At 68.6% G+C, this 461373-nt stretch carries 413 protein-coding genes, 10 pseudogenes and 2 riboswitches (1 of these 425 only partly in view); of the genes and pseudogenes, 246 read left to right on the top strand and 177 right to left on the bottom strand.

Annotated elements, in window-relative coordinates; translation table 11 throughout:
- The 8 genes from BS329_RS09195 to BS329_RS09165 form a co-directional block, all read left to right on the top strand.
- On the top strand, positions 1–860 hold the 3' portion of the coding sequence (locus BS329_RS09195; RefSeq protein WP_208619181.1) for a geranylgeranyl reductase family protein. Its footprint begins 310 nt before the window's first position; 860 of the gene's 1170 nt are visible here — the last part of the coding sequence; its start codon lies off the left edge, out of view; it ends in the stop codon at positions 858–860.
- A 50-nt stretch (positions 861–910) separates the two neighbouring features.
- The gene (locus BS329_RS44435; RefSeq protein WP_158075761.1) at positions 911–5005 is read left to right on the top strand and encodes a type I polyketide synthase; all 4095 of its coding nucleotides are present in this window, start codon (positions 911–913) and stop codon (positions 5003–5005) included.
- Positions 4938–7079 carry an SDR family NAD(P)-dependent oxidoreductase gene (locus tag BS329_RS41790; protein WP_244197083.1) on the top strand — a complete coding sequence of 714 codons (2142 nt, stop codon included), beginning with the start codon at positions 4938–4940 and terminating at the stop codon, positions 7077–7079. The genes BS329_RS44435 and BS329_RS41790 overlap by 68 nt, the downstream gene beginning before the upstream one ends.
- A gap of 461 nt (positions 7080–7540) precedes the next feature.
- Positions 7541–8047 carry a hypothetical protein gene (locus tag BS329_RS09185; RefSeq protein ID WP_076157959.1) on the top strand — a complete coding sequence of 169 codons (507 nt, stop codon included), beginning with the start codon at positions 7541–7543 and terminating at the stop codon, positions 8045–8047.
- A 33-nt stretch (positions 8048–8080) separates the two neighbouring features.
- Positions 8081–8362, top strand: coding sequence for a hypothetical protein (locus BS329_RS09180; RefSeq protein ID WP_076157956.1), 282 nt, complete (start codon positions 8081–8083; stop codon positions 8360–8362).
- A gap of 248 nt (positions 8363–8610) precedes the next feature.
- Positions 8611–8952 carry an STAS domain-containing protein gene (locus BS329_RS09175; protein WP_076157953.1) on the top strand — a complete coding sequence of 114 codons (342 nt, stop codon included), beginning with the start codon at positions 8611–8613 and terminating at the stop codon, positions 8950–8952.
- Positions 8953–9110: 158 nt separating this feature from the next.
- Positions 9111–9692 (top strand): DivIVA domain-containing protein, encoded by a 582-nt coding sequence (locus BS329_RS09170; protein ID WP_076157950.1) that lies wholly within the window; start codon positions 9111–9113, stop codon positions 9690–9692.
- 333 nt (positions 9693–10025) lie between these two features.
- Positions 10026–10373, top strand: a complete 348-nt coding sequence (locus tag BS329_RS09165) for a hypothetical protein (protein WP_076157947.1) — start codon at positions 10026–10028, stop codon at positions 10371–10373.
- Between the two features lie 93 nt (positions 10374–10466).
- Here BS329_RS09165 and BS329_RS09160 read toward each other — a convergent pair whose 3' ends face one another.
- The gene (locus BS329_RS09160) at positions 10467–10943 is read right to left on the bottom strand and encodes a hypothetical protein (RefSeq protein ID WP_076157946.1); all 477 of its coding nucleotides are present in this window, start codon (positions 10941–10943) and stop codon (positions 10467–10469) included.
- Positions 10944–11009: 66 nt separating this feature from the next.
- A complete protein-coding gene (locus BS329_RS43295; protein WP_158075760.1) occupies positions 11010–11183 on the bottom strand; it encodes a hypothetical protein in 174 nt (57 codons plus the stop codon).
- Positions 11184–12233: 1050 nt separating this feature from the next.
- Between BS329_RS43295 and BS329_RS09150 the strand changes: the two genes are divergently transcribed.
- Together BS329_RS09150 and BS329_RS09145 are read left to right on the top strand one after the other, a co-directional pair.
- Entirely contained in the window at positions 12234–12950 is a 717-nt protein-coding gene (locus BS329_RS09150) for an ANTAR domain-containing protein (RefSeq protein WP_244197076.1), read from the top strand.
- Between the two features lie 20 nt (positions 12951–12970).
- On the top strand, positions 12971–13729 hold the full coding sequence (locus tag BS329_RS09145; protein WP_076157940.1) for a GAF domain-containing protein: 759 nt from the start codon (positions 12971–12973) through the stop codon (positions 13727–13729).
- On the opposite strand, the gene BS329_RS09140 is transcribed toward BS329_RS09145, so the two are convergent.
- Positions 13726–13977: a hypothetical protein gene (locus tag BS329_RS09140; protein ID WP_076157937.1), complete on the bottom strand. Its 252-nt coding sequence runs from the start codon at positions 13975–13977 to the stop codon at positions 13726–13728. The two genes, BS329_RS09145 and BS329_RS09140, sit on opposite strands and share 4 nt — an antisense overlap.
- Before the next feature lie 71 nt (positions 13978–14048).
- Here BS329_RS09140 and BS329_RS45120 point away from each other — a divergent pair, with 71 nt between their 5' ends.
- The 3 genes from BS329_RS45120 to BS329_RS09130 all read left to right on the top strand — a co-directional run bounded on the left by BS329_RS45120 (position 14049) and on the right by BS329_RS09130 (position 15257).
- Positions 14049–14177: a hypothetical protein gene (locus tag BS329_RS45120; RefSeq protein WP_279628133.1), complete on the top strand. Its 129-nt coding sequence runs from the start codon at positions 14049–14051 to the stop codon at positions 14175–14177.
- The gene (locus tag BS329_RS09135; protein ID WP_076157934.1) at positions 14174–14611 is read left to right on the top strand and encodes an SRPBCC family protein; all 438 of its coding nucleotides are present in this window, start codon (positions 14174–14176) and stop codon (positions 14609–14611) included. Before BS329_RS45120 ends, BS329_RS09135 begins: the two co-directional genes overlap by 4 nt.
- Positions 14612–15047: 436 nt before the next feature.
- On the top strand, positions 15048–15257 hold the full coding sequence (locus BS329_RS09130; protein WP_076157932.1) for a hypervirulence associated TUDOR domain-containing protein: 210 nt from the start codon (positions 15048–15050) through the stop codon (positions 15255–15257).
- Between the two features lie 540 nt (positions 15258–15797).
- Here BS329_RS09130 and BS329_RS09125 read toward each other — a convergent pair.
- From BS329_RS09125 to BS329_RS09110, 4 genes are read right to left on the bottom strand one after another with little or no spacing between them, the layout of a single operon-like run.
- Positions 15798–16226 (bottom strand): DUF4383 domain-containing protein, encoded by a 429-nt coding sequence (locus BS329_RS09125; RefSeq protein WP_076157930.1) that lies wholly within the window; start codon positions 16224–16226, stop codon positions 15798–15800.
- A gap of 42 nt (positions 16227–16268) precedes the next feature.
- Positions 16269–16907: an endonuclease gene (locus BS329_RS09120; protein WP_076157927.1), complete on the bottom strand. Its 639-nt coding sequence runs from the start codon at positions 16905–16907 to the stop codon at positions 16269–16271.
- A gap of 29 nt (positions 16908–16936) precedes the next feature.
- On the bottom strand, positions 16937–18022 hold the full coding sequence (locus tag BS329_RS09115; protein ID WP_341866323.1) for an acetate/propionate family kinase: 1086 nt from the start codon (positions 18020–18022) through the stop codon (positions 16937–16939).
- Entirely contained in the window at positions 18019–20316 is a 2298-nt protein-coding gene (locus BS329_RS09110; protein ID WP_244197075.1) for a phosphoketolase family protein, read from the bottom strand. Before BS329_RS09110 ends, BS329_RS09115 begins: the two co-directional genes overlap by 4 nt.
- Before the next feature lie 102 nt (positions 20317–20418).
- Here BS329_RS09110 and BS329_RS09105 point away from each other — a divergent pair, with 102 nt between their 5' ends.
- From BS329_RS09105 to BS329_RS09080, 5 genes are all read left to right on the top strand, one after another.
- A complete protein-coding gene (locus BS329_RS09105; RefSeq protein ID WP_076157921.1) occupies positions 20419–21342 on the top strand; it encodes a PfkB family carbohydrate kinase in 924 nt (307 codons plus the stop codon).
- Positions 21327–22082, top strand: a complete 756-nt coding sequence (gene surE, locus BS329_RS09100) for a 5'/3'-nucleotidase SurE (protein WP_244197074.1) — start codon at positions 21327–21329, stop codon at positions 22080–22082. Before BS329_RS09105 ends, surE begins: the two co-directional genes overlap by 16 nt.
- A 518-nt stretch (positions 22083–22600) precedes the next feature.
- Positions 22601–23026 (top strand): Fur family transcriptional regulator, encoded by a 426-nt coding sequence (locus tag BS329_RS09090; protein WP_076158217.1) that lies wholly within the window; start codon positions 22601–22603, stop codon positions 23024–23026.
- 23 nt (positions 23027–23049) lie between these two features.
- Complete coding sequence (gene katG, locus BS329_RS09085; RefSeq protein ID WP_076157918.1) at positions 23050–25326, top strand: catalase/peroxidase HPI; 2277 nt, start codon at positions 23050–23052, stop codon at positions 25324–25326.
- A gap of 68 nt (positions 25327–25394) precedes the next feature.
- Positions 25395–25661: a hypothetical protein gene (locus tag BS329_RS09080; RefSeq protein ID WP_076157915.1), complete on the top strand. Its 267-nt coding sequence runs from the start codon at positions 25395–25397 to the stop codon at positions 25659–25661.
- Positions 25662–25898: 237 nt separating this feature from the next.
- Here the strand turns inward: BS329_RS09080 and BS329_RS09075 are convergent, their stop codons facing one another.
- Positions 25899–26366, bottom strand: coding sequence for an SRPBCC family protein (locus BS329_RS09075; protein ID WP_076157913.1), 468 nt, complete (start codon positions 26364–26366; stop codon positions 25899–25901).
- A gap of 155 nt (positions 26367–26521) precedes the next feature.
- On the opposite strand from BS329_RS09075, the gene BS329_RS09070 reads away from it, so the two are divergent.
- From BS329_RS09070 to BS329_RS09055, 4 genes are all read left to right on the top strand, one after another.
- A complete protein-coding gene (locus BS329_RS09070) occupies positions 26522–27712 on the top strand; it encodes a zinc-dependent alcohol dehydrogenase (protein WP_076157910.1) in 1191 nt (396 codons plus the stop codon).
- A gap of 303 nt (positions 27713–28015) precedes the next feature.
- Positions 28016–28501: an NUDIX hydrolase gene (locus BS329_RS09065; RefSeq protein ID WP_076158214.1), complete on the top strand. Its 486-nt coding sequence runs from the start codon at positions 28016–28018 to the stop codon at positions 28499–28501.
- Between the two features lie 258 nt (positions 28502–28759).
- A complete protein-coding gene (locus BS329_RS09060; protein WP_076157907.1) occupies positions 28760–31177 on the top strand; it encodes an ABC transporter permease subunit in 2418 nt (805 codons plus the stop codon).
- A gap of 27 nt (positions 31178–31204) precedes the next feature.
- The gene (locus tag BS329_RS09055; RefSeq protein ID WP_076157904.1) at positions 31205–32179 is read left to right on the top strand and encodes a glycine betaine ABC transporter substrate-binding protein; all 975 of its coding nucleotides are present in this window, start codon (positions 31205–31207) and stop codon (positions 32177–32179) included.
- Positions 32180–33108: 929 nt separating this feature from the next.
- Here the strand turns inward: BS329_RS09055 and BS329_RS09045 are convergent.
- From BS329_RS09045 to BS329_RS09030, 4 genes are all read right to left on the bottom strand, one after another.
- Positions 33109–34272, bottom strand: coding sequence for a serine hydrolase domain-containing protein (locus tag BS329_RS09045; RefSeq protein WP_076157901.1), 1164 nt, complete (start codon positions 34270–34272; stop codon positions 33109–33111).
- 62 nt (positions 34273–34334) lie between these two features.
- Positions 34335–37460 (bottom strand): AfsR/SARP family transcriptional regulator, encoded by a 3126-nt coding sequence (locus BS329_RS09040; RefSeq protein WP_244197073.1) that lies wholly within the window; start codon positions 37458–37460, stop codon positions 34335–34337.
- A 10-nt stretch (positions 37461–37470) separates the two neighbouring features.
- Positions 37471–37713 carry a hypothetical protein gene (locus BS329_RS09035; protein WP_076157898.1) on the bottom strand — a complete coding sequence of 81 codons (243 nt, stop codon included), beginning with the start codon at positions 37711–37713 and terminating at the stop codon, positions 37471–37473.
- A 53-nt stretch (positions 37714–37766) separates the two neighbouring features.
- Positions 37767–39125 (bottom strand): cytochrome P450, encoded by a 1359-nt coding sequence (locus tag BS329_RS09030; RefSeq protein WP_076157895.1) that lies wholly within the window; start codon positions 39123–39125, stop codon positions 37767–37769.
- Positions 39126–39203: 78 nt separating this feature from the next.
- Between BS329_RS09030 and BS329_RS09025 the strand changes: the two genes are divergently transcribed.
- The 4 genes from BS329_RS09025 to BS329_RS09010 all read left to right on the top strand — a co-directional run bounded on the left by BS329_RS09025 (position 39204) and on the right by BS329_RS09010 (position 41945).
- Positions 39204–39587 (top strand): VOC family protein, encoded by a 384-nt coding sequence (locus BS329_RS09025; RefSeq protein WP_076157892.1) that lies wholly within the window; start codon positions 39204–39206, stop codon positions 39585–39587.
- A gap of 104 nt (positions 39588–39691) precedes the next feature.
- Entirely contained in the window at positions 39692–40501 is an 810-nt protein-coding gene (locus tag BS329_RS09020) for a nucleotidyltransferase family protein (RefSeq protein WP_076157889.1), read from the top strand.
- On the top strand, positions 40498–41235 hold the full coding sequence (locus BS329_RS09015; protein WP_208619180.1) for a metallophosphoesterase family protein: 738 nt from the start codon (positions 40498–40500) through the stop codon (positions 41233–41235). The genes BS329_RS09020 and BS329_RS09015 overlap by 4 nt, the downstream gene beginning before the upstream one ends.
- Positions 41232–41945 (top strand): phosphate signaling complex PhoU family protein, encoded by a 714-nt coding sequence (locus BS329_RS09010; RefSeq protein ID WP_076157887.1) that lies wholly within the window; start codon positions 41232–41234, stop codon positions 41943–41945. The genes BS329_RS09015 and BS329_RS09010 overlap by 4 nt, the downstream gene beginning before the upstream one ends.
- 145 nt (positions 41946–42090) lie before the next feature.
- Here the strand turns inward: BS329_RS09010 and BS329_RS09005 are convergent, their stop codons facing one another.
- Together BS329_RS09005 and BS329_RS09000 are read right to left on the bottom strand one after the other, a co-directional pair.
- The gene (locus tag BS329_RS09005; RefSeq protein ID WP_076157884.1) at positions 42091–43386 is read right to left on the bottom strand and encodes a flavin monoamine oxidase family protein; all 1296 of its coding nucleotides are present in this window, start codon (positions 43384–43386) and stop codon (positions 42091–42093) included.
- 86 nt (positions 43387–43472) lie between these two features.
- The gene (locus BS329_RS09000) at positions 43473–44999 is read right to left on the bottom strand and encodes a PucR family transcriptional regulator (RefSeq protein WP_076157881.1); all 1527 of its coding nucleotides are present in this window, start codon (positions 44997–44999) and stop codon (positions 43473–43475) included.
- Between the two features lie 305 nt (positions 45000–45304).
- Between BS329_RS09000 and BS329_RS08995 the strand changes: the two genes are divergently transcribed.
- Together BS329_RS08995 and BS329_RS08990 are read left to right on the top strand one after the other, a co-directional pair.
- Positions 45305–46729 carry a purine-cytosine permease family protein gene (locus tag BS329_RS08995; protein ID WP_076157878.1) on the top strand — a complete coding sequence of 475 codons (1425 nt, stop codon included), beginning with the start codon at positions 45305–45307 and terminating at the stop codon, positions 46727–46729.
- Entirely contained in the window at positions 46726–48351 is a 1626-nt protein-coding gene (locus tag BS329_RS08990) for an amidohydrolase (RefSeq protein WP_076157875.1), read from the top strand. The genes BS329_RS08995 and BS329_RS08990 overlap by 4 nt, the downstream gene beginning before the upstream one ends.
- Here BS329_RS08990 and BS329_RS08985 read toward each other — a convergent pair.
- Both BS329_RS08985 and BS329_RS08980 read right to left on the bottom strand, forming a co-directional pair.
- The gene (locus tag BS329_RS08985; RefSeq protein WP_076157872.1) at positions 48333–49166 is read right to left on the bottom strand and encodes an ABC transporter permease; all 834 of its coding nucleotides are present in this window, start codon (positions 49164–49166) and stop codon (positions 48333–48335) included. The two genes, BS329_RS08990 and BS329_RS08985, sit on opposite strands and share 19 nt — an antisense overlap.
- Positions 49163–50143: an ATP-binding cassette domain-containing protein gene (locus BS329_RS08980; protein WP_076157869.1), complete on the bottom strand. Its 981-nt coding sequence runs from the start codon at positions 50141–50143 to the stop codon at positions 49163–49165. Before BS329_RS08980 ends, BS329_RS08985 begins: the two co-directional genes overlap by 4 nt.
- A 270-nt stretch (positions 50144–50413) precedes the next feature.
- Between BS329_RS08980 and BS329_RS08975 the strand changes: the two genes are divergently transcribed.
- The 4 genes from BS329_RS08975 to BS329_RS08960 all read left to right on the top strand — a co-directional run bounded on the left by BS329_RS08975 (position 50414) and on the right by BS329_RS08960 (position 54207).
- Positions 50414–51544: an FAD-dependent monooxygenase gene (locus BS329_RS08975; RefSeq protein WP_084749494.1), complete on the top strand. Its 1131-nt coding sequence runs from the start codon at positions 50414–50416 to the stop codon at positions 51542–51544.
- 121 nt (positions 51545–51665) lie between these two features.
- The gene (locus BS329_RS08970) at positions 51666–52499 is read left to right on the top strand and encodes an SRPBCC family protein (RefSeq protein ID WP_076157866.1); all 834 of its coding nucleotides are present in this window, start codon (positions 51666–51668) and stop codon (positions 52497–52499) included.
- Positions 52500–52555: 56 nt separating this feature from the next.
- A complete protein-coding gene (locus tag BS329_RS08965) occupies positions 52556–53422 on the top strand; it encodes a helix-turn-helix transcriptional regulator (RefSeq protein ID WP_076157863.1) in 867 nt (288 codons plus the stop codon).
- Positions 53423–53496: 74 nt separating this feature from the next.
- Positions 53497–54207: a winged helix-turn-helix transcriptional regulator gene (locus BS329_RS08960; protein ID WP_244197072.1), complete on the top strand. Its 711-nt coding sequence runs from the start codon at positions 53497–53499 to the stop codon at positions 54205–54207.
- A 231-nt stretch (positions 54208–54438) separates the two neighbouring features.
- On the opposite strand, the gene BS329_RS08955 is transcribed toward BS329_RS08960, so the two are convergent.
- Positions 54439–55614: a KR domain-containing protein gene (locus tag BS329_RS08955; RefSeq protein ID WP_076157857.1), complete on the bottom strand. Its 1176-nt coding sequence runs from the start codon at positions 55612–55614 to the stop codon at positions 54439–54441.
- Complete coding sequence (locus BS329_RS08950; RefSeq protein WP_143252928.1) at positions 55614–56870, bottom strand: ABC1 kinase family protein; 1257 nt, start codon at positions 56868–56870, stop codon at positions 55614–55616. The genes BS329_RS08955 and BS329_RS08950 overlap by 1 nt, the downstream gene beginning before the upstream one ends.
- Before the next feature lie 265 nt (positions 56871–57135).
- Here BS329_RS08950 and BS329_RS08945 point away from each other — a divergent pair, with 265 nt between their 5' ends.
- From BS329_RS08945 to BS329_RS08920, 5 genes are all read left to right on the top strand, one after another.
- Positions 57136–58455: a HEAT repeat domain-containing protein gene (locus BS329_RS08945; protein WP_076157854.1), complete on the top strand. Its 1320-nt coding sequence runs from the start codon at positions 57136–57138 to the stop codon at positions 58453–58455.
- Positions 58456–58492: 37 nt separating this feature from the next.
- Complete coding sequence (locus BS329_RS08940) at positions 58493–59143, top strand: DUF6073 family protein (protein WP_076158202.1); 651 nt, start codon at positions 58493–58495, stop codon at positions 59141–59143.
- Positions 59144–59238: 95 nt separating this feature from the next.
- Positions 59239–60540, top strand: coding sequence for a cytochrome P450 (locus BS329_RS08935; RefSeq protein WP_076157851.1), 1302 nt, complete (start codon positions 59239–59241; stop codon positions 60538–60540).
- A gap of 80 nt (positions 60541–60620) precedes the next feature.
- Positions 60621–62738 carry an SRPBCC domain-containing protein gene (locus tag BS329_RS41780; RefSeq protein ID WP_084749490.1) on the top strand — a complete coding sequence of 706 codons (2118 nt, stop codon included), beginning with the start codon at positions 60621–60623 and terminating at the stop codon, positions 62736–62738.
- 9 nt (positions 62739–62747) lie between these two features.
- Complete coding sequence (locus tag BS329_RS08920; protein ID WP_076157848.1) at positions 62748–64007, top strand: ABC1 kinase family protein; 1260 nt, start codon at positions 62748–62750, stop codon at positions 64005–64007.
- Positions 64008–64395: 388 nt separating this feature from the next.
- On the opposite strand, the gene BS329_RS08915 is transcribed toward BS329_RS08920, so the two are convergent.
- A complete protein-coding gene (locus BS329_RS08915; RefSeq protein WP_076157845.1) occupies positions 64396–64824 on the bottom strand; it encodes an ester cyclase in 429 nt (142 codons plus the stop codon).
- 213 nt (positions 64825–65037) lie between these two features.
- On the opposite strand from BS329_RS08915, the gene BS329_RS08910 reads away from it, so the two are divergent.
- From BS329_RS08910 to BS329_RS08840, 15 genes are all read left to right on the top strand, one after another.
- A complete protein-coding gene (locus BS329_RS08910; protein WP_076157842.1) occupies positions 65038–65730 on the top strand; it encodes a nuclear transport factor 2 family protein in 693 nt (230 codons plus the stop codon).
- 85 nt (positions 65731–65815) lie between these two features.
- Complete coding sequence (locus tag BS329_RS08905; RefSeq protein ID WP_076157840.1) at positions 65816–66442, top strand: nuclear transport factor 2 family protein; 627 nt, start codon at positions 65816–65818, stop codon at positions 66440–66442.
- 29 nt (positions 66443–66471) lie between these two features.
- A complete protein-coding gene (locus BS329_RS08900) occupies positions 66472–67515 on the top strand; it encodes an aldo/keto reductase (protein ID WP_076157837.1) in 1044 nt (347 codons plus the stop codon).
- A 15-nt stretch (positions 67516–67530) separates the two neighbouring features.
- Positions 67531–68757, top strand: coding sequence for a serine hydrolase domain-containing protein (locus BS329_RS08895; RefSeq protein WP_076157835.1), 1227 nt, complete (start codon positions 67531–67533; stop codon positions 68755–68757).
- Positions 68754–71591, top strand: a complete 2838-nt coding sequence (locus BS329_RS08890; protein WP_076157832.1) for an amino acid adenylation domain-containing protein — start codon at positions 68754–68756, stop codon at positions 71589–71591. Before BS329_RS08895 ends, BS329_RS08890 begins: the two co-directional genes overlap by 4 nt.
- Positions 71588–74497 carry a type I polyketide synthase gene (locus tag BS329_RS08885; RefSeq protein WP_076157829.1) on the top strand — a complete coding sequence of 970 codons (2910 nt, stop codon included), beginning with the start codon at positions 71588–71590 and terminating at the stop codon, positions 74495–74497. The genes BS329_RS08890 and BS329_RS08885 overlap by 4 nt, the downstream gene beginning before the upstream one ends.
- A gap of 2 nt (positions 74498–74499) precedes the next feature.
- Positions 74500–75783, top strand: coding sequence for a serine hydrolase domain-containing protein (locus BS329_RS08880; RefSeq protein WP_076157827.1), 1284 nt, complete (start codon positions 74500–74502; stop codon positions 75781–75783).
- Positions 75780–79346 carry an FkbM family methyltransferase gene (locus tag BS329_RS08875; RefSeq protein WP_076157824.1) on the top strand — a complete coding sequence of 1189 codons (3567 nt, stop codon included), beginning with the start codon at positions 75780–75782 and terminating at the stop codon, positions 79344–79346. The genes BS329_RS08880 and BS329_RS08875 overlap by 4 nt, the downstream gene beginning before the upstream one ends.
- Positions 79339–82272, top strand: a complete 2934-nt coding sequence (locus BS329_RS08870; RefSeq protein WP_076157822.1) for a type I polyketide synthase — start codon at positions 79339–79341, stop codon at positions 82270–82272. The genes BS329_RS08875 and BS329_RS08870 overlap by 8 nt, the downstream gene beginning before the upstream one ends.
- A gap of 37 nt (positions 82273–82309) precedes the next feature.
- Complete coding sequence (locus tag BS329_RS44105; RefSeq protein WP_076157819.1) at positions 82310–83068, top strand: VOC family protein; 759 nt, start codon at positions 82310–82312, stop codon at positions 83066–83068.
- 167 nt (positions 83069–83235) lie between these two features.
- Positions 83236–84624 carry a cytochrome P450 gene (locus tag BS329_RS08860; protein WP_076157816.1) on the top strand — a complete coding sequence of 463 codons (1389 nt, stop codon included), beginning with the start codon at positions 83236–83238 and terminating at the stop codon, positions 84622–84624.
- A gap of 207 nt (positions 84625–84831) precedes the next feature.
- Positions 84832–85821 carry an ester cyclase gene (locus tag BS329_RS08855; RefSeq protein WP_076157814.1) on the top strand — a complete coding sequence of 330 codons (990 nt, stop codon included), beginning with the start codon at positions 84832–84834 and terminating at the stop codon, positions 85819–85821.
- 51 nt (positions 85822–85872) lie between these two features.
- Entirely contained in the window at positions 85873–86568 is a 696-nt protein-coding gene (locus tag BS329_RS08850; protein ID WP_143252927.1) for an ester cyclase, read from the top strand.
- A gap of 90 nt (positions 86569–86658) precedes the next feature.
- Positions 86659–87027: a VOC family protein gene (locus tag BS329_RS08845; RefSeq protein WP_076157809.1), complete on the top strand. Its 369-nt coding sequence runs from the start codon at positions 86659–86661 to the stop codon at positions 87025–87027.
- A 10-nt stretch (positions 87028–87037) separates the two neighbouring features.
- Positions 87038–87415: a helix-turn-helix domain-containing protein gene (locus BS329_RS08840; RefSeq protein ID WP_076157806.1), complete on the top strand. Its 378-nt coding sequence runs from the start codon at positions 87038–87040 to the stop codon at positions 87413–87415.
- 175 nt (positions 87416–87590) lie between these two features.
- Here BS329_RS08840 and BS329_RS08835 read toward each other — a convergent pair whose 3' ends face one another.
- Positions 87591–88796 (bottom strand): DNA glycosylase AlkZ-like family protein, encoded by a 1206-nt coding sequence (locus BS329_RS08835; RefSeq protein WP_076157803.1) that lies wholly within the window; start codon positions 88794–88796, stop codon positions 87591–87593.
- 72 nt (positions 88797–88868) lie between these two features.
- Between BS329_RS08835 and BS329_RS08830 the strand changes: the two genes are divergently transcribed.
- From BS329_RS08830 to BS329_RS08795, 8 genes are all read left to right on the top strand, one after another.
- Positions 88869–89237: a VOC family protein gene (locus tag BS329_RS08830; protein WP_076157801.1), complete on the top strand. Its 369-nt coding sequence runs from the start codon at positions 88869–88871 to the stop codon at positions 89235–89237.
- Positions 89238–89241: 4 nt separating this feature from the next.
- A complete protein-coding gene (locus tag BS329_RS08825; RefSeq protein ID WP_076157798.1) occupies positions 89242–89595 on the top strand; it encodes a PadR family transcriptional regulator in 354 nt (117 codons plus the stop codon).
- Positions 89592–90104, top strand: a complete 513-nt coding sequence (locus BS329_RS08820) for a VOC family protein (protein WP_076157795.1) — start codon at positions 89592–89594, stop codon at positions 90102–90104. The genes BS329_RS08825 and BS329_RS08820 overlap by 4 nt, the downstream gene beginning before the upstream one ends.
- Before the next feature lie 571 nt (positions 90105–90675).
- Positions 90676–91626, top strand: coding sequence for a DUF1702 family protein (locus BS329_RS08815; RefSeq protein WP_341866324.1), 951 nt, complete (start codon positions 90676–90678; stop codon positions 91624–91626).
- Positions 91627–91657: 31 nt separating this feature from the next.
- The gene (locus BS329_RS08810) at positions 91658–93556 is read left to right on the top strand and encodes an FG-GAP repeat domain-containing protein (protein WP_076157790.1); all 1899 of its coding nucleotides are present in this window, start codon (positions 91658–91660) and stop codon (positions 93554–93556) included.
- The gene (locus tag BS329_RS08805) at positions 93553–94539 is read left to right on the top strand and encodes an RnfABCDGE type electron transport complex subunit D (protein WP_208619179.1); all 987 of its coding nucleotides are present in this window, start codon (positions 93553–93555) and stop codon (positions 94537–94539) included. Before BS329_RS08810 ends, BS329_RS08805 begins: the two co-directional genes overlap by 4 nt.
- Complete coding sequence (locus tag BS329_RS08800) at positions 94536–100007, top strand: type I polyketide synthase (protein WP_076157787.1); 5472 nt, start codon at positions 94536–94538, stop codon at positions 100005–100007. The genes BS329_RS08805 and BS329_RS08800 overlap by 4 nt, the downstream gene beginning before the upstream one ends.
- Positions 100007–100420, top strand: coding sequence for an acyl-CoA thioesterase (locus BS329_RS08795; RefSeq protein ID WP_076157785.1), 414 nt, complete (start codon positions 100007–100009; stop codon positions 100418–100420). The genes BS329_RS08800 and BS329_RS08795 overlap by 1 nt, the downstream gene beginning before the upstream one ends.
- Before the next feature lie 11 nt (positions 100421–100431).
- On the opposite strand, the gene BS329_RS08790 is transcribed toward BS329_RS08795, so the two are convergent.
- Complete coding sequence (locus BS329_RS08790; protein WP_076157782.1) at positions 100432–101808, bottom strand: MFS transporter; 1377 nt, start codon at positions 101806–101808, stop codon at positions 100432–100434.
- Positions 101809–102453: 645 nt separating this feature from the next.
- On the opposite strand from BS329_RS08790, the gene BS329_RS08785 reads away from it, so the two are divergent.
- The 17 genes from BS329_RS08785 to BS329_RS08705 all read left to right on the top strand — a co-directional run bounded on the left by BS329_RS08785 (position 102454) and on the right by BS329_RS08705 (position 119322).
- Positions 102454–103233, top strand: coding sequence for an SDR family NAD(P)-dependent oxidoreductase (locus BS329_RS08785; RefSeq protein WP_076157779.1), 780 nt, complete (start codon positions 102454–102456; stop codon positions 103231–103233).
- Between the two features lie 561 nt (positions 103234–103794).
- Positions 103795–104424, top strand: coding sequence for an LmbU family transcriptional regulator (locus BS329_RS08780; RefSeq protein ID WP_208619178.1), 630 nt, complete (start codon positions 103795–103797; stop codon positions 104422–104424).
- 514 nt (positions 104425–104938) lie between these two features.
- Positions 104939–105355 carry a cupin domain-containing protein gene (locus BS329_RS08775; RefSeq protein WP_076157776.1) on the top strand — a complete coding sequence of 139 codons (417 nt, stop codon included), beginning with the start codon at positions 104939–104941 and terminating at the stop codon, positions 105353–105355.
- A complete protein-coding gene (locus BS329_RS08770) occupies positions 105352–105678 on the top strand; it encodes a hypothetical protein (protein WP_076157773.1) in 327 nt (108 codons plus the stop codon). The genes BS329_RS08775 and BS329_RS08770 overlap by 4 nt, the downstream gene beginning before the upstream one ends.
- 71 nt (positions 105679–105749) lie before the next feature.
- Positions 105750–106076, top strand: a complete 327-nt coding sequence (locus BS329_RS08765; RefSeq protein ID WP_244197071.1) for a cupin domain-containing protein — start codon at positions 105750–105752, stop codon at positions 106074–106076.
- Positions 106069–106788 (top strand): cupin domain-containing protein, encoded by a 720-nt coding sequence (locus BS329_RS08760; RefSeq protein ID WP_076157768.1) that lies wholly within the window; start codon positions 106069–106071, stop codon positions 106786–106788. The genes BS329_RS08765 and BS329_RS08760 overlap by 8 nt, the downstream gene beginning before the upstream one ends.
- Positions 106785–107171, top strand: a complete 387-nt coding sequence (locus BS329_RS08755; RefSeq protein WP_076157765.1) for a cupin domain-containing protein — start codon at positions 106785–106787, stop codon at positions 107169–107171. Before BS329_RS08760 ends, BS329_RS08755 begins: the two co-directional genes overlap by 4 nt.
- Before the next feature lie 19 nt (positions 107172–107190).
- Positions 107191–108708: a GMC oxidoreductase gene (locus BS329_RS08750; protein WP_076157763.1), complete on the top strand. Its 1518-nt coding sequence runs from the start codon at positions 107191–107193 to the stop codon at positions 108706–108708.
- Entirely contained in the window at positions 108677–109912 is a 1236-nt protein-coding gene (locus tag BS329_RS08745; RefSeq protein WP_076157760.1) for a DegT/DnrJ/EryC1/StrS family aminotransferase, read from the top strand. The genes BS329_RS08750 and BS329_RS08745 overlap by 32 nt, the downstream gene beginning before the upstream one ends.
- Entirely contained in the window at positions 109909–111432 is a 1524-nt protein-coding gene (locus BS329_RS08740) for an iron-containing alcohol dehydrogenase (RefSeq protein WP_076157757.1), read from the top strand. The genes BS329_RS08745 and BS329_RS08740 overlap by 4 nt, the downstream gene beginning before the upstream one ends.
- On the top strand, positions 111429–111989 hold the full coding sequence (locus tag BS329_RS08735) for a VOC family protein (protein ID WP_076157755.1): 561 nt from the start codon (positions 111429–111431) through the stop codon (positions 111987–111989). The genes BS329_RS08740 and BS329_RS08735 overlap by 4 nt, the downstream gene beginning before the upstream one ends.
- A complete protein-coding gene (locus BS329_RS08730) occupies positions 111986–112480 on the top strand; it encodes a quercetin 2,3-dioxygenase (RefSeq protein ID WP_076157752.1) in 495 nt (164 codons plus the stop codon). Before BS329_RS08735 ends, BS329_RS08730 begins: the two co-directional genes overlap by 4 nt.
- A 47-nt stretch (positions 112481–112527) precedes the next feature.
- Positions 112528–114192, top strand: a complete 1665-nt coding sequence (locus BS329_RS08725; protein WP_084749478.1) for an FAD-binding oxidoreductase — start codon at positions 112528–112530, stop codon at positions 114190–114192.
- Positions 114189–115892 (top strand): CocE/NonD family hydrolase, encoded by a 1704-nt coding sequence (locus BS329_RS08720; RefSeq protein WP_076157749.1) that lies wholly within the window; start codon positions 114189–114191, stop codon positions 115890–115892. The genes BS329_RS08725 and BS329_RS08720 overlap by 4 nt, the downstream gene beginning before the upstream one ends.
- Positions 115889–116770 (top strand): arylamine N-acetyltransferase family protein, encoded by an 882-nt coding sequence (locus tag BS329_RS08715; protein ID WP_084749476.1) that lies wholly within the window; start codon positions 115889–115891, stop codon positions 116768–116770. The genes BS329_RS08720 and BS329_RS08715 overlap by 4 nt, the downstream gene beginning before the upstream one ends.
- Positions 116771–117814: 1044 nt before the next feature.
- Positions 117815–118258, top strand: a complete 444-nt coding sequence (locus tag BS329_RS08710) for a hypothetical protein (RefSeq protein WP_076157744.1) — start codon at positions 117815–117817, stop codon at positions 118256–118258.
- A gap of 188 nt (positions 118259–118446) precedes the next feature.
- Positions 118447–119322: a S41 family peptidase gene (locus BS329_RS08705; protein ID WP_076157741.1), complete on the top strand. Its 876-nt coding sequence runs from the start codon at positions 118447–118449 to the stop codon at positions 119320–119322.
- Positions 119323–119990: 668 nt separating this feature from the next.
- On the opposite strand, the gene BS329_RS08700 is transcribed toward BS329_RS08705, so the two are convergent.
- Both BS329_RS08700 and BS329_RS08695 read right to left on the bottom strand, forming a co-directional pair.
- The gene (locus BS329_RS08700) at positions 119991–120347 is read right to left on the bottom strand and encodes a histone-like nucleoid-structuring protein Lsr2 (RefSeq protein WP_076157739.1); all 357 of its coding nucleotides are present in this window, start codon (positions 120345–120347) and stop codon (positions 119991–119993) included.
- A 149-nt stretch (positions 120348–120496) separates the two neighbouring features.
- Positions 120497–121732, bottom strand: coding sequence for a cytochrome P450 family protein (locus tag BS329_RS08695; RefSeq protein WP_076157736.1), 1236 nt, complete (start codon positions 121730–121732; stop codon positions 120497–120499).
- 279 nt (positions 121733–122011) lie between these two features.
- Here BS329_RS08695 and BS329_RS41770 point away from each other — a divergent pair, with 279 nt between their 5' ends.
- Entirely contained in the window at positions 122012–122266 is a 255-nt protein-coding gene (locus BS329_RS41770; RefSeq protein WP_208619176.1) for a helix-turn-helix domain-containing protein, read from the top strand.
- A 69-nt stretch (positions 122267–122335) separates the two neighbouring features.
- Here the strand turns inward: BS329_RS41770 and BS329_RS08685 are convergent, their stop codons facing one another.
- Positions 122336–123187, bottom strand: coding sequence for an alpha/beta fold hydrolase (locus BS329_RS08685; RefSeq protein WP_076157733.1), 852 nt, complete (start codon positions 123185–123187; stop codon positions 122336–122338).
- Positions 123188–123295: 108 nt separating this feature from the next.
- On the opposite strand from BS329_RS08685, the gene BS329_RS08680 reads away from it, so the two are divergent.
- On the top strand, positions 123296–124213 hold the full coding sequence (locus BS329_RS08680) for an AurF N-oxygenase family protein (RefSeq protein WP_076157730.1): 918 nt from the start codon (positions 123296–123298) through the stop codon (positions 124211–124213).
- A gap of 1 nt (position 124214) precedes the next feature.
- A complete protein-coding gene (locus BS329_RS08675) occupies positions 124215–125720 on the top strand; it encodes an FAD-dependent oxidoreductase (protein WP_076157727.1) in 1506 nt (501 codons plus the stop codon).
- 198 nt (positions 125721–125918) lie between these two features.
- Here the strand turns inward: BS329_RS08675 and BS329_RS08670 are convergent, their stop codons facing one another.
- From BS329_RS08670 to BS329_RS08660, 3 genes are read right to left on the bottom strand one after another with little or no spacing between them, the layout of a single operon-like run.
- On the bottom strand, positions 125919–127160 hold the full coding sequence (locus BS329_RS08670; protein ID WP_076157724.1) for an aminotransferase class I/II-fold pyridoxal phosphate-dependent enzyme: 1242 nt from the start codon (positions 127158–127160) through the stop codon (positions 125919–125921).
- A gap of 54 nt (positions 127161–127214) precedes the next feature.
- Positions 127215–128312: a GNAT family N-acetyltransferase gene (locus BS329_RS08665; protein WP_143252926.1), complete on the bottom strand. Its 1098-nt coding sequence runs from the start codon at positions 128310–128312 to the stop codon at positions 127215–127217.
- 18 nt (positions 128313–128330) lie between these two features.
- Complete coding sequence (locus tag BS329_RS08660) at positions 128331–128855, bottom strand: pyridoxamine 5'-phosphate oxidase family protein (RefSeq protein WP_076157719.1); 525 nt, start codon at positions 128853–128855, stop codon at positions 128331–128333.
- 71 nt (positions 128856–128926) lie between these two features.
- Between BS329_RS08660 and BS329_RS08655 the strand changes: the two genes are divergently transcribed.
- On the top strand, positions 128927–129772 hold the full coding sequence (locus BS329_RS08655) for a class I SAM-dependent methyltransferase (protein WP_076157716.1): 846 nt from the start codon (positions 128927–128929) through the stop codon (positions 129770–129772).
- Between the two features lie 68 nt (positions 129773–129840).
- On the opposite strand, the gene fabF is transcribed toward BS329_RS08655, so the two are convergent.
- Genes fabF through BS329_RS08640 form a run of 3 tightly spaced genes read right to left on the bottom strand, consistent with a single transcriptional unit; the run spans position 129841 to position 135492 of the window.
- Positions 129841–131103, bottom strand: a complete 1263-nt coding sequence (fabF, locus tag BS329_RS08650) for a beta-ketoacyl-ACP synthase II (protein WP_076157713.1) — start codon at positions 131101–131103, stop codon at positions 129841–129843.
- Complete coding sequence (locus BS329_RS08645) at positions 131090–132838, bottom strand: thiamine pyrophosphate-binding protein (protein ID WP_076157710.1); 1749 nt, start codon at positions 132836–132838, stop codon at positions 131090–131092. Before BS329_RS08645 ends, fabF begins: the two co-directional genes overlap by 14 nt.
- Positions 132835–135492: an aldehyde dehydrogenase family protein gene (locus BS329_RS08640; RefSeq protein WP_158075759.1), complete on the bottom strand. Its 2658-nt coding sequence runs from the start codon at positions 135490–135492 to the stop codon at positions 132835–132837. Before BS329_RS08640 ends, BS329_RS08645 begins: the two co-directional genes overlap by 4 nt.
- Before the next feature lie 596 nt (positions 135493–136088).
- Between BS329_RS08640 and BS329_RS08635 the strand changes: the two genes are divergently transcribed.
- Positions 136089–136502 carry a TIGR03618 family F420-dependent PPOX class oxidoreductase gene (locus BS329_RS08635; protein ID WP_076157708.1) on the top strand — a complete coding sequence of 138 codons (414 nt, stop codon included), beginning with the start codon at positions 136089–136091 and terminating at the stop codon, positions 136500–136502.
- A gap of 286 nt (positions 136503–136788) precedes the next feature.
- Here BS329_RS08635 and BS329_RS08630 read toward each other — a convergent pair whose 3' ends face one another.
- On the bottom strand, positions 136789–138141 hold the full coding sequence (locus BS329_RS08630; protein ID WP_076157705.1) for an MFS transporter: 1353 nt from the start codon (positions 138139–138141) through the stop codon (positions 136789–136791).
- Between the two features lie 46 nt (positions 138142–138187).
- Between BS329_RS08630 and BS329_RS08625 the strand changes: the two genes are divergently transcribed.
- The 3 genes from BS329_RS08625 to BS329_RS41765 all read left to right on the top strand — a co-directional run bounded on the left by BS329_RS08625 (position 138188) and on the right by BS329_RS41765 (position 140214).
- Entirely contained in the window at positions 138188–138538 is a 351-nt protein-coding gene (locus tag BS329_RS08625) for an ArsR/SmtB family transcription factor (protein ID WP_076157702.1), read from the top strand.
- A 763-nt stretch (positions 138539–139301) separates the two neighbouring features.
- The gene (locus tag BS329_RS08620) at positions 139302–139490 is read left to right on the top strand and encodes a hypothetical protein (protein WP_076157699.1); all 189 of its coding nucleotides are present in this window, start codon (positions 139302–139304) and stop codon (positions 139488–139490) included.
- A gap of 142 nt (positions 139491–139632) precedes the next feature.
- Positions 139633–140214, top strand: coding sequence for a serine/threonine-protein kinase (locus BS329_RS41765; RefSeq protein ID WP_244197070.1), 582 nt, complete (start codon positions 139633–139635; stop codon positions 140212–140214).
- A 213-nt stretch (positions 140215–140427) separates the two neighbouring features.
- Here the strand turns inward: BS329_RS41765 and BS329_RS42405 are convergent, their stop codons facing one another.
- The gene (locus BS329_RS42405; protein ID WP_143252924.1) at positions 140428–140694 is read right to left on the bottom strand and encodes an alpha/beta hydrolase family protein; all 267 of its coding nucleotides are present in this window, start codon (positions 140692–140694) and stop codon (positions 140428–140430) included.
- Positions 140695–140846: 152 nt separating this feature from the next.
- Between BS329_RS42405 and BS329_RS08605 the strand changes: the two genes are divergently transcribed.
- Entirely contained in the window at positions 140847–141161 is a 315-nt protein-coding gene (locus BS329_RS08605; protein WP_076157690.1) for a hypothetical protein, read from the top strand.
- A gap of 34 nt (positions 141162–141195) precedes the next feature.
- Positions 141196–142404 (top strand): peptidoglycan-binding protein, encoded by a 1209-nt coding sequence (locus BS329_RS08600; protein ID WP_076157687.1) that lies wholly within the window; start codon positions 141196–141198, stop codon positions 142402–142404.
- 14 nt (positions 142405–142418) lie between these two features.
- On the opposite strand, the gene BS329_RS08595 is transcribed toward BS329_RS08600, so the two are convergent.
- The gene (locus BS329_RS08595) at positions 142419–142829 is read right to left on the bottom strand and encodes a hypothetical protein (RefSeq protein ID WP_076157684.1); all 411 of its coding nucleotides are present in this window, start codon (positions 142827–142829) and stop codon (positions 142419–142421) included.
- 140 nt (positions 142830–142969) lie between these two features.
- On the opposite strand from BS329_RS08595, the gene BS329_RS08590 reads away from it, so the two are divergent.
- From BS329_RS08590 to BS329_RS08575, 4 genes are all read left to right on the top strand, one after another.
- Entirely contained in the window at positions 142970–143776 is an 807-nt protein-coding gene (locus BS329_RS08590) for an alpha/beta fold hydrolase (protein ID WP_076157681.1), read from the top strand.
- Entirely contained in the window at positions 143773–144219 is a 447-nt protein-coding gene (locus BS329_RS08585) for a GbsR/MarR family transcriptional regulator (protein ID WP_076157679.1), read from the top strand. Before BS329_RS08590 ends, BS329_RS08585 begins: the two co-directional genes overlap by 4 nt.
- A gap of 203 nt (positions 144220–144422) precedes the next feature.
- Complete coding sequence (locus BS329_RS08580) at positions 144423–144893, top strand: carboxymuconolactone decarboxylase family protein (RefSeq protein ID WP_076157677.1); 471 nt, start codon at positions 144423–144425, stop codon at positions 144891–144893.
- Between the two features lie 17 nt (positions 144894–144910).
- Positions 144911–145345, top strand: a complete 435-nt coding sequence (locus tag BS329_RS08575) for an ester cyclase (protein WP_076157675.1) — start codon at positions 144911–144913, stop codon at positions 145343–145345.
- A 3-nt stretch (positions 145346–145348) separates the two neighbouring features.
- Here the strand turns inward: BS329_RS08575 and sigJ are convergent, their stop codons facing one another.
- Entirely contained in the window at positions 145349–146257 is a 909-nt protein-coding gene (gene sigJ / locus BS329_RS08570; protein ID WP_076157672.1) for an RNA polymerase sigma factor SigJ, read from the bottom strand.
- A 141-nt stretch (positions 146258–146398) separates the two neighbouring features.
- Between sigJ and BS329_RS08565 the strand changes: the two genes are divergently transcribed.
- Entirely contained in the window at positions 146399–146941 is a 543-nt protein-coding gene (locus BS329_RS08565; protein ID WP_076157669.1) for a YceI family protein, read from the top strand.
- Here BS329_RS08565 and BS329_RS08560 read toward each other — a convergent pair.
- The gene (locus BS329_RS08560) at positions 146931–148637 is read right to left on the bottom strand and encodes a cation:proton antiporter (protein WP_076157666.1); all 1707 of its coding nucleotides are present in this window, start codon (positions 148635–148637) and stop codon (positions 146931–146933) included. The two genes, BS329_RS08565 and BS329_RS08560, sit on opposite strands and share 11 nt — an antisense overlap.
- Positions 148638–148812: 175 nt before the next feature.
- Between BS329_RS08560 and BS329_RS08555 the strand changes: the two genes are divergently transcribed.
- Positions 148813–149709 (top strand): 3-hydroxyacyl-CoA dehydrogenase family protein, encoded by an 897-nt coding sequence (locus BS329_RS08555; RefSeq protein WP_244197069.1) that lies wholly within the window; start codon positions 148813–148815, stop codon positions 149707–149709.
- Positions 149710–149715: 6 nt separating this feature from the next.
- On the opposite strand, the gene BS329_RS08550 is transcribed toward BS329_RS08555, so the two are convergent.
- Positions 149716–150351 (bottom strand): DUF1345 domain-containing protein, encoded by a 636-nt coding sequence (locus BS329_RS08550; protein ID WP_076157661.1) that lies wholly within the window; start codon positions 150349–150351, stop codon positions 149716–149718.
- A 162-nt stretch (positions 150352–150513) separates the two neighbouring features.
- Between BS329_RS08550 and BS329_RS08545 the strand changes: the two genes are divergently transcribed.
- The gene (locus BS329_RS08545; RefSeq protein ID WP_076157658.1) at positions 150514–151548 is read left to right on the top strand and encodes a hypothetical protein; all 1035 of its coding nucleotides are present in this window, start codon (positions 150514–150516) and stop codon (positions 151546–151548) included.
- 358 nt (positions 151549–151906) lie between these two features.
- Here the strand turns inward: BS329_RS08545 and ddaH are convergent, their stop codons facing one another.
- The 6 genes from ddaH to BS329_RS08515 all read right to left on the bottom strand — a co-directional run bounded on the left by ddaH (position 151907) and on the right by BS329_RS08515 (position 156353).
- On the bottom strand, positions 151907–152707 hold the full coding sequence (ddaH, locus tag BS329_RS08540; protein ID WP_076157655.1) for a dimethylargininase: 801 nt from the start codon (positions 152705–152707) through the stop codon (positions 151907–151909).
- A gap of 19 nt (positions 152708–152726) precedes the next feature.
- On the bottom strand, positions 152727–153389 hold the full coding sequence (locus BS329_RS08535; protein ID WP_076157652.1) for a DUF6875 domain-containing protein: 663 nt from the start codon (positions 153387–153389) through the stop codon (positions 152727–152729).
- Entirely contained in the window at positions 153386–154765 is a 1380-nt protein-coding gene (locus BS329_RS08530) for an FAD-binding oxidoreductase (RefSeq protein WP_076157650.1), read from the bottom strand. Before BS329_RS08530 ends, BS329_RS08535 begins: the two co-directional genes overlap by 4 nt.
- Positions 154765–155088 (bottom strand): avidin-fold protein, encoded by a 324-nt coding sequence (locus tag BS329_RS08525; protein ID WP_076157647.1) that lies wholly within the window; start codon positions 155086–155088, stop codon positions 154765–154767. The genes BS329_RS08530 and BS329_RS08525 overlap by 1 nt, the downstream gene beginning before the upstream one ends.
- On the bottom strand, positions 155081–155482 hold the full coding sequence (locus tag BS329_RS08520; protein ID WP_208619174.1) for a cupin domain-containing protein: 402 nt from the start codon (positions 155480–155482) through the stop codon (positions 155081–155083). Before BS329_RS08520 ends, BS329_RS08525 begins: the two co-directional genes overlap by 8 nt.
- A 106-nt stretch (positions 155483–155588) precedes the next feature.
- A complete protein-coding gene (locus BS329_RS08515) occupies positions 155589–156353 on the bottom strand; it encodes a response regulator (protein ID WP_084749470.1) in 765 nt (254 codons plus the stop codon).
- A gap of 333 nt (positions 156354–156686) precedes the next feature.
- Between BS329_RS08515 and BS329_RS08510 the strand changes: the two genes are divergently transcribed.
- Genes BS329_RS08510 through BS329_RS08495 form a run of 4 tightly spaced genes read left to right on the top strand, consistent with a single transcriptional unit; the run spans position 156687 to position 161851 of the window.
- Positions 156687–157967, top strand: coding sequence for a SidA/IucD/PvdA family monooxygenase (locus BS329_RS08510; protein ID WP_076157645.1), 1281 nt, complete (start codon positions 156687–156689; stop codon positions 157965–157967).
- Positions 157967–159493: a class I tRNA ligase family protein gene (locus BS329_RS08505; protein WP_076157642.1), complete on the top strand. Its 1527-nt coding sequence runs from the start codon at positions 157967–157969 to the stop codon at positions 159491–159493. The genes BS329_RS08510 and BS329_RS08505 overlap by 1 nt, the downstream gene beginning before the upstream one ends.
- On the top strand, positions 159493–160527 hold the full coding sequence (locus tag BS329_RS08500; RefSeq protein WP_076157639.1) for an NAD(P)/FAD-dependent oxidoreductase: 1035 nt from the start codon (positions 159493–159495) through the stop codon (positions 160525–160527). The genes BS329_RS08505 and BS329_RS08500 overlap by 1 nt, the downstream gene beginning before the upstream one ends.
- 19 nt (positions 160528–160546) lie before the next feature.
- Positions 160547–161851: an FAD-dependent oxidoreductase gene (locus BS329_RS08495; RefSeq protein ID WP_076157637.1), complete on the top strand. Its 1305-nt coding sequence runs from the start codon at positions 160547–160549 to the stop codon at positions 161849–161851.
- A gap of 100 nt (positions 161852–161951) precedes the next feature.
- Here the strand turns inward: BS329_RS08495 and BS329_RS08490 are convergent, their stop codons facing one another.
- The 6 genes from BS329_RS08490 to BS329_RS08470 form a co-directional block, all read right to left on the bottom strand.
- Complete coding sequence (locus BS329_RS08490; protein ID WP_076157634.1) at positions 161952–163202, bottom strand: ATP-grasp domain-containing protein; 1251 nt, start codon at positions 163200–163202, stop codon at positions 161952–161954.
- Positions 163195–164454, bottom strand: a complete 1260-nt coding sequence (locus tag BS329_RS08485; protein ID WP_076157632.1) for an acyl-CoA dehydrogenase family protein — start codon at positions 164452–164454, stop codon at positions 163195–163197. Before BS329_RS08485 ends, BS329_RS08490 begins: the two co-directional genes overlap by 8 nt.
- Positions 164451–165767, bottom strand: coding sequence for an ATP-grasp domain-containing protein (locus tag BS329_RS08480; RefSeq protein ID WP_076157629.1), 1317 nt, complete (start codon positions 165765–165767; stop codon positions 164451–164453). Before BS329_RS08480 ends, BS329_RS08485 begins: the two co-directional genes overlap by 4 nt.
- Positions 165764–167029, bottom strand: coding sequence for an MFS transporter (locus BS329_RS08475; protein WP_076157626.1), 1266 nt, complete (start codon positions 167027–167029; stop codon positions 165764–165766). Before BS329_RS08475 ends, BS329_RS08480 begins: the two co-directional genes overlap by 4 nt.
- Positions 167026–167172, bottom strand: a complete 147-nt coding sequence (locus BS329_RS43290) for a hypothetical protein (RefSeq protein WP_158075757.1) — start codon at positions 167170–167172, stop codon at positions 167026–167028. Before BS329_RS43290 ends, BS329_RS08475 begins: the two co-directional genes overlap by 4 nt.
- A gap of 513 nt (positions 167173–167685) precedes the next feature.
- Positions 167686–167892 carry a hypothetical protein gene (locus BS329_RS08470; protein ID WP_076157623.1) on the bottom strand — a complete coding sequence of 69 codons (207 nt, stop codon included), beginning with the start codon at positions 167890–167892 and terminating at the stop codon, positions 167686–167688.
- A gap of 370 nt (positions 167893–168262) precedes the next feature.
- On the opposite strand from BS329_RS08470, the gene BS329_RS08465 reads away from it, so the two are divergent.
- The 6 genes from BS329_RS08465 to BS329_RS08440 all read left to right on the top strand — a co-directional run bounded on the left by BS329_RS08465 (position 168263) and on the right by BS329_RS08440 (position 174695).
- A complete protein-coding gene (locus BS329_RS08465) occupies positions 168263–168895 on the top strand; it encodes a DUF6801 domain-containing protein (RefSeq protein ID WP_076157621.1) in 633 nt (210 codons plus the stop codon).
- A gap of 126 nt (positions 168896–169021) precedes the next feature.
- Positions 169022–170671, top strand: coding sequence for a fatty acyl-AMP ligase (locus tag BS329_RS08460; RefSeq protein ID WP_076157618.1), 1650 nt, complete (start codon positions 169022–169024; stop codon positions 170669–170671).
- Positions 170664–170927 (top strand): acyl carrier protein, encoded by a 264-nt coding sequence (locus BS329_RS08455; RefSeq protein WP_076157616.1) that lies wholly within the window; start codon positions 170664–170666, stop codon positions 170925–170927. Before BS329_RS08460 ends, BS329_RS08455 begins: the two co-directional genes overlap by 8 nt.
- Positions 170928–170932: 5 nt before the next feature.
- Positions 170933–171244 (top strand): hypothetical protein, encoded by a 312-nt coding sequence (locus BS329_RS08450; RefSeq protein ID WP_076157613.1) that lies wholly within the window; start codon positions 170933–170935, stop codon positions 171242–171244.
- Positions 171244–174270 carry a WXG100 family type VII secretion target gene (locus tag BS329_RS08445; RefSeq protein ID WP_076157610.1) on the top strand — a complete coding sequence of 1009 codons (3027 nt, stop codon included), beginning with the start codon at positions 171244–171246 and terminating at the stop codon, positions 174268–174270. The genes BS329_RS08450 and BS329_RS08445 overlap by 1 nt, the downstream gene beginning before the upstream one ends.
- 20 nt (positions 174271–174290) lie before the next feature.
- The gene (locus BS329_RS08440; RefSeq protein WP_076157607.1) at positions 174291–174695 is read left to right on the top strand and encodes a hypothetical protein; all 405 of its coding nucleotides are present in this window, start codon (positions 174291–174293) and stop codon (positions 174693–174695) included.
- Positions 174696–174950: 255 nt separating this feature from the next.
- Here the strand turns inward: BS329_RS08440 and BS329_RS08435 are convergent, their stop codons facing one another.
- Positions 174951–176003 carry a hypothetical protein gene (locus BS329_RS08435; protein ID WP_076157605.1) on the bottom strand — a complete coding sequence of 351 codons (1053 nt, stop codon included), beginning with the start codon at positions 176001–176003 and terminating at the stop codon, positions 174951–174953.
- Between the two features lie 106 nt (positions 176004–176109).
- Positions 176110–177066, bottom strand: a complete 957-nt coding sequence (locus BS329_RS08430; RefSeq protein WP_076157602.1) for a zinc-binding dehydrogenase — start codon at positions 177064–177066, stop codon at positions 176110–176112.
- A gap of 78 nt (positions 177067–177144) precedes the next feature.
- On the opposite strand from BS329_RS08430, the gene BS329_RS08425 reads away from it, so the two are divergent.
- On the top strand, positions 177145–177780 hold the full coding sequence (locus BS329_RS08425; protein ID WP_076158181.1) for a TetR/AcrR family transcriptional regulator: 636 nt from the start codon (positions 177145–177147) through the stop codon (positions 177778–177780).
- Positions 177781–178249: 469 nt separating this feature from the next.
- Here the strand turns inward: BS329_RS08425 and BS329_RS08420 are convergent, their stop codons facing one another.
- Positions 178250–178729 (bottom strand): universal stress protein, encoded by a 480-nt coding sequence (locus BS329_RS08420; protein WP_076157600.1) that lies wholly within the window; start codon positions 178727–178729, stop codon positions 178250–178252.
- A 7-nt stretch (positions 178730–178736) separates the two neighbouring features.
- Positions 178737–180314, bottom strand: a complete 1578-nt coding sequence (locus tag BS329_RS08415; RefSeq protein WP_076157597.1) for an MDR family MFS transporter — start codon at positions 180312–180314, stop codon at positions 178737–178739.
- 87 nt (positions 180315–180401) lie between these two features.
- Between BS329_RS08415 and BS329_RS08410 the strand changes: the two genes are divergently transcribed.
- Positions 180402–180983 (top strand): TetR/AcrR family transcriptional regulator, encoded by a 582-nt coding sequence (locus BS329_RS08410; RefSeq protein ID WP_076157594.1) that lies wholly within the window; start codon positions 180402–180404, stop codon positions 180981–180983.
- A gap of 51 nt (positions 180984–181034) precedes the next feature.
- Here BS329_RS08410 and BS329_RS08405 read toward each other — a convergent pair whose 3' ends face one another.
- The 3 genes from BS329_RS08405 to BS329_RS08390 form a co-directional block, all read right to left on the bottom strand.
- Positions 181035–181700 carry a helix-turn-helix transcriptional regulator gene (locus BS329_RS08405; protein ID WP_076157592.1) on the bottom strand — a complete coding sequence of 222 codons (666 nt, stop codon included), beginning with the start codon at positions 181698–181700 and terminating at the stop codon, positions 181035–181037.
- A 236-nt stretch (positions 181701–181936) separates the two neighbouring features.
- Positions 181937–182584 (bottom strand): TetR/AcrR family transcriptional regulator, encoded by a 648-nt coding sequence (locus BS329_RS08400; protein ID WP_076157590.1) that lies wholly within the window; start codon positions 182582–182584, stop codon positions 181937–181939.
- A gap of 280 nt (positions 182585–182864) precedes the next feature.
- Positions 182865–185096: an ATP-binding protein gene (locus tag BS329_RS08390; RefSeq protein ID WP_244197068.1), complete on the bottom strand. Its 2232-nt coding sequence runs from the start codon at positions 185094–185096 to the stop codon at positions 182865–182867.
- 102 nt (positions 185097–185198) lie between these two features.
- Between BS329_RS08390 and BS329_RS08385 the strand changes: the two genes are divergently transcribed.
- Complete coding sequence (locus BS329_RS08385; protein ID WP_076157585.1) at positions 185199–185843, top strand: helix-turn-helix transcriptional regulator; 645 nt, start codon at positions 185199–185201, stop codon at positions 185841–185843.
- A gap of 9 nt (positions 185844–185852) precedes the next feature.
- On the opposite strand, the gene BS329_RS08380 is transcribed toward BS329_RS08385, so the two are convergent.
- Positions 185853–186422, bottom strand: coding sequence for a helix-turn-helix transcriptional regulator (locus BS329_RS08380; RefSeq protein WP_076158178.1), 570 nt, complete (start codon positions 186420–186422; stop codon positions 185853–185855).
- Between the two features lie 588 nt (positions 186423–187010).
- Between BS329_RS08380 and BS329_RS08375 the strand changes: the two genes are divergently transcribed.
- The 5 genes from BS329_RS08375 (at position 187011) to BS329_RS08355 (ending at position 192097) form a co-directional block, all read left to right on the top strand.
- Positions 187011–187529: a toxin-antitoxin system HicB family antitoxin gene (locus BS329_RS08375; RefSeq protein WP_244197067.1), complete on the top strand. Its 519-nt coding sequence runs from the start codon at positions 187011–187013 to the stop codon at positions 187527–187529.
- A 52-nt stretch (positions 187530–187581) separates the two neighbouring features.
- Positions 187582–188427, top strand: coding sequence for a DUF4097 family beta strand repeat-containing protein (locus BS329_RS08370; RefSeq protein WP_076157580.1), 846 nt, complete (start codon positions 187582–187584; stop codon positions 188425–188427).
- A 31-nt stretch (positions 188428–188458) separates the two neighbouring features.
- Complete coding sequence (locus tag BS329_RS08365; protein WP_076157579.1) at positions 188459–189409, top strand: ATP-binding cassette domain-containing protein; 951 nt, start codon at positions 188459–188461, stop codon at positions 189407–189409.
- Positions 189406–190194, top strand: coding sequence for an ABC transporter permease (locus BS329_RS08360; RefSeq protein WP_076157578.1), 789 nt, complete (start codon positions 189406–189408; stop codon positions 190192–190194). The genes BS329_RS08365 and BS329_RS08360 overlap by 4 nt, the downstream gene beginning before the upstream one ends.
- A gap of 439 nt (positions 190195–190633) precedes the next feature.
- Positions 190634–192097 carry an alpha/beta hydrolase gene (locus tag BS329_RS08355; protein WP_244197066.1) on the top strand — a complete coding sequence of 488 codons (1464 nt, stop codon included), beginning with the start codon at positions 190634–190636 and terminating at the stop codon, positions 192095–192097.
- A gap of 2 nt (positions 192098–192099) precedes the next feature.
- Here the strand turns inward: BS329_RS08355 and BS329_RS08350 are convergent, their stop codons facing one another.
- The 3 genes from BS329_RS08350 to BS329_RS08340 are packed head-to-tail and all read right to left on the bottom strand — an operon-like array spanning position 192100 to position 195243.
- A complete protein-coding gene (locus BS329_RS08350) occupies positions 192100–193563 on the bottom strand; it encodes an alpha/beta hydrolase (RefSeq protein WP_076157573.1) in 1464 nt (487 codons plus the stop codon).
- A gap of 45 nt (positions 193564–193608) precedes the next feature.
- On the bottom strand, positions 193609–194328 hold the full coding sequence (locus BS329_RS08345) for an ABC transporter permease (protein ID WP_076157570.1): 720 nt from the start codon (positions 194326–194328) through the stop codon (positions 193609–193611).
- 30 nt (positions 194329–194358) lie between these two features.
- Entirely contained in the window at positions 194359–195243 is an 885-nt protein-coding gene (locus BS329_RS08340) for an ABC transporter ATP-binding protein (protein ID WP_076157567.1), read from the bottom strand.
- 143 nt (positions 195244–195386) lie between these two features.
- On the opposite strand from BS329_RS08340, the gene BS329_RS08335 reads away from it, so the two are divergent.
- Positions 195387–196490: a sensor histidine kinase gene (locus BS329_RS08335; RefSeq protein WP_076157565.1), complete on the top strand. Its 1104-nt coding sequence runs from the start codon at positions 195387–195389 to the stop codon at positions 196488–196490.
- Entirely contained in the window at positions 196487–197089 is a 603-nt protein-coding gene (locus BS329_RS08330; protein ID WP_076157562.1) for a response regulator transcription factor, read from the top strand. The genes BS329_RS08335 and BS329_RS08330 overlap by 4 nt, the downstream gene beginning before the upstream one ends.
- Here BS329_RS08330 and BS329_RS08325 read toward each other — a convergent pair.
- Positions 197086–197655 carry a helix-turn-helix domain-containing protein gene (locus BS329_RS08325; protein WP_076157559.1) on the bottom strand — a complete coding sequence of 190 codons (570 nt, stop codon included), beginning with the start codon at positions 197653–197655 and terminating at the stop codon, positions 197086–197088. The two genes, BS329_RS08330 and BS329_RS08325, sit on opposite strands and share 4 nt — an antisense overlap.
- An 89-nt stretch (positions 197656–197744) precedes the next feature.
- On the opposite strand from BS329_RS08325, the gene BS329_RS08320 reads away from it, so the two are divergent.
- From BS329_RS08320 to BS329_RS08305, 4 genes are read left to right on the top strand one after another with little or no spacing between them, the layout of a single operon-like run.
- Positions 197745–198359, top strand: a complete 615-nt coding sequence (locus BS329_RS08320; protein ID WP_076158176.1) for a class I SAM-dependent methyltransferase — start codon at positions 197745–197747, stop codon at positions 198357–198359.
- Positions 198356–198820 (top strand): DinB family protein, encoded by a 465-nt coding sequence (locus BS329_RS08315; RefSeq protein ID WP_076157556.1) that lies wholly within the window; start codon positions 198356–198358, stop codon positions 198818–198820. Before BS329_RS08320 ends, BS329_RS08315 begins: the two co-directional genes overlap by 4 nt.
- A 13-nt stretch (positions 198821–198833) precedes the next feature.
- Positions 198834–199805, top strand: coding sequence for an alpha/beta fold hydrolase (locus BS329_RS08310; RefSeq protein WP_076157553.1), 972 nt, complete (start codon positions 198834–198836; stop codon positions 199803–199805).
- Positions 199806–199854: 49 nt separating this feature from the next.
- Positions 199855–200703, top strand: coding sequence for an SAM-dependent methyltransferase (locus BS329_RS08305; RefSeq protein ID WP_076157550.1), 849 nt, complete (start codon positions 199855–199857; stop codon positions 200701–200703).
- A gap of 102 nt (positions 200704–200805) precedes the next feature.
- Here the strand turns inward: BS329_RS08305 and BS329_RS08300 are convergent, their stop codons facing one another.
- Together BS329_RS08300 and BS329_RS08295 are read right to left on the bottom strand one after the other, a co-directional pair.
- Entirely contained in the window at positions 200806–201966 is a 1161-nt protein-coding gene (locus tag BS329_RS08300) for a S1 family peptidase (protein ID WP_076157547.1), read from the bottom strand.
- A gap of 217 nt (positions 201967–202183) precedes the next feature.
- Complete coding sequence (locus BS329_RS08295) at positions 202184–202897, bottom strand: TioE family transcriptional regulator (RefSeq protein ID WP_076157544.1); 714 nt, start codon at positions 202895–202897, stop codon at positions 202184–202186.
- A 58-nt stretch (positions 202898–202955) separates the two neighbouring features.
- On the opposite strand from BS329_RS08295, the gene BS329_RS08290 reads away from it, so the two are divergent.
- A complete protein-coding gene (locus BS329_RS08290; RefSeq protein ID WP_076157541.1) occupies positions 202956–203495 on the top strand; it encodes a putative immunity protein in 540 nt (179 codons plus the stop codon).
- A gap of 63 nt (positions 203496–203558) precedes the next feature.
- Here BS329_RS08290 and BS329_RS08285 read toward each other — a convergent pair whose 3' ends face one another.
- Positions 203559–204038 (bottom strand): DUF6194 family protein, encoded by a 480-nt coding sequence (locus BS329_RS08285; RefSeq protein ID WP_076158173.1) that lies wholly within the window; start codon positions 204036–204038, stop codon positions 203559–203561.
- A 62-nt stretch (positions 204039–204100) separates the two neighbouring features.
- Between BS329_RS08285 and BS329_RS08280 the strand changes: the two genes are divergently transcribed.
- Entirely contained in the window at positions 204101–204802 is a 702-nt protein-coding gene (locus BS329_RS08280) for a MerR family transcriptional regulator (RefSeq protein WP_167479994.1), read from the top strand.
- A 107-nt stretch (positions 204803–204909) separates the two neighbouring features.
- Here BS329_RS08280 and BS329_RS08275 read toward each other — a convergent pair whose 3' ends face one another.
- Together BS329_RS08275 and BS329_RS08270 are read right to left on the bottom strand one after the other, a co-directional pair.
- On the bottom strand, positions 204910–205374 hold the full coding sequence (locus tag BS329_RS08275) for a peroxiredoxin (protein ID WP_076157535.1): 465 nt from the start codon (positions 205372–205374) through the stop codon (positions 204910–204912).
- A gap of 44 nt (positions 205375–205418) precedes the next feature.
- On the bottom strand, positions 205419–205664 hold the full coding sequence (locus BS329_RS08270) for a hypothetical protein (protein ID WP_076157532.1): 246 nt from the start codon (positions 205662–205664) through the stop codon (positions 205419–205421).
- A 131-nt stretch (positions 205665–205795) separates the two neighbouring features.
- Here BS329_RS08270 and BS329_RS08265 point away from each other — a divergent pair, with 131 nt between their 5' ends.
- From BS329_RS08265 to BS329_RS08250, 4 genes are all read left to right on the top strand, one after another.
- Positions 205796–206017 (top strand): hypothetical protein, encoded by a 222-nt coding sequence (locus BS329_RS08265; RefSeq protein ID WP_244197065.1) that lies wholly within the window; start codon positions 205796–205798, stop codon positions 206015–206017.
- A 164-nt stretch (positions 206018–206181) separates the two neighbouring features.
- The gene (locus tag BS329_RS08260) at positions 206182–207744 is read left to right on the top strand and encodes an adenylate/guanylate cyclase domain-containing protein (protein WP_076158170.1); all 1563 of its coding nucleotides are present in this window, start codon (positions 206182–206184) and stop codon (positions 207742–207744) included.
- A gap of 187 nt (positions 207745–207931) precedes the next feature.
- Positions 207932–208603 (top strand): papain-like cysteine protease family protein, encoded by a 672-nt coding sequence (locus BS329_RS08255; protein ID WP_076157530.1) that lies wholly within the window; start codon positions 207932–207934, stop codon positions 208601–208603.
- A 9-nt stretch (positions 208604–208612) separates the two neighbouring features.
- Positions 208613–209386 (top strand): hypothetical protein, encoded by a 774-nt coding sequence (locus BS329_RS08250; RefSeq protein WP_076157527.1) that lies wholly within the window; start codon positions 208613–208615, stop codon positions 209384–209386.
- Here BS329_RS08250 and BS329_RS08245 read toward each other — a convergent pair.
- Together BS329_RS08245 and BS329_RS08240 are read right to left on the bottom strand one after the other, a co-directional pair.
- Positions 209373–210335, bottom strand: a complete 963-nt coding sequence (locus BS329_RS08245) for a helix-turn-helix domain-containing protein (protein WP_208619173.1) — start codon at positions 210333–210335, stop codon at positions 209373–209375. The two genes, BS329_RS08250 and BS329_RS08245, sit on opposite strands and share 14 nt — an antisense overlap.
- 95 nt (positions 210336–210430) lie before the next feature.
- On the bottom strand, positions 210431–211618 hold the full coding sequence (locus BS329_RS08240; protein WP_076157524.1) for a cytochrome P450: 1188 nt from the start codon (positions 211616–211618) through the stop codon (positions 210431–210433).
- Between the two features lie 29 nt (positions 211619–211647).
- Between BS329_RS08240 and BS329_RS08235 the strand changes: the two genes are divergently transcribed.
- The 6 genes from BS329_RS08235 to BS329_RS08205 all read left to right on the top strand — a co-directional run bounded on the left by BS329_RS08235 (position 211648) and on the right by BS329_RS08205 (position 217972).
- Complete coding sequence (locus BS329_RS08235; RefSeq protein ID WP_076157521.1) at positions 211648–212736, top strand: M20 family metallopeptidase; 1089 nt, start codon at positions 211648–211650, stop codon at positions 212734–212736.
- A gap of 93 nt (positions 212737–212829) precedes the next feature.
- Positions 212830–213090: a hypothetical protein gene (locus tag BS329_RS08230; RefSeq protein ID WP_076157518.1), complete on the top strand. Its 261-nt coding sequence runs from the start codon at positions 212830–212832 to the stop codon at positions 213088–213090.
- Between the two features lie 58 nt (positions 213091–213148).
- A complete protein-coding gene (glmS, locus tag BS329_RS08225) occupies positions 213149–214969 on the top strand; it encodes a glutamine--fructose-6-phosphate transaminase (isomerizing) (protein WP_076157515.1) in 1821 nt (606 codons plus the stop codon).
- 521 nt (positions 214970–215490) lie between these two features.
- Positions 215491–216252, top strand: a complete 762-nt coding sequence (locus tag BS329_RS08215) for a DeoR/GlpR family DNA-binding transcription regulator (protein ID WP_076157510.1) — start codon at positions 215491–215493, stop codon at positions 216250–216252.
- On the top strand, positions 216249–217142 hold the full coding sequence (locus tag BS329_RS08210; RefSeq protein WP_084749468.1) for a carbohydrate ABC transporter permease: 894 nt from the start codon (positions 216249–216251) through the stop codon (positions 217140–217142). The genes BS329_RS08215 and BS329_RS08210 overlap by 4 nt, the downstream gene beginning before the upstream one ends.
- 2 nt (positions 217143–217144) lie before the next feature.
- Positions 217145–217972 (top strand): carbohydrate ABC transporter permease, encoded by an 828-nt coding sequence (locus BS329_RS08205; RefSeq protein ID WP_076158165.1) that lies wholly within the window; start codon positions 217145–217147, stop codon positions 217970–217972.
- 93 nt (positions 217973–218065) lie between these two features.
- Here the strand turns inward: BS329_RS08205 and BS329_RS08200 are convergent, their stop codons facing one another.
- From BS329_RS08200 to BS329_RS08185, 4 genes are all read right to left on the bottom strand, one after another.
- Positions 218066–219460 (bottom strand): GH1 family beta-glucosidase, encoded by a 1395-nt coding sequence (locus BS329_RS08200; protein WP_076158162.1) that lies wholly within the window; start codon positions 219458–219460, stop codon positions 218066–218068.
- A gap of 11 nt (positions 219461–219471) precedes the next feature.
- Positions 219472–220731 (bottom strand): ABC transporter substrate-binding protein, encoded by a 1260-nt coding sequence (locus BS329_RS08195; protein ID WP_076157504.1) that lies wholly within the window; start codon positions 220729–220731, stop codon positions 219472–219474.
- A gap of 20 nt (positions 220732–220751) precedes the next feature.
- On the bottom strand, positions 220752–224405 hold the full coding sequence (locus tag BS329_RS08190) for an ATP-binding protein (protein WP_076157501.1): 3654 nt from the start codon (positions 224403–224405) through the stop codon (positions 220752–220754).
- 97 nt (positions 224406–224502) lie between these two features.
- Positions 224503–226590, bottom strand: coding sequence for an ATP-binding protein (locus BS329_RS08185; RefSeq protein WP_076157498.1), 2088 nt, complete (start codon positions 226588–226590; stop codon positions 224503–224505).
- Positions 226591–226897: 307 nt separating this feature from the next.
- On the opposite strand from BS329_RS08185, the gene BS329_RS08180 reads away from it, so the two are divergent.
- Together BS329_RS08180 and BS329_RS08175 are read left to right on the top strand one after the other, a co-directional pair.
- Positions 226898–227149 carry a hypothetical protein gene (locus BS329_RS08180; RefSeq protein ID WP_076157496.1) on the top strand — a complete coding sequence of 84 codons (252 nt, stop codon included), beginning with the start codon at positions 226898–226900 and terminating at the stop codon, positions 227147–227149.
- 84 nt (positions 227150–227233) lie between these two features.
- Entirely contained in the window at positions 227234–227869 is a 636-nt protein-coding gene (locus tag BS329_RS08175; protein ID WP_076157493.1) for a helix-turn-helix transcriptional regulator, read from the top strand.
- A gap of 199 nt (positions 227870–228068) precedes the next feature.
- Here BS329_RS08175 and BS329_RS08170 read toward each other — a convergent pair whose 3' ends face one another.
- Together BS329_RS08170 and BS329_RS08165 are read right to left on the bottom strand one after the other, a co-directional pair.
- Positions 228069–228596: an EF-hand domain-containing protein gene (locus BS329_RS08170; RefSeq protein ID WP_208619172.1), complete on the bottom strand. Its 528-nt coding sequence runs from the start codon at positions 228594–228596 to the stop codon at positions 228069–228071.
- Positions 228597–228836: 240 nt separating this feature from the next.
- The gene (locus BS329_RS08165) at positions 228837–229232 is read right to left on the bottom strand and encodes a helix-turn-helix transcriptional regulator (protein ID WP_076157490.1); all 396 of its coding nucleotides are present in this window, start codon (positions 229230–229232) and stop codon (positions 228837–228839) included.
- 88 nt (positions 229233–229320) lie between these two features.
- Between BS329_RS08165 and BS329_RS08160 the strand changes: the two genes are divergently transcribed.
- The 8 genes and pseudogenes from BS329_RS08160 (at position 229321) to BS329_RS08125 (ending at position 234318) form a co-directional block, all read left to right on the top strand.
- Complete coding sequence (locus tag BS329_RS08160; RefSeq protein WP_076157487.1) at positions 229321–230598, top strand: MFS transporter; 1278 nt, start codon at positions 229321–229323, stop codon at positions 230596–230598.
- Positions 230599–230659: 61 nt separating this feature from the next.
- Positions 230660–230866: a hypothetical protein gene (locus BS329_RS08155; RefSeq protein ID WP_076157484.1), complete on the top strand. Its 207-nt coding sequence runs from the start codon at positions 230660–230662 to the stop codon at positions 230864–230866.
- A gap of 120 nt (positions 230867–230986) precedes the next feature.
- Positions 230987–231163, top strand: a complete 177-nt coding sequence (locus tag BS329_RS08150) for a CsbD family protein (RefSeq protein WP_076157481.1) — start codon at positions 230987–230989, stop codon at positions 231161–231163.
- A gap of 130 nt (positions 231164–231293) precedes the next feature.
- On the top strand, positions 231294–232229 hold the full coding sequence (locus tag BS329_RS08145) for a GNAT family N-acetyltransferase (RefSeq protein ID WP_076157478.1): 936 nt from the start codon (positions 231294–231296) through the stop codon (positions 232227–232229).
- Positions 232230–232402: 173 nt separating this feature from the next.
- The gene (locus BS329_RS08140; protein ID WP_076157475.1) at positions 232403–233062 is read left to right on the top strand and encodes a pentapeptide repeat-containing protein; all 660 of its coding nucleotides are present in this window, start codon (positions 232403–232405) and stop codon (positions 233060–233062) included.
- A gap of 17 nt (positions 233063–233079) precedes the next feature.
- A complete protein-coding gene (locus BS329_RS08135) occupies positions 233080–233652 on the top strand; it encodes a dienelactone hydrolase family protein (RefSeq protein WP_076157472.1) in 573 nt (190 codons plus the stop codon).
- A 49-nt stretch (positions 233653–233701) separates the two neighbouring features.
- Positions 233702–233876: pseudogene (locus BS329_RS44410) on the top strand (AraC family transcriptional regulator); the annotation flags it as partial.
- A 103-nt stretch (positions 233877–233979) separates the two neighbouring features.
- On the top strand, positions 233980–234318 hold the full coding sequence (locus BS329_RS08125; RefSeq protein WP_076157469.1) for a helix-turn-helix domain-containing protein: 339 nt from the start codon (positions 233980–233982) through the stop codon (positions 234316–234318).
- 41 nt (positions 234319–234359) lie between these two features.
- On the opposite strand, the gene BS329_RS08120 is transcribed toward BS329_RS08125, so the two are convergent.
- The 7 genes from BS329_RS08120 to BS329_RS08090 form a co-directional block, all read right to left on the bottom strand.
- Positions 234360–234842 carry a SitI3 family protein gene (locus tag BS329_RS08120; protein ID WP_076157466.1) on the bottom strand — a complete coding sequence of 161 codons (483 nt, stop codon included), beginning with the start codon at positions 234840–234842 and terminating at the stop codon, positions 234360–234362.
- 26 nt (positions 234843–234868) lie between these two features.
- Positions 234869–236113, bottom strand: coding sequence for a CdiA C-terminal domain-containing protein (locus BS329_RS44100; protein ID WP_076157463.1), 1245 nt, complete (start codon positions 236111–236113; stop codon positions 234869–234871).
- Entirely contained in the window at positions 236110–236421 is a 312-nt protein-coding gene (locus BS329_RS08110) for a type VII secretion target (protein ID WP_076157460.1), read from the bottom strand. Before BS329_RS08110 ends, BS329_RS44100 begins: the two co-directional genes overlap by 4 nt.
- 18 nt (positions 236422–236439) lie before the next feature.
- Positions 236440–236934 carry a YbaB/EbfC family nucleoid-associated protein gene (locus BS329_RS08105; RefSeq protein WP_076157457.1) on the bottom strand — a complete coding sequence of 165 codons (495 nt, stop codon included), beginning with the start codon at positions 236932–236934 and terminating at the stop codon, positions 236440–236442.
- 79 nt (positions 236935–237013) lie between these two features.
- Positions 237014–237604, bottom strand: coding sequence for a ClpP family protease (locus tag BS329_RS08100; protein ID WP_076157454.1), 591 nt, complete (start codon positions 237602–237604; stop codon positions 237014–237016).
- Positions 237601–238227 (bottom strand): ClpP family protease, encoded by a 627-nt coding sequence (locus BS329_RS08095; protein WP_076157452.1) that lies wholly within the window; start codon positions 238225–238227, stop codon positions 237601–237603. Before BS329_RS08095 ends, BS329_RS08100 begins: the two co-directional genes overlap by 4 nt.
- Positions 238228–238283: 56 nt before the next feature.
- Positions 238284–239486, bottom strand: a complete 1203-nt coding sequence (locus BS329_RS08090; protein WP_076157449.1) for a serine/threonine-protein kinase — start codon at positions 239484–239486, stop codon at positions 238284–238286.
- 117 nt (positions 239487–239603) lie between these two features.
- Between BS329_RS08090 and BS329_RS08085 the strand changes: the two genes are divergently transcribed.
- Positions 239604–241166: a PucR family transcriptional regulator gene (locus BS329_RS08085; RefSeq protein ID WP_076157446.1), complete on the top strand. Its 1563-nt coding sequence runs from the start codon at positions 239604–239606 to the stop codon at positions 241164–241166.
- On the opposite strand, the gene BS329_RS08080 is transcribed toward BS329_RS08085, so the two are convergent.
- From BS329_RS08080 to BS329_RS08070, 3 genes are read right to left on the bottom strand one after another with little or no spacing between them, the layout of a single operon-like run.
- Entirely contained in the window at positions 241154–242023 is an 870-nt protein-coding gene (locus BS329_RS08080) for a polysaccharide deacetylase family protein (protein WP_076157444.1), read from the bottom strand. The genes BS329_RS08085 and BS329_RS08080 overlap by 13 nt on opposite strands.
- Positions 242020–243147 carry an oxidoreductase gene (locus BS329_RS08075; protein WP_076157441.1) on the bottom strand — a complete coding sequence of 376 codons (1128 nt, stop codon included), beginning with the start codon at positions 243145–243147 and terminating at the stop codon, positions 242020–242022. Before BS329_RS08075 ends, BS329_RS08080 begins: the two co-directional genes overlap by 4 nt.
- Entirely contained in the window at positions 243144–243758 is a 615-nt protein-coding gene (locus tag BS329_RS08070; RefSeq protein WP_076157438.1) for a DUF1989 domain-containing protein, read from the bottom strand. Before BS329_RS08070 ends, BS329_RS08075 begins: the two co-directional genes overlap by 4 nt.
- Before the next feature lie 139 nt (positions 243759–243897).
- Between BS329_RS08070 and BS329_RS08065 the strand changes: the two genes are divergently transcribed.
- The 3 genes from BS329_RS08065 to fahA all read left to right on the top strand — a co-directional run bounded on the left by BS329_RS08065 (position 243898) and on the right by fahA (position 246603).
- The gene (locus BS329_RS08065; protein ID WP_076157435.1) at positions 243898–244431 is read left to right on the top strand and encodes a MarR family winged helix-turn-helix transcriptional regulator; all 534 of its coding nucleotides are present in this window, start codon (positions 243898–243900) and stop codon (positions 244429–244431) included.
- A 154-nt stretch (positions 244432–244585) separates the two neighbouring features.
- Entirely contained in the window at positions 244586–245431 is an 846-nt protein-coding gene (locus tag BS329_RS08060) for a hypothetical protein (RefSeq protein ID WP_076157433.1), read from the top strand.
- Positions 245428–246603 carry a fumarylacetoacetase gene (fahA, locus tag BS329_RS08055; RefSeq protein WP_076157431.1) on the top strand — a complete coding sequence of 392 codons (1176 nt, stop codon included), beginning with the start codon at positions 245428–245430 and terminating at the stop codon, positions 246601–246603. The genes BS329_RS08060 and fahA overlap by 4 nt, the downstream gene beginning before the upstream one ends.
- A gap of 9 nt (positions 246604–246612) precedes the next feature.
- On the opposite strand, the gene BS329_RS08050 is transcribed toward fahA, so the two are convergent.
- The 3 genes from BS329_RS08050 to BS329_RS08040 all read right to left on the bottom strand — a co-directional run bounded on the left by BS329_RS08050 (position 246613) and on the right by BS329_RS08040 (position 248974).
- On the bottom strand, positions 246613–247329 hold the full coding sequence (locus BS329_RS08050) for an ANTAR domain-containing protein (RefSeq protein ID WP_076157429.1): 717 nt from the start codon (positions 247327–247329) through the stop codon (positions 246613–246615).
- Between the two features lie 77 nt (positions 247330–247406).
- Entirely contained in the window at positions 247407–247784 is a 378-nt protein-coding gene (locus BS329_RS08045; protein WP_244197064.1) for a DUF6292 family protein, read from the bottom strand.
- 335 nt (positions 247785–248119) lie between these two features.
- Positions 248120–248974 carry an 8-oxoguanine DNA glycosylase OGG fold protein gene (locus tag BS329_RS08040; RefSeq protein WP_167479992.1) on the bottom strand — a complete coding sequence of 285 codons (855 nt, stop codon included), beginning with the start codon at positions 248972–248974 and terminating at the stop codon, positions 248120–248122.
- Between the two features lie 202 nt (positions 248975–249176).
- On the opposite strand from BS329_RS08040, the gene BS329_RS44405 reads away from it, so the two are divergent.
- Together BS329_RS44405 and BS329_RS08030 are read left to right on the top strand one after the other, a co-directional pair.
- Positions 249177–249539, top strand: coding sequence for a QsdR family transcriptional regulator (locus BS329_RS44405; RefSeq protein WP_244197082.1), 363 nt, complete (start codon positions 249177–249179; stop codon positions 249537–249539).
- A pseudogene (locus BS329_RS08030) lies at positions 249439–250220 on the top strand (LLM class F420-dependent oxidoreductase). The gene BS329_RS44405 and the pseudogene BS329_RS08030 overlap by 101 nt, the downstream one beginning before the upstream one ends.
- Positions 250221–250267: 47 nt before the next feature.
- Here the strand turns inward: BS329_RS08030 and BS329_RS08025 are convergent.
- Entirely contained in the window at positions 250268–251275 is a 1008-nt protein-coding gene (locus tag BS329_RS08025; protein WP_076157421.1) for a prenyltransferase/squalene oxidase repeat-containing protein, read from the bottom strand.
- 32 nt (positions 251276–251307) lie between these two features.
- A riboswitch (cobalamin riboswitch) is annotated at positions 251308–251432 on the bottom strand.
- 81 nt (positions 251433–251513) lie between these two features.
- Positions 251514–251656: riboswitch (cobalamin riboswitch) on the top strand.
- A gap of 83 nt (positions 251657–251739) precedes the next feature.
- Between BS329_RS08025 and BS329_RS08020 the strand changes: the two genes are divergently transcribed.
- From BS329_RS08020 to BS329_RS07995, 6 genes are read left to right on the top strand one after another with little or no spacing between them, the layout of a single operon-like run.
- The gene (locus BS329_RS08020) at positions 251740–254424 is read left to right on the top strand and encodes an RAD23 family protein (protein ID WP_076157418.1); all 2685 of its coding nucleotides are present in this window, start codon (positions 251740–251742) and stop codon (positions 254422–254424) included.
- Positions 254421–255002: a flagellar hook-length control protein FliK gene (locus BS329_RS08015; protein ID WP_076157415.1), complete on the top strand. Its 582-nt coding sequence runs from the start codon at positions 254421–254423 to the stop codon at positions 255000–255002. The genes BS329_RS08020 and BS329_RS08015 overlap by 4 nt, the downstream gene beginning before the upstream one ends.
- Positions 254999–255940 carry an ABC transporter substrate-binding protein gene (locus BS329_RS08010; protein WP_076157413.1) on the top strand — a complete coding sequence of 314 codons (942 nt, stop codon included), beginning with the start codon at positions 254999–255001 and terminating at the stop codon, positions 255938–255940. Before BS329_RS08015 ends, BS329_RS08010 begins: the two co-directional genes overlap by 4 nt.
- Positions 255940–257052, top strand: coding sequence for an energy-coupling factor transporter transmembrane component T (locus BS329_RS08005; RefSeq protein WP_076157410.1), 1113 nt, complete (start codon positions 255940–255942; stop codon positions 257050–257052). Before BS329_RS08010 ends, BS329_RS08005 begins: the two co-directional genes overlap by 1 nt.
- On the top strand, positions 257049–258644 hold the full coding sequence (locus tag BS329_RS08000) for an ABC transporter ATP-binding protein (RefSeq protein WP_076157408.1): 1596 nt from the start codon (positions 257049–257051) through the stop codon (positions 258642–258644). Before BS329_RS08005 ends, BS329_RS08000 begins: the two co-directional genes overlap by 4 nt.
- Positions 258641–259474: an ECF transporter S component family protein gene (locus BS329_RS07995; RefSeq protein WP_076157405.1), complete on the top strand. Its 834-nt coding sequence runs from the start codon at positions 258641–258643 to the stop codon at positions 259472–259474. The genes BS329_RS08000 and BS329_RS07995 overlap by 4 nt, the downstream gene beginning before the upstream one ends.
- A gap of 30 nt (positions 259475–259504) precedes the next feature.
- Here the strand turns inward: BS329_RS07995 and BS329_RS07990 are convergent, their stop codons facing one another.
- Complete coding sequence (locus BS329_RS07990; protein WP_076157403.1) at positions 259505–259858, bottom strand: hypothetical protein; 354 nt, start codon at positions 259856–259858, stop codon at positions 259505–259507.
- Positions 259859–259886: 28 nt separating this feature from the next.
- Entirely contained in the window at positions 259887–260528 is a 642-nt protein-coding gene (locus BS329_RS07985) for an SRPBCC family protein (protein WP_076157400.1), read from the bottom strand.
- Positions 260529–260656: 128 nt separating this feature from the next.
- On the opposite strand from BS329_RS07985, the gene BS329_RS07980 reads away from it, so the two are divergent.
- From BS329_RS07980 to BS329_RS07970, 3 genes are all read left to right on the top strand, one after another.
- Positions 260657–261298 carry a TetR/AcrR family transcriptional regulator gene (locus BS329_RS07980; RefSeq protein ID WP_076157397.1) on the top strand — a complete coding sequence of 214 codons (642 nt, stop codon included), beginning with the start codon at positions 260657–260659 and terminating at the stop codon, positions 261296–261298.
- Between the two features lie 548 nt (positions 261299–261846).
- Positions 261847–262446: a hypothetical protein gene (locus tag BS329_RS07975; protein ID WP_076157395.1), complete on the top strand. Its 600-nt coding sequence runs from the start codon at positions 261847–261849 to the stop codon at positions 262444–262446.
- A gap of 135 nt (positions 262447–262581) precedes the next feature.
- Complete coding sequence (locus BS329_RS07970; RefSeq protein ID WP_076157392.1) at positions 262582–262878, top strand: hypothetical protein; 297 nt, start codon at positions 262582–262584, stop codon at positions 262876–262878.
- Positions 262879–263321: 443 nt separating this feature from the next.
- On the opposite strand, the gene BS329_RS07965 is transcribed toward BS329_RS07970, so the two are convergent.
- Positions 263322–264323, bottom strand: coding sequence for a ferritin-like domain-containing protein (locus BS329_RS07965; RefSeq protein WP_076157389.1), 1002 nt, complete (start codon positions 264321–264323; stop codon positions 263322–263324).
- A gap of 214 nt (positions 264324–264537) precedes the next feature.
- Between BS329_RS07965 and BS329_RS07960 the strand changes: the two genes are divergently transcribed.
- Entirely contained in the window at positions 264538–264759 is a 222-nt protein-coding gene (locus BS329_RS07960; RefSeq protein WP_076157386.1) for a hypothetical protein, read from the top strand.
- A 30-nt stretch (positions 264760–264789) separates the two neighbouring features.
- Here the strand turns inward: BS329_RS07960 and BS329_RS07955 are convergent, their stop codons facing one another.
- The 4 genes from BS329_RS07955 to BS329_RS07940 all read right to left on the bottom strand — a co-directional run bounded on the left by BS329_RS07955 (position 264790) and on the right by BS329_RS07940 (position 270224).
- Positions 264790–265011: a hypothetical protein gene (locus BS329_RS07955; protein ID WP_076157384.1), complete on the bottom strand. Its 222-nt coding sequence runs from the start codon at positions 265009–265011 to the stop codon at positions 264790–264792.
- Positions 265012–265069: 58 nt separating this feature from the next.
- Complete coding sequence (locus tag BS329_RS07950) at positions 265070–266536, bottom strand: SulP family inorganic anion transporter (RefSeq protein WP_076157381.1); 1467 nt, start codon at positions 266534–266536, stop codon at positions 265070–265072.
- A gap of 126 nt (positions 266537–266662) precedes the next feature.
- Positions 266663–268105: a nitrilase-related carbon-nitrogen hydrolase gene (locus BS329_RS07945; protein WP_076157378.1), complete on the bottom strand. Its 1443-nt coding sequence runs from the start codon at positions 268103–268105 to the stop codon at positions 266663–266665.
- Between the two features lie 466 nt (positions 268106–268571).
- Positions 268572–270224: a glutamate--tRNA ligase gene (locus BS329_RS07940; protein ID WP_076157376.1), complete on the bottom strand. Its 1653-nt coding sequence runs from the start codon at positions 270222–270224 to the stop codon at positions 268572–268574.
- Between the two features lie 182 nt (positions 270225–270406).
- Here BS329_RS07940 and BS329_RS07935 point away from each other — a divergent pair, with 182 nt between their 5' ends.
- The 4 genes from BS329_RS07935 to BS329_RS43805 all read left to right on the top strand — a co-directional run bounded on the left by BS329_RS07935 (position 270407) and on the right by BS329_RS43805 (position 274236).
- On the top strand, positions 270407–271642 hold the full coding sequence (locus BS329_RS07935) for a hypothetical protein (RefSeq protein ID WP_076157373.1): 1236 nt from the start codon (positions 270407–270409) through the stop codon (positions 271640–271642).
- Positions 271639–273171, top strand: a complete 1533-nt coding sequence (locus BS329_RS07930; RefSeq protein WP_076157371.1) for a vWA domain-containing protein — start codon at positions 271639–271641, stop codon at positions 273169–273171. The genes BS329_RS07935 and BS329_RS07930 overlap by 4 nt, the downstream gene beginning before the upstream one ends.
- A complete protein-coding gene (locus BS329_RS07925; RefSeq protein ID WP_076157368.1) occupies positions 273158–273931 on the top strand; it encodes a hypothetical protein in 774 nt (257 codons plus the stop codon). The genes BS329_RS07930 and BS329_RS07925 overlap by 14 nt, the downstream gene beginning before the upstream one ends.
- Before the next feature lie 128 nt (positions 273932–274059).
- A complete protein-coding gene (locus BS329_RS43805) occupies positions 274060–274236 on the top strand; it encodes a hypothetical protein (RefSeq protein WP_167479993.1) in 177 nt (58 codons plus the stop codon).
- Here the strand turns inward: BS329_RS43805 and BS329_RS07920 are convergent.
- Entirely contained in the window at positions 274183–275124 is a 942-nt protein-coding gene (locus BS329_RS07920; RefSeq protein WP_076157365.1) for an MBL fold metallo-hydrolase, read from the bottom strand. The genes BS329_RS43805 and BS329_RS07920 overlap by 54 nt on opposite strands.
- Before the next feature lie 82 nt (positions 275125–275206).
- On the opposite strand from BS329_RS07920, the gene BS329_RS07915 reads away from it, so the two are divergent.
- Both BS329_RS07915 and BS329_RS07910 read left to right on the top strand, forming a co-directional pair.
- Positions 275207–276067, top strand: a complete 861-nt coding sequence (locus BS329_RS07915; protein WP_076157363.1) for a LysR family transcriptional regulator — start codon at positions 275207–275209, stop codon at positions 276065–276067.
- A 40-nt stretch (positions 276068–276107) separates the two neighbouring features.
- The gene (locus BS329_RS07910) at positions 276108–276524 is read left to right on the top strand and encodes a hypothetical protein (RefSeq protein WP_076157360.1); all 417 of its coding nucleotides are present in this window, start codon (positions 276108–276110) and stop codon (positions 276522–276524) included.
- A 15-nt stretch (positions 276525–276539) separates the two neighbouring features.
- Here the strand turns inward: BS329_RS07910 and BS329_RS07905 are convergent, their stop codons facing one another.
- Entirely contained in the window at positions 276540–277028 is a 489-nt protein-coding gene (locus tag BS329_RS07905; protein WP_076157357.1) for an MSMEG_6728 family protein, read from the bottom strand.
- 42 nt (positions 277029–277070) lie between these two features.
- Positions 277071–277976 carry a glutaminase gene (locus tag BS329_RS07900; protein WP_076157355.1) on the bottom strand — a complete coding sequence of 302 codons (906 nt, stop codon included), beginning with the start codon at positions 277974–277976 and terminating at the stop codon, positions 277071–277073.
- A 170-nt stretch (positions 277977–278146) separates the two neighbouring features.
- On the opposite strand from BS329_RS07900, the gene BS329_RS07895 reads away from it, so the two are divergent.
- Entirely contained in the window at positions 278147–279532 is a 1386-nt protein-coding gene (locus tag BS329_RS07895; protein ID WP_076157352.1) for an amino acid permease, read from the top strand.
- Between the two features lie 76 nt (positions 279533–279608).
- On the opposite strand, the pseudogene BS329_RS07890 reads toward BS329_RS07895, so the two are convergent.
- Positions 279609–279925, bottom strand: a pseudogene (locus tag BS329_RS07890) (aldehyde dehydrogenase family protein); the annotation flags it as partial.
- Between the two features lie 31 nt (positions 279926–279956).
- Positions 279957–280826 carry a Cgl0159 family (beta/alpha)8-fold protein gene (locus BS329_RS07885; RefSeq protein WP_076157346.1) on the bottom strand — a complete coding sequence of 290 codons (870 nt, stop codon included), beginning with the start codon at positions 280824–280826 and terminating at the stop codon, positions 279957–279959.
- A gap of 102 nt (positions 280827–280928) precedes the next feature.
- Here BS329_RS07885 and BS329_RS07880 point away from each other — a divergent pair, with 102 nt between their 5' ends.
- Complete coding sequence (locus BS329_RS07880; RefSeq protein WP_076157344.1) at positions 280929–281678, top strand: GntR family transcriptional regulator; 750 nt, start codon at positions 280929–280931, stop codon at positions 281676–281678.
- On the opposite strand, the gene BS329_RS07875 is transcribed toward BS329_RS07880, so the two are convergent.
- From BS329_RS07875 to BS329_RS07865, 3 genes are all read right to left on the bottom strand, one after another.
- Entirely contained in the window at positions 281658–283097 is a 1440-nt protein-coding gene (locus tag BS329_RS07875; protein WP_076157341.1) for an APC family permease, read from the bottom strand. The genes BS329_RS07880 and BS329_RS07875 overlap by 21 nt on opposite strands.
- Before the next feature lie 251 nt (positions 283098–283348).
- Positions 283349–283801 (bottom strand): MoaF C-terminal domain-containing protein, encoded by a 453-nt coding sequence (locus tag BS329_RS07870; RefSeq protein ID WP_076157338.1) that lies wholly within the window; start codon positions 283799–283801, stop codon positions 283349–283351.
- Between the two features lie 99 nt (positions 283802–283900).
- Positions 283901–284374 carry a carboxymuconolactone decarboxylase family protein gene (locus tag BS329_RS07865; protein WP_076157335.1) on the bottom strand — a complete coding sequence of 158 codons (474 nt, stop codon included), beginning with the start codon at positions 284372–284374 and terminating at the stop codon, positions 283901–283903.
- Between the two features lie 218 nt (positions 284375–284592).
- Between BS329_RS07865 and BS329_RS07860 the strand changes: the two genes are divergently transcribed.
- From BS329_RS07860 to BS329_RS07815, 10 genes and pseudogenes are all read left to right on the top strand, one after another.
- Complete coding sequence (locus BS329_RS07860; protein WP_076157333.1) at positions 284593–285474, top strand: SIS domain-containing protein; 882 nt, start codon at positions 284593–284595, stop codon at positions 285472–285474.
- A gap of 15 nt (positions 285475–285489) precedes the next feature.
- Positions 285490–286377, top strand: a pseudogene (locus tag BS329_RS07855) (1-phosphofructokinase family hexose kinase); the annotation flags it as partial.
- A 175-nt stretch (positions 286378–286552) separates the two neighbouring features.
- Positions 286553–287434 carry a class II fructose-bisphosphate aldolase gene (locus tag BS329_RS07850; protein ID WP_076157330.1) on the top strand — a complete coding sequence of 294 codons (882 nt, stop codon included), beginning with the start codon at positions 286553–286555 and terminating at the stop codon, positions 287432–287434.
- 81 nt (positions 287435–287515) lie between these two features.
- Positions 287516–288916, top strand: a complete 1401-nt coding sequence (locus tag BS329_RS07845; RefSeq protein WP_076157327.1) for an ABC transporter substrate-binding protein — start codon at positions 287516–287518, stop codon at positions 288914–288916.
- Positions 288916–289866: a carbohydrate ABC transporter permease gene (locus BS329_RS07840; RefSeq protein WP_076157325.1), complete on the top strand. Its 951-nt coding sequence runs from the start codon at positions 288916–288918 to the stop codon at positions 289864–289866. Before BS329_RS07845 ends, BS329_RS07840 begins: the two co-directional genes overlap by 1 nt.
- Positions 289867–289876: 10 nt before the next feature.
- Positions 289877–290806, top strand: coding sequence for a carbohydrate ABC transporter permease (locus BS329_RS07835; protein ID WP_076157322.1), 930 nt, complete (start codon positions 289877–289879; stop codon positions 290804–290806).
- 6 nt (positions 290807–290812) lie between these two features.
- Positions 290813–291880, top strand: a complete 1068-nt coding sequence (locus BS329_RS07830; RefSeq protein ID WP_076157319.1) for an ABC transporter ATP-binding protein — start codon at positions 290813–290815, stop codon at positions 291878–291880.
- Entirely contained in the window at positions 291877–293733 is a 1857-nt protein-coding gene (locus tag BS329_RS07825; RefSeq protein ID WP_076157316.1) for a DUF5107 domain-containing protein, read from the top strand. The genes BS329_RS07830 and BS329_RS07825 overlap by 4 nt, the downstream gene beginning before the upstream one ends.
- A gap of 125 nt (positions 293734–293858) precedes the next feature.
- A complete protein-coding gene (locus BS329_RS07820; protein ID WP_076157314.1) occupies positions 293859–294644 on the top strand; it encodes a DeoR/GlpR family DNA-binding transcription regulator in 786 nt (261 codons plus the stop codon).
- Positions 294645–294864: 220 nt separating this feature from the next.
- Positions 294865–297999, top strand: coding sequence for a TIM-barrel domain-containing protein (locus tag BS329_RS07815; RefSeq protein ID WP_244197062.1), 3135 nt, complete (start codon positions 294865–294867; stop codon positions 297997–297999).
- Positions 298000–298282: 283 nt separating this feature from the next.
- On the opposite strand, the gene BS329_RS07810 is transcribed toward BS329_RS07815, so the two are convergent.
- Positions 298283–298822, bottom strand: a complete 540-nt coding sequence (locus tag BS329_RS07810; RefSeq protein ID WP_076157309.1) for a hypothetical protein — start codon at positions 298820–298822, stop codon at positions 298283–298285.
- A gap of 80 nt (positions 298823–298902) precedes the next feature.
- Here BS329_RS07810 and BS329_RS07805 point away from each other — a divergent pair, with 80 nt between their 5' ends.
- Positions 298903–299439 carry a hypothetical protein gene (locus tag BS329_RS07805; protein WP_076157307.1) on the top strand — a complete coding sequence of 179 codons (537 nt, stop codon included), beginning with the start codon at positions 298903–298905 and terminating at the stop codon, positions 299437–299439.
- A gap of 41 nt (positions 299440–299480) precedes the next feature.
- On the opposite strand, the gene BS329_RS07800 is transcribed toward BS329_RS07805, so the two are convergent.
- The 5 genes from BS329_RS07800 to BS329_RS07780 all read right to left on the bottom strand — a co-directional run bounded on the left by BS329_RS07800 (position 299481) and on the right by BS329_RS07780 (position 304323).
- A complete protein-coding gene (locus BS329_RS07800) occupies positions 299481–300194 on the bottom strand; it encodes an ABC transporter ATP-binding protein (protein WP_076157304.1) in 714 nt (237 codons plus the stop codon).
- On the bottom strand, positions 300184–300957 hold the full coding sequence (locus BS329_RS07795; RefSeq protein WP_076157301.1) for an ABC transporter ATP-binding protein: 774 nt from the start codon (positions 300955–300957) through the stop codon (positions 300184–300186). Before BS329_RS07795 ends, BS329_RS07800 begins: the two co-directional genes overlap by 11 nt.
- The gene (locus tag BS329_RS07790; protein ID WP_076157298.1) at positions 300954–302084 is read right to left on the bottom strand and encodes a branched-chain amino acid ABC transporter permease; all 1131 of its coding nucleotides are present in this window, start codon (positions 302082–302084) and stop codon (positions 300954–300956) included. The genes BS329_RS07795 and BS329_RS07790 overlap by 4 nt, the downstream gene beginning before the upstream one ends.
- Positions 302081–303052 carry a branched-chain amino acid ABC transporter permease gene (locus tag BS329_RS07785; protein WP_076157295.1) on the bottom strand — a complete coding sequence of 324 codons (972 nt, stop codon included), beginning with the start codon at positions 303050–303052 and terminating at the stop codon, positions 302081–302083. Before BS329_RS07785 ends, BS329_RS07790 begins: the two co-directional genes overlap by 4 nt.
- Positions 303053–303168: 116 nt before the next feature.
- Positions 303169–304323 carry a branched-chain amino acid ABC transporter substrate-binding protein gene (locus tag BS329_RS07780; RefSeq protein ID WP_076157292.1) on the bottom strand — a complete coding sequence of 385 codons (1155 nt, stop codon included), beginning with the start codon at positions 304321–304323 and terminating at the stop codon, positions 303169–303171.
- A gap of 474 nt (positions 304324–304797) precedes the next feature.
- Between BS329_RS07780 and BS329_RS07775 the strand changes: the two genes are divergently transcribed.
- Complete coding sequence (locus BS329_RS07775; protein WP_076157289.1) at positions 304798–305613, top strand: serine aminopeptidase domain-containing protein; 816 nt, start codon at positions 304798–304800, stop codon at positions 305611–305613.
- Here BS329_RS07775 and BS329_RS07770 read toward each other — a convergent pair.
- Together BS329_RS07770 and BS329_RS07765 are read right to left on the bottom strand one after the other, a co-directional pair.
- Complete coding sequence (locus BS329_RS07770; RefSeq protein ID WP_076157286.1) at positions 305579–306547, bottom strand: LysR family transcriptional regulator; 969 nt, start codon at positions 306545–306547, stop codon at positions 305579–305581. The genes BS329_RS07775 and BS329_RS07770 overlap by 35 nt on opposite strands.
- Positions 306548–306779: 232 nt before the next feature.
- Complete coding sequence (locus tag BS329_RS07765) at positions 306780–307208, bottom strand: PaaI family thioesterase (protein ID WP_084749464.1); 429 nt, start codon at positions 307206–307208, stop codon at positions 306780–306782.
- A 172-nt stretch (positions 307209–307380) separates the two neighbouring features.
- On the opposite strand from BS329_RS07765, the gene polA reads away from it, so the two are divergent.
- The 7 genes from polA (at position 307381) to BS329_RS07730 (ending at position 318186) form a co-directional block, all read left to right on the top strand.
- Positions 307381–310125, top strand: a complete 2745-nt coding sequence (polA, locus tag BS329_RS07760) for a DNA polymerase I (protein ID WP_076157280.1) — start codon at positions 307381–307383, stop codon at positions 310123–310125.
- A 64-nt stretch (positions 310126–310189) separates the two neighbouring features.
- On the top strand, positions 310190–311794 hold the full coding sequence (locus BS329_RS07755; RefSeq protein WP_076157277.1) for a S1 family peptidase: 1605 nt from the start codon (positions 310190–310192) through the stop codon (positions 311792–311794).
- Entirely contained in the window at positions 311791–314034 is a 2244-nt protein-coding gene (locus BS329_RS07750) for a serine/threonine-protein kinase (protein ID WP_076157274.1), read from the top strand. Before BS329_RS07755 ends, BS329_RS07750 begins: the two co-directional genes overlap by 4 nt.
- A 10-nt stretch (positions 314035–314044) precedes the next feature.
- Positions 314045–315469: a VWA domain-containing protein gene (locus BS329_RS07745; protein WP_076157271.1), complete on the top strand. Its 1425-nt coding sequence runs from the start codon at positions 314045–314047 to the stop codon at positions 315467–315469.
- On the top strand, positions 315466–316554 hold the full coding sequence (locus BS329_RS07740; RefSeq protein WP_076157269.1) for a hypothetical protein: 1089 nt from the start codon (positions 315466–315468) through the stop codon (positions 316552–316554). Before BS329_RS07745 ends, BS329_RS07740 begins: the two co-directional genes overlap by 4 nt.
- Positions 316551–317840: an ABC transporter substrate-binding protein gene (locus BS329_RS07735; protein WP_076157266.1), complete on the top strand. Its 1290-nt coding sequence runs from the start codon at positions 316551–316553 to the stop codon at positions 317838–317840. Before BS329_RS07740 ends, BS329_RS07735 begins: the two co-directional genes overlap by 4 nt.
- 10 nt (positions 317841–317850) lie before the next feature.
- On the top strand, positions 317851–318186 hold the full coding sequence (locus BS329_RS07730) for a CU044_2847 family protein (protein WP_076158157.1): 336 nt from the start codon (positions 317851–317853) through the stop codon (positions 318184–318186).
- A gap of 84 nt (positions 318187–318270) precedes the next feature.
- Here BS329_RS07730 and BS329_RS07725 read toward each other — a convergent pair whose 3' ends face one another.
- From BS329_RS07725 to BS329_RS07700, 6 genes are all read right to left on the bottom strand, one after another.
- Entirely contained in the window at positions 318271–318849 is a 579-nt protein-coding gene (locus tag BS329_RS07725; RefSeq protein WP_076157263.1) for a TetR/AcrR family transcriptional regulator, read from the bottom strand.
- Complete coding sequence (locus BS329_RS07720; protein WP_076157260.1) at positions 318846–320741, bottom strand: YhgE/Pip domain-containing protein; 1896 nt, start codon at positions 320739–320741, stop codon at positions 318846–318848. Before BS329_RS07720 ends, BS329_RS07725 begins: the two co-directional genes overlap by 4 nt.
- Positions 320738–321445, bottom strand: a complete 708-nt coding sequence (locus BS329_RS07715) for an ATP-binding cassette domain-containing protein (RefSeq protein WP_076157257.1) — start codon at positions 321443–321445, stop codon at positions 320738–320740. Before BS329_RS07715 ends, BS329_RS07720 begins: the two co-directional genes overlap by 4 nt.
- Positions 321446–321585: 140 nt before the next feature.
- Positions 321586–322515 (bottom strand): GNAT family N-acetyltransferase, encoded by a 930-nt coding sequence (locus tag BS329_RS07710; protein ID WP_076158154.1) that lies wholly within the window; start codon positions 322513–322515, stop codon positions 321586–321588.
- 32 nt (positions 322516–322547) lie between these two features.
- Positions 322548–323450, bottom strand: a complete 903-nt coding sequence (locus BS329_RS07705) for a GNAT family N-acetyltransferase (protein ID WP_076157255.1) — start codon at positions 323448–323450, stop codon at positions 322548–322550.
- Entirely contained in the window at positions 323447–324310 is an 864-nt protein-coding gene (locus BS329_RS07700) for a class I SAM-dependent methyltransferase (RefSeq protein ID WP_076157253.1), read from the bottom strand. Before BS329_RS07700 ends, BS329_RS07705 begins: the two co-directional genes overlap by 4 nt.
- Before the next feature lie 304 nt (positions 324311–324614).
- On the opposite strand from BS329_RS07700, the gene rpsA reads away from it, so the two are divergent.
- Positions 324615–326117 carry a 30S ribosomal protein S1 gene (gene rpsA, locus BS329_RS07695; protein WP_076157250.1) on the top strand — a complete coding sequence of 501 codons (1503 nt, stop codon included), beginning with the start codon at positions 324615–324617 and terminating at the stop codon, positions 326115–326117.
- A gap of 309 nt (positions 326118–326426) precedes the next feature.
- Here the strand turns inward: rpsA and BS329_RS07690 are convergent, their stop codons facing one another.
- Positions 326427–326651 (bottom strand): hypothetical protein, encoded by a 225-nt coding sequence (locus tag BS329_RS07690; RefSeq protein ID WP_076157247.1) that lies wholly within the window; start codon positions 326649–326651, stop codon positions 326427–326429.
- Between the two features lie 196 nt (positions 326652–326847).
- Between BS329_RS07690 and coaE the strand changes: the two genes are divergently transcribed.
- On the top strand, positions 326848–328032 hold the full coding sequence (coaE, locus tag BS329_RS07685; protein WP_076157246.1) for a dephospho-CoA kinase: 1185 nt from the start codon (positions 326848–326850) through the stop codon (positions 328030–328032).
- Positions 328033–328035: 3 nt separating this feature from the next.
- On the opposite strand, the pseudogene BS329_RS07680 reads toward coaE, so the two are convergent.
- From BS329_RS07680 to BS329_RS07660, 5 genes and pseudogenes are all read right to left on the bottom strand, one after another.
- Positions 328036–328663: pseudogene (locus tag BS329_RS07680) on the bottom strand (response regulator).
- Complete coding sequence (locus BS329_RS07675) at positions 328660–329928, bottom strand: sensor histidine kinase (RefSeq protein WP_076157243.1); 1269 nt, start codon at positions 329926–329928, stop codon at positions 328660–328662. Before BS329_RS07675 ends, BS329_RS07680 begins: the two are co-directional and overlap by 4 nt.
- Before the next feature lie 82 nt (positions 329929–330010).
- Positions 330011–330697: a hypothetical protein gene (locus BS329_RS07670; RefSeq protein WP_244197059.1), complete on the bottom strand. Its 687-nt coding sequence runs from the start codon at positions 330695–330697 to the stop codon at positions 330011–330013.
- Between the two features lie 89 nt (positions 330698–330786).
- Entirely contained in the window at positions 330787–332319 is a 1533-nt protein-coding gene (locus BS329_RS07665; protein WP_076157241.1) for an ArnT family glycosyltransferase, read from the bottom strand.
- Between the two features lie 140 nt (positions 332320–332459).
- Entirely contained in the window at positions 332460–332975 is a 516-nt protein-coding gene (locus tag BS329_RS07660) for a ribonuclease FAU-1 family protein (RefSeq protein ID WP_076158152.1), read from the bottom strand.
- 142 nt (positions 332976–333117) lie between these two features.
- On the opposite strand from BS329_RS07660, the gene BS329_RS07655 reads away from it, so the two are divergent.
- The 5 genes from BS329_RS07655 (at position 333118) to BS329_RS07635 (ending at position 339942) form a co-directional block, all read left to right on the top strand.
- The gene (locus BS329_RS07655) at positions 333118–334371 is read left to right on the top strand and encodes a DUF5685 family protein (protein WP_076157238.1); all 1254 of its coding nucleotides are present in this window, start codon (positions 333118–333120) and stop codon (positions 334369–334371) included.
- A gap of 51 nt (positions 334372–334422) precedes the next feature.
- Positions 334423–336582 (top strand): excinuclease ABC subunit UvrB, encoded by a 2160-nt coding sequence (gene uvrB, locus BS329_RS07650; protein WP_076158149.1) that lies wholly within the window; start codon positions 334423–334425, stop codon positions 336580–336582.
- A 295-nt stretch (positions 336583–336877) separates the two neighbouring features.
- Positions 336878–337450 carry an NUDIX domain-containing protein gene (locus BS329_RS07645; protein WP_076157235.1) on the top strand — a complete coding sequence of 191 codons (573 nt, stop codon included), beginning with the start codon at positions 336878–336880 and terminating at the stop codon, positions 337448–337450.
- A 248-nt stretch (positions 337451–337698) separates the two neighbouring features.
- Positions 337699–338646 carry a toll/interleukin-1 receptor domain-containing protein gene (locus tag BS329_RS07640; RefSeq protein WP_076157232.1) on the top strand — a complete coding sequence of 316 codons (948 nt, stop codon included), beginning with the start codon at positions 337699–337701 and terminating at the stop codon, positions 338644–338646.
- A 3-nt stretch (positions 338647–338649) separates the two neighbouring features.
- Complete coding sequence (locus tag BS329_RS07635) at positions 338650–339942, top strand: helix-turn-helix domain-containing protein (protein WP_076157229.1); 1293 nt, start codon at positions 338650–338652, stop codon at positions 339940–339942.
- Between the two features lie 31 nt (positions 339943–339973).
- Here BS329_RS07635 and BS329_RS07630 read toward each other — a convergent pair whose 3' ends face one another.
- Entirely contained in the window at positions 339974–340603 is a 630-nt protein-coding gene (locus BS329_RS07630; RefSeq protein WP_158075756.1) for a helix-turn-helix transcriptional regulator, read from the bottom strand.
- Positions 340604–340954: 351 nt separating this feature from the next.
- On the opposite strand from BS329_RS07630, the gene grpE reads away from it, so the two are divergent.
- The 10 genes and pseudogenes from grpE (at position 340955) to BS329_RS07585 (ending at position 353510) form a co-directional block, all read left to right on the top strand.
- Positions 340955–341602 (top strand): nucleotide exchange factor GrpE, encoded by a 648-nt coding sequence (gene grpE, locus BS329_RS07625; RefSeq protein WP_076158146.1) that lies wholly within the window; start codon positions 340955–340957, stop codon positions 341600–341602.
- A pseudogene (locus BS329_RS45490) lies at positions 341595–342641 on the top strand (Hsp70 family protein); the annotation flags it as partial. The gene grpE and the pseudogene BS329_RS45490, both read left to right, overlap by 8 nt.
- 264 nt (positions 342642–342905) lie before the next feature.
- The gene (locus BS329_RS45485) at positions 342906–343268 is read left to right on the top strand and encodes an Hsp70 family protein (RefSeq protein WP_425266355.1); all 363 of its coding nucleotides are present in this window, start codon (positions 342906–342908) and stop codon (positions 343266–343268) included.
- A gap of 1 nt (position 343269) precedes the next feature.
- Positions 343270–345897: a SaeA-related protein gene (locus BS329_RS07615; protein ID WP_076157220.1), complete on the top strand. Its 2628-nt coding sequence runs from the start codon at positions 343270–343272 to the stop codon at positions 345895–345897.
- The gene (locus tag BS329_RS07610; protein WP_076157217.1) at positions 345897–347093 is read left to right on the top strand and encodes a TRAFAC clade GTPase domain-containing protein; all 1197 of its coding nucleotides are present in this window, start codon (positions 345897–345899) and stop codon (positions 347091–347093) included. The genes BS329_RS07615 and BS329_RS07610 overlap by 1 nt, the downstream gene beginning before the upstream one ends.
- Positions 347090–349546, top strand: coding sequence for a GTPase-associated protein 1-related protein (locus BS329_RS07605; RefSeq protein ID WP_076157214.1), 2457 nt, complete (start codon positions 347090–347092; stop codon positions 349544–349546). Before BS329_RS07610 ends, BS329_RS07605 begins: the two co-directional genes overlap by 4 nt.
- A gap of 3 nt (positions 349547–349549) precedes the next feature.
- Entirely contained in the window at positions 349550–351166 is a 1617-nt protein-coding gene (locus BS329_RS07600) for a TRAFAC clade GTPase domain-containing protein (protein WP_076157212.1), read from the top strand.
- Positions 351163–351354 (top strand): hypothetical protein, encoded by a 192-nt coding sequence (locus tag BS329_RS07595; protein ID WP_076157209.1) that lies wholly within the window; start codon positions 351163–351165, stop codon positions 351352–351354. Before BS329_RS07600 ends, BS329_RS07595 begins: the two co-directional genes overlap by 4 nt.
- Positions 351351–352868, top strand: a complete 1518-nt coding sequence (locus BS329_RS07590) for an Hsp70 family protein (protein ID WP_076157207.1) — start codon at positions 351351–351353, stop codon at positions 352866–352868. The genes BS329_RS07595 and BS329_RS07590 overlap by 4 nt, the downstream gene beginning before the upstream one ends.
- A 3-nt stretch (positions 352869–352871) precedes the next feature.
- Entirely contained in the window at positions 352872–353510 is a 639-nt protein-coding gene (locus BS329_RS07585) for a vWA domain-containing protein (RefSeq protein WP_076157205.1), read from the top strand.
- 243 nt (positions 353511–353753) lie between these two features.
- Here the strand turns inward: BS329_RS07585 and BS329_RS07580 are convergent, their stop codons facing one another.
- The 9 genes from BS329_RS07580 to BS329_RS07540 form a co-directional block, all read right to left on the bottom strand.
- Positions 353754–354416 carry an RES family NAD+ phosphorylase gene (locus tag BS329_RS07580; RefSeq protein WP_076157203.1) on the bottom strand — a complete coding sequence of 221 codons (663 nt, stop codon included), beginning with the start codon at positions 354414–354416 and terminating at the stop codon, positions 353754–353756.
- A gap of 3 nt (positions 354417–354419) precedes the next feature.
- Positions 354420–355091 carry a hypothetical protein gene (locus BS329_RS07575; RefSeq protein WP_076157200.1) on the bottom strand — a complete coding sequence of 224 codons (672 nt, stop codon included), beginning with the start codon at positions 355089–355091 and terminating at the stop codon, positions 354420–354422.
- A 9-nt stretch (positions 355092–355100) separates the two neighbouring features.
- A complete protein-coding gene (locus BS329_RS07570) occupies positions 355101–356711 on the bottom strand; it encodes an Hsp70 family protein (RefSeq protein WP_076157197.1) in 1611 nt (536 codons plus the stop codon).
- A 27-nt stretch (positions 356712–356738) separates the two neighbouring features.
- A complete protein-coding gene (locus BS329_RS07565) occupies positions 356739–360527 on the bottom strand; it encodes a CHAT domain-containing protein (RefSeq protein ID WP_076157194.1) in 3789 nt (1262 codons plus the stop codon).
- A gap of 83 nt (positions 360528–360610) precedes the next feature.
- Complete coding sequence (locus tag BS329_RS07560) at positions 360611–362020, bottom strand: S28 family serine protease (protein WP_076157191.1); 1410 nt, start codon at positions 362018–362020, stop codon at positions 360611–360613.
- Between the two features lie 89 nt (positions 362021–362109).
- Positions 362110–362880 carry an enoyl-CoA hydratase/isomerase family protein gene (locus tag BS329_RS07555; protein WP_076157188.1) on the bottom strand — a complete coding sequence of 257 codons (771 nt, stop codon included), beginning with the start codon at positions 362878–362880 and terminating at the stop codon, positions 362110–362112.
- 43 nt (positions 362881–362923) lie between these two features.
- Positions 362924–363346, bottom strand: a complete 423-nt coding sequence (locus BS329_RS07550) for a hypothetical protein (RefSeq protein WP_076157186.1) — start codon at positions 363344–363346, stop codon at positions 362924–362926.
- A 257-nt stretch (positions 363347–363603) separates the two neighbouring features.
- Positions 363604–364563 carry an ABC transporter permease gene (locus tag BS329_RS07545; protein WP_076157183.1) on the bottom strand — a complete coding sequence of 320 codons (960 nt, stop codon included), beginning with the start codon at positions 364561–364563 and terminating at the stop codon, positions 363604–363606.
- Positions 364556–367447 (bottom strand): alpha/beta fold hydrolase, encoded by a 2892-nt coding sequence (locus tag BS329_RS07540; RefSeq protein WP_076157180.1) that lies wholly within the window; start codon positions 367445–367447, stop codon positions 364556–364558. The genes BS329_RS07545 and BS329_RS07540 overlap by 8 nt, the downstream gene beginning before the upstream one ends.
- Before the next feature lie 289 nt (positions 367448–367736).
- Here BS329_RS07540 and BS329_RS07535 point away from each other — a divergent pair, with 289 nt between their 5' ends.
- Both BS329_RS07535 and BS329_RS07530 read left to right on the top strand, forming a co-directional pair.
- Positions 367737–368711: a TerC family protein gene (locus BS329_RS07535; protein ID WP_076157177.1), complete on the top strand. Its 975-nt coding sequence runs from the start codon at positions 367737–367739 to the stop codon at positions 368709–368711.
- A gap of 30 nt (positions 368712–368741) precedes the next feature.
- Positions 368742–370703 (top strand): S9 family peptidase, encoded by a 1962-nt coding sequence (locus tag BS329_RS07530; protein ID WP_076157174.1) that lies wholly within the window; start codon positions 368742–368744, stop codon positions 370701–370703.
- 216 nt (positions 370704–370919) lie between these two features.
- Here BS329_RS07530 and BS329_RS07525 read toward each other — a convergent pair whose 3' ends face one another.
- The 3 genes from BS329_RS07525 to BS329_RS07515 all read right to left on the bottom strand — a co-directional run bounded on the left by BS329_RS07525 (position 370920) and on the right by BS329_RS07515 (position 373655).
- A complete protein-coding gene (locus BS329_RS07525) occupies positions 370920–371576 on the bottom strand; it encodes an RES family NAD+ phosphorylase (RefSeq protein WP_076157172.1) in 657 nt (218 codons plus the stop codon).
- 171 nt (positions 371577–371747) lie between these two features.
- On the bottom strand, positions 371748–372329 hold the full coding sequence (locus BS329_RS07520; protein ID WP_076157169.1) for a DNA-binding protein: 582 nt from the start codon (positions 372327–372329) through the stop codon (positions 371748–371750).
- Positions 372330–372674: 345 nt separating this feature from the next.
- On the bottom strand, positions 372675–373655 hold the full coding sequence (locus BS329_RS07515) for a LacI family DNA-binding transcriptional regulator (protein WP_076158144.1): 981 nt from the start codon (positions 373653–373655) through the stop codon (positions 372675–372677).
- A 112-nt stretch (positions 373656–373767) separates the two neighbouring features.
- Between BS329_RS07515 and BS329_RS07510 the strand changes: the two genes are divergently transcribed.
- On the top strand, positions 373768–375255 hold the full coding sequence (locus tag BS329_RS07510; RefSeq protein WP_076158139.1) for an FGGY-family carbohydrate kinase: 1488 nt from the start codon (positions 373768–373770) through the stop codon (positions 375253–375255).
- Here the strand turns inward: BS329_RS07510 and BS329_RS07505 are convergent.
- A complete protein-coding gene (locus BS329_RS07505; RefSeq protein ID WP_143252919.1) occupies positions 375186–375914 on the bottom strand; it encodes a helix-turn-helix domain-containing protein in 729 nt (242 codons plus the stop codon). The two genes, BS329_RS07510 and BS329_RS07505, sit on opposite strands and share 70 nt — an antisense overlap.
- 30 nt (positions 375915–375944) lie before the next feature.
- Here BS329_RS07505 and BS329_RS07500 point away from each other — a divergent pair, with 30 nt between their 5' ends.
- From BS329_RS07500 to BS329_RS07490, 3 genes are all read left to right on the top strand, one after another.
- Entirely contained in the window at positions 375945–376118 is a 174-nt protein-coding gene (locus BS329_RS07500; protein WP_425266354.1) for an NUDIX hydrolase, read from the top strand.
- Positions 376119–376322: 204 nt separating this feature from the next.
- Positions 376323–376808: an MmpS family transport accessory protein gene (locus BS329_RS07495; RefSeq protein WP_076157167.1), complete on the top strand. Its 486-nt coding sequence runs from the start codon at positions 376323–376325 to the stop codon at positions 376806–376808.
- A 28-nt stretch (positions 376809–376836) separates the two neighbouring features.
- Complete coding sequence (locus BS329_RS07490) at positions 376837–377604, top strand: ABC transporter permease (RefSeq protein ID WP_076157164.1); 768 nt, start codon at positions 376837–376839, stop codon at positions 377602–377604.
- Here the strand turns inward: BS329_RS07490 and BS329_RS07485 are convergent.
- The 10 genes and pseudogenes from BS329_RS07485 to BS329_RS44400 all read right to left on the bottom strand — a co-directional run.
- Complete coding sequence (locus BS329_RS07485; protein WP_076157161.1) at positions 377567–378253, bottom strand: histidine phosphatase family protein; 687 nt, start codon at positions 378251–378253, stop codon at positions 377567–377569. The genes BS329_RS07490 and BS329_RS07485 overlap by 38 nt on opposite strands.
- Positions 378254–378272: 19 nt before the next feature.
- Entirely contained in the window at positions 378273–380141 is a 1869-nt protein-coding gene (locus tag BS329_RS07480; RefSeq protein WP_084749517.1) for a Na+/H+ antiporter, read from the bottom strand.
- A gap of 40 nt (positions 380142–380181) precedes the next feature.
- On the bottom strand, positions 380182–380577 hold the full coding sequence (locus BS329_RS07475) for a VOC family protein (RefSeq protein ID WP_076157159.1): 396 nt from the start codon (positions 380575–380577) through the stop codon (positions 380182–380184).
- Between the two features lie 4 nt (positions 380578–380581).
- On the bottom strand, positions 380582–381049 hold the full coding sequence (locus BS329_RS07470; RefSeq protein WP_076157156.1) for a helix-turn-helix transcriptional regulator: 468 nt from the start codon (positions 381047–381049) through the stop codon (positions 380582–380584).
- 60 nt (positions 381050–381109) lie between these two features.
- A complete protein-coding gene (locus BS329_RS07465) occupies positions 381110–384208 on the bottom strand; it encodes a glycosyl hydrolase 2 galactose-binding domain-containing protein (RefSeq protein ID WP_076157154.1) in 3099 nt (1032 codons plus the stop codon).
- Positions 384209–384333: 125 nt separating this feature from the next.
- Positions 384334–385578, bottom strand: coding sequence for a hypothetical protein (locus BS329_RS07460; protein ID WP_076157151.1), 1245 nt, complete (start codon positions 385576–385578; stop codon positions 384334–384336).
- Positions 385579–385636: 58 nt separating this feature from the next.
- Complete coding sequence (locus tag BS329_RS07455; RefSeq protein WP_076157149.1) at positions 385637–386023, bottom strand: YchJ family protein; 387 nt, start codon at positions 386021–386023, stop codon at positions 385637–385639.
- Positions 386024–386042: 19 nt separating this feature from the next.
- A complete protein-coding gene (locus tag BS329_RS07450) occupies positions 386043–386420 on the bottom strand; it encodes a DUF1801 domain-containing protein (protein WP_076157146.1) in 378 nt (125 codons plus the stop codon).
- Between the two features lie 149 nt (positions 386421–386569).
- Positions 386570–387196, bottom strand: coding sequence for a hypothetical protein (locus BS329_RS07445; RefSeq protein ID WP_076157143.1), 627 nt, complete (start codon positions 387194–387196; stop codon positions 386570–386572).
- Between the two features lie 187 nt (positions 387197–387383).
- Positions 387384–387550 (bottom strand): annotated as a pseudogene (locus BS329_RS44400) (HNH endonuclease); the annotation flags it as partial.
- 245 nt (positions 387551–387795) lie between these two features.
- On the opposite strand from BS329_RS44400, the gene BS329_RS07440 reads away from it, so the two are divergent.
- Positions 387796–388176, top strand: a complete 381-nt coding sequence (locus BS329_RS07440) for a hypothetical protein (protein ID WP_244197058.1) — start codon at positions 387796–387798, stop codon at positions 388174–388176.
- Entirely contained in the window at positions 388173–388970 is a 798-nt protein-coding gene (locus BS329_RS07435; RefSeq protein ID WP_208619171.1) for a DUF1684 domain-containing protein, read from the top strand. Before BS329_RS07440 ends, BS329_RS07435 begins: the two co-directional genes overlap by 4 nt.
- On the opposite strand, the gene BS329_RS07430 is transcribed toward BS329_RS07435, so the two are convergent.
- From BS329_RS07430 to BS329_RS44395, 9 genes and pseudogenes are all read right to left on the bottom strand, one after another.
- Positions 388952–389947: a BtrH N-terminal domain-containing protein gene (locus BS329_RS07430; RefSeq protein WP_076157141.1), complete on the bottom strand. Its 996-nt coding sequence runs from the start codon at positions 389945–389947 to the stop codon at positions 388952–388954. The genes BS329_RS07435 and BS329_RS07430 overlap by 19 nt on opposite strands.
- Positions 389944–390747: a MerR family transcriptional regulator gene (locus tag BS329_RS07425; RefSeq protein WP_076157138.1), complete on the bottom strand. Its 804-nt coding sequence runs from the start codon at positions 390745–390747 to the stop codon at positions 389944–389946. The genes BS329_RS07430 and BS329_RS07425 overlap by 4 nt, the downstream gene beginning before the upstream one ends.
- Before the next feature lie 46 nt (positions 390748–390793).
- Positions 390794–393700 (bottom strand): alpha-L-fucosidase, encoded by a 2907-nt coding sequence (locus BS329_RS07420; protein ID WP_076157135.1) that lies wholly within the window; start codon positions 393698–393700, stop codon positions 390794–390796.
- 157 nt (positions 393701–393857) lie between these two features.
- The gene (locus BS329_RS07415) at positions 393858–394898 is read right to left on the bottom strand and encodes an SMP-30/gluconolactonase/LRE family protein (protein WP_143252918.1); all 1041 of its coding nucleotides are present in this window, start codon (positions 394896–394898) and stop codon (positions 393858–393860) included.
- A 172-nt stretch (positions 394899–395070) separates the two neighbouring features.
- Positions 395071–395757, bottom strand: coding sequence for a hypothetical protein (locus BS329_RS07410; protein ID WP_076157131.1), 687 nt, complete (start codon positions 395755–395757; stop codon positions 395071–395073).
- A 38-nt stretch (positions 395758–395795) separates the two neighbouring features.
- Positions 395796–396521, bottom strand: a complete 726-nt coding sequence (locus tag BS329_RS07405; protein ID WP_076158131.1) for a HEAT repeat domain-containing protein — start codon at positions 396519–396521, stop codon at positions 395796–395798.
- Between the two features lie 153 nt (positions 396522–396674).
- Positions 396675–397134: pseudogene (locus BS329_RS07400) on the bottom strand (AMIN-like domain-containing (lipo)protein).
- 152 nt (positions 397135–397286) lie between these two features.
- Positions 397287–398447 carry an HAF repeat-containing protein gene (locus BS329_RS07395; protein WP_425266353.1) on the bottom strand — a complete coding sequence of 387 codons (1161 nt, stop codon included), beginning with the start codon at positions 398445–398447 and terminating at the stop codon, positions 397287–397289.
- A 313-nt stretch (positions 398448–398760) separates the two neighbouring features.
- Positions 398761–398895, bottom strand: a pseudogene (locus tag BS329_RS44395) (MBL fold metallo-hydrolase); the annotation flags it as partial.
- Between the two features lie 67 nt (positions 398896–398962).
- Here BS329_RS44395 and BS329_RS07390 point away from each other — a divergent pair.
- The gene (locus BS329_RS07390) at positions 398963–399247 is read left to right on the top strand and encodes a type II toxin-antitoxin system Phd/YefM family antitoxin (protein ID WP_244197057.1); all 285 of its coding nucleotides are present in this window, start codon (positions 398963–398965) and stop codon (positions 399245–399247) included.
- Between the two features lie 443 nt (positions 399248–399690).
- Here BS329_RS07390 and BS329_RS07380 read toward each other — a convergent pair.
- Positions 399691–399882: pseudogene (locus BS329_RS07380) on the bottom strand (MBL fold metallo-hydrolase); the annotation flags it as partial.
- Between the two features lie 64 nt (positions 399883–399946).
- Here BS329_RS07380 and BS329_RS07375 point away from each other — a divergent pair.
- The 3 genes from BS329_RS07375 (at position 399947) to BS329_RS07365 (ending at position 401761) form a co-directional block, all read left to right on the top strand.
- Positions 399947–400225: a type II toxin-antitoxin system Phd/YefM family antitoxin gene (locus BS329_RS07375; RefSeq protein WP_076157129.1), complete on the top strand. Its 279-nt coding sequence runs from the start codon at positions 399947–399949 to the stop codon at positions 400223–400225.
- The gene (locus BS329_RS07370; RefSeq protein WP_076157127.1) at positions 400218–400622 is read left to right on the top strand and encodes a type II toxin-antitoxin system VapC family toxin; all 405 of its coding nucleotides are present in this window, start codon (positions 400218–400220) and stop codon (positions 400620–400622) included. Before BS329_RS07375 ends, BS329_RS07370 begins: the two co-directional genes overlap by 8 nt.
- Before the next feature lie 245 nt (positions 400623–400867).
- A complete protein-coding gene (locus BS329_RS07365; protein WP_076157125.1) occupies positions 400868–401761 on the top strand; it encodes a DUF4365 domain-containing protein in 894 nt (297 codons plus the stop codon).
- Between the two features lie 42 nt (positions 401762–401803).
- Here BS329_RS07365 and BS329_RS07360 read toward each other — a convergent pair whose 3' ends face one another.
- Entirely contained in the window at positions 401804–402481 is a 678-nt protein-coding gene (locus BS329_RS07360) for an MBL fold metallo-hydrolase (RefSeq protein WP_076157123.1), read from the bottom strand.
- A 107-nt stretch (positions 402482–402588) separates the two neighbouring features.
- On the opposite strand from BS329_RS07360, the gene BS329_RS07355 reads away from it, so the two are divergent.
- Together BS329_RS07355 and uvrA are read left to right on the top strand one after the other, a co-directional pair.
- Positions 402589–403812, top strand: a complete 1224-nt coding sequence (locus BS329_RS07355) for an acyltransferase family protein (RefSeq protein ID WP_076157120.1) — start codon at positions 402589–402591, stop codon at positions 403810–403812.
- A 77-nt stretch (positions 403813–403889) separates the two neighbouring features.
- The gene (gene uvrA, locus BS329_RS07350; RefSeq protein WP_076157117.1) at positions 403890–406745 is read left to right on the top strand and encodes an excinuclease ABC subunit UvrA; all 2856 of its coding nucleotides are present in this window, start codon (positions 403890–403892) and stop codon (positions 406743–406745) included.
- Between the two features lie 81 nt (positions 406746–406826).
- On the opposite strand, the gene BS329_RS07345 is transcribed toward uvrA, so the two are convergent.
- Positions 406827–407459, bottom strand: a complete 633-nt coding sequence (locus BS329_RS07345) for a fibronectin type III domain-containing protein (RefSeq protein WP_076157115.1) — start codon at positions 407457–407459, stop codon at positions 406827–406829.
- Between the two features lie 256 nt (positions 407460–407715).
- Here BS329_RS07345 and BS329_RS07340 point away from each other — a divergent pair, with 256 nt between their 5' ends.
- The 4 genes from BS329_RS07340 to BS329_RS07325 are packed head-to-tail and all read left to right on the top strand — an operon-like array spanning position 407716 to position 410161.
- Complete coding sequence (locus BS329_RS07340) at positions 407716–408267, top strand: sigma-70 family RNA polymerase sigma factor (protein WP_208619184.1); 552 nt, start codon at positions 407716–407718, stop codon at positions 408265–408267.
- Complete coding sequence (locus BS329_RS07335; RefSeq protein ID WP_076157112.1) at positions 408264–408977, top strand: anti-sigma factor family protein; 714 nt, start codon at positions 408264–408266, stop codon at positions 408975–408977. The genes BS329_RS07340 and BS329_RS07335 overlap by 4 nt, the downstream gene beginning before the upstream one ends.
- A complete protein-coding gene (locus BS329_RS07330; RefSeq protein ID WP_076157109.1) occupies positions 408974–409447 on the top strand; it encodes an SRPBCC family protein in 474 nt (157 codons plus the stop codon). The genes BS329_RS07335 and BS329_RS07330 overlap by 4 nt, the downstream gene beginning before the upstream one ends.
- A 9-nt stretch (positions 409448–409456) precedes the next feature.
- Positions 409457–410161: a carbon-nitrogen hydrolase family protein gene (locus BS329_RS07325; protein ID WP_244197056.1), complete on the top strand. Its 705-nt coding sequence runs from the start codon at positions 409457–409459 to the stop codon at positions 410159–410161.
- Here BS329_RS07325 and BS329_RS07320 read toward each other — a convergent pair.
- Complete coding sequence (locus tag BS329_RS07320; RefSeq protein WP_076157107.1) at positions 410140–411549, bottom strand: MFS transporter; 1410 nt, start codon at positions 411547–411549, stop codon at positions 410140–410142. The genes BS329_RS07325 and BS329_RS07320 overlap by 22 nt on opposite strands.
- A 101-nt stretch (positions 411550–411650) precedes the next feature.
- Here BS329_RS07320 and BS329_RS07315 point away from each other — a divergent pair, with 101 nt between their 5' ends.
- The gene (locus BS329_RS07315) at positions 411651–412052 is read left to right on the top strand and encodes a winged helix-turn-helix transcriptional regulator (protein ID WP_076157104.1); all 402 of its coding nucleotides are present in this window, start codon (positions 411651–411653) and stop codon (positions 412050–412052) included.
- Here BS329_RS07315 and BS329_RS07310 read toward each other — a convergent pair.
- Entirely contained in the window at positions 412042–412623 is a 582-nt protein-coding gene (locus tag BS329_RS07310; RefSeq protein ID WP_076158121.1) for a DUF6000 family protein, read from the bottom strand. The two genes, BS329_RS07315 and BS329_RS07310, sit on opposite strands and share 11 nt — an antisense overlap.
- Positions 412624–412703: 80 nt before the next feature.
- The gene (locus tag BS329_RS07305; protein ID WP_076157101.1) at positions 412704–414026 is read right to left on the bottom strand and encodes a cation:dicarboxylate symporter family transporter; all 1323 of its coding nucleotides are present in this window, start codon (positions 414024–414026) and stop codon (positions 412704–412706) included.
- Positions 414027–414229: 203 nt separating this feature from the next.
- On the opposite strand from BS329_RS07305, the gene BS329_RS07300 reads away from it, so the two are divergent.
- The 3 genes from BS329_RS07300 (at position 414230) to BS329_RS07290 (ending at position 417235) form a co-directional block, all read left to right on the top strand.
- Positions 414230–415846: an ATP-binding protein gene (locus BS329_RS07300; protein WP_076157099.1), complete on the top strand. Its 1617-nt coding sequence runs from the start codon at positions 414230–414232 to the stop codon at positions 415844–415846.
- Positions 415843–416511, top strand: a complete 669-nt coding sequence (locus BS329_RS07295; RefSeq protein ID WP_076157096.1) for a response regulator — start codon at positions 415843–415845, stop codon at positions 416509–416511. Before BS329_RS07300 ends, BS329_RS07295 begins: the two co-directional genes overlap by 4 nt.
- Positions 416512–416686: 175 nt before the next feature.
- Positions 416687–417235 (top strand): snapalysin family zinc-dependent metalloprotease, encoded by a 549-nt coding sequence (locus tag BS329_RS07290; RefSeq protein WP_076157093.1) that lies wholly within the window; start codon positions 416687–416689, stop codon positions 417233–417235.
- 288 nt (positions 417236–417523) lie between these two features.
- On the opposite strand, the gene BS329_RS07285 is transcribed toward BS329_RS07290, so the two are convergent.
- The 10 genes from BS329_RS07285 to BS329_RS07235 all read right to left on the bottom strand — a co-directional run bounded on the left by BS329_RS07285 (position 417524) and on the right by BS329_RS07235 (position 429664).
- Positions 417524–418777, bottom strand: coding sequence for a choice-of-anchor Q domain-containing protein (locus BS329_RS07285; protein WP_076157090.1), 1254 nt, complete (start codon positions 418775–418777; stop codon positions 417524–417526).
- A gap of 241 nt (positions 418778–419018) precedes the next feature.
- The gene (locus tag BS329_RS07275; protein ID WP_076157084.1) at positions 419019–419591 is read right to left on the bottom strand and encodes a hypothetical protein; all 573 of its coding nucleotides are present in this window, start codon (positions 419589–419591) and stop codon (positions 419019–419021) included.
- A 57-nt stretch (positions 419592–419648) separates the two neighbouring features.
- A complete protein-coding gene (locus BS329_RS07270; RefSeq protein ID WP_143252917.1) occupies positions 419649–421055 on the bottom strand; it encodes a beta-N-acetylhexosaminidase in 1407 nt (468 codons plus the stop codon).
- Position 421056: 1 nt separating this feature from the next.
- On the bottom strand, positions 421057–421932 hold the full coding sequence (locus BS329_RS07265; protein WP_076157078.1) for a carbohydrate ABC transporter permease: 876 nt from the start codon (positions 421930–421932) through the stop codon (positions 421057–421059).
- On the bottom strand, positions 421923–422882 hold the full coding sequence (locus BS329_RS07260) for a carbohydrate ABC transporter permease (RefSeq protein WP_076157075.1): 960 nt from the start codon (positions 422880–422882) through the stop codon (positions 421923–421925). Before BS329_RS07260 ends, BS329_RS07265 begins: the two co-directional genes overlap by 10 nt.
- Positions 422883–422887: 5 nt before the next feature.
- On the bottom strand, positions 422888–424174 hold the full coding sequence (locus BS329_RS07255) for an extracellular solute-binding protein (protein ID WP_076157072.1): 1287 nt from the start codon (positions 424172–424174) through the stop codon (positions 422888–422890).
- A gap of 12 nt (positions 424175–424186) precedes the next feature.
- On the bottom strand, positions 424187–425317 hold the full coding sequence (locus BS329_RS07250; RefSeq protein WP_076157069.1) for a lactonase family protein: 1131 nt from the start codon (positions 425315–425317) through the stop codon (positions 424187–424189).
- 27 nt (positions 425318–425344) lie between these two features.
- Positions 425345–426733: a GntP family permease gene (locus BS329_RS07245; protein ID WP_076157066.1), complete on the bottom strand. Its 1389-nt coding sequence runs from the start codon at positions 426731–426733 to the stop codon at positions 425345–425347.
- A complete protein-coding gene (locus tag BS329_RS07240; protein ID WP_076157064.1) occupies positions 426730–428325 on the bottom strand; it encodes an N-acyl-D-amino-acid deacylase family protein in 1596 nt (531 codons plus the stop codon). The genes BS329_RS07245 and BS329_RS07240 overlap by 4 nt, the downstream gene beginning before the upstream one ends.
- A gap of 34 nt (positions 428326–428359) precedes the next feature.
- On the bottom strand, positions 428360–429664 hold the full coding sequence (locus BS329_RS07235; RefSeq protein ID WP_076157062.1) for an amino acid deaminase: 1305 nt from the start codon (positions 429662–429664) through the stop codon (positions 428360–428362).
- A gap of 269 nt (positions 429665–429933) precedes the next feature.
- Between BS329_RS07235 and BS329_RS07230 the strand changes: the two genes are divergently transcribed.
- From BS329_RS07230 to BS329_RS07220, 3 genes are read left to right on the top strand one after another with little or no spacing between them, the layout of a single operon-like run.
- Positions 429934–430911, top strand: coding sequence for a sugar kinase (locus tag BS329_RS07230; RefSeq protein WP_084749515.1), 978 nt, complete (start codon positions 429934–429936; stop codon positions 430909–430911).
- Positions 430908–431672 (top strand): IclR family transcriptional regulator, encoded by a 765-nt coding sequence (locus BS329_RS07225; RefSeq protein ID WP_076157059.1) that lies wholly within the window; start codon positions 430908–430910, stop codon positions 431670–431672. The genes BS329_RS07230 and BS329_RS07225 overlap by 4 nt, the downstream gene beginning before the upstream one ends.
- Entirely contained in the window at positions 431669–432052 is a 384-nt protein-coding gene (locus BS329_RS07220; protein ID WP_076157057.1) for a RidA family protein, read from the top strand. Before BS329_RS07225 ends, BS329_RS07220 begins: the two co-directional genes overlap by 4 nt.
- 75 nt (positions 432053–432127) lie before the next feature.
- Here the strand turns inward: BS329_RS07220 and BS329_RS07215 are convergent, their stop codons facing one another.
- The 3 genes from BS329_RS07215 to BS329_RS07205 all read right to left on the bottom strand — a co-directional run bounded on the left by BS329_RS07215 (position 432128) and on the right by BS329_RS07205 (position 434287).
- Positions 432128–433123 (bottom strand): 1-aminocyclopropane-1-carboxylate deaminase, encoded by a 996-nt coding sequence (locus BS329_RS07215; RefSeq protein ID WP_076157055.1) that lies wholly within the window; start codon positions 433121–433123, stop codon positions 432128–432130.
- Entirely contained in the window at positions 433120–433767 is a 648-nt protein-coding gene (locus BS329_RS07210; protein WP_143252916.1) for a GntR family transcriptional regulator, read from the bottom strand. The genes BS329_RS07215 and BS329_RS07210 overlap by 4 nt, the downstream gene beginning before the upstream one ends.
- Before the next feature lie 160 nt (positions 433768–433927).
- The gene (locus tag BS329_RS07205; protein ID WP_076157053.1) at positions 433928–434287 is read right to left on the bottom strand and encodes a DUF1844 domain-containing protein; all 360 of its coding nucleotides are present in this window, start codon (positions 434285–434287) and stop codon (positions 433928–433930) included.
- Between the two features lie 268 nt (positions 434288–434555).
- On the opposite strand from BS329_RS07205, the gene infC reads away from it, so the two are divergent.
- From infC to BS329_RS07165, 8 genes are all read left to right on the top strand, one after another.
- Entirely contained in the window at positions 434556–435131 is a 576-nt protein-coding gene (gene infC / locus BS329_RS07200) for a translation initiation factor IF-3 (RefSeq protein WP_143252937.1), read from the top strand.
- A 70-nt stretch (positions 435132–435201) separates the two neighbouring features.
- Positions 435202–435396, top strand: coding sequence for a 50S ribosomal protein L35 (gene rpmI / locus BS329_RS07195; RefSeq protein WP_005163285.1), 195 nt, complete (start codon positions 435202–435204; stop codon positions 435394–435396).
- A gap of 62 nt (positions 435397–435458) precedes the next feature.
- Complete coding sequence (gene rplT / locus BS329_RS07190) at positions 435459–435836, top strand: 50S ribosomal protein L20 (protein WP_005163284.1); 378 nt, start codon at positions 435459–435461, stop codon at positions 435834–435836.
- Positions 435833–436675 carry a TrmH family RNA methyltransferase gene (locus BS329_RS07185; RefSeq protein WP_076158113.1) on the top strand — a complete coding sequence of 281 codons (843 nt, stop codon included), beginning with the start codon at positions 435833–435835 and terminating at the stop codon, positions 436673–436675. The genes rplT and BS329_RS07185 overlap by 4 nt, the downstream gene beginning before the upstream one ends.
- An 82-nt stretch (positions 436676–436757) precedes the next feature.
- Complete coding sequence (locus BS329_RS07180) at positions 436758–437540, top strand: DUF6159 family protein (RefSeq protein WP_244197055.1); 783 nt, start codon at positions 436758–436760, stop codon at positions 437538–437540.
- 274 nt (positions 437541–437814) lie between these two features.
- Positions 437815–438879, top strand: a complete 1065-nt coding sequence (gene pheS, locus BS329_RS07175; RefSeq protein WP_076157045.1) for a phenylalanine--tRNA ligase subunit alpha — start codon at positions 437815–437817, stop codon at positions 438877–438879.
- Entirely contained in the window at positions 438880–441441 is a 2562-nt protein-coding gene (pheT, locus tag BS329_RS07170) for a phenylalanine--tRNA ligase subunit beta (RefSeq protein WP_076157043.1), read from the top strand.
- Positions 441442–441528: 87 nt separating this feature from the next.
- Positions 441529–444915: a tetratricopeptide repeat protein gene (locus BS329_RS07165; protein ID WP_076157040.1), complete on the top strand. Its 3387-nt coding sequence runs from the start codon at positions 441529–441531 to the stop codon at positions 444913–444915.
- Here BS329_RS07165 and BS329_RS07160 read toward each other — a convergent pair.
- Positions 444896–445588 carry a DNA alkylation repair protein gene (locus tag BS329_RS07160; protein WP_076157037.1) on the bottom strand — a complete coding sequence of 231 codons (693 nt, stop codon included), beginning with the start codon at positions 445586–445588 and terminating at the stop codon, positions 444896–444898. The genes BS329_RS07165 and BS329_RS07160 overlap by 20 nt on opposite strands.
- Before the next feature lie 185 nt (positions 445589–445773).
- Between BS329_RS07160 and BS329_RS07155 the strand changes: the two genes are divergently transcribed.
- The gene (locus BS329_RS07155; protein WP_076157034.1) at positions 445774–447360 is read left to right on the top strand and encodes an alpha/beta hydrolase; all 1587 of its coding nucleotides are present in this window, start codon (positions 445774–445776) and stop codon (positions 447358–447360) included.
- A gap of 538 nt (positions 447361–447898) precedes the next feature.
- Positions 447899–448393, top strand: a complete 495-nt coding sequence (locus BS329_RS07150) for a helix-turn-helix domain containing protein (protein ID WP_076157032.1) — start codon at positions 447899–447901, stop codon at positions 448391–448393.
- 42 nt (positions 448394–448435) lie between these two features.
- Here the strand turns inward: BS329_RS07150 and BS329_RS07145 are convergent, their stop codons facing one another.
- Positions 448436–449401, bottom strand: a complete 966-nt coding sequence (locus BS329_RS07145; protein ID WP_076157029.1) for a helix-turn-helix transcriptional regulator — start codon at positions 449399–449401, stop codon at positions 448436–448438.
- 100 nt (positions 449402–449501) lie between these two features.
- Here BS329_RS07145 and argC point away from each other — a divergent pair, with 100 nt between their 5' ends.
- Genes argC through argH form a run of 8 tightly spaced genes read left to right on the top strand, consistent with a single transcriptional unit; the run spans position 449502 to position 457041 of the window.
- Positions 449502–450530 carry an N-acetyl-gamma-glutamyl-phosphate reductase gene (argC, locus tag BS329_RS07140; RefSeq protein WP_076157026.1) on the top strand — a complete coding sequence of 343 codons (1029 nt, stop codon included), beginning with the start codon at positions 449502–449504 and terminating at the stop codon, positions 450528–450530.
- Complete coding sequence (gene argJ, locus BS329_RS07135; RefSeq protein ID WP_076157024.1) at positions 450527–451687, top strand: bifunctional glutamate N-acetyltransferase/amino-acid acetyltransferase ArgJ; 1161 nt, start codon at positions 450527–450529, stop codon at positions 451685–451687. Before argC ends, argJ begins: the two co-directional genes overlap by 4 nt.
- A complete protein-coding gene (gene argB, locus BS329_RS07130; RefSeq protein ID WP_076157021.1) occupies positions 451684–452604 on the top strand; it encodes an acetylglutamate kinase in 921 nt (306 codons plus the stop codon). Before argJ ends, argB begins: the two co-directional genes overlap by 4 nt.
- The gene (locus BS329_RS07125) at positions 452601–453794 is read left to right on the top strand and encodes an acetylornithine transaminase (protein WP_076157018.1); all 1194 of its coding nucleotides are present in this window, start codon (positions 452601–452603) and stop codon (positions 453792–453794) included. The genes argB and BS329_RS07125 overlap by 4 nt, the downstream gene beginning before the upstream one ends.
- A 17-nt stretch (positions 453795–453811) precedes the next feature.
- The gene (argF, locus tag BS329_RS07120) at positions 453812–454738 is read left to right on the top strand and encodes an ornithine carbamoyltransferase (protein WP_076157015.1); all 927 of its coding nucleotides are present in this window, start codon (positions 453812–453814) and stop codon (positions 454736–454738) included.
- Positions 454735–455256 carry an arginine repressor gene (locus BS329_RS07115; RefSeq protein ID WP_076157012.1) on the top strand — a complete coding sequence of 174 codons (522 nt, stop codon included), beginning with the start codon at positions 454735–454737 and terminating at the stop codon, positions 455254–455256. The genes argF and BS329_RS07115 overlap by 4 nt, the downstream gene beginning before the upstream one ends.
- Positions 455246–455599, top strand: coding sequence for an adenine nucleotide alpha hydrolase family protein (locus tag BS329_RS07110; protein ID WP_076157009.1), 354 nt, complete (start codon positions 455246–455248; stop codon positions 455597–455599). Before BS329_RS07115 ends, BS329_RS07110 begins: the two co-directional genes overlap by 11 nt.
- Positions 455600–455625: 26 nt before the next feature.
- Entirely contained in the window at positions 455626–457041 is a 1416-nt protein-coding gene (gene argH, locus BS329_RS07105) for an argininosuccinate lyase (RefSeq protein WP_076157006.1), read from the top strand.
- Between the two features lie 53 nt (positions 457042–457094).
- Here the strand turns inward: argH and BS329_RS07100 are convergent, their stop codons facing one another.
- Positions 457095–457799 carry a TetR/AcrR family transcriptional regulator gene (locus BS329_RS07100; protein ID WP_076157003.1) on the bottom strand — a complete coding sequence of 235 codons (705 nt, stop codon included), beginning with the start codon at positions 457797–457799 and terminating at the stop codon, positions 457095–457097.
- 33 nt (positions 457800–457832) lie between these two features.
- Here BS329_RS07100 and BS329_RS07095 point away from each other — a divergent pair, with 33 nt between their 5' ends.
- Genes BS329_RS07095 through tyrS form a run of 3 tightly spaced genes read left to right on the top strand, consistent with a single transcriptional unit; the run spans position 457833 to position 461209 of the window.
- Complete coding sequence (locus BS329_RS07095; RefSeq protein WP_076157000.1) at positions 457833–459248, top strand: serine hydrolase domain-containing protein; 1416 nt, start codon at positions 457833–457835, stop codon at positions 459246–459248.
- A gap of 18 nt (positions 459249–459266) precedes the next feature.
- Positions 459267–459902, top strand: a complete 636-nt coding sequence (locus BS329_RS07090) for a DNA-3-methyladenine glycosylase (protein WP_143252936.1) — start codon at positions 459267–459269, stop codon at positions 459900–459902.
- A 32-nt stretch (positions 459903–459934) separates the two neighbouring features.
- Positions 459935–461209, top strand: coding sequence for a tyrosine--tRNA ligase (gene tyrS, locus BS329_RS07085; RefSeq protein ID WP_076156997.1), 1275 nt, complete (start codon positions 459935–459937; stop codon positions 461207–461209).
- The last annotated feature ends 164 nt before the right edge of the window (positions 461210–461373 follow it).

The following is a 461373-nucleotide window of genomic DNA, read 5'->3' as shown; positions in this document are numbered from 1 at the left end:
CTTTGACGCGGCTGGCCGCCGAAGCCGGTGCCACCGTGCGCGATCGGACCGCGGTGGCACGGATAGAGGACGGCGACGGCGTCGTCGACCTCCGCACCGCGACCGGCGACCTCGTCCGCACCCGGGCGCTCGTCGGAGCGGACGGGAGCGCGAGCCGGGTCGGCAGGCATATCGGAGTCAGCTGCGAGCAGGTGGATCTCGCGCTCGAAGTCGAGGTGCCGGTCGACCGGCGCGTGGCGTCGCGATGGCGCGGCCGCATGCTCATGGAATGGGGTCCGCTGCCGGGCTCCTTCGGCTGGGTGTTCCCGAAGGGGGACATCTGCACCGCGGGAGTGGTGGCCGCCAAGGGCCAGGGCGAAGCGACGAAGGCCTATCTCCGTGAGTTCCTCGGACGCCACGAACTCGGCCATTTGACGCCGCTGCACGACACCGGCCACCTCACGCGGTGCCGACGGCCGGACTCGCCCTTGGCGCGGAACCGGGTGCTGGTGGCGGGTGACGCCGCCGGGCTGGGTGATCCCTGGTCTCGGGAGGGGATTTCCTTCGCGCTGCGGTCCGGGACGTGGGCGGGGGCGGCGGCGGTTCGCCTCGCGCGGGCCGAGGACGAGCCCGGACGCGAGCGCGCGCGGGAGGGTTACGTCACCGCGGTGTCCTCCACGCTCGGAGCGGAAATGCGGGCGTCCCGGCGGATCATGGACATCTTCACCCGGCGTCCCGGCCTGTTCCACACGGCGTTGACCGGTGTTCCGCCGGTGTGGCGCCGGGTCGACTCCTACCTCGGTGGCCGCACCACGATCCCCGACCTGGTCGGCACGCCCGTGGCCCGCGCGGCACTGAAGACCATCGACTTCCTGCTGTGAAACCCGGCGCCGCCCGCGGTGGGTGGCACTCCGACCCGAAATGGATGGAAATGTCAGCTGTGGCAAGGGAAACCCAGACCCCGGTGGCGATCATCGGCACGGCGGCCAGGGCGCCGGGCGGGGTGCGGTCGGCGGAAGACCTGTGGCAGGTGCTCATGGATCGCCGCGACGTCGTGTCGGGTTCGAGCCCCGGAACGCGGTGGCCCGATGACGAACGCGTGGTGCCCGCCGACCTCACCGACGCGCGTGCCCTGCGCAACGGTTCCTTCATCGACGACATCGACCAGTTCGACCCGGGGTTCTTCGGAGTGCCTGTCGCCGAAGCACCCAGCGTCGACCCGCAGCACAGGCTGCTGATGGAGGCGACCTGGGAGGCGCTGGAGGACGCGGGTGTGCCACCACGCTCCCTTGCCGGTTCGCTGACCGGCCTGTTCATCGGTATTTCCGGGGCCGACTACGCCAAACGTTTCACCATCGCCAACTTCAACGTCTATCACGGGATTTCCGCGATCCCGTCGGGCGCGCCCGGGCGGATCTCCTACATTCTCGACGTCAACGGGCCTTCGCTGGCGGTGGACGGTGCCTGCGCGTCCTCGCTGATCGCGGTGCATCTGGCATGCCGCTCGCTGCACCAGCGGGAGACCGACCTCGCGCTGGCGGGCGGCGTGACCGTGCAGCTGGAGTGGGGCGGACTCGTCGGATTCGCGCGCGCCGGAGCGCTTTCCTCGCTCGGACGCTGCGCCGCCTTCGACGCGAGCGCGGACGGATTCGTCCGTGGCGAGGGATGCGGCATGGTCGCGCTGAAGCGGCTCGACGACGCCCAGCGTGACGGAGACCGTGTCCTGGCCGTCATCCGCGGGACCGCGATCAACCACGCCGGTCGCGTGCGGGGGATCACCCAGCCCTCGCGGCCGGCGCAGCGCGCGGTGGTGGCCGAGGCGATGCGCGTCGCGGGCGTCACCGCGGACGACATCGGCTACGTCGAAGCGCACGGCACCGGCACGCCCGTCGGCGATCCGATCGAATTCGGGGCGCTGTCGGACGCGTACGGCTCCTCGAACGCGCCGTGCGCGCTCGGCTCCCTCAAGACCAACATCGGGCATCCGGAGAGCGCGGCGGGTGTACTCGGCCTCATCAAGGCGGCACTGGCGGTCCAGCGCGGCGTGATCCCGGCGAATCTGCACTTCACCCGATGGAATCCCGAAATCGACGCTGACGGGACCCGGTTCTTCGTCCCCACCTCCACCACACCTTGGGACAGCGAAGGCGCGCCGAGGCGCGCCGCCGTCTCCGCCTTCGGCGTGACCGGATCGAACGCGCACGCCATCCTGGAACAGGCACCTTCCACCGTCCAGCGGGCTTCGTCGCCCGAGACCGGCGATCCGCTCGTGCACGCCGTCTCGGCGGCTTCTCCCGGTGGGCTGGCGGCGACCGCCGCCCGGCTCGCCGATCACATCGCCGCCACCCGCCCGCCGACGGCCGATGTCGCCCACACGCTCGCCGTCCACCGGAGTCACCTGTCCACGCGTGCCTGCGTCGTCGTGGCGGACCGCGACGAGCTCGTCGCCGGACTGCGCGCGCTGGCCGAAGAACGCGAGCATCCCGACGTCGTGTGCGGACCCACCGGAGATCCCGGCGCGCCGGTGTGGGTCTTCTCCGGGCACGGGTCGCAGTGGGCGGGCATGGCGCGTGACCTGCTCGACCGGGATACCGCGTTCACGAGCACGATCGACCGTTTGGACCGCGTCGCCGCCGACGCCAGCGTGCCGGTGCGGCGATTCCTGGAGTCGGGTGCGCACTCCGAGAAGATGGACGTTGTCCAGCCCGTGGTCTTCGCGGTGCAGACGGCTCTCGCGCGGGTGTGGCGTGAACGAGGCGTGCGCCCGGCCGCCGTCGTCGGGCATTCGATGGGTGAGGCCGCCGCCGCGGTGGCGGCGGGCATCCTTTCGCCCGAGGACGGCATGCGCATCACCCTCGTCCGTTCGTCGCTGCTGCAACGGGTGGCGGGCGGCTGCATGGCGGTCGTGACACTCCCGGTGGAAGAGGTCGAAGCCGAGATCTCCGGCCTCGACGGGGTGTCCGTGGCCGTGGTCACCGCGCCCGCGTCGACCGTGGTCGCCGGTGACCAGGACGCGGTGGAACGGCTGCTGGCGGGCTGGCGGGATCGCGGCGTGTTCTGCAAACGCATCGCCGTGGTCGTCGCCGCGCATTCGCCGCAGGTCGAGCCGATCCTCACCGACATCACCGAGCGGACGGCCTGGCTGGCGGGCGCGCCGCCGGAGGTGCCGTTCTACTCGACGGCCACCGACCCGCGTGAACGAATCGTCTTCGACGGCGAGTACTGGGCGCGGAATCTGCGCTCGCCGGTGCGTTTCGATCGCGCGTGCCGGGCGATGATCGAAGACGGCTATCGCGCCTTTCTGGAGATTTCCCCGCATCCGCTCCTCACGCAGGCGGTCGAGGAGACGGCGGCGGCACTGCACGCACCGGTCACGGCGGTGCCGTCGCTGATCCGCGACCGGAACAGCCATGAGGCGCTGTGCCGGGCGGCCGGGGCGCTCCACGTGGCCGGTGTGCCGGTGGACCTCGACGCGGTCAACGGCGGCGGGAGTCGTACGACGTTGCCGCCCACCGCTTTCGACCGTGCGCCGTACTGGCAGGAAAAGGCGCGCGGATCCACCGGGACCGCCGCGCACATGTGGCTCGGCGAGCGTTCGGCCGTACCCGATCCCGACGCCGAAGACCGCACCCGTCACGTGTGGCAGGCCGACCTCGGCACCGACCGGATCGACTGGCTCCAGCAGCACACCTTGCGCGGCACCCCGCTCGTCCCCGGGGCGGCTCACGTGGAACTGCTGCTGGCCGCGGTCACCGATCTGGTGGACCGCGCCCCGGACGAGGTCCGCCTCACCGGTGTGCGTTTCGAACGGCTGGCCCCCTTGGCCACCACGCTGCCGGTGCAGGTCACCGCGACCCGGACGGGTTCGCGAGTGGATTTGGAGGTCGTCCAGCAGGGCGGAGGCGGATGGGAACGGCTGGCTTCGGCGAAGGCGATCCGCCGGGATGCCCCTGCCGAAGAACGCGAAGCCTTACAGGTGCCCGAAAAGACCCGGCCCGCCGATGACCTCTACGAGCAGTTCCGCAGGGTCGGGCTCGATACCGGCTCGGCGTTCCACTCCATCACCGAGGTGGCGGACGGCGGTGTCACGCGGGTGCGCGTGCCCGAGAGCGCGCCGATCCGCACCGGCGCACCCCGCGTGCACCCCGTGCTGTTCGACGGGTGCCTGTTGTCGGTGGCGGCTCCACTGGTGCTCGGCGACGACGACTCGGACGCCCCGTGGTTGCCTGTCGGGATAGCCGGCGTCGACTTGCCGGACGAGCCCGGCCGGATCGCCTGGGTCCGGTCCGAGGTGCGGCACACCGAACACGACGCCGCCACCGGCCGCGCCGACCTCTACGACGAAACCGGGACGTGGCTCGGCGCGCTCGAGGGAATCGAGCTGGTCCGCCACGCCGACGCCTCCACCGGGCGGGCTCTGCTGAATTCCCGGCTGTTCGAGATCTCGTGGAGTCCCGAGCCGCTGCCCGAATCGGCTGCCGAACCCGGCCGGTGGACGGTGATCGAGGAGCCAGACGACCGAGACGGCATCGCGGACCACGTCGCCACCGCTCTGGAAAGCCGCGGCGAAGCGGTCTCCCGGACAGACGCCGAAGCCATGTCCCGTCCCGGCGTCACGGGTGTCGTGTGGTGCGCGACGGGACGGCTTCAGGACCTCGAGCGGGTCAAGCGGGTGACGGCGTTGCTCCGTGAGTACGCGCAGGACGCTGCGCCACCCAGGTTGTGGCTGGTGAGCGCGAACGCCCGGCCGGTGCTCGACGACGATCCGGTGCGGCCCGGAGTGTGCGCCTTGGGCGGGCTGCTGCGCGTGGCCGCCATCGAACAACCATCAGTCCTCGGTCACCTGGATCGACGGCGAAAGCAGCGAGGACGGTGCGGCCGACGTCGTGGCCGAACTGCTCGCGGGCACGCCGGAAACGGAGGTCGCCTGGCGGGCGGGGGAGCGGTACGCGGCGAGGATGACGCGGGCCCCGCTGGCGATCCGGCCGCCACGCACGGCCGGGGCGGTCGACGTCGTCGCCGGTGAAGAACGGTACGTTCTGGAACCCGACTCCGGCGGGAGCCTGGACCGGCTCGACCTGGTCGCCACCGGAGAACCCCGGCCCGAGCCGGGCCCCGGGCAGGTGCTGGTGCGGCCGGAGGCGGCCACTGTGCATTTCCGCGACGTCCTCATCGCGCTGGGCATCTACCCCACCGATGACGGAACGCTGCCCGCTCTGGGATCCGACGCCGCGGGTGTGGTCCTGGCGGTCGGTGCCGACGTCCACGAGTTCAGCCCGGGAGACCGCGTCGTCAGCGTCGTGCCGCACGGAACGGGAACGCTGGCATCGGACTGCGTCGTCGCGGCGGACCTCACCGTGCCCGTGCCGGACGGCGTGGAATCGGCCGACATCGTCCCGTCCGTGCTCACCTACCTCACGGCCTGGCACTCGCTGCACGACCTCGCGCACCTGCGCCGAGGAGAGACCGTGCTGGTGCATTCGGCCGCCGGCGGCACGGGCCTCGCCGCGATCGAGGTCGCCAGGTCGCTCGGCGCGACCGTGATCGCCACGGCGGGTACCGAGGCCAAACGTCACCACCTGCGCGAGCGGGGCGTCGAACACGTGCTGGACTCCCGAACGCTCGACTTCGCGGAGCAGGTGCCGGAACTGACGGCGGGGCGCGGCGTCGACGTGGTGCTCAACTCCCTGACGGGCGCCGCGATGCGGGCGTCCCTGGAGCTGCTGGCCCCCACCGGCCGATTCGTCGAGATCGGCAAACGCGACCTGTACGACGGCGCGCGCGTCGATCTGCGCACGTTCCGCCACGGCATCACCTACACGGCCCTCGATCTCGTGCTCACCGCGACCGAGCAACCGGCGGTGTTCCGCGCCGCCCTGCGGCAGGTGATGGCCAGGATCCGGGACGGGCGCCTGCCTTTGCTGCCTCGGACGGTCGTGCCGCTGACCGAAGCGGCGGAAGGCTTCAAACAGCTCGCTTCTGGCGACCACATCGGACGCGTCGTGCTGGACTTTCCTGCGACAGGGCAGCACTTGCGCGTTCAAGCCGCGGCCAGGGACACCGTGGTGCGCCCCGGTGGCGCCTACATCGTCACCGGCGGGACGAAGGGCCTGGGGCTGGAGGCCGCCCGCTGGCTGGCCCGCGCCGGTGCCGGACGCGTCGTTCTCGGTGGACGCGGCGAACCGCCGTCCGAAGCCGCCGACGTGCTGCGCGAGATCGCGGACACCGGATGTGCGGTGGAAATCGTGCGTGGCGACATCGCCGCTCCGGACACCGCCCCGCGCCTGGTCGCCGCGGCCGGTGCCGAGTTGCGGGGCATTCTGCACACCGCCGTGGTGCTCGACGACACCCCGATCGCCGGCGTCACCGCCGACAAGCTCGAACGCGTATGGCACCCCAAGGTGACGGGCCTGCTGAATCTCCACGAAGCGGTGCGGGATCACTCTCTGGACTGGTTGGCCGTGTTCTCCTCCATGTCGGCGATGCTGGGCAACGCCGGGCAGGTGAACTACGCCGCGGCAGGAGCCTGGGTGGACGCTTTCGCCCGATGGCGCCACGACCAGGGGCTGCCCACCCTGTCGGTCAACTGGGGCGCCTGGGGCGAAGCCGGCCGCGCGACCCACTTCGCCACCCAGGGCTTCGACACTCTCTCCACCACGGACGGGTTCGCTGCGCTGGAAGCGTTACTGCGGCATCAGCGGGTGAACACCGGGGTGTTCGACTATCAGCCGGACCTCTTGTTCAGGGCTTTCCCGCACGCCAGGTCGGCACCTCTTCTCTCCGAAGTGGACAGTGGGGTTGCCGTGTCCGGGGACACTTCACCCGCGTCAAGGGTCCTGGCCGAAAAACCGGGTCCCGGCAGGGCGCAACTGGTGTGCGAAGCGGTGGTGCACACCTTGGCCGCGTTGCTGGGCACCCAGCCGTCCGCGGTGCCCGCTCACGCGAAATTCACCGAAGTGGGTCTCGACTCACTGCTCGCGGTGGCCCTGACTCGCAGGTTGCAAGCCGACCTGGACGTCGCCTTGACCCCCGCGGAGGTGTGGGCGCATCCGTCGCCCGGCGAGTTGGCCACGCACCTCGATTCGGTGCTGCGCCACTGAGCGGGTATGGCGGGAGTGGGTCGTGAGTGACGATTCGGGCCGGAATCCGAATCCGTCCTTACCGCTCACGAGAATGAAAAGGCGGCGTCGTGGACGAACGGCCGGGTCTTTCCGCATCTGCCTGGCCTTGGTCGGAAGATCTGACGGAGGGCATCGGCGGTCCTCACCTGTTCGTGACGGCGTCAGGGCTTGTCTCCAGGGTTTCACCGAAGACGCGTTCGCACTCTCGGGTACGTCGGACAGAAATCCATGGGGGCGATGGCAGCTCGACGGGTATACCGATTTACGTTCGTTCCTGAAGAAAGCAGGCGTCCGTGACACGACCAGGAGAACAACACTCAGCATCCGAAGCCGGTTCGCGTGGACGGCCTGGGACGACACGGGGGCGGGGAAAGCTTCGAACCGGAGGGGCGACCGAGGTAACCGGTACTCGAACAGGCAAGAGCCGCAGCTGGATCTGGTTGGCACTGCTGGCTTTGGTCATCGTCGCGGCCCTCATCCTGAGCCTGACTCAATGCGGGGGCAGTCAGACGGCAAGCGACGACCAGAACACCAACGGCGTCACGCCCCCGGCGAACTCGGCGCCGGTCACTTCCGAAAAAGCCGGACGGGTCACCGTGGACGGTCGTGATGTATTCCCCCTCCCGCGAGGAGAGCTCACCTCGTTCGTCGGCAAGCCTCTTTCCGGCAAGGCCGTACCGGTCCAGTCGGTGCCGGGACCGGAAGGATTCTGGGCAGGGGAGAACACCACCGACCGGGTGTGGGTGAAGCTGCTGCCCTCCGGTGATTCGCCCGTGGGCGTCAAGCCCGGCCAGCTGCTCGACCTGGCAGGCACGGTCGTGGCGAACGGCGACGGCTTCGCCGCCAAGGAACGTGTCGACGCGGCCAATGGCGCCGAACAACTCGATCAGCAGAAGGCACACGTCGAGCTGCCCCATGACCAGCCACGAGTCGTCGGCACCCGGTGACGGTGCCCGGCCACCGTACGGAAAGGAAGCCGGATGGCGAACGGTGGTGTGTGTGACCGTGTTGCCGAGATCTGGGCCACCGGCGATGGTGAGCCGCCCGGATCGGTGCGTGTTCTGATCGAATCGAGCATTGAGTCACGGCCGCTCTATCTGGCGCGGTGTCAACATGGCTGGCTGTGGGTGAAGGATCGGCGGCATTTGCTTTCGATCCAGGTGACCCCTCTGTCCTGGCGATGGGCGATCAGCGCCGATAACGGTGTGATCACCACTGTTCGTCGACTGACCGAGGACGAAATGCGATTTTGGCTGACCTGACGGACTCGCGGTCGTTCGAGCCTCTCACTCTGCGTGTTCAAGCGAACACGTGCGGATGACGTGGACGTGAATGGCTTGTGAGCGGCGAGGGACCCGCCTTACCGTGGCCGGTGCATGTCGGTTAAGACGCAGCCGTGGCTTCTTTCTTTGTGGATAGGAGGTGCGGGTGCTGTATGAAGGACATGTGGATAGCGGGACTGTCATTCCGGTCGGGAGTACGGGCGTCGGTCTCGTATGGGGATCCTGCCGTGATCGCGCTGGCCGGTGAACTGAATTCCTGCACCGCCCTCGTGGTGACGAAAGCGATCGAGGCCGTTTTGGAGCGGAGCCGATCGACTCGCGCGATCGTGCTGGACCTTGCCGAGGTCACCTTTCTGAGTGTCGCGGGTGTTCAGGTCCTGCATGCCGGCGTCGATCTGGCCGCCGCGGATCAAGTCACGCTTCGGATCGCGTTGGGCTCGCACACCATCGTGCAACGCGCGTTGACAGCGACCGGTATGGCCGCGGTCCTGGATGTCTATCCGGACCGGCGCACCGCGCTCGACGCGCCCGCGGCCGACGATTTCCTGCCGTTCGCATGGCCGTCGTGAGCCTGGCCTTCCGGTGAGGGTGAAAAGGATTACGGAGTTGTCGTCGAGTAGTTCGTTTAAGTGCTGCGAGAATGGCGAATACGCCCGAAAGGGCTTTCGGTGGTACGAAAACCGGGTTTCGGATTGCCGGGCCTCTTGTCTTGTCCGACACTGGGCGCATGGAAAGCACGGTGTCCGAAACCGAGGAAACGACGGAGTCCGACGTCCGATTCCCGATCGTCCTGCGTGGATATGACCGCCGCCAGGTCGACGAATATGTGCGGATGGCGGAGAAGCGCGTGGGCCGGCAGGAGAAGGCCCGGAGGACGGCTGAGCGCAGGCTCGCCAAAGCCCAGGTTCCAGCGCCTCGAACCGCCGGACCGGACCAGGCCAGCGGGTTGGGGAGGCGGATCGAGAAGATCCTCGCGGTGGCCAAAGCCGAAGCCGGTGAGATCAAGGAACAGGCCCGTAAGGAAAGCGAGGCGCTGCTGGCGGCCGCCGAGAAATCGGCCGTCGACGCCGAGAGTGCCCGCAAGGAGATCGAACGCGGCGCGCATCACGAGGCACGGCTCATCGTCTCCCGTGCGGAAGAGGAAGCCGACGCCATCCGGACGGTCCATCGGGCGGTGCTGGCCGAACTCTGCCAGATCGCGCACTCGGTCGGTGAACTGTGTAACCGCTTCGACGGCGATGCCAAGACCGAAGGTTCAGCCGAGGAGGAGCCCGTGACTTCGTTGAACGGCTCGGTCAATGGTGGTTGATATCGGGACCCACAGGGAGGACGACTCGCTGCTGTGTCGCGAGTAGGGTTTCGGGTTGTTGAGGGACAAGCCAAAAGGCAGGCTGCAGGGTGGAGCATCTTTCGCGGCGTCCGATGCCAAGCGGCTGTGTCGCGAAAGCCACTTTCGGGACATTAGACGTCGCGAAAGTGGCTTTCGCGACAGCCGGGAGGCTGGCGTGAGCAACCCGACCCACGAGATCGCCACGTAGGCTCTGTTTCCGCGGCGCCTGTGCGCTCCGAAGACAGTCGTGCGCGGGGCGCCGTCTCGAAGGGATCGCGTGTGCGAGGTCGTGGAACGGGGTAGACGGTCGTCATGACGGATTTCAACGACGCGGATGTGAGTGGACTCGACGAGTTCGTACTGGCACGACTCGCCGAAGACGAAGAGCGAGTGCGCGCCGGTAAGTTGCCCTACATCGACGAGGCGGAACGGCGGGGCTGGCTGCGGATCATGCCCGCTCGTGGGGAAGACGGCCGGGACGGACTTCTGCTCGCCGCGGGCCCACTGGAAACGGCCGAAGAACGGCGACCGGTGCCGTTCGCCGAGAAGGTGGAGTTCCTGCGCAAAGAAATCCTGGGCAGCCATGACGACGATTCGGTCAAGTTGATCGCATCCGTGTACCAGGCCCACCCGCTGTGGCGTGAGGCGTGGCGGCACTAGGAGACGGCTCGGTGTCGCTTGACCCTTCAGGTCTGACCTGAGATTGGACGGCGATCACGCATGATCGCCGTCTGATCACGCGACACCAGCCGTTCAACCGCGGACCCCATCGGAATAACAGCTCAGCCGAGGGCACCGATCCGGGGAAAAGTTCTTCAGCTCCAGAGTCCACATAAGACAGTGGATGAGCACCGTGACGGCCTCCTCCGGAGTGCCGCGGGTGGCAAGAGCCACCTGAATGTCACACGCGCTTTCATCGCCGTTGAGCGTGGCGACCAGAGCACGCAGCGCGGCACGCGGTCCAGGCGGCAGGTTGTCCACGTCCACCGATTCGGCGCGCTCGTTCTCGACGATGAAGCTATAGAGGACGTCATCATCGGTGCTCATGCGGTGGCGGACAATGACACTCGCGCATGAGTCGATCAGTTCGCGGGCGACCAGTATCGGCAGTTCGGCCGAGCCCGACGCGGCAAGCTTCGACAGTACGTCGGTGACATACTCGTGCGCGCCGACCCTGGTGGCCTCGACCAGTCGAGTGGCGACGAGACCGTGGAGGGTGGGATCACTCATCTTCGGCGGTTACCCTTCCCACTGACCGATAACCGCGGAGCGCGACGTTGTCGAAGCCATCTGGGTTCAGTCGGTTTCCGGTTGTTCCCATTCTCTGCCCGCACGTTCGGCGGCCAGGCGAATCTCGTTGCCAGGCTGGGACCGGGGCGGTTCCGTCGCGACGCCGGGGTGCACCCGATCGCGTGCCGGATCCGGGGGTTCCGCGGTGTCACGCTCGAGGTCTACCGTTCCTGCGGTCATGCTCACTCCCCGGCCACCGGTGGCACATGCGGATTGTCATCGGCACGGGTCGGGTCGTTGCCTTGGAGCCCGGTCTTCATTTCATCGTCCTCACGGGCGAGCGCGGATCGCTTTCGCGGTGCATGGGTCTTCTCCGATCCCTCGGTCTTCTCGGCCTGGCTACCCGATGATCCGGTCGCGAAACTCGTGATCGACCATCGGGGTGACGGCGGCGCGCTCACTTGACGACGCGAACAAGCTTCGAAGTTGACTCCATGTGGGTGGTGTGAAGAGGACAAAGAAGGGGTATCCGATCGAGCTTCGCCAGTTCACCGCGTGAGCCGGAGGTCCGCGATGCCTGTCCGACCCGATTCCCCGCCGTATGGTGACGATGTCGCTTTGGCCTTGAAAGTGCTTGCCGCGCAAGGCTTGGAGAAACAAGCCGCGCGAGCCGCCTTGAACTCGATGGCGCGGGAAAGGGGCGTGTCGTTGACGCGCTGTGCGGCGCTCGTCGTGGCCGCGGTCAACGGCCGGGTGAACTGATGGGTGAAACCGAACGGGTTTCGAGAACGAGAGCCAGACGACGCCGCCGAGTTGGGCGGGGGAGTGATGCTCGCTGTCGGCCTGGTTCTCGCGTTCTTCACTTGGTGGTTGTTGGCCGCCATCGTGCACACGGCGGCAGGGGTGCTCCGGCTCGCCCTCATCAAAGGGGCCGAGCGAAGCCACTGATCACTTACGGGCGGCGCCGACGGAGTCACGTGCCTGTTCGCCGCCCCCGACGGCGGTCTGCCGTGCGCAAGAAGAATCGCCCGACGACCTGGCATCGGCATGCTCGCAAAGAGGCGCTGGATCTCGAAGGCCAGTTCGTGGTCGGGTGACCGTCCAAAACAGCATCCGTGACGAGGACTACCGGCTCACCCACCGGTAGCTCGGCGCGATCCGCGCGGGCGGGCGGATTCCGCAACTGGCCTCTGAGTGGCCAGTGGCGGGGCTGCCGACTCGGGCGTCATCTCGTAAAGTGGCTTTTCCGGGGTCTTCCCGGAAGAGTGCGCAGCGTGAAGGGGCACGACGGTGAACGGGCGGCAACGACAGCCGTTGTGGCGCGCGATCGCCGCCGGCGCCGAAGTGGCGGGCCGCCGGGACGGCTGGGCGCAGACGGTTTGTCTCACGTGTGTGGAGACGTTCGACCAGGTGGACGCGGCGACCCTCGCCTTGCGCGGTGGCCCCCACGCGGAAGAGGTTCTCGGGGCCAGCGATTCCTGGGTCGCCGATCTGGCGGAACTGCAGTACACCGTCGGTGAAGGGCCGGGTGTGGAGGCGTTCACCCTCGGTAGTCCGATACTGGTGCCCGATCTGAGCGTCGCACAGGTGCGCTGGCCGGGCTTCGCCCAGTCGGCGCTAGCCAAGGGAGCGGTGGCGATGTTCGCGTTCCCGCTCCAGCTGGGCGCGATCCGGCTTGGCACGCTGGAGCTGTTCCGCCGCAGCACCGGCGGCCTGCCCGCTGACGAACTCAGGGACGCCACGTTGGCGGCGGACCTCGGCGCCGCCGCGCTCCTGCGGCACGCCCGGAAGGCGGAAGGGGAGGGGCACGAGTTCTCCCCTGACCCGGTGCGGTCGTTCCAAGATGTCAACGTGGCCACGGGCATGCTCGCCGCCCAGTTGCACATAGGTCTCGATGACGCGTTCATCCGATTGCGTGCTCATGCCTATGGCCGGAACAGGTCGATCCTGCACGTCGCCCGTGACGTGCTGGAGCGGCGCATCGTCCTGGACGAGCTTGCCGAATGAACCGCCGAGCTGGAGGAAACATGAGTCGTCACCGCAGGTCCGGCGGAGATCCCGGCACACTCGCGCCCGATCTGACCGGTGCGCTGGCCGCCATCACCACCCGCCTGGTCGGCACGCCGGACAACGCCACCGTGCTGCGCCTGATCACCGAGATGGGTACCGAGTTGCTCGGGGCCACCTCGACCGGGGTGCTGCTGGCGCGCGCGGGCGGCGGACTGGACGTGGTGGCCGCTTCGGACGAGCGAGTGCAGTTCCTGGAGTCGCTGCAAACCGAGATCGATCAAGGGCCCTGTGTCGACTGCATCGCGCTCGCCACCTTGGTCACGTCACCCGATTTGGCGGCGAAGCGGGAGAAGTGGCCCAACTTCGTTCCTGCCGCGCTCGCCGCGGGATACCGCTCGGCGGTCGCCGTGCCGATGAAGCTGGATGGACGCGCGGTAGGCGGGTTCAACCTGTTCTACGGCGTGGAAGTGACGCTGGAGCAATGGCAGCTGGAGCTGGCGCAGGTGGTGTCGGATCTGGCGGTGCTCGCGCTGGTGCAGGAACGCGGCGATCGCCGCGCGGACCGGTTCCTGGAAGCCAGGGTCACCGCGCTGAACGATCGCGCCCAGTACGGCCAGGCTGTCGGGCTGGTCGCCGGAACCCTCGATCTCGACCCCTCGACCGCGAGCGCCGCGATCCTGGACTACGTCGCCGATCATGGCAGTACCTTGCGCGAGGTCACGGGAGCGATCACGGACGGCTCGCTCCGCCCCGCTGACCTCGTCGAGGGGCGCTAGGCCCAGCCCCCGTAATCGGGGTCGGCGGTGCCGTCGGCCTGGGCGTTGACGACGGCCGCGATCCGGGCGGCCTCGGCGTCGCGTCCGGCCGGGCCGGTGTCACCGGTCAGGTCGGCGAGCGCTTGCCCGGCATCACAGTCCTGCCATCCCCGCAAGACGCCGACGGCTTCGTTCACCGCCACCCGCCTTTCGAGTGCGCGCACCACCCAAGCCGCGTTCGCGAATGAATCGGGCTCCGAAGTGGTCATATGCCCCACCGTCCTCTCCTCGGCCGCTGAACGCCAGTGGTTCCCGCGTGTGGTCTGGCGGATCCGGTCGCGTGCGGAACGCGACCACGTGCTGCCGGTTGACCGTGTCGTTCCTCGATCGCCGCATCGACAGCGGCCTGCTCGACCAGCACCCGGCCCGCGCGTTTCGCGGACGGGGCGCGGGGTACGCGGGAACATGACCGACTATCGCCACACCGCCACGATCGAGATGCCCCCCTCCGAGCTGTTCGCGTTCCTGCGCGAGCCGCGGAATTTGCCGCGCTACTTCCCGCAGCTGACTCAGGCCGAACCGGAGGGCGGTGATGCCGTCCACGTCGAAGCCGAGGTCCATGGTGAACACGTGGAGGGAGAGGCGTGGCTGAAGGTCGATGAGGGCAACCGCTCCCTGCGTTGGGGAGCACAAGGGCCCCACGACTACCAAGGCGAGTTGTCCATCGCCGAGGACGGCCCGGCCGCGTCCCGCCTCACCGTGACCTTGCACAGCGTCCGCGACGCCGACGACGCGGAGGTCCAGCGCGGGCTGGAGGAGACCGTGGCCGCGCTGGCGCACACCGCGACCGCCGATGCCGATGTCGACGCCGCCGAGCAGCAAGGCGGCTGGGCGGGGAACTGACGGCGGAGCCCGGATCGGCTGGCGACTACCGCGCGGAGCGTGACCGCACCCAGACCCCGGAGCCGAAGGCTTCCGGCGCGCGGCCGGGAAAAAAGACCGCGGTTCCGCGACGCCAATCGGAATGGTTACGCGCAGATTTCGTCGGCCGTATTCGTTGCGGGCGTGGCCACCCCGATCGAATGGCGCGAACTCGGCAAGGCGTCGCCGGACGGCTGGGATCCGGCGGCGAATGTCCCCAAAGGACGATCCTTGGCGGGACATCGCCGCGGATCCCGGTCGGCGGCGGACGTGCTCGTCCAGCCGGGGCGGTGTCCCTGTTCACGGCTATCGGTACGGCCCTGGTCCTGTTGATGGGTCTGGTGGTTCTGATTCGGCATGGGGTGCCCGGTTATTTCGTGCTGTGGTGTGTCGTGCTCGCGATTCACGGGAGGAAGAAATGACGAAGCGATTTCACCAGGGCGACAGGGTGCGCTGGAACAGTCACGGCGGGGAAGCCGTGGGTGAGGTGCTCAAAGAAATCACCTCGGACACCGAGGCGGCCGGTCGCACCGTCCGGGCGTCTCGTGACGAGCCACAGTATCTGGTGCGCAGCGACAAGAGTGGCGGTGAGGCTGTGCACAAGCCCGAGGCGCTGGAGAAACTCTAGCCTCGAACTGCGGGATTCGGGGGCGGTCGCGAGCGGCGATACGGGATCTCTTGAGGGGTAAGTCAACCGTGGCGTGCTCGCGCCCTCCCTTGATGTTCGATCTCGGAACAGGTGTTGCGAACAGGGCTCTCAACGGTGAGGTTACGGATGAGGCTTTCGCATCACCGTCGTCCCGAACGCCCCACCCCCGACTGCCCGTGTCGCGAAAGCCACTTTCGGGACATCAGATGTCCCGAAAGTGGCTTTCGCGACACCAGGGATGCGCACCACACGGCCAGGTGAGCCGTGAGCGGGTAAGGACGGTGAGGGGAGGGGTAAAGGTGGCGTGCCTGGTCGGGTTTGGTCGTGAGTGGCGGTTCGGTGAGAACCCGAAACGCCACTCATGACCATCTCGACCCACGCGGCATCGGCACTTTGGTCGTCTGAAGTACACGCGCCCTCGTCGTACCTGGTGGGTCCCCGGCGCGTGTTCCAGGTCTTTCTCACGGACCGCCTCGCCCGCCGCAGGTACCGGGAACACTCTTGGCCCTGACCCCCGAACTACGCCCGGCGTTCCGCCTGCTCCGCCGGTTTCGCGCTCCGGGTGGACACCAGGGCGATGCCCAGCGCGCCGATCGAGGCCAAGCCGTGGAGCACGTTGTCGGCCCAGCCGAAGTTCACCGCGTCACCGGCCGTGGTCGTTGCCGCGGAAAGCACACCGAAGGCGGTCAAACCGGCGAAACCCACGAAAACGATCCAGCCGTAGGCCCGGATGGCGGAGGGTTTCAGCATGGCCGTCAGGCCGAGAACGCCGGTGCCCGTCCGGATGATGTCGAGCATTCCCGTGGCGCTGAAGATCCACAGGGTGTTTTCGCCCGCCTGATTGTCCTCGGGGAGGAAAAAGAACCCGAGGACACCTACCGTGAGCAGGATCAGTGCGAGCACCAGTACCGCGGGCCGCAAGGACGATTCGGCCGTTCGTTCGTTCATGGGAAACACCTCCGTTTGTCACGTTTGGCGCCCGAGCCGGGTTCAGTCCCCGGTGATCTCGTCGGCCAGATCCTTGTCGAGCGCGACCCGGACGAGGTTGGCCGCGAGCGGAGCCAGCTTCTTCGCGTCGGTGAGCCGCGCCAGGGCATCGGCGTCCGTCGGAAGGCCGACTCGTTTCGCGCCGTCGAGGGCTTTCTTGTCGAAGTAGGGCCGAAGTTCCGGCCACACGAGTTGTGCTTCGCGGCAGAAGATGTCCGCGCCGACCGGTCCGATCCTGGAGAACTTCCGAAGCCGTTCGGTGATCCCGTCCCGATCGCGCCCCGCTTCTTCGCGGAGCTTTCGAAGGTCACCGGAGTACCGGCCCAGTAGGGCCTTCGCGCTCTCGCCGAGCGCCGTCGCGGTTTGCTCGTCGTAGCGTTTGTAGTGAACCCTGCCCAGCGCGTCCACGCGGTGTTGCCGGCGGGCGTCCGCCATGGCGCGGGGAGTGGTCAGTTTCGCCTTGGACAGCTCTTTCGCGGCGTCGACGGCGATGTCGGACTTGATCCGGGTCGACAGCAGCGTCGAGAGCACGAGCAGCCGATACAGCGGCGAGGGCTGGTCGGCCAGCTTGACCCCGGCTTCGGCGGCATACGTCGGCCCGGCGTGTTCGAGCAGCCGTCGGACGATGCGTTCGTCGTTCATAACCGAGGGCTACCCGCTACCCGCGCTGATCATGCGATCGTCTCGGCGGCGTGAGCCAGGGAGAGTTCTTCGCGCGATCGAACGGTGAGCACCGGGATGGAGGCCGCGGGATCGCTGATCACCGCGTCCCGGTCGCGGCCGGCGTCGAGGCCGCCGGAAATCCCGAGCACACCGAGTCCACCGGCGACCGCTTCGGCGATTTCCGGCTGGTCCCAGCCGATGTCACCGGTGAACACCAGCGCGTCGACGCTGTCGAGACTCGCGGCGACGGCGGCGAGTTCACGCCGGGCGCGGTGCTCGAACACGGCGAGCGCGAAGCGGGCGGCGACGTCGCCGTCGCGCGCTTGCCGGACCAGTTCGCGGGTGTCGTCCGACGTGCCGGACAGGCCGAGCAGCCCGGAGCGGTGGTAGAGCCCGTCCTCCAGTTCACCGACGGTCAGATGTCCTTCGCGCAGCAGCCACAGCAGCATCCCCGGGTCCACGGCGCCCGACCGCTTGGTCATCATCGTGCCTTCGAGCGGGGTGAAACCCATCGATGTGTCGACAGTGCGGCCACGGGCCACCGCGCTCACGGAGCAGCCGCCCGACAGATGGGCGATCAGCAGATTCAGGTCCCCGGCTGGGCGTTCCAGCAGTTCCGCGGCCCGGCGCGAGGCCCACTGGTAAGACAGGCCATGGAACCCGTAGCGGCGCAGATCCCATCGCGCCCGCCATGCCTCGGGCAGCGGATAGGTGCGGGCCACCTCCGGGAGGCCACGATGGAAGGCCGTGTCGGGACAGACGACGTGCGGGAGGCCCGGCAGCCGCTCGGTCAGCTTGTCCAGCATTGCTTCGGTATGCGGGATGTGCTCGGGTGCCAGCGAGCGCACGTCCGCGATCCGCGTCCGGACGGCAGGCGTGACGACGGTGGGGGAGTCGAGATCCCGGCCGCCGTGGACCAGCCGGTGCGCCACCGCGTCCAGTTCGCCGACGCGGTCCACAAAGGACTCGATCTCACCGTCGGCCTCGTCGGCGGGCTTGCCGATTTCCACGGCGTCGAGGACGTGCTCGTCCTCGGTCCGGACGACGTGCAGGCGCAGACTGCCCGACCCGGGGTTGACCGTCAGTACCTTCACCGGGCCCACCGCCACCCGGTGATCTCGGCGGGGTCCTCACCGTCGCGATAGGACAGGGTGAGCAGCGCGTCACGCCGTCGGCGGAGATCGCCGGCGAGATCGCCGCCGGTGGACGACCAGCCGCGGGCCCGGGTGACCGCGTCGGCGGCGAGGTCGTGCCGGGTCATGCGGTTGTCCGCGAGGAGGGCGAACGGTGTCGTCGTCGTGCCTTCTTCGAGATAGCCGTGGACGTGGAAGCGGTGTACGCCAGGACGGCCGTGGAGGACCTCGTGAACCGCCGAGGGATAGCCGTGGAACGCGAAGACGACTGGGAGGTCTTCGCCGAAGCATTCGGTGAAGGCTTCGGCGGACATCCCGTGCGGATGCCGGTCCGGCGGGCTCAGCGTGAGCAGGTCGACCACGTTCACCACGCGCACCCGCAGGTCCGGGGCGAGGTCGGCGAGCAGGCGCGTTGCTGCGAGCGTTTCGACGGTCGGCGTGGTCCCGGCGCACGCCAAGACCACGTCGGCGGGACCGGAAGTGCTCGCCCACGGCCAGATCGCCGCCCCCGCCCGGCAGTGCGCGCGGGCTTCGTCCGGCGAGAGCCATTGAGGCCCGTCCTGTTTACCGGCGACGACGACGTTGATCAGATCGGTGGAGGACAGGCAGTGGTGCATCGTTTCGAGCAGCGTGTTGGCGTCCGGGGGGAGGTAGACGCGGGCGGTGGTGGCCTTCTTCGTGAGCATCTGGTTGATGAAGCCCGGCCCCTGGTGGCTGTAGCCGTTGTGCTCCTGCCGCCAGCCGTCGCTGGTGAGTAGATAGTTCAGGCTCGCCACCGGGGTCCGCCAGTCGACCTCCCCGGACATCTTGAGAAACTTGGCGTATTGGTTCACCATGCTGTCCACAATGGACACAAAGGCTTCGTAGCAGGGGAAGAGGCCGTGTCTCCCGGTGAGCAGGTAGCCCTGGAGCCAGCCTTGGCACAGGTGTTCCGACAGGACTTCCGTCACCCGGCCCTGCGTGCCGAGGTGCTCGGTGTAGCCCGGTACCTCCGGCTCGAACTGCCGTCGCGTGACCTCCAGCAGGGCACCGAGCTTGTTCGACTCCAGCTCGTCGGGACAGAAGACCCGGAACGTCCGCGGCGCACGGCGGACCAGTTCGGCCAGCCAGCCGCCGAGTACCTCGGTCGCGCTCGCGTCCCGATCGCCCGGCCGGTCCACCGCGAGAGCGAACTTGCCGACTTCCGGCAACGGCAGTTCGCGGCGCAGGTTCCCGCCGTTGGCCTGCGGAACCCGCCCCAGCCGCAGCTCGGGAGCAGGAGGAACGGCGAGCAGATCCGCTTGGGGGACACCGTCGGCGTCGAACAGCTCCTCGGGACGGTAGGAACGCAGCCAGCGTTCGAGCGCGGCCAGCTCGTCCGGATCGCCGAGGGCGTCCGGAAACGGAACCTGATGAGCGTGGAACGTTCCTTCGAGCGGCGTCCCGCCGGGATCGGTTGCGGGCAGCCCGAGACCCTTGGTGCCGCGCAGGACGATCATCGGTGGCCGTTTTCCGGTCATCCCGTGCGCGGAGGTCAAGGCTTCGGCGAGTGGCGTGTCCGGATCGTCGGTACCGCGTACGTCGACCAGAAGCGGTGTCCAGCCGCAGCCGATGAAGTAGGCGACGAGTTCGTCGTCGCTCATGCCCTCGTAGATCGTGGGTGACGCGATCTTATAGCCGTTCAGGTGCAGGATCGGCAGCACCCGGCCGTCCCCGGGGCCGGTGAACTTCGGGCTGTGCCACGCGGCCGCTGTCGGCCCGGTCTCCGCTTCACCGTCGCCGACGACGCACGCGACCAGGAGGCGGGGGTCGTCGAACGCCGCGCCGAACGCGGTAGCCAGTGCGTAGCCGAGTTCGCCGCCCTCGTGGATGACGCCAGGGACCTCGGGGGACAGATGGCTGGGAAAGCCGCCTGGCCACGAGAACCGCTTGATCAGCTCGGCCATACCGTGGCCATCGAGGGTGAGCGCCGGGTCGTACTCGGCGTGTGTGCCCTCGAGCCAGAGATTGGCGTGGATCGCGGGAGCGCCGTGACCGGGTCCGGTGATCAGCAGGGTCCGCTGTCCCGTCTTCGACACCAGCCGGTTCAGTCCCGCATAGACGAGTGTCAGGCCGGGGCAGGTGCCCCAATGCCCGAGTGGCCGCGGCTTGAGGTGCTCGGGCCGGAGCGGTTCGGTGAGCAGGAAGTTGTCCTTGAGGTGGATCATCGCGCCGGCGAGATAGTCGCACGCCCGCCGGTATCGGCGCAGGATTTCGGGCTCGATCCGCGTGACCACGCTCACTCCTTCCGGCTGGATCCGGTTCCCGCGGTGGTTACCCGCCGGAGGATCCGCCTACACGGCTTGGGTGAAATCGGACAAAGTGGGTAATCGGCGGATATGGCTGATGGTCGAGTGGCGGTGTTCGCGCCGTCTCCGCAGTTGACGGTGACGGTGGAAGAAATCGAGGGTGTGCCCGACGTCCACGTGCACGCGGGCGGGCAGGGAGTGTGGCAGTCGCGGATGATCGACGCGCTCGGCGCGCGGGCGATGTTGTGTTGCGCGCTCGGCGGCGAGACCGGACGGGTACTGCGGCATCTGATCGGTGTCGACGTCGAGGTCAGGGAGGTCGCCGCACGCAACGGCGCCTACGTGCACGATCGACGGGACGGTCACCGCGACGAGGTCGTGCGGATGCCCGCCGACGCGTTGTCACGGCATGAGCTGGACGATCTCTACGAACTGACCCTGGTGCAGGGGCTGCGTGCGGAGGTCGCCATCCTCAGCGGCCCGGACGAGGACGACGTGCCGGTGCCTCATTCGATGTACGAACGGCTCGCTCGCGACCTCGGCGCCCAGGGCACCGAGGTGGTGGTGGATCTTTCCGGGGAGCGGCTGGCCAAGGCGATCGAGGGCAGGCCCGCGGTGATCAAGGTCAGCCACGAAGAGATGGTCGCCGACGGCCTCGCCGATTCGGACTCGCCGGCCGATCTCGCGGCGGGATGTCGTGAGCTGGCTTCGTGCGGTGCCCGGGCGATCGTCGTGTCCCGGGCGGCCGAGGAAACGCTCGCCCTCGTAGAGGGGAAGCTGGTCCTGGTGGAATCGCCCGACCTGACGCCGGTGGACACCCGCGGCGGCGGCGACTCGATGACCGCCGGACTCGCGGCCGGCCTGGCGCAGGGCAAGTCGCTGGAAGAGGCGCTGATCCTGGGGGCCGCCGCGGGAGCGGTCAACGTGACCAGGCACGGCCTCGGCTCGGGGAGCGACGAGGCGGTGCGGGAACTCGCCGGACGAGTGCGGTTGAAGCCATGGGAGGCATCCTGATGCGTGCGCTGATCACCAATGACGACGGCATCGACGCACCCGGGCTGGCCGCGCTCGCGCGCGGCGCCGTGGAACACGGCTGGACCGTGGTGATCGCCGCGCCTGCCGAGGAGTCGAGCGGCACGAGCGCGGGATTGTCCGGCGCCGGCGAGGCAGGCCGCGTGACGGTCGAGCGGCGGGAACTGCCCGAAGTCCCCGGTGTGCAGGCGTATGCCGTCGCCGCGCATCCCGGCCTGATCGCGTTGGCTGCCGCGCAGGGAGCGTTCGGTGAACCACCGGACGTCGTGCTGTCGGGGGTGAACCGCGGGGCGAACGTCGGCCGCGCGGTCCTGCACTCCGGCACCGTCGGCGCGGCACTCACCGCGGCGATCAACGGGGCGCGGAGCCTCGCGGTCTCCCTCGACGTGGGATTGGATCCCCGCCCCCGGCCGCATTGGGACACCGCGGTCGCCGTCGCCGCGAAGATGTTCGATCAGCTCGCGGGCCTGCCGGAGGGGACGGCACTGAACCTCAACGTCCCCGACCGTGCCGAGGCGGGTCCGCCGCAGCGCGCGCCGCTGGCCGAGTTCGGGTCCGTGCGCAGCCATGTCCAGAACGACGAGAGCGGCACGTTCACTCTCACCACCGTGACCGTGGAGGGCGAATTGCCGCCGGGCAGCGACGCCCGGCTGCTGGCCGAAGGGCACCCGACCGTGACCGCGCTGCGTTCGGTCACCGAGGATCCGGATCTGGCGCTGTGATCGCGCAACGCGCCGCGGCTTGGGTCTTCCGGCCGCGGTAACGCTCGGGCACCGTACTGCCGTAGACGTACCGGATCCAGCCTAAGGGGCCTGGTCGACGGTTCGTCATGACGGGGGATACCCGTTCGGCCGCGTATGAGTCACCGTCAACCGGGTACCCGGTCGGTTCCACGAGGAAGGGAGCCCATGGTGACGAACTCCGAGACCGGCGAAGTCACGGGCACGAAGGACAAGCACTACAACCTCATCTGGTTCACCGAAGCCTGCCTCTCCAACGCGCTGCGGATGGAAACTACGCGAAGGACGCGGAACGCGACGGAGACGATGAACTGGCCGGCTTCTTCCACCGTGCCCAGGCGGAGAGCCGCAAGGGCGCCGAACAAGGCAAGCGGCTGCTGGCGAGCCGTCTGTCCCAGTAGCGGGCCGGAGGTGATGCCCGGGACGGACGAGCCGGTACCCGGGCATCGCCGGTCCGGTTGATTTGACCAGTTACAGAAAAGCTTTTATCGTCGGTGGCGATGTCCAACTTCGAGTCACAGTTACGGGCGGTCTCGCTACGCGTGACGCGGCCCCGGCTGGCCGTGCTCGCCGCCCTGCGTGAACACCCGCACGCCGATACCGAAACGGTGATCGCGCGGGTGAGATCCGAGCTCCCCACTGTGTCCCACCAGGCGATCTACGACGTCCTGCGGGCACTCACCGAAGCCGGTCTGGTGCGGCGCATCCAGCCCGCCGGCGCGCTCGCCCGCTACGAGTCGAGGGTCGGAGACAACCACCACCATGTCGTCTGCCGCTCCTGCGGCGCGATCGAGGACGTCGACTGCGCGGTCGGCCCCGCCCCCTGCCTGACCGCATCGAACGACCACGGCTATGTGATCGACGAGGCGGAGGTCGTCTTTTGGGGCGTTTGCCCCGAGTGCGCGACCGAAAGTGTTCCGAAATGATTCGCCGCTTTGGAAGGAAGTAGATGAGCGACACCCACGACAACGTCCCGTCGAGCGCGCAGGGCGTGGACGGCAAAGCGGCGGCGGGCTGCCCGGTGGCCCCCGATTCGGTGACCTCGCACGGCAGTGAGAGCGAGAATCCGGCGATCGATTCGCCGACGCCGAAGTCGGGCGGGCGGCCGCGCACCAACAAGGACTGGTGGCCCAACCAGCTCGACCTCTCGGTGCTGCACGTCCACTCGTCGAAGGCCAACCCGCTGGGGGAGACCTTCAGCTACGCCGAGGAGTTCGCCAAGCTCGACGTCGAGGCCCTCAAACGGGACATCACCGAGGTCCTCACCACTTCGCAGGACTGGTGGCCCGCTGACTTCGGCCATTACGGCGGGTTGATGATCCGGATGAGCTGGCACGCCGCGGGTACCTACCGCGTCCACGACGGCCGCGGCGGGGCCGGAGACGGCGGGCAGCGATTCGCCCCGCTCAACAGCTGGCCCGACAACGCCAACCTCGACAAGGCGCGTCGTCTGCTGTGGCCGGTCAAGGAAAAGTACGGGCAGCGGGTCTCGTGGGCGGACCTGCTCGTGCTCGCCGGCAACGTCGCCCTGGAATCGATGGGCTTCAAGACGTTCGGCTTCGGTTTCGGCCGCGAGGACGTTTGGGAACCCGAGGAGATTTTCTGGGGTCCTGAAGACACCTGGCTGGGTGACGAGCGCTACTCCAGTGAGAGCGAGATGGTGCCCGACGTCGGCGCGACCGAGATGGGCCTCATCTACGTCAATCCCGAGGGGCCCCGCGGCAACGCTGATCCGGCCGCGGCCGCCCACTTCATCCGGGAGACCTTCGCCCGGATGGCGATGAACGACGAGGAGACCGTCGCGCTCATCGCCGGCGGCCACACCTTCGGCAAGACCCACGGCGCCGGCATCGCCGACGACCACGTGGGCCCGGAGCCCGAGGCCGCCCCGATCGAGACGCAAGGCCTCGGCTGGCTGAGCAGCCACGGCAGCGGCAAGGGCGCCGACGCGATCACCAGCGGTCTCGAGGTGACGTGGACCGACGTGCCGACGCAGTGGAGCAACCGCTTCTTCGAGATCCTCTTCGGCTACGAGTGGGAGCTCACCAAGAGCCCCGGTGGCGCGAAGCAATATGTCGCCAAGGACGCCGAGGCGATCATCCCGGACGCCCACGACCCGGCCAAGAAGCACAAGCCGACCATGCTCACGACGGATCTGGCACTGCGCGTCGACCCGACGTACGAGAAGATCTCGCGCCGCTTCCTGGAGCACCCGGACGAGTTCGCCCTGGCGTTCGCCAAGGCCTGGTACAAGCTGCTGCACCGCGACATGGGCCCGGCCAGCCGCTTCCTGGGACCGTGGGTTCCCGAGCCGCAGCTGTGGCAGGACCCGGTGCCGGAGGTCGACCACGAACTCGTGGGCGACGCCGACATCGCCGCGCTCAAGGCGAAGGTGCTCGACTCCGGTCTCCCTGTCGCCCAGCTGGTGGGCACGGCGTGGGCGTCCGCGGCGAGTTTCCGGTCCACCGACAAACGCGGTGGCGCGAACGGCGCCCGGATCCGGCTGGAGCCGCAGCGCTCCTGGGCGGTCAACGAGCCCGAGCAACTCGCCGGTGTCCTGGAGGTCCTGGAGGGCATCCAGCGGGAATTCAACGACGCCGGTGGCGCGAAGATCTCGCTGGCCGACCTCATCGTGCTGGCCGGTTCGGCCGCCGTCGAGAAGGCGGCTCGCGACGCGGGCAACGAGGTGACCGTGCCGTTCCACCCGGGGCGCACGGACGCCACGCAGGACGACACCGACGTCGAATCGTTCGCGCTCCTCGAACCGCGCGCCGACGGGTTCCGCAACCACCTGCGTGCCGGTGAAAAGCTCCAGCCGGAGGTGCTGCTCGTCGAGCGCGCCTACATGCTCGACCTGACCGCACCGGAGATGACCGTCCTCACCGGCGGTCTGCGCTCTCTCGGGATCAACACCGGTGGCACCCGGCACGGTGTCTTCACCGACCGCCCCGGTGTGCTCACCAACGACTTCTTCACCAACCTGCTCTCACCGGGCACGCGGTGGAAGGTGTCGGAGTCCGAGGAGAACGTGTACGAAATCCGTGACGTGGCCACGGACGAGGTGAAGTGGACCGCCACCGCGGTCGACCTCGTCTTCGGCTCCAACTCCCAGCTGCGGGCGCTTTCCGAGGTCTACGCGGGGCAGAGCGCCCGCGAGCGGTTCACCGCCGACTTCGTGAAGGCTTGGACCAAGGTCATGGAACTCGACCGGTTCGACCTCGCCTGAGCCGGCTTCGCCAACGGGCCCGGCCGATCCACGAGCGATCGGCCGGGCCTTGAGGGAAAGGGTGTGCGGTGTCCGCCGAATTGTCTGCCGAAGCGCTCGCCGGGCTGAGTCCCACGCAGAAAAAGGTGCGGCTGGGTGAGGCGTTGTTCCCCCTCGTGCAGGGCCATCAGCCCATCTTGGCGGGACAGATCACCGGGAAGCTCCTGGAGATCGACGAGAGCGAACTCCTCGGCCTGCTCGAGAACGACCTGCTTCTCAAAAGCAAGGTGGACGAGGTGACGAAGAAGCTCGCGCAGGCCGCGCCCCCGGATGCGACCGGCCAGGGCGCTACCTGAACCGCCGAAAGGCCACTGTGGACGGTCAGAGTTTCGGCGTGACACCGTCCAGCCCGAAAATTTCACGCTCTGAAATTCTGTGCGGCACCCCTCGTCGGGTGCGGCAGCGATGTGGCCGGTTCCTGGTGTACGGAACCGGCCACATCCGTGCAAACGGCCCGGATCGTGAGAACCGGCCGCCGACCTCACCTTGTCGTCGGGCAACGACCCTGCTTTTGGTGAGGTGGTCCTAAAAGGTCAGGACTGCCCTGGACGAGGAACGTCGCCGCGCCACGCGCCTGTCTCGGCGCCGTCCCGGTTCTCGAGGAAAGTCTTGAACCGGTCGAGGTCACCCTGGACGCGCCGATCGAGGATGCCGAGTTTGTCGGCGACGTTCTCCACGAAGCCCTCGGGGTCGATGTCCATCTGGACGGTGACCCTGGTTTTGTGCTGGTCGATGCGGTGCACGGTGACGACACCGGCGTGGTTCGGGCCGTCATCGGATTTCCATGCGACCCGTTCGTCCGGGTGCTGTTCGGTGATGGTGGCGTCGAACTCCTTCGAAACACCGGCGACGGTGATGGTCCAGTGCGTGTGCGTGTCGTCGCGCTGCTCGACTCGCTCCACGCCTTCCATGAACCGCGGGAACTCGGCGAACTGAGTCCACTGGTTGTAAACGTCGCTGACCGGTGCCTCGACGTCGACGGACTTGGTGATCGTGCTCATCAAGCGCCTCCTGGGGCGGGTCCGCTTTTCCTGTTCGCCCGCTGGATACCCGGCCTCCCGCGGTTGAAACGAACCATGAACTTCTTGTGGGTTTGCTCTCGGCCGTGAAGGGAAACCGGAGGGCGTTCAGTAGGCGTACACGGAAAAGGAGCACCATGAAGGCAGTCACCTGGCACGGTAAGCGCGACGTGCGCGTCGACACGGTGCCCGACCCGAAGATCGAGGTTCCCACGGACGCGATCGTGCGGATCACCTCCACCGGCATCTGCGGTTCCGATCTTCACCTGTACGAGGTACTCGGGGCGTTCATGACCGAAGGGGACATCCTGGGACACGAGCCGATGGGTGTGGTCGAAGAGGTCGGGTCCGAAGTGAGCGGGCTCAAAGCCGGCGACCGGGTGGTCGTACCCTTCAACATCTCCTGCGGCCATTGCTACATGTGCACCCGTGGCCTGCAATCGCAGTGCGAGACCACCCAGGTGACCGATCAGGGCAAGGGCGCGGCGTTGCTGGGCTACACCAAGCTCTACGGGCAAGTGCCCGGTGGGCAGGCCGAATACCTGCGGGTCCCCCAGGCGCAGTACGGGCCGATCAAGGTTCCGGACGGCCCGCCGGACGAGCGGTTCGTCTATCTGTCCGATGTGGTCCCGACCGCTTGGCAGGCCGTCGATTACGCGAACATCCCGCACGACGGCACTGTCGTGGTGTTCGGCCTCGGCCCGATCGGGCAGATGGCTTGCCGGATCGCCCGCCACCAAGGTGCTCGCGAGGTCATCGGAGTCGACCTGGTGCCCGAGCGGCTGGCGCGCGCCCGGGAACATGGTGTCATCGCGCTCGACACGCGGGACCACAAGGACATCGGCGACGGCATCCGGCAGCTCACCGGTGGTCGTGGCGCGGACTCGGTGATCGACGCGGTGGGGATGGAAGCGCACGGGGCGCCGGTGGGCAGGCTGGCGCAGAACCTGGTCGCGTTGTTGCCGCGGCAAGTGGGAGCCAAGATCACGGAGAAGGCCGGCATCGACCGGCTCAGCGTGCTGTACGCCGCGATAGACAGCGTCCGCCGCGGCGGCACGATTTCGTTGTCCGGAGTGTACGGCGGGATGGTCGACCCGATCCCGATGATGGATTTGTTCGACAAACAGATCCAGCTGCGGATGGGACAGGCCAACGTCCGTCGATGGATAGACGACATCATGCCGGTCCTCACCGCCGACGACGACCCGCTCGGTGTCGAAGGGTTCGCCACGCACAAGCTTCCGCTGGCCGACGCACCCCGGGCGTACGAGATCTTCCAGAAGAAGCTCGACGGTGCCCAGAAGATCCTGCTTCAGCCGACGGCTTGACCGATCGGATTTCTCGCCGGAGGTCTTCGGCGGCTGGCAATACCCGGTGATCCCGGCGTCTTGCCGCGTTCGGCGAGGACCCGACGGGTACCGCGCCTGGGTGACTCGGACGACGGTCGGCAGCAACCGACACTACGAGGATCCCGCTGAAGATCATGTGCTGGACATCACGAATCGTCTCACCGGATGGTGTCACCCGGACGCCCACCTCTGAGCCGCAAACCGCACTCACATGCCGCGAAGCGGTCGATGCGCGGCGGCCGCCTCGGGTGCATCCTGTCGGTAGTGCGGTGGAATGACGTCATGGTTGAACTGCCGATCTGTGATCGTGCCGGCAACACCTTGATCGAGTTTCGTTTCGTCACGGAAGAGGAGTTGGGGCGTCTGGTCAAGCGGGTGGTCGTGCCCGCTTCGTTGGTTGTCGTCATCCACGCGGAAGCCGTTCTGATGATGTTCGACAGCAGGCGGAGGCAGTGGGAGCTTCCGGGCGGGATGCGGGAGACGGGTGAGAGCCCACGCGAGGCCGCGGTACGTGAGCTGGGTGAGGAGACCGGCGTCCACGGGGTGGATCTGTCGTTCGCCGCCGTGGCCGAGTTCGATCTCACGAAGCCGGGGCGCCGGGAATTCCTGGCCGTGTATCGGGTTCGGCTCCAGGTCGTGCCTCGGCTGACCGTCAACGATGAAGCGCTGGACTTTCGATGGTGGCCGCCGTCGGAACCGGTGAGCGAGGAGATGAGCCCGCTGGACGCGGAGATCGCCAGGCGTGTGGTCCGATCATCTGCCGGCTGAATTGCCGGTCGTGCTGTCGAGCCGCGAAGCGCGGACGACGGGGCGTCCGAGGTTGCGTGCGCGGGCTGACCAGGATCCGGGGCGCGATCGGGTCGGGCCGTGCCGAATCTTTACGTCGAGCTGTGGACAGGAGCCCCGCGGACATGTTGGGCTGAGACCCGGCCGCACCTGGCGTGGTCGGCTGTTTTCTGCCCTGCGACGTCGAGGAGCGGCGCCCTGAGCCTGTGGGAGTACCTCCGAGAGAACTGGATCGACGTCGTGAACGACGCGATCCTGCACGTGGATCTCACCCTGGCGGCGATGGCACTGGCCGTGCTGGTCGGCATGACGATCGGCCTGCTCACCTACCGGCGACAGTGGCTCGGCGCGATGGCGACCACGACGACGGCGGCGTTCCTGACCGTTCCGTCGATCGCGCTGCTGGGCATCCTGATCGGCCCGTTCGGGCTGGGTCTGACGAACGTCCTGTTCGCACTGGTGCTCTACGCACTTCTGCCGATCACGCGCAACACGATCGTCGGGTTGCGTGGCGTCGATCCGGCCGTGGTGGACGCGGCGCGCGGTATGGGGTTCGGCCGCGTACGGCTGCTGTTTCGCGTGCGCCTGCCGCTCGCCTGGCCGGTGATCCTGTCCGGCATCCGGGTCTCGACGCAGATCACGATCGGTATCGCGGCCATCGGCGCGTATGTCAAGGGCCCCGGCCTCGGCAACGAGATCTTCGACGGGCTCGGCCGGTTCGGCTCGGTCAACTCACTGAACCAGGTACTCACCGGAACGCTCGGGATCATGGTGCTGGCGCTGCTGTTCGACCTGGCCTTCGTGGTGGTCGGCAAGCTGACCACCCGGCGACGTCCCCGTGCCCGCCGAGCGGCGCCTCCGGCGACGTCGGGGGAAGCCGCCGGAATGGGCGGTGAGACGATCGAGCTGCGGGACGTCAGCAAGCTCTATCCCGGGCAAACGGTACCGGCGGTCGAACGTCTGACGATGCGCATCCCCGCGGGCGAGATCGTCGTGCTGACCGGTCCGTCGGGATGCGGCAAGACGACGACCATGCGGATGATCAACCGGCTCGTCGAGCCCACCGCGGGCGTCGTCACGATCGGCGGCACCGACGTGTCGGCGCTCGACCTCGACGAACACCGGCGCAACACCGGCTACGTCATCCAGCAGGTCGGGCTCTTCCCGCACCTGCGGGTGGACGCCAACATCGGCGTGGTGCCGCGGCTGCTCGGCTGGACCCGGCGACGCATCGCGGGCCGTGTGCGCGAGTTGCTCGACGTCGTCGGCCTGAGCCGCGAGCACGGCGTCCGGTATCCGCGTGAGCTTTCCGGCGGTCAGCAGCAGCGCGTCGGTGTGGCGCGGGCCATGGCGGCGGACCCGCCGGTCATGCTGATGGACGAGCCGTTCGGCTCCACCGACCCGATCACGCGCGCCCGGCTGCAGGACGAATTCCTTCGCCTGCAACGGAAAGTGCGCAAGACGATCGTGTTCGTCACGCACGACTTCGACGAGGCGGTGAAGGTCGGCGACCGGATCGCCGTGCTGCGGCCGCGGTCGGTGATCGCTCAGTACGACACGCCCCAGGCGATCCTCGCCGCGCCGGTGGACGACTACGTCGCGAGCTTCGTCGGCTCGAAGCGGAACCTGAAGCGGCTCGCGCTGATCCGGGTGTGTGACCTGGAACTGCGGACGGCGGCCGCGCCGGACGGCCTGCCTCCGGTCCGGCCCGACGCCACCCTGCGGGACGTGCTGGACGTGATGGTGCGGACCGGCAGCACCGCGGTCACGGTCACCGGGGACGGCCCCGCGCGGCCGCTGGGGGTGTGCGACGTGCCCAGCCTCGTCGCGGCGCTCGGGCCCGCCGACGAGAGGCCCGCCGACGAGGCGCCCGCGATCGCGGACGCCGAGGAGGTGCCTGAGCCGGATCCGGACCCCAGGGCGCCCGCGCGGCCTCGTCGGCGCCGGATCGGCCTGCTGGTGCGCCCGGTCCTGCTGACCCTCGCCTTGCTGGCGCTTTTCATGATCGTGCGTGCGCACCCGCTCGACTCGATCGAACAGCGTTTCCTCAACGCCGACGAGATCCTCACCGAATTGGGCGCGCACCTGCGGCTCACCCTGATTTCGACGGTGTGCACGATCGCCATCGCCCTCCCGCTCGGCATCCTGCTCACCCGCGCCGGCGCCCGCTGGGCCCGGCCGATCGGCCTGGGGCTGGGCAATCTCGGCCAGGCGATCCCGTCGATCGGGCTCGTCGTGCTGCTCGCGCTCTGGATCGGCACGGGCACCGCGACGGCGGTGACGGCGCTCGTCGTCTACGCGACCTTGCCGGTGTTGCGCAACACGATCGTCGGGCTCGACGGCGTCGACCCGACCCTCGTCGACGCCGCGCGCGGCATGGGCATGGGCAAGACGGCCATCCTGTGGCGGATCGAACTGCCACTGGCCGTCCCGGTGATTCTCGCCGGGATCCGGACCTCGCTGGTGCTCACCGTCGCGAGCGCGACGCTGGCGACGTTCATCGGCGCAGGCGGTCTCGGCGGCGGGCTTGTCGCCGGGATCGGGCTGTACCGCCCGATCCTGAGCTTGACCTTCGGCATCATGGTCGCCGCGCTGGCGCTCTTCGTCGACTGGCTGGGGCTGGTCGCCGAGGAGATCCTGCACCCGCGCGGCATGTAGCTCGACGAATTCAAGGAGGACCAACCCATGCGGATGCTCCAGCGCACGACCGCCGCCGCGCTCGCGCTCCTCGCGGCAGCGGCGCTCGCGACCGGCTGCACGATCGGCAAGGACGAGACCGGTGCCCAGGTGGGCGCGGGATCCATCAAGAAGATCGACGCGCTGAACGGTGCCCGGATCCGCGTCAGCTCCAAGGAGTTCGACGAGCAGCTGCTGCTCGGCCAGATCGCCCTCGTCGCACTGCAAGCGGCCGGGGCCAGCCCGGAGGACAAGACCAACATCACCGGCTCGAGCAACGTCCGCCAGGCGCTCACCAGCGGCGCGGTCGACCTGTACTGGGAATACACCGGCACCGCCTGGATCAGCTACCTCAACCAGACCAAACCGATCAGCGACCCGCAGGCGCAGTACGACGCCGTCAAACAAGCCGACACCGCCAACGGCGTCACCTGGTGGGCACGCTCGCCGGCCAACGACACCTACGCCCTCGCCGGCAACCCGGCGACACTGGCCCGGACCGGCGTCAAGACGCTGTCCGACTACGCGGCCCTGGTGAAGCGGGACCCGGCCGCGGCCGCGACCTGTATGGGCCCGGAGTTCAAGAGCCGGGACGACGGTTTCCCCGGCCTGGCGAAGACCTACGGGTTCACCCTGCCCGACCCGCAGGTGCACCTGCTGAACGACGCCGTCGTCTACCCGAGCATCGGCAAGGGAGACCCCTGCGGCTTCGGTTCGGTCGCCTCCACCGACGGGCGCGTGGCCGCGCAGCACCTCACCGTGCTCGAGGACGACAAGCACTTCTTCCCGACGTACAACCCCGCGATCACGATCGCCACTCCGCTCGCCCAGAAGTACCCGCAGCTGGAACAGGTCTTCACGCCGATCGCCGCGAAGCTCGACACCGCGACGCTCACGGACCTGAACAAGAAGGTCAGCGTCGACGGCCAGAAGTCCGCCACGGTCGCCCGCGACTGGCTCAAGTCGGCGGGCTTCATCAGCTGAACCCGCCAGCGGCTCGGCAGGCGACGAGCCGGATGTGGCCGGCTGATACGGGAATCTGGCCGCCCATCGGTGAATCGTTGCGCCGCCGCTCGTGGTCCCGTCAGTGCCCGAGTTCGCCGACAGGGCCGGACTTGATGTGTCGCGAAAGCCACTTTCGGGACGTCAGATGTCGCGAAAGTGGCTTTCGCGACACGTGAGGGGCGACTGGGCGAACTCGAGTCGCGAGCTGACGAATCCCGACACTGGGTCTCGTAATTCTCTTGGGCTTACCCAGGTTCGCTGGAACTGGTCGTTACAGGAGACCCAGACCCCGGCGCCGGAGCCGGTTCACCTGTCTCCTGAGGTGCGGGCTATCTGCGACGGCATCTATGTGCTTGGGCCCGGGACCGGGTCGAACACTGTGCTGCGCCGGATCGTCACCGATCCGCTGTCCGGGCAAGTGCTGTTTCTGCCGCCGGGACCACCAGTTGAAAGACGAACCCGGCTGGAGCTGTCAGCTCGTCCCCGACGGCACCTTGACCGTCACCACCCCGGCTGGGCAGCGGTACGACAGCGCGCCACCGCCTCTTCACGAACCCCGCGAGCGAACACCTCGCGCCGACGAACCACCACCGTTCTGAACCCCATCACCGGAAATCGGCCCCGTGTTCTTCGTGGTCACGTGCGGTTGTCGGTGAATCGGCGCTCACGACCCCGACGCCCTACGAGAGCCGAACAGTGCGCCGAGCCCTGGCCTGCTTGGTCGGGTGGCCGGTGCGTGCAGAGCGTGGGGTGGTGTGGAGGGCGGTTTCCGGGATGAGCACGGTTTCCTTGTCGGGGTGGCCGACGGTGGCGGTGAGTTCGGCGATCCGATGGCGCGTCGGCGTCAATCCGTGTCCTGGCACACAGTGGCCCTTGTCCGGTCCGGGCAAGGGCCACCGAGCCGACCGTCAGATTTTCAGTACGAGACCGGAAGCGCCGAACTCCGCTTCCAGAATGCTGTCGAGCAGCGGGAACGTCGCCCAGTCGTTGTTGGTGTGGACGGCCAGCATGTGGGAACCGTCGGGAGTACCCATCACGAAGGTGCACGTGCCATAGCTTTGCCCGGTGCCGCCGCGCAGCTTCAGGCCGTTGGACAGGGTCAGTTCGTACAACCCCAGGCCGTAGCGGGTGTTCGCGAGCCAGTGCGCGCCTTCGGTGGAGACGGTGGTCCACATCTTCTCGTGCTGCGCGGGTGGCAGCAGGCTGCCTTCGATCATCGCGGCGAAGAACACGAGCAGCTCGTCGAGCGTCGACACCACGTTGGCCGCGCCCCACCCGGCGGAAGTGTTGACCTCGGTGACGTCGAAGGGGGGCAGTGCCGGGTCTTCCAGCATCGAGGGCCAGTTCTCCGGGGTGACTTCGTCCGGGCGGACCCCTTCCCTGAGGAAGACCTTCGAGTAAGCCCGGGGATGACGTCCCCGGTACCCGGTTTCCTCGCGGTGGCGCGCGAAGGTGTGGCTCAGTCCCAACGGGCGCGCCAGTGTCCGGTCCAGTTCGGACTCGAAGCTGTTTCCCGTGGCCTTCTCGACGATCGCCGCGGCGAAGCCGAATCCGCCGTTCGAGTACCAGAAGGCTTCTCCTGGCTGATACGCCGGAGGCTCCGACACGGCGAGTTCCAGCACGGCTCCGGGCTGGAAGACTTCGAAGCGGTGTTCGTCGAAGGAGGACCGGACGTTGTACCGGCGCTGCACCTCCTTCGCCATACCCGTGGCGAACAGGCCGCTGGTGTTGGACAGCAGCTGCCGGACGGTGATCTTGGTGCCGTCGTAGTCACTCCCGTCCATCGCTCCCGGCAGCCAGCGCTCGACGGTGTCGTCGATGTCCAGCAGCCCCTCTGCCTCGAGCTGGAGCACGGTGGCCGCGGTGAACGCTTTGGAGATGCTGCCGGTGTGCAGGTGCTCGCCGGGCACCCGCCGGGCGCCGCTCACGGTGTCGGCCTGTCCGGTGGAGCCGTACCACGTGCCGTCGCCGTCCTGGATCTGGACGACGACGCTGGGCGCGCCCAGCTCACTCACCGCGCGGTCCATGGCCTCGCGTACCTTCGGGCGTCCCGTGCTTTCGACGTTCGTCATGTCGATTTCCTCTCAGCCGGTTGTCGTACGCCCAACGGTGACCGTCGGCGATGACAACCGGCTTACAAGGCGCTGACAGGAACTGAGTGCGCTGCCAGCCGGAGCGTCGCGTCGCGGCGGGTGAGCCGCGCACCCGTCCGGAACGCGGTGTCGTAACCGTGTTCGCCGAGCCGCCGGACGAGTTCGGCGACCAGGTCGCGCAGCTCCGGATCGCCGTGGTCGAAGGCTCCGCGAATCGCCTGGCTCAGGCCGAGCGCCGTCGCCGCGCCGACCGGGTCGTCTTCGAGGAACAGCAGCCGGGCCAGCTGCTGGGCGGCCGGGGCGGCGGCCCTGTTGGCCCGCGCCGCGGCGATCGCGGCGGGCAGCAGTTCGCGGGCGCCGTCCGCGTCCCCGGTCGTGAGGCGCAGAGCGATCCTGGCCGGCGCCAGGACGGTCTCCACCTCCGGCAGCCGCAGCCGTCGCGCCAGCGCGGCCAGCTCGTCGAGTTCCCGCTCCGCTCGCCGGAAGTCGCCGGAGCGCCGGTGGATCTCGGCACGGCCAAGGCGGATTTCGAACTCCATGTATCGCAGGCCGAGTGGGCGCGTCAGGTCTTCGGCCGCGTCGATGTCCCGCTCGGCGCCGTCGAGGTCGCCGGCGCGCATCCGGACCGCGGCCAGCCCGACCAGGTGGGAGACCTGGTCCTGCGAGCCGGACCCGGCGGACAAACCGACGGAGCGTTCCAGCGCGGCGATCGCCGCGTCGTGGTCGCCGCGGACGAGGTGGACCTCGGCCAGGAGGGCCGTCGACACCGCCGTCCACAGCCGGTCGCCGGTTTCGGCGAACTCGGCGGCCGCCCGCCCGCGTGCGGCGGCCGAGCCCGCCCAGTCGCCACGATCCGAGGCCGCGGTGGCTTCCAGCAAGGACACGCACGCCCCCGCCCAGGCGTCGGAACCGTTTCGCGCCCGGGCCATCTCCGCCATGACCAGGTCGTCGAGGCCCGTCTGCTGGGCCAGGGGAAGCGTCACCAGCAGCAGGAACGGATACCGCTCGAAGGCGCCGGTTTCCGAACAGCGGGCGACGAGGGCGCGCATCCGGTCCGGATCGGTGCACGGCCCGCTCTCGCCGATCAGGGCGTCGATCGCGGCGAAAGCGGCACGGGCGTCGTGGGGGAGCGCGTCACCCAGTGTGAGCGCCTCGGCGATCAACGACTCCGTCCGGGCGTCGTAGCGCACCGCGTACCAATACCAGTGCAGCAGGCCGAGCAGCCGCACCACGGCCTCCGCGTCCCGGCCGTCGAGCGCCACCCTCAGCGCGAACACCAGGTTGTCGTACTCGTCCGCGATGACGGCCAGTGAGGAGGGCTGGGAGTGAGACCGTGCGAGAGCTTCGTGCTCGGCGGCCAGTGCGGCGAAGTGGCGGAGGTAGCGGTCCTGGATCATGGCCCGTTCGCCCGCCCGGGAAAGCTCTTCGGCGGCGAAGGCGCGGATGCTCTCCAGCATCCGATAGCCGTTCTCGCCGCGCTCCACGAGCGACTTGCCGACGAGCGAGTCGAGTACGTAGAGGGTGTCCGAGCAGACCGCTTCGATCGCCTCGAAGGTGGCGCTTGCCGGGAAGAAGGCCAATCGGCGCGCCACTGTCCGTTCGCGATCGCTCAGCAGGTCCCAGCTCCACTCGATCACCGCGCGCAGGGTGCGCTGGCGGGGAAGGGCCGCCCGGTTCCCGGTGGAGAGCAACCGGAACCGGTCATCGAGATGCCGCGCGACCTGGCCGACGGTCATCGAGCGCAGCCGTGCCGCGGCCAGTTCCAGTGCGAGCGGCAAACCGTCGAGACGGCGGACGACGTCCACCACGGAGTCCCTTGTGGACTCCGTGCGGGCGAAACCGGGCTGGACCGCGGCCGCGCGGTCGGTGAACAGCCGCACGGCGGCCGATGCGCCGGGATCGGTGTGCTCGGCGGGAAGGCCGAGCGGGTCGAGGCGGCAGAGTGCTTCGCCCAGGACGTCCAACGGCTCCCTGCTGGTGGCCAGGACGGTCAGCCGCGGCCGGGTTTCGAGCAGGTGCTGGGCGACGCGCGCGACTTCGGCGACGAGGTGCTCGCAATTGTCCAAGACCAGCACGGCGTCGTCCCCGCCGAGCAGGATGGCCGCCCGGTCCAGCGGCTCGGTGGCGCCGGCGGGGAGGTGGCCGCCGCTGAGCGCGCCGAGGACGGCGTCGGCGACCCCTTCCGGCTTCTCGACACCTGCCAGCGGGACGAGCCACAGCCTGCCGCTTTCGTACGCGGGATGCCGGGACGCCACTTCCAGGGCCAGCCGGGTCTTGCCGACACCGCCGGTACCGGCGACGGTGACCAGCCGGGACGTCTCCATCAGGTTCGCGAGCAACGCCGATTCGTCCTCGCGGCCGACGAACGACGTCAACCGGGACGGCAGTCTGCCCGGCGTGGGCACGGAGCGGGCCGCCGTCCGATCCGCCTCTCCGCGCAGTACGGCGAGCTGGGCCTGCCGCACCACGGCGGAGGGATCGACACCGAGTTCGTCGGCGAGCCTGCCCCGGATCTCCTCGTACGCGGCGAGAGCCTCGGACTGGCGCCCCGCCGCCGAAAGCGCGCGCATGCGCAACGCGGCCAGGCGTTCCCGCAAAGGTCGCCCGGCGCACGCCGCCTCCAGATCGGGCAGGATCCCGGAGTGCCTGCCCAGCCGCAGTTCCGCTTCGAAACGGTCTTCAAGTGCGGCCACGCGCACTTCCTCGAGGCGCGCGCCGGCGATTCCGGCGTACGGAGCCGCGAGTATGTCCGCGAACGCGTCACCGTGCCACAACGCGAGCGCGTCCCCGAGCGTGGCGGTCGCCTGTTCGGGGGCGTCGGCCAGGAGTTCGCGCCTGCCACGCGCCGCCAAGACGTCGAACCGGTGCGCGTCCACGCTGTCCGTCGGCAGGGCGAGCCGGTAACCCCCGGCAGGCGACTCCACGACTTCCGGCTCCGGCAGCGCCCTGCGCAGCCGGTGCACCAGCGCGTGCAAGGTGTTCGTGGTGGCCGACGGCGAGTCCGGTCCCCAGATGTCCTCGATGAGCACACCGGGTGACACCGTCTCGCCCGCCGCCAGTGCGAGTCTGGCCAGCAGCATGCGCGGCTTGGCGCCGCCGGTGTCGATCTGTTCGCCGTCGTCGCCGAAGACCCGCACCGGCCCCAGCACCGTCACCCTCAACCCCACGGCGAGAACCCTAGGACACCGCCTGATCGTCAGGACCGCGCAACGTCAGGACGACCCGGAGTACGTGTTCGACGGCGGCGGGGAACACGGCCCCGCGCAATTCGCCGCGGCTGGCGAGGGTGAGCCCGGCGAAGTCGAGCATCCGGTCTTCACCGAGCCGCCGGACGGTCAGCGTGGCCACTTCCTCGAGGTCGAGGCCGGGATGGTCCAGGCGGGTCAGCGCGAATTCGACGATGAGCTGCTCGTCCGTCACCTCACCACCTCCTCGTACCGTCGAGGGTAGTTCGGGTGGGCCCGACGCGGTGATCAGACCTTGTGGAGACGGAAGCGCAAGCCGAAGTTGTCCAGCGTCAGCGGCAGTTTTCCCGGCGTCAGCAAGGCGCCGGACGACTGGATGTCGTGATCACGGACGAGGTGGGCCAGCAGCATCGAAGTCGCGAACAACACCACGTCCCGGCCCGGGCAGGCGCCCGGGCCACCGCTGAAGGGGACAAGGGCGGGATTGTCGGCGGCGCGGCCATCGAGCCAGATGGCGGGTTCGAAGCGGTCGGCGTAGGGCAGGCGCTCGACGTCGCGGTGGAAATACGGCGTGTACACGAAGACCGTGGTGCGATCCGGTCCCCAGGCCGTCTTTCCACGGGTTTCGCGGAGCAGCGCCGGCGTCGTGGGCCAGAGCCGCACGGACTCCAGCACGCTCGCGCGTGTCCTCGGCAGCCGCTGTGGGGTAGACAGGTCCGTGTCCTCCAGTTCCTCCCGGATCGCGGCAAGATGCTCGGGGTGGGCGGCGAGCAGGGCCAGTGTCCGGAACGTGACGATCCCGGCCGCGTCGAAGGCGAACAGCCAATGCGGCAGCTGTCCGGCCGGATCCAGCCCGTCCGCGTCCGGTGCCGCGGCGAGCGCGGCGGCGAGGCTGCCTGGACGCCGTAACGCGACCTGGTGACGGACCAGCTCGAGGAAGCGTTCCCGGGTACGGCGGCGTCGAGGTCCGGCGTAAGCCCAGTTCCCGGCGAGCCGCAGCGAGGCCAGCAGGTCGGTGAGCTCGCGGTCTTCGGTCGTGTCGCCGCCGAGTGTCACCTGCCGCACGATTCGCCACCAGCGGGTGGCGAACGTGTCCCAGTCGAGCGCCGCGGCGTCGAGCATCTCGCCTGCCTGCGCGGCGATGACCCGCGCCCACGGTTCGGCCAATTCGTGCAGCTCCCTGCCGGGTTCGAGGACGGCCTCGTTCAGCTCGCGGCGGATCGCGCGCTCGTGTCCTTCGGAGATGAGCACCCCGTGTGGCTGGAATTTGCCGAGCGCCGCTTTCTTTTCCCTGGTCGCCGGGCTGAACGGCGAGGGGGTGCCTGCCAGCACCGTGCCCACGGTCTCCGGGGAGAGCGCGAGGTCGATCGAGCAACCCGGGAGCCGCAGGTGCAGCGGATGATCGCCATAGCGGTGCCGGAGTTCGCCGTGCAGGCGCGCGGCGGCCCGGTCGGTCTGGAATTTCTGCGCCAAAGCCATGGCCCGGGGCCGGCGTTTGAGCACACCGGTGAGCAGGATGGGCAACAGGACTCGGGTCGCGATACGAAGAGTGTCCTTGATGGAGGCGTCCACGGCGGACCCCGGCCGCGTGGCTGCTTTCAGCACCTGCTCCGAGGGGACGGCGCGGGGTCCTTGTCGTGTCGTCATGGCGGCCTCGTACCCGTTACGGGGATACGGAAATCTTCGGCCGCGACTGATCACCCGAACCGGGATTAACCTGTCGGCATGCTCAGACTCGGCTTTCCCGTGATCGGCGTGTCGGACCTGCCGCGAGCGGTGGCGTTCTGGACCGCCGCGCTGGATCTCGTGGCCAGTGACGAATGGGCCAGAGACGACTGGCGGACGCTGGTCCATGCCGACGGGTCCGGGCGCGCGCTGGGCTTGATGTCCAGCAGGTCGCCGATCGAGCCGTACCCGCGGATCCACCTCGACCTCCTCGTGGACACCGCCGCCGAGCAGGAAGCCGAAGTCTCGCGCCTCAAGGAACTCGGAGCCCGAGACGTCGGCTGGGACAGCTACCCGCCCAAGCCCGACTTCGTCGTTCTCGCCGACCCGGACGGCAACCGCTTCTGCGTCGTCGATCTCAGCAACGCGCCTTCGGGTGGTTGACCGCGTCGCAAATGCCCGATTAAGTCGGCGCGATAGCGGGTAGCCGTACCCATGGCGGAGGGAAGCGGAAAGCAGGTAGTGGCAACCCGGGTGGGTGAGCGACCGTGAAAGAAACGGAACTACTGCACGCTCTGACCAAGGTGGTGACCACTTTGGACAGTACGTCGGTGCGGTTCGCCGTCGCGGGCGGCCTCGCCGTCTACGCGAGAGGCGGCCCGCCGTCCGATCATGACGTCGACATCTTCCTCAAGCAGGAAGACGTGCCCGAAGCGGTGGAAGCCCTGGAAGCCGCGGGGCTGAGACACGTGCATCCGCCCGAGGACTGGCTCACCAAGGTCTACGACGGCGACTGCCTGGTCGACTTGATCTTCCGGCCGAATCACCGCCCGGTGACCGACGCCATGCTGGACCGCGCCTCGTTGATGCGTATCGGGGCGACCGCGGCGCCGGTGCTCAACGGGACCGACCTGCTTGTCGACAAGGTTCTCGTGCTCAGCCCGCACCGATGCGATTTCGCGCCCCTGCTGCGGATCGCCCGCGATCTCCGCGAACAGGTCGACTGGCACCGGGTGGCCGAAGAGACTGCCGAATCGCCGTACGCGTGGTCGTTCCTGACCCTGCTCGCGGCACTGTCCATCATCGACGGGAAGGAGCTACCGATGCCCGCGGAAGCACCCCAATATCTCGTCGCCAGGCTGACCAAGGCACTGGCGGAGGACCCGAGGACCGCCGAACTCGGCGTGCACGTCACCGTGCGCGGCGACCAGGTCCGGCTCAGCGGTGAGGTCGCTTGCGAGAACCGCAAGGCCGACCTCGAGGCCGTCATCTGCGAACACATCGCGGCCGAACTGGTGCACAACGACGTCCGGCTCGCCGACGTGCGCGAGCCGGCGCGGGCCGAGGAGATCCGGTGATCCGGGTCGCCGCGGTCGGGGACGTCCACCTCGGTAAGGACAACCGTGGCCTGCTGCGGCCGGCATTGGACAACATCGCCGAACACGCCGACGTACTGCTGCTCGCCGGTGACCTCACCCGGCACGGCACCGTCGAGGAGGCGAGGGTGGTGGCCGACGAGTTCGCCGGGCTCGACGTCCCGGTGGTTTCGGTGCTGGGCAACCACGACTACCACTCCGACGCGGCCGAAGCGGTCAGCGGCTTGCTGGAGGAAAGCGGGATCACCGTCCTCGAGGGTTCGGCCACCACAGTGAAACTCGACGGCGGCACCCTCGGTGTCGCCGGGGTGAAGGGCTTCGGCGGCGGGTTCGCGGGCAAATGCGCGAGCCGCTTCGGCGAGCGCGAGATGAAGGACTTCGTCGAGCACACCATGGCGGCGGCCAAACGGCTGCGGACCGCGCTCGAAGGGCTCCAACACGAGGGCGCCGACGTGGTCGTCGCGCTGACGCACTACTCGCCGATTCCCGGGACGCTGCACGGTGAGCCGCCGGAGATCCACCCGTTCCTCGGGTCCTACCTCTTGTGCGAGCCGATCGACGACGCCCAGGTCGCTCTCGCGGTGCACGGGCACGCGCATTACGGGACCGAACAGGGGGTGAGTCCGGGCGGTGTCCCGGTGCGGAACGTCGCCCAGCCGGTGATCCGGGCCGCGTACGCGACGTACCTCCTCGAACCGGCGAAGGCCTTGGTATGAGGGAGCGATTCCAGGGGCAACTGGGTGTCCTCGGCGACCGGTTGTCGGATATGAGCGGCATGGCGTGCGACGAGCTACGCCTGGCCAACCGGGTTTTTCTCGACCGCGACCTCGATGCCGCCATCGAACTGGCGACCGTCGAAACGCGGATGAACGCGACACGGACCGAATGCGAGGAGACCGCGCAGAAGCTGCTCGCCTTGCAGGCGCCGGTGGCGGGAGACCTGCGGACTGTGCTGGCGGCGGTGTACTGCGCCGATCGGCTGGAGCGGATGGGCGACCTCGCCCAGCACATCGCCGAACAAGCCGCCCGGGCGCCGGAATTCGCCGTCCCCGAGGCGCTGTCCGGGCGATTCGGGGAGATGGCCGGACTTGTCTGCTCGATGGCGGAAGACCTCGGCGCGGCGATTCAAGGGTCGCCTGCCGAGGTGTTCCACTCGCTGGCCCGGTCCGATCAGCGCGTCGACGCGCTTTACGAGGAGCTGATGACCGAGGTCACCGATCCGGCCTGGGCGCACGGTGTCGCGCCCGCCATCTCGGTGGCGCTGCTGGCGCGGTTCTACGAGCGGTTCGCCGACCAGGTCGTCTCCGTGGCGCGGCGAGTGGACTTCGCGTTGACGGGGGAGCTGCCCGAATCGGCCCTGCGGGACGCTTCCGCCCGGTCGGCGGGAGCCGAAAACCCGCTCTCCGATCACGGTGCCCGGAACTGATCGTGCCCAGGACGGCGGTATTCGGCTCAGCCGCTTGACCCGAAACGCCACTCACGACCCGCTGCTCGTCCGGTCGGACAGTGCTGCACCGCGAAGCCGGTGAAGATCGGCTCGATGGCAGGCGGGACGGTGGCCTGGAGACACGTCACAGCACCGCCAGCAGTTCGGCGGCGGCGCGGCGGCCGCTGTCGATCGCGCCGTCGATGAAGCCCGGCCACCGCTGGGCGGTGTGCGCGCCGGCGAAGTGCACCATGCCCTCCGGCACGGCGAGATCCCGCTCATAGCGGGTGATCTGCCCGGCCCGGAACGTCGTCCAGGTGCCGCGCGACCATTCGTCGTCCACCCATTCGTAGGTGGTCGCGGCGACGACTTCGGCCTCAGGCGCGAACTCGCGCACCGCCCGCTGCACGTCCGCCACGTCGTGCCCGTCCACCCGGTCGTGCTCAGGTGCGAAGCACACCAGCACCACGCCCTCGGGCACGGTGTACATCGCGCCGACGTAGTCGAACGCGGTCCCCCAGCCGTACCCGCTCAGGTCGTCCGGCACGTTGCGGGCCAGCGCCCACACCTTCTGCCCCTGACCGGCGTGGTTCTCGGTGGAGATGGCCAGTTTCGCCGCGGACAGCGCGGGGGTGAACTCGATGTGCCGCTGCACGCCGATGGGGACGGTGATCAGCACCCGCCGCGCCGTGACCACCCCGCCGTCGTGGCCGACGACCACGTGGTCCGCCTCCTGGCGCACCCACCGCACAGGTGTGCCAAGCCGGATGTCCGTGCCGCCGTCCTCCGCCAGCGCCGTGGCGAGTGAGGCGGTGCCGTCGTCGAAGGTCCGGCCGAGCACGCTGGCCCGGACCATGCCCCAGACGGAGTTGCCCATGGCGGCGAGCCAGCGCAGCACGTCCAGCGCGGAGCCGGTGTCGGCCGAAGCGTTGCCGCATCCGCAGAACCAGGAGATCAGCAGTTCCCGCGCGTTGCCCTTCAAACCGGCTTCGTCGGCCCACTGGCGGATCGGGACGTCGAGGTCGGCCAAGCCCTGTCCCGCCAGTGGACGGTCCACGTCGAGCCGCGCGCCCGCGGCGATCAGGGCGCGGACCGCCAGTTCCAGGTCCTCCAGTTCGGCGGGCGGCACCGGCAGCAGCGACTCCAGCACGCGGCCCCGGTCGGACCAGGTCATCCGGGCTGGCAGTTCGCTGTCGCTGACCGCGATCCCGTAGCGGTCGACCTCTTCGGTGACGAAGGTCTGTTCGGGGACGATCCACGTGCCCCCCATCTCCAGCCCGACCCCGTCGAACAGGTCGGTCCGGTACCAGGTGCGGCCGCCGATCCGGTCACGCGCTTCCAGCACCCGCACCGTCCGCCCGGCCGCGCCGAGATCGCGTGCGGCCGTCAGCCCGGCGAAGCCCGCGCCCACGATGACGACATCGACTTCCGGAGAAACCATCGAACACCTGCCTTCTGTCAGCGTGCACGGCAACGTACGTGCGCCGCCCCGCACCGGTCGATGGACGCGATGTCCAATTCAGCCGATCACTGTGGACGCGGTGACGAATCCGGTGCGGTCTCGGCGTAGGCGAGCGCGTCCCGGGCCTCCAGCGCGAGCCACAGCTCGTAGCGCGCGGACGCGGTCGTCAGCGTCCGGCCGGTGAGCTGCTCGATCCGGTCGATGCGGTTGCGCACGGTGTGCCGGTGCACGCCGAGGCGCTGCGCCGTGACATCCCAGGCGGAGTTGGCCTCCAGCCACGCTCGCAACGTGGCCAGCAGCTGCCCCCGCTGATCGGCGGCGTCGACAGGCGCCAGCACGGTGTCGGCGAAGGACGCCAGCAGCTCCGGCGGCCCCAGGGTGAGCAGCAGCCTGCTGGAGCTGTGTTCCCCGGCCTCGGCGGGACGGCCAAGGCGCGTGCTGGTGGCCAGCAGCGCCCGCGCCTGCCGCAACGAGACGGCCGCCGAGCCCGGCCGCAGTGCCGCGCCCACGCCCGCTGGGCGCTTCGGAGCGAACCGGTCGAGCAGCGCGGTCACGTCCACCTCGTCCAAGACCAGCGCTTCCACGGTGTCCTCGGACCACCGCACGAGACCACCGGGCAGCACGAGGGCGAGATCGGCCGCCAGGTCGTCCGCTTCCCCCGGCCCGGCCACCACCGCCAGACCGCGCACCGAGGGCGAGGCCAGCCCGAACGTGGACAGCAGCGACTCGGCCCGGTCGTCGGGCAGCCCGTCCAGCAGCCGGGCCAGCGCCTCCGCGCCGGCTCGCCGTCGCGGTTCGTCGGCAAGGTGCCTGCGCTCCAGCTCCAGCGTCAGCAGCGACACCAGCGCGGCGTCCACCGTGCCCGGCTGCGGTTGGGGCGGCCGGGCGAGCAGCACGTGCCCGCGCAGCCGCCGGGCACCGATCGGCTGCACGGCCACGGTCACCCCGTTCACCGCGACCGACGCGCTGCCCAGCAACCCGCGGCCGCCGACCTCGTCCAGCACGGTGCGCCCGGCGGCGAGCAGGGCGGGCGCGGACTCGCCGACGGCGACCAGCTCGCGGCCGAGCAGGTCGGTCACCACGGCGGCGCGACCGGTCGCGTGCAGCCACACCTTGAGGATCGCGTTCAGGCCGCCGCCCGACGTCGCGGCGACGGTCAGCCTGCGTTGCACGTCGACGGTGTGCTCCAGTGCGCGCCGGTCCTCGGCGGCCAGCGCGGCGAACACCGCCTTGGTGACCGCGATGAACGGCACCTCGTCCGGCACCACGAGCAGCGGCAGCCCGGCGGCCTCGGCGGCGGCCACCAGCTCACCGGGCGGCTCCCGATGCGGCTGGCCGTGGCCGACGCCGAACGCCAGTGCCGCCACGCCGCCCTCGACGACGTCCCGCACGAATCCCCGGCAGGACCGCCGGTCCGTCGGCAGCACCACCCCGGCCGTCATCAGCAGTTCCCCGCCGTGCAGCCACTCGCCGGGCCGGGCCAGCTCCGAGACGTGCGCGGCCTCGATCACCCGGTCGCGCCCGCCCTCCCCGGCGACCAGGGTCAGGCGGAGAGCGCGAAGGGCGAGCAGGTCGGCGACAGTCAGCGGCATGGACGCAGTGTCCACAGTCACGCGAAAAGTTCAACCTCGCGTCCATCGACGCGGCCGGGTGGGCCGCCCTACCGTCCCCACACCCCGTGACCCAAGTCTCAGGGCCGGTTGGCAGAGCTGAGATGGACCCGCAAACAGGACCCAGTGTGAACCCGCCCCGGCCGAAGGCCCCGCTATCGCGGTGGCAGGGCGCCTTACCGGTCAACGCGAGAGGTTCGGCCAGGCCTCGCCCTGCCGACGTCGATCGCGGACGCGGGTTCACCGACCGACACTCAGTCCACAGAGGACACCGCTGGAGGCCCGCCGTGATCCAAGACCCAGCAAGTGGAGCGGCATCCGAACCCGTCTCCGCCCAGGCCACCCGCATCGAGACGCACGGCATCGACGTCATCGGCGACGAGGAGCGGCACGGCCGGGCACGCGATTTGTTCGGCGTGTGGGCCGCGCCGAACGTCAGCTACCTCAGCCTCGTGGTCGGCGGCGCGCTCGTGGTGCTGGGCCTGAGCCTGTGGCAGGCACTCGGCGTGATCCTGGCCGGCAACCTGTTCTGGCTGCTGGTCGGGCTGATCTCGGTCAGCGGCCCGGCCGCGGGCACGCCGAGTTCGGTCATCACCCGGACCATGTACGGCGTTCGCGGCAACCGGGTGCTGGTCACGGTCAACGGCTCGCTGATCTCCGTGTGCTACGTGGCGCTGAGCCTGTCTGCGGCGTCGGTGACGGCGTTCAGCCTGTGCGCCAGGTTCGGCTTGGACCTCGGCACGACGGGCAAGATACTGGTCATCGTCGGCGTGGCGGCGGTGACGCTGGCGATCAGCGTCTACGGGCACGCCACGATCATCAGGCTGTACCTGCCGCTCGCCGCGGCACTCGCGGTGGTGTTCGCGGTCCTGGCGTTCTTCGTGGTGGGCAACGCCGACTGGGGTCACCGGCCGCCGCAGGAACTCCAAGGACCCGACCTTTGGGCGGCGCTGGCCGCGGGGCTGGCCATGGTCTCCTCCGCCCCGCTGTCCTACAGCACCAGCGCCGACTTCGCCCGCTACCTGCCGCGCACCGCCAAGCCGTCGGCCATCGTCGGCTGGACGGCGGCGGGCGCGTACCTGCCCAGCGTGCTGTGCACCCTGCTGGGCGCGATCGCCGCCACCACGCTGGACATGAGCGATCCGCAGACCGCGCTCACCGGCCTGCTGCCCGGCTGGTTCTCCCCGGTCTTCCTGATCGCCATGATCCTGGGCGCGATCGCCAACAACGCGCTGATCATCTACAGCTCGGGGCTGGCGCTCCAGGCGATCGGGATGCGCGTCCGCCGGTCGCGCAGCGTGCTGTTCTACGGCACGGTCAGCATCCTGCTGACCATGTACGCGCTGCTGGTCTCGAACTTCCTGGACATGGTCAGCCGGATGCTGCAGATGATGGTGGCGGTGCTGGCCCCGATCATGGCCATCTACGTCGCCGACGTGCTGCTGCGGCGCAACCGGTACGACGGCCACGCGCTCAGTGACCTGAGCCGGGGCGGCCCGTTCTGGTACCGGGGCGGGGTCAACTGGGCCGGTTTCGCCGCGCTGATGGTCGGCGCCGCGCTCGCGGTCGAGTTCCTGGCCGTGCCCGGCGTGCACACCGGGTTCCTCGCCGAGCTGGCAGGCGGGATCGACCTGTCGCTGCCGGTGGGGCTGATCGTCCCGGCGCTGATCTACGTCCTCGCGATGCGTTCGTCGACACAAGGAGTGAAATGAGCAAGCCGGAACGAGTCCACTACCGGGGCGGCCGGATCTTCACCGCCGACGAGCCCGCGTGGGCGGAGTCCATGGTCGTGCGCGGGGAGTCGATCGAGTTCGTCGGCGACACCACGACGGCGGACGGGATGGCGGGTGACGCGCGGCTGGTGGACCTCGGCGGGGCGTTCGTGCTGCCCGGTTTCGTGGACGCGCACACCCACCTGCTGGGAATGGGCGAGGCGCTGCGGCAGGTCGACCTGTTCGACGCCGCCGACGTCGCCGAGATCCAGTCCAAGGTCCGTGGGGCGGCGGACGCCGACCTCGGTGCGCCGCGCGTCCTCGGCCGCAGCTGGCTGTTCGGCGCGCTGGACGGGCGGAGCCCGGAACGGGGCATGATCGACGCGGCCGTGCCGGACCGGCCGGTCTACCTCTTCGCCAACGACCTGCATTCGACGTGGGTCAACAGCGCCGCGCTGCGGGAGCTCGGGATCACGGCGGACACCCCCGACCCGATCGGCGGCCGGATCGGCCGCGACGAGGCGGGCGAGCCGGACGGGATGCTGTACGAGGCGGCCGCGTTGCAGCTGGTGCGGCGGTTCCTCGACGCTGAGGCCGGCGACGACGAGCGTGACACCGCGCTGGCTTCGGCGTTCGAGCGGTACCTGTCCGACGGGGTGACCGGTGCGGTGGACATGGGGCTGGGGCAGGACGATCTGGACGCGCTGGAGCGGGCACTGGCCCGCGGCGGTGGCCGGTTGCCGTTGCGGGTGGCCGGGCACTGGCTGGTCGAGCGGACCGGCCGCACCGAGGACGACCTGCGGCAGGTCCGGCGGGCGGTGGAGCTGGCCGGGCGGCTGTCCGGGCCGTGGTTGCGGGTCACCGGCATCAAACTGCTGGTGGACGGCGTGATCGACAGTTGCACGGCGGCGATGAAGGCGCCGTTCGCCGACGGCAGCCATCCCGGGCCGATCTGGGACCTGGCGGCGCTTTCCCCTGTCGTGGCCGCGGCGGACGCGGCCGGGTTGCAGGTGGCGCTGCACGCGATCGGCGACGAGGCGTCGGACATCGCGCTTTCCGCGCTGGAGCACGCGATCGAGGTCAACGGGCCGCGCGACCGGCGGCACCGGCTGGAGCACGTCGAGGTGGTGACGGAGGAGAACGTGCGGCGGCTGGCCCGGCTCGGCGTGGTCGCGTCCATGCAGCCGGTGCACGCCGACCCGGCGATCCAGGACAACTGGCGGGCGATGCTCGGCGACGACCGGGTGCGGCGCGGATACCCGTGGCCGGAGCTGACCGCCGCCGGCGCGGTGCTCGCGTTCGGCTCCGACGCGCCGACCGCGCCGCATCCGCCGTTGCCGAACATGTACATCGCCACCACCCGGCGGTCGGCGTCCGATCCCGGGCTGCCGCCCAACATCCCGGAGTTCGCCCTGCCCATGGCCGACGCCCTCGCGCACGGCACCCGGCACGCGGCGTACTCGTGCCGGTGGGAAGGGCTGACCGGACGTCTGGCACCGGGGCTGGCGGCGGATTTCGTGGTGCTGGACCGCGATCCGTTCGCCGAAGGCCCCGGCTCGCTGTTGCGGGCCGAGGTCCGGCAGACCGTGGTCGCGGGAGCCGATCAGCTTTTGCGGCGGTAGAGCACCATGGTCAGCGAGCCGAACACCACGACGAGCGCGGCCGAGATGATCAGCACCAGCACGATCTGACCGGCCGTCGCGGTGCCGTGCATGAGCCCGCGCACGGCCGTCGCGGCGTGGCTGACCGGGTTCACCCGCACGATCGCCGCCATCCAGGACGGCATGGTCTCCGGCATGGTGAAGATGTTGCTGATGAAGCTGAGCGGGAACAGCAGCATCATGCTGGTGTTCGTGATCGACTCCGGTTTGCGCACCAGCATGCCGAGCGTGGTGAAGATCCAGCCCACGCCGAACGCGAACACCAGCAGCACCAGGATCGCGAGCACGACACCGGTGAAACCGCCGCCGGGCCGAAACCCGAGCAGCAGGCCGAGGCCGACGGTCAGCACGATCGCGAAGGTGTAGCGGACGATGTCGCCGATCAGCGCGCCGACGATCGGCGCCGGCTGCCAGAAAGGCAGCGTGCGGAACCGGTCGAAGATGCCCTTCGCCATTTCGGCGTTCAGCGCGGCACCGGTGTTCACGGTCATGATCAGCACGGTCATCACCAGGATGCCTGGCAGGAAGTAGTGCAGGTATTCGCCGCTGGAGTTCGCGATCGCGCCACCGAAGAGATAGGTGAACATCAGCACGAACATGAACGGCATGACGACGGCTTCGCTCAGCTGTTCCGGCGCGTGCTTGAAGTTGAGCATCGCGCGCCAGGCGAAGGTCAGCGACGCGTAGAGCGGATTCGGCCGGGGCGGGCGGTCGTGCGCCGCGAGCGCGCCGCGGAGTTTGGTGTCCGGGACGGCGGTGGCGTAAGGCGCGGTCATCGGACTGCCTCTTCCTTGTCGGAGTCGTCTTCGGCGGGATGGCCGGTGAGGGCGAGGAACACCTCGTCGAGGCTCGGCTGGCCCAGTGAGAAGTCCGAGACCGAGATTCCCGAGCTGGACAGGATCGCCAGCGCGGGCGCCACCCGGTCCGGGTCCGGCACCTGCGCGGACAGGGCTGTGGGCTCGTTGTCGAGGATGATCGGCACGCCGAGCGCGATGTCGAGCAGCCGTTTGGCCTCGGCGCGGTCGCCCTCGTTCTTCAGCCGCACCCGCAGCGCGCCGGACCCGAGCGAGGACTTCAGCTCGGCGCTGGTGCCCTCCGCGATCGTCCTGCCGTGGTCGAGCACCGCGATGCGGTCGGCGAGTTGGTCGGCCTCGTCGAGGTACTGGGTGGTGAGCAGGATCGTGGTACCGGCCCGGACCAGTTCACGGACGATATGCCACACCTGGTTGCGGCTGCGCGGATCCAGTCCCGCCGTCGGCTCGTCGAGGAAGAGCAGGTCCGGGGTGACCACGATGCTCGCCGCGATGTCGAGCCTGCGGCGCATGCCACCGGAGTACTTGGCCGCCTGCTTGCCCGCGGCCTCGGTGAGGTCGAACGCCTCGATCAGTTCGGTCGCCCTTGCCTTGGCCGCCGCCCTGGAATGCCCGAGCAGTCTCGCCACCAGCACCAGGTTCTCGTAGCCGCTGATGTTCTCGTCCACGGAGGCGAACTGGCCGGTGAGGCTGACCCGACTGCGCACGGCGTCCGGTTCGGTCGCCACGTCGTGGCCGAAGACCCGTGCCGCACCGGCGTCTGGGCGCAGCAGGGTGGCGAGCATCCTGATGGTGGTGGTCTTGCCGGCGCCGTTCGGGCCGAGCAGGCCGTGCACCACTCCGGGCCGGACGGCCAGGTCGACCCCGTCCACGGCGGTGGTGTCGCCGAATTTCTTCAGCAGTCCGGTGGTTTCTATCGCGAGAGCGGTATTCGAAGACAAGGCGAAACTCCCAAAATAATCGACGCGGGCCTTCAGCGTTGAGTAACCGGCTCGCTACGCGGATGACCAAGGTACCGAAACCGGATCGTGCGGCACAGCCGCCCCCTGAGTGGCAAAAACGATCTTTTCCGGCGTCGGCGAAGTGATCCGGAACCCTCCGTTCGAAACTTCTTCGAGGTTGCTGTTCCGGTCTTTTTCTCTCCAGCAATGGGAGAGAAGCGTTACCCGGATGGGTGGTCTTAGCTTCGTCGTGGCGCGAGGAGAATTTTCGTGACACAGGACCGCACCGCGATGGTCATCGGAGCCGGGCCCGCCGGGCTCGCCACCGCGATCGCGCTGCGCCGGGCCGGATTCGGGGTCGAGGTCCGCGAGCGAGCGGCCGAGCCGCGATCCGGGAACGGGCTTACCTTGTGGCCCAACGGTCTTCGCGCGCTGGACGCGATCGGCGCCGGGGCGGCGGTGCGCGCGGGCGCGTTGCCGGCGCCGGGTACGTCGATGCGGTCGAAGACGGGCCGGTCCCTCTACGAGGTGTCCGGACCGGTCATGGACACGATCGGCGGACGCGGTGCGGGTATGCACCGCAAGGATTTGCTCGACGCGCTCACGGGAGTGCTCGGCGAACGCCCGGTCTTCGGCGCCCGCTGCGTCGGTGTGCGCACGGAAGCCGGGCGCGCGGTGGCCGAATTCGCCGACGGCACCGAAGCACGCGCGGACCTGGTGGTCGGCGCCGACGGTATCCGGTCTTCGGTGCGGGCGGGCATCGGGCTGGCCGAGCCGCTCCGCTACGCCGGTTTCACGGTCTGGCGTGCGACGATCGAATTCGAGCTGCCGCCGTTTCCCGGGGTGCTCTCGATGGGCGGCCCGAACCAATTCGGGATCTGGCGGCTGCCCGCCGGCCGGGTTTACTGGTTCGCTTCGGCACCCGCCGTCGAAGGTGCGAGCGAATCGAGGCCGCCCGGTTTCTTCGAGAACTGGCATGCGCCGATTCCGGAATTGCTGGCCGCGACCGAGAGCGAAGAGATCACCGCGACCGATATCTACGACAGCGAGCCACTGCGCGCGTGGAGTGCGGCCAGGGTGGTGCTGGCGGGAGACGCGGCGCATCCGAGTATGCCGAACATGGGGCAGGGCACCTCGCAGGCGTTCGAGGACGCCGCGGTGCTCGCCGATTGTCTCGATGGCGGCGCGGGGATCGAGCCGGCGTTGATGGAGTACGAACGGCGCAGGCGACGCCGTGCTCGTGCCGCCTGGTCTCAGGCCCGGATGCTCGCCAGGATCGGTGGCTGGCGCAATCCGCTGGCGTGCCTGTTGCGGGAAAAGCTGATGAGCGCCGCTCCGGAACGCGCGCAGTTGCGGCAGTTGGAACGTTTGTTCACATTTCATCCAAAGTCGGGAGAATGATCACCGTCACCTGGTGATTCGTATGGATGAGTGATGGTACCGATCAGGTTCGGCCAGTAGGATGCTAACGGAACATATGGTTTTCTGATCGTTTCAGCGAGAGGCCGCCGGGGAGGTCGAAGTGAACGATCCGGGACTGGAGTGTTCGGTGGTGGGACCGGGAATTGTCCGGGTCGGGCTCAAGGTCACCGTGCCGGTCGAGAAGGCTTGGCTCGCGCTGGCCGATCCCATGCGGCTGGCGCACTGGTTCGGTGAAATCGGCGAGCCGTGGCTGCCGGGCAGACGGGACAGGATCGAATTCGGTGACGGCGATTTCTTCGAAGTGCTCACCCACGAGGTCGTCGAGTGCCGGGTGATCGATTTCGAATGGCGTTTTCTCGGGCTCTCGCCGATCGCGAGGATCCGCTGGACGGCGAAGGTGCTGCCGGACGGCACCGAAATCGCCGTCGAGGACCGTGACCCGCACCGGACCCCGGCGGAATCGGATGAACTGCTGACCGGCTGGACGGATTTCTTCCGGCGACTGGCGCGTTATCTCGCCACCGGCGAATCCAGCCGGTACGCATGGCGTGACGACATCGACGGTTCGGTCGACCTGCCCTCGTTCGCCGGTGCCGCCCTGCACCGCGACGCCCTGGTGCGCTGGTTGCCGATCGCGAGCGACGGATTCGCCCCGCGCTGGTTCTTCATCGTCGACGACGAGGGGCCGCGCCGGTTCCGAGTGGACGACTGGAGCGAGGAACCGGGCGGCCTGCGGTTCTCGGTCGAGATCCCCGGCGCGGCCGCCCGCACCCGGTGCCGGGTCACCGCGACGGGGAAGCGGCTTTCCTTCTCCCACAGCGGCTGGCGCGCGCTCGAACTCCCCGACCGGCGGGCGCTGCTGCTGCGCCGCCGGTTCACCGCGGCCTGGGTGGCCGCGCTCGACCAGGCTCGTGGCCTCGCCGAAGTCCGTTGACACCGGCACCATCGACGCCCGCGCCCCGGGCGGGAGAGACGAATGGGGGATTCTCCATGAATGGTGAGCGGGTTCCACTGGAGTCGGCAGGCTGTGCCACCGACCAGACCGCGGAGGACCGGATCGAAGCGGTCTTGCGCTCGGTGCGGATGATGCGGGAGAACGTCGGTGACGAGCTTTCCCTGCGCGACCTCGCGCAGTCCGCGCTGCTGAGCCCGTTCCACTTCCACCGGGTGTTCCGGCAGATGACCGCGTCCACCCCGGCAAGGTATCTCGCGGCGTGGCGGATGGCGGAGGCGAAGCGGATGCTCGCCTACAGTTCGGTGAACGTCACCGACATCTGCATGCAGGTCGGCTATTCCAGCCTCGGCACGTTCACCTCGCAGTTCACCCGGCTGGTCGGGGTGCCCCCGCGCCGGTTCCGCGCGCTGGTCACCGCGTGGTCCGATCAGCCGTTCGCGGCCGTGCTGGCCGATCTCCGGTCCGTGCTGGTCGAACCGGACCCGGTGCAGCTGACCGGGACGATCACCGGCGGGGAGGGTGTGGACGCGTTCGCCGTGGTCGGCCTGTTCTCCTCCGGCATCCCCCAGGAGGCACCCGCCGCGTGCGCGATCCCGGAGGTGCCGGGGATGGCGGTGTTCGGTGGCCTGCCGGACGGCGAGTACTACCCGCTGGCGATGTGCTTCCCGCCGTCCGTCACCGTGGCCGAGGCGATGGTCGACGAACTGGACCGGGGCTACTTCGCCGCGAGCCGGGTACCGGTGCGCATTTCCGGCGGGGTGGCGCTCACGCACTCGGCGTTCACCCTGCGGGTCCGGCCGCGGCGGCAACTCGATCCGCCGATGGTGCTGGCGCTGCCGCTGGTGGTGGCCGCGCAGCTGCGGGAAACCCCGATGCCCCGGCAGCGCTCTCCGCGCTCGTAACATTTCTTCGCCGGTTCCCGCTCACGTGTGCCCGCCGGGCGTAGAATTCCTGTCCAGACTCACTATGAATTCGTGTGGTCAAACCTGGGTCGGGTGAACGGTACTTGGCGGAGAAGCGCTACTACGGCCAGTTCTGCGGACTCGCCGCGGCGCTCGACGTCATCGGCGAACGCTGGACCCTGCTGATCCTGCGCGAACTGCTGATCGGGCCGGTCCGGTTCAACGAGATGAGCGAGAACCTGCCGGGGATCGGCCCCAACCTGCTCACCGACCGGCTGCGGCTGCTGGCCGAACACGGCCTGGTGCGGACCGAGCCGGTGCCGGAGGACGGCCGTGGCAAGCGATACCTGCTCACCGGACTCGGCACGTCGCTGCTGCCGTCCATCCTCGGCCTGGCGAAATGGGGGATGCAGTTCCTCACCGAGGACGACGCCGTGAACGGGGCCAGCCGGTCGGCGTGGGGTTTCCTCGCCGTGCAGGCGATGATCGACCCCGCCGAAGTGCCCGAAGTGGACGAGAGCTACGAGTTCCGGGTGGACGACGAGGTGTTCCACATCGCCGTGCGCTCCGGGAAGGCGACCGCCGCCCGCGGCGCCGCGACGGATCCGGTCATGGTGGTCGGCACCACCGCGGCCACCTTCATCCGGATCGGCGCGCAGATGCTCAGCCCGTTCGACGCGCTCGTCGCGGGCGCGCTCAAGATCGACGGGGATCCGGACGCGGTACAGCGCTGCACCCGGCTCATCGGCCTGTCCGCGAAGCCCCCGCTCTCCCGCACCCGCTGAGCCTGGGGGAGCGTCGGAGGGGCGTTGAGTATCCTTCACCAGTCAAGTACATGAAGGCCCCCTTCCTTGCGCTAGACGCAAGGAAGGGGGCCTTCATGTACTTCAGGATACGGTCAACTAGATGTAAGCGGACATTTCGCCTTGACTTGTGTCCTCAGTGGACGGTTAGTGAGCCTGAGGAGCCGCCCAGAGACGCCTTCACGGACCTCAGGATCGGGGTCGCACGCCACTTCAGCCGCCGTAAAGGAGGACGGGTGCGGCATCGGCGGGCCCCGGTGGCCAGCCGAACAAGCGCACGAGAGCGTGCATGCCCGCGCGCAGCGGCAACGGGGTCATGCCCATTCGCCGCGCCTGCTGGATCGCGCCCGCCTGCTGTGCCATTCCCGCGCCGCTCCACAGTGACCACTGGGCCGCCACGGTCGAACATCGGGGGAGGCCGGCCGCGGCACGGAGGGTGGATCTGCGCAGGAGTTCGTTGGCCAGCCCGTAACCGCCGAGGCTGCGGTGTGGTTCCTCGGCGGTGATGGAGCCGAAAGTTATCAGCTGCCGCAGTCCGGCCGGGTCGATCGCGGCGAGCACGGCTTCGAGGCCGGCTACTTTCACCTGCTGTGCGCGGACGAGCGCCGTGGTGGTCGTGGTCGCGACCGGGCCTCCGGTGAGCAGCCCGGCGCAGTGCACCACGGCGCCGACCGGAGGAGCGTCCGTCGTGGACAGTAGGCGCGCGATCCCGTGACGGTCGGTGACGTCCGCGGTGAGCACGGTCGCGCACAGTCCGGACAGGTGCCTGGCGGAGGACGGCGGCAGCCGCGCTGGTTCGAGGACGTCGATCAGGATCGGGTGCAGTCCGTACACTTTGGACAGTACGACGGCCGCGCGCAGTCCCAGGCCGCCGAGGCCGCCGGTGACCACGACCGAGCGGCCCGGCCGGGCATCTTCCGCGCGGAGTGGCGGCAGCTCGGCCGGGCACCAGGCGGTGGTGGTGATCCGGCCGTCGTCGCCCACCTGCGCGAGAGAGGGGAGCGCGCCCTCGGAGTTGAGCAGTGAGACCGCGACCCGGATCGCCCGAGTGGACGGTTCGGCGGAAAGCTCCACGCATCGGACGTCGAGCGCTGAATCCTCCTTGGCCGCCGCTCGCAGCAGGCTGGCGCCACCCGCGCCGAGGTGCACCAGCGCCAGCCGTCCGCCGTCACGGCGGGCAGCGGCGATCCCGTCGAGCAGTCTCGCGTTGTCCTCCCAGCCGAACTCGGCGCCGAGCAGGATCGCCGTGCCGCCGGCGGAACCGGGTGGTGCCGACCGGGCGCGGAGTTCGGCCGCGACCGGGTGCGTGTCCGGCCCGACGAGATGCCAGCAGCGGCGGCGGAACTCCCCTGGCGGCACCGGGATCCGCCGCGGGAGGAAGGCGGGCATCAGGTGCGCAACGCGGTGAGCAGGGTCGGGATCGCCTCGGCCTGGAAATCGACGTCCACATCGAACTCGTTGATCATCCCCTCCAGTACGAGCAGCGAGACCAGCGGGAACACGAACTCGGGCGCGGCGGCGACGTTGGATCGCCGTTGCAGGTCGAACAGTCTGGTCGCGAACGGCGCCAGCCGGAACTGGCCCGCGGTCCGCCGGTGCGCGGCGGTGACCAGCTCCACGATCCCGGCGCGGAAGCCGTCGAGGTCCGCGTCCGGCGGCACGTACTCGCTGCTCCGGAGCACGACCTCGGCGCATTCCTCGCCCCGGCCCATCGACATGTTCAGGAAGAACTCTGCGAACTGCCGCTGCACCACCGGGCCCAGGTGCACCACGAATCCGGCGTCCAGCAGGACGACCTCGGAATCCTTTGTCAGATAAAGGTTTCCCGGATGCATGTCGCAGTGCACCAGTCCGTCGAGGAAGAGCATCTGGTACACGCCGTGCAGCACCTTGCGGATCAGTACGCGCCGTTCTTCCCTGGTGAGTTCGCCGGGGCCGAACCGGCCGAGTCCTTCGAGGTACTCCATCACCAGCACGCCCTCGCCGCAGGCTTCCGGGAGTGGCTCCGGGACCCGGAAGTACTCGAGCCCGGTGAGGTTGGCCCGCAGGGAGGTCAGCGCGGCCGCCTCGGCGTCGAGGTCGAGCTGGCGCAGCACCGCGAAACCGACCTGGTCGACCATCCGCCTGGCGGGTACCTTGCGCATGCCGGGCACCCGTTGGATCACACTGGCGCCCTTGCCCAGCAAGGCGAAATCGGCGTGCATACGTTCGCGGATCCGCGGCCTGCGCACCTTCACCGCCACCTCGCGGCCGTCGTGCAGCCGTGCGCGGTAGACACAGGCGATGCTGCCGCTCGCCGACGGCGTCCAGTCGAATTCCTTGAACGGCCAGGTTCTTTCCCGGTACGCGTGCGTGCACACCTCCTCCGCCTGTGCGCGGGTCATCGGGTTGACGCGGTCGTGCAGGCGGCCGAGCGCCGCGCACAGATGCGGCGGAAGCAGGTCCTGGCGGGTGCCGAGGAGCTGGCCGCCCTTGACGAACGTCGGTCCCAAGGCGACGAGCATGGTGGTGAGCCTGTCCCGCCCCGGCTGCCCGCCGTTCCGGTTCAGCCTGCGGTGTAAGGACTCCGCCGCGCCGGCGGTTCCGTGCCGCGCGGCGGTGCCCGCCCAGGTCCCCGCCCGGCCCAGCATTCTTCCCCAGCCCACCGTCGCGGGCTCCGTCGACGGAAATGTGCCCACTGGTCGCCCCCATCGGCTGAAGGATGGCAGGGAAGCTCTACGTAGCTGAAGTGTTCCTCAATGGTGGGCGGCGCGGTGCCGCCGGGGCGACCGCCGTCCGAGTGACGGACCTCCTTGCTGGCAGGGGGAACTCGCGCGAACACGGACAGCGGCAACCTGCGAGAAGGTGCGGCGTGGTGTAGCCGCCTAACTTTGCTGATACCGATCCATGGAGACGGGAAGGATTGCCGCGATGGCTATCGATCTTTGCAACAAGTCCCCGGACTTGGTAACGGAGCGCGGCCCCGGTTCGTGGGCCGAGGCCGTCCCGTCCGAGCCCGCCCTGCTGGACGATCTGGGCACGGAACAGCGAGACGCGCTCAACTTCGCGTACCGCACCACGTTGAGCAACGTCGATCCCCGTTTCGTCGCGGGGGATCCGGCCGCGTGGGCCAGTGATTTCGGGTACGCGCTCGACCGGGTCGCCATCCGGCTGGACAACCGCAGCAACGGGGAACTGCGCGAGCAGGCCCTGCGGCATCCGGACCCGGTGATGCGTGAACAGGCGCTCTACGAGTACGCCGACCGCGACCACGCCGACGCGATCGAACTGCTGGAGGAGGCCGCCCGCACCGACACCAATCGCGAGCTGCGCTGGGATGCGTTGTGGGCCATCGAAAAGCTCGGTGGCGCCACCGCGGTGACCACCCTGCAGAAGTTCCTCACCGACGACGACCCCGAGATCGCCGAGTGGGCGAAGCTGTTCATCTCCGAGCTGCAGACCGGGGACCCGGCGTTCGACGGCAGGCCCGGCCTCTACACCCCGGGCCGCACTTTCGACGAGACGATCTACCTGCTCATCCACTGCGACCTCTACGTCCGGCTGGACGAGAGCAATACGCACTGGGGCAAGATCTCGCTGGCCCCGCAGGGACTCGCCCGGATCTACGGCCAGGCGCACGCCTGCCCGAACGTGAGCACCCGCGAACGTCAGCTGGTGATCGCCAAGACGATCTCCGGGCTGCACAAGGACGGCTCGCCGCACTGTGACAACTATCTGTTCCGCGGCTTCACCGACCGCACCAGGCGCGACCGCGGCAACTTCTTCTTCGAGTCGCTTGTGCCGAGGACCTTCTTCAAGTCGGGCCGCGCGGACGACCCGAGCCAGGGCGTGCGGCAGGCCAACATCGGCTTCGCCCGGTACGGCACCTGGCATCTCGAACCGAAGTTCCAGGTACGCGAGGAGGCCGCGATCCGGTACGTGCGCGGCCGCTTCCAGGGCTGGGGCCACGTGAACCTGTCCAGGATCGCGGGCAGGCCGCTGGAAGAGGTGCTCACCCCCGGCAACGGCGTGCTGTCCACCTTGCACGATCCCGAAGTCGGCCCGATGACCAACGCGTTCATCCTCGGCACCTTCAAGGGCAAGCTGAACGACTGGGACGGCGACGGCGTGATCGACTTGAACTCCCGGAACGTGTATTCGACCGCGGAGGGCGAGATCGACTCGGACCAGGACGGGATCCCGGACAAGGCGGGGCAGACCTGCTGCGACTACACCAACCTGCTGCCCTGACGGGCTTTCCGATTCCGTTCGACTCTGAGAGGCAATGATGGCTACACCCACGAAGCCGTCCGTGATCTATGGCCGTCCGGTCACGACCGAAGGCGTGCCCAACGTATACGCCGGCGCGAAGGTGGTTCCCTGGACCGCCCCCGATCCCGGTATCGACAACCTCGGCATCAACTCCATCGACACCTTCGCGGTACCCGGTGTCGGGGAGTACACCGTTCCCTTCGACGGTTGGGTGCGGGTCGTCCGCTCCGAGCCGACCTCGCGGGAATGGTCCAAGGCCGAGGTGTACACGAACCTGATCGAAATGAAGATGGTCGGCGAGTGCGAGGAACTCGGCCGGATCACCGTGACGCTGAACCCGGATTGCCTGTCCACCGGGCAGATCCGCACGCCGTTCGATCCGTACGCCGGTGAAGGGCCGTCGGCGAAGGCGTGCCGGATGGCGGTCGGCGCGATCTTCGACATGCCCAAGCTGGGGATGAAGCTGGTCAACAAGGAGCCGATCATCCTCACCATCGACGACGTGCGGCAGATCCCGCCGGCCGGCGCGCCGGGCAAGGGCCAGATCTACCGGATGCTGCCCTTGCACGACAGCAGGTACCTCGACCAGCAGCCGGTCGCCTACGTGACCAGCCTCCGCTTCAACATGGGCGGGTACCTCTCGCCGGAGGAGCTGGCCGCGAAGTAACGGCGTCCCATCCAGGGTCCGGTCAGGGGTGTTCCCACCGCGGTTTCGTGGTGGGAACACCCCGGCGCCGGGTTTTGCCGAAGGCAGGAGACGGTATGGTCGCGCCGGTCACCGGACGGCTGAGTACACCGCCGATGATCAGGGGACTGCCGTTGCTGGGCAGCCTGATCGAATGGCGACGGGATCACTTCGCCGTGTTCATGCGCGCATACGAGCGCCATGGCCCGGTGTTCGGCATCCAGCTCGGCCCGCAGAAGGGGGTCGTGTTGATCGGACCCGAGTACCACGACTTCTATTTCAAGGAGGTCGACAGGACCCTTTCGGTCCCCGATCTCTACAAGTTCGTGGTGCCGATGTTCGGCGACGTCATGCTGGCCGCACAGGACTTCGAGCGCAGGCGCGGGCATGTTTCCTTGTTGCAGTCGGCGTTTAAGGGCGGCAGGCTCACGCATTACACCGGGGTGATGACCGAGGAGGTCGAGACCTGGCTGGACGGGCTCGGCGAGCACGGCGAGTTCGATCTCTGGGACACCTTCGAACCACTGGTGATGCGGATCGCGGCGAGCGCGCTGATGGGGCCGGAGATCCGTGCGCGCGTCGACGAATTCCGGCCGCTGCTGGTGGATCTGGCCAGGGGGATGGAGTTCATCCTGCCGCCGAACCTGCCGCTGCCCAAGTTCTTCCGCCGCGATCGCGCCAAGAGACTGCTCACCGAAATGCTCCGTCCGGTGCTCGAAACGCGACGGCGTGATCCCGGCGGGCGCTCCGATTTCCTCCAGACCCTCGTCGACGACGACGATCTGCGCGCCGAGGGCGACGAGGCACAGATCGGCATGGCGCTGTGCACCATCTTCACCGGGTACATCACCACGGCGGCGCAGGCCGCGTGGACCTTGGTGCAACTGCTGAGGAATCCCGGCTATCTCGGCACCGTGGTGCGCGAACTGGACGAAGGCGTTGCCCGGGTACCGAGGCTCGACTGGGCGTTCAAGGAGTCGTTGCGGCTGCGGCCGGTGATGGGCCACTACGCCAGGATGACCGCGGTCGAGTACGAAGTGGACGGTTACCGGGTGCCGAAGGGCTGGATGACCATGCTGTGCCCCGGCGTCGCGCACCGGCTGCCCGGGATCTTCGCCGATCCCGGCCGCTACGACCCGGAGCGGTTCGCGCCCGGTCGAGCCGAGGACAAACGGCATCCGCACGCGCTGATCGGGTTCAGCGGCGGCTTCTATCGTTGTCCCGGCCAGGCTTTCGGCACCGCGGAGGTGACCACGATCCTCGGCTCACTGTTGTCCCGGTACGCACTCACGCCGCTGGAGGCGGACCCGCCGTCGGACTTCGATCTCGGCGTGACCCGGCCTGGTTCTCCTTGTGTGATCAGGTATCGGCGGAGGTAACCGCAATTCCGGAGAAGTTGCCGGCTCGCCGTCCGCCCTAGCGTGGTGGGAACAAAGGAAAATCGGCGAAGGGGCAGGCGATGGCAGCGCGACCAGCCGGAGGGTTCGCCGGTGTCCCGGCCGCGCCCGAATTCGATCTGACCACGACCGCGAGCGCGTTCGCCCCGCTCGGCGGGGTTTCCTTCCCGGTGGCACAGGACCGGTGGGAGCGCCTCGTCACGATGGGCCAGATCCCGGCGCCCGCCGATGCCGTATGGGACGCGCTGACCGATCCACGGCATTTGCGAGAATGGCTCGCTGTTGCGCACGGCGGCTGGGCGAAGGCCGGTACCGAGTCCACTTTGGACTTCGAGGACGGCGAGTTCTTCTACTGCTCCACCGCGCGCGCGGTCGCGCCGACGTCGTCGAGGCCCGGGACCCTGGAGTACCTGTGGCGCTGGGTCGGGGTGGGCCCGGCGACGTCGGTCACCTGGACCCTCACCCCCGGCGCCGACGGCACCACGGTGACGGTGGTGGAAGAGGCGACCAACCCGCCGTCGGACTGGCGGTCCTGGAACGGGATGGGCTGGCCCGGCATCGTGGACCAGCTGGCCGGCTATCTGCGCACCGGGACGAACACCCGGTGGCCGTGGCGCCGGATGGGGCCGTACCTGCAGATCCCGCTGCCCGCCATGCCGTTCCAGGCGTGGGAGGCGCTGACCAGCCCCGGCGCGGTGAAGCACTGGATGCAGCGGACGTCGGGCTCCCTCGCCGTCGACGACCCGATGACGTTGATGATGGGGGACGCCAGCGGAGCGGTGGAACTGCGGGTGACGAAGGCGGTGGACACCGCACAGGAATTCCCTTCCTACATGCCCTACCTGGAGTTCGAACTGCGACGGCCGTCGTGGAGGTCGGCGCTCGGCGGCCGGATGTGGATCGAACCGACCGGGCTCGGGCAGAGCCTGCTGCAGGTGTTCCACTACGACTGGGAACGCCTGGACATCCAGAACCCGGTGACCGAACGGAAGCTGCTCACCGCGTTCTGGATCAACGCGGCGGCCAGGGCGCAGATGCTGTTCGCCCCACAGGGGCCGCCTGCCGGACCGCACGGCTGGTCCTCCGGCGGCGGCAGCGCGAACGGACAGGCCGCCACCACCGAGCTGGACTTCCCCGCCGCCATGGGTTTCGCGGAGAAGGTGATGAACGACCTTGGAGGCGCCATGGCCTCGGTGCTGGCGGCGCTGGGCGTCCGGCTCGGCCTGTTCGGCGCACTCGCCGGTGGTCCGGCGACGGCGAAGGAACTCGCCGGGCGGGCCGAACTGGCCGAACGGTACGTGCGCGAGTGGCTGTGGGGTCTGCACAGCGCCGGGTACTTGGAATTCGATCCCGGCAGCGAGCGGTTCACGCTGCCTCCCGAACGGGCCGCCGTGCTCGCCGACGAACGGTCACCGCTGTGCCTCGCCCCGGCATACGGTCTCGTGCCGCCGCTGGCCGGAATGCTCGACGAAGTGGCCGAGGCGTTCCGGACCGGACAGGGCATCCCGCACGAGGAGTACCCGGACGGTCTCTACCGGGCGATGGAACGGATGAGCGCGAGCTGGCTCGACACCATGCTGGTCGAACAGTGGCTGCCCGCCGTCCCCGGCCTCACCGAGGCACTGGAACGGGGCGGCAAGGCGGCCGACGTGGGCAGCGGCAGCGGGCGTGCCGTGCTCGCCATGGCACAGCGGTTCCCCGGCAGCGAGTTTACCGGGTACGATCTCCACAAGCCCAATGTGGACAGAGCGGCCGCGGCCGCGGCGGACGCGGGCCTGAACGGGCGGGTGCGGTTCGAGGCCACCGACGCGACGACCGGGCTGGCCGGACCGCTGGACCTGGTCACGATGTTCGACGTCCTGCACGACGCGCCCGACCCGCCCGCGCTGCTGGCGGCCGCGCACCGCGCGCTCGAGCCCTCGGGTGGTGTGCTGCTGGTGCTGGAGAGCAACGCGGCCGCCGACGCGCAGGACAACCGCGGCGCACCCGGGACCATCCTGTACGCCACCAGCACGCTCTACTGCGTGCCGTCCGCGCTGGCCGACGGCGGGCCCGCGCTGGGCACCCTCGGCCTGCCGTTCGCGGAGCTGGCCGAACTGGCCGGCCGGGCCGGGTTCGCCAGCACCGAGGAAATCCCGTTGCGGAGCCCGATGAACGCGCTGTACCTGCTTCGTCCCTAGGAGGCCGCTGTGCCGGACATCCCTGTATCCCGCTGGAGGCTGTTCACCAGATTCGTCACCATCGTCGCCGTGCTGCTCGGCTCCGGAATCGTCGTGCTGCTCCTGATGCTGGGCGGGTTCGTGACGGGTGGCCCGAAGCGGGCGAAACGGATGGCTTACCGGGGTTTCGTACGGACCCTTCAGATACTCGGGCCGACCTTCGTGAAGTTCGGGCAGACCTCCAGCACCCGCCGCGACACCATGCCGGCCGCGCTCTGCGACGAACTCGGCACCCTGCACGACTCCGTGCGGCCGATGTCCCGGCGCAAGGCGGTCCGTGCTCTCCGGGAGGCGGACATCGAGGGACTGGAAGTGGCGCCGGACCCCAGCGCCAGCGGGAGCATCGCCTGTGTCTACCGGGGTGAGCTGGCCGACGGACGGGTGGTCGCGGTGAAGCTCAAGCGGCCCGGTATCGAGGGCCGCATGCGCGCCGACCTGGCCCTGATCCGGTCGATGGTGCGCCGGATGGAGAAGCTGCCGAAGATGCGCGGGATGCCGATGGCCGACCTCGTCGGGTACATCAGCACCGCCATCCTCGGGCAGCTCGACTTCGCCCGCGAGGCCCGCAACATCGCCCGGCTGCGGCGGTGCCTGTCCGAGATCCCGCAGATCCGGGTGCCCGCGGTGTACCCGGAACTGTCCACAGCGGACTGCCTGCTGTTCGAATATCTGCCACAGCTCGACACCGCGACGCCGGAAGCGCTACCGACCGACGTCCGCGCGACACTCGCGAAGCGGACACTCGAAGCGGCCAACCGGATGATGTTCGCCGAGGGGTTCGTCCATTGCGACCTGCATCCCGGCAACGTCTACCTCACCCGCGACCAGCGCGTGGTGATCCTCGACGCCGGGTACTGCGTGCAGCTGCCGGAGCGGGTGCGCGAGCTGATCGGCGAGTTCTTCGCCTGCCTCGCCCTCGGCGACGGCGAGCGCTGCGGCGAGATCGTGCTGGAGAGCGCGGTCGATTCGGGCGGGGTGGATCGTGCGGCGTTCGTCGCGGAGATGGCGGTGATCGTGGCCGAGCACGCGGGGCCGGGCGTGGAGTTCGACATGAAGGTGTTCGGGGACAGGGTGTTCCAGCTACAGCAGAAACACGGGATCTACGCCGCGTCGGACTTCGCGTTTCCGCTGATGTCGCTGACGGTGCTGGACGGGACCATCCGGCGACTTTCGGAGGATGCGGACTTCCAGCAGGTCGGCGTCGCCCGGGGTGGTCGTGAGTGGCGTTAGGCAAGTTCGTCAGGCCTTCCGGACGCGCCTCAGCCTCGCGCGTGTGTGCCGGTCCAGGACGTCGCGAAAGCCACTTTCGCGACGTCTGATGTCCCGAAAGTGGCTTTCGCGACACCTCTTCAGAAGAGGGCGCGCATCGCTCGCGGTCGCGTGATTAGACGGCGAACTCGCGTGTTTGGATGGCGATCACGTGTGATCAGACGGCGATCACGGGTGATTGAATGGCGATCACGGGTGATCGTCGTCTGATCACGCGGGTTCGACGGACTGGCGGTGCCGGAAGACATCGGCGGCGAAGCGGTGGAACCGGCCGCGAGGGAAAGCAGAGCGCCCGCGCCCGCAAGGAAACTCCGTCGTCCCCATTCGGCCATTGTTCCTCCAGTGCGGATCAGGCCATCGCGGCGAGGTACTCCTCGGGCACCAGTCCGACCTGCTCCATGAGATGCAGCTCGTCGGTGACACCCCAGTGCTCGACGAGCTTGCCGTCCTGGACGCGCGCGACGCCGAAGACCGAGCAGCTCACCTTGTTGCCGGTGGCCTCCTTGCCCATGTAGCTGCCGGTGTGCGTGCCGGTCGCGGTCATCCTGGTGGCGACGCGGTCGCCGTCGGCGAGGATGTCCTCGATGGTGAACCGCAAATCGGGGAACGCCCGCATGAAGTCGGACACGATGGTCAGCACGGACTCGAAACCGTGGCTGCCCATCCGGGTGTGGTGGACCATGTCGGGCGACCAGAACTCCGCCATGCCTTCCAGGTCCCCGCTGTTCCACGTCGCTATGTAGCGCTGGACCAGATCCTTGTTCTCCTCAGTCGACATCGCGAGTCGCCTTCCTTGTGCCGGACGGCACCTGCCCGCGGGAGCGAGCGGTGAGGGTCATTTCCTGCCACTCGAAATGCTGTCCCCTCCAAGGAAGAACTACTTCTTCAGCCTTGCCAGCCCGCTTAAAGCAACACTGAAGAAGTAGACAAAACCCGGTACGGGGCAGACTCGCCACCAGCGATCACCGAGAGGTCGACGAAGGAGCGGGTCATGTCGGTGGAGAAGCAGCAGCGCAGCCAGAGCGAGAAATGGACAGACCTGACCAAGGAAGAACTCGACCAGACCATCGGCGAGTTCACCGTCGAGGAGAACGGCGCACAGGCGGCCGGGCTCACCGAGGAGCAGATCGCCGAGACCCGGGCCGCGATCAAGAAGCTGGTCGCCGACGCCACCACGATCAGCGACAAGTACATCAAGATCAAGGGGCTGGCGAAGAGTTCGGGCAAGCCCGTGGCGGAATTGATCGACCAAGCCGAGGTCGACGCCGACCGGGCGCTGCTGAACCACCTCGTCGGCGAGGAGTACCGGCTGGTGGCTCCGCACGGTGAGATCGTCGGCAAGCAGCGTTGTATCGATCGGATGATGTCCGGTGCGATCCGCCCGCAGGCGCTGGGCCGCGACGGCTTCGAGACCACCGAGGACGTGCTCCAGGTCCACGGCAACACGGCCGTGTACACCGGCACGTTCAGTATGCAGGGTAAATGGCTCACAGAGGACGAGGGCACCGGCCAGATCACCGAGAAGCCGCGCGAGTTCACCTATCGGACGATCCACACCTACACGTTCCGTGATGGCCGCTGGCAGCTGACCGCGTCGCAGATGACCGACGCGCCCAAGCCGAAGGTGCGGTTCGCCACCGGTCCGGGTACCGACCGTCCCGCGGATTGGCGCCCGGAAGACTGAATCGGTTCAACCGCAAGCCGGAAGAAGTTCCGCGTACCCCCCGCCGCCGGACAATGATCAGTTGACCGGCAAAAGGAGGAAACCCATGTCCGCACCGGAACCGCGGCTTTCCGAAAAGCAACTCGAAGAGACCATCGGCCAGTTCACGGTGGACGAGTCCAGCGCACGGTCCTGTGGGCTGGACAGTGCCGAGATCGAGCGGATCCAGCAGGGTGTGCGGGCGGTGGCCGCCGAATCGGCGCAGATCACCGCCAAGTACAACGAGATCGCCGGGCGCACCGGGGCGGAACCGGTGAAAGCCCTTGGCGCTGAAGAGGTCGAGGCCGATCGGTCGCGGCTGGAAGCGCTGATGACCGAGGACTACAGTTTCGTGACCCCGTTCGGCCACAACGAGAACCGGGAGCGGAGCATCTCCGTGATCCTTTCCGGGCTCGTGCACTTCGATTCGTTCGGCCACGACGGTTTCGAGACGACCGAGGAGTCACTGCACATCCACGGTCCCGGCGCCGCGGTGCTCACCAGCACGGTGAAGATGAGCGGCTCCGGTGAGACCAAGAACCTCCGTACCGGTGAAGTCCACGAGGCGGATTTCACCGGCACGTACCGCACCACGCACACCTACGTGTTCGAGGATTCGCACTGGCGACTCGAAGCTTCGCAGATGACGGAAATCCCTTCCGGCGGTGAAGAGGCCGTGGTGGCGCATTCGTAGTCAAGCGCCCAGAACAGGATGAGGCATCGATGAGATACGCGCTGCTTGGCCGGAGCGGGCTTCGGGTGTCGGGGCTGTGCCTCGGCACGATGACCTTCGACGCGGCGGGCCGCGGCTGGTGTGTGTCCAAAGAGGATGGACACCGGATCTTCGACGCCTTCCTGGAGGCCGGCGGCAATTTCATCGACACGCACACCTACGGGCCGACCGAGGACTATCTCGGCGAGTATCTCGAAGGCGACCGGGACCGGGTGGTGCTGGCGACCAAGTTCGGCGGCACCCTCGCCCCGGACGACGTCAACGCCTCGGGCGGGCACCGGAAGAGCATGCTGCGTTCGGTGGAGAACAGCCTGCGCCGGCTGAAGACCGACTACGTGGACCTGTTGTGGCTGCACGCCTGGGACGCGCTGACCCCGGTCGACGAGCTGATGCGGGGGCTGGATGACCTGGTGCGCGCCGGGAAGGTGCTCCACGTCGGCGTGGCCAACGCGCCGGCGTGGGCGGTGGCCAGGGCCAGCACGCTCGCGGAACTGCGCGGCTGGACACCGTTCTGCGCGTTGCAGGTCGAGTACAGCCTGGTGGAACGGGACGTCGACCGCGAGTTCGTCCCGATGGCGAAGGAACTCGACCTCGCGATCGCCGCCTGGACCCCGCTGGCCAGCGGCTGGCTGACCGGCAAGTACCTCCCGAGCCGCGACGACTCCGCCGCGGGAAGGCCCCGGCGGCTCGACGATCCGGTGATGAGCCGGTTCCTGCCGAGGAACGAACGGACCGTGGCGATCGCCGAGGAGGTGTGCGCGATCGCGGGCGAGATCGGCTGCCTGCCCGCGCACGTCGCGCTCAACTGGCTCCGCCGCCGCGGCACCATCCCCATCTTCGGCGCCACTTCGGTGGAGCAGGTCAAGGAGAACGCCGCCTGTTTCGACTTCGAGCTATCCGCCGACCAAGTCGACCGGTTGAGCGCGGTGAGCCGGATCAAACTCGGTTTCCCGCACGACTTCCTGCGCAGCGGCATGGTGCGACGACTGATGTACGGCGATCACGGCGACCTCATCGACAGTGGCCGCGGCTAGCCGGGCGGGGCGAAGATGAACACGCCGCGGTGGTGGTCCGAGGTCGTCGACGGGGTCACGGAATTCCAGCGGGAGCATCCCGGGAACCTGCCCGGCGCGGTGTTCGCCGCCGAGACCCGCGCGGACGGGCCGCTGGTCGCCGCCGTCGGCGACGGCTGGTCCGCCGGTTCGATCTGCAACATCGGCTCGATGACCAAGACGTTCACCGCCACCGCGGTGCTGCTCGCGCTCGCCGAGGCGGACCGGCTCGACGTCGAATCGCCGGTCGCCGAGTTCCCCGGGATGGAGATCTACCGCGGTGACCCGGTGAAGCGCCGGATCAGGGTGCGGCACCTGTTGCAGCACACCACCGGGATGCCGGTCTTCCTCGCCACCGAAGAAGCACCACCCGTTCTGTCCGGCGCGGAACTGGTCGGGCCGACGGTGCCGTGGATCGGTTCACCCGGGTACACCAACGAGCCGATCCCGGTGGAGGGCCGTTTCGTGCCGTCCCGCCTGCTGAACCTGGACCAGGTCAGCGAGCACATCATGCGGACCTACCCGCTCCGGCACGAGCCCGGCGCCGACTACACCTACAGCTCGGCGAACTACGTGGTCGCGGGCAGGCTGGTGGAACGGCTGACCGGCAAGTCGCCGAACGTCTTCCTGGCCGAGAAACTGTTCCGGCCGTTGGGAATGCGGGATTCGTTCTTCGTCGCGCAGCCCACCGGTGACACGCGGATCGACGAGGACGTGACCGCGGAGCAACGGGCGCGCATCGCCGGAGTCTCGCTGATCACCCGGGACGGAAAGTGGCCACCGGAGGTCGCGCCCGGCCCGGACGGCGGATGGGACATCCTGCGGCGGAACTGGCGCTTCGTGTATCCCGACGGCGGGATGTACACCACCGCGGCCGATCTGCTCACGTTCCTGCGCGCGGTGCGCGACGACGGGGTGCACGAGGGCGAGCAGGTATTGCCGCCCGAGGTGGTGAAGCTGATGGTGACCGACCACGGTTTCGGCCACACCATGGCGTTCGGCTACCGGCGGAGCACCACACCGTACGGCCAGGGGCCGGGCACGCTCGACCACCTCGGCAACATCATGACCTACTTCTGGTGCGATCCGCGCGACGGCGACCCGCTGCACGGGGTGTTCCTGAGCCAGCGGCTCGCCAACGCCATCGTGAACAACAACATGGTCGACGGGATGCGGGCGATCTTCCGCGGTTTCGTCCCGTTGGTGAGCAAGGGCGCGCGATGACCGCGCCCTGCCTGCACGAGGTGGTGAGCCGGCAGGCCGGTCGCACACCGGACGCGACGGCGATCGACGGCGTGGGGACCCTGACCTACCGCGAACTCGACCGGCGCGCGAACGCGGTGGCCCAGCTGCTGCAGGCCAGGGGGATCGGCAGGGGATCGCTGGTCGCGGTCTGCCTGCCGAGATCCGGTGACCTGGTGGTCGCGATGCTGGGGGTGCTGAAGGCGGGCGCGGCGTACCTGCCGATCGATCCCGCGCTGCCGCCCACCCGGATCGCGTTCCTGTGCGCCGACGCGGCCGTCTCGCTGGCGCTCACCTCGCGGCGATGGTCGGACAGACTGCCCGGTGATCCGCTGTGCCTGGACGGACTGTCCGAAAAGGACGATCCGCCGGACCCGGGAACCACGCCCTCGGCTCCGGCGTGCGTGATGTACACCTCCGGGTCGACGGGGCGGCCGCTGGGCAGCGTGATCCCGCACCGCGCGGTGCTCCGGCTGGTGCGCGGGAACGGGTTCGTCCCGATCACCGCGACCGATCGGGTGGCCCACGCGTCGAACATCTGCTTCGACGCGTCGACCTTCGAGATCTGGGGCGCCCTCGCCGCCGGAGCCTGCCTCGTCGTCTTTCCCGACGAACTGGTGCTGGACCCGCGAAGTTTCGCCGCCGAACTGCGCAGCCGGCGAATATCTTCGCTGTGGCTGACTTCCGCGTACTTCGACCTGATCGGCGCGACCGTGCCGGACGCCTTCGCCACCGTGGATCAGCTGCTCGTCGGTGGGGACACCGTGCATGCCTCGACGGTGCGCGCGGTCCTCGCGGCCGGTCGTCCCGGCCGCCTGCTCAACGCGTACGGGCCGACCGAGAACACCGTCTTCTCCGCGTGGTACGAGGTGCGTGACGTCCCGCCGCACGCGGTCACCGTGCCGATCGGCTTTCCCGTGCCCGGCACCGAGATCCAGCTACTCGACGACCGCCTGCGGCCGGTGGGCCCGGACGAGGTCGGCGAGCTGTACCTCGGCGGGGAGGGCCTCGCGCTCGGATACCACCGGCGGCCGGACGCGACCGCCGCCCGGTTCGTCGCGGTGGCGGGCGCCCGGCTGTTCCGGACCGGTGACCTCGGCCGGTACCGCCAGGACGGCGCGCTCGACCATCTCGGCCGCCGTGATCGGCAGGTGAAGTTGCGGGGGTTTCGGGTCGAACCCGCCGAGGTCGAGGCCGCGTTGACCGCACGGCCCGGGGTGGCCCAGGCCGTGGTGGTGGCCCGTCGCGAACCCGCCCGTCTCGATGCCTGGGTGGTGCCCGAACGCGCGACCGGCGAAGGCGTGGTGGGGCAGTGGCGACGGCTGTACGACGAGGTGACCTACCGGGGGATCGACGGCGGCGATCCGCGGTTCAACATCACGGGCTGGGTCAGCAGCTACACCGGTGAGCCGTTGCCGGAGGCGGAGATGCGTGAGCAGGTGGAGCAGACGGTCGCGCGGCTACGGGAGCTGCGCCCTCGGCGAGTGCTGGAGATCGGGTGTGGAACGGGTCTGCTGCTGTTACCTCTGGCCAGTGAGACCGAAACCTACTGGGGCACCGACTTCTCCGCGGTCGCGCTTGCCGGACTCGGCCCGCAGGTCGCGGGGCTGCCGCAGGTCCGGCTGCTGAACCGGCGGGCGGACGACTTCTCCGGGATCGCCGGTGAAACCTTCGACCTGGTGGTGCTGAACTCGGTGGTGCAGCACTTTCCCAGTGTCCACTACCTGCTTCGGGTCTTACGCAAAGCCGTCCGGGTGCTCCGGCCCGGCGGCGCGATCTTCCTCGGCGATCTGCGCAGCCTCCCGTTGCTGGAGGAGTTCCATCGCTCGGCCGGCTCGCGACGCGGACGGCAGGCGGTCGCCGAAGGGGTCCGGCAGGAGCCGGAGCTGGTCCTCGACCCGGACCTCTTTCCCGCGCTGGCACAGTGGTTCCCGGAGATCGGGGACGCGCGTGTCCAGCTCCGGCGGGGGTGGGCCGACAACGAGCTGACCCACTTCCGGTACGACGTGGTGCTCAGGATCGGGGACCAGGCCGGTACCGGCGAGCCGGAGTGGCTCGACTGGCCGTTGGACGGGGAACCGGCGGATGTCCTGCGGGGGCTGGTCCCGCCGTTCGGTGTCCGTGGCGTGCCGAACGCGCGGCTGGCCGGCTCCGGTGTGCACCCGGAGGAGTTCTGGCGGCTGGCCGAACGGCTCGGGCTCGCCGCGGAGATCGGCTGGTCCGCCGATCCCCATGCGTTCGACGCCGTGTTCCACCACCCGGGGACACCGGCTCCGGCGAGTCCACAAAGGACTTCGGCGCGCCGGCCCGCCGACTACGCCACCGACCCGATCTTCGCCGAGCAAGCGCGGACCCTCGGCCCTCGGCTGCGTCGCGAACTCGCGGCGAGCCTCCCGGACCACCTGGTGCCGTCGGTGATCACCGTCCTGCCCCGGTTGCCGTTGACATCCAACGGAAAGGTGGATCTCGACGCGCTGCCGGAACCCGCGCTCGGGGCGCCGACGCTCCAGCCCGCGAGGTCCGTCACCGAACGCGCGGTCGCCGAGATCTGGGCCAGGGTGCTCGGAGTGCCCGAGGTGAGCGTGGCGGACAACTTCTTCGACATCGGGGGAAACTCGCTCAAAGCCGCCCAAGTGATCGAAGAACTGCGACGGACCTTCGACCCGCGGCTGCCGCTCGTGCGGCTCTTCGACCTGCCGACCGTGCGGGCGTTTTCGGCCGCCCTCGACGATCGCGGGTGCACACCCGGCTTCAGCGGGGAAAGGAACCGTGGGCGGCTTCGCCGGGCGCGCCGACGGGTCGGTGAGCCGGGATGACCGGCGCCGACCTCGCCGTCGTGGGGATGGCCTGCCGGTTCCCCGGCGCGCGTGACCTCGGCGAATACTGGCGGAACCTGCGTTCCGGGGTGGAGTCGATCTCCTTCTTCGAGGAGGAGGACTTGCGGCGGAACGGGGTCGAGCAGGCACTGCTGGACCGTCCCGACTACGTCCGCGCCGCACCGGTACTCGACGACCCGTCCCTGTTCGACGCCGAGTTCTTCGGATACTCGCCGAACGAGGCCGCGATGATCGATCCCCAGCAGCGGATCTTCCTGGAATGCGCGTGGTCGGCGCTGGAGCACGCCGGGCAGGACCCCGGCACGCAGCCGGGGCCGGTCGGCGTCTACGGCGGTGCGGCGATCAACACCTACCTGCTGTTCAGCGGGCTCCTGTCGCGGTTCACCGGAGAGTACGTGCGGACCCTCACCGCCAGCGACAAGGATTTCCTCAGCACCAGGGTGTCCTACAAACTCGACCTCACCGGTCCGAGCCTGACCGTGCAGACCGCCTGCTCCACCTCGCTGGTCGCGGTGCACCTCGCCGCGCAAAGCCTGCACCACGGCGAATGCGACCTCGCGCTGGCCGGTGGGGTCTCGGTCCGGATCCCGCACCGGGCCGGGTATCGCCACGAACGCGGCGGGATCCTCAGCGGTGACGGGCACTGCCGCCCGTTCGACGCGGACGCGGACGGCACGATCTTCGGCAGCGGTGCCGGTGTCGTGGTGCTCAAACGGCTGGCCGAGGCGGTGGCGGACGGAGACACCGTGCACGCGGTGCTCAAGGGCTCCGCAGTGAACAACGACGGCGCGGAGAAGGTCAGCTACGCCGCGCCGAGTGTGCACCGGCAAGCGGCGGCGGTGGTGGAGGCGCTCGCCGACGCGGACGTCGACCCGTCGACCATCGGCTACGTGGAGGCACACGGCACCGGTACCAGGGTCGGCGATCCGATCGAGGTCGAGGCGCTCACCCGCGCGTATCGGGAATGGACCGGCGATCGCGAATACTGCCTGCTCGGCTCGGTCAAAGGGAATCTGGGTCATCTCGACGCCGCTGCCGGGGTGGCCGGGCTGATCAAGACCGTGCTCGCGCTGCGGGAAGCGGAGATCCCGGCGAGCTTGCACTACACCCGCGCCAACCCCGACATCGACTTCGCCGATACCCCGTTCTCGGTGTGCCACGCGCTCACCCCCTGGCGGGGGAGTGGGCCACGACGGGCCGCGGTGAACGCGCTCGGCGTCGGCGGCACGAACGCACACCTCGTCCTCGAACAGGCGCCGGAACCACAGCCGTCCGGACCGTCGCGGCCGTGGCAACTCCTGGTGCTGTCGGCGAAAACGCCGTCCGCGCTGAACGCCGCGACCGCCGCGCTGGCCGCGGATCTCGCCGACCGGCCGGACGCCGGACTGGCCGACGCGGCGCACACCCTCCGAATCGGCAGGCGGCCGTTCCGGCATCGCCGGGTGGTGGTGTGCACGGGCTCGGCGGACGCGGTGTCCGGCCTGCGCACACCGGACGCCGGCCGCGCCTGGACCGGCGACTGCCCGGACGGCACCGCGAATCCGGTGTTCCTGATCCCGGGCCAGGGCGCGCAGCGACTTCGGATGGGTGCCGTGTTGTCCGCGTCGGAGCCGGTCTTCCGGGCCGCGTTCGATCGGTGCGCGGGGCTCTTCGCGGCGGAACTCGGCGCGGATCTGCGGGAGATCATCGGTGACGAACGGCTGGCCAGTACCGGCTACATCCAGCCCGCCCTGTTCAGCGTTTCGTACGCGCTCGCCGAACTGTGGCGGTCCTGGGGGGTGCGGCCCGCCGCGTTGCTGGGGCACAGCATCGGGGAACTCACCGCCGCCTGCCTCGCCGGGGTGTTCACGCTGGCGGACGCCGTGGCGGTGGTCGCGACACGCGGACGGCTGACGCAGGGACTGCCCGAGGGCGCGATGATCGAGGTCGGCCTCACGGAAGCGGACTGCCAGTCCTATGTGGACGACGACATCTCGGTGGCCGGGATCACCGGCCCCACCAGGTGCGTACTGGCCGGGCCACCGGCCGCGATCCGGGAACTCGGCGCCCGGCTGAAGGTGCCCGTGCATCCCCTCGGCGTCTCGCGCGCGTTCCACTCCGCGATGGTGGAACCGGCGGTCGCGCCGTTGCTGGAGAAGCTGTCCACCTGCACGCTGCGGCCGCCGGAAATCCCGTTGGTGTCCGGCGTGAGCGGCACCTGGATCACCACCGGCGAAGCGACTTCGCCGGAATACTGGGCCGCACAGCTGCGACGGCCGGTCCGGCTCCGTGACGGGTTCCGGACGCTGGGCGTACTGAATCGCCCGGTGCTGCTCGAAGTCGGCCCTGGACGCACTTTGTGCGGTTTGGCACACCGTCAGGCCACGACCTTCACCGCTGTGCCGTCACTCGCCGGCGAGCCGGAGCAGGCGGGAATGCTCGCCGCGCTCGGCAGGCTGTGGCTGTCCGGAGTCCCGGTGGACTGGCGGGCGCTGGCCGGGGACGAACAGCGACGCCGGGTGCCGCTGCCGGGGTATCCGTTCGAGCGACGGCGGCACTGGTACGAGCCGGACGGCTCGACGGCACCCGCGCCGGTCCCGCCGCCTCCGGAGGAAACGCGCGAAGAGAAGGCCTGCACCGAGCAGGCGCGTACTCCCACCGAGGCCGCGGTGATCGGCGTCTGGCAGGCCGTACTCGGCGTGCGGGACATCGGTGTGCGGGACAACTTCTACGACCTCGGCGGACATTCGGTGCTGATCCCGGACGTGGTGGCTCGGCTCGGCGCGACCTTCCAGCTCGACCTGCCGGTGCTGAGCCTGGTCGAGGCGCCGACGGTGGCGGAGCTGGCCGAGCGCATCGAGGACGTCTTCCGGATCCGGAGCGAGCTGGCGCGATCATGGAGGTAGGGATGAACAGTCCGGAGTGGTGGACGCGGGCCGTCGAGCGGGTGGCCGAGACGCGGCGCGCGGATCCGGGGAACCTGCCGGGCGCGGTGATGGGGGTCGAGACACTGGCGGACGGCCCGCTGATCGCCGCGATCGGCGACGGCTGGTCCGAGCGGACCATCTGCGAGATCGGCACCATGAGCAAGGCGTTCACCGCGACCGCCGTGCTGCTCGCGCTGGAGGAGGTGGGCCTGCTCGACGTGGAGGCCGAGGTGTGGCGGCTGCCGGGGATGGGTGCCTTCGGCTCTTCGCCGTCGAAGCGGAAGATCCGGGTCCGGCACCTGCTTCAGCACACTTCGGGGCTGCCGACGATCCAGCACTACACCGCAGGCCCGGCGACCCCGTGCAACGACCCCGGCGGGCCGCCGCCGTCGTTCGCCGACACCGACGCCCGCCTCGGGCCGACCTCGGAATGGACCTGCTATCCGGGTGGTACCAACGAATACCTTTTTGTCGACGGGCGGCCGAGGCCGTCCCGCACGCTGACCGTGGAGCAGGTGAGCGGTGCGCTCATGGAGTACTACGAGCCGGTGAAGGAACCTGGCGCGGAGTACTTCTACAGCCCGATCAACCACGTGATCGCGGCGCGGATCGCCGAGACGCTGACCGGCATGTCGATCAACGTCTACCTGAAACGGCGGTTGTTCGAACCGCTCGGGATGACCGACTCGTTCTTCGTCGCGCAGCCGACCGGGGACGCGGAACTCGACGCGTGGATCGGCGAGGGGGTCACCGAAGAACAGCGCGCACGGATCGCCGACATCACCATGATCACCCGCGACGGCGCTCTGCCGCCCGAAGTCGCGCCCGGCCCGGACGGGGTCTGGGACAAGTTCCGCCGGGGCTGGCGGTTCGTCTTCCCGGACGGCGGGATGATGACCACCGTCGGCGACCTGCTCGCGTTCCTGCGGGTGTTGCGTGACGGCGGTCGCGCCGGAGAGCGGCGGATCCTGTCGCCGGAGATCGTGAAGCTGCTCGTCGACGACCACGGTTTCGGGCACACCATGGGCTTCGGCTACCGCTCCGCGAACACCCCGTACGGGCAGGGTTCCGGCACCCTGGAGCACCTCGGCAGCAAGATGACCTACTGCTGGCTGGAACTGAACTCGGCCGATCCGCTGCTCGGCGTGTTCTTCAGCCAGCGCCTGCCGAACATCGCCACCACCCCGAACATGGGTGCCGGGCTGAAGGTCATCTTCCGCGTCTTCGTCCCGGCGGTGGGTGACGCCAGGACCGGCAGCCGATGACCCGGCTCGGGCTCACGGAGTTCCCGTACCTGGCCGATCATCGGGTCCAGGGAACACTCGTGCTGCCCGGTGCGGTGTACCTGGACCTGGCGCTGAGCGCGTTCGACACCCCCGTGCCGTCCATTGTGGACGATATCCGGTTCGACCGGGTGTTCGTGGTTCCGGCGGAGGGCACGAAGGTGCTGAACACCACGCTCGGGCCGCCTGTCGACGGCTGGCGGGAGTTCACCGCGACCGGCGACGACGGGGTCCGGTACGCGAGTGGCCGGATCCGTCGCGGCGCGCTTCCCGCCGGTGAATGGGAACCCCCGGACCCCGGGAAAGATTCTCCCGGTGCGGATCTGTACGCCGCCCTGCGGAAGGCCGGGAACGATTACGGCCCCGCGTTCCGGGGGATCGACCGGTTCCGGGTGGGGGAAGGGGTCGCCACCGCCGAACTGCGGATCCCGGTGCCGCTCGACGGGCACGTCCTGCATCCGGTGGTACTCGACACCGCGATGCAACTGCTGGCCGCCTCGGCCAGGCGGACCGTGGTGCTGGCGGGGTGGGATCGGCTGGTCCTGCACCGTTCGCCGGACCGGACGGGCACGGTCCACGTCAGGTTCCGGGAGCGCGGCGATGAACTCGTCGGGGACATGCTGCTGTCCGATTCGGACGGTCGGGTCGTCGCCGAGATCTTCGCCGCGCGTCTGCGATTCCTGGAGCCGTCGCCGCTGAGGATCGCGGTCGCCGCGACGTTCACGGCCGAGCCCGTCGAGGAGACGCTGTCCTTCTGGGCGGATCAGCTCGGTGTCCCGGTGTCCGTCGAATTCGCCGGGTACCAGCAGGTGTTCCAGGAACTTCTCGACCCCGGAAGTCTGCTGTCCGGCAACCGCGACGGCGCGAACGTGCTGCTGATCCGGCCTCAAGACTGGCTTTCCCCCATCGCGCCACTCGTGTCCGAAGTGGACTCGGCAACGCAGGACTCGATACTGGCGGATTCCCTGAGGCACCGGCTACCCGGGATCGGTGATGTCGCGCACCTGGCGCCGTACGAGACCGACTACCTCTATGAGGAGATCTTCACCCGGCAGTCCTATCTACGGCACGGTATCGAGCTGCGCGACGGCGACACCGTCTTCGACGTGGGAGCGAACATCGGGCTGTTCAGCCTGTTTGCACGGAGTCGCTGCCCCGGCGCCGACGTGTACGCCTTCGAACCGAACCCGCCGGCGTTCGAGGCCCTGCGCCGCAACACCACGCTGTACGCCTCCGAGACAAGGATCTTCGACTACGGGATCGCCGCCACCGACGGCGAACTCCCGTTCACGAGCTATTCGCGTTCACCCGCTTTTTCCGGGTTCGCCGCGGACGCCGAACGTGACCACGCCGCGGTGACCGCCGTCGTCGCGAACGTACTCCGGAACGACTCCGCCGAACTCGTGGAGCACCTCACTCGTGACCGGCTGGCCGCCGACGTCCTGCCGAGGCGGGTACGGACGCTGTCCGCGGTGTTCGCCGAGCAAGGCGTCGAACGCGTGGACCTGCTCAAGATCGACGCCGAGGGCAGCGAGGAGGACATCCTGGCCGGGATCGGCGACGAGCAGTGGCCCCGAATCCGCCAAGTGGTACTGGAGGCGCACGATCCCGGCGGCGCGGACCGGATCGCGAGCCTGTTGCGTGACAGGGGTTTCCAGGTCGTCGTGGATCGTGACGACGAACTGTTGCTCGGCACCGGATTCGCCGGTGTCTTCGCGCGCCGGCCGGGCAAGACGCACACCGTCGACCTCGACCGAGTGACCGATGAGTTCATCGAAGCGGTGCGCGGTGCGGACCTGCCTTGCCTGGTAGTACTTTGTCCTCCTTCGGCCAACGCCCGGGGCCCCGTACCGGACCGCGTGGAGCGGCGGCTGGCCGAGGGGCTCGCCGGGCTTCCCGGTGTCGAACTGATCACCACCGGCGAACTGGCGCGGGCCTACCCGGTGGCCGATCCCGACGATCCCGGCGCCGAGAGGCTCGGGCACATTCCCTACCGGCCCGCCTACTTCGCGGCACTGGGCACGATGATCGCGCGCAAACTGTCCGCGCACCGGCCGGTCAAGGCGCTCGCGCTCGACTGTGATCAAACGCTGTGGGCGGGCTACTGCGGCGAGGACGGACCGGACGGAATCCAGCCCAGAGCCGCCGTGCAGGAGTTCGCGCTCGCGCAACACCGGGACGGGGTCCTGCTCTGCCTGTGCAGCAAGAACAACGACGAGGACGTGCGAGCGGTCTTCGACCGGCGGACCGACCTGCCGGTGCGGGACGAGCACATCGTCGCGCGGAGGGTGGGCTGGCAGCCGAAATCGGCGGGGATCACCGGACTCGCCGACGAGCTCGGCCTCGGCACGGACAGCTTCGCCTTCCTGGACGACAATCCGGTCGAGTGTGCGGAGGTGCGCGCGAACCTTCCCGAGGTCTTGACTCTCCAGCTGCCCGCACAGGCCGAGGAGATCCCCGGGTTTCTCGCGCACGTCTGGGCTTTCGACCGGGCACGGCCGACCGAAGAGGACCGGGAACGCCCAGCCAGGTATCTCGCGGAGCGGCGACGGCGTACCGCGCGGGAGCGGGCGCTGACCTTCGAGTCCTTTATGGATAGTCTGGAACTCGTGGTGCGCGTCGACGCGTACGCCGACCGTGATCTGCCCCGGATCGCCCAGCTCACACAGCGCACCAACCAGTTCACCACCACCGCGATCCGCCGCACCGAGGCAGAGCTGCGGGAACTGCTCGGCACGGGCGAGCTGGACTGCCACACCGTCCGGGTCGCGGACCGGTTCGGCGACTACGGACTGGTCGGGGTCGTTCTCGCGGCAGCCGGGCGGGAATCCTTGCGGGTGGACACGTTTCTGCTCAGCTGCCGGGCACTCGGGCGCGGCGTGGAACATCGGATACTGGCCGCGCTGGGGGAGTCCGCGTCGCGCCGGGGGCTCGCCCGGATCGAACTGCCGTTCACCCCGACCGGGCGCAATGAGCCCGCTCGTCGCTTTCTCGAAGAAGTCACCGATGGGCACTTCACCATCGCGGCCGAAACGGCTTCCCGGGTGGAGTTCCAGCCGTCCTCCGTCCCGCCACCGGTCCCGCGGACGCCCCGGACCGTGTCCGGCGGCCTGCCGTCCACCTGGTACCAGCGGGTCGCGACGGAACTGCGGAAGCCCGAGGACATCCTCGCCGCGGTGCGCCGGGCCAACCTGCGGTCGAGACCGTCGCTGCCGAACGCGTTCCGCGGCCCGGACGACGACGTGGAGCGCGAACTCGCCGTGCTGTGGCGGAAGGTGCTCGGGCTGCGCGAGGTCGGGGTGGACGACAATTTCTTCGACCTCGGCGGCAGTTCGGTACTCGGTGTCCGGCTGATGACCGGGCTCGACGAACTGGCGGGCACCGCGCTGCCTCCGACCAGCCTGTTCGAACGGCCGACCATCCGCACGATGGCCGCGCTGCTCCGGCCGGGTGTGCAGGACGCGGAGCCCGTCGGTACCTCAGGTCAGCGCCGGGGCGCGCGCAGGCGCGAGATGCCCCGGCGAGCCCGGAGGCGTCATGGATAACGGCCACGAGATCGCGGTGATCGGCCTCGCCTGCCGGTTCCCCGGTGCCAAGGGCAGCGCGGAATTCTGGGCGAATCTCGAGGCAGGCGTGGAATCGGTCACCGAACTCACCAACCGCGACCTGCGGTCCGCCGGGGTCGGATGGCGCGAGCGGACCCGGCCGGGATACGTCCGCGCGGCGCCGTTGCTCGACGCTTACGACCGGTTCGACGCCGCCTTCTTCGGTTATTCGCCAAGGGAGGCCGCGGCACTCGATCCCCAGCAGCGGGTGTTCCTCGAATGCGCGTGGACCGCGGTGGAGGACGCGGGCTACGCGCCGAGCCGGTTCCCCGGCGCGATCGGGGTTTTCGCCGGTTCGGCCTTGAACACCTATCTGCTGCACAGCGGTGTCGCGGACCGGCTGCGGGACGACTACCTGCTCACCCTGATCGCCAACGACAAGGACTACCTGGCCACCAGGGTGTCGTACAAACTCGGGCTCACCGGGCCGAGCATGTCCGTGCAGACCGCGTGTTCCACCTCGCTGGTGGCCGTGCACCTCGCCTGCCAGAGCCTGCTCACCGGCGAATGCGAACTCGCGCTGGCCGGGGGAGTGTCGGTGAAGGTCCCGCAGCGGGCGGGCTACCGGCACGAAACCGGCGGGGTGCTCTCACCCGACGGGCACTGCCGGGCCTTCGACGCGGACGCCGGCGGCACCCTGTTCGGCAGTGGCGCGGGAGCGGTGGTCCTCAAACCGCTGGCGGACGCGCTGGCCGACGGTGACACCGTACGCGCGGTGATCAAGGGCTCGGCGGTGAACAACGACGGGTTCGCCAAGGTGGACTACACCGCGCCGAGCGTCACCGGACAGGCGGAGGTGATCGCCGAGGCCTTGGCGCACGCCGAAGTCGATCCGTCGACAGTGTCCTATGTGGAGGCTCACGGCACCGGGACCGCGCTGGGCGATCCGATCGAGATCGCCGCGCTGACCGCGGCGTTCCAGCGCGGCACCCGGCGCACCGGCTACTGCGCGATCGGTTCGGTGAAGACGAACCTGGGGCACCTCGACGCGGCCGCCGGGATCGCGGGCCTGATCAAGACGATCCTCTCCCTCGAACACGAAACACTCCCGCCAAGCCTGCACTACCGGCGGCCGAACCCGCGGATCGACTTCGCGGCCACTCCGTTCCATGTCAACGCGGAGCGCACCCGGTGGCTGTCAGCGGAGGGGCCGCGCCGGGCCGGGATCAGCTCGCTCGGGATCGGGGGCACGAACGCGCACCTCGTGGTGGAACAGGCCCCGCCGAGCCCACCGCCACGACCCTCCAGGCCGTACCAGCTGCTGGCTCTCTCGGCCGCGACCCCTTCCGCGCTGGAGACGCTGACCGCGAACCTCGTCACGCGGCTGGACACCGAAATCGAGCTCGCCGATGCCGCGTACACCCTGCAGATCGGCCGCGAACCCGGCGCGTACCGGCGGACCGTCGTCTGCCGTGACCGGGCCGAGGCGGTCACCGCGCTGCGCGAGGCGCCCCGCGTGAGCCGGACACCACCGGAGACCCGGCCGGTCGCGTTCCTGTTCCCCGGCGGTGGGAGCGCGGGCAAGCCGGGTCTCGTCGCCGAGCTGGCCGCCGCCGAACCGCTGTTCCGGGAACGCCTGGAAAGCGGCCTCGCCGAACTCGCCGCGCTGGGCGGGCCCGACCTGTCCGGCGCGCTGCTCGGTGGCGAGCGGATCTCCGACCGGCCGTTGACCCAGCTGCCCGCGCTGTTCCTGGTCGAAGACGCGCTCGCCGGGACATGGCGGTCCTGGGGGGTGCGCCCGGCCGCGATACTGGGGCACAGCCTCGGCGAGCTGACCGCGGCCCATCTCGCGGGGGTACTCGATTTCCCCGACGCGCTCGGAGCGGTGCTGACCAGGGCGAGGCTGGTACAGAGCACCGCGCCCGGCGCGATGCTCAGCGTGGCACTGCCGGAGCCCGAGACCCGCGCGCTCATGGGGGAGCGTCTCGATCTCGCCGCGGTGAACACCCCCGGCATCTGTGTCGTGTCCGGCGCGGCGAAGCTGATCGACGACCTGGAGTCCCGGCTGGCGGCACGTGACGTCACCTCCACCAGGATTCCGCTGAGTACGGCCGGGCACTCCCGGCTGTTCGACCCGATCGTGGCTCCGTACGAACGATATTTCGCCGGGGTGCGGCTGTCCGCGCCGTCGATCCCGTTCTTGTCGAACCTCACCGGCACCTGGATCACCGACGAGCAGGCGACCGACCCGGCGTACTGGGGACGGCAGCTGCGGGGCACCGTGCGGTTCGCGGACTGCGTGACGGCCCTGCTCGACCACCCCGGCCGGGTGTGCCTGGAGGTCGGGCCCGGCCGGACACTGAGCAGCTTCGTCCGGGCGCGGACGGACCGGCCGGCCGTGTCGTCACTGCACCCGGCTTCGGGGCAGCCCGCGCTGCTCGACGCGCTCGGCGGGCTCTGGCGGGCCGGGGTGGAGATCGACTGGGCGGGCTTCGCCGCGCGGGAAGACCGGCGCCGGATACCGCTGCCGACCTATCCGTTCGAGGGCGAACGGCACTGGTACGCCAAACGTGGCCGTCCCCGCCGTCCCCGCGGTTCCGGGCGAACTGTGTCCAGAGGGTCCACTATGGACTTTCCGGGGCCGGGCACCGAGACCGAACGGGTGGTCGCCGCGATCTGGAGGGAGGCGCTCGGCGTGCCGCGGCTGTCCGTGCACGACGACTTCTTCGCACTGGGCGGCAGCTCGCTGCTCGTCGCCGAGGTGATCAAACGGGTCAACGCGCGCTTCCGAACCGAACTCTCGCTGCTCACCCTGATCGAATCCCCCACCGTGGCCGGGCTCGCGGACTGCGTCGACGCGGTACGCGCACAATCGGGTGACCGGGCGCCGGATCGTGTGCCGGGGCGCGCTCCGGCGGCAGAATAGGACAGGCACCACCACCGTCTCCACGAGGAGCCCGCAGATGAGCGAAGTGACCGAACCCTACGCGCCCGGAAGGCCGTGCTGGTTCGATATGACCGTTCGCGAGCCGGAACCGGTGCACGCGTTCTACCGGCACCTGCTCGGCTGGGAGTTCGAGGACAGCGAGTGGCGGTATCACCGGGCCACGATCCGCGGCAAGGCGGTCGCGGCGATCAGCACCGGAGAACCGGAGGACGACTCCCACTGGAACATCTACCTCGCCACCCGGGACACCGCCGCCACCGCGCGCGCCGTGGAAGCCGCCGGTGGCGAGGTGATCAAGGAACCGCACGACGTCCCCGGCGGCACGATGGCCATCGTCGCCGATCCCACCGGTGGATACTTCGGCTTGTGGCAGGGCGATTCCTTCGACGGCAGCGAGCTGGTGAACGAAGCGGGCGCGCCCTGCTGGGCGGAGGCGTCGAGCAAGGACACCAAGGCGGCGGGGAAGTTCTTCGCTACCGTGTTCGGCCTCGAAGCCCAACGGCCGTTCCCCAAGTACAGCTACGTCCAGCTGCGCGCCGACGGAACGGAAGTCGCCGGGATCCTCGGCTACAGCCACGAAGGCAGGCCGAAGAAGGGGCACGCGGCCTGGCTGGTGTACTTCCAGGTCGAAGACACCGACGCCGCTGTTCGCGTAGCTACCGAGCACGGCGGCACGGTGGTCGAAAAGCCGGAGGATTCCCCGTTCGGCCGCATGGCGGTCCTCACCGACCCCGCCGGTGCGCGGTTCGCCGTCATCACCCGCCCCGCTAAGTAGCCGAGGGAGATGGCAGGGAGGGCGTGTCTGGTCGCTTTGAAGTACATGAAGGCCCCCTTCCTTGCGCCAGGCGCAAGGAAGGGGGCCTTCATGTACTTCCCCGCCTCGCCAGTCGCCCAGCAAGACCGGAGAAGGTGCGAGGGTGACCGGGGTGACACCGTTCGGGGGTGACGACCACTGTCATTCCCGGCCCGCGGGCTCTGCCTCTGGTCGGCGTCCGTGGGAACTTCGCCGTCTTCGCCTTCGACGCGGTGAAGTATCTGCGGCGACTGCACGGCCAGTACGGGGAGATCGCGTCGCTCGCGCGCGGGACGACGGACTACGTCTTCGTGTTTTCGCCGCGCTACAACCAGATCGTGCTCCGTGACAGCGAACTGTTCCAGAACATCGACGCGGCGTCGACGCCGGTCCGGATGTCCGAGGACTCGCCGCTCAGCCGGCTCTACGCGGGGCTGACGAACATGAACGGCGCGAAACATCGGCGACAGCGGAAGCTGATGGCATCGGCGTTGCAGCGACGGCATATCGAGGCCTACGCGCCGGACATCGCGGACATCACCCGGCGCGCGATCGAGGGCTGGCGGGTCGGCGCGAAGGTCGATCTGCTCGCCGAAACGCGCGCGATCACCATGGCGGTGGCGGTGAAGACGCTGCTGGGGCTGGAACCCGAGCGGGAAGGCCGTGCCACGAGCTCACTCCTGCAAGACTGGATGGACACCGTGTTCTCCGTGCCCGCGCTCGCGGTCCCGGTCGATCTGCCCGGCTTTCCCTATCGCAGGCTGACAAAGCTGTCCGGGAGCCTCGAAGCCACCGTCCGCGGGCTGATCGAGGCCCGCCGTGGCGGGCAGACCGGCGGCACGGACGTGCTCACCCGGCTGACCAAGGCCAACGACGACGACGGCACCGGCCTGTCCGACGACGAGCTGATCGGCCAGACCACCTTCCTGTTCATGGCCGGGCACGCCACCACCGCCAGCGCGCTGACCTGGACCCTGCTGCTGCTCTGCGCGCACCCCGGGATCCTGGGCGACGTCATCGACGAACTCGACGGCGCCGAGGGCTCGACGCCGAAGCTTCCGTTGCTGGACAGGGTGATCAAGGAGAGTCTCCGGCTGCTGCCGCCGGTGATGTGGTGGAGCAAGGTCGCCTCGGCAACGGTGGAACTCGGCCCGCACCGGCTGGACACCGGCGCTCACGTGATCTTCAGTTCCTACATCACCCACCGGTTGCCGGAACTGTATCCCCGCCCGGACCGGTTCGTCCCCGACCGCTGGCTGGACAACGATCCCGGACCGTACGGCTACCTGCCCTTCGCCGCCGGACCCAGGATGTGCCTCGGCTCGGGGTTCGCGACGATGGAGATGCGCCAGATCCTGGCGATCCTGTTGCGGCGGTGGCGGTTCGAGATCGCGCCGGGGTCGCGAGTGGACTGCGGCGGGCTGATGGTCTCCCAGCCCAAGCGGGGGCTACCGGTGCTCCTGCGCGCGCCCGGCGGCCCGATCGCGGGCTGGACCGATCCGCGCGGCGGGATCCGGTCCATGGTCGATCTCGGCTGAGGCCGCCCAGCAACGCCGAAGAAGTAACCGCCACGAAGCCGGTGAAAGAATCGATTTCGACGGTGCGGCAAGACTTTCCGCACGGTCGAACCGAATCGCCATGGAGTTGGTTCGGCCGGAAGATCCTGCCGCGGCGACGGTTGGTTCCCGGGCGGCGACCCGGGCAGAGCGACTGATCACCAAGCTGCCACTCCCGGGAGGGTACCCATGAGCGCGACGAGTCACACGGAGAACGACCAGCAGCCCGACGAGAGCGCGCTCCAGGAACTCCAGGGCCGCTGGTTCGAGTCCGCGGGCGGACTGACGAACGGTGCCGGCACGACCAACGGCAGGCCCGTCTCCGACGTCGCGACCGCGGAGCGGGAGGAGCCCAAGGACCTCGGCGTCGCGCTGCGGGAAAACCTTTCCCTGATCACCCGGCTGCCGACCCCGGCACGGGAGCAGCTTTTCGACCAGTTCCTGGCCACCGTCTCGGGGCAGATCAACGGGACCATCACGGTTTCCCAGTCCCCGGTCAGCCAGGACCTGCGACAGCAGAACATCGACATCTTCTACAAGTACATCGAGTACGAGAACTCGCGGAACTACGAGGGCATGGAGAAGCTGTTCCACCCCACCGAGTTCCGCAGCAAGACCTACTTCGGCAACGACCCGATCAGCCCGAAGGCGCACACCAGGATGCTGCTCGGCCTGTTCCGCTCGTTCCCGGACTGGTTCATGGTGATCAACGAGATCGTCTCCGCGGACAACGAGGCCGTGGTCGGGCTGATCACCGGCCGGGGCACCCAGTACGAGGAGTTCGCCGGCAGGCCGCCGAAGGACCACCAGATCGCCATCCCCACCCTCCACGCGATCAAGGTGCGTGACGGCCTCATCGTGGAACACCGGCACATCAACCCGTTCGAAGACATCTTCGCCAATCAGATCATGGCGCCGCTCACCGAGGACATCATGGCGGTCCGTGCCCAGCAGGGCTTCGACAGCAGCATGGCGCAGCGGGCGTACGAAGCCGCGGTCGCGGCGGGCGCCGACCCGCAGAAGCTGACCGAGCTGAAGACCCTGATCGACGTGAAACGCCGCCAGTGCCAGGTTTTGCTGAAGGGCACCTTGCGGCGCTGCGCCATGATCGCCCCGCCGGGCGAGATCTACTGCGAGCACCACCAGGAGCATGGCTATGGCATCGACGGCTTGGAATAGCGCGCTCACCGGGAAAGGCCCGATCCGGCCCAAGATGAGGAGAGAGTGAAGATGACTTCCGCCAGGCAAGGCACCGAGCAGCAGAGCAGGCATCAGTCCGAAGTGGACGCGGCCGCGAACCGGCTCCGTGAGCTGCTGGGCGCGGACCTGAGCGCCGAGGAGATCGTGCAGGCGGTACTGGACGTGCCCAGGATCGAGGAGAACAAGAAGGTGCTGCTGCGCTTCCAGAAGGAAGTGTTCAACGGCCACGACTGGAGCACCGAGACACTGGCGCGGAACCTGACCGAGGATTTCGTGGACCACGCCGCGATGCCAGGGGATCCGCCGGGGTTCGAAGGCGTGCAGATGCGGTTTTCGGCATGGGCCTCGGCGTTCGAGGACCCGATGGAGGACAACATCGCGATCATCGGCGAGGGCGACCTCCTCGGTGTGATGTACAACCTGCACGCCCACCACAACGGCGAGTTCATGGGCGTGCCACCGACCAACCGCGAGGTCGTCATCCCCGGGATGGAGATCGTCCGGATCCGCGACGGCAAGATCGCCGAGCACTGGGGCATCTACGACTTCCTGCGCACCGCCGAGGAGATCGGCACCAACCTCACCTTCGTCCAGCGTGACGTGCCGGACGCGGTGAAGCGGCCCGAGGTGCCGTGGGCGGTCAAAATGACCGAGGCGGACGCCGAAAACGTGAGCACCGCGGCGGAGGACTACCTGCGCCCGGAGCGTGGGTGGTCGTCCAGCTGACCCCGCTTTCGCGATTCCACGGCCACGACGTGGGCCGGGTTGTCACACGGCCCACGTCGTGGCCGTGAGCTTGCGGACGGGGAGGAAACCATGATCTCCAGCGTGCTGAAGGTCGCCGTCTACGTCCGGGATCAGCAGCGGGCGCTGGACTTCTACACCGGCGCGCTGGGGTTCGAGGTACGGGCCGACCAGCCGATGGGGCCCGGCGCGCGCTGGATCGAGGTCGGCCCGCCCGGCGCGGCGACGGGCGTGACCCTGTGGACCCCGCCCGATCTCACCGACCGGATCGGAACCTTCACCGGGATCGTGTTCGGCTGCGCGGACATCGAGGCCGCCGTCGCCGGGCTGCGCGCGCGAGGGGTGACGTTCACCGAGGAGCCGTCCGGCCAGGCGGGCGGGGTGATGGCCACCTTCCTCGACCCCGACGACAATGTCTTCGTACTCCGCGAGAACACCTGACACGCCGGCGATGCGCCACGCGTGGGAACGGCTGCACCGCGAATACGCGACGGATCTGCTGGTGTCCTCGCTCGCCGCGGACGTCGAGCTGTCCAGCTTCCAGTTCAACCGCCGATTCGCGGCCTGTTACGGCGAAACGCCGGGACGGGTGCTCAAACGCGTCCGGATGGAGTGGGCGCAGTTCCTGCTGCGGCACAGCAGGTATCCGGTGCAGCGGATCGGGCGCAGTGTCGGTTACCGCAGTCCCGGCACCTTCAGCGATCGGTTCCACAAGTACGTCGGCTGCTCGCCCACCGAGTACCGCGCGCGCCATTTCGCCGAGGTCAGTGGATCGTGGGCGCCCTGGTACATCGCTACGCCGCGCGATCCCAGGGCACCGACGAGCTAAGCCGTGTCTCTCGATTCACCGACCGCTTCTCCGCGTCTCACGCGCTACCCCGATCCTCTCGGTACCGGCGCCCCTGCCCGTTTAAAGTACAGGAAGGGGTCCTTCCTTGCGCCTAGGTACAGGAAGGGGTCCTTCACGTACTTGGGAAGGGTTCTTCAGGACCGCGGGTCACGGCCTAACCAGCCGCGCGAAGGTCCGCGATGCGGGGAGCGCGGCTCTTGGGGGAGTCCAGACTGGTCATCCTGGCGTCGCCGAGCTGGTCCCGGACGTAGTTCTCGGTGCCGGCGATCGCCTTCTTGAGCGCCGCGTCGGGTTTGACGAACGACTGGCAGACGATCTCGCCCGCGTCGACGTCGTACTCCCACAGCCCGACCACCCGGCCGCGGTCGACGACGATCGGGCACTGCGGGTCGGTCTCGTCGCCGAGCGTCCGGCCCGGTTTGCCGCCGGGGGAATGCCTCGCGGCGTCCTCGGGGTCCAGCAGCCTGCTCAGCTCGCGGTGCAGCAGGTGGATGCCGTCGATTCCGGCGACGAGCGCGTAGGACGGTTTGCGGGGCACGGTGAACTTCTCGAACTCGCCGGAGAATTCGGCGGGCAGCAGCAGGTCGGTGTCGCCGACCGGCTCCAGGTCCAGCGGCTCGATCGCTTTCTTCGCGGCCGCCGCGGTGAGCCCGGAGAACCAGCGGAAGTGCTTTAGCGAAGCGGGTGCGGCCCAGGAGAAGTACCGCCTGGCGAGTTCGGTGCGCTGGGTGTCCATGTCCGGTCCGTCGCCGTCGAGCGGAGACGGCGTCCACGGCACGTAGCCGAATCGCTGCTGGTCGAGCCTGCCGTTCACCGGCACCCGGCGGATCCGGCCGCGCGACTGGAGCAGGCCGAGCGCGAGCGGCAGTGTCGTGGTCTGACCGCGTTTTTTGCCCTCGGCGCCGAGATTGCGGATCTCCTCGCCGACGACGTCGCGCAGCCCGGCCGCGTCGAGCGGCTCCGACGCGGACTCGAGCGCCGAGACGACGCTGTCACACAATCGGTTGATTTCCTTGGTGGTGACGCCGAGATGTTTGCCCGCCGCCGCGAGTTCGCCCTCCGGCGCGCCCGAACCCACGGTCAGCCCGAGGGCGAAGTCCTCTTTCGGCAGGATGTAGGTACAGCCGCGCGCGGACGGGAGTTCGTGCACGTCGAGGTTCGCGACGGCCTTGTCCACGACCTCGCGGTCGAGTCCGGCGCGGGCGAAGAACCCCAGGTATGGGCTGCATCCGCCCACCGAGCGAGCCCAGCCGGCGCGGCTGAGCACCTCCTCCGGCGAGGAGCCGGTCAGCGAGCCGTCGAGCCCCTGGCGGTGGGACCACCACGCGCGCAGCTTGTCGAGAGAGATCTCAGCAGTCATGCCGCCATTATGGCATTTTGGGTCCGCAGTGGATACATTCAGTGTCCCGCCGGGCCGACCCAGGAGGATGACATGATCACCAAGCTGAACACCGTCGCGCTGTACGTGACGGACCAGGAACGGTCCAAGCAGTTCTACGTCGACAAGCTCGGTTTCGACGTGACCACGGACTCGGACATGGGAGGTATGGGGCGGTGGCTCGAGGTGGCGCCCGGCGGCGGCGGGACGGCGTTCGTCCTCGCCAACGCGGAGGCCTTCGGCAAGACGGACCGGATCGGCGACTCGGCCGACGTGACCCTGCGGTGCGCGGATGTGCGGGCACTGCACGCGGACCTGTCCGGCAAGGGCGTGCCGGTGACCGAACCGGAGACGCAGGACTTCGGCACCTTCGTCACGGTGACCGACCCGGACGGTCACGAGTTCCTGATCAGCCAGGAATGAGCCCGTGACACCGCTGACCCCGGCGGCCTTCGCCCTGCTGCTCGCGCTGACCGAGGGCGAGCAGCACGGCTACCGGCTCATCGCGGACGTCGAGCGCCTCACCGGCGGCACACTGGTGCTCGGTCCCGGCACGCTCTACCGCACCTTGCAGCGCCTGCGGGTGGACGGCATGGTCGAGGAGAGCGGCACGGACGAGGAAGCGGTCCGCGCGGACCGCCGGGCCGAACGCCGCCGGAGCTACCGGATCACCCCGACGGGGTCGCGGGCGGTCCGCGACGAGGCCAGAAGACTCGCTAACCTGCTCTCGAGCGAGACGGCGCGAGCCGTTCTCCGCTCCGACGAGAGGGGCGAACGATGACCGGCTGGGCAGCTGACGAGGAGTTCGCCGGGGTCACGCCCCAGCTCACCGTCGTGGACACGGCGGCGGCGGTCCGCTTCTACGCTGCGGTGTTCGGCGCCGACGAGCTGCTGCGCAACCACGCCCCGGACGGCCGGGTGATGCACTGCGAGCTGCTGGTCGGCGGCGGCAGGCTGTTGCTGCACGACGAGTTCCCCGAGCACGGCGCCGGGCGCGGTCCGATCGCGCTCGGCGGCACCTCGGTGGTGCTGCACCTGTACGTGGCCGACGTCGACGCGGTGTTCGCCGCCGCGCTGGCCGAGGGAGCGACAGAGCTGATGGCCCCGCAGGAAGCGTTCTGGGGCGACCGGTACGCGATGATCGAGGACCCGTTCGGGCATCGCTGGTCGGTGGCGCAGCGCGCGGCCGACCCTTCGGTCGCCGAGTTGCAGGAGCGGGCCGACCGGTGGGCCGAGGACAACGCCGGGGTCTCGCCGAACGGCGCCGCCGCCACCGAACGGCGCGACTAGTGCTGTCCTGCAAGTCGTGCTCGGACTCCCTGCCGGGCGTGTCGTCCGCTCACACACACGTGTCGTCCATCTGATCACGAGCGTCGTCCACACCAGCACAACTACGAGACTGCCCCTCAGCCCACTGTGGCAAGTCATGGACGACACACGTGATCAGATGGACGACACGCTCATCGAACAGAGCGGTGCGCAATTCAGGAGAAGTTCGGCGCCGGGCACGGTCCTAGGCTGACCGGTGACCGCGCCGCTCGCGAGGCCGCTCCGCCGTGCCCTGTCCGGCGGACCCCGGCCGGTGCGGGTCTCGTCGTGTTCTCCGGTGAATCGGAGTTCCGCGGAATTACCTGAAAACATATTTCAACGGATACCGGCGAGTCGTCGCCGAATTACCCCGATGTTTATCCATTGTGGACTTTCCTGTCTTGCGCCACCTGGGTGAAGCCGTTTGACCATGTCCGGCTCGCTGTGCAAGCCTTTCCTTGGGCGTTCAACTGCGGGGGCATCGTAATTCACATGTGCTCGCGTTCATCGATATTCGCGTATCGCATCGCTCTGCCAGGGGTGCCATGTGACGATGTGGGCAGGCAATAGTCCAAGAATGGCCGACGGGTCGCCACCGGTGACGCGTGTACTCCAGCTGCCCCTGACAATGGCAGATTTCTCTCGGCGCGGATTCAGGCTGGATCGGGAAAGCGAACGTGCCGAACTGGAAAAGCATGCGCGCTATTTCTTGACCGGGTTCAATGTGGCGGCGAAATCGCGCTACGTGCATTCGGCGCTGGCGGAGATTCCGGATGCCGAACGAGGATTCGCCTATGAGGGCGCCGGGATGTTCGCGGCACTGCACGACCTCGCCGCGCTCGGCAGGGGTGGCGCGCTCGCGCGCCTTCTCAGCGGGCCGGGGGACGACTACACGCACCTGATCCATGTCGGCCACGGCTGGGCGCTGGTGCCGACGAGGCTGCCCCTGCCGGTGGCCGTCCCGGCCACTCCGCTGCTCCGATGGCTCGCCCTGGACGGAGCCGGGTTCGCGGAAACGTACTTTGGTGGCCTCCGCGCGTTGTGGCGGCGATGCCACCGGCGGCCGAGCGAACACCGGCAGGCGAGGATCGCCGGCTGCGGCCGTGCGCTGTGGTTCACCCAGGCGGCGGATCCGGTGGGAGTCGCGAGGGTGATCGCCAGAATGCCCGAATCCGCCCGCGGCCCGCTCTGGTCGGGAATCGGCCTCGCCGCGTGTTACGCGGGTTGCGCCGGGCCCGGCGCGGTCGCGGAACTGGTGCGGTCCAGCGGGCCGTACGCCCCACATTTCGGGCAGGGCGTGCTGTTCGCCGGTGCCGCGAGGTACCGGGCACGGATCGTGCCGGAGCACACCGGACGGGTGTGCGAGCAACTGTTCTCCGCCACGCCGGAGGAAATCTCCTGGTGGACGGACGAGGCGGCACACGGCCTCACCGGATCCACCGAATTGTCCGCGTACACCGAATGGAAAGCCCGGTTGCGAGAACTGGCCGAGCGGCGGTTCTGAGCCGATTTTCCGGGCGGGAGAGGTATTCGACATGCCCAAGCCGTGGCGCAGGGTGGTCCCGGTGGCGGTCGCGCTCCTGCTCTGTCTCATCGCGGGGATCTTCACCGCGAGGCCGGGACCGAGCGCGGCGGAGACCCGTTCGACGGCCGGCGGGTTCGCCTTCCACCAGGTCCCGCTGAACTCCACGCCGCCGGGCGCGCGGCAGCAACGTCGGGTGCAACCGGACCTGGAACCCATCCGCGCCTGGATCTCCGCGGTCGGGGCGGCGGTGGCGCTGGCCGATCTGCGTGGCCTCGAGCGCTCCGCCGACTTCTGCCTCGTCGACCCGCGCGACGACTCGGTCACCGTGGCGCCGGTGCCGGACGCGGGCGGGCAGGCTTATCCGAAGTTCACGCTGGACCCGCGTCCACTGGCCTACGACGAGACGATGGCCCCGATGGGCTGCGTGCCGTCCGATCTGGACGAGGACGGCCGCCAGGACCTCCTGGTGTACTACTGGGGCCGGTCACCGGTGCTGTTCCTGAACTCGGCGGCGCCGGGGACCCCGCCCGCGGCGGCGAACTTCCGGCCGGTGGAACTGGTCTCGCCCATGCAGGTGTGGAACTCCACCGCGCTGAATCTCGGCGACGTCGACGGCGACGGGCACCTCGACGTACTGGTGGGAAACTACTTCCCGGACGGTGCCAAGGTGCTCGACCCGGCCGAGGGGTCCGACGGCCGGATGTACATGCAGGACTCGATGGGCAAGGCGCGCAACGCCGGGGTGAACCGGCTGCTGCTGACCAGGCCGTCGGGCGCACCGGCCACGCTGCCGGTGATCACCGACGCCAGCACCGCGTTCCCGGACGATTCGGCGCGGTCGTGGACCCTCGCGTTCGGACTGCAGGACCTCACCGGCGACAGCCTGCCGGAGATGTACGTCGCCAACGACTTCGGCCCGGATCAGTTGCTGCTCAACAGCTCTGTGCCCGGAAGGGTCCGGCTGGCCGAGGTCGACGGCGACCGCGATCTGCTCACCCCGCGTTCGGCGGTGCTCGGGCACGATTCCTTCAAGGGCATGGGGGTCACCTTCACCTATCCCGACGGCGACCCGCTGCCGATGATCGCGGTCAGCAACATCACCACGCCGTACGCGCTGCACGAGAGCAACTTCGCCTTCGTGCCCACCGGGACCGGCGCCGACCTCGCCGCGGGCAAACTGCCCTACGGCGAGCGCAGCGAGGACCTCGGCCTGGCGAGGAGCGGCTGGGCGTGGGACATCAAGGCGGGCGACTTCGACAACTCCGGCGTCGACCAGCTCATGCAGGCGACAGGTTTCCTCAAGGGCAACCGAAATCGGTGGCCGGAACTGCAGGAACTCGCGATGGGCAACGATCAGCTGCTCAAGTACCCGCAGGCGTGGCCGAAGTTCGTGCTCGGCGACGACCTGTCAGGGCACCAGACGAACCCGTTCTACGCCAGGACAGGCGACGGCCGGTACACCGACCTCGCCGCTCAGATCGGCATCGGCGCGCCGTACAACACCCGCGGGTTCGCCTTCGGTGACGTGGACGGCGACGGCAGGCTTGACGCACTGGTCGCCAACCAGTGGGAGGATTCCTTGCTGCTGCGCAACAGCGGCCGGTCCGGCCGGGAGGCGGCGGACCTGCGGCTGGTCGTCCCCGGCGCGGCCGGTGGCGAGCGGACAGCGATCGGCGCGCGGATCGAGGCGTTCTCCGGCGACCGGACGCTGCGGACCCAGCTGTTCCCGGCGAACGGGCACGCCGGCGTCTCGGCCGGTGAGGCGCATCTGGCGCTGCCCGGCGGCGGATCCGCGCGGGCCGCGATCACCTGGCGGGACGGCACCGGCGTCCATCGGGCCGAGATCGAACTCCGTCCCGGTCACCACACCGTGCTGCTCACCTCGAACGGAACGGCGGTCCTGAAATGACGAGCACGACCGAATCGCGGCGGAACGCCGCCGCGACGGCACCGGCGCTCCCGGCGCCGCCGACGACCGTGGCGGTCCCGGATCCCGGCCCGGACAAGCGGATCAAGGCACTGCGCCGGTTCGCGATGTCGATCACGGCGTTCACCGTCGTCGGCCATCTCGTCCTCGGGTTCGAGCAGGCTCCGATCACCCCGCTGCTCGCGGTCGTGGTCGGCTACGCGACCGCGCTGCTGTTCGAGCGGCTGGACAGCTGGGCGTACGGGCGGACCCCCGAGTACGCCGGTGGTGCGAGCGCGATGGTGACTTTCCTGCTGCCGCCGCATATCACCGCGCTGGCGTGCGCGATGCTGTTGTACGGCAACGCCTCGGTCTGGCCGTACCTGATGGCGGTGGTGGTGGGCAACGCGACGAAGTACGTGGTCCGGGTGCGGTCCAGGGGAAAGCTGCGGCATGTGCTGAACCCGTCGAACTCGGGCATCGTGGTGGTGCTGCTGATCTTCCCGTGGGTCGGGATCGCGCCGCCGTACCATTTCACGAACTTCGTCACCGGCACGGTGGACTGGCTGATCCCGCTGGGCATCCTGATGCTCGGCACGATGCTCAACGCCAAGCTCACCGGCAAGGTCCCGCTGATAGTGGGCTGGGTCGGCGGTTTCGCCGCGCAGGCGGTGCTGCGGTGGCTGCTGCTCGACCACGCGCTGATCGGCGCGCTGCTCCCGGTCACCGGGGTCGCGTTCATCCTCTACACCAACTACATGATCACCGATCCGGGAACCACCCCGACGAAACCGCGCAACCAAGCGATCTTCGGTGCCTCCGCCGGACTGATCTACGGCGTGCTGGTGGTTTCGGGCGTGGTGTTCGGCCTGTTCTTCGCGCTCGTGATCACCTGCGTACTGCGCGGGCTGGTACTGGTGGTGAGCGAGCACCGGCCGACGCCGTCGAAGGACGCGCCTCGGGTCAGATCCGGGACCGGGTCGTGACCGGGGAGCCCATCGCGGTCGTCGGGATGGCCTGCCGGTACCCGGACGCCACCTCGCCCGCCCAGCTCTGGCAGAACGTGCTCGCCCGCCGCCGCGCGTTCCGGCGCATCCCGGAGTGCCGGTTGTCCCGCCGGTACCGCGGTGACCGGGCGGACGCCGATCTCACCTACGTGACCCATGCCGGGGTGCTGCGGGACTGGGCGTTCGACCGGCGGCGGTTCGGGATCCCCGGCCCGCTGTACCGCGCGGCCGACCAGACGCACTGGCTCGCGCTGGAGACCGCGGCCGACGCGCTGGCCGACGCCGGTTTCCCCGGCGGCGACGGGCTCGACCGCGACACGGCGGGGGTGGTGCTCGGCAATTCACTGACCGGTGAGTTCACCAGGGCGGCGACCCTGCGGCTGCGCTGGCCGTTCCTCGCCGACGCCGCCGCGACCGCGCTGGCGGAGGCGGGTGCTCCGGCGGGGTTGTCCGGGGACGTGCTCCGCCGGATGGAACACCTGGTCAAGCAGCCGTTTCCCGAACCGGGGGAGGAAATGCTCACCGGGACGCTGGCCAACACCATCGCGGGCCGGATCTGCAACCACTTCGACCTGCACGGCACCGGGTACACAGTGGACGGTGCCTGTTCGTCCAGCCTCCTCGCGGTGATGACCGCGGCCCGCGCGCTGGCCGCCGGTGAGCTGGACTTCGCGCTCGCCGGCGGAGTGGACATGTCGATCGATCCGCTGGAACTAATCGGGTTCTCCCGGCTCGGCGCGCTCGCCACCGACCGGATGCGGGTCTACGACGAGCGGCCGACCGGTTTCCTGCCCGGTGAGGGCTGCGGGGTGATCGCGCTGATGCGGGCGGGAGACGCCGAACGGCGGGGGCTGCGCGAGTACGCGCGGCTCGCCGGCTGGGCGTCCTCTTCGGACGGTTCGGGTGGGCTCAGTCGCCCGGAACGGGCCGGGCAGGTGCTCGCCCTGCGCCGTGCCTACCGGGCCGCCGGGCTGGCCCCGGAGTCGGCGGGCCTGATCGAGGGGCACGGTACCGGCACCGAGGTCGGCGACCGCGTGGAACTCGAGGCACTGACCGAAGTCCGCGGCACCGGCGCGGCACCTGCCGCGCTGAGCACGGTGAAGGCGAACATCGGGCACACCAAGGCGGCGGCCGGGGTGGCGGGGCTGATCAAGGCGGCATTGTCCGTCTTTCACCGGGTGCTGCCACCGGTCACCGGCTGCGAACGACCGCAGGAGTTGCTGCGCGCGGATTCCGTGCCGCTGCGGCTGCTCGCCGAAGCCGAGCCGTGGCCGGACGAGATCCCCGTCGCCGGTGTCTCCTCGATGGGTTTCGGCGGGATCAACGCGCACGTGGTCCTGCGAGGCGCGCCCGGTGGCTCGGACGGCGGGCTGTCCGCCGCGACCCGCCGCTGGTCGGCACGGCGGGAGGAAACCGAGATCGTGCTGCTCGGCGCGACGAGCCCGGCGGACCTTTCCGCCCGGCTCACCGCGCTGGCCGCGAGCGCCGGATCGCTGAGCACTGCCGAGGTCGGCGATCTCGCCGCCACCGCCTGGCGGGACGGCCCGGGGCCGGGCAAGCTGCGCGCGGCGTTGGTGGCGCGTGATCCCGACGAGCTGGCATCGGCCGCGAAGGCGGCGTCGGCCGCGACCGAGGGCTGGTCCGGCGAACCGCGGTTCGATCGGCACGGCGGTTTCGCACTCGGTTCGGCGCGAGCGGCCCGGCTGGGGCTGCTGTTCCCCGGGCAGGCCGCGCCGGTCCGCGTGGCACTTCCCGGCTGGGCGGCGGACCTCGGCGTGCCGGGACTGCCCACCGGAACGGCGGTGTCTACTGTGGACACGAGTGTGGCGCAGCCCGCGATCGTCCGGCAGTCCCTCGCCGCACTGGCCTGGCTCGCCGAACTCGGCGTGCGTGCGGAAGCCGCGGTCGGGCACAGCCTCGGTGAGCTCACGGCCCTGCGGTGGGCGGACTGCTGCCCGGCGGGAACGGCGGTGGAACTCGCCGCCGCCCGCGGCCGGATCATGGCCGAACACGGCACCGCGGGCACCACGATGGCCAGTCTCGGCATCGCGGAATCCGGTGCGACGGCGCTGCTCGCGGGAACCTCGGTGGTGCTCGCCGGGATCAACGGGCCCGCCCAGGTGGTCGTCTCCGGCCCCCGCCCGGATATCGCCGAGGTACTCCGCCGGGCGCGCGCGGAAGGCGTGACCGCGAGCGAACTGCGGGTCTCCCACGGGTTCCACAGTCCGGCCATGAGCGCGAGCGAGGAGCCACTTCGCCGAGCCCTGCGGGGATTCCCGTTGCTCGCGCCCGGCCGTCCGGTGTTCTCCACGATCACCGGCACCCGGGTGACCGCGGGCGGCGACGAACTGCGCGACCTGCTCGTCCGCCAGCTCACCGGGCCGGTGCTGTTCAGCCGTGCGCTCGCGGAACTGGCCGGGCGCTGCGATCTGCTGCTGGAAGCCGGGCCGGGCACGATGCTGACCGGGCTCGCCGAACCGGCGGGCCTGCCGGTGCTGAGCATGGACACCGGCGGTGAGCCCGCGCGGCACGCGTTCGCCACCGCGGTGCTGGCGGCCTGCGCCGGTGCGGATCTGGAGCCGTGGTTCGCGGGCAGGGCGAACCGGCCGCTGCCGCTGGACGCGGTACCGGACTTCGTGGTGAACCCGTGCGAGAACCGGACGGGCTGGGTCGACGCGCCGGAGATCGAAGCGATGACACCGGTGCCGGACGAGGTGCCCGTGACTCCCGGCGAGACCGGCACGGATCCGCTCGCCGTGCTGACCGCGCATCTGGCCACCGTCCTCGAACTGCCCGCCGGTTCGATCACCCCCGGCAGTTCGCTGCTCGGGGATCTGCACCTGAACTCGTTGCAGGTGGTGCAGATCGTCAGCACGGTGGCGGCGGAGCTGGGCAAGCGCCCGCCGGACACGCCGCTTTCGCTGGCGTCCGCGACCGTCGCGGACGCGGCCGCGGAGCTGACCGGCCTGCCGGAAGCCCCGCTGGAGACCGATTCGGTGGCCGGGGTGGCGAACTGGGTGCGGCCGTTCGAACAGCGATGGGAACCGTTCACGCCGGAGCACACCGGGCCGGTGCGATGGACGGTGCGTGCCACCGCCGGGCACTGGCTGCACGAGCTGTCCGGCGGGGCGGGCAAACCCGGCCTCGCCGTCGAAGTGCCGGAGAACGCCGGTCCCGCCGAGATCGCGGACCTGCTCGCGATGATCGCGGGCGCCGGGCCGGAGCGGTTGCTCGTGGTCCATTGTGGACACCCGGCGGCGGCGGGAATCGCCAGGAGCGCGGCGGTCGAACTGTCCTGTGTGGTGGTCGTCGCCGAACTGCCGGACCCGGACTTCCGGCCGGATCCCGCCGTGCTGACGGGAGCGGCGCCGGAACGCTACCTGGAACTCCGTTGCGAACGGGACGGATCGGTGCGCCGCGCCACGCTGTTCGCACGGCGGCAGGGAAGCGGGGCACCGGAACCGCTGACGGCGGCGGACGTCTGCCTGGTCACCGGCGGGGTCTCCGGGATCACCGCGTACGCCGCGATCGCACTGGCCGAGCGGACCGGCTGCACACTGGTGTTCACCGGCCGCTCACCGGCCGACGCGCCGCACGTGCTGGCGGGACTGGAGCGCGCCGGGGCAGGCGTGACGGCGCGCTACGAACGCTGCGACGTCGCCGACGCCGAGCAGGTGCGTGCGCTGAAAGCGCGGTGCCCTGGCCCGGTGCGCGGTCTGCTGCACGGCGCGGGCCTGAACGAGCCCCGCCGGATGAGCGAGGTCACCGCCGCGTCGCTGGCGGCGACCCTGCGGCCGAAGACCGGCGGTCTGCGGAGGTTGCTCGCCGAGTTCGGTGAAGAACTCAAGCTGATACTCGGTTTCGGCTCGATCATCGGCAGGCAGGGGCTTGCCGGGCAGTCCGAATACTGCGTCGCCAACGACTGGCTCCGCGTCGAAGTGGAGCGATGGGCGGCCGTCCACCCGTCCTGTCGGGCGCATCTGCTGGAGTGGTCGGTCTGGTCCGAGATCGGCATGGGCGTCCGGCTCGACGTGCTGGACCGGCTGCGCAGGCTCGGGATCGAACCGATCACCCCGGAGCGGGGCGTGCGGGCGATGGCCGGAGTGCTCGAAGATCCCGGATCACCGGTCACGGTCCTGCTGACCGCACGGTTCCCGGCGACACCGACCCTGTCCGCCGGAACACCCGCCGGTTCCACGCCGAGGTTCGCGGAGCGGACCCGCGTACGGGTGCCCGGGGTGGAGGCGGTGCTGGAGGCCGACCTCGCACTGGGGGCGGACCCGTACCTCGACGAGCACCGCCTCGACGGCGTGCCGGTGCTGCCCGCCGTGGTCGGCCTGGAAGCGATGCGGCAGGCCGCCGCACTGGCGGGGCACCCCGAAGGCGTGTCCGCACTGGCCGAACCGCGATTCCGGGTGCCGGTCACCATCGACGCCAAGGCCGCCAGGACCATCCGGGTCGCCGCGCTGACCGCGCCGGACGGGACCGCGGTGGAACTGCGCGACGACACCGACCGGTTCGCCGCCCCGCGGTTCTCGGCGGTGGTGCGCGAGGCACCCGAGCCGCCGCCACCGATCGAGGCCGCGGAGCCGATCACCGGGACCAGCCCGTGGTACGGCCCACTGTTCTTCCACAGTGGACGGTTCCGCCGAGTGGCCGGATACCGGCACCTGTCGGCGTTCGGGATCGACGCGTGGCTCAACGACGGCGTGCCGGGCCCGTGGTTCTCGGAGTTCCACAGTGGACAGTTGTGGCTCGGCGACCCCGCCGCGCACGACGCCACCCTGCACGCGTTGCTCGCCTGCGTTCCGCACCGGCTCGCCCTGCCGATCGGGGCCGAGGAGTTCACCGTCTGGCGCGAACCGTCCGGGCCACTGCGCGTACTGGGGACCGAGCTCGCGCATACCGACGGCGAATACAGTTTCGACGTCCGCCTCGTCCGCCCCGACGGGCTCGCGGTCGCCGGGTGGCGGTCGCTGCGGCTGCGCGCGGTGGGCACCCGCGACTGGCCGGACGGGATGCCGGTGCGGCTGATCGGCCCGTGGCTTTCCCGGCGGCTGATCGAATGCGGGATCGAGGACCGCCTGGAACTGAGCACCGATTCCGGTGCGGGAAGCCCGATCGCGCTCGCCGCGCCACCACCGGGCACCGGCTGGGCCGCCGTCCCCGTCACGGGCACCGCCGTGGGCCAGGACCCGGTGGACGGCGAACTCGCCGTGTCGCTCGCGGACAAGCTCGGCGAGGACGTCGAGACGACCGCGGCCAGGGTGCGGTCCTCTCGGGAGGCGCTCGGGGAGTCCGCGCTCACCCCGTCGCGGATCGACGAGGTCACCGAAGACGGCATCGTGGTCGCGAGTTCCGGTGCGCCGCGGGTGCTCACCGCGAAGGTGCGGGTGCTGGAGACCGGGGACGCGGTGGTGCTCGCGCTCGCGATCGGGCGGCCCTGATGCCCGCGGTCTATCGCCACGACCACGTGGTGACCCTGGACGAGACGAACCTGGTCGGCAATGTGTATTTCGCGCATTACCTGCACTGGCAAGGACACTGCCGGGAGTTCTTCCTCGCCGAGCACGCGCCGGGTGTGCTGAAGTCGCTGCGCACCGGTGACTTCGTGATGGTCACCGTCTCCTGCTCGATGGACTTCTACGCCGAGTGTTTCGCCCTCGACGAGGTCGGCGTCGAAATGACCCTGCGGGCCACCTCCGGCAACCGGATCGAGATGGGTTTCGAATTCCGCCGCGGTGCGACGCTGGCCGCGCGCGGAACCCAGACGGTCGCCTGTATGCGCCGGGCGGACGGCGGGGTCCTGCCCGCCGGGATACCGGCGGAACTGGCGCACGCGCTCGCGGACTTCAGCTGACGACGTGGCCGTCAGGACACCGCTGCCCGCCGCCTCCGTGTCTCCGGCTCCGGTTCCGAAGTCCGGAACAGCACCGCGACCAGCAGTGCCACGCCAAGGCACAGTGCGCCGAGCACCCACAGCGCGAGGTCCATGGCCGCCGGGTACTCCGCACCGGCAAGGGCGCCGGAGGTCCGGGCGGCCAGCATCGAACCGACCACGGTGACGGCGAGGGTCTCCCCGGTCAGCTTGGTGGTGTTGAACAGGCCCGCGGCCATCCCCGCCTGTTCGGCGGGCACACTGCCGACCGCCAGGCCGTCCAGCAGGCCGAACGCGATGGCGATCCCGACGCCCATCAGGAGCAGTGGCCCCACGTACCCGTCGGTGGCGGCGAACCAGGCCGCGCCCGCGCTGATCAGCACCAAGGACACGATCACCTGGGTCAACGGGTTCACCCAGCGGGTGGCCATCCCGCACAGGATCGGCACCACCAGCATCGGTCCGGTCAGGATGACGACGAGAGCACCCGCCTGAGCCACCGACACGGCTTGCGTCGCCACGAAATACGACGGCAGATACACCACCATCGAGGCGAACACCGCGACGATGGCGACGATGGCGGCGCACAGCCCGAGGAATCTGGGAGAGGTCAGCAGCCGCAGATCCAGCATGGGATCGGCGGCTCGCCGTTCGATTCCGGCGAACAGCAGGAACAAGGCCACCGAACCGACCAGCGCGATCAGCACGAGCGGGGACGTCCAGCCCAGCTCCGGCCCCTCCACGAGCACCAGGATCAGCAGCATCAGCGCGAAGGTGAACGCCGCCGGGCCCTTCCAGTCCATCCGAGCCGTCGCGGTCTTGCGCGATTCGGGGATGAACCTGAAGAACGCGAGCGTGATCAGGCCGATCACGCCGGGAAGCCAGAACGCGCCGCGCCAGCCGAACGACTCGATCAGCAGCCCGGACAGAGTGAGCCCGAACGCGAGACCCAGTCCGAGGGTCGCGCCGAACAGGCCGAAGATCTTCGTCCGCTCCGCACCGGTGAAGGCCTGTCCGAGTACCGCGCTGGCGCCGGTCACCATGGCAGCCGCGCCGATCCCGGCCACGACACGGGCCAGGTCGAGCACCACGATGTCGGGGGCAACCGCGCTCACCAGCGTGCACACCGAAAACAAGGCGACGCCCGCGAAGAACAACTTGCGGCGGCCGTACCGGTCCGAGAGAGAGCCGGTCACCAGCATGAAGCCGGCGAGGGTCGCGCTGTACCCGTTGACGACCCATTGCGCGGCGGCGAACGTGGTGTGCAGATCCTCGGTGATCCGGGTGAGCGCCACGGACGTCGCGCTGAAGGTGAAGGGGATGAGGAACAACGCGGTCAGCGAGACGCCGACCGTTGCGACACGGTTCATGTCCTGGTAACCCCTCCAGTGCTGCGAACGGCGGTATTCGTCGCTGCCCGCGGCTCAATGACTGTCGCGCTGTCGACGCCGCTTCGGCGCGCGCGATCCCCTCGTACTCGGCGCAAGAATAATGGGCAGCCGCGAAACTGCCCTGAATAGTCATACGGTCGGAAATTCAGGAGATGACACCGCCCCTTTTTCGAGATTAGCAGCTCTGGTCGGCCCCTGTCATCTGCACGTCACCTCCGGCCAGAGTGGGAATTCAGCAGGATTCAGGTCTCCTGGGTGTGAATTCCGTACGTTCGAGGGGGCGGCTCGGCGTGGCTCCCGCGCCGGTGAGTACGGTTGCCGCGGACAACCCGCTGCACGGGGCCGATTTTTCACCTGAGGGTCGGGTCCGCGGCGACCGGGGCGAGCTGCGGCGGTGGAGCGCTTACCGTGGGGCGAGGTGCCGTGTCCGGTCGCGAAGATTCGGCGTTCGAAAACCTCTGCTGTCACAGTTCACGAAACCAGGAGATCGGAGATGACGGAAGCGCCGAAGGGGCGCGTCCGTTCTCCTGTTTTCGTGCGCTTGACAGGAAGTAGGAGTCGACACGACCGAGGCTTCGACCATATCGTGTCCGATTACAGGCGTATCCGAGGGAATGGAGCAGGATGGAACTCAAACTGGACGGCAAGACGGCGCTGGTCACCGGCGCCAGCAGAGGCATCGGCCTCGCGATCGTTCAGGCGCTGGCCGCGGAGGGAGTGCGGGTCGCCGCCTGTGCTCGTACGGCCAGTGAACCCTTGCTCGAAGCGACATCGTTGACCCGGCAGGTGGACCTGACCGTCCCGGCGCAGGCGACGGAACTGGTGGACTGGGCGCTCGCCGAACTGGGTGGCATCGACATCCTGGTCAACAACGTCGGCGCCTCGCCCGCTCGCACCGACGGATTTCAGGCGATCAGCGACGACGACTGGCAGTACGCCTTCGAACTGAACTTCTTCAGCGCGGTGCGCACCACCCGCGCGGCCCTGCCGAGCCTGCTCGAACGCCGGGGGACCGTCATCAACATCGGCTCGGTCAACTCCCGGCTGCCGCTGCCCCGGCTGATCGACTACTCCGCCGCCAAGGCCGCATTGGCCAGCTTCGGCAAGTCGCTCGCGGACGAAGTGGGCGAGGCAGGCGTCCGGGTGAACACGATCTCACCGGGGCCGACGCGAACCGCGGTCTGGACGGCGACCGACGGGATGGCGGCCGGACTGGCCAAGAGCGCGGGGATCGACCACGAAGAGTTCCTCGCGCAGGTGCCCGCGATGACCGGAATGAACACCGGGCAGTTCACCGAACCGGCGGAGATGGCCGTGCTGGTGGCGCTGCTGGCTTCCGGCCGGGTGCCCAACATGAACGGCTCGGACCTGATCCTCGACGGCGGAATGCTGAAGCAGCTCTGATCAAGCGAGGGCGGCGGGAACACGGCTGGCCGTGTTCCCGCCGCCCTGTCGCCGTCAGGACGGATGGCGGTAAGGCCGGCCTTGTCCTCGGCACGCGGACCGGGAATTGTCAACGCCGGATCGCCGGTTCCCACTTTCGGACCGGGAAATCCCGGCAATGTCTTTCTGCCGACGTTTCTCTGTCCCGGAATCTGGTCATTCGGCCGATAAGTGACCGAAGAGTGGCCGACGGCACTCGCGACGGCGAATCAGGGGCTTGGTGCCCAGGCGTCGACGGAAGAAGCAGGCAAGCGGTCGCCGAAGTGAGGATTCAGCCGTCGCCGGATTCCCCCGTCGCGACGTGCGGCCGATTCTCCTCGGCAGCTGTGGTAGAGTCGGTGATATGCGTGGACTGGGGAGGTAATCTGCCATGCGTCAAAGTCGGAGCACATATCTTCGGTGTGTGACGACTTTAATTATGGCTGGTTCCTGACGCGTAGGCCGCTTGATCGGCAACCAGGATTTGGGGATTTCACCACAAGTTTACCGGCTGACCAATTCTGAGCACGTCCGGGGGGAAATGTGCCGCCGCGAGCTGGAAGAAGTATCCTGCGGCCAGCGTCATCGCCGAAAAGTTCGCAGGTCCGCAGCGACCGGATATTGATCTCCCGCCTCGGACTGCATTTTCCGGTGAACCTCACTTATGGCTGCTGGGAACGCGCCGGGACACAACTGTCGGACATCGTCAGCTCATCGGCCTGGTGCCTCGGCGATTGGCTGGTCTGCGGTCAGGAGAACTACCCGGACCGCTACGTCCGGGCTGTCGAGACCGCCGGTCTCGACTACCAGACGTTGCGGAACTACGCCTGGGTCGCCCGGCGCTTCCCGTTGGAGCGGCGCCGTGAACCGTTGAGCTTCCAGCATCACGCCGAAGTCGCCGCCCTGGACGTCGAGTGCCAGGACAAGTGGCTGGATCTCGCCGAAACCGGGCGTTGGTCACGCAACGAACTTCGGCGTCAGTTGCGCGGCCAGCGGCAGGACAAGCAGACCGACGCGACCTCGACGTTGTTGATACCACGCGTTTCCGTGGCGCGCGAACGCGTCGAACGCTGGCGTGCGGCCGCGCAGCGGATGGACAACCATCTGGAGAACTGGATGGTACTCGCCCTGGATCGCGCCGCCGAGGACGTGCTGAACACGGAATCGCAGTAGGGCGCGCACGACCATGGCTGTCCCGCCGGCGGGACAGTGTCGGCCTTCGAGTGAATCGGGCGGGCGCCGTCCTGGCAAGCTTTCCGCGAAAGTCGATCATCCGGCCATGATCGCCGTCCCATCACGCATGATCGCCGTTCAATCACGCGTAACCGCCGTCTGATCACGTGAGATCGCCTTCTGGGGAAAGAAGCGAAACGGCACGCGACACTGGCGAGCGGAAAAACAATAGCCGCCGGCTTTCCCCGTTCCTGCATTGTCAACCCCGTGACCGCGAACCGTCACCGCGTCGTCGTCCGAGTGATCGTTCACAGGCGTCATAAAGTGGTTTCCGGTCGGCTCTGATGGACATTCGCAAACTGTTGTCCTAGTCTCGGGGCACTGGCATTCCATCGTGTCTTGCCTGCTGATCAAACTGGGGTTTCATCATCGTTTCGTCGAGCCACGGTGTCCGCTCCGAATACCGGGTGGCCGGCTCGTGCACTTCGACAGCTCGCGGATTCGAAGGAGAGGTATGGCCGAACACGTGGTGATCGCGAATACCGACGAGACGTCGGTCGTCTACGGCGTTCACGGCACGGACGGTGCGTCCGAGTGGAAATGCTTCGCCCGGCGAGACAACCTGTTCGGGGCGTGGGAGGCGATCGAGTGGGCAGCGCTTCCTCCCGGCGGGATCAGTGGCGCGCATGTCCACACCCGCACCGAGGAGCTGTACTTCATCATCTCCGGTACCGGGGTCATGCTCCTCGACGGTCACGAACACCCGGTCAAGGGTGGTGACCTGATCCTGAACGGCCTCGGTACCCGGCACGGCCTGCGGAACGCGGGCGATGACCGGTTGGAATGGCTGGTCATCGAAGTGGTCGGACCGCCGATGGCGGCCGTCTATTCCACTCATCAGAAACAAATCGAAAATGGGGGACAACGATGAGCAACGCCGTAGTGATCAATCTTCGTGAAGTGCGGGAAATCGACGCCGGGAACTTTCTCAGCGGCCCGCTCGGGCGCATCCGCCTGCCGCAGCTCCGACCCGGCCAGCAGGAGACGCTGATCGCCGAGGACCAGGAACACACCCTGTTCACCGTGCGGGGTGACGGGCACGCGATCTCCGGATCGGCGACCGTCCCGCTGCGCTCCGGGGTGGCACTCACCCTGCCGCTGGGCAGCAAGGTCACCGTCGAAGCGGGTGGCGAAGGGCTCGAGCTGTTCATCGCCAGCCTCGCCACCCCGCAGGCCGCCGGGGCGGCTCAGTGATCGTCACCCATGCCGAAGGTCTGAGCTCGGCAACGGATGACAGTGCCTGGCGCTGTCTGGCACGTCGCGGCATGCTGCACAGCGAATGCGAGGCCATCGACTACCTCCGGTTGCCGCCGGGCACCGTACGGGACGGGCGGGGCCGTGCGGGCGTCGAGGCGATCTGGTTCGTCCTCAGTGGACAGGGACGGTTCGTCGACGCCGCGGACCGGTCCTATCCTCTGCGAACCGGGGATCTGCTGTTCTCGTCCGACGGGACCGGAGGGTCGGTGCGCAACGATTCCACCGGTCCGCTCGAACTGCTCTCGTTCGCGTTGCTGCCCGCCGCGGTGACCGACCGGCTGCCCGCCCGGATCCCGACGGCACCGTGGCTGCTGGCCGGAGCCGGGCATGAGTGACCGGCTGGTGGTCACCACCCTGGACGAACCGTCCGAGGTCTACGAGATGCACGGCGGCGAACGGGTCGCCCGGTGGAAGTGCCTCGCCAGGCGGAACAACCTGTTCGGGCCGTGGGAGGCGGTGGAACGCTCCACACTGCCGCCGGGCGCGGCCAGCGGCGTGCACCTGCACAGCAGGACCGAGCAGTTCGATTACGTCGTGGCCGGCTCAGGGGTCATGACGATCAACGGCACGGACCACGAGGTCGCCGCCGGTGACCTGATCACGACCTGCCTCGGCACCCGGCACGGCATCCGCAACACCGGCGCCGACGACCTGGTCTGGCTGGTCATCGAGGTGTCCGGGCCTGGAATGGCCGAGGGCGTACCGCATCGGGACGCCGACGGTGTCCGCGCCGAGGTGATCGACCTCCGCGAGGCCCGCGACGTCGACGCACTGGACTATCTCGCCGGGCCGTTGCGCAGGGCTCGGCTGGTGCGCCTCGAGCCGGCCGGGACCGAATCCTTGGTGGCCGACGAGCAGGAGCACGTGCTGTACACGCTGGCCGGGACCGGGACCGCGAAGACGAGGTCCACCACCGTTCCGCTACGTGAGGGAGTGTCGGTGGGGGTGCCTTTCCTCGGTGCGGTCACGATCGAGGGCGGCCAGGACGGACTGGAGTTCTTCGTGGTGAGCCTTGCCGTCCCAGCGGGCGCGGGTGGTGCGAAATGATCGTCTCCAGCACGCATGACGGCCTCACCCAGACCTTCGACGACCTTTCCGGCAACGCCTCGTGGCGGTGTCTCGGACGCCGGGGGATGTTGTTCAGCGAGTGCGAATCCTTCGACTACGTCCGGCTCGCCCCCGGGTCCGTCCTCGACGAACGCGGCCGTGGCGACATCGAGGAAGCGTGGTTCGTCCTGCGGGGCGACGGCGAATTCCTCGAGGACGGGAAAGATCCGCTGCCCGTCCACGAAGGCAGTCTGGTTCTCCTCTCCCATGGGGCGGGTGGCCGGTGGCGCGCTCCCGAGGGTGCCCCGCTGGAACTGCTGGTCCTGGCCCTGATGCCCGCTTCCGTGAGCAAACGGCTCCCGCCCCGCACACCTTCCGACTGACCGGAGAAAGGAGGAACAGGTGAACCACCAACGCATCGAGGTCGACGTCCTCGTCGTGGGTTCCGGCCCGGTGGGTGCCACGTTCGCACGCACACTCGTCGACGGCGGCCGCGACGTCATGATGGTCGACGCCGGGCCACAGCTGTCCAGCCGCCCTGGCGAGCACCTGAAGAACCAGCTCGCCTACCAGCACAGCCACGAACGGTTCGGCACGCTGATCCGCGGCCATCTGCACCCGTTGTCGCGTCCCGCTTCCACCGCGGACCTGTCCGACCAGCTGATCAGCTTGGAAGCGGGCGTCGCCACCTACGCGGTGGGCGGCATGGCCACGCACTGGACGGGAGTGACCCCCCGGCACCACCCGGACGTCGAGCGCTCGGACGCCATCCCGGCCGCCGAATGGGACACGCTCTACGGCGACGCCGAGGCGCTGCTCAACACGCGCACCGACCTCACCGAGGACGCGATCTCCCATCGGCTCGTACTGGACGCGCTCGCCGCCGAGTACGCGGAACTGCCCGGCCCGTACGGCGTCCAGCCTCTCCCGATGGCCGCGCAGCGCCGCACGGACAACCCCCGGCTGGTGCGCTGGACCGGGGTGGACACCATCCTCGGCCCGCTCGCCGACGGCGGAACCGACGGATTCCGCCTGCACGAACAGCACCAGTGCACCCGGCTCGTCCCGGCGGCGGACGGCTCGCGGATCGAGTACGCCGAGATCGTCGACCACGTCGACTGGCGGACTCTCGAAGTCGAGGCGAGTACGTATGTCGTCGCCTGCGGGGCCGTGCTCACCCCGCAGTTGCTCCACGCCTCCGGCATCCGCCCGCCGTCGCTCGGCCGCTACCTCACCGAGCAGCCGGTCGCCTTCTGCCAGGTCCTGCTCGGCGACGATCTGGTGAAGCGCGCCGCGACGCCGATCCCGCCGGACGACCTGGACCCGAACGTGTGGATCCCGGTCTCGGGGGATCGCCCGTGGCACTGCCAGATCCACCGCGACCTGCCCTACGACGACATGGTCACGGATCCGGAGGTCGACAGCAGGCTGGTGGTCGACCTGCGTTGGTTCGGGCTCGCCGATCCGAGGCGGGAGAACCGGATGCGGTTCTCCGACACCGCGAAGGACGCCTGGGGCATGCCGGAGGTGGGGTTCGAGTTCTCGCTCAGCGAGGACGACCGCGCGCGGCAGCACCGGATGATGGCGGATCTGCGCCGGGCCGCCGCCGCGCTCGGGCCGTACCTGCCCGGCTCCGAGCCACGCTTCATCCTTCCCACCCTGCCGTTGCACATCGCGGGGACCGTCCGGATGGGAGCCGACCCGGACACCAGCGTCGTCGATCCCGATTCCAGGCTCTGGGGGGTCGAGAACCTCTATCTCGGCGGGAACGGCCTCATCCCGACGGGCACCGCGAGCAACCCGACGTTGACCAGCGTGGCGATGGCGCTGCGGGCAGCGCACGGAATTCTCCGGTCCGGAAACCAACCTTCAGCAGAAAGGCGCGCGCATGAGCGGCCCGGGATACTTGTTCCTCGGTGACGAAGAGAAAGCGCTGGTCAATCGGGCGCTGGACACCTGGCAGCTGAACCGCTACCGATTCGACGAAGCGGCCGAACCGTCCATGGTCTACACCCTGGAGCGGGAGTTCGAGCAGCGCACGGGCACGCCTCACTGCCTCGCTGTCAACAGTTGCACGTCCGCGTTGCTCACCGCGCTGGTGGCACTCGGCGTCGGTCCCGGTGACGAGGTGATCGTCCCCGGCTACACCTTCATCGCCTCGATCGCCGCGATCGTGCACCGGGGCGCCGTCCCCGTCCTCGCCGAAATCGACGAGTCCCTCACGCTCGACCCGGAGGACGTGAAGCGCCGGATCACCCCGGCGACGAAGGCCATCGTCGCGGTGCACATGCTCGGCGCTCCGGCCGCGATGGACGAACTGCGGCGGATCGCCGACGACCACGGCCTCTTCCTGATCGAGGACGCCGCACAGGCCACTGGCGGCCAGTACCGGAACCGCGCGCTGGGCACCATCGGGGACGCGGGGGCTTTCTCGCTCAACCTGTTCAAGATCATCACCAGTGGCGACGGCGGTCTGCTCACGATCGCGGACGACAAGGCGTACGAACGCGCGTTCGCTTTCCACGACCACGGGTTCAAGCCACTGCGTCAAGGTATCGCCGACGCCGACTCGCTGTTCGGGATGAACCTGCGGATGCACGAACTCAGCGGCGCCGTGGCACTCGGCCAGCTCCGCAAGATCGACGACATCCTGGGGACGCTGCGCAAGCAGAAGACGGCGCTCGTGGAGGCGATCGGCGACCTGCCGGGTGTGACACGCCGGCGCGTCAACGATCCGGACGGGGAATGTTTCTCCTTCCTGGTCCTGCAGTTCGAGTCCGTCGAGTCGGCGCGTGCGGTGGCGGGCCTGCTCGGCACGTCCACGCTCATCGACTCCGGCCGCCACTACTACGGGAACATGCCCCAGTTGCTCGCGCGCCGGACGCCCACCGCGTCGGACCACCCTTTCGCGTGTTCCGCCCATCCCACCGATCGCCGGTACGAGCCGAACATGCTTCCCCGGACCGACGACATCCTCGGCCGGTCGATCGCGGTGTCGGTCGGGGTCGACGACGCCTATATCGGTTCCGGATTCGGCATCAAGCCGTTCTCGCCCGCCGACGAGATCGCGACCGTGGCCGGTGCCGTGCGGTCGGCCGTCAACGAAGTGGCCGCGACGAAATGAGCACACACGCGGGCGAATCCTCGCTGACCGAAGCACCCGCCCCGGCCAGGCGGTGGAGAGTCAAGGCCGAACAGTCCATCGACTACGAGGTCCTCATGACGGACGGCGTGCTCGATCCGGCCAACCCGGCGTTGGTGGAGGCGGGAACCACCATCCGCACCGAACGGATCCGCCGATTCATCGTGATCGACGCGACCGTGCACGAACTGTACGGCGACGCCCTCCGCAAGTACTTGGAGCACCACGACTGTGAGTACCTCCTCTGCGTCCTGCCTGCCTCGGAGGAGGCCAAGACGATGGAGTCGGTGCTCACCGTGGTGAAGGGACTCGACTCGTTCGGCATTTCCCGCAGGCACGAGCCGATCATCGCCATCGGTGGCGGAGTCCTGCTGGACATCGTGGGGCTGGCCGCCAGCATGTACCGGCGCAGCACGCCTTACGTCCGGGTCCCCACCTCCCTCATCGGGCTGGTCGACGCCGGGGTCGGCATCAAGACCGGGGTGAACTTCGGCGACCACAAGAACCGGATCGGCACTTACTTCGCGCCGACCGTCGCGTTGCTGGACCGCGGCTTCCTCGCCACGCTGGAAGACAGGCACGTCAGCAACGGCCTCGCGGAGATTCTCAAGATCGCGCTGATCAAGGACGCGACGTTGTTCCGGCTGCTGGAGGACCACGCCGAGCTCCTGCTCGCCGAACGGCTCACCGGCCAGACCCAGACCGGCGACGCCGTGGCGAGGGAGGTCTTCAGCCGCGCGGTGGGCGGCATGCTGGAGGAGCTGGAGCCGAACCTGTGGGAGAAGCAGCTGGAGCGGCTGGTGGACTACGGCCACTCGTTCAGCCCCACGCTGGAGATGCGGGCCCTTCCCGCCCTTCTGCACGGTGAGGCCGTCACCGTCGACATGGCACTCACCACGGTGCTGGCCGAGGGACGCGGCCTGGTGTCCACATCGGACCGTGAACGGATCATCGGCCTGATGCGCAGGCTGCGCTTGCCCGTCTGGCATCCGTTGCTGGAACCCGGGCTGCTGGAACCGGCGTTGCGGGAAACCACGCGGCACCGCGACGGGTTGCAACGGATGCCGATCCCGGTGGGCATCGGTGGTGCCTGCTTCCTCCACGACCTCACCGTCGCCGAACTCGGCCGCGCGGCCGGGATCCTGCGCGAACTGGACGAGGACCTGGTCATCACCGACGTCAACGACGGGTCCGAGGCCGAGGGGAACCGGGTGATCCGCCAGGACGGGATGAGCCGCACCTGGGAGGTCATCACCTGGTCGTCGCTGGCACCCGGCGCCAGCCGGGAAGAGGACACGCAGACCGGTACGGACAGGTTCTGCTTCGTTCTCGCCGGCGCGGGCGAACTGCACGTCGACGGCATCTCGCACGGGATGCGCCCCGGCTACCTGGTCGCCACCCGGGCCGGAGCCGGGCACCGGTTCGTGAATCCGGGCACGGAAGACCTGAGCTGGCTGGTGATCGAGGTGTCCGGCACCCCGGCGAGGGGAGGTGTCGCGTGACCGCGCGGCATGGCATCCCCGGGGCGACCGGCGTGCACCACGTCGCCTACACGGTGCCCGACCTTGACCAGGCCGTCGAGTTCTTCACCAAGGTCATCGGCGCGGAGCTGGCTTACATCCAGGGGCCGGTGAAGGACAGCGAGGGTGACTGGATGACCCGGAAGCTCGCCGTGGACGCCAGGGCCACCGCGAGGGTCGCGATGTTGCGGCTGGGACCGGTGACCAACCTGGAGCTTTTCGAGTACACCGCACCGGACCAGCGGAGGCAGCTTCCCCGCAACAGTGACTGGGGTGGCCACCATCTGGCCATCCACGTCACGGACGTCGACGCCGCCGCGGCGTATTTGCGTGCCCAGCCGGGCGTCCGGGTTCTCGGCGACCCGGAGACCATCACCGACGGCCCGATCGCAGGCGACCGCTGGGTGTACTTCGTGACGCCGTGGGGGATGCAGATGGAATTGATCAACCTTCCCGTGGGGACGCCGTACGAGCGGCAGACGGATGTGCGGCTGTATCCGCCGGAAGTGCCCTGGTCCTCCTACCGAGGAGTGTCATGAGCGAGCGAGTGAACGATTCCCCCGTGCAGCAGACGCTCGTCCCGGCGGGGGAGGGGGAGACGATCTGGTTCGACGGCAACGTCTACACCGTCAAGGTCAGCGGCGAAGCGACCAACGGGAGGCTGTCGGTCCTGGAATCCTCGATCCCACCGGGAAACGGCCCGCCACTGCATGTGCACACCGAGTCGGACGAGGCGTTCTACGTTCTGTCCGGCCAGCTGGAATTCCAGGTCGACGACGAGAAGTTCATCGGCAAGGCGGGGGATTACGTCTTCGTCCCCCACGGCACTCCGCACTGTTTCAAGAACGTCGGCGTGCACGTCGCTCACACGATCTTCGCTTACACCCCTTCCGGATTCGAGAAGTTCTTCCTGGAGTCGGGTGAACCGGCCGTGCCGAACCAGCCGATTCCGCAGTGGGGTCCCGAGCAGTTCGAACGGGCGGTGGCGATCGCCCCGCGTTTCGGGTGGGAGGGGCCGAAGACCAAATAGGAGCATCCTCACGATCACTTTTCCGGCGAACAAAGGAAGTCAGTACGATGACCGACAAGCACAGCGGACACAACCGGCGCAGTTTCCTGGTCGGTACCGGCGCGGCGGCGGTGGCCGTCGGGTTGCCACAGATCGCGACCGCGGCCACCGATGCCCCGGTAGACCGGCAGACCGGCTCCGTGGTGGTCCGGCCGGCCGATTCGAGATATCAGGACTTGATCCGGGGCACGAACCAGCGGTGGGTCGGCACCCCCGAGAGAGTGCACGTGGCCCGCTCGACCGCGGACGTGGTCGCCGCCGTGCAGCTCGCGGTCGACCAGGGGAAGCGGCTGACCGTGCAGGGCGGCGGGCATTGCTACGAGGACTTCGTGTTCAACTCGGACGTCCAGGTGGTGATCAACCTGTCCGAACTCGACCAGGTCGCGTTCGACCCCGCGATGCGCGCGTTCTCGGTCGGCGGAGGCGCGACCCTGCTGGACGTTTACGAGAAGCTGTACCGGATCTGGGGCGTGACCATCCCGGCGGGCCAGTGCGCCACGGTCGGCGTCGGCGGGCACATCAGTGGCGGCGGATGGGGCGTCCTGTGCCGGGAACTCGGCTTGAGCGTCGACCACCTCTATGCCGTCGAAGTCGTCCGGGTCGACGCCAACGGCAAGGCGCGCGCGGTGATCGCGACCTCGGACGCCGGGGACGTGAACCGGGAGCTGTGGTGGGCGAACACCGGTGGCGGCGGCGGAAACTTCGGCGTGGTCACCCGGTATTGGTTCCGGACCAAGGACGCGACCGGCACCGACCCGGCAGGGCTGCTGCCCCGCCCGCCGGCCGAAGTGCTGCTCGCGGCGATCTCGTGGCCGTGGGAAACGTTGACGCAAAAGGACTTTACCACCATCGCCGCCAACTTCGGCGATTGGCACGTGCGGCATGCGGCGCCGGGAAAACCGGAAAGCGCCCTGTTCAGCTACCTCAACCTCAATCACCGGTCCAACGGTCAGGTCGGGCTGCTGACGCAGGTGTCCGGTAACGCGAAGAACCCCGAGAAGCTGTACGCGGACTTCCTCGCCGACGTGACCCGCGGGGTGACCCTGCGGCACGGCCCGTTGACCAACGCGATGGGCGAGTTCGCTCCCGCACCGGAATTCGAGGTGCCGCAACGCCTGCCGTGGCTGCAGGCGACCAAGTACCTCGGCGCGGCCAACCCGATCCTCGCCGACCCGACGTTACGCGGCGACTTCAAGTCGGCCTTCAACCGTGCTCGGTACACCGATCAGCAGATCGCGGTGTGGTACAAGCACCTGACTCGCACGGACTTCCACAACCCCCGGGCGCAGCTCATGGTCAGCAGCTACGGCGGCAAGATCAACTCGGTCGGCCGGAGCGACACCGCGTTCGCGCACCGCGACTCGGCGTTCAAGGTCCTGTACCTGTCCTACTGGAACGAGAAGGCCGACGACGCCGCGAACATCGGCTGGCTGAGGGACTTCTACTACGAGTCCTATGGCGCGACCGGTGGCGTCCCGGTTCCCGACGCGGTCACCGACGGCTGCTACCTCAACTATCCCGACATCGATCTGAACGACCCGGCGTACAACCGGTCCGGCGTCCCGTGGCACACGTTGTACTACACGGACAACTACCGCCGGTTGCAGGCCGCGAAGGCGGCATACGACCCTCGTAACGTGTTTCGGCACAGCCAGTCGGTCCGGCTGCCGTGAAGGCCACCGCCGACGTCGTGGTGGAGCGTGACGTCGCCGTTCCCATGCGGGACGGCACCGTGCTGCGGGCGGATGTCCACCGCCCGCGGCACGGTGGTCCGTATCCCGTGCTGGTGCAGCGGACGCCGTATGGCAAGGAGGTCGCGCAGACCGTCGTGTACCGGCATCCTTCCTGGTATGCCAGACGCGGGTACATCGTCGTCGTCCAGGACACCAGGGGCCGGTTCGGCTCGGCGGGCGTGTTCGATCCGTTCCGGCATGAGGCGGCGGACGGCGCGGACACGGTTCGCTGGGCGGCCCGGCTCGCCGGCGGGACCGGACAGGTCGCGACGTACGGTTTCTCGTACGCCGGTGCGACGCAGCTCCTGGCCGCGGCCGAACGGCCGGACGGACTGGTGTGCACGGCACCGGGGTTCACCTCCAGTGACTTCCACGAGGGCTGGACCTACACCGGAGGTGCGCTGAACCTCGCCTTCGTGTTGTCGTGGACCTTGCAGATGCTCGGTGCCCAGGACGCGGTGCGCGACGGCAGGCACGCGGACGCACTGGCCGTCGCCAAGGCCGCGGGCGAACTGCCGGGTGCGTTCGGACGGCGGCCGCTCGCGGAGTTCGAGGAGCTGCGCAAGGCGGGCATCGGCTACTTCTTCGACTGGCTGGAGCACGACACCTGGGACGAGTACTGGCAAGCGGTGTCGGTGCGTGCGCGCTACGACCGGATGACCGTGCCGCAACTGCACTTCGGTGGCTGGTACGACACCTTCGTCGAAGGCACGCTGGAGAACTACGCGCGATTGGCCGAGCAGGGCGGCGCGGTACAACGGCTGGTCATCGGGCCATGGGCGCATGTGCCGTGGTCCGCGAACATCGGCCGGTTCGACTTCGGCGAAGAGGCGCACAACACCATGGACCTCGCCCAGCTGGAGTGGTTCGAGCACTGGCTCTCCGGCCGGGACGGCGAACCGGACAGCCCGCCGGTCAAGCTGTTCGTGATGGGGGCCAACCGGTGGCGGGAGGCGGCCGCGTGGCCACCGCCGGGTACCCGGGAGCAGCGATGGTTCCTGCATTCCGGCGCGAACCGCGGGCACGGCGCGAATTCGGTGTCCGGGGACGGTGTGCTCGACCGGCACAACCCCGGTGACGAACAGCCGGACGTGTTCGTGTCGATTCCGGCCATTCCGGTGCCCAGCCTCGGCGGGCGCGCGTCGGCCGACGCGTCGATCGTCCCGGTGGGGCCCGCCGATCAGCGGCCGGTCGAGGCCCGCAACGACGTCCTGGTGTACACCACGGCTCCGGTGACCGAGCCCTTCGAGGTGATCGGCACCGTCTGGCTGACGTTGTACGCGGCCATCGACACCCCGGACGCGGACTGGATGGTCAAACTGGTGGACGTCTTCCCCGACGGCACGGCCGTGAATCTGTGCGACGGCGCACTGCGCGCCCGGTTCAGCCCGGACGGGCCGGTCAAGGCGGACGAGGTGCACACCTACCGGATCAAGGTGGGTTCGACCGCCGCGCTGGTGGCGCCCGGTCACCGGCTCCGTCTCGAAATCGCCGGCAGCAGCTTCCCTCTCTACGACGTCAACCCCAACACCGGCACCAAGCCGTCCGAGGCGGGCGCGTTCGAAGGCCGTCCGGCGGCCCAAACCGTCTTCCACGACAGCGTCCGCGCCTCACACCTGACCCTTCCCGTGTCTTCATGAGCGCGCGTGACGCCGTAGTCGAAGACTGGTTTCCGGTCACTGACCCGGTGGCCCGCTTCGACACCACGGCCTTCGATCTGGACGCCTATCTGGGGCGGATCGGCCACCCGCGGGTCGAGCCGTCCGCGGAGACGCTGCGCTCGCTGCACGCCGCGCATGTGCGGGCCATCCCGTTCGAGAACGTCGACGTGGTGCTGCGACGGCACCGCGGCGTCGAACTGACGGCCATCATGGACAAGCTGGTCCACCGGAACCGCGGCGGCTACTGCTACGAGCACGGCCTGCTGTTCGCCGCCGCGCTGGAGGACCTCGGGTTCACCGTGCGGCGCAGCTTCGCCAGGGTGCGACCGGACCGGGCGAGTGGTTCGTACACCCACATGCTGATGGTGGTGCCCGTCGACGGCGTCGAGTACCTTGCGGACGTCGGCTTCGGTGCCTGGGTGCTGCACCCGACCCCGCTACTCGACGGCGCCGAGGTGGACCAGGCGGGCTGGCGGCACCGGATCCGCCGGGACAACGGTCAGTGGCTGTTCGAGAAACGCGCCGCCGACGGCTGGGAAACCCTGCACGCCACCTTGGGCCTGCCCGCCAGGCAGGTCGACTACGAGGTGTTCCACCATTACACCTCCACCCACCCTCGCTCCCCGTTCACCGGCCAGCTCGTGGTGATGCGGCTGGCCGAGGGGGTGGGGCGGAAGTTCGTCGGACGCAGGCTCGTCACCGAGTACGCCGATGGCCGTGTCGAGACCACCGAGATCACCGCCGACCGGCTCGCCGACACCCTGCGCGCGCTGGACGTCGAGCTGACCCCGGCCGAGCTGGCCGCGGTGCGCCGGTTCTACGAGTCCACAAAGGACACTCAAGCTGAACGGCTGTGAGGAGTCACGCGGCGCTCACTCGGCTCGGCACTCGCCCGGGGAACTCGTGGCCGCCGACGAGGGCGGTCCGGTGGTGCACCGAGTACATACCTAACCCTTCTGAGTGAGGTGGCGTCCCACGCGATCGCCCGGGTGTTCATCTGGTTGTCGCGAAAGCCACTTTCGGGACCTCTGATGTCCCGAAAGTGGCTTTCGCGACACGACCGGTGCGTGTGGTGGGGTCACGAGGGAGGGAGGTGGCGGCTGCTGGGCCTGATCAATCGCGAAGAACACGACGTGCTCGGCGACCCGGCGGAAGGCAGGCGCTGGGCGCGGGAGCACGGCGGCGATGGAAGCCTCGCGGAACTGGCGTTGCTTCGCGAGGCGCGAGACCTCTTGCAGGGCGTAGTGCGGGAGAAGCCTCGCCCGCCGCGACAGGGTCCATCAGGTCCCGGAGTTCACAGTGGACGGTCTACAGTGGATTATCAAGGCTCCTCGGCACGCGCGGTTGGCCAACGACGAGTGCCGGTTGTTCTTGCTCGAACGCGGTCGCTGACGCTCAAATCTGGCTGCCGCCGGGAAAGTCCGAAGAGGACATGACGTCCAGTGTGGTGGATGGGCCGCGACGGCCGCCATGCCGATAGCGGGATCGGAGGTTTGGCGGCGCTCTGGGTCGCCGGGATGCCCGATCCAGCGGAACCGGGTACACCTTGAGCACCGAGTCGTCAGGCCCGCGACAACGGTGGCGGACGGCCCTTTTCCGGAGGCGCTGCTCCTGGGTGGAACGAATCCTTTCTGCAGTATGGCTTTCACGCTACAACAAGATTCGGAACCGAGCCGAGATTATCGGAAGGAAATCGCACTTCCGGCAATGGTCACCTCTTTGTAAGGGGCGAGCGAGCAGTCAATCGGCGCTATGGAGCAAGGAAAGCAGCATGGTATCGTCGCCGGACTGGGGTCGATCTGGGGATCGTGCGCGGGGCCGGAAGTGCCGAATATCCGGCCTCGGCGCTCGCGTGAACAACATCAGAAGTACACGACACAAGCGATACGGAGGTACGCGCAATGCGTCGATTATTCCGATCTTGCTTCACTGTCTTCGCGCTGCTGCTCGCGGCGGTCGTTCTTCCCGGCGCGGGGCAGGCAGGCGCTACGGAGGTGAACCTGTCATCCGACGTCCCGAAGCACGTGACGCTGGACGCCGCGACCGGGCAGGTGCTTTCCGCCGAACCCCTGGGGGAGTTCGGGACGAACATCTCCAACCACAACTACTGCAACTCGGGTGAAGGGTGCTACCACGCGGGCCGGACTCCCTACGCCCACCAGGGATTCTTCGGCACGCCCGGGACGTTCAGCGGGTCTTGGCCTTATCGGAGCAGTTGGTACACCGGCAGGTACACCGCGCGGGCGTGCTGGGTCCAGGCTTGTGCGGCGCGGTCCTTCGGTCCCAACACCACGGTGACGTTCAACGGATCGCTGGTGACAGGGACGTCATTCCGGATCTACTGAGCGCACGGCTGATGCTCCGCGGTGGGCAGGCTGTCGGTTCGCCCGCCGCGGCTCTCCGCATCCGTGCGTCGATGACACACGGATACAGGCCTGGGGACACTGGACTGATGCGAAGACTGGCGGGGATTCTCCTCGGAGCGGTTTTGATGTTGTGCGCCGGTGGCGACAGGACAGTCCCGGATTCATCGATGTCGCCGGCCGCCCGTGGCTACCTCGAGCACGCGTTGGATCTCCTGGAAGGCAAAGCACTCGACAGGTTCACCGTGAATTGGCCGAAGGTACGCGTCGAGGCCTTCGCCAGGGCGCGGGACGCGCGAGTGCCGGCGGATACCCACCGCGCGATCCGCGGCGCGATCTCCACCATCGGTAATCGCCACACCACTCTGCTGGAACCGGCGGTCGCATCGGCGGCGTTTCCGGCCGGCACGGCGGTGCCACGGGGTGATCTGCTGGACGGCCGGTTCGCCCGGCTGACGATCCCAGGCTTCCAGGCGGATCAAACCGCGGCAGAACGTTACGTATCCGCCGGACAGGACGTAATCAAGCGACTGGACGCGGCGGCACCGTGCGGCTGGTTGATCGACCTGGGCACGAACACCGGCGGGAACATGTGGCCGATGGTCACGGTCCTCGCGCCACTACTGGGCGACGGCCGTGCCGGTTCCTTCGTCGGACCGGACGGCAGCCGCATCGCTTGGTCGGTCCGCGGCGATCACGTCCTGCAAGGCGAGCGGACCATGGGAACGAACCCGGTGCGCCTGAAGACGCCGTCGCCCCCGGTCGCCATCCTCGTCTCCCAGGACACGATCAGCTCAGGAGAAGCGACCCTGGTGTCGTTCCTCGGCCTGGACCGAGTGCGCACCTTCGGTCAGCCCACCGCGGGATTCTCCACAGCGAACGAGAGCTTCGAACTCTCCGACGGCGCGCTGCTCATCGTCACCACCGCGACCATGGCGGACCGGACCGGGCGCCGCTACGGAAAGTCGATCGCACCGGACGAGCGGACCGGTGATCAGGTCGCCGCCGCGACCGCCTGGCTCGCCCGAGATCCGGCCTGCGCTTGAGGCAGGCCCGGTTTGCCCGCGAACATCGAGCGCAGCAGCGCCGCCTGAGCGTCGGATGTCGGCGGCGATCGCGCGGGCCGCGACTCCCAGTGCGCGGTGGAATCCGCTGAGGGCTTCGCCGGGGAATCGGTGCTGGATCCGGTGGGCCCAGTGCAGCGCGAGGGTGGTCTTGCCCATCCTGCCCGCGCCGACGGCGGTGATCACCACCGACCGCGGTCGCTCGTCGTACCGGCCGGGGTCGGCAGGGTGACCCATCCGGTCGTGGCGGTTTATTCGGCCTCGACCGGTACCTGTCGCCGGGTCGCGGGTGTCGTTGTGCACGCTAAGACGGGTCACGAGCGCCGCTTCCACGAACCTCGCCTTGTTCGCCTCGCCCGGCACCAGCGCGAACACCGCGTCCCCGCGGTCCTCCCGGTAACACTCGGCACAGGTGATCCCGGCCGACTCCATGACCTCGTAGAGACCGTCGTGCACCGCCCGAATCCCTCGACGTCGGCCACCACGATCGAAGGATGCCGTGAACCCCGCCCCTCCGTCATCGCCGCTTCCTCTCCCCGGCTCACCGAAGACAAGGGTCCCAAGAACACGGTGCGGAGATAAGGGCCGCTTAGGGTGACGCGCCCTTGACGTCCCGGGAAAGGGACGTCAAGGGCGCGATCCGGGGTGGTTCAGGACTTCTTCCGCGGTGCGCGCTTGCGCTTGGCGGGTGCTTCTTCGGCGACCGGTTCGGCGGGGGCCGACTCGGCGTTGTCGAACGCTTCGTAGATCTCGTTGGGAATGCGACCGCGCTCGGCGATCGCGTAGCCGTTCGCCGACGCCCAGGCGCGGACCTGCTGGTTGCGCTCACGATCGGTGGGCTTGGCCGTACCACCGGCCACGGTGGACTGTCCGGTTGCGACCTTCACCTTGCGTCCGCCGACTCGCCTGCTGGCGTCGATGAAGCGCTCGAGCTCTTCGCGCAGGGCGCCGGCGTTGTCGTCGGAGAGGTCGATCTCGTACGTGACGCCGTCGAGCGCGAAGGGCACGGTCTGGGTGGCTTCGCCNNGTCATGCCACGCCACCTCAGATTGGCGCAGTGCCAATGAGCCTAGCCGCAGTACGCCGAACCGGCGGAATGGCAGTCCCTTGCCGTCGCCGAACCCGGATGAACGATGTCCTTTTCGGACGGAGCAGGCCTACGGCGCGGGGGATGGTTCGGGGCCGTGCAGCAGCACCGGAAGCGTGCGATGCCCATTGGAAATGAACGAGTCGAGGTGCCCCAGCGCGTCGGGTGAGGTGGCAAGTGTCATGTCCGGGAACCGATCGAACAGGGCGGGCAGCGCGATCGCCGCCTCCAATCGGGCCAGCGGTGCGCCGAGGCAGAAGTGCACCCCGTAGCCGAACGCGACATGTGACTTGTCGGCGCGGGTGGCGTCGAACACGTCGGCGTCCGGCCCGTGCAGTGCCGGGTCCCGGCCGGCGGCGGCGTAGCCCGCCAGAATCGCCTCGCCCTGCCGGATGACCACATCGGCGACGGAGATGTCCTCGACTGCGTACCGCAGTGGCAGATGCGCCACCGGCGCCTGCCAGCGCAGGGTCTCCTCGATCGCGTCCTGCCAGGAGATCCGCCCGGCGCGGATCAGGGCGAGCTGGCCGGGATGGGTGAGCAGTGCGGTGATGGCCTGGTCGAGCAGGTTCACGGTGGTTTCATGGCCTGCCGAGATGAAGAGGATCAGGGTGTCGATCAGTTCGATTTCCTCCAGGCGGGCGCCGCCGTCCTGGGTGTGCGCGGCGATGAGCGCGGTGGTGAGATCCTCGCCGGGGTTCGCCCGCTTGGCGGCGACGAGTTCGGCGAAGGTCGAGTGGATAATCTGATACGCGGCGATCATCTCCTCGTGGCTCGCCGAGGTCTGGAAGAAGACGTCGATGGCGTGACGCAGCCCGGCGCGGGCCGAGTCCGGTACCCCGAACAGTTGACAGATCACGTTGATGGGTACCGGATAGGCGAAACTCTCCCTCAGGTCAACGGGTTTGCCCGGTGGCGTGGTCGCGATCTCCGCCAGGAGATCGTCGACGATCCGGGTGATCCAGGGGCGCAGCGTGGCGATCCGGCGCGCGGTGAAGGCCTGCGTCACGAGCGAGCGCAGCCGTTTGTGGTCGGCGCCGTACGCGGTGAACATGTTCCGCACCGAAACCCACACCAGCAACGGCCAGTCCTCGCTGATGTCCGCCAGTGCCGGCCAGTGCTGCCGGGCATCCTTGGAGACGCGGGGGTCGCTCAGGAGGCCGCGCAGCAGTTCGTGGCTTGTCACCGACCACGCCACCACACCACCCGGTAATTCCACCCGGGTGACCGGGCCACGCTCGCGCAGCCGTTTGTTTTCGCCATGGATGTCGTCGCCGCTCGGGTCCAGGACCAGGGGACGTGTCACCGGAAATCACCCTTTCTCGGTGGAGTGAACCGAGTCCAGAGTGCCAGTGGAGCGGTTGCCCGGCTATTCGCCAAACGGTGCGACGTTCACACTTGGGCCGCGCGTGCCTTCTCGTGAACCTCGGCGGCGACTTCCTTCAATTCCTGGGCGTCGCGCGTGCTTTGCTGCGGATCGATGAGGATCTCGTCGAACCCGATCACGGAATGCGGAACCAGATCGTCGACGATCTGGTCGGCGTTGCCTGGGAAGAGGGCGCGATCGTGACCTTCGTACGGCCGGGTGCGGGTAGCCGACCTGGCGGCGCTGCCGCACTGGGAACGCAGCCGGGTTTCCCGGCTCGGGTGTCCGGAAGACGGTCGCGGCGCTTTCGTTCGCATCGCTGAGACGGGTCAGGCGGCCATCGAGCGTGCCGCGCCCGGCCACGCACGTACCGTGCGGCGCCTGGTTTTCGACGCGCTCACCGCGGACGAGGTCGTGCGACTCGACGAAATCTTCCACCGGCTCCGCTCTCGCGCCGGTTTGTCGGCCGACTGAACGAGACGGATCCCCTCAGGGTGCCGACTGCCTTTGCCGAGCGCCCCTCGCTTTAAGACGAAACGCCGCCTACTGCTGGTCGGCAGCCGTGCGGTCGATGATGTCGGCCAGTATCGTGGCGGCCTCTTCGGGAACCCAGTGGCTGACGCCGGTCAGGATCTCCAGGCGGTAGCCGCCGTCGACGTACCGGCCCGCGAGTTCGGCGCCGCGCCGGGACAAGGCCGTGTCGCCGTCGCTCCAGACATGCGTGGTCGGCACCGGAACCCGGGCCCGCAAGGCAGCCGGGCGTTGCAGGAGCATGGCGCGATACCAGTTCAGCCCGCCTGTCAAGGCTCCGCCAACGAGGATCTCGTGGTGGACGCGGTCGATCTGGGCCGCTGTCATCCCGGTTTTCGCGAGCGTGCGGTCCAGCACCCGTGGCCGTCGTCGGATGGCGAATTCAGGCAGCAAGGGGAGCTGGAAGAAGAACATGTAGTAGGACCGGATGAGCTGGTCACTGGTCAGCATCGAGCGCAGGAACGCCGCGGCGTGGGGGACCGACACGGTGGTCAGCGACCTGATCAGCTCCGGTCGCTGTGCCGCGGTCGCCCAGGCGACGTTGGCGCCCCAGTCGTGTCCGGCGAGGTGGACCGGTCCGGCCCCGATGGCGTGGATCAGCGCGACGGTGTCGGCCACGAGACGGCTCGACCGATAGGCGAACCGGCCGCGTGGGCGTGCCCGGGGTGAGTATCCGCGCTGGTCGGGTGCGATCGTGCGGTATCCCCGCTCGGTGAGCAGCGCGGCGGTCTCGGCCCACGAGGCGCCGGTCTGCGGGAATCCGTGCAGCAGGACGACGACGGCGCCGTCGAGCGGGCCGGTGTCGCGCACGTCGAAGGTGAGCCCGTCGTGCTCGAAGGATTCGACGCGGCGCGGTGTGGTCATGATCGGGTCTCCGTACTCGCGACACGGCCATTTAGGTGTTACCTTGGGTAACAGTGAACCACGGTAACGCTCAATCTACACCCAGCCGACGTAGTCCGGGAGGTCCCTATGACCAGCACCGATATGCCGCGCACCGCGGGAACGGCCGGTGCCGGCCGCCAAGAGACCGCGCGGCGGCTCCTCGATTCCTCCGCGATGTTGTCCTATGACCCGGCCACCGAGGTGGACTGGGAGACGCCGCTGGACAAGGACTTCCACGGTGCCAGTCCGGAGTGGAGCACCCTTTACGGGACGAGCTACTGGGCCGAGATGACCCCGGAGCAGCAGAAGGAGCTCACGCGCCAGGAGGCCGCTTCGGTCGCGAGCACCGGCATCTGGTTCGAGATGATCCTGCAGCAGATGGTGCTGCGTGATTTCTACGCCAAGGACCCGACCGATCCGGCGTTCCAGTGGGCGCTGACCGAGGTCGCGGACGAATGCCGGCATTCGATCATGTTCGCCCGCGGCGCGGAGAAGCTCGGCGCGCCCCCGTATCGTCCGCGCAGGCTCGCCGTCGAGCTCGGCCGCGTCTTCAAGGCGACGGCCACCGGTGAAGCGGCTTACGCGGCGATCCTGGTCGCCGAAGAAGTCCTCGACGTGATGCAGCGTGACTGGATGCGTGACGAGCGGGTGGTCCCGTTCGTGCGGACCATCAACAACATCCACGTCGTCGAAGAGTCCCGGCACATGAAGTTCGCCCGGGAAGAGACCCGCGAACAGCTGGCGGGCGCGGGTTTCCTGCGCCGCCGGATCAACGCGCTGGTCATCGCGATCGCGTCGTATTTCATCGTCAGCAGCATGGTCAACCGCGATGTCTACAAGAACGCCGGACTCGACACCGAGCGCGCGCTGCGCGAGGCGAAGGCCAACGAGCACCACAAGTCGATGATGCGGTCCAGCTGCGCCGGCCTGATGGAGTTCCTCGGCTCGTGCGGCCTGCTCACCCGGCCCGCGCTGGTGTTCTACAAGCGGGCGAACCTGATCTGACATGGCCTTCGCGATCACTCAGACCTGTTGCAACGACGCCACTTGCGTGTCGGTCTGCCCGGTCAACTGCATCCACCCCACGCCGGACGAGCCCGACTTCGGCAGCACGGAGATGCTCTACGTCGACCCGGCCGCGTGCATCGACTGCGGGGCATGTGCGGACGCCTGCCCGGTGGACGCGATCTTCCCGGCGGACCTGCTGACCGGTCCGCTGAAGGTCTACGCGGGCCTCAACGCGCAGTACTACGCCGGTCGCGAGACCGCGCCCGCGGCCGACCCCGCGCCGAACTTCCACCGCTGGAGCCCGCCGACGTTCGACAGGGCCATTCCGAGCGACTTCGCGCCGCCGGACATCGCCGTCGTCGGCACCGGCCCGGCCGGGATGTACGCCGTCGAGGATCTGCTCCTGCACACGAACGCGCGGGTCACCCTGATCGACCGGTTGCCGGTCGCGGGCGGGCTCGTCCGCTTCGGCGTCGCCCCGGACCACCCGGCCACGAAGCGGATCGGCGAAACCTTCTCGCGGTTTCACGAGCACCCGCGGCTGCGGATGCGCCTGGGCACCGAGGTCGGCCGCGACGTCACCGTCGAGGAACTGGCCGAGCGCCACGACGCGGTCGTCTACGCCGTCGGCGCCTTCTCCGCTCGTGCCCTCGGCCTGGACGGCGAAGAGCAGCCCGGCAGTATCGCCGCGACCACCGTCGTCGGCTGGTACAACGGCCACCCGGACGTCCCCGCGAACGCGGTGGACCTGTCCTCGGAACGTGTCGTGCTGGTCGGCACCGGCAACGTCGCACTGGACGTGGCCAGGATCCTCACCGCCGATCCCGCCGAGCTGACCGGCACCACGATCGCCCGGCACGCGCTGGAACGGCTGCGCACGAGCAAGGTCCGTGAGGTCGTCCTGCTCGCCCGGCGCGGGCCGGAGGATGCCGCGTACACCTCTCCGGAACTGCTCGCGCTGGCGCACCGCACCGGCGTGCCGCTCGTCGTCGACGGCGAGGATCCGCGCACCGCGGCCGCGATCGACGCGGGCACCGGCAAGGCGGATGTGCTGCGCGAACTCGGCCGAGAGACCGTCGACTGGACCGCGCCGCCGGTCGCGGACGCCCGCCGGATCGTCCTGCGCTTCCACTCCGCGCCCACCGAGATCGTCGGCGACACGCAGGTGCGCGGCCTCCGGGTCACCGGTGCGGGCGGGCCGGTCGAAATCGCCGCCTGCCAGGTCGTACGCGCGGTCGGTTACCGCGGGATGCCGGTGCCGGGCCTGCCGTTCGACGCGGATCGCGGCACGATCCCGAACACCGCGGGCCGCGTCGACGGCCGGAGCGGTGCTTACGTGGTCGGCTGGATCAAACGCGGCCCCTCTGGCGGGATCGGCGCGAACCGCACCTGTGCCAGGGAGACGGTCGCGACGCTGCTGGAGGACATCACGTCCGGCCGTCTCCCGGTCCGGGCCCGGCGGTCGCCGATCGCCGCGCTGGCCGCCCGCTTCCGCGGCCGGTGACCGCGATCGGGCCCCGCTGTCAGCGAGTCACGCCCGCTCGCGCGAATCGGTCGAGACCGGCGCCGAGGGGTAAGGCAAGAGCGGCATGTCGCGAAAGCCACTTTCGCGACGTGAGCACGGGCCCGGGCCGTGAGGGAACGGGCACCGCGGAAGAGCTCGGTCACGACACCTTTGCCTTACCCCTCAATAGAACTCGCCTTATCGGGCTCCGCCGAGGCCGAGCCGTCCGCCGAGGTCGGCCAGCGTGCGGAGAAAACCGTCCAAGTGCTCCTCGGTGTGCCCGGCGTTGAGGATCAGCCGCAGCAAAGGCTTGTTCCGGGGGACGGCGGGGTAGAAGAAGACCGGGACGAGGTATCCGCGCGCCAGGAAGGAGTCCTTCAGCTCGACCGCCGTCGCGTCGTCGCCCGCGGGTACCGAGATGAGGTAGGACGGGGTCGAATGGGGCGGGAACCCGATTTCGGCGAGCCGTTCGCGGAATACGGCGACCCGGCGCAGGTAGTCGTCGACGATCGCGGGCTCGGTGCGCAGCAGGCGCATGATCCGCGTCGCGGTGCTCGCCGTGGGCGGTTGCATGGCGGCGGTGAACATGGAGGTCCCGGACAGCAGCTCTAACGCGAGCATCGGATCGGTGGGCCCGGCGATGGCGCCGCCTTCGAGACCGACGGACTTGGAAAAGGAGACCATCACGAAGTCGGCTCTGCGCAAGGCGTCGAACTCGGCCGCGAACGGACGGTTTTCCGCGCCGTAGAGCAGGAACCCGTTCGCGTCGTCGACGTAGCTGAGCGCCTGGTGACGTTCGCAGAGATCGAGCAGGGTGCCGATCGGGGCGACCGTGCCGTCGGCGGAGTAGACGCTTTCGAAGACGACGACGGTCTTCTTGCCTTCGAGCCTGCTCAGGATCCGGTTCAGATCGGCCGCGTCGTTGTGCCGGAACGCGAACAGTTGCCGTCCGTAGGTCAGGTTCTCGACAGCCTTCCACAGGCTCCAATGCGCGTCCCGGTCCAGCACGAACACCGCGTCCTGATTGTCGATCTCCCAGCCCTGGCCCAGATTCATGTGGTGTGTCATGGCGTGCACGAAGCCGAGGTTGGCCAGCAGCCCGCTGGCGAAGCTGATGGCGCGTTCCTTGCCGGTGGCAGCGCAGAGTTCGCGTTCCAGCTCCAGGTGAGGACGGCAGATTCCCTGCGTCATCCTCGATCCGCCGGTGGTCAGGCCGTAGCGGGCGATGCCGTCGAGGAAATGCCGCTGCACGTCGGCGCGGTCCTGGAGGTTCAGGAAGTTGATACTCGCGAAGTTGGCCAGTGTGCGGCCGTCGCGCACCACCGTGGGGCCCGCCGGGCCGTCGATCACGGGCGGGTCGGTGAGGCCGAGGCCCTTGCCCGCGGCGAGGAAGTCGGCGAACGGCCAGTGCTTGAGCGCGGCCGAAACGGATGTCGTCACTCGGGTTCTCCTTGGGATGGCGTACTGGTGAGCGGTCGGCGGACCACCGTGGGATCACGAGGGGACATCGCTGTCCTCGGCCACGTTCGCGCGGGGGAGACCGGGCGGCAGGACCGGTTCGGGGAACAGGTGCCGGTCGATGCGCACAGCGCCCCAGAACCGGGAAAGCGGGCGTAGGTAACCCAGGCTCATCCGGAATCGGCAGCCGAGTTTGGCCTTGGCCGTCTCGTTGGAGATGCCGAAGTCCACCGTGTGATAGCCGTGCGAAAGGGCGAACCGGATGATGTGATGACCCATGTGCCGGTGCAGCGACACGGATCCGACATGTTTGTGGTCGAGGCCGCTGTAGGTGGACTCCAGCATTCCTTCCCGCGCCAGCAACAGGTCGAATCCGACCGGCTTCCCGCCGTGGCTCGCCAAGATCACGATGGTCTCGGGAAGCTCGGTGACCCGCCGGAAGTAGTCCTCGGTGAGGAAGATCTGATCCGGGTCGTGGTACTTCTCGTACAGATTGACCCAGAGCGCATGCAGGGTGGCGACCGCGCCGGGTGGGAGGGCGCCCTGGTGCGCCTCCACGTGATAGCCCGCCGCGGCCACCTGCCGCGCGTCCCGCCGGACGCTTTTCCTGGTCTTGCCCGGCAGCGACGCGAGGTAGCCGTCGAAGTCGGGCCATGCCACCTTGAGCACGGCGTCGGCGAACATCGGGATCCGGCGGAAGCCGAGCCGCCGGAGGAGGCCGTCGCAGGCCGTGCCCGGGCCGGGTTCCCAAAAATCACGGAACAGCAGGAATTTCGCCCCCAGTGCCGACGCGTCGGCGCGCATCGCCCCGGCCAGCACATCGAGGGTGTCCTCGGCGAGATCGGCCGTGGCGAAGTGGAACGGCGGGCCGAGGTTCACCGGTGACCCGCCGACGAACACCGGCAGGTGCAGCGGGCCGATCAGCGGATGGCGGACCACGAACCCGTATGCCATCGCCAGCAGCCGCCCGTCCAGGCGCAGTGTGAAGAACCGGAAAGCGCAGTCAAGGCCGGCGGTGGCGATGGCGGAGAGATAGGCCGTGGTGTGCGGTGGTTCCGGATGGCGCAGAGCGGCCAGCTCGTCGTCCGCCACGTCGAGCCGATCGGAAACACGCACCTCATAAGCTGCCGGCATTTCCCTGCCTTCGGGTCGTCAGCGCGTCCGGATCGCGTAGTGGTCCGCCACCATGGCGAAGGCTCTCGCGGTGAGGGCTTCTTTGCGGGCGTCGAGGCCTTGTTCGATCCATTTCTCCTGATCCAGGACATAGGTGTCGACAACGGTGACGCGATACAGCCGCAGATCGTCGTCGCCCCGGAACTCGGTGAGTTCTTCCTCCGGTGACTTGTCCGTCAGGTGCGCGGTCTGTTCCAGAAACCGTCGTACCGGGTCTTCCTCGGAAACTTCCTCGCAGGTTCCGGAGAACTGGACGCTGTCGGCGTCGTCCGGTGTCACCGCCGAGTCGTAGGCGACGCCGGCGACTCTCGGATCCCGTTCGATCGCCCTGGCGTGCCGGGAGTCTCTTCGGGACATGAAATACAGAAAACAGGGTGGCGATGTGCTGTAGGCGACAACGGCGGCCCACGGTCCTCTTTCGTCTACTGTGGACAAAGCGAGGTAGTCGTTCTCGCCGAGAATCCTTGCCGCGCGCGAGGTTGCTTCCTCGATCGTTCCGGTCATGCGCGTACTCCGTGGTCGATTGACTGGATCGGGTGTGGCGGATACCGTCCTTCAAGACGATTCTGGGAGGTATGACCGTGCCGGACTCGCGTTTCGCCGAGGCACTCACCGAGATCGCCCCACTTCTTCGCTGTCAGTCTTGTTTTCGAGGCCCGCTGTCGGTCGCGCCGGACGGGTTGGCCTGTTCTTCCTGTGCGTACGAGTTTCCTTTGGTCGACGGCATTCTCGACATGAGTGGCGCCGGCCCCCGGCTCGACGACGTCGGTGACAAGCCCTACGAAGGCCGGTGGGCGAGCTTTTACGATTGGCTGATGAGCAGGCCTTCCCGGCAACGGCTGGACGCGGGCCTGCTCGGCCTCGACGTGTCGCGCTACTACGCGGAGATGCCCGCCCGGCTCGGCGCGCTGGGCGACGGGCCGACGCTGGAAGTGCCGTGTGGCAACGTTCCCTTTCTGGACCACGCCGAGGCGTACCGGCGGAACGGCCCGTGGATCTTCGTGGACCTGTCCTGGGCGCTGCTGCGCCGGCTCACGGCGCGGCTGGCCGAAAGGGGGCTGCGCCGCCATCTCGCCGTGCGCGCCGACGTCCGGTCGTTGCCCGTGCTGGACGGGCGGATGCGGAACGTCGTCTCGATGTTCGGCCTGCATTGCTTTCACGACAAGGCGACGGTGTTCGCGGAGTTCCGGCGATGCCTGCGCCCCGAGGGTTCCGTCGTGGCCAGCACGCTGACGACCGACGGTCACGCGATATCCCGCTTCTATCACCGGCTCAGCCAGTCGGACGGGACTTTCGCCCCGGACAACTCGGCCGCGGACGTGTGCTCGGCCGCGCGGGGGCACGGCTTCAGGATCGGGGACGAGTTGCGGCTCGGGTCCGCGTACGTGTTCGGCGCCGGTGTCGCGCACGACGCCGGATGAGCGGCTGATGCGGCGGCCCGGCTGCGGTACTCCGAAAGCGCGCGGTGGGAGACCCGGCCCGGGCCGGATCATTCCTCCCACCGCCGGATGACCAGCACCGCGTTGTGACCGCCGAATCCGAAGGAGTTGCTCATCGCGATCCGCGTGTCCCATTCCTGCGGACGGTGCGGGACGAAGTTGATTTCCGTGTCCAACGGGGTGTCGCAGTTGATCGTGGGCGGAACGAAGCCGGTTTGCACGGCGTAACCCGCCGCGATCAGCTCGACCGCGCCCGCCGCGCCGATCATGTGCCCGGTCATGGACTTCGTCGAACTGACCGGGATCTTCACGGCGTGTTCCCCGAACACCTGCCGGATCGCCTGGACCTCGGTCTCGTCGTTGAGTTCGGTGCTGGTGCCGTGCGCGTTGATGTAGTCCACTTCGGACGGTTCGATGCCCGCGTCGGCGAGAGCGTTCCGCATGGCACGTCGCGCGCCAAGGCCTTCGGGGTGCGGCGAGGTCCAGTGGTAGGCGTCGGAGGTGCTGGCGTAACCGATCACTTCGGCCAGGATGTTCCTGCCCCGGCTGATCGCACCGGTGGCTTCTTCGAGGACGAGAGCGCCCGCGCCCGCACTCATGATGAAGCCGTCCCGGTCCTTGTCGAACGGCCGTGACGCCCGTTCCGGGTCGTCGTTGCGCCTGGACAGGGCTCGCGCGTTGGAACTGCCCGCGATGTCGACCGCGGTGACACAGCAGTCCGTGCCGCCCGTGAGCACGATGTCCGCGTATCCGTGCTGGATCCACCGCGCGGCCTCGCCGATCGCGTCGGTGCCCGTGGCGCACGCGGTGCTGATGGCCCTGGTCGGTCCCGTCGCGCCGAACATCATGCTGACTTCGCCGGACGCGCTGTCCATCGCACCGGTGATCGCGGAGAACGGGCTGATCCCGCGTGGGCCTTTCGTCCGCAGCTGTTCGGCCTGGCGGTAGTACGAGCCGACCGGGCCGTAGCCGGAGCCGATGAGCACCCCGGCCCGCGGCGCGAGATGCGGCGGGATCGTCAGTTTGGCCGCTTCGACGGCTTGGACTGTCGCGGCCACGGCGTACTGGGCGTAGGTGTCCATCCGGCGGCTGATCTTGTGCGGCATGTAGTCGTCGGCGTCGAAACCCTTGACCTCACCCGCGATTTGCGTCAGCAGCCCGGTCGTGTCGAACGAATTGATCTTCGCGATCCCGCAGCGGCCCTCGAGGAGTGCGGCCCAGGTGTCGTCGGCCGTGAGACCCACCGGGGTGATCGCTCCCCAGCCGGTGATGACGGCTCGCCGCCGGTCGCGGTGTACTTCATCCTCGATCATGCGGGCCTGCCTCCGATTCTCGTGCGGACGGACTGGTTTCCGGGAAGTCCCCGGCGAGCGCGTCCAGGAACGGCGGCACGTCGTCGAGCCTCACCCCGATGTGGAGTAGGAAGACCTTTCCGGTGAGGCCGGCTCGCAGGCCCCGGTCGAGATGACGTTCCAGGTCGTCCTTCTCCGTGACGACGACCTGCTCCAGACCCGGGATCACCGACGTGCCGGTCTCGGCCTCCCCGGCCGTCACGAAGGGAAAGCGCCCGGGGTCGAGACCGAGCCGCCCGAGCTGGGAGTGCAGCCAGCCGTAGCCGCCGTTGTGCAGCACCACGTAGAGGACACCGATGCGCTCCCGTGCCAGGGTCGCGAGATCGGCGCGGACCATCTCGAAGGCACCGTCCCCGGCGAACACCACCACCGGCCGGTCCGGGGCCGCCAACCGCACTCCCGCCGCGGCGGCCGTGCCGAACCCGAGGCTGGTCTGTTCGGAGGGGACGATCGAGCCACCGCCGCGGTCGCAGCTGGAGAACGGGTAGAGGTAGGACCACATGTCCTGCAAGCCGTTCTCCTGGACGAGGATCCGGTGCGGCGGAACGACGACCTCGATCGCCGCCAGCACTTCGGCGACGTGGATGTCGTCGCTCTTTCCCAGGCGTTCCAGTGTTTCCCGCCGATCGCGATGGAGCGTCTCACGGCATACGCGGATCTCGTCCAGCCAGCCACGGTGGGGGACCAGGCCTTCCGGCAGCCGCCCGAGCCAGGCGCGCAGCGTCGCGGCGGCGTCTCCGACCACCTTCGGCCCCCAGTACTCCGTGGACAGCCCGAGCGGATCGACGTCGACCTGCAGAACCGGGATCGTCGTCCCCAATCCCGGCCAGCCGAAGGCCGCGGTCTCCTCCAGCCTGCTTCCCAGCGCGATGACGAGATCGCTGGTCTTCACCAGCTCCGCAGTCGCCGGAGGCGCGTACAGCCCCGCGAGGCCACAGAACGACTCGTGCGTCTCGTCGAGGCAACCGCGGCCGGACGCGGTGCTGAGCAGCGCCGCCCCGATCCGTTCCGCGAACCGCTCGATGAGGTGGTCCCCGTTGCGGTGCCGTGCGCCGCCGCCCACCACCAGCGTCGGCCTGCGACTGCCGCGGAGTACTTCGAGCGCCGCCTGGTCGGCAGGATCGGAAACCAGTGTCCCGGTGACGCCGGTGTGGAGGGACCACGGGCGGTCGCGGGTGACCTCCTCCCGGAGGAGGTGGTCGGGGATCTCCACGTACACCGGGCCTGGCTGACCGCTGGTCGCGACGAGAAAGGCTTTCTCCAGCGTGGGGACGACCCGATCCGGGTGGTCGATCCGGTAGGCCCGCTTCACCAGTGGCGTCATCACCGCGACCTGGTCCAGTTCCTGGAAGGCGCCGGAGCCGCGCCGGTCGCCGCCGGTGCCCGCGGCCAGGATCACCAGTGGTGCGGCCGAAGAACGCGCTTCGAGCACGCCGGTCAGCGTGTTGGTGACCGCGGGCCCCTTACCGACGACGCAGACGCCCGGACTCCCGGATTGCAGTGCGTACCCGGTGGCCATGAACACCGCGTTGCGCTGGTCGCGGCAGAGGATCAGCCGCAACCGCGCGGCTTCCACCGCGGGCAGCGCTTCGAGATCGTCCGAGGGGAGTCCGAAAAGGACGGTCGTGCCACGGAGCCGGAGGTAGTCCGCCGCGGCGTGCCAGGCGTTCGGATAGCGCGTCGTGACCGCGTTCATGCGGACGTCCGATCCGGGGTGAGGTGTTCGGCGACCGATTCGGAGATCAGCAGTGGCCGGGCCGTGCGTCTACCCCGGTGGGCGAGATAGTTGGCGATCATGCCGCGGCCACCGAACGGCTCGTTGCCGTTGTCCACGTCCAGCAACGTGGTGTCGTGGCACACCAGATGCCGGTCGGCGAGCACGTCGGCGATGCCGGTGTCGTCCCCGTACACCATCGCTCCCATCGCCCGTTCGCGGAAGAACTCGGAGGTGACGCGCTCGCGAAGCTGCGCATCGCTGTCGTAGCGCATCACGTTGAAGATCGGCGAGAACAGTTCCGCGACCGGTACTTTCGTGCTCATCGGGCGGGCGAGGACGGTCGGCTGGAGATGACCTGTGCGGAAGTCGACCTGGCCGCCGGACACGATGTGCTCGCCGTGCTCCCGGAGAAAGTCGACAGCGTCGGTGAGGGCGGATTCGTAGTACAGCGGACCGTAATCCGCGCCGGGATCGGTGTACTGGCCGAAGCGCAGTTCCCGGACCCGTTCGGTCAGCAGTCCGACGAACCGGTCGAAGCCGCCGTGGTGCACGAAGAACACATCCGGGCCGAAACAGTCCTGGCCGGAATTGAACAGCCTGATCCGGATGGCGTCGGTGACCGCCTTGTCGAGGTCGGCGTCCGGGGCGACGATGAAGGGGTTCACCCCTTGCCCGTAGTACAGGAACAGCTGGTCCTTCCGTATGGCCGTCCTGACCTGCTCCGCGTTCTTGTACGCCCCGGTGAAGGTGACGAGATCGGCCTGCGCGACCGGGCCGTCGAGGAACTCCCGCTGGGTGAGCGGATGAAGGGTGATGGGCAACCCGTGGATGGGGGCCAGCAGTTCGTGCAGCCGCCGCATGGTTCCCGCGACCTGCTGTGAGGATCGGAAACCGATCTCGTCCACGAACAGCGAGGGGACGAGCAACTGCAGGACGTAGGAGTAGAAGACGATGTTCGACGGCATGAACACCGCCATTCCCGGTACTCGGCCAGGACGGTACTTCTCGACTTCGGCGACCGCGCCCCGCAGGGTGTCCAGTGCGGACCAGATCTCCGACTCGGCCGAGCGGAAGTTCGAGATCTCGGTGAGAATGTCCAGCACCGGCCCTGGATCGGCCTCGATGGCCGACCGTACCGCCGCGAGGCGGGCCGCCCTGTCGGGCCCGGCAGGCGGCTCGGACGTCTCGACTCGCGCCGGGCGGGACTCCGCCGTGGACATCGAGCCCGCCGCGATCTGCTTCAGCCGGTCCTGATCGGGCTTGCCGTTCCTGGTGACCGGGAAGGCCCCCACCACCACGACCTGGTTGGGCTGCTCGAAATCGGCGAGGTGCTCGCTCATCCGCTGCCGCCAGTTCTGCCCGGGTCCCAGGTGGGGATCGGCCACGACGAACACGAGACGGCAACCGCGCCGGTCGTCGTCGAGCGGGACGACGGTGACCGGACGCCCGCACGCCTCCGCCTTGCGCGCCAGTTCCGCCGGGTAGAGCGTGTATCCCAGGCGGTGCACCGCGTGCTTGCGGCCGATGACGTGAAGCCGCCCTTGGCCGTCGCGGAATCCGAGATCGTGGGTGAGATACCAGTCGCCGTCCCTGCGGGTGAGGGTGCCGTCCTCGGCGAGATACCCCTCGAACAGGCCCGCCGATCGCACCCGGATCTCGCCGATCTCGCCATCGGCCACCGGTTTCCCGCCGTCGTCCCGGATCTGGAGTTCGACGCCGGGCAGTGGGTGCCCGCATCCGTGTGGATCGTCCGGTGTGGCGAGGGCTATGTTCCCCGCTTCGGTACTGCCGTAGCCGTCCAGTAGCGAGCTGCCGACCACGGTTTGAAAGCGCTTCGCCAGTGGCCTGCCGAGAGGGGCTCCACCCACACACCACATCCGGACCGAGCCGAGGCGGTCCCGGAGCACCGGTCGTTGTTCGAGGATGCCGAGCACCGTGTGGTAGGTCGACGGCGTCGCGTCGACAGCGGTGACTCCGGCCCGGGCGGCCGCCTCCAGCGCGTGGTCCACGCGCACCCGCGGCGCGACGACGAGTGAGCAACCCGCGAGCCACCACACCAGCAAAAGCGACAAACCGTACTGATGGGAAAAGGGAAGCAGGGGGAGCAGGACATCGGACGGGCGGTAGCCGAGTCGCTCCCGGGTCCGTTCCGAGTTCTCCCAGATCGCCGAGCCCGACCGGACGATGACCTTCGCCGCCCCGGTGGTCCCCGACGAGGAGGTGATGAGCGCGTCGTTCCTGCCACGCCACGCGTCGAACGACAGTCGCTGACCGTGGACCGGCCTGCCGGGGTCTCCGCGCAGGTCGGTGCTGAGAAGTACTTTCGCGATATCGGAGAACTCCGCGACCCGTCCGAGGTCGGCGTCCGTGATCACCCACTCGGCCCCGGTCAGCAGCGCCAGTCGCCGGTGCTGCCGGGGAACCTGCCCGGAGTCGGCGAGCACGATACTCACATCGAGATGGATCAGTCCGAAGAGGATCGCGATGAATTCCACCGAATTGTCCGCTATCAGGAGAACCGTGTCTCCGCGCCGGACCCCTCGGCCCGCCAATTCGGTGGCGGTGCGGACGGCGTCCAGTTCGACGTCCGGCAGTATTGTCTCGTGTAGTCCGTGTAAGTCCGTGTGGATCAATTTTGCTTCCCCAGGAAGCGCCACTGCAACTACCTCCATGCGGCCTGGGACGTACCGATCGCAGGTCCAGGCCGAGTCAACCCGATTGGTTGGTGAAACAATCGATATCGGCAATTCGACAACAGTGTGGTTCCGGTGGTCCGGACGCCGCGACAACCCCCTGTTTGTGGTGGAATGCCGAACTTCCGATGGCCGATCGGATGAGCGTCGGTGCTCGAAGTCCCCGATGCTACCCGCCCGCATCTGGGTGCGCCAGGTTCGGTCGGGTGCCGAATTCGGGCGCTTCGCGAGTCATCCTTCTGGGTGCGCGCCGGACGGTGTAGGCAAGCCGCCCGTTTTCGGTAATGCGCTCGAATGAGTTGGCAAATTATGCAATTCTTCGAATAGACGTGTTTTCCGGAGTGGTCCGATCGTTCGCCGACCGATCCTGACGTCGTGAAGGCGGCCGAATACGGATCGAGGACGGCTGGTGCGAATTCAGGTCGTTTTCGGCCCCGTCGCGGATGGGAATTCGGCTCGCTGCCGGACAAAGCGTCCGTGGGGGATACTGCGGTGACCGTGACAGCGGTATCCGCCGAGTGCTGAGGGGCGTGGACATGGAGAAGTTGCCGGAGGACGTGAGGGAACGGCTGGCGGCGCCGTCGGTGTGGTACGTCGCCACCACTCGCCCGGACGGAGCCCCGCACGTCAGCCCCATGTGGGTGGGCCTGGACGGTGACGCTCCCTGGTTCAACACCTCGGTAGGCAGGGTCAAGGAACGCAACCCGCGTCATGATCCGCGGGTGTGTCTCTCGCACCACGCCGATCCCTTCGATCGCGTCCAGATCCACGGCCGGGTCACCCGGTTCGTCGAAGGACCGGAGGCCGGACGTGACACGGACCGGCTCGCGCACAAGTACGTCGGTACGCCGTACGAGTGGCTGCTGCCGGGCGAGCAGCGGGTCACAATGGTGATCGAACCCCTCCGCGTCCGCCGCGTCGTCGGTGTCGAACCGTTCGGCGGCGCTTGACCGAGAATCCGTATTTCGGCCGTGGCGTGGGCTGTGAGCCGCCCATGGGTTCACCGCATGACGCTGAAAGATGACCTGAGTTCGGGGCTGCTGTTGGGCGTGATGATGGTGACGCCGGCTTCGGTGTCGGCGTCGGCGTCGACCGGTGAGTGGTCCTGATCTGGTTCGGTGTCCAGCTCAACTTCACGGCATCGCCAGGGGCGATCCACCGACTCCGTGGGCAGTCAGCGGTTCGGGGCGTTCCTGCTGTCACTGGTCGGGATCGTTCCTGGTGCCGCCCTGTTGTTCATCGCCGCACGGGGCGCGTTGCGGCGGGCCAGCGGCGGTGCTCGCGATCGATGACGAATACGTGGCTGTGCCGCCAGAGCCCGTCGCCGACTTCCTCGGCGTCGCTGAGGTGGCCGGTGCCGGTGCCGCGGTGGATGTGCTCCAGGAAGCAGGGGTCCGGGCGCGGCCACGACTTGGCCGCCAGGGTGAATCCGGCGAGGCCGAGCGTGCCGAGCGCGATCCAGGTCGTGGTGAACCCGGCGGTGGTGGCGAGCCAGCCGGCGACCGGGTAGGTGAGCAGCCAGCAGGCGTGGGACAGCGAGAACTGGGCGGAGAAGACCGCGGGCCGGTCGCTCGCGGTGCTGGACCGGCGCAGCACCCGGCCGACGGGGGTGAGGACCAGCCCGGTACCGAGTCCGATGACCGTCCACGTCGCCAGCGCCGCGGGCCACCGCCGGTCGCCACTGTCCGCTGTGGACAGTGCGATCGCGGCCGTCATCGCCGCGAGGAGGACTCCGGCGCCGGTGAGCATGACCGTGCGTTCCGGGGCCCGGTCCAGTACGCGGGGGAGCAGGAGCGCGACCAGGATCGTGCCGACGCCGTTGCCCGCCAGCAGGATCGCGACGTCGGCCGGTGACCGGCCGAGGGTGCCCTGGACGTAGTTGACGGTGTTGACCATGACCACGGACCCGACGGCGGCGACCACCAGTGCCAGGCCCAGTGTTCCGCGCAGGCGGGGCGTCGCGGCGAAGATCCGGATCCCCGCCAGCGTCCGGTCCCGGACACCGCCACGATCACTGCGGGTCGCGTCGGGGATCCGGGTGCTCAGCACCAGCACCGCCGAAGCCGCGAAGCCGATCGAGGTGCCGGTGAACAGCCAGTGGAAGGACGCGAAGCCGAGGACGACGGCGGCGAGCAGCGGACTGAGCAGGTTTTCCATCGTCGAGGCGAGCTGCGACAGCGACAGCGCCTTCGTGTACTCACGTTCGCTGGGCAGGATGTCGGGAAGGACAGCCTGGAAGGCCGGGGTGAACGAGGCCGACGCGGAGTGCAGGACGACGATCAGGAGGTAGATCTGCCACACCTGGTCCACGAACGGCAGTGCCAGCACCACGAGCGCGCGCACGGCGTCGAGACCGACGAGCAGCAGGCGCCTGGGCACCCGGTCGGCGTAGGCGCCCGCCAGAGGCGCGACGGTCACGTAGGTGACCATCTTGATCGCCAGCGCCGTACCCAGTACGGCACCGGCGTTCGCGCCCGCCAAGTCGTAGGCCAGCAGGCCGAGCGCTACCGTCGTCAGGCCAGTGCCGAACAGCGCGACCAGCTGCGCCCCGAACAGATGCCGGTAGTCCCGATGCCCCAGCAACGACATGCTCCATCATCCTCCGCCGGCGACCTCTCCACCACGATAGGTGCTCATGTACGCACATGACAATTCCGGTGTCCAGTGGTCCGCGCTTCCCCCGGACGACCAGGTCGAAGCCGCGTCCACCTCGCTGCGGATGCTGGCCGATCCGACACGGATGCGGATGTTGTGGCTGCTCAGCGGGGACGAGTACGACGTGGCGTCGCTGGCCGCCGCGGTCGCCATCGCCCGGCCGGCGGTGTCCCAGCACCTGGCCAAGCTCAAGCTGGCCGGCTTGGTCAGCCAGCGGCGCGACGGCCGCCGGATCCTCTACCGCGCCCGCGGAGGGCACGTCCGCCGCCTGCTCGCGGAGGTCATGAACGCCGCCGACCACCACCTCCACGGCATCCCCGACCACGATTGAGGTTCAGGCGGGGCGACGAGCCGGCGATCACTGCTCGTAGGCGCCGATGTCGTGGTCCGCACCGACGGGGCCACACCGGTCCTTCCGCGAAAGTGTTGTCGCGGAGGATGTTGGTGCCCTCGAAGTCGCCGCAGTGGAAGGCGATCGAGCCTTCGGCGTTGTCGTGGAAGGTTTTGTTGACGATCCGCACGTCGGCCATGCCCCCGCTGGACTCGACCCCTGCCTGTGCGTTGCCGTAAGAGACTCCTCGACGGCTGATTTTCTCCGCCCGGGACGGGTCGTGCGCGGCGACTCGTGACCGAACGGACGACACGTGTGATCAGATGGACGACACGTGTGACCGAACGGCCCGCCCCGAGTCGTCCGGCTGGACACGCGTGTCGTCCGTCCAGTCACGCGTGTCGTCCGTCTGATCACACGTGCCGTCCGGCGGTGGATACCTGAAACCTGATTGGCTCCAACCGAATCGGCTCAGGACCGACCCGCCCTCCCGGTTTTAGTGAGTCCTTCACGGACCACGGTCCTTGACGCCACGTTAACCGGGGCCGCCGCTCGTGGTCACCCGCTGGGGATCGCGGCACTTCGACTGCGTGGTGTGCGGCGAGTCCTGCGAACGGCCCGGCAGGGCCGCGTCACCGGACCCGATGCCCCGTTCGGCGTAGGCAAAAGGCACATCGCCCCGATGAGGCTTCGCACTGTCGTCACCTTGTCGCCGGAGAGAGGATTCCGGTACCCAGTGACACCGCGAACCGAGGGGAATCCGATGCAGACCATGGTTGCCGACAACGTCCGGTCGCTGCTCGCCGAAACCGGGATCACCACCGCGACGGCGGAGCGAGCCGACTTCGCGATCGATCACTTCGACCACTGGTCCAACCAGGCGGCCGGAACCGCCTTCAACTGCTTCACCGGTGCGTGCTGTGTCGCCCCGCCCCTTGCCGAGGCCTGCTGATCGGGAATCGGCGAAGTCTTGAACCGGCTTGAACCGGCCGCTTCCGGCGAACGGGAATTCGGTGTATTCCGCCGTGCCCGGAATTCCGGACGAGCATTTCGTATCGGGCGGATTCGCGGGGCGCTGATGCTCAAGTTCGCGCGTGCAGGTCGTCGTGGGACGCCATCGGCTCGATGAGCTTGTCGGGGCGGGCGGCATGGGTGTCGTGTGGCGTGCTTTCGACCTGGAACTCGGCCGGGTGGTGGCGCTCAAGCAGTCCCAGGCCGGTGACAGCGGGCAGATCCGGCGAGAGGCACGGATCGGCGCCGGGCCGCACCATCCGAATGTGGTCACCGTTTTCGACGTGGTGATCGACGACGGTGTCCGTTGGCTGATCATGGAATACCTGCCGTCGCGAAGCCTGTCGGCGATCATCGAGACGGACGGCCGCTTGCCGTCGATCGAAGCGGCAAGGATCGGGGTACAGCTCGCGAACGCCCTGGCCGCCATGCACGAGCGAGGCATGGTGCACCGCGACGTCAAGCCGAGCAACGTGCTGGTCGCCGAGGACGGCACCGCGAAGCTGACGGATTTCGTGATCGCCCGATGGGCGAAGGTCATCGAGTCCGGAGGCGGGCGGATCGGCGGCACGCCCGGCTATCTCGCGCCGGAGGTGGCGGACGGACGGGAAGCCCAAGCCGCGGCGACGTGTTTTCGCTCGGCGCCACCTTGTTCGACGCGGTGACCGGACGTTCTCCCTGGGGCGGTAGCGGCGAAGGCCCGATCGCGCGGCCCGAGGGAATAGTCGCGTGCCCGCGGCTCGCCTGGGCAGTGCGCGTCGGAGTTAGCAGGTAGGTCTCCCGGACCGCGTCCTCCGCCTCGTGCCACGATCCGAGCATCCGGTAGCTGTGCGCCAGCAGCTCACCGCGCAGCGGGGCCGTGGCCCGCTCGTAGTCCGTCACCGGACCAGTGTCGACCGCAGCCACGATCCCGCCTCCCTGATCGCGTCACCGGCCACGGTCGTGCGACCGGCCGACATCTGGAACGTATGGAACTCGTCCAGGCGGACCTCGACCTCGGCGGCCCGCAGCCACCGCGCCGGCTGCCTGCTGTCGTCCAGCAGGGCTCCCGGGTGGACCCCGGGGAGGCCGGAAAGGAATCGCAGGCGGATCACCACCCGGGTGGGTGACGCGGTCGCCAGATGTGTCCGGCTTCGGGGAACCAAGGCGCGACCGGATGCGTCGGTGTACACGAAACGTCGTCATCGCGTTTCGTGAAACGTGCGCACGGGTGGCTGGGAACTCATAGGCTGTGCGGGTAGGGCAGCATGGTCGGGTAAACCACGGGCGCAGACGCCGAGACTGGAGGGATCACTCAATGACTCGCCGATTCGATCCAGAGCAGATCGCCGCGCTGGCCAAGAAGGTCGGCGGGCTCAAGGACGGCTACAGCAAGACGAGCACGGACTTGGGGAACGGTGATCCCGGAGGCGCGTATGGCGACCTGGGCAACGCGGCCAACTCGGGCAAGACGACCCAGAAGTTCTACAGCAGCGTGAACGCCGAGATGGCGGCCGCCGCGAAACTCGTCGACGCCGCTTCGCAAGCGCTGGCCAACGCCGCCGAGCGTATGCGGAACGACGAGGCCGAGGGTGTGCGCATCCTCGGTAACGGCAAACGCGAGCGGGATTGATTCGGACTGAGGACGGGGACCAGGGGAATTACCGATGACCACCACAGAACCCAATCGCGGTGAGCTTGACGACCCGTCGCATGATCGTCCGAAGTCGATGGACGCCATCGACAAACACGCCCAACAGGCGCAGAAGCTCAACTCGAGCGCGGTCAACGACCAGGCGGTGAAGGTCGGTGGAGCCGCCACCCGGTCCAACGATCTCGGAGACGATCTCAAGGTATTCCGCGAGGACGTCCTGCGCGAATGGGACGGCAAAGACGCCGACGCCGTCGCCGAGCACCTCGAGAAGCTCGTCAAGGCGAGTTACAAGGTCAGCGACAAGGCCGAGGCGGCCAAGAACATCCTTCAGCGTGTGTCCGAGATTCTGGACGACGTCAAGAAGAAGGTCGCGCAACTCGCGCAGGAAGCGAATGACAAGGACGCGGACAACCGCGCCTTGATCGGTGCGGCGCGGAAGCGGAAGAACAGTTCCCAGGACGAGAACGAGATCGCCGCGGCCGCGTCCGACATCGAACGGCTCCGTCAGCTGAACGAGAAGGACTCCAACGGCAAGAAGGACGAGATCGAGCGGGCGTTGAATGACGCCGAGAAGCAGATCGACGACCTTCTCAAGCCGCTCGGCCTGGAAATCGAGGGCGGGTTCCTGGAGCTGGTGCCCGCCGACACCGGCCAGACCACGGCGTCCAGCGTCCACGCCAGTCCCGTCGATTCCCGGGTCGGGGGACCCGTCCATCACGGCGGTGGCGGGGACGGCGGCGGCGGTGGAGGCGGCGGTGGCGGTGGAGTCGCCGGGGTCCAGGGCGACGGCAGGCCCGCCAAGCCGATCGACGCACAGGGCGACAACCCGGCCAAGATCGCCGAGCAGTTCCTCGGCCGCAACGCCGGTGACCTCAAGGGCAGCGGCGAGTTGCCCGCGATGCAGTCATGGGTGCCCAACAACGTCAACTGCGCGAACTTCGTCTCCGGCTGCCTGGAGGCGTCCGGCCTGATCGACAAGAACCAGGCGAGCGCGTCGGTCGCGGGCCTGACGGCCAACCTCGAGGCGGACGGCTGGAAGTCCGTCCCGCTCTCCGAGGCGAAGCCCGGTGACGTGGTGATCTCGAACAACGGCGGACACGTCGTGCTGTACGCGGGAGACGGTCAGTTCATCGGTTCGAACAACGTCAATCCCGACGGTTCGCAGAAGATCAGCATGGGTGGCGGGGGAGGCCTCGTCAAGATCCTCACCCCGCCGACCTGAGCCGGTTAGCGGAGTCAGAAGCCGAACAACGCGCGCGGTGCCTCGTGCTCGTCCGGCCACGTCAGCCAGGCCACATCGGTCGGGCCGACGGCGTAGTCGGACAAGCGCCAGGACCGCGCGTCGTTGTCGGCACCCGTTTCGTCGGCCTTCTTGAGCAGGGCGACGTAGACGTCGGACATGACGCCGTCGGCGCGGCGTGCCTCGTAGACGGTTCCGGCGTAGTACGGACGGCCGGAATCCGTGGTGCGCATCGTCCCTTGCAGGAACACCCAAGGCCCGATGCGGTCGAGACGTTCCACCTCGACCCGGACACGATCGCCGAAGAACTCGTCGAGCCGTGCGGTGGCGGCCTGGAGCGCCGCTTCCCGGACGGGGTCACCGGGGTTCAGCGACACCGGAAAGGACCGTGTGGACGGGGTGTACATCAGCTACCTCCAATAGCGGGCAGCGATCCGGTCGACGGCGGTGACCGGACCAGCTGGCCTCGGTGATGCTACCGCTTGTGGTGAGCCCAGTCCTGACTTCGGGCAGGCCCGCCGCGGTTTATTTGTACTATATTTAGAATATGGTAAATATGAGCCTGGTGCTCGAGCGGGACGGCGGTGAGCTGCGTTACGGCGACCTCGTGGGGGAGCGGCGCCCTGTCGTCCTCACCCATGGCGCCGGTCTGGATCACCGCATGTTCGACGCGCAAGCCGCCGCCCTGCACGAGGCGGGCCACCGCGTCGTCAGCTGGGATCAGCGCGGGCACGGCGAGTCGAGCCTCGAAGCGGGTGCCCGGTTCACGGCGACGACCGCGCTCGACGATCTGGTCGCCCTCCTCGATCACCTCGGCCTCGACCGGCCGATCCTCATCGGACACTCGCTCGGCGGAAACCTCGTGCAGGCACTCGTTCGCCGTCTTCCCGAGCGCGCCTACGGCCTCATCGTCATGGACTCCACCTGGAACGCCGGCCCGCTCACCGCGGTGGAGCGGCTCCTGCTGAAACTCGCCGCCCCTTCGCTGGCGCTCATCCCCGCCTCGCGGCTTCCCGGAATCATGGCCCGCGCTTCGGCGGTGACGCCGGAGGGGATCGCCGAGTGCGAGGCGACGTTCGCGCGGATGCCCAAACGCGTCTTCCTCGATGTCTGGCGCGCTACCGTGTCGCTCGTCGCGCCGGAACCGGGATATCGCACGCCTGTTCCACTCGGCCTCGTTCGCGGCGACCGCGACCGTACCGGCAACATCGCGGTCGCGATGCCCCGCTGGGCACGAGCCGAAGGGATGACCGAGCACGTCGTTCCCGATGCCGGACACGTGGTCACCGTCGACGCGGCGGACGCGGCCACGAAGGTGATCAGGGGCATCATCGACGGCTGGGACGCGGCATGACGACCACCGACGACCGTGCCGTATTCGTCACGGCCATGGGTGACTTCCTCGCGTCGTGGAACCTGCCGCGCGCGACAGGGCGTGTCTACGGGCAGCTTCTGCTCGGCTCCAGCCCCGCGTCGCTGGACACCCTCGGCGCGGCCCTCGGCCTCAGCAAGGGGGCGGTGAGCGTGGCCGTCCGTGAGCTGGTCTCCTGGGGACTCGCCCGGACCATCCCGCAACCCGGCAGCCGCCGCTTGCTCGTCGAGGCGGTGGGCGGATTCGAGCAACTCCTCGCCGCCGGCCACGAACGGACCCGCGCGTTCATCCGGGTGCTCCGGAGCGGAACGCGGTCCGCCGAGGACGAGGACGCCGCCGCCCGGCTTTCGGAGGTCGCCGCATTCTTCGAGTCCTATGTGGACGCGGGGGAGCAGATGTTGCGAAGTCGGCGGGGTGGCGTGTGAACGATCAGAACTGGGGACGCTCTCACCAAATCCGTGGCATCGGTTCCGTGCGGCGCTGTACAGCCCGTCCCCCTTTGTGTCGCTGCGGACGATCACCAACGTCCACCGCCTGCGGTGAGCGCCGGACAGCCGGGCCGGGCTGACATTTCGCGAGGCTGCCTCGTCAGTAGGGCAGAACACCCACTACGACAGAGGAGATCGCGATGGAAGCCCGGCTTGACTACTTCGGCAACCCCGTCGGGGGAAAGTTCATGAAGACCATCATCTCGGCGGGGAGGTCGCTGGCAGGCTCACCGCTGTCGTTGACGGTCCAGGAACTGGTGCGGATTCGCGCGAGCCAGATCAACGGATGCGCCGTATGCCTGGACATCCACACCAAGGAGGCGGCCGCCGCGGGTGAGTCGGACGTGCGGATCAACCTGGTCGCGGCGTGGCGGGAGGCGACGGTCTTCACCGAAGCCGAGCGCGCCGCGCTGGAGCTGACCGAGCAGGCCTGCCGGATGGCAGACGGTGGTGGAGTCACCGACGAGGCGTGGGCGAACGTAGCCAAGCACTTTGACGAGGACCAGCTCGCCGCGCTGGTGGGGGTGATCTCGCTGATCAACGCCTTCAACCGGGTGAACGCCATCGTCCAGAACCCCGCGGGCGACTACCGGGCCGGGCAGTTCGCCTGACGGCTGGAGGAGGCACCATGTCCACCACCGAAACGGCGCGCAATCGGGCGGCGTTCGCCCGCTTTCACGACGCGACCAACACCGGCAGCGTCGAGGCCGTCACGGCGATGATCGACGAGGTCGTCGCACCGGACGTGGTGTTCCACGCCCCGGTGCCGATAGACACGACGGGAGCACAGGCCCTCGCGCGAGTGTGGCAAGTGCTGCTACGCGGGTTCCCCGACCTGAGCGTCACGGCCGAGGACGTACTCGCGGACGGGGACAAGGTCGTCTGCCGGAACACCGTCACCGGCACCTACCGGGGTGAGTTCAGGGGCCTCCCGGCCACCGGAAAGTCGGTTTCCTACAGCGAGATCTTCATTTTCCGGTTCGCCGGAGGGCGGATCGCCGAGATCTGGGGTGTCGTCGACGTCCTCACCCAGCTGCGGCAACTCGGCGCCCTCCCGGCGTAGCGGTCACGCGTCCGTCCACGACCGGAGTTTCTCGGGGTTCCGCACACCCCAGATACGCCGGATGCGGTCGTCGGCGACGTCGAACGCGAACACCGCGACGGTCAGCCCGGCCTGCTGGAGCACGAGGCCGGGCCGGCCGTTGACGGTCCGCTCCAGCAGGTCGAGTTCGGACGTCTTGTGCGCCACCTCCATGAGGTAGGACGCGACCTGTTCGCGACCTTCGAAGGGGTGGAGCGCGGCCTGGACGAGTCCGCCCCCGTCGCCGACCGCCTTGACGTCGGGGTCGAGGAGACCGATGAGTGCTCCGATGTCCTTGGCTTCCCACGCCTTCTTGAATTCCTTGACGAGAACGGCCTGACCGGTGATCGGGGCGGGGGACGCCTGCGTCGCGCGGATGCGGCGGCGTGCGGAGGAGGCCAGCTGGCGGCAGGCCGCCGGAGTGCGGCCGACGATCTCCGCCACTTCGGCGAAGGCGTAACGGAAGACGTCGTGCAGGACGAACGCGACCCGTTCGGCCGGGGTCAACGATTCGAGCACGACGAGGAACGCCATGGTGATCGACTCGTCGAGGGTGATCCGGTCGGCGGGGTCGGCGGTGGGCGGGCGGCCGGTCGTCCACGTGACCTGTCCCGGCACCGGTTCGGGGATCCACTCGCCGACGTAGCGTTCCCGTCTCGCGCGTGCCGAGCCGAGCAGGTCGAGGCAGATGCGGCTGGCGACCGTCGTCAGCCAGGCGCCGGGGGAGTCGATCGCCTCCCGTGCGGCGGGGGACATGGCGTACCAGCGGGTGTAGGTCTCCTGCACCACGTCCTCGGCCTCCGAAAGGGAACCGACCAGGCGATACGCGAGCCCGATCAGCTGACGACGTTCTCGCATGATCGCGCTCAGGCCGGGCTCGGACGGATCGTTCATGGGACTGCCTCCTGCTCGCGTGCTGTCCCGGGTACGACGAGACACCACCGCCGGATGTGAGGCGGGCTCGCGCCTCACATCCGGCGGGGCGGTGTCGTCGTAGTGCCGAGACGGAACACCCCACCCGCTAGGAGTCCCAGCATGACGACCACGACCACGCTCAGCGAACTGACCGGTGACTACGGCCTGGACACCACCCGGACGACCCTCGGTTTCGTCGCGCGGCACACCATGGCCGGCCGAGTGTCCGGCCATTTCGACGAGTTCGAGGGCGTCGCACACCTCGACGGGGACGACCCGTCACGGTCCAGTGTCCGGTTCACCGTCAAGGCCGCGAGCATCCTCACCGGCAACCGGCAACGCGACGACCAGCTGCGCACGGCGTTCCTCGACGTCGAAGGCCACCCTGTCCTCACCTTCGCCTCGACCGGGGTCCGCCACCTCGGCGGCACCCGGTTCGAGATCGACGGCGACCTGAGCATCCGAGGCGTCACCCACCCGGTCAGCGGCATCGCCGTCGAACTGGTCGAGGCCAGGCCCGCCGGGGTAGCCCTCGCGGGCAGCTTCACGATCGACCGCAACCGCTGGGGCGTGAACTGGAACTTCGCGACCAAGCTGCTGGTCAGCCCGAAGGTGACCGTGCGGTTCACTGCCGGGCTGGCACCGAAGGCAGTCACGAGGTGAAGCGGGCGGCCTGGTTGTCGATGAGGTTCTGCGCGCGTTGGAGGGTGTGTGAGCTGTAGGTGCCACCGGAGCGGGCGTCGAGGAGCGCGTTCTGCTGTGCGTCGATGAGGAGGCGTTGCAGTTCCCGCCGCTGGTGCAGAGGGCTTTCGGGGTCACGTTCGTTCAGCATCTTGTCGATGGCTTCGGCGGTGGCGAGCACGCGTTCACGGGTCCGGTCGAGGATCGTCTCGTCGAAGGGCTCGCCGTTTTCGCGGCGCAGTTCCGGACTGTCGAGGAGTGCCTGCGCGGCGTCCTGGATCTCGACGGCGAGACGAGCGTATTCGCGGTGTTCGTGTTCGGCGTCGGTGCCTTGGATGCCGAGCCGTTTGACCAGGATCGGGAGCGTGCCGCCTTGCAGGAGCAGGGTGACGATCGCGACGGTGAAGGCGATCAGCACCAGTTCGGCCCGGTGGGGCACGTCGCTGGGGAGCGACTGCGCGGCGGCCACGGTGACGACACCCCGCATCCCGGACCAGGCGAGGACGCCGCCGCCACGCCAGCCGAGTCCTTCGCTGGCGTAGAACGCGGAGTCGGCGTGGCGACGGCGGAGGACCCGGTTCGCCGTCGCGTACCGGCGTTGCTTGCCGGGGTGGGGGCCTCGTTCGCTGAGTCCGTCCAGCGCCGCCTCGATCCGGTCGCCGAGTTCGCCCGCCTCACGCTGTTGCCGCCGCAGGGCGGCGATGAGCGGGACGACGAACGTGGTACGCAGGACGATGAGGGTGAGCGTCGCGAGGAGGCCGAGACCGACCGTGGCCCACACCCCCTGACCCGACGTGTGGACATCCGCGACGACCGCGGTGATCTCGAACCCCACCAGGAGGAAGACGCCGTTCTCCAGGAGCAGCTGGATCGTCCGCCAGTTGGTGCGTTCGGAGATGCGGTCGTGCGCGGTGAAGCGTTTCGCGCTCTGGTGGCCGGTGATGAGCCCGGTCGTCACGACCGCGATGACGCCGGAGGCGTGTAGTTCCTCGGCCGGGATGAAGGCCAGGAACGGGACCACGAAGGAGATCGCGGTCGTCAGGACGGCTTGGTCGCGGATCCGGGAGCGGGCACGGACCGACACGAAACCGACGACGGCGCCGACCGCGATGGCGACGAAGACGGCGAAGGCGAAGTCGCCGAGCGCGCCCCAGAAGGAGACGGTGCCCGCGATCGCGGCGACCGCGGTCCGCAGCAGCACCAGCGCGGTGGCGTCGTTGACCAGGCCCTCGCCTTCGAGGATGGTGACGAGCCGGGGCGGCAGTCCGAGGCGTTTGCCGATCGAGGTCGCGGCGACCGCGTCCGGCGGGCTGATGACCGCGCCGAGTGCGACGGCGGTGGCGAAACCGAGGTCGGGGATGAGCCACCAGATCAGCAGTGCGGTACCGAACGCGGACACGACGACCAGCAGCACCGACAATGCCCCGATCGTGCCCAGATCCCGGCGGAAGTCCATGACCGGCATGTTCACCGCGGTCGCGTAGAGGATCGGCGGCAGCACGAGCACGAGGATCAGATCGGGTTCGACCGACAGCTCCGGAGCACCGGGGATCAGGCTGCACGCCATCCCCACGATCACCAGCAGCACCGGTGCCGCGACCCCGAGTTTCGGGGCGGCGTACGAAACCACGACGATGATCAACACCGCCACCACGGCGAGCAACGCCAGTTCCTGCATGCCGGTATCTCGCCTTCCTGGCCGCAGAGGGTTCACCGATCGAGTGCAGCTTGCCCGACCTCGGCCGGTCGCGCGCGTTCTGTCCGGTGATCAACGACATGCGGGGAGCGCCGATGTGTGTTGTCCTTTCCCGGAAACGGCCTGACGGCACAGGGCGAACCGATCTCCGGGATCAGTGACCGAACGAGGGACGAAAGGCCGGATCGGCATGGCGTACACACAGGACTTCGACGGCATCCGCGACCGCCCGGTGGCGGTGTTCGGGGCGGGGACGCTGGGACGGCGGATCGCGCTGATGTTCGCCTCCCGTGGCGGGACGGTGCGGATCTACGACCCGAGTGCCGAGCAGGGCGCCGCGGCGGTCGACTACGTGGCGCGGACCCTGCCGGACGTGGTGGCCGAGCGTGGCCATGGCGAGGTCGGCCGCGCGGAGGCCGTGACGTCGGTGGAAGCGGCACTCGAAGACGCCTGGCTGGTCGTGGAGGCGGTGCCGGAACGGCTGGACCTCAAAATCCCCCTATGGGGTCAAATCGACGAGGCCGCGCCCGCGGACACGATCTTCGCCACCAACTCGTCGTCCTATCCGTCGCGGACGATGGCCGAGAAGGTGCGGGACAGGTCCCGGCTGTGCAATATGCACTTCTACATGCCGCCCGGCTCCCCGGCCGTCGATCTCATGTCCGACGGCGAGACCGACCGAGGCCTGCTGGACACCTTGCTGGCGGTGCTTCCCGAGTTCGGCATTCACCCGTTCGAGGCGCGCAAGGAAAGCGTGGGGTTCATCTTCAACCGCATTTGGGCGGCCATCAAGCGGGAATCGCTGGCGGTCGTCGCCGAGGGCGTCGCCCGCCCCGAGGACGTGGACGGGATGTTCCGGATCAACTGGCATATGCCCGTCGGGCCGTTCCAGATGATGGACCAGGTCGGTTTGGATGTCGTGCTCGACATCGAAAACCACTACGCGGAGGAATATCCGGACCTGCCGTCGGGTCCCCGGGAACTGCTGCACGAATACGTCGACGGCGGCAAACTCGGCGTCAAGACCGGCGAGGGCTTCTACACCTATCCGTGACGGACTTCAGCCGGTGACGACCCCGGCCACCAGGTTGATCGTGGTCGCCAGGATGACGGTGCCGAACAGGTAGGACAGCAGGGTGTGCCTCAGGACGACCGCGCGGATCGTCGAACTCGAGACGGCGGTGTCCGACACCTGGTAGGTCATGCCGAGGTTGTAGCTGAAGTAGAGGAAGTCCCGATAGGTCGGGAGATCGTCCGAATTGAAATCGATTCCGCCTGCTGGCGTCGAGTAATAGAGATGCGCGTAGCGGGTGGCGTACATCAGGTGAAGCCCCGCCCACGCCATGAACACGCCACCCAGCGCGGTCGCCGCGGTCACGTCCCCGCTGCTGGAATTCCCGAAGACCAGCAGTCCCACCACACCGACCAGGCCACTGAGGGCCGCCCCGACGATGACGAGTTCCTCGGTGACGGGACGGAAGTCCTCACGGCGGGCGTTCCGCCGGGTGGCGGTGGCGTCCAGCGGCCACAGCACCGCCCAGCCCGCGACGACGAAGGCCGCCGCCGCGACGGCGATTCCCACCAGTACGCCGAGCGATCCGTGCGTCACCACGCCGACGAGCGTGCCGATAACCGCTCCGACGGCCACGGCGACAGCGAGCCGCGTGACCGCAGACAGAGGCCTCCGACTCTTCATGAGCCACACCGTAGCCGGGGCGGGCGGCACACCTCCGAGGCCCGCCTCCGGAGCCATTCGGGTGATATGGGTGATCGAACGGCAACGCGGGGCGATGCGCCGGGCGTGGTAGTCGCGGGCAGGTCCGGACCGGCCGGGCCGCGCGGTAACGAGAGGGGAGCCATGAACGTCACTCGGCAGGCGGCGCGTGCGGGGGCATCGGGAGGGACGGCACCGAAACGCAGGTCGCTGCGGTCGTGGCTCGTCGTACTGGGGATTCTCGCGTTGACGGGGGTGGCGCTGCCCGGCACCGCGTCGGCGGTGGTGGAGAGGCCAGGCGGCAAGGAGAGCTACGCGGTCACGATCGGACAGGTGGCGCCGACCGGAACCACGCCGACGGGCAAGGAGTTCTCGCGGCTGGCGATGTACTACTTCGACCCGGACGGCACCGTCCGGGAGGCGTTCTGGTTCTGGAGCTGGAGCATCGGGTACCCGGCGGCGACCATCCGCAGTACGTCGGCGGGCTGCGACAACTGCGCGATCCACACCGCCGGCGGATTCCAGGCCGGGGCCGAGGTCAAGGAGCTGAGGGGGAAGTACACCACCACCGGCTCCAAACTCGCCATCACCTGGGACAACGGCTCCACCGAGGCATGGACGGTCGCCAGCCCGGAGGCCGGGATCGCCGTGCTCTCCCTGACCGGCTCGAGCTACGGCGCGAACGTGGGCCAGGGCTACGGCAGCAACGTCCGTACCACCGTTTCCGTGCCGTTGAAGGAAATGCCGAAGAAGTACTACCCGGGCCGCTACGCGTACAACGCCTATGACGTGAAGACGGGGAAGCTGTACTCCGGCACCGGCACCTCCGGGATCAACCTTTCGCTGCCGCAGTGGAAGGAGTGCAACGACAACTGCCTGAGCGCGGCCGTCGAGATCACCGATCCGAATTCGACCGCCTGCACGGCCTGCAAGCCCGGTGAGAAGAGGGCAATCCGGTACTACCTGGCCTCCGAGGGCGGGCGGAAGAACTTCTACGAGCACTTCTGCACCTGTCTGCTGCAGGGTGACAGCAAGTGCTACAACGGCGGCTCGCACCTCAAGCCGCAGCTCCAGGTGATCGACGATTCGGGCAGGTTCCGCGGCTGGGTCGGAGTCGAGGCACAGCACCGCGTCGCGAACCGCGGCACGATCGCCGTGCACTGGTACACCGACGTCTGATCGGGACAGTGCCGCCTCGTTCACGCGTTCACCTGGTCGTGGAGGCCTTCTTGCCTACCCTGAAGGTAGGGAAAGAGTCCCCTGGTGGCCCCGGGACGCACGTGACGCTTGCCTTCAGGCGACATCACGACCAGGCACGGCCAACCCTTCGCCCTTCCTCTCACGTTCGGAGGCGAGGGCTCCCGGCCTATGACGGGAATCGCCGGGTGAAGCGCTACTTCGGGCGACGAAGGGGTGACCGTCGGCGGCTTCGCGACAGTAAGGTGAAGGGGTGCCCGGAGGAAACGCGACCCTCGACGACCTGATCCCGCTTCCGATAGTCGCCGCGCTGTCACTCGTCCGACGGCCCTTCGAGTGGTCACCCGTGCGCCGGACGTAGTTCCAGCGTGCAGCATTTGACGCTCCCGCCGCCCTTGAGCAGTTCCGACAGATCGGCGCCGATCGGCTCGAAGCCTCGCTCTCGTAGTTGTGCGATGAGCCCCGTGGCGGCCTGCGGCAGGATGACGTGCCGCCCGTCGGAGACCGCGTTCAGGCCGAATGCCGCGGCGTCGGCGGCCGAGGCGGTGATGGCGTCCGGGTAGAGCTCTTCGAGCCGTCTCCGGCTCTCTTCGGTGAACGCTTCCGGGAAGTACATGACCAGATTCTCGTCCAAGACGGTCAGCGCGGTGTCCAGGTGGTAGTAGCGCGGGTCGGTCAGGGTCAACCCGACCACCGGGACGCCGAAGAACGCCGCGGCCTCTTCGTGCGCCCGGGGATCGGTCCGGAAACCCGTACCCGCCAGGATCCGGGATCCCGCGACGAGGAAGTCGCCTTCGCCTTCGTTGTGCCACTGAGCCTGCTGAACGTCGCGATAGCCCTGACCGGCGAACCACGTCAGATACGCCGCGGCCTCCCGGCGGCGTTGCCGGTGGTGGAAGCGCGCGACCAGCACCCGGCCGTTCACCACGGTGGCACCGTTGGCCGCGTACACCATGTCCGGAAGACCCGGCACCGGGTCGAGCAGGTCCACCCGATGGCCCAGCTCGACGTGGAGGTCGCGCAACCATTCCCATTGGGCGATGGCGAGCTGGGGGTCGGTGGGCTTGCCGGGATCCATCCACGGGTTGATCGAGTACTCGACGTCGAAATGACTCGGCCTGACCATGAGATAGTGCCGCATTGGTGTACTCCTGGGGTGATCAGGCCGTCTGGAGGGATTTTTCGTTGCCCGCCAGCCGTTTGACCAGCTGGCCGCGGATGCGGGGCGGGATGTCCGGGGCGAATCGCCGGAAGTAGCTCTCGGCATGCACCGCGTTGTCCATCAGGAACGGCAGGTCGAAGACGACCAGCTTGCGGATGGCCAGCAACGGTACCGGGGCGCGCAGTGCCTTGAACTTCTCGTTCCACAGCCCGGGCTGATCGCAGACCGGATGGAACTGTCCGATCATCAGGCCGTCGGCGACGAACTCGTCCTTCGCCTCGCGCTGCAATTCGTCCAACGCCGTCGAATCCTGATGGTCCAGCTGCGGCAGCACGAGCAGGATCGTCAGCAGTTCCCGGTCCGACGGCGAAATCCTGTTCGACAACCGCTCGTACCAGGAGCGCAGGCTTTGGATCGCGTCTCGTACGTCCGTCTCGCCGTTCGTGGTGGTCAGGGCCGCCAGATAAAACAGTCCTTTGTGGAGCGACGGCTGGGTGTAGGGGCACACCGGGCCGTTGCGGCCCAGTTCCGGGTTCGGGGAGACCAGGTAGCGGCCGGCCCAGGCCAGGATTTCCCGGACATACGGTAGATGCTCCGCCGGGGTGGCGCCGTCCTCGACCTCGGCCGCCGTCCAGATGAGAACCTTGCTGTCGCCGATCATGATCCGATGCTTTGCGCGAAGGTGAAGACGCCGTCCGGGTCGACCCGCTTTTTGATCTCCTTCAACCGCGGATAGTTGACGCCGTAATAGGCGGTGCGCCAGTCCGCGAGGTCAGGGTCGATGAAGTTCTGAAAAGCTCCATCGGTCACATACGGAGACATCTCGTTCCCCAGTTCCGCCAGCCAGCGGAGATTGGCGTCGACCACGGCGGGCTCGTCGTTCTCGGCCCACGAGGTGTCCATGGACAGCAGGAACATCGCGTTCCGGTGGGCGAACGCGGTTTCGGTCGCGCCCATCCGGTTGATCGCGCCGCCCCAGGAGAACAGGGCCGCGCCGCCACCGTCCGGGTTTCCGCTGGCGGGCAGGCGATCGATGGACGAGAGCAGCGTGGCGATGGCTTCGTCGGGCAGCGGCCGGGTGACGATGTTGGTCCGTACCGCGAACGCGCCTTCGGCTGTCTCGTGCCGCATGTCGTCCTGTGCCTGCCAGTAGGTCCGGTCGGCAATGTCCATCCGGATCGGCTTGGCGACCGACAGGACGGGGTCGAGAAGCTCGCGCAACTCCTTGGCAGGGCCGAGATATTGCCCGATGGCCGACACGACGAGCGCCGACCCGCCCGCGCTGCTGACGCCGATCCTGGTCGCCAACTCGTCGGGTGCCTGCCGCACGATCTCCTGGAGCACCGAAAAGACCTTCGGCGCGTCCGCGCGGTCCCACAGCAGCAGGTAGCTGGCGCAGCCGGTGACCGGCGTCGCCTGGTAGGTGAAGGACACGTTGATGCCGAAGTTCCCGCCGCCACCACCACGGCAGGCCCAGAACAGGTCGGCGTTGGTGGTCGCGTCGCAGTGCAGCAGTCGTCCGTCCGCGGTCACCATCGTGGTGGCCACCAGCGCGTCCGCGGTGAGCCCGAGTACGCGTGAGGTGGCGCCGCAGCCACCGCCGAGAGTGAGGCCCGAGAGGCCGACCGAGGCGCCGTTGCCCAGCGCGAAAGCCATCTCGTGGGGTTGGATGGCGGCGTGGACGTCCGCCATCCGAGCGCCGCCCTCCGCGGTCACGAGTCCGGTCGAACCGTTGGCGGACACGGTGTTCATCGCGCTGAGGTCGATGACGAGGCCGGTGTTGACCGAATGTCCCGCGTAGCTGTGCCCTCCGCTGCGCGCGACGACGTCGACACCGGTCTCGCGTGCCCACTCGATGGCGATCCGCACGTCCGCGGCGTTCTTCACGGACACGACACCGGCGGGGGTGACCCCGGCGAACCTCTTGTTGAACGGCACACTGGCTTCGCGGAACCCGGCCTCGCCGGGGCGCCGCACGCGGCCTGCCACGGCGTGGCCGAGGCGTCGCCAGTCCGTGTCGGATGGGCTGCGGGACACTAGCTCACCTCGTCGAGGTAGGAAACGCCGGTGGCGGCGTGCGGGCCGTAGCGTTCCCACGCCTCCCGCAACCGGAGACGGCCGTCTTCGGCCACCTCCGGCGTGTTCACCGTGCGCCCGCAGATCACCTCACCGGTGGCGAGCACGATCGTGTAACCCAGATCGAGGGCCCCGTTTTCCCGCTGGGTGCCCGCGATCGACCCGCGTCGTACGTCACCGCCGGCGAACTCGGCCCAGACGACGTCGCCTTCTTGCCGGTAGACGGCGATCGCCTCGGCGTCGCCACCCGCTTTCCGGAACTTCCGCCCGTCGTAATCAATCATGGGACTCGGCCCGGCCGGTCTCGGCGGCGATGAACTCGTCCGACATCGCGCGATCCCACCAGATCGCGTAGTAGGAGAAGTCCTCGTCGTGGTCGTTGACGAGGTTGTGTTCGATCCCCGGCTTCAGGAACACGAGGTCCCCTGCCACGAACTCGTGCCGTTCACCCTCGACGACCACGTCGGCGCTCCCGGCCATTCCGATGAAGATCTCGTGTTCGTGATGAGCGTGCGAAACCGATACGTCACCGGGACGCAGCACGCACCAGGCTCCTCGAAACGGTGCTGTCAAACCGGCCCATGGATAGAGCAGCTTCATGTCCAATCCGTAGGCCCGAGTCAGGTTCTCGTGCTCCAGCCTGCGGATGTCCACGACGGCTTGGTCCAGATCAGTCACATCCCACTCCGATCAGCGTGCTTTTTTGCCGGGCGTTCGGTGCTGATCGAGGCTATATTCGGCCGGTTTCCCGGGTATAGGGGAACTATTCCCGATCGGCGGTGAATCAGCCACGTCCGAGACCGGCGTCCCGAGCCAGCACGATCGCCTGTGCTCGATCGGCCACCCCGAGTTTGCCGAAGACCGCGGAAACGCGATTGCTGATGGTCTTCGGCGCGAGTGCCAGCTCACGCGCGATGGCCGAGTTCGACTTGCCCGCGGCGATGCGGTCGAGCACTTCCCGTTCCCTGGCCGTCAGTTGGGGAAACGGGTACGGTTCCGGCCCGGCGGCCGACCGCATCAAGGCGCTGAACCGGACGGCGATGGCCTTCCCGACGATCGCTTCACCCGCCCCCACGACCTGTACGCCGCGGACGATCTGGTCCGGATCGGCGCCTTTGATCAGATAGCCGCGCGCGCCTGCCTGGATGGCCGCCCTGATGGCGGTGTCGTCATCGAGGGCGCTCAGTACCAACACCTTGGTTTCCGGTGCGACTCGCGAGACCCGGCTCAGCACGTCGACGTTCGTGAACTCACCGAGCCGCGGATCGATGACCAGGACGTCCGGCTGGTGCCGGAAGACCTCCGCGATCGTGGCGTTCGCCGTCGCCGTCTCACTGACGACGGCGATGCCGCCGACGAGTTCGAGCGCGGAACGGACCTGATGGCGGACAGCGGGCTGGCTGTCGGCGATCAGGACGGTCAGCGGCGCGAGGTCGCGGTCTACTTCACTCGTGGTGTGACCGGGCAGCAGGATCGCGGTGCGCCGCTGGTCAGGGCGATCGACCGGCCATAGACGAGCGGCGTTACCGTTACTGGCGTGATGATTCATCTTTCCCCTTATGCCTGCCGCTACTGAGCCCGCTTGCCCGGCTCCGTTCAGTGAAGTGCAATGAAGGTGAGCGTATGTCCTGGATATCGAACGGATCCGTATGACCGTTATGGGAAATTGATCGCGATCAATTATGCCGCTGAACGGTGGAGTCCCCGATCAATGGCGGCCTGATCGCGGTCCGGCGTGTTTCCCCGTCGGCAACGGCAAAACTACCCTCTTCGCGGGGAAGCGTCGGCGAGGTTCCCCGCCCTTCGGGAAAGCCGACCCTGTCGCCGGGGAAAAGCCGGTCCTTAGTATCGGCACCCTATTCTGGACGAACGGGGTGTATCGGTGACTGAAATACAGGTGGGTTTGCTGGCAATCGGGGCCGGACCGGCGAACCTGGCGCTCGCGGTGGCCATCGAAGAGTCCGGGAACCCGGAGCTGGCCGGGCAGACGCTGCTGCTGGAGCAGAGTCCGGACATCAAATGGCAACGTGACCTGCTGATGCCGTGGGCACGCAGCCAGGTCTCCTTCCTGAAGGATCTGGTGACCCTGCGCAATCCGCGCAGCAAGTTCTCGTTCCTCAACTTCCTGCACGAGGAGAACCGGCTCGACGAGTTCGTCAACCTCGGCACCTTCCACCCGTTCCGGTGGGAGTTCTCCGACTACCTGCAGTGGGTCGCGAAGTCGCTGGACCAGGTCCGCATCCGTTACGACGCAAAGGTTCAGAGCATCGAGCCCGCGCGTGGCGCCGACGGGTCGATCACCGGCTGGGTCGCCACGCTCACCGACGGGGACACGATCCGCTGCCGCGACCTGGTCGTCGGTGGCGGCCGCGACACGCATGTTCCCGACGTCTTCGCGGACTTGCCGTCCGACAGGCTCATCCACAGTGCCCAGTACCGGCGCAGGATCGCGCAACTGCCCGCGGACGCGCCGCTGCGCGCCGTCGTGGTCGGCGGGGCGCAGAGCGCGGCCGAGATGTTCATGGCACTGCACGACAATCTGCCCAACAGCACCCGGACCATGATCGTGCGGTCCATCGGCCCGCAGAACTACCAGACCAGCAAGTTCGTCAACGAGCTGTTCTTCCCGTCGTTCGTCGACCGCTTCTACGACAGCCCGCCCGAGATCCGCCAGCAGGTGCTGGAGGAGATGCGCCTGACCAACTACGCCGGCGCGGCCCCGCCGTTCCTCGACCACATCTACACCACGCTCTATCAGCAGCGCGGCATCGGCCAGCAGCGTTCGGAGGTACGGACTCTGACCGAGGTGGTCGGCGCCAGGGTCGAAGACGACGAGGTCGTGCTCGACCTGCGGGACCGGACCAGTGGCAAGGTCGAGCCGCTGCACTGCGACCTGGTGCTCCTCGGCACCGGCTTCGACCAGCGGATGCCCGCGATGGTGCGCGACCTCGCCGACCGCGTCGGCCTGTCCGAGATCTCGGTCAGCCGCTGCTACCGGGTCGACCTCGGCGATTCCGCCTGGGGCGCGGTGTATCTGCAGGGCATCAACGAAGCGACGCACGGTATCGCCGACTCGCTGATCAGCGTGCTGGCCCACCGGTCGCGTGACATCGTCGGCGATCTGCTCGCCCGCCGCGGCGCCGCCGAGCCGAGGACCGCCTGATGAACCGGCTGGTGGTGATCTCGCCTGCCCCGACGGCGAACGGCGACCTGCACCTCGGCCACCTCGCCGGGCCCTTCCTCGCCGCGGACGTCTGCACCCGGTACGCCCGCGCGACCGGGCGGGAAGCCTTGTACGGCACCGGTATGCACTTCACCCAGAACTACATCGTCACCGCCGCCGCACGCCTCGGCGTCGCGCCGGAAGAACTGCGGGAGCGGTCCTCGGAACAGGTCCAGCAGACCCTGGCCGCGATGGGGATCGAAGTCGACGGGTTCGGCTGCATCGGTGACCGGTTCACTAAACTGGTCATCGACTTCTACGACCGCCTGCACGGTATGGGGGCGCTGGAGCTGCGGACGGTCCGTTTCCCTTACCTGCCGAGCACCGGCGAGTACCTGATGGACGCCTACGTCACCGGTGGATGCCCGTTCTGCCTCGCCGACGGGTACGCCGGGATCTGCGAGAGCTGCGGCCTTCCGGTCGCCCCCGGCGATCTGATCGGCCCGCGTTCGACGTTGCGTCCGGACGAGCCGCTGGAATACCGGGAGGCGGACATCCTCGTCTTCCCGGTCGAGCGGTACCGCGTGGAGCTGGAGGCGTACTTCGCCCGCACCCCGATGCGGCCCGGCATGGCCCAGCTCATCGAGTCCGCGCTCGCGGGGCCGCTGCCGGACTTCCCGATCACCCAGCCGACGTCGTGGGGCATCCCGGCGCCGTTCCCCGAAGTGCCGGGGCAGGTCATCTACCCGCATATGGAGGGCATGCCGTGGAGCATGTTCACCACCGCCCTCGCCGCCGAGAAACGCGGCGCGGTACTGGCCGCCGACGACGAACTGTGGCACTCGGATTCCGGCTCGACCGTGGTGTACTTCCTCGGCCTGGACGCGACTTACCCGTTCGCGATCGTGGGCACGGCGATGCTCACCGCGCTCGGCGGTCACGTGCTGCCGTCGCGGTACGTCACCAACGAGTTCTACGAGCTGGCCAACGAGAAGTTCTCCACCAGCCGCGGGCACGTCGTGTCCGGCCGTGAACTGGCCACCGAGGTGCCGCGCGATCTCATTCGCTTCCACCTCTGCGCCACCAGCCCCGAGTACCAGCGCACCGACTTCACCCACGAGGCTCTGCTCCGGGTCAGCGAGACACGGCTGACGGGACCGTGGAACCGGGTCGCGGCGGTGGTCGACGCCTGGGTGGGCCACGGTCCGCTGCCGGTCTCCGAAGAAGCCAGGAGAACGGCGTTGCGGATGGCGGAACGGTTCGCCGACGGGTACGAGCTGCGGCGCTTCAGCGTGACGGCCGTGGCGTCGACCCTCGCCGAGCAACTCGGCAGGCTGGACCGGCTGGCCGCCACCGTGACCGCCGGGACCGCGGGCGACCTCTGCCACCAGGTGGAGGTGTTCCTGCGTTGTGCCGCGCCGATCCTGATCGATCTCGCCGCGGCCGCGCTGTCCGACACGTCGCTGCCCGGACGGGTGGACGCGGAAACGGTCACCCCGAAGCGGCTGCCCCGGCTGACCGGCTGATGGCCACGGTCGTCGTCGTGGGAGCGGGGGTGACCGGGCTGGTGACCGCGATCGGGTGCGCGCGGGCGGGCCACCGCGTCACCGTGCTCGATCGCGGTCCCGTCCCGAATCCCGCGTCGACGTCGTCCGACCAGCACCGGGTGCTGCGGGTATTGCGGCCGGACGACGTCGACGGCACCCTGCGGATGGCCGAGGCCCGCCGTCGGTGGCTGGAGCTGGAAGTGTTGCTGCGGACCAGGATCTTCCGGCCGGTCGGGGTGGTCACCGCGGGCACCCCGGACGAGCTCGGGCAGGCGCTCGACACCGCGGGGCAGGCGGGGGTGTCCGCGACCGTCGTCCCGCCGGACGCCCTGCCGCCCGTGGTGTTCCCGGCCGGGAACCGAGGGGTGCGCGATCCCGGCGCCGGGGTACTGCTGGCCGATCGGTTCCTGCGCGCGGCCGCCGAATGGCTCGCCGCGCATCCCGCGGTGGTGCTGCGGCCGGGACGCGTCGTCGTCGCCGTCGAGGACCACGGGGTGACGCTGGCCGACGGGACGGTCGTCAGCGCGGATCTCGTCCTGGTCGCGGCCGGGCCGTGGGCCACCGAGCTGACCGGGCCACCCGTCGTCCTTTATCGCCAGACGATGGTCTACCTGAGCCCGCCGCGGCACCTGGCCGATTGGTGGGCGTCGGCGCCCGGGGTCGGCCGGATCGGTGCCGACCGCCGGGCCTGGCTGCTGCCTCCCGGCGGCGGCACCCTGCTCAAGATCAGCTCGGACGCGGTGTGCCGAGTAGTCGCGTCCACTGTGGACACCGACCGGGAGCCGTGGGCCGACCGGTTGCTCGCCGAACCGATCCTCACCGACGCCGCGGACTACACCGTGGTCGCCGTACGGGACTGCCACTACGCGACCGATCCCGGCACCGGCGGCCCGGTGCTCACCCGGGTCCACCCGTCGGTGTGGTCCCGGCCGGCTTGCGGCGGGTCGGGTTTCGGCACCGCGCCACTCGTCGCCAAGGAAATCCTCGGCGCTGTCATGGAGGTCAGTGCGTGAACGACAAGGAGAGTGAGTAGTGGAGTTCGCGATTGTGGGTGCCGGCATGGCGGGCGCCTTCCTGGCGCTTTCGCTGGGCAGACAAGGACACGCGGTGACGGTGTACGACCGCAGGCCGGATCCGCGCGAGATGGCCAGCGCGGTGACGTCCATGAATCTCGGGCTGTCCCGGCGTGGCCTGGCCGCGTTGGACAGCCTGGGGTTGTCGGAGGAGGTGAAGCGGCTCGTCGTGCCGATGCACGGGCGGATGCTGCACAACCTCGACGGCGGACTGCGGTTCTCGGCCTACGGCGAGGGCGGCATCCTGGCCATCCAGCGCCAGGACCTGAGCGCGCTGCTGGTGGACGCGGCCTGCCGGGTCCCGGGTGTGCGGTTCGTGTTCGACACGCGGTGCACGGGGGTCGACCGGGACCTGCCATCGGTGTCCTTTGTGGACCCGGACGGGCGGAGCCTCGTGGTGAAGCCGGACGTCGTGGTGGGCGCGGACGGCGCGTTCTCGGCCGTCCGCCGGTCCATGCACCACGATCAACGCGCGGAGTTCTCGCAGCACTACCTCGAATGGGGCTGGCGCGAACTCCACATCCCGGCGGCCGCCGACGGCACCCACCGCATGGCCGACGACGTCTTCCATCTCTGGCCCCGCGGCGACATCATGATGTTCGCCCACCCCAACCGCGACGGTTCCTTCACCTGTTCCTGCGTCCTCCCGTTCCACGGCACCCACGGCTTCGACTCGCTGCGGACGCCGTCGGACGTGGAATCCTTGTTCCGCGAGTATTTCCCCGACGTCCTGTCGCTGGTCCCCGACCTCGGCGAGACGTTCCTGCGGCAACCCACCTTCAACCTCGTCACCGTCAGCACCGCCCCGTGGGTCCACGAGGGCAAGGTGGTGCTGATCGGCGACGCCTGCCACGCCGTCTACCCGTTCTTGGCGCAGGGGATGAATTCGGCCTTCGAGGACGCGCTGGAGCTGACGGCCAGCCTCGCCCACCACACCGGTGACACGACGGCGGCCCTGGCTCGCTACTACACCCGCCGCAAGCCGAACACCGACGCCTTGGCCGCCATGTCCCACCGCAACTTCGCCGAGCTACGCGACACCGTGCGCTCCCCGGCGGTCCGTCTCGAGCGGGCCTGCGACACCCTCCTGGAGAAGGTGCTCCGGCACCGCTGGATGCCGCTCCACGCCATGGTCACCAACACGACCATCCCGTACGCCCAGGCCCAGCACCGTGCCACCCGCCAGCACCGCATCCTCAAGTACGCGGGCGCCTCCGCCGTCGCCGCGCTCACGGCCGCCGCGTTCCGCCGCTTCCGCCGCTGACCCAACGGCGAGTTGCGCCTCCAAGCCGCGCGATGTGAAGTACGTGAAGGCCCCCTTCCTTGCGCTAGACGCAAGGAAGGGGGCCTTCACGTACTTCGCGTTACTCTGGGCGGACCTCGATCCGGATCAGGCCGGCGGCCTTTTCGGCGCGTTGCAGGGCTTCGGCCGGAGAGTCCGCCTCCGCCATGACGAGGCCCGAGCGGTCCCAAGAGCTGCGTAGCCCGGTGGACCGGTGGCCGGGACCGACCTGGAGGTCGACGAGGAACACGCCTTCCACCTGACGGGCCTGCTCGACGCCCAGCACGGCGTCGATCACGCCGGGCTCCATGGGAACGAACCGCACGGCCGCGCCGCCGGTGGCGCGACGGGGCAGCTCGGGCAGGGTTTCGCCGCGCATCATGGCGAAGTACGAACGCAGCAGCTTGATCGGATAGGCGTGGTCGATGATTTCCAGGATGCCGTCCCCGGCGATCCGGCCCGCGCATTCGACGAGGAACGGCACACCGTCGGCGACGATCCATTCGCAGTGCAGGATGCCGTCGACGAACCCGACGGCCGCGACGACCTGACGGGTCAGTTCCGCCAGGGTCTCGGTGAGGTCGTCGGGTATGTCGGCGGGCACGATATGCGCCAGCTCCACCGGCCGCGGGCCCGGATAGAGCTGCTTGCCGGTGACGTTGGCGAACAACTGCCGTCCGCCGCGGACGAGCATCTCGACGCTGTACTCGGGTCCGGGCACGTACCGCTCGGCCAGCATGCGCAGTTCCATCGGCCGGTCGGGGACGAAGACGCCCTCGTCCTGCTCGACACAGTTCGCCCAGGCCTGCTCGACCTCCGCCGGGTCCTGGATGATCTGGGTGCCAACGGCGGCCTGCCGGTTCGTCGGCTTGAGCACCACCGGGCCGGGCCGCGCACGCATGAACGCCAGCACGTCCGCCGGGCAGGTCACCGTGGCGCTCTCCGGATTCGGCACCCCGGCGGCCGCGCTGACCTGCCGCAGCAAAGCCTTGTCCCGCAAGGTCAGCGCGGCGCCGAGGCTCGCGCCCGGCACGCCGTAACGTTCGGCGAGCCGGGCGGCGAACGGGGTGGCGTACTCGATGAGCGGGACCACCGCGACCGGGTTCAGGTCGCGGTGGGTGGCGTAGAACGCGTCGGCCGTGCCGGGTTTGGCGTGCTCCCACTCGATCAGTTCACGGACGAGGGGAGACCCGGCCAGTTTCGCGCGTATGTCCCGTTTGCGGACGACGTCCGGCTCTTCGACAAGGACGACCGAGCCGTCGGGTTCGGCGCCGATCAGTGCCCGCAGCACCGGCGTCACGAACCCGACGACCAGGATGGGCCGCTCACTCATCGGACTCGGTCTTGGGCTTGTCCACGATGCCGAGCATGAACCGCATGGAAGGCCTGGCGCCGACCAGATGCGCGCCGACCGTCTGGGTGACGCGGTCCCGCGCGGTCGGGTGCATGGCCATGGTCATCGAGTCCCGCAGCCACCGGTTCATCGGGTCGCCCGACCGGATCGCCGCGGTGCCGAGCAGATCGGCGAGCCGCTGCACGACCCGCTTGGACATCTGGAACGCCTGCCAGCCGGTCAGCGCCGGGGCGACCCGCTCGTCGGGGGTGAGATCGTCCAGCGTGCCGATCCCGTCGGCGGTGACCTCCCACTGCCGCTCCAGCGCCCGGTACACCCCGGCGCGTGTCGTGCTGTAGTCGGCCTCGCATTCGGCCAACGTGATCTGGATGTGTTCGTTGTCCTTCCAGGCGAGCCCGCTCATCCGCCACGGGGAGCCCTTCAGCATGTCGACCCGCTCGATGGTGAGACCGCGGACGTAGTCCAGCGCGGCCCTCGCCACGCCGAGCGGGACGCCGCACATGCTGCGCTGGATCACGTCCGGCTGCACCAGCGGTCCGTTGGGGACCTTCGGGTTGTCGAACGTCAGGGAGTGGTTCTCCGGGACGAAGACGTCCGTGATCGTGTAGTCGCTGCTGCCGGAACCGCACAGGCCGAGGGTGTACCAGTTGTCGACGGATTCGATCTGGTCACCCGGCACCATGAACAGGCGCGACTCGTGCGGATTGCTGCCGTCCGGGCTGGCGTAGGGCTCGCCGTTTTCGAACACCATGGCGCCGGAGGCGACCCAGTCGGCGTGGGTCGAGCCGCTGCCGAACCCCCACCGGCCGGTGAGCCGGTAGCCGCCGGGGACCCGGTCCGCGCGCCCGGTCACCGGCAGCACCCCCGCGGAATGCATGTCGAGGCTGGTGAACATCCGGCGCGCCTCGTCCTGGTCGATGAAGTTGGCGTGCAGGCCGATGTCCGAGCCGAGTTTGGCGCACCAGCCGACGGACGCGTCGCCGTGGGAAAGCGCCTCGATCACCTCGGTCTGCTCCATCGAGGTCATGTGGGGGCCGCCCCAGTCCCGGCTGAAACCGATCCGGAAGACGCCGGCGTCGCGCAGCGACTGGACCACGTCCGCGGGCAGGCTCCGGTTCTTTTCGATCTCCGCGGCCCGCTCACGCAGGATCGGCGCGAGTGCCTTGGCGTTCGCGAGGATCTGCGCGCCGGTCAGCGGCACATCGGTGCGGACGGGCTCGGTCATGGTCATGCGGAAACTCCCTCGTGTTCGTCGACGTCGAGCAGCCCGGCGGGCATCTCGAAGGCGGTACCGGGTGCTGGTGGGTCCACCGGATCGGCGTCGATCCGCACCAGGGCGGCGGCCGTGTCCAGTCGCTGCGCGCAGGTTTCCGGGTCGCCTGCCTCGCACACCACGAACGAGTGCCTGGCCAGGTAGCCGCCTGGAGGCAAGCGCAAGGTGCTGCCCGGATCGATCATCGGCGACGCGAGTACCAGGCCGGGTGCTTCGCCCGGGACCGTGACCTCGTGGACAAGGCAGTCGTGGTCCGGATAGCCGAACCGGATGCCGGCGACCGCGTGCCGGGTCAGGGTGACGGCCGGGCGCTGCCCGGTCGTGACGGCGAACAGGATCTCGCCGGGGTCGATACCGGTGGCGGTCCGGCCGAGGAACGGGATCAGGTCGCCGCCGAGGCGGCCGTTGACCTCGATGATCAGCGGGCCGCGGTCGGTCAGCCGGACCTCGGTGTGGGTGATGCCGTCCGCCACGCCGAGCGCGCGGTGCGCCCGGGTCAGGACGTCCATCAGTTCGGTGTCGTGCAGCAGCGGATCGTCGGCGTCGACGACGTGCCCGACCTCCTCGAAATACGGCTGGTCGCCGGTTTGCTTGCGGGCCACGAACATCGGCAGGTACTCGCCCTTGTGCACGGCGGCGTCGATGCTGATCTCCGGACCGGAGACGTAGCCCTCCACGATCGCGCCCCCGCCGTAGCGGCTCTGGTCGACGGTGGCCGCGCCCATGGCGACGCCGAACGCGGCGTCCACTTCGGACTCGTCGGCGGCGTACACCACGCCGATGCTCGCGCCCATGGCCCTCGGCTTGAGCACCACCGGGTACCCGATCCGGGCAGCCGCGGCGCGGGCCTCGTCCAGGGAGGTGGTCAGGGCGTAACCCGGTTGTGGCAGCCCTTCGGCGGTCAGCACGGTCCGGGTGCGGTTCTTGTCGCGGCAGCCGCGGACGCCGTCCACGCTCAACCCGGGGACCCCGAGTTCGGCGGCGAGTTCACCCGCGGCGAGCACGACCGGTTCGTCCCAGCACATCAGGCCGGCGATCCGGTGCCGTCCGGCGACTTCGCGGGCGGCGGCGAGCATCTCGTCCGCGTCGAACACGTCGGTGTGGACGATCTCGTCGAAGTAGGCGTGCTGCCAGGTGGGTTTGAGATTGTTCAGCAGCACGAGGCCGAGTCCGGCCGCGCGGGCGCACCGGTGGATGGACGAGACGAGGTATTCGCGATACAGCTTCAACCCGCTGCCGATGACCAGCAGCACACCGTTGGCTTCGTTCATGGTCGCTCTCCCACGACTTCCGGTTCGGGCTCGGCCACCGGCTCCGGCACGGGCGGCTGCCCGAGGCCGTAGATGTGCATCGATCCGGCGATGAAGGACAACAGCGCGCAGAAGCCCCAGAACACCGGCCCGCCGAAAGTGCTCCAGAGGAACAGTCCGAGGATCGGACCGATCGTCGCGGCCAGACCGGACAACGTCTCCTTCGTCGCGATGTAGCGGCTTCTCAGCTCCACCGGGAAAGTGGCCGGATGGGCGGCCGTGCTCGGTCCGTGGATCATCAGCCCGGACACCGCCAGCAACGCGCCCGCCACCACGAAGAACGGATGCTCCGCGATCAGTCCATAAAGGACGAACCCGACCCCGCTGACCAGATTGCCGAACAGGCCGGCGAGATACTTCGGGATCCGCACGATGTACGTGGTGATCTTCAGTTCGCAGGTGATCAGCACGACCGAGGAGATCACCAGCACCGTGCTGTACAACCCGACCGGGTAGCCGGCGGAGACGATGTTCAACGGCAGCACCGCGATCGACCCGGCGTAGACGATCATGCCGAACACGCCTGCCGCCAGATAGCACAGGAAGCGGGTGTCGCGGACCATTTTCCCGTACACCGCGCGGGCGCTCATGGCGGGCGCGGGCGTGCCATCGGACTCGGCACTGTGCGGGGTCGCGACCCGTTTCGGCAGCAACACGAACGCCAGCAACGCCCACAGTCCCGCGGTCGCGCCGTCCAGCCAGAACAACAGGTCCCAGTTCATCTGGATGAGTACGGCGGCGAGCAGCGGAGCCACGGCGGCGCCGATGTTCAGCGCGATGCGCATCATCGAGAAACCCATGACCTTGTGCTCTTCCGGCATGAGCTCGGCGAGCAGCACCGCCGCCGCCGGCCGGTACGCCTGGATCGACAGCCCCGAAAGCGCGATCACCACGAGCAGTACCGGGGGCGTGCCCCAGACCAGCGGGATGGACGCGATGAGCGGCGCCGCGCACGTCATCACCGTCACGATCGTGGCCCTGCCGCCGAACCGGTGGGTCAGTTCGCCGCCGAGCATGGCGCCGAAGATCGCCCCCACGCTGTACGCGGCGAGGCAGACCCCGGCGAAGCCGACCGAGGTGCCCCGGAAGGTCAGATAGAGGATCAGGAACGTCTGGACGAACGCGCCGAGCTGGTTGACGAGCATGCCGCCGAGCAGGTATCTGACCGGGGCCGGGGTCTCCCGCAGCACGGCGAAGACGCCGGTCCGCTTGACGCCGGTCATCCGACCACGTCCCTCATCGACGCCCGCGGCCACGCCTCGGCCGGTACGGTGTGCTCCAGGGAAGGACCGTCTTTTTCCGCGCGGTCACTCGGGCCGTTCGGCTCGGTGCCGATCGCCTGTTCGCCGGTTTCTTGCTCGGTCACACATCCACCTCCATTTTCGGATACCCGCGGTGGTTCACGAAACGCACCGGCGCGGGCCCAGTCCATGGTGTGAAAGCGAGCGTCGCCGACATGGCCGACCGGTGGCCCAAAGGCTAGGTTCGGCGCTTTCCCGGTAGGTAGGGGAACTATTCCCGTCGGCTCGGGAATCTCTTGAAACCTGACGAGATACTTCGATCAGCCGGGGAGTGCTGCCCGGTCCCTGCGCTAGGCGCGGGTGCCCTGCGTGACGCGGATCTGGTGTGCCGCTGCCTGATCGAGGGCCGCCAGGGCCTGGAGAGCGGTCGGCGATTACGAGCGGCAGATGTTCGAGTACGGCGCCGAGGCCGTGCGGCACAGCCTCGGCGCGCTCCCTTCGTTCATGCCGTCGACGGGGTCGTGAGTGGCCGGTGCTCATGTCGCGAAAGCCACTTTCGGGACATCAGACGTCGCGAAAGTGGCTTTCGCGACATACCGCCTTCGTCTTACCCCTCACGACCCTGCCGACAGCGGAGGTCAAGCGGTGACGAGTGACAGGCCGTAGGTCTGCAAGATCTCGTTCACCGGCTCGGTCGCGGCCTGCGCCGCGGTGAGTCCCAGGTCTCGCTGCATGGCGGCGATCAGTCCGGGGGAAGCCTGTGCGACAGGGGCGAGGGCGGCGGAAGCGAGGCTCGCGGTCAGGACGGCGCCGCCGCCGAGTGCCAGGGCGATTCTTCGACGCATGGTTACTCCTCCAAGGCCGGGGGAAAGAAACACACTGCCCGCCGAGTGTGCGGCCAAGGTCCCGGGTAAGCGAGAAATGTCCGGTCTTCTGTCCGAAACTCCCGAGAGTGAACGGCTCCGTCCCTCCAGGGCACTGCTTTTGCGTGTCCGAACGGGCATCACGCGTGATCAACCCCGGAACTCGCGTGATCAGGCGAAGAGTTCGACCGGGGAATCGTCGCCGAATGACAAAAAGAATCGGGGGCCTGCCGCCTGAATCGATCCGAGAACGGTGGCGTGTTGTTGGCCGGTTCACGACGTCGTAATGTTCACGGAGAACCGAATTCCCGGCTTTCGCCGTTCCTTTTCCCTGATTTCCCCGGAGGATTCCATGACGCGCGTTTCGCCTTTGAGACCCCTTGCCAGGCTCGCCGCCGCACTCGTTTTCGCCGGAACCGTCGTGACTTTGCCCGCGGCCGCCGGTGTCGCCTCCGCCAGTGCCGTTCCCCTTGCCGGGCCGGTGACCAAGAACCTGACTTTCACCTGCGAAATGCCGCTCATCGGAGCGCAGCAGGTCGCCGCGACGGTGACCGCGACCTTTCCGGAAGCGGTGAGCGCCGGTTCCCCGATCGACGTCACCGGCTTCTCCGTGAACGTCTCCCTCGACGGCGACACCGTCACCGCACTGAATCTGATCGGCGCCGCGACGATCGAGGGCACCGCGTCGGCGAACGTCGACGTCGACTACAACGGCACCGAACTCGGCGTCACGCTCAACGGCCTCGGTTTCCCTGCCACCGCCGTACCGCAGGACGGCCCGCTGGCGATCGTCATCACCGGCCCGATCCCCGGTCTCACCGTGAAGAAGCCCGGCTCGGTCGCCTTCGCCGTCGGCGGCGGCTTCACCGGGAAGGTCACGCCGAAGCGCGCGGACGGAACGCCGACGGATCTCGGCACGTTCGACCTGCCGTGCGGGATGAATCCCGGCCAGGACGCCGCGCTCGCGACCGTGACGGTGAACTGACCCAAGTCCGGCTCGGTTCCGTGAAGGACTCCCTTAGGGGCCCAGAGTCTCTCAAGGAGTCCTTCACGGACCTGCGGCTCCCAGGGCGGTAGGCGCCCGCTCGGCGGTTCCAGTAGGTTGCCGGACATGACCGCGTCGCCGGTGGATGTTCCGGAGCAGGTGCTGCGCACCTCGATCGTCGAGCGGTTGTTCGCTCGCCAAACCGACCCGCGGCCGCTGTTCACGCATCAGGATCACGGTGCCGGCGTCGACAACACGGTCACCTGGGCGGAGTTCGTCTCCCGGACGCGGCAGGTCGCGGGGGCACTGGGCCCGATCACGCGGCCGGGTGATCGCGTCGCCGTGCTCACCGGACAGGACCTCAACTACCCTCTCGCGTTCTTCGGCGCACTCGCCGCCGGTCTGGTGGCCGTGCCGTTGATGGCGCCCGGCAGCCCTTCCCAGCGAGGCAGGCTCGCCGGTGTGCTGGCGGACTGCGGTGCACGCGTCTGGCTGACGTCCTCGGCCGCCGCCGCGAAAACGCGCGAGGCCGGGACACCCGACCAGCTGGTCCTGGTCGACGAACTTGCCGGGCCGGGCGTCGATCCGCTCCCGGTCACACCGGAGAGTCCCGCTTATCTGCAATACACCTCCGGGTCGACGCGGGAACCCGCCGGTGCCGTGATCCCGCACCGGGCGGTCGCCGCGGCCTGCTGGCAGGCGAGCCAGGCCTACGCGGTCGACGAGGGGACGACCTGTGCGGGCTGGATCCCGTTCTTCCACGACATGGGCCTGATCCAGCTCCTGTGCCTGCCGGTCTTCGCGGGCGCGCGGTCGGTGTTCATGTCACCCGCCGAGTTCGTGCACCGGCCCGCGAGGTGGCTGCGTCAGCTGGCGGATCACCCCGCCGTGTTCACCGCCGCGCCGAACTTCGCGTTCGACCTGGCCGCCGACGCCGCGGGGGAGGCCGGAGACGACCTTGACCTCTCCGACGTCCGTATCGCGCTCAACGGAGCCGAACCGGTACAGCCGCGCACGGTCGCGCGGTTCCAGGCGGTCTTCGGCCCGCACGGATTCCGGCCGGAGGCCCACCGCCCGTCCTACGGCCTTGCCGAGGCCACCGTGTACGTGGCGAGCGCGGGCGAGGAAGGACCGCGCGGCGCGGTGTTCGACCGGGAAGCCCTCGCGCAGGGCCGGGCGGTCGAGGTGCCGGACGGCCAGGGACTCGTGTCGGTCGGCCGTCCCCTCGGCCAGCGGGTGCGGATCGTCCGTGCCGGGGTGGCACAGCCCGACGGCCTGGTCGGGGAGATCTGGATCCACGGCCCGAACGTCGCGGCGGGCTACTGGGGCCGTGGCGACGCCACCGCCTTCGGAGGCGAACTCGACGGTGCCGGCGGCTGGCTGCGCACCGGTGACCTCGGCGTGTTCCACCGCGGTGACCTCTACATCACCGGCAGGCTCAAGGACCTCATCGTCATCGACGGCCGCAACTTCCACCCGCAGGACATCGAAGCGGTGGCGGGTGAAGCGCATCCGGCGATCCGCCGCGACCGCGTCGCCGCTTTCGGTGTGACGGACGACGAGGGAGAAGGGGCGATGTTAGTGGCCGAATGGACAAAGAACGCCGAAGCCGATGTCAAAGAAGTCACCAGGATGGTATTACGCGCGGTGTCACGCGAACATGATCTGACGTTGCGATCTGTCCATCTGGTTCCCTCCGGTGACCTTCCGCGCACTTCCAGTGGCAAGGTCGCGCGGACGGCCGCGAAGGCGCGTTATAGTCGGCGCCGTGGGTGATCACCGCGCGGAGGTCGTGAAGGTCGTCAGCGAGACTTTTCGGCTTGATCCCGCCGAAATCGAGTTCGACGCACCGCTCGAAGAGCTGGGTATCGACTCCAAGGGACGGATAAAACTCCTGTCCGCGCTGGAGATCTACCACGACGTGAGAATTGACCTTGACCGGCTGGACCGGTTCACCGACATCGGGTCGGTGGCCGACGTGCTCGGCGAGGCACTCGGCGGTAAGGCCGAAGGATCCGACGAAAGGCGCTGAAAAGAATGAGCGGGGGCTTCACCGCGGCGACCGACGCGCTTTCATCGGCGTCGAAGAACGTCGGAAAGCTGACGGAACGGTTGCTGGACGACAACCCGGATCTGTCGAGCACACCGGTGAACGCGGCCGGTTTCGGGCAGGCGCACGGCGCCCACGCGGCGAAGTACACCGCCGGAGTGACGGCGCTGTGGGCCTCGGTCCAGGGCTACAGCACCACTCTCGGCGCGTTCGGGACGAACCTCGGCACGGCGGGCACCACCTACGGCGTCAACGAGGACGAGCAGAAGGACAAGATCACCAAGACGGGGATGCGCTAGTGGCCGACGAACTCACCTGGACCGACGTCAAGGCCGTCCTCGACGATCCGAGCGTGCCGCCCGAGAACAAGACGTCGCTCATCGGCTCGTGGATCAAGACGCATCCGGCGCCGCCGCCTTGGACGGCGGACCAGGAGCCGGAGGAGATCAAGCAGAAGCGCAAGGAAGCCGCGAAATACGCGGAGACCTTCAACGCCTTGCCGTTCATGCCCTACGACGACGACACCAAGAAGGTCTACGGCGGCGCGAAGGCCGCCGGCGATCAGGCCAGCTACAACACGAAGCAAGAGAAGAAGGCCGTCGACGAGGGCAACAAGAAGCTCGACGGCACGAAGGAGCCCACCGCGGAGGGCGCCGGGACCAAGACGTCGGACGAGATCTTCGACGCCGCCGCACCCGCGCTCAAGGTCTTCCAGACCTTCGGCTCCCTGCTGGCAAAGCTCCCGGAGGACTGCCGCGGGACCACGCGCGCGCTCGATTTCGAGAACGACATCAAGAAGCCCTTCGACGAGCAGCGCGGCATCAGCTTCAAGAACTTCGTCGACGACGCCGCTCATTTCAAGACCGGCTCGAAGACCGTCGACAGGACCATCCAGGAAACCGGCACCGAACTGAACGGCCTCTACGGGACCTGGACCGGTAAGGCCGCGGACGCCTCGTCGGACAACTACAACGAGAAGATCCTGCCCAAGGCCAAAAAACTCGCGGAGACGCTGAACAACGCGAGTGAAGCGACGCTGAGCACCAGCGCCGCGGTGTTCAAACTGTGCAAGGGCAAGGCCGACGAGGTCATCGATCTGTACAAGGAGATCGTCGGCCGCGCCGACTTCCCGATGGCGCAGAAGGTCATCGCCATCGCCAGTGGCGAGAAGAGCGGCAAAGAGGACCTCGGCGCCATCGCGGGCTGGATGGACGCCAACTTCGGCTCCAACCTGGTCCAGAGTCTCAACAACGACGGCTGCTGCGACGACGACGAGTTCAAGAAGGCGGGCCAGAACCTCGCCAAGCAGTGGGTGCAGCGGCAGTTCATCCCGGAGATGTGGGACGGCATCTACGAGAAGTTCGCCAAGAGCTGCAAGGACACCAAGGAGTTCGTCGACCAGGCCTACGACGAACTCGACAAGATGATGGGCAAGGTCAAGAACGAGTTCGACGGCGCGGACAAGGGCGGCGCGGGCGGACCGGGCGGTGGCGCCGGTGGCGGTACCGGTGGAGGCCCGGGCGGCGACCCAGGCTCCGGCGCGGGCGGCGGCTCGGGTGACGGTGGTGGCCAGGGGAACTACGGCGGTGGCCCGGGCGGTTCCGGCAACGGCTCCGGCGGTTCCGGCGGCGGTCCGGATGGTTCCGGCACCGGTGGATCCGGAGGCGGTCCGGGTTCGGGTGGCTCTGGTTCGGGCGGTTCGGGTTCGGGTGGTGGTCAGCCCAAGCCCCCGCCGATTCCGGACATCTCGATCCCCGAGGGCGGCTCCGGCGGCGGTCCGGGTGGTGGACCCGGCGACGGTGCGGGTGGCGGCTCAGGCTCCACCGGCGGCTCGGGTGCCGGTGGCGGTTCGGGTTCGGGTGGTGGCCAGCCCAAGCCCCCGCCGGTCCCGGACATCTCCATTCCCGAAGGTGGCTCCGGTGGGGGAGCGTCGGGCGGTTCGGGCTCCGGGCCGGACGCGAGCAAGGACGGAACGTCGCCCTCGGGCTCGTCGTCGTCCGGTGACGAGCAGCGAGCGGCCGCCGAAGAGGCGAAGAAACAAGCCGCCGCGGCTGCCGAAAACGCGAAGAAGCAGGCGTCGGAAGCGCTGAACAAGATGGGTGACGTTCCCGGCGGAGACGTCGGCGGCGGTTCGGGCTCCGGCACTGGCGGAGGTACCGGTGGCGGTATCGGCGGCGGTGGCACGGAAGCCGCCAACGAGGCCAAGGCAGCGGCCGAGCGAGCCACCGAAGACGCGAAGAAGCAGGCGTCGGAAGCGTTGGACAAGCTGGGCGACGCCCCTCTCGGCGGTAAGGATGACGAGGCGAAGGACGAAGCCGAAAAGGCCGCCGAAGACGCGAAGAAGAAAGCCTCCGAAGCGCTGGACAAGCTGGGCGACGACAAGCCCGGCGAGGACGACGACAAGCTGGTCGGCGACAAGCCCGGCGAGGACGGCGACAAGGCCGAGGACGGCGAGCGCGAAACCCTCAAGGTCAAACAGGGTGACACGACCTTCGAGATGACCGAGCCGGACAAAGACGGCGAGATGGGCATCAAGGTCGGCGATGGTTCCGGACCGGTCAAGGACTTCAAGCTCGACTGGACCGGCGATGGCGACGAGTCCAAGCTGGGCTCCACTCCGGGGACGGAGGACGGCCAGCCGGGCAAGGACGGTGTCCACCGCCCCGGTCCCGACGGCAAGATCCACATCCAGGACGGCGATCTGAAGATCACCGCCGAACGTCCCGACGGTCCGAACGGCCCGACGACGGTCACCGTCGACGACGGCACCGGGAAACCGACCACGTACACCCTCGGCGAGGACAATCCCCGCACGGACAAGGCAGCGCATCCGCTCACTCCGGTCACCGGGACCGTGCAGCCGGAGCACCGGTTCACCGCCCCGCTCCAGGGTGGCGGCGGAACGGTGCCCGACGGTCTCGGCGCCGGCGGGACCAATACCGGTGGCGGTGGCGGCATCGGCGGTGGAGGCGGTGGCTCGGCGATCGCGACCCCCTTCGAAACCGCGACTCCCGTGACCGGCCAGTCGTTGACCGAAGGCGTGCACACCGGTGGTGGGACGCATCAGCCGCAACCCGTGGCTTCCGGCGCCCCGTCCGCCCCGATGGGCGGACCGGCCGGTCAGTCGTTCGCAGGTGGCGCGATGCCACCGATGGGTGGCATGGGCGGCGGCGGCGCGGGCGGTGCCGGTGGCGGCGACCAGGAGCGGACCAACCGCGCGTACCGGATCGAGGGCGAGGTGTTCGACCAGATCAACGAACCCACCGGCCGGATCACCGGTTCGCTGCTGGACGATGAGGAACAGCCGGTCACCCGCAAGCGGTGAGCCAGGGCAGGGGAGAACGTATGAGCGCCGACGACACCTCGACCATGAGGACCACCCTGGACAGCCTCGTCCGCGAGCAGGCGGAGCGCCGGGGCCTGCGGGACCAGCGTGCAAAGGAGATCAAGGCCAGCGCGCAGGAGTTCATGACCAAACAGGTCCATACCGCCGAGCGGTACGTCGAGCACCGGCGGGAGCTGGGGGAGCGCAAGACGAAGTCCGGCTGGAGCACCGACCGGTCGCACGCGGAGCCGGGCAACACGTCGGCGTTCGAGGAATCGGCGGGCTTCGACGATGGCGCTCCGGCGTTCGCCCCGGAGCCGTCCGCCCGGCCAGGACGGGAAACCCCTCGTCGTGCTCCCCGTTCCCGTCCGGCGCCGGCGGACGACGAAGACGATGCCTTCCTCAACAACCGCTGGCGAGAGTGACCTCGCGGTCGGCGCCCTTTGAAGTATGTGAAGGCCCCCTTGCTTGCGCTAGACGCAAGGAAGGGGGCCTTCACGTACTGCCGTTGTGGCTGGCCCCGCTGCGGGACCGGGTCCCACACCCCTTGCCTTACCTCTCGCTCCCGCAGTGCCGAGGTTCCGTCACGGAAGTCGCCGTACCTCGCCCAGCCGAGCACACGCGAGCGCGAGGTAGGCGACTTGGGTGTGAGCTCAGGTCCGCGCGACCCTCCGTCGTTTTCACGAGCGGTGCCAAGCGATCCCGCGATAGGTGGAGCTGTCCGCGGCGAAGCCGTAGCCGATGATGACGGCGCCGCTCGCGTTGATGTGCTGGGCCACGATCGCCTTGAGACCAGGAGGAGACGGGAGCGGGAACGGTGTCGCGTCGGCGTCCCAGCCGACGGGCCGCACGCTGCCGTGGCTCACGGACTCGCCGACGACCGTCCCGGCGTCATCGATGTCGAAACAGGTACTGGCGACGTCCGTGGGCAGGGGCCGGAGCACGGTGGGCCGTCCGTCGCGATCCCATCGCGCGCAGGTGCCGCGCCGGTCCGGGGTCACGCCCCAGCCGATGGCGACACCGCGTCCGGTGATCCGGACGACCTGTCCCGCGGTGAACTCCGGTTCGCCGGTCAGCAGGGTGGTTCCCCGGTCGCCGTCCCATACGACGCCGTCGCCGAGGATGGCGCCGGAATCGGTGATACCGCAGGCTGTCGCGCGGCGGGGCGGGGGCAGTTTGCAGATCCTCCCCGCAGCGGTCCAGCGCACCGCGGTCCGGGCGCCCGTGCCGTCCTTGGCGGAGCCGACGACCTCGTCCAGCCCGTTCAGATCGTGACCCTGGGTCTCGCCGTCGCCGGACAGGGTGTCGAGTTCCACCGCTTCGCCGCCGGGCTCCCAGCGCAGCGCCCGCCAGCGGTAGCCCGGCCGCATCGCGTTCCCCAGTATCGACCCGCGTTCGTTCACCCGGCTCGCCGTGCCGGAGAGCATGCCGGTGGGAAGGTCGAGCATGTGCACCCGGCCGTCGGGTTTCCAGCACACGGGCCGGAGGCTTTCGCCGGTGTAGAGCGTGCCCGCGATGACGCCCGCGCAGTTGCCGCTGACGGCACGGCCGCCGGAATAGCCGTCGACGATCGGCAAGGGAGTGGGGCGGCCTTCACGATCCCAGTGCACCGGCCGCGAACCCGACTCGCCCACGATCATCCCGGCATCGTTCACGCAGTAGGCGCTCGTGCCCTCACCGCCGGCGAGCGGCCGCAGGTCGACCGCGGTGAAGCCGGGCATCGGATCAGGCACGAGAGCGCAGCCTAGTGCGAAGACCGCTTGCGACGGGGAAAGTTGCACTGACCGGGTGAAACGGTGTCCTCATCGGATCCGGACGCCGCACTCCACAAAGGACAAGCTACGGGGTCAGCACGATCCTGCCGACCACTTCGCCATCGTCCATCTTCCGGTGCGCCAGCACGGCTTTCTCCAGCGGCAGCAGCTCGTGGACCACCGCACGCAGTTCGCCGCGGGCCGCGGCGGAGAACTGCGCCGCCACCACCGTCCGCCGATCGGCTTCGGGCACCGAGTCCGCGCTGAAGGCCGCGAACGACAGGGACTTCCGGAACGACGCCATTACCTTCGCACCGAAGTCCACCGGTGGCATGCCCGCGACCACACCGACGGTCACCATGCGGCCGTTCGGAGCGAGCTTGTCGAAGAAGAACGGTAGGTCGGCACCGGCGACGACGTCGATGACGACGTCGTATTCCGCGGGACCGTCGCCGTTTCCGGAGCGGTCGAGTACGTGGGTCGCGCCCAGTGCGCGCAGGCGGCCACCGCGTTCGGCCGACGACGTCGTGACCGCCACGGCGCTCGCGCCACCGGCCGCCGCGAGTTGCACCGTCATGATCCCGATGCTGCCCGCCGCCCCGCGCACCAGCACCGACTCGCCGGGGGCGAAGTGAGCGTGGGCGAGGGCGAAATGGGCCACCATGCCGGAAGTCCCGATGGCCACCGCGTCGGCGGTGGACAGGTTTTCGGGAAGAGGCACGATCTTCTCGGCGGAGGCGGCCGTTCGCTCGACGTAGCCGCCGCTCTCACCGGTGAACGCCCAGACGCGCCGCCCGGTCAAGGCCGGGTCGACGCCGTCACCGACCGAGGTGACGGTGCCCGCCACCTCATTGCCGGGAATATGCCCTTCCCGGAACCCGAAGCCGGCGAGCGCGCCGCTCCGGATCACGGTGTCGACACCGCCGACGCCGATCGCTTCGACGTCGATCAGTACCTCGCCCGCGGCGGGAACGGGGGCGGGGAGGTCGATGACCGCCAGGCCTTCCGGGGCACCGAACGTCCGGATCTCGACTGCTCGCATTTCGTCTCCTTGTCCGTTGATCTTCGGCCAGGCGGACGCTAACGGACGCCCCCGTCCGTTTTGGCTAAAGTGAGAGTGGTGACCAGTCGTTTGTCTCGGATCCCGCGCTCCGACGCCCTGGACAACCGCGAACGTATCCTCGAAGCGGCTCGTGCACTGTTCGCCACCGAAGGCCTGAACGTGCCGCTGCGGGAGGTCGCGCGGCGTGCCGACGTCGGCCCCGCCACCCTGTACCGGCACTTCCCGACCAAGGAAATCCTGGCGACGGAGGCCTTCGCCGACCAGATGCGCGTGTGCCACGATGTCGTCGACGGAGGGCTCGCCGACCCGGATCCGTGGCACGGCTTCTGTTCCGTGATCGAGAGAATCTGCGAGTTGCACGCACGCGACCGGGGTTTCACCGCGGCCTTCGTGTCGACCTTCCCCAGGGCGGTGGATTTCACCGCGGGCCGCGACTACGCGCTCAGGGCGATCGCCGAGCTGGCGGGGCGGGCCAAGGAGGCCGGGAACCTGCGCCACGACTTCGTCCTCGACGACCTGGTTCTCATGCTCATGGCCAACAACGGGATCCAAGCCACTTCGACGGCGGCTCGGGTCGCGGCGTCCCGGCGGTTCGCCGCGTTCGTGATCCAGGCTTTCCAAGCCGCGCCGGAACAAGCGCCGTTGCCGCCGGTGGCGCGGCTGGCGCTGGTGTTGCCGGGTATGACGCTTTGAGTCACTTCCGGCGGGCTCCGAGGCCGTAGGCGAATTCGCCCGCAGGGCGTGGTCGGCGATCACCGGCGGAAGGTGTTCGAGGAGATCGCCCGCCACTGGGGCCAGGGCGGCGCGCTGCCCGGCTACCTGACGGGTGACGGCGTGACCGAGGACGCCCCACCACCCCGACACGAGCATCGTTGCCGTGCGGGCCAGATCTTGCCCTGCTGTCCACCAGAAGCGCCAAGGGTAAGGGCAATTGCACGATTTCGTGAGTTCGCTTCGGCGCTGCTGGTTGCTCGTACTGGCCGTCACCGGGCAGGTGATCGGCTGGCTACTGATCGGCGAGGCCTTGCCCGCGCTCCCGGCGAGCGGCGGATCCGCCGTGTTCATGCGGCAACCCGCCGCCGCGACCCTGTTGCGGGCGCTCGTCGTCGTGGTGGTCGGAGCCGTGTCGTTCCCGGGCGGCAGGCCGTCACGGAGCCGGTCTTCAGGGAACGACGAGCACCGGCCAGTGCCCGGTCTTGATGAGCTTCGTCGCGACCGACCCCGCGAACCGGTGTCCCGCCTTTTGTGACGCGCCGACCACCACCGTGTCGACCTGGCCGCGGTCGGCGGTGTCGCGGAGCGCGGTGTACGGATCGCCGTAGGTCTTCAGGAAACTGACCGGCACTTCCAGTTCGTCGGCCGCTTCCCGGATCTGCTCGCGAAGTTCGGCGTACAGCTGAAGTGTCGTGTCGTGCTCCACCGTCGTCGCGACCGCCGGCCCGAGGTTCGACAGTGCGGTGCGGCAGACGACGAAGGCGACGATCAGCCTGCCGCCCTCGCGTCGTGCCATGCCGAAGGCGAAGGCGGCCGCCCGCATCGCCGTGTCGGAGCCGTCGACCCCGGCCAGGATGGCCCGCCCCGAAGGTCTCCGGGGTGGGCCGAAACGCTCCACAGTGGACTCGAAGGCTCCCGGCGTGCTCATCGCGCGCCTAGCCCGCGACCGGGTCGGACGCCGGGGTTTCGGTCTTCGTCTCCACGTCGAGGGTGGTGCGCAGGGTGAGCGGCTTGAGCAGCAGTGCCGCGATCACGCCCACGACGCCCACCGCCGCGGAGATCAGGAAGATGTGCGCGGTCGCGTCGCCGTACACCGTGTGCACGATCGTCTGGACCTCCGGCGGCAGCGCCTTGAGGTTCAGCGCGCTGACACTTCCCGTCGACGCCTGGCCCGCCGGCACGTGCAGTGCGGTGGACAGATCGGCGGTGACCCGGTTCGCGAGCACCGCGCCCAGCACCGAGACCCCGATGGTGCCGCCGAGCGACCGGAAGAACGTGACCGAAGCGCTCGCCGCACCCAGATCCCGCAACGGCACGGTGTTCTGTACGGCCAGCACGAGGTTCTGCATCGTCATGCCGACGCCGATGCCGACGACCGCCATCGCGATGCCGACCAGCCACAGCGGCGACGCGTGGTCGACGGTGCCCAGTCCGAGGAAACCGATCACCAGGGTGATGGTGCCCGCCACGATGTACGGCTTGATCCGGCCGGTGCGGCTGATCAGCCGCCCGGACACGGTCGAGGACACGAGCACCCCCGCCATCAGCGGGATGGTCAGCAGGCCTGCTTCGGTGGGGGAGTAGCCGCGGCCGACCTGGAAGTACTGGCCGAGGAACACCGCGCCGCCGAACATCGCCATCCCGACGGCGAGGCTCGCGACGATCGCCAGCGCCGGGGTGCGCTGGGTGATGATGTGCAGCGGGACGACGGGTTCGCGGACCTTCCGTTCCACCGTGAGCGCGAGCGCCAGGAGTACGACACCACCAGCCACCATGACGGCCGTCTGCCACGACAGCCAGTCGAAGGTGTTGCCCACGAACGAGACCCAGATCAGCAGGACGCTCACGCCCGCCGCGATGAGACCGGCGCCGAGGTAGTCGACCTGGACGTTCTCGCGGCGCACGGTTTCCAGCTTCAGGGTCCGCTGCAACACGATGAAGGCCGCCACCGCGATCGGCACGCCGACGAAGAAGCACCAGCGCCAGCCCAGCCACGGCACGTCCACGATCAGGCCGCCGAGGAGCGGTCCGCCGACCGTGGCGACCGCCATGACGGCGCCGAGGTAGCCGTTGTAACGGCCGCGTTCACGCGGCGGGATGATCGCCGCGATCACGACCTGGACCAGTGCCTGCAAACCGCCGACGCCGATGCCCTGGAACGCGCGGGCGGCGATCAGCTGTCCGGTGTTCTGGCTGAACCCGCTGATCATCGACCCGACCACGAAGATCACGATGGCGATCTGGACCAGCGTCTTCTTGTTGAACAGGTCGGCGAGCTTGCCCCAGATCGGGGTGGTGGCCGTCGCCGCCAGCAGGGTGGCCGTGACCACCCACGTGTACTGCGTCTGCGAGCCGTTCAGCGAGCCGATGATCAGCGGCAGGGCGGTCGACACGACCGTCGAGCTGATCATCGCCACGAGCAGCGCGAGCAGCAGTCCGGACAGCGACTCGAGCACCTGGCGGTGCCCCATCGCGCCGGACGGCGCCGCCGCCGTCGTTCCATCGGTCTTCATGGCGTCCCTTCGAGCGTTCCCGGCAATTATTGCCCACTGTGCAAACTTGCACAGTGAGAACTTTATTCCCCTCGCTACGCTGTCCTGGTGGACACCCTCGACACGCTCCGCACCCGCAAGAAGGCGGCGACGCGGCAATCACTGCACGAGGCCGCGCTTCGGCTGGCGATGGAGCACGGTCTCGACGGCGTGACGGTCGAGGACATCGCCGACGCGGTGGGGGTGTCCCGGCGGACGTTCTCGAACTACTTCGCGAACAAGGAAGACGCGATCCTGCACGCCGATCGCGAGCGGACCGGGTTGCTGGTGTCACTGGTCGAAGGCAGGCCGCCGGGTGAGAAACCGTGGCAGGCGCTGCGCGCGGCATGCGGGGAGCTGTACCGGGCGCACCCCGTCCCCGATCGCGAGTGGGTGGCGCAGCTACGGCTGCTGCGGCGGCATCCGTCGCTGCTCGCGCGGCAGGCGGGCGATCAGATCGCCCTCGAACGTGACCTGATCGCGGTGCTGCTCGCCCGGGGGCACGGCCTCGATCAGGAGCTGGCCAGGCTCACCGCGGCGACCTTCCTCGCCACGCTGCGGACCGGGAACGTGCTGTGGCTGGAAGGTCCGGAGGATCAGCCGCTTCCCGACGTCGTGGACCGCGTGCTGAGCCGCGTTCAGCTCCGCTGACCGAAGGCGGCGACGGCGCTGCCCTCGTCCACTCAGGACGGACAGCCGCTTTCAGATCGAGCCGGTGCGCAGCGCGTAGGCGACAGCGTGCGTGCGGTTGTGGAGCCCGTAGCGGGTCATCACCCGGTGGAGCACGTTCTTCACCGTGCTCTCGGAGTAAGCGAGCTTGGCCGCGATCTCCTCCGTGCCATGGCCGTCGGCCAGCAGGCGGAGGACTTCCCGTTCCCGGTCGGACAGTCCGGACAGCGCGAGACCGTTGGGCGCCAGCAGATCTTCCTGGATGCGCTCGAGCTGGGAAAGCAGGCTGCCCTGCAAGCGGGGCGGCAGGGCACCGGCTCCCTGGCTGACCGCGAGAATCGTCCGCACCAGGTGCTCGCTGTCGAGGTCGCGTCGCGGCAGCAAGGCGGCCATACCGCATTCGATCGCCGTCATCAGGACCTGAACCGGGAAATGGTCGGTGACGATCACGCACCGGGGCGGCGCCTTGAGCGTCGACGCGGCACGAACCTGGCGCAGGAACGTGAAAACCCCGTCGCCGATCGAATCCCCGACCGTCACGATCACCTCGGCCGGCCCGAGATCGGTCTCGGACAGTACTTTCAGTCGCTCGTCGGCACCGAGAATGCTCGTCGTGCCGAGCCCTGCCAGGAGATCCGGGGCGTGTACGGCGACCCGGACACGATCGAGCCCTCTGGTGCTCTTTCCTCCGCGGTTCATGATCGAAGCCCCCTCCGAAGCGTTCGGAAACCCGGAATCGGACAGGAGGATCGGACGGCGGCCGATCCCTCTGCCTGTAATTGGCTCTCGCTTTACTTAGAAGCTATAACGTTACGGCGTTGTACGTCAATCGTGGAAGTCCTGTTTCCCACGGATGACGGAAGCGTCACAGGGCATGACGCCCGAAGTGCGTGAAAGGTTCAGTGCGAAACGTGATCGGTCTCGGCGAAGGCCGGTCACCGCGTCGTGAGATCGTCCACTTCGTCCGCGATCAGCAGATCGGGGTCGAACTTCATGCCGGTGAACTGACCGGCGAGTTCGAGTGACAGCACACCGTGCAGGCGGGTCCAGAAGGCGAGCGCCCGGTGCAGGGTCGCGGAGGTGGCGGGGTGGTCGCCCGCCCAGTCGCGGTGGCTGTCCAGATGCTTGTCGAACGGCGTTTCCGGCTTGTCCACGGCGCTCGCGTGGCACGCCTTGAGCAGCACCGCCATGACTTCGCGCGAGATGGCGGTGGTGTCGTCGGGCGCGTGATAGCCGGGGACGGGCGTGCCGTAGATGAGGAAGTAGCGCTGCGGGTCGCTCCGTGCCCAGTCCCGGATGGTGACGGCGAGGCCGGGCAGATCGGCACCGGAGTCGAACGCCGCGCGGACAGTGTCGGCGAGGCTTCGGTAGGCGTCACGGATGAGCGCGGTGATGAGGTCGTCGCGGCTGGCGAAGTACCGGTACAGCGCCGGGCCGCTCATGCCCACCTGTTTGGCGATCGCGTTGAGCGACAGCGCGGGGACCCCGGCGGTGGCGAGCTGCTCCCACGCGCGCTGCTTGATCTCCGCGCGCACCTGGTCGCGGTAGCGTTCCCGCGGGCTCTGCCCGTCCGCGTTCGTCATCGGCCCTCCCGCCTCCGTCGGCCCGAAGCTTAGTTGCAGCTCCCGGCGATGAGGAATCGAAGGGGCACGATCCGGTGCGCGAACCGCCCTGATCCACCGGAAGCCCGGCCGCGGGTGATCGACAATGCCCTCGTTGGTGTGGCGGCGCTCCGGGAGGACGAACCGGACGTCCTCCTCACTCCGGCCTCGCCCGTGCCGCCCGCCCGACTCGGCGATCTGGTCCCGGACGCGAAATCCCCCGAGGAACCGGCCGCCGGAATCGCGGTCGGCACTTCACCCCTCACTGAGGCAGCAGCGCCAGTTCCGCCAGCGCTTGCTCCCGCCGCGTGCTGGACGCCGGAGCGGAGGAGAGTTCGACGGCCAGCGTGAGGCTCTCCCTTGCCTCCTCGAAGGCGCCCGCCTCCCGCCATGCCCGCCCTTCGCGAAGCGCGCAGATCGCCTCCATCACGCCGAAGCCGCCTTCCCACGAAAGCCACCGGCTGGTGCGGTAGTAGCCCGCCGCGTCCCGCCATTCGGCGAGATCCGCCAGTACGTCGCCGATGGCACGCAGGGCCAGCGCTCTCAGCATCCGGTGGAGACCGGGGTACGTCTCGTTGGCCAGCCGTTCGGCGTCGGCGAGGACGGCGCGGTGGACGGCGAGCGCTTCGGAATGCCGCCCGGCCGCGAGCAATGTGTGCCCGTAGACGTTCCGGGCCGAGCTCTGCCCGTCCCAGAACGGCAGTTCGCCCGCCGATTCGTACCCGCGTCTCGCGTATTCGAACGCTTCGGCTTCTCGCCCGACATAACGCAGCACCTGGCCGAGGTAGATGGACGCCCAGGTCTGCTCGGTGCGGTCGCCGATCCGGGTGGCGATGTCCAGTGCGCGAAGATGCGCCTCGACCGCGGCTTCGTCGTCGGCGAGGCAGACACTGCTGGCCCAGCCGACGAAGTTGAGCAGCTTGGCCTCGTCCGCGGCGTTGCCGAGCGCGTTCGCCGCGGCCGCGCCGAGGGAGAAGATCTCCCCCCACGGCCGCTGCCCGCTCCGCCCGTCGGAGTACCAGTGCAGCGCGACGGCGAGGTCGCTGACTTCGCGGTGCCAGCCCTTCCGAGCCGCCACCCGCTGCGCGGCGACCCAGTTGTCGCCTTCGACGTCCAGCCAGCGCCCGTTCTCGTCTCGCGAGCCGAAGCGCCCGGTCTCCGGTGCCTTGGGATAGAACAACCGTGCCGCTTCGGCCGCCTTGTCGAGCAGGTGGGCGAGCACGAGGTCACGCACCGCCGGATCCTCCTCCGCTTCGAACCGTTCCTCGGCGAACAGGCGGACCAGGTCGTGGAACTGGTGGCGTTCCGGCACGGCGGTGGATTGCAGGAGGCTGGCGTCGAAGAGTTCGTCGAGGTGGTCGCGGACGTCGGCGTCGGAAGCGCCGGACACGACACCCGCGAGTTCGAGGCCGAAGTCGGCGCCCGGCACGGTCGCCAGCCGGCGGAAGAGCCGCCGTGCCCCCGCCGAAACCCCGCGGTAGGACAGGTCGAACGCCGAGCGCAGTTGCAGATCGCCCACCGCGAGCGCGCGCAGCCGGGTGCCTTCGTCGCGCAGCCGGTCGGCCAGCTGGGCCAGTGACCACTGCGGCCGGGTGGCGAGCCGGTTGCCCGCGATCCGGACCGCGAGTGGCAGGTACCCGCACAGTGCGACGAGTTCCCGCGCGGCGGCGGGCTCCGCGCGGACGCGGTCCTCGCCGACGATCTTGGCGAGCAGACCGGTCGCGCCACCGTCCGAAAGCGGTTCGAGACTCAACCAGCGGGCGCCTTCGAGTCCGGCGAGCGTGCGGCGGCAGGTGATCAGGGTGAGGCAGCCGGGCCCGGTGACCAGCAGCGGCCGGACCTGTGCCTCGTCGGCGGCGTTGTCGAGCAGCAGCAGGACCTTCCGGCCTTCGAGCAGCATCCGGAGCAACGCGGACCGATCGCCCTCGGAGGCGGGCACCTGCCCCGGAGCGACGTCCAGCGCGCGCAGCAGCCGGTCGAGCGCGGTACGGGCGCTCACTGGTTCTTCGTCCATCCCCCGCAGGTCGACGGCGAAGCAGCCGTCCGGGTAGTCCCCGCGCCACCGGTCCGCCGCGGTCACCGCGAGCGCGGTCTTACCGACCCCGGCCTGCCCGACGATCGCGACCACTCCGCCACCCTCGGCGATCTTCGCGGACAGCTGCTCCAGCTCGTTTTCCCGGCCGGACAGATCCGTGAGGGGCGCGGGCAGCGCGCAGGTCGCCGCGACGTGGGCGGCCAGCGCCGGATTCCGGCGCCGCCCCTGTTTGGCGACGGTCAGGAAGAACTCCCGGTCGCCGCCGGTCAGGCCGAGCGCGTCCGCGAGCACCTCGGCGGAGCGCTGCTGGGCCGCTCGCGCGCGGCCGCGTTCCAGCTCGCGCAGGGCACGGACGCTGAGTCCGGAGGCCTCGGCGAGCCGGTCCTGCGTCCAGCCCGCGGCTCGCCGGTGTTCGAGCAGGAGCTTGCCGAACACCGACCGCTTCTCGTTCTCCTCCACCGGTTCCACCGCGGCCCATTCAACCGGCAGGCTTCCGGTGGCGAAAAGCTGCCCCCTGCTTCCGCTTGTCCCGCCTTCTCCGCAGCCGGTTACCTGGAAGGCATGTCGACGATCATGACGACGCCCGTCCGGCCGGTCGTCCGGGCCGAGGAGCGACGGGAGATCCGGGTCGCCGTGTACGCCGGCGACCCGCTCGTTCGAGCGGGCCTGCGTAGCGCGCTCGGCGCCGGCCAAGGCATCGCGTTGCGGGACGACCCGGGATCGGCCGACGTCCTCGTCGCGGTCGCGGGGAACGAACCGCACCGGATCCCGGCCGGGCCGGCCCGGCTGGTGCTGGTCGCCGACGAGCCCAACCAGGCCGAACTGTGGGCCGCGGTGGAACGCGGGCTCGCCGTCGTCGTCGCGCGTTCCGAGGCGACCCCGGCGAGGCTGTTGCGCGCGGTTTTCGACGCCCACGCCGGCCGAGGCGATCTGCCCGCCGACCAGCTCGGCAGCCTTCTTCGCGGGATTTCGCGGCTGCACAAGGAAGTTCTGGAGCCACGCGAACTCACGCTCAGCGGCCTGTCGCCCCGCGAAACCGAAGTGCTCCGGCTGCTCGCGGAGGGTTACGACACCGGTGAGATCGCCCGGCGGGTGGCCTACTCCGACCGGACCGTGAAGAACATCCTCCACGGACTGCTCAGCCGGTTCGGTCTGCGCAACCGCACGCACGTCGTGGCGTACGCGCTCCGTGAAGGCCTCATCTGACGCGCGCTCTCAGATGACTCCCTCGCGTATCGCGTAGGCCACCGCGTGCGACCGGTTCCGCAGGCGCAGCCGGTCGGTGACGGCGTAGATGACGTTCTTCACCGTTCGCTCCGAATAGGAGAGTTCGGCGGCGATCTCCTGAGTGCCGAACCCGTCGGCCATCAGGCGCAGGACGTCGATCTCACGCGAGGAAAGACCGGCACCGGCGGGCTCGCTCGGCTCGAGTATCTCCCGATGGAGCCGCTCCGCGTGCTCGGCCAGCCTGGCGAGCAAATCGGACGGCTGGCTCACCCTGCCCGACGCGGCGAGACGGACGCTGTCGGCGACCCGGTTGTCGGTCGCCGCCGACCTCGGGAGGATGGCGACCACTCGGCATTCGACCGCGACCGCGAGCCCGCCTTTTTCGATCCCGTCGGTCACCAGCACGATCGGTCTGCCGAAGGCGGCGGCGGCGCCACGCAATTCGGTGATCGCGTCGGGCGAAAGCCGGTCGAACGCGGCGACGACGACCTCGGTTTCGCCCCGCGCCCGGCCGTCGATCACCTTCACCGACGCCCGCGCCTCCAGAAGGTCGGCCATTCCGGCCTTCGTGATGGGGTCGAGCGCGCAGACGCTCACCCGGACCGCTTGCCCGCGTTCCTCTCCTGCCGGTGACGGCCGGAAGGGATTCGTGTCCACTGTGGATCCTCGATTGTCAAGAGCCGCCAGGACAGAAAGCCTTGCCCGTTTACTCGAGCGGGCTTCTTGTACGGTGGTACCGGGTAGCGACCTACCTCGGTGACCCCCACACCGACGGTGGGTCGCTCCCGTTTTTGTTGCGACTACTGGCATTCTCGTCCGCGGGGAAAGTCGCGGCAACGGATTCGGCCGGGTCCTGGTTGCCCCGCCAGCGGAGAATGGCCGAATGGGCACTTCCGTCTCCGCTGAATTCTCCTTGAATCGTTCGGCGTACTACTGGCCAAGCGAAGTGGCGTAGGAACCATCTCGGTCCAGAGCTGAAGCGGCCCCGTCCAGGCGTCGACCAAGCCGTCGATTCCCCTTCGATCGACCTGAAGATGCCGAAGAAGGATCTACCAGCAAGGCTCTGAGCTGCGCAAACGCCACTTTGGCACCATTTGGCACCAAATAGCACTTGCGATGGCGCCAACGTGGTGCCATGATGACATCATGGACTTGACGCCCTTTGTGGACAACGTGCGCCGGGAACTCGCCGTCGCCGCCGAGGCGGGTGGAGCCGAGGCGAGCGCCCTCGCCGAACGACTGACCGCGCCGCTCGCGTCGGCCATCCGTCTCGCGCTGCTGGACGCGTTGTCCGCCGCGTCGGACGAGATCACGCGGGACCTCGCGCCCGGTTCGGTCGAGGTCCGGCTGCGTGCCGGGGAAGCCAGCTTCGCCGTCACGGTTCCCACGGTCGAGGCGGCCGGGCCCGTCGCGGCTTCGGCGCCCGAACCCCCGGAGCCTGCGCTGCCGGACGAAGAGGGAGCGACGGCCCGGATCAACTTCCGGCTGCCGGAGCAGCTCAAGGCACGCGTCGAAGAGGCCGCGGCCGCGCAAGGCCGTTCGGTCAACGCGTGGCTCGTGCGTGCCGCGTCCGCCGCACTGCGGCCGTCGGAGCCCGCAGGCCGGGCCGCCCCGGCGAACGGCGGTCATCGCGTCGCGCAGCGCTACACCGGCTGGGTCCACTAGCGCTTATCTGACCAGCACAAACACCGATCACCACACCTTTGAGGGGACAACCATGCCTACTTTCGCCACCCCGGAACCCATTCTCGTGGACGTCGACCCCGTCGTCGGCGACGTTCGGATCGTCGCCGGGGACCGAGCCGACACGGTCGTCGAGGTCGCTCCGTCCGACAAGAACGACGCCTCCGACGTCCAGGCCGCGGCGCGGACCGTCGTCGAGTTCTCCGGCGGCACGTTGTCGGTCCAGGCGCCGAAAATGCGCCTGTTCGACTTCTCCAAGCGGACCAGGTCGGTCGACGTGACCATCGAACTGCCCGCCGGCTCGCGGGTGCAGGGGAAGACCGGTCTCGGCGACCTCCGCGCGACCGGGCGGCTCGGCGACTGCCGCTTCAAGTCCGGCGCCGGGAGCGTCCAGCTCGACCACGTCGGCGAGCTGAACTTGAACACCGCGGCCGGGAACATCATCGTCGAGCACGTCGAGGGCAACGCCGAGATCAGCACGAGCTCCGGCCGGGTGCACGTCGGCGCGATCACGGGCACCGGCGTGGTCAAGAACTCCAACGGCGCCACCACGATCGGGACGGTGGGCGACACGCTCCGCGTCCGCGCCGCCAACGGCGACATCACCGTCGACCGGGCCGAGGACGGGGTGGAAGCGAAGACCGCCAACGGTTCGGTCCGCGTGCTCGACGCCGCGAGGGGCACGCTCACCCTCGAGACCGCCTTGGGGGACATCGAGGTCGGCATCCGCCAGGGCACCGCGGCCTGGCTCGACGTGAACACCAACTTCGGCCGCGTGGTCAACGACATGGACTCCGCCGCCGAACCCGGCGCCACGACCGACAAGCTCGAAGTGCATGCCAGCACCTCCCTCGGCGACATCACCGTCCACCGTTCCTGACTCACCAGTCCTTAAACACCAGGGAATCCCCATGAGACACCCGGCCATTTCCGCGACCGGACTGCGTAAGTCCTACGGCGACAAGGTCGTACTGGACGGCATCGACCTGCATGTCCCGCCCGGCACCGTCTTCTCGTTGCTCGGTCCCAACGGCGCGGGCAAGACCACCACGGTCAACATCCTGTCCACTTTGGTCAGTCCGGACGCCGGAGGCGCGACCGTCGCCGGCGCCGACCTGGCCACCGATCCGGACAGGGTCCGCGCCGCCATCGGTCTCACCGGCCAGTTCTCCGCGGTCGACAATCTCCTCACCGGTGAGGAGAACCTGTTCCTCATGGCGGATCTGCATCATCTGCCGCGCCGGGAGGGGCGCAAGCGCGCCGCCGAACTGCTGGAACGGTTCGAACTGGCCGATGCCGCGAAGAAGACACCGGCCACCTTTTCGGGTGGAATGCGCCGCAAACTCGATCTGGCGATGACGCTGATCGGCGACCCCGAGGTCATCTTCCTCGACGAGCCGACCACCGGTCTCGATCCGCGCAGCCGCCGCACGATGTGGCAGATCATCCGGGACCTCGTCGCCGGCGGGGTCACGATCTTCCTCACCACGCAGTACCTGGAGGAGGCCGACCAGCTCGCCGACCGGGTCGCCGTGCTCGACGGCGGCCGGGTCGTCGCGCTGGGCACCCCCGACGAACTGAAGCGTCGCGTGCCCGGCGGGCACATGCAGCTGAAATTCCCCGACGCGGTCTCGTTACGGGACGCGACCCGCGCGCTTCAAATGTCCACTTCGGACGAAGAGACCCTGGCGCTCCGCGTGCCGACCGACGGCACCGTCGCCGCCGTCCGCGCGGTGCTGGACCGGCTGGACGCCGAAGCCGTCGCGGTCGACAGCCTCACCGTGCACACCCCGGACCTCGACGACGTGTTCCTCAGCCTCACCGGTCACCGGACCGAAGCGACCAAGGAGATGGCCCGATGAGCACCCTTGCCCTGTCGATGCGTGACTCGGCGACCATGCTGCGCCGCAACATCCGGCATATGCAACGGTATCCGTCGCTCACCCTGATGCTGGTCGGCCAGCCGATCGTGTTCCTGCTGCTGTTCGTCTACGTCTTCGGCGGCACCCTCGGGAACGGGCTCGGCGGCGCGGGCGGCCGCGCCGAGTACGTCGGCTACGTCACGCCCGCCATCCTGCTCATCACCGTGTGCAGTGCCGCCCTCGGCACCGCCATCTCCGTCGCGACGGACATGACCGAGGGCATCATCGCCCGGTTCCGCACCATGGCGATCAGCAAGGCCTCCGTGCTGACCGGCCACGTCGTCGGCGCGTTCATCCAGACGGCGTTCGCGCTCGCCGTCGTGTTCGGAGTCGCGTTGCTCGTCGGCTTCTCACCGACGGCCGGCGTCGGCGAGTGGTTCGCGACCGTCGGCGTGCTGGCGCTGCTGACCATCGCTCTCACCTGGCTGTCGGTGGCGCTCGGGCTGGCCGCCAAGAGCGTCGAGACGGCGAGCAACACCCCGATGGTCTTCATGTTGCTTCCCTTCCTGGGCAGCGGTTTCGTGCCCACCGACTCGATGCCCGCCTGGCTGCGCTGGTTCGCCGAGTACCAGCCGTTCACCCCGGTCATCGAAACGATCCGAGGCCTGCTGCTCGGTACCCCGATCGGCAACAGCGGCTGGCTCGCGGTCGGCTGGTGCGCCGTGCTCTCGATCGTCGGGTACCTGTGGTCGAAGTCGTTGTTCGCCAAGGAACGCGACCGGTGACCCCGGATCGGCGCGGCTGGGGGTCGTGCTGATCGCCTTCACGGACATGGGGACGAGCTGGTCGAGGCGGGTCTGGACAATTGGGGCCTCACGGTCCGTCGCCGATGTCCTGAAGGCCCCCTTCAGGACGCCAGCCCCTCTCGCTCACTCATGCCCGACCCCATCGCAAGTAGAGGACTAATTGCGGTGGGGGGGTGCGGTATGGGCCGCTGCTCGGGAGCGGCCGGTGACCGTGTCGCGAAAGCCACTTTCGGGACATCAGACGTCGCGAAAGTGGCTTTCGCGACACCCGGGATGGCTGGCGTGACCCTCGCGGTTCGGAGGCAACCGAAAAAGCCCCCCAGCGGGGTAGTCGTCTCCGACCTGGGACGGACGTCCTCGCGGGGGTGACGCCTCTAGCCTGATACCGAGAAAACCTTTTGATATCAGGGAGTTCGGGTTGCCAAGGAAAACAGCCATCGCGGTGGCGCTGCTCATCGCCGGGGCGTTGCTGCCGGCGACACCCGCCGTCGCGGTCCCGTCGGTCACCTGGCACGGGTGCGCGACCGGCCCCGGAGACGGCCTGGGCGCGGAGCTGGACAAGGCCGGTGCGCAGTGCGGCGACGTCGTGGTGCCGGTCGACCACCGCCGTCCGCGGGGGCGCGAGATCACCCTCGCGCTGGCCCGCATGAAGGCCACCGATCCGGCACGCCGGATCGGCACGCTGATGCTCAATCCGGGCGGGCCGGGTGGTCCGGCCAGAGAACTGGTGCTGGCCGGGGCGCTCATGCCGGAGATCGCGGCCCGGTACGACCTCGTCGGAATGGATCCCCGGTTCGTCGGACGCAGTTCGCCGCTGAGTTGCGACTGGAAGACCGACACGTTCGCCCGCTCGGCAGGGCCGGACCTCAGGACGTTCGGCGAAAGCGTGGCGTTCGCGAAGGAGCTGGCGCGCGGCTGCTCCGGCAACGACCACGAGTTGCTGCGCGCCGCGTCGACCCGCGACACCGCCAGGGACATGGACGTCGTGCGTGCCGCGCTCGGTGAACGGAAGATTTCGTACCTCGGCGCGTCGTACGGAACCTACCTCGGCGCGGTGTACCTCCAGATGTTCGGTCCGCGGGCCGACCGGTTCGTCCTCGATTCGTCCGTGGATCCCGGGGCGTTCGGACCGGGTCTGCTCCGCCCGACCGCCCCGGCGCTCGACGCGGCGTTGCGGAACTGGGCGAGAACCGCCGTGGGGCAAGGGCTTGGCGAGACCTCGGACGAGGTCCTGGCGACCGTGCGGGACGTCGCGCGGTCTGCCGAACGACGGCCGTTGCGTGTCGGTCAGTACACAGTGGACGGTCACACGGCACCGTATCTGTTCTTCGCGAACCTCTATGACGATCGACCCGCTTCGCAAGCCGAGTTCGTCGGCATCATGCGGACACTGAGGGACGCCGCGGCAGGCCGGCACGTCACGCCTTCACCCGCATTGGCCGCGTTCCTCGACGGCTTGACGACCGGATCCGGTGCCGCGACCGACCGGGCCGGGACACCGGTCGTCTGCGCCGATCGCGCGGCTTCCCGCGACCCGGCGACGTACTACCGCGACATCCAGGACCATCGGGCCGCCGAGCCGCTCTTCGGCCCGCTGTCCCGCAACATCACGCCGTGCGCGTTCTGGCCGGTGGCGCCCGCCGAACCCGCCACCCGGATCCACAACACCTCGCCGGCGCTGCTCCTCGGCTCGACCGGCGACCCCGCGACGCCCTACGCGGGGCAACTCGCCATGCGCGGGGCGCTCGCCGGTTCCCGGCTGGTGACCGTGGCGGGAGCGTTCCGGCACGCCGTGTTCCTGAAGGGAGACGGGTGCGTCGACGCGGCGGTGCGGGACTACCTGCTGAGCGGTGAGCTCCCGGCGGACCGGACCTGCCGCTGAGCTCAGGAGGCCGGGACCCCGCAGGCGAGATCGGGTCGCGGTCGGGCGCCGGTGACCAGGAAATCCGTCGCGAGGTCGTTGGCGCACTTGTTGTCCTTGAACAGGTAGGCCAGATGCCCGCCCTGATCCACGGTGACCATCCTGGCGCGGTCGCCGAAGGCCTCACGCAGCTTGCGGGCGCCCGCAAGCGGCGTCGCCGGGTCGCGGAGGTTCTGCACGATCAGCACGTTCGACGGGCCGCGATCGGTGATCTTCACCGGCGGTTCGACCGGCTCGGACGGCCAGAACGCGCACGGCGTGATGTCCGCGGCCGCCGCGCCGAACAACGGATGCCGGAACCGGTCGATCGCCACGTTGCGCCGGTAGGTCCCGACGTCCTCGGGCCAGTCGGAGTCGTTGCAGATCACGTGCAGCTGGCTGGCGATGTAGTTGTCCGGCGGGTACACGGAATCTGCGGACGGCCGCCCGGTGGAAGCGGGCTGCGGCACGGGTTTCCCGGTGTCGAGCGCGCGCCAGGTCTCGGCCAGCTTCGGCAGGCTCTTGTCGTAGTAGAGATCGGCGAACGTGACGTGGCGGAACACCTGGCCGTTGTAGCCGTCCGGGCTCGGTGTCCTGTCCAGCCGCCCGGCGAGTTCGAAGTACTTCGCGGTCACCTGCGCGGGTGTCCGGCCCAGCCCGTATTCGGGCCTCGCGGCGGCGAACTTCGCGAAGTCCGGGAAGCGGTCTTCGACGCCCCGCCCGAACAACCGCGAGAAGGAGGCGTCCCAGCCGCCGGGGCCGGTCGCGCTGTCGATCAGGAACCGGTCACTGCGCTCGGGGAACAACGAGGTGTACACCGAACCGAGATAGGTACCGTACGAGATGCCGAAGTAGTTGACCTTCTTCTCGCCCAGTGCCTCGCGGACCCGGTCCAGGTCGCGGGCGGTGTTGGCGGTGGTGATGTGCGGCAGGAGCGGCGCCGTGGCCGACGAGCCGCATTTCGCCGCGACGGCGGCGACGCGCTGGGCCTCGCTCGTGACGTCGGCGGAGTTCCGGGCGTACCTCGGGATGTTGGTCGGATGCTCCTCGAGCGTCAGTCCGCAGGTCACCGGGGTGCTGTTGTGGACACCGCGGGGGTCCATCCCGATCACGTCGTAGCTGTCCAGCACTTCCTGCGGGATGTTCAGCTTCTTGAGAGTGGCCGGATAGGCCAGCCCTTCACCGCCGGGACCGCCGGTGTTGGTCATCAGCACACCGCGGCGCTTCTCCGGTTTGGCGCTGGCCAGGCGCGAGATCGCGATCTCGATAGTCTTCCCGCCGGGGTCGCGGTAGTCCAGCGGGACGTCGAGGGTGCCGCACTCCAGCCCGAGACCGGCCGCTTCCGCCGGGCACGGCCCCCATTTCGGCGGAGGCGACGCCGCGGCCACCGCGGGGGTCGCCGCGGTCACCAAGACGGCCGCGACAACGGGAATCAAGGCTTTACGCATGGGTTTTCCTCCTCGGATCGACGAACGGAAGTCCACTTCGGACGGTCACCGGCGCGGTTCCCAGCGGAAGAGCCGGGAGGCCAGCACCACGGCGACGACGACCCAGGCCAGGGTCGGGGCGAGCAGGAGCAGCGATTCGGAGACGGCGACGCCGCCGTTCCAGGCGTTGACGACGAGTTCGGTGGCCGAACCACCCGGCAGCAGGCGCTTGAGCAAGGTGAGTTCGCCGGTGCCCGAGATACCGACCCAGGAGGCGACCGCGATGACGCCGAGGGTCACCGGCAGTATGGTGACCTGGGCGTGCTCGGGGGAGTTGGTCAGGCCGGCGGTGGCGAGGCCGAGGCCGATCATCATGGCGACGGTGGCGAGCACGGCCAGCACCAGCAGGCCGATATCGGCGGGCGTACCGGTGACGACGGCCAGCACGATCAGGATCACGGCCACCTGGACGAGCGCGATGGCGGTGACCGGCAGCACCAGGCCGGTCAGGATGGCGACGTCACCGGCGGCGGTGGAGCGCAGCCGCTTGAGGAACAGGTTTTGGCGGCGAGACGCCAACGTGGTCACCGCGCTGGTGTAGAGGCCGAAGGCGCATACGGTGAACATCACGATCGCCGCGATGTAACCGAGACTGCCGATCTTCGCGAAGGTCTCGTGCTGGTAGACGAAGAACGCGCAGATCGCGATGGGCATCACGAAACTGGTGATCAGGACCGAGCGGTTCCGGAAGATCTGGATCAGCTCGCTACGGGCTATCGAAAGCATGACCGGTTTCCTTTGCGGAAAGTGAAGTGGCTAGTCGTTGTCGATGGCGCGGAACACATCGTCGAGCCGGGTCGGTCCCGCCTCCAGGTCCCGCAGTTCGACCGCGTTGTCCTGCGCCCACCGCAGCAGGGTGTGCAGGTCCTTCTGCAGGAGATGAGTCTCGATGACGAACTTCCCGTCGTGCTCCCGCTTGCCCGGCAACGGCAGCGCCGGAGCCGGGGACGGGAGGCCGAACCGGATCACGGCGGGCAGTGTCCGCGTCAGTTCGGCGACCGTGCCCTCCTGGTGGAAGGTTCCCCGGTGCATCAGGCCGATGCGGTCGGCGCGCTGCTGGGCTTCTTCCAGGTAATGCGTGGTGAGCACGATCGTCGAGCCGTCCTCGCGTAATTTGTCGACCGCGTCCCACAGCGCGTCCCGCGACTGGATGTCCAGACCGGTCGTCGGCTCGTCCAGGAACACCAGCTCGGGCGTGCCGTACACCGCGGTCGCGAAGTCCAGCCGCCGCTTCTCGCCGCCGGAAAGCTGGGACACCTTCGTGGTCGCCTTGCGCGTCAGATCCACGATGCCGAGCACCCGTTCGAGCCGGTCCGTGCGCCGGGTCAGCGCCCCGATCAGGCGGATGGATTCCTTCACCGTCAGATCCGGCGAGAAACCGCTCTCCTGCAACATGATGCCCATCTTGGGCCGCACGGTGGCGCGGTCTCGCGGGCTCTTCCCCAGGACCCGGACCGTGCCGGACGTCGGAGTCCGGTGCCCTTCGAGGGTTTCCAGGGTGGAGGTCTTGCCTGCCCCGTTCGTGCCGAGCAGGGCGTAGAACTCGCCTCGCCCGACCTGGAAGGACAGATCCTTCACGGCGTGGAAGTCGCCGTACTTCAGGTTCAGGCGGTCAACGTCGATCGCTGGTGTCGAAGTCATGCCTTGAAGCACAACGGCTCGGGCGCTTCCCGGCCAGTGCGGTCACGTCATGATCCGCCCATGACATTCGTCGGGGTGCACCCATGACGCGGTGTCACTGTCGCTCGCCGCCCCGGAGGAACGATACTGGGTCCATGTCTGATGTGGACACCGAGCCGGCGCGGGGAAAGCTGCGCAAGCTCAATCTCACCATGTTCCTCCCGTTGTTCATCGTCGGCGGGGTGGTCGCGGTGGTGTCGGACGCGCGGACGTGGTGGCACGTGGTCGTCCTGAGCGCGGGCGTGCTGGCGGCCATGGTCGCCTTCGTGCGGTGGACGTCGGGCGAGGTGCTGCGGGTCGCGATCCCGTGCCTGGTCGTCACGGCCCTCGTGTGGCCGTTTTCCGTGCTGCTGGTCGGCGGCGGTTCGGCGTTCTTCGGAATCCTTCTCGTGGGCTCCTTCGTCGTTCCCCAGCTTCCCCGCCACCGGGTGGCGGCCTCGATCACGTTCGTCGTGTACATCGCGGCGGTGGGCGCGGCGAGGCTGCTGGTCTCCCCCGAAGACGTGTCCGAAGAGCTGGTCGAGTTCGTCTTCGTCCCGGCCGCGATCACCGCCATCGTGCTCGGGCTCATGTTCCCCAACAAGCGGTTCTACGACGTCGTCAAAGAGCTTGAGGAGTCGCGGGAGCGGGAGGCGGAATCGGCCGTGATCCGGGAACGCGTCCGGTTCGCGAGCGATCTGCACGACATCCAGGGCCATACGCTGCACGTGGTGAAGCTGAAGACCGCCCTGGCCAGGAAGCTGGTGGACATCGACGCCGAGCGGGCGAAGCAGGAACTGGGGGAGATCCACGCGCTCGTGGCCGACACAATCACCCAGACGAAGGAACTCGCCTACGCGCAGCGGCGGCTCAACCTTTCCGCCGAACTGGAGAACGCCAGGAACCTCTTCGAAGCCGCGGGCATCCGCGTGCGCATCAACCGGGAGGGTGACGTCGATCCGGACGCGGGCAGGGTGCTCGGCCAGGTTCTCCGTGAGACCACGACCAACATCCTGCGCCACGCGCAGGCGACCCGGGTGCGGATCACGCTGTCGGAGTGGAGTATCACCATCGCCAACGACGGTGCCCAGCGAGCGCCGCTGCCCGAACTCCGAGGGTTGGCCGCGCTCGAACAACGCGTCGTCGCGGATGGCGGTGAACTGACGGTCGAACAGGAGGACGGGCAGTTCGTGACGGCCGCCTCCTTTCCGGCCCGGGAGGAATCATGACCACGGTGGTGCTCGCCGACGACGAGGCCCTGCTGCGCAAGGCGATGGCCGCGCTGCTCCCGCTCGAAGGCGAGATCACCGTCCTCGCCGAAGCGGAGAACGGCGAGGAGGCCGTCGAGGCCACGCTGCGGCACGAGCCCGACGTCCTCGTCATCGACCTCGAAATGCCCGGGGTGGACGGGCTCGGCGCGGTCGCCGAAATCCGCCGTACCCGGCCGGACCAGGTCATCCTCATGCTGACCCGGCACGCGAAACCCGGGGTGCTCCGCAAAGCCCTCAAACTCGGCGTCCAGGGTTTCGTGAGCAAGGCGGCCGAGCCTTCGCACATCACGTTCGTCATCACCGCCCTGCACCAGGGCAAACGCTGGATCGACCCGGACGTCTCGGCGCTCGCCGTCGTCGACGACTGTCCCCTCACCGAGCGTGAACTCGAGGTCCTGCGGGTGACCGGCGAGGGGTACTCCGTCGCCGAGATCGCCGCTCAGCTCCACCTCGCGCAGGGCACGGTGCGCAACTACCTGTCCAACGCCATGCAGAAGACGCAGACCCAGACCCGGCACGAGGCGGCGAGGTACGCCCGCGAGCACGACTGGCTCTAACGCCGGACGTGGGCGCGTTCGCCCTGCGGTCCGAAAAGGACCAGGGTCTCGACGGCGCGACCGTCGGCCGAGCCGAGCCAATGCGGCAGCGCGGTGTCGAATTCGGCGGCCTCGCCGGGCGGCAGGACCATGTCCCGGTCGCCGACCACCAGCCGCAGCCGTCCATTGAGGACATACACCCATTCGTAGCCGCCGTGGGTCTGCGGAGTGGGCTCCGCCGGTTCCGGGCGGCTGGGGATGAGCATCTTGAACGCCTGCACCCCGCCGGCGCGGCGGGTGAGCGGCAGGAAGGTCATGCCGTGCCGGTGGATCGGCTCCAGATGGATCCGCGGGTCGCCGGTCCGAGGGGCGCCGACGAGGTCGTCGAGCGGTACGCCGTGCACGCGGGCCAGCGGCAGCAGTAGTTCCAAGGTGGGCTTCCGTCCGCCGCTTTCCAGCCGTGACAAGGTGCTTTCCGAGATCCCGGTCGCCGCCGACAATTCGGCAAGGGTCAGCCCACGGTGTTTGCGCAAGGCGCGTAACCGGGGGCCCACCGCGTCCAGTACCTCGTCCGTCTCGTCCGCCATGCCGTCGATCTTGCCAGGTCGGCAAGTTTCCGTGCGGATTCGCGTTCGCCGAGGCGAGAGTGGTCCGGAACAGACCATGCGAGGTGAAGATGAACGCTCCGGACCGTGCCACGGAATTCTGGGACGAACTCTACGAAAAGCGCGCCGCCGGAACGCCGACGGTGAACCCGCGACTGGCCGAGATCGCCGGCCCGCTGACCCCGGGCTCCGTGCTCGACCTCGGCTGCGGCGGCGGGGGAGACGCGTTGTGGCTGGCCGCCCGAGGCTGGCGGGTGACCGCCGTCGACATCTCGGGAGCCGCGGTGCGCTCGCTCCGGGAACGGGGTGAGCCGATCACGGCTCTCCGCCTCGATCTCGCCGAGGATTTCCCCTTCGGCGACTTCGACCTGGTGTCCGCGCAGTACTTCCACACACCGTTCGAACTGGACCGGGCCCGTGTGCTGAGGACCGCCGCGAAATCGCTGAACCCGGGCGGACGGCTGGTCGTCGTCGATCACGGATCTTCCGCGCCGTGGTCGTGGAGCCAGGGCACTCAGTTCCCCACGCCTCTCGAAGTTGCGGCTGAGCTGGCCCTCGACCCGGTGACGTGGTCCATCGACCGTGCGGAGGCCGGGGAACGGCGCGCCACCGGCCCCGGAGGCCAGACCGCGACCGTCCTCGACCACGTCCTGGTGGTCCGGCGGATTTCGGAGGCAGGGCGATGAGGCGGAAACGCGACGCCGGGCCGCCGTCGACAGGAGCCGGTGAGAAGGACGTGCTCGCCGGTTTCCTCGACTACCTGCGTGCCGCCGTCGCGGCCAAGGCCGAAGGGGCGCCGGACGACCGGGCCCGGGCCCCCGGCGTGCCCTCCGGCACGAATCTGCTCGGCCTGGTCAAACACCTGACCCACGTGGAACGCCACTGGCTGCTCGGCCACGACGTCACCGACTGGAAAGCGACGTTCCATCCCGCCCCGGACGACACGACGGCGTCGCTTCTCGCCGCGTACCGGGAAACCATCGCCGAAGCGAACGACGAAATCGCGTCCTGGGACGACCTCGCCGAAGCGGGCCCCCGCCGGGGTTCGCGGCGCTGGACGCTGACTCATCTGATCGAGGAAACCGCGCGGCACGCGGGACACGTCGACATCCTGCGCGAGCTGATCGACGGCGCGACCGGGCGCTGAAAGGGAGACAACCATGCTTCACCGAGTCGCCGCACTACTCGCGGCCCTCGTCCTCGTGACGGCCTGCGGTTCGCCGCCGGCGGCCCCGCCCTACGAGAACATCACCCGCGGCGACGCGAGTTTCGCGCACCAGTTCCGCCATGAGTTCGCCGACGTCGAGGGCGTGAAGATGCACTACGTCACCGGTGGCAAGGGAGCCCCGCTCGTCCTGGTGCACGGCTGGCCGCAGACCTGGTACGGCTGGCACCGCGTCATGCCCGCGCTGGCCGAACACTTCACGGTGTACGCACTCGATCTCCCCGGCCTCGGCGACAGTACCGGCGCACCACCCGGCTACGACAAGGCCACCCTCGCCCGCTATGTGCACGGCCTCGTCGCCGGACGCCTCGACCTGCGCGACGTCCGGATCGCAGGCCACGATCTCGGTGCCGCGGTCGCCTTCCAGTACGCGGCGCAGTTCCCCGGCGAACTCACGCACCTCGCCTATCTCGACCTCCCGCTGCCGGGCCCCGCGCTCGACGCGACGGCCTACCGGAACCTGAGCTGGCACATCGCCTTCCATTCGCAGAAAACGGTTCCCGAAGCCGTCGTCGGTGACGACGTCCGCGAGTACCTTTCCCTGTTTTATCCTCAAGTCGCGTACTCGGGAACGGCTTTCGGCGGGCCGGGCGCGCCATCGCCTTTCGACGAGGCGGAAATCGGTGAATACGCCCGGACCTACAGCAGGCCCGAGGTCCTGCACGGCGGTTTCGAGCTCTATCGCACACTCGGCCAGGACGCGACCGCGAACGTCGGTGCGAAACCCATCAGTACCCCGACGTTGCTGATGACCGCCGAAGGACTCCTCGAACCACAAAAAGCGACGTTGGCGCCCCGCGTCGCGAACCTCGCCCGCGCGGTCGAGGTACCCCGGGCGGGGCACTGGCTCGCCGAGGAGAACCCGGAGTTCGTGAGCGCCGAGTTGGTCAGGTTTCTGAAGTCGTGAGCGCGCGAACACCCTGACCGATTCTCGCCGGATCCGCTATCTTCGGACCATGGGGGAGAAAGCGAGCGCCCGGGACGCGGGGCAGCGGCTGGCGGATTCGGTGAACAAGGTGTCGGTCGGCCGGGTGTACGACTACCTGCTCGGCGGGGTGCACAACTACGCCGTCGATCAGCAATTCGCCGAGGAACAGCTGCGGCTGATCCCGTCGATGCGGGATTTCGCGCGGGCCAACAGGGCGTTTCTCGGTCGCGCCGTGCGCTACATGGTCGATCAGGGCATCCGGCAATTCGTGGACATCGGTTCCGGTCTGCCGACGCAGGGCAACGTGCACGAAGTCGCCGAGGAGGCCGCGCCGGGCGAATGCCGGGTCGTCTACATCGACAACGAACCGATCGCGCAGGCCCACGCCGAGATCCTGCTGGAGCAGACCGCCGACCCGGCCCGGCACACCGCGCTGGACGGCGATTTCCACGACGGACCACGATTGTGGAAGCAGGTGATCGACACCGGGCTGATCGATCCCGATCAGCCGATCGGCCTGCTGGCCGTGGCATTGCTGCATTTCATGCCCGGCGAAACCGCCCCGCACGCGACTTTCGGCGGCTATCTGGAGCGGTTGCCGTCCGGCAGCCTCGTGGCGCTCTCGCATATCCACGTCCCGGCCGAGGACACGGCGCTGCGAGAACGATCGGCGGGTGTCATCGATTCCTATCGCCGCCGGACCAACAGTGCCGTCACGCTTCGGGGGCGGGAGGAGATCGCCGCGTTCTTCACCGGACTGCGGCTGGTCGAGCCCGGCCTGGTGTGGTTGCCGCAATGGCGGCCCGACGGCGAATCACCCGACCTGGACGGTTTGGTGGGATCCCGTGGTTTGGCGGGCGTCGCTCGTAAGCCTTGACCGGGTTTCGCAGATGGCCCGGGCTTGTTCAGGAAGAACGCGGGAGTCCGGCGAAGGACGGCCCGATGCCGGGGAGCGACCGCCGCTCCCCGGCATGACGCGTCAGGACCGGGTCAGCGTGACCCCGTAGTTGTTCGCCGCGTCCACGACGGGCTGGTAGTAGGAGTACGAGCCGGTGGCGTTGGAGCCCTGGTTGTAGCCGCAGTCGTGCCCGTCGTTCGGGCCGCCGGAGGTCATGCCCTGCGCGGTGTTGCCTGCGATGTAGGCACCGCCGCTGTCGCCGCCTTCGGTGCAGACCGTGGACTTGGCCAGGCCGCTGGTGGCGACGCTTTCCCCGCTGTAGCGCACGGTCTGGTTGTAAGCGGTGATCTTGCCGCAGGTCCAGCCGGTGGTGTTGCCCGCCTTGCACAGCGTGGTGCCGACCGGCGCCTTCGAGCTGCCGGTGATCCGCACCGTGGTGCCCTTGCGGGTGTCCACGTAGCCGCGGCCGGTGTCCTCGTCGTCGATGTCCATCAGGCCCATGTCGACCGACGGGAACTCGGTGGCGACACCCTGGCCGATGTGGACGCCGTTGCGGTTGAGGATGTCCGGGTTGCCTTCGACGCAGTGCCCGGCGGTGAGCAGCACGTTGTCGCCGTCACTGGTGGTGCCGGGGAAACCGAGGGAGCAGTTGGTGCCGGGGTCGAGGTCCATGATCTGGCCGGGGATGACGTCGGCCTGCGTGGTGTTGCCGTTGGCGACGCCGGTCCGGACGGTCACACCGGACAGCGCCGAAAGCCGCCGGAGCAGGGCGCGGTCGGCGCCCGGCTGCACGGTGACGACGACCTGGTCGGCGGCGAGTTCCGGACCCCAGGACTGCACCTGGGTGACCTCGGCGCCGAGCACGGTGCCGACGGTGGCGGACAGCGCGTCCAGCGCTTTCTCACCGCGGGCGCCGGTGCGCGGCGTCAGCCCGGCGGAGCGGAGGGCTTGGGCGGACCCGGCGTCGGCGGCGTTCACCACGAGGGCGCCGGTGTCGTCGAAGTACGCGCCGTCGGTGTGGAGGCCACGGGTTCTGATGCTCTCCAGCGACGAGATCAGGGTCTTCTCGTGGTCCAGCTTCTGCGCGGCCTGAAGGGGGCTGACCCCGAGCTGGGACGCGAGGGTCTCGAGCATCGTCTGGTCGTAGGAGGCGGCCGGAGCGGCGGTCGCCGGGACGGCGAGGGCGCCTATTCCGGCGCAGACGCTCAGCAGAGTGAGCATGACGGGTCCGCGAATTCGCATGCGAATTTCCTTCGATAAGGAGGGAATGACGAACCGCCGGAATATGTTCGGAAAATAGCAGGGACCGGGCGGTTCATCTCGACGCGACGAACAGTACGAGCGGCCGACTATAGCGCCGTAGCGCCGAAAGTAGGTTCCGCCGGGGCACTCCTACTTTCGTAGGCGTAAAACGAGAATTGCCCGCGTAGTGCGCGAAAGTGTCATTGTCACAAAAGTGTCAGGAATTCCGCGAGCCGAGGTAGGCGTCCAGTGCGGCGGCGCCGGAGAGCAGGGCGCGGCCCCTTGCCGAGAGCCGGGCGTGCCAGTCGTGCAGCGTCGTCTCGAGCGGCACGACGCCTCCGGCCGAGCGGACCTGCTCGATCAGCGGCGCGATCCGCTCCAGGAGATAGCCGCCACGCCGGAGCTGATGGGTCAGCTTGGCGTCGCGCACGTCGGCCGCGCTGTAGACGCGGTAGCCCGTCCGCGCGTCGCGTTCGGGCCGGAGAAGGCCGGCGCGTTCCCATTTGCGCAGGGTGGCGGGCCGGACGCCGAGTTTCCGGGCCAGCGGCCCGACGAACAGCTCGCCCCGTTCCTGCGGCACGGGCTCGAGGTCGCGGAGCGCGGCCGCGACCGCTTGGAGGGTGCGGCGGTCGTCGAGTAGCCGGGCGTGGCTCTCGTCGATGAGCCGGAGCGCCTCCTCGATCGCGTCCCGGTTGACCGCGGCCATGATCGACGACGCCGTCGCGTGACCGTGCCCCGGCACGAGGGCGAGAAACGCGCGCAGGGCTTGTGCGTGCAGCGGGGTGTAGGCGCGATATCCGTGCGGGCCGCGTTCGGCGGCGGGGAGGATGCCGTCCGCCTCGTAGTTGCGGACAGCCTGAGTGGACAGACCGTGCTCACGCGCGAGATCGACCGGCCTGAGCCGCTCACTGGTTTGAAGGTTTCGGCCCACTGTCCTGCCACTGTCGCTCTGAAGTGCCAACCGGTGGTTCAACGATACAGTCGAGAGAATGACAGCGGACCTCATGATCGGCCTCGACCTGTCTGAACTCCGGGCGGTCACGGCCTTCTCCGTGGCCTGCGCGGAGCCCGCCCTGGCGATCTTCGAGCGTGAGTGCCCGGATGACGGGCGCCCGCGGGCCGCGCTCGACGAGGCACGCCGGTTCACGGCCGGGGGCAAGCGGACGAAGGCCTTGCGGGTGACCGCGCTGGACGCGCACCGGGCGGCGCGGGCCGCCCGGGAAAGCGGTCGTGAAGCCGCGTTCGACGCGGCCCGCGCCGCCGGTCACGCGGGAGCCTCCGCGTATCTGCACCCGCTGGCGAAAGCGACCCAGGTCCCGCACATCCTCGGGGCCGCCGCCAACGCGGCCCGTGCCTTCGAACTCGACGCCGGTGACGATCCCGCCGTCGGCGCCGGCTACATCGAGAAGGTGGCCGGGCTCGCCGGTCCCGTCGTGGTGGACGTCCTGAAGCGCTATCCGGACGCCCCGGCCGGTGGTCGCCGGGCGGGGGAATTGCTACGGATGCTGGACGACTTGTTGCGACGCTGATGCGGCATCGGGGACACCACGGGGCAAGGTGACCGCGGCCACCCGCCACCTTTGCCTTGTTTCTCACCAATCGCGGGAGGAATCCGCCCGGCGTTCGTAGCGTGCACGGGCTCGGTGATAGGCCGTGCCGAGCAGTTCGCGAGTGATCGCCCTGGTCCGCGACGCCGGGTTCACCACCGCCAGCCAGCCCGCGGTCCCGTAGACGGGATGGGCGAGCACGGTGTCGGCCACGCCGGGATCGACGTCGGTCTCGGCCGCTTCCCGAGGCGTACGGCCGAGCCGCCGGATGAACTCGTCCTTCCCGGCGTGGATGTTCACGCGGAAGGTGTCCGCCCGGTCCAGGCGGGAGGCCTCGTCGCCGGGGTAGTTCTTGGTCACGACCGTCGCGAAGGGCTGAACGTTCGTCGGAACGACCCCGTCGGGTGAGTAGTAGAAGAACGCGTCGCCCCAGCTGAGTTCGGGCCAGTCGTCGCCGGGTGCCGGGGTGAGGGCCAGGACGCCGTCGAGGCCGGACACGAAACGGATGATCTCGTCGATGGTCATGTGCTCAAGCGTCACATTAAAGTGCTTATGGAGGGTTCGAGCCTGTTTTCGATGGAGTGAAGGTGCCAAGTCTCAAATCAGCCGGAATGCGCACCGCGGAGATCGCGCGGCGGTCGGGGTATTCCGTCCAGCAGGTGCGCAACCTCGAACGCGACGGCGTGCTCCCGGCGGCGGCGCGGACGGCCGCGGGGTACCGGAGCTACGAGGAGATCCATCTCCGCTCCGCGCTGGCCTACCGCGCGCTCGCCGCCGGGGTGGGGCCGGTCGAGGCCAAGAAGATCGTCCGGGCCTTTCACCGCGACCCGTTCGCCGAGGCGCTCGCACTCCTCGACGCCGCCCACGCCGGGCTCGACGCCGAGCGTGCGGATCTGCGGGAGGCCAGGAAAGCCGTCCGGGTGATCTCCCGCGAACCGATCGGGGACGTGCGGGGCTCGGACTCGATGGGCGTCTCCGAACTCGCGTCGGCGCTCGGGCTGCGGCCGTCGACGTTGCGGCACTGGGACGCGGAACGGCTCGTCGTCCCCGGCCGTGATCAGCGGGGGACGCGGCGGTACACGCCGTCCCAGGTGCGGGACGCGCGGATCGTGCATCAGCTGCGGCTGGCCGGGTACCGTGTGGAGCCTCTCCGTGCGCTGATGCCGGAGTTGCGGCGATCCCGGCGGCTGGAGGACGTCGCCTCCGCGCTCGCCGTCCGGGACGCTGCCATCACTGCCCGCTCGCGGGCGCTTTTCGACGCTACCGCAACACTTTCGCTGATCGCCTAGTGCCGCGTGATCCTTCAGGTCTGATCACGTGATCGCCGTCTGATCACGCGAGATCGCTGTCTGTGGAAAGAAACCAAACGTCAGGCAAGCAGGATTTCGCTGATCGCCTAGGCGTCCTTGGTCGTGCGTTCGCGCAAAGCGGCGAGCGCCTTGTCGGCGTGGACGTCGAACTTCAGCTCGCTCTTGACGACCTCGAGGATCTTGCGGTCGGTGTCGATGACGAAGGTGCGCCGCTTGGCGTGCAGCGGGCTGAACCGGCGCCAGACGCCGAACTGCTTGGCGACGGTGCCGTCCACATCGGACAGCAACGGGTAGTCGAAGCCGTGCAGGGCGGAGAATTCGCGTTGTTTGGTGATGCCGTCGGGGCTGATCCCGACGCGGTGCGCGCCGACTTCGCCGAATTCCGCGGCCAGGTCGCGAAAGTGGCAGCTCTCCGAGGTGCAGCCGCCCGTCATCGCGGCCGGGTAGAAGAACAGCACGACCGGGCCGGAGGTCAGGAAGTCCGACAGGGTGCGGTCCTGGCCCTTGTCGTCGGGCACGGTGAAGTCCGGGGCGAGGTCTCCTTGGTCCATGCCCGGCATTCGGAGCCGGGTGCGCGCCGGATTGGTCCCGTTGCTCAGCGGGTGCAGCGCCAGAAGACCGTCGCGGTGTACGGGAAAAGGATCTTGTCGTACTCCTCGCAGTCCGTGAAACCGGCCCAAGTCGCCTGGTTCCTGGCGTCATGACGGGCGTAGATGAGTTCGAGGCCGAAGTCGCTCGATCCGCGGCCGACGAATTCCCTCGTTTCCAGCGCGCTCGCGGGAGTGGCGATCGTGCCGGTGATGGCGGCCGCGCCGAGCAGCGTGAGCAGTGTTTTTCTCATGGCTACCACGCTAGAGCCGGGGGACCGCGAGGTCCGCCCGCTGGATGGGCGCTGCCGCTGCGGCCGTCCGTCGTAGGCGGGTTCCCACGATGTGCGACCCCGGTGGGGCGCGAAACGGATATCGTCGCGCCATGTCTTCTTCTCGCGAGATCGGCACCCGGCGTGCCTTCGATGACGCCGCGGCCGACTTCACCGCGTTGGGGCGCCATCTGTGGGAGCCGATCGGCGAGGCGACCGCGGCGGCCGCCGGAATCCGTACGGGAGATCGCGTTCTCGACGCCTGCTGCGGCACCGGCGCGTCGGCGATTCCGGCCGCGCGCGTTACCTCGACTCCTTGCGTGCCGAAGGCGTGACCGAACTCGACGCCACCACGCTGATCGGCTCCGGCCACTCCCGCAATTAGTCCTCTAGTTGCGGTCGTTGCGCGTGCAAGGACCGCAACTAGAGGACTAATTGCATGGGGTGAGCAGTTTCGGTGTACATTCGTTCACTCAAACCGGGTGAACGGCGGGTACGGGTGCGACCAGTCAAAGACTCCTCTGCGCGGGGCCGCGGGCAAGGGCCGTTCGACTCCTGGCTGCTCGGCCCGCTGGATCAGGACGCGACCGCGTTGCGCCGTCGCGTCCAGGGATTGCTCACCGGGACGCTCATCGCGACCAACGTCATCGGCGCGCTGGTCGTGGTCGGACTGGCGGCGTTGCTCATGCCCGCTCCCGGTATGTCCGGCGACCTCGTCCGCGTCACCGCCATCGCGGTTCCCGTCTACGTGGTCTCCGCCGTCGTCGTGGGCGCGCTGTGGGGCACTCGTGGTGCGCTGCGGACGTTGCGCTGGGCGGCCGACGGCCGGACGCCGACCGACAAGGAACGCGCCGCCAGCCTGCGGGTCCCGTTGCGCCTGACGCTGGTCCAGGCGGTGTTGTGGGGCGTCGCGACCGTGGTGTTCGGTGCGCTGGCCGCGCTGGTGCAGCCGCGGGTCGTGCTGACCGAACTGCTCGTCGTCGCGTTCGCCGGTGTCGTCGTCTGCGCCATCGCTTATCTGGCCGGAGAGTTCATCCTGCGGCCGTACGCGGCCTTGGCCTTGTCGGGCACCTCGCCGGCGCGGCCGCTCAGCGGCGGGGTCAACCTGCGGATGCTGTTGTTCTGGTGCCTCGGCACCGGGGTTCCCGTGGCCGGGCTCGTCGTCACGGCCGTACTGGCGTGGGTGCGCGGCGACGTGTCGACCACGAAGCTCGCCGTCTCGGTGGTCGTGCTCGGCTTGGTGGTGCTGTGCTTCGGGCTGCTGGTGACCGTGTTCACCGCCCGCGCCGTGGTGAACCCGATCCGGTCGGTGCAGCACGCGCTGGGCCGGGTCCGGGCCGGTGATTTCGCCGTGGAGATCCCGGTCTACGACGGCACCGAACTCGGACTGCTGCAGGCGGGCTTCAACGGGATGACCGCCGGTCTCGCCGAACGCGAACGTTTGCGGGACCTGTTCGGCAGGCATGTCGGCGAGGACGTCGCGATCGAGGCGATGCGGACGTCCGCCGAACTCGGCGGCACCGTGCGGACGGTGTCGGTGTTGTTCGTCGATCTGATCGGCTCGACCACGCTGGCCGCCAGCCGTCCTCCCGAAGAGGTCGTCGGCCTGCTCAACCGGTTCTTCGCGGTGGTGGTCGACGAGGTCGACCGCAACCACGGGCTGGTCAACAAGTTCGTCGGTGACGCCGCTCTCGCGATCTTCGGCGCACCGGTGCGGCTGGCGGATCACGCGACCCTCGCGCTGTCCGCCGGCCGGGCGATCGGGCGCAGGCTGGCGGCGGAGGTGCCGGATTGCCCGGCCGGGATCGGCGTGGCGACGGGCGAAGTGGTGGCCGGGAACGTCGGCGACCCGCGGCGGTTCGAGTACACCGTGATCGGCGACCCGGTCAACGAAGCCGCCCGGCTGACGGAGCTGGCGAAGAACGTCGAAGCCCGGTTACTCGCTTCGTGGACGGCGATCGAGTCGGCGGCCGAAACCGAAGCCGGGCATTGGAAAGCGACCGAGGACGTCGTCTTGCGGGGCCGCATCCGGCCCACCACACTCGCGACACCGAGGTCCTGAAACTCCGGTCCGTGGTGGATTCACATCCTTTGTGAACGGGCCGTGAATCTTGCGCGAATCCCGCGCCCGGCCCACCGCGGCTCCTGTGAACGATCACAGCGTTTCTTTCGCGCGTCTTGAGGACGTTGTGCCCGGAGACGGGCCGGCGCACGGTGATCTCCCCATCCCCATGTCAAAGGAGACATCTGTGAAGAGCTTTTCGAGGGCCGCGCTGGCCACCGGAGCCGCCGTCTTCGCGCTGAGCATGCTGCCCGCCACCGCCCTCGCGCAGCCCGGCGATGCCGGGGACCGGCCCCACGGCCTGATCCAGACCCAGACCCACACCCAGGTGCGCGAGATCGCCCCCGTGGCGGGGACCGCGACGACGATCGCCGCCACGGCGGCCTCGAAGCAGCTGAACTACACCCAGCAGGTCCAGCAGTACAACCAGTGGTGCTGGGCGGCGGACGGTTCGAGCATCGAGCGGTCGCAAGGCGGCACGGCCACCCAGGCCCAGTTCTGCGCGGCGGGCAAGGGCACGTCGGCCGGGTACTGCCCGAACCAGCCCGCCCAGATCCCCGAGATCGTCCGCGGTTTCCGCGGCACCGGCTTCTCCGCGCAGGACGCGGGCGGTCCCATCGGCTTCAACTCCGTCGTCGCCCAGGTCGACGCCGGGATCCTGAACCTGACGGGGATCTACTGGACCTCCGGCGGTGGCCACGCCGAGGTGATCTACGGCTACGACTCGGCGAACCAGTCGATCATGGTCGGTGACCCGTGGCCGACCTACCAGCGGTACCAGACCTGGAACTACAACCAGTACCGCAGCAACGGTCAGTTCCGCTGGAACGACACCATCGTCAACATCCGGAAGGGCTGAGAAGCGGTCATGCACAAGATCTGCCGGAAGTTCTCCAGTTGTCTCGTGGTGGCCGTCGCGGCGCTCCTGCCCGCCACGTTGCCCGCCGCGGCCGGTGAGGGAGTCGTCCCGCCCTCGGCCGACGATCTCGCGGCCGCCGTGCGCGTCGCGGGCGAACCGGGCGCGATCGGTCTCGCGAAATCGAACTTCCGGCAGGTCGACCACATCGAACCGCGACGGATCACGATGGGAGAGAGGGGAATCCCCGTCTTCACCCTCAATCCCGAGTTCGTGAGGGGCACGGCAGGCGCGCCGGCGGGTGTGCTGAGATCCGTCGCGGTGACGGCCACCGCGGATTCCGGCCAGAAGGCGACGCTTCAGGCAATGCCGGAGAGCCCGGGGAAGTGGGTCGCGGCGAGCGTGTTCTCCGGGAACGACGAAGAGACGCTGAGCGGGCGGCTCCGGCCCGGTTCGGTCCTGCTCAACGAGCCGCAGATCAACGGCTGGTACGAACTGGGCCCCGACGGCGTGGTGCTCCTGCAAGCCAGTCTTCCCCAGACACCGGTGGGGAAGTTCCTCTCGCTTTCCGACTATCAGCGAGAAGTGCACGGCCGCTACGCCGACAAGCTGCCGGGCTCGGACTACCAGCGAAACCGGGGAATCGGCTTCGCGCAAGCGACACCTCCGCCCGCCGACACCGGCCTGCCCGTCCCGATCGTGGCAAGCCTGATCGCCGCCGCGATCGCCGGGTTGGGCGTCGTACTGTTCGCGGTGCGCCGGAAGCGCCACGCTACTCCCAGATGAGGTCGATCCCCGCGATCCCGACGCCGAGATCCTCGAAGTAGGCGCTGACCGTCGCCCCCGGCCCGGGATGCAGAGGTTCACTGACCACGGGATCGAGTTCTTCGCGCTCCCGCACGGTTTTGACGGATCTCGCGGGAATCGCGTCGGCGTCGAAACGTATCCGAAGCAGATAGGCCGACATGCGAGACCGCACCGTCCGGTGGAAACAGGTCGAACGGACCGACGCGGCCAAGCGCAAGGTGAACGCGAAAGTGTGTGTTTCCCCTTCCGCCAGGCCGCGATCGAAGAGGAGCTCGAACACCATTCCCGGCGATGAGGTGCTTCGGCGCACCCGCCCTCTTCGGCAGCCGTCGGCGGCGAAGACCGTCGTGGCCTCCATGTCGGTGCCGGGTTCGTCCTGATGGGTGACCACGAAGCCGTCCGCACCGGGCGCCCGTGCCCGCACCACCATCGTCGAGGTGATTTCCGCGATCCGTCCTTCGCCGGTCATGGTCAGCACGTCGACGACGGTCACGACGTCGAGCTTCGCGTTTCCCGCCGCACCGGGTGACTCGCTCAGTTCGTCCAGCAGCGAGCAGGTTTCGGCCCAGCTCCGCCGTAGTTCCGCCACCGAAGGCCGGCGGTCGCCTTCGCCGGTTGACCTTCGCTGTGGGCCGATCAGGACGACCAGGCTGTCCGCGGGAAGGCCGAGTACCGCTTCGAGCGCGCGGACGATGTCGAGTGATCGCGGCGTCGACGGATGCCGGAGTCCGCGCTGCCAGTAGCTCAGGGTCGATTCGGCCACGGAAACACCGCGTGCCGCGAGATGCGCGCGGATGCGGGACAGGGAAAGCCCGCGATGCTCCACCGCTTCGGAGAGCGCGTGATGGAAGGGGCCGGACCGGACGGCGTCCGGGACCGATCGGCGGACCGTGTTCGCCGTGCCGGGCTCCTCGCGTTCCTGGTACATAGGGCACCCCCACCAACGCCGGGTTGGCGCACAGCATGCGCAGTCAGGCGGCCGGCGGCAACCGTCGAAGGTCGAGAACCGGACTTTCCGCCCCGTCAGGCGAACTCGAGCCGCAGACCGTCGAGGCCGCGCAGTGTCACCTGCTTCACCCAGACCGGATCGGCGGTCAGGTGGAAGGCATGGCCGCTGCCGAGCAGTGTCTCGAACAGGGTCCGGCCCTCCAGCCGCGCCAGCGGGGCGCCGAGGCAGAAGTGGATGCCTTGCCCCAGCGCGAGATGTCTCGGCGAAGGCCTGTCGACGTCGAACCGGCCCGGGGTCTCATACGCGCGCGGGTCGCGATTGGCCGCTCCCAGCAACACCACCGTCTGGTCGCCCTCGCCGACGGATTCGCCGCCGACGGTCGCGTCCCGCAGGGCGATCCGCGTGGTCAGCTGGACGGGGGAGTCGTACCGGAGCATCTCCTCGACCGCGTTCGGGATCTTCGACCGGTCCTCGGCCAGTTTCCGGTGCTGCTCCGGGTGGTTCAGCAACGCGAGCATCCCGTTGCCGATCAGGTTGGTCGTCGTCTCGTGCCCGGCGACCAGCAGGAGCATCGCGGTGATCACCAGTTCGCCCTCGCTGAGCCGGTCGCCCTCGTCGGACACCGACACCAGATCGGAGAACAGATCGCCGGTCGGCCGCTTCCGCCGTTCCTTCGCCAGCTCCCGGAAATAGGCGACGAACTCGCGCCGGGCGGCGACAGCGGCGGCAGCGGTCTCCTTCGCGATCAGGAAGGACGGGTCGAGCGCTCGCCCCATGGCGTGCGACCAGCTCTCGAACCGGCCACGGTCGGCGAGGGGAACCCCGAGCATCTCGCTGACGATGACGACCGGCAGCGGCCTCGCGATCTCGGCCATGAGGTCGAATTCGCCCATTTCGAGCGCCTTCGCGACCAGCTCCTTCGCCAGTTCCTCAACCCTCGGCGCGAGTTGTTCGACCATCCTCGGCGTGAACGCCTTGGAGACCAGCCGCCGCAGCCGCGTGTGGTCGGGCGGGTCGAGCGCGAGGAACGACCGGATCACCCGGCCCTGGTCGTCCACCGGCTCGTTCTCGTGCGGATCCGGCAGCACCTCCGGCTCCGAGTGCCCGAACGCGGGGTTCCGCAGCAGCGCGGACGCCTCCTCGAACCCGCTCACCACGAAGAACCTGTCGGCGGCCTTCACCACCGGGCCGCGTTCGAAGACCTGGCGGTAGAACGGGTACGGATCGGTCCTGGTCTCCGGTGTGAGGAGGTTTTCGAGCATCTCCCGATCTTATGCGCGAAAGTGTTCGCATGACTGTCGACGCGATGATCGAAGACCTCAGGACACTAGTCGAAATCGAGTCGCCTTCCGGTGACCTCGAGGCGTTGACGGCATCGGCCGAGGCGGTCGCCGCCCTCGTGGAGACCCGCCTCGGCGGAACGGCGACCTTCGTCGAAAGCGCGGCGGGGCCCCACGTCCGGTGGACCGGCGGTGGTGAACCCCGCGTGCTGATCCTGGGGCACCACGACACCGTGTTCCCGATCGGCACGCTGGCCCGCCGTCCGTTCACGGTGGCGGACGGCCGGGTGACCGGACCCGGGGTGTTCGACATGCTCGGCGGACTGGTGCAGGCGATCCACGGCCTGGCGGCACTCGATGACCTGACCGGCGTCGAGATCCTGGTGACCGCGGACGAGGAAACCGGCTCGCACGCGTCCCGGGCGCTCATCGAGGAACGCGCCCGCGCGTGCGGCACGGTGCTCGTGTTCGAAGGCGCGGCCGACGGCGGCGGGCTCAAGATCGGCCGCAAGGGATGCGGCACGTTCAAGGTCGTCGTCACCGGCCGGGCGTCGCACGCGGGCCTCGAACCCGAAGCCGGCGTGAACGCGTTGACCGAAGCGGCGCACCAGGTGCTGGAGATCGCGGCACTCGGCAGGCCCGAGGCCGGGACGAGCGTCACCCCGACCGTCGCTTCGGCGGGAACGGCGAGCAACGTCGTCCCCGCCTCCGCGACCGTCGTGGTCGACGTCCGGGTCGAGACCATCGCCGAAAAGGCCCGCGTCGAGGCGGGCTTCGCCGCGCTGACCCCGCGTCTCGACGGCGCTGAGATCACCGTGCGGGGCGGGATCCACCGGCCTCCGATGCCCGAGTCGGCCGCCGCTAGCCTTTTCGCAATGGCGGAACGGCTGCTGCCCGGAGTCGCCGGGGTGGCCGTCGGCGGCGGGAGCGACGGTAACCTCACGGCCGCGATCGGCGTCCCGACCCTCGACGGGCTGGGCGCTGTCGGCGGCGGCGCTCACGCGGACCACGAGTACCTGCTGGTCGAGTCGATGGCGGAGCGGTCGGATCTGGTCACCGGCCTCGTGGCGGCGCTGGCCACTTCGCAACTAGAGGACTAAACGCGAGCGGACTAGGGGGTGTGAATGCGCCAGTTCTTGCCCGAAATCGGGCAAGAACTGGCGTTTCGAGCCCTCGCTGTGCATGATGGGGGCGTGGAGGACGCGGACATCGTCGAGCAGGTGGCCTTGTCGACGGGTCTGTCGACGGCCATCGCGGCTCGCGTCGTCGAGGACGTCCTGGCGTTCTACCGGCAACCGGTCGAGCACTACGTCCGGTCGCGGCACGCCCAGTTGCAGGCCGAAGGCAGGAAGAACCCCGAGATCTTCCCGCTCATCGCCGGGGAACTGAGCCGCCGGCTCGTCGCGCCTCCCGATCTGTCCGAGCGGCAACTGCGCCGCATCGTCTACGACTGAGGAGACCACGCCGGTCTTCGCGTGGAATCCGTCCGTTTCTTTGTGAGGTTGACTCGTCATGTGCGGAATCGTCGGCTACATCGGCGGCCAGAACGCCGCCCCCATCCTGATCGAGGGGCTGACGCGGCTGGAGTACCGAGGCTACGACTCGGCCGGGATCTCCGTCCTCGGCGGCAAAGGCGCCCAGGTGCACCGGATCGTGGGGCGCGTGCGGAACCTGACGGCGGCCCTGCCCAAGCGGCTCGCGGGCAAGGTCGGCATCGGGCACACGCGGTGGGCGACGCACGGCCCGGCGACCGAGGCGAACGCCCATCCGCACGTCTCCGAGGACGGCCGGATCTCCGTGGTGCACAACGGGATCATCGACAACGCCGACAGCCTGCGCGAGCAACTGGGCCAGGCCGGGGTGACGCTGACCTCCGAGACCGACACGGAGGTGCTCGCCCACCTCATCGCGCGGTCGGGCGCGAAAACCCTCGAAGACGCTGTCGTAGAGGCCGTTTCCCGCGTCACCGGTACCTACGCGATCGCGGTGACCGACACCGCGCACCCCGACCGCGTCGTCGTCGCGCGCAACGGTTCCCCGCTGATCATCGGCGTCGGCGACCGGGAGATGTTCGTGGCCAGCGACCTGTCCGCGCTGGTCCGGCACACCTCGCAGGTGGTGCACCTCGATGACGGTGAGTTCGCCAGCGTCTCGGCCACCGGGTACCGCACCTTCACCGTCGACGAGAGCGACACCGGCAAGGCCGCGACCGCGATCGACATCAAGGCCGACGACCTTGATCTCGGCGGTCATCAGCACTACATGTACAAGGAGATCCAGGAGCAGCCGGAATGCCTGGAGCGGATGATCCGGGGCCGCCTCGACGACCGGTTCGGAGTGTCCCGTTTGGACGGTCTGAACCTGACACCCCGTGACCTGCGCGGATTCGCCAGGGTGAAGATCCTCGGCTGCGGCTCGGCGTACTACGCGGGCCAGATCGGCGCGACCATGATCGAGGACCTGGCGCGGGTCCCGGCCGACGCGGAGGCCGCGTCCGAATTCCGTTACCGCAACCCGATCATCGAAGCGGACACCCTTTACATCGCGGTCAGCCAGTCCGGCGAGACCGCGGACACCGCCTTCGCCGTCGAAGAGGTCAAGCGCAAGGGCGGCCGGGTGGTCGGCCTCGTCAACGTCGTCGGCTCATCGATCGCGCGGGCCTGCGAGGGCGGCCTGTACCTGCACGCCGGGCCCGAGATCGCCGTCGCCTCCACGAAGGCGCTCACCAACATGGCCGTCGGATTCGCGATGATCGCGCTGGCCCTCGGCCGCGTCCGCGATCTGTCCAATGCGGACGGACAGCGGATCGTCGCGGCGATCCGGGCCCTGCCGAAGCAGGTCGCGGAGATCGTGGCGGCGGAGGCGGAGATCGCCGAGCACGCCAAGATCTGCGCGGACGCGCGGAGCCTGTTCTTCATCGGCCGGGTCAGGGGCTTCCCGGTGGCGCGGGAGGGCGCGCAGAAGTTCAAGGAGATCTCGTACCGCCACGCGGAGGCCTACCAGACCTCGGAACTCAAGCACGGCCCGCTCGCGCTGATCGACGAAGCGCTGCCGACGGTCGCGATCGTGCCGTCCGACGATCTCGCCGACCGCAACCTCGCCGCGATGCAGCAGATCAGGGCGCGCAAGGGGCAGGTCCTGGCGATCACCCACGACGACGTGGACTTCGGCGACCTCGACGTGCCGCGGTTCGTGGTCCCGCGTTCGGAGCCGGAACTCGACCCGATCCTGCTCACGATCCCGCTGCAACTGCTGGCCTACCACGCCGCGCTGCTCCTCGGTCACGACATCGACAAGCCGAGGAACCTCGCGAAGTCCGTCACCGTGGAGTGATTCCGAAGGGGAAGGTCTCCTTCAGCTCCACTCGTCCCGCTCACCGGGACCCGCTCTATACCGCAACTAGAGGACTAATTGCGGTGAGTGGGTTCGTGGTGGGCGGAACGGGCAGTCATTCCGGCCGATCGGGCAGCGTGATCCGGTGGACGGGGCGTGTGATCTGGTGGCGGGCGCGTGTGATCCGGTGGCGGGCGCGTGTGATTCGGCGGTCGGCGCGTGTGATCCGGTGGCGGGTGCGTGTGATCCGGTGGACGGCGCATGTGATCCGGCGGACGGCGCGTGTGATCCGATGGACGACACGTGTGATTCGGCGGACGACACGCGTGATTCGGTGGTCGGCGCGTGTGATTCGGCGGATATCACAGAGGAGAGTCCGTTCGGTGGTGTGTCCTTAAAGGACAGGACCTCGCCGTAGCCGCGGGGGAGCAGACCGCGGATATCGAGGTTCCGTTGTCGGACCCGCGAGAAACCAACTATTGTCGCCCTGTCCGCTCATTCGCCAGGCCCGGAGGTGACCGTTGTACGCCGAAGAGCGGCAACGCGCCATCCTCAAGCAGGCCCGGCGTAACGGCCGCGTCGACGTGGCGACGCTCGCGGCCGCGTTCGAGATCACCAGCGAGACCGTCCGGCGTGACCTGACGGCCCTGGAACGCAGCGGGGTGCTGCGGCGGGTGCACGGCGGCGCGATCCCGGTCGAGCGGCTGGGTATCGACCCTGGTCTCGACGCCCGTGACAAGGCGATGTGCGGGGAAAAGGACCGTATCGCCGCCGCCGCGCTGGACCAGATCCCCGCCGAGGGCGCGATTCTGCTGGACGCGGGCACCACCGTGGCGCGGCTGGCGAACCTCGTCCCCGCCGACCGCGAACTGACCGTGGTCACCCATTCGCTGCCGAACGCGTTCGCGCTCGCCAACCGGCCCGGCATCACGCTGATGCTGGCAGGCGGAAGGCTGCGCGGGCACACGATGGCCGCTGTCGACAGCTGGGCGCTCAACGCCCTCAAAGACACCTACGTCGACGTCGCCTTCATCGGCACCGACGGCCTTTCCGTCGAACGGGGACTCACCACGCCGGACACCGCCGAGGCGATGGTCAAACGCGCGGCCATCGCGTCCGCGCGGCGTACGGTGCTGCTGGCGGACCACACCAAGTTCGGCAACGACCACTTCGCCCGCTTCGGTGACCTCCGCGACGTCGACACCCTGATCACCGACAGCGGCGTCGACCCTCAGGCGGCCGACGAAATCACCCGGACCGGCGTCAAGGTGGTCACCGTTTGAGGCGAACGGGCGAGCGGCTCGCCGGATATCTGATGACCGCGCCGTTCTACGTGCTGTTCGGCGTTTTCGGTCTCTTCCCGCTGCTCTACACCGCATGGGTGGCGCTGCACCACTGGCATCTGGTCAACGGCGACACCGGGTTCGCCGGGCTCGGCAACTTCGCCGTCCTGCTCCAGGACCCGTATTTCTACAACGCGCTCTTCAACACGGTCAGCATTTTCGTCCTGTCGACCGTCCCGCAACTGCTGGCCGCGCTCGGGCTCGCGGCCCTGCTCGACCGTCCGCTGCGGGCGCGGACCCTGTGGCGGGCCAGTGTGCTGTTGCCCAACGTCGTCTCGGTGGTCGCGGTGGCGCTGGTGTTCAGCCAGCTTTTCGCCGAGGACTACGGCGTCGTCAACTGGGCGCTGGGACTGGTGGGGCTCGACCCGGTGGACTGGCGGTCGGATCGGTTCGCCTCCCACGTCGCGGTGAGTGTGATGGTGATGTGGCGTTGGACCGGCTACAACGCGCTGCTCTATCTCGCGGCCATGCAGTCGGTGCCGCAGGAGCGTTACGACGCCGCGATGCTCGACGGAGCCTCGCGCTGGCGGACCCTCTGGTCGATCACCGTGCCCGCGATCCGGCCGACGATCGCCTTCACCGTCGTCGTCTCGACCATCGGCGGGCTCCAGCTGTTCGCCGAGCCGCAGTTGTTCGACGACACCGGTATCGCCGGGACCGGCGGCGCAGACCGGCAATTCCAGACGCTCGCCATGTACTTGTACGAGAAGGGTTTCGGCGAGTTCGACGCCGGATACGCGGCGGCCATCGCATGGCTGCTCTTCCTGTTCTCGGCGGGGTTCGCCCTGGTCAACTTCTCGCTCGTGCGCCGCATGCGGGGTGGTGAGTGACCGTGGCGGCGAGGGAACGGACCGGGTTCGTCGTCTACGGGCTGCTGCTCGCCGTCGGCATCGCTTCGATCTTCCCGTTGTACTGGTCGTTCGTGGTGTCCTCCAAGGACAATTCCGCCCTCGGCGAGACGATCCCGCCGCTGCTGCCCGGCGGCAACCTGATCGAGAACGTGGGCCGGGTCTTCGAGACGGTCGACTTCTGGCTGGCGATGCAGAACTCGCTGATCGTCGCCGGCACGGTGACCGTGTCGAACGTCCTGCTGTCCAGCATGGCCGGATTCGCCTTCGCCCGCTTGCGATTTCCCGGCCGCGACTCGCTTTTCCTGGTCGTCATCGGCACCGCCATGGTGCCCGCCCAGCTCGGCGTCATCCCGCTCTACCTGGTGGTCGGCGAACTCGGCTGGTACGGACGGCTGGAGGCGGTGATCGTGCCGGGGCTGGTCGGCGCGTTCAGCGTGTTCTGGATGCGGCAGGCCTGCGAGGAGGCGATCCCGGGTGAACTGCTCGACGCCGGGCGTGTCGACGGCTGTTCGACGGCGCGGCTGTTCTGGAACGTCGCCATGCCCGCCATCCGCCCCCAGGCCGCGGTGCTCGCCATGCTGACGTTCATGACGGCGTGGAACGACTTCTTCTGGCCGCTGGTCGTCCTCGACCCCAACGCGCACCCGACCGTCCAGGTGGCACTTTCGCGGCTGGCGAGCGGCTACTTCACCGACTACTCGCTGATGCTCACCGCGGCCACGATCGGCGTACTGCCCGTCATCGTGCTGTTCATCCTGCTGGCCAGGAAAGTGGTCGACGGCGTCATGCGCGGGGCGCCACGGGGCTGAGGCGGCCCCCGGATGTTATGAACGGACCGTTTATAACAAAATTTGCAATGAACGGACCGTTCATAACACTTCAGGGAGCCGTGACCGGACCGGTCACGATCTGTGCCGGGGGTCGCTGTCGACTTCCTTGAGTCCGTTGCGCGCCACCACGTCCGCGTAGAACCGGGCGCTGTCCTTGAGCACCCGTGCCTGCGTGCCGAAGTCGACGTGCACGAGGCCGAATCGCTGCGTGTACCCCATGGCCCACTCGAAATTGTCGAGCAACGACCAGGCCATGTAGCCGCGGACGTCGGCGCCGCGTTCGATCGCGTCGTGCACGGCGCCGAGGTGCTCGGCGAAGTACCGGACGCGTTTCTCGTCGTGCACGCGCCCGGCCACGACCTCGTCCTCGAAGGCGGCACCGTTCTCGGCGATCACCAGCGGCAGGCCGGGGCAGTGATCCCGCAACCACAGCAACAGATCCGTGAACGACTCCGGCCGTTGCTCCCAGCCCAGCGAGGTCACGTCGCCGCGCGGCGGGGTGACGTCCATCCCGCGCAGACCCGGCAGCGGGCAGTTGCTGTCGGCCTCGGGGTCGGCGAGCGGGGCGGCGCGGGCGGGCGCGTAGTAGTTGACGCCAAGGACGTCCAGAGGCTGGGCGATGAGTTCCAGGTCGCCGTCGGCGATCGCCGGTTCGAGGGTGCCGAGATGCGCGAGATCCGCCAGCAACTCCGGCGGATAGCCCCGGCCGAGCAGCGGGTCGAGGAAGAACCGGTTGTGCAGGAAGTCGAATCTGCGCGCGGCCTCGCGGTGCGCGGCATCGTTCACCTCGGTCAGTACCGGGGCGAAGTTGAGCACGATGGACACCTCCTGCTCGCCGCCGCCCGCGCGCAACGCCTGCGCGGCCAGTCCGTGCGCGAGCATGAGGTTGTGCCCCGCCACCACCGCGGCGCCCTCGTCCTGGATACCAGGGGCGTGGTCGCCGTTGCCGTAGCCGATGAAGGCGGCGCAGAATGGCTCGTTGATCGTGGTCCATTGCCGCACGCGGTCACCGAGTGCTTTGTGGACGGTCAGGGTGTAGTCGGCGAAAAGGCTCGCGAGATCGCGGTTGGGCCAGCCGCCTTCGTCTTCCAGCGCCTGCGGCAGATCCCAGTGGTAGAGCGTGGTCATCGGGGTGATCCCGTGCTCCAGCAACGTGTCGACAAGGCGATCGTAGAAGGCGAGCCCGCGTGGCTCGATCGTGCGGCCGTCCGGCATGATCCGCGACCACGCGACGGAAAAGCGGTAGTACGGCACACCGAGTTCGCGCAGCAGGCCGACGTCCTCGCGGTAGCGCCGGTAGTGGTCGCAGGCAGGGTCGCCGGTGGCGCCGTCGAGCACCCGGCCGGGTCGCGCGGCGAAAGTGTCCCAAATGGACGGTCCGCGGCCGTCCGCCGTCGTCGATCCTTCGATCTGGAAGGCCGCCGTGGCCGTGCCCCAGCGGAACCCTGCCGGAAAGCCGCGTGTCACGTCGCCTCCGCTCACTTGGCGGCCGCGGCGCGGCCTTCGGTCGACGCCTGCGTCCAAGCCTGTTCGAGCGATTGCCGCCCCTCTTCGACCCGGCCGAGCGCGTGCCCGTACACGGGCCGCACCTCGCCGTCACGCAGCCCGCGATAGTTCGGCCGCAGCGCTTCGGCGGACGCGGCGAAGATCTTGCCGACCGGCGCGTCACTGAAGTACTCGCTGGTGTGGGAAAGCACGGCACCGTCCTGATAGGCGCCCAGCGCGCTCGGCAGCAGGCCGCTGTCCAGGAAGATCCGTTTCTGCTGTTCGGGCGCGGTGAGCCAGACGGCGAGGTCGTAGGCCTCCTTGCGGTGCTCGCCCTGCTTCGGGACGGTCAGGAACGACCCACCCCAGTTGCCCGCCTTGCCCGGAACCGAGGTGACATCCCATTTGCCCGCCAGCTCCGGGCCTCCAGCCTCTTCGATCTGGGTGAGCATCCAGGCGGGACAGGTGATCGCGGCGAACCGGCTCTGCTTGATCGCCACCGTCCACGGCTGGGTGAAGGTGGTGACGGCGGCCGTCTCCTTCTTCAGCGCCATCCCGCCCGCCAGGTCGAAGGCCTTGCGCACGTTCGGGTTCGTGTCGCCGACGAACTTGTCGTCCGCCTTGGCGAAGTAGTTCTCCTGCGCCTGGTTGAGCATCGCCGTGTAGATGGTGCCCGCCGAGTCGGCGAACTTGACGTCCGGCGCCCCCGAGCTGAACTTCTCCCCGGTCTCGGCGAACTTCTCCCAGGTCGGCCACAGCGCGGCCACCTGGTCGCGGTCGGCAGGCAGACCCGCGTTCGCGAACAGGTCGCGGCGGTAACAGAGGGCTAGGCTGCCCATGTCGGTGCCGAGGCCCATCACGAACTTTCCGTCGTTCGCGGTGCCCTGGTCCCATTTCCAGCCGGGCCAGTTAGCGCGGAGGCCCTGCGCGCCGAACTCGGACAGATCGCTGAACTTGTCCGTGGATTGCCGGAACTTGGGGAGATACTGCTCCTCGATCGCCACCACGTCCGCGCTGCCACGACCGGCGCCGAGGCCGGTGGCGAGCTGACGGTGGTGCGTCTCGAAGTCGGCGACCCGGCCCTCGATGGTGATCCCCGGATGCGCCTTTTCGTACTCGTCGAAGAGCTTCTCGTAGCCGAACTCGCCGAAGGTGGCGACGGTGAGCTTGATCGGTCCGCCGGGTTCCGGCGTGCCCGAACAGCCGGTGAGCAGCAGCACGAGGGCCGTCAATCCGGCTAGCAGGCGGGTCATGGTTCTCCTTGGTGGTGGGGTCATGCGAGCCGTCTCGGCAACCGGTCGCCGACGGTCAGCCGGGAATCGGCGTGCAGTTTGGTCAGCGCCCGGGACACCAGAGACTGCACCGTCCGCCGCGGCAGGCTCAGCTCCGCGGCGATCTCCGGATTGGACAGTTTCGCCGCCACCAGCCGCGCGACCCGGAGCTCCAGCGGTGACAGCGCGCCCGCGTGCCGGGGACCCTGCTCGGCACGGCTCAGCACGCCGTGGCGGCGCAGCCTGCTCTCCGCCCGGCGGATGCTCCAGCCCGCGCCGACCGGCCCGAGCACCTCACACGCCTCGGTGAGCGCCTGGGTGGCCGCTTCGAGGTAGCCCGCGCGGCCGAGCAGTTCGGCGGCGTCCTCCAGCGCGGCCGCGAGTTCGATCGGGCGGCCGACCTCGCGATAGTGGTCGGCCGCGGCCAGCGCGCCTTCGGGATCGCCGTCGATCAGCGCCTGACACCGGCGCGCGGCCGCGGTGGCCCTGGCAGGCACGGTCTCCATGCTCGCCTCTTCGGCGCAGACGGCGAGCGCTCGCCGCGCGACGTCGTCGTTCCCGGCCGCGAGCGCGACGCGGACGACGTCGGGCAGCCATTGGTGGCGCAGCATCATCCGGGCGTAGTCGGGGCGCAGCACCGGGGCGAACAGCCGCAGCGCGTCGTCGAGCCCGCCGCGCTGCTCGGCGGCCATCGCCTGCGCCGCGAGGTAGAAATCGCAGCTCTCACGCTCGGACGAGTTCGACGGCGAATGCGCTTCGGCCGCTTCGAGATGCGCGCGGATGGAAACGCGTTCGTTCCGGTGGCCCGCGATGAGCGCGGCGACCCCGTGCAGCAGCAGCGCGGCGGCACCCGGCTCCCGCACCCCGTAGAAGGTGATCGCCGGACCGTCCTCGGTGACCGAGTCCAGTTCGGCCAGCGCTTCGTCCCAGCGGCCGGTCCAGTAGTAGTGCACGGCCGCCGAGACCTGCGGCCCGGTCGGCAGACCGTGCCGCGCCGCCGTCTCGTACCCGGCGTGCAGCGTGGCGTCCGCTTCGTCGAGCCGGTCGAGGTTCTGCAAGGTGAAGAGGCGGTTGTCGAGCAGGTCGAACCGCAGCGTCGCCAGATCCGCTTCGTCGCCGGTGGTTTCGAGCGCGGCGTCGACCGCGGTCAGCGCCCGGTCGTGCTCGCGGCGGATCGAGTGCACGAGCCACAGCGTCTGCTGCGCGTGCGCGGCGGGATAACGCTCGCCCGCCTCGACGGCTTCGGCGTGCAGGCCGCGCGCGATCCGTTCGGTCTCGTCGAGATCGTCGAGGGTGCCGCGCCGGAAGTTGGCGAGCAGGGTCCGGGTGCTGGTGCGCCACAGCTCCGGCATCGACGGGTCGTCCGCGGTGTCGCCGAGTGCCTCGATCGCGCCGGGGGTGTCACCGCGGCGATACCGCAGGGCGGCGAGGAAATGCCGCATCTGCGCCAGATCCGCCTTGTCACGGACCGTCTTCACCGCCTGCTCGGCCTCGGCCTCCGGGGTCTGTTCGAGCCGGAACAGCACGCGCACCAGCGCGGCGATCAGCGTCTCCCGCTGCTCGCGGGTGGGCACCGTGCCGTCGAGCGCGCCGCGAAGGAGGTCGGCCGCGATGTGCGGGGCGCGGTTGGACACCGCGATGTGGTTGGCGGTGAGCCAGCCGACCAGCCACGGGTCACACGGCACCCGCTCGGCCGCCAGCTGCTCGGCGACCCGTTTGATCGGCGCGCCGCCGCGTGCGAGCGACTCGGCGGCACGCCGGTGCAGTGCGGCGCGGACCGGTCTCGCGATGCCGCCGTAGAGCGCTTGCCGCTGGAACGGGTGGTGGAAGGCGAGTTTGTCGCCGGCGTACTCGATCACGCCTGCGGCGATGGCCGGTTCCAGTTCCCGCAGCACCTCCAGCGGGCTCTTGCCTGCCAGCGCGGCGAGGTCCTCGACCGCGAATTCCGCGCCCAGCAGCGACGCGGTGCGCAGGATCTCGGTCGTGGCCGGATCAAGGCATTCCAGCGTGCGGCCCACCGCCGCCAGCAGCGACCGCGGCGCGTTCTCGGTGCCGTCCAGTGTCACCTCGGCCACGCCCGCGTTGATCCGCAGTGCACCGGTTCGGACCAGGTCGTGCGCGATTTCCCTGGCGTAGAGCGGGTTCCCGGCCGCTCGCCGCACCAGCGGGCGCAGGCTCGGGCCCAGTTTGGCCGCGATGATCACTTCGAACACGGCGGCGACGTCGTCGTCGGTCAGCATCTCGACCGGCATGATCTCGCCGTCCCGCGCCTCGATCCCGCGCCGCAGCTGGGCGAGGTCCCGGCGGCCGTGCCCGGCGCGGGTGGCCGCGACCAGCAGCAACGGAAGCTGGCGGGTGGCGGCGGCCAGCCGCTGCCACAGCAGGACACTGGCCTCGTCGGCCCAGTGGAGGTCGTCGATCACCAGCACCAGCGGGCCTGCCGCGCAGGTCTCGTCGACCAGCGTCAGTAGTTTGTCCACAGTGGACAGCATCGGATCGGCGGGGCCCCAGTTCCCGTGCGCGGGCTCGGCGTGCAGCTCACCGGCCAGCTTGGCTTTGGCCGGATCCGCCGCGCCGTGGTGCACCCCGAGGCATTCCATGATCACCTGGAGCGGGAACCGTTGCTGGAGCTCGTCGGCCGCGGTCCAGGCGAGCTGGCAGCCACGGGCCGCGGCGCTCGACAGCCCGGCGAGCAGCAGCTCCGACTTGCCGATCCCCGGTTCGCCTTCGAGCCACACCGGACGGCCGCGGCCGGCGAGCACGTCGGTGACAAACCCGGCCAGCCGTTCGACCTGCCGCGAACGGCCGGGCAGATATCCCTGGCCGCCGCGTTCGATCGCCTTGGCCGCCGGCGGTGGCACGATCCGCAGCGGAGCCGGTTTCGATCCGGTGACAGGTTTTTCGGTGCCGTCCAGGATGCGCTGGTGCAGTTCGCGCAGCGGGGCACCGGGTTCGACGCCCAGTTCGTCCCGGAGTACTCGCCTCGCCTCGCGGTACGCGGTCAGCGCTTCGGTCCGCCGCCCGCTGGCGTGCAGGGCGCGCATGAGCGTTTCGTGCAGCGACTCGCGCCACGGATGCCGCTGGACCAGCGCGGTCAGCTCGGCCACCAGTTCACGGTGGTCGCCGAGGCCGAGCAGGGCGGTGGCCCGCAGTTCGGTGGCGGTCAGCTGGAGTTCGGCGAGCCGGACGCGTTCCGCTTCGGCGAACGGGCCGGGTACGCCGGAAAAAGCCTCGCCGCGCCAGCGACCGAGCGCGGTGGTCAGCCGCGCGGCCGCACCCCGCTGATCCGCGACGGCGAGCAGCTTCCTGGCGTCGGCGGCGTCCCGTTCGAACCGGTGGACGTCGAGCGCCTCGCGGTCCAGCCGCAGCACATAGCTCGATCCGGACGAACGCAGCACCTCGTGCGCGGCGCCACCGGCCTTGCGGATCGCCCCGCGCAGACCGGAGACGTAGGTGTGGACACTGCCGGTGGCGCTGGGGGGCGCCGCCCCGCCCCAGACGTCGGCGATCAGCTCGCCGAGGGAGATCGCCTGGCCGCGGCGGGCCGCCAAGGTGGCGAAGACCGCGCGCTGCCGGGCGGGCCCGAGCTTCAGCTCGACGTCTTCGAGCCAGGCACGAGGCGGCCCGAGCAGCTCGACGCGCAGGCCGTTCGTCACGCCGGCTCCATTTCTCGTCACGCACCGAAAGTGGCCGGATCACTACTGTGTCACCGCAGTTTAGGACGTTCGGGTGGCGGCCCGGTCGCGTACCCGGTCAGCGCAGCGGGCCGCGCTGGAAAGGCACCCCGGGGCGGGCGAGCGCGTGCAGCGGCGCGCACCAAGGCTGAGCGGCTTCCCCAGTGCGGCCGGCGGGCCAGGAGGACTCCGTACCCGCCTCGGGCAACAGGAGCGCGGCGAGTTCCCCGGTCAGGCTCTCGTGCTGGTCCTCGGTGAGATTCCGTTGGTGCGAAAGCAGATGGAGGAGTTCGACCGCGGGCCCGGTGGACAGCGCGCCGACGTTGTCGAGCAGCCACTGCGGGATCCAGGCCGCGGTCAGTTCGTCCCCTGCCTGGAGAAGTTGCTCGGCGACACGGTCCGCGGGAGCGCCGGAGCCCGCCATGGTCGCGGCGATCTCCTGGTGCAGTACGGCGCGGATGGCGGGCGGGGTGTTCGCGGCGAACACCGACCGTTCCAGTGGGACGCGGAATCGCAGGCGGTCGTCCTCGGTTTCCAGCACGCGGGCGGCGAGCGCCTCCTCGACGACCTCGATGAGCGCCCGGAGATCGCGGCCGGTGACTCCGGCCAGGTCGGCGACCGTGAACGACGAGCCGAGCAACGCGGCCGAATTCAGCGTTCGCTTGCACGGCACGGAAAGCGTGGAGAGGTGATCTTCCACGACGGCGGTTATCCGGCTGTGCGGCGCGGTGGTCACGTCGCGGCCGTCGGCGAACTCGGCGAACAGTTCGCGCAGGTAGCCGGCGTTACCGGCGGTGTACTCGGCCGCGAATCCCAGGAACTCCTCGCCGGGGCACCTGGCCAGGAACTCCTCGGCGAGCGCGGCGACGCCCGCACTGTCGAACGGCGGCAGCGAAACGATGTCGCCTTCGAGCCGCGCGCGGAGGACGTCGAGCGTGCGGCGCCGGGGGAGCGGGCGCGCGGAGCCGATCAGCAGCAGGGGCAGGTGCGCGGTGAGCAGGTGAAGCCGCTGCCAGGCGAGCAGGCTCTCCTCGTCGGCCCAGTGCAGATCTTCGAAGACGAGCACCCGCGGCCCGTCTTCACACAGTCCGGTGACCGTCTTGTCGAGGCTTTCGAGTGCTTCGCCGCCGAGGCAGTCGGCGATGAGGCTGAGCGGGACCGCGCTGGTCAGTTCGTCGGCTTCGACCCAGCTTGTCCGGTGTCTCGCCGTGGCGAGGGCCTCCGCCAGCAGCGCGCTCTTGCCGCTGCCCGCCTCGCCGTCCAGCCACACCGTCCCACCGCGGCCTTCGTCCAGCAACGCGGACAGGTGCCGGCGCAGGCGGCCCAGTTCGAACTCGCGGCCGACGAACGCGGACGGCCGTTCGGGCAGCGCCTGCGTCGGCCGGTGGCGTTCCGGCTGGTCCTGGTGGTGCAGTGAGGGATCGCCGTCCAGCACCCGCTGCCGCAGCGCCAGCAGTTCCGGGCCGGGTTCGAGGCCGGACCGCTCGATGATCGTCTCGCGGGCGCGATCGAACGCGGCCAGTGCCTCGGCCTGCCTGCCGGATCGGAACAACGCGGTGACCAGCATCCGATGCAGTCCCTCACGCAACGGATGGCGCTCGACCAGCACGGCCAGTTCGCCGGCGAGTTCGCGGTGACCGCCAAGGTGCAGCGCGACCTCGGCCTGGCGTTCGGCCGCGCTCATCCGCAGTTCGTTCAGCCGGGCGCGCTCGGTTTCGGCGAACGGGCCGGGGATCCCGTTCAGCGCGGAACCCCGCCACTGGTCGAGCGCCGAGCGCAGCGACTCGAGTTCCCGCTGGTGCGCGCCGGCGAGCCGATGCGTGCGGGCCCGGTCCAATTCGGCTTCGAAGACGTGGACGTCCACCTGCTGTCTCGGCAGGTCGAGGCGGTAACCCGCCCGGGTGGCGACGAGCGGTTCCCCCACCGGTTCCAGCGCGCGGCGCAGCGCGGACACGTAGGTGTAGACGATGCCGGTGGCACTGTCCGGGGGCCGCTCGCCCCAGACGGCGTCGATGATGTCCTTGCGCGAGACGAACTGGCCGGCGTGCAGGGCGAGCGTGGCGAACACCGCCTGCCGCTGGGCGGGGCCGAGCGCGATCTCGCCGTCGCCGTGCCAGGCGGGGGAACCGCCCAGCAGCCGCACCGTCAGCGAGGGAACCTCGTCCATGACCTGCCGCCTGTGCGTCCGACTGCGAAAAAGCATACCGCCCGGCGAAAATCCTAGTGGCGCCGTTGTGGGTTTCGCAATCAATCGGGCAGCCACCGTGTGGGTTTCGGCCGCCGGTCGTGAGACATGCCGGCGTTCGCCAGGACAGTTCTGTTCCGGCCCGCGGACGTGGCCGCGTTTATTGCCCGTTCATGTGGGTTTCAGCACGCGGACAGATGAGGGGCGACAGGGCAAAGCCCGGCGTTCTCGGGGGCAGAGTGTCGTCCGGCGCTGGTGGATGGCATGCGTGGCTGTGCATGCTGGATCGGTGAGCCAGGATCAGGAGCGACTCGCCGGGGATGTCCTGCTCGGCCTCGCCCATGACGGCAGGCTGGTGCTCGACGCCGCCGAGGCCGAAACACGCGTCGCCGAGCTTCGGCGGACGCTGGCCTACGGGTACGCCCTGCTCGCCGACCCGGACTACACCGGGCCCGAGGACAGGCTCCGCGAAATTCTGGATGAGCTTCCCAAGTACGTCGAGGCGTTTCAGCAGGCCACGAAGTCCTTCACCCCTCGTTGAGAACTCGTGGAGAGTTCGTGAAGAACTCCTCCGCAGACTGTGTCCCATCCGACTGGGGCCGCGGATCAAGCGGAGGGGACGAACGTGGACACGGAAACCCGACAGATCACCGTGGCGGTGCACGCGCCCGATCCGATCACCACTGCCGGTCTGGCCAGCCAGCTGGGCACGCAGCAGGGGATCGAGATCCGGGACTGGGAGCAGCGCGCCGAGTCCGAGGTACTGGTGTTCGCCGCCGAAGGGCTGACACCGGAGATCGTGCTGTGGCTGCGGCGGCTGGCCGCCGAGGACGGCAAGCCGGTGGTGCTCGTGGTGAGCCAGATCAGCGAGGCGGAACTGGTGCCCGCCATCGAATGCCGGGTGGTGGCGGTCCTGCCGCGCTCCGCGACGACCGGTGAGCGGCTGGCGCACGCGGTTCGCGCGGCGGCGTCCGGCGGCGGCGTGCTCCCGCCGAGCCTGCTCGGCGAACTGCTCAAGCACGTCGAACGGCTGCAACGCGAGGTGCTGGACCCGATGGGCGTCAACACCGCCGGGCTCACCACCCGGGAGATCGACGTCCTGCGCCTGATGGCCGACGGGAAGGACACCGTCGAGATCGCCGGTGAACTCAGCTACTCGGAACGCAGCGTCAAGCACATCATCCAGGGCATCACCGGACGCCTGAACCTGCGGAACCGGCCGCACGCCGTCGCCTACGCGGTGCGTGCCGGGGTCATCTAGCGTGCTTGGATGGCCAACTCGCGTGCTTGGATGGCCAACACACGTGCTTGGTTGGGCGGCCGGCTTCCCGGGGAGGACGTGACCGCGGTCCGCGCGGCCATGACCTCCGCGATCAGCCGTTCCGCCCTGGCCTCCCGGAGCGGCAGCAGACAGCGCACCCCGGCCGTCATCGGCACTGACCGAAAGAGCAGCGTGGACCTCAGGCCGCGAGTGGGCCGAAGACGAGGGTGCCCGGCGCCTCGGCGTCGTCACCCGCCCAGAACTCCAGCCACAGCGCGGCGAACTCGTTCCGGGACAGCATTCCGTCACCGTCGGAGTCCAGCAGCGGGAACGTGGCGTCGGTGTCGGTGGGGCAGCCGTTCCAGACCTCGATCATCCGGCGGTACTCCGCCGCGGAGATCAGGCCGTCCCTGTTCTCGTCGATCGCTTCGAACATCGCGTCGGCGGTCGCGGTCACGGCCTCGGGCGTGTCCGGCAGTTTGTCCACCACCAGCAGGACTTCGTCGAGGGTGACCTTGTCGTCGCGGTTGAGATCCGACGCCGTCAGCAACGTCGTCCACCAGCTCAGCATGATGCCGGTCAGGCGCCGCTCGTCACCTTGGCCGCGCAGCAGCCTCCAGCGGTCCGCCAGGGCCTGGAAGTCCCGCTCCTGAAGGAAACCGTCGCCGTCGACGTCCATCGCGGCGAAGACACCCGAAATCTTGCGCCGCTGCAAGTCGCTCGCCATGCGTCCGAACGATAGGACCGGATGCCGTAGCGCACATCGGCCATTCAGGGCCCCGGCGATCCACGATCGGGGGACGGCACCGCACTCGCCTTGCCAGGTCCACGATGTCGACCGCGTCCGAGCGGTAGCGCTCAAGCCCGTCTTCGTGCGGTAGCGGATCACCGTCAGGCACTGGTCGAGGACGGTCAAACGCCGGCAGTCGTCGATTCCCCGTCGTGCGTCGCGTGCCCGCCCGGATCGTTATTCGGTGAGCGCGCCGAGGATCTTGCCCAACGCGGACTGCGCCACCGCCGAGGTGTACGGACCGACGGCGACCAGCGACGCGATAAGCGCCGAGGCTTCGCCAGGGGTCAGCGAGATCGGCGGCAGCACGGACCGCGCGTCGATGCCGTAGCCACCGCGCGGCCCGCGGTGGATGGTGATGGGAACGCCCGCTTCGCGCAGGCGCGTGATGTCGCGTTCCACGGTCCGCAGGCTCACTCCGGTCGACTCCGCGAGGCCCGCGCCCGTCACCCGGCGCGGCGCCCGTACCCGCAGCAGCTCGATGATCGCGTGCTGTCGTTCGATCAAGGGCGCCGCCTGGTGCAACTGCGCCATTCCCGCCATCCCTGCGGAACCGACCGGCCGCTGGGGCATTTCCGCGCTCCTCGACTTCGAATAACCGACCCCGCGTTGACGTCTATTGGATCTTAGGCTCGTTTTTCCTTCTCGTGATCGGATTTCGATGCCTTCACTTTTCGCATTCCCCGGCGACTTCCGGCGCATGTGGATCGGCCAGACGATCAGCGCGTTCGGCGACAAGGTTTCGCGGATGGCGGTGCCGACGGTCGCCCTGCTCGAACTCGACGGGACCGCATGGGACGTCGGAGTGCTGGCCGCGCTGCGGTTCTTGCCGTTCGTGCTGATCGGCTCGGTGGCCGGTGTGTGGGTCGACCGGTTCTCGCGCCGCGGGACGATGATCTGGGCCGACGTCGGCAGGCTGGTGGCGATGGGGTCGATCCCGGTCGCGTACTTGTTCGGTGTCCTCACCCTCGGCCAACTGTTCGTGGTCGCGGGGGTGGTCGGCGTACTGACGGTCTTCTTCGAAGTCGCCGCGCAGTCCTATCTCCCGGTGCTGGCCGGACCGGACGGGATCGTGGCAGGCAACGAGCGGTTGCAGACCTCCCGAGCGGTCGCCGAGGTCGGTGGCGCGGCCGCCGCGGGCGGGCTGATGCAGTTCCTCGGCACCGCGCTCGCGATCCTGGCCGACGCCCTGTCCTTCCTCGCTTCGCTGGTGTCACTGCTGCTGATGCGTCACCGCGAGCCGCCCGCCGTCAAACCGGAGAAGCCGCGGTCGGCACTGGTGGAAGCCAGGGAGGGACTGGCGGTGCTGCTGTCCGACATCCGGCTGCGCAATCTGATGCTCGCGAGTACGACGGTGAATCTCGGCGTGGCGACGGCGAACACGCTGGTGCTGGTCTTCGCCTACGACCACGGGAAACTGAGCCCTGGCGCCGTCGGCCTCGCGTTCGCGATCGGCACGGTGGGCCTCATCCTCGGCGCGGTGTCGTCCCGCTCGATCGCACGGAGGCTCACCCTCGGGCGGACGCTGGCGGCGTCGATCCTGGTGACCGGCTTGGGTTTCCTGCTGTTGCCCGTCGGCGGGCCAGGCGCCGCGCCTGCCATGCTGATCGTGAGTCAGTTCCTCATCGGGTTCGCCGACTCGGTCTTCAACATCCACGTGCTCAGCCTGGTCCAGCGTGTCACGCCGCCGGAGATGATGGGCCGGGTCAACGGAACCGCGCTCTCGGTGGTCTTCGGCACCGGAACACTCGGCGGCCTGGTCGCCGGTTTCGTCGGCACGGTTTTCGGTACGGTGCCCGGCCTGGTGGTGTCGGCGGGGATCATCTGCTGTGGCGCGGTGTTCGTCCTCGTCGACCCCTTGCGCACGATTCGGGACGGAGCGGGTCGACCGGAGCGGGGGAACGTCATCAAGGACAAGGCACGGCGAGTGGTGCGATGATCGGGGTCGTGGCGCCGGCCTCGGCCTGGTGCCGATCGACCGGCCTTCGAGGAGGAGACACATGACCGCCGAGATCGAGCGGGCCGCGCACGCCTACTGTCCCGTATGCACGCCGGATCCCGGTCGCGGTGACCTGGTCACCGCGCTCTGCGGGGCCACCCATCCCTACTGGGGCCGTCGCGAGCGGCCGGTGAACAACTGTCCCGCGTGTGAGGCGCTCGCCGCGAATACGGTCTACCCGTGCGGCCACACCGGAAGCGAGCGATGAGGGCATGATCGCCCTGGCCCGGCTGGCTCAAACGTGTCCGTCACCACGTCGCGCAGGTTGTTTCGGAGCGGTCTTGACGGGTATCCGAAAGGCACCGGACGACAACGAACGGAGCCACCCATGAACGACAAAGCCGAGAACAAGGTCGAAGAACTCAAGGGCAAGGCCAAGGAAGCCGTCGGGGACGCCACGGACAACGAGCAGTGGCAGGCCGAAGGCAAGGCCGAGCAGGGCAAGGCCAACGTCAAGCAGGCCGGGGAAAAGATCAAGGACGCCGTGAAGGGCGTCCGGGACTGACCTTGTGGCCGAAAAAGGGTCCGCCTTCGGGTGGGCCCTTTTTTCGTGCGGGATCGCCGGAAATGGGTTTGCGGGCCCGAGCCCGATCGGATAGATCTGGCCGCCGGACTCCTGCGACGGAAGTGACGACTTGACCCGGAACGACCTGATCCTCCGCCCGATCACCGGGCGTGACGAACTCGCTCTCTTCACCCGGCTTTCCTACGTCCTCGACGAGGAACTCGAAGACGACCTCGCCGCCGGGCGACGGCGTCCGGAATGGCTGTGGGTCGCCCTTCATGACGACAAACTGCTGGCCAGGGTCGCCTGGTGGTGCCGGGTCGGCGACGACAGCCCCTTCCTGCTCGACGTCTTCGACCTCGCCGACAGCGCCGATCGCGTCGACGTCGGCGAACGGCTGCTGCGCGCGGCCATGGCCGAAGTCGTCCCGGCGGGCACTCGCCCGCCCGAGTACGGCCGCTTCATCCCGCCGGACTGGCGTGACGACGAGGTGTCCAGGCGCGTCGTCGAGGACCGCATGGCCGTGCTGGAACGGACCGGTGCCCGGCTGTTCGTCGAACGGCTGCGCCTCGAGTGGCGGCCGGGGACGCCGATCCCCGAGCCGTCGGGCCGCCTGACGTTCCGTCCCTTCCGTGACACCGAAGAAGTCCTCGAGCTGATGACCCGGGCCATGGACGGGACGCTGGACGCGCACAGCCGCGACGACCTGACCCGGATGCCCGCCCGCGAGGCCGCGATCAGGCATTACGACGACGAACTCGCGCACTATCGCAGCCCGCGGGACTGGTGGCGCGTCGCGACCCTGCCGGACGGCGAGCCCGTCGGGTTCGTCACCCCGGCGCGCAACGATTACAACGCCGTCATCGGCTATCTCGCGGTGCTGCCCGAGCACCGCGGCAACGGCTACATCGACGAAATCCTCGCCGAGGGGACCCGAATCCTCGCCGCGCGGGACGTCCCGCGGATCAGGGCGGCCACGGATCTCGGCAACGTGCCGATGGCGAAGGCCTTCGGGCGCCTCGGCTACGTGAACTTCGAGCGCGCGATCACCATGACCTGGGAGTGACGGTGAGCGTGGTGGACCTCAGGACGGCTCAGCGGCGGCCGCCCGCCACGTTCGCCTTCCTCTCGATAGCCCCTTCCCCTTGATAGCACGGAGTGTCGAAGTTTCCGTTGCCGTTTCGTGGCGACGGTCGCGGGGAAGCGGGTGGTCCCGGGCCCTGAGGTACCGTCCGGTCCATGGATTTCCGGGATTTCGACGGTGTCAAGGTGCGGCGGCCTTCGGTCGAGCGGGACGGCCTCGACCGCGAGCCCGCCCTGTTCCAGGGTGATTTCGACTTCGACGCCGTCCACCTCGACGGCGGTGACCAGGACGGGGTCCGCGGCGGCGGCGAGATCGCGCATTCCCTTGTCACGGACGTGAGCCTGGCGAACGCCCGGCTCGACAGGCTGACGCTGTCCGATGTGGTTCTCGAAGGGGTCGACCTGTCCAACGCGGCGATCCGCGAACTGGCCGCACGCCGCGTCGAAATCCTTCGCTGCCGGGCGATCGGACTGGGTGTGTCGATAGCCTCCGCCAGCGACCTGTACGTCGAGAACGCGCGCTTCGATTACGCGTCGGTGGCGGTCGAGCGGGTCAAGAACGCGGTCGTGTTCTCCGGATGTTCGTTCCGGGAGACGGTTTTCTCCGGCGACTTGGCCAATCTGACCTTTGTGGACTGTCAATTCACCGACACCGAGTTCGCGGCGACCGGTGCGGCGGGCTGCGACCTCCGCGGCTCGCGGTTGTCCGGTGTCCGCGGCCTGCTGACCCTGCGCGGGGCGAAGATCACGAGCGAACAAGCCGTCTCGGTCGCGGGGATCATCGCGGCCGAAAGTGGCCTGTCGGTCATCGGCTGATCTGGAACAATCCCGGGATGACCTCTATCGCGTTGTTCCACTCGGTACTGGGCTTGCGCCCGGTGGAACTGGCCGCCGCCGAACGTCTGCGCGCGGCGGGCCACGAGGTGGTGACGCCGGATCTCTACGGCGGCGAGACCGCGTCCACGCTCGACGAGGGTTTCGCGGTCAAGGACCGGATCGGCTGGGCCACCCTCGCCGAACGTGCCCACGACGCCTTGCGGGCTCTGCCCGGCGACACCGTGCTGGCCGGTATGTCGATGGGCGCGGCCATGGTCGGCACGCTGCTGCCTCGTCGGCCCGGTACCGCCGGCGTGCTCCTGCTCCACGCCATCGCCGAAATCCCCGCGACGGTCCGTGAAGGCCTGCCGATCCAGCTTCACGCGGCCGATCCGGACGACTTCGCGCCACCGGCCGCGCTTCCGGGCTGGCTGGAAGCGGCGACCCGTGCGGGCGCCGACGCGCGGATCTTCACCTATCCGCGTGCGGGTCACTTCTACACCGACGCCAGTCTGCCCGATCACGACGAGGAAGCGTCAGCCCTTACCTGGCAACGGATCCTGGATTTCCTGGATCATCCCTCCGGATAGAAGACGAACAGCGTGCACCCGGTCGCCGATGCGGGCACGTGCAGGAAGGTCCCCGCCGGATAGTCGCGTGCGCCGGGCACTGCTTCGCGCGCACGCGAGCGCGGCTCGTCACGATCTGTTCCGGCGTTTTCGCACTCGCTCGCACCGGGCTGCCGGACGGCAGGGCGGCGACAACGCACTGGTCGCGCGCGGGGATCGACCTCTGCCTGCACCTCTCGGGACGACGCCGGGTGCCTACCGGCGGGTGTTCCGAGGCTCGTGATCCGCCGGGTTTCGCCTTGAGCGGAACCACCCGCGCGGGCTCCGGCCCGATGTCAGGATGACCGTATGGCGGACATCCTCCCTTTCCAGCAGAAGCGTCCGGAACCCGAGCCGGAGCCGCTGTGGCGCGACGTGCTGGGCCGGAGCCTGCGCGCGGCGAGGGAGGAACAAGGCGGCCGCCTGATCGACATCGCGGAACGCGCGGGTATCTCGCCGCAGTACCTCTCGGAGATCGAGCGCGGCCGCAAAGAGCCGTCCAGCGAAATGATCGCCGCGGTCACCGGCGCGCTCGGGATCGATCTCGCGGACCTGCTCTTCGGTATCGCGGGAACGGTCCGGCGGGGCGGCAGCACCGGCCTCGCGGTCGGCCGCCGCCCGGCGGGCCCCTTGCTCATGGCCGCTTGAAGTGTGTCGAGCTGTGGGGTCCGGTGGGACCCGTCGGCAGGTCACACTTCGGCGAAAGTGTGGGTCTGGCGGTGGAAGGGCTGCGAAAGGGCGGCCAGGCGACTCGGCGGCCAGATGTCCTGCTGCTCGCTCACCGTCAGCACACCGTCGCGGCGCAGCAGCCAGATCGCCTCGAACTGGTGGTGGAGGACAGCGTCGCCGCTGACCCGGGCGAACAGGCCGGACACCAGCCGGATCACGTCGTCCTGCTGCCGGCTGATGTCCTGTTCTTTGTCGAGCTGGAAGGCGATCGACACGGTAGGCGTGAAACCGAGGTCCGCGCTCACCGGGTTCCACGGCCGGGGTTTGGTCCCGACCACGCGGATCCAGGTGCCGATCTTGGTGGCCACGCCCTGTTCGAGCACCTTCCCCGCGGTGACCTCCGGGTCGAACAACCCCAGTTCCCTTGCCACGTCACGAATCTCGCGGGCGACGGTCTCGCTCGAAGATCGCGTCGCCAGTTCGAGGCTGTACGATATGGCCATCTGAGTCGTCCTTGCTGCCGGAGGCGTCAGGGATAGAAGTTAACCACGTTGCCGTTCTTGTCGATCACCTTGATCTCCTTGAGGCCTTCGATGGGCCAGTCACGCAACTGGGCGCGCAGCTTCTCGGGATCGACGTTGCTGTCGGCCAGGTTGAGCACCACCCGCTCGGTCTGCTCCTTGTCGATCTTGCCCTGGATTTCCGAGGCGATGTTGCGCGCGTTCGCGGTCTTGGGCGCGTAGTTGTCGAAGACCTCGCCCTCGATCTTGTAGTCCGGGTTCTTGTCACCAGGGACGTCCGGGTTCTGCTCGACCTTGTACCCCGCCTTCGCCAGGGTGGTCGCCGATTCGTTCTCCCGCTGCAGGGAACGCTTGGTCTCGGCGTCGTCCTGGTCCCGAATGCGAGTCGGGTGCCCGTCGGGCTCGGCGTTCGGATCGGGTTTCCCGGACGGCTCGGTGTGGTCGCCGCCGTGGCCGGTCGGCTTCTTGGGGTCTTTCGGAGGCTTGTTCCCGCCGCCGCCACCCTTGCGGAGGTCGTCCATCTTCTTGCGGATCTGGTCGAGCAACTCCTTGAGCTTGCGCAGCAGGGGAACCAGGTTCTGCAGCGTGCGCACCAGCTTCTTGATGATCTGGGCGATCCGAGCCGACCATTTGGCCGCGGCGGTGGCCGCCTGCGCCGCGGCCGCGGGAGCGCCCACGATCGTCAGGGCCTCGGCGGCCCACACCACCAGGCGCCCGACCAGGTCGGCGATCAGGTCCCGGACCGTCTCCCGGACGACGCCGACCACCATGCCCGCCATCCGCACCGCGCTGCCGAGACCGTCGGCCGCTTGTGCGGCGGCATCGATCAGGGTGGCGGTGGTCGCGGCGCGGATCCGATAGGCGTCGCCCGCCTTGCCGACCCAGCTTTCGGTGTCGGTCGTGGCTTCGGTGCCGTACGCGGTGCCCTCTTCGCGAACCGCCTTGGCGATGTTCTGCCAGGTCTGCGCCTGCGAGGCGACCACGTCCGCGTTGCCGGCGAGCTTGTCCAGCGCGTCCTGCAGCGGTTCCACGTGCTCGATGATGAAGGAGACCAGATTGGACGCCACCGAGCCGATGGGGTCCATCGCGATGCTCAGGGCCTCCAGGCCGGTGGTGACCGCGCCGAGGCCGATGTCGACCCAGTTCCCGCTCTCGATGCCCTGCACCAGATCGCCGACCGACTCGGCGATACCGATGCCGGTGTACCACTCGGTCGAGTCTTCGACCGGCGCCACCAGCGGATTGTCGGTCACTCCAGTGCTCCGGAGAGGCCGTCGAACTTCAGCTTCGCTTCACCGTCCTGGCTCTCGTACCGGTCCGCGGCCGTTCGCAGGTTCTCCGCGGTTTCCCCCAGTCCGCCTTGGGCCGCCTTCAGCGCGGCGCTCGCTGTCTGCTCCAGCTCGTTGAACAGCGGGGGAAGGAACTGGCAGATGAGGCCGTAGGCGTCGTCGGCCATCACCTGCCCGGCCGCGTCGACCGCCTGACCGATCTTCGCCCCGTGGGCCTCCGCCTTCGCGGCGTGGGCGCGCAGATCGCCGCCCTTCACCTCGAAGCCGGTCACGGTCTCACCGCGAGACGGTCATCGCCTCCGGTCGTAGATCGAACCTCCACCGAAGTCCTCCTCCCCGTCATCGGCCTCCCGGCGGTCGGACCGCGGTGACGCCTCCGTTGGTTCCCCAGTCGAAGGGAATCGCTCCTCGTAGTAGTGCACGATCCGGTCCGCGCTCGAGCCGGCGTCCGCACCGAGCGTGTCGTCGGTGACCTCACGTACCCGGCCGGCGATCCCGGCTTTCGCGTGGTTGATGGCCCCCATCAGCTGAACTCCGAGTTCCTGAGGCGAAGTCTGCTGGACACGCTCGGTGAACTTCGCATCGACGACCGAGCCGTTCGCGTCCACCGTGACCGTGACGACTCCGCTGGGGCTGCTCGCGGACACCCGGACGTCATCAACTCGGTGTCGCAGCTCCTGATAGCGGGCCGCGTTGCGCTCGAACCCGGCCACCCAGTCGTCCAAGCCGCGCTCGATCTCGACTGGGTCACCGCGGAACAGCTCGTCGGGTAGTTCCGGGCTCATGCGAGGACCCTACCCGGATTCACCCTGAACGGAATTAGCCGGAACAAGTGAATACCGGCCACGTTCGCCGCAGCGGTGCTCAGGTCCGGCTGTCGAGGACGCGGTCCGCGAGTCCGTAGGCGACGGCACCCGCCGCGTCGAACACGCGGTCCCGGTCGGTGTCGTGCCGGAGATCGGAGACGGTGCGGCCGGTGTGCGCGGAAAGGATCTCCTCCAGCTGCGTCCGCACCCGCACCACCTCGTCGGCCTGGAGGATGAGGTCCGGGATGGTGCCGCGGCCCTGCGCCGCGGGCTGGTGCAGCACCACGCGGGTGTGGGGCAGCACGAACCGATGCCCCGCCTCGCCCGCCGCCAGCAGGATCGCGCCTGCCGCGACGGCCTGGCCGACGCAGGTCGTCGCCACCGGCGCCTTGATGAAGCGCATGGTGTCGTACAGCGCGAGCATCGCGGACGGGTCGCCGCCCTCGGTGTTGATGTAGAGGTTGATCTCCTGCTCCGGGTTGTCCGCCTCCAGGTAGAGCAGCTGGGTGATCAACGCGTTCGCCACGCCGGAGTCGATCGCGGTCCCGAGGTAGATGATCCGCTCCGACAGCAGATGCGAGTAGACGTCCATGATCCGCTCGCCGGCGGGACTGCGGGAGATGACGTTGGGGATGGTGTAGGTGCTCATGCGCCGACGGTCCTTTCCGAGCCGAGGCCGAGTTTGTGGGTGCGTACGGGAACGACCTGGTCGAGGCTGTCGACGATGTGGTCGATGAACCCGTATTCGCGTGCCTGTTCCGTGGTGAACCAGCGATCGTGCAGGGAGTCGGCGAAGATCCGCTCGATGGGCTGCCCGGTGTCGTCGGAGATGAGGCCGAGCACCGTGTCCCGCGTGTAGCGCAGGTCGTCCGCCTGCACCTCCACCTCGACGGCCGAGCCGCCGATGCCCGAGGAACCCTGGTGCATCAGGATCCGCGCGTGCGGCAGGGCGAACCGTTTGCCTTTGGTCCCCGCGGACAGCAGGAACTGCCCGGCACTGCACGCCAGTCCCAGCGCGAGGGTGGCGACGTCGCACGGCACGAGCCGCATCACGTCGCGGATGGCGAGCATCGAAGGGACCGAACCGCCCGGCGAGTGGATCCACAAGGCGATGTCCTTGCGGGGATCCTCGCTCGCCAGTGACAGGAGCTGGGTGGTGAGCACCGTCCCGTTGTCGTCGTCGAGCGCGCCGTCGAGGACCAGCACGCGCCTGCTGAAGAACCGTTCCCGGAGCCGTTGGTCGAAGAGTGGCTGTTTCTCGTAATCGGTCATGCCCCGACCATGCCGCCGGGACCAGGGCGTCCGCCGGTTTCTCTGCTGTGAGCGGATCAGCCCACAGCAGGACGCCGGGCCGGGACGAACCAGACGGCGCCCGCCAGTACGACGGAGAAGACGAGGACGAAGAGGTCGAGGGTGAGACCCGGCTGGACCGGAAGGCCGAGGTGCTCCCGATCGCCGCCGAGGAAGGTCAGCAGGCACAGCGACAGCAGGGTCAGCAGCGCGGAGACGCTGAGCATGATCTGCCCCGCCCGGACCTTGGCGAGCAGGCTCGCTCCGCCTGCCACCGCGGCAACCCCGGCGAAGATCAAGCTGACGTCCCCTACCGTGATCGGCAGATGCGCGAACTCGAAGAAGTAGTACGCCTGGTGCATCAGCATCGCGTTCGCGAGAAGTGCGAAGCCGAGCACCATGCCCGCCACGCCTGCCAGGACCGCGAACACGGAGGGCGGGATCAGCCCTGGCCGCTGCGGCGCGGGGGTTTCGATCCCGTTCGCGGCCTGGGTCAGCAGCGGGAGCGCGTGATCCGGCAGCATGCGCGCCTGCGGCGCCTTCGCCAGCAGCCCGTGGAGGACGTCCGCGAGCGGCCCGGACGTCCGGGTGAAGGGCGGCTGCTCGTTGACGACGGCGTAGAGCGTGGCCGCGACGTTCGCCCGCTGGAAGAAGTTCCCGCCCTCACTCGCGCTGAGCAGGGTCACCCCGAGCGACCAGAGATCGGAGTGGGGAGTGCCTTCGTGCCCCGCGATCGTTTCGGGGGCGAGGAACGCCGGGGTGCCGGCCGGGTCGAGGGCCTCGGCGATCCCGAAGCCGGTCAGTTTCACCGTGCCGTCGGGAGCCACCAGGATGTTCGCGGGCCGCACGTCTCCGTGCACCACGCCCGCAGTATGCGCCGCGGCGAGCGCGCCGAGCACCTGCCCGCCGAGTTCGGCCACGAACCGCGGCGGCATCGGACCCGAGGACGCCAGCTCCTCCAAAGTCCGTGCTTCCACCAGGTCCGTCACGATGAACGCCGTCCCGTCCACTGCCACGACATCGTGGACGGGCACCACCGACGGGTGATCCACGGAGACTCGGGCTGCCCGCCGTAGCCGCTCCACCAGGGCGGGCTCGCGGGTGGGAAGCGGCAGTTCCTTGATCGCGACCCGGGCGCCGTCCGGCCCGTCCTCGGCACGCCACAGCACGGCCGTCCCGTCGCGACCCAGCTCCTCGAGCAGGGCGTAGCGCTCGGCGATCGTGCGGGAAACTGCCGTCACAGTGGTTCTCCTCGAATCCTGAAGGGTCTCCGAGGAACGCTAACCAGCGCTCATGACAAAACGATGAAATGGCCGTTCATCCATATAGGACGTACACGGCTGGATATATTCACAGTCATGCTGACCTTGGCGGCCCTGGCCGACGACCCGGCTCTCGAACTCCGGGTGGTCGTCCCCGGCCGCGACGGGGCGTTGGCCGGGCAGGTGCTGTGGGTGCACAACACCGAGCTGCCCGACCCCGGGCCGTACGTGCGCGAACACGAGGTCGTGCTGACCAACGGCCTGTGGCTGGACCGCGTCGAGCCGGCGGACTTCGTCGCGCGAGTGGTCGGCGCCGGAGCGGCGGGGATCATCTTCGGCCTGCGGGTGGAACAACGCGACACTCCGGCGGCGCTCACCGGGGCGTGCCGGGAAGCCGGGCTGCCCCTGCTGGAGATTTCGATAGCGGTGCCGTTCACGGCGGTCACCCGTGCGGCGGCGGCGATCCAGGCCAGGGGCAGGCAGAACGCGCTGATGTCGTTGGTGCGGCGAGGGGACGAGCTGACCTCGGCGCTGTCGAGGGGCGACGGCGCTTCCGGGGTGCTCACGGTCCTGCGCCGTGAACACGAGCTTCCACTGGTGGTCGTGGACCGGATGGGCCGCGAGCTGGCGGCGGCCGGTGCCGAGCTGGACGCCGGACAGCTGCGCGCCGCGGCGGAGGCCTTGGCCAGTCACCCGCCGCCGCTGGAGGCGGAACTGGGCGCGGGGACGCGGGCGGCGCTGTTCCCGGTCGGCGCGATCGGGGACGCGGACGCCGCGCTGCTCTGCCTGCGCCCCTCCGCCGGGCTGGCGCAGGAGGAACGGGACGCGCTGGAGCAGACCGCCCGCTACCTCAGCCTGGAGGTGGCCCGGCACCAGGCGGTGCAGGCGATCGAGATGCGGTTCGCCGTCGAGTTGCTGGACATGGTGCTGTCCGGCGCGCAGCGTGTCGCGGAGGTGCCCGGCAGGCTGCGTGCCTTCGGGGTCGATCCGGACGGGCCGCTGACGGTGCTCGCGCTGGCGTTCGCGGGCGACGACGACACCGCCACCCTGCCGGGGATGGCGGAGGCCGTGACGGATTTCCTGCTGGCGGACGGGCTGCCCGCGGTGGTGGCGGCGGGCAGCCGGGACGTCGTGGCGGTGCTGCCCTGGCGTTCGGGAACGCAGTCGCCCGCCGCTCTCGCGCCCCGGCTGGCGGCGGCGGTGTCGCATCGGTTCGGCGGCAGGCGCGTCGTGGCCGGGCTGGCCGATCCGGTGTCCGGCGCGGCCGAACTCCGCACGCCGTTGTCACGCAGCCGCGAAGCCTGCGGGGCGCTCCGCGGCAGGCGTGGCGGGCCGGTGGCGGCGAGTTTCGCCGAGCTGGGCAGCTACCGGCTGCTGCTGGAGTCGCACGACGAGCAGTGGCGGCACACTTTCGCCGACGCCCTGCTCGGCCCGCTGCGCGAGCACGACCGTGCCCGCGACGGCGACCTGGAGACGACCCTGCGGGCTTTCCTCGACCACGACGGCCAGTGGGCGGCCACCGCCGCCTCCCTTTTCGTGCACGTCAACACTTTGCGCAACCGGCTGGCCAAGGTCACCGAGCTGACCGGCCGCGACGTCGGGCGGACCGCGGACCGCGTCGACCTGTTCCTGGCGCTGGAAGCGACTCAGTCCGGGTAGACCCCCGGGTCGATTTCGAGGCGCCGCAAGGATTCCGCGGGCAGAGCCGGGTCGGCCAGCGCGGCGGCCGCCACGTCCCGGCACCGGGCGAACCGGACGTCGCCGAGGCCGAGCCCGAACTCGATGAGCGCGCGCACGGCGGCCAGCCGTCCCGGCCTGCCCGACAGGAACGGGTGCAGGCACAGATTGAACAGGCAGCGGTGGCGGCGCATCGCGTCCAGTTCCGCGCGCCACAGCTCCAGCACCCGCACCGGTGAAGTGATCACCGAGCCGATCTGTGGCGCGGGAAGGAACGCGTACTGCTCCCAGTCGTCGAGCGACCAATGCACCGGGAGTTCGGCGATCCGGCCCGCCCCGGTCTCGATGAGGTAGGGCCGGTCGTCGGCCATCAGCGACGAGTCGTAGCTCAGCCCGTGTTCGGCCACCAGCCGCGGAGTGTCCCAAGTGGACTCCCAGCCCGCCGCGCGATGCCCGCTGATCTCGATGCCCTGGCTCGCGAAGACCGCCATGCCGCGCTCGAAGTCGGCCCGCTGCTCGGCCGCGGTCATCGCGGTCGGCGGCCGGTGGCTGTAGGAGTGGTGGGCCACCTCGTGTCCGCGCTCCACGATCGTGGCGGCCAGGCCGGGCCGCTGTTCGGCGACCCAGCCCGGTACGAAGAACGTCGCGGGCACGGCGAGTTCATCGAGCAGGTCGAGGATGCGCGGCACCCCGACCCGGGGCCCGTACGCCTGATGCGACATGGTCGACAGGTGCTCGGCGTAGCCCCGGCCTCTGGCGAGGATCGGGGACTCCGCGTCCACGTCGAAGGTCAGGGTCGCCACCGCGGCCGCGCCGCCGTGCCAGCTGGTTTCCGTCACGCTTGCCGACTCTCCCGCCAGCGGCGCGAGTTCGCCACCGTGACCGTGGGGGAGACCATCGCCCGGTCGAATTCTTCCAGTGGTTCCGCCGCGGCGACCCTGGCGGGCAGATCCGGGTTGGCCAGTGCGCCGTGGCCGAGTGAAAGCAGGTCGGCGTGCCCGCCGGCGAGCACCTCTCGTGCCTGGGTGAGATCGTGCATGCCGCCGTTCGCGATCACCGGCAGACCGGTGACCCGCCGGGCGAGGGCGGTGATGGTGCCGCCGTCGGCCAGCTTCGCCGTCTCCAGCCAGTTCCTGCCCTCGCTGGCGATGTGGAGGTAGCCGGCGCCCGCTTCGGCGACCGCCGCGAAGATCACCTCGGCGTCGTCGCGGCCGCCGGGCCAGCGATAGGTGAAGTCGTTGACCTTCGTCTGCGAAAGCCGCACCCCGGTCAGCAGATCGGGCACGGCTTCGGCGACGGCGGTCACGACGCGGGCGGTCAGCCGGATCCGGTTGGCGACCGGTCCGCCGTAGTCGTCGGTGCGCTGATTGGTGTAGTCGGTGAGGAACTGGTCGAGCAGGTAGCCGTTGGCCGCGTGCACCTCGACGCCGTCGAACCCGGCCCGACGGGCGCGCTCGGCCGCCGCCGCGAACCCGGCGACGACGTCGTCGATCTCGGCGATGGTCAGCTCCCGGGGTACGGGCCACGGCCCGGAACCGCCGTACGCGCGCATCTTCTCCCGGAGCGGCTGAACGGCCGACGGGCCGACGGTGTCGTCCTGGTGCGGATTTCCCTGGGAGATCGCACCGGCGTGCATGAGCTGGGCGATCATCCGGCCGCCCGCCGCGCGCACTCCGGCGGTGACGACGCGCCAGCCCGCGACGTGCTCGTCACGGGCGAGGCCCGGCTGGTTGAGATACCCCTGGCTGGCCGCCGTGTCGGGGTAGGTGCCCTCGCTGAACACCAGACCGAAGCCGCCGCGGGCGAATTCGGCGTAGTAATCGGCCATCTCGCCGGTCGGGGTGCCGTCGGGCCGCGCCGAGACGCGGGTCATGGGAGCGACGGCATAGCGGTTGCGCAGCGCGAGGCCGCCGAGCGTGATCGGGGCCAGCGCGGGGCGGGCGTGGTCGACGGTGGTGGTCATGCCGGGTTTCCTCCATTGTGGACGGTTTCGATGGCGAGCGGGGAGAGTCCGGCGTCGCTGATGCGCACGAGATCCTGCGGGCAGGCGGAGACCACGATCACGCAGTCCATTTCGGCGCGCAGGGTCACCGCGTCGCCGGGCCGCGAAGACGCGGTGAGCCAGCTCAGCCGTCCGTCCTCGCCGACCGGGATGCGCATGAAGACGTTGATCGGCTGCGGGATCGGACCCGTGAAGCCCATCCCGGCTTCGGCCAGCGCCTCACGCAGATTCGCCGCGCAGGACCGGTGCCCCGGAGCCCCCAGCGCGGCGTACCGGGCCGGGTCGCAGGCCGGGATGAGCATGTCGTGCTCGCCGGGGGAGGTGTCCTCGACCAGGGTCAGGATCGGGCGGCGCCGGTCGGTCACGAAAGACTCGCCGACGGCGGGGAACAGCCTGTCGATCCCCGCGCGGGTGTGCGCCGCGCTGTGGTGCTCGGTCAGTTCCCGGCCGCTGCCGGTGAACGCGAACACGTCACCGACCTGGCCTCCTTCGACGTCGATCACCCGCACGAGGTCACCAGCCCCCACCCGCACGGCCCGGGCGGTCCCCGGTGGCACTTCCGTTCTGTTCATGCCTTCAGCAAACCGGTGCGGAGGACCCGTGCGCCATGGAGAAGTCTCCATGATCACGGCTCCGCAGTGGAGGTATCTCTATTCCGGGAAACTAGTTTCGATTTTGACCATTTCCGAGGGAGGAGGTTAGTGTTCGGCGATGGAAGACGTGGACGCGGCCGGGCTGGACTTCTGGTCGTTCGTGGCGCTGGCCAACCAACGGCTCGCGCAGGAGTACGGCTTCCGGCACCAGCTGGCGACCGAGGTGCTGCTGACCCTCAACCGGGCCTCCGACCTGGTCACCTACGACCTCGAAGCCGCCGTGCACCGGCCGCGCGGCCGGTCTTGGTCGGCGTTCCGGCTGCTGTTCGTCGTCTGGCTCGCCGGGCCGCTCGAACCGACGAGCGCCGCCCGGCTGACCGGGATGAGCCGAGCGGCGGTGTCGAATCTGGTCAAGTCGCAGGTGGCGGAGGGAATGCTCCACCGGGTCCCGGACGAGCGGGACGGCCGGTCGGTGCAGCTGTCGCTGACCGAGGCCGGGCACGAGGAGATGGTCTCGGTCTTCCGTGCGCACAACGAGCGCGAGTTCGGCTGGACGAACGCGTTGACCGAGACCGAGCAGCGCATCCTGGTGATGCTGCTGGGCAAGCTGATCACGAGCCGCGCCGAGTTCGGCGCCCGCAGCCGCAAGTAGTCCTCTGGTCGCGCTCTGGCAGGCGCCGCGACAGGCCGTCGTGAGTGGTGAGGGACGGTTCTGGCCACTCGCGACCCCTTTCCGTCCCCCGGGCGACCGGACTACGCTGCCAGCAGTTAGTAAAAGTGTGAACTAAATCGGCGAGGAGGAGACCATGGTGGACGGCGGGCGGATTCCCGCGCTCTTCGCCGGGCTGTGTGACGACGCCGCGGTGTTCCCACCGGGTCTGGCTCCGCTGCCGGACGCCGTCGTGGCGCACGACGAGCACGTCTCCGCCTGGTACGCCGACCTCGTCGGGCCGCTGGTGGTCGCCGCCTCGGCGCTCGGCGACCTCGACGGCGTTCTCGCGGGACGCGACGTCCCCTTGCCTGTCGCGCTGACGCTTCCGGGCGGTCCCGCGCAACTCGCAGGCGTGCTCGAAGCCGTCGCAGCGCTGCCAGTGAAACTCGACGCGCTCGAAATCGCCGTGCCGGACGGTATGGGACCGGACGAGGTGCTCGCCGCGATTTCCGGCGCCACCGCACCGGTCTACGTCGAGATCCCGCGTGACGACCGGCGCGTCCCGTTGCTGACCGCGCTTTCCGGTACCGGCCACCGCGCGAAGTTCCGCACCGGCGGAGTCCGGGCCGAACTGTATCCCGACGAAGCCGAACTCGCCGCCGCGGTCCGGACGGCCGTCGGGGCGGGCGTTCCGTTCAAGGCCACCGCCGGGCTGCACCACGCGCTCCGCAACACCGATCCGGAGACCGGCTTCGAACAGCACGGATTCCTGAACCTGCTGCTGGCCACCGACGCCGTCCTCCACGCCGACGGCGACCCCGGAGCCCTGCTCGCCGAGCGGGACGGCGCGGTCGTCGCCGCGCGCCTGCGGGCGCTGGACGCGGACCGGGTCGCCGCCGCCCGCGCGGGTTTCACGTCGTTCGGCACCTGCAGCATCACCGACCCCCTGACCGAACTGGCCGGGCTCGGCCTGCTCGAGACGCCCCGAGGAGAGGCATGACCACGATCGACATCCCCGACGGCTCCCTGTTCGGGATCGAAAACCTGCCCTACGGCGTGTTCTCCGTCGACGGCGATCCCGCCCGCGTCGGCGTGCGTGTCGGGGACTCGGTCCTCGACCTGGCCGCGGCACTCGGCGACGACGTCTTCGCCGCGCCGTCGCTGAACCCGTTCATGGCGCAGGGATACGACCGCTGGGTGGCGGTCCGGGAGCGGATCCGCGAGCTGGTCTCCGGTGAGATCCCCGACGGTGCGGTGCATCCTGTCGGGCGGGTGACGACGCGTCTGCCGATCGAGGTCGCGGATTACGTCGACTTCTACGCCTCCGAACATCACGCGTCGAACGTCGGCCGGTTGTTCCGCCCGGACGCGGAACCGTTGCTGCCCAACTGGAAGCACCTCCCGGTCGGCTACCACGGGCGGTCCGGCACGGTCCTGGTCTCCGGTACGGACATCGTGCGCCCGAGCGGTCAGCGCAAGGCCCCGGCCGACGCGGCGCCGGTGTTCGGGCCGAGCACGCGACTGGACATCGAGGCGGAACTGGGTTTCGTCGTCGGCGCCGGAACCCCGTCGAACACCCCGATCGCCCCGGACGACTTCCCCCGCCACGTTTTCGGCGCGGTCCTGCTCAACGACTGGTCGGCCCGCGACATCCAGGCGTGGGAATACGTTCCGCTGGGCCCGCACCTCGGCAAGAGCTTCGCGACGTCGATCTCCCCTTGGGTGGTGCCGATCCTGGCGCTGGAGGCCGCGCGGATCCCGTTGCCCGGCCAGACGGATCCGGTGCCGCTGCCGTATCTGCGGGAAAGCGACCCGTGGGGACTAGACATCGACCTGGTCGTCGAATGGAACGGCGAAGAGGTCAGCCGTCCGCCTTACCGCGAGATGTACTGGTCGCCCGCCCAGATGCTCGCGCACCTCACGGTCAACGGCGCGTCGTCCCGCACGGGAGACCTGTACGGTTCCGGGACGATCTCCGGGCCGGAGAAGAACCAGCGCGGCGCGTTCCTCGAACTGTCCTGGGGCGGCAAGGAACCGCTCACCGTCAAGGGGGAGGAGCGCACCTTCCTGCTGGACGGCGACGAGGTCGTGATCACCGGAACCGCGCCCGGCGCGGACGGCGGGCGGATCGGGTTCGGCGAAGTCCGTGGCCGGGTGCTGCCGTCGAAGTGACCCGGGCCTTCACTCCTGCGGCGCGTCGAGCCGCAATTGCCGGTTGAGCACCGCTCGCGCGACCTCGGTCACCGGGAGCCGGTGACTGAAGGCGTGGGCACGCAACCGCAACAGGGCGTTTTCGAGACTGATCCGTAGTTCGGTGGCCAGCATCCCCGTCGCGACGTTCACGTCGTCGTAGTGGCCCGCGACGTCGTGCCGGGCCCATTGCGCGTGCGGACCGCCGCCGCCGTTGCTGTCGGTGAGCAGTGCGGTCGTGGCGATGGTGGCCAGTGCGAGCGCGTCGCCCAGCCCTTCCTGGCCCAGCGTTCCTGGCTCGCGGCGGTAGAGGTCCAGGGTGCCGAGCCGCAGCGCGCCGACTCCGAGCGGGAACGCGAACGCCGCGCCGACCCCGCTCGCCGCGGCACCGTCGGCGAACCCCGGCCAGCGTTGTTCGCCGGTGACGAGTTCGTCGACCAGTACGGGATCACCGGCGGTGAAGGCCTCGACGCCGGGGCCCTCGCCGACGGTGTACTGCAATTCCTCCAGCGACGTCGCCCATGGGCCGTCCGCGGCGACCAGCTCCTGGTCGTTGTCCCGCAGGCGCAGGGAGACCGCCGAACCGTCGACGTCGAGTTCCCCGACGGCGACCGCGCACACGACGCCTACCCACCCGGTGTCCGGGTCCCGGTCCGCCACGCGTTCGGTGACGAGCCGCCACAGCCGTTCCCGGCGCCGACCGTCCACTGTCGCCACCTCCGTTTCGGAAATCCGGCCCCATCATCACCCACCGGGCCACGACATCGCAGAACGGAGCGACGCGATCAGCCGTGCCGCGGGAACGCGGGCTCGGCGACGGGAGTCGGATACGCCGCCAGCCTGTGCGCCAAATCGGCCTCGCCGTCGAACTGGGGCGGCGGTTCCGGTCTCGGCGAGCGTTCGCCCGAGAGCAGGCTTCGCGCGAAGTCGGCGACGACCTGGGGCGGCGGGAGCGATTCGGCGGTGAGGTAGCCGGCCACGACGAGGTCCTCACCGGCGTTCGTCTCGATCGTCAACGCCCAGCCGTGCCGTTCCGTCCAAAGCAACGCCACATCGCGGTCGGGCCGGTCGGGAAGCCGCCGGTCCAGTGCGAGATACGCGCTCGCGGTCGGTTCGGTCTGCGCGTTGAACGCTTCCCCCTGGAGCCCGAGTTCCTCGCTCACTCGGCGCACATATCGTCGAAGGCCGTGCAAGGCCGCCTCGCCGAAATCCGCTTCCATCTCTCGATCGCCACCTCACGCTCGGTGCCCCGTCCTCTGGCGCCGTCTGCTTGACGCGGCAACGAGGTTCACGCAACGGGTTACTGGGTGTCCAGAAACCCGCTGGTTCAAACCCGAATCCGCCGTGGGGTCAGGGAAGTTCGGCGTCGACGAGGCGGCGAAACGAGCCTGGCGGGGAGACTGGCCGCCAGGGTGCCTCGGAATTCGTCGTCGGCCGGTCCCCAAGGAGATCGCGGCCAACGCGGAGTACACCGACGACGTCGACCGGCTCGCCGACATCAGGTCGCCCAGCCCCGCTGGACGATCCGGGCCAGTTCGTCCAGGTGCCCTCTGGCTTCCAGTGCGACCCGGGGATCGGCGGTATCGAGCAGCCCTTCGATCTCGAGGAGCGCGGCCTGCGCCCTCCGCGCGGGCGGCGGCGGCTCCGCGGACTTCGCCCATTCTTCGCCCCAGAACGCCGACCCTTCCTGACTGATGGCCGACCGGAAGATCAGTTGCTCCACCGTGTCCGCGGTCAGGCCGAGTTCCGCGGACCACGACGTCAGCAACTCGACGTACCGCTCGTAGGCCTCCGGCCGCCATTCGTCGATGTTCAGGCGCAGGCCGTGGTGCGCCAGCAACCAGCGGCGCACCACGGCGTCCAGGATCGGGGCGACGGCGTGGCCGGAGGACTGCGCGGCGGTGACGAACCGGAGGTACTTGGTGCCGAAAGCCACGCCCAGGTATCGCAGCGGTTCGTCGGCCATGACCCGGAACGCGGCGAGGCCGCCGTCGTCCCGCGCGACGCGTGCCACCTCCGCCAGCCGATCGATCGCGTGCGGGTTCTCGGCCAGCACACGCGCGGTCCGCCAGGCGCCGTAACCGACCGGTCCGTATCCCCAGATCATCGCGACCAGGAACGCCGGTTCGGCGCCTTCCGGTGTCGCGGCCCGCGCGGCGTGCTGGGTGGCTTCGGCACGATCGATGCGGTCCGGCAACGCGTCGAGGAACGAGTGATGGCCCGGGAACTGTTTGAGCCAGGAGCCGCGCGACCACCGGGAAGGCCGCTGCGAAGGTTCCCCGTGTTCCCGCCATCGCCGGAGGGCATCGATCAAGGCGGCCGGAACCGGTGTCTCGCGCGGTGTTGCTGTCACACATCCTCCTGCGACTCGTGGTGCGTCCAGGGTCCCACCACGACGGGGAGAGGGCGTCCGCGTCGGAAACCGGGAAGACCTGCTCGGTGACGCCCTCTATCACCTGTCCGAGCGCACGCTGACGGCCGCCGCGCGCACCTGGGAGCGCGAAGAGGGCGACGTGGTGCGCAACGCGGCCGGTGAACTGCGCTGTCTCGCGATCATGCGCGAGTACCGCTCCGTGCCCGCGGTCGGCCTGGACAGCCTCTGCCAAGCGATCGTCCGCCTGGGGGAGGCGTTCCTGTATTCGGACGTCCTCGCGTCACGGACACCCGACCTCGACGCCGCTCGAAGCGCTCGTGGAGGGACGGGTGCCCAGCCGGACCTAGGGCGCCAAGGGAATACCCGGCGCAAGCGGGGAGTCGTTGCACAGTATGGACTTCGGTATCGCGACGGCAGTGACCGACGAAGGAATCCGGCCCCACGTGCTGGGGGCGGCCATCGAGGAGAAGGGGTTCGACTCCCTCTATCTCCCCGAACACTCCCACATCCCGGTGAGCAGGGAGTCGCCGTACCCCGGCGGTGAGCTGCCGCGGGGCGCCTTGCGCAACTTCGACCCGTTCGTGGCGCTCGCCGCAGTCGCGGCGGTCACGTCGACCTCAGGCTGGGCACGGCGGTCGCCCTGATGATCCAGCGCGACGTGCTCTACACGGCCAAGGAGATCGCCAGTCTCGACCTGCTCTCCGAGGGACGGGTGATCTTCGGTGTCGGCGCGGGCTGGAACATCGAAGAGATGCGCAACCACGGCGTCGACCCGCGCACGCGAGGAGCGTTGCTGACCGAACAACTCCAGGCGCTCAAGGAGATCTGGACCAAGGACGAGGCCGAGTTCCACGGAAAGCACGTCGACTTCGACCCGGTCTACGCCTGGCCGAAGCCGGCGCGGAAACCGCATCCGCCGATCTACGTCGCCGGTCAGGGCCCGGCCGGGCTCAACCGGCTCGCCGAGCACGCCGACGGGTGGCTGCCGCATTTCGTGACACCGCCGGAGGAGTTGCGCCGGGTCAGGTCCTGGCTCGCCGACCAGGGCCGCGAAGACGTCCGGATCAGCGTGTTCGGCGCCCCGGCCGATCCCGAGTTGCTGCGGCGGCTCGCCGGCGCCGGGGTCGACGAGGTCTCCCTCATGCTGCCGACGCTGCCCGAGGCCGAGACTCTGGAACACCTCGACGAGCTGGCGAAGACGATCGAGCCGCTCCGCACGGTCTGAAGTACGTGAAGGACCCCTTCAGGAAGGGGTCCTTCACGCACCTGACGTCACGGGCAGGCGAGCACCGGGGCCTGCGGACGGCCACCGCCGTGCAGTTCGCTCAACGGAACTCTTGCCAGGCCGAGGATCGCCTGCGCGGTCGCGCGCGGGGCGGTCGCCGGGTTCAGGCCGGTGGCGTCGTAGGCGATCGCACCGCGGTCCGCGACGGCACCGGCGCAGCCGGTCTGCACCGACCGCAGGAATTCCCGCGCCTTGACCGCGGCGGCGGGGCGGTGACCGGCCAGCGCCTCCGCGGCGAGGCCGGTGCTGTTGGAGTTCGGGGCGTTCGCGCCGACACCGAAGCCGCCGTTCGCGTGCTGCTTGGTGACCAGCCAGGAGGTGCCCTCGCCGGCGTTCACCGCGTCACCGGTGGCGCGCAAGGCCTGCACGGCCACCGCGGTCGAGTCGACGTCGCTCGTGCACGTCGCTTCGCCGAAGTTCAGCGGGAAGCCGCCGTCCGCGCACTGGGTGCCCGCGAGGAACGTCACGGCCGACGCGGGGGCACCCGCGGGGGTGCGGTCCAGCGCCAGCAGGGCGAGCGACTGGCTGAAGGCGTTGGAGTAGTCGCCGAACTCGGACCGGTCGGAGAACCGGCCGGACGGCGTGAGCAGCGAGAGCAGTCCCGCCTTCAGGTCGACGCCGCCGAACGACGCCGGGTTCTTGCCCCGGACCTGCGCGGCCAGCAGCAGTTTGGCGTGTGCGCCCGCGTAAGCCTCGGTGCCGCCGCCGACGTAACCCGTGGTGATCTCCGGTTTCGCCAGCCAGGTGATCGCCTTGCCCGCGTTCGTGTCCGACACCCCGGCGGCGGCGAACGCGAAGATCGCGTCGATCGTCAAACCCTGGTCGGGGAACTTCTGGCCGCCGAAATCGGCCTCGAACCTTTCCCCGTCGACCATTTGCCTGGCGAGCCACCCCGCGGCGGCGTCCGCCTTGTTCGAGGTGGCGGCGGTCGCCGCCGGAGCGGCGACCAATCCGATGCCGCACAGCATGGCGACAGCGAAGACCAAACGTCTCATGAGAACCCTTTCCCGCACGTCCACGACAGGAGTCGGTGACACCGCGCGACGTGGGTGACCGGGCTCGCCTGGGGCATACCGTTGCGGGACAGCGCCGGACTCTCACCGGACTTCCCCCACGACCGCGCTGAATTGGACGTTCCGAAGAGTCTCATCCCGGTCAAGCGCCGGGGTACCGCCGGGCGCGAGTATCGATGTGATCCTGGCAACCGACCTGGTCAGCGGTGCCTGCCTCGGGTAATCGGGTGTTAACCTCGGCGGGCTCGACAACTCAACACCGCCGCCCGTGACGGGGAAGCCGGTCGAAATCCGGCGCTGTCGCGCAACCGTGGGCCCTGTGACCAGGGCGAGCCGGGATGCCGCATGGGTGGATGAACGACCAGAAGTCCGAACCACTGTCGCGATAAACAGGGGTGACCGCGGCGCCCCGCGCCTGTCCTCCGTCACGGCCGCAAGGAGGAGTCATGCGTCGCGGGTATCTGGCCGCATCGGCGTTCGCCGTCAGTGTCGGCGTGATCGCCGCACTGCTCACCGGCACGGCGACGGCCGCGGGCGACCGCGACGCGGCGCAGGCGAACTCCCGCTGGCTCGCGACCAAGCTGAAACCGGACGGAACGTTCGAGAACCCCAACGGCGGCGTGCTGCCCGACCTCGGCCTGATGATCGACGCGTTGTTCGCGATGTACGCCTCGGGCGAGGGCGCCCGTGCCGAGCCGATCGTGAAGTTCCTCGACGAGCAGGGTCACGCCACCGACTACTTCACCTGGGACAAGCTGGTTCCCGCCCCCGGATACGACAAGGTCATCGTCGGCGGGGCCACGGCCAAAACGCTCGTCGCCGCGCAGGTCTCCGGCCGCGACCCGCGCAACTTCGACGGCCACGACATGGTCGCCGAGACCCAGGGCACGATCATGCGCAAGGGACCCGACAAGGGCAGGGTCAGCGACTACTCGAAGGACCCCGCCCTCGCCGGGTCCGTGTACAACAACGCGAACATGTTCGGCCAGGCGCTCGGCGTCATCGGGCTCGCCGCGGCGGGTGCGAACGACCAGCTCGCCATCGACAAGCTGGTGACCCAGCAGTGTTCCGAGGGCTATTTCCGCCTCTTCTTCGGCGAAATCAAGACGACCGAGACCGGCGACCACGTCACGCCGAACGGCTACAAGATCTCCTCCTGTGACGAGGGCAAGGCGATCGACCAGTCCCCGACCGACGGCGACGCCACCGGTCTCGCGCTGTCGGCGCTGCTGGCCGCGCGGAAGGCGGGCGCCGCGGGACTCGACGGGCCGATCGCCAAGACGGTTTCCTGGCTGATCGCGAACCAGGCTCCCGGCGGTGGCTGGGGCGGCGGTGTCGGCACCGAAGCCCCGAACACCAACAGCACCGGGCTGGTCGTCCAGGCCCTCGCCGATGTCGGTGGCGCGGACGCCGCGGTGGACAAGGGCGTGCGGTACCTCAAAGCGGCGCAGGCGACCGCCGCGGCCGACGACGGCAACCGGCTCGCCGGCGACCTCGGCGCGATCGCCTACAACCCGGATTCCTACGCCGCCGCGCGCGCCAACGGCATCAGCGGGCTCGACACCTGGATCCGCGCCGGCGCCCAGGCCTCACTCGGGTTGTCCCAGATCGGGTTCTACTCGCTCGCGAAGAAAGCGACGCCGCCGACCAGCAGCGAGACCCCGTCCGACACGAGCACGCCCACCCCGACCACGAGCGACCCGGCGCCGACCAGTACAACCACGACGACGACCACGACCACCACGACGACCACGACCACGACCACCACGACATCGGTGACGCCGACGCCGGGAACGTCCTCGTCTCTCGTCAGCAGCCCACCGGTGCCGAGCACGGTCACCGTCACGAGCACCCCGCCCGCGGCCGAACCCGAGGCGAACAAGCCCGCTTCGAAAACCACCACACCGAAGCCCAAGAAGGCCCCCACGCCGAGGTCGTCCTCGGGCGCACGGGTTCCACCGTCCGCGGCGCTTTCGATTCCCGCCGCGACCCCGGGCATGGCGACCCCGGCTTCCCGGCTGGGCGCGTACCTGACGAACCGGCTCGTCGGCGGCGACCACGTCGAGGTCACCGACGACGGCAAGACCTACGTCGACTACGACGCCACCGCGGATCTCGTGCTGGCGCTGCGGGCGCTGGACGAGCAGCCGGACACGGTCGCCCGCGCGTCGAAGTTCCTGCTCGCGCCGGAAGCCGTGCAGGCCTACGCCCACGGTGCGCCGTACGAGCCGGGCGGCGCGGCCTACGCCGAACCGCTCGCCAAACTCGTGCTCGTCGCCGAGTTCGCGAAGGCGGACATCGCCGGTCAACTGCGCGCCGATCTGGTGACACTCCGGGGTGAAGACGGCAAGTTCACCGACACCGGTTCCTTCGCCGACGCTGACGAGACGGTCGAGAGGCACGCTTGGGCGCTGCTCGCCACCGCCGCCGATCCCGGTGCCGCGGTCGAACTGCTGCTGTCGCGCCAATGCGCCGACGGCACTTTCCCGAAGCACCTCGACACCGCGGAATGCGGTTCCGGCGATCTCGGTGCGACAGCCGCCGCGGTCACCGCGCTGGCGGTCCGGCCGGTCACCGACGCGGCGCCGTCGGCCAAACGACCGGACGGCTGGTCCGAGCGGCGCGTGTCGGCGTTCGTCTCCGCGGTGGGCGCGCTCGGCGTCCGGCCGACCGGCGCGGGCATGGTGACCGGGGAAGCCGGTGAGCCGGACGTCGCGCTCAGCGCCTCCGTCGCGGCCGCACGGCAGATCGCGGGCCTCGACGCGAGCGGCACCGCACGGTCGCTGGGCAAGCTGGTGCAGGCCGACGGCGGCTTCGTCAGGGGAGCCGTCGTGACGAGTGACGGGAAGACCGACTTCCCGACCAGTTTGGCCGCCGCGCAAGGTGTCGCGGGCCGATCCTGGCTCACCGCCGCGGATTCACCGCTGTCGCCCGCGATCCGGTTGCCGCTCTCGGAAGCGGGCGCCGCGAACGCCGTGTCCGGCACCCAGGTGCAGGCCGCCGCCCAGACCACTCAGCCGACCTGGATGACCTGGGGACTCGCCGGGCTCGCGGTACTCCTGCTGGCCGCCGCGATCGTGCTCATCTTCCTGCTTCGCCGTTTCATCAAAACCAAGGGGGTAACACCATGAGAAGACTGCTCGCCGTCACGTCCGTCCTCATCGGACTGACCGGACTCGCCACCGCCGTCGCCGCGCCCGCGCAGGCCGCGGGGTACAACGGGATCTGCACCGGCAACGACGCCCTCACCGGCGTCACCGTCGTGGTCGACTTCCAGGAACTGGATGGCAACGGCGGCACGGCCGCGCCGACGATCACCAGGTGCTCGCCCAACGCGAACCCCGGCACCGCCCGCACCGGAATCAAGGCGTTGCAGGACGCCGGGATCGCCGTCGCCGGTACCGCCCGCTGGGGGCTCGGTTTCGTGTGCCGTCTGGAAGGCCGTCCGGCCGCGACCGAGACCCTCCCGCTGTCGAGCAACCCGAACTACAAGGAACCGTGCGTCAACACCCCGCCCGTCGGCGCGTACTGGGGTTACTGGCACGCCGACGGTTCCGGGTCCACGTGGACCTACAGCAGTCATGGCGCGCTCAACCGCAACGTCGTCCCCGGTGGTTTCGAGGGCTGGTCGTTCTCGCTGAACAAGTCGGCCACGACCAACCCGCCGCCCGGTGTCACCCCGACCAACCCGGCTCGCACTGTCCAATGAGGAGGGTCTTCGGGGTGGTGGCGGCGATCTTCCTGATCGCCGCCTCGGCGCCCGCCGCCCACGCGGTCGACCAGAGCAAGGGGCATCCGGGTTTCTGCAAGGACGCCACCGGGGTCACCGTGGTCGTCGACTTCCAGCAACTCGGCGGCACGACCATCGTGCGCTGCAATCCCCAGCCTGCCCGCGGGACCGGGCTGGACGCGCTCAAGGGCGCGGGTTTCCAGATCGCGGGCGCGCAGCGGTGGGGCGAGGCCTTCGTCTGCCGGGTCGAGAACCGCCCGTCGGCGGCGGAGAACGTCCCGATCACCGGTCGTGAGAAGTACCACGAGCTGTGCATCGACACGCCACCGGCGCAGGCCTACTGGTCGTACTGGCACGCCTCGAACAACTGCGCGTGGGACTACAGCCAGTGGGGCGTCAAGAACCGCGACTTCATCCCCGGTGGTTTCGAAGGCTGGTCGTTTTCGTTGAACGCCACCGCGAAGACCAACCCGATCCCGCGGGTCTCCGCCGTGCGCCCGGGAACCGAGAGCCAGCCTTGTGTACCGCGTGAGGAAGCCAAGCCGGTCACCGGCGACCCCGGCGAACGGCAACAGCGACCGCAAGGCGGCAACGGGCAGCAGCAGACGGGCGACGGTCCGCAGGCGACGGCGGAAGCCGGGGCGGGGCCGGGGGAAGCCCCGGCCGCGGGCCCGAGTTCCGGTGCGCTGCCGCCGCCCAAGCCGCGCCCGAGCGCCTCGGCGCGGCCACAGGCGAAGGATCCGTCGATGAACGTCGCGTTCACCGGCGGTGAGAACGCCGAGGACGTCAACGCGGTGATCGAACGCGAGTCCGGGGCCGACGACTGGGCGCCGTGGGTCGCGGGCGGCGCCGTGCTGGCCTTGTGCGTGGCCGGATTCTTCTTGGCACGCAGACGGAAACGCGCACAGGGAGCCTGATGACGTCCTACTTCCTGCCGCGCGACCTGCATCCGGCCGCCTGGTGGGTGTGGGCGCTCGGCCTCGCCGTCGCCGCGACCCGGACGACGAACCCGTGGCTGCTGCTGACCATCGTGGCGGTCGCGGGCTACGTCGTCGTGGCGCGTCGCTCCGAAGCGCCGTGGGCGCTGGCGTTCCGGCTGTACCTGTACCTCGGCGCGTTCATCGTGGTGATTCGCGTGTTCTTCCGCATCGTGTTCGGCGGCGCCGAGGGCTCCACGATCATTCTGCGGCTGCCCGAAATCCCGCTGCCCGCATGGGCGGCCGGTATCCGGCTCTTCGGTGACGTGTCCGCGGAATCGTTGCTTGGCGGGCTCTACGACGGGATGCGGCTGGCCACGATGGTGATCTGCCTCGGCGCGGCCAACGCGCTGGCGAATCCGAAACGCCTGCTGAAGGCGATGCCGCCGGCGTTGTACGAGGTCGGCACCGCGGTGATCGTCGCGCTGTCGGTGTTCCCGCAGCTCGCCGAAAGCGTGCTGCGGGTCCGGCGGGCCCGCAAGTTGCGGGGCGGTTCGGGCAAGAAGAAGGTGAAGGCCCTGCACACCGTCCTCATCCCGGTGCTGGAGGACGCGCTTTCCCGCTCGCTGCAACTCGCCGCGTCGATGGATTCACGCGGCTACGGCCGGGCGGGAATGGTCGAAGCGCGTGCCCGGCTGCTCACCGGCACCCTGATGATCATCGGCCTGATCGGCGTCTGCGTCGGCGTTTACGCCACTTTGGACGGTTCGACGCCCCGATATCTCGCCGCGCCGGTGCTTTCCGCGGGAGTGCTGGTCGGGCTCGCCGGATTCTGGTCGGCGGGCAAACGGGTCCAGCGCACGCGCTACCGGCCCGATCGCTGGCATCTGCCCGAACTCGTCGTGGCCGCGAGCGGGATCGGCGTGGCGGCGATCCTGTTCACGACGTCCGCCGTGAACCCGATGAACATGAACCCGTCGCTGATCGACCTGTCCTGGCCGTCGCTGTCGTGGGGGCCGTTGCTCGGGGTGCTGATCGGCGTGCTGCCCGCCTTCCTGACCCCGGTGCCCGAACCCCCGTACGCCGCGCTGGAAGAAGAAGTACACGCATGATCGAACTGAATCAGGTCTCCTTCACCTACCACGGCCGTTCCGAACCGGTGCTGTCCGACGTGACGCTGTCCATCGGTGAAGGCGAACTCGTGCTTTTCGCGGGGCAGACGGGGGCGGGTAAGTCGACGCTGCTCGGCACGATCAACGGTCTCGTCCCGCATTTCACCGGCGGTCACCTGGACGGCACCGTGTCCGTCGACGGCGTCACGACGAGGTCCCGGCCGCCGCGTGAGTTCGCGCACCTGGTCGGCGTCGTCGGCCAGGACCCGCTCGCGGGCTTCGTCACCGACACCGTCGAGGACGAACTGGCGTACGGCATGGAACAGCTCGGCCTCGACCCGCAGGTGATGCGCCGCCGCGTCGAGGAAACCCTGGATCTGCTCGGTATCGCCGAGCTACGCAGGCGTGCGTTGCGGACCCTGTCCGGCGGGCAGCAACAGCGGGTGGCGATCGGCTCGGTGCTCACCACGCACCCGAAGGTGCTCGTGCTGGACGAACCGACGTCCGCGCTGGACCCGACGGCGGCCGAGGAAGTGCTGGCGACGCTCGCCAGGCTGGTGGAGGACCTCGGCACGACGGTGCTCATGGCGGAGCACCGGATGGAACGCGTGATCCCGTTCGCGGACCGGATGATCTACCTGCCCGGCACCGGGGGAGTGGTGGACGGCCCGCCGCCCGAGGTGCTGAAGGACATGCCGATCGCGCCGCCGATCGTCCAATTAGGACGGTTGGCTGAGTGGGCTCCGCTGCCGATGACGGTGCGCGACGCCCGTCGCCGGGCTTCTTCGCTGGCACTGGGGACTCCGCCGGTCCGGACCGTGACCGCGGGCGAGGAACTGCTGACCGCGTCCAGGGTCGTCGTGCGGTACGGGCCGAAGGTCGCGGTGCGGGAGATCGATCTCACCCTCCGCGCCGGCGAGGTGCTGGCGATGATGGGCCGCAACGGTTCCGGTAAATCGTCGCTGCTGTGGGCGGTGCAGGGCTCCGGCCCGCGGCAGGGCGGCAAGGTCACCGTCGAGGGCAAGGATCCGAAGACCCTGAGCAGCACCGCGGCCCGCGCTCTCGTCGGCATGGTGCCGCAGACCGCGAGCGACCTGCTGTACTTGCAGACCGTCGCCGCCGAATGCGAGGCCGCCGACGCGGAGTCGGGCGCGGAACCGGGTTATTGCCGGGGCCTGCTCGACAGGCTCGCTCCGGGCATCGACCCCGCTTCGCATCCGCGCGACCTGTCCGAGGGACAGCGTCTCGCTCTCGTGCTCGCGGTGCAGTTGTCCGCCGCGCCGCGGATCATGCTGCTGGACGAACCCACCCGCGGCCTCGACTACACCGCGAAGTCGGCGCTGGCGCAGATGATCGCGTCGCTGACGGCCGAAGGCAAGGCGGTGGTCGTCGCCACGCATGACGTCGAATTCGTCGCGACGATCGCGCATCGCGTGGTCGTGATGGCGGAAGGGGAGGTCGTCTCGAACGGCCCGACCGGCGAGGTGCTCGGCGGCTCGCCGGCGTTCGCGACACAGGTCGCCAAGATCCTCGGCGAACCGTGGCTCACCGTCGACGACGTCCGCTCGGCGCTTCCGCAGGAGGTCCGGTGAACACCGCTCCCGCCGTCCGGCTGGGCCCGCGCTCGGCGACGGTGCTCGGGCTCGCGTCGCTCGCGGGACTGATGATGTTCGTATGGCCGCTGCTGGTGCGGGTCGAACCGCAGTCGATGCAGCACGGCCCGGACGCGCCGTTCGTGTTCATCGGCATCCTGCCGATCCTGATCGTCATCGTGCTGGCCGAAATGTCCGAAGGGGGCATGGACTCCAAGGCCCTCGCGATGCTCGGTGTCCTTTCGGCGGTGAACGCGGCGTTGCGGCCGCTGGGGGCGGGGACCGCGGGCATCGAGACCGTGTTCTTCCTGCTGGTGCTCGCCGGACGGGTGCTCGGCCCCGGATTCGGTTTCGTGCTGGGCTGTACGTCGCTGTTCGCGTCGGCGTTGCTGACCGCGGGTGTCGGACCGTGGCTGCCGTTCCAGATGATGTGCTCGGCGTGGATCGGGATGGGCGCCGGGTTGCTGCCGCGCCGTGTCACCGGCAAGGCCGAGATCGCGATGCTGGTGGGCTACGGGATCTTCGTCGCGTATGTGTTCGGATTCCTGATGAACCTGTGGTTCTGGCCGTTCATCACCGACGCCGAAGTGCCGTACCACGACGGGCACATCTCCTACGTTCCCGGCGCCCCGCTGCCGGACAACCTGCACCGGTTCGCCGTGTTCACGCTGCTGACCTCGACGGCGGGCTGGGACACCGGGAGGGCGATCACCAACACGGTCGCGATCCTGATGCTGGGACCCGCTGTGCTGGCGACTCTGCGGAGGGCTTCGCGGAAGGCATCGTACGGCGTGATCCCTTCGTTCACGGATGGCGTGCCCCGCAAGTAGTCACCTACTTGCGGGGCACAGCGCCGGTGCTCAGCGGGACTTCCGGCGCGAGACGTGGAAAGCGACGGCGAAGGCCACTCCCACGGCCACGATGATCGCGGCGAAGACGGGATGCATGTCCTTGGAGAGGCTCTGTGCGCGTTCGGGTCCGATCGCCCAGAGCGCCAGGGGCGTGAGGTAGGCCGCGGTGAGGGCGATCGCGCCCCAGCGAAGCGCCTTGAGTCTGGCGTCGCGCAGGGTGCCGATCAGGACGAGAGCGACCGGGACGATGGCGATCATCGCGAACTGACCGATGATCATGATCGGGACGGCCCAGGCCGAGATGATGACGGAGCGCGGGGCGCGGCGGGCGGTGGTTTCGCGGTCGAGCGTCTGAGTGGACATCGGTTCCTCCTGGAGGCCGGGGGGTGGGTCAGCGGTGGGATTCGGCGGTGGCTTTGAGGTCCTTCAGCCAGGCTTCGAGGCCCCAGCCGAGGAACTTGGTCGCGGTGGGCACGTCGGCCTCGACCTGGGCGCCGGACCAGTTCTCCTCGGTGCGGACGAGGACGCCGCCCTTGACCTCGGTGAAGTTCCAGACGTGGATGCCGTTGTCGATGCTCAGGCCCTCGCCGACCGCGGGCCCGCTCCAGCGGATGCACTTGCCGCGCTGGATCTGGTGCACGGTCGAGGTGATCGACAGCGTGGTGGCGGGGGTCGTGGCGGTGGGTGGCGCCGGGGTGGTCCAGCGGAACCGGGAGTTCTTCCGGAACGGGCCCCAGTCCAGGCGCTCGTTGGTCAGGACCGGCTCCTGCCAGGACGGCCAGCGCTCGACGTCGGTCTGTAGCCGCCAGATCTTGCTCAGGGGAGCGTTGATCAGGGTCTCGGTCCGGTAGCGGATCGGGGCCTTCGTGTCGATGGTCTTGCCCTGGCACGACAGCGGGGCCGGGGTGGCGGAGGCGGCCTGGGCCGGCGTGACGACGCCGCCCAGCAAGCCGATGGCCAGCGGGAGGGCGACTACGGCGGCACGTGCGGAGGTGCGGCGGCGGGTCTTCGGGGCGGGCTGGGTGTCCGTCATGGTTCTTCTCCTCATCCAGGGCTGATTAGCGCTACTTGCGATAGTTAGAAGCTATAACTACAGCAGTGTGAGTGTCAATAGGTAAAGTGATAGCCTCTAACTGAACGCGAGCCCGGAAGGAGCAGTCGATGGACACGGACGCGAAGAACTCGCGTGAGCGCTACCGGGCTCAGGTGTGTACGGAGATCAAGCGGTACGCGTGGGAACAACTCGCCACCGCGGGCGTGTCCGCGTTGTCCCTCAACGCGATCGCCAAGCACGTGGGCATGAGCGGCCCCGCGCTGTACCGGTACTTCGCCAGTCGCGACGACCTGATCACGGACCTCATCCGCGACGCCTACCGGAGCCTCGCCGACGCCGTCCAGGCCGCCGCGGACTCAGGTGGCGGCGTAGCCGAAATCGCCTACGCCACAAGGAAATGGGCGCTGGCGGACCCCCAGCGATACCTGTTCGTCTACGGCACGCCCATCCCCGGCTACCGTGCGCCCGACGACACCACGAAGATCTCGGACGAGATCATGACCGTGCTGCTCGACGTCCATGCCGGGTGTCCCGGAAGTGGGCGGGCGACGCCGTTCGAAGCCCATCTCGACGATCATCGTGACTGGGCGGGTGGCAGGCCGGTGACGTCCGCGGTCCTCCGGAGCGCGGTGACCTTCTGGACCCGGCTCCACGGCGTCCTGTCTCTCGAACTGGCTGGGCACTTCGCGGGTATGGGGTTCGATCCTGCGGTGCTCTTCGCGGCCGAGTTGGATGGCCTGGTGGCTTGAGGGCTTTGGGCTTCAGGTCTTGTGCGGGCATGCGCGGACTGAAGTCGTGGAGAGCCTAGTGTCGCGTGATCCTTCGGGTCTCACACGTGACTGGGCGGCGATCATGCGTGATCAGACGGCGATCGCTCGTGATTGGACGGCGATCACACGTAACCGCCGTCTGATCACGGGTGAGCAAAGGCTCCCGCCCGGCCAGGCTGCCAGAACGCGGTGGCTCGAGTTGGTCGTGAGCGGCAATGAGACTTCTCTTGAGGATTAAGGCAAGCAGGGGACGCTACCTGACGGCCAAGTTGCTGCGGGAAACGTCGATCAAGGCCAAGATCCGATCTGCCCTCGTGGCGATGACACGCCAGACCCCTCACGACCCCGCCACATTTAGGCGGCGAGTCGCGCGGCCACGTTCCCGGCCGCGAGGCCGAAGGTCGATCATCCACAAAGGACGGTTCCCGCTGAGTGGTGCACCGTGACCTGCTTTCCCGCTGTGCGGTGGTTTTCGGCGGCCACTGTGCTAACTTCCCGGAATGCGCGGAGGATCCAAAGTTCCCTTCATGCGGACGCTCGCGGTGGCCGCGTCCGTGCTCATGGTCTCGCTGATCGGGGCCGTCGCGAACGCGTCCGGCGGGCATCCGCCTCGGCACGGCTGTGAGTGCGCGACGCCGTCGATCGACCGGTTGCAGCACTGGCTCGCGTCCGGTGAGGGTACGACGGTTCCGGCGACCGGCAGTCTGCTCGTTCGCGAACGTGGCGGCTACGCGGCCAAGGTGGCCTTCCTCAACGCCGAATGGCACGTGGTCGTCGTCTGGCTGGGAAATCGGTTTGAGGCGCAGGCCGATCTTTCGAAATCCGCCGGATTCTGGATGACCTACAGTGCGACCGACGACCTCTACGTCCAGCTTCGCCCGGCCTCGCACTGGAGCGGCGGCGACAAATGGCTCACGAAGGTGCCGTCGACAGGTGGGAAGCTCGTGAAAAAGTTCTTCAGCTTCGCGCCCGACGCGTGGACGACGCTGCCGGAGCTGGGCAAGCCCACGTATTCCTTCGCTTCGGCTCTGGTCGAAGCGCGGGGCCTGGTCTTCGTCGGCAAGACCCCGAACAAGCTCGATTTCCGTGGTCTCGCGATCGATCGCTACCAGCCGCCTTGCCTCTGATCATCAGGGTTCGCGCCATCTCGGATGGATCGTCCCTTGTGGACGGTTGACGGCCTGTTGCACGGTGTGACCGATTTGTCCTGTACTGTGAGCATTCAGTCGCACCCGCTCGACCCGATCCGAGGAGTACCCCTGATGAGCCTGTTCGACTCGCTCAAGGAGAAGGCCGCCGAGTTGCTGGGCGGTGCCGGCGACAAGGTCAGCGAACTGACCGGCGTCGACCTTTCCGGTGCCGCCGACCAGGCCACTCAGGCCGCCGGTGGCCTGGCCGAGACCGGGCAGGGTCTCTCCGAGAGCGCCACCACCGCCGGCCAGGACGCCGTCGATTCGGCCACCGCCGCCGGACAGGGCGTCGTCGACTCCACCGGTGCCGTCGGTGACACCGCCACCGGCCTGGCGGGCGACGTGATCGACCCGAACGCCCGGGGCTGACCACCCCCGGTAGCCGGTGTCCACGAGAACTCGCGGACACCGGCTATCGTCATGCCCGCGCGGCGGCGTGATCAGGCGCATCCTTCGGTCCGGTGCCCTTCCGGCCGCGTCCCGCGAGTCGGACGCGCGTGCCGTCGCGTTAGGGCGGGAGCGATTCAGGCCAGCCCGGATACTGGGGGGACGTCGGCTGGATTTCTTGTCCCACAAGGGAATTCTCGCCGAAGCGGCGAACAGGGAAACGGTTGCGGTAATCCGGCGGGCGACCGGAAGCTCAGTTCGTGATCGTCAAACGACTGAGGCCGATCGGCCTGTGTGCCCGGTTGACCGTGCCCGCGCTCGAATCCCGAGTACGTCGCCTATGCCGCGGCGAACACCGTTCCGCCGCGTGCCCGGATCGGACGCGGCGGAACGGCGGCAGCGGACCTCGGTCGGGTGAGCGAGGCTCAGCCGTTGGCCGCGCTGGTGTTGACCTCCCCGTTGACACCCTTGGGGAAGAAGCCGCCGGAGGTCACGGCCTTGGGCGTCAGGTAGACGATGTTGAGGACCTGGCCGGGGGAGCGGCTGTAGGCGATGCCGTTGGCGTCGGTGGGCACGATGTTCGCCCGGCCGTTCTTGTCGACGACGCCTTGGTCCAGGTCTGTGCTGCCGTCGAGGCTGTCGCGCGCGTTGGAGAGCTTGACGCTGGCCTCACGCAGGTCCCGGCCGAGCAGGCCGAGCCCCAGCAGCCCACCGGTGTGCTGGTAGAGCGCGGTGCGGATGTTCGCGGCGTGGTACGCCTCGACGGCGAGGATCCCGGCCGCGGCTTCGAGGTAGGTCTTGTTGCTGATCAGCGGTGCGGCGCCCTTGTATGCGGTGACGCCGACGTCCTCGAACAGGTACGCCGCCAGCAGGAAGTTCTCCTCGCAGGCGAACGCGTCGAAGCTCTGGCCTCGTCTGACCAGGCCGGCGGCCTGCGCGGCGGCCGTGAAGCTGGCCTGTAGATCGATCGCCGGTCGGCTGACCGCCGCCGAACCCAGCGCGGCGCGCAGGAACTCGACGTGCGCCTTCTCGTCGCCGGCGATCTCCTGGGCGTACTGCTTCGCGGCCTTCGTCTTGAACTTCACCGCCCGGCCGCCGGTGACCCCGCCGCGGGTGCCGGTTCCGGTGGTCGACGAGTCGGCGAGCCCCTTTCCGGTGACGGCGTGCAGATAGAACTCGGCTTCGAGGTACTCGAGGTTGAGGGCGAAGTTGAGAACCGCGGCGTCACTGACCCCTTCGGCCGCGGTTTCGGCGGCGGCCGGGCGTGAGGTAACGGCGGAAGCGGCCGGACCGGCCAGGCCGCCGAGTGCTCCCGCCCCGACGACGCCGAGCCCTGTCACCCCCGCGGCGCGCAGGAAACGGCGCCGATCCTGGGCGTTCTCGGCACTGCGGTTGATCATCGAAGCGGCGTAGCGCTTGCCAAACACGGGCGATCTCCTTCCCGCCCGGGGTGGCTCCGCACGTCACCGGGCGATTCCCGGCCCCGCGGTGTCACCGCGAAGGGCGGGCTGGATCTTCGTGGACCGACCAATTCGAGGCAGCTCGCCGATCGGATTGGTCGGGCCCCGGAAAAGGGTGCCGACCTGGGGAGGGTTCGGCACTACCCTGAGGGAAACTGACTTCATCTGCGGGGGAGCGGACATGGTCGGAATCTGGATGGCGCTCGGCGTACTCGTACTGGTGATCGGCATCGCCGTCCTCACCGATCTGCGCGATCGGGGGCGCGGCGGAACCCGCAAGGTCATGCTGCCGGGCTGGGCCTCGCGGCGGGCGGACTACACGGAGAACGACATGGTCCACGGGCGCTGGGTGGAGAAGTCGCCGCGTGAACAGGAGGAAGAACTCCGGCGCCGGTACAAGTAGGGTGACGAGTAAACCGTCCTGAGCGGGTGATCAGGCGGCGGGCTTGCTCCATCGCCAAGCGGCGTGCAGGGCGGCGATCAGGGTCTCGTCGTCGTCGAAGGTCGGTTCGTCGCCGACCGGCACCCAGATCCGGCCGACGACTTCGCCGTCGCGGTGGCGGACCACGGCGATCCCGGAATAGGACAGCGCCGAGTGCCCGGCGGCCACCTGCCTGGACTCCCAGCGCAGCTGGACAACGCGATCAGCGCTCATCGACCACAACTTTCCGTACTTGCGTACCGGGTAAGTCGCCTGTCGGGCGCCGAGTGTTTCACCCCGTGTGGCCGTCGGTGAGCTGCCCGGAGAGCCTGCCGTGCAGGGTCGCGCTGTGCTCGTCGAGACCGACGATCTCGACGGTCTTGCCCCGCGCCCGGTACTTGCCGGTCACGGCGTCGAGCGCGGCGACGGTGGAGGCGTCCCAGATGCGGGCACCGGTGAGGTCGACGACGACGGAGTCGGGGTCGTTCACGTAGTCGAACCGGTGGACGAGGTCGTTGCTGGAGGCGAAGAACAGCCCACCGGTGACCGCGTAGACGACCTGGGAGCCGTCCGGGTCGACAACCGCGGTGACCTCGACCTGGTGCGCGACACGGCGCGCGAAGATGATCATCGCGACGATCGAACCGAGGACGACGCCGATGGCGAGGTTGTCGGTGGCCACGACGACCGCCACGGTCACGACCATGACGATGATCTCGCCCGCGGGCAGTCGCCTCAGGGTCGCGGGGGCGATCGAGTGCCAGTCGAAGGTGCCGAAGGCGACGAGCACCATCACCGCGACGAGTGCCGCCATCGGGATGCGGGACACCAGCGGGCCGAAGACGATGCACAGGACCATGAGGAAGGCACCGGCCAGGAAGGTGGAGAGCCGCGTGCGGGCTCCGGCGGTCTTCACGTTGATCATCGTCTGGCCGATCATCGCGCAACCGCCCATACCGCCGAAGAAGCCGGTGACGATGTTCGCGATGCCCTGGCCGATCGCTTCGCGGGTCTTGTTCGAGCGGGTGTCGGTGATGTCGTCGACCAGCTTCGCCGTCATCAGCGACTCCATCAGGCCCACCAGCGCGAAGGCGAGCGCGTACGGGGCGAGCAGGGCGAACGTGCTCATGGTGAACGGGACGTCCGGCAGTCCCGGCACCGGCAGGGAAGACGGCAGCGCGCCCTTGTCACCCACGGCCGGGACCACGATGCCGGCGCCGACGGTCAGCGCGGTGAGCGCGACGATCGACACCAGGGGCGCCGGGACCACCTTGGTGAAGCGGGGGAACAGCACCATCAGCACCAGGCCCGCGGCGAACAGCGGGTAGACCGGCCATGGCACGTCGATGAGTTCGGGCAGCTGAGCGAGGAAGATCAGGATGGCGAGCGCGTTGACGAAGCCGACCATGACGCTGCGAGGGACGAACCGCATCAGTTTGGCCACGCCGAGCGAACCGAGCGCGATCTGGAACAGCCCGCCGAGGATCACCGTGGCGATCAGATGCCCGAGGCCGTGTTCACGGGCGATCGGGGCGACCACGAGCGCGATCGCGCCGGTGGCCGCGGAGATCATCGCGGGCCTGCCGCCGACGACGGAGATCACCACGGCCATCGTGAACGACGCGAACAGCCCGATGCTCGGCTCGACACCCGCGATGATCGAGAACGAGATCGCCTCCGGGATCAGCGCCAGTGCCACCACGAGGCCGGCCAGGATCTCGGTGCGGGCGACCTTCGGCGAAAGCCAGGAAGGCCGCATGCGGGACAACGACGGTGAAGACGATGAGGGCACGCGGCAACCTGACGTGATCGGAGTGGGAATCGAGATCAGGTTAAGCCCGCGCGTGCGGATGCGAGCGCTCGGTTCCCTGTGATGAGGCCGGGGTCACGATCGCGGATTCCTCTTCGCGCCGCGGAGTCCGGACGCGGTGCCGAGTAGCGCCACGGCCGCGCACAGCCAGGCGAACCAGTCACCGAATCGGCTGTACGGCGTGGGGCCGACGCCGCCGGGTACGTCGGCGACCGCGACGGCGAACGGCTTGCCACCGGTGCGGTCTTCGGCGAGCACGGTGCCCCACGGGTCGGTGACGATCGTCCTGCCGTCGGTGGCGGCCCACGCCATCGCCATGCCGTTCTCGACGCCGCGCAGCAACGCCGTCCGGCTGTGCTGCCAGCCGTCGACGTCCTCGTCGTCGGCGGGGACGGCGATCAACGGCGTGCCCAGCAGCGCGTAGTCCCGGCTCGGCGACGGGAAGTTGACGTCCATGCAGTTCTGGAGGCCCACCCCGCCGGGCAGCCGGGCGAGCTTGTCACCGGGGATCGTGCCGGGGGAGCCGCCCACGTGCCACTTGTGGAACACGGAGGCGGGACTTCCGTCCGAGGGGACACCGAAGACGGCGTTGTACCGGCCACCGCGGGCCTGCTTCACGATCGCGCCGACGACGACGTCCGCGCCCCTGGCCACGGCGGCCTCGCGGAGCGGCCGCACCAAGACCTCCGTGCTCGCTTCGTCCACGGTGAACACCGCCTCGGGCAGGACCACGAGCCGGACGCCGCCGGGCAGAGTGGCGATCTGGTCCACATAGGACTGAAGGATTCCCTTGCCCTCGGGGCTGAGGACTTCGGTCGCCCAATGGTTGTCGGTCTTCGCGATGGCGGCGACGCGCGTGGTGGGCTCCGCCGAGCCCGGCCGGATCAGCCCGTAACCGAGGGCCGCGACCAGAAGCAACCCGACCACGGCGCCGGTGCGCAGCCGCGATCCAGTGGCGACGCCCGGCGCCAGCAGCGCCGCGACCGCCGCGGGGACGAGCAGTACCAGGTACTCCACGCCCCACGCGCCGGTGATGGCGGCGATCCGGAGCACGACGGGCTGATCGGCCTGGGTCGTGGCGAACGTGCCCATCACCCCGACCGGACTGGCCACCGAGACCAGGTACAGACCGGTCACCCACACCGCGGGCGCGGCGAGCGCCGCCGTCAGTGGACGCCCCCGGAGTACCGAAGCGCGGAAAACCGCGACGGAAAGCATGAGCAACACTGAAGAACCGAGGACGATCACCGCCACCATCGGCAGCGGGATCGAGTCCGAGCCGAGGAAGTACGCCCAGCTGTTGGCGGTCCCCAGGAACCCGGCGGCGAACGCGGCGAGCAGTGTCGCTCGGGCGCTCGCGCTCGGGGCCAGCAGCAGGATCGGGAGCGGTGCCAGCCAGGACAGGGCCGGGATCGGGTCCGGCCCGGTGCCGAAGTACAGCAGCGCCGAGGCCGCGATCAAGGCAGCGGCCGTCCTCGCCACCGCTGTTCCGCCGCGTCGCTCGTCGTCCACCGTCATGCCGGTTCTCCCGCTCGTCTGGCTTTCGCTCGGGGTTCGAGCTTGCCGAGGGAGGAGCGGGAACACACTGGGGTCGGCCACCGGGCCCTGCGGGGGCAGGCCCTACCGCAGTACGCGAAAGCCTCCTTCCCTGCGTCCAGTGTGGCGATTCCCTGGTTCGCGACGCCCATCACGTGTCGCGAAAGCCACTTTCGCGACGTCTGATGTCTCGAAGTGGCTTTCGCGACCCATCAGGTCCGGCGCTGCTGGCGAGTTCGGTAGTGGTGCCGTCGTCCACCTGAAGTACGTGAAGGCCGGCAGCGTTGACCAGCAGCTCTACGACTTTGCCGGGGGCCCTACTCCCAAGGCAGGGAAGGAGGCCTTCGCTACGTCGCGACAGGGCAGGGCAGTCCCTGCAACCACCACTAGAAACCCAAGCCCCGCATGCCCATGCGGGAAAGGGGCGTTCACGTACTGCGAATGAGACCTAGCCGATGAGACCGGCGAACCGCCCCAGCGTCTCCTCGCGACCCAGTGCCTGCGTGATCGAGTGCAGGTCCGGGCTCCGGGTCGAACCGGTGATCGCGATCCGGATGATCTGCGAAGCCTCCCGGATGGAACCCGGGTAACCCTCGGGGTTCTTCTTGAGCTCTTTGGCGTTCTTCGCGAAGCCGTGCTTCGCGGCCACGTCGCGGATCTGCTGGAACCACTCCTGGCCGTCGTCGAGCTGCTGGTAGTTCTCGACGAAGTCGCGTGCCACGGCCTGGACGACGTCGCGGTCGACGCCGAGAGCGGCGACGCGCTCGTCGTCGGGACCTTCGACGGCGGCGTGCAGCTGCGGGAAGAAGAAGCCGTAGACGGCGCGGAACTCGCTCCACTTCTTCAGGTCCTTGCGCGGGTTCTCGGCCCCGTCGCGCTCGACGGCCAGCGCGCGGAGCGCGAGGTCGGGCTCGGCGTCGAGGACGGTCCGCAGCGCCGGGTCGAACCGCTCGGCCCAGGCGCTCACCTCGGCGAGGATCTCGGCGCCGGACAGGGTGGCGATGTGGTCGGCCGAGATGTCGTCGAGTTTGACCAGGTCGACCAGCGGTCCGGCGACCCCGCACTCGTCCAGGTTGATCGGCTCGGCCAGGGCTTCCTCGAGCGGCATCTCGGCTAGACGGCCGTTGGCGAGGCCACGCAGGTAGTACAGGACGGCCTTCGTGGGGTAGCCGGACTCGATGTAGAAGTCGACGCTCGCTTCCGGGTCCTTGCGCTTCGACAGCTTGCGCTTGCTGCCGCCTTCCTGCTTCATCAGCGGCGCGATGTGCGCGTACGTGATCGGCTCGAAGGCGAGCGCGTCGAACAGCTGCTGGTGCGTCGGCACCGACGAGATCCACTCGTCGCCGCGGATGACCAGGTTGACGCGCATCAGGTGGTCGTCGACGGCGTGCGCGAAATGGTAGGTCGGCAGCCGCGGGCTCTGGTCGGAGCTCTTGAGGATGACGACGTCGTTGCGGTTGGCCTCGGCCTCAAGGGGGCCGCGGATGGCGTCGGTGAACCGGGCGCGGGCGCCGGTGTCGTCCGGCGCGCGGAACCGCACGACGTACGGGGTACCGGCGTCGAGCTTGGCCTGGACGTCGGCGGGGTCGGCGTCACGCCAGATCGCCCAGGAACCGTAATAGCCGGTCGGCAGCTTCGTGGCCTGCTGCCGGGCGGTGATCGCCGCCAGCTCGTCCTTGGTGGCGAAGTCGAGGTACGCGCGGCCGAGGCGGAGCAGGTGGCGGACGTAGGTCAGGTAGATCTGCTCGCGCTCGGACTGCTGGTACGGGCCGTAGTCGCCACCGCGGTGGATGTCCTCGTCGGCGGCCAGGCCGAAGTAGGCGAAGCCACGTTCGAACTGGTCGATGGCCCCTTCGACCTCGCGGGACCGGTCGGTGTCCTCGACCCGGACCAGGTAGCGGCCGCCGCTGCGGCGGGCGACGTCCTGGTCGATGGTGGCGACGTAGACCCCGCCGATGTGGACGAAGCCGGTGGGCGATGGGCCGAACCGGGTGACCAGGGCACCCTCGGGGAGCTCGCGGGCGGGGTAACGCTGTTCCCAGTGCTCGGGTTCGGGCAGGTCGGCGGGGAAGAGGGCGTCGATGACTGCTCGGTCCAGCATGGCGGTTCAGATCTCCCGGCGTCGTGGTGCATGGCTGTTTTCGCCACCGAAGAGCCTAACCGTCCGGTCTCCCGGCTTGGTGGGGGTGGGTCCCGAAGCGGCGGGAAGCCGAATCGAGACGTGCTTTTCTGTCGGTGTTTCCCGGTAAAATGGGCCTCGCCGGACATTCGGGGAGGAAATCGGTGACCACCGATAGATCGCTTCGTGAAGAACCCCAGCTCACCATCCGACCAAAGCCTTCGGCGTTCTTTCTGCGCCGACGTTTTCTCCGCAGTTTCGGGCCCGCGCTCGCCCTCGCCGTGAGCGGCCTGATCGTGCTGCTCTTGACCGGGACGGTCGTGGTGCCCTTTCAGCAGACACTGCTCCTGCGCGGCAAGATGGGTTCCAAATCGGATCTCTTCGAGGACGCGAAGGTCCAGGAAATCCTGATGCGCCATCACATCCGTGTCCACGTGACCAGGGCGGGATCGCGGGACACGGCCACGCACGACCTCAGCCAGTACGACTTCGTGTTCATGTCCGGCGAGCCGGCCGCGGGCCTCGTCCGGCGGTCGAGGGCGAACCAGTGGACGGGCAGCGCGCGGCAGCCGTTCACCAGCCCCATCGTTCTCGCCACGTACCGCCGCTACGCCGACACACTGGTGAGCAAGGAGATCGCTTCGAAACCTCCGGGGAAGGACCCGCTCTACTACACGCTGGACACCGAGAAGTTCATCCAGACGATGAGGCAGGATCAGACCTGGAATTCGCTGGGCGTCCGCGCTTTCGGCGCGGAAAACGGAAACCGGGTGCTGGCCCAGACGTCGAACATCTGCGACTCCAACTCGGGCGCGACGTACCTGATCTTGCTGGCGTTCCTCGAGAACAGTCGCAGGGTACCGGTCGTCGGCCCGCCACCGGCCGATGCGCCCGCCGGGCCGCCGAACCTGTCGAGAGTGAAGGAACTGGCCAACCGGATCAAACCGCTGGTTGCCGCACAGGGCTTCCCGTCGTCCGACCTGTCCGAGTCCTACGCGAATCTGGCCGAGGGCGACAAGCCGATCGTCGTCATCTACGAGCACCAGTACCTCGCCATGCAGTTGCGGGCCAAGGCGCAGAGCGGGCAGCACGATCCGGACCGCGTCCTGCTGTACCCCAAGGACAACATCCTGACGAAGCCGCAGTTCCTCGCCCTGAAACCGGAAGCGGAACGCCTTGGCGAGCTGATCACCTTCGATCCCGACCTGCAGCACCGCGCGATGGAACTCGGGTTCGGTGTCGCGACCCCGGCGGGCAGCACGAAAAGCGCGCGGTTGTACGACTTCCTGCGTGAACAGGGGCTGCCGACCCCGGAGATCGCGGACAACGACAGCACCACGCCGTTGCCCGACAACCTGGTGCTGGAAGAGATGATCAAGACCGTCGGGGACTGCCCGTGAAGCGACTCCTGACGGTCCTGTGCTGCCTGCTCCTGGTGTCCGCCGCGTGTACGAGTGGTGGACAGCAGGTGAAACTGCGCGTCCTGGCCAGCCCCGAACTCGCCGATCTCGGGCCGATCCTCGCCGATCTGCGCGCGGAAACGGGAATCGAACTGGAAATGGATTTCCAGGGAGCCCTCAACACGAGTGCCGCCCTCATTCCCGGCAGGGCCGAGCACGATCTCGCCTGGATTTCCACCGACCGGTTCTTCCAGCTCGACTTCCGGCAGACCGCGGACAAGGGCGAACGGCCACTCGCCACCAAGACCATGATCTCGCCGGTCGTCGTCGGGATGACCCCGGCGAAGGCGGCGGAACTGCGCCGCGGCAAACCGGACGGCAAACTGTCCTGGGCCGACCTGGCGGACGCCGCCGCGGGCGGTTCGTTCCGGTTCGCGATGGCGAACCCCGCCACGGCGTCCAGCGGACTCATCTCACTCGTCGGGGTGGCGACAGCGGCCGCGGGCACCGGGGCGGCGCTGCGGCTCGAGGACGTGAAGTGCGACAAGCTGCAGGGCTTCCGCACCGGGCACACGGTCACCGCGGACACGTCGGCCGCGCTGGCCGACCGGTTCGCCGAGCGCCAGGAAGTCGACGCGATCATCGGCTACGAGTCCACTTTGCTCACGCTGAACGGCGGCGGCAGGCTCAAGGCGCCGCTGGAACTGGTGTACCCGCGCGACGGCATCGTCCAGGCGGAGTACCCGATCCTCCTGCTCGACCCGGCCAAGCGGGAAGCATACGACAAGGTCGTCTCCTGGGTCAGAAGCCCTGCGACACAGAAGAAACTGATGGAAAAGACCCTCCGGCGGCCGGTCGTCGGCGACGTGGGGCTCGATCCGAGGCTGCCCGCCTCGACCGGGAACTCGCTGTACTTCCCCGACGATCCGGCGGTGGTGGACAAACTGCTCGGCGACTACGCCGATCCCGCGGGCTGGAATCCGGGGCGAGTGATCTTCGTGCTGGACTTCTCCGGTTCGATGAAAGGTTCGCGGATCGCCGCGCTCAGGGCGACTTTCGCCGGATTGAGCGAATCGGGCGGCGGTTTCGATCGTTTCTACCGCGGCGAGCGGCTCACGGTCCTCCGTTTCGGCGGGAAGATCCTGGGGGACCGGGAGTTCACGATCAACGGGCCGCGGGATCTCGACGCGCTGCGGGCCTTCATCGCCACCGACGACTTCGACGGCAGTACCGCCGTCTGGTCGGCGCTCGGCGAGGCCTATGCGAAGGCGGGTGCCCATCGCCGGGCCGAACCCGGCCAGCACGTCTCGATCGTGCTGATGACCGACGGCGAGAGCAACGCCGGCCAGGACATCGAAGAATTCCTGCGCGCGCCAAGGGAATCCGGCGTGCACACGTACACCATCCGGTTCGGCGAGGCGAATCGCGCCGAACTGGATCGCGCGGCCGTGGCCACCGGTGGTCATCTGGTCGACGCGAACTCGACCTCCCTGCTCGACGCGTTCAAGGAGATCCGTGGCTGCCGATAATCTGTGGTGGGAAGTCTGGGGACTGTGGCTGGCCGTCTGGGTATTGACGTTGGTCGCCTTCGTCGTCGCGCTCGTGATCTTCGTGAAACACTGGCGCCGCACGCGTTCCGACGGCGATCAGGGGATGATCCGGGGCATCGGATTCTACCTGCACGCGAAATCCGTGATGGGTCTTTACCAGTTGCACCGGTACAACGAGGCGTTGGAGCAGGAGGTGGAGAAACGGCGGAGCCGCGGCTGGCGGTTTTGGGGATCGGGCGGATTCGGCCCGCTCAAAGGGGAAACGGAGCGCACCGACACCAACGAGGAGTTCCGGCGCTACATCCACAAGGCCGAACCGATCACCGTGATCGGCATCGTGATGAAGGTGCTGGAGAAGCACCATGACATCATCTACGTCGATCTGTCGAAACAGGAACTCGTCCACAATCGCGCGCTGGTCAAGGAACTCGGGTGGTCCGACGGTGCCGAGAGCACCCGCCAGCTCAAGACGCGGCTGCGTGGCGTCGACGCGTTCGTCTCGGTGAAGGGCCTGTTCCGCAAGCGATCACAGACCGACGACGAGACGGTTTTCGTCGCACCGTACGGAAATCCGGACGACCCGGAGAAGAGCAGGCGGATCCGGTTCACCTGCGTGACCGGCGATCTGCGGGACTCCGTGCCCGCGGGCGCGTTCCGGGCCCGGTGCCTCGGCAAGGTCGAGGACTGGGACCCCGAAACCGGCGAACTCGTCGTCCATCCCATCGCCATCTTCAAGTAACCCTTCACCGGCCGAATGGAGCAGACGAAAGCCACACGTCGTCCATGGTGCTTCGCACTGTCGGCCGGAGGGGCCGGGCCTGCACGATTCCGGTACCGAATACCGCAGGTTCGACAGGGAGAATTCCAATGAAGACCGCCGTTTCCGACGACATCCGCCGCTTCTTCGCCGACTCCGGGTTCGACGTCACCGCGGTGGGGCCGGCCGAAGTCGACGTCGTGATCGATCACTTCGACAACTGGAAGAACGTGTCAAGCGGAGGGACCTTCGGCTGCTTCACCGGCGCTTGCTGCCTCATGGCCTGAGTGTTCCGCGCAGAAACAGCCGACGCCTTTCGCGATCCAATCCCGCCCCTCCCACTCGGGGTGGCGTCCGATCATCCGCGCTTCGACCTCCGCGGCGATGGTCTCTTCGGGGAGAGCCGAATCGCGCCGCTTCCAGGTCTCGTCGCGCAGCAGTTCGAGGTACTCGCGGACGTCGGTCAGGATCCGGCGTCCGGAGACGTCGCCGTGGCCGGGGACGACGATGTCCGGCCCGGCGGCGGCCAGCCTTGCCAGCACTTCGATCCACCTCGATCCCGACACGTCGGTGTCGTACGGCGGGAACCACGGGAAGATCGAGAACTGACCGGCCTCGATCAGATCCCCGGTGAACAGCACGCCCGCGTCGGGGACGGTCACCACCTGATCGCCCTTGCTGTGTGCGCGGCCGGTCGCTTCCAGACGCACGACCCGTCCGCCGAGATCGAGGTCGTACCCCTTGTCGTAGACCACGTCCGGTGCGACCAGCTCGACGCCTTCCAGGTTCCGCGCGACCGGGGCGCCGAGGCCGCGGAACATCTCCAGGTAGGACGGTCCTTTGTGGACCAGGTCCGCCGCCTGCGCGCGGTTGACGAGGTAGGTCGCGTGGTCCGCGAAAACCTGCGCGCCGAACGCGTGCTCGGGGTGGAAATGCGTGGTGGTCAGGTACAGCTCGCGGCCACGGGCCTGCTCGGCCGCGAAGGCGAGCACCTTCTCGGCGTTGCGCGGGCCCAGCCCGGTGTCGACGACGAGTACCGAGTGCTCGCCGCCGATGAAGCCGATGTTGGGGACGAGACCGGCACCGAGGTTCGGGAGCACGACGACGTCGCGGGCGACTTCGCGGGCCTGGCCTGGATCGACGACGGGATCGTGGGTGAGTGGTTCGAAGGGCATGATCCGAATGTGCCGCCGGGAGCCCTCCGCCGTCCAAGTCCGATCTTCCCGGCCCGATACCGGCTGGGTATCATCGCCGGTGATGGAACTTCGCCTGCTGCGTTACTTCGTGGCCGTCGCCGAGGAGAGGCATTTCGGCCGGGCTGCCGCGCGGCTGCACATGACCCAGCCGCCGCTGAGCCGGGCCATCCAGCAGCTGGAAAACGACTTGGGAGTCGTGCTGCTGCTCCGCTCGGCCGCCGGGGTTGAGCCCACCGCGGCCGGGAGCACCCTGTACGCCGAGGCTCGTACCCTGCTGGACCAGGCCGAACGTGTCCGCGCTCGCGTCACGGCGGCGGCAGGCCCCGCGACGCTCACCGTCGGCACCCTCGCCGACGGGGCGGGGGAGGCGGGCACCCGGCTGGCCGCGGCGTTCCGCCGACGTCATCCCGAGGTCTCGATCCGTTTCCGCGAGGCGGATTTCACCGACCCCACCACCGGTTTGCGCGCCGGACTGGCCGACGTCGCGCTGACCCGGTCGCCGTTCGACGAGACCGGCATCAGCGTCCGGGTCCTGCGTTCCGACCCGGTCGGGCTCGTCCTGCGCACCGGCGACCCGCTCGCCGGTCGCGAGTCGATCGAACTGGCCGACGTCGCCGATCGGCCCTGGTTCCAGCTACCGGACGAAACGGACCCGCTGTGGCGCGCGTACTGGAACGGGGCGGCGCCGGTCGGGGAGCGACCGGCCGGTCCGGTGGTGCGCACGGTCAGCGAATGCCTGCAAGCCGTCCTATGGAACGGCACGGCGGGGATCGCGCCGCTCGGGCACGTCCTGCCCGACGGGCTCACCTGGGTGCCGTTGGCCGACCTGCCGCCGAGCCCGCTCGTCGTCGCGTGGGTGACCGGGCGGGAGAGCCCGCTGATCCGCTCGTTCGCCAGGATCGCCGTCGAAAGCCACCGATGAGGGTGGTGTGAAACCGCCGGGTCCGGGGAAATAGCAGGACATGCCGGACTCACCTTCAGAACCCGATGACGCGACCGTCGACGCCGTCGGAAAACTGGTCTTCGCCCTCGAAACGGTCGAACAGGCGCGCGGCCACCTGTACGCCTTCCATCACCTCACGGGAACCGCCGACTTCGCACTCGACGAAGCCGCGGAGGCGCTTCAGCAGGCCGGGCATCCCGAGTGGGCGGAGCGGATCCGGACCGAGCTGATCGGGCTCAACGTACTGCCGGAGCGGTGGACCTTCCAGCTGATCGAGGAGTACGACGACGGCTACTACGCGGCCTTCCGCGGGATGACCCGGGACATCGCCGGAGATCTCACCGGCGGACGCCGGCACCTGCACGAGGAGCGGATCAAGCGGCGGCGGCGTACCGACGGGCGACCGGGGCACGAGATGGGGCGGCCCAGCACCTGAGGTGGCGTTTCGCCGTCACTTCTTCTCGGCAGGTGTCCGTCGTGGACGGTCGGACGCGGGCCAGACGTAGGGCAGGTCGTCGGGGACGTCCGGGAATCTCGCGCGGTAGTGCTCGGGTTGTTTGCGGACCAGGGCCGACTGATGGCTGCGGTGGAAATCAGTGTCGCCGAGCCAAGGCGGGAGTTCCTTGGCCACCGCGAGCTGGGCTTGGGTGCGGATGAGCTCCACACCGGCGGTGCGGAGCAGGTCCAGCCGCAGCGTTTCGCGGCAGGTGTCCTGCCTGCCCGTCGCGCACCAGACTTCGCAAACTTCGAATCCGTAACGGACGAGGGCCTCTTCGTAACCCGCCCACATCGCCGCGGCCGGATGGTGGCGCCAACCGTAGCCCGGCACCGTCAGTGCGCGCAGGACCTGAATGGTCTCCACTCGTTGTTTGCCCAGCCTCCGCTGATCGAGCGCGGAGGCCGAGGCGCTGAAGTCGGCGAACGGGAGGAAGGTCTGCACATCGGCGGCTTCCCCGCCCGCCGGGGTCCGAAACCGGATCGGCTAGAAGATCGACCAGCCGGTCAGCGTGGTGAACCGGTCCAGCGCCGCGACGCCCGCGACGGAGTTGCCGCGCGCGTCCAACCCGGGACTCCACACGCAGACCGCGCACCGGCCGGGGACGATCGCGACGATGCCGCCGCCGACCCCGCTCTTGCCGGGAAGCCCGACGCGGTAGGCGAATTCGCCGGCCGCGTCGTAGGTTCCGCAGGTCAGCATCACCGCGTTGACCCGCTTGGCGGCACTCAGGCCGAGGAACCGGGTGCCGTCGTTGCGGACGCCGTGGCGGGCGAGGAACACCGCCGAACGCGCGACGTCCGCGCAGTTCATCGCGATCGAGCACTGGCGAACGTACTGGTCGAGGACGGCGGGCACCGGATTGCGCATGTTCCGGTAGGACGCCATGAAGTACGCGAGGGCGCGGTTGCGGTCGGCGTGCCCGGCCTCCGACGCGGCGACCTCGGCGTCGATTCCGATGTCCGCGCGGCCGCTTTCCTCGCGGAGGAACCGAAGCAGTGTTTCCGCGGCGTCACCATGGCGCGCCAATTCGTCGGTCACCACCAGCGCCCCGGCGTTGATGAAGGGATTGCGGGGGATCCCGCCCTCGTTCTCCAGCTGCACCAGCGAGTTGTACGGGTTTCCGGACGGCTCGCGGCCCACCCTCGTCCACACGCCGTCGCCGTGGGAGAGCGCGAGCGCCAGGGTGAAGACCTTCGACATGCTCTGGATGGAGAACGGCGCTTGCCAGTCACCGGCACCGTGCACCCCACCGTCCACTTCGGCCACCGCCATGCCGAACTGCCGTGGTTCGACCCTGGCCAGGGCGGGGATGTAGTCCGCGACGGCACCGCTGCCGATCTCCGGCGCGACGTCGTCGGCGATCCGGTCCAGCAACGCCGCGAGGTCCACGGCCGTAGCGTAGGAGGCCGCCTTCGCGCGCGAAGATCGGGGTTCCCGGGTGAATTTGTCAAATCGAAAGGGGAAATACCAGTATAATCACCAGAGTGACGTCCCGCACACCTTAAGTCTTCCTTAGCAACGTTGGTGACGTGTCGCACAAGCTCTAGCGTCTGGCAACCATGGATTCCTCGCTGCTCACCGAAAAAGGTGAAAGCTACTCAAAAGCACTGGGCAACCGCCAGGTGCAGATGATCGCCATCGGCGGCGCGATCGGTGTCGGGCTGTTCCTCGGTGCCGGTGGCAAGCTCCAGCAGGTCGGGCCGTCGCTGGTCCTGTCGTACGCGCTCTGCGGCATCGCCGCCTATTTCGTGATGCGTGCGCTCGGTGAGCTCGTGCTGCACGAGCCGACTTCCGGCAGTTTCGTCACCTATGCCCGCAAGTTCATCGGGCCGTGGGCGGGTTTCGCCTCCGGCTGGATGTACTGGGTGAACTGGGCGATGACCGGCATCGCGGAAATCACCGCGGTGGCGATCTACGTGCACAAGTGGCTGCCCGACGTACCACAGTGGATCACCGCACTGGTCGCCCTCGGCGTCCTGATCCTGGTGAACCTCCTTTCGGTGAAGCTGTTCGGCGAGCTGGAATTCTGGTTCTCGGTGGTCAAGGTGCTGGCCATCGTGGTCTTCCTGGTCACCGCGATCGGGTTGGTGCTCACCAGCGCCGACATCGGCGGCACCACGGCCGGTGTGCACAACCTGACCGCCCACAATGGGTTCTTCCCGGCGGGTGTCGGCATCGCGCTGATGACCTTGCAGGCGGTCATCTTCGCGTACTCGGCGATCGAGGTCGTCGGCATCGCGGCAGGCGAGACCAAGGACGCCCGCAAGGTACTGCCGAAGGCGATCAACGGCGTGGTCTGGCGGATCGGCGTGTTCTACGTCGGTTCCGTGCTGCTGCTGGCGATGCTGCTGCCCTGGCCGTTCTACAACGGTGGTGAGAGCCCGTTCGTCACCGTCTTCTCACGGCTCGGGATCCCGGGCATCGGCGACGTGATGAACGCCGTCGTGCTCACCGCCGCGCTGTCGAGCTGCAACTCCGGGCTCTATTCGACCGGCCGTATCCTGCGCGCGCTGGCGGACAAGGGTGAGGCGCCGAAGTTCGTCGGCAAGATGAGCGGCCGTCACGTGCCCTACGGCGGAATCTTGTTCACCTCCGGCGCCTACGTGCTGGGCGTGGTGCTCAACTACCTGGTGCCGAAGGACGCTTTCGACATCGCGATCGCGATCGCCTCGCTCGGCGTGATCACGACGTGGGCGACGTTGATCTTCTGCCAGCTGCGGCTGCGCCAGGCGGCGCTGCGCGGCGAGCTCGAACGGCCGTCGTACCGGATGCCGTTGGCGCCCTACAGCGGCTGGGCGACGCTGGGCTTCCTCGCACTGGTCGTGGTCCTGATGGGCTTCTCCGACGGCGCGGAGAAGATCGCGTTCTACTCGATCCCGGTGCTGGTCGTGGTGCTGGCCGTCGGCTGGCGGATCGTCGGCAAACGGCAGCAACAGGTGCGCTGACCCCTCCCGCAATTCGTCCTCTAGTTGCGGTCCTTGCGTGTGCAACTACCGCAACTAGAGGACGAATCGCGGGGCGTCAGCTCGAAGTCGGGAAGTGGAAACCGGCGGCGGTGTGCGGCCAGCGTGTGGTGACGACCTTCGCCCGCGTGTTCACCCCGATCATCCCCACCTTCACCTCGCGCTGGAACCTCCGCGCGGCCTCACCGCTGCCGCTGAAGATCGCGGTCCCGTTGCCGTAAGGGTTCGCGTTGATCAGCGCGATTGCCTCGTCCACAGTGGACACTCGCCGATCGCGAGCACCGGACCGAAGATCTCCTCGGTCACGTTGTCCAAAAAGGACGGTCCGACGAAGAACCCGTTCTCGTGACCGGTGACGTTCAGTGGTCGATGGTCTTCACGGGACGGCCTTTCACCGGTAGCGGATTCACAGCAGCCCGACGGCCGTGTCGACGGCCTTGGCGACGTCGCCGTCGTGCGGGTAGAGCAGGGACCGGCCGACCACGAGGCCTTGCACAGTCGGCAAGGCGAGCGCTCGCCGCCAGGCGGCGAACGCGACGTCGGGGTCCTTGACCTCGCCGCCCAGCAGAACGGCGGGCAACGTCGACGCGGCCAGCACGCGCTCCATGTCCTCGACCACCGGGAGTTTCAGCCAGGTATAGGCCGAGGTGCGGCCGAGACCGGAGGCGATGGTGATGGAGCGGATCACGGCCTCGGGGGAGAGGTCGTTGCGGAGGCGTCCGTCGACCCAGTCGGTGAGGAACGGCTCGACCATCGCGATCAGTTTCCGATCGGCCAGGTCGTTGATCGCCTTCGCGGTGTTCTCCAGGACGCCGGGCGTCGCCGGGTCGGTCAGGCAGATCCTGGTGAGCGTTTTGCCGCCGTCGAATCGCATCCGTTCGATCGCTTCGGCGTCGTAGCAGGCGAATCGGTCGTCGATCTCGAAGTTCGATCCGGCGAGGCCGGTTCGGTTCATCGAGCCGATGACGGTCTTGCCTTCGAGGACGCCGAGAAGCAGCAGATCGTCGATGATGTCCGGCGTCGCCAGCACTCCCGTGACACCGGGCCGCTCCAGCGCCAGGCCGAGACGGTCCAGCAGTTCGCCGCGATCGGCCATCGCGAACGGGGCGGAGCCGACGCCGTTCGCGCCGCGTGCCGGATGGTCCGCGGCGATGATCATCATGCGGCCCTTGTCGCCAAAGGGGGTTTCCGCCCTGGTCCGGGTGGCTGCGGCCTCCGCGATGGCCTCGGGATCGCTCACTCGGGTGGCGACTACGCGGCGTACTGTGTCGGACACCCTTTGTTCCTCCTGGCTCGCGTGACAGCTCGACCATCGCAAGGTGCCGGAGACTTTGTCAAGACATATGGACATAGCGGTTCGTCGCGGTAGGCTTCGCGCATGAAACCCTGGGCACCCGGTGAGATCGTGGTGGATCCGGACAGCCCGGAGCCGCTGTACTCCCAGGTCGCGCGGCAACTCCACGCCGCGATCGAGGACGGCAGGCTGCCGAACGGCGCGAGACTGGACAACGAGCTGGACCTGGCCGCGCGGCTGCATCTGTCCCGGCCGACGGTCCGCCAGGCGATCCAGTCACTGGTCAATCAGGGGATGCTCGTCCGCAAACGCGGTGTCGGCACGCAGGTCGTCCGCACCAAGGTCGCCCGCCCGTTGCGGTTGAGCAGCCTCTTCGACGACCTCAGCGAACTCGGCGACAAGCCGGAATCCGTCGTACTCGTCAACCGGGTCGAGCCCGCCGGTGAAGAGGCGGCCGAGCGGCTCGAGACACCGGGCCTGACGCACGTCCGGCGGCTGAAGCGGGTGCGCTCGACCGGCGGCGAACCACTGGCGATCATGAACAACTACCTACCCGACGGCATCATCGACCCGGACGACGACGAACTGCGGGACAAGGGGCTTTACCAGTTACTGCGCGCGGCGGGGGTCCGCCTGCACGCGGCCCAGCAGAACGTCGGCGCCCGGCAGGCGACCGAGGACGACGCCGAGCTGCTGGCAGAAAAACCGGGGGCGGCGCTGCTCACCATGCGCCGCACCACCTATGACGACGCCGGCCGCGTCGTCGAGCACGGATGGCATGTCTACCGCGCCTCGCGCTACTCGTTCAACCTCTCACTGACCAACAACGTCTGACCGTTCCAGATCGGACTGCAGCGCCGCGTACACCGAGGGACGGGACTTCCGCAGCCAGACGGCGAGCCCGAGCCCGGCCAGCGCGACGATCAGGAGCAGCCACGGCAGCAGCGGGACGACGCCGTTGCTCGACCCGGCGAGTGTCGGGAAGTTGAGGATGGCCAGCGTCACGATGACTCCGAGTCCCACCGCCCCGAGTCCGGGAGCGATCAGCGTCTTCACGATCCGGCGGTCACGGGTCCGGCGGAAGTAGACGAGGATCGCCACCGCCGCGAACAGTTGCAGGGTCAGGATTCCGAGCGTGCCGAAGCCGGTCATGCTCGCGGTGAGGTCGGCGACCGGGTCGAGCCCGGCGAGCCGGAACGCCAGCGCCACCAACGATCCGAAGGCCAGTTGGACGATCGATGCGTAGCGCGGCGCGCCATTGTGCGGGTTGGTCTTGCCCAGCAGTCGCGGCAGCACGCCGACCCGCCCCAGCGCGTACAGGTAACGGGAGGCCGAATTGTGCAGCGCCAGCAGCGCCGCGAACAGGCTGACGATCAAGAGCAGCAACATCACCTTGGTCAAGGTGTCGCCGAGATACTCCTGGGCGACCGACTGCACCAGATCTCCGGTCGAAAGGTGTTCGGCGGCCACGTCCTGCGCCTGTTCGGCGCCGATCGCGCTGACCACGGCCCAGGTCGTGAACGCGGCGAACACCCCGATGAACCCGATGGCGATGTAGGTCGCCCGCGGGATCGTCCGCTTGGGCTCCTTGGCCTCCTCGCCGAAGAGCGCTGTCGCCTCGAATCCGATGAAAGCGTTGGCGGCGAACAACAACGCCAGACCGCTCGCGCCCTGGAAGATGACCGACGGGCTGAACGCGGCGAAGGAGAAGCCGTGCCGGAACAGCACGCTGAAGTCCATGATCAGCAGGATCGACACTTCGAGGATCAGCGAGACTCCCAGCACTTTCGCGCTGACCGCGATTCCGCGCCGGCTGAGCAGCAGGACCAGCACCACCGAAAGCGCGCTCCAGAAGAACCAGTCGAGCTTCAGCCCGAAGACGGTGTCGATCGCGGTGGAGGTGAAGAACCCGCTCGTGCCGATCGCGCCCGCGACGAAACAGTTGTAGCCGAGCATCGCGACGAAACCGGCGACGAGACCCGGGGTCCGGCCCAAACCCTTGACCACGAAGGCGTAGAAGCCGCCCGCGCTGGTGAGGACTTTCGACATCTGCGCGTAGCCGACCGCGAACAGCAGCAGGACGACCGTGGCCAGCAGGAACGCCGCGACCATGCCGCCGCCGTTCCCGACCGCGATGCCGATGGCCGCGATCACGACCATCCCGGTCAAGGGCGCGACCGCGGCGAGCACGAGGAAGACGATGCCTGGCACGCCCAGGACGTTCTTGGCGAGTGACGTGTCTTCCTTGCTCATCCGCGCTCCCTGCCTGCCGACTTCCGGGTCGTCAGTATGGAAGCGATCATGGGCGGGGGCTTTGCCTTTGCGCGCTCACTGGTTGTTCGTCCGTGACGGCCGGGTCGCGGTGGTCGCGATTGGCGATGTCGCGTGATCAGCGGGACGACACACGTGACGGGATGGACGACACGCCGCACAGCCCGGCCGCGCCCGTGTCGTCCGTCCAGTCACACGTGTCGTCCGTTCAGTCACGCGTGTCGTCCATCCCGTCACGCGCCGCGCGGCTCGGGGAACGAGGGCCATCCGTGCGGGCGCTCCAGGATTTCGATGGTCGCCTGGTCCACCAGAAAGTATTGCCCGCCGTCTTCACGCGGGTTCGTGTAAGCGGCCGTCGCCACCAACTGGCCGAAGTCGGCCATCACCGCGATCGGGTAGCCGCCGTCGAAGATCTCCCCGTGCGCGGCCGTCGCGACGGTCCCGGTCTCGTACCAGGTGACGAAATACTGCGCCGGGCCGGTTTCGAAGACGCGCAGGGTCGCCTCCTTTTGCCGGACACCGGCGAAGTCACCCGACACCCCGGTCCAGATCATCGTCGTCCGGTCCGCGTAGTGCTGCTCCAGCACGTTCCCGGAGCCGTAGTGGAAGTTCGCGCGGAGCCCGACGAGGTCGGTGCTGAGCCGATGGGTTCCGGTCACGGGGAAGAAGCGGACGTCGAGTTGCACGGGCTGAACCTCCGGATCGCTGGTACCCGCAGGTTTAGCAGCCCGACGCACCTCGATCGTTGTCCGGCGAAGCGATCCTGTTGTCGGTGAACGCGAGGATCAGTCGAACATGCCGGGCTGGTAGTCGCCCGCAGGCGTCCGGGCGATGACGTTGAGCCGGTTGTACGCGTTGATCGTGGCGACCAGGGCGATCAGGGCGCCGATCTGCTCGTCGTCGTAGTGCTTGCGCACCTGCGCCCAGGTCTCGTCGCTGACGCCGTGGTGGGCGTCGGCGATCCGGGTGCCCTCTTCGGTCAGCGCCAGTGCCGCGCGCTCCGCTTCGGTGAACACGTTCGCTTCCCGCCAGGCGGCGACCAGGTTGAGCCGCACCGAGGTCTCGCCTGCGTGCGCGGCGTCCTTGCTGTGCATGTCGGTGCAGAAACCGCAGCCGTTGATCTGGCTGGCGCGCAGTTTCACCAGTTCCTGCGTCGCATGCGGCAGCGAGGACTCTTCGATCGGGCGGTTCGCGGCGCCGAGGCGCTTGGCGTACTTGACGATGACCTCGTTCTCGAACAGGTTGACTCGGGCTTCCATGATCTTTCCTCTCCGTCGGTTTCCGTACACATGACGGTGGGGCCGGGAAGGTTGTGACAGCCAGGGGAGTGAGGCCGGTCACCCTGGGAGTGAATCCGCCCTTCCTGCGCATCTGAGCGCAACGAATGCGTGAAACTGCACTCTTGGAGCATTGACGCTGCACAAAACTGCACCTAACGTGACAGCTACTGCGCACAACTGGCACGGATGGGGAATTCATGAGCGGGACCTTCATGGCGGCGGAGATCGCGAGTCAGCCCGGCTGCTGGCGGGACGCGGCGGCGCTGGCCTCGGCGAACAGCGCTCTGCTGCCGCCACCGGGCGCGCGGGTCGCGATCGTCGGCTGCGGCACGTCATGGTTCATCGGCCAGGCGTATGCCGTCCTTCGCGAATCCGCCGGGCTCGGCGAGACCGACGCGTTCGCCGCGTCGGAGTTCCCGCCTGCCCGCGAATACGACCACGTCGTGGCGCTGACCAGGTCGGGTACGACGACCGAGGTGCACGCCCTGCTGGCGAAACTGCGAGGGAAGACACCGACCATCGCGATCACCGGCGTGCCAGGCGAGATCGAGGCCGCCGCGGACACCATCGTCGATCTGTCCGTTGTGGACGAACGTTCGGTCGTGCAGACCCGCTTCGCCACCACGGCGCTGGCGATGCTGCGCGCGCACCTCGGCGAGGACCTGAGCGTGGCCGCCGATCAGGCCGAACGCGTACTCGCCGAGCCGCTGCCCGACGAACTGGTCACCGCGGAGCAGTTCAGCTTCCTCGGCACCGGCTGGTCGGTGGGCATCGCCAACGAAGCCGCACTCAAGTTCCGCGAGGCGTGTCTGCTGTGGACGGAGTCGTACCCGGCGTGGGACTACCGGCACGGTCCGATCAGCATCAGCGAACCGGGTCGCGTCACCTGGATGTTCGGGCAGGCGCCGGACGGGCTGGCCGACGACGTCGCCCGCGCGGGTGGCCTGTTCGTCGAGAGCGGCCTGGACCCGCTCGCGGACCTGGTCCGCGCGCAGCGTGTCGCCGGGGCGATCGCCGCCCGCAAGGGGCTCGACCCGGACAACCCCCGCGGTCTCACCCGATCCGTCGTCCTCACCTGAGAGCGCGAGGCCGTCGTGATCGTCACCGTCACGCCGAACACCGCGCTGGACGTCACGTACACAGTGGACGGTCTCCGGCCCGGTGACGTGCACCGCGCGAGGGATGTGCGGTACCGGGCCGGTGGCAAGGGCGTCAACGTCGCCAGGGTGCTGCACGCGCTCGGGGTCGAGGTCCGCGCGGTGCTCACGGCCGGTGGCACGACGGGAGCCGCCGTCGAGGACGACCTCGCGGCGGCGAAGATCCCAGTCGACGTCGTCCCGATCGCCGGGGAAACCCGGCGTACCACCACGGTTTTGGCGGACGACGGCTCAGTCACACTGCTCAACGAACCCGGGCCGCGGCTGACCGGCGAGGAATGGCAAGCGTTTGCCTCCGCTGTTCGGTCCGGAAAGCCGGACGTGCTCGTCTGCTCGGGCAGCCTCCCGCCGGGCGCCGGGGGGTACGCCGGGCTGTTCGGCGGCGCACCATCCATCTTGGACACTTCCGGCGAAGCACTGCTCGCCGGGCTGGCCGGGCGGCCGTCGGTCGTCAAACCGAACGCCGGCGAACTCCGCGAGGTCACCGGCCTGCGTGATCCGGTGTCCGCCGCGGCCGAACTCCGCAAGGCCGGGGCGGGGGCGGTCGTCGTCTCGCTCGGGCCTGAGGGGCTGCTGGCGGTGACCGGGGCCGGCACCTGGCACGCGGCACCGTCCACTGTGCTGCGGGGCAACACCACCGGCGCGGGTGACGCCGCCGTCGCGGCGCTGGCGCTGGGTTTGAGCCGTGGTGAGTCGTGGCCGGAAATCCTGCGCCGGGCCGTCGCGTTGTCCGGTGCCGCGGTGCTCGGCCCGCTCGCCGGTGACGTCGACCTCGCGCATTACCAAGCCGAACAGGGGCTGGTCGCCGTACGCGCCCGGCCGGACCAGGACATGTCCGGTAGATCGGTCCGTGGTCTTCGCGCCCAGGCGGCCTCTGGCGGCACAGGTCCTTCGGCCGAGTACGACCCGGTACGACGCCGAAGGGCCCGCACCCCCAGGAACCACCTGGATCACGACGTCCATCGAACCGATTTACCAGATACGCCTTAGGAGAACCGTCATGCCTCTGGTGGGAACCGGGGAGATCGTCGGGGCCGCCGCGGCGGCCCGGCACGGCTGCGGCGCGTTCAACGCGATCCAGCTGGAGCACATCACCGCGATCGTGGCCGGGGCCGCCGCCGCGGAAACACCCGTGATCGTGCAGTTGAGCCAGAACGCCGTGAAGTACCACGGCGCACTCGCTCCCATCGGCGCGGCGGCGCTCGCCGCGGCCGGAGGGGCGGTCACTCCGGTCGCGGTGCATCTCGATCACGCCGAGTCGCCGGACCTGGTCCGCGAGGCGGTCACGCTCGGTTTCGGCTCGGTCATGTTCGACGCGTCCAAACTGGACTACGCCGACAATGTGCGTGCCACCAAGGAGATCGCCACGTACTGCCACGACCACGGAGTGTGGGTCGAGGCGGAACTCGGAGAGGTCGGGGGAAAGGACGGCGTCCACGCCCCCGGCGCGCGCACCGATCCGGACGAGGCGGCGGAGTTCGTCGCGGCGACCGGCGTCGACGCGCTGGCGGTGGCCGTCGGCAGTTCGCACGCCATGCTCACCCGTGACGCCGCGCTGGACTTCGAGCTGATCAGCAGGCTGCGGCAGCGTGTGCCGGTGCCGCTGGTGCTGCACGGCTCGTCAGGTGTGCCCGACGACGGGCTGGCCGAGGCGGTGCGGGCCGGGATGACGAAGATCAATATCGCCACCCAGCTCAACAAGGTGTTCACCGCGGCCGCGGCGGACGACTGGCGCGCGCATCCGGAACGCGTCGACCCGCGGAAGTACCTCGGCGCCGGACGGTCCGCCGTCGCCGTCGAGGTGCGACGTTTGCTGGGAGTGCTCAAGGTTGTCTTATCCGCACCGGAAAAGGTGACGATTGAGCAGACTTTGCGCGATTGAGTGTTGACATGTGCGTGAAACCTCACAAAACTGCGCAATAACTAGCAGAACTTGTGTGATCTTCGATCCAGGTGGTGGCGGATGCGGGTAGACAGGCTCACGACAGTGATGTCAGCGACGGCAGGGGCGGCGCTCCTGCTCGCGGGATGCGGCGGCGGGGACACGGCCGGTGGCACCGGCGAGAACGCGCTCCCCGGCGTCGACCAGTTCCTCAACGCGCCTTGTCCGGAAGCGGCGATGAAACCCGCCACGGACAAGGAGTTCACGTACTGGTCCATGTGGACGGCCGACGAACCGCAGGGCGAGGTCTTGCAGAAGGCCTTCAAATGCTTCACGGAGAAGACCGGCGTCAAGGTCGACGTGCAGTGGCTGGGCCGCAAGGCCTACACGCAGAACCTGGTGCCCGCGCTGAACACCGACGCGGTGCCGGACCTGTTCGACCAGGACGTCAGCAAGGTCGGCGCGGCGATCATGACGCCGGGTGGCACGCAGAGCGTCGACGACGTGTTCGCGATGAAGGTCGGCGAGGGCGACAAGACCGTCAAGGACGTGCTTTCGCCCAGCTCGTACGACTTCCCGCAGAACAAGGACCGCGAGGGCCACAACTTCATGGTCCCGTACACGATCCAGTCGAGCGCGTGGTGGTTCGACAAGGACACCGCCGGTGACATCCAGCAGCCGAAGACGATGGACGAGCTGATCGGCCTGTTCGACAAGGCCAAGTCCGATGGCAAGGCCGCGATCAGCCTCGACGGCGACATTCCGTTCTACAACATGTACTTCTACACCCAGCTGGCCGAGCGGTACGTCGGCGCGGGCGGGCTGTACAAGGCGGCGACCGACAAGACCGGCCAGGCGTGGAAGACCGACCCCGGTTTCCTCAAGGCCGCCACCGAGACCGCGAAGCTGCCGAAGTACTTCATCGATGGCTGGGACGCGGCGAAGTTCCCGCAGGTGCAGCAACGCTGGGCCGACGGCGACTCCCGCTTCCTCTACGTCGGCAGCTGGGCGCCGAGCGAGACCCGGGAGTACCTGGACAAGCAGGGCGCCGGGACGAAGATCAACTACGGCTCCTTCCAGTTCCCGATGCCCGAGGGCGCCACCCACGACACCGTCGAGCAGATGTCGATCGGTTTCTCGGTGACCAAGAAGGCCAAGCACGCCGAGGGCGCCAAGGCGTTCATCGCCTACTTCCTCAACAAGGACCTGCTTTCCGGGATTCCCGCGGTGGCCGACAACCTCGTGCCGCGGGCCGACCTTGCCGTGCCGGACGACCTCAAGCAGGTCAAGGCCGCGTTGGACGACCCGAAGAAGGAACACGTCCTGCAGTACGACGGGATCGACGGCGTCGCCGGCGGCAAATGGCAGACCGACGTCTTCGATCCGGCCGACATCGCCCTGCTGAAAGGGCAGCTCACCCCGGAACAGTTCGTGGACCAGCTCGCCACCAAGGGCGCCGAGTTCTGGAAGAACCAGGGCTGATGGCCACGGTCACGACGCCGACGACACCGTCGGCGAGGGCGGTGAAGGCCGGGGCTCACCTGCACCGCAAGAAGCGGCTGTTCTGGCCGTTCGCCGCGCCGGCGCTGGCGCTGTACCTGGCCTTCCTGGTACTGCCGACGATCGCGACCGTGGTGCTGAGCTTCACCAGCTGGGCCGGGGCCGGGGACACGCCGAAACCCAACGGTGTCACCAACTACACGCAGATGGTGGCGAGTGACTCGTTCCAGTACGCCTTCGGCAACACGCTGATCTACGTCTTCCTCGGCGGCATCGGCACGTTCGCCTTGGCGTTCCTGTTCACCATGGTGCTGCGGGACATGAAGGGCGGGAAGACCGTCCGCGCCATCCTGTTCTTCCCCAACATCGTGGCGCCCGTGGCACTCGGGATGTTTCTCGGCTTCGTCTTCAAGTACCAGCCGGGGAAACAGGGGCTGGCGAACTACGTGATGGAGAGCCTCGGCGCGGACGCGGCGAAGTTCCTCGCACCGTCCAATGTGACCGATGTGGTGACGGCGTCGCTGATCTGGGCCAGCTCGGGTTTCTACATCACCATCCTGATGGCCGCTGTCGACCGGATCCCGCCGTATCTCTACGAGGACGCGGAACTGGGCGGCGCGTCGCCGTGGCAGAAGTTCCGCAACATCACGCTGCCGATGACCTGGGACGTCGTCGGCGTCGCCGGCGTGCTGTGGACGATCAACGCGCTCAAGATCTTCGAGCTGGTGTTCGTGCTGGCCGGGCCGGGCACCTACGCCCCGCCGAACGAGGCGTGGACGCTGGGGATCTACGTGTTCGACCGGACCTTCGGCTCGAACGGCACCCCGGACTTCGGTGCCGCCTGTGCCTGCGCGGTGGCGATGATCGCGCTGGTTTCCGTGCTCGTCGTCCTGCTCCGCCGTTTGATGCGCCGTGACGCGATCCAGTTCTGAGGGAGACCCCATGTCCGTCACCGACGTCGAGGCGCCCGCGCGCCCGCCGGCGAAGCCGGTGCGCAAGCCACCGCGCAAACCGCGGCCCGCGCCGGGCTCGAAACGGTTCAGTCCATTGCGGGTCCTGGGTTCCACCATCGTGTGGCTGTTCACCGCGGGCAACATCCTGGTGCTGTACTGGCTGCTCACCGCCTCGTTCAAAACGCCGGTGGAGATCTTCACCAAGCCGTTCGCCCTGCCGTACCAGTGGTTCAAGAACGGCAAACCGTTCCGGAACTTCCTCTACGCCTGGAACAACGCCGGTTTCGGCGACGCCGTGCTGACCACGGTGGTCCTGGTCGGGCTCGCGACGGTGGTGACGGTCGCCGTCTCGGCGCCCTGCGCGTACGCACTGACCAGGCTCGGCGTCCGCGGCTCCGGGCCGATGACCAACGCGGTCGCGATCGGGATGGGCGTGCCGTTCCAGACCGTGATCATCCCGCTGTTCGTGGTGCTGAGCAAGATCCACCTCGACAACGAGTACGGCCTGTTCGTGCTGTACGTGGCCCTGTCCATCCCGTTCACGGTGTTCTTGATGACCGGCTTCTTCCGGTCGCTGCCGGACGAGCTGGAGGAGGCGGCCGCGCTCGACGGCGCGTCGCCGACGCGGACGTTCTTCTCGGTCATGCTGCCGCTGACCCGCGGCGGCATGATCACCGCGCTGACACTGAACGCCATCGGCCTGTGGAACGAGACGCTGCTGGCGATCGTGTTCCTCAAGGACCAGGCGCACTTCACCCTCTCCCGCGCGCTTTTCACCTTCTACGGAGCCGCGAGCTACCAGTCGGAGTACGGCGGCCTGATCGCCGGGGTGGCGATCGTCGTGCTCCCGATGCTCGTGCTCTACCTCGTGCTCGCCCGCCGGATCATCACCGGCCTGACCCTCGGCGCCGGAAAGTAGGACCTGATGGCCACCGTGACCTTCTCCGACACCACGCGGTTCTACGCCGGGGTGGAGCGCCCGGCCGTCGACGGCCTCGACCTCGAGGTGGCCGACGGCGAGTTCCTCGTCCTGGTCGGCCCGTCCGGCTGCGGCAAGTCGACCACGCTGCGGATGCTCGCCGGGCTGGAAGGCGTCGACGACGGCTCCATCCACATCGGCGACCGCGACGTCACCGAACTGCCGCCGAAGGACCGCGACATCGCGATGGTGTTCCAGAACTACGCGCTCTACCCGCATATGACCGTGGGGGAGAACATCGGCTTCCACCTGAAGCTGGCCAAGATGCCCAAGGCCGAACGCGAACGCAAGGTGCGCGAGGCCGCGGCCGTGCTGGACCTGACCGACTACCTGGACCGCAAGCCCGCGAAGCTGTCCGGCGGGCAGCGGCAGCGGGTCGCGATGGGCCGGGCGATCGTACGGGAACCGAGCGTGTTCCTGATGGACGAACCACTGTCCAATCTGGACGCCAAACTCCGGGTGCAGACGCGGACCCAGATCGCTTCCCTGCAACGGAGGCTGGGCATCACGACGCTCTACGTCACGCACGACCAGGTCGAGGCGATGACCATGGGCGACCGGGTCGCGGTGCTGAAGGACGGCGTCCTGCAACAATGCGACACACCGGTCGGGTTGTTCGCGCGGCCGGTCAACGTGTTCGTCGCCGGATTCATCGGCTCGCCGGCGATGAACCTGCTGGAGACCACTGTGGACACCGATGGCGCCGTCGTCGGTGGGACACGGCTGCCGCTGACTCCGGCGCAGCGATCCGCGCTGACCGGTCCCGGCGTCGTCGTCGGGGTCCGCCCTGAAGGCTGGACGATCGGGGACGGTGGCTACGAGGCCGTCGTCGAGGTCGTCGAGGAACTGGGCAGCGACCAGTATCTCTACTGCCGCGACGGCGACCGAGTGCTGACGGTCCGCACTCCGGGCATGGCCCCGTGGCAGCGCGGCGAGCCGATCACACTGGCCCCGCGGCCGGGTTCGGTGCACTTGTTCGACGCCACCACCGGTGATCGGCTCCCCGACGCATGACCCGCCTGTACCGCACCGGGCTGGTGCTCCCGGCCGCCGATCCGGGACCGGAGAACCCGTTGCCACCGCTTCGGAAGCCCGAAGCGGTGACAACAGTGTCCAATGTGGACGAACTGCCCGCGGACCTGGCGGAAGGCATCGGATACGGCCGCCTGGACACCACGCTGCCGTGTCTGCTGCGGGACGGCTACACCCGCGAACGCGCCGAACGCGAGCTTCCGGCGTTGGTGCTGGAGAACGACCGGCTCCGCGCCACCGTGCTGCCGTCGCTGGGCGGGCGGCTGTACTCGCTCTTCCACAAACCGTCCGGACGCGAGCTGCTGTATCGCAATCCCGTGTTCCAGCCCGCGAACCTCGCCCTGCGGGACGCCTGGTTCGCCGGTGGCGTCGAATGGAACCTCGGGAGCACCGGGCACACCACGCTGACCTGCGAACCGATGTTCGCCGCGGCGATCGAGGGGCCGGACGGCACACCGGTGCTGCGGCTGTGGGAATGGGAACGCACCCGCGATCTGCCGTACCAGATCGACTTCCGGCTGCCGGCCGGGTCCGATCACCTGCTCGTGGCGGTGCGGATCCGGAACCCGCATCCCCACGACGTCCCGGTGTACTGGTGGTCGAACATCGCGGTGCCGCGGAACGAGGGCACCCGGGTGCTGGCACCCGCGACACGTGCGTGGCATTACGGCTATTCGGGACGGCTCGAGCTGGTCGACGTCCCGGGTGAACTGACCTACCCGGCCCGTGCCGAAGCCGCGGCGGACTACTTCTTCGAGGTGACCGGACGGCCCTGGGTCGCGGCCGTCGAGAGCGACGGGACGGGGCTGGCCCAGCTGTCCACCGGGCGATTGCGCGGGCGGAAGCTGTTCCTGTGGGGCGAATCCGACGGTGGCCGTCGCTGGCAGGAGTGGCTGGCTCCCGGCGCGGGCGGCTACCTGGAGATCCAAGCGGGCCTGGCCAGGACCCAGCTGGAACACCTGCGGTTGCCGCCAGGGGAGGGCTGGGACTGGCTGGAGGCCTATGGTCCGGTCACCGCCGATCCGGCGGCGGTGCACGGGAACGACTGGACGGCGGCTCGCGAAGCCGTCGTCGCCGGGCTGCCGTCGGCGGAGATGCTGGACGAGTACCACGACGCCTGGCGGAAGATCGCCGACGTCACCCCGGAATCGTTCCTGGCCACCGGTTCCGGCTGGGGCGCGCTGGAGAACCGGCGGGCGCCGATGTGCCTGCCCGGCACGCCGTTCCCGGACGATTCGCTCGGGCCGGACCAGGAGCCGTGGCTCGCGTTGCTCGACGGAACGCCGCCGGACGGGGATCCACTGGCCGTGCCCCCGCCGACACTGGTGAACCGGTACTGGGCGGATCTGATGGAGTACGCCTCGAAGAACTGGCTGACCTGGTATCACCGCGGCGTCGCGCACTGGGCGGACGGACGGCATTCGGACGCCGTCCGTGCCTGGCGCGAGTCCGTCTCGGCGGCCGAGAATCCTTGGGCGCTGCGGAATCTCGCGGTCGCCACGTCGGGACACGAGGCTGCTTGGCTGTACCGGCGAGCGGTCGCCCTCGCGCCGACGCTGCGTCCTTTGGTCGTCGAGGCGATCGCGGCGCAGCTCGCCGCGGGACTTGCGGGTGAAGCGGCCGAGTTGCTGGACGGACTCCCGCTGGAGGGGCGGATCGCCTTGCTGACGGCCCGCACCCGCCTGGCGGAAGGGGATCTCGCCGGGGCCAAGGCCGTGTACGACATCGGTTTCGAGGTCGCCGACATCAGGGAAGGGGAAACGTCTCTTTCGGACACTTGGGCGGCGGTTTCGGACGAACCGCTGCCGGCGCGGTACGACTTCCGCATGAAGTGACCGGCCGGCCGCTCGACCGGCGTGCCGCGCGCGGCGGACAACCGCGATGCAGCATACTGCTCGAAACAGTGGCCAACAGCGCAACGTCATGCGCGATAGGCCGCAGCGAGCTAGGAGTGGCGCGGATGGCCCGGCACGAACGCCTGAGCACCCTGCTGGACCTGCTGGGGCAGCGGGAAAAGATCGACGTCGAGGACGTCGCCGAAGAGTTGAACGTCTCCGCGGCCACGATCCGGCGCGACCTCGACCACCTGGCGGAGCAGCAGTTGCTCACCCGAACCCGGGGTGGCGCGGTGGCCAACGATCTCGCCTACGACCTGCCGTTGCGGTACAAGACCGCGCGGCACGTGCCCGAGAAACAGCGGATCAGCGTCGCCGCGGCGTCACTCGTGGCGCAGGGCATGGTGGTCGGCCTCAACGGCGGCACGACCACGGCCGGGGTCGCGCGGTCGCTGGCCACGCGGTCCGGTCTCGCGGGCGTACGTGATTCGCCGGGGCTGACGGTGGTCACCAACGCGCTGAACATCGCGCACGAACTCGCGGTGCGGCCGCATGTGAAGATCGTGGTCACCGGTGGTGTCGCGCGGCCGCAGTCGTTCGAACTCAGCGGCCCGCTGGCCACGCGGGTGCTCAGTGAACTGACGATCGACCTGCTGTTCCTCGGTGTCGACGCCTTCGACGCCGAGGCGGGCGCCTTCGCCCACCATGAGGGCGAAGCGAGCATCAACCGGCTGATGGTCGAGCGGGCGGAACGCGTCGTCGCGGTCGCCGACGGCTCGAAGCTGGGCCGTCGCGCGTTCGCCAGGATCTGCGCGACGACGCAGGTGCACGCCCTCGTCACCGACTCCAACGCCGATCCGAAGATCCTGCGTGCTTTCGAGGCCGCGGGGATCGAGGTCCAGGCCGTCTGACCGGCACCCGTCACCTCCGAGTGTCACGAAAGGGTCTTTCAGGGCATCTTGTGTCCTGAAAGACCCTTTCATCACATCCAGGGCACGAGCACCCGTTGTCGCACAAGGATCTTCGTGCGACCCGACGAAAGTCGGCAGCACCGCTTCGGCGGATGACTTCGCGCGGACCGTGCGCTATACAGAGACCATATTGCGTATTCATGCGCGAAAGGTGTCTCAAATGAGCAGAGTTGCGCAATCCCTGCGTTGTTTGGTCGCAGTGGCCCTTCTCGGGCTTTCCCCGGTCGCCGCGCACGCCGATCCGGCCGCGGCGCCGTCCGGCAAGCTGGGGGAGCTGACCGGAATCTCCAGCGAAGGCCCGACGGTCACGCTGAATTCGGGAAACGCCGCGGTGCGTGTCAGCTTCCCGGCCGAAGGAGCCGTCCGTGTCTGGCTGGCACCGGACGGCACGTTCAGCGATCCCGCCGGGAGCAAGATCGTGCTGCCGCGCGAGGGCTCCCCGGTCACGCCGAAGAAGGCCGACAAAGGCGACTACTGGGCGGTTTCCACGGCCAAAGCGACGCTGCGGGCGTACAAGCATCCAATGCGGCTCGCGTTGTACGACGGCGCGGACCGCAAGCGGCTCTGGGAGGAGTCGGCGCCGCTGTCCTGGACCGACAAACAGACCACGCAGACCTTGGCGCGGACGGCGACCGAGCAGTTCGTCGGGGGAGGCGAACAGAACGGCCGGTTCAGCCACCGTGACCAGACGATCCGGATCTTCGCCGACTACAACTGGAACGACGGCGGGGCACCGAATTCGCAGCCGTTCTACGCCTCCACGGCGGGATACGGCGTGCTGCGCAACACCTTCGCGCAAGGCACGTACGCCTTCGCCGAGCCGGTGCGCACCACGCACGACGAGCGCCGCTTCGACGCGACCTACGTGGTCGGCGACGGGCTCAAGGACGTCATCACCGGCTACACCGATCTGGTCGGAAAGCCCTTCCTGCCACCGCTCTACGGGCTCGAGACCGGCGACGCCGACTGTTACCTGCACAACGCCAACCGCGGCGAACGGCATACGCTCGACGCGGTGAAGGTCGCGGAAGGCTACACCGAGCACGGGATGCCCAACGGCTGGATGCTGGTCAACGACGGTTACGGCTGTGGGTACGAGAACCTCCGGCAGACGGGCGAAGGTCTGCGCAAGAACGGCATGCAACTCGGGCTGTGGACCGAGAACGGCGTACCGAACCAGGCCGAAGAGGTCAAGGCGGGCGTGCGGGTCCGCAAACTCGACGTCGCGTGGGTCGGCCCCGGCTACCAGTTCGCGCTGGACGCCTGCGACACCGCGCACAAGGGCATCGAGGACAACAGCGACGCCCGCGGATTCGTCTGGACGCCGGTCAGCTGGGCGGGCGCGCAGCGCTGCGGCGTACTGTGGAGCGGCGACCAGGCCGGTTCCTACGACTACATCAAGTGGCAGATCCCGACGTACGCCGGCGCCACGACGTCGGGTATCGCGTACAACACCGGTGACATCGACGGCATCTTCGGCGGCAGCCCGCAGACCTACGTCCGCGACCTGCAATGGAAGTCGTTCCTGCCGGTCTCGATGACGATGGACGGGTGGGCGGCTTCGGACAAGCAGCCGTGGCGGTACGGCGAACCGTTCACCTCGATCAACCGCAAGTACCTGCTGCTCAAGGAGCGGCTGATGCCCTACACCTACAGCCATTCGGTGGAGGCGCACCAGACCGGCGTCGGGCAGGTCCGCCCGCTGGCACTCGAGTATCCCGACGATCCGAACGTCTGGAGCGAGAAGGCGAAGTACGAGTTCCTGTCCGGCAGGGACTTCCTCGTCGCGCCGGTCTACGAGAACTCCACCGTCCGCGATGGCATCTACCTGCCCAAGGGCACCTGGGTCGACTACTGGAGCGGCAAGACCTACACCGGACCGACCACTGTGGACGGTTACGACGCGCCGCTCGACACGTTGCCGCTGTTCGTCCGCGCCGGAGCCGTGGTGCCGATGTGGGCCGAGGGCACGAAGTCGTGGCAGACCCGGGACAAGGGCGTGCTCGACCTCGACGTCTACCCGCGGGGAAAGGGTTCGTTCACGCTCACCGAGGACGACGGCGTGACCCGGGCATACAAGAACGGCGACCAGGCGAAGCAGACCTTCACCGTGGACGCGCCGAAGTCCGGCTTGGGCACGGTGACCGTCGGGATCGGTGCCAGTAGCGGCTCCTACGCCGGGAAGCCCGCCTCGCGGAACTACCAGCTGACCGTCCACACGGGAAGCAAACCCGCGACCGTCCTCGCCGGGACGTCGATCCTGCGGCAGTACGGCAGCAAGGCCGAACTGGACGCGGCGCCGTCGGGCTGGTGGTTCGATCCGGCCACCGGCGGGGTCGCGCGGGTCAAGACCGGCAAGATCGGTGCCGGTGACCGGCGGGACGTCCGGCTGTTCGGCACGAGCGCGGTCGGCGGGATCTTCCCCGAGGATCGCGACGGATCGGTCACCCTGTCCGTCCCGGCGGTCGCCGGTCCCGGTCAGACCGCGACGGGCACCCTCAGCTTCACCAACGGCACGCCGCTGCCGGTCCGGGATGTGACGTTCTCCTTGCCCGCCAACGGCTTCCGGGTCGAGATGCCCGGTGGCCCCCGGTTGGTGATGCCCGGCAGGACCGTGCGGGTCCCGGTGAAGGTGACGCCGGACGCGGGGATCAAGCCGGACGATTACCAGCTCACGGCGACAGCCTCGTACCAGGCGCGGCTGGGGGAGAACCGGGTGACCGACTCGGCGACGGTCACCGTCCCGCATGGTTCGCTCGCCGCGGCCTACGGCAACGTCGGCGTCACCGACGCGGCTCACGTCGCGATGGGGGACCTCGACGGCGGTGGCAGCAGCTTCCGTGCCGAAGGTCTCGCCGGAGCCGGGCTCAAACCCGGTGCGGGCTTCACCGCCCTCGGCGCTCAGCTGACCTGGCCGAGCACCGGTGCGGGTGAGAAGGACAACGTCCTCGCGTCAGGGCAGACGGTCGCGGTGCGGGGTACCGGGGCCAAACTCGTGCTGGCGGGAACCGGCACGGGAACGGCCAAGGGAACGGTCGTCGTCCGCTACGCCGACGGCAGCACGAGTCAGGCGGAACTCGGTTTCCCCAACTGGTGTTGCGCCGATCCCGCCCAGTACGGCGCGACGACGGTGGCGACCGTGATGGGCAAGAACACCCGCGCCGGGGCGGCTTATCCGACCACGCCGTATCGCGTGTTCGCGAACTCCGTGCCGGTGACCGCGGGAAAGGAGGTCGTCGCGGTGACGCTGCCTTCGAACACCGCGATGCACGTCTTCGCGGCCGGAATCGGCTAGGTCTTCGTGAGCGGTAAGGATGGTTCCGGTGGACTCGTACCTGCCTGCTCACTGGTCGCGGCCAGGGCTTGAGCGGGGAAGATTCGGGACGTCGAACGTCCTGAATCTTCCCCGCTCGACTGCGCCGACGCCCGGATCCGGTCGCGCAGTGAGTCCGCTCTGGCGCCGCTCGGCCTGCGCCACGACATCTCGTCGCGCTGACCGTGCGCGCCGGTGCACCGGCGGCGGCACATTGTCGAACTCACCGACGTCGGGGCCAAGCGACTCGCCACCGATGTCAGGGCTAACGGTAGGCCGGTTGCTCCCGCGTGGGGTCGGCGAGCACGACGTCCAACCCGGCAGCTCCGACGAGCCGGTCCAGAACGTCGGCGGCGGCACCGATACCCGCCCAATGCGGATCGACGTCCTTGGCAACGCACCAGGCGTGATCGGCGGGCCAGGCGAAGGCGGGCCCCTGTGCTCCCCGGAAACCTGCCTCTTCGAGCCCGCCACGGAACAGGAAGTAGTTCCGTTCGGGGACAACGACCTTGGGGCTGCCGAACATGTCGCCGTAGCCATCCCAGACACAGAAATAACAGTCTTCCGGAGTCCGGGTGGCGTGCGCCAGGTTCTCGAACAGCTGCCGGAACTGTTCGTCTTCCGGTGATTCCGGCGCCGTGACGTCGTTCTCGCTCTGGCCGTCGAACGCCGGATCCGGGAGGAAGCGCAGCCGCGCGTACCCGTCGAAGCCCGCCGGGCCGAAGGCCACCAGCCGCTGCCACGGCAGGTCGCTCGACGCGATCCAAGCGGCAGGGGAGAGGTCGGAACACGGAATCGGGGCCATACCCCGTTATACCGAGGTGGACGAACCCGATCAAGCGAGGAGAATGTTCACATTCGCCGGAACGTGGGGGAGATCGTCCGATGAGAAGAAGCCTGACGTTGGTGGCCCTGTCCGTCCTCCTGCTGACCGGCTGCTCCGGCGGCCAGCCCCAGCAGGCCCCCGCCAAGCCCGTCTACGACCTGCCCGCGCGCGAGGTCCGGCCGGACGAGACCGCGTTGCACCTGCCGGCGGCGGTCAACGGGGAGACCGAGTTCTCCCTCATCGGACTGGCCACCGGACTGCCCAGCCTCACCGGCAGCCACGCCGAATTCGAGGCGAAGGGACACTTCGTCCGGCTCCGGCTGGTGGTGACCGGGAAAGGCGTGTCCGGAATCCTCTTCGACACCCGACGCCAGCAGCTCGTCACCGAGTCCGGTGCCGTGATCGGGGTTGACAACCAGGCCATGACGATCAAACGGCAGCCCGACAAGTTCGAACTCGGGCGCGGCGTGCGCGTCGAGTTCGACCTCTACTTCGACCTCCCCAAGGAGGCGAAACCCTTGGTACTGCGGGCTTTCGGCGGTCCGACACTGACCGACATGAAGAACCTCACCGGTACCGACATCAAGCTGACATGAGAAGGGGCCCCGCCGAGACGGCGGGGCCCCTTTCGAAGGCGTCAGACGCCGAGGTCGCCACCGAGGTAGGCGGCCCGCACCTGCGGGTCGTCCAGCAGCTCGGCACCGCGGGCGCTCTTGACCACTTGACCGGTCTCCAGCACGTACGCGCGGTCGGAGAGCTTCAACGCCTGCTGCGCGTTCTGCTCCACCAGCAGGACCGTGGTCCCGCGCTTGTTGATCTCGCGGATGATGTCGAAGATCTGCGCGATCAGCATCGGCGCCAGACCCATGGACGGCTCGTCGAGCAGCAGCACCTTGGGTTTGGTCATCAGCGCGCGGCCGATGGCGATCATCTGCTGTTCGCCACCGGACATCGTGCCGCCGAACTGGGTCTTGCGTTCGTTCAACCGCGGGAACAGCTCGTAGACCTCGTCGAGGTCGGCCTTCAGATCGTCCTTACGGGTGTAGGCACCCATGAGGAGGTTCTCCTGCACCGTCATCCCGGGGAACACACCCCGGCCTTCCGGTGACTGGCCGATCCCGAGTTCGACCCGCTTGTGACCGGGGGTCTTCGAGATGTCCTTGCCGTCGAAGAGGATTCGGCCGCTGGTTAGCGGACGCAGGCCCGAGATGGTCTTCAGCGTGGTGGTCTTGCCCGCGCCGTTGGCCCCGATGAGCGAAACGATCTCGCCCTCGCTGACCTCGATGCTCATTCCCTTGAGCGCGGCGATCTTCCCGTAGTGGACGTTGATGTCCTGAACCTCAAGAAGCATCTTCCGCCACCCCCAGGTAAGCCTCGATCACCTTTTGGTTGTTCTGCACCTCTTGGGGAAGCCCTTCTGCGATCTTCTGGCCGAAGTCGAGCACGGCGAGCCGGTCGCTGATGTGCATGACCAGGCTCATGTCGTGCTCGATGAGCAGCACGGTCCGGCCGTCGTCACGGATCTTGCGGATCAGCTGCTGCAGCGAGTTCTTCTCCGCCGGGTTCATCCCGGCGGCGGGTTCGTCGAGCAGCAGCAGCTTCGGATCGGTCGCGAGCGCACGCGCGATCTCCAGACGGCGCTGGTCGCCGTAGGAGAGGTTCTTCGCGGTGTTGTGCTCCACGCGCCCAATGCCGACGAAGTCGAGCAGTTCCCGGGCGAGCTCGCGGCCCCGCTTCTCCTCCTTGCGGTGCACGGGCAGGCCCAGCGTCGCCGAAATCGCACCGGTCTTGTGGTGCGAGTCGGCACCGACCATCACGTTTTCGAGCGCCGACATGTTGTGGAACAGCCGGATGTTCTGGAACGTGCGGGCGATCCCGGTCTGGTTGATCTTGAACCGCTTCATCCCGTCGACCCGGGTGCCGTTGAAGCGCACCTGGCCCTCGGTCGGCTGATAGACACCGGTGATCACGTTGAACACGGTGGTCTTGCCCGCGCCGTTCGGCCCGATCAGGGCGAAGATCTCACCCTGGTTGATGGTGAGGTTGACTTCCTTCAAGGCCGTGACACCGCCGAAGCGCATCGTCACGTTGTCGAATTCGAGCAACGCGCTCATTTCGTCACCTCCGCCGAAGCCTCGGAATCCGGACCCGCGACTTCGGCGCCCATGGCACCCATCCCGCCCGTTCCTTCGTGTAGTTCCGCCTTGCGCTGCCGCGACGGCAGCAGACCCTCCGGCCGCAGCGCCATCATCAGCACGAGCACGAAACCGAAGATCAGGATCCGGTACTCGGACAGGAACCGGAACCGCTCCGGAAGCCAGGCGACCAGGAAGGCGCCGAGCATGACGCCGGGCAGGTTGCCCGCACCACCGAGCACCACGGCCGCGAGGATGGTCGCGGACAGGATGAACGGGAAGTTGTTCGGCTCGATGAAGACGGCCTTGCTGGCGTAGACCACACCGGCCATACCGCCGAGCATGGCGCCGATGGCGAACGCCAGCAGCTTGAACTTGAACGTCGGGACGCCCATCAGCTCGGCGGCGTCCTCGTCCTCACGGATGGCCGCCCACGCCCGGCCGACGCGGCTCTTGTGCAGCCGCACCGAGAAGACGATCGCGACCACGATCGCCGCCAGGATGAGGTAGTAGTACGGCGCCGGGTCGAGCAGGAACTCGGTCCCGAACATGGGCTCCGGGTGCGGGATGTTGGTGATACCGCGGGAGCCGCCGATGGCGTCGGTGTTCGTCGCGGTGATCCGGACGATCTCACCGAAGCCGAGAGTCACGATGGCCAGATAGTCACCGCGCAGCCGGAGCGTCGGAGCGCCGAGGATCACCCCCGACATCGCCGCCAGGAAGATGCCGAGCACAAGCGTGCCCCAGAATCCCCAGCCGTGCTGGGTGCCCATCACGGCGAGCGTGTAGGCGCCGATCGCGAAGAACGCGACGAAACCGAGGTCGAGCATGCCCGCGTGACCGACGACGATGTTCAGCCCGATCGCCAGCAGGATGTAGACCCCGACCGGGAAGATCAGGACGGTCGTCCAGTCCGAGTCGGGCGACATGAAGGAGCCGATCGCCGGCGCGGGCAGGATCAGCGCGCCGATGATCAGGGCGAGGTAAACGCCATAACGCTGCCAATGCGGAGCGCGAGCCCACCAGTCCCGCATACCGTCGACGGGGTGAAACCCGGCGCGCGCGGGCTTTCCGTTTTCTGTAGACACTTCTTCGTCGCCCTTCATGCGCGTGCCCGCTGCAGCGATTCACCGAGGATGCCGGTGGGTCGGAACATCAGGACCAGCACCAAAACCACGAAGGCGGTGACGTCCTTCCAAGCTGAACCGAAGAAGATGGAACTCCAGTTCTCCACCAGGCCGAGCACGATGCCACCGAGCAGAGCGCCGCGCAGGTTGCCGATACCCCCTAGCACGGCCGCGGTGAACGCCTTGATGCCGAGGAGGAAACCGATGCGATAATCGGTGTTCTCGTACTCCATGATGTACAGCGCCGCGGCGACACCGGCCATCGCGCCACCGAGCAGGAAGGTGAGACGCACGATCTTGTCGATGCTGACACCCATCAGCACGGCGGCTTCGGGATCCTGTGCGGTGGCACGGATACCGCGGCCGATGCGGGTGCGGCTGACGAGCTGGTCGAGGACGACCATCATGATCACGGCACCGACGATGACGAAGACGTGGTCCGTGCGCACGACGCCGTTGCCGATGTGGAACAGCGGGTCGTGCGGGATGAACCGCGGCGCGTTCTGTTGCACACGGCCGGACTTGTCCGTGATCCATTCGATGATCTCGAGGCCGAACAGTTCCTGAAGGAACAGCGAGGCGCCGATGGCGGAGATCAGGGCGGCCAGGCGGGTCGCGCCCTTCTTGCGGAGTGGCCGGTACGCCACTTGCTCCAGCAACACCGCCGCGCCACCGGACACGGCGGCCGAGGCGATGATGATCAGCAGCAGCACGGCGATCATCCCGAACAAGCCGAGCGTGATCGGGGCGGTGCCGCCCGCGATGGTGATCAGGACGAACAGGGACGTGACCGTCCCGATCATGAAGATTTCGGAATGCGCGAAGTTGATGAGCCGGAGCACGCCGTAGACCATTGTGTAGCCGAGGGCGATGAGGGCGTAGATGCTTCCGGCGACCAGTCCGCCGATGGTGCTACCGAGGAACTGGGCTTGCAGATCTTGAAGCATGACGTGGATGCCTTACCTGACGGGGCGGAGGATTTCTTTCGCCACATTTGCGCCGAAGCGGGGGTGCTGTGCACACACAGCGCCCCCGCTTCCGTTAGGTGTTCCTACCTGCTCCGTCAGCCGTTGAGCTTGGCTTCGGTCGAGGCGCCGAGGTTCTTGATGACGCCACCGGTGACCTGGTAGACGTAGATCGCGTTCGTCGACGGCTCGCCGTTCTCCTTGAACTTGATCTGCTTCGAGACACCCTTGAAGTCGATCGTCTTGAGGAACTCGTTGATCTTCTCCGAGGTGGTGTTGCCCGCCTTGACCGCGTTGATGATGGCGGTCGCGGCGTCGTAGCCCTCGGTCGAGTAGATCGCGGGGTCGATGTTGTACGCGGCCTTGTACTTGGTGACGAACTCGTCGCCCGTGCCGGCGTCCTTGATGTTGCAAGGGCAGCCGATGACGGCCTTCTCGGCGGCGGCGGCACCCGCGCCGCTGACCAGCTGGGCGTCGAGCGAACCGTCGCCGGTGGCGAAGGTGGCGGTCACCCCGCCGTCACGAAGCTGCTTGAGCAGACGGCTGCCCTGGGCGTAGTACCCGCCGAAGGTGATGACGTCCGGGTTCGCGGCCTTGACCTTCTGTACGGTCGAGGAGTAGTCCGACGCGTCCTTCGCGAACTTGTCGCGGTCGGTCGGGATGTTCTTCTCCTTGAAGGTCTTCTCGAAGGCGTCCGCCAGGCCGACGCTGTATTCCTGGTCGTCCGAGATGATGTAGGCCTTCTTCGGCGACTTCGCCGTGATCAGGAAGTTGGTGATGGCCGGGCCCTGGTCGTTGTCGTTCGCGACGACGCGGTGCCAGTACTTCCAGCCGTTGGCCGCCAGGCCCGGGCCCGTCGCCGAGGGCGAGACGCTCGGGATCTTGTTCTGCTCCAGCTGCCCGCCGATGGCCTTCGACTCACCGGAGAAGGCCGGGCCGATCAGCGCGGTGATCTTGTCCTGGCCGACGGCGGTCGCGATCAGCGACGTCGCCTGCTCGGGCTTGCCCTGGCTGTCGTACTCCTTCATTTCCAGCTTGGTAGCCGGATTCGTCTTGTTGTACTCGTCGAAAGCGAGCTTGGCGCCGTTGCGGGGCGGGATCACGATCCCGGAGCCCTCACCGGTGAGGTCGCCCATGAACCCGATCTTCAGCGTGCTGCTGTCACCGCCACCGGACGGGCTGCTGCCGCCAGCGCAGCCTGCCAGCGCAAGCGACGCAGCCGCCGCGACGGCGAATACCCGTCCAAAACGCACTCCTGACACCGACTACCTCCCATGACCAACCAGCCGCCGGTAGGCGTTGCCCCCGACACAGGGGCTAGGTTAGGGCAGGAAGATATCCCCCTACGCCATGATCTGCACAGGCGCCCATCACTCTGTGTCCACATCGTGACGGTCGAAACCAGAACTAATTGCACGAAAAGGCGAATGTTGCCGATTGACGGGTCTTCGCTGGTCACGCTGAGGATTCACCGTTACCACGTCGATCCTGCTCGTGGGTGAGGATCGGGTTTCAGCCGCGTATCTTGCGCTTTTTCGCCACCTTCGTGGGCGCCCGTTCGTCGTAGCAATGCTGCCCCAAAGGGCGTCAAGCGTGCCCACTCTTCTCTTCCGCCTTGACAACCGATGGTTGTCGTCGGAGCTCGAACGGCTGTTGGCTCACCGCCCCGGCCTCGCGGTTGGCTGTTCCCAGAGCGGGCAACACCGAGAGACCTGGGAGAACCGACAATGAGTGTCGAACTGAACGAAGCGATCGAGGGCGTGGCGGCGGGAGTCCCGTTCGTGGCACTGCCGCCGTCGGACACGAAACGCCCGGCGCCGCTGGTGCTCACCTGGCATCTGCTGGGCGCGCCGTTCGGTGAGGCGGCCATGGCGGCGGCGCTGCCGATGCGGGAACTGCACGCGTGGCGGGTGCACCTCGGGTTGCCGCTGACCGGGAAACGGTTTCCCGAAGGCGGTTTCGAGGGCTTCTTCCGGCTCGCGAGCGAGGACAACGTGCTCAACGTCGTCGAACCGCTCACCAAGCAGGTCGAGGCGGAGTTCCCGGCGGCGGTGGCGGAGCTGCGCGCACGGTTGTCCATTGAGGACGGTCCGATCGGGCTGGTCGGCGGCTCGCAGGGCGGCGGGGTCGCGTTGCAGATGCTGACCCACATCGAGATCCCGGTGGTCGCGGCCGCGCTGGTGAACCCGGTGACCCAGCTGGCGCCGGTGATCGCCGCGAACGAGCGGGTCTACGACGTCACCTACCCCTGGTCGGACCGGTCCCGCGCGGTCGCGAACGAGTACGACTACGTGCGGCGGGCTGGAGAACTGACCGCGCCGGTGCTGCTCGTCATCGGCGGGGAGGACGACGTCTCCATCACCGAACCGGCCGCCGCGCTGCACAAGGAACTGGGGGCGGAGCGGTCCGAACTCGTGACGATTCCCGGGATGGCGCACGAGTTCGCCGAGGCGCCGGGTCTCGAACCCGCTCCGCAGACGGAACACGCGAAGCTGGTCGATGCCGAGCTCACGCGCTGGTTCGCCCGGCACTTAGCTGTTTGAGGTCGTCGTCCGGAAGCCAGGACCGCTCGGGATCGTAGGAGCACCAACCTTCTTCGTGGCTGGTCCGGCCCGCGAGCGCCAGCAGGCGCCGCAGGGCCGGGCCTTCGCCGCGCCGCCACACCACCGACCACGGGAACAGCGGCGACGGCTCGAAGGGCAGGACTCGCAGGTTGAGATCGGCGGCGAGGTCCATGTCGGCGCCGGCGAGGGTGACCCGTTGTTTTCCGTAGCGGGTCTGTTCCAGAGTGTGCCGGAGGTCGTAGCTCACGCCGGAATCGTCGATCGGGACGTCGAATTCTTTGCATAGGTGTTGCAAATAAGAAAGCCATTCGACCGGGCCGCCCAATTGCGGGATCCAGATACCTTCGTCCCTGAGATCGGACAGCGCGAGCACGTCGTTGCCCGCCAGTGGGTGTTCTGGCGCGAGCAGCGCGACCAGTGGTTCGAGCCGGACGAGCCGGTGTTCGAGTTCGGCGGGCACTTCGCGGCCCAGATCCGCGACGCGGCCGAACGCGAGGTCGATCTCGCCGCGGACCAGCGGGTCGAGGGCGTTGGCCAGCCCGCGTCCGGCGACGCGTTCGACGGCGAGGGCGGGATCGCGCTGGGCGATGCGCCGCAGCATGTACATGGGGGAGAGGCGCGGGTCGATGACGTCGAGGCGGGGCGGGCGGTCATGCGGGCCCATCGCGGCGACGGCGGCGCCCGCGGCGCGGATCAGCTCGCGCGCGTGCGGAAGGAAGCGGTCACCGTCGGTGGTCAGCTCGACGAGGCGGTTGGTGCGACGGAAGAGCTGGACCGACAGGGCGTCCTCGAGCTTCCGGATCCGCTTCGACAGTGCTTGTTGTGTCAGGAACAAGGACTCTGCCGCACGACCGAAATGGCCGTGGTCGGCGGTCGCGACGAACGCCCGCACCTGAGCCGTGTCGAGATCCACGGGGCACCGTCCTTCCTGCCCGGACGAGACGAACGGGACTCTCAGTGCAGAGTTTGCCCTGAAAGTCCCGTTCGGTTCACGCGGAGCCCCACTCCGTATCCGCGCCCTCCTGCCTGAAGTACGTGAAGGCCCCCTTCCCGTACCTAGGCGCAAGGATGGGGTCCTTCATGTACTCAGGCACCGCGCCAACCGCACCACAGGTCACAGCAGCTTCGCGGACATCCGGACCGGATCAGGCGCCCGGCGGCCGTTCCCGCACCACGCAGGTCAGCCGCGCCGTGCAGGACCGGCGTCCCTGGTCGTCGGTCAGCACGATCTCCGCGGTGACGGTCCCGCGTCCGACGTGCACCGGGGTCGCGACACCGGTCACTCGTCCGGAGCGGACCGCCCGGTGGTGGGTGCACGAGAGTTCGAGCCCCATCGTCGCCTTGTCGGTGCCGGCGTTGAGCGCGCAGACCATCGAGCCGAGCGCTTCGGCGACGACGGCGTTCGCTCCGCCGTGGAGGAGGCCGTAAGGCTGGAGATTGCCCTCCACCGGGATGCTGCCCACGACGCGTTCGGGACTGAATTCGCTGATCTCGAGCCCGAGCTTGTCGTTGAGCTGCTGGCCGGCGAAGGCCGGGTCGATCCCCGCGAAGGATTCGAGGGTTTGTTCGGTCACGCAGCGCTCCTTAAACATCGTGAACCCACTCGCATCGCCGGGGCGCACATCATCGAGTTTTTCTCATGTTTCTGCCGGCAGGCGCCCCGTCGCCCTGGTCCGCGGCTCTGCCGACAGCCCGCAACCGACACGACAGGCAGGACTGTCGGACCCTCACCCTAGACTCGCTCCCGTGAGCCCGAGTGAGAACACGACCGTTGCCAACGCCACACCTGCCACCGCACAGGCCGAGCGGCCCAAACTGCTGCTGATCGACGGCCATTCGATGGCGTATCGCGCGTTCTTCGCGCTGCCCGCGGAGAACTTCAAGACGAAGACCGGGCAGACGACGAACGCGGTGTTCGGGTTCACCTCGATGCTCATCAACCTGCTGCGCGACGAAGCGCCGACCCACCTCGCGGTGGCCTTCGACCTCTCCCGCAAGACGTTCCGCTCGGAGACGTTCGCGGAGTACAAGGCCAACCGCAGTGCCACGCCGGACGAGTTCAAGGGCCAGGTCGGGCTGGTCGAAGACGTGCTGAAGGTCCTCGGCATCCCGGCGCTGACCAAAGAGAACTACGAAGCCGACGACATCATCGCCACGCTCACGACACAGGCGATAGCCGAAGGTTTCGACGTCCTCATCTGTACGGGTGACCGTGACGCGCTCCAGCTGGTGAACGACCAGGTCACCGTGCTGTACCCGAAGCGCGGCGTGTCCGAGATGACCCGGTTCACCCCGGAGGCGGTCGAGGAGAAGTACGGCCTCACCCCGGCGCAGTACCCGGACTTCGCCGCGCTGCGTGGCGACCCCTCGGACAACCTGCCCAGCATCCCGGGTGTCGGCGAGAAGACGGCCGCGAAGTGGATCAGGCAGTTCGGGTCCTTCAACGAGCTGATCGACCGGGTCGACGAGGTCAAGGGCAAGGTCGGCGACGCGCTGCGCGAGCACCTCGGCGCGGTGATGCTGAATCGCCAGCTCACCGAGCTGATCCGGGACGTCGAGCTGGAAGTCGGCCCGACAGGTCTCGAGCTGCGCCCCTGGGACCGCGAGGCCGTGCACGCGCTGTTCGACGAGCTGGAGTTCCGCGTCCTGCGTGACCGTCTCTTCGCGACCCTGCAGAGCGCCGAGCCGGAGGCCGAAGAAGGCTTCGAGGTCAAGGGCGCGAAGCTCGCCCCGGGCGCGCTCCCGGCGTGGCTGTCGGCGCACACCGATCGGGACAAGCCGGTCGGCCTGGCGTTCCGCACCACCGGTGCCTCGGTCCGCTCCGACCTGAGGGCCATCTCCTTCGCGGCGGCGGACGGCGAAGGCGCGTATGTCGACGTCATCGCGATGGACGCCGAGGACGACAAGGCACTCACCGCCTGGCTGGCGGACGAGAAGATCCAGAAGATCGGTCACGAACTCAAGGTCGCGCTGCACGCCGTCCGCGCGCGCGGCTGGACGTTCGCCGGTCTCGTGATGGACACCGCGCTCGCGGCGTATCTGGTCCGGCCCGGCCAGCGCACCTTCGAACTCGACGACCTCGCCCTGCGGTATCTGCACCGCGAGCTGCGTTCCGAGGCCGACACCGGTGACGGCCAGCTGTCGCTGCTCGACGGTGGCGGCGCCGAGGACATGGAGCAGAAGGAGATCCAGGCCGAGCTGGTCAAGGCCCGCGCGGTCGCCGAACTGGCGGGCGCGCTGACCAAGGAGCTGGAGGAACTCGGCGGCGCGCAGCTGCTCGTCGAGCTGGAACTGCCGCTGTTGCAGGTGATCACCGGTCTCGAAGCGGCGGGTATCGCGGTCGACATCGAGCATCTGACGGATCTGGAGTCGCATTACCTCAACCGGGTCACCCAGGCCGCCGACGAGGCGTACGCGGTCATCGGCAAGCAGGTCAACCTCGGTTCGCCGAAGCAGCTGCAGGTGATCCTGTTCGACGAACTCGGCATGCCGAAGACCAAGCGCACCAAGACCGGCTACACCACCGACGCCGAGGCGTTGCAGAGCCTGTTCGAGAAGACCGAGCACCCGTTCCTCCAACATCTGCTGGAGCACCGGGACGCGACCCGGCTGCGTACCACGGTCGAGGGCCTGATCAAGTCGATCGCCGACGACGGCCGCATCCACACCACGCTGTTGCAGACGATCGCCGCCACCGGACGGCTCTCCTCGGTCGACCCGAACCTCCAGAACATCCCGATCCGCACCGAGGAAGGCCGTCGCATCCGCGACGCTTTCGTCGTCGGGGACGGCTATACCGAGCTGATGACGGCGGACTACAGCCAGATCGAAATGCGGATCATGGCGCACCTCTCGCAGGACGAGGGGCTCATCCAGGCCTTCAACAGCGGCGAGGATCTGCACACGTTCGTGGCATCGCGCGCGTTCTCGCTGCCGCCGGAGGAGATCACGCCGGAACTGCGGTTCCGGGTCAAGGCGATGTCGTACGGCCTGGCGTACGGGCTTTCGGCGTACGGGCTTTCGCAGCAGCTGCGGATCTCGACCGAAGACGCCAAGGAACAGATGGAGGCGTACTTCTCCCGTTTCGGCGGCGTGCGCGATTATCTCCATTCGGTCGTGGGTGACGCGGCGAAGGTCGGTTACACCGAAACGATCTTCGGCCGCCGCCGTTATCTGCCGGACCTCAACAGCGACAATCGCCAGCGTCGCGAAATGGCCGAGCGGATGGCGCTCAACGCTCCCATTCAGGGCAGTGCGGCCGACATCATCAAGGTCGCCATGCTCAATGTGCACCGTGCGCTGACCGAGGCGAAACTGAAGAGCCGCGTGCTGCTGCAGGTCCACGACGAACTCGTCCTCGAAGTCGCCGATGGTGAGCGCGAGCAGCTGGAAGCGTTGGTGCGCCAGGGAATGGGCTCGGCCTACGAATTGGCGGTGCCGCTGGAGGTCTCCGTCGGATACGGGCGGTCCTGGAACGACGCGGCGCATTAGGCCTCGTGAGTGGTAATGACGGATTGAACCGTCATCGCCGCTCACGATCGGTAGGGTCTTCCGGGTGACTTCCGAGCGCGGACGCTGGCGGGTGCGGCTGCGCGATCACCGTGGGCGGATCCTGGGCGCCGGGACGATGCTCGACGGTGAACACCTCCTCACCTGCGCTCACGTGATCGAAGGCCACGACGACGTCACGGTGGATTTCGTGGCGCTTCCCGGTGTGGAGCCCGGAATCGCCACGATCGTCATGCAGGCGGCGCCCATCGGCGACGACGGCGGGGACGTCGCGCTGCTCCGGTTGCGTGATCCCGAGGAACAGATCATCGGCGCCCCGCTCCATCGGGTGGCTCTCGAAGACAACCAACGCGTACGCGCGTACGGATTCCCGCGGGGTTCGGACGGCATGTGGTCGCTGGCGACGGTCGTCGGCGACGGCGGGCACGGTCTCGAACGCGTCCAGCTGCACCGGACCCCCGACGCCGAGCCGATCACCCACGGGTTCAGCGGTTCCGCGGTGATCGCCGACAAGACCGGGCACGTCGTCGGCATGGTCGCGACGCGGTACGCGACCGAGGCCGCCCGCGTCTCCTGGATGATTCCGGTCGAGACCATGCTCGGTTACCTGCCGGAACTGCGCCGCTGGGCCGAGGGCAGTCCGGCGATCGACCCCAGTTTCGTCCAGTACCCGGAACCGCCGGCGATCGACGTGCTGTTCGCTCGCGAATTCGCCAGCTGGCTCGGCGGGCACGGCCGGTCGGACGTCTGGGTGATCATCATGGGCGCGGACGATTCCGCCGTCGCGGGCTCGTTGCGCCGCGCGATCGTCCTCGCCGACCGCGAACACGGTGCGGGGCGGAGCGCGTCCGGGCCGACGGTGCCGCCGATGGGCAGTGTCGTCCTCGCCGTCGACGCGGTCGGCAAATCCGCCGGCGAGGTCCGCCGCCGCATCTCCGAACGCCTCGACGTCGCCGCGGACTCGCCCGCCGGACGGCACGGAAGCGGCCGGACCGTCGTCGTCTACGGCGTCGACGAGTCGGCCGAGCCCGGCAAGCTCGTCGGCGAAGTGCTGGTGCCGCTGGCCCAGCGTGCGCACGAACTCGGACTGCGGCTCGCGTTGGCCTTTCGCGAGGAGACCTCTCCGGGGGTGAGCGTGGTCCGGTCGAGCACCGACGTCCTGCCGTCCGACGAGGACGACATCGAGGGCCGTCTCGCGTTGCTGGAGACCCAGCTGGCCGAACTCGCCGGCCTGGAGAAGGACAATCTGAGCGACGCGCCCCGCTTCACCGACGCTCCGGAAGCCCAGGCCAGGGTGCGGCGGCTCAAGGGGGCGCTGACGCAACTGCGGTCGGCGGTGCGGGACGGCGAACCCGAATGGGTGAAAAGGCACCTGCCCGCCTGCGAACGGACCGTGGCCAGGGCCGCGGAACGTGCCCGTGACCTCCGCCGTCTTCTCGACGAGAACGTCACCCGGCGTGCGGAACTCCGTGCCCGGCTCGACGCGTACGGCGAGATGGCCCGTAACAGCGGACTCGTCGAGGACGTCGAACTCGATGCCGCCTACGCTCCCGCCTGGCGGGTCCTCTTCGAAGGACCGTGCGACCTCGTGGCCGCGTCGACCGCCGTCGAGCGGTACGCGGACATCGTACGGAAACGGATCGACGGATGACGGCTTGCGAACGGGGCGGCTGCCCGGGTGCACTCGGCAAGACCGGTTTCTGCAAGATCTGCGGACTGCCGCCTGGACCACCGGAAGAGCCCGCGCGGCGGGAAAAGCCGACCCTGGTGATCCCCGGCCCTGGTGACGCGCCGACCAGGATCACCAGCACGGTGGTCACCCGCTCCCAGCAGATGGCGGGTCACGCGACCGCGGACGACCGGGTCCCGCTGCCGATCGTCGAACTCCCCGACGTCGCCGGCCGCCTGCTGACCGAACCGCACGTCCCGGAGGAGGAACGGTTCTGCGGCAAGCACGGCTGCACCGGCACCCCGGTCGGCCGCTCGATCGGCGGCGGGACCGCGCCCGCCGAGGGATTCTGCCCGGTCTGCCGGACGCCGTTCTCCTTTTCACCCAAGCTCGCGGCGGGCGACGTGGTCGACGGCCGCTATCAGGTCCTCGGCTGTGTCGCCCGCGGTGGACTCGGTTTTGTCTACCTGGCAACGGATTCCGGGCTCGGCGGGATGCACGTCGCGCTCAAGGGCCTGATCAACACGAACAACACCGCCGCCGTGCGGATCGCGGAGACCGAGAGCCAGGTGCTCACCGCGCTGGAACATCCGAACATCGTCCGGATCCTCAACGTGGTCGGCCACGAGGGCTTCCGCTACATCGTCATGGAGTTCGTCGACGGCCTTTCCTTGCGGGAGATCAAGAACCGCGGCCGGGCCGGGCTGGATTCCAGTGAGGGACGGCTGCTGGTCGAGCACGTCGTCGCGTACGGCAGGGAGATCCTGACCGCGCTCGACTACCTGCACGGCGAGGGCCTGCTGTACTGCGACATGAAGCCGGACAACGTGATCCACGGCGAGAAGCGGATCAAGCTCATCGATTTCGGCGCCATCCGGAAGATCTCCGACGACGAAAGCCCCGCCGTCGGCACCGAGCACTACCAGGTGACCCCGCGGGAACGGGCGAAACACGGGCTCACCGTCCGGTCCGACATCCACACCGTCGGCGTGACGTTGCGGGAACTCTTCCAGGCCAGTGACGGCTGGTCGGTCACCCGCGACGCGCGCGGCGTCCGGTTCGGCATCGAATCGTTCATCCGCGTCCTCGACCGCGCGACCGCTCCGTTCGAGCAGCGGTTCGCGACCGCGCGCGAGATGCTCGTCCAGCTCGACGGCGTGCTCGGCGAGATCCTTTCCCTGCGGGACAGGCAATCCCGGCCCGCCGGGTCGACGCTGTTCACCGAAGGGGCGGTCCTGCTCGACGCGGGACTCGGGCAGGCGCCGCCGCTGGAGCACTGGACGAGGGGGACCCCCGTCTCCCTCGGCGACCGGCCCGCCGCCGCGGAGATCGCCGTCGGCCTGCCGCTGCCGCGTGAGGATCCGGAAGACTCCCAGGCGAACTTCCTCCGCGCCGTCCGCGCACCCGACGCCGCGCGGCTGCTGAAGAAGCTCGACAAGGTGCCCGGTTCGGTCGAGGTCGAGTTCCGCCGGTGCCGGGCGCGGCTGGAACTCGGGGCGACCATCGAAGGAGCGTTGGCGGTGGCGGAGGCCGAACGCCTGCTCGGCGAGCGCGCCGTCCACGACTGGCGAGTGGCGTGGCACCGGGGTCTGCTCGCGCTCGGCGCGGGCGACTTCGCCGCGGCCAAGGAGAAATTCGCCGCCGTGTACCGCGACATCCCCGGTGAGGAGCCGCCGAAACTCGCCTTGGGTCTCTGCGAGGAGCACCTCAACGGCGCGGCCGCCGCCGAGCGGTACTACGACGCCCTGTGGGCGCGGGACCGGTCCCAGGTCAGCGCGGCGTTCGGGCTCGCGCGGGTCCGGCTGCTGCGGGGCAACCGTGCCGCCGCCGTCGAGATCCTCGACCAGGTCCCGGAATTCTCGCGTTACGACGAGGCCGCGCGGATCGCCGGGGTGCGGGTGCTGTCCGCGCCGATGCCGGGGACCGGCGACCTTCCGGCGTCGGCCGAACTCGACGACGCCGTCGTCCGGCTGTCCGCTTTGGACCTCGACGGCGACGCCCTCGACAGGCTGGTGACGGCCGTCCGCGAGACCGCGCTGGCGGCGGTGCTCACCGGGCAGGACGGGATCACCGACGGCGAGATCCTGCGATCCACCGAGACGGGTGCCCGCACGGTGTTGGACAAGTCGTACCGGCGGCTCGCCCATCACGCGCCGGCGCCCGAGCCGCACGACGTCCTGATCGATCTCGCCAATTCGGTGAGACCGGTGACGCTGGTGTGAAAGGGAGACGATGAGCGGGGAGCCGAGTCTTGGCCTCGAAGTGCACCAGAACAAGTTCCTGGCCGAGGGGGACCGGGCGATGACCGCGATCGTCCGGGTCGTGTCACGTGGCGGCGAAGCGACCGTCTCCAGGGCGGCCGCCGAGGTCCTGATGATCGACTCCTCCAGCTCGATGCGCTTCCCCAGCACCAAGATCGGCGAGGCCCGGCGGGCAGCCGCGGCCGCCATCGACGTCCTCCCCGACGGCGTTCGCTTCGCCGTCATCCAGGGGACCGACCGGGCCACGATGCTCTACCCGGCCACCGACGGCCTGGTGACCGCTTCCGAACAGACCCGGGCGGAGGCGCGCGCCGTGGTCGAGCACCTCGCGGCGGTCGGCGGCACCGCGATGGGGGCCTGGCTCGCGAAGGCGCGCGATCTCTTCGAAGACGTCCCCGACGCCGTCCGGCACGCGATCCTCCTCACCGACGGCCGCAACGATTCGCAAACCAGGGCCGACCTGATGCGCGTGCTGAACAGCTGTGAGGGCCGGTTCGTCTGTGACGCCAGGGGGATCGGCGACGGCTGGGAGCCCGCCGAACTCACCCAGATCGGCCGGGTACTGCGGGGGAACGTCGACTCCGTCGTCGAGGACGACAAGCTCGCCGAGGACTTCCGTCAGCTCGTCGAGAACGCGATGACGAAGGTGCTGCCCGAGGTCCGGCTGCGCGTCGGCACCATGCCGTTCAGCAGGCTGCGGTCGGTCAAGCAGGTGTTCCCGGACGAGTACGACCTCACCGACCGGTGCCAGGAGATCGCCGTCCGCGAGGTGGAGTTGTCGCTCGGTTCGTTCGCGAGCGACGAGACGCGGGACTACCAGCTGATCCTGGACCTCGATCCCGATCTCGAACCCAGCCACGGGCAGGACCGGCAGCTGGCGTGGACGGAACTCGTGCCCGTTCCCGGAGCCGCGACGGAGGAGGACGCGCTGGCCATCGCGGGGCGGTGGACGCACGACCCGATCCCGCCGACGCTGATTCACCCGATGGTTTCGAAGTACGCCGCGCAGGCCGATCTCGGCGAGGCGCTGACCGGCGGCGGCGACGCCTACGCGGCCGGTGACCGGGACGGGGCCGAACGGGACTGGGGCCGGGCGGCCGCCTTGGCCACCGCCGCGGGTGACGAAGAGACACTCAGCCGCCTCGCGGGAGTCGTGGAGATCATCGACGCGGAGAAGGGCGTCGTGCGCCTGCGCGCGGACGCGACCCGCAGCCACGCGTTGCACGTCGTCATCCCCTCGAGGGTTTCGGAAATCGCTCCCCGGCAGGAAGCTCGGCCGCTGCCCGAACCCGATGGCGCGCCGCCGGCCGCCTGTTCAGGCTGTCCCGCGCTGTCACCCGCCGGGGCGAACTTCTGCGTCGGCTGCGGGAGACCGTTCGATGAGGCGGGCTCGTGACGGCGACCCGGGTGCGGCTGGTCCGGCTCCGCACCGCCCTGCTGGCGCTCACCCTCGCGGTCCTGGTGCTTTCGCTGTGGGCGTTCCACAGTGTCCAGAGCACGGCGGAGACCGTCCGCGACCGGACTTCGCAGGCGGTGCTCGAAGTGACCGCCGCGCGGGCCGCGCTGGTGGCCGCCGACGCCGCCGCGATCGCCAGTTTCGCCTCCGGCGAGGCGAAACTCGCCGGTCCGGGACAGGAATACTCGAATCAGCTGTCACTGGCGAGCCAGAGCCTCGCGCGTATCGCGGAGTTCAACCAGGCCGGCGAAGACGGCGGCAACGCCTTGCAGGTGGTGGAAAGCCAGATCGCGGCCTATTCGGGCTCCATCGGGCAGGCCGACGTGCACTTCCGCCAGCCGGACGCCCCGGTACTCGGCGCTGTCGACCTCTGGCACGCCTCACGGCTGCTGCACGCCCCCGGCGGTGTCCTGGAGGAGCTGGAATCGTTGCAGGGCGAGCAACGTGCGGCGCTGGACCGGCAGCTGTCGTCCACCGGGGTGAGCCTCGTGACGCTCCCGCTGTGGCTGCTGCCCGTCCTCGCCCTCCTCGTGCTGCTGGTCCTCACCCAGCTGTATCTGAAGAAACGCTTCCGCCGCGTGGCGAACGTCCCGCTGCTCGCGGCGACCGTGCTGGTCGCCGCCGTCGGGGCGGCCTTGGTGTTGACCCTGATCAGCCGCGATCGGCTGGACTCGGTCGGGGAGCGGCTCGACGGCGTCGCCGCCGTCCGGGGCGCGCAGATCCAGGCCGCCGACGACGCGGGCCAGCGACGGCTCGCCGGCCTGCTGACCGAGTACTGCGACGAGGAGCAGGGATGCGGTGTGACCGCCGACGAATTCCGGGCGAAGGCACGACAGACCACCACGGTGGCGACCGACGACACCCGGGTGGCCACGGCGGGAGCCAAGGCGGTGGCGGCCGACGCCGCCGGCGCGGCCGAATCCGGCGGACGGGAGTTCCTGATCCCGGCCGGCACGCTGCTCGCGGGCGGACTCATCCTGCTCGGCCTGCACGCCCGCGTCGAGGAATACCGGTACCGCCCGTGAAACGGTTGCTGGCCTCGGTGATGGCGCTGTCGCTGGTGGCGGGAGGCTGCTCGGCGTCGGCCGACGGCGAGACGGTGGTCGTGCTCGCGTCGTGGACCGGGGCGGAAGGAGACGCGTTCCGGCAGGTGCTGGACGCGTTCAAGGCCGATACCGGGATCGGTTACCTCTACCAGGGCACCCGTGCCGTCGACCAGGTGCTCGCCTCGGACGTCCAGCGCGGCACGCCACCGGACGTCGCCGTCCTGCCCAACGCCGGGGTGCTGGCGAAGTACCAGAAGTCGGGCGACCTGCTGCCGCTCGACGACGAAGTCTCGGCGGCCGTCACGCGGTCCTTCAGCCCGCAATGGGTCACCTTGCAGAAGATCGGCACCCAGAAGCTGTACGCGGTCGCGGTGAAGGCTGATCTCAAGAGCGTGATCTGGTACAACCCGGCCAGGCTGACGGGGATCCGGCCGACGACGTTCGACGGTCTCCGCACGTACTCCGCCGGGCTGACGGCCGCGGGCGGCACGCCGTGGTGTGTCGGGATGGGCGCCCCGCCCACCTCCGGCTGGCCGGGAACGGACTGGATCGAGGACATCCTGCTGCATTCGGCGGGGCCCGACAAGTACTGGCAATGGGCGTCCGGAAGCCTGGAGTGGACGTCGCCGGAGGTCAGACAGGCGTGGCTGGACTGGGGTTCCGTCCTCGAGCCCGCCGGGATCCGCGGCGGTACCGCGGCCGCGCTGCTGACCGACTTCGGCGACGCGGGCAAGCCGATGTTCGCCGATCCGCCGGGCTGCGTGCTCGAACACCAGCCGTCGTTCATCATGAGCCGGTATCAGAACCTCAAGCGGGCCGACGGTACGGCGCCGAGGCCTGGCACCGATTTCGACTTCCTCAACTTCCCGGGGCGGGACGTTTCCGAGGTCGGCGCGGACCTCGCGGGCATGTTCCGGGACACCCCTCAGGCGCGGAAGCTGATCCAGTACCTCGCCTCGGAAAAGGCGCAGCGGATCTGGCCGTCGATCCCGCGTGCGAGCGCGTTCTCCGCCAACCGGGGACTCGGTCTCGACGTCTACACCGACCCGGTGAGCAGGAAGGTCGCGGACACGATCACCTCGGCACAGGCCCTGTGTTTCGACGCCTCCGACCTGATGCCCGCGACGATGACCGGCGCGTTCCACCGTGCCGTCCTGGAGTACCTGTCCAACCGGGACCGGCTGGACATCCTGCTGAAGCAGCTCGACGACGTCCGGAAGAGCATCCAGCCCGGAGAGTGGCTGAAGATCCGATGTGGACAGTGAAGGAGCACCGGTGAACGATCTGGCACGATTCCCGCTCGAAGGCGGCGGTTCGGTGGTCGTCGAGATCGACCCCGTCCCCGGCACGTCCCGGGTCTCCCGGCGCGACGACCTGGTCGAGGACGTCAAGGGCTCCTTCGAGGCGGCGCTGGCGAACGTCAAGGACGCGGCCGCGGCGGCGCTGGACACCTTCCGGTCGATGGCCAGGGGACCGGACGAGGTCGAGCTCAAGTTCGGCGTCAAGCTGACCGCGCAAGCGGGCGCGGTGATCGCGAAAACGGGCCTGGAAGGCAACTTCGAGGTCAAACTGAAGTGGGTACGGGACCCGGAGACCCCCAACGTCGCATGATCAGATGGACAACTCTCGTGATGTCCATCCAATCACGCGAGTCGTCCATCCACTCACGTGTGTTGTCCATCTGGACACGCGTGGCTAGCGGCCGAGACCCCGGATCAGCACCATCACCGATTCCCGGACGTCGGCCCGGGTCCGTTTCGGCTGGAACACCTGCCAGTCCAGGGCGACAACCAGCATCGTGCCGAACAACCCGGCCGCGGCCGTCGGGATCTGGACGCCGTCGGGCAGCCGCCCGGCGGCGTCCAGCCGGTGGAGTTGCTCGCGCACGATGGAAAGGATCTCCTCGCGCAGCAACGTCAGCGTCTCGTGCCAGGTCCCCGGCGTGCGCCACATCTCGCTCACCAGGATCTGCGAGAAACCGGGGTATTCGGCGATGAACTCCAGCGCACCGTCCACTTGCGACTCGATGACGTCCATCGGGTCGCCGTCGCCGGTGGCCGCGCGCAGCCGGTCCGCGAGCACGCCGACGCCGTAGCGCAGGAGTGCGTCGACAAGACCGTCCTTGCTGCCGAAGTTGTAGTAGACGGTGCCCTTCGCGACCTTCGCCTCGGCCGCGATGTCGTCCACCGTCAGCCCGACGAGGCCGCGGCTGGCGGACAGCCGCAGCGTCGCCTCGAACAGCTTCTGTTTCGTCGCCTCGCCCCGGGTGGTCACAACGCCAGCTCGGGTTTCAGCGCCGAAACCGTCCAGGTGCGCCGTTTCCACGCGGCCAGCGTCGAGACCAGGATGCCGCCGACGAGGTACGCGAGCAGAACACCGATGTCACCGAGGATATCCATCGACGCGCCACTGTAGAGCAGGTTCCGGAACCCGTCGATCGCATAACCCATCGGCAGCGCGATATGCAGCGGATACAGCGCGTCCGGGATGGTCTGCCACGGGAACGTCCCACCCCCGCTGACCAGTTGCAACACCAGCAGCACCAGGCCGAGGAACTTCCCGACCGCGCCGAAGAAGGCGTTGAGCGCGTGCACCACGGAGGTGAAGGTGAGCGACACCAGCACGGCGAATCCGATCGCGCCGAGCGGATGCGCGACGTCGATGCCGACCAGCCAGGTCACCGCGCCGAACAACACGATCACCTGCGCGATCCCCAGCAGGGCCGAAGGCAGCCAGCCGCCGAGCGCGACCTTGAACGGCGACGCGCCGGCGGTCAGCGCACGGGTCGAGAGCGGGCGCAGCAACAGGAACAGCACGAACGCGCCGATCCAGGTGGCGAGGGAGATGAAGAACGGGGCGAGGCCCGCGCCGTAGGTCCCGGCCGAAGCGACCCCGGAGGAGTTGACCGCCACCGGATCGGCGATGGTGTTCGCGGTGGCCGCGCGGGTGGGGTCGTCCGGGTTCGGGATCTCCTTGAGCCCGGCGGCGAGGCCGTCGCGAAGCTGCACCGCGCCGTCGGCGAGCTGGTTCGTCCCGGTGACCGCGGATTTCTCCCCGTCGTTCAGCTTCGCGGCGCCGTCGCGGATCTTGGCCGACGCGTCGGCGGCCTGCGCGATACCGCTGGTGAGCTGCGGCGTCGCCGAGGCCAGTTCGTGCGCGCCGTCGGACACCTGGCGCGCGCCGGAGGCGAGCTGGGTGAGCTGGCTGTTCGCACCCTGGATCTTCGTGTTCGCCTCGTTCACCGGCGACCTGAGCTGGTCCAGGCGGCCCAGGATCTCCTGCACGCCGGTCTCGGGGACACCGGCTTCGCGCAGGTCCTGCGCGAGCCGGGTGCGGTAGTCGTCGAGCTTCGCCTGGATGTCGCCGGACGCCGTGGCGGCCAGCGAGGCCGCGACGGCGACCTTCTGGTTCCCGTCGGCGACCTGACCGGCGCCGTCGGCGAGCTTCTTCGTCTGGGCGGGTAGTTGGGCGGTGCCGGACTTCAGGGTGCCGAGCCCGGTGGCCAGCTGCGAGCTGCCGGAGGCGAGCTGGGAGGCGCCGTCGGCCAGTTGCTGCTGACCGGATTTGAGCTTGCCCGCGCCGTCGGCGAGCTGTGAAGCGCCCGTCGAGGCCTCCTGGGTCTTGCCGTAAATGGTGGAGAAGCCGATGAGGAACTTGTCCGCGGCCTCGCTGCCGACCTTTTCCGCGATCGTCTTGCGGACCTGTTCGGCCACCTGTTTCGCGATGGTGCCGGAGAGGTAGTTGTTGGCGTCGTTGGTGGTCAGCGTGATGGTCGCCTGCTGCGGCTGCAGGTTGCCCGAGGACAGCAGCGCCGCGGAGAAGTCGCGCGGGACGCCGATCGCGAACGAGTAGGTGTCGTCGCGGACGCCTTCGGCGGCCTCCTCAGGGGAGGTCTCATGCCATTGGAAGGTGCCGGACTTGACCAGTTCGTCGGTCACCTCGCGGCCGATGTTGCGCTCCGCGCCTTCGGAATCCTTGGCACCGGCGTCGGCGGTGAACATCGCCGCGGGGAGCTTGTCCAGGCGCGAGTACGGGTCGTAGTTCGCGTAGAGGTAGAAGGACGCGTACAGCAGCGGCACCAGGACGAGCGCGACCATGGCCAGCTTCGGCAGGGTGCCGCTGCTCAGCCGGCGCAGCTCGTTGCCTGCGATCCGGACGGGGTTCATTCCTGGTCTCCTGAAGTCTTGTCGGTGTCGTCCGCCACGGTCGCTTCCAGCGTCGTCTCCGCCGGGGTCTCGACGGGCGCGCAGCGCACGGGATCGGGCTGCTCGAGAGCGCCGCACAGGGCAGGCTTCTCCGGCAGGACCGAAACCGGGGTGGTGGCGGTCAGCACGATGACGGCGAGGCCGCGCTCGGCGTGCTCGCGGGCGAGCCGCGCCCAGCTGTCGACGTCGCTGGTGTGCCTGTCCGGGGTGTCGAGCACGAGGACGCCGACGTCCTCGCGGCTCGCGGCGAGCTCGGTGAGCAGCCGGGTGCGGGTCACCGCCGCGACGTTCTCGAAGCGCGTGGTGGCGAAGGCGGCGGCGTCGTGCTCGGCCAGCCAGCTCGCGATGGCGGCCTTGTTCGCCGGGCGCTTCGCCAGTTCGAGTTCCTCCCCGACGACGACCTGCAGTGACAACGCGCCGTCAGGCTCGCTCACGCCGGGGGAGTCCACGATGGCCACGATCTTCCGCGGGTCACCGCCGTCGACGGTCACCGTCCCGGTGGCGGGCTTCAGTCTGCCCGCCAGCGCCAGCCCGAAGGCCGTGACGCCGACTCCCGGTTCGCCGTGCACGATCGCCAGCTCACCGCCCGAAACGGTGAGCGAGGTCGGCGACAGCAGCGTGCCGTGGGGTCCGGTCACGGACACCCTGTCGGCTTGAACCCGCACGAAGAACTCCCAGGTAGATGACTCGCGGAACTTTTGAACTGACTGGTCAGTTCAAAAGTTAACCCTGCCTTGGGAGGTGCACAACCGCGCGGGGCCCACGTCACACGCAAGGGTGACGAAACCGCCGCAAACCGGACTCGCTAGCGCAGGGCCGAGGCCGGATGGACCTCCCAGGACGTCCACAGTGGACGATAACCCTGCCGGTGCCAGAACACCGAAGAGAGCGGGTTGGTCGGGTTGTAGTAGAGATACGTGCCGTCCGCGCCGTCGGCGTCGAACTCCTTGTGCACCACGGACATCAGTGTGCGCCCGAGGCCCCTTCCGCGCAGGCCGGGCACGGTGACGACGTTGTTGACGTAGCCCCACCGGCCGTGGGGGAGGAGTTCGGCCTCGGCCGAACCCGGCGTCGACGCGATCCAGGCGGCGTGCGCGAACGCGGCGATCTCACCGTGCCGCTTCGCCAGCCACAGCAGCGGGGCGTCCTTGTCGAGGGCGCGTTCCAGTCCGGGGGCGAGCAGGGCCCCGGCGTTGGAGCGGTGCCGGGTGGCGACCTGGCCGATGTAGTCGTGCGTCGACACGGCCATCGCGAGCACGTCCTCGAAGTCGTCCGGCCGTGCCCGGCGGACGGCCACGCCGTCGTCGGTGGGTTCCTCCCGATGGCTGCCGGTGCGCACGGCGAGCGCCGCCATCGGCACCAGGCCGTGATCGAGGAAGGCGCGGATCGCCTCGGCGTCCCGGCTGGGCCAGTTGACCACACAGGATGAATCCTCACCCGGCGATTCGGCGTCCATCCAGGTCCGCCACGCCCGCAGCAGCAGGTCCATCCCCTCGGTGCCGGTGTTCCCGATGAACGGGAACAACTGGCGGACGTCGGCGGCGGACCACAGCAGCGGGACGTCGTCCGGGCCGTGCAACTGGCGCTGCACCACGCCGGTGACCTGGACTCCCGAAGCGGTGGCGGCGTCGACGCGTTCGCCAGCCACCGGCGGTGGGGCGGCTTCGGGCAGGAGCCCGTCGATCGCCGCGAACCGCGTCCGGTGCGCGTCGAACAACGTCTTCTCGATATCCATCCCGCCCCCAGGGTCGACCGCGCCGATCACCGCTACCGCAGGGCCGCGGCCGGGCTCACCGCCCAAGTCGTCCACAGAGGACGGTAACCCTGCCGGTGCCAGAAAACCGGGGAAAGCGGATTGGTCGGATTGTACGAGACGAAGGTACCGCGCAGCGACGGCGAGAACAGTTCGTCGTGCGCGACAGCGGTCAGCGCGCGCCCGATCCCGCGGCTCCGCGCGGCGGCGGTGACCGCGAGCGTGCCGAGGTAGCCCCACTCGCCGGGCGGCAGCCGTCCGGCGAGCGCGTCACCGGAGACCGGCGAGCGCTTCCCGCCGGTCACCATCCCCACCGTGACGCCTTCTTCTTCGGCGATCCAGACGCGGCCGCCGAAGTGCAGCCCGCGGCGGACCTCTTCGGCGAGCAGCGCCTTCGCGCCGGGCCGGACGACACCGTGGCCGACGAACGAGGTGTAGCGAAGTTCTTCGAACCGGAGGTCGGTGATCTCCTCCAGATCGCCGTGCGTCGAGTCCCGCACGGTCACGCCCGACACGGTGTGCGCCGCACCCTTGGCGGGCGCGCGGACGGCCAGCGCCAGTTGCGGCGCGAGCCCGTGGTCGAGCAGGGCGCGCGCGACCACGACGTCGCGGCTGGGCCAGGTGACCGTGCACGACGAATCGGGTGCGGTGTCGGCGAGCGCGATCCGCTCGCGCCAGGCGGAGAGCAGCGCGCTCATCCCCGCACCGGCGTCGAGGGGGAGGATCGCGGAGAGGATCTGGAGGCGCGCCGGGCTCCAGAGCCGCTGCCACGAACCCGACGCGAACCGCACGTGCGCGATCGTCCCGGCGGCGCCGCCCGCCTCGACGGGATCGCCGGGCGGGAGCGGTGGTGGTGGCGGGAGCAGCGGGTCGAGCGCGGCGAACCGCGCGCGCTGCTGCCCCGCCGTCGAGGTCATCCCCGTTGGGTGCAGAAGATCGCGGTACCGGGGAAGAGCTTGCCGCGCAACGGGCTCCACTGTCCCCAGGTGCGGGAGTGGCCCTCCGGCCAGGCGGGCTCGATGACGTCCGTCAGGGTGAAACCGGCGTCGGCGAGCGCGCGGACGTAGTCGCCGATGGTGCGGTGGTACTCGACGTAGGTCGCGACGCCCTCTTCGTCGACTTCGACGTAGGGCGTGCGGTCGAAATACGGCTGGGTGACGGTGAGGCCCTGCGGCCCTGGATCGTCGGGGAAGATCCATCGCATCGGATGGGTCACCGAGAACACCCAGCAGGCACCCGGCCGGAGTACCCGGTGCACTTCGGCGAACACGACGTCCACCGACGCCACGAACGGGACCGCGCCGAAGGCCGAGCACGCCGCGTCGAAGCTCGCGTCGGCGAACGGCAGCGACTCCGCCGTCGCCTGCACGAGCGGGACGGCGGCACCGGTCCGCTCGTTGCCCTCCCTCGCGTGCCGCAGCATGCCCGCGGACAGATCGGTCGCCACCGCGTCGGCGCCTTGCCCGGCGAGCCAGCGCGCGCACGCCGCCTGCCCGCAGCCGACCTCCAGGATCCGCTTGCCGCCGACTTCACCCAGAAGTGCGACGTCCGCCTCACGGACGCCCTCTGGGCACCAGACGAAGTCCGCGTCGCCGAGGAAGCCGCCGTGGGTCGCCTGGTAGTCGTCGGCGTCGGCGTCCCACCACGCCAGGTTCGCGGCCGTCGCCTCGGGTGCCGAGACCGCCCGGTGGGCGACCCCCGCGGTGCCGAGCCGCTCCTCGGCCTGTGCGTGCCTTTCGGCCGCCGTTGGGTGCTCGGTGGCGGACTGCTGACTCAAACCGATATCCTTTCCCCAGGTCAGGGCTTCGCGGGACAGTTTATCCGCCCGCCGTGATCGTGGGGGCGACCCTGATTGTGCCGTGTACAGGGGGCCGCGTAGGATATCTGTTAGCGCAGTGGGTTCGCGCTACTCTTTCCCCCGGTTCGCTCAGCGTCCGGGTCAGGGGGTCGCGCACCGGATGTGGTGATGTTCGCGGTCGTTCCCTGTGGACGTTTGCTTATGTGGTCGCCGCATGCCGAAAGAGCCCATGGTGCCCTAACCGCAAACCCACTACTTCCCATCCACCGGAGCAACCCGCCTAATGACGACCGACACCGCCACCGCCCCGACCGCCCCCATTGGGGCCCCGCAGGTCGCTATCAACGACATCGGGTCGGAGGAAGATTTCCTCGCAGCGATCGACAAGACGATCAAGTACTTCAACGATGGCGACATCGTTGAGGGCACCATCGTCAAGGTTGACCGTGACGAGGTCCTGCTCGACATCGGCTACAAGACCGAGGGTGTCATCCCCTCGCGCGAGCTCTCCATCAAGCACGATGTCGACCCGGCTGAGGTTGTCACCGTCGGCGATGAGGTCGAAGCCCTGGTCCTCCAGAAGGAGGACAAGGAAGGCCGTCTGATCCTGTCCAAGAAGCGTGCGCAGTACGAGCGCGCCTGGGGCACGATCGAGGAGCTCAAGGAGAAGGACGAGCCCGTCAAGGGCACCGTCATCGAGGTCGTCAAGGGCGGCCTCATCCTGGACATCGGCCTGCGCGGCTTCCTGCCCGCGTCGCTGGTCGAGATGCGCCGTGTGCGCGACCTGCAGCCGTACGTCGGCCGCGAGCTCGAGGCGAAGATCATCGAGCTGGACAAGAACCGCAACAACGTGGTCCTGTCCCGCCGTGCCTACCTGGAGCAGACCCAGTCCGAGGTGCGCAGCGAGTTCCTCAACGCGCTCGCCAAGGGTCAGGTCCGCAAGGGCGTCGTGTCGTCCATCGTCAACTTCGGTGCCTTCGTGGACCTGGGTGGCGTCGACGGCCTGGTGCACGTCTCCGAGCTGTCCTGGAAGCACATCGACCACCCCTCCGAGGTCGTTGAGGTCGGCCAGGAGGTCACGGTCGAGGTTCTGGACGTCGACATGGACCGCGAGCGCGTCTCGCTGTCGCTGAAGGCGACCCAGGAAGACCCGTGGCGTCAGTTCGCCCGCACCCACGCGATCGGTCAGATCGTGCCGGGCAAGGTCACCAAGCTCGTCCCGTTCGGTGCGTTCGTGCGCGTCGAGGAGGGCATCGAGGGTCTGGTGCACATCTCCGAGCTGGCCGAGCGCCACGTGGAGATCCCGGAGCAGGTCGTCCAGGTCAACGGCGACGTGATGGTCAAGGTCATCGACATCGACCTCGAGCGTCGTCGCATCTCGCTGTCGCTGAAGCAGGCGAACGAGGGCGTCACGCCGGAGACCGAGTTCGACCCCACCCAGTACGGCATGGCCGCCGAGTACGACGCCGAGGGCAACTACATCTACCCCGAAGGCTTCGACCCGGACACCCAGGAGTGGCAGGAAGGCTTCGACAAGCAGCGTGAGGAGTGGGAGCGTCAGTACGCCGAGGCTCACACCCGCTACGAGGCTCACATGAAGCAGGTCGTCAAGGCCGCCGAGGCCGACGCGGAAGCCGCGGCCGACGCCGCGACCGGTGTCACCTCGAGCGACTCGGGCGAGCAGAGCTACACCTCCGCTCCGGCCGAGGCCAAGAGCGGTGGCACGCTCGCCAGCGACGAGCAGCTCGCGGCTCTCCGCGAGAAGCTCTCGGGCGGCGCTGCCTGATCCAGGCGCTCAGCCAGTAGCTGACAGACAGCGGCCCCGGTCCTTCACAGACCGGGGCCGCTGTCTTTTTCTCCCCGCAAGTAGTCCTCTACTTGCGGTCCTTGCACGCGCAACGATCGCAAGTAGAGGACTGCTTGCGGTTCTTGCACGCGCAACGACCGCAAGCAGAGGACTACTTGCGGTCTCTGGACGCGCGACTACCGCAAGTAGAGGACTACTTGCGGTTTCTGGACGCGTGACGATCGCAAGTAGAGGACTACTTGCGGTTTCTGGACGCGTGACTACCGCAAGTAGAGGACTACTTGCGGTTCAGGAGGTGGCGGGTCGGACGGCCGGCAACCAGACGTGGTCGAGGGCCGCGGCGCGGGCCCTGCGGCGAAGTCCGGCGAAGCTGTGCTTGGCGGGGACGAGGAGCGCGCTCAGCCACGTGCGCCGATATTCGGCGAGGGCCTCGGCCACGGGACGATGGAGGACACAGTGCACCAGCCCCGGCGTACCGAGCCGGTGCCTTCCCGCGTGCTTGCCGTCTGCCATCGTTCCTCCGTGTGGGCTACCTTCGCCGCGCACGGTACGCAATCGAGCGCCCAAAGCCGCGTAACCGCTCGGCGTGTCACTCGAAATGGCCGAGTCGTGCGTCACGATGATCTTGCCTTTCGCTCCCTTCTGTGCCGGATGTGTCACCCCGTGACCCTGCGCGGTCACGCCTGGCCGCGCTACTAGGCTGATCGACATGCTGCGTGTGGGCCTGACCGGCGGGATCGGCGCCGGAAAATCGACGGTGGCGAACCGGCTTTCCGAGCACGGCGCCGTCCTCATCGACTCCGACAAGATCGCCAGGGAGGTCGTCGAACCGGGAACGCCCGGTCTCGCCGAACTCGTCGAGGCGTTCGGGGACGACATCCTCGCGTCCGACGGTTCGCTCGATCGCGCGGCGCTCGCGGCCAAGGCGTTCGCCGGCGAGGAGTCCCGCAAGCGGCTGAACTCGATCGTCCATCCGAGGGTCGGCGCCCGGACGGCCGAGCTGATGGCCGAAGCGGCGCCGGACGCGATCATCGTCCACGACATCCCGCTGCTGGTCGAAGGCGGTCTCGCGCCGATGTACCACCTCGTCGTCATGGTCGACGCCCCGGAGGAGACCCGGGTCCGCCGCCTGGTCGACGCGCGGGGAATGTCCGAGGCCGACGCGCGCGCCAGGATCAAGGCGCAGGCCACGACCGACCAGCGCCGGGCGGTGGCCGACGTCTGGTTCGACAACAGTGGCGCGCCCGACATCGTGCTCGCCGACGTCGACGCGTTGTGGGCGGACAGGCTGACCCCGTTCGAGGCGAACGTGCGGCTGCGCAAGCCGCGTGCGCCGATGTCGCCGAAGATCGCGCAGTACGACCCGACGTGGCCCGCGCAGGCCGAGCGGGCGCTCGCGCGGATCCGCGTGGTGGCCGGGGACGACGCCGTGCGGGTCGATCACATCGGTTCGACGTCCGTGCCGGGGTTGCCAGCCAAGGACATCCTCGATCTCCAGCTGACGGTGTCCACTTTGGACAAGGCCGATGAGCTGTCCGACGCGCTCTCCGACGCCGGGTTCCCGCGTGCGGAAGGCGAATGGTTCGACGACGCGCACGGCGAAGACGGCACCTGGCCGAAGCGGTTCCACTTCGGCGGTGATCCGCGCCGCCCGGTCAACCTGCACGTCCGCTCCCAGGAGACGCCCGCCTGGCGGCTCGCCCTGCTGTTCCCGGAGTGGCTGCGGCGGAACCCGGACGAGCGCGACGCCTACGCGGCGGTCAAGAACGCCATGGCCGCGAAGCACGCCGGTGACGGGACCGTCGAGCAGTACACCGACGAGAAACAGGTCTGGGTCGACGCGGCCTTCATCCGGGCCGACGCCTGGGCCGAGTCGGCGGGCTGGACCCCGTAGGCCTCAGCTCCCGAGCAGTCCTCGTTCGAAAGCGGTCGCGACGGCGGCCGCCCGGTCCTTCACCCCGAGCTTGGCGTACGCGTGCACGAGGTGCGGTTTTCACGGTGGCCTCGCTGACGAACAGCTGTTTCGCGGCCTCTTTGTTGGTCGAACCGCGCGAGATCAGCGTTAGTACCTCGAGCTCACGGCGGCTCAGCGGTTCGGGCGCGGGAGCGCGCATCCTGCCCATGATCACGTCCGCGACGGCAGGCGAGAGCACCGCCTCCCCGCGCGCCGTCGCGCGAACGGCGCGGAAGAGTTCGTCGCGCGGGGCGTCCTTGAGCAGATAGCCGGTGGCGCCCGCCTCGATCGCCGGGACGACGTCGGAGTCGGTGTCGTAGGTCGTCAGGACGAGGATCCGCGCGGGATTCCCGAGTTTCGCGAGTTCGGCGATCGCGGCCACCCCGCCGGAGCCCGGCATCCGCAGATCCATCAGGACGACGTCGGGACGCAGTTCCTGCGTCAGCGCGACGGCTTCGTCACCCGAGGACGCCTCGCCGAGCACCTCGAACCCTTGGTCCGCGGTGAAGATGCCGCGCAGCCCGTCACGGACGACGGGGTGGTCGTCGGTGATCAGCAGCGTGATCGTCATGTACGGGCCTCCAGCGCGATGGCGGGCAGGTTGGCCGATACGGCGGTCCCGCCGCCCGGTTCCGATTCGAGGTTCAGTGTTCCCGCCAGCCGGGTGACGCGGGCACGCATCCCGGGGACGCCGAACCCGCCTTCCCCTGGGGAAACTGCCGCGCCGGGGTCGAATCCGCCGCCGTCGTCCCGGACGTCGACGGTCACCTGATCGGCCATGTACGACAACGTGAGTCCCACGATGGTGGCGGCGGCGTGCTTCTCGACGTTGGTGAGCGCCTCCTGCGTGACCCGGAGCAGCGTCGCCTCGATCTCGGGATGCAGGGCCCGCGCGGTCCCGGTGGTGGTGAACCGGATCTCGACGCCGGTCCGTCCGCTCCACAGCCGGGAGACCTCGTCGAGCGCGTCCGGCAGGGTCGAGGCGGCCAGTGGCTGCGGGCCGAGCGCGCGCACCGAACGCCGTGCGGCGGTCAGGTTCTCCCGCGCCAACGCCATCGCGGTGTCGACGTGCCGCTGCCACTCGGCGGGGTCGCCCTTCGCCGCCGCGGCCGCCTCCAGCTGGGTGATGATCCCGGTGAAACCCTGAGCGAGCGTGTCGTGGATTTCCTGGCTCAGTCGCTGACGCTCGTCGAGGATGCCTGTTTCCCGCGCCTGACCCAGCAGTTGCCGTTGCAGCCCCGCGTTCTCCTCCTGCGCGGCGGCGAGTTCGTCGAGCACGCGCTTGCGTTCCGCGTGCTGCCGTGCCATCGCCGCCGAGACGAGCCCGCCACCGCCGACGGCGGCCGTCTGCACCAGGGTGACCACGGTCCACAGCGCGGGCTGATCGGCGAACGCGGACAGCGGGCCGCCGTTCGGGATCGTGTTGATCAGCGCGGAAACGACGAAGATCCCGGTCAGCGCCAGTGGCGCCGGCCGTAGCCGCATGGCTTCGAAGAACCCGGTGATCATGAAGATGAGGAACACCGTGTCGTGGGCCTCCAGTACCGCGGCGGCCGTGACCAGGCCGGTGAACGAGACGGCGACGACGACCGGGTGTTCGGCCCAGCGAGATGGCACGAGCGTGGTCGAGACCAGCAGCCAGCCTGCCGCGAGCCCCGCCAGCCCCAGGGTGACCGCCGGATCCTGGCCGGAGATCAGGAGACTGAGCACCGTGCTCAGCGACAGCAGCGCGTACGGCAGGAACCACTCGACCCACCCACCCCACGGCCGCCACGGCGATTCCCCGTCGCCCGAGGAGGGCCACAGCGAGTCCTGCCACCGGATCCAGCTCCTCATACCCGGAACTCTTTCAGCCCCGGCCAGGAGGACGACCAGGATTCGGTATGCCCGGTGACCAGCCAGATCGGCATCCCGCGGCTCACGTTGCGGACGCCGAGCGTGTTGTCGACGCGGGAAACGGCGCGGGCGTCGGTGAACGAACGGTGCAGCCGCCCAGGATCGGGACCGACGAACAGCACGGTGTCCGCGGTCTCGGGCGGATGGCCGAAATACCAGAAGCCACGGCTGGGGCTGTAGACGGCGGGAAGTCCGTAATCGGCGCTGTACCGGTCCAGTGCTCCGGCCTGCCAGTACACCCGGCGGTGACGAGGGTGGTGCGCGCTCGCTGCTCCGGCGGGAGCCGGTGATAGGCGTCCGCGACCGAACGGGCGAGGTCCGGCCACACCGGCAGCGCGTAGGGGAGGGTGTACAGCGCGGAAAGCAGGAAAACCGGCCAGGTCGGGACCCAGCGGAACCACGGTGACGGTTTCAACCGTCCGAAGTGGACAGCCGCGGCCGCCCACAGGGCGCCGAACATGCCTGCTGCGTAGTAGTACCGGCCGTTGGACAGGATGAACAGCGCGATCACGCCGACGGTGGTCCAGCCGAGGAACCGGTATTCGCGCGATCTCGGCGAGAACAGCAGGACCCAGAGTCCGTCGCCGAAGTAGCCGTACCGCCACGCCGTCGCCAGCAGGACCGCCGCGGCCGCGAGCAGCGCCACCGGGAGCCGGGCGAACGCCGCACTGGACGCGGTCGGTGTTCCGGCCGCGCTGGCGGCTTCCATCCGTTCCTCGCAGATCCCTCGGGTGCCGGTCCTCTCGCACCCTACGTGCCACCGGGGTGGCTCGTCGGTCGTGAGAGGACCGGTGAGGGTCAGAAGCCCCAGTCCGTGAGTTTCGGCCACACCGTGTCCCAAGTCCCGTTCCGGCCGGTGGCCAGCCAGATCTTCATGCCCTGACTCACGTTCGGGACCCCGGCCCGGTTGTCGAGCGCGCCGACCACACGCACCTGCGTGAAGTACGGCACAAGCACCGAAGCGTCGTTCCCGACGAACAGGACGTCCCGTGCCGATTCCGGCGGCCTCGGGAACGTCACGTAGCCGCGGTTGGGGCTCGACGGTGAGGGAAGCCCCAGTTCCGGTCCATGGTGGTCGATCGCACTGGCCTGCCAATACTTCGCCGCGATGATGCCCGTGTGGGGCGGGTCGGGCACGGCGCGATACGCCTGCGCCACCGACTCCGTGATCTCCCGCCAGCCGATCTCCTCGTCGGCGAAGATCGGCCGCGCCCAGGCCGGGGTGCTCGCGACCGACGATCGCGGGAGGATCGGCAGCGTTTGCGGGATCGCGATCACCGCCGCCAGGACGTAGACCGGCCAGGTGGCGATCCAGCGCCAGTACTTCGATGCCTGACCCGCTTCGATCTCCACCGCGGCGGCGGCGAACAGCGGGGCGAACATCCCGGCCGCGTAGTAATAACGCCCGTTCGCCACCAGGAACAGGGCGAGCACGCCGAGCGCGGTCCACCCCAGGAACCGGTACGGCCGCAGGCGTTCGGAGCGCAGCAGCCGCCACAGCCCGTAGCAGACGAGGATCATCCCCACCGGAATGCCCGCGCTCATCACCAGTGTCGGAACGAACGTGGCCCGCCCGCCCCAGCCTGCCGAGACCTCCCGTGAGATCGCGGCGCCCATGGTCAGTTGCGGCCACCCGTTCGCGGCCTGCCAGACGAGAGTGGGCGCGATCATCGCGACGGCGATCAGCGCGCCGAGCCAGAGCGCCGGACGGCGGAGGAGATCGCGCGGCCCGGAGGCCACCGCGGCGGCCAGCGCGACGACCCAGAACGCTCCGATGAGGAACTTCGTGTTTAACGCGAACCCGGTCACCACGCCGCTCCAGAGCAAGAGGCCGTCCGCGCGGTTCCGCATCCACCGGACGAGCAGCCAGACAAGCAGCGTCCACAGGAACGGGTCGAGTGTGCTGGTCGCCAGGTAGTGCCCACCGCCGAGCATCTGGATGGACACCGCGAAGGTCGCCGCCGCGATCACCTGCGCCTTGCGGCCGCCGCCCAGTTCCCTGGCGATCAACGCGGTCAGCACGACCCCGGCGGCCATCGCCAGCATCGCCGGGATCCGCAGGACGAAGGGCGAATCGGCGCCGAACGTGTCCATCAGCCGGGCCAGGAGCGGCAACAGCGGTGGCTGGTCGGCATACCCCCAGTCCAGATGCCGACCGGCCGCCAGGAAGTACAGTTCGTCGCCGAAGTAGCCGTAGCGATCGGCCGTCGCCGCGAGCACCGCCCCCATCGCCCCGGCGATCGCGAGCACCGGCGTCCGGGCGAACGGCGCGACCCCCGGCCGTTCTCGTTCGCTGTACCGCTGTCGGAGTCCCTCGGCCTCGATGACCACGGGTATCCGCCCCCTCTCGATCGGTTCCGCTCGTGATCGAGAATCCCGCGGCGCGGCGCGCGGCGAATCCTTCCGCCGGTCAGCATCCGTTCGATCGTCCGGATGACCCGAGGGTCAACCGATCGGTGGATGCCGACAGGTCAGTGCCGTCGCCAGCCGAGCACGATGTCCTTTGTGGACAGCCAACCTCGCAGGTCGTGGCCGTGGGTGGCCAGTCCGTCCACTGTCAGGTGGCTGACGCCGAGCGCGCGTTCGCCGTCGGCTGGGGAGAGCAGCCCGGCGGTGACCGCGGCGAGGAGTTCGTCGGTGTCGATCACCTCGACGGACTTCTTGTCCCGCAGGACGAGATCGAGGTAGAGGTCGGTGGCGATCCAGACGCCGTCTTCGCGGCGGATGTCCACGACGTCGAGATAGAAGTCCTGATCGCGTTCGTGGCCGGGGTTGAACCAGAAGTCGGTGATCCGCAGGCCAAGGCTGGGCAGCAGCCAGGACTCGAGGTAGTGGAACTGCGTCCGCCCAGGCGTCGGCCGCGCCATGTAGAGGCCGAAGGACTCTTCGCGGTACTCCTCGACGTCTCTCACGACGCCCTTGGGATCCGTGTTGGTCTTCGCGGCCGTGTCGAAGTACTCGACCTTGGGTGGGTGCAGCGCGGTCATGGGCTCATCTTGGAAGGCTCCGGCGCTCGCGGCCACCACCCAACCGGGTGGACGATCACGGTTTCGTGGTTTCCCCGGAGTAGTGCGCCGAGGCCGGATAGGGTGCGCTGGTTCCGCCATAAGGGTGAGTGGGAGACAACGCATGTTCGGGATCATCAGGCCGTGCCGCCACCGGCTTTCCGCAGGTCTGCACGGGGACTGGCTGGCCCACCTCTGCGGCCTCTGCCTGACGCTGCGCGACGAACACGGACATCTCGCCCGCATGGTGACGAACTACGACGGCTTGATCATCTCGGCGCTCGTCGAGGCCCAGTCACCGCGGGCGGAGGGACGCCGCGACGCCGGACCGTGCCCGCTTCGGGCGATGAAGGGAACGTCGGTCGCGAAGGGCGGCGGTGCCCAGCTCGCGGCGGCGGTCTCCCTGGTGCTGGCCTCAGCCAAGATCAGTGATCACGTCGAGGACCGTGACGGTGCCTTCGCGCGGCGCTCCGTCGCTCTCGCCGCGAAGCGGGTGGCGACGCGCTGGGCGGACCAGGGGAGCCTCACGGGCACCCGGATCGGCTTCGACACGGCGGTCCTGACCGAGGCCGTCGACCGGCAGGGCGAGATCGAAAGCGCCGTCCGTCTCGGTGATTCGGCCGTCCTAGCCACCGAACCGGCCGAGCTGGCGACGTCGGCCGCGTTCGCCCACACCGCGGTGCTGGCGGGCCGCCCGGAGAACTCCGCGCCGCTGGCCGAGGCGGGGCGCCTCTTCGGCAGGGCCGCCCATCTGCTCGACGCCGTCGAGGACCTCGCCGAGGACGAGGCCGCCGGTGCGTGGAACCCGCTGACGGCCACCGGGACCGGGCTCGCCGAGGCACGACGGCTGTGCGACGACGCCGTGCTCGGTGTCGAACTCGCCCTTCGCGAGGTGAGGTTCGACCAGCCCAAGCTGGTGCACGCGCTGCTGGTGCACGAACTGCGGCAGGCGGTGCGGCGCTCCTTCGGCCACGGGACCCAGCAGCCCCCGCCCGGGTGGATCGGCCCCGGACCTCAGCCGCAACGGCATCCCCACCAGCCCTATCCGGCTCACCAGGGCGGTTACCGGCCGCCGCCTCCCCCAGAAGGTGCTCCGGGTGGCGGAGGCCCGCCTCAGGAGCCGCCCAAGAAGAAGCGGAAGCACGGCGGTCCGCCGGCCGACGGCCAGGGTGGTTACTGCTGGACACCGAAGTTCCGGGTGCCCGCCCAGCCGAGGGGGTTCTTCTTCGGCTGCGCGGTGGCGACCTACATGTGCTGCTCGTGCCAGTTCTGCTGCCGGGACCCGTTCCCGGGGGCGTGGAGCGGGAAGCCGCACGAGGCCTGGTGCGACAACTGTGACGGTTGTGACTGCTGCAACTGCTGTGACTGTTCTTGTTGAGCCGACCAGGCGAAACGGAAACTGTCGGACCCAGCGCCTACTCTGGTGGACGTGGCTTTCGCAACCGAACACCCCGTACTCGCCCAGTCGGACCACCGGCCCGTCACCGACATCCCCCGGACCGGCGGCCGGTTCGAGGTCGTCAGCGACTACAAGCCCGCCGGTGACCAGCCGGCGGCCATCGACGAGCTCGAACGCCGGGTCAACGCGGGCGAGCGGGACGTCGTGCTGCTCGGCGCCACGGGTACCGGCAAGTCGGCGACGACGGCCTGGCTGATCGAGCGCGTCCAGCGTCCGACGCTGGTGATGGCGCCGAACAAGACGCTGGCCGCGCAGCTGGCGAACGAGCTGAGGGAGTTGTTCCCGCACAACGCGGTCGAATACTTCGTCAGCTACTACGACTACTACCAGCCCGAGGCGTACATCGCGCAGACGGACACTTACATCGAGAAGGACTCCTCGATCAACGACGACGTCGAGCGGCTGCGGCACTCGGCGACGATGAACCTGCTGTCGCGGCGCGACGTCATCGTGGTCGCGAGCGTCTCGTGCATCTACGGCCTCGGCACGCCCCAGTCGTACCTGGACCGGTCCTCGAGGCTGAAGGTCGGCGAGCAGCTCGACCGGGACGTCTTCCTCCGCGCGCTGGTGGACGTGCAGTACACCCGCAACGACATCGCCTTCGCACGCGGCACCTTCCGCGCCCGCGGTGACACGGTCGAGATCATCCCGGCGTACGAGGAGCTGGCGATCCGCGTCGAGTTCTTCGGCGACGAGATCGAGAAGCTGTACTACCTGCACCCGCTCACCGGCGACATCGTGAAAGAGGTCGACGAGGTCCGCATCTTCCCGGCCACGCACTACGTGGCGGGCCCGGAGCGGATGGAGAAGGCCATCCACGGCATCGAGGCCGAACTGGAGCAGCGGCTGGCCGAGCTGGAGAAACAGGGCAAGCTGCTCGAGGCCCAGCGGTTGCGGATGCGCACCGCGTATGACATCGAGATGATGCGCCAGGTCGGCTTCTGCTCCGGCATCGAGAACTATTCGCGGCATATCGACGGCCGCGACGCCGGAACCGCGCCCGCCACCCTGATCGACTACTTCCCGGACGACTTCCTGCTGGTCATCGACGAGTCGCACCAGACCGTTCCGCAGATCGGCGGCATGTACGAAGGCGACATGTCGCGGAAGCGGAACCTGGTCGAGTTCGGGTTCCGGCTGCCCAGCGCGGTCGACAACCGGCCGCTGACCTGGGAGGAGTTCAGCGACCGGATCGGGCAGACGGTGTACCTGTCGGCGACGCCGGGGCCGTACGAGATGGGGCAGGCAGGCGGCGAGTTCGTCGAGCAGGTCATCCGGCCCACCGGCCTTGTCGACCCGAAGGTGGTCGTGAAGCCGACCGAGGGCCAGATCGACGACCTGGTGCACGAGATCCGCGACCGGGCCGAGAAGGACGAGCGTGTCCTGGTCACCACACTCACCAAGAAGATGTCCGAGGATCTCACCGACTACCTGCTGGAGCTGGGGATCCGGGTGCGGTACCTGCACTCCGAGGTCGACACGTTGCGCCGGATCGAGCTGCTGCGGCAGCTGCGCGCGGGCGATTACGACGTGCTGGTCGGCATCAACCTGCTCCGTGAGGGTCTCGACTTGCCCGAGGTCTCGCTGGTCGCGATCCTCGACGCGGACAAGGAAGGATTCCTCCGTAGCGGGACCTCGCTGATCCAGACGATCGGCCGCGCGGCGCGGAACGTGTCGGGTGAGGTCCACATGTACGCGGACAAGATCACCGACTCGATGCGGCACGCCATCGACGAGACCGATCGCCGTCGCGCCAAGCAGGTCGCCTACAACGAGGAGCGCGGCGTCGACCCGCAGCCGCTGCGGAAGAAGATCGCCGACATCCTGGATCGCGTTTACAGCGAGGCCGAGGACTCGGAGGAGACCGTCGCCGTCGGAGGTTCGGGCCGGAACGTGTCGCGAGGCAAGAAGCCCGAGCAGGGCGACCGGGTGCGCAGCTCCGGAATGCTCGTCGACAAGGACGTCTCCGGGATGCCGCGCGCCCAGCTCGCCGACCTCATCCAGCAGATGACCGACCAGATGATGCAGGCCGCGCGCGACCTGCAGTTCGAGCTGGCCGCCCGCCTGCGGGACGAGGTCTCGGACCTGAAGAAGGAACTGCGCGGCATGGACGCGGCCGGCATCAAGTAACCGCGTTTCGTCCTCTGGTCGCGGTAGTTCGTACTGCGTACTTCGGCAACCAGAGGACGAAACGCGTGGGCGTCAGAGACCCTTTTCTCATTTCCCTGGTCCATCGGAAACGGGAAACCGTGGGCATGATCGCTGCGCTGATGCGAGGTTCGTCGATATCGTCTGGGCTGGGGGTTTCCAACGTTGGATGCGTGCCCGGGTGCGGCGATTCGGCCCGGATGTGGCACTGGGGTTCCGCCGCACTTCCGGCGGTTCGGCGCCGCGCGACGACCGCGGCTGACAAGAAGGTGGTCAGGTGACACTTGTCGACGGCTGCGGTCCGATCTCTGAATTCGGGTGGAAACGACTCGGCACCGACGTCGTGCACAAGAATCGATGGTTCGAGGTCCGAGCGGACGACGTGATCCGTCCGGACGGGGGCCGTGACGTCTACTCGCATGTGGTCGCGCCGAATTCGGTGACCGTTTTGGCGCTCGACGGCGCGGATCGGGTGGTACTCACCAGACAGTGGATCTACACGCACGGTTCGGTTCAATGGCGGCTGCCGGGAGGCGGGGTCGAGCGGGAGGACGTCGATCCGCTCGCCGCCGCACGCCGCGAACTCGCCGAGGAGACCGGATTGCGGGCTTCCGCATGGGAACCACTCGGCGTGATCCACAGCGCCGATTCCTTGAGCAATCATGTCGATCGGATCTTTCTCGCGACCGGATTGACCTGTCATGGGCAATCTCTCGGGCCGGGTGAGGCGGATCTGATCGTGACGAGGCTGCCTTTCGGGGACGTTCTCGATCTCGTCGGATCGGGCCAGCTGCCGCACGCGGGGAGCGCGCACGCGGTGCTGGCCATGGCGTTGCGGATGTCGCGCTGACGTTTCCCGTTGTCCTGGCCGGTTGCCACGGGGAAGCCCATTCTGAACCTCGACTCGACCTGTCATCGTCGAAGGACGGATTGAGTCATCGAGAGGGGTGCAGACGATGCGTTCGTTCCTTACCTTGGCTGTGGCGGTCAGGATCGCTGTAGCGTGCTTGCTGGTCGGTTTCATCCTGGGCATTTATGCCGGAGGGATTCCGGTCGGGCCGCGTTGACCGGAGGAGGGGGCGGGACTTGGGAACCACGATGGCACGCCAAGTCGTCCGCGCGGGCACCGTCTTGTGGCGGGTGCACGACCGGAACACCTCGGCGGAGAACCTGCCGGCCGAGGGAGCGGTGTTTTCGGCGGACCGAGGCTGCGCGGTGATCCAAAGCCTGCTCCCGGATCCGGAATTCACCTCGGAGGGGCGCCGTGTCCTGTCGGGACGGGGTCTCGAAGGCAAGGTCCTGTCCGCCGTCAAGACGACTCGAGAGCTTCTCGTCTTCTCGGCCGAGTCTCCTGTACTCGAACTGGCCCGCGACGACGTGGACGGTGCGAGATGGCCGTCTTCGCAGGCCTGGCCGGAACGCGAGTTGTGGTTCTCCGGCGTGCGGGTGAAGGCGGGGACGTTCTCGGTTCTGCCGGACGACTCGTTCGGCCTCGACACGGCGGACGGCGTGCGGCGGTTGAAGGAACTGCTCGCGCCGTACCGGGTCCGTGTTCACGCCCGTGCCTCCCGGCCGATCGTGTTCCTCAACTACCGGACCGCTGGTGGCACCGAGGAGATCATGCGTCTCGACGACGAACTCCGCGGCCGCCTCGGTGACGACGCGGTGTTCCGGGACCATCGGAGCCTGACCGCGGGCGACGACTACGCGAGCAAGCTGATCGAGTGCGTCCGGGCGGCGCGGGTCCTGCTGGCCGTCATCGGCAGGCGATGGGAGAACGTGTACGACGAGGACGGGCGGAGACTGGTCGATGACAGCAGTGATTGGGTCCGCCGGGAGATCGCCGAAGCCTTCCGAGCCGGTGTCTTCGTGGTACCGGTCATCGTCGGCGTGCGTGACGGCCTGATCCGGGAGCGACTGCCGAAGGAGATCCGGCGGCTCGCCGACCTGCAGTTCCTGCACTTGCGGCATCGCAGTACGGACGCGGACGTCCGGAACTTCGTCGACGACCTGTTCGAGCAGGTGCCGATCCTGAAGAGGAGGTGAGCAATGCCCGGAGAGCCGGATTTCGGCGCTGAGCTGCGCAGGCGAAGGGAGAACGCGGGTATCTCCCTCACCGAGTTGGGGGTTCGTGTCCACTACAGCAAAGGTCATCTGAGCAAGATCGAATCCGGGCAGAAGGCGCCGACCGTTCAGCTGGCGCGGTTGTGCGACGCGGCGGTGGGCGCGGAGGGTGACCTGCTCCGGCTCGTGGCCGACGGTGTCGTGGCCGGCGCACCCGCCAGGGAACTCGACGCCGTGGAGCGAGATGGCTGGACCTTGGGTGTGACACCAGGCGGGGCGGGCTTCTTCGTGCCGGGAGGGGAACAGGTACCGAAGGAGACCGAGTTCGGCATGACCTTCGGCGACCGGGCCACCTACAGCGGGGAGGTGGCCACGCTCGCCGGGATGTTCTGGAGCCGGTTCGAGACCGCGCGCCGCCTCGGCCAGGTGGCGGGTCCCGCGGTCGTGCTTCCCGGGGTCATCGCCGATACCCAGACCCTGCGGGGGGTGGCGAGCAATGCCTCACAAGAGGATCGCCCGGTGCTTTGGCGGCTGGCGGCGCGTTACGCCGAATTCGCCGGTTGGATGACACAAGAGGCAGGTGACGACCGGATGGCGCTCTGGTGGACCGAGACCGCGGTGCGGATGGCCGTGCTCGGGGGTGATCACTCGCTCTCCACCTACGCGCTGGTCCGGCAAGCCGATGTCGCGTTGCACGCCGCGGACGCGCTGACCACGATCTCGCTCGCCCGTCAGGCCCAGTTCGACGAGCGGATCCCGGCACGCATTCGCGGTCTGGCCGCGCAACGGGAGGCGCAGGGACACGCGCTGGCCGGGGACCACGTGGCCTGCCGTCGCGCGCTGGATCTGTCCGCCGAACTGCTCGGCGCCGCCGAGGCGCGAGACGGCACTCCCGAACTGGGAACCACGCATACGCCGGATCTGAGTGTTCTGGTGGGAGGATGGTGTCTCTACGATCTCGGACTGCCGGCGGAAGCGGCCGAAGTGCTCGATCGAGGGGTGGCGCGATTCGCCCCCGACGCGCATCGCAGCCGCGCACGCTACGTCACCCGGGCCGCCCTCGCCTACGGCACCGCGGGAGAGCTCGACCGGGCCTGTGAGCTGATGACCTCCGTGCTCGATCATCTGCACCTGATCGACTCGGCCACGATCCGGCACGATCTCAGGCAGCTGACCCAAGTGCTGGCTCGACGGCGGAATCACGCGGTCGCGAGGGAAGTACGGCAGAGGCTGGTCACCGTGTTGCGGACGCCGGGCGGTGCGCCCGCAACACGGTGACGGCCGAGCGCCGCCGGGGGATCCAGGAGTTTCAGAGCCAGCCGTGTTTCGCCGCCGCGACTCCGGCCGCGAAACGGTTGGCGACGCCGAACTTCTCGTAGATCGCCTTCACGTGCCGCCGGACCGTCGTGGCGCTGATTCCGAGCAGCCGGGCGATCGCCTCGTCACCATGTTCCGGCAGCAGGGCGAGGATCCGACGTTGGATCACGGTCAGCGGATCCGAAGGCGTCACCGTCCCTGGTGCCGACCAGAGCAGGTCGAACCACTCCGCGAGCAACTCGAGCAGGAGCGGTGAACGGATGACGAAGGCGGCGGGGGCACCTTGTCCGACTGCGGAAATCGCTGCGATCCGGTCGTCGACATGAATCATTCGAAAAAGAAGGTGTTCACGAACACGGAATTCTCCTGATGGGGCTGCCCGGTGCGAGAACATCGCCATCTCGTCGCCCTTCCGTGCCAGGGTCTGGCGTCGAATTCGGGCGGCGTTGCCCGACGCCGTGAAAACGGATTCCCCTGGTGACACGACGCGCACTCGGCGCTCGGCCTGACGGTGGAGTTCGGCGAATGTCGCGTCGATTTCGGTGATGTCGGCGAGTCGTCGCAGGTCGTCGGGGTCGATGGGCCCGTTGCACATGGTGGCGGCCGATCTTGTCGAGGTCACAACGGACTCCTGGTGGTGTTTGAGGTCCGCGGCCCCCCTCCCCAGGACCGCGGACCTCCTCAGCATCGCGCACGCGGGGGCGGGTCGCGCGCGGTTTTCCGTTTCCCCTCGGGCGGGCGACAGGAAACGATCTTCCGCGGGCTCTGGCGGCGGTAGGCTGTTACCACAAAAGCCTGGTCGAGGGAATGATAATTACTTGTCATCGAGGCGTTTCGATTGGCGATACGTCAACACGGCGATGGCTCCGGTATTCGGGTAAGGCGAAATTCAGGCGGCTTCCGCTGAGCGGTAACGTGTCGCGGCAGTCAGCGACTTGGAATGCTGAAAGGTCCGATCGCGAAGGAAGAAAGGGTGACCGGCGTGAGTGACGCGGGTGTGGACGAAGGGGCCGAAGACGTGGCGGCCGATGCCGGGGAGGGCCTGCCGGATGCCGAGCGCGAATCCGCCGATCTGGCCCGGCTGGTCGACGTCGTTTCCCGGCTGGGAACGGAGATCGAAGCCCATCACGCCCGTGCGGCGGCCCGTGAGCGGGTCATCGACCAGCTGCACTCCGAGGTCGAACGTCTTCGTGTCGGGGAGCAGGGAGTCCTGTTGCGACCGGTGATCACCGATCTCCAGAATTTGCGGACCGATCTCCTGCGTCAGGTGCGGACCCTGCCCGCGGAGTTGAGCAGGGACCAAGTGGTTCAGTTGCTGGAATCCTTCGCGTTGACCACGGAACTGGCCTTGGAACGATGCGGTAGCGAACCATTCAGACCGGAAACCGGGGCGAGATTCTCGCCGCGTGAACATCGCGCCGTCCGGGTCGTGACCGCGTCGAGCGCGGACGAGGACGGGACCGTCGCCGAAGTCATCGCGGACGGTTATCGCGATCTGGCGAACGACCGGGTGTCCACCGCGGCGAAGGTGCTCGTGCGGCGCTGGGAGCCCTCGGAGGATCAGGCCGACGGAGCCGAGAAGGCGAACGAGAACGAACTGGAAGGAAGCATGGATGTCTGACGGGAGCCTCCGGGTCTTCGGCATCGACCTCGGAACCACCTACTCGGCGATCGCCTACGTCGACGAGAGCGGCCGGACGACGGTGTGCCGCAACACGGACAACCTCGAAACCATCCCCTCGGTGGTGTATTTCGAGAACGAATCGAACGTGGTCGTCGGCGCGATCGCCAAGGAGTCCGCGGTCACCCAGCCGGACCGCGTCGTCTCGCTCGTCAAACGCGAGATGGGGACCAAGGCGGTGTTCGACTTCGACGGCAAGTCGCATACGCCGGAGTCGATCTCGGCGTTGATCCTCAAGCAACTGGCACAGGACGGCGCCGAGTACAGCGGCGGCGAGGTGGACAAGGTCGTCATCACGGTCCCGGCCTACTTCGGCATGCTGGAACGGGATGCCACCAAGAACGCCGGGAAGATCGCCGGGCTCGACGTGATCGGCATCGTTCCCGAACCGGTCGCGGCCGCGCTGCACTACGAGGCGACGACCGGAGCACGGGACAAGACGGTCCTGGTCTACGACCTCGGCGGTGGAACCTTCGACACGACGGTCATCCGTGTCTCGTCCGACGAGATCGAGGTGCTCTGCACGGACGGGGACGACCGGCTCGGCGGTGCCGACTGGGACGCGCGGTTGCGGGACCACCTGCTGGCCTCGTTCTCCGAACAGGTCCCTCCCGGCATCGACCCGGAGGACGACGAGGAATTCCTGCAGTCGCTGTCCACACTGGCGGAGAAAACCAAGAAGCAACTGTCGCAAGTGGACTCCAGGCCGGTGGCGCTTCGCGGTGCCGGTGCCAGCGCCAGGATCGACGTCACGCGTGCCCAGTTCGAGGAGATGACCAAGGATCTTCTCGACAAGAGCGTCGACATCGTCCGGCGCACGCTGGAAACCTTGCAGGGCAAGGCTCCTGACGCGAAGGTCGATGAGGTTCTCCTGGTCGGCGGTTCGACCAGCATGCCCGCGGTCGCCGAACGGCTGCGCGCGGAGTTCGGCTGGGAAGCGAAACTGCACGATCCCCACCTCGCGGTGGCGAAGGGCGCGGCTCTCTACGCGCTCGGCCGGGTCGTCCACAAGGAACAGGAAGAGGCCCGCGAGAAGGCGAGTTCGGCCGCCGACGCGGACGACCGGGCCGCCGATGTGGTGAGTGATCTCGAGAATCGCACCGGTATCGCCGCCGGGACGTTGACCAGCTTGGCGGACAAGCAGACCCGGAACGTCCTCCCGAAGGCGTTCGGCGTCAAGCTCCTGGACACCGGCGACCCGGACTGGGAACGCAAACCCGAACGGTTCTACGTCGAGCATCTGGTGCACGCCAACGACGCGTTGCCGACAGGGCCACGGACTCTCTCGGCGCGCACGGTCTTCGAAGGTCAGCAGGAAATCGAGATCGAGCTCTACGAGCAGTCCGGCGCACGGCCAGGTCCCGAGATGGAAGAGAACAAATTCCTCAACGAGGGCAAGGGGAGCATCACCGGACTCCCGCCATTGCCGAAGGCCTCACCGCTCGAGATCGAGATGAAGGTCGACGAGGAAGGCTTGCTGGAGGTGAACGCCACCGAACCGAGCACGGGAAAATCCCTGCGTATCGAAGTCAGGGTGAGCGTGCTCTCCGAAGAAGAGGTCCGCGAAGCGACCAGCACCGTGTCGGCTCTCACGGTCTCCAGCTGACATGGCCGCGCCGTTCGATCCCAAGGCCTACGAACAGGCCGTCGTCAAACCGCTGCGCGGCTGGTCGGGACGAGAGTTGCCGGACGATCTCCTCGCCCGGTACGCGATCGATCTCGGGATGTCCGACCAGGAGGTGGAACGGCGGCTGCGTGAGGTGCGGTCCCGGTGGAACAAGGGGCTCAGCAGCGCCGGGTTCTCGCAGAAGGTCTACCGCGCGTTCCTGAAAGCCGACGAGAAACTCCAGCAGGAGCACGGTGCGAAGTTCTCCCGGATCGAGTGGTGGCAGGCGTATGCGGCGGCAAGGCAAGGCGCCAACCAGGAGCAAGTCGATGATCTCGCCAGGACGTTGCGGGAGCACTTCGGCGACCTCGGGCTGATCGCGCCGGGTCAGCTCGACGCGACCGTGCGCGCGGCCTATGCGTCCCTGTCGCCGGACGAAGTCGACGAGGCGGTGGCGAAGGCAGGCGTGCGCCGCAGTACGCCGGTCGAACTGCCGAAGGCGAGCGGCCTGCTCGACACCACTTACCGGCATCTCCGGGATCACCTGATCGACGCGGGCAAGAGCGGTGTGGTGGAGCTGCTCCACGATGACGCCGCGGCGTTCCGCTTGCTCGACACCCCGGTGGACCTGTCGGTCGCCGTGGTGAACCGGGCGGTCGAGCGGGAGAACAAGCGGGCGGGAAACCAGGGCGCGCGTCAGGCGCTCGGGATCCTCGCCACCGCCGCCAAGGACGGCGACCTGCGGAAGCTGGCGCTCTTCCACCTCGTCGACGACGTTCGGCGGCAGCACGGGCACGGCGTGCCGCCCAGCGCCTTGCTCAAGCAGCTGCTGCGGACGCGCTGGGATGGCGACGAAGCGCGCTTGGCCCTGTTCAGCGTGCTCAACGAATCGGCTCGGACGCCGGCGGGAAACCTCGGTTCGATCCGCGAGCTGCTGGAGCAGGGCAGGTTGCTCGCGGCCCAGCAGATGCTCTCCTCCCTCTCCGGCGCGGAGGACGCGGCGGCGGCCACCGCCTTGGTCGAGCGGCAGCTCGACAAGGTCCGGGAACTGGTGGCCGGAGCGCGGGACGCCTTGCGTGAAGGTGCCGAGGCGGACGCGGTTCACCGGCTGCGTCAGGCCATCGCGCTGGCGGGTGACGACGAGGACCTGCGCGCGGAACTCCGCCGTATTCCGCCGGAACCGGTTCTCGGCATCACGGCCCGCGAGGACGGCGTGACGCTCCGGGTCTCGTGGCGTCCTGCCGCGAGCCACGGCCCCAGGACCCGCTATCGGCTCGTCCGCAAGGAAGGACGGGTACCCACGGACCCCGATGACGGCGTGGTCATCGCGGTCGAGGCCGGACGGACGGTCGCGGTCGATCGGAAGGCGCCCGCGGGAGTGCCGGTCGGTTACGCCGTTTTCGCTTCGACCGAAGGAAGCCCGTGGTCCCGGCCCGCCGGAGTGGCGGCCGAGGTTCTCCCCGGTGTCGGCGATGTCCGGTTGTCGTTCTCGGACGGCGCGGTCGAAGGCCGATGGATCGTCCACCCCGACGCCGTCGGAGTGGACGTACTTCGCGGTGACGGCGTCGCCATCGTCCCCAGTGGGCGGACTCAGTTCCGGGACCGGACCGCGCAGGAGGGGAGAGAGCAGGTTTACACCCTCGTCGCCCGCTACCGCTGCGGTGACGGCACCGAGGCCGTGTCGGCTCCGGTGCGGGTTCGCACGACGGCCAACGGCCGCCCGCTTCCGGTGCGGGCGCTGAGCATCCAGGCGGCCGAGGGTGGGACGGGCCCGCGGGTGAAGCTGGCTTGGAAAACCCAAGCGGACACCGAAGTCATGATCCGCCGGGCGGTCGCGCCGTGCCGATGGCGGTTCGGCGACATCGTCGCGCCGGCGGATCTCGACGACTACGGCGAAGAGGTCGTCGGCAGCCGCGACGAGAACGACGGCTGGCAGCTGCTCGTCGCCGAGGTTCCGACCGGCCTCTTCCATTACGTCGCGTTCACCCTCGGGCCGAGCGGCGCCATCCGCGGGCACGACGAGACGCTGGGGATAGCGCTGCCCGTCTCCGGCTTGCAGCATCAGCGCCTCGGCGACGCCGTCCTCCTCGCCTGGGAATGGCCGGAGCGGGTCGGCACCGCGGAGGTTCGCTGGCAGGCCGGTGAAGAGTCGGGGAAGCGGTTGCTGACCCGGCAGCAGTATCAGAGCGGCGGGGGCTGCCGGGTTCCGTGCGGGCCGGTCGAGGTCCGGGTCAAGGTCCGCACCAAGGTGCTGGCCGAGGGCGGCGAGTGCACCTCGGCCGACGTCGAACTGGTCGTGCCCGCCAGCCCGCCGACGGTGCGCTACACCGTCGACATGACCAGAAAACCCCTCGTCGGCGGGGGAACGGTGAAGGTGCTGCTGCGGGCAGATCAGGAGATTCCGCGGTGCACGGTGATCGTCGTCGCCGCGGAAGGGCCGGTGATGCCGAGACGTCCGGCGGACGGTCGTGAGCTCATCCGCGGCGAGCGAGCGCTCTCCCCGGATCACGACGTCGATCTGATCAGCGCGCTGCCGCGGCTTCGGAAGCCTTACTGGGTGCGCTGTTTCGTCGACACCGCCGGTGTCCACATCGTCGATCCTCCCGTCAAGCAGCTGAAGGTGTCCTGATGTCCAAAGTGGCCTGCCCCTACTGCTACCACCGGATCGATCTCGGCAAGTTGAGGTTCCAGTGCACCGGCCGGGCCTCGCCGGGCCGCGATCGCTGCAAACGTGTCGTCGACGAGGACCGGCAACGGCTCACCGGGTTCGGTTCGGCCAGCTTGCCGACCTTCCCGCCACCCGAGTCGCGGAATCCGATCGTGGCACGGACCGCGCCCTGCCCGGATTGCGGAACGCCGACCGGGATCAGGGCCTGCCAGGTCTGCCGGACCCCGCTGCCGTCGAACTTCGCGGACAGCCGCAGCCCGTTGATCGGCATGGTGGGCGGCAAGAACGCGGGCAAGACCGTGTACACCACGGTGCTCGCGCACGAGTTGCGGAACAACATCCGGCGCAGGTTCGCCGCGGACATCTGGTTCGCGGGCGACCAGCAAGGCGGCATCGGTTCGGTGAGCGACTGGCTCGCCGATTACGAGCAGGCCTTGTTCGGTGACAGCAGGCTGTTCGAGTCGACGGCCAGCGCGGCCGACGGGATCAAGGTGCCGCTGGTCCTGCAGTGGCGTCAGCCGAGGCGCAGCTTCGGCCGCGAGGTCCACAACACGACGACCCTGTCGTTCTACGACGCGGCGGGCGAAGACATGACGACCCAGGAGTTCGTGAACGCCCAGGCGTACCTGACCTCCGCGGACGGCCTCATCGTTCTTCTCGATCCGTTCCAGCTCAAGGGATCACTCGACCGGATCGCCGTGCCCGACGCGAGCAGACGGGACACGGAGCCGCCGATCAACGTCCTCACCCGCATCACCGAACTGCTGCGCAGCAGCCAAGGGGTGAGCGCACGGCGGAAGATCGCCACCCCGATCGCGGTGGTGTTCTCGAAGTTCGACGCCTTCTTCCCGATGCTCGGCGAAGGACATCCGCTGCTGTCGGCGCCGTCTCCCGGCGCGAGGTACGACGAAGCACACGGCAAGGACACCGACGAACACCTGCGTGCCCTGCTGACCGAGCTGGACGCGGACGACATCGACGCCCATCTTCGTTCCCACTACAAGAAATACCGCTACTTCGCGGTTTCTTCACTCGGCGCCGAGCCGGACTACGACCACAACCGGGTCGATCCGCGCGGCGTGCGGCCGTTCCGGGTCGACGAGCCGTTGTTGTGGCTTCTCGGGCTGTTCAAGGTCGTCGAACGGAGCACCTCTTGAACGAGACGGAGCCGAGCCGGTTCGACTCGCTGTACTACACCGACTGCGTCCCGGGACAGGGATTGCGCGGTGGCGCCGGATTCCAGTTCCAGGCGGTGTCACCTGGCGTGTCACACGACACGATGTCGCTGGTCCAGCGCACGTCGCTCTACGAGGCGCCGGTCGCCTGGATGCGCGAGCAGCGGGAGGTCGCGGACTATCCGCCTTCGCTGACCCATGTTCACGCCGACGGTGTGTACGCGACCGCTCGGGGGCGATATCTGGGGACGGAGGCGAACGGGGTCCGTGAGGGCAATCAGTTCACGCACGCCGTCGCGACGACCGACCCGGACGCCTACGGGCTCGTCCGGCCGGCGCAGCTGTGGGAAGCGCCCTGGTGGGTGGAAAAGCCCGCGCCGACAACGCAATGCGAGCCGGTGGCGGCGGATCCGGAGGCCGGGCCCTGGGGGATGGACGCACTCCGTGAATGGGTACTCGGCCGTCCTGACGGCGAGGAATGGCTGCTGGCGGTCCATTCCGCGTTCGACCTCGTTCACGAGTCCGGTGGGCGGCGCGTCCTGTTCGTCGGTGCGGACAGCACGGAGGTGGTCGGCTGGATCGCCGCCGGCACCGTGCTGATGGCGCAGCGGCGCGCACTGCGGCTCGGGTTCCGGGTGTTCGCGACGAATCCACGCCAGAGCAGGCACGATGTGCTGGCGGTGCACGACGACTGGGCCGGTTCGTTCGGCGATCCCGCGCGGGACAACGGTTTCACCGTTTTCAACCTCACCACCGGCCGCCATTCCGACATCGAGTTCACCGAAAGTGCCCGGTTCTGGGTGCCGCGTTTCCTGCGGGAAGACCCGTATGACGTGGTCGACGCGATCGAACTGGCCCAGCGGTTCGCCGTCACCGAGGCACGGCCGTCCGCTTCGGACCGGTTGGTGGCGGTGATCGTGGCGCTTGGGGAAACGACGGCAGGCGACGGTCATACGGGCGATCTCGTGCGGTGGCTGGCCGACTGTCCGTCTCCGCAACCGGAAGAGGTCGTCCAGCCGGTCGTCGAAGCCGTCCTGGCGGCCGGGCCGGACATCACCGCGTTGCGGGCGCTGCCCGGAGCGACGGAGTGGCACGGAGTCGGACGTGAGCTCGCCGACCGGGCAGTACGCGCACTGTTTCAGGCCGAACTCACCCAGATCACCGGTGTGGTGACGGCCGGCGCGGAGGCAGGCTCGCTCGCGAGGATGGCCGAGACCGCGGCGAACGTCGTAGCCCCGGACCGGATGGACAAGCTGCTGTCGCTCTGTACGCGATTCAACGTGAGGCCGAACGTCGGGGCCTTCGCCGAGGGAGCCCGCCGGTTCACCGGATGGTGGTTGGAAAACAAGGAGATCCCCCTCGACCCGGACGCTTGGTCCTGCGGCGCGGAGATGATCGATCTGCTGCGCGACGAACTCGCGGCGCGGTTGGAGGAACCCGACGGGACCTACTACCGCCACGACATCATGGAGGTCTGGTGGAAGATCCTGGCGGATACCGCGACCGATTTCACCACGGCACTGGACTGTGAGGTCACCGCTTCGGCGATCGCGGGGGGAGACCCCGGCTATCGCGAGAAAATGATCGAGTATGTGCTGCACAGCCTCCGGTCCGCGGATCCGGAGACGCGAGGGCATTTGATGTGGCGAGCGACCTTCGCCCACTCGCTCCCGACGATCGCGGAGCTGACCTCTCTGCTGAAGATGCTGGCGCCCGTGCCGTTGGAAGCCTGGCTCGGTGTCGAGGTCGGGAAGGCACTCGATGCCCTGGTTCATGTCCCGCCTTCGGCCGAGGAACTGGACGTCCTCACGCTCGCCTATGCGCATGGTGACCTTCCGGAGCGCCGTCAGTTCGCCGACTTCGCCAGGCAGGACAAAGGATTGAAGGACTGGCTGAAGGTCGTGTCCAGCGGCCGTGCTCCACGGCCTGCCGGACTGCGGCAGATCACCGAACCGATCCTGACCGCCCGCGCCGCCGAGATCGCCGCCGTGTTACTGGACCGGTTGCCGATCGGCGACGCGGGCAAACTCATCGAGCAGAGTGGCGGCGCGCTCCCCGCGGTGCTCCTGCGTGAACTGCCCAGTCATTGGTATGTCCCGGACTTGCCGCGGCGCGCGGACACGGCGGTGGCCCTCACCTTCATGGCCGTCGGAGCGTCCGGCACGTCCGAGCAGTCGGCTGTCAGAGCCGAGGACGCGTTACAGAAGTGGCTCGACCGAGCCGAAAAGCAAAGCCTCACCCGGGTGACCCGGTTGCTCGACGCCACCGACCAGCGAGTCGCGGAGGAGTGGCGCCAGTTCAGGGCCAAGGCGGTCAAGCCGACCGGACAGACCGCTCGTGCGAAACAGCGCGACGCGAAGGCGGCCAAGGGCGAGAAGTCCGCGAAGTCCGAGAAGGCGGCCCGGTGGTTGCGTCGTCCCAACAAGGACAGGTGAGGCATGGGGTACTTGATCGTTTTCATCCTGGCTCTGGTGGCGCTCTATTTCGTCATCTGGCTCCTCGTCGCCGGTTTCCTCTGGTTCTTGCTGCCCGGCCTGATCTTCGCCGTACCCGTGATGATCGGGATCGGCGCGCTGATGGCGGTGGGGTCCGCCCTCCTCACCCTCACCGGCCGCGACGGCGCCCCGAGGCTGATCACACCGGACGACGTCGTGGGGACCGAAGGTGTGCTCCCGAAACGGCGCGGTGCTACCGCGTTCGAGCGGGATTGGGCGTGGCCCACCTACTTCACGGCGCAGGCCCGGGTCGACCTCGTCCGGGTATGGCGGGCGGCCGCCGAACTGCTCGGCCGCGGCTGGAGCTGGATCCGGGAAACAGCCGCGGATTCGTGGCCGGGGCGGATCGGGGCCGCGCTGGTGTTCGTCCCGCTCTGGTCCGCCGCGAGTGTGGGAGCGTTGGCCGCCACGGCCGTGATACTCCTGGCGAGCACGCTCGCGTTGGTCGTGCTCTGGATCGCGTGGGCGGTGCCGACAGCTCTGCTGCGCGCGACCGACCAGCTGATCCGTCGGCTGCGGAAGGCGAGCGCCAGTTGCCAGACCTGCTACTACGTGACCCCGCTACCCACCTTCGCCTGCCCCGGGTGCGGGAAGCCGCAGCGCGACATCCGGCCGGGCAGGCTCGGCGGGCTCCGGCGCCGGTGCGGATGCGGCTGGGTGCTGCCGACCTCGGTGATGCGGATGGCCGGGAAGACGTCGCCCTGTTGCCCGCGGTGCGGGGAAACACTACGGAGCGGCGCCGCGATCGTGACGGATGTGCGGTTGCCGGTGTTCGGCCCGGTTTCGGCTGGCAAGACCCGGCTGGTGTACACCGGTCTGCTCGCCATCCGAGACGGGGTCGCCGCGAACGGCGGCGTCATGGAGTTCGTCGACGAGGACAGCGAACAGGCCTTCGACGCCGCGGTGTCCTTGATCGGTGCCGGTGGGGACACGGTCAAGACGCCGTTCGGGGAGCTGCCGCGTGCCGTCACCGCGCGGTTCACCGCGGGCAGGCGCCGAGCCCTGCTTCATCTGTTCGACGCGGCGGGAGAGTTCTACGCCGATCGTGACGACAACACCGATCTGGAGTTCCTGGACCACGCGCAAGGCCTGGTGTTCGTGATCGATCCGTTCTCCATTCCTTGGGTGCGGGATCAGCTCGGTGCCACGTCCGAGGTCGTTTCGCGAGCGGCTCCGGCGTCGGAAGCACCTGAGCGGGTCTATCACGTGACCGCGAAAAGGTTGCTGGACTACGGGGTCGCCACCACGAAACGCAGGCTCGCGGTGGCGGTCGTGAAAGCCGACCTGCTCGCGGGCCTGCCGGTGGCCGCCGGGCTGGAGCCCGGCAACGTCCGCTCGTGGCTGGAGCGAGCGGGACTGGACAACCTCGTCCTTTCCGCGGAACGAGAGTTCGGTGACGTCGAGTACTTCCTGGTCTCGTCACTCACCGGGATCCCGATGAGCGACCCACGTTCACCGGCGGGCCCGCTCGCGTGGGTCATCGCCGGTTCGGGTCTTCAGTTGTGGCCTGATCAGGTGCGTCCCGAACCCGTCGCGAGAGAGCCGGAGGAAGCGGTATGACCGCGCGTACGACCGTCCCACCCGGTTACCTGGGCTACCGGATCGTGCTGATCGCGATCGTCGTCCTGCTGCTGGCGGCGGCCGGGCTCGGGGTCGCCGCCTGGTACCCGGAAATCGAGGAATTCGTCCTGTCCTGGGTGCGTGGGGTCCGGACGGCCTGGACCGAGATGAACTGGCAGGCAGTGTGATCATCGGTATCGATCTCGGCACGACCTACTCGGCCGTCGCCGCCTTGGACGCGAACGGGGAGCCGACCGTACTGCCGAACCGGGTGGGCGAGTTGATCACCCCGTCGGTGGTGTACTTCGAGTCGGCGTCGTCCGCCTTGGTCGGCACCGCCGCGCGCGAGTCCGGCACCGTGGACCCGGACAACGCGGTGTCGTTGGTCAAACGGCGGATGGGCACCGAGTTCGAGTTGTTCTTCCACGGGGTGGCCCACACCCCGGAGTCGATCTCGGCGCTGATCCTGCGGAGCATGGTCGAAGACGCACAGGCTCAGTTCGGGCGGGACGGTGAGCCGGTCCGCGCGGTCATCACGGTGCCCGCCTATTTCGGTGTCCGCGAACGGGAAGCGACGTATCAGGCGGCACGGCTGGCCGGGATCGACGTCCTCGAACTGCTCAGCGAGCCGGTCGCGGCGGCACTGCACTACGGCGTCACGGCGAGAAGAGGCGACGTCGTGCTGGTCTACGACCTCGGTGGCGGGACCTTCGACACCACCGTGCTGCGCATTACGCGCGACGGTGCGGAAGTGGTGGCGACGGACGGTGACAGCAGGCTCGGCGGCGCCGACTGGGACGAGCGGATCGCGGACCTCCTTGTCGAGAGTTTCGTCAGTGCGGTACCCGGCGCCGACCCGTTCGACGACGAGGAATTCCTGCATGAAACGAGGCTTCTCGCCGAGACCGCCAAGAAGGATTTGAGCGGCAGGGTCTCGCGACCGGTCACGGTGCGACTCGGCGCGGACCGGGTGGCCGTGCCGTTCGACCGGGCGATCCTCGAGCGGATCGGCGCGGATCTGGTCGAACGGACCCTGTCGGTGGTCACCCGGCTGCTGGCCGACGCATCCGGCAAGGGCGTACAGCGGGTGCACGAGGTGATCCTGGTCGGCGGTTCGACGAGAATGCCCGCGATCGCCGCCGCCGTCGGCGAACGGCTGCGGCGCTCACCACGGTTGCTGGATCCTGACCACGCCGTGGTCCGGGGGGCGGCGATCCGCGCCGGTCAACTGGCGGACGCGGCGCGTGAGCGGTCTTCGACACGGTCGGTGGTGCCGCGCAGCTTCGGCGTTCTCATCGAGGACAGCCATGATCCCGACGGCACACGGCAGATGGTCGTCCACACCGTGCACCGGAACGACCCGCTTCCGGCGAGCCGGACCACGGCGTTCCGCACCGTGATGGACGGACAGGACGCGGTGCGGATCCAGATCTACGAGCAGGCGGGTGAACTGCCGTCGGAGGAGGTCGCGGACAACCGCCGCGTCCTCGACGGCGAATTGACCGGGCTGCCTCCGCTGCCCGCGGGTTCCCTGATCGAGGTGACCTTGCGGGTGACCGAGGACGGCCTGCTGGGCGTCACCGCACGAGAACCGGGTACCGGGACGACGCTGGCGCTCGAGGCGTACATGGACGGCGTCGTCGACGCCGAAACGACCCGGCGCCTGGCGGGTTCGCTCGGCGCCATCACGGTGCGGAGATGACGCATGAGTAGTTGGGTGCGCAAGCGATTCGAGGGCGCCGGGCTGACCCAGTCTCCGCCTGGTCCGCATTTCGGTGTTCTGCGAGCGAAGTACCGCGGTACCGCGTTGTTGTGCATCGACGTGAGCGGTTCGATGCACGGAAGCCCCCTGCGGCAGGCGATCGATGGCGGGATCTTGTTCCTCGACGAGGCCTTCGACGCGGGGTACGACTGCGGGCTTGTTCTTTGGCACCACGATGTCGAGGCCTATGTCAGGCCGGGAAGCGCACGCGCCGAGGTGGCGGACCGTCTTGCCGCCGCCGTTTCGACCGGCGGCAACGACCTGATGCCGACCCTGCGGATCGCGAAGGAAGACCTCGCTCCGTTGACCGGTGATCGGGTGCTTTGCGTTTTCGGTGACGGCGATGTCGGCGATCGGTCCGCCGCGGTCGCGGCCGCCAGACAGTTGTGCGCGCTCGGTGTGCGGATCGTCGTGCGGGGTCTGGGGCATGGGGCGACGGAACAACTGTCGGCCTTGGTGTGTCCTGGTCAGCAGGACGAAGAGCAGCTCATCGAAGACGTGCGTTCGATCAGCGCCGGGATCGCTTCGATGGCCAAGGGTCTCACCGTCTCCCGCAAGTCCGACGGCGGAAGGACTTGTTGAGGGGTAAGGCAAAGGTGGCGTCGGTTGGGGTGTGTGGAAATAGGGACGTTGAGTGTCCCTATTTCCACACACCCCCTCCGGAACCGGATGCCGCCGGGTGTCATCCGCCCTCAATCACGCGAGATCTCCGTCCAAGCACGTGAGATCTCCGCCTGATCACGCGAGATCTCCGTCCAGTCACGGGTAAGATCTGCAGGATCACACCCCCCGCCCGAATCCTTCCCGGCGGGGCCCCGCCGCCGTTCACTTCTTGACTTTCGGCGGCATGATGCGCGCCCGGTATTCGACCAGCACCCCGTTCAGCCAGGTGGCACCGAACTCGTCGTCCAGGTTGACCTCGTACAACGGGTCGGGCTCCAGTACGGCGGAGTCGCACCGGTCCCCGAACAGGACCACCGACCTCCGTTCGGGGCCGCCACGCGGTGGCCAGATGAACCCTTCCGCCCAGTCCGCGGTGGCCCGGATCCACCGGCCCCAGCGGCGGACCCGCGGATCGTGGCACTCGTCGCTGTGGATCAGCCAGAGATCCTGCCCGACCGCGCTGAGGTCGATGGCGTCACAAAGACTCACCAGGCTCAGTTCGGTGGCCGTGGCGACCACGCTCACCTGCTGGCGGGCGACGGAGACTCTGCGCACGGTACGGAATTCGGTGTACGGCGCCGGAATACCGCCCAGCAGGACGTTCGCCACCGCGGTGGCGGCCTCGAGTCCGGCGTTGTACGCGTCGAACGGTTCCTCGTCGGTCCCGTCGAACCGGCCCGCCCCGAGGCGCGGCCGCCGGTGATGAGGGGTGAATTCGGTGGGTTTCCGGCTCTGCGGGTGAATGTGCCAGAGCATGGTGCCCGCGGGCAGCAGGAACCGGTTCGGGGCACCGGAGTAGTTCTCCGGCGGATCGTAGTCCGGCATGGCTCAGGCCTCCGCCCGTTCGGTACTGGCGGCGTCCACCAACACTTCGTCGTCCACCTCTCCGAGCAGCGTCGCGGGGACGCCACCCAGCCGGGAGTGGCGGCCAAGCCACCAGTCCGCGGCACCCCAGGGGTCGTTCGCCGCGTCCAGGATCCTGTTGATCGCCTTGATCAGTTCGGCCCGTGCGCCGAACTGGAAGGCAGGCCACTGTGCCCGCCCGTCGCGACCTTCCAGCCGGATGAGATCCGGCGCGCCGGGATCGACGCCACGGGTGACGAGTTCGCTCTCCGACAGGGAGTCCGCGGCCAACAGCCAGGCCTCCGCCTGTTCCTGGACCTCTTCCGTCGTCGCTCGCCCGGTTCCCCGGGTCGTGATCAGGTTCAGCAGGGTGTCGCGGGTACTGAACCAGTCGGACAGCGATACCGCGTCGGGGTCCGACCGCAGAAAACGGGTCCCGCCCTCGGTCAGCGCCACCCGGAACGGATGCACCGGTGGCAGTTCGTCGCCGATCAGGAGACAGAGCTGCCCGGCCTTGCTGGTGATGAGTTCGGGTATCGGTTCGGCGGCGAGTTCGACGACCCGCTCCTGAATTCGCGCACGGGTCCGGTCGGTCAGCCGCTCACGGATGCCGGACCAGTCTCTGATGAGTACGCGGATCGCTTCGGATGTCCCCATTCCCGCCTCTCAGTCCCGCACGACGTGCCGGGCGATATCGGTCCGCGCGGCCGCCACGGCGGCCTGGTTCATGGCGCCGATCTGAAGTTCGAACCGCACTTCGGCACCGGAGGACGGCTCCTCGGCGTGCACCGTCAACTTGCCGGTCTCGGACATGAGGAACGTGACGTCGAACGGCGATCCCGCCGGGCGGGGCGGGAGGTTGCGGAGAATGCCCCGGCCGATCCGGACATTGTCCGAAGGCTCTTCCGACTCGAATTCGCTGGTCTGTTCCCACACTTCGATCTCCACCATCCGCTGCTTGTCCACGGCGACGGCGAACGGGTAGGGCCCGGTGTCCGCGGGCAACGGTGTGTTCGCTTGGAGCAGGTGTACGACCATCTTGCGGGCGTGCAACGGATCGGTCAGGGCCAGCGGATCGCGGAGATCGACGGCGATCACCCCGAACGCCTTCGAGGCCACCGTGGTGACCTGTTTGGCGGCCAGTGCTTCGACCTGTTCCGCGCTCATGCCGAGCTGACCGGCGATCTGATTCGCCGTCACCCCGCTTTTGACCTGGTCCAGCAGCGCGTACAGCGCGGCCCCCTTGGCGACGGCCAGGTCGGGCTCATGGTGCCGCCCACGGAGTCCCAGCCGCCGTTCGAGCCGTTCGGCGACGGCGGGCATCTTGGACATCCCGCCGACCAGCACGACGTCGTCGAAGCGGCCGACTCCCTTGGCCCTCGCGATTTCGACGGTCTGCTCGGCGACCTGGACGACCCTGTCGAGCAGATCGGAGGTGAGTTCTTCGAGCTTCTCCCTGGTCAGCTCCACCCGGGTCACGACGCCGCCGAAACGCAGCGCGGTCCGGCGGGCCTCGGTCTTGCTGAGATCCTTTTTCAGCTGTTCGGCGGTGGTCGCCAGATCCTGGAGGAAGGCTTCGTCCTTGGTCGGGTCCAAGCGCGGATGCTGTTCGGTGAAGCAGCCGAGAAGGTGGCTGCGGACCCGCTCGTCCCAGTCGGCGCCGCCCAGCCGTCCGTCACCCCCGGTGCACAGCACGCGGACGTCGTCCCCTTCGAGCCGGATCACGGTCGTGTCGAAGGTCCCGCCACCGAGGTCGCAGACGAGCAGGTGACGGGTTCCCGTACCGGTGTCGAGGGTCTGGTGGTGCAGGGCCGCGGCGACCGGTTCCGGCAGGACGTCCAGTACCCGGAGCCCGGCGATCTCGCCCGCCCGCCGGGTGGCTTCCTTCTGCGCCACACCGAAATACGCGGGCACGGTGATCACCACGTCCTCGACCACCTGGCCCGTGGTCTCCTTCGTCGCGCGGACGAGCTCACGCAGGATCAGCGCGCCGATCTCTTCCGGCGAGTAGTCCTTTCCGTGGTAGTGCCCCGCGATGCTCCGCTCCCCGATGAGCCGTTTGGTCAGTTGCGCGACCAGATGAGGGGCGAGCACGGCGGCGTTCTTCGCGCTGGTTCCGACGGTCGCCTGCTCCGGCGCCTCGAAATAGACCACCGAAGGCGTGGTCTCCTCGCCGAGGACGTTTCTGATCACCACGGCTTTCCCCGCGTTGTCGACCGAGGCGATACAAGAGTGTGTCGTGCCGAGGTCGATTCCGAACGTCGTCTTCGCGGGCATTCGGGGTGCCTTTCCCGGGATTGTCGGTCAGCGGCCCTGATAGGTGAACGCCGCCCAGTGGCTCATCGTTTCAAGGTCGGGTCGTTTTTCCGTGCCTGCCAACAATCCCGTGACCCAGTCCGGGAGTTCCCGGTCCGGGTCGAGCATCCAGAGCTGGGCCGCGCGCAGCGCGGTCGGCGGTGCCGGGTATCCCGAGTTGAGGTAGTGGTGGAACATGAGCATGAACAGGGCGGTCGGGAGATCGGCCACCGGCCAGCGGGTGCCCACCGCTCCGGCCGCCCCGCCCGCGAGGAACGCGGTCGCCAAGGTCAGTGCCTCGTCCTGGGACGTCTCGGTCAGGTCGCTGGCGCACGCGGCGAGGACGACGAGCCCGCCGTCGGCGTCCGCCGGTCGCTGGGCCGCCTGACGCAGGATGTCGCGCACGTACAGCTTGGTGTTGCCGGCGAGCACCAGGTAGGAGTCCAGCGGCGGATCGGTTCGCACGGCGTGACAGCTCAGGTGGAGCAGGGAAGCTCCCGGCCCTCCTTTGTGCGGAAGGAGTCGCCGTACGACGGCCTGACGTGGCCAGCCGACCCCCGCCCCTGGGTAAAACCGTTCGAGAGCGGCGATTTCGGCCTCGACCCAGATGAGGTGATCCTCGAGTGACGCCGATCCCGCCACCCCGACCAGCGCGGGTTCTCGCGCCCAGCCCCTTCGCCCACGGCCGGAGGCGTCGACGAACTGCCTCGCGGATGCCGCATAGCTGACGATCGCGTCTTGGCAGGCATAGCGGAGACCGCCCGTGACCGGACGTCTCGAGGCATGCCAAGGCACGCAGCCGAGACGACCTACCGGGGCGAGGACGAGCCTTGGCACGCCACGATGCCCTCGAGAGCGGACGTGATCGAGGAGAGGGCCCATCGCGGCAGGCCATGCCCAGTCGCTGAGCGTTTCGGCCGCTTTCGTCCAGCGTTTCCTCGCCTGATCGCCGTCCTCACCGGAGCGAGCGCGTTGCACGTCGCGTTGCGCGTCCTCGAACTCGTCGATCGGTCCGCCCGCGGTCACCGAGAGGTGGGGGAGCGGGATTTCGGCGGTGGATCCGTCGGACGAGACAAGGACCGCGAAGCCGGATTTACCTTCGTCATGGAGAACCAGATAGACCATTGCCACCGCGTCGGCCTGGTTCAGCGTCGCGGCGATTTGAGCGACCGCCGGCGGAGACATCAGGCGTTGTTCGGTTTCGGTTCCTTCGATCGCGAGCAGGACGTCTCGGCGTAACGTGCTCGGCATCCTGGCTGTGACGATCGGCCCGTCGAGACCCGCCGCCGGGTCTTGACCGACCTGCTCCTCCCAGCCCGCGGCCAGGTCCGGACGCCCGCTCGCGCGGAGCAATCCCGGGGTGTCGGCATCGACGGTCGCGGAGTGCAGGACCATCGCCCTGCCGAGTTCCAGCGCTCGCACGGCGGAATCGTGGTCGCCCGCCGCGACGCACCAGCGCGCGACGTCCGCCGCCTCGCCTTCGGCATGCAGTGCCGCGTCGAGGGCGCGGCTCACGCCGGCTTGGATCATCACTTCCCTCATCCGCGCCCTGAGCCCGTCAAGTCCGGCGGCGACAGCGCGCGTCTGGTCTCGGCGATGGGTGTCACCGCGGGTGAAGTAGCACTCGCCAAGTTGGTTGAAGATCGCCGCGGTGTCCGGCAACCCGGGTTCACGGAGCGCGAAGAGCCGGGCTTCCTCCAACCGGGTGATCGCGTTGTCGAGGTCCTGAGCCCGCCGCCAGATCAGGTTTCTCATCCGGAAGGCGAGGCCCAGCTGGCCGAGCATCACGAGGCGTTCATGTCCGTCGCCGGACGCCTTGGCGTATTCCTTCGTGATCATGGCTATGCCGTCGTCCATCAGGTTGCGATCGCGGGCCGCGAACCCCTCGTTGATCAGCAGGATCGCGCTCTCGAGGTTCCAGTCGAGTAGTGCCGTGTCCGCCGTGTCATGGTCGAAGAAGCTTTGGATGGCCGCCCGGAAGGCCGCCAGACGTGGTCCTGATTGGGGGAAGTCCCCGCCGGTTTCGTCGTGAGAGGCGCGGAGCATGTCCAATATGCCTCGGAGATGTCCCCAACCACCCACAGCCAGGTCTTCAGCCGGGGTGTGGGCCAGTGTCTCGTCGAGTTCGGCGCGGAGTTCGTCGATCCGGCTGGGCGACAATCGTCCGGCGCGCGCGAGAGCGGCGATGATCTTCAGCAGTCTCAGTATCCAAGATGCGTCGGCCCCTGTGGAGAGATCTTCGCCGTCGTTCGATGATCCTGCCGATTCGTCGAAGTCGGTGATGGCGTCGAGGTCCGCCAAGTTCCGGGTCATGCCGTATCGCTGGAGGAGCATCGCATAGATCAGCGGAGCCAGCCGGTGATGCAACTCGTCTTCCACGGGAATTCGGTCGGCGGCCTCCTGAACCAGTTTGATCGCCGTGCTCAAGCGATCGGGATCGCCGTCGAGCCGGCTGCGTATCGCTTCGGTCCAGCCCATGAGCAACGCGTGGACCCCGTCACTTCGCGGTGAGGCGGTGGAGCGTTCACGGTTGGCCGTCAGCAACCCGTTGATCCGGATCACCGGGTCGGCCGATCTGCTGCCGATGGCCTGCTTGATCGCGAGGACGGTGAGTTTGGCCAGCGCGATCAAGCGTGCGTGGTCGTCGTCCAGTTCGTGCAGGGCTCGCTCGAGTCGTTCGAGCGTGGGGTTGATGTCGCTTCGGAGAAAGGACTCGCCTTCCGGTCCACTCGCGATCGCGCCGAGTAGATCCCGAGTGAACGACTGTGCCGGGTGATCACCGTGCCGGGACAGTATCTCCAGCAGCGTGTCGATCGGTTCGGCGGATTCGCCGTCGTACACACTGCCGAGCCTTGCCAACCGGGTATCGAGGGTCACCCGCATACTCGTCAGGAGCCCCGACTCCCACGATTCCGGGTGTTCGTCCTTCTGTGCCTCCTCGATCAAAGTCCGCATCAAGCGGATGTCGTCGGCGGAAACCTCCTTCGGGTTCCGCAGCACTCTTGTCAACCCTTGGAGCATCGAAAAGCCGGTGCCGAACGGGTTGTCCTGCGGCGAGATCGCTCCCAGATGGTGTGACGCGACCTCGGCCGCCGCGGCGAACCTCGGGGCGAGTGTGTTGTTCTTGAGGTCTTCGAACACTTTCGAGGTCAGCCCGGTGACACCTCGTCGCATCTCGACGGGTGTCGATCCGGAAAGTGCGAGCAGGGCGAGACCCAGATGAGCCGCGTCGACGAGGAAAGGGGGTGAGTCGGCGTCATCGATGATCTTGCTCAGTTCCCCGGTCGCGCGGGCGTGATCGGCTTGGTCGCCGCCCGCCAGGAGGAAACGGACCGCGAGTAGCGATCCCAGTCTTTGTCTCGCCATTTGAACCGTGTCGGGGTCGAACGCCGCAGCCGCGGCGAGGGCGGTCGCGAGCGGGTCGATCGCCTCGGTCAAATCCGGTGACGACGTCGTGTTTTGCTGGAGTAGTCGATGGGCGAGTGCCAAACCGAGGTACAGGGCGACTTCGGGCTCCGCGGGGCTTTCCGGCGGAAGCGCGTTCTTGACCTCTCGAAGCGCGTCTATCGCGCTATTCCGGTCATCCGCCTCCAGCGTCACGTCGAACCGGTTCAGATAGGCCAGACCTTGCAGATAGCGCACGTAGACATGATCGAGGGGTTCCGAGTCGTCTTTCCGGCTGAGTAGCGTCTCACCGAGGTCCACGACTTCGGTGAGAGCGTCGATCGAGCCCGCTGACGCGCGTGACACCGCGTCGTCGAAGGCCGTGCACAGCTCTTCGAACGTCCCCTCCACCATCGCTGGCAACCCTAGCGTCGGCAAAGGAGGGGCGGAAGTGACGAGAAGTTGTCATTTCCGCCCTTGCCGCGAGACCACGAGCGTCAGAGGCGCGGGCGGTGAAGCAGGGTCAGGTCCGCGTCGAAGTCCGGGAACCCGGCGGGCGCCGAACGCGTGGTCATCCCTGGCGAGACCGGAGGCAGACCTGCCCACCGCCGGACGGTGTTGGTCGCTTCAGTGGCCTGGGCTGTCGGAAGCTGTGAGATCTGGGCACCGTGGTTCCCGCCCGGCACCGTGTAGCTATATGAGTCCTTCGTGCCGAAGCCCAGCCGGAACGGTTCGGCGCCCCAAGGGTCGTTCTCACCGTAGACGAACAGCAGCCGGCTGCCCTGCGTCTTCACCCAGAAGTCGATGTCCGGCATCGCCAGGTGATCGAACCGCGGGATGTCGACCGACTTCGGCACGAACGTCCGCGACACGTTGGAGCCCGGGTAGCGCAGCAGGTCCCGGAGATAGCCTTCATAGGACTCGGGGGCGCCGAGCTGGTACGCCGCCTGGAAGTAGTAGGGGACGTAGATCCTGAGGTTCTGGTCGGAGTAGGTGTTGAGGCTTTCGACGCGTTCGAACCAGGCGTAGACCTCGGCCGCCGGAGCACCGGCCTTCGGGACCGTCGCGCAGTCCGCCTGCTTCTGGTACTGCCAGAAGGCGAAGTACGAGTCGATGACCGAGATCTCCAGCGAGAGGTCGGCCGAGCCGACGGTCGTGAACGTCAAACCGAACTTGGCCGCGTCGGCGGCGGCGAGCGCCGCGAACTCCGAGCGCCGGGTCAGCACGTCGCGCTGGATCGCCTTCAGCGCCGATCGGCAGGCCGGGTCGTTGCCGACGTTCGCCAGGAACCGGTTGTAGCGGTCGTGTGCATTGATGACGTCGTTGGGCGCGACGTAGGGGATCGTCGCGTCGACGTCGTTCGGGAAGAACCTACGGAAGTAGGTCGCCGTCATACCGCCCTTGCTGGCGCCCGTGGCGAGCCACTTGCCAGGATAGATCCGCTTGAACGCCTCGACCGCTCGGTGCTGATCGGCCGCCGCCTGCCAGATCGTCAGCTGCTTGCCCCAGTCCGGCCGTTCCGGCCGCGAGGGGGTGAAGAACCGGTACTCCATCGACAGCTGATTGCCGTCGACGAGCTGCGTCGGCTCCGAGCGGTTGGGGAAATCCCCCACGTTGTACCCGCTCGTGTACACCACGGTCGGCGAGCGGAATTCCTTGTGCAGCAGGGTGAATCGCTGCTGGAAGGTGCCGGCGGACGGCCTGCGGTGGTCGGCGGGCTGGGTGTAGGCGAGTTTGAAGAACCGGTATCCGGCCGGCGCCGGGTTCTCCGAGACGACGGTCAGGCCGGGGATCCGGCCGAGCGCGTCCTTGATGTCTTCGGGCGCCGCCCGTGCGGCCGGGGTCAGCCCGGCCAGTGTGAGAACCGTGATCGCCAGAACCGACCACGCGGCCGTGAGCTTCCGCATTGATGCCCTCCCCAACGTCGACCTGTTGAGCGGTCGGATACTCACAGAGTCCGCGCCGGTGGGCAATCGCCTATCCGGTCGAGCCGAAGTCAGGCCCGCCCGCCCAGTACCCGGTCGACATAGGCCTTGACGGCCGCGAGCGCTTCGGGGGAGCTCCACAGTTCGAGGACGTGGGCGTCGTCGCCGGTGCGGTGTTCGGCGATCCGCTCGTGGAACGGCCGGTGCAGCTGCGCCTTCGTATGCGCGTACGCGGCCGAGGGAATCTCGGCGAGTCTCCCGGCCACCTCCACCGCCCGCCCCACGACGTTTTCGGGCGCGGTCACCTCGTTCACCAGCCCGAGCCGGAGCGCGTCCGCGGGCAGGTGGGTCTCGCCGAGGAACGCGAGTTCGGCGATGATGTCGGAGCCGAACCCGGAGCGCAGGATCTCCAGCGCGGCCAACGGGAACGGGACGCCGACGAGCAGTTCGGTGATCCCGATCCGGCTCGGGCCGTCCGCGAGGACACGGCGGTCGCAGGCGGCGGCGAGCACCGCCCCACCGGCGGTCGCGTGACCGTTGACGGCCGCGACCACCGGACCGGGGAAGCCGAACACCGAAAGGAACGCGTCCGACAGCGCGGGCAGGAAGTCCTCGACGTAGTCGGCGCCACCGTCATGCACTCGCCGCAGGTCGACGCCCGCCGAGAAGATACCGCCGGTACCGGTGAGCACGACTCCGCGATACCCGCCTAGCTGGACGTCTTCGAGCCGGAGAGCCAGTTCCTGGCAGAACTCCGTGTCGAGGGTGTTCGCCTTACCGTGCTGCAGGGTGACGACGGCGACCCCGCCTTCGTCGTCCACGCGGATCGAGGAGGTGGCCATGAGCCGACCGTACCCGAGCCCGCGGGGATCTACAGTGGACCGCCTAGTCCTGGAGGCGCACGGTGATCGTCGGGCTGAAGGTCCGTTTGCGGTTCCAGCCGGACTCGGCGCCGATGCTCAGCTGGATGGCCCGGTCGGCGGGCGCCCAGTAGCCGGTGCGGACGAAGTACGCGTCCATCGCGCACAGCCTGCTGCACGATTTGCGGTTGCAGATGGTCTCCCAGCCCCAATGCCTGCCGCTCTCCTCGACGCCGTTGCGGCGGACGAACAGAGACGGGTTGCCGATGTCGCGGCAGTAGGCGCTGCCCTCGGAGATGTAGAGGACCCCGTCGATCTTGTAGAACCGCTTGTTGTCGAGGAGCGTCACTTGACCCGAAGCGGCGAACCCGACCCGGCCGCCCTTGTCGGCGGTCATGGTCCAAGCGAGAGAGAACTCCTGGACCGGAATCTCCAGTGACTGGGTCATGGTGTGAGTCCCCGCTTTCTTCTCGCGTCGGCACCTTTCCCTGAAGATAAGGATTACCCGGAGGTCATCGAAGCTGAAGGGGAACTTTTCACCCAATGAGTCGATGATCCGAAAATCGATGTTCTCATGCGCATGAAACACCGGTTACCAGCGCTAATGGGTGAAGGTCGCCACGGCCAGTGAAAACCGGGGCCCACCTGGGAAGAGAATTTCCTCTTCCCGGTGAGCCCCGGTGGTTTTCCGGTGCGAAAGCGGTCTCAGCTGGTGATGTCCTTCGTCGCGAACCGGCGACCGGCCAGCAGGAAGAAAATCGTCCCGTACAACGCGGCCGACAGCATGCCGTTGGCCATGTTCGTCCAGTCGATGTCGGTCGAGATCAGGTCCATCCACGAGAACGCGAAATGCGTCGGAAGGTAGTCCCGCAATCCTTCCAGCGCGGTGATCTGGTCGAGGATCTGCGAAACGATCGCGACGATCACCGCGCCGCCGACGGCGCCGAGCGGGGCGTCGGTGGCGACCGAGAGCAGCATCGCCAGCCCGGCCACCCACGCGAGCTGCAAGATGATGTAGATCGTCGCCAGCCCCATGGCGATGAGACTGTCGCCGAACGAGACCGCGTCCCCGGTCGGGCTGATCGCGTCCCCCGCGCCATACCAGATGACGCCGACCACCAGTGACACCAGTGGCAACAGGATCAGCGCGACCGCCGAGAGGATGCCGGAGACGATCGCCTTCTGCCGCAGCACCCGATGCCGGGGGACCGGTATCGCGAGCAGGTACTTCAGGCTCGACCACGACGCCTCGCTCGCGATCGTGTCGCCGTAGAACAGCGCCACGATCATCGGCAGCAGGAACGTCCCGGAGACGAACAGCGCGAGCACCACGAAGTTCGGCGCGCTCGCGGTGGCGAGGTCGACGAATCCGCCGCTGCGGCGATTCGGGTTGGCCTGCCCGATCTCGAACGCGATCACCAGTACGAACGGCAGCAGCGCGACGAATCCCAGCATGAGCTGGGTCCGCCGCCGTTTGAGCTGCCGTTTCAGTTCGACGCCGAGCCGCAGCGTCCGGTCGGCGCGGTAACCCGCCACCGCCCCGTCCGGGCCGACCTCGGTCCGTTCGTGCGACGCGACCTCGGTCAGCTCGAGCAGTGCCGCCGGATCGGTGTGCACGCCGTGATCCACCCGGGTCACCGGGGAAGAACCATTGGTCTTACTCACCCTTCGAGTCCTCTCCGACCAGCTGCAGGAACGCGTCTTCCAGACGGCGCCGCGGCCCGGCCTGCTCGACCGCGACCCCGGCCCGCACGAGGGCGGCGACCGCCTCGGCGCGGGCGAGACCGTCGAGATCCGCGTGGACCAGTTCGCCGTCGACGTCGACGCCGGAAACACCGCCGACCTTCCGCAGCGCTTCGGCCGCTTCGGCGGGCTTGTCGACCCGGAACGTCGCCTCGCCGCTGGACGCGGCCAGTTCGCCGACCTCACCCGAGGCGACCAGCATGCCGCGGTGCATCACGACCACGTGCGTACAGGTCTGCTCGACCTCGGCCAGCAGGTGGCTCGACACCACCACGGTGCGTCCCGTCGCCGCGTAGCGCTGGAGCACCTCGCGCATCTGGTGGATCTGTGGCGGGTCGAGTCCGTTGGTCGGTTCGTCGAGCACCATGAGCTCCGGCAGGCCGAGCATCGCCTGGGCGATCGCGAGCCGTTGCCGCATGCCCTGGCTGTAGGTGCGGACCCGCCGGTTCACCGCGTCGCCCAGCCCGGCGATCTCCAGCGCCTCGGCGAAATGCGCCCGTTCCCTTGGACGGCCCGTGCTCGCCCAGTACAGCTCCAGGTTCTCCTTGCCGGACAGGTGCGGCAGGAAGCCCGAACCCTCCACAAAGGACCCGATCCTGGACAGCACCGGCGCACCGGGCGCGATCAGGTGGCCGAACACCCGGATGTTCCCGGCGGTCGGCGTGATCAGTCCCATCAGCATGCGCAGGGTCGTCGTCTTGCCCGCGCCGTTCGGCCCGAGCAGACCGAGGACCTGGCCGGGTTCGACCCGGAACGACAGGTCCTTCACCGCGACGAACCCGCCCGCGTAGGCCTTGTGCAGTCCTTCGATCACCAACGGCGTCTTCGCCAGGCTCTCGTCGACGTCGTGGGCGCGGCGGCGGCGGAACGCGGCGATCACCGTGATCGCGATCCCGGCGAGCAGCGTGCCGGCGATCCCGAGCAGCTGTCCGGTGGGCGCCGCCGCGCCGACCGAGGTGCCGGGCACGACCGGGACGCCGAGCTGTCCGCCGTCCGCCAGTCCGATACGGAACACCGCGGGCTCGACCGGCGTCGCGAACGCCTGGTCCGTGGTGCCGACGACGAGCCGGAGCGTGTGCCCTGCTTCCAGCGGCCGCACGATGCCGGGCAGGGTCACCGTCACCTCGACCGGGCTGCCGTCCGCGGGCAGACCGGAAACGCGGAACGGCGCCACGGCGTTGGCAGGCAGTGCCCGGACACCTTCCCCGTTGACGTCATAGAGCTTCGCGAACAGGACCGCTTCCTTCTGCGGTGCCGCCGCGTCCGGATCCGCCGAGACCCGCAATCGGACCGTGGACGAACCGGCCACGATCGTCTGCGCGTCGAGTGGTCGCGTCGCGAACTGCGCGGCTTGACCGGGTGGGTCCACACTGAACAGTCCGGACAGCCGGGAAGAGCCCGCCACCGCTCCGTTCAGTCCGGGGATCCCGCTCACCGCGGCGGGGTTGCCGCCCGCGGGCCGGACGACCGGCTGGGCCGGGCCCTCCAGCGCGAACGACCGCCGCTCGGTGGCGTCCCCGGTGGCGCCCGGGTACGCGGGTGCCGTGACGGTCCGGACCGAGGGGGCGCCGTTGGCCCGCAACGTGCCCTGGATGTCGTAGCTGAACCCGGTGCCGGGATCGGTGCCCTGTCCGGTCAGCGAGAACTTGAGGAAGTCGGCGATCTGCGTCCGCAGCTTCTGCCCGGGCTTTCCGCCGTCGTGGCCGCCGGTGTACCAGATCGTGCGGACCTTGCCGCCCGCCGCGGCGATCTGCCTGGCGGTCGCGTCGGACTGGTCCAATCCGAACAGCGTGTCGCTTTCGCCCTGCACCAGCAGGGTCGGCACGGTGATCTTGTCCGTCACGGACGCGGGGGAGACGCGCCGGAGCAGGTCGACGGTGCGCTGGCTCGCCTTGCCGGTGGTCGCGAGTTCGGTGTAGGCCTGGCAGACGTCGGCGGTGAACCGTCCACAAGGGTCGGCCGGGCCGGGAGCCGGCGGCCGGCCGTTCGGACCGCCGAGCGGCAAGGACTGTGCCGCGGCCCCCGCCGCGCCCGCTCCCTGCGCCGCACCGGATTCGCTCGTCTCGTCACCGGCTTCGGGCGCCTCGTTGGCGGGGGAACCGCTCTGCGCCGCACCGGAACCGGCGGAGAAGAAGATGCCTGCCCACGACCTCTTGAAGACGCCGTCCGCGGTGAACGCGCCGGCGGCGGGTGTGGTGGCGGCCGACGGCGTGGCCGAGGCGGCGTTCGGGAAGAGGCCCTGCGCGAGGTCGTTGTAGGTGATGACCGGCGCGATCGCGTCGACCCGCTTGTCGGTCCCGGCGAGCAGTAGGGAAAGCGCACCGCCGTACGACGCGCCGGACACGGCCACCTTCGGGTCGCCGTTCTCGCTGAGGACCTCGGGCCGGTTGGCCAGATCGTCGATCAGTTCCCGGGCGTCGGCGACCTCGCGGTCGGGATCGTTCAGCGCGATCTTCCCGGTGCTGCGGCCGAAACCGCGCGCGGACCAGGCGAGCACGACGAAACCCTTGTCGGCGAGTTCGCGGGCTTCCGTGGCGACGCTGTTCTTGTCGCCGCCGAAACCGTGGGCGAGCAGGACCGCGGGCGCCGGGGTCTGCTCGGGGACGTACAGCGTCGTGTCGATTTTGACGACCTCTGGCGAGCCCGGTGTTTCGGGCAGGTCGAGGATCGCTTCCTGGGTTTTCACTGCGGACGGCGCGGGATCGCTGTTCGTCCACACGATGGCCGCGGCGGCCAGGACCACCACGACCGCGGCGAGCGCGGTGAGCTTCGCGCCTCGCGTACGAGGGAGCGGGATTCGGGGCACGGGATGACCGTATTCGCCCGAACCTGAGAACGCCTCGCCGAGTTCACGCGGACCACACAGGCGTGGTGGTGTGACGGGAGTTACGCCATCATCTTGGTGACAAGGGCAACCTTAACTGGCGTCACGCGTACAGACAGGTCAAACTGGACAAGCTGTGAGGGGAGTATTCCTTCGCGGCGGTGTCGTCAGCACGGTGGTCTTCGCGGGCCCCCGGCACCGTCGGCCGGTTCCACCGGCGGAAGAGACCTCCGGTTAGTCGCTGCTGTGCACTTTCCGGAGGGTTGGTTACATGTCTGTTCCCCTGTGGCTATGGATCGCCACGGTCGGCGGTCTGCTCGCGCTGATCGCACTCGACCTGGTCATCGTCGATCGCAAGCCGCATGAGGTCACCACCGGCGAAGCCGCCCGGTGGGTCATCTTCTACATCGCCGTGGCCATCGCGTTCGGCGTCGGTGTCTGGGTGTTCGCCGGACATGACCCGGGGGTCCAGTTCTTCACCGGGTACATCACCGAGTACTCGCTGAGCGTCGACAACCTGTTCATCTTCATGATCATCATGACCTCGTTCAAGGTGCCCGCGATCCACCAGCACCGGGTGCTGCTGATCGGCATCCTGCTCGCACTCGCCATGCGCAGCGTGTTCATCGCCGTGGGCGCCGCGCTGATCGCGCAGTTCGTCTGGGTCTTCTTCCTCTTCGGCGCCATCCTCATCTGGACCGCGGTCAGCATGGTCCGCAACAAGGACGAAGAAGAGGAATACGAGGAGAACGCGCTCACCCGCTGGGTGCGCAAGCTCTTCCCGGTCACCGAAGAGTGGCACGGCCACAAGTCCTTCGTGAAGAAGGACGGCAAGCGCTGGATCACCCCGATGTTCCTGGTGATCGTCGCGATCGGCAGCGCGGACCTGCTGTTCGCGGTCGACTCGATCCCGGCGATCTTCGGTATCACGCAGGAGGCCTTCCTGGTCTTCACCGCCAACGCGTTCGCGCTGATGGGCCTGCGGCAGCTGTACTTCCTGCTCGGTGGCCTGGTCACCAAGCTGGTGTACCTGTCCTACGGTCTTGCCGTGATCCTCGCCTTCATCGGCGCCAAGCTGTTCCTGCACGCGCTGCACGAGTACCACGTCGTCCCGGACTGGCTGGACATCAACAACTGGGTCTCCCTCGGTGTCATCGTCGTGGTCCTGACCGTGACGACGCTGGCCAGCCTCGCGAAGGCGAAGAAGCTGGAAGCCGCTGAGCGGGAGTCTTCGATCAGTAGTTAGAGTTGCTAAGGATCGGGTACCGTCGGGCCTGTGCGTCCCGTTGACATCGAAGCCCTGACGGTCCCCGGCATCCTCGCGCTGCGCGGTGACCTGCTGCTCACCGCGGTGAGCAGGCCTGATCTGAAGACGAACAGCTACCGCGGTGGACTGCGCAGGGTCGATCCGCGCGGTGGCGGGGAAGAGCCCTGGACGCACGGGACCCGGGATTCCGCCCCCGTCATCTCGCCGGACGGCCGATGGGTCGCCTTCCTCCGGGCGGGGGACGGCTCCGGGCGGACGGCCAAACCGCAGGTACACGTGATCGCCGCGGCCGGTGGTGGCGCGAAGCGGATCACCGACCTGCCCCTCGGCGCGGGTGCCCCGGTCTGGGCACCCGATTCCCGCCGGATCGCCTTCGTCGCCCGTGTGCCAGAGCCGGGCCGTTACGGCACGGAGAACGCGGACGGCGAAACCCCGGAGCCCGCCGAAGAAGCGCCCCGGCACATCACGAACCTCTTCTACCGGGTCGATGACGTCGGCTTCCTCAACGACCGTCCACAGCGTCTGTTCGTCGTGGACGCCGTCGCCGCGCTGAACGAGGCCGAGCCCGCCGACCTCACGCCGCTGACCGACGAACACGCCGACGTCGAGCATCCCTCGTGGACGGTCGACGGTGAGTTCGTCCTCGTCGCCGCGCCCCGTGACTGGGCCGTCGAGGACACCGTCCGTTCGGATGTGTACGCCGTGCCCGCCGCTGGCGGCGACCCTCGCCTGGTGGTCCGCACGCCGGGTACCGCGGCCACCCCGGTGTCCACTCCGGACGGTTCGATCCTGTTCCACGGCACCGCGTTCCCCGGTGCCGAGGAGATCGCCCGCAACACCGGGCTCTGGCACGCGCCGTGGCCCTCCGGCGATGAGCCGTCGTTCGCGCGCCGGCTGACCGACGTCGAAACGGTGGACTGCGACAGCGCCGCCGGTCCGCCCGTCGTCTTCGGCGACGAGGTGCTCGTCGTGGTCCGCACCCGCGGTGCCGCCGAGTTGCGCGCCGTCCCGCTCGACGCCGAACTGGCCGAGCTGAAATCGTTGCGGTACCTGGCAGGCGAGTTCGCCGCGGTGAAGTCGTTCGTCGTCGACGGCGCGCGGATCGCCGCGGTGATCGGAACGCCCGAAAGCTCCGGCGACGTCGTGCTGCTGTCGGACGAGGAACCCCGTGTGCTCACGGACTACTCGAAGTCGTTGCGGGACATCGGGATCCGGCCGCTGGAGGAGCTGGACGCGACCGCGTCCGACGGCTACCCGGTGCACGGCTGGATCGTCCGGCCCGAGGGTGACGGACCACATCCCGTGGTCCTGATGATCCATGGTGGACCGTTCGCGCCGTACGAATGGAAGGTCTTCGACGAGGCGCAGGTGCTCGCCGCGGCGGGCTATGCCGTCGTACTGGGGAACCCGCGCGGTGCCGCGGGCTACGGCGAGAGCCACGGCCGCAGCATCGTCCACGGCTTCGGCACCGTGGACGCGCTGGATCTGCTGACACTGCTGGACGAAGCGCTCACATTGTCCAATTTGGACAGTGATCGCGTCGGGGTGATGGGCGGTTCGTACGGCGGCTTCATGACCAGCTGGCTCGCCGCGCACCACGGTGGCCGGTTCCGGGCGGCGTGGAGCGAACGCGCGGTCAACGCCCATGACTCCTTCGTCGGCAGCTCGGACATCGGCTGGTTCTTCGCCGACGGCTACGTCGGCGACGATGTCGAAGAACAGCGCAAGCGCAGCCCGCTGACCTATGCGGGAAAGATCGACATCCCGTTCATGGTCGTGCACTCCGAGCAGGACTGGCGGTGCCCGCTGGAGCAGGCGCAGCGGATGTACGTGGCGCTGCGGCGCAACGGGGTCCCCGCCGAATTCCTGCTGTTCCCTGGCGAGGGACACGAACTCACGCGCTCGGGGCAGCCGCGGCACCGGGTGCAGCGGTTCGACGCCCTTCTGGAGTGGTGGGGCCGGCACCTCTGATCCTCGCGTCACCGGATGAGATGAACGGGGCTTCCCTTTGCGATGAAAGTCCCGTTCATCTCACGCTAGGTCGTGCGGGGAGGTTACTCGTGTGACTGGTGATGCTTATGAGGCACTGGTGCTTCAGTGCTGGAGGCTGTGGGGCGCCAGAGTGTTATGAACGGTCCGTTCATAACGAGATTTGTTATGAACGGTCCGTTCATAACACGCGGCGAGTCAGCTCAGCAGCGTGTAGTTCAGCTCTTCGCACACCCGGCCCAGCGGGAGGTCGAGTCCCGGGTGGTCCAGGGGGAGCAGCACGTCCGGCGCGATCGGCAGCGAGTTCCCGGCGGGTGGGTCCCACAGCGCGAGCGCGGGGCCGCCGGAGTCCATGGACGACCGGTACCAGAGACCGTCGAGATCGCCGAAGGCGGCGCGGATGGCGCGAGCCCAGGCTTGGGTGATCTTCTTCGGGCCGCTGGAGATCTCCTGCGAGGCCCCGACGCGGGTCGGCCACAGGCCGGCGAGGTCGAGCAGCCGCAACGTGCGGGTCGGCCGGACGACGACCAGGCGCGGGCCGCGGGATTTGCGGTCGACCGTCGACGTGGTCTGGAAGACCTCCGCGATGCTGGTGCGCACGGTGAGACCGAAGTACAGGACGCCGTTCCCGGGGTCGGTCACCGGGCGACCGCCGCGACCTGGGGCCTGCGGGTCGAAACGGCCGTGCGGGAGCGGGCCGCTGTAGCGGAACGAATTCCACTGCTGGGGGTGGTTGCCGTGCGCGGTGAAGATCCTGACCAGCCTGGTGCCGGGGTGCACCGTCACCACGTCGTTGGTGCGGTGCAGCTCCTTGACCAGGACAGAGCGTGCGGGCGGCAGGGGGAGCCGGGCCATACCTCGGGAGTCGTCCGTCCTTGTCGGGTGATCTTGCTCGGTGGGGTCAGCCTACGGCCTACCTCCGACTGAAATTTTCCGTCGTCGGGCAAAACACCTTAGCGTCTGTGGTGAACCCGCGTCCGCGATCGCGTCGACGGGGCGCTACCTGGTCAAACCGCTGAGAAGTTTTCAGAACGGGGAGCCCAGCGTGGCCACCAGCTTGGCGACGTGCTCGGGGTCGCCGCCGGAGAGCAGCCATTGGCGCGGGGTGGCGGGATGTTCGTTGATCACCAGATCGCTCTGCGGAGTGCTCATGAACGCGGCCACCACCAGTGCGGGCTGATCTTCGGGTACGGCGCGCAGCACGATCTCCAGGCCGGGCAGCACTCCTGAGCCGGCGAACTGCCAGGCGGGCAGCCGCCAGCCCTGGTCCTTCCAGCCGGTGAGCCTGCCTTCCTTCAGGCGGTGGCGGATGCGGCTGTCGTCCACGCCCAGCACCTTCGCCGCTTCCAGCACGCTCAGCGCCGAATCGGCGAGTACGGCGTGCGCGGCGACCGTGCGGGCACGGAAATCCGGTTCGTCCTCGCTGCGGGGGGAGATGTCCAGGCCGACGTCGGTGAGCGCGGCACGCTGATCCGCCGAGAAGTAGTGCGACGGATCGGGGTTCGGCGGGGACAGCCTCCGCGCCGCGTCCTCCACGAGGGTCAGGAACTCGTTGGCGTCGACCTTCAGGCCCGCCTTGGCGAGGACGTTCTCGAGCGCTATGGACATGCGCCTAGGGTAACTCGTTTGTGCGGGTTCGTGCGGACTCATCTCGATTTCTTGGGTGAATTCACCAGAGATGAACACAGAGTGCACGGAATCAAACACGCGCAGTAGGCAATATCGCCATAGTGTGCCCGTATCGAGCGACCTTGTCCAGGCTTCTTGGCTTGACAGGCCGGTTAAGGGAACTTACCTTCCGAAAGGTAATCGATTTCTTGCCACCGCTTCGGAGAACCCGGCTGGTGTGGGGCCGGCTTGGGGGGAACAAGGGGGTGGGGCGTTCCTGGGCGGCCGGTGCGAACCGGTCGCCCAGGCACGTCGTGCGCCTGGGGTCTCCGATGCCGGCCGCTGTCAGTCGCGCCGCGAACTCCGGCGCACGATCAGCCGCGCCTGCAACGTGGTCGTCGTCGCCCGGCGCGTGCTGTCACCGATCCGGGCGAGCAGCAGTTCGGCGGCGACCTTGCCCACTTCGTTCGCGGGCTGGGCGACCACCGTCAGCGGCGGATCGATCAGCGTCGTCCACGGCGCGTCGTCGAACGACACGATTCCCACGTCCTGTCCCGACCGCAGGCCGCGCGCGGCCAGCGCTTCCAGGACGCCGATCGCCATCGTGCTGTTGCCGACCAGCAGCGCGTCCGGCGGTTCGGGCTCGTCGAGCAGGCTGAGCGCGGCGAGCCTGCCACCCTCGGCGCGGAACTCGGCGCGGCGGGTGAGTGCGTGCCCCGCGCCGACGGCGTCGGTGTAACCGGCCAGCCGGTCGTCGGCCGTGCGCACCCCGGACGGCCCGCTGACGCAGGCGACTCGCCGGTATCCGCCGTCGAGCAGATGGCGTGTCGCGTCGCGGGCGGCGAGCCGGGTGTCGACCAGCACCTGATCCCCGGTGTTCTCCAGCAGTGGACGGTCGACGGCCACCACCGGCGTGCCGCGCTGGGTCAGCCTGTCGACGTTGGTGGCCCGGCCGGTGGGGGAGAGCACCACGCCGGCGACCCGTTCCTGGAGGGCGACGTCGATGTAGCGCCGCTCCTTCTCCTCGTTGTCGTCGGCGTTGCACAGCACCACCGAGTAGCCCGCGGTCTGCGCGATGTCCTCCACGCCGCGCGCGATCGCGGTGAAGAAAGGGTTCTCGACGTCGGAGATGATGAGCGCGAGCACCGCCGTCTCCTGACGGCGCAGATTCCTCGCGAGCCCGTTCGGATGGTATCCCAATTCCGCGGCGGCGGCCTGCACCCGCGCCGCGAGCACCGGGTCCACAGTGGACTTCCCGTTGAGCGTCCTCGACACCGTCGCCGTGGAAACCCCGGCCCTCGCCGCCACGTCGTTGATGGTGGCCACCACGACCTCCCCTTCTGCAGGTGTGTTGACACCTTCGCACGGGAAGAATAGCTTGACCGACAATCGTTACCATCCGCTGATCGCGCTACTCGCGGAGGAGTTCGGAGGGGTAGTGGGCGAACCGGGCCTGGTGCTCGGCATCGACATCGGCACCTCGAGTTCCAAAGGCGTCCTCGTCGATTCCCAAGGCACCGTGGTGGCGCGAGCGTCCAGGCGGCACGGCACTTCCCGTCCTCGTCCCGGCTGGTTCGAACACGACGCCGAAACCGTGTGGTGGCGGGATTTCCTCGTCCTGGCCAGTGAACTTTCGGCAGGTGCCGGGGATCATCCCATCATCGGCGTGTCGGTCAGCGGAATCGGACCGGTGCTCCTGCCCGCGGATTCCTCCGGGAAACCGTTGCGCCCGGCGATCCTTTACGGCGTCGACACCCGTGCGCACGACGAAATCCGGGAACTGAACCGGGAATTCGGTGAAGAATCCATTGTGGAACGGGGCGGCAGCGCGCTCGGCTCACAGGCCGTCGGGCCGAAGTGGCGCTGGCTGGCCAAAAACGAGCCGGACGTGTTCGAACGGGCGAAGCTCTTCCTGATGGCGAGTTCGTTCCTCGTGCTGCGGCTGACCGGTGAATACGTGCTCGACCACCATTCAGCGAGCCAATGCGACCCGATGTACGACTTGCGCGAGGCCAGGTGGGCGCCGGACCGGGTGGCCGCGATCGCCCCCGGCATCGACCTGCCGAGGCTCGCGTGGCCGACCGACGTCGTGGGGTCGGTCACCGCCGGGGCGGCCGCGGAAACCGGCCTGCCGCAGGGGATCCCGGTGACGGCAGGCACGGTGGACGCCTGGGCCGAGGCGACCGGGGCCGGTGTCACCGCGCCCGGCGACACGATGCTGATGTACGGCACCACGATGTTCCTGATCCAGGTGCTCTCCGATCCCCGCCCCGGCCCGGGGTTGTGGACGACCCGCGGCGCGTTCCCCGGCACCTACTCGCTCGCGGCGGGAATGGCCACGTCGGGCGCGATCACCGACTGGCTGCGGGAGCTGGTCGGCGGCGAGTTCGGGGAACTGACCGCGGCGGCGGGCGAGGTCCCCGCGGGCAGCCGCGGGTTGCTGATGCTGCCGTACTTCGCCGGAGAACGGACACCGGTGCCGGATCCGGACGCGCGGGGCGTCGTCGCCGGGCTCACCACTTCCCACGGCCGTGCGGAGCTGTACCGCGCGGCACTCGAAGGCACGGCGTACGGGGTGCGGCACAACCTGGAAGCCATGCGGGAAGCCGGTGGCGGCGCGCGGCGGTTCGTCGCCGTCGGCGGCGGGACGCAGGGCGGGGTGTGGACGCGGATCGTCAGCGACGTCGCGCGGATCGAGCAGGAGATCCCCACGGAGACCATCGGCGCCGCGTTCGGGAACGCCGTTCTCGCGTCGACCGCGCTGGGCAGGGAGCCGGACCTCGAAGCCTGGAACCCGGTCGCCGAGATCGTCCGCCCGAGCGCGGACGCCGAGGTCTACGATGAGTTCTATCCGCGTTACCGTGCGCTGTACGAGTCCACAGTGGACATCGCGCACTTCTTGGCGCGGAAGAACTCCCTCGCCTGAACTCCGGCGAATTCCCGGCAATCCCGGCTCAGATGCGCTTGGTCGGCGTATCCCGCCGACGCCGCCAGTGAGGCGAGATCCGGTGCCGTCCCGGCGAGTCCGATGGCGCGCTGGAACCGCGTGACGCGCAGATAGGTCGCCGGTCCGTAGCCGACCGCGAGGGTGAACCTTCGCCGCAACTGCCGTTCCCCGGTCGTGAACCGCTCCAGCGCGGCCGATACCCGGGTCGCGCCGCCGTCCAGCCTGGCGATCAGTTCCGAGACCTCCCGGTCGGCTCGTCCGGACCGGCGTTCCGCGACGATGTCGGCGAGCGAGGCGGCACCACAGAGCACCCGCTCGGCCAGCAGGCCGCCTTCCCGGCCCCAGAGGTCGCCGAGGAAGACACGCTGATCACGCAGTTCGTCGGCGCCCAGTCCCAGGACGCCGCCCGCCCTGCCGGGGGCGAAGCGCACGCCACGCACGCGGACACCTGGCGGTGTTTCCCAGGTCCAGGCCGTGGTGTCCGGCCCGGCGACGAAGACCTCATCGCCGCTCTCGACCAGGTCGACACAGCCGTCGGGCACGATCCGCTTCGGCGCCTTGCCCGCGTCTTCCCACAAGCAGCGCACCACGTCGCGCAGGCCGCCGGGTGCCGTCGTCTCCCGATACACGGTTGCCATGATGCACCGGCACTACGACAGAATCGGGCCGTGCCGGAAGCAGAGATCGATATGACCTGTTACACCGCCGAGCATCGCGGTGAGCCGGTGCCCGGCCGGGAAATCGCGGAGTCCGCCCGGTTGTCTTCGGCCGACGTCCACCGCTGCCCGCCGGCGGGGCGGCGGATGCTGGGGCCGCTCGCCGAGGCGGATCTCGTCGACTGAGGGCCGGTATCACTCAAAGTGAGCTATTTGGCTCAGTCTGTTTACGCCGATCGTTCGATGACCAGGTGCTCCGTCTTCGTCAGCGCACCCAAAAGGGTGAATATCGGGTTTCTTCCCGATAACGGCTAACGCGGAGTCACCTTTGAGCGAGATGTAGTTTGACGCACTCGACGGAAGTGCGCTCGGACGAGAGAAGACCTCTCCATGGGTGTTCCCACCGCGACCCCTCCGGCATCGGCGCCGGGACAGGGTGCCCCGGGCAGGCTCAAGCCGCTCGGGACCGTCGTGGTCGTGCTGGGCGTGATGGCCGTCGCCGTCACCTTGGCCAGTTACGTGATGCCGAAGGCCTCCCGGCCGGTGCAGAACCCACCCGCGCCGCAGGTCGAGCAGGCCGCGGCGGCCGTCCGCACCGTGACGCACTCGGTCGTCTACGAGCTGTCCGGAGCGAAGGGCGCGCAGAACGTCACCTACGTCGCGCAGGGTTCGGAACTCATGCAGAAGACCGAAGTGACGTTGCCGTGGAGCACCACCTTCGACCGCGCGAGCCAAGAAGACCACGACGAGTTCTACAGCGTCTCCGCGCAGGGCGCGGGTAGCGGCGCGCTGCGGTGCCGGATCGTCGTCGACGGCGAGGTCGTCAGCGACCGCACCGCCCCCGCCGCGGGCGCGCCGGTGACCTGCACGTCCTGATCCCCGTTTCTGCGGCAGGATCATCCGTGTGACGGATGGTGCGATCTCTTTCGGTCCCGTGCTGGCCGTGGTCCTCGTCGTGTTGGCGATCTTCGGCGCTGCCGTGGTGCGGTTCGGGCGGCTGGGGCAGGGCAAGGCAGTGTTGTTCGCGGCCGCGCGTGCCGTCGTGCAGCTCGCGGCCGTCTCGCTGGTCATCGTCGGGATCCTGGAATCGGGCTGGCTGACCGGCGGGTTCGTCCTGCTGATGTTCGCGATCGCGGCGTTCACCTCGTCGCGCCGGATCGGCGTACCGAAAGACCTCGTATGGGTGGCGCTCGCCATCGCGTCCGGCGTGGTGCCGGTGCTGACACTCGTGCTCGCGACCGGCGTGGTCCCGTGGAAACCGATCGCGATCGTGCCGATCGCCGGGATCGTCATCGGCGGCGCGATGTCCGCGACTTCCCAGGCTTCACGGCGTGCCCTGGACGAACTCGTGTCCCGGCACGGCGAGTACGAAGCCGCGCTGGCACTGGGTTTCCTGCGGCGCCCGGCCGCGCTGGAGATCTGCCGCCCTTCGGCGGGACACGCACTGATCCCCGCGCTCGACCAGACGCGGACGGTCGGCCTGGTGACCCTGCCCGGCGCCTACGTCGGTGTCCTCCTCGGTGGCGCCGGGCCGTTGCAGGCCGGGGTGACCCAGGTGCTCGTGCTCATCGGGCTGCTGGCCGCGGAAGCGGCGGCGGTCCTCGTCGCCGTGCACCTGGTCGCGGCGGGCCGGATCAGCCGAAAGGCGACTGAAGATGCGACGTGTCGTTGAACCGCCGCACCATCCAGTTGTCGCCCGAAACCACCAGGTGCGAGATCGAGCCGTTGTCCACCCCGAGGAACGCGAACCGGTTCTGCGCGGCACTGGCCTGCGCGAAGACCTCGCCGATGACGCCGCCGTGGGTGAACACGGCGATCCGGCGGCCGGGGTTTGCGGCCGCGAGCCTGCCGATCGCCGCCTTGATCCGGCCGCCGAAACTCTCCATCGTCTCCGCACCCGGGATGACGTCCCAGCGCTGCTCCTGCCACAGCTTTTCGACGATCGGGTGACCTTCGTGGGTGTAGCGCCGGAAGAGGCCGTTCTCCCAGTCGCCGAGGTGGATCTCCCTCAGCTCCGCCTCGACCTCCGGCGTGACCCCGAGTTTCGCGGCCAGCGGCGCCGCGGTCTGCGACGTCCGCCGCAACGTGGTCACGTACAGCGCGGAGATCCGCTCGTCCGCCAGACGGCGCCCGACCCGCTCGGCGTGGTCCCTGCCCTCCGGCGCGAGGTCGGGGTCGGCTTGCCCGTCGACCATGTCGAACGGTGAGCTGCCCTTCGCGGGCGCTGATTCTCCGTGGCGGACAAGGAAGATCTCGGTCGATCCGGGTGGGGGCGAGAACCGGTGCTGGCGGTATTCGATCTCCTGCTCTGGGGTGCTCATGACCGCCGACGATACCGATTCAGCCCAGCTGTTTGTCCACGAAGCACCAGCGCCAGGTCTCGCCGGGCTCGTGACTGCGCATCACCGGGTGCAGGGAGTCGTGGAAGTGCTGGGTCGCGTGTTGGCCCGGCGACGAGTCGCAGCAGGCGACGTTCCCGCATTTGACGCATTCACGCAGATGGACCCAGGTCATCCCGTTCTCGACGCAGACCGCGCACTCGTCAGGGGAGCTGGGTTCGACCGGTGGCCAGTCCTTGGTCAGATGCTTGCAGGATCCCGCCGTCGCGGCGGGGGTGCGTAGTTCCCGACCGGAGTCCGGCACGACGTCTTCCTCCCTGTCGAGCATGGATTCCTCGATGTCGAGACGTTCGAGGATCCGGCGCAGGACATCATCATCGGCCATCCCGGAGTCACGCGCCTCCAGGAACTTCTCCCGTTCGACTTCGAGCAGCTTCAGCCGCAGACGGCGGTAGACGTCGCTCGGCGTCTCGACCACCGTGCCCTGCCTGCCGAGCTCTTCCCAAGCCGAATCGGACCGGTGCTGGAGCCTGCTGCGGAGCCGCTCGACGATGTCGTCCGGATCCTCGGGGGTCCGGATCTTCTCCAGCTCCTGGAGCGCGGCCCGCGTCATGTCGTGGATGACGGCCGCCTCCTGCAGCGCGTCCTCGCCCGCATCGGGCGGGGGCAGTTTCAGGCGGCGCACCAGTACCGGCAGCGTCGTTCCGTGCAGCAGCAGCGTTCCCGCCACGACGACGAACGCGACCAGCACCAGCACGGCCCGCTGCGGGGTGTCCGCGGGCAGCACGAACGCCGCCGCGAGCGTGACGACCCCGCGCATCCCCGCCCAGGCGATCACGGCCGAGTACCGCCACGGCCAGGCGTGGCGGCGGAACAGTCGCCTGGCGAGCCCGATACCCGCCATCCAGACGACGCGGGTGACGATCGTCGCGGCGAGCGTGGCGGCGCAGATCAGGAAGAGGTCCAGCGCGCTCAGCCCGCTTTCGCCGACCTCGGTCATGATCCGGCGGACCTGGAGCCCGATCAGCAGGAAGACGATGTTCTCCAGCAGGAACTGGATGGTCTGCCAGTTCAGCCTGCTCGCCAGCCGGGAGCGGCCCGAAAGCATGCTGGGCGACTTGTGCCCGAGAATCAGGCCCGCGACGACCACGGCGATCACCCCGGAACCGTGGATCGCCTCGGCGGCCAGGTAGGCGACGAACGGGACCACCAGTGAAAGCGCGGTGTCGCTGACCGGATCCTGGAGCCGGGTGCGGATCATCGCGGCGAGCGCGCCGACGGCGAACCCGATCACGAGCCCACCGCCGGCGGCGAGCAGGAAATCCCCGCCCACCTGCAGCAGGCTGACCGAACCGGCGATGGCCGCGATGGCGGTCCGCAGGGCGACCAGCGCGGCCGCGTCGTTGAAGAGGCTTTCGCCCTCCAGCAGCCGGGTCAGCTTGCGCGGCATCCCGACCTTGCGGGCGACGGCGGTGGCCGCGACCGCGTCGGGTGGGGCGACCACCGCGCCGATCGCGAATCCGGCGGCGAGCGGCAGACCGGGGATCACCAGCCACGCCACGACGCCGACCGCGGCCGTGGTGCAGATGACGAGCCCCACCGACAACAGCAGGATCGGCCCGCGGTTGCGGCGGAAGTCGATCAGCGAGGTGCGGATCGCGGTCGCGTACAGCAGCGGGGGCAGCAGCCCCAGCAGCACGACCTCCGGGTCCAGTTCGTACTCCGGGACGCCGGGGACGTACGAGGCGACGACCCCGACCGCGATCAGGCACAACGGCGCCGACCAGTCGAGTCTCCGCGCCGCGGTGGTGACCAGGAGGACGGCCACCACCAGTGCCACGAGTTCTACCGCGATCTCCACGCCGCTCATCATCACCCGGAACGCCCGGTGCCCGCGCACCGAGGCCCGGTTACCGCTGTTCGATACGCACCAGGTTGCCCGCCGGGTCGCGGAACGCGCAGTCGCGGACGCCGTAGGGCTGGTCGAGCGGCTCCTGGACGACGTCGGCACCGGTCGCCTGGATCCGGTCGAAGGCCGCGGTCAGGTCCGGGGTGGACAGCACGATGGCCCCGTAGGTCCCTTTGGCCATCAGTTCGAGGATCGTGGAGCGTTCCTCGTCGGTGATTTCCGGATCGGCGGCCGGGGGATGGAGCACGATCGACGTCCGCGGTTGCCCCGGCGGGCCGACGGTGACCCGGCGCGGGCCTTCCTCACGCACGTCGAAGCCCAAGATGTCGCGGTAGAAGGAAAGTGCGGCTTCGAGATCGTCGGCGGGGAGGAAGGACGCGTGAATCGAGACGGTCATGCGGTCAAGGTAGGTCCGGGCGCGGGGAAGCCGCTTCTCTATTCCTGACCGGCCGCATGACCTGTTTGACGACGCAGCCGGGCATCCCGCGTCCCTCTTCGACCGCCTGCTTGCGATACGCGCTCGGCGACATCCCGACCAGCTCGGAGAAGCGTGTGCTGAACGTGCCCAGCGACGAGCAGCCGACCTCGAAACAGACCTCGGTGACCGACATGTCCCCGCGCCGCAGCAGCATCATCGCCCGCTCGATCCGGCGGGTCATCAGGTAGCTGTAGGGCGATTCGCCGTACGCGGCCCGGAACTCGCGGCTCAGGTGCCCGGCCGAGACGTGCACGCCGCGTGCCAGCGCCTCGACGTCCAGTGGCTGGGCGTAGTCACGGTCGATCCGGTCGCGGACGCGTCGCAGCATGGCGAGGTCGCGCAGGCGCGGGCCTGGGTCACGCTGTCCGGTCACCCGGAAAGCGTAACCCACGCCGGGACGGGAAAGGCCCCCTTCGCCGCGGCGAAGGGGGCCTTTGGGCAGCTCCTTGGGCTAGAGGGTGATCTTGTCGACGTTGGGACCGCCGTTCGCCGTGGTGGCGACAGCCCTGATCTTGTTCACCCCGGCGGACAAGGTCATCTTCACCGTCTTCGTCGTCCAGTTCGGCCAGGCGCCTGTGCCGCCGAAGCCGACACCGGACGCGCTGACCGTGCCGTTGACGGAGAAGTCCAGCGGCCGGTTCGCCGTCGTCCCGTTGGCGTACCGGACGACGACGTCGTAGGTGCCCGCCGCGGGCGCGGTGACCGTCCACTCGACCGAGCTGCCCGCCACGTTGTCGTAGTTGACGAAACCGGTGCCGGTGAACCCGGCGTGATTGGACTCCACCGCGCCCTGGGTGATCGCGGCGTCCTCGGCCTGGTAGTCGACCGGGTTGCCGGGGCCGGGGCCCGAACCGTCGGCGGGAACGGTCTGCGTGCCGGTGTTCCAGCCCGAGACCCGCACCGAAGGCTTGGAGCCCTTGAGGTCGGCGGTGCGGTACTTCGCGGTCAGCGTGGTCGTTTCACCCGGCCAGAGGCTCATCGCGTTGTCGTTCCACTCGACCGGGAGCACCGGCTTTCCCGCCGAATCCACGACCTTCGTGTCGACGTAGAACGCCGGGAGCTTGCCGCCCGAGGTGTTCTTCAGCGTCACGGTCGTCGTGGTGGTGCCGTCGGCTCCGGCGACCGAGTTCGCCGTCGCGCTGACGGCCGACTGGCCGAGGTTGTTCAGCCCGGACAGATCGGCGAAAGCGGACTGGGGGGTGTAGTACCAGTCGCTGCCGCCCCAGTTGAGCGTGTCCGCCTTGGTGGAGAGCCAGTACACGTTCCGGCTGACCTCCTTGCCGGAGGAGTTGGTGAGCACCAGCTTCGCCAGGTAGGTCGTCGACAGCCCGCTCACCGCCGGGACGGTGACCGCGGTGGCCTTGTTGCCCAGCGCGCCGACCGACAGCCCGGTCTTGGTGTTGCTGTACTTCTCCGTGCCGTCGAGGTTGTACAGCTTCGTGGTCGCCGTCAGCCCGTTCACCGCGTTCGACGTCTGGTTGATCACCACGACCGACCTGTTGTCGTGCGAGTACTGGATGTGCAGTGGCTCGTTGGCCTTCTTCGCACCGTAGTAGGCGCCGTTCTGGTCCATGTAGGCGTCGAACAGCTGCCAGTGCAGCGAAGTCCACGGGCTGTTGAGCATCCAGTAGATCAACCCGGTCGACGGATTGGTCGAGTCGGTGTAGTTGCGCGAGTGCGACTCGAATTCCGCGCGGACGTTCTCGTACTGCGCGAGCTGCGCCTTGCGCACGAAGTCGGTCAGGTTCGCCGCCGCGCCATACCGTTTGGTGAGGGCGTCACCGAACAGCTTCAGATTGGCGAACGTGGTCGAAGACGAGCGGTGGTACTGCGGAGCCGATGGGTTCTTCCACATCGTCTCCAGCTCGCTCGGCGACATCATCCGTTTCAGCGTGTCCATCGTCGGGATGTCGACCCCGGCGCTGGTCTCCGAGTTGAAGTTCCACGCGCCGCCACGGTCCTTCTGCGACTTGTCGTACCAGTAGACCGGTGGGACGTAGTCGTACGGGCCGTTCATCTTCATCCCGGACGCGCCCGTGATCGGGGACGGCCGCTTCGACGCCGACGGGATCACCGGCGGCTGGAAGTCGGCGACCTTCATCGCGTCGAGGTAGCCCTGCTCGATCCGCCTGTCCGGCGCGAAATCGCTGCCGATGTGGAAGGAGATGACGCTCGGGTGGTCACGCAGGCGCTCGGCCTCGGAGAACATCGAAGCCTTGGCGATCGGGTAGTCCGATTCGACCCAGGGTTCGCCCTTCTCCTCGCCGTTGACGTGGCCTTCCCACTTGTCGCAGCATTCCCAGCCGGGCATGGTCAGCACGCCGAGGTCGTCGGCGAGGTCGAAGAACTCGTCCGGTTCGATGTGGCCTTCCAGCCGGACCGTGTTGAGCCCGAGGTTCAGCACGTACTTGAGCTTGTCGGCCGCCGCGGTCTTGTCCCAGCGCAGGAACAGGTCCGGCGTGTAGCCGCCGCCCCTGATCAGCAGTGGTTTGCCGTTGACGCTGTACTGACGCCCGCCGCTGGAGTTCAGCGGTGCCTTGACGTCGCGGACACCGAACTTCGACTTCGAGGAGTCGGACGGCGTGCCGCCGACGCTCGCGGTCAGGTCGAGTTCGTACCGGTGCTGCGAGCCCATCCCGGCGGGCCACCAGAGGTTCGGGTTGTCGAGACCGGCCACTGGAAAGGTGACGGTCTTGCGCTCCTTGGCCGCCAGCGAGACGGTCTGGCTGACCGGCTTGCCCGCGACCGTGCCGGCGACGGTGGTCTGCACCGCGTTCGCCGTGTCGTTGCGGACGTCGGCCTTCACCGTGAGGTCGGCGTGGCTGAGCGAGGAGTTCAGTTTCTGGACCACGTGGGCGCTGCGCAGCGCGACCGGGCCGCCTCGGCGCACGAGGACGTCACGGACGATGCCCATGTTCTGGTCCGGCGGGGTCTGCGCCCAGTCGATCCAGCCCATCGAGAGATCGTTGTTGGGGTCGTTGGGGTAGACCTTGAACGCGACGCTGTTGGCACCCGCGCGCACATGCGCGGTGATGTCCAGGTCGTGGCGGGTGTAGGCGCCGTTGACCTGGTCCTTCGTCGCGATCCTGGTGCCGTTGACCCAGACGTCGGCCTTCGAGAGCACGCCGCTGAAGTCGAGATACGTGCGCGACGAGGTGTCCTCGACGTTCAGGTCGGCGCGATACCACCACGGCACGGAGAACTGCGCGGCCGGGACGTTCTTCATGTTCGTGGAGTAGAAGGGGTCGGCGTATTGGCCGTTCCGCAGCAGCCCTGCGTACACCGTCGACCGCGACGACACCGGGTACCAGCCGGCGGTGGGGAAGCCCGGCTTCGACACCGCCGAGTCGTCGCCGACCTGCGCCGAGGACTGGATCACGAAGCCGGGGATCGGGGTGGCGTTGCCCGCGGCGGCGCCGACGGACAGCGGGACGGTGACTTCCGCGCCGGTGGCGGCGGGAGCGGTGGTCACCCCGCAGACCGCGGCGGCCAGCGCGGTGACGGTCAAGGCCAGTAACGGGATCCGGGTTCTCTTCTGCCGAAAACTCACGAGCGCGCCTCCTCGGGCACACGGCGGCGGACTTGAACGGAAATCGTTAAGAAAGTTCCCTAACAATGTTGGGGGAGATAGTAGCCGCCAGTTCGCGCGGGGAACAGACCCTTGCACCGGGTTCGTCAGCGGTGAGCGGCGCGAACCCGCCGGAGTCCGGCCGCGCGCAGGCAGAGCAGCAGAGGAAGGGACGCGTCGTCACGCAGGTTCGCGGGCAACGCCGGGGTTCCGGCGATGTCCGCACCGGCGACGAGAGCGTCGCCCAGCGCGCCGAGGTCCACGTCAGCCATGGTGACCCCCGCGCTGAACAGCTTCTCGGCGCCTCGCGTGCGGCGGGTCAGCAGGGTGGCGCTGTCCACGGAAAGCGCGGTGATCCCGAAGAACTCGGGCTTCGCTCCGCGCTCCATCCAGCGAGCGAACCCGGTCAGCCGCGTCGACACGATCTCGCCGGGCAGGAGACCGGTCTCTTCTCGAAGTTCCCGTTCCATTCCGGCGATCACCGCGGTGTGCAGCATCCGGCGGCGCCCGCCGTCGAGGGTGTCGAGGTCCCGCGGTTCCAGCGAGCCGCTGCCCGACGGTGCCAGCAGCAGCGCGCTCGCGGAATTCCGGCCGGACTGGCGTACCACGACCAGTTTGCCGTCGGAGGTGAACGCGATGGTGGAGACGCCGACCAGATCGGCGAGTTCGCTGCTCGCGAGGGTGCGGAGGCTGCCGGAGGAGTCGGCGAGTTCTTCGCGGCGGAGGTCGTACTCCTCGCCGGTGTCGGTCCTGGTGATCCGCAAGGTCGACAGTTCGTTGGAGCACATGGCGTCGAAGAACCGCGCGCGGTGCAGCCGGATCGGCGCCGGTGCGGCGCCCGCGGCGGGGAGCGGTTCGCCGCGCATGCCGACGATGGCGCCGTTGAACAGCACCCGCCCTCTGGCGCGCAAGGGGAGGACGTGCGGCGCGGTGGCCTTGAGTTTCGGCGGCAGGCGGTAAGACTCCTCGGCGAGGGTGAACCGGAAGTTCCCGGCCTCCAGTGCCTCGTCGATCGCGCCGCTGACGAGTGCCGTTCCCCGCGCGGGCACCGAGAGGTATTCCGCGCCCGGGTACGCGGGCGGCGGTGGTAGCTCGGCGGTGGGGAACGGGGCGGCGATCGCGCTGAACTCGAACCCTGCCCAGCGCGCTCGCAGCATCCGCAGGTCCCTGACGAAGGTGGCGGTGCCCAAAGCCAGCGCCAGCACCGAAAGCACGATGCCGAAGGCGCTGGGGAGGATTGTGGCCGCGCCGAGGGCGACGCCGATCCCGGACGCGGCGACCGGCCATTCACGAGCGCTCACGTAGGCGAGGTAGTCGGCCTTGGCCCTCGTCCGGCGGGTCAGTTTTCCCATCGTCGCCTTGTTTATCACGCGAAGGGAGGACGATTCGACGAGTTGGCGGAAGTGGAGCTCAGCTCACCGGCGCCACGTAGATCCACTGTCTGTCCACGCGGACGAAACCGCTGTTCTCGTGCATGCTGTCGGCCCGGCGGTCCTGCCGGTAGTGGGCCCGGAACTCCACGGTGCCCTCGTTCTCCAGGAGTCCGCCGCCGGTCTTGCCGAGGATCTCCAGGAACGTCCAGCGCCGACCGGGATCCAGCTCGAGGTCGGCAGGCCGGGTCTTCGGGTGCCAGGTCTCGGCGAGGTACGCGGTGTCGCCGACGGCGAACGCGCTGAACCGCGACCGCATCAGGAGTTCGGCGGTCGGCGCGGTGACGGTTCCCCGGTGGAAGCGGCCGCAGCAAGCGCCGTAGGGCTCGCCGAGGCCACACGGGCAACGGGATTCGTCGGTGATCACAGGCACGACGGCGATTGTGTCATCGCGCCGTCGCGATGGTTTCGAGGTCCCGTGCCTGCTTCAGCCAGCTGGTGAACAACTCGGCGTCGATGTCGTCGGCCGAGCGCAGCTTGACGTGCGCCATCTCGCGGGCACTCGCCTCCAGCCTGCCGGACGGATCATCGATGACCTGGCCCTTCCAGAGGGCGAAGGTGACGTACGACGAGTACGCCTTCACCAGGCAGACGAGGTTCTTTCCCGCGGCTTCGCCCGCGCTCCACGTCGGGGAGCCGTGGTACATCGCCTCGACGGAGCCGGGCAGGGCGGCGTTGACGATCGGACGCAGCGCGACGGCGACTGTCCGTAGGTCCTCGGGCAGTGCGGCGAGGTAGTCGTCGACATTCGCGAACTTGGCCATGACTTGATCCCTTCGGTCGGTGTGCTGTGGTCAGTCAACCGTCCGATGGTTCTGGTTGTCAAGACAAAAAAAATAGTCGGCAGATCGGCGGACCGCCTGGTCGCCGGGACCAGGTGCTGACGTGCGCGGTCCGGGGGTCGGTGAGAACGTCAAGATGCGGGGAATTCGACAGCGACTTCGACGGCGGTCTCCAGCGTCGCTTCGCTCGGCCGCCCGGTGACGCGAGCGGATTCGGCGATCACGACCAGCTTCCCGTCCAGGCGTGAGTCGTAGTCCTCTCCGGTGAAACGCTCGCCGTGCTGCACCTCGCCGAGAAGCGCGACGTTGCCGGTGTCGTCCTTGTCCACGAGTCGTTTCAGTTCACCGGCCTCGTTCGCCTTGGGCATCTTCACCCACGCGACGGATACGGTGATGCTGTTCCCGGCCCCATCGTCGACGGTGACGATCATGCGATCGAGATCGGTGCAAGGATGGCGAAGGAAGAACCGCTGGACTTCGCCGAACGAATGCGGTCCGCAGTTCAGTTCGCGTTTCGCGGTTTTCTTGAGCTGACGCCAGCCAAGGCGTTGCCACGCTTCGGACTGACGGCCCTTTTGCGCGGATTTCTTGCTGGACGTCTTGCTTTTGAGGGCTTGGCCCGCCGCGGAATCGAGTGAAGCGGCACTGCCTCCGCCCAGTCCGGCTCCGGCGGCCACGGCCACTCCCACGGCCGCCGCGCCGACACCGTACTTGTATTTGACCCAACGACCGTCCGGGCCACGTGGCTGATTCACCATGAGGCGTTCCGTCCCCTCCCAAGTCCGGAAAGGACGATCTTGCTCCGGCAACTACAGGACACGGAGACCTTTGCTTCGAATGCGCCCGAATAGCCCAATCGGCACTGGGGTTTTCGCCGGTACCGAACAGTCTTCAGGCATGCCGTGGAGCCCGTCCGTCGCCGGTGTGGTTGGCAGGCTCCTCGGGTCAGGCGGGGAGGGTGTTGCGCCGGGTTCTTCGCAGCGGATCCAAATACTGGGGTGGGATGAAGTCGGGTAGTTCGTCAGCCGCCATGGTGCCGGGGAACGCACTCTCTCGTTCCCGATGTTAAGTGCTCGGCGTTGGCCGGGGGTGACGAAGCGTCTGAGTCGCCCACCGGTGCTCTTGCTCGCTTGAAGTACATGAAGGCCCCCTTCCTTGCGCCTAGGTACAGTAAGGAGTCCTTCATGTACTGAGGGAAGGTCGAGTTTCTTCGGCTGAGCCCAGGGAGGGGCCTTCATGCGACAGCGTTGTGTTTGGCGGGACCGTAGGTACCTGGAACACAAGGCGGCCTCACCACGAATCGCCCTCACGCAAGTAGTCGACTACTTGCGAAAACGAGGTCGCTTACATCGCCGGCATGACGACAGTGGAACTGGCCCGCTTCAAAGTCCCGCCCGTGCACGAACTGCTCCAGGCCTGCCCCGCGATGGTCGCCGAGTTCCGCGCCGACAGGCATCGCTTCCTCGACGCCCAGCTGATCCGGGCCAACGACCAGCAGTGGCTCGACGTCGTGTGGTGGAGTTCCTCCGAGGACTTCGCCGCGTCCCGCGAGAAGAAGGCGAACCTGCCGGGAACCAAGGCCTTTTTCGCGCCCTCTCCGAGCTGGTCTCCGCCGAAGAGGACACGACCGACGACTACCGCTCCTAGACGCCGCCCACATGCCGGGACGGGAAATATCGGCAACGACTGCCCGTTGACCTCGAAGAATCAACGAGGTCACGGAAGGGATCGGCGATGAGCACAAGTCTGGACACGTTTACGCAGGACTGGCACGGCTGGAAAAGCCAGCGCGAGCGCGATCTCGCCGATCCGCTAGGCTGGCTCGCTCTGGTCTCGCTCGACTGGCTCGAAGACAAGCCGCGTGCGTACGAGGGGCTGCCCGGCGTGTGGTGGCAGGACGCCGACGCGGCCTACCTCGACCCGCAGGGCGCGGTCCTCTCGCACGAGGGGGAGCGGGTCACCGGCGTTCACCGCTTCGAGCTGGTCAACAGCGGTGCAACCACCCGGGTCGCCGCCGGGGACATCGAGATCGAGGTCGCGCGCCGCGGTGGGTACCTGATCCGCACGCACGACCCGAAGGCCCCGGTCCTGAACGCCTTCCGCGGTATCCCGGCGTATGAGCCCGACCCGGCCTGGGTGCTTTCCGGGTCCTTCGAGGCCTTCGACGAGCCGCGGCCGACCACGGTCGGCGCTGTCGTCGAAGGCCTCAGCCACGTCTACGTCTCGCCGGGCATCGTCCGGTTCGAACGTGACGGCGTCGAGCACACTCTCACCGCGTTCAACGGAAAGGAGGACGGCCTCCTCATCCTGTTCACGGACGCCACGAGTGGCGTGACCACCTATGCGGCGAACCGGTCGCTCGCGGTGCCCGCGCCCGCCGAGGACGGGTCCGTCGCCCTCGACTTCACCCGCGCGGCGAATCTGCCGTGCGCGTTCACCGACTTCGCCACTTGCCCCCTGCCTCCGGCGGGGAACGACCTGCCGTTCGCGGTGGAAGCGGGGGAGAAGCTGCCTTACGAGCGGCTGGGCTGAACGGTCGCGAGCGCCGTCATCGCCTCCTGTTCGCGCTGAGCCAGCTCGGACAGGACGGCGGACGCGTCGGTCAGGTGCCGGGCGTCGCCGGTTTCCCCCGCCTGTGTGAACAACCGCGCGACCTCCGTCCACAATGGAGTGATTTCGCGGTACTTCTCATGGGCGGCACGGAGACCGGCGTCGTCGACGAGGGTCGCGCTTTCTTCGAGGAAGTCACGGTAGATCCGGCGGAAGAGCGCGCCACCGGTCCCCGCCCGTTCCATCAGGACGGCGGCCTGTGGGAGGTCGAGGGCGGGATCGTGGCTGCGATCGAGCCATTTCCGGACCTGGACGGCGGCTTTGCCGATCCCACGGTATCCGAGGTTGGCGATGGGCGGATTGAGGAATTCCGCCGCGTTCGCGCGCACGGCCGTGCGGATGGCGTCGGCAAGCGGTGTCGGAGGGGCATCCGCGGTGATGGTGAACGACAGGTTCTTCGCCGTCATGGGGCCCTTCTCATCGCGAGCGCGTTCCAGACTGGCGCGTGACGTCGAGACGGGACCGCCCTGTTGTGCCGTGTCGATCAGGAAGACGTTTTCGGTGTCGTAACCGTACAAGGCGGCGAAGTGCCCTCCAAAGTGGATTTTCGTGGTGAAGTACTCGAGGTGGTACGAGTCGAGCTGCAAGCCGACCGGCACACCGGTGTCGATCTGCTCGGCCACGTTCCGCCACGCCGTCCGCGCCGACGTCGTTTCCTTGACCCGTAAGGTAAGCCCGAGACGTTCGGTCAGCTTCCTGGTGATCCCGGCGGGCTTGCTGCGCCCGCCGAGGAAGGGGAACGGCAGGTTCTTCCCGTCCCAGTAGAGGAAGCCCAGACCTTCGCCGACGCCGAACAGCATCGGCTCGGACAACTCGATCCCGGCGTGCCGCAGGAGGACGTCGAGGGTGCTGGTCTCGCAGTGCTCGCCGCCCGCGATCTTGACGTCGTCGACGATCACGAGGTCACCGGCCAGGCGATCTCGGTGCGATAGGCCTCGGACGCGACCGACGGCCCGGGTCCCACGAGGTACAGCTCCTCGGCAGGCCCTGCCGGGACGCGGTCGCGTTCGGCGATCCAGCGGCCCAGCGACCGATAGGCGGCTTCGACGTCTTCGTAGGCACCCTCGTGGATGGTCGCCGCGAGCAGGCCACCGGGAAGTTCGGCGAAGTCGATCTCGCCATCAGCCCTCACCGGCCCGTCGACCGGGACGAACAGTTCGACGGTCGACTCGTCGGGATCGTCGGTGAGATACCGGGTTCCGGGCGGCCCGGCAGACGTGACGCCCTGCGCTTCGAGAGCCGCGAACAGCCGGGCGTACGCCGGTCCGATCAGCTCGGCGAGGCCACTCAGCGGGGTCCGGATCGTCAGGAACGCGATCGGCTGTGACGCACGCACGCGTTCGTAGACATGCAGCCACCGCGTCGGCTCGGCCAGCACGGAGTCGAGTTCGCCGCTGATCGCCGCGAGTTCGGCGGCCCGCGCCGCGACCCGGTCGTGATGCCGTTTGATCGCGGCCTTCACCTCGTCCGGAGTGCCGGCGGCGAGGATTTCGGCGATGTCCGCGAGCGGCGCCTCCAGTTCCCGCAGCCGCCGGATCAGGCCCGCGCGGGCGAACTGGTCGAGCGAGTACCGGCGGTAACCGGTGCCGGGGTCGACCCGCGCGGGCACGAGCAGTCCGAGCCGGTCGTAGTTCCGCAGCGCGCGGACCGACAGCCGGGTGGCGTGCGCGAACACGCCGATCGGCATCAAGGTCGTCATGGGACCAGCCTGAACCCTCTCCCGGGGAGAGGGTCAAGCCGGTGCCTCACTCCAGTGACAGCCGATCGAGATCCGGGGCGGACGCGTGGTCGTTGTGGAGCTTGATCGTGTTCGCACCCGCCTTCAGATCGACCGGCAACGACGTCCTGAGCTGGGTGTTGTTACCCGCCCCGTCGACCTTCACCTCGACCGGCGTCCCGTCGTTGACCGTGACGAAGTACGAGCGCGGCCCGTTGACGGTGAAGTCGATGTGGAGGGTGTACCGCCTCGTCTCGGGCACGGTCACGTCGCCGAACCGCACGGACGAGTCCGGATCGCCGCCGATGTTGCGGACCTTCTGGCCGCCCGAGCACACCCCGCAGTTCGTGACGCCCGCGCTGCCGACGTCGTTGGCCGAGTCTTCGGCCTCCCGCATGAAGACGCGGTCCGACGGGCGCGGGCTCACCCGCACCGGCTTGCTCACCGTCTTCGCTCGCCCGAGCAGATCGAACGACGCGGTGACCGGGATGTCGGCCGCGGTGACGCCTTCGGGGGAGACCAAGGTCCACGAGGCTTCGAGTTCGTTCCCGACGCGCAGGGACGCCGCCGTGGCCGGGGCACCTTGCACTGTCCAGCCGGCCGGGACCACCGGCGCCAGGGTGACCCCGCGGATCGTGTCATCCGCGTCGAGCCGCAGCTTCGCGGTCACCTTGAGCGACTGCCGCCCAGGGGAGAGCCATTGGACGCCGCCGGGTTCGACGGTCAGGGTCGTCTTCGGTGTGTAGGACGACGGCGGCAGGGGAGCGACCGCGATCCGGTCGAGGCCGGGTCCCGAGGTCGCGGTGCTGAAGACCTTGACGGTGTTGGCGCCCGCGTTCAGCGGGACGGGGATCGCGGACGAAGTCACGATTCCCCGCGTACCGGCGTCGATCGCGGCCTCGACGGGAGTACCGCCGTTGACGCTCACCGCCACCGACGTCGCGGACCCGCCCGCGGTGTCGAGCTGGAGCCGGTAGGTCCCGGCCTCCGCGACCGTCACGCCCGGGAAAGTGACCGAGTTGCGCGGGCCCCCGCCGAGGCCGTTGACCTGGAGCGATCCGGAGCACGAGGCGCACCAGCCGAGACGGGCGCGGCCGTCGTGGTCGTTGCGGAAAGATTCGGCCTCCAGTGGAACCGGCGTGCCGAGGAACGAACTCGGATAGCCGGACGCCACCTTGATCTCGTCGATCGCCAGCTGCTTGTGGAAGGGTTTCGCCTGCGGCCCGGACCAGGTGTTCAGCACCTCCAGCTTGATGAACCGGGTCCGCCGGTCGCCGAGATCGATGAACTGCACCCCGCGAGCGCTCGGCATCGCGCCGGCGCGGATCGGCTCACCCCAGTTCTCGCCGTCGTCGCTGACGTAAACGCGATAGTCCTGGATCCGGGACGAATCCTCGGGGCGGCCGAACGATTCACGAGCGTGTGTCGGCGACATCTCGCGCTGGTTCACCGCGAGGTAGGTCGCCTGCCGACGCTTGCCGAGGTCCAAGGTCAGCGACACCGGTTGCCTGCCGCCGGCGTCCCAGTAGTTCTCGAAGTTCCCGTCCACGAGATTCGACGCCGGATGTCCCGCGCGGGACGACGAAGCCGTCGCCTTGATCGTGCGGGAGTCGTGGAAGTACTGCTGCCCGGCCGTTTCCACCTTGAACACCGTGTCGTAGGTGTCCCAGTCCTTGATGTCCACAATGGTCAAATATCCGGCGGATTGACTGAAACGCAGTGATTCGCCGGTGCGCACATCGGACACCTTCGTCACCTTGTACCCGTTGTCGCGCAGGCGGAGCAGGTCGGTGCGCGGCCGGGTGACCACGTGGAGGTACTGCGTTCCGGCACCGGGCTCGACGGTGATCACGCCGTGCGCGCCGTCGTTCCAGAAGCCTGGCTGCATCCCTCCGTACAGGTAGCCGCCGCCTTCTTTGCCTTGCAGCGATGACTTGATCGGCGGCACCCAGCTCGCCATGAAGTTGTTGTACGCCTCCTGCTGTGGTGGGAACTTCCCGTTCACCATCGGGGTTTCGGCCATCAGCGACTTCATCGACGAACCGGCGTTGGTGATGTAGCGGCCGGTGGACAGGCGGAAGTCGACGGCCTGATCGGTGCCGTCGTACCACCAGCCGCCGTTGGTCGGCAGTTTGTAGTCGGCCTCGGTGAGCCGCGGCATCGGGGTGAACGCGGCCTGAGGGTAGTCGTACGGCGGCGTGATGCCGGTCTTCTGCTCGTTGCTGACGGTGTCCATGATCGGCGTGTCCTCGTTGTTGTTGCTCAGCAACCAGGACGGCCGTTTCTCACGGATCTGTTCGTAGAGCTTGTTCTTCTCCCAGTAGTCGTTGTCGTTGTCGATCCAGAACCCGGCCAGGTCCGAGTAGCGGTCCATGACCTCGTGGAAGAGGTCGTAGCTGTACTCGCCGAAGCCGGGTCGCGTGGTCAGGTCGACCTGCTTGCCCTTATAGGCGGAATAGGCGGCGGAATCCAGCGACTCGACACCGGTTTCCTTGTGCCACTGGGGGTCGTCGGTCATGTAGAGGATCGTCCGGACCCCCTTGGCGTTGCCTGCCCTGACGAGTTCGCCGAGGAGGTCGCGCTGGGTGGCGCAGCTGCCCGGGACCTTCGACGGCCAGGGCCGCGCGTAACCCAGCCTGCTGTGGAAGGTGGCGAGGACGATGTAGGAGGCGCCGAGTTTGCGCGCTTCGTTCACCCAGTAGTCGGCGCTCCAGCCGCCGTCGGTGACGGCGCGTTCCCAAGCCGCGCAGTCGGTTTGGCGTGGTGCGGTGAACATGCCCCAATGCAGGAAGAGCCCCGCGGTGGCTTCGCGCAGCCACTTCTGCCGGGGATGGTGCACCTCCGCGCTCGCCGTCGGCGTGGTGAGGAGGCCTGCCAGCAGGGCGAGGACAAGGGTGAGCCAGGCGGTGCGGTGCGCTCGAACTCTCATGACCATCCGCTCCCATCAGGGCGTGGTTACCGAGAGATCCGATGATTGCGGCTGACATCTGCCTGGTCAAGCCCCGATGACCGGGACATGCCTCTAGTCATCGGAGGTATGTTCTCGAGAAGGCCCTCCCGCCGATGGGCGAGAGGGCCTTCGATCGCTGGGTTCAGGCGCGCAGGATGTTCAGCGTGACTCCGGGGATGTCGTGGTCGAACGTCGCCGCGTACAGCCACTTTCCGCCGGGACCCCAGGCGAGGCCGCCGGGTGCGAGGAGCTTTCTGTTCGCCTGAAGAGTGGCGAAGTCGTACTGGCGACTGGGCGAGTACGAGCCGTTCCGGTAGGTGAAGACATCCTGCGCGTCGGTGCTGGTGGCGCCCGCGGCGAGCGCGCTCGTGTCCCGGCTGACCGCTACCGCGCCCGGGTACGCGTTGAGCCGGTACGCCTGACGCTCGGCCAGGTTGTCGGTGGTGAACGTCCTGAGCTGGTACGGAGGCCCCGAGGTGGCCGCGTAGAGGAGAGATCCGTCAGTGGACATTTCGAGGTCTCGCACATAGCCGCCCGTCCACGTCGACGCCCGTTCGGTCACCGTGTCGCCGCTGACCTGGTGGATCTTGAGGCGCGTGGGCGAGACATCCGGGATGCCGGTGGCGAACAGGTCCGGCCTGGCCGGCGAGGTGGCGACCAGCGGCACGGTGCTTTCATTGCGGGGGAGGAGGCCCGTTTTGACGTCGCCGAAGACCGGCCCGATCACAGCGCTGCCGACGTTGCCCTCGCGCCAGATCTCGCAGCCGTAGCCGAAGTAGAGCATGTTCCCGGTGATCGAGAGGGTGGACGGGCACAACCAGCCGACGGAATGCCGCGCGGTCTCCTCGAGAGTGAGTGTGTCGATCGCCGCGATCGCGCCGTCGAGGGAAAGTGCGACGAAAACCGTGTCGCCGTCGGGGCTCAGGGCGAGCCCGCCCGCGCCCTGAAGGTTTTCGAGCTTGGTCACCACAGTGCCGGTCAGGTCCGTGACCACGACCGTGTTCTCTTCGCTGCTGCTGACGAACACGTGTCCCAGGCCCGGATCGACCAGGATGTCGGAGAACCGCGCGATGGGCAGATCGACGGCCTTGTGGTCTTCCGCCGCGGTCGCCGGAAGAGCTGTGCCGAACAGTGTGGCCACCGCGACGAGGACGGCGAAAAACGATCTTCGAAATGAACGCATGCCGAAGCATTCCTCCCAGTAGTGAGCCCCTTCGAGGCCCTGAAAGGACGCTATCGGGTCGCGGTCGATCTTGTCATCCGGTCGGATGGACGGGTGCGAGTAGGCCACGAAGACCAGCGGGCCAGGGCGCCACGGTGGTTTCCGCGGCGTCCTGGCCGTACTGGTGAGCGATTCAGATGTTGAAGCCGGGATGGGTCGCGAAGGCGTTGTCGATCACGAGATTCCCGCGCTGGCGGGCTCGTTCACGCAGCGCCGACGTCGTACGGGCGCCTTGGGCGTAGAACCACCACAGGTACAGCGCGCCGTACATCCACGCCCCTTCGTAACCCCAGTCGGAGTCGGCGCCGCTCCTGCCGGCGCCGAACACCGAACCCGCCGGGAAGTTCGCGTTGTGCGGCTTCCCGCCCTGATGCCGGGACTCGTGGATCAACGTCTCGGCGCGGCTGGGAACGTCCTTGGAGTACCAGAAACCCAGGTACAACTCGATCCGGTCGTCGGTGAACGGCCCGGTGAACGACGTGGCGTTGGCACTGCCGTCGCCACAAAGCGAGCGCAAGTCGTCGCAGTTGTCCCTGACGTAACGGCGAGCCCAGTTCAGCATCGCCCCGGAATAGGCGTCGTTCTCGTAGTCCTGCGCCGAATAGGTCAGCAGGTAGCACGCGTTAAACGTCCGAGCCAGCGGCTTGTCCGTGTTGCACGCGTCTTCCCAGCCGAAGCCGTCGTCCCAGTAGTCCTTGTTGCCGGAAAAGCCGTAGGAGTTCCAGAAATAGTCGATGTAGGTCTGATTGCAGATCGAGGCACCGTAGAAATTGTCCCCGGTCACGTTCTTGTCCGGGACCGTGTAGCTGCAAGTGGCCATCGGAGATCACCTGTCCGTAGAAGGAATTCGATGTGGTTTCAGGAGCGCGGGGGCTCGGGCGGCGGGACGTCGTCGGACCGGGTGTCCTTCACGTACCGGCCGCCGACGGCCTGCGGGACGCCGCGGACGTCGACCCGCCGGATGTTCAGCAGCCGCTCGTCCTCGGTCCCGCTGAGCGCCTCACGCACCTGTGCGGTGAGATCGGTGTCGCCGGTCTCGGCGATAGCCTGGACCGCCGCGCGCCGCACCGTGAAGACCTCGTGCCGGATCTGCCGCAGCAGCAGTTGCCCGGCCGCGCTGTCCCCGGCGGATGCCAGGCGTGCCAACGCTTCCACGGCGGTGGTGCGGATGAGCACCTCCTCGCCGACGGTGCTGATCCCGTGTGCCGGGTCGTCGGAACGCTCTGGCGGGATCGGCGGGCGCAGCACGTTTTCGAGCACGGACACGGCCGCCGGGTGCCGCAGGTCGGTGAGCAGCTGGACCAGGCCCCAGCGTTCCAGGTACTGGTCCTCGTACAGGGCGTCGTACTGCGCGCCGAGCGCGGGGACGACTTCGTCCGCGCGATCGCGAAGCCGATCGAGGCTCCGCTGGTAATTGCGTTCGGCGTCCTCACCGGAGGCGGCCATGGTCTCGGCGGCCTGGGTGACCAGTTCGCCGATTTCATCGTTCGAGAAAGTTCCGAGACCGGAACTGTTCGGGCCCGCTTCCAGATTGTCGCCACCCGGGCCCAAAGACGGGGTGTCGGGATTGCGTGGGGTTGGCATGAGGTTCTCCTTCGCAGCGGCGATGATGCTGACGGAAGGAAGGAACGCGATGCTGTACGGCAGATACCTTGTTTCCTGAAAAGTTGCCTCTCGGGGCATATCGGGATTTTCACCGCGGGAATCCGAAAAGGATTCACGGATTCCCGCTCGTGATCAATGACCTACATCGATGACCACACGGTTGGGAGAAGTCAGCTTGAAAACCGTGACAGGATCCTTGACCAGACGCCGAGACCGATGGACAGAACGCCTTCGTGATCGCCGGTGACCGCGACCGCCATGATGTTGAGCAAAGCGCGATACGTCGGGTTCCCCGCGTCGTTGTGCGCGGCAGCGGGTGCCGCTGTCACCGCGCCGAAGTATTCCCCGGTCAGCCAGACGATTTCGCCAGAGCCGTCGGCGATCAATTCGTCGACGAGGTCGTACCGGACCGCCGGGGCCGGACCCGCGGTCAGGTCGAGCACGACCCGGTCGAAGCCGGGCTTCTGGCCGGTCCGGATCCCTGTCATCGTGGGGATCGTTTGTTCCGCAACGGAGCCGGTGCGGCCGCGGCTACGGTGCCTGCCGGCATGAGCACGGTGGCGGCGAGTGCGCGTCGTACGGTGATGGTCATGTCCATGACCTCGCGCCGGAATGGTGGGTTGCCGGAAGGACGCCGGACAAGGGAGGCGGGTTGTATTCTTCGCTCTAATTGCCGCCGGTGGAAAGTTTTTCCTTGATAATGCTGGGCGCTGGTCGAGTGGGAACTCGACCAGCGCCGCCTGTCTAGCCGAGTGTCCAGTACACCGCGTGTGTCTTCCCGGTGGCGGTGGCCGCGGTTCCGACGACACGGCCGCCGTCGGTGATCCGGTAGGCCTGGCCGCGGTTGCCGCCGGGCAGTTTGCCGAGCTGCCTGCGTTCCCCGTTCCGGAACCAGGCTGTGGCCTGATTTTGGAAAGTGCCCACCGCGGTGCCGGAGGCGTTGACCGCTTCGGCGTCGGCACCGAGATTGCCGTCGGGCAGGACGGTGAGATTTCCGGCAGGGTCCCAAAGCACCGCTTGGCGGCGAGGGGGGTTGGCGTAGCCGGAACCGACCACATAGCCGGTGGAACCGATGTGGTAAACCCAGACCGAATGGGGGCTGGTCCATTGCATGGGGTGAATCGTGCCGTTCCGATCCCAGGTCGCCGGGACGGCGGGTCCGCTACTGGCTTCGCGCTTACTTCCCGCGATCACACCGTGCTTGTTGATCACGTGCGCCCCGCTGCTCCAGCTCAGTGGCGCCAGCTCGGTGATCGGCCCGCCGTCCACCCACCGCACGGCGCGGCCCGCCCCGGCGCGGACGGCGCTGCCGACGATGACACTGCCGTCGGCGGAAATGTCATTGACCATGCTCCAGGTCTCGCCGGGCAGCGCGCCAAGGTCGATGGCCTGGCCGTCCGGGTCCCAGCGGAAGGCGTGGTACTGGTTGTCCGGCGTCAGCCAATTCCCGACGACGACGCCGGTGTCGCTGATCGCCCACGCGGTGGCGTTGTGATAGCCGGGCGCGAGCTGCAACGCGGTCGCGGTACCGTCGGCGTCCCACCGCGTCGGTATGGCGGCGGTGGGAGTCAGCACGTAACCGGCGGAGACCCCGTGACTGTTGACGTCACCCACCTGCCCCTCGGTGCCGCCTGGCGTGGGCAGCGCCATGATCTGGCCATTGGCGTCCCATCGGGCAGGCCGACTGCGCTGCGGGGTGGGGCCCGCCAGCGACAGCCCCACCATCACCCCGGACTCATTGACCGCCAGTACCGTACTGTCGTCGTCGCCGGGCAACGTCCCGAGATCGACCGGCCCGGCCGTGGTGGCCTGCGCGGTCCCCGTCATCGCGCCGGCAAGCACGACGAGAGCCGCGGTCAGCGACCAAGTCGATCTTCGATGGCCGGCTATAAGATTTCTCATCATGATGACTCCCCAATCCTGATGTGACAGCTTGCGATGTGCCGCCAACCCCTGCCAGTGGAACAATAATGCAAACGCTTCGGGAATTGCTTCCACCGTGATCGTGGTCCACACGAACAGCCGACAGAATGCGGTCGTGACCTCGGATCTGTAGTCCAAAGCGACCAGTGATACCGGCAGGCGGCCTAGTCTTGCACGGAGTGAAATGGGCGGTAAAAACACCGGTGTGCGCAAATGTTATCGAGAGAGATAAGAGACGGTTCGAAACATTCGTTGTCGCGAGGTGTGGATGTCCCGTGCGATCGCGTCCGCCGCGGTCTCCGCGCCCCGGGTGGAACCACGTCTCGTCCGGCAGCTGGTCGAACGGATAAGGAGAGACGTCGTCCACCAGCGACTTGAAGTCCTCCGGCGACTTCGGCTTGCCGACGCCGCCGTAAAACAGCGTATCGCCTCAGTGGTCGAACTACAGTCGGATGTAGCACGGTGAGCTACATGTGGCTACTCATGTCCTCGTGAGGGTGATCACTCAGCGCGAGTTTCGTAACAACTCCGCCGCCGTCATGGACGCCGTCGAGGCCGACGAGATCTACCATGTCACTCGCAACGGTGTCGAGGTGGCCGAGCTACGGCCGATACCGCGCAGACGCCGCCTGACCACCGAAGAGTTGGTCCAACGGCATAGAGGGTTGCCCAAGGTCGAGGCGGTCCAGATGCGGACGGTGATGCCGCTGCTCGGTATGGAACGTTGGTCGCGCTGGTCCTCGTGGCGAATCAAGATCCGCGACCTCGACGAATGGATCTGATGATCGCCGCCATCGCGTCCTCGCGAGAGTTGCCGCTCTACACCCGAAACGCAGATGACTTCAAAGGCTTGGGCAACATGGTCGAAGTCGTCGCGGTTTGAGCGATTTCGGCGCCCGCTGATCCGGCTCCCTGATCGACCAGTCGGCTTGCCAACGATCCGGCAGTCGGCGTCGCAAGTCGAGCAGATCGTCTTGATAGCGAGGTCGTGTGACGTAGGAAAGTCGGTGTAGTGCTTCGAAGGGGTGAAGCGCTACACCTCGTTCCAAAGCCAATTGCAGGTGCGGTGCTTTGGCGGGAGCAGAGAAATCCGGCGAATTCAGGACACGTTGTACGAGCGCGTGATCGCTTTTTCCGCGAAGGTGAGTGTACGAACCTAGGATCCGCAGCGCCTCATCAAGGTTCACACCTCTCAGTGTGGCAGGCCGCGACGGCCACTGTCAGCTCACCAGCCGCGTTCGCGCCACTCCGCCACGTGCGGACGCTGTTCACCCAGCGTCGAGTCGACCCCGTGCCCCGGGTAGAACCACGTCTCATCCGGCAGCTCCCCGAAGATCCGCGACGAGACGTCGTCCACCAGCGACGTGAAATCCTCCGGCGAGTTCGTCTTGCCAAACCCGCCCGGGAACAGCGTATCGCATTAGAGGTGGACAAACTAGGCAGGTGTAGCTCAGCGAGCTACACCTGGCTACACTCATCTCATGAAGGTGATCACACAGCGCGAGTTTCGCAACAACTCCGCTGCCGTCATGGACGCTGTCGAGGCCGGCGAGATCTACCATGTCACTCGCAACGGTGTCGAAGTCGCCGAGTTGCGGCCGATACCTCGCAGGCGCCGCCTGACCGCCGAGGAGCTGGTCCAGCGTCATCGAGGATTGCCCAGGGTCGAGGCAGGCCAGATGCGGAAAGAAGCTGACGAGTTCTTCGGTACCGAGGATCGTATCGATTCTCGTGACGTCTGGGAGCACGGTCGTGGCTGAGCGTCACGAGACGGGTGTACTCGACACCTGCACTTACATCGATCTCGGCCTACTTGACCCTGCCGCCCTGCCGAAAATTCCGGAGCTCACCGCTGTCACCATGGCTGAGCTCCATCAAGGGGTGGCGATGGCGAAGGATATCGCGGTCCGCGCGGCGCGCACCGAGAAACTCGGTGCTGCGATCGTCGATTTCGCCCCGCTTCCGTTCGACGGTGATGCCGCTGCCCGTTACGGAACGTTGGTCGCGCTGGTTCTCGCGGCGAACCGGGATCCGAGACCTCGGCGAATGGATCTGATGATCGCCGCCATCGCATCGTCACGAGAGCTGCCGCTATACACCCGGAACGAAAACGACTTCAAAGGGTTGGGCGGTATGGTCGAGGTCGTCGGTGTCTGAGTAGGTGAGTCCCTGTTTGTTCGGGTCGAGTGCGTAGTGGTGTTACGCAACCTCGGCCGAGTAATGGATCCATGTCTGGCCGAACAAATTCGGATCGACGCACCGAAATGAGTTCACTCGCCGCTGGCCGCTGGCAGTGTCCAACCAGTCGCGGGCCAACGGGCGGACGTCGCGCACCCATGAGCGCTGGAACGATCAGAATCTCGGATGACCTATGGACGTTGGCGTAACGGTAGGGATTGCTGATGGCAGGTGTGAGTCCAAGTCGTCGTACGGGACGTGCGGGGGTCAATCGTGTAACCGAGCTATTTGAACGTCACCATCACATCGTTCAGGTGGTTGACGGCGGCAACGACTTTGGCGTTGATATGTACGTTACCTTCGTTTCAGACTTTGAAACAACCGGATATACGATCGCGCTTCAGGTTAAGGCGGGGAAGTCCTACCAGTCGAAAACTGGGTATAGGGTGCCAATCGGCAAACATCAAGATGACTGGGGAAAGCCAAACATTCCAGTTGTTTGCGTTGTCCACGATCCTCAAAATGACACGTTGCACTGGGTCAACGCTACGAGTTACCTTCGTAACGTGGGACGATTCGGGAAAAAAGTCCGCTCGATTACAGTTCCTCGGGCTGCGGTTCTCGACGATCAAACGTTACCTGGTTTCGTGGCGTCGCTCAAGTCGTACCTTTCCGAGCGTACCAATATTATACACGCTCTAGCCGATCTGACCGGAGTTGGCGTTGAGGCAACGGACTATGTATCTCATTTTGTCAATGAATATGGCGAAGTTCTGCTCTTTCAGCAGCGCCTCGGCGCGCCATGGGCAATTCTTTATCACAGTGGAGGGGATGGCAAGCCATCTGTCATCGTGAACTTCGACTCGGTGAAGGAGATCGACTTCGGTCAAGCGGCATGGGTAGATGAAGGTCGGATGGTTGACGACTTCCTTCGCTACCATGATGTTCCAAGTCGTGTCGTTTTCTCGGCGGATGAACGCATGTGGGTCCGATTGTGCGTTCACGCGAGCACCTGGTGGCGTGAGGCGCCAGAATTGAAAAATTTGGTTGACGCTTACGGAGATGGTTACGACGTAGAGATCGATCTGCGGTCAGATGCGTCGATATATTGGCTTTAGAAGGACGGACTGTCGGTTCCGGTCGGCAGCCCGCCCTGGTGATCACCAGCCGCGTTCGCGCCACTCCGCCAGGTGCGCCCGCTGCTCACCAAGAGTCGAGTCGTCCCCGTGCCCCGGGTAAAACCACGTCTCGTCCGGCAGCTCGTCGAAGATCCGCGACTCCACATCGTCCAGCAGCGACGTGAAGTCCTCGGGCGAACCAGTCTTCCCAACCCCGCCCGGGAACAGCGAGTCGCCGGTGAACAGGTGCGGGTGTCCGGCCGGGTCGCGGTACAGCAGGGCGATCGAGCCGGGGGTGTGGCCGCGCAAGTGGATCACCTCCAGGGTGACCTGGCCGACCTTGACCGTGTCGCCGTGCTCGACGAGGAAGTCCGGCGGGATCGGCAGCGGCTCGGCGTCGAGGGGGTGGGCGGCGGTGTTCGAGCCGTTCGCGCCGGCGACGGCGCCGAGGGCCTGCCAGTGGTCTTGGTGCTGGTGGGTGGTCACGACCGTCTTGAGAGCGGGGCGGTCGGGGCCGTGGCCGATGAGGTCGGAGATCCGTTCCGGGTCGTTCGCGGCGTCGATCAGCAGCGCCTCGTTCTCGGTGCGGCAGACGAGCAGATACGCGTTGTTGTCCATCGGACCGACCGACAGTTTCGTGATGGTGAGCGCGTCCAGGGTGCGACGGGCGGCGTCACCGCCGGGGTCGACATGTCCGGTGTAGGTCTCGACGATGTTCACGACGCACACGGTAGTCGTTCCCCTGCAATCAGTTCCACCCGCACAGGCGGCGCACAGGCAAGGGACGTAGGCTCGCGTCGCCCAGCCAGCCGAACCACAGGACGCTCGTGCCCGACGCCTCGCCACGCGCCCCGCGCAAGATCAGCTGGGACGTCCTTCGCGTTGTCGCCGTCTTCGCGGTCATGCTCGGGCACGTCACCCATCAGGGGGTACTTCTGCATCCGGAACTGGTGGGGTACCCCTTTCGGGTCACCGCTCAGTTCGGTGCGGCCATCCTTTTGGTGATCTCCGCCTTCTTCGTGTGCGCGAGTCTTCGAAAGGGTGAACCTCGGCGGTGGCTGTGGAACCGGGTCGCGCGGCTGGTGCCCGCGTATCTGGTCGCGGTGACCGTCACCTACGTCGTCACCCGGTACGCGACGATCCGGTTCAGCGGCCTGCCGTTCCCGCCCGGCCTCACCGGATTCCTGTTCGGCATCCCGCAGGGGGCGCCCGCCGACCCGTCGCCGTGGTACGTCCCCACCGGCTCCGACCTGCTCGCCAACCTGGGCATGGTCCAGGAATGGGGCTGGCGCTACGAGCTCTTCTACTACCTCGACGGCGCCTACTGGACGCTGCCGGTCCAGCTCGTCGCGTTCACCACCGCGGCCCTGCTGTGGCCACGCCGGTGGCGTACTCACCGGCTGACCGTCGGACTGCTCTGGGCGCTGATCCTGGTCCCGCTTCTCCTCCGGTTCGTCGTATTCGTCCCTATTTCCACGCCGAAGCTCGTGGAGACCTTCTTCTACGGTCTCGGCCTGCACCGGGTGCACGTCTTCGCCATCGGGATCGCGATCTGGCTGTGGGCGAAACGACGGCTGGCGCACTGGCATCTCGCGCTCTTCCTGCTCGCCGCCTGCGCCGCGCAGGACCTGCAGGTCTTCCCGTTCCACCATGCCCTGCCCAACGATCCCGAGCGCTGGCCCTCGCTCATCGGTTTCGCGATCATGCTGCTGGCCGTCTGCCTCGCGGCGCGGGGCCCGGATTGGCGGTTCCCCGGTCTCGCCCGGATCGCCCCGGCTGTCACCTGGCTCGCGGGCATCTCGTATGGTCTTTATCTGGTGCACCAGGAACTCGGATACATCCTGGCCCGTGCCCTGCTGAACGTCGGAGTCCCCGGCTGGCTGCGTCTCCCCATCGTGCTGGCCGCCGCCGTGCTGGGGGGCTGGGCGATCACCGCAGGCGTGGAACGGCCGGTCCACCGGTGGTTCACCGCTCGCCGGGATCGACGCGAAAGGCCTGGAAAACCGCAGGTCAAGGACTCGAAACCCGTTTCTGTCGGTGGTGCCTCGTAGCATGGACGCGGCCGCCCGTGCAGCTATCGACCGGGACGGCGACCGCAGCTGAGAATGAAACCTGAAGGGACCCTGGCGTGGCTGATCGCCTCGTTGTTCGCGGCGCCCGCGAGCACAACCTCCGCGGCGTGGATCTCGACCTGCCCCGCGACAGCCTGATCGTGTTCACCGGTCTGTCCGGGTCCGGGAAGTCGAGCCTCGCCTTCGACACCATCTTCGCCGAAGGACAGCGCCGTTACGTCGAGTCGCTGTCGGCGTACGCGCGCCAGTTCCTCGGCCAGATGGACAAGCCGGACGTCGACTTCATCGAGGGCCTGTCGCCCGCGGTGTCGATCGACCAGAAATCGACCTCGCGCAACCCGCGTTCGACCGTGGGCACCATCACCGAGGTCTACGACTACCTGCGTCTGCTCTACGCCCGCGCCGGCAAGGCGCACTGCCCGCAGTGCGGCGAGGCGATCAGCAAGCAGACCCCGCAGCAGATCGTCGACCAGGTGCTCGCCATGGAGGAGGGCACTCGCTTCCAGGTGCTCGCGCCGGTCGTGCGCGGGCGCAAGGGGGAGTACCTCGACCTCTTCGAGAACCTCCAGCAGCAGGGCTACGCGCGCGTCGTGGTCGACGGGACGATCCACCCGCTCACCGAACCGCCGAAGCTGAAGAAGCAGGAAAAGCACCAGATCGCCGTCATCATCGACAGGCTCTCGGTGAAGACGAGTTCACGACAGCGGCTCACCGACTCGGTCGAGACGGCGCTCCGGCTGGCCGACGGCCTGATCGAGCTGGAGTTCGTCGACCTGCCGGAGAACGACCCGCATCGCGTGCGCGGCTTCTCCGAGAACCTGGCCTGCCCCAACGGCCACCCGCTGGCGATCGAGGACCTGGAGCCGCGGTCGTTCTCGTTCAACGCGCCCTACGGCGCCTGCCCCGAATGCACCGGTATCGGCGTCCGCAAGGAGGTCGACCCGGAGCTCGTGGTCCCGGACGATGAGCTGTCCCTCGGGGAGGGCGCCATCGCACCGTGGGCAGGCGGCCAGAGCGCGGACTACTTCATCCGGCTGCTCGAGTCGCTTTCGGAGACCGTCGGCTTCCGGATGGACACGCCGTGGCGCAAGCTGCCGGCGAAAATCCAGAAGGCCGTCCTGCACGGCGTCGACGACCAGGTCCACGTCCGCTACAAGAACCGGTACGGCCGCCAGCGGTCGTACTACGCGAGCTTCGAGGGCGTCATCCCGTTCCTCGAGCGGCGCCAGGAGCAGACAGAGTCCGAGTACATGCGCGAGCGGTACGAGGGCTACATGCGCGAGGTGCCGTGCCCGGCCTGTCAGGGCACGCGGCTCAAGCCGGAGATCCTCGCGGTCACCCTGGAGCACAAGACGCAGGGCGACCGGTCGATCGCCGAGGTCTGCGCCCTCTCGATCGCCGAGGCGTCGCAGTTCCTCGACGAGCTGGAACTCGGCAAGCGCGAGACGGTGATCGCCGGCGCGGTGCTCAAGGAGATCCAGGCGCGGCTGCGCTTCCTCCTCGACGTCGGGCTGAACTACCTCTCGCTCGACCGTGCCTCCGGGACGCTGTCCGGCGGCGAGGCGCAGCGCATCCGGCTCGCCACGCAGATCGGCTCCGGTCTGGTCGGCGTGCTGTACGTGCTGGACGAGCCGTCGATCGGGCTGCACCAGCGGGACAACCACCGGCTGATCGAGACGCTGGTCCGGTTGCGCGACCTCGGCAACACGCTGATCGTCGTCGAGCACGACGAGGACACCATCCGCTCCAGCGACTGGGTGGTCGACATCGGACCCGGTGCGGGCGAGCACGGTGGCCACATCGTCCACAGTGGACCGTACAAGAAGATCCTCAAGAACAAGGAATCGATCACCGGCGCGTACCTGTCGGGCCGCAGCAAGATCGAGGTCCCGGCGATCCGGCGCCCGATCGACAAGAAGCGTCAGCTGACCGTCGTCGGCGCCCGCGAGCACAACCTGCGCGGCCTCGACGTGTCGTTCCCGCTCGGCTGCCTGGTGTCGGTCACCGGCGTCTCGGGCTCCGGAAAGTCCACGTTGGTCAACGACATCCTCGCGACCGTGCTGGCGAACAAGCTGAACGGCGCGCGTCAGGTCCCTGGCCGTCACACGCGGGTCAACGGGCTGGCGGGCGTCGACAAGCTGGTCCGCGTCGACCAGTCGCCGATCGGCCGCACCCCGCGGTCCAACCCGGCGACCTACACCGGCGTCTGGGACCACGTGCGCAAGCTGTTCGCCGCGACCACCGAGGCGAAGGTGCGCGGCTACCAGCAGGGCAGGTTCTCCTTCAACGTCAAGGGCGGCCGGTGCGAAGCCTGCGCCGGCGACGGCACGATCAAGATCGAGATGAACTTCCTGCCGGACGTCTACGTCCCCTGCGAGGTGTGCAAGGGCGACCGGTACAACCGGGAAACCCTCGAGGTGCACTACAAGGGCAAGACCGTCTCCGACGTGCTGAACATGCCGATCGAAGAGGCGGCCGAGTTCTTCGAGCCGATCAAGGCGATCCACCGGCACCTGGCCACCCTCGTCGACGTCGGCCTCGGCTACGTCCGGCTCGGGCAGCCCGCGCCGACGCTGTCGGGCGGTGAGGCGCAGCGCGTGAAGCTCGCCAGCGAGTTGCAGAAGCGGTCCACCGGCAAGACGGTGTACATCCTCGACGAACCGACCACCGGTCTGCACTTCGAGGACATCAGCAAGCTGATCGGCGTGATCAACGGGCTGGTGGACAAGGGCAACACGGTGATCGTCATCGAGCACAACCTCGACGTCATCAAGACCTCGGACTGGATCATCGACATGGGTCCCGAGGGTGGTTCCGGCGGTGGCACCGTGATCGCGGAGGGCACGCCGGAGTACGTCGCTTCGGTCGAGGAGAGCTACACCGGCGAATTCCTGAAGACCGTCCTCGTGTAGTTCCTGCGCGTGTTATGAAAGGTCCGTTCATAACAAAATCTGTTATGAACGGACCTTTCATAACATTCGAGGGGGCGGGAACTACCCCTTCCCGGTGGTCCGGTCCACAACCGGCGAAGCGGGCCCGTAGTAGAAGGCGCGCAGCCGGTACGAAGCGCCCTCTTCGCCCGGCATCGAAGCGAGCCCAGCCGACGTCGTCCCCGGATCCGACATCTCGATCGGCACGAAGTCGGGAGCGCCGGGTTTCCTGATCTCCACGAGGAAACCGTCCTCGTCGCTGGAGCGGTCGGCCCAGCTGAACCGCACCATCTCCTCCGCGGCGGGCTCGGCCCGGAACGAGGCGGGAGCCGCCGCCTGGCCGCCGGTGCGGAGCGAGATCGCCGGTCCCGAGCCGGAAACCGAAGGCCCGGAGACGGTGACAGCGGCCGACACGGCACCGTAGAAGGGCCGGATCCGGTAGTAGAACCGTGTTTCCGGGATCACGTCCGGATGCCGGTACGTCGTCTGCCGCGGCGGCACGAACTGGAGGATCGTGTACTCGCCGTGCGGATCGGTCGTGTATTCGACGACCCGCCCCGCGGCGTTCGGATCGTCGTCGGGCAAGCTCAGGTCGACGTTCACCGGATCCGTCAGTGTCGCCGTGAAACCGGGTTCTTCACCACAGCCCGACACGAAAGCGACTGCCAGCAGCACGGCCGCGAGTTTCCTTGGCACGCCTAGACCCTCCCGGGAATCAGGCGGCGGAGTCCGGAGGCGTCAGCATACGAGCGCCTCCGGTGATCGACAAGACCCGGTTGAACCACGCCGACGCGCCGTCCGTGTGGGAGGCAAGAGGAGGCGGCCATGGAGAACCGAGGAGAGGCCGGTGCCGATACACAGTTCGATCGCGGCGCGTGCCGAACGATCCACTTCGCCCCTGCGGGTTGCAGTACTGTCCTCGCCGACCCAGAAGACCGTCGGGAGGACACGAGTGGCGATCGGAGGCTGGCGGCCCGAAAAGGCCAAAGGCGAGGACTTGGTCCGGCACTTGTACGCCGAACACGGGCGAAGCCTGCTGGCGTACGCGACGAGGCTGACCGGGGACCGCGCGGCCGCGGAGGACGTCGTGCAGGAGACCTTGGTCCGGGCCTGGAAGCACGCCGAAGACCTGGAGAACGACGCGAAGGGATCGGTGCGGGGCTGGCTGCTCACGGTCGCCCGCAACATCATCACCGACCGCGCGCGGGCCAGGGCGGCGCGGCCGCCGGAAGTGGCGGAGCCCGAGGAAGGCGTGCCCACCCCGGCGGTTTCGAAGGACCACGCGCAGAGCGTCGTGGATTCCATGGCCGTGCTCGGGGCGATGGACGGCCTGTCCACGGAACATCGTGCGGTCCTGGTGGAGATCTACTACCGGGGCCGGACGGTGGCCGAAGCGGCGAGATCACTCGGCGTCGCCCCGGGTACCGTTAAGTCGAGATCTTATTACGCGTTACGGGCGCTCAGAGCCGTGATGTCGGGAACCGGGAAGGAGGTAGCGCGATGAGTGCGGTGGGACACGACCAGGGCCAGCTCGCCGCCTACGTCCTCGGCGGGCTCACCCCGGCGGAAGCGGCCACGTACGAGACGCATCTGGCGAACTGTCCCCCGTGCCGTCGTGAGGTACGCGAGCTGAGCGAGCTGCGGTATCACCTCGACGAGGTTCCGCCGGAGGCGTTCCTCGAAGGGCCTCCCGAGGGAGGCGACCTGCTCCTGCAGCGCACGCTGCGTCAGGTCCGCGACGAAGAAGACACCCAGGAGCAGGCGAGGCCTCGCCGGTTCCTCGCCATCGCCGGTGCCGCCGTGCTGGTCGTCGTGGCGCTGGGTGCGGGCGTGCTGGTCGGACGGCAGACGTCACCCGAACCGTCGACGGTGGCCTTGCCGGTGCCGGCGGCGACCGCCCCGGTACCGGGCACCCGCGATCTCGCGGCCACCGACCGGGACACGGGTGCGCAGCTGGCGGTCCGGCTCGTCCCGGCGGCGGGCTGGGTCCGGCTGCACGCCAAGGCGGAGGGCGTCCGTGAAGGCGAGAAGTGTCAGCTCGTCGTGGTGACCAAGAGCGGTGAGCGGATCAACGCGGGCAGCTGGCTGGTTTCGGCGAAGGGCGAGAAGGAGGGCACCGGGATCGACGGTTCCGCACTGGTCGCTCAGAACGACGTGGCCTCGGTCGACGTCGTGACCATGGACGGCCGAAACCTGGTGTCGGCGCGGGTATGACGGGTTCGCACGTGGGTCGCGGAGGCGGTTGGTACCGCTTCCGCGACACGTGGGTGCTTCCAGCTTCGCCCAAGGCCGTTTTCGACGCCGTCGTCGACCTCGCCGCGTATCCGCTGTGGTGGCGTGACGTCCGCTCGGTCAGCCAGGTCGACGAGGACACCGCCGAGCTCGTCTGCCGGTCCAGGTTGCCGTACGCGCTGACGGTGCGCATGCATCGGGTCCGGCAGGACGAGGACGAGGGCCGGGTGCGGGTCCTGCTCACCGGTGATCTCGAAGGGTCGCTCGCGGGCTCGCTGACCCCGGCGGACGGCGGGACGCGGCTGGAGATCACCCAGGAGGTCGAAGCGCGGAAACCGTTGCTGCGCAAGCTCGATCGCGTGGCCAGGCCGGTGTTCCGGATCAACCACGCGCTCATGATGCGACGGGGGCAACACGGATTACAGGGCTATCTGGGGGCTTCGGCGGGTTAGGCTCCCGCCATGCGTGTCGCCACCGTGCAGCCGTTCACCGTCCCGGCGGATCTTTCCGCGAACATCGCCGAACACGCGAGGCTGCTCCGGATCGCGGACGCCGACCTCTGCGTCTTCCCCGAACTTTCCCTGACCGGTTTGGAATTCGAGGCGCTCGCCGCCGATCCGGGTCTCTGGCTCGCGCCGGACGATCCACGTCTCGAACCACTCCGGGAAGCCTGCCGGGCCGGCGGTCTCCACGCCGTCATCGGGCTGCCTCTCCTGGCGGACGGGCGGCGGTACATCGGTTCGCTCGTCCTCGGCCCCGCCGGTGAAACCGTTGCCACATATGCGAAACGCAATCTTCACAACAGTGAAGAGAAGCTGTTCGACGCAGGGGAGCGGCAGGTGATCGTCGACGTCGGCGGCAAGCGGCTCGGCCTCGCGATCTGCCTCGACGCCGCCAACCCGGACCACCCGAGGGAACTCGCCGAAGCCGGCGCCGAGGTCTACGTCCTCAGCGCGCTCTTCAGCGAAGGCCAGGAACAGCGATTGCTCGACCAGGTCGGCGTCGCGGCCGGACACGGGATGTGGGTGGTGCTTTCCCAGTATTCCGGCAAGACCGGCGGCATGGCCACGTTCGGCGGCAGCGGGGTCTGGAGCCCCGGAGGCGCCGCCGAGGTGCGCCTCGACGGCGAGGTTTCCGAGTGGGCCTACGCGACGATCACCTCCTGAGCCTTCTTTTCGCGCAGGGTCACGGCAGCGACGAAGACGGCGAGAGCGAGCAGTCCAGCGCTCAACGCGTACGCGGTCCGGTAGCCGCCAGCCAGTGCTTCGGGCAGTGCCGAGCCTTCGGCCAGCAGGGACCCGGTGCGGGACGCCGCCGCCGTCGCGAGTACCGCCGTGCCGACAGCGGCGCCGATCTGCTGCGTGGTGTTGATCAGACCCGAAGCGACTCCGGCGTCGGCGGGCGCGGCACCCGACATCGCCCGATCCATGAGCGCGGGCATCGCCGCGCCGAAGCCGACGCCCATCAGGACGAGCGCCGGCAGGACGTCCGTCAGGTAGTTCCCCTCAGCTTCGACCGTGGCGAGGAAGCCGAGTGCCAGCGCGACCAGTGAAAGCCCGGTGACGAGCACCGCCCGCGCCCCGAAACGGTGGTTCAGCTTCTCCGCGAAGGCCAGTGACATCACCGCGATCGAGACCGGCGCGGGCAGGAAGGCGAACCCCGTGCCGAGCGCGTCGAGCAGGAGCACCCGCTGGAGATAGAGCGCGGTGATGAACTGGAAGCCGAACAGCCCGGCGACCATCAGGACCATCACCGTGTTCGCGCCGGACACCGCCCGGCTGCGGAAGATCCTCAACGGCAGCAACGGGTTTCGTGCTTTGGCCTGCCGGAGCACGAAACCGGCGAGCAGCAGCAGCGACACCGCGAGCAGTCCGAGCGTGCGGGCGTCGGCCCAGGTGTACTCCTCGGCCTTGACGATCGTGTACACCAGCAGCATCAGCCCACCGGTGACGAGGCCCGCGCCGGTGACGTCGGTGCCGCCGCGCAGTCCTGGCCCTCGATCGTCCGCGAGCAGCCGGACCGCCAGCACCAGCGCGACCGCGCCGATCGGCAGATTGATGTAGAACGTCCAGTGCCAGTCGAGTAACTGGGTGAGCGTGCCGCCCGCGATGAGCCCGATCGACGCACCGGCGGCCTGGGTGAAGCTGTAGACACCGATGGCCTTCGCCCGTGCCCGCGGTTCCGGGTAGAGCGTGGTGATCATGCCGAGCACGACGGCCGAGGCGAGCGCGCCGCCCGCGCCTTGCAGGAACCGGAACACGACGAGCTGGGTCTGGTCCTGCGCGATTCCGCACAGCAGCGATGCGACGGTGAACACGCCGAGTCCGGCGAGGAAAACCCGTTTCCGGCCGATCAGGTCGCCCAGCCTGCCGGACAACAGGAGCAGCCCGGCGAACGCGATCAGATAGGCGTTGACCACCCAGGCCAGGGTGGACGGCGTAAAGCCGAGGTCGTTCTGGATCGCGGGCAGCGCGACGGCGACGATCGAGCCGTCGAGGACGACCATCAATGAGACGGCGCAGAGCACGGCGAGAGCGAGAGCACGCTGTGACATGGAGGCATTCCTTCGAGATTTCCCAGGTGACGCCTTGGTGCATCACTTGTAACAGCGCCCATCTTGTGTGACTCTGTTCCCTGCCGGAAGGAGGCACTTTGATGTCCCAGGGGAACACCGATGTGACCGCGCAGGCCAGGGTGGTCGACCCGGAAAAACTCGAGGTGTGCACCGTGCTCGAGGTGATCAACCGGATCAGCGGGAAGTGGGCGATCGGCATCCTGCTGGAGGCCACGCGCGGTCCCGTGCGGTTCACCGAACTGGAACGGTCGGTCGAGGGAATCAGCCGCCGGATGCTCACGCTGACGTTGCGGAACCTCGAACGCGACGGCCTGCTGATCCGCACCGTGTACCCGACCGTGCCGCCGAAGGTGGAGTACGAGGCCACGGCGATGGCGAAGGAGTTGTACGCGTCGCTGAGCGGGCTGCTGCACTGGGCGGAACGCCATCGCGACTCGATCGCCGCGTCCCGCGTCGTTTACGACGAGAAGGTCAGCGCCTGACGCCTGCCGCGTGCACGGCCCGCTGGACGTGCGAGCACAGCAGGGCGAAGTACATCTTGTGGAACGGCAGGTCCGTGCTGTTCTTCGCGGACCAGCTTTCCCAGAGGCCGCCCGGCCGCAGATAGCGTGACGTGTATGCGGTCGTGAGGTCGGCGTCGATGTGGTGCAGGGCCGCGAGCGCCCACTCCTGGTCGTAGCGCAGGCCCGGCCGCGCGAGGTACCGGTCCAGATAGGACACGAGGATCTCGGCGTCGGCGATCGTGCCGAATCGCGCGAGCGCGAAACAGTAGCCCTGTCCGGCGTAGGCCAAGTCGCTTTCCAGGAACAGCTCCCGGACGCGCTCGCGCCACGCGGTGCGGCGGTCGACGCCGATGAGCCAGGCCGCGGTGATCCGCGGCCGCCAGTCCGCCGCGAGCAGCTCGTCGAGTTCGTCGTCGGTGATGCTCCGCGCGTCCTCGACCAGGTCGCGCAGGAAACCGTCGCGTTCGGGATCACTCATCATCCCGGCGAAGTTGCCGTACAGCAGCTTGGAGTACCGCGAGACGACGTAACGGTCGATGGCATCCGGCATGCCGCTCAGTTTGCCGGAAAGAAGAAACCGCGGTGCGAGGACGGGGGACCCTCGCACCGCGGCTTCCTTCTTGCCGCGCGCTACGCGTGCGCCACGGCCCTCTCCCGGTCGCCTTCACGGTCCTCGTGGGGATCCGAGGCGTGATCGTCGATCAGGGTGGCTTCGTTGAACGGGGCCTGGCCGCTGAACACCTGGTTCGCCCGTTCCCGGTCGAACTCCTTGGTCCACGTTCCGACCAGGACGGTCGCGACGGCGTTGCCCGCGAAGTTGGTCAGCGCGCGGGCTTCGGACATGAACCGGTCGATGCCGAGGATGAAGCCGACGCCGTCGACCAGTTCCGGCCGGTGCGACTGGAGGCCGCCCGCGAGGGTGGCGATACCGGCGCCGCTGACACCCGCGGCGCCCTTCGAGGCGATGATCATGAACAGCAGCAAGGAGATCTGCTCGCCGAGCGCGAGCGGCTGGTCCTGCGCGGTGGCGATGAACAGGGTCGCCATGGTCAGGTAGATGGCCGTGCCGTCGAGGTTGAACGAGTACCCGGTGGGCACGGTGATGCCCACAACGGGTTTGGAGACGCCGAGATGTTCCATCTTCGCGATCAGGCGCGGCAGGGCCGATTCGGACGACGACGTCGACAGGATCAGCAGGAACTCGCGGCCGAGGTACTTCAGCAGCGTGAAGATGTTGATCCGCGCGCCGAGCCACAGCACCGTTCCGAGCACGCCGAACACGAACACCAGACAGGTCAGGTAGAAGCCGATCATGATGACGGCGAGGCTGCGCAGCGCGCCCCAGCCGGTTTCCCCGACCACCGCGGCGATCGCGCCGAACGCGCCGATCGGGGCCGCCCACATGATCATCGCCAGGATCCGGAACACGAGCCGCTGGATGTGCTCGATGCCGCGGCGGATCGGCTCGCCCTTCGTGCCCAGCTTCTGGACGGCGAACCCGGCGAGCAGCGCGACCAGCAGCGTCTGCAGGACCTGGCCTTCGGTGAAGGCGGAACCGAAGCTGGTCGGGATGATGCCGAGCAAGAAGTCGACGGAGCCTTCGCCGCCCTCGGCCTGAGTGTGCGCCTTCGCGGCGGCGGCCGGGTCAAGGTGCAGTCCCTCGCCCGGGTGCAGGAGGTTGCCGACGACGAGACCGATCGCGAGCGCGAACGTCGACATCATCAGGAAGTAGCCGAGCGACAGCAACCCGACCTTGCCGACCTTCGCGGCCTTCGCCACCGATCCGATGCCGAGCACGATGGTGCAGAAGATGATGGGGGAGATCATCATCTTGATCAGGTTGACGAATCCGGTGCCGAGGGGCTTGAGTTCCTTGGCCAGACCCGGCGCGGCGAACCCGACGATGACGCCGAGGACGACCGCCGCGATCACGGCCAGGTACAGGTAATGCATCTTGTCTCGGCGACGCGGCGCCGCTTCGGGCGTTGTAGGCACCTTTGCCTCCAGCTCAGGGGGTGTCCGGGATTGCCGGTCACTATCACCCGGTCAGGTGAGCTGGGTCACGGTTGTGTTCATTGAGTTCGCGCGAGTGGTTTCCGGGGAATTCCGGCCGGGCGGACCGAGCGGCCGGGGTACCGGTGTGCTGGTATGGGTGCGTGCCCTCGACGACGCCGATCCGGACCAGGCGCGGTTCTCTCGCCCGCCAGCTGCTGATTCTCCAGCTCGTGGTGCTCTTCGTGCTCGTCGCGGCAGGGGTGACCTTCGCCTATCTCGATTCCGTCAGGGCCACCGAAGACCGGGCGCGGGACAAGGTGACCGCGGTGGCCGAAGCGGTGGCGGACGCGCCCGGCGTGCTCGCCGCACTGTCCACATCGGATCCCACGCGGACCTTGCAGCCGTTCGCGCAGAGTGTCCGCGCGGACACGGAAGTGGATTTCGTGACCATCATGGACACGAACGGGATCCGCTACACCCACCCGAATCCGGAGCTGATCGGGCAGCCGTTCATCGGCAACATCGGTGAGGCGCGCCGCGGCGGCAAGGTCCTCGAGACCTACGCCGGTTCGCTCGGCCCGTCCGAACGGGTCGTGGTCCCGGTGCTCGGCACCGGAGGGCAGGTCGTCGCGCTGGTCTCGGTCGGCATCACCGTCGAGGCGATCGACGCGGAACTGCGCGAACGCCTGTGGCCGCTGATCGGTGTCGCCGCGGCGGTGCTGGTGGTCGGTGGGATCGGCAGTTCTCTGGTCAGCGCCCGGCTCCGGCGGCAGACCAGGGGAATCGCGCCCGGGGAACTGAGCAACCTGTTCGAGTACCACGAAGCCGTCCTGCATTCGATGCGCGAGGGGCTCCTGCTCGTCGGCGGTGATGGGCGGGTGGTGCTGTGCAACGACGGCGCCCGCGCGCTGCTCGGCGTCGACGGTGATCCCGTCGGCCGGAAGTTGTCCACCTTGGACATTCCCGAAGACCTCGTCGAAGCGTTCACGTCGGGGGAGGAGCGCACCGACGAACTCCACCTCACTGAAGCCAGGGTGCTCGTGGTCAGCACCGCGCCCGTGCGGTCGCGCGGCGAGGCGATGGGCACCGTCGTGATCCTGCGCGACCACACGGAACTCCAGGCGCTGACCGGCGAACTGACCACGGTCCGCGGACTGGCCGAAGCGCTGCGATCGCAGGCGCACGAGGCAGCGAACCGGCTCCACACCGTCGTTTCGCTGGTCGAGATCGGCCGTCCCGAGCAGGCCGTCGAGTTCGCGACCGAGGAACTCGCGCTGGCGCAGGAACTCACCGACCGGGTGGTCGGCGCGGTCGCCGAACCGGTGCTCGCGGCGCTGCTGCTGGGCAAGGCGGCGGAGGCGAGCGAACGCGGCGTCGAATTCACGATCACGCCCGACACCGTCATGGAGGACTCGGACACCGGCGTCCCGCCGCGGGACCTGGTGACCATCCTCGGCAACCTGATCGACAACGGGATCGACGCGGCGGCGGGCAACGCCGGCGAGGGCGGGCGGCCCGGCGTCGAGGTCACCGTCCGGTCCGGCGCGGAGGGGTTGCTGCTGCGGGTCGCCGACACCGGCCCCGGCGTGGCCGACGTCGAGGACGTCTTCCGGCGCGGCTGGTCCACCAAACCCGAGGACGGCCACGGGCTCGGCTTGGCACTGGTGGGTCAGGCGGTGCGGCGGCACGGTGGGACCATCGACGTCGGCCGCGACGAGGGCGCGGTGTTCACCGTGCGCTTGCCGCTGAAAACACCGCCGAAGGAGCCGGCACGATGATCAAGGTGCTGGTCGTCGAGGACGAACCGGTCGCCGCCGACGCGCACCGGGTGTACGTCGAGAGAATGCCCGGCTTCTCCGTGTCCGGCGTCGTCCACTCCGGCGGCGACGCGTTGCGGTTCTGCGAACGCGAGCCTGTCGACCTGGTACTCCTGGACTTCTACCTGCCGGACACGCACGGGCTCGCGGTCTGCCGTTCGCTGCGCGCGGCCGGACTCCCGATCGACGTCATCGCGGTGACCTCGGCGCGCGATCTGGCGCTGGTCAAGGCCGCCGTGTCGGTCGGAGTGGTGCAGTACCTGCTGAAACCGTTCACGTTCGCTTCCCTGCGGGAGAAACTCGAGCGCTACGCCGAGTTCCGTGGCGCTTCGGGCGAGGTCACCGGGCAGGCCGAGATCGATCGGGCGCTCGGCACCCTGCGCACCACCGAACGGCAGGCGCTGCCGAAGGGGATGAGCGGGCAGACCCTGGAGGCGATCACCGAAGTCCTCGCCTCGGCCGCGGACGGCCTGTCCGCCGGGGCGGCCGCGACCGCGATCGGCGCCTCCCGCGTCACCGCGCGGCGCTACCTCGAATACCTCGCCGACAACGGCCTCGCCCAGCGCGAGCCGCGCTACGGCCAGGTCGGCCGCCCCGAGGTCTGGTACAAGCCGAAAACCGTATAACGACCTATACGGCTGCGCGATGCCGCGGCATCGTTGTATGCGAACACGCGCATGTCAATAGGGCGAAAGTGTTGGTAAATCACCAGCTGGCGGAAGCGACGAAAGTGGGTGCCCGTTCTCGGGTTTCGCTCCTAGATTCACGAACCATTCCGTTGTCCTCACAAGGAGTGGGTCCATGGCAAGGAAGTTCTTCGTCTCCGCGTCCGTGAGCTTGGCGCTGCTCGCCGTCCCGGTCACCGCGGGTCAGGCCACGGCCGCGGTCCAGCCTGCTCAGCAGACCGTGGCGGCGACCACGGTCTACTACGACGCCTCGGGAGCGCCCAGCTTCCGTGCCGCCATCCAGGCGGGCGCGGCGAACTGGAACAACTCGGTGTCCAACGTGAAGCTGCAGGAAAGTTCGTCGGGGGCCACCCTGCGCTACACCGAGGGCAACGACCCCCGGGGTTCGTACGCCCAGACCGACGGCCACGGCCGCGGCACCATCTTCATCGACTACACGCAGGCGCGGCAGTACGACCAGACACGGATCGCCGCGCACGAGACCGGTCACGCGCTCGGCCTGCCGGACAACTATCAGGGTCCGTGCTCCGAACTGATGTCCGGCGGCGGCCCCGGCCCGTCCTGCACCAACGCGAAGCCGAACGCGCAGGAGGTCTCGCGGGTGAACTCGCTGTGGGCCAACGGCATGCTGTCGGCCGGCACCATGCAGCGCATCTACAACTGACGCTCCGGCTCCAGCTAAGTCCGTGAAGGCCTCCTCCCTGCTCTCAAGGTAGGGTCCCGGCAGAGTCGGGATCTTGCAGGTCAGGAAGCTATTCTTCACGGGGGACATACCGGTTGCGGAGCCCCTCCGAGCGAGGAGGATTTCGGACGTTCACCGTCCGAAATCTTCCCCGCTCGACCCTTACGGGCACCAGCGGTGTCAAATCCAGTGAGAGCAGCGCTGACCAGCAGCTCTGCAACTTTGCCGGGCCTCTGCTCTCAAGGTAGGGAAGGAGGCCTTCACGACGTTCTAGCCCTGGAACTCGTAGGCCCCCGCGTCGACCCGGGCACCGGCGTGGACGGGATTCCCGTCGACGTCACGATCGTCGTACTTCGTGGTGCCGAGGTCGATCGCCGGGCTTCCCGCCTTCAGCACGAGGTTCGTCGCCGAAGTGAACTTCGGATCGGCGACCTTGTCAGTCGCGCCCACGGTGAACTGCCGTAGCCCGCCGAAGTAGACATTGTGGTCCGTCGCGGTGAAAGCCGGGTCCGTGTAGCCGACCTTGTACGCCGCCTGGACGACGTTCTGCGTCATCTTCAGCACCTGGTTCGTGCAGCCGCCGTAGCAGACGAAACCCTCCGACTCGGCGTTCGAGAGCCGGAGCGAGTTGTTGCGGAACACCGTCCCGAGCACCGGCCCGTTCCCGTCCTCGGCCCCGCGCGTGATGATCCCGCCGCGTGTCCTGGCGCCGAAGATCGCGTTGTACTCGAAGACGTTGCCGGTCGAAACGCCGTCGGGATCCTCGGCGTCCGTGCCGAGTTCGGTGAAGGTCTCGTTGTCCTCGGAGACGTTGTGGTGGATGACGTTGCGGGAGCCGTAGAAGATCTCGACAGCGGCGCCGTCCAGACCACCGAAGTCGTCAGACTTCGCGATCGAGCCGCTGATCCGGTTCCAGCCGATGTCGGAGTCGTTGCCCTGGACCAGTACGGCGAACGCGCCGGAGTCGTCGTTGCCGCCGGGCGTCACGACGGTCATGTGGTTGTTGTCGACGAGGTCGTTCTGCGTGACCTCGGTGTGGTCGGCCGACGGCGCGATGTAGACGCCCGCGCCCGCGCCGGTAATGAGGTTCGACAGCACCTTGTTGCGGTCGCCGGTCACCTTCACGCCTGCCCACGAACAGCGGCCCGCGTCGGCCGCGACGCCGATCTGGAGGTCCTGCACCACGTTGTCGTTGCCGCGCAGGTCGACGCACGCTTCGGTGTCGCCCTTGACGATCGGGCGGGCGCCGGTGCCGTACGCCCCGATGGTGACGCCGGAGCCCTTCACGGCGAGGCCGCTGGGCCAGTTACCGCCTCGCTTCAGCAGCACGGTGTCGCCGGGTGCCAGCGTGGTCGCGGAGACCTTTGCCAGCGATTTCCACGGTGTCTGCTGCGAGGTGCCGCTCGCGGTGTCACTGCCGGAGACCTGATCGACGTAGTAGGTCTTCGAAGCGGCTTCGGCCGTGGTGAATCCGGTGCACGCGAGGGCGGCGAGCACGCTGACGGAAAGCAGTTTCCAGGACATTCCGCGGACCGTAACCACCCGTGGCACAAGGGTCGTACAAAGCCGCCGTCGGCTCCAGCATGATCCGATGCATCGGGCTGGGTCGGCGACGGCGTCGTCGAAGGTGATGTCCTGCGGGTGCTCTACAACCGATACGAGACGACGGGGCCCGGCGGACTCGACTTCCGGCGTACCGTGGCCTCGCTGGGTCCCTCAAGGAGTCCTTCACGGACTGCCAGACCGCTCCGCTCGACCGGCCGGGTCAGCCGACGTCCCGCGGTGATTCGATGGTCAAGGGGAGCCGAGCGCCGTCGGTGAGCTGATTCAGCCGGGTCACCGTGCGGTCCAGCTGCTCGGCCAGGCGCGGGATCGTGCTGGACGGCAGGTAGGCCTCGGCTCCGGCGTCGAGGAGACGGCGAACCGGGCCCTCGTACTTGACCCCCAGCTCGGCGTCCTCGATCTCCGTGATCACCACCCGCGCCTTCGGGTACAGCGCCCGGAAGTTCGCTATCAGCTGCGGACTGACCGGCGGTACCAGCAGGACGTCGACGCTCGGGGGCGCCGAGTGCAGGTCCAGCACGAGATAACCGGGGCCGAGCCGCTCGGACAACGAGTCCCGCGCAGACCCCGACAGCTTCATGGCGGTGGCCACGACCGTGACGTCCTCGGAGTCGGAGTCCGTCGCAGCGACCTGAGCCGTGCCCGTTATCGTTCCGATCGTCTCGCCGTCCCGCGTGATGCGCACATCCTCACCAGGGCCGAGGGAACCGAGGAGCGCCACGAGTTCTTCAGGAAGCTGGGTGGCGTCGACCCACCGCTCGGACTGATCACTCATAAACCCATGATGGCCCCTTCCTCACCCAGGGAGCGAGGAAGGGGCCGTCACGTACTGCTAGCGCGGCCGTCCGGGCACTCCCGGCCGGGTCTGCCAAGGACGCGGTCCGTCCAGCGGCCGGTACTCGACGCCCAGCGCGTCCAGCCGCGGCAGGTGGTGATCCCGCAGGCGCGGCAGGAACTCCGCGTAGTCCCGGCCTTCCGGGCTGCTCCACGCCACTTCGGCGAAAGCACTCAACCGCGGGAAGGCGGCATAGTCGACGCGGCGCACGGTGTCCAAATGCTCCGCCCACACCTGGGCCTGCGTGCCGAGGATCGTCCGGTCGGCGGGGAAATCCGCGGGCACCGGCTCGTAGCCGTAGACGTCCTCCAGTGTCCGCAGATAGCCGACGGGGATCGGCTCGTCGGGGTGGTCCGACTGCCGGTGGTCCAGGTACACGTGGTCTTCCGGGCACATGACGACGTCGTGTCCGGCCGCGGCGGCACGGGCTCCGGCCGCCTCGCTCTGCCACGAGCCGATGACCATCGGCGGCAGGCCGCCCGCTTCGAGCACCTCGTCCCAGCCGAGCGGACGACGTCCTCGTTCGACCAGGTGCTGGGCGATCTCGCGGACGAACCGGCCGTGTTCCTCGGTCGCGCCGGGTACTTCGTCACCGCCGAGCGCGATGACCTCCGACGGGAAGATTTCCAGCACATGGTCGAAGACGCCCTTGAAGAAGTCCACAGTGGACTTCTCCGTGTTCAGCAGTGACGTGCTGATGCCCCAGCTGGTCCAGACCTCCCACGGTTCGGCGGTTTCCGGGCCGAGTTCGGGGTAAGCCGCGATCGCGGCCCGCGCGTGCCCGGGGATGTCGACTTCCGGGACCACGGTCACCGAGCGCGAGGCGGCGTACGCGACGATCTCGCGGAGGTCGTCGGTCGTGTAGAACCCGCCGTGCGGCCGCCCGTCGCGTTCCGGGCCGTCGTGCCGTCCGACCATGGACGACTTCCGCCAGCCGCCGATCTCCGTCAGCTTGGGGAACTCGGGGATCTCGATCCGCCAGCCCTGATCGTCGGTCAGGTGCAGGTTGAGCACGTTGAGCTTGTGCGCGGCGAGCAGGTCGACGAACCGGAGCACCTCGGCCTTGGTCCGGAAATGCCTTGCCACGTCGAGAAGGCAACCACGCCAGCCGAAGCGCGGATGGTCGGTCACCACCCCGCACGGGATCGTGGTTTGTCCACTGTGGATGGACACGGCGCGGAACGCGTCCGGGCCGATGAGCTGCCGGAGCGTCTGGCGGCCGTACAGCTCGCCTGCCGCGTCGGCCGCGTGCAGCGTCACGCCGGACGGGTCGATCTCCAGCCGGTAGCCCTCGGCGGGCAGCCCGGCATCGATGCGAACGTCCACTTCGGACGGTATCGGACACTGTCCCGGCAGCGGTTCCACCGAAACGGGACGGGGTAGCAAAGTTTCGAAGCCAGGCATGTCAGCCCTTCACCGCGCCGCCCATGACGGACACGAGTCGTCGTTGCACGAGAATGAAGAACACCAGCACCGGGATGGTCATCAGGGTCGAACCCGCCATCACCGCGCCCCAGTCGGTGTCCTCCGGTTTGAAGAACACCAGGATCGCCAGCGGGAGCGTCTGATTCTCGGTGTTGGAGATGATGAACGTCTTGGCGAACAGGAAGTCGTTCCAGGCGTGGATGAACGCCAGCACGCTGATCGCCACCAGTCCGGGTGCCACCAGCGGGAAGAGGATCTGCCAGGTGAACCGCATCCGGCTCGCCCCGTCGATCTTCGACGCCTCTTCCAGTTCCTGTGGCACCGCCGCGACGAAACCGCGCAGCATCCAGATCGCGAACGGCAGGCTGAACGCCAGGTGCACCAGGATCAGCGAGCCGAGGTGGTTGGTGCCGAACGCCGGCGCGACGTCGCCGACCGATCGCATCAGGAAGAACAGCGGAATGGTCAGCGCCTCGACCGGCACCATCTGCGCCACCAGCACCATCACGAGCAGAACGGTCTTGCCCTTGAAGTTGAACCGGGTCAGCGCGACCGCGGAAAGGAACGAGAGCAGCAGCGACAACGCCACCACCACGACGGCGACGATCACGCTGTTCAGGAAGAACAGCGCGAAGCCCTCGCCGCTGAGCACCCGTTCGAAGTGCTCCAGGGTCGGCGTGAGCGTCCACGGCCGCGGGTTCTCCGCCTGGATCTGACCGGTGGGCTTGAACGCCGAAAGCACCATCCAGTACACCGGGAACGCGACCATCCCGGCGATCACCACGCAGATGATCTCGGCGATCAGCCTGCCGGGCTTCTTGACCCGCCTGGTCTTCGGCGCTGTCGTCACACCCATCCCGCGCTCCGGCGTTGCGACCGGACATACAGCCCGGTGATGGACAGCAGCAGCAAGGTCATCACGACTCCGAGCGCCGCGCCGAGACCGTATTCCTGTCCGGCGAAGGCCTGTTGATAGGCGAAGACGTTGAGCACGAGGTTGTGCCCGGCCACGCCGCCGCCGTTGGTCATCACGTAGATCTGCGTGAAGATCTTGAAGTCCCAGATGATCGACTGGATCGTGGCGATGGTCAGCAGCGGCCGCACCATCGGCAGCGTGATCGACCACGTGGTGCGCCAGGTCGACGCGCCGTCGAGGTACGCGGCCTCGACGACCTCTTCCGGCACGCCCTTGAGCCCCGCGTACATCGTCACCATGACGAACGGGAAGGAACACCAGATGACCTCGGCGGCGACGAGCCCGAACGTGCTGTAGGTGTCGAAGGTCCAGGAGTGGTTCGCCATCCCGGTGAACCCGAGGCCCGAGAGCACCTCGTTCACCAGGCCGAAGTCCGCGTCGAATAGGAACAGCCAGACGTACGAGCCCGCCATCGCCGGTGTCGCCCACGCGGCCAGCGCCGCCAGGAACAACGGGACCCGTGCCCACGAGCGGACCCGGGTGGCCAGCACGGCCAGCCCCGTCCCGAGCGCGAGGCTGCCGACGACACAGACCGCGGTGAAGCCGAGGGTCTTGGCCAGCACCTCCCAGAACTGCACGTTCTCCAGCAGGTCGGTGTAGTTCTGGAAGCCGAGGAACACCAGCGGCGCGTTCCCGACTGCCTGCGGCTGGCCGTAGTCGTAGAACGAGATCAGGACGAGCTGGTAGATCGGGTACACCAGCATCGCCAGCAGCAGGATGCCGCCGGGGGCCAGGTAGAGCAGGGCGGCCCGCCCGTCCCGGCGACGGCGGGGGGACCGCCGTGCCGGGACGGGCGAGGCCGCGGTGCGGGAGATTTCCTTGGTCACCATGAGCGCTAGCCGAACGCCTTGTTCATCTCGGCGGCCGCGGTGGCGAGTGCGGCCGCGGGGTCCTTGCCGCCGGTCGCGATCTGCTGGATCGCGGTCGGCAGCACGTTCTGCGCGTCGATCTTCGACCACGCCGCGGTGGCGGGGACGAACTTCGTGCCCGCGGTGAGCGTGTCGACGAACGGCTTGACCGACGGGTCGCTCGCGGCGACCTTCTGCTGGACACTGCCGAGCGTCGGCAAGTTGCCCATGGCGATGTACATCTTCTCCTGGTACTTCGCGCCGCCGAGCAGTTCGGTGAACTCGACCGCGAGGCTCTTGCGCTTGGTCGCGCTGAACACGCCGAGCAGGTTGCCGCCCGCGAACGCCGGGGCGACCTTGCCCGCCTCGGTGCCCGGGATCGGGATGATCGTGTACTTCCCCTTGACCTGACCGGCTTCCACGGCCTTGCGGTTGAAGTCACCGCCGATCGACATCCCCGCCTTGCCACCCGCGAACGCCGTGATGCTCTGCGTTCCGGTGAGGTTGGCGCACTGTTCGGGCGGGCAGATGTCCGCCTTCAGCAGGTTCGCGTATGCCGCCACCCCTGCCTTCGACTGCTCGGAGTCCACAGTGGACTTCCACTTGTCGCCGTCCTGCTTGGCGATCTCGCCGCCGTGCGCCCACAGGAACGGCAGCATCGCGTAGGTGTACTTGCCGCCGACGGAGATGCCGTACAGCTCCGGCTTCTTGGCGCGGATCGTCCTCGCGGTCTCGGTCAGTTCCGCCAGTGTCGTCGGCGGCTTGAGGCCGAGTTCGGCGAAGAGGTCCGTGCGGTAGTACAACGCGCGGATGCCGGTGAACCAGGGCAGGCCGTACGTCTTGCCGCCGGATTTGGCCGTTTCCAGCACGGCGGGGAGGATGTCGGAGCCTTCCTTCCACGACGACAGGTCACCGGTCAGGTCGACCAGCGCGCCGGTGGCGGCGTAGCTGGAGACGTCGGTGTTACCGAACTCGGCGACGTCCGGCGCGCTGGCCGGGTCGTTGAAGGCACCGGAAAACTTGTCCGCGCGGCCTTCCACCGGGATCCACTGGACGTCGACCTCGACCCCGGAATGCGCCGCCTTGAACTCGGCGATCGCCTCCTTGACCGCGGCCTCCTTCGGCGCGCGGTTGGCCTCGTCGAACAGCCAGACCCGGACCGTGCCGGTCTTTTCGTCACCGCCGCCGCCGGCGGCGGGGGTGTTCTGGGCCGGCGCGCAGCCCGCTACGAGGCCGATCGCCGCGAGGCCCGCGATGAGGACGCGAGTTCTCATGGGAGTTTCTCCTTATGCGAAAAAGACGGAATTTACCTGGGGGAGCGCCAGCTTCCCGGCTACCGCGCCGGGGAGACCGGTGCCGGGATCGCGCGGCAGCCAGCTGAGCGTGCCGGACTTGTCGCTGGAGACGTAGAACCAGCGTTCGGTCGGGTCGAGCGTGATGTGGCGCGGGTATACGCCGCCGACGGGTGCGTTGTTCAGCAGTTTCAAGGACTTCCCGTCCTCGCCGACGCCGAACGAAGCGATCGTGTCGGAGCCGCGCACCGACGCGTAGACGAACCTGCCGTCCTTGGACGTGGTGATCTCGCCCGGGTACTGCGCGCCCGGCGTGCCCGCCGGAACCGCCGGGACGACCTGTCCGGCGGTCAGTTTCCCGGTGGCCGGGTTCCACGCCGCGACGGTCACTTCGGCACGCAGCTCGCCGAGGATGTAGGCGTACTTGCCGCCTGCGTGGAAGGCGAGGTGCCGGGGCCCGGCACCCGACGGGAGCTTCAGCTGCTGGTTCAGCTTGAGTTTCCCGGTGGCGACGTCGAGTTTGTAGACGTAGACCGAATCCGCGCCGAGGTCGACCGAGAGCACCCATTTGCCGCTGGGGTCGTTGACGACCTGATGGGCGTGCGCGTCCCGCTCGGCGCCCTTGTGCTGGGCCAGGTCGACGACGTCGCCGAGTTTCCCGCCCGCGAGGATCGGGAGCACGACGACGCTGCCGCTGCTGTAGTTCGCGGCCAGCACGTACTTCTGGCTCGAGTGGACGGTCAAATGTGTCGGGTGCTTGCCCTTGGCCGACTTCTTGTTGAGCAGCCTGGGCTTCACCGGATCGGCGAGGCTGAGCGCGGAGATCTGGCCGTTTTCGTCCTCGTTGGTCACGTAGAGCGTCTTGCGGTCGGCGCTGATGTCGAACCAGGAGGCGTTGCTGACCCCCGGAATCGTCCGGTCGACGACCAGCGCGTTCGTGGTCGCGTCCCGGTGAGCGACATCGAGCCCGTGCCCGGAACTGGTGTAGCTGCTGATGTAGATGGCCCCGGTTCCCTTCGGTCCGCAGGTCTGTTCGGAAGCGTTCGCGAGGTGGGAACCGAGAACGGTGGTGAGCCCAGCCGCTCCGACGGCGCCGAGGAAGGTGCGTCGATCGAGTCCGGTCATCGTGATCTCTCCCAGCTTTCAGGTGGTTTAAACCACTGCCATGAGCAATGCTGCCACGCCGAAACCGGAAACGGAAAGGACGGTTTCCAATACGGTCCAGGTTTTCAGTGTTTGCGGCACGGTCATGTTGAAGTACCGCGAGATGATCCAGAATCCGCCGTCGTTCACGTGCGAAGCGATGATCGATCCGGCCGAAATCGCCACGACCAGCAGTGCGAGCTGGATCTGCGAGTAGCCCAGCGTCGCCACCGTCGGCGCGACGATGCCGCTCGTGGTCACGATCGCGACCGTCGCCGAACCCTGCGCGATCCGCATGCCGCAGCTGATCACGTAGGCCGCCAGGATGACCGGGAGACCGGCGTTGTCCAGGGAACCCGCGACAGCCTTGCCGATACCGGTCGCGGACAGCACGGCGCCGAAGAACGCGCCCGCGCCGACCACCAGCAGGATCATCGCGACCGGGCGGAGCGACTTCGCCGAAAGCTCGCTCAGATCCTTGCCGGTCAGGCCTCGGCGCAGACCCAGCAGCCACGACGCGAGCAGCACCGAGATCGTCAGCGCGACCGCCGGGGTGCCGATGAACGCGGCGACACCGGCCGGTGCGGAATTCTTGGGCAGCCAGATGCTGCCGAAGGTCCCGGCGAGGATCAGCACCAGGGGGACCGCGATGATCGCCGCCACCAGCTTGAGCGACGGCGGGTTCTCCTCCTTCTCGCCTTCCTCCTCCGCCACCAGGAATTCCTCGGGAACCTGGACGTCGATGCGCTTGCCGATCCAGGTCGAGTACGCGACACCGCCGATCAGGAACGCCGGGATACCGCAGACCAGACCCATCAGGATAATCCAGCCGAGTTCGACATGCAGCAGACCGGCCGCGGCCACCGGGCCGGGATGCGGCGGGAGGAACGCGTGCGTGATGGAAAGACCGGCGAGCAGCGGCAACGCGTACAGCACCAGCGAACGGCCGCCCTGTTTGGCGGCGACGTAGACCAGTGGCGCCAGCACGAAGATGCCGATGTCGAAGAAGACCGGGATACCGAAGACGAAGCCCGCCAGGCCCATCGCGAGCGGCGCCCGCTTCTCGCCGATGGCCCTGAGCAGCGCGCTGGTGAGCACCTTCGCGCCGCCGGAACGCTCCAAAATGGACCCGAGGATCGTGCCGAGTCCGATGATCGCGGCGATATGCCCGAGGATCCCGCCGAAACCCTTTTCCAACAGGGAATCCGACGCCTTCTGTGCGGAGCCGACGATCTGCCCGACCGGCAGGCCCGCGGCCAGCGCGGTCAGCAGGCCGACCACGATCAGCGCGATGAAAGGCTCCAGCTTGACCTTGATGATGAGGAACAGCAAAACCGCGATCGAGACGGCGGCGAGGGTCAGGAGACCTCCCGTCGAATGTTGGAGCCAGTCGATCATCGGGCACTCCCGGGGTTCCGCAGTGAATGGCCGGCGAGGGCGCCGGTCGGTTGACCATCGTCGATGGCGGCGACACCGTTGACGAAGACATGGGGGATACCGGCGGCCTGCTGCCGCGGTTCGTCGAACGTGGCGGTGTCGGCGACGGTTTCCGGGTCGAACAGCACGAGATCCGCCGCGTACCCCGCGCGGACGAGACCCCGGTCGGTCAGCCGCAGGCGTTCCGCCGCGCGGCCGGTGAGGTGGGAGACGCATTCGGCGAGGTCGAGGACGCCGAGTTCGCGGACGTAGCGCGCGAGGTACCGCGGGAACGTGCCCCAGGCGCGGGGATGCGGCCGGGCGCCGACGAGGAGCCCGTCGCTGCCGCCGGTGTGCGTGCGGTGCCGCATGATCGCCTGGACGTTCTCCTCGTGCCCGACGTGCATCAGGCAGGACGTGCCGAGCTTCTCCGAGAGCAGGACGTCGAAGTACAGCTCCGCGGCGGCCTTCCCGGCACGCTGCGCCGAAGCGGCGACGGAATGCCCGACGAGGTGCGAATTCTCGTCACGGCGAACACCGTTGATCTCGATGGCTTCCCAGTCGATCGGCACGCCGTGGGCGCCGTCGGATCCGGTCTCCTCGATCTCGGCGCGGATCCGCTCGCGGGTGTCCACATCGGACAGCCGGGCGAGGGTGGCGTCGAGCCCGCCTTCGGTCGACCAGCTGGGCAGCAACGCGGAAAGGTAAGTGGCGCCGGGAAGATAGGGATAGGTGTCCAGCGTGATGTCGCAGCCGTCGTCGAGCGCCTGGTCGAGCAGCTCCAGCAGCTGGGGTGCCTTGCCCTTGTTCACCGAGAAGTTCATCGTGGCGTGCGCGAGGTGCAGCGGGCACCCCGAACGGCGGGAGACGTCGACCATCTCGCCGAACGCTTCGAGCGCGCCCTTGCCGTAGCTGCGGTGGTGCGGGCTGTAGAAGCCGCCGTTTTCCCCGACGACCCGGCACAGCTCGACGAGTTCCTCGGTGGTCGCGTACATCCCCGGTGTGTAGGTGAGCCCGGACGACATGCCCATCGCGCCCTCGGCCAGCCCGGTGGCGATGAGTTCCTTCATCGCGTTCATCTCGGCTTCGGTCGCCGGCCGGTCGTCCCAGCCGACGGTGAGCATGCGGACGGTGCCCTGCGGCACCAGATAGGCCGCGTTGACCGCGACCCCGGCGTCGAGCCGGTCGAGGTATTCCCCGACCGAACGCCAGTTCCAGTCGAATCCGGCGGGATCGTCGTTCCATCCGGCGAGCTGCTGGCGCAGCGCCGCGAGGACGTCGTCGTTCACGGGTGCGTAGGAGAGGCCGTCCTGCCCGAGCACTTCGGTCGTGACGCCCTGCGAGAGCTTCGCGAGGTGATCCGGGTTCGCGAGCAGCTGGAGGTCGGAATGCGAATGCATGTCGATGAACCCGGGCGCGAGCACGAGTCCTTCGGCGTCGATGGTGCGGCGGCCCGCGAGCGAGCCCGGTTCGGCGACACTGGCGATCCGGCCGTCGGTGATGCCCACGTCGTGCCTGGTGAGCGGATCCCCGGTGCCGTCGGCGACCAGTGCGGAGCGGACAACGATGTCCATGGCGATTCTTCCTCTGCGGCGAGTGGAGGACGGATCAGAAATGGGTGCGGACGAAATCGAGCACGGTCTCGCCGTCGGGGCCGACGACCGGGATGAGCGGCCATTTGTCGAACACGGTGCACGGATGCGACAGGCCGAGTGCGATCCAGTCGCCGACCTCGACCGGCGACGATGCGGGCAGCGCGAGGAAGGCGTGCTGGTCGTTCATCTTCTGGATGGAATGACCTTCGAGCGCGGACGTCCGCCCGTCGCCCTTGCGGAGCAGGCGGGGCTCGGGCATGCCTTCGTCGAAGGACGCGTCCCGTTTCCCGATGGTGAGCAGCGCGAGTTCGTCCGTCGGCTTCGACGTCACCTGCGCCCAGGCGCGCAGCGCGGGACGGAACGAGGCCACGCCGCCGATGCGCGGGTTTTCGCCCAGGGGCGAGATCACGCGGTAGAAGCCGTCGTCGTGGGTCACGTAGGCGCCGCTGCGCAGGATCGGCAGGACGTCCAGGCCGCGCCAGTCCTTGGTGAGTTCGTCGGCGACCCGGTCGAAGTAGGCGCTGCCGCCGCCGGTGACGATGATCTGACCGGCGTCGTCGAGCAGGCCCTTTTCGGAGAAGGTGAAGACAAGTTCACGCAGGCCGTCCACATAGGAGCTGATCAGCTGGAGCGACTTCTCGTCGGTGTGGTGGGAAAGCGCGCCTTCGTAACCGCCGGAACCACGCAGCCGCAGAGCCGGGCTCGCGTGCGCGGCTTCGGCGACGGCGAGGGCGGTGCCGGCGTCACGGACACCGGTCCGGCCACCCTCGGCGCCGAGTTCGACCAGGACGTCGACCTTGCGCCGGGCGCCGCGCAGGGCCTCGGTCATCAGCTCGACACCGCGGACCGAGTCGACCCAGCAGACGAACTCGAAGTCGTCGTCGGCGTCCAGTTCCGCGGCGAGCCACTTGAGCCCAGACGGGTCGAGCAGCTGGTTCGCCAGCAGGATCCGGGAGACACCGAAAGCGCGGTATATCCGCAGGTGCCCGGCGTTCGCGCAGGTGATGCCCCATGAGCCGTGCTTCAGCTGCCGCTCGAACAGTTGCGGCGCCATCGTCGTCTTGCCGTGCGGGGCCAGCGCGACACCGCGTTCGGCGCACCAGCCTGCCATCGTGCGGAGGTTGTGCTCGACGGCTTCCTCGTCGAGCACCACGAACGGGCCGAAGAAGCCGTCGTCGAACAGCTTCGCGCCGCGGGCGGCGGCCTCGCCGATCGTGAGCCCGGACAGCGAAGGCGCCACCGAGCGGAAGCGCCAGTCGACGCGCTCCTCCCGGACGGCCGCGACCGCGGCGGAATCGATGGTGCCGGCTTCGAACATGGGGTTCACCTCGGTTGCGTATGTTGCAACGGACGTTGCGCATATTGCGTGGGATAGGTGTAGCATCCGGTCCGCTAGAGGTCAACGGGGTGACGACGAGGAGACGCGGAAGTGACAGGTGAGCCTTGGCCGCCCGGGAATCTTTTGATCTTTTGGGGTCGCGCCGTTTCGACCGGAGGCCCCGCTATCGCGATGGCGGGGCGCATTCCGGTCGAGAGGCGACATGATCCCGCGACGTGCGCCTTGTCAGCGGGATGGCGGTCGGCGCGATGAGAAGCACTGACGTGTTGTGCATCGGGGAGTCGATGGCCTTGTTCGTACCGGCCGAACCAGGGCCGCCCGACGAGGTACGGAAGTGGGTGCGGACGATCGGCGGCGCCGAATCGAACGTCGCCTGCCATCTCCCCGCGCTGGGGTTCGCCAGCGCCTGGGTGAGCGCTGTCGGCGACGACCCGTTCGGCCGTGCGCTCGTGCGCGAGATCGCCGGGGCCGGGGTGGACGTCAGCGCGGTCGTGGTCGACCCGACCCGTCCGACGGGGCTCTACATCAAGGAAAGCGGCGCGCACGGCAGCCCGGTGCGCTACTACCGCAAGGGCTCCGCGGCGTCCGGAATGGACGCCACGCTGCTGGGGAGACTCGATCTCGACGGGGTGCGCGTGATCCACCTGTCCGGGATCACGCCTGCGCTGTCGGATGGTTGCCTCGACCTGGTGCGGGCTCTGCTGGAGCGGCCGCGCGGGGACACGCTGGTGTCGTTCGACGTGAACTTCCGGCCCGCGTTGTGGACCGGGCGTGACCCGTCGGTGCTGGCCGAACTGGCCGCTCGCGCCGACATCGTCCTGGCGGGCGACGACGAGGCCGAGCGGGTGTGGGGGACCGGTGATCCCGAGCGACTGCGCGCCGCGGTGCCCGGACCGAAAACGCTGGTCGTCAAACACGGGGAGCGCGGGGTGACGCTGGTCGACGGCGACGAAGCGCCGCTGTTCGCGCCCGCGCTGAGGGTCGACGTCGTGGAGCCTGTCGGTGCCGGTGACGCGTTCGCGGCGGGCTTCCTCGCCGCCACCCTGCGTGGTGACGATCCCGCGACCCGGCTGCGGCGCGGCCATCTTCAGGCCGCGGCCACCCTGCTCACCCACGACGACGTGGGGACTCCGCTGCCCGACTCCGTCGTCGAGGCCCTGATCGGTGCGGATGAGGCATCCTGGGCGTCGGCCAAACTGACGGACAAGGGATTGGTGAGCGTATGAGCCAGAGTTTGGACAGGGCGCTCACCCTGTTGAGCGGACTCGCCCGCGAGGCGAAGACGCTGGATCAGCTCGCCGAGGAGATCGGCGTGCACAAGTCGACCGTGCTGCGGCTGCTGCGCACCCTGGAGTCGCACCATTTCGTGCGCAGGGAAGGGCAGCGGCACTACCGTCTCGGCAGTGCCCTCTTCGATCTCGCGCAGCAGGCACTGGAGGACCGCGACGTCCGCCGCAGCGCGCAGTCCGCGCTGGCCGGGCTCAACGCGCGTACCGGGCACACCATCCACCTCGCGTCCTATGAGGACGGTGAGGTGGTCTACATCGACAAGTTCGAGGGCAGGCATTCGGTGCGGATGTACTCCCGCATCGGGAAACGCGCCCCGCTGCACTGCACGGCCGTCGGCAAGGTGCTCGTCGCCGCGATGACGCCGGAGAAGCGGGCGGACGTGGTCTCGAGGATCGACTTCTTCGTCCGCACGCCGAACACGATCACCACGCCGTCGGCCTACGAGACCGAACTGGATCTCGTCGCCGACCGCGGCTACGCGGTGGACAACGCCGAGCACGAGGACTTCATCCACTGCATCGCCGCGCCGGTCCGCGGCCCCGGCGGCGTGGTGCTCGCCGCCGCGTCGATCTCGGTGCCGAAGGTACTGCTGGACTACGACGGCCTGATGGGGCTCGTGCCCGAACTGGCTGCCGCCGCCGAAGAAGCTTCCGTCCACAGTGGATGGACGGGGAACCGAAAGGGGAAGTCGGAATGAGCAAGACCGCGATCAGCACGGAGAACGCGCCGAAGCCGGTGGCCGCGTTCTCACAGGCGGTCCGCAAGGGCAACATCCTGCAGGTGGCAGGCCAGGTCGCCTTCGACCCGGCCACCGGCGCCATCGTCGGCGAGACCGTCGGTGAGCAGACGGAGCAGACCTTCAAGAACATCGAAGCGGTGCTCGAGGCCGCCGGCTCGAGCCTGGGCGACGCCCTGATGGTGCGCGTGTACCTGACCGACGTCGACCACTTCGGCGCGTTCAACGAGGTCTACAACAAGCTGATCGGCGAAGCGCCGCACCCGGCCCGCACCACCGTGTACGTCGGCCTGCCCGCCGGGCTGCTGGTGGAGATCGACGTCCTGGCCGTGGTGGACTAGCCACGCGTGTTATGAACGGACCGTTTATAACAAGAAATGTTATAAACGGTCCGTTCATAACAGCTGGCCGCGGAGCTACAGGACGCTCGTGTACCCGTTCAGCGCCGGCTGACCGCCCAGGTGAGCGAAGAGCACGTTCGACTCACGCGGGATCTCACCCCGGCCGACGAGGTCGATCAGGCCCGCCATCGACTTGCCCTCGTACACCGGATCGGTGAGCACGCCCTCCAGCCGGGCCAGCGTCCTGATCGCGTCCAAGGTGGACTCGTCGGGAACACCGTAGATCCCCGCGTGGTACCGCTCGTCCAGTTCGACCTCGCTGATCTCGCCGGCGCCGATCAGTTCCGCGGTGGCCCGCGCGATGCGGGTGATCTGGTCGCGGGTCTCGGCCGGTTTCGCCGAACCGTCGATGCCGAGGATCCGGCGGGGCTTCCCCGAAAGCGCCGCGCCGGCGACCATCCCGGCCTGCGTGCCACCGGTGACCGAGCAGACGACCACCGTGTCGAAGAAGACGCCCAGTTCGGCCTCCTGTGCTTCGAGTTCCACGATCCAGTTCGCGAAGCCGAGCCCGCCGAGGTGATGGTCCGACCCGCCCGCCGGGATCGCGTACGGCTTCCCGCCGCCCGCTTCGATCTCCTTGACCGCGTTCTCCCAGCTCTCCTTGAAACCGACGCCGAACCCGGCTTCGACCATCCGGATGTCCGCGCCGAGGATGCGCGAGAGCTGGATGTTGCCGACCTTGTCGTACAGCGGATCGTTCCAGTCGACCCAGCTTTCCTGCACCAGCACGGCCTTGAGCCCGGCCCGCGCGGCGGCCGCGGCCACCTGACGGGTGTGGTTGGACTGGACGCCGCCGATCGAGATCAGCGTGTCCGCGCCTGAAGCGAGCGCGTCGGCCACCAGGTATTCGAGCTTTCGTGTCTTGTTGCCGCCGAACGCGATGCCGGAGTTGACGTCCTCGCGTTTCGCCCAGACCCGCGCGCCGCCGAGGTGGGCGGTGAGCCGTTCGAGCGGATGCACGGGGGAGGGGCCGAACAGCAGCGGGTAGCGCGGGAAGTCGGCGAGGGTCATGGCGTCTCCAGTAGGGCTTCGAGTTCGGTCCAAATCGTGGCGGTGATCGAGCAAGCCGCGTCGACGTCGCCCGCTTCGACGGCGTCGGCCAGCTCCGCGTGGCGCTGCACCGACCGGTGCGCGGGCAGCGAGCTGAAGCGGGCGTATTCGAGACGCCGGAGCAGCGGCGTGTAACGGGCCAGCGTCGCGGCGACCGCCCGGTTGCGCGCGGCGGCCACCGGGACGTCGTGGAGTTCGTCGTCGGCGGCGATCGCGGCCGCGACGTCCCCGGCGGCGACCGCTTCGGCGAACCGGGCGTTGGCCGCGCGCATCGTCGTCACTTCGGCGGCGCCCATCCGCGGCACGCCCACCCGGACGGCGAACTCGTGCAACGCCCGGACCAGGTGCAAGGCGTCGCGGACGTCGTCGGGCACGAACCCGGCGACGCGCGTGTAGCTCTGCGGCTTCGACTCGACGAGACCGTCCTCGATGAGCCGCAGCAGCGCCTGGCGCACCGGCGCCCGCGACAGCCCGAGCTGATCGGCGAGATCACCGTCACGCAGGTTCGTCCCCGGCGGCAGCGTCCCGTCGATGATCGCCCGCCGGATGTTCTCGTACGCCTCATCCCTCAGGAGAGACCTCGGCACCCTAGCTAACTCACTCACATCTGAAATGTTAGATACCAGCGAGGGGAAAGTACAGGCTCTCGAGGTCTGTGTAGGCCTCCTTGAGGACCTAGGGTCTCTCAAGGAGGCCTTCACAGACTTGCCCAGTGCGCGCTCCGGTAGTCCTGGACGGCGCTTGAGTGAAGCGGGAACAGTAGGTTTAGTAGACCGGTCCCGTGTACTTCTCGCCCGGTCCCTGCCCAGGCGCGTCCGGCACGGCCGAAGCCTCGCGGAACGCCTTCTGCAGTGACTGGAGGCCGTCACGCAACGGGCCCGCGTGCAGGCCGAGGTACTCTGCCGAAGCGGTGACCAGCCCGGCGAGGGCGGTGATCAGGCGGCGGGCCTCGTCGAGGTCGCGGTGGGGTGAGGCGGCCGGATCCTCGTCGGCGAGACCGAGGCGTTCGGCGCCGGCGGAGAGCAGCATGACGGCCGCCCTGCTGATCACCTCGACGCTCGGGATGTCCTCCAGGTCGCGGACGTCCGGGGAATACGGGGGCTGCTGAACGGGTTCATCTGACACGTCTGGTACCCTTCCACGAGCGACCAGCCCTCGAGTGATCGGGGGCGGCAAGTGGAGCCCCGCTCCCACCCGTGTCACTGCCGCAACATCAGGTGTCCGGGTCCGGTCTCGCCAAGACGATTTCGGGCGTCGAGGCGGTGCGTTCGGTTCTGGAGATTGAACGCGATCGGAAAGAGTGGGCCTCGCGTACCTCACGGTACCGAGGCCTTCGGTATGTGGGCACCAGGTCGAAACGGTAGAAGAAGTTACCTCGAACCAGGGAGGCCCCATCAGTTCCGAGACACGCATCAACGACCGAATCCGGGTACCGGAGGTCCGCCTCGTCGGACCAGCCGGTGAACAGGTAGGCATCGTCCGGATCGAAGATGCGCTGCGGCTGGCACAGGAGAACGATCTCGACCTCGTCGAGGTTGCTCCGCAGGCACGCCCGCCCGTATGCAAGCTCATGGACTTCGGCAAGTTCAAGTACGAGAGCGCGCAGAAGGCCCGCGAGTCCCGCCGCAACCAGCAGCTCACCGTCATCAAAGAGCAGAAGCTGCGGCCGAAGATCGACCAGCACGACTACGAGACCAAAAAGGGTCACGTGTCCCGCTTCCTGGCGGCTGGCAACAAGGTCAAGGTCACGATCATGTTCCGCGGTCGCGAGCAGTCCCGGCCGGAACTCGGTTTCCGTCTGCTGCAGAAGCTCGCCGACGAGGTGACGGAACTCGGTTTCGTCGAGTCGTCGCCGAAGCAGGATGGTCGCAACATGATCATGGTGTTGGCCCCGCACAAGAACGTGAAGCCGCCCAAGGCCGCGAAGGCAGCCAAGGACGAGTCGTCCGAGCCGCCCGCCGACGCGTAAGCGCCGACAAGCACCTGTCGCGGCACACCGGAGATTCCCGGTGTGCCGCCGCACGAAAGAGGACAACGCAATGCCGAAGATGAAGACGCACAGCGGGACGTCGAAGCGAGTTCGCGTCACGGGCACGGGCAAGCTGCGCCGCCAGAAGGCCGGTCGCCGCCACCTGATGGAGAAGAAGTCCAACAGGCTCACCCGTCGTCTCGAAGGCACCACCGAGATCGCCAAGAACGACGTCGGCCGCGTCAAGCGCCTTCTCGGCCGCTGACACCCCGCACTTTGTAAACGCCGGGCGCGCCAGCGCGCCCCCAGATCGACAGGATGGACCCAGTGGCACGCGTCAAGAGGGCTGTCAACGCCCAGAAGAAGCGTCGCGCGACTCTCGAGCTCGCCAGCGGCTACCGCGGCCAGCGTTCGCGGCTGTACCGCAAGGCGAAGGAGCAGACGCTTCACTCGCTGAACTACGCCTACCGGGACCGCCGTGCCCGCAAGGGTGACTTCCGCCAGCTGTGGATCACCCGCATCAACGCGGCCGCTCGTGCCAACGGCGTCACCTACAACCGGTTCATCCAGGGCCTCAAGGCCGCGGGTGTCGAGGTCGACCGCAAGATCCTCGCGGACCTCGCGGTCAACGACGCCGCTGCCTTCACCGCGCTGGCGGAGCTGGCCAAGGCCAACGTGAACACCGAAGAGAAGAAGTCGGCCTGACCGGCTACAGCGCTCTTCCACGACCCGGGGCGGCTCCGTTCACCGAACGGACGCCCCGGGTCGTTGCCGCGCGCAAGCTCACCCGCCGGGCCGAGCGCGAGAAAGCGGGCCGGTTCCTCGCCGAGGGCGCGAACGCGGTCGAGGCCGCGCTCACCCACGCCCTCGAAGACGGCGGCACGGTGCACGAGCTGTTCGTGACCGAACGCGCCGCCGCGCAGCACGAGCGCCTGCTCGCCACCGCGCGTGAGGCGGGCGTCCCGGTTTCGCCGATCACCGATCGCGCCGCCGACGGGCTTTCCGAGACCGTGACGCCGCAAGGCATCGTCGCGGTCTGCGCGCTCGTGGACCGTCCACAAGAGACGGTCTTGAAGCCGGGTGCGAAGCTCGTCGTCGTCCTCGTCGACGTCGCGGACCCCGGGAACGCGGGCACCGTGATCCGGGTCGCGGACGCCGCGGGCGCCGACGCAGTCGTCCTCGCGGGTGACAGTGTCGACCCGCACAACGGCAAATGCGTCCGCGCGGCCGCCGGCAGCCTGTTCCACCCCGCCATCACCCGGATCCGGGACGTCGACGCGGCCTTGAAGGCCTGCTCCGCCGCCGGTCTCCGGACGTTGGGCGCGCACGGGTACGCCGACACCGAACTCGACCAGGTGAGTTTCGACGAGCCCATCGCCTGGGTGTTCGGCAACGAGGCGCACGGATTGCCCGAGCATGTCCTCGGCACCGTCGACCTCGCGGTCAAGATCCCGATGTACGGCCGGGCCGAAAGCCTGAACCTCGCGACGGCGGCGGCGATCTGCGTGTACACCGACGCGATGGCGCCGCGCCGGAATCGCTAAGCTCAGAGATTCCATTGGCTTTCTGGGGGAAATCATGGGGCGTATCGCCCGTTCTTTCGCTTTGTTCGGCGCTTCTTGGCGCGTGTTGAGGTCCCGCAAGGCACTCGCGACCTTCCCGGTGCTCGCCGCGATCGCCGGGCTGGTGGTGGCCGCGGTGTTCCTCGGTTCGGGATACTGGATCTCCCACACCGAGATCGCCGAGCACTCGCGGCTGACCCCGGGTTCGTACGTGATGATCGGGCTGTTCTACCTGGTCGCCGCGTTCGTCACGGTGTTCTTCAACGCCGCGCTCATCTCGCAGGCCGACGTCGCGCTGCGCGGTGACGACCCCCGCGTGGCCGCCGGACTGGCCGAGGCCGGCCGCCGATGGCTGCCCCTGCTGGGCTGGGCCGCGGTGACGGCGACGGTTTCCCTGATTCTCCGGGAGATCGAGCGGCGGTTCGCATTCGTCGGCTACTTCGTCAGCCGGTTGGCCGGGGCAGCCTGGAACCTCGTCACCTATCTCGTGCTGCCGGTGATGATGATCGAAGACGCCGGTGTCCGGCACGGGGCCAAGCGTTCGGCGGAGCTGCTCAAGCGGACCTGGGGCGAGCAGGCCGCCGGACGGTTCGGCATCGGGCTGGTCGGCGTCCTCCTGACGCTGGCCGGGTTCGCGGTCTTCCTGGGCGCCGGGTTCCTGCTCGGCGGCACCATCACGATCTTCGTCGCCATCGGGATCTCACTCGTGTGGGGGTTCTTGGTCTCCATCGTCTGCTCGACGCTGGCCGGGATCTACCAGACCGCCTTGTACCGCTACGCCGCCGACGGCATCGTCCCGGAGGCGTTCGGCAAGGTGGACTTCGAAGGCGCTTTCGCCGGGCGCTGACCCGGAATCCGATGGCTTCCCCGGGCGCGACCACGTAGAGTCGCGGGTACTACGCCGTCCGAACCACGACACGAGGGAGCTCTCATGGAACGCAGTGTTCGTTCCAGCACCTTGTTTACGGCGTAGAGCGCGTTTTTCGCACTTCCGAGTGACGGTGTGCCCAGCCCGAGGGTGATCGGGGGCCGCCGTTCGCTGTCCCATAGAATTCAGCAGCTGCTAAACCCATGTGTGCGCTCGCGTGCACCGGACCAGTCCCAGCGGACGCCGAGGAGTTATGTCCGAAGCCAACGACAAGCAGGACCCCCAGGCGGGGGCGCTCGCGCCGGAAACGTTGACGGCCGCCGTCAAACAGGCCGAGACGGACTTCACGGCCGCGGCGGATCTCGACGCGCTGGCCGCGGTCAAACCCGCCCACCTCGGGGACCAGTCTCCGCTGCTGCTCGCGCGCCGCGAGATCGGCGCCCTGCCAAAGCAGGAAAAGGCCGAGGCGGGGAAGCGGGTCAACGAAGCGCGGCAAGGCATCCAGGCCGCCTTCGACGCCCGCCGTGCCGTACTCCAGGTGGAACGTGACGAAAAGGTGCTCCGTGAGGAGACCGTCGACGTCACGCTTCCGTGGGACCGCGTCCCCCGTGGCGCCCGGCACCCGATCGCGACCCTTTCGGAGCGGATCGCCGACGCGTTCGTCGCGATGGGCTACGAGGTCGCCGAAGGTCCGGAACTCGAGGCCGAGTGGTTCAACTTCGACGCGCTGAACTTCGGCAAGGACCACCCCGCGCGCCAGCTGCAGGACACGTTCTACCTCGGTGAGGAGGACTCCGGGCTGGTGCTGCGGACGCACACCTCGCCGGTGCAGGCCCGCGCGCTGCTGCGCCGCGACCTGCCCGTCTACGTCGTCTGCCCGGGACGTACCTACCGGACCGACGAGCTCGACGCCACGCACACTCCGGTGTTCTCGCAGGTCGAAGGGCTCGCGATCGACAAGGGGCTGACGATGGCGCACCTCAAGGGCACCCTCGACGCCTTCGCCCGTGCGATGTTCGGCGAGAACTCGAAGACCCGCCTGCGCCCGCACTTCTTCCCGTTCACCGAGCCGTCGGCCGAGGTCGACGTCTGGTTCGAGGAGAAGAAGGGTGGCGCGGGCTGGGTCGAATGGGGTGGCTGCGGCATGGTCAACCCCAATGTCCTGCGTGCCTGCGGCGTCGACCCCGAGGTCCACTCGGGTTTCGCCTTCGGCATGGGTATCGAGCGCACCCTGCAGTTCCGCAACGGAATCCCGGACATGCGCGACATGGTGGAGGGCGACATCAGGTTCACCCTGCCCTTCGGAACGGAGGCCTGAGTGAAGGTCCCAGCCAGCTGGCTGACCGAGCATCTCGACGTCGACGAGGAGGTCACGGCCCAGGATCTGGCCGACGCCTTCGTGCGGATCGGCATCGAGGTCGACGAGGTCCGCGCGCTCGAACCGGTCACCGGCCCGCTCGTGGTGGGCCGCGTGGCCGAGATCGAGGAGCTGACCGAGTTCAAGAAGCCGGTCCGTTTCTGCCGGGTCGACGTCGGCGAGTCCGAAGAGGACACCGACGAGAACGTCGACGCCGATGATGACGACGATGACGAAGGTCCTTTCGAGGACGAAGGCCCCACGGGAATCCGGACTCGCGGGATCATCTGTGGTGCCACGAACTTCGCCGAGGGTGACCTGGTCATCGTCGCGTTGCCCGGCACGGTGCTGCCCGGCGGTTTCGAGATCGGTTCGCGCAAGACCTACGGCAGGCTCAGCGACGGCATGATCTGCTCCGCGAGCGAACTCGGCATCGGCGACGACCACTCCGGCATCCTGGTGCTGCCGCCGAGCACCGCGAGCCCCGGCGAGGACGCGAACAAGCTACTCGGCCTCGACGACACCGTCCTCGAAGTGACGCCGACCCCGGACCGCGGGTACACACTGTCGGTCCGCGGGCTGGCCCGCGAGCTGTCGAACGCGCTCGACGTCCCGTTCGGCGATCCTGCGTCCATCGAGGTCCCGGGGGCCGAGAGTGTCGCGTGGCCGGTGCACCTCGAAGACACCGAGGGCTGCAAGCGGTTCGTGCTGCGCCGGGTCAAGGACCTCGACGCCACCGCGCCGACACCGTGGTGGATGCGCCGCCGCCTGATGCTGGCAGGCATCCGCTCGATCTCGCTCGCGGTCGACGTGACCAACTACGTCATGATCGAGCTCGGGCATCCGCTGCACGCGTACGCCACCGGGTCGGTCAAGGGCGATCTGGTGGTGCGCAAGGCGAAGCCTGGCGAGAAACTGACCACTTTGGACGATGCCGAGCGCGCTCTCGACGCCGACGACGTGGTGATCGCCGACGACACCGGGGTCATCTCACTGGCGGGCACGATGGGTGGCGCGTCGACCGAGATCACGCCGGAGAGCACCGACGTGCTGCTCGAAGCGGCGCACTGGGACCCGTCGTCGATCAGCCGGACGGCCCGCCGGCACAAGCTGTTCTCCGAGGCGGCCAAGCGGTTTGAGCGTTACACCGACCCGCAGCTGTGCGCGGTGGCCGTCGAACTCGCCGCGCGCCTGCTGCGCCAGTACGGCGACGGCTCGATCCTGCCCGGCCGTACCGACGAGGGCGGTGTCGAGCCGAACCCGCCGGTGACCATGCCGATCAGCCTGCCAGACCAGGTGGCCGGGGTGCGCTACCAGCGTGGTGTCACGGTCAAGCGGCTTTCGCAGATCGGCTGCAAGGTCAACGTCGGCTCGTCCGAGGACGGTACCGCGCTGGTGACCGCGGTCCCGCCGAGCTGGCGCGGTGACCTGGTGCAGCCCGCCGACCTGGTCGAGGAGGTGCTCCGGCTGGAGGGCTACGACAGCATCCCGTCGGTGCTGCCCGAGGCCCCGGCGGGTCGCGGCCTGACCGACACGCAGCGCCGTCGCCGTTCGGTCGCGCGTGCGCTGGCCGAGGCGGGCTACGTCGAGGTGCTGCCCTTCCCGTTCATCTCGGACTCGGTCTGGGATTCGTTCGGGCTGCCCGAGGACGACGTCCGCCGCAGAACTGTCCAGGTCCGCAACCCGCTGGAGACGGACAAGGACCGGATGGCGAGCACGTTGCTGCCCGGTCTGCTGGAAATGGTGCAGCGCAACATCTCCCGTGGCTTCAAGGACGTCTCGCTGTTCCACATCGGACAGGTGGTCCTGCCGGGGCCGAACCCGATCCCGATGCCTTCGCTCGGGGTGGACCGTCGCCCGACCGACGAGGAACTCGCGATACTGGAGGCGGCCCTCCCGCCGCAGCCGGTGCACGTCGCCGTCGTGCTCGCGGGCCAGCGTGGCCGCGCGGGCTGGTGGGGCGAAGGTGAGCAGGCAAACTGGGCCGACGCGGTGCAGGCGGCGCGGCTGGTGGCACAGGCCGCCGGTGTCGAGCTGACCACGGCCGCGGCGGACCAGCCGCCGTGGCACCCCGGCCGGTGCGCGCAGCTGCGGGTGGGGCAGTGGCCCGTCGGATACGCCGGTGAGCTGCACCCGAAGGTCGTCGAGGCGCTCGGCCTGCCGCCGCGCACCGTCGCGATGGAACTCGACCTGGACGCGATTCCGATCCCGGACGGACGTCCGGCGCCGCGGATTTCGGCCTACCCGCCGGTGCTGCTCGACGTCGCCCTCGTCGCCGAGGCGAGTGTGCCGTCGGCCGACCTCGCCGAGGCGCTGCGCGAAGGCGCGGGCGAACTGCTCGAGGACATCACGCTGTTTGACGCCTACCAGGGTGAGCAGGTGGGCGAGGGCAACCGTTCGGTGGCGTACAAGCTGCGGTTCCGCGCCGCGGACCGCACGCTGACCGTCGACGAGGCCACCAAGGCCCGTGACGCCGCCGTCGCGGTCGCCGGTGAGCGTTTCGACGCGAGCCTGCGAGCCTGACCTGTAGTTCCGTGAAGGCCCCCTTTCCTCGGCTCAGCCGCGGGAAGGGGGCCTTCACGCGACGTGGATGTGGCAAAGTGAGGACTTGTGTCACGTACAGACGGTCGGTTCAGCATCCAAGATGTCGCCCGTGCCCGGCTGAGCGACGGTTTCGTCGGCAGAGTCGGGGAGCGCGAGGACTTCCGGGCCAATCTGGGGCTGCCGGGGAGTGATCGGCGCCGCCGCTACCTGTTCTCGGTGCACGGTCTCGCCGGGGTCGGCAAGTCCTTCCTCCTCGAACAGCTCCGGGGTATCGCCGAGGAAACCCGGGCCGCCGTCGGCTTCGCGGACGATCGGCAGCAGGATCTGCCCGCGACACTGGTCAAACTGGCGAAGGACCTCGCGCGCAGCGGACACGAGATGCGCCGGTTCGAGAAACGCCACGAGTTCTACCTCAAGGCGAGGGAGCGGCTCCACAGCGATCCGCAGGCCCCGGCCGCCGGCCGCGCGCTCGTGACGAAGACGGTGGTCAAAGCCAGTCTCGGTGTGGCGAAGACGCTTCCCGGCGGAAGCATCGCCGCCGACGCGATCGATGCCGACGCGACGGCGAAGCAGTTGGAACAGTTGCAGAGCTATCTCGCGGCGAAGTTCAAGCGGAAGGCCGATGTGCGGCTGCTCCTCGATCCGGCGGAGGAACTGACCAAGCCGTTCGTCGAGGATCTCTGGCGTGTTCCCGAATCCCGGCAGATCGCACTGTTCTTCGACACCTTCGAGCGGACGGCGCCCGTACTGGAGACGTGGCTGCTCGACCTGTTCGGCGGAGTGTACGGCGACTTGCCGCAGAACCTCGTGCTCACCACGGCCGGACAGTTCCCGCTGGACGAGGCGAAGTGGAACAGGCACGTGCCGCTGGTGCACGAGGTCGAACTCCGGCCGTTCACCGAGCCGGAGGCGCGACGTCTGCTCGCCGAACACGGGATCACCGACGAAGAGGTGATCGAGATCGTGCTGCGGCTGACCGACGGCCTGCCCGTCCTGGTCGCCATGCTGGCACGGGGGAAGCCCGCCGAAGCGGGCGCCGTCGGGGATCCCAGTGACGACGCGGTCAAGCGATTCCTGCATTGGGTGCCCGAAAAGGCCAAGCAGAAGATCGCCGCCACGGCGTCGCTTCCCCGTGTCCTGGACGAAGACGTCCTCGGCGTCCTGACCGGGAAGGAAACCGCGAGGGAGACCTTCCGCTGGTTGCGGGAACTGCCGTTCGTCGGGCGGCGCGAGCTTCCGGTGCGCTATCACCCGGTGGTCCGCGGTCCGATGGTGCGCCTGGAACGCGGAAGCTCACCGGCGGCCTTCGCCGAACACCACCGGCGGCTCAGCGAGTACTACGAAGGACGGTGCGCCGAACTCGGGCTCAGCCGCCATCGCGACGCCTGGAGCAACGAAGGCTGGCAGCGGAGGAAACTCGAGCAGACCTACCACCGGCTCTGCGGTGATCCGGCGGAAGCGCTGCCGGACGCTCTGCTCGGGGCCGCCGAAATGATCACGTCAGGTATCGCGGCCGCGCGGACCTGGGCGCGGATGATGGAGCAGGCGGGCGTCGACGCGGACGTGCCCGCGGTACTGGACTGGGCGCAGCGGCTGACCGCCGCGATCGGGGACGGTGACGGCTCCCGGGAGATCCCGGTGCTCGACCTGCTCGCCGGTGCCGGTGAACTCGACACGGCCGACCTCTCGACGGTGATCCGCCGTCGTGCCTGGGCCTACGAGAGCCAGGACGAGATCGAGCGGGCGAAGCGGGATTACGACAGGGCCTGCGACCTCAATCCCGCGGACCCCTACGTCTGGAGTGACCGGGGCAATCTGTTCCACAACGAAGGTGACTGGGAACGGGCGCTGTCGGATCTGAACCGGGCGATCGAACTCGACCCCGCCTACGCCTACTCGTGGCGGGGGCGCGGTTCCGCCCGCGCCGGACTCGGCGATCTCGACGGTGCGATGGCCGATCTCGACGAGGCCGTCCGTCTCGAACCCGACCACGCGTGGGCGTACACCGCCCGGAGCGAGGTGTACGTCAAGCGCGGGGAACCGCGGGAGGCGATCGACGAACTCGACATCGCGATCCGGCTCGATCCCGACTATGCCTGGGCGATCTGCCGGCGGGCGATGCTGCTGGCCGAACTGGGGAAGAACGAGGAAGCCCTCGCCGGGTACCGGGCGGCGGCCGCGCTGCGCCCCAAGGACGTCTACTACCTCACAGAGCTGGCGTGGTTCCTCGAGCGGACCGGGGACGAGGACGGCGCTGCGAAGACCTTCGACGCGGTCATCGCGGCGAACCCGGAAAACGCGAGGTCCCACGCGATCCGGGCGGCGTTCCACTATCGCGGCGACCGGCATCGCCTCGCGATCGACGGCTTCACCGCCGCTCTCCGGATCGACCCGGACTACGAGTGGGCGTATTACATGCGTGGCCAGGTGCATGACGCCGAGGGTGATTCCGAAGCGGCACTCGCCGACTTCGACCGGGCGATCGAGCTGGCCCCCGACGACGCCGAGAACCATTTGCGGCGAGGGATGGTGCTGCTCCGGCCGTCGAAGCGGCGCGATGAGGCGATGGAGTCGCTGAACCGCGCGCTCGAACTCGAGCCCGCCAACGAGTGGGCGCACGTCTGGCGAGCGTTCGCCTACCGGGCTTCGGACGACTACGAAGCCGCTCTCGTCGACATCGACGCCGCACTCGAAGCGAACCCGGCGAGCGCCTTCTTCCACACCCTCCGGGGTGACAACCTCGCGGATCTGGACCGTCACGAGGAAGCCCGGGCGGAGCTGGACGAGGCGGTCCGGTTGGCGCAGGACGGATACGCCTTACACCGGCGTGCCCGCCATCGCCTGCTGTTCGGCGATCTCGACGGCGCGCTGTCCGATGTGGACAGCACGCTGGCCGTCGGCGAAGACGAGAGCGTTCGCGCCCTGCGTGCGGAGATCCATCGCCGGGCGGGTGCCCACGAGGAAGCCGTCCGGGAACTGCGTGAACTGGTCGCCCAGTATCCGGACGATACCGACCACGCCGGGAACCTCGGGGAAGCCTTGCTGCACGTGGGGAGGGCGGACGAGGCGATGGAGGTCCTGCGCCCTCTCGCGCCGGAATCCCCTTGGGCCCGCAATCTTCTCGCGCTGGCCTGGCTGAAGGCCGGGCGAACCGAGGAAGCCGAACGGCGTTTCGGCGAAGCCCTCGAAGAGGCCGTCGCCGACGCCACGGCCGACCCCGGCGATTGGGAAGCCAAGACCCAGCCGCTCTTCTACCTCCTTGTCCTCGGGCGCACCGAAGACGCGAAACGCGATCTCGCCGACTTGCTCAGCGAAGGCCCGTCCGAGGAGGTGCGGCTCGACCTGATTCGCGATCTGAAGGAGACGGGAGAGCTGTTGCCGGAATTCGGCGAGGTGATCGAGGGACTCGTCGCGCTGATCCCGCGGCCGGTGCTCAACCTTCCAGGTGCTTGAGTGCCTCCTTCCGGGACAGATTGGACAGTGCCGGGTGCGCGGCGACGAAGGCGCGTACCCAGTCCGGCTCGGTTTTCGCGTACTCACGCAGGGCCCAGCCGATTCCCTTGCGCAGGAAGAAATCCCTGTCGTCGATGTTCGCCTCGACCGCCCGGGTGAGCAGCTCGGTGTCAGTGCCGCCCTTGGCCCCGACCTGGCAGATGACCGCCGTCCGTCGGCGCCACTTGTCTTCGTCGTAGGCCCAGGTCAGCATCGACGGCGTCACCGTCTCCGGCTCCGCGCGCAGGATCGGCCCGACGCGGCGGATGGCGACCTCGTCGACGTAGTCCCACCACGCGCCCGTCACGATCATCTCTTCGTACAGGCTGAGCAGAGCGCTGTCCTGCCATCGGGCGAAGGAGCGGTGTCCGGAGAGGGCCACCGCCGCGTACCGCTCCTCGCGGATTTCCGCTTCACGCCACAAGGTCAGGACAGCGGTGGAAAAACTCACTCGATCGGGTAGTGGATGTTCGGCGAAGACCCGTTTCAGCAAAGCGGTCCGAGGGGGCGACGCGACACCGAGGAACGGCATCTCCGACTTCATGTACGCCCGCATGTCCGGCGCCTTCTCCGGATCGGCCAGCCCGGCCAAACCGTTGCGAACCGCCGAAACCAGGCTTTTCACCTCGTTCACGCGAACTCCTTTCCCCAGTGGACGCCGCGAGCGTACGACAAGGGACCGACAAGACTGGTATGCCCGGATCGAGGCGCGGATACCGACTAAAGAGGGATGGCGGTCAACGTGTCGGTCAGCGAGATTGAAGCCGGTTCTCGGTAGCTTCGGCCCGACCGGGTCGAACGCGGACGAAAAGGAACACAGTGAAGAAATTCGTTGCCGCCCTGGCGGTCGCGGGGATCGGCGTCGGCACCATGGCGCTCGCTCCCTCCGCCACGGCCGCCTCGGCGTCGGACTTCGATCCGAAGCCCATCTCCTGGGGAGCCTGCACGCGTCCGAGCCTGGTCAAGGCCGGCGCGGAATGCGGCTTCCTCGAGGTCCCGCTGGACTACGCGAAGCCCGGCGGGGAGAAGATCTCGATCGCCGTCTCGCGCGTGAAGCACAAGTCCGCCCGATCGCAGGGCGTCATGCTGGTCAACCCGGGTGGTCCCGGCGGCTCCGGCCTCGGCCTGTCGACGCTCGGCCGGGCCGTCCCCAAGAAGGCGGGTGAGGAGTACGACTGGATCGGCTTCGACCCGCGTGGGGTCGGGGAGAGCAAGCCGTCGCTGACCTGCGACGGCAACTACGCCTCCTACAACCGCCCGCAGTACGTGCCGACCACGCGCGCGCTCGAGAAAGCGTGGTTCGACAAGGCGAAGGGCTACGCGGAAGCGTGCGCCAAGAACGGCGCGATCCTCGAGCACATCAAGACCATCGATGTCGCGAAGGACGTCGACAGCCTGCGCAAGGCGCTGGGCGAGAAGCAGATCAACTACTACGGCTTCTCCTACGGCACCTACCTCGGCCAGGTCTACAGCACGCTGTTCCCGCAGAACGTGCGGCGGATGGTGTTCGACGGCACCGTCGACCCCCGCGATGTCTGGTACAAGGCGAACCTGAACCAGGACATCGCCTTCGACAAGAACATCAAGACCTACTTCGGCTGGCTCGCCGAGTACGACGACGTCTACCATCTCGGCAAGACCGCGTCCGCGGTCGAGAAGCTGTGGTACGCCGAGCAGAGGAAGCTGTACGACAAGCCCGCGGGCGGTGTCATCGGTGGCTCCGAGTGGACGGACATCTTCCTTCAGGCCGGGTACTACGTCTTCGGCTGGGAAGATATTGCGAACGCGTTCTCGGGCTGGGTCCACAAGGGAGACTGGCAGACCCTGAAGGGCCTGTACGACGGCTCCCACCCGCCGGGTCAGGACAACGGGTACGCGGTGTACGCGGCCGTGCAGTGCACCGATGTCGCGTGGCCGCAGAGCTGGAACCGCTGGAAGTTCGACAACTGGGTCACGCACTTCCGGGCGCCGTTCGAGACCTGGGGCAACGCCTGGTTCAACGCGCCGTGCCTCAACTGGCCCGCGAAGCCGGGCAAGCCGGTGGAGATCGACGGCCGCAAGGTGCCGGGCATCCTGCTGGTCAACGAGGAGAACGACGCCGCGACGCCGTACCCCGGCAGCATCGAGGTCCGCAAGCGCTACCCGAACTCCAGCCTGATCAGCGCGCCCGGTGGCACCACGCACTCGGGCTCGCTGTCCGGTGTGTCCTGTGTGGACGACAAGATCGCGGACTACCTGCTGACCGGAAAGCTGCCCGTGCGGAAGCCGGGCAACGGTTCGGACGTGCAGTGCACCCCGGTCCCGCAGCCGGTTCCGGCCGGTTCGTCGGCCGGTGCGAAGAAGTCGGACGTGCCGTCCGTCGCTGAAGTGAAGAAGGAGGCGCTGGCCCAGGCGCTGCCTTTCTGAGCCCGGTCGCTTTGAGGTGCCTCACCGCAATTAGTCCTCTAAATGCGGCGTGTCTGGCGGTGCTGGTGGTTTCCCTGGTCCGTGAAGGGCTCCTTGAGGGACCCAGAGTCCCTCAAGGAGCCCTTCACGAACCAGGCCCAGCGTAGGTACCTAAGCCACGAGCCCACGCTTTCGCAAGTACATGAAGGCCCCCTTCCTTGCGCTAGGCGCAAGGAAGGGGGCCTTCATGTACTTGCGGCGACCAGCTCACCGTCACCGTCACCGTCACCTGCGCCGCCGCCCGCCGTCGCCCGCCGTCGCCGTCGCCCGCCGCCCGCCGTCGCGCTCACCGTCGCCGTCGCCCGCCGCTACTCCTGCTCGCGACCCGCGCCGGTGCCGTGCCTCACCGCAATTAGTTCTCTAAATGCGGTGACAAGCCGCCATGACCGGCACCCTCTCGTCCCGAAAAGCGCTGAAAGTACCGGTCATCCACCCTCCCGGCCCGAATTCCCGTCGCCGGGCCGGGGAATTGTCGGGGCCGCCCGTTAGCGTCCCCGGCATGACCATTGTCGAAGAGCACCGGACCGAGATCCGCGTGCAGGACACCGTTTATCGCATCGAGGTCGCCGCCCGTGAGGGTGGCGGCGCGGCCGGGGAAGACCGCTGGGTGACCGTCATGGTCGGCGGAGCCGGACCGCAGGAGGAGCCTGTCGCCGAAGGCAGGCTCGACATCGACGCCGAGGCCGTACCGGCTTTGGCGACCGTCCTTTCCGACACGCTGATGGCGTTCGCCGGTCGGAGCAACGGCCGGAACGGTCGCCGAAGATCGGCCGACCGCCCCGCGCACCAGGGCCTGCCGTGGTCCGAAGAGCTGGACGCCGAACTGGAAGGCCGTTGGCTGGCCGGGGAAAGCGTCGAGGAGATCGCGCGGCGGTTCGAACGGACGCCGGGCGGGATCAGGGCACGACTGCCGAGGGTCGGCTGCGACCCGGAGCGCCGGGGCGCCTATCTCCCGATTCCGCCAAGTCAGCGAGAGGTAGGTGAACTCGGCTGAACCCAGGCGGTCGCGGGGGTCACCCGGCTCTCGCGGCCGCCGTCAGTCCACTGTGGACGAAATGCCGCGGTTCACCCGCGCCGCCATCTCCCGCAGGTGGCCGATCAGTTCCGGCGGCTCGTGCACGGTGAATTCACAACCGAGCCCCAGCAGCCGGAACGCGAGCCAGTCGAGGGTGTCCGCGCCCGCGTTCCAGACGCAGTTCCCGTTATCGATCGGCTCGATTTCGCCGATGCTGTCCCCGATCGCGGGGGCGACCTGGTTCATCGGCGCGTGCAGGGTCACGCGCGCACTGTAGGTGGGAAGGAGGCTGTACATCCTGTCGGTGACGTAGGCCGCCACATCCTCCGCGGGCGGCTGCCTGGGGGTGGCCCGGCCGCCGGTCGCTCGCGGTTCGGAGATCCGGTCCGCGCGGAAGATCCGCCAGCCGTCGCGGTCGAGGTCGTAGCCGAGTAGGTACCAGCGGCGCCCGGCCGAGACGAGCCGGTGCGGTTCGACGTGCCGCCGGGATTCGGTCCCGTCGCCGGTGCGGTAGGCGAAGCGTGTCCGCTCGGTGTTGGCGATCGCGCCGGCGAAGACGGTGAGGTGTTCCGGGTCCACCGCGGGGCCGGTGCCGGGCAGCGGCACGGTCGCGGCACCCAGCGCGCTGACGCGGTACCGCAGTCGTGAGGGCAGCACCTGCTCGAGCTTCGCCAGTGCCCGCACCGACGACTCTTCGATCCCCGAGATCGCCTGTCCGGCGGCACCACGGAGACCGACCGCGATCGCGACGGCCTCCTCGTCGTCGAGCAGCAGCGGTGGCATCGCCGCGCCCGCGCCAAGCCGGTAACCGCCGTCGGAGCCTCGTGACGCCTCGACTGGGTAACCGAGCTCACGCAGCCGGTCGATGTCGCGCCGGATGGTCCGCTGGCTGACCTCCAGCCGCTCGGCGAGCTCGCTGCCAGGCCATTCGCGTGGTGTCTGCAACAGTGACAGCAGGCTGAGCAGCCGGCCGGGCGTGTCTGTCATGCGGCAAGGATGCCCGGACAAGGGACAGGGGCTGGCCTATATCGGGTGAGCCGCACGACTTTGTTTGATTGAACTTGCACGACTGTGCATAATCATTCGTATGACGGTGAAGATCGCGGTAGCCGGAGCCAGTGGGTACGCGGGTGGCGAACTCCTGCGCCTGCTGCTGACCCATCCCGAAGCCCAGATCGGTGCGCTGACCGCGGCCAGCTCGGCGGGGACGCCACTGATCCAGCACCAGCCGCATCTCGCGCCGCTGGCGGACCGTGTGCTGTTGGAGACGACCTCGGAGACCCTCGCCGGGCACGACGTCGTCTTCCTCGCCCTGCCGCACGGCCACTCGGGAGCCATCGCCGCCCAGCTGGGCCCGGACGTCCTGGTGGTGGACCTCGGCGCGGACCACCGCCTCGCGAACGAGGCCGACTGGCAGCGCTGGTACGGCGGTGACCACGCCGGGCAGTGGCCGTATGGGCTCCCCGAACTCCCCGGTGCCCGCGAGCGTCTCGCCGGGACCAAGCGCGTCGCGGTCCCCGGCTGTTTCCCGACCGGAGGTTCGATCGCGCTCGCCCCGGCCCTCGCCGCGGGCCTGATCGAGCCGGAGGTCAACGTCGTCGCCGTGACCGGGACCTCGGGCGCGGGCAAGAGCCTCAAGCCGAACCTCCTCGGTTCGGAGGTGATGGGTTCGGCCACCGCGTACGGCGTCGGCGGTGCCCACCGCCACACCCCCGAATTCGCGCAGAACCTCTCGGCGGTCTCGGGCGAGCAGGTCAAGGTGTCCTTCACCCCTGTGCTGGCCCCGATGCCGCGCGGGATCCTCACCACCGCGAGCGCCGCGCTCAAGTCCGACGTGGACGCCGACGGCGCCCGCGAGGTGTACGAGAAGGCCTACGCCGCGGAGCCGTTCGTCCAGCTGCTGCCTCCTGGCCTGTGGCCGTCGTCGGCCTCGGTGGTCGGCTCGAACAACGTCCAGCTGCAGGTGACCGTCGACGCCGACACCCAGCGCCTGATCGTGGTCGCGGCCATCGACAACCTGACCAAGGGCACCGCCGGTGGTGCCGTCCAGTCCATGAACCTCGCGCTCGGCCTCCCCGAGACCACCGGACTTCCGACCGTAGGAGTCGCTCCGTGACCGTCACCCAGCCGAAGGGATTCCGGGCCGCGGGCGTCGCCGCCGGGATCAAGGCCGCCGGAAAGCTCGATCTCGCGCTCGTCGTCAACGACGGTCCGCTCCAGGTCGCGGCCGGTGTGTTCACCCGCAACGTGATCAAGGCCGCGCCCGTGCTGTGGTCGCGAGAGGTGCTCAAGCAGCGGCGCCTCAAGGCCGTCGTCCTCAACTCCGGCGGTGCGAACGCGGCAACCGGGCCAGGTGGTTTCCAGGACACGCACCAGACCGCCGAGAAGGTCGCCGGACTCTTCCAGGCAGGCGCGATCGAGGTCGCGGTCTGCTCGACCGGCCTGATCGGCGAGCGACTGCCGATGGAGGCGCTGCTTTCCGGCGTGGACACCGCCTTCAAGGGACTCGGCACCGGCGCCGAAGCCGATCTCGACGCCGCCACCGCGATCATGACCACCGACAGCAAGCCGAAGCAGGCGGCCGCGAAGCACGACGGCGGCTGGAGCGTCGGCGGCTTCGCCAAGGGCGCCGGCATGCTCGCCCCGAACCTCGCGACGATGCTCTCGGTCCTCACCACCGACGCGGTCGTCACGCCCGACGTCCTCGACAGGGCCCTGCGTGCCGCCACCGGCGTCACCTTCGACCGGCTCGACGTCGACGGCGGCACCTCCACCAACGACACCGTGCTCGTCCTCGCGTCCGGCGCCAGTGGCGTCGAGCCGACCGAGGCCGAACTGACCGAACTGCTCACCGCCGTCAGCCTCGACCTCGTGCTGCAACTGCGCGCGGACTCCGAAGGCGCGACCAAGTACGTCGACGTCACGGTCACCGGAGCGGCGAGCGAGGCGGACGCCATCGCCGTCGGCCGGACGATCGCCGAGGACAACCTGGTCAAGACCGCGCTGTTCGGTTCGGACCCGAACTGGGGCCGCATCGCCATGGCACTGGGCCGCGTGCCCGCGGAGATCGACCCGGAGAAGGTCGCCATCACGATCAACGGCGTCACCCTGTTCGCCAAGGGCACCCCCGCCGCGGACCGTTCCGAGGCGGATCTCTCCGGCCGTGACATCCAGATCGTGGTCGACCTGGGGCTCGGCGAAGGCGAGGCCACGATCTACACGACCGACCTTTCGCACGCGTACGTCGAAGAGAACAGCGCGTACTCGTCATGAGCCCTTCCGAATCCACGGTCCCCGCGGACGAACGGCTCGCGACGGCCGCCGAGAAAGCCGCGATCCTCATCGAGGCCCTGCCCTGGTTGCAGCGCTTCCACGGCGCCACCGTCGTGGTGAAGTACGGCGGCAACGCCATGATCGACGAGAGCCTCAAGCAGGCTTTCGCCGAGGACATGGTGTTCCTGCGCATGGCCGGGCTGCGTCCGGTGGTGGTGCACGGCGGCGGCCCGCAGATCACCGCGATGCTCAACCGGCTCGGCGTCGAAGGCGAGTTCAAGGGTGGTCTGCGCGTCACCACGCCCGAGACGATGGACATCGTCCGCATGGTGCTGACCGGCCAGGTCAGCCGCGAACTGGTCGGGCTGATCAACGCGCACGGCCCGTACGCGGTCGGCATCTCCGGCGAGGACGCGCGGTTGTTCACCGCCGAGCGCAAACAGGCCACTGTGGACGGCGTACCCGTCGACATCGGGCTGGTCGGCGAGGTCTCCGAGGTCAACCCGGACGCGGTGCTCGACATCGTCAACGCGGGCCGGATCCCCGTGGTGTCCACCGTGGCGCCGGACATCGACGGCGTCGTGCACAACATCAACGCCGACACCGCCGCCGGTGCGCTGGCCGCCGCGCTGGGCGCGGAGAAACTCGTCGTCCTCACCGACGTCGAAGGCCTTTACGCCAACTGGCCGGACCGCGGCTCGCTGGTCGACCGCATCCGCGTGGACCGTCTCGAAACCCTCTTGCCCGGCCTCGCCAGCGGCATGATCCCGAAGATGGAGGCCTGCGTGCGCGCCATCCGCGGCGGTGTCCGCCGGGCGCACGTGATCGACGGCCGCATCGCCCATTCGGTGCTGCTGGAGGTCTTCACCTCCCGCGGCATCGGTACCATGGTCTTCCCCGAAACGGAGCTCCCGTGACCACGCTTAAGTCCAATGTAGACGGCCAGGAGCACTGGAAGTCCTCTCTCATGGACAACTACGGCACCCCGTCGCTGACGCTGGTCCGCGGTGAGGGCGCGAAGGTCTGGGACGCCGACGGCAAGCCGTACGTCGACCTGCTCGGCGGGATCGCGGTCAACGCGCTCGGCCACGCCCATCCCGCCGTGGTCGCCGCGGTCTCCGAACAGGTCGCGAAACTCGGGCACACGTCGAACCTCTACGTGAACCCGGTCGCGGTCGAACTCGCCGAAACCCTCCTCGACGTCGCCGGTCTCTCGGGCAACGCGAAGGTGCTGTTCGTCAACTCCGGCGCCGAAGCCAACGAAGCCGCGCTGAAAATCAGCAGGCTCACCGGGCGCACGAAGATCGTCGCCTGTGAGGGGGCCTTCCACGGCCGCACCATGGGCGCCTTGACCCTGACCGGGCAGCCGTCGAAGCGCGAGCCGTTCGCGCCGCTGGTCCCGGGCGTCACCCACGTTCCGTATGGCGACGTCGACGCGCTTCGCGCCGCGGTGGACATAGACACGGCGGCGGTGTTCCTCGAGCCGATCCTCGGGGAGGCGGGTGTCGTCCCGGCGCCGGACGGCTACCTCCAGGCCGCGCGGGAGATCACCAAAGCGACCGGGACCCTGCTGGTCCTCGACGAGGTGCAGACCGGCATCGGCCGCACCGGCTCGTGGTTCGCCTTCCAGCACGCCGGCATCGTGCCGGACGTCATCACCCTGGCCAAAGGGCTCGGTGGCGGCCTGCCGATCGGCGCGGTCATCGGCGTCGGCGAGGTGGGTGAACTCGTCAAGCCGGGTCAGCACGGAACCACTTTCGGGGGAAACCCGATCTGCTGTGCCGCCGGACTCGCCGTGCTCAAGACCATCGCCGAGGACAACCTGAACGACCACGTTTCCGCACTGGGCAAGGACATCGCGACCGGGGTCGAGGAACTCGGCCACCCGCTGGTCGCCGGGGTCCGTGGCGCTGGGCTGCTGCTCGGCATCGCGTTGCGCGAACCGGTTTCGGCGGCGGTCGCGAAGGCCGCGCAAGAGGCGGGCTACCTGGTCAACCCGATCGCCCCGGACACCATCCGGCTGGCACCACCGCTGATCCTGAGCGCCGACGAGGCCAAGGGATTCCTCGAAGCCCTTCCCGGGGCGCTCGATTCCACCACCACCTAGGACAGAGACGAAAACGCATGCTCCGCAACTTTCTCCGTGACGACGATCTCAGCCCGGCCGAACAGACCGAGATCCTGGACCTCGCCGACCAGCTCAAGGCCGAACCGCTGAGCTCCCGCGCGCTGGAGGGCAAGTCCGTCGCGGCGATCTTCGAGAAGAACTCCACCCGGACCCGGTTCTCGTTCGAGGTCGGCATCTCCCAGCTCGGCGGGCACCCGGTGATCATCGACGGGCGCTCCATGCAGCTCGGCCGCGAAGAGACCATCGAGGACACTTCGCGGGTGCTTTCGCGGTACCTGGACGCGATCGTGTGGCGGACCTTCGCCCAAAAGCGCATCGACGCGATGGCCTCGGCGGCGAGCATCCCGGTGATCAACGCGCTCACCGACGAGTTCCACCCGTGCCAGGTGCTCACCGACCTGATGACCATCCGCGAGCGCAAGGGCAAGCTCGCCGGGCTCACCCTGGTCTACCTCGGCGACGGCGCCAACAACATGGCGCATTCGCTGCTGCTGGGCGGGACCACGGCGGGGATGAACGTGCGTGTCGTCTCGCCGGAGGGCTTCCAGCCGGATCAGCAGGTCATGCTCGACGCCAAGCACCGGTCGAGTGAAACCGGCGGCAGCACCACGGTCTTCACCGATCCGTACGCCGCGGTCGAAGGCGCGGACGTCGTCGTCACCGACACGTGGACGTCGATGGGACAGGAGAACGACGGTCTCGACCGCGTCGGCCCGTTCCGTGAGCTGCAGGTCAACGCCGGGCTGATGCGCCGCGCCGCGGACGAGGCGATCGTGCTGCACTGCCTGCCCGCGCACCGCGGCTGGGAGATCACCGACGAGGTCATCGACGGCCCGTCGAGCGCGGTCTGGGACGAGGCCGAAAACCGGCTGCACGCCCAAAAGGCGCTGCTGGTGTGGCTCCTGGACGAGAAGCGACGATGACCGGCAGCAGGGTCACCCGGCAGGCCCGGATCACCGCACTCGTGTCCAGGATGGCCATCCGCAGCCAGACGGAGCTCGCGAAACTCCTTGCGGCGGAAGGCATCGACGTCACCCAGGCGACGCTTTCGCGGGACCTCGACGAACTGGGCGCGGTCAAACTGCGGGGCGCCGATTCCGGCGCTCCCGTGTACGTGATCCCGGAGGACGGCAGCCCGGTACGCGGGGTGCAGGGCGGCACGTCCCGGCTTTCGCGGCTGCTCGCCGAATTGCTCGTTTCGGCCGACTCGTCGGGGAACCTGACGGTGCTGCGCACTCCGCCGGGTGCGGCGCAGTTCCTCGCCAGCGCCATCGACAGGGCGGCGCTGGAGGAGGTCGTCGGCTCGATCGCCGGCGACGACACGGTCGCGGTGATCGCGAGAGAACCGTTGTCCGGCAAGGACCTGGCCGAGCGTTTCCTGGCGCTGGCCCGACGGTCGTCCACAGAGGACGGCGGTGAGGAGACCGAAGGTGGCGCCTGACGGGTTCGCCTTCCCGGACGATCCGGAGAAGCTGGTCGTCACCTTCGACGAAGGGGTGCCGGTCGCCATCGACGGGGAGACCGTGACCCTGCTGGAGGCCTTCCAGCAGGTGAACCGCCGTGTCGGCGCCTTCGGGCTCAAAGGACGCGAGATCTACGACAGCCCGGGCGCGCTCGCGTTGGTCACCGCGCACGACGAACTGGAAAAAGTCAGTATCGGGCGGGTGTCCGGCGAAGTGCGCCTGGTCCTGCACCGCGGCAACGCGGTCGTGAACTCCGCGCGCGACGAGCGCACACTGTACGACTTCAGCACAGGCGCTACGTTCGACCAGTCAGTCGCCTGAAGAGAATCAAGGATCCGAGGAGTGTTGTGAGCGGGAATGAGCAGCCGGTGCAGCTGTGGGGCGGCCGGTTCGCCAGCGGGCCGGCGGAGGCGATGGCGGCGCTGAGCGCGTCGACCCATTTCGACTGGCGGCTGGCGCCGTACGACATCGCCGGGTCGAGGGCCCACGCGCGAGTGCTGCGGAAGGCCGGGCTTCTCACCGAAGACGAGCTGACGGGCATGCTCGCCGCGCTGGACACGCTCGCGCAGGACGTCGCCTCGGGCGCGTTCACCCCGACCATCGCCGACGAAGACGTCCACACCGCGCTCGAACGCGGTCTGCTGGAGCGGGCGGGTACCGAACTCGGCGGCAAGCTGCGGGCGGGCCGGTCACGCAACGACCAGGTCGCGACGCTGTTCCGGATGTGGCTGCGGGACGCCGCCCGCCGGGTGGTCGCCGGCACCCTCGGCGTCGTCGACGCGCTGGTTTCGCAGGCGAAGCGGCACCCGGACGCGATTCTTCCGGGGCGCACCCACTTGCAGCACGCCCAGCCGGTCCTGCTGGCGCACCATCTGCTCGCGCACGGCCAGTCGCTGCTGCGCGATGTCACCCGGTTGCGTGACTGGGACGCGCGCACCGCCGAGTCGCCTTACGGTTCCGGCGCTCTCGCGGGCTCCTCGCTCGGGCTCGACCCCGAGGCCGTCGCCGCGGAACTGGGCTTCGACACCAGCGTCGACAACTCCATCGACGGCACCGCCTCGCGGGACTTCGTCGCCGAGTTCGCCTTCGACGTCGCGATGCTCGCGGTCAACCTGTCCAGGATCGCCGAAGAGGTGATCATCTGGAACACCGCCGAATTCGGCTACGTCACCCTCGACGACGCGTGGGCCACCGGCAGTTCGATCATGCCGCAGAAGAAGAACCCGGACGTCGCCGAGCTGACCCGCGGCAAGGCCGGACGGCTCATCGGCAATCTGACCGGGCTGCTCGCGACCCTCAAGGCGCAGCCGCTCGCGTACAACCGGGATCTGCAGGAGGACAAGGAGCCGGTCTTCGACTCCGTCGAGCAGCTGGAACTGCTGTTCCCGGCGATCGCGGGCATGCTCGAGACGCTGACCTTCCACCCCGCCCGGCTCGCCGAACTGGCGCCCGCCGGGTTCACCCTCGCCACGGACATCGCCGAATGGCTTGTGCGCCAAGGAGTTCCGTTCCGTGTCGCGCATGAAGCGGCGGGGGAAAGCGTCCGCGTCGCCGAGGGCCGGGGTGTCGGACTGGACGAACTGACCGACGAAGAATTCGAGAAGATCAATCCGGCGCTGACGCCCGCCGTGCGCGAGGTGCTGACCGTGGAGGGCTCGGTGAACTCACGCGACGCTCGTGGCGGAACCGCTCCCGAGCGGGTCGCCGAACAGCGGGACCGGCTGGTCGCGCGGGTCACCGAACACCGCGCCTGGCTGAGCTGACCAGAAGTACATGATGGCCCCCTTCCTTGCGCCTGAGTACAGGAAGGGGGCCTTCATGTACTCCAAGGAAGCTTGGCCGCCAAGCCGTCGAGAACGCAGCCAAGGCCACGCTCGAAGTCGGAGTCGTTGGTCTCCTCGGGCTTCCGTTCCCGCTGTGCCGCATACAGCTTCTTCAGCCGCGGGTGGTCCTGCACGGCCTGCTCAGCGGCGGGCCACAGGCGGTCTTTCCACTCCCGCTCGCTCTGCCCACTGCGCTTGAGCGTCGTGAGCCACGCGGCCTCGCTGGTGGCCCTCCCGACGACGAACGCCATCACCGTGTTGAACGCCAGGTCTGCGTCGTCCAGCGAGAATCCCGCGTCCTCGAACAGTGCCAGCGCGGCCTCCGACAGCCGCAGGACGTTCGGCCCCAGATACGCCACCCCCGCCTCGCCGAGCAGCGAGCCGATCCAGGGGTGGCGAAGAAACACCGAGCGCAGGTCGTGGGCGAATCGCGTCGCCGCCGCCCGCCACGGACCCGGCTCCGGGAGCGCGACTTCGCCGTAGATCTCGTCGACGACCAGTTCCACCAGCTCGTCCTTGCCGGCCAGGTGGGTGTACATCGACGCGGCGGCCACGTCGAGCCGGATCCCGAGTTTCCGCATGCTCAGCGCGTCGATGCCTTCGGCGTCGAGCAGTTCGATGGCCGCGGAAACGATCTTTTCCCTGCTCAGCGCCGGCTGGTCGCGTTTGCGTTTCGGAGGACGAACCCAGATCGACATCCGCGTTCCCTACTTTTCCGTACAGTGTTCAGTATGCCTAACAGTGTACGGACACTATTCGACCTCGCCCACTGGCAGTCCCGCCTCGACTCTCTGCGAGCCGAACACCGAGTTCCCGGTGCGACCCTCGCGGTGCTCGTCGACGGCGAGCTCCACGAACTCGCGAGCGGGATCCTGCACCGGGGGACCGGCGTCGAGACCACCACCGATTCGGTCTTCCAGCTCGGCTCGGTCGCGAAGGTCTACACGGCCGCGCTGGTGATGGGCCTTGCCGAGGAAGGGCGGCTGGATCTCGACGCACCGGTGATCGAGGTCTTGCCGGAGTTCGCGACGGTCGATCCGGACGCGACCAGGACGATCACCGCCCGACGGCTGCTGAGTCACACGAGCGGCCTCACCTGCGACTTCACCGACGACACCGGACGCGGTGACGACTGTCTCGCCAAGTACGTCGAAGCGGCGAGAGGAGTGGCGATGGACTGCCCGCCGGGGACGGCGGCGTCCTACAGCAGCGTCGGGTACAACGTGCTCGGCCGGATCATCGAGGTGCTCACCGGTCTGACCTGGGACAACGCCCTGCGGGAGCGGCTCATCGCGCCCCTCGGGCTCGCCGAGACGATGACCCTGCCCGAAGAGGCGTTGCGGTTCCGGGTCGCGATGGGGCATCTCGGGCAGGACCCGGAGCCGACGGCCGCCTGGGATCTCATGCCGCGTAACGCCGGTCCCTACGGCCGAGTCCTGGCCACCGCCGGTGACGTGGTCCGCTTCGCGCGGATGCTGCTGGACGGCACCGCGGCCGACGGGACTCGCGTGCTCGCCGAGGACACGGTGACCGCGATGCGGCGTCGCGAGGTCGAAGTGCCCGACAAGTGGACGCTCGGCTCCGACGGCTGGGGCCTGGGCCTGTCGATCTACGACTGGAACGGCGTTTCCGGCTTCGGGCACAACGGCTCGTCGATCGGGCAGCGCTCCTACCTGCGGGTGGTCCCGGAAGCCGGGCTGGCCTTCGCCCTGCTCACCAACCACGGCACGACGGATCGGCTGTACAACGACCTGTCCCGGGAACTGCTCGGCGAACTCGCCGGAGTGCAGGTGCCCGCCGACTTCGCTCCGCCGCCGTCACCGCCTTCGGCGAACGTCGCACCTTTCGCGGGCACCTATCGCCGCGAAGGCGTCATCATCACCGTCGCCGAGAAGGCCGGGAAGCTGCACTTCGTCTACGAATTCGCCGATGCGCTCAAGGGAATCGCCCCGCCGATCGAGGCGGATCTGGTGCCCGTGTCGGACAACGTCTTCGCCGGGAGGAACTCGATGTTCGGCGACGACTGGATGCCGGTGCTGTTCTCGAAACTCCCCGACGGCACCGAGTACTGCTACACCGGCATGCGAGTGGCGCCGAAGATCACGGAGTTCCGCGCGGATGGCGAACCTGTCGGAGCCTCCGGTTAAGGTCGGGGAGTGCGGAACGTGGTGACCGGGAGGCAGTTCACCCGGCGGGAACTGGCGCTGGATCCGGTGGAGCTGTCGACGCTCCTGCTCGGAGCGGTGATCGAAGCGACCGGTCCCGACGGCACGGTCGCCGTCCGCCTGGTCGAGGTGGAGGCCTATCGCGGACTCGACGACCCCGCATCGCACTGCTATCGCGGTCAGACCCCGCGCAACGCGGTCATGTGGGGGCCGGCGGGGCATCTGTACGTGTACTTCGTCTACGGCATGCACTTCTGCGCCAACGTCGTCGGCACCGAAGACGGGCAGCCGGGCGCCGTGCTGCTTCGGGCCGGGGAGGTGGTGTCCGGTGCCGACATCGCCAAGGCGCGCAGGCCGTCGGCGCGGGGCAACGGCGAACTCGCCAAAGGCCCGGCCATCCTCACCTCGGTGCTCGGCATCGACAAGGCCGAGAACGGGGTCGACCTGACCGATCCCGCGTCACCCGTCCGGCTGTACACCGGTGAACGCGTCCCCGAATCGTCCATCCGCAGCGGGCCGCGCGTCGGCGTCGCGATGGCGATGGACACGCCGTGGCGGTTCTGGATCGACGGCTCGCCCGCCGTCTCCACCTACCGGCGCGGCGGCAAGCGGCGGGCGTCGGCCCCCGGCCGATAGTCGGTTGACCTGGTGCGGGAGGATCTACAGGCGTGAGCGAGCACATCCTTGACGAGCTGACCTGGCGCGGCCTGATCGCGCAATCCACCGACACCGACGCACTGCGGCGAGACCTCGACCAAGGACCCCTCACGCTCTATTGCGGATTCGACCCGACGGCGCCGAGCCTGCACGCCGGCAACCTGGTCCCGCTGCTGATGCTCTCGCGCTTCCAGCGCGCCGGGCACCGCCCGATCGTGCTGGCGGGCGTCGCCACCGGGATGATCGGCGACCCGCGCGACACCGGTGAACGCACCCTCAACACGGTGGACACCGTCTCCGAGTGGGCCGACCGGATCCGCGGACAGCTGGAACGGTTCGTCGACTTCGACGACTCGCCGACCGGCGCGGTCATCGAGAACAACCTGGACTGGACCGCGAAGCAGAGCGTGGTCGAGTTCCTGCGCGACGTCGGCAAGCACTTCCCGGTCAACATGATGCTGAACCGGGAGACGGTGAAGCGCCGCCTCGAAGGCGACGGCATTTCCTACACCGAGTTCAGCTACCTGCTGCTGCAGTCGCAGGACTACCTGCACCTGTACCGCGAGTACGGCTGCAAGCTGCAGATCGGCGGCTCGGACCAGTGGGGCAACCTCGTCGGCGGTGTCGACCTGATCCGCCGAACCGACGGCGGGCACACCCACGCGCTGACCGCGCCGCTGGTCACCGACTCCGAGGGACGCAAGTTCGGGAAGTCCACCGGCGGCGGCAGCGTCTGGCTCGACCCGGAGATGACCTCGCCGTACGCGTGGTTCCAGTACTTCCTGAACGTCAGCGACGCCGACGTCATCCGCTACCTGAAGATGTTCTCCTTCCTCGGGCAGGAGGAGATCGCGGCACTCGCCGAAGACACCGAGCAGCGCCCCCACCTGCGGTCCGCGCAGCGGAAGCTGGCGGAGGACTTCACGACCCTGGTGCACGGCGAGGGGGCGACCCGGCAGGTCGTCGCCGCTAGCCAGGCGCTCTTCGGCAGGGGAGAGCTGCGTGAACTCGACTCCTCGACCCTCGACGCCGCCATGGCCGAGGTGCCGAACGGCAAGACGGACCCGAGCGGCGAGTCGACGATCGTCGATCTGCTGATCACCGCCGGGCTCGTCGACAGCAAGAGCGCCGCGCGCCGCACCGTCAAGGAAGGCGGCGCGTACGTCAACAACACGAAGATCGCCGACGAGGAGTGGAAGCCGTCCGCGGACGACGCTCTGCACGGCCGTTGGCTCGTGGTCCGCAAGGGCAAGCGCAACGTCGCCGGCGTCCGCGTCGGGGGCTGAACTGTGGCCCGGCCCGAAACAGGGGGCTTGACCTGCGGAAACGCAGTTAAGGTACCCCCCTGTTTCGAGCCCCTGCGGGCCATGTAAAGTTCTCCAAGTCGCCAGGGAAACCGGGTGGCTGCGGGACACGAACCAAGCTCTCACCTCTGGGTGATTGAGTGGGT

It is taken from the genome of Amycolatopsis coloradensis (assembly GCF_001953865.1).
Taxonomy (GTDB): Bacteria; Actinomycetota; Actinomycetes; order Mycobacteriales; family Pseudonocardiaceae; genus Amycolatopsis; species Amycolatopsis coloradensis.
Note: the sequence above shows the minus strand (reverse complement) of the source record. Positions and strands in the feature narration are given on the sequence as shown.

Excerpts from the sequence above, each read along its gene's own strand:
- BS329_RS44435 (WP_158075761.1), top strand. The coding sequence starts at position 911 with ATGTCAGCTGTGGCAAGGGAAACCCAGACCCCGGTGGCGATCATCGGC.
- BS329_RS41790 (WP_244197083.1), top strand. The coding sequence starts at position 4,938 with ATGACGCGGGCCCCGCTGGCGATCCGGCCGCCACGCACGGCCGGGGCG.
- BS329_RS09180 (WP_076157956.1), top strand. The coding sequence starts at position 8,081 with ATGGCGAACGGTGGTGTGTGTGACCGTGTTGCCGAGATCTGGGCCACC.
- BS329_RS09170 (WP_076157950.1), top strand. The coding sequence starts at position 9,111 with ATGGAAAGCACGGTGTCCGAAACCGAGGAAACGACGGAGTCCGACGTC.
- BS329_RS09165 (WP_076157947.1), top strand. The coding sequence starts at position 10,026 with ATGACGGATTTCAACGACGCGGATGTGAGTGGACTCGACGAGTTCGTA.
- BS329_RS09160 (WP_076157946.1), bottom strand. The coding sequence starts at position 10,943 with ATGAGTGATCCCACCCTCCACGGTCTCGTCGCCACTCGACTGGTCGAG.
- BS329_RS43295 (WP_158075760.1), bottom strand. The coding sequence starts at position 11,183 with ATGACCGCAGGAACGGTAGACCTCGAGCGTGACACCGCGGAACCCCCG.
- BS329_RS09145 (WP_076157940.1), top strand. The coding sequence starts at position 12,971 with ATGAGTCGTCACCGCAGGTCCGGCGGAGATCCCGGCACACTCGCGCCC.
- BS329_RS09140 (WP_076157937.1), bottom strand. The coding sequence starts at position 13,977 with ATGACCACTTCGGAGCCCGATTCATTCGCGAACGCGGCTTGGGTGGTG.
- BS329_RS09135 (WP_076157934.1), top strand. The coding sequence starts at position 14,174 with ATGACCGACTATCGCCACACCGCCACGATCGAGATGCCCCCCTCCGAG.
- BS329_RS09130 (WP_076157932.1), top strand. The coding sequence starts at position 15,048 with ATGACGAAGCGATTTCACCAGGGCGACAGGGTGCGCTGGAACAGTCAC.
- BS329_RS09125 (WP_076157930.1), bottom strand. The coding sequence starts at position 16,226 with ATGAACGAACGAACGGCCGAATCGTCCTTGCGGCCCGCGGTACTGGTG.
- BS329_RS09120 (WP_076157927.1), bottom strand. The coding sequence starts at position 16,907 with ATGAACGACGAACGCATCGTCCGACGGCTGCTCGAACACGCCGGGCCG.
- BS329_RS09105 (WP_076157921.1), top strand. The coding sequence starts at position 20,419 with ATGGCTGATGGTCGAGTGGCGGTGTTCGCGCCGTCTCCGCAGTTGACG.
- surE (WP_244197074.1), top strand. The coding sequence starts at position 21,327 with ATGGGAGGCATCCTGATGCGTGCGCTGATCACCAATGACGACGGCATC.
- BS329_RS09090 (WP_076158217.1), top strand. The coding sequence starts at position 22,601 with ATGTCCAACTTCGAGTCACAGTTACGGGCGGTCTCGCTACGCGTGACG.
- katG (WP_076157918.1), top strand. The coding sequence starts at position 23,050 with ATGAGCGACACCCACGACAACGTCCCGTCGAGCGCGCAGGGCGTGGAC.
- BS329_RS09075 (WP_076157913.1), bottom strand. The coding sequence starts at position 26,366 with ATGAGCACGATCACCAAGTCCGTCGACGTCGAGGCACCGGTCAGCGAC.
- BS329_RS09070 (WP_076157910.1), top strand. The coding sequence starts at position 26,522 with ATGAAGGCAGTCACCTGGCACGGTAAGCGCGACGTGCGCGTCGACACG.
- BS329_RS09065 (WP_076158214.1), top strand. The coding sequence starts at position 28,016 with ATGGTTGAACTGCCGATCTGTGATCGTGCCGGCAACACCTTGATCGAG.
- BS329_RS09055 (WP_076157904.1), top strand. The coding sequence starts at position 31,205 with ATGCGGATGCTCCAGCGCACGACCGCCGCCGCGCTCGCGCTCCTCGCG.
- BS329_RS09045 (WP_076157901.1), bottom strand. The coding sequence starts at position 34,272 with ATGACGAACGTCGAAAGCACGGGACGCCCGAAGGTACGCGAGGCCATG.
- BS329_RS09030 (WP_076157895.1), bottom strand. The coding sequence starts at position 39,125 with ATGACGACACGACAAGGACCCCGCGCCGTCCCCTCGGAGCAGGTGCTG.
- BS329_RS09025 (WP_076157892.1), top strand. The coding sequence starts at position 39,204 with ATGCTCAGACTCGGCTTTCCCGTGATCGGCGTGTCGGACCTGCCGCGA.
- BS329_RS09010 (WP_076157887.1), top strand. The coding sequence starts at position 41,232 with ATGAGGGAGCGATTCCAGGGGCAACTGGGTGTCCTCGGCGACCGGTTG.
- BS329_RS09005 (WP_076157884.1), bottom strand. The coding sequence starts at position 43,386 with ATGGTTTCTCCGGAAGTCGATGTCGTCATCGTGGGCGCGGGCTTCGCC.
- BS329_RS09000 (WP_076157881.1), bottom strand. The coding sequence starts at position 44,999 with ATGCCGCTGACTGTCGCCGACCTGCTCGCCCTTCGCGCTCTCCGCCTG.
- BS329_RS08990 (WP_076157875.1), top strand. The coding sequence starts at position 46,726 with ATGAGCAAGCCGGAACGAGTCCACTACCGGGGCGGCCGGATCTTCACC.
- BS329_RS08985 (WP_076157872.1), bottom strand. The coding sequence starts at position 49,166 with ATGACCGCGCCTTACGCCACCGCCGTCCCGGACACCAAACTCCGCGGC.
- BS329_RS08965 (WP_076157863.1), top strand. The coding sequence starts at position 52,556 with ATGAATGGTGAGCGGGTTCCACTGGAGTCGGCAGGCTGTGCCACCGAC.
- BS329_RS08955 (WP_076157857.1), bottom strand. The coding sequence starts at position 55,614 with ATGCCCGCCTTCCTCCCGCGGCGGATCCCGGTGCCGCCAGGGGAGTTC.
- BS329_RS08945 (WP_076157854.1), top strand. The coding sequence starts at position 57,136 with ATGGCTATCGATCTTTGCAACAAGTCCCCGGACTTGGTAACGGAGCGC.
- BS329_RS08940 (WP_076158202.1), top strand. The coding sequence starts at position 58,493 with ATGGCTACACCCACGAAGCCGTCCGTGATCTATGGCCGTCCGGTCACG.
- BS329_RS08935 (WP_076157851.1), top strand. The coding sequence starts at position 59,239 with ATGGTCGCGCCGGTCACCGGACGGCTGAGTACACCGCCGATGATCAGG.
- BS329_RS41780 (WP_084749490.1), top strand. The coding sequence starts at position 60,621 with ATGGCAGCGCGACCAGCCGGAGGGTTCGCCGGTGTCCCGGCCGCGCCC.
- BS329_RS08915 (WP_076157845.1), bottom strand. The coding sequence starts at position 64,824 with ATGTCGACTGAGGAGAACAAGGATCTGGTCCAGCGCTACATAGCGACG.
- BS329_RS08910 (WP_076157842.1), top strand. The coding sequence starts at position 65,038 with ATGTCGGTGGAGAAGCAGCAGCGCAGCCAGAGCGAGAAATGGACAGAC.
- BS329_RS08905 (WP_076157840.1), top strand. The coding sequence starts at position 65,816 with ATGTCCGCACCGGAACCGCGGCTTTCCGAAAAGCAACTCGAAGAGACC.
- BS329_RS08900 (WP_076157837.1), top strand. The coding sequence starts at position 66,472 with ATGAGATACGCGCTGCTTGGCCGGAGCGGGCTTCGGGTGTCGGGGCTG.
- BS329_RS08895 (WP_076157835.1), top strand. The coding sequence starts at position 67,531 with ATGAACACGCCGCGGTGGTGGTCCGAGGTCGTCGACGGGGTCACGGAA.
- BS329_RS08890 (WP_076157832.1), top strand. The coding sequence starts at position 68,754 with ATGACCGCGCCCTGCCTGCACGAGGTGGTGAGCCGGCAGGCCGGTCGC.
- BS329_RS08885 (WP_076157829.1), top strand. The coding sequence starts at position 71,588 with ATGACCGGCGCCGACCTCGCCGTCGTGGGGATGGCCTGCCGGTTCCCC.
- BS329_RS08880 (WP_076157827.1), top strand. The coding sequence starts at position 74,500 with ATGAACAGTCCGGAGTGGTGGACGCGGGCCGTCGAGCGGGTGGCCGAG.
- BS329_RS08875 (WP_076157824.1), top strand. The coding sequence starts at position 75,780 with ATGACCCGGCTCGGGCTCACGGAGTTCCCGTACCTGGCCGATCATCGG.
- BS329_RS08870 (WP_076157822.1), top strand. The coding sequence starts at position 79,339 with ATGGATAACGGCCACGAGATCGCGGTGATCGGCCTCGCCTGCCGGTTC.
- BS329_RS44105 (WP_076157819.1), top strand. The coding sequence starts at position 82,310 with ATGAGCGAAGTGACCGAACCCTACGCGCCCGGAAGGCCGTGCTGGTTC.
- BS329_RS08855 (WP_076157814.1), top strand. The coding sequence starts at position 84,832 with ATGAGCGCGACGAGTCACACGGAGAACGACCAGCAGCCCGACGAGAGC.
- BS329_RS08850 (WP_143252927.1), top strand. The coding sequence starts at position 85,873 with ATGACTTCCGCCAGGCAAGGCACCGAGCAGCAGAGCAGGCATCAGTCC.
- BS329_RS08845 (WP_076157809.1), top strand. The coding sequence starts at position 86,659 with ATGATCTCCAGCGTGCTGAAGGTCGCCGTCTACGTCCGGGATCAGCAG.
- BS329_RS08840 (WP_076157806.1), top strand. The coding sequence starts at position 87,038 with ATGCGCCACGCGTGGGAACGGCTGCACCGCGAATACGCGACGGATCTG.
- BS329_RS08835 (WP_076157803.1), bottom strand. The coding sequence starts at position 88,796 with ATGACTGCTGAGATCTCTCTCGACAAGCTGCGCGCGTGGTGGTCCCAC.
- BS329_RS08830 (WP_076157801.1), top strand. The coding sequence starts at position 88,869 with ATGATCACCAAGCTGAACACCGTCGCGCTGTACGTGACGGACCAGGAA.
- BS329_RS08820 (WP_076157795.1), top strand. The coding sequence starts at position 89,592 with ATGACCGGCTGGGCAGCTGACGAGGAGTTCGCCGGGGTCACGCCCCAG.
- BS329_RS08815 (WP_341866324.1), top strand. The coding sequence starts at position 90,676 with ATGTGGGCAGGCAATAGTCCAAGAATGGCCGACGGGTCGCCACCGGTG.
- BS329_RS08810 (WP_076157790.1), top strand. The coding sequence starts at position 91,658 with ATGCCCAAGCCGTGGCGCAGGGTGGTCCCGGTGGCGGTCGCGCTCCTG.
- BS329_RS08805 (WP_208619179.1), top strand. The coding sequence starts at position 93,553 with ATGACGAGCACGACCGAATCGCGGCGGAACGCCGCCGCGACGGCACCG.
- BS329_RS08795 (WP_076157785.1), top strand. The coding sequence starts at position 100,007 with ATGCCCGCGGTCTATCGCCACGACCACGTGGTGACCCTGGACGAGACG.
- BS329_RS08790 (WP_076157782.1), bottom strand. The coding sequence starts at position 101,808 with ATGAACCGTGTCGCAACGGTCGGCGTCTCGCTGACCGCGTTGTTCCTC.
- BS329_RS08785 (WP_076157779.1), top strand. The coding sequence starts at position 102,454 with ATGGAACTCAAACTGGACGGCAAGACGGCGCTGGTCACCGGCGCCAGC.
- BS329_RS08775 (WP_076157776.1), top strand. The coding sequence starts at position 104,939 with ATGGCCGAACACGTGGTGATCGCGAATACCGACGAGACGTCGGTCGTC.
- BS329_RS08770 (WP_076157773.1), top strand. The coding sequence starts at position 105,352 with ATGAGCAACGCCGTAGTGATCAATCTTCGTGAAGTGCGGGAAATCGAC.
- BS329_RS08765 (WP_244197071.1), top strand. The coding sequence starts at position 105,750 with ATGCTGCACAGCGAATGCGAGGCCATCGACTACCTCCGGTTGCCGCCG.
- BS329_RS08760 (WP_076157768.1), top strand. The coding sequence starts at position 106,069 with ATGAGTGACCGGCTGGTGGTCACCACCCTGGACGAACCGTCCGAGGTC.
- BS329_RS08755 (WP_076157765.1), top strand. The coding sequence starts at position 106,785 with ATGATCGTCTCCAGCACGCATGACGGCCTCACCCAGACCTTCGACGAC.
- BS329_RS08745 (WP_076157760.1), top strand. The coding sequence starts at position 108,677 with ATGAGCGGCCCGGGATACTTGTTCCTCGGTGACGAAGAGAAAGCGCTG.
- BS329_RS08740 (WP_076157757.1), top strand. The coding sequence starts at position 109,909 with ATGAGCACACACGCGGGCGAATCCTCGCTGACCGAAGCACCCGCCCCG.
- BS329_RS08730 (WP_076157752.1), top strand. The coding sequence starts at position 111,986 with ATGAGCGAGCGAGTGAACGATTCCCCCGTGCAGCAGACGCTCGTCCCG.
- BS329_RS08725 (WP_084749478.1), top strand. The coding sequence starts at position 112,528 with ATGACCGACAAGCACAGCGGACACAACCGGCGCAGTTTCCTGGTCGGT.
- BS329_RS08715 (WP_084749476.1), top strand. The coding sequence starts at position 115,889 with ATGAGCGCGCGTGACGCCGTAGTCGAAGACTGGTTTCCGGTCACTGAC.
- BS329_RS08710 (WP_076157744.1), top strand. The coding sequence starts at position 117,815 with ATGCGTCGATTATTCCGATCTTGCTTCACTGTCTTCGCGCTGCTGCTC.
- BS329_RS08705 (WP_076157741.1), top strand. The coding sequence starts at position 118,447 with ATGTCGCCGGCCGCCCGTGGCTACCTCGAGCACGCGTTGGATCTCCTG.
- BS329_RS08685 (WP_076157733.1), bottom strand. The coding sequence starts at position 123,187 with ATGACCACACCGCGCCGCGTCGAATCCTTCGAGCACGACGGGCTCACC.
- BS329_RS08680 (WP_076157730.1), top strand. The coding sequence starts at position 123,296 with ATGACCAGCACCGATATGCCGCGCACCGCGGGAACGGCCGGTGCCGGC.
- BS329_RS08675 (WP_076157727.1), top strand. The coding sequence starts at position 124,215 with ATGGCCTTCGCGATCACTCAGACCTGTTGCAACGACGCCACTTGCGTG.
- BS329_RS08665 (WP_143252926.1), bottom strand. The coding sequence starts at position 128,312 with ATGCCGGCAGCTTATGAGGTGCGTGTTTCCGATCGGCTCGACGTGGCG.
- BS329_RS08660 (WP_076157719.1), bottom strand. The coding sequence starts at position 128,855 with ATGACCGGAACGATCGAGGAAGCAACCTCGCGCGCGGCAAGGATTCTC.
- BS329_RS08655 (WP_076157716.1), top strand. The coding sequence starts at position 128,927 with ATGACCGTGCCGGACTCGCGTTTCGCCGAGGCACTCACCGAGATCGCC.
- fabF (WP_076157713.1), bottom strand. The coding sequence starts at position 131,103 with ATGATCGAGGATGAAGTACACCGCGACCGGCGGCGAGCCGTCATCACC.
- BS329_RS08645 (WP_076157710.1), bottom strand. The coding sequence starts at position 132,838 with ATGAACGCGGTCACGACGCGCTATCCGAACGCCTGGCACGCCGCGGCG.
- BS329_RS08635 (WP_076157708.1), top strand. The coding sequence starts at position 136,089 with ATGGAGAAGTTGCCGGAGGACGTGAGGGAACGGCTGGCGGCGCCGTCG.
- BS329_RS08630 (WP_076157705.1), bottom strand. The coding sequence starts at position 138,141 with ATGTCGTTGCTGGGGCATCGGGACTACCGGCATCTGTTCGGGGCGCAG.
- BS329_RS08625 (WP_076157702.1), top strand. The coding sequence starts at position 138,188 with ATGTACGCACATGACAATTCCGGTGTCCAGTGGTCCGCGCTTCCCCCG.
- BS329_RS08620 (WP_076157699.1), top strand. The coding sequence starts at position 139,302 with ATGCAGACCATGGTTGCCGACAACGTCCGGTCGCTGCTCGCCGAAACC.
- BS329_RS08605 (WP_076157690.1), top strand. The coding sequence starts at position 140,847 with ATGACTCGCCGATTCGATCCAGAGCAGATCGCCGCGCTGGCCAAGAAG.
- BS329_RS08600 (WP_076157687.1), top strand. The coding sequence starts at position 141,196 with ATGACCACCACAGAACCCAATCGCGGTGAGCTTGACGACCCGTCGCAT.
- BS329_RS08595 (WP_076157684.1), bottom strand. The coding sequence starts at position 142,829 with ATGTACACCCCGTCCACACGGTCCTTTCCGGTGTCGCTGAACCCCGGT.
- BS329_RS08590 (WP_076157681.1), top strand. The coding sequence starts at position 142,970 with ATGGTAAATATGAGCCTGGTGCTCGAGCGGGACGGCGGTGAGCTGCGT.
- BS329_RS08585 (WP_076157679.1), top strand. The coding sequence starts at position 143,773 with ATGACGACCACCGACGACCGTGCCGTATTCGTCACGGCCATGGGTGAC.
- BS329_RS08580 (WP_076157677.1), top strand. The coding sequence starts at position 144,423 with ATGGAAGCCCGGCTTGACTACTTCGGCAACCCCGTCGGGGGAAAGTTC.
- BS329_RS08575 (WP_076157675.1), top strand. The coding sequence starts at position 144,911 with ATGTCCACCACCGAAACGGCGCGCAATCGGGCGGCGTTCGCCCGCTTT.
- sigJ (WP_076157672.1), bottom strand. The coding sequence starts at position 146,257 with ATGAACGATCCGTCCGAGCCCGGCCTGAGCGCGATCATGCGAGAACGT.
- BS329_RS08565 (WP_076157669.1), top strand. The coding sequence starts at position 146,399 with ATGACGACCACGACCACGCTCAGCGAACTGACCGGTGACTACGGCCTG.
- BS329_RS08560 (WP_076157666.1), bottom strand. The coding sequence starts at position 148,637 with ATGCAGGAACTGGCGTTGCTCGCCGTGGTGGCGGTGTTGATCATCGTC.
- BS329_RS08550 (WP_076157661.1), bottom strand. The coding sequence starts at position 150,351 with ATGAAGAGTCGGAGGCCTCTGTCTGCGGTCACGCGGCTCGCTGTCGCC.
- BS329_RS08545 (WP_076157658.1), top strand. The coding sequence starts at position 150,514 with ATGAACGTCACTCGGCAGGCGGCGCGTGCGGGGGCATCGGGAGGGACG.
- ddaH (WP_076157655.1), bottom strand. The coding sequence starts at position 152,707 with ATGCGGCACTATCTCATGGTCAGGCCGAGTCATTTCGACGTCGAGTAC.
- BS329_RS08535 (WP_076157652.1), bottom strand. The coding sequence starts at position 153,389 with ATGATCGGCGACAGCAAGGTTCTCATCTGGACGGCGGCCGAGGTCGAG.
- BS329_RS08525 (WP_076157647.1), bottom strand. The coding sequence starts at position 155,088 with ATGATTGATTACGACGGGCGGAAGTTCCGGAAAGCGGGTGGCGACGCC.
- BS329_RS08515 (WP_084749470.1), bottom strand. The coding sequence starts at position 156,353 with ATGAATCATCACGCCAGTAACGGTAACGCCGCTCGTCTATGGCCGGTC.
- BS329_RS08505 (WP_076157642.1), top strand. The coding sequence starts at position 157,967 with ATGAACCGGCTGGTGGTGATCTCGCCTGCCCCGACGGCGAACGGCGAC.
- BS329_RS08500 (WP_076157639.1), top strand. The coding sequence starts at position 159,493 with ATGGCCACGGTCGTCGTCGTGGGAGCGGGGGTGACCGGGCTGGTGACC.
- BS329_RS08490 (WP_076157634.1), bottom strand. The coding sequence starts at position 163,202 with ATGAGTGAGCGGCCCATCCTGGTCGTCGGGTTCGTGACGCCGGTGCTG.
- BS329_RS08485 (WP_076157632.1), bottom strand. The coding sequence starts at position 164,454 with ATGACCATGACCGAGCCCGTCCGCACCGATGTGCCGCTGACCGGCGCG.
- BS329_RS08480 (WP_076157629.1), bottom strand. The coding sequence starts at position 165,767 with ATGAACGAAGCCAACGGTGTGCTGCTGGTCATCGGCAGCGGGTTGAAG.
- BS329_RS08475 (WP_076157626.1), bottom strand. The coding sequence starts at position 167,029 with ATGACCGGCGTCAAGCGGACCGGCGTCTTCGCCGTGCTGCGGGAGACC.
- BS329_RS08470 (WP_076157623.1), bottom strand. The coding sequence starts at position 167,892 with ATGCGTCGAAGAATCGCCCTGGCACTCGGCGGCGGCGCCGTCCTGACC.
- BS329_RS08465 (WP_076157621.1), top strand. The coding sequence starts at position 168,263 with ATGACGCGCGTTTCGCCTTTGAGACCCCTTGCCAGGCTCGCCGCCGCA.
- BS329_RS08460 (WP_076157618.1), top strand. The coding sequence starts at position 169,022 with ATGACCGCGTCGCCGGTGGATGTTCCGGAGCAGGTGCTGCGCACCTCG.
- BS329_RS08450 (WP_076157613.1), top strand. The coding sequence starts at position 170,933 with ATGAGCGGGGGCTTCACCGCGGCGACCGACGCGCTTTCATCGGCGTCG.
- BS329_RS08440 (WP_076157607.1), top strand. The coding sequence starts at position 174,291 with ATGAGCGCCGACGACACCTCGACCATGAGGACCACCCTGGACAGCCTC.
- BS329_RS08430 (WP_076157602.1), bottom strand. The coding sequence starts at position 177,066 with ATGCGAGCAGTCGAGATCCGGACGTTCGGTGCCCCGGAAGGCCTGGCG.
- BS329_RS08420 (WP_076157600.1), bottom strand. The coding sequence starts at position 178,729 with ATGAGCACGCCGGGAGCCTTCGAGTCCACTGTGGAGCGTTTCGGCCCA.
- BS329_RS08415 (WP_076157597.1), bottom strand. The coding sequence starts at position 180,314 with ATGAAGACCGATGGAACGACGGCGGCGGCGCCGTCCGGCGCGATGGGG.
- BS329_RS08405 (WP_076157592.1), bottom strand. The coding sequence starts at position 181,700 with ATGAACCGCGGAGGAAAGAGCACCAGAGGGCTCGATCGTGTCCGGGTC.
- BS329_RS08400 (WP_076157590.1), bottom strand. The coding sequence starts at position 182,584 with ATGACGAACGCGGACGGGCAGAGCCCGCGGGAACGCTACCGCGACCAG.
- BS329_RS08385 (WP_076157585.1), top strand. The coding sequence starts at position 185,199 with ATGTCGACGATCATGACGACGCCCGTCCGGCCGGTCGTCCGGGCCGAG.
- BS329_RS08380 (WP_076158178.1), bottom strand. The coding sequence starts at position 186,422 with ATGGCCGACCTTCTGGAGGCGCGGGCGTCGGTGAAGGTGATCGACGGC.
- BS329_RS08375 (WP_244197067.1), top strand. The coding sequence starts at position 187,011 with ATGGACTTGACGCCCTTTGTGGACAACGTGCGCCGGGAACTCGCCGTC.
- BS329_RS08370 (WP_076157580.1), top strand. The coding sequence starts at position 187,582 with ATGCCTACTTTCGCCACCCCGGAACCCATTCTCGTGGACGTCGACCCC.
- BS329_RS08365 (WP_076157579.1), top strand. The coding sequence starts at position 188,459 with ATGAGACACCCGGCCATTTCCGCGACCGGACTGCGTAAGTCCTACGGC.
- BS329_RS08360 (WP_076157578.1), top strand. The coding sequence starts at position 189,406 with ATGAGCACCCTTGCCCTGTCGATGCGTGACTCGGCGACCATGCTGCGC.
- BS329_RS08350 (WP_076157573.1), bottom strand. The coding sequence starts at position 193,563 with ATGCGTAAAGCCTTGATTCCCGTTGTCGCGGCCGTCTTGGTGACCGCG.
- BS329_RS08345 (WP_076157570.1), bottom strand. The coding sequence starts at position 194,328 with ATGCTTTCGATAGCCCGTAGCGAGCTGATCCAGATCTTCCGGAACCGC.
- BS329_RS08340 (WP_076157567.1), bottom strand. The coding sequence starts at position 195,243 with ATGACTTCGACACCAGCGATCGACGTTGACCGCCTGAACCTGAAGTAC.
- BS329_RS08330 (WP_076157562.1), top strand. The coding sequence starts at position 196,487 with ATGACCACGGTGGTGCTCGCCGACGACGAGGCCCTGCTGCGCAAGGCG.
- BS329_RS08325 (WP_076157559.1), bottom strand. The coding sequence starts at position 197,655 with ATGGCGGACGAGACGGACGAGGTACTGGACGCGGTGGGCCCCCGGTTA.
- BS329_RS08320 (WP_076158176.1), top strand. The coding sequence starts at position 197,745 with ATGAACGCTCCGGACCGTGCCACGGAATTCTGGGACGAACTCTACGAA.
- BS329_RS08315 (WP_076157556.1), top strand. The coding sequence starts at position 198,356 with ATGAGGCGGAAACGCGACGCCGGGCCGCCGTCGACAGGAGCCGGTGAG.
- BS329_RS08310 (WP_076157553.1), top strand. The coding sequence starts at position 198,834 with ATGCTTCACCGAGTCGCCGCACTACTCGCGGCCCTCGTCCTCGTGACG.
- BS329_RS08305 (WP_076157550.1), top strand. The coding sequence starts at position 199,855 with ATGGGGGAGAAAGCGAGCGCCCGGGACGCGGGGCAGCGGCTGGCGGAT.
- BS329_RS08300 (WP_076157547.1), bottom strand. The coding sequence starts at position 201,966 with ATGCGAATTCGCGGACCCGTCATGCTCACTCTGCTGAGCGTCTGCGCC.
- BS329_RS08290 (WP_076157541.1), top strand. The coding sequence starts at position 202,956 with ATGACAGCGGACCTCATGATCGGCCTCGACCTGTCTGAACTCCGGGCG.
- BS329_RS08285 (WP_076158173.1), bottom strand. The coding sequence starts at position 204,038 with ATGACCATCGACGAGATCATCCGTTTCGTGTCCGGCCTCGACGGCGTC.
- BS329_RS08275 (WP_076157535.1), bottom strand. The coding sequence starts at position 205,374 with ATGGACCAAGGAGACCTCGCCCCGGACTTCACCGTGCCCGACGACAAG.
- BS329_RS08270 (WP_076157532.1), bottom strand. The coding sequence starts at position 205,664 with ATGAGAAAAACACTGCTCACGCTGCTCGGCGCGGCCGCCATCACCGGC.
- BS329_RS08265 (WP_244197065.1), top strand. The coding sequence starts at position 205,796 with ATGTCTTCTTCTCGCGAGATCGGCACCCGGCGTGCCTTCGATGACGCC.
- BS329_RS08250 (WP_076157527.1), top strand. The coding sequence starts at position 208,613 with ATGCACAAGATCTGCCGGAAGTTCTCCAGTTGTCTCGTGGTGGCCGTC.
- BS329_RS08245 (WP_208619173.1), bottom strand. The coding sequence starts at position 210,335 with ATGTACCAGGAACGCGAGGAGCCCGGCACGGCGAACACGGTCCGCCGA.
- BS329_RS08240 (WP_076157524.1), bottom strand. The coding sequence starts at position 211,618 with ATGCTCGAAAACCTCCTCACACCGGAGACCAGGACCGATCCGTACCCG.
- BS329_RS08235 (WP_076157521.1), top strand. The coding sequence starts at position 211,648 with ATGACTGTCGACGCGATGATCGAAGACCTCAGGACACTAGTCGAAATC.
- glmS (WP_076157515.1), top strand. The coding sequence starts at position 213,149 with ATGTGCGGAATCGTCGGCTACATCGGCGGCCAGAACGCCGCCCCCATC.
- BS329_RS08195 (WP_076157504.1), bottom strand. The coding sequence starts at position 220,731 with ATGACCCGCCTGCTAGCCGGATTGACGGCCCTCGTGCTGCTGCTCACC.
- BS329_RS08185 (WP_076157498.1), bottom strand. The coding sequence starts at position 226,590 with ATGGACGAGGTTCCCTCGCTGACGGTGCGGCTGCTGGGCGGTTCCCCC.
- BS329_RS08170 (WP_208619172.1), bottom strand. The coding sequence starts at position 228,596 with ATGGCGAGCGACTTGCAGCGGCGCAAGATTTCGGGTGTCTTCGCCGCG.
- BS329_RS08165 (WP_076157490.1), bottom strand. The coding sequence starts at position 229,232 with ATGCCCCAGCGGCCGGTCGGTTCCGCAGGGATGGCGGGAATGGCGCAG.
- BS329_RS08160 (WP_076157487.1), top strand. The coding sequence starts at position 229,321 with ATGCCTTCACTTTTCGCATTCCCCGGCGACTTCCGGCGCATGTGGATC.
- BS329_RS08155 (WP_076157484.1), top strand. The coding sequence starts at position 230,660 with ATGACCGCCGAGATCGAGCGGGCCGCGCACGCCTACTGTCCCGTATGC.
- BS329_RS08150 (WP_076157481.1), top strand. The coding sequence starts at position 230,987 with ATGAACGACAAAGCCGAGAACAAGGTCGAAGAACTCAAGGGCAAGGCC.
- BS329_RS08140 (WP_076157475.1), top strand. The coding sequence starts at position 232,403 with ATGGATTTCCGGGATTTCGACGGTGTCAAGGTGCGGCGGCCTTCGGTC.
- BS329_RS08135 (WP_076157472.1), top strand. The coding sequence starts at position 233,080 with ATGACCTCTATCGCGTTGTTCCACTCGGTACTGGGCTTGCGCCCGGTG.
- BS329_RS08125 (WP_076157469.1), top strand. The coding sequence starts at position 233,980 with ATGGCGGACATCCTCCCTTTCCAGCAGAAGCGTCCGGAACCCGAGCCG.
- BS329_RS08120 (WP_076157466.1), bottom strand. The coding sequence starts at position 234,842 with ATGGCCATATCGTACAGCCTCGAACTGGCGACGCGATCTTCGAGCGAG.
- BS329_RS08105 (WP_076157457.1), bottom strand. The coding sequence starts at position 236,934 with ATGAGCCCGGAACTACCCGACGAGCTGTTCCGCGGTGACCCAGTCGAG.
- BS329_RS08100 (WP_076157454.1), bottom strand. The coding sequence starts at position 237,604 with ATGAGCACCTACACCATCCCCAACGTCATCTCCCGCAGTCCCGCCGGC.
- BS329_RS08095 (WP_076157452.1), bottom strand. The coding sequence starts at position 238,227 with ATGACCGATTACGAGAAACAGCCACTCTTCGACCAACGGCTCCGGGAA.
- BS329_RS08085 (WP_076157446.1), top strand. The coding sequence starts at position 239,604 with ATGCTGACCTTGGCGGCCCTGGCCGACGACCCGGCTCTCGAACTCCGG.
- BS329_RS08075 (WP_076157441.1), bottom strand. The coding sequence starts at position 243,147 with ATGACCACCACCGTCGACCACGCCCGCCCCGCGCTGGCCCCGATCACG.
- BS329_RS08070 (WP_076157438.1), bottom strand. The coding sequence starts at position 243,758 with ATGAACAGAACGGAAGTGCCACCGGGGACCGCCCGGGCCGTGCGGGTG.
- BS329_RS08065 (WP_076157435.1), top strand. The coding sequence starts at position 243,898 with ATGGAAGACGTGGACGCGGCCGGGCTGGACTTCTGGTCGTTCGTGGCG.
- BS329_RS08060 (WP_076157433.1), top strand. The coding sequence starts at position 244,586 with ATGGTGGACGGCGGGCGGATTCCCGCGCTCTTCGCCGGGCTGTGTGAC.
- fahA (WP_076157431.1), top strand. The coding sequence starts at position 245,428 with ATGACCACGATCGACATCCCCGACGGCTCCCTGTTCGGGATCGAAAAC.
- BS329_RS44405 (WP_244197082.1), top strand. The coding sequence starts at position 249,177 with ATGCGCGAGTACCGCTCCGTGCCCGCGGTCGGCCTGGACAGCCTCTGC.
- BS329_RS08025 (WP_076157421.1), bottom strand. The coding sequence starts at position 251,275 with ATGAGACGTTTGGTCTTCGCTGTCGCCATGCTGTGCGGCATCGGATTG.
- BS329_RS08020 (WP_076157418.1), top strand. The coding sequence starts at position 251,740 with ATGCGTCGCGGGTATCTGGCCGCATCGGCGTTCGCCGTCAGTGTCGGC.
- BS329_RS08015 (WP_076157415.1), top strand. The coding sequence starts at position 254,421 with ATGAGAAGACTGCTCGCCGTCACGTCCGTCCTCATCGGACTGACCGGA.
- BS329_RS08010 (WP_076157413.1), top strand. The coding sequence starts at position 254,999 with ATGAGGAGGGTCTTCGGGGTGGTGGCGGCGATCTTCCTGATCGCCGCC.
- BS329_RS08005 (WP_076157410.1), top strand. The coding sequence starts at position 255,940 with ATGACGTCCTACTTCCTGCCGCGCGACCTGCATCCGGCCGCCTGGTGG.
- BS329_RS08000 (WP_076157408.1), top strand. The coding sequence starts at position 257,049 with ATGATCGAACTGAATCAGGTCTCCTTCACCTACCACGGCCGTTCCGAA.
- BS329_RS07990 (WP_076157403.1), bottom strand. The coding sequence starts at position 259,858 with ATGTCCACTCAGACGCTCGACCGCGAAACCACCGCCCGCCGCGCCCCG.
- BS329_RS07985 (WP_076157400.1), bottom strand. The coding sequence starts at position 260,528 with ATGACGGACACCCAGCCCGCCCCGAAGACCCGCCGCCGCACCTCCGCA.
- BS329_RS07980 (WP_076157397.1), top strand. The coding sequence starts at position 260,657 with ATGGACACGGACGCGAAGAACTCGCGTGAGCGCTACCGGGCTCAGGTG.
- BS329_RS07975 (WP_076157395.1), top strand. The coding sequence starts at position 261,847 with ATGCGGACGCTCGCGGTGGCCGCGTCCGTGCTCATGGTCTCGCTGATC.
- BS329_RS07970 (WP_076157392.1), top strand. The coding sequence starts at position 262,582 with ATGAGCCTGTTCGACTCGCTCAAGGAGAAGGCCGCCGAGTTGCTGGGC.
- BS329_RS07960 (WP_076157386.1), top strand. The coding sequence starts at position 264,538 with ATGGTCGGAATCTGGATGGCGCTCGGCGTACTCGTACTGGTGATCGGC.
- BS329_RS07955 (WP_076157384.1), bottom strand. The coding sequence starts at position 265,011 with ATGAGCGCTGATCGCGTTGTCCAGCTGCGCTGGGAGTCCAGGCAGGTG.
- BS329_RS07950 (WP_076157381.1), bottom strand. The coding sequence starts at position 266,536 with ATGCGGCCTTCCTGGCTTTCGCCGAAGGTCGCCCGCACCGAGATCCTG.
- BS329_RS07945 (WP_076157378.1), bottom strand. The coding sequence starts at position 268,105 with ATGACGGTGGACGACGAGCGACGCGGCGGAACAGCGGTGGCGAGGACG.
- BS329_RS07940 (WP_076157376.1), bottom strand. The coding sequence starts at position 270,224 with ATGCTGGACCGAGCAGTCATCGACGCCCTCTTCCCCGCCGACCTGCCC.
- BS329_RS43805 (WP_167479993.1), top strand. The coding sequence starts at position 274,060 with ATGAAGACCGCCGTTTCCGACGACATCCGCCGCTTCTTCGCCGACTCC.
- BS329_RS07920 (WP_076157365.1), bottom strand. The coding sequence starts at position 275,124 with ATGCCCTTCGAACCACTCACCCACGATCCCGTCGTCGATCCAGGCCAG.
- BS329_RS07915 (WP_076157363.1), top strand. The coding sequence starts at position 275,207 with ATGGAACTTCGCCTGCTGCGTTACTTCGTGGCCGTCGCCGAGGAGAGG.
- BS329_RS07910 (WP_076157360.1), top strand. The coding sequence starts at position 276,108 with ATGCCGGACTCACCTTCAGAACCCGATGACGCGACCGTCGACGCCGTC.
- BS329_RS07895 (WP_076157352.1), top strand. The coding sequence starts at position 278,147 with ATGGATTCCTCGCTGCTCACCGAAAAAGGTGAAAGCTACTCAAAAGCA.
- BS329_RS07880 (WP_076157344.1), top strand. The coding sequence starts at position 280,929 with ATGAAACCCTGGGCACCCGGTGAGATCGTGGTGGATCCGGACAGCCCG.
- BS329_RS07875 (WP_076157341.1), bottom strand. The coding sequence starts at position 283,097 with ATGAGCAAGGAAGACACGTCACTCGCCAAGAACGTCCTGGGCGTGCCA.
- BS329_RS07865 (WP_076157335.1), bottom strand. The coding sequence starts at position 284,374 with ATGGAAGCCCGAGTCAACCTGTTCGAGAACGAGGTCATCGTCAAGTAC.
- BS329_RS07860 (WP_076157333.1), top strand. The coding sequence starts at position 284,593 with ATGAGCGGGACCTTCATGGCGGCGGAGATCGCGAGTCAGCCCGGCTGC.
- BS329_RS07850 (WP_076157330.1), top strand. The coding sequence starts at position 286,553 with ATGCCTCTGGTGGGAACCGGGGAGATCGTCGGGGCCGCCGCGGCGGCC.
- BS329_RS07845 (WP_076157327.1), top strand. The coding sequence starts at position 287,516 with ATGCGGGTAGACAGGCTCACGACAGTGATGTCAGCGACGGCAGGGGCG.
- BS329_RS07840 (WP_076157325.1), top strand. The coding sequence starts at position 288,916 with ATGGCCACGGTCACGACGCCGACGACACCGTCGGCGAGGGCGGTGAAG.
- BS329_RS07835 (WP_076157322.1), top strand. The coding sequence starts at position 289,877 with ATGTCCGTCACCGACGTCGAGGCGCCCGCGCGCCCGCCGGCGAAGCCG.
- BS329_RS07830 (WP_076157319.1), top strand. The coding sequence starts at position 290,813 with ATGGCCACCGTGACCTTCTCCGACACCACGCGGTTCTACGCCGGGGTG.
- BS329_RS07825 (WP_076157316.1), top strand. The coding sequence starts at position 291,877 with ATGACCCGCCTGTACCGCACCGGGCTGGTGCTCCCGGCCGCCGATCCG.
- BS329_RS07820 (WP_076157314.1), top strand. The coding sequence starts at position 293,859 with ATGGCCCGGCACGAACGCCTGAGCACCCTGCTGGACCTGCTGGGGCAG.
- BS329_RS07815 (WP_244197062.1), top strand. The coding sequence starts at position 294,865 with ATGAGCAGAGTTGCGCAATCCCTGCGTTGTTTGGTCGCAGTGGCCCTT.
- BS329_RS07810 (WP_076157309.1), bottom strand. The coding sequence starts at position 298,822 with ATGGCCCCGATTCCGTGTTCCGACCTCTCCCCTGCCGCTTGGATCGCG.
- BS329_RS07805 (WP_076157307.1), top strand. The coding sequence starts at position 298,903 with ATGAGAAGAAGCCTGACGTTGGTGGCCCTGTCCGTCCTCCTGCTGACC.
- BS329_RS07800 (WP_076157304.1), bottom strand. The coding sequence starts at position 300,194 with ATGCTTCTTGAGGTTCAGGACATCAACGTCCACTACGGGAAGATCGCC.
- BS329_RS07795 (WP_076157301.1), bottom strand. The coding sequence starts at position 300,957 with ATGAGCGCGTTGCTCGAATTCGACAACGTGACGATGCGCTTCGGCGGT.
- BS329_RS07790 (WP_076157298.1), bottom strand. The coding sequence starts at position 302,084 with ATGAAGGGCGACGAAGAAGTGTCTACAGAAAACGGAAAGCCCGCGCGC.
- BS329_RS07785 (WP_076157295.1), bottom strand. The coding sequence starts at position 303,052 with ATGCTTCAAGATCTGCAAGCCCAGTTCCTCGGTAGCACCATCGGCGGA.
- BS329_RS07775 (WP_076157289.1), top strand. The coding sequence starts at position 304,798 with ATGAGTGTCGAACTGAACGAAGCGATCGAGGGCGTGGCGGCGGGAGTC.
- BS329_RS07750 (WP_076157274.1), top strand. The coding sequence starts at position 311,791 with ATGACGGCTTGCGAACGGGGCGGCTGCCCGGGTGCACTCGGCAAGACC.
- BS329_RS07745 (WP_076157271.1), top strand. The coding sequence starts at position 314,045 with ATGAGCGGGGAGCCGAGTCTTGGCCTCGAAGTGCACCAGAACAAGTTC.
- BS329_RS07720 (WP_076157260.1), bottom strand. The coding sequence starts at position 320,741 with ATGAACCCCGTCCGGATCGCAGGCAACGAGCTGCGCCGGCTGAGCAGC.
- BS329_RS07710 (WP_076158154.1), bottom strand. The coding sequence starts at position 322,515 with ATGGATATCGAGAAGACGTTGTTCGACGCGCACCGGACGCGGTTCGCG.
- BS329_RS07705 (WP_076157255.1), bottom strand. The coding sequence starts at position 323,450 with ATGACCTCGACGGCGGGGCAGCAGCGCGCGCGGTTCGCCGCGCTCGAC.
- rpsA (WP_076157250.1), top strand. The coding sequence starts at position 324,615 with ATGACGACCGACACCGCCACCGCCCCGACCGCCCCCATTGGGGCCCCG.
- BS329_RS07690 (WP_076157247.1), bottom strand. The coding sequence starts at position 326,651 with ATGGCAGACGGCAAGCACGCGGGAAGGCACCGGCTCGGTACGCCGGGG.
- coaE (WP_076157246.1), top strand. The coding sequence starts at position 326,848 with ATGCTGCGTGTGGGCCTGACCGGCGGGATCGGCGCCGGAAAATCGACG.
- BS329_RS07675 (WP_076157243.1), bottom strand. The coding sequence starts at position 329,928 with ATGAGGAGCTGGATCCGGTGGCAGGACTCGCTGTGGCCCTCCTCGGGC.
- BS329_RS07670 (WP_244197059.1), bottom strand. The coding sequence starts at position 330,697 with ATGGAAGCCGCCAGCGCGGCCGGAACACCGACCGCGTCCAGTGCGGCG.
- BS329_RS07660 (WP_076158152.1), bottom strand. The coding sequence starts at position 332,975 with ATGACCGCGCTGCACCCACCCAAGGTCGAGTACTTCGACACGGCCGCG.
- BS329_RS07655 (WP_076157238.1), top strand. The coding sequence starts at position 333,118 with ATGTTCGGGATCATCAGGCCGTGCCGCCACCGGCTTTCCGCAGGTCTG.
- BS329_RS07640 (WP_076157232.1), top strand. The coding sequence starts at position 337,699 with ATGGCACGCCAAGTCGTCCGCGCGGGCACCGTCTTGTGGCGGGTGCAC.
- BS329_RS07635 (WP_076157229.1), top strand. The coding sequence starts at position 338,650 with ATGCCCGGAGAGCCGGATTTCGGCGCTGAGCTGCGCAGGCGAAGGGAG.
- BS329_RS07615 (WP_076157220.1), top strand. The coding sequence starts at position 343,270 with ATGGCCGCGCCGTTCGATCCCAAGGCCTACGAACAGGCCGTCGTCAAA.
- BS329_RS07610 (WP_076157217.1), top strand. The coding sequence starts at position 345,897 with ATGTCCAAAGTGGCCTGCCCCTACTGCTACCACCGGATCGATCTCGGC.
- BS329_RS07600 (WP_076157212.1), top strand. The coding sequence starts at position 349,550 with ATGGGGTACTTGATCGTTTTCATCCTGGCTCTGGTGGCGCTCTATTTC.
- BS329_RS07595 (WP_076157209.1), top strand. The coding sequence starts at position 351,163 with ATGACCGCGCGTACGACCGTCCCACCCGGTTACCTGGGCTACCGGATC.
- BS329_RS07585 (WP_076157205.1), top strand. The coding sequence starts at position 352,872 with ATGAGTAGTTGGGTGCGCAAGCGATTCGAGGGCGCCGGGCTGACCCAG.
- BS329_RS07580 (WP_076157203.1), bottom strand. The coding sequence starts at position 354,416 with ATGCCGGACTACGATCCGCCGGAGAACTACTCCGGTGCCCCGAACCGG.
- BS329_RS07575 (WP_076157200.1), bottom strand. The coding sequence starts at position 355,091 with ATGGGGACATCCGAAGCGATCCGCGTACTCATCAGAGACTGGTCCGGC.
- BS329_RS07570 (WP_076157197.1), bottom strand. The coding sequence starts at position 356,711 with ATGCCCGCGAAGACGACGTTCGGAATCGACCTCGGCACGACACACTCT.
- BS329_RS07565 (WP_076157194.1), bottom strand. The coding sequence starts at position 360,527 with ATGGTGGAGGGGACGTTCGAAGAGCTGTGCACGGCCTTCGACGACGCG.
- BS329_RS07560 (WP_076157191.1), bottom strand. The coding sequence starts at position 362,020 with ATGCGGAAGCTCACGGCCGCGTGGTCGGTTCTGGCGATCACGGTTCTC.
- BS329_RS07555 (WP_076157188.1), bottom strand. The coding sequence starts at position 362,880 with ATGGCCACCTCCTCGATCCGCGTGGACGACGAAGGCGGGGTCGCCGTC.
- BS329_RS07550 (WP_076157186.1), bottom strand. The coding sequence starts at position 363,346 with ATGACCCAGTCACTGGAGATTCCGGTCCAGGAGTTCTCTCTCGCTTGG.
- BS329_RS07535 (WP_076157177.1), top strand. The coding sequence starts at position 367,737 with ATGTCTGTTCCCCTGTGGCTATGGATCGCCACGGTCGGCGGTCTGCTC.
- BS329_RS07525 (WP_076157172.1), bottom strand. The coding sequence starts at position 371,576 with ATGGCCCGGCTCCCCCTGCCGCCCGCACGCTCTGTCCTGGTCAAGGAG.
- BS329_RS07520 (WP_076157169.1), bottom strand. The coding sequence starts at position 372,329 with ATGTCCATAGCGCTCGAGAACGTCCTCGCCAAGGCGGGCCTGAAGGTC.
- BS329_RS07505 (WP_143252919.1), bottom strand. The coding sequence starts at position 375,914 with ATGGCAACCGTGTATCGGGAGACGACGGCACCCGGCGGCCTGCGCGAC.
- BS329_RS07495 (WP_076157167.1), top strand. The coding sequence starts at position 376,323 with ATGGGTGTTCCCACCGCGACCCCTCCGGCATCGGCGCCGGGACAGGGT.
- BS329_RS07485 (WP_076157161.1), bottom strand. The coding sequence starts at position 378,253 with ATGAGCACCCCAGAGCAGGAGATCGAATACCGCCAGCACCGGTTCTCG.
- BS329_RS07480 (WP_084749517.1), bottom strand. The coding sequence starts at position 380,141 with ATGAGCGGCGTGGAGATCGCGGTAGAACTCGTGGCACTGGTGGTGGCC.
- BS329_RS07475 (WP_076157159.1), bottom strand. The coding sequence starts at position 380,577 with ATGACCGTCTCGATTCACGCGTCCTTCCTCCCCGCCGACGATCTCGAA.
- BS329_RS07460 (WP_076157151.1), bottom strand. The coding sequence starts at position 385,578 with ATGGGAAAACTGACCCGCCGGACGAGGGCCAAGGCCGACTACCTCGCC.
- BS329_RS07450 (WP_076157146.1), bottom strand. The coding sequence starts at position 386,420 with ATGGCCAAGTTCGCGAATGTCGACGACTACCTCGCCGCACTGCCCGAG.
- BS329_RS07445 (WP_076157143.1), bottom strand. The coding sequence starts at position 387,196 with ATGGTGAATCAGCCACGTGGCCCGGACGGTCGTTGGGTCAAATACAAG.
- BS329_RS07440 (WP_244197058.1), top strand. The coding sequence starts at position 387,796 with ATGACGACAGTGGAACTGGCCCGCTTCAAAGTCCCGCCCGTGCACGAA.
- BS329_RS07435 (WP_208619171.1), top strand. The coding sequence starts at position 388,173 with ATGAGCACAAGTCTGGACACGTTTACGCAGGACTGGCACGGCTGGAAA.
- BS329_RS07425 (WP_076157138.1), bottom strand. The coding sequence starts at position 390,747 with ATGACGACCTTGATGCCGATCGGCGTGTTCGCGCACGCCACCCGGCTG.
- BS329_RS07420 (WP_076157135.1), bottom strand. The coding sequence starts at position 393,700 with ATGGTCATGAGAGTTCGAGCGCACCGCACCGCCTGGCTCACCCTTGTC.
- BS329_RS07415 (WP_143252918.1), bottom strand. The coding sequence starts at position 394,898 with ATGCGTTCATTTCGAAGATCGTTTTTCGCCGTCCTCGTCGCGGTGGCC.
- BS329_RS07410 (WP_076157131.1), bottom strand. The coding sequence starts at position 395,757 with ATGGCCACTTGCAGCTACACGGTCCCGGACAAGAACGTGACCGGGGAC.
- BS329_RS07405 (WP_076158131.1), bottom strand. The coding sequence starts at position 396,521 with ATGCCAACCCCACGCAATCCCGACACCCCGTCTTTGGGCCCGGGTGGC.
- BS329_RS07395 (WP_425266353.1), bottom strand. The coding sequence starts at position 398,447 with ATGATGAGAAATCTTATAGCCGGCCATCGAAGATCGACTTGGTCGCTG.
- BS329_RS07375 (WP_076157129.1), top strand. The coding sequence starts at position 399,947 with ATGAAGGTGATCACACAGCGCGAGTTTCGCAACAACTCCGCTGCCGTC.
- BS329_RS07365 (WP_076157125.1), top strand. The coding sequence starts at position 400,868 with ATGGCAGGTGTGAGTCCAAGTCGTCGTACGGGACGTGCGGGGGTCAAT.
- BS329_RS07335 (WP_076157112.1), top strand. The coding sequence starts at position 408,264 with ATGAGTGCGGTGGGACACGACCAGGGCCAGCTCGCCGCCTACGTCCTC.
- BS329_RS07330 (WP_076157109.1), top strand. The coding sequence starts at position 408,974 with ATGACGGGTTCGCACGTGGGTCGCGGAGGCGGTTGGTACCGCTTCCGC.
- BS329_RS07325 (WP_244197056.1), top strand. The coding sequence starts at position 409,457 with ATGCGTGTCGCCACCGTGCAGCCGTTCACCGTCCCGGCGGATCTTTCC.
- BS329_RS07320 (WP_076157107.1), bottom strand. The coding sequence starts at position 411,549 with ATGTCACAGCGTGCTCTCGCTCTCGCCGTGCTCTGCGCCGTCTCATTG.
- BS329_RS07315 (WP_076157104.1), top strand. The coding sequence starts at position 411,651 with ATGTCCCAGGGGAACACCGATGTGACCGCGCAGGCCAGGGTGGTCGAC.
- BS329_RS07310 (WP_076158121.1), bottom strand. The coding sequence starts at position 412,623 with ATGCCGGATGCCATCGACCGTTACGTCGTCTCGCGGTACTCCAAGCTG.
- BS329_RS07305 (WP_076157101.1), bottom strand. The coding sequence starts at position 414,026 with ATGCATTACCTGTACCTGGCCGTGATCGCGGCGGTCGTCCTCGGCGTC.
- BS329_RS07295 (WP_076157096.1), top strand. The coding sequence starts at position 415,843 with ATGATCAAGGTGCTGGTCGTCGAGGACGAACCGGTCGCCGCCGACGCG.
- BS329_RS07290 (WP_076157093.1), top strand. The coding sequence starts at position 416,687 with ATGGCAAGGAAGTTCTTCGTCTCCGCGTCCGTGAGCTTGGCGCTGCTC.
- BS329_RS07285 (WP_076157090.1), bottom strand. The coding sequence starts at position 418,777 with ATGTCCTGGAAACTGCTTTCCGTCAGCGTGCTCGCCGCCCTCGCGTGC.
- BS329_RS07275 (WP_076157084.1), bottom strand. The coding sequence starts at position 419,591 with ATGAGTGATCAGTCCGAGCGGTGGGTCGACGCCACCCAGCTTCCTGAA.
- BS329_RS07270 (WP_143252917.1), bottom strand. The coding sequence starts at position 421,055 with ATGCCTGGCTTCGAAACTTTGCTACCCCGTCCCGTTTCGGTGGAACCG.
- BS329_RS07265 (WP_076157078.1), bottom strand. The coding sequence starts at position 421,932 with ATGGGTGTGACGACAGCGCCGAAGACCAGGCGGGTCAAGAAGCCCGGC.
- BS329_RS07260 (WP_076157075.1), bottom strand. The coding sequence starts at position 422,882 with ATGGTGACCAAGGAAATCTCCCGCACCGCGGCCTCGCCCGTCCCGGCA.
- BS329_RS07255 (WP_076157072.1), bottom strand. The coding sequence starts at position 424,174 with ATGAGAACTCGCGTCCTCATCGCGGGCCTCGCGGCGATCGGCCTCGTA.
- BS329_RS07250 (WP_076157069.1), bottom strand. The coding sequence starts at position 425,317 with ATGACCGGACTCGATCGACGCACCTTCCTCGGCGCCGTCGGAGCGGCT.
- BS329_RS07245 (WP_076157066.1), bottom strand. The coding sequence starts at position 426,733 with ATGATCGACTGGCTCCAACATTCGACGGGAGGTCTCCTGACCCTCGCC.
- BS329_RS07240 (WP_076157064.1), bottom strand. The coding sequence starts at position 428,325 with ATGGACATCGTTGTCCGCTCCGCACTGGTCGCCGACGGCACCGGGGAT.
- BS329_RS07235 (WP_076157062.1), bottom strand. The coding sequence starts at position 429,664 with ATGTTCGAAGCCGGCACCATCGATTCCGCCGCGGTCGCGGCCGTCCGG.
- BS329_RS07230 (WP_084749515.1), top strand. The coding sequence starts at position 429,934 with ATGAGAAGCACTGACGTGTTGTGCATCGGGGAGTCGATGGCCTTGTTC.
- BS329_RS07225 (WP_076157059.1), top strand. The coding sequence starts at position 430,908 with ATGAGCCAGAGTTTGGACAGGGCGCTCACCCTGTTGAGCGGACTCGCC.
- BS329_RS07220 (WP_076157057.1), top strand. The coding sequence starts at position 431,669 with ATGAGCAAGACCGCGATCAGCACGGAGAACGCGCCGAAGCCGGTGGCC.
- BS329_RS07215 (WP_076157055.1), bottom strand. The coding sequence starts at position 433,123 with ATGACCCTCGCCGACTTCCCGCGCTACCCGCTGCTGTTCGGCCCCTCC.
- rpmI (WP_005163285.1), top strand. The coding sequence starts at position 435,202 with ATGCCGAAGATGAAGACGCACAGCGGGACGTCGAAGCGAGTTCGCGTC.
- pheS (WP_076157045.1), top strand. The coding sequence starts at position 437,815 with ATGTCCGAAGCCAACGACAAGCAGGACCCCCAGGCGGGGGCGCTCGCG.
- BS329_RS07150 (WP_076157032.1), top strand. The coding sequence starts at position 447,899 with ATGACCATTGTCGAAGAGCACCGGACCGAGATCCGCGTGCAGGACACC.
- BS329_RS07145 (WP_076157029.1), bottom strand. The coding sequence starts at position 449,401 with ATGACAGACACGCCCGGCCGGCTGCTCAGCCTGCTGTCACTGTTGCAG.
- argC (WP_076157026.1), top strand. The coding sequence starts at position 449,502 with ATGACGGTGAAGATCGCGGTAGCCGGAGCCAGTGGGTACGCGGGTGGC.
- argB (WP_076157021.1), top strand. The coding sequence starts at position 451,684 with ATGAGCCCTTCCGAATCCACGGTCCCCGCGGACGAACGGCTCGCGACG.
- argF (WP_076157015.1), top strand. The coding sequence starts at position 453,812 with ATGCTCCGCAACTTTCTCCGTGACGACGATCTCAGCCCGGCCGAACAG.
- BS329_RS07115 (WP_076157012.1), top strand. The coding sequence starts at position 454,735 with ATGACCGGCAGCAGGGTCACCCGGCAGGCCCGGATCACCGCACTCGTG.
- BS329_RS07100 (WP_076157003.1), bottom strand. The coding sequence starts at position 457,799 with ATGTCGATCTGGGTTCGTCCTCCGAAACGCAAACGCGACCAGCCGGCG.
- BS329_RS07095 (WP_076157000.1), top strand. The coding sequence starts at position 457,833 with ATGCCTAACAGTGTACGGACACTATTCGACCTCGCCCACTGGCAGTCC.